We start from the raw sequence: 461,373 nt of genomic DNA, 5'->3' as shown, positions 1-461,373 counted from the left end.
CTGAATGCGCTCGCCCTCTACCAGCTCGCCACTAATAATCTGCTCGCCGATATGTTTTGCAATCTGTTCAGATAGACTGTCTGTTTCTTGTTGTTGCATACTGTTCCTGTGTTATTTTTATACCATGCGCGCAGTTGCAGCGGGTCTTTCTTATTGTCTTTTTTACTGGCTTAGCGACCAAATTTCCATGACATTGTCCGACAATTTTCTGTCGCTATAGCCAATTTTCAACCACACCATCAAGCGCTTAAAAATAAGCGCTAAAGCCCTGGTAAATAAAATACAGACCGACGGTGGTCAACAAACCTGAAAAACATTTTTTTAGCATGGCCGGTGACAAAATATGTGCAACTTTTGCGCCAAGCTTGGCGGTCATAAAGCTCATCACGCTAATGCCAATAAAGGCATATAAATGTACATAGCCCCAGGTATTCGGCACGCTCACCTCAGACTGCTGGCCAAACCAGACAAAACCCAGAGCGCCGGCAATAGCAATCGGCAAGCCACAGGCTGCAGAAGTGGCAACTGCTTTTTGCATCACCACACCACAACGGTTCAGGAACGGTACGGTTAAGCTGCCGCCGCCAATCCCGAAAATGGCCGAGGCAATCCCAATTCCGCCACCGGCCAGCATTTGCGCACCGGTTGAAGGCAACTGACGTGAAGGATCAACCGGGGTATTTGAACCGCGGAACATGCGATAGGCCACCCACACCGCAAAGAACCCGATTACCAGCTGCAAGCCCTGCCCCGACATTAAATCGGCAATCCCGGCACCAAAAAATGCACCCAGAATTAGGCCGGGTGCCAAATTGCGAAACACATTCCACATCACCGCACCTTTTTTATGGTGCGCCGTGACCGAACTGATGGAAGTTACGATAATGGTCGCCAGTGAAGTCCCGACCGCCATATGCATAATCACGCTAGGATCATAATTCAGCTGGGTAAATACAATGTACAAAATTGGCACAATAATTAAGCCACCGCCCACCCCGAACAGACCCGCAGCAAATCCGGCAATTGCGCCAATCAGTAAATATATGATTAACTCCATAAATTATATTCCACTATTCTCAGATTCATATGGATGTAGAGACTCGACAGTTACAACAACAGCTCAGCGAAGCCGGACAGCTTCCTGAAGTCCTCATTTTAAAACCTGTGACTACATCAACCAATGATGATGTACGCGAGATTGCTCAAAAAGGAATACAGAGCGTTCTGGTCTGTAGCGCCCGACAAACACAAGGCAGAGGACAACGCCAACGGCAATGGGTGTCCCCAGAAGGAAACGTCTATTTAAGCACATTGCTAAATTTACGAACACCCGTAGATGGCCGTTTAGCCCTGGAAATTGCCTTAAATATTTTGCAGATGCCCAGCCTGCGCAAGCTGAACCTGCAGGTAAAATGGCCGAATGATTTATATAGCCCGCAAGGCAAATGGGGCGGTATTCTGATTGAGCCCCTGTCGACCCAGCAGGTCATTGTCGGGGTGGGGATTAATCTGGCGCCAATTCCGGCCGAGCAGATTGATCAGCACGCCACCTCCCTGGCCGAATTGGGTCTAAATGATATTTCCCGGATTCAGCTGATTGCCGAGCTGTATCTGGCCATTCAGCAGGCGCAAGAATGGTTTAACCATAACAGCTATCAACTGGCCTCACGTTTTAATCATCATGCCGCTTTTCAGCAACAGCCGGTAGAATTTGAACATCATGGCGGAGTGGCCCAGGGGCTGTTTTTAGGCATTCAGGATGATGGTGCGATTCAGATTGAAACCGCCTCTGGCGTTGAAGTGTTTTATCAGGGCCGTTTACGCCCGCAGATGCCGGGACAGTGAGCGCAGCACATGAAAAATTTATGGTTAGATATTGGCAATACCCGGCTCAAATACTGGATTACCGAACATCAGCAGATTGTAGAACATGCCGCTGAACTGCATCTGCAATCTCCGGCCGATTTACTGCTGGGCCTGATCCAGCATTTTAAAAGCCTGAACCTGACCCATGTCGGGGTATCTTCGGTACAGGACCAGAAAAACAATGAACGGATTCAGCAGATTTTAAAATTCCTGAATATTCCCGTGATTTTTGCGCGGGTACAGGCCGAATATGCCGGTCTGAGCTGCGGCTATGATATTCAGCAGCTGGGGGTTGACCGCTGGTTGCAGGTGCTGGCCGTGGCTGAAGCCGACAAAGATTTATGTGTGATTAGCTGCGGCACCGCGCTGACCATTGATCTGACTCAAGGCCATCAGCATCTGGGAGGTTATATTCTGCCCAACCTATATTTGCAGCGTGATTCGTTAATTCAGCACACCAAAGGCATCCGGATTCCGGAAGCAGCCTTTGATGACTTAAGCCCCGGCACCAATACCTTGGATGCCGTGCATCATGGTATTTTACTGGGGCTACTCAGCAGTATTGAATATGTCATGCAGCAATCCCCACGGCAACTGGTGCTGACTGGGGGTGATGCGCCGCTGTTTGCCAAATTCCTGCAACATTACCAACCACTAGTGGAGCAGGACTTATTGCTGAAAGGTTTGCAGCGCTATATCCAGCATTATTCCACGGCCAATGAGTCCACACCGCTTATTCCACAATAATATGAGGCAGTATCGCCTGCCAGACTTCCACCAGTTCGGTACAGCCTTGAGAGTCAATAAAATGGCCTTGATGCTGTGCCTCAATGGCTTTGGCATCCAGACTGCGCGCCTGCTCCAGACTAAATTTTGGCAGCACCCGGTCATCGCCAGCTGAGTAAATCACCACCCGATGCGCAATCTGGCGTTTTAGCAAGTCAAAATCAATTTTACAGGCATCAATAAAAGGATTGACCTCGTCCAGCCGGCCCAAACGGCCATTAAAGCCGGCCACCAGCACCACCTGTTTAATTTTCTGGGTTTTCAGTTTCTTGGTCAGAAAGTGCAAAGTGGCAATACAGCCCAGACTATGAGCAATGAAAATGGTGTTTTCGTCAATCTCATCGACCTGCTCATCCATTTGCTGCTTCCACACTTCCAGGGTTGGCGTTGGCGATGGATCGAGTCTTAACACTTTCAGACTGGCTTTTTGCTGGTCGGCATATTCCTGAATCCAGGGAAACCAGTTTTCATCCGGACTGGCGGTATAACCATGTACCACATAAATTTGTGCCATTGTTGTGCTCGCTGTTCGTTCCTGATGCACATCAGTGTGCCCGAAACAGCGCGGCTTTCGGGTAAGCGTCTGTTGGGTTTTCTTAAAGATCACCGCAGCACGCTCGCTTGAATCGCTTAAAAATGGAGAGCAACAAAAAGGCGCACCCGGCGCCTTGTTGTTTTGAATCCCTTATTTTTTCGGTTCTTTACCACCGAACAGCGGGCCCATACCGCCGCCACCACCAAACTGCTTTTGCAGATTGCCCAATGATTTCATCATTTTTGCCATACCCGATGGATTGGCAAATTTCTTCATCATTTTGGCCATTTGCGCATGCTGTTTAATCAGTTTATTGACTTCAGACACATCCATACCACAACCGGCCGCAATACGTTTTTTACGGCTTGGGTTCATCAGGTCCGGATTACGGCGTTCTTTGACGGTCATCGACTGGATGATGGCCTCCATCTTTTTCACCTGCTTCTCTGGGTTTGCCTGTGCAATCGCATCCTGAATACCAGAGTTGCTCATGCCCGGCAGCTTGTCCAGGAAGCCCATCATGCCGCCCATTTTATTCATTTGTTCAAACTGCATCAGCATGTCTTCAAAGTTGAAGCTGCCGCCTTTTTGCAGTTTTTTCGCCATTTTTTCGGCTTTTTCTTTGTCGATTTTGCGTTCAACTTCTTCGACCAGAGAAAGCACATCACCCATGCCCAGAATACGCTGTGCCACACGTTCCGGATGGAATGGCTCGAGGGCATCGAGTTTTTCACCCATCCCCAGGAATTTGATTGGCTTGCCAGTAATGGCACGCACCGACAGCGCCGCACCACCACGGGCATCACCATCGGTTTTGGTGAGAATGACACCGGTTAATGGCAAGGCATCATTAAAGGCTTTGGCAGTATTGGCCGCATCCTGACCGGTCATGGCATCAACCACGAACAGGGTTTCAGTCGGGTTAATCGCTGCATGCAGCGCTTTAATTTCGTCCATCATGTCATCATCGACATGCAGACGACCGGCGGTATCGACAATTAACACATCGGCAAACTGGATTTTTGCCTGCTCAATGGCACGATTGGCAATATCAATCGGGCGTTCATTGGCATTCGATTCCAGGAAAATCGCACCGACATCCCCGGCCACTGTTTGCAGCTGTTTAATTGCCGCTGGACGATAAACGTCGGCAGACACCATCGCCACTTTTTTCTTTTGACGTTCCTGTAAGAAACGTGCCAGCTTGGCTGCCGTGGTGGTTTTACCCGCACCCTGCAAACCGGCCAGAAGCACCACCACTGGTGGTTTTGCTGCAAGGTCAAGGCTCTCGTTGGCCTCGCCCATCATTTTAGTTAATTCGTCATAAACGATTTTAACGAATGCCTGACCCGGTGATAACTGTGTCATCACTTCCTGACCTAATGCCTCTTCCTTAACTTTCGCGATGAATTCACGAGTTACAGGTAACGCCACATCGGCTTCAAGAAGTGCCATACGTACTTCACGTAACGTATCTTTAATATTGTCTTCGGTTAGCTGCCCTGAGCCAGTAACATTTCTTAAACTCTGCGTGAGTCGTTCTGTTAAGGTATCAAACATTGCAAAATCCGCTTAAAATAGCCATCAGCAAAAAAATGTTTCTTAAAATAGAAAATTTATGCATAAGATGCTATAGGATACTGTAGTTCGCATCGAATTTATATAAATGAATATTCATCATCCTGAAAAAGGTTTGACATGAGCAGTCTCCCCTTGGTTTACACGATTCTGGCATTAATCGCTTATACCACTTCGTTCTGGTATTTATTTATGCATTTAATGTCCAAGCGTGCTCCAAACCATTGGTTTATTGGTATTGTGCTGGGCTTGGGTTTATGTTTGCACGCCGCTGTGCTGTATAACGACATGCTGCTGCCGATGGGCATTAACTATAACGTGTTTAACCTGATGTCCTTTACCTCAGGCTTAATGCTGTTATTAAGTGTGCTGTTTAGTACTTACCGGCCGGTGATTGCGCTAAACCTGATTGGGATTCCAGTGGCCGCAACCGGCCTGATTCTAGGGCATTCCTTTAGCGGTTTAAACCTGTTTGTCGAAAACAATTCTTTAGGTCTGGATATTCATATCCTACTGTCGTTATCGGCCTATGCGGTCTTGCTGATGGCCACTATTCATGCGGTCTTGCTCTGGTTTCAGAACCGGGAGCTGAAAAACAAACAGAAACGCCGGATTTGGGTGAATTTGCTGCCACCGTTTCAAGCCATGGAAGAGCTGCTGTTTGATATGCTGATTGCCGGCTTTATCCTGCTGACGCTGGCATTGGGTTTTGGTTTCCTAACCATTGATAACTTCTTTGCCCAGCACTTAGCGCATAAGACTGCCTTTAGTATTATTTCCTGGTTTATCTATGGCGCGCTGCTGTTGGGCCGTTATAAATTTGGCTGGCGTGGCCAGAAAGCCATTCGCTTTACCATTATTGGCTTCTTCTTGCTGGCGCTTGGCTTTATTGGTTCCAAGTTTGTGTTACAGATGATTTTGGGCAAGTAAGATGCTTTTGTTCAGTTTGCCACATTAAAAGCGTGGAACAGTGATTAAATAATAAGCGTGGAACATGATAAATTATTAAAAAAGCCCAAGTAGCCGTACCTGAGCTTTTCACCATACAATAAGACTATGATTTATATGGAATAAAAAATAGTATTTCGTATAAGGTGTATTATGTTAATTTTAGAGAAATTCAATAATGCAAAAATATAAATCAAAAATAGATTGGTGGGTGATTATAGTTTTGACAGGAAGTTCTTTACTGCTTTTAACCTTGGTCTATAGTAATTTTGATAGCCAAAATTTACATGAAGATATAATTTTTTCTGTCCTTTTCAGTTCTTTAGCTCTAGTGGTTTGGTTACCCATTCCAACAACATACTATGTTGTCGACGGTGAGATATTAAAGATACACAGTATATTCTTAAAGTGGGAAATTCCATTGAGTAGCATTGAAAAGATCAAGGAAACATCAGACTCTTTATCAGCTCCAGCCTTATCTTTAGATAGAATAAAAATTGAATATAAAAAAGATGGTATTCATAAATCAATCATGGTTTCGCCAAGAAATAAAACTGAATTTATAAAACAAGTATCTTCTCGCATTTAACATAATGGCGATTATGCGAAATATAAATGTAACTCCAAAATAGAAATGTCCGGTTTCTCCAAAGTAAAAATGTCCGCTTTTAGAATATGCACTTTTGCAATTTTCTTAGCGGACGGTTTGATATGTTGGTGTCTATGTCGGATAAAGAACTTAAACGATTGTCGGTCTTGCAGGAAATCTGCGATCAACGCATAACTCAATCCCAAGCTGCTCAGCTACTTCATATTTCAGAACGTCAGATCAGACGCTTACTGCAGAAATACAAAGCCCAAGGTCCAGCTGCATTAGCCCATGCCGGTCGTGGCCAAATCAGCAATTCTAAACTTCCTGAAGAAATCAGACTCAAGTGCCTCAATATTGTTTCGGATCAACTGCATGGTTTCGGACCCACTTTAGCGCATGAAAAGCTCACCACCGTACATGGATTCGATCTTTCAGTAGAAACCCTACGTTCTTGGATGATTGCAGCTGACTTATGGATTCCTCTATCCAAACGCCTGAAACGCCCGTATCAGCCTCGTTACAACCGGGATTGCTTTGGTGAACTGATCCAAATTGATGGCTCACACCATGACTGGTTCGAAGGACGCGCTGCTAAATGCTGCCTACTGGTGTTCATTGATGATGCCACAGGCAAATTGCAGCATTTACGCTTCTGTGAATCAGAATCAGCTTTTGACTATATGATTTCGACACGTTTATATGTCGAACAGCACGGTAAGCCTTTAGCGTTTTACAGCGACAAACATTCAGTCTTTAGAGTGAATCAAAGCAGCAAGAAAGATACCAAGATTACCCAGTTTGGACGTGTACTCAACACCCTGAATATCGATATTATCTTCGCTAATTCACCGCAGGCCAAAGGCCGTGTGGAACGTGCTAACAGAACCCTTCAGGACCGTCTGATCAAAGAAATGCGCCTGAAAGGCATCTGTTCGATTGAGCAAGCTAATGTCTGGCTACCCTGCTTCATTGAGCAGTTCAATCAGAAGTTCGCCAAGATGGCTTTTAATCCTAAGAATCTACATCGGCCTATCACTGAAACAGCCGAAGAGTTAGATGATATTTTTACTTGGCGTGAACCCCGCAGAGTCACGAATAGTCTGACGATTACTTATGATAAATGCGTATATCTCCTGGAAAAGACCGAAGAAAATCAAAGGTTGATCGGTAAGTATCTTGAGTTCCTGGAATACCCAGACGGTACGGTCGCCATTGAATATCAGGGAAGAAAAATCAATTACAGCATCTTCGATAAATTAAGTCAGCTGAACCAGCGAGAGATTGTTGAGAATAAACGTTTGAGTTCAGTCTTGGCCCATATCCAGCAACAGCATGAAGAACTAGAACAGCAAAACAAACGAAGTCGTTCTCAATCTATGCCACGTAGACGAGCACAGAAAACAGCAATTCAACAACGAAATCTGAATCCTGTGCTTGACTTGGAAATGTCTGTATAGGACATTTCTATTTGGTTATTAGGTAGGACATTTCTACTTGGGAATAACAATAAAGGCTAAGCCTTAGCTCACTCCACAATACTTCAAAGACCTTTTCCTAGACATCTTGGTAAAAAAAACGTATAACACCGTTTTTCAAATTAACAGGTGAACGCGTTGAAACTTGTGCTTGCACCCATGGAAGGCTTAACCGATCCGATCATGCGTGATGTCCTCACGTCTGTCGGCAGCTTCGACTGGTGTGTGACTGAGTTTATTCGGGTCACCGACTCAATCCTGCCCGATCATATCTATCACAGCTATTGCCCGGAATTATTGCACGGCGGTAAAACTGTGGCTGGCACTCCGGTACATGTGCAGTTTCTGGGCAACAATCCGGACATGCTGGCCGCCAATGCGGTCAAAGTTGCAGCCATGGGCGCACCAGCCATTGACCTGAACTTTGGTTGTCCGGCCAAAACCGTAAACCGTCATCGTGGCGGTTCGGTTCTGCTAGATGAACCGGAAGTGGTACATGAACTGGTCAAAGCCGTGCGCGATGCCGTGCCGGCACATATTCCGGTTTCTGCCAAAATGCGCTTAGGCTATATGGATCGCAACTTCATGCTGGACAATGCCCATGCCATTGAAGATGCAGGCGCCTCCTGGGTCACGGTCCATGCGCGCACCAAAGCCGATGGTTATACCCCACCAGCCTTTTGGGATCAGCTGGCCCCGATTCGTGAAGCCTTGAAGATTAATGTGATTGCCAATGGGGAAATCTGGACCAATGCCGATGCCAAACAATGCCAATTAGAATCGGGCTGTGAAGATTTAATGATTGGTCGTGGTGCTGTCACCACCCCTGACCTCACCCAATGTATCCGCCAGAACTCTGATGCACCCTTACTGAGCTGGCAAGATCTGCTTGATTTGCAAATCCGCTTTATTCACGGTCCGGCCAAAACCGAAATTGGTATGCTGGGACGTTATAAACAATGGCTGGGCATGATGTCAAAGCATTATCCGGAAGCCAAAGCGCTGTGGGATGAGGTTAAACGCATCAAAAAGCTGGATGAGATTATTGCCACCCTGCAAGCCTCGCAACACGCAGTACCCTGAGCCAAACATTGTCGCGGCTGTTTACAGGGCTTGTCTAACAGCCGTTTGATCACTTTTGTGTAATCATTTTGCAAGCCGCAGGTTAAAAACTCCGGCTGATGACATTGCCCTGAAAATTCAGACAATCCTCCACCCGAATCCGCTGTACCGGCGCCAGCTGTGCCAGATCAAACCAGCGATATTCATCATGTTCATCGCTTAGCTGAATCTGTGCATCCTCGGGCAAATGACAGCGAAAAATAAAAGCATGGGATTGCACCGCTGCATGAAAATACACACCCGACAAATACCCCACCTGCACCTGACAGCCAATTTCTTCCTGACATTCCCGAATTAAGGCCTCGTGGATGGTTTCCCCCATATCCACCGCGCCGCCCGGTAAGCCCCAGTCCTGATCGGCATAGGTAGCTTTAAGTAACAGCACCTGCTGCTGGGCATTACAAATTACCGCATGCGAACTTAAGCGATAAAAATCATGAAAGGCCAACGAACTGCTCTCCCCTAGTTTTAAACGATAACCTAACGGCCAGATGCAAACAGCCGTATGTGGACAAGGATGCAATCATTAGGAATCTGTCACCACGGCCTGACTTAAATCGGCCTGCCCCAAACGCTGGATTTCCTCCAGCTTCTGTTTGCGTAATCGCTCACTGCTTAAGGTCTCCTGTAAATCCAGCGCCAGTGCTTTCAGCAAATCCAGATCTTCTTCAGACATCTGCCGCACCTGCTTGTCCAGAATACATAAGCTGCCTATGGCCAGCCCCTGTTTGCTTTGAATTGGCACCCCGGCATAAAAACGGATTTTCTGTCTGGCCAGATGAGGATACTGCCGGAAGCGTGGATCACGCTGAATATCTTCAATATCCCGCTTGACCCAACTGGCGGCAGATTTTTCCGGCTTCCAGTGATGGGGACGCGGCGGCTTCGCTTCGGGCTGGAGCAGCCCCGGTTTATTGTTCTGTTTTCGCATGGCTGGGCACATCCTGTTGCTCTTTATTTATTATGTACGAGCTTCGGCTCTTTATTTCAAATAGATTCCTGTAAAAAAACGCCTAATTTCAGCAAGAAACAGCACAGAAGATGAAGATGGGAAAGTATTGAAAGCAGCAAAATGCCACATACACAACTGTGCCATTGCAAGGGAAAAATATTAAGGATGAATGATGGCTTTGCTGTAAATATCCGGGTCCATTTCCAGAATTTCGACACACAGTTGCAACGTCAATTCATTCTGTGGCGGCAGATAATCCTGCAACACCTCCAGCACGGTCCGGGAAATTTCCTGCTTTAGGGCGGTACTACGGCCTTTTAAAATCGAGATTTTGGCATGCACATAGGCCTGTGCGCTTTCATCCAGTCCAATCACATAGTCCTGCTGGCAGATGGCGCGACTTTTAATATCAGAGGCATTACCAAACAGGCCATTCTCGACCAGCGTCCGGTTGATACGACTGAGCAAAGGCTTCATTTCAAGCGCCTGCAGCTGATCTGAATATTCAAGATGGATATGTGGCATCAGCCTTCTCCCGATATGGTGCAGATGTGATCTTAAAAATTCAGGGTTTTACCCTGCTTCAAAGCAAGATAAAACCCAAGAGAAACAGTGCGATTATGCTTTTTTCACATATTCCGATTTCAGTTTAATTGCGCCAATACCATCTACTTTACAGTCAATATCATGACCATCTGATGCTTCTGGCAATAGACGGATATTTTTCACTTTGGTACCCACTTTCACCACAGAAGATGAACCTTTAATTTTCAGGTCTTTAATCACCGTCACGGTATCGCCATCGGCCAGTACATTACCATTGGCATCTTTAATGATGGCGCCGGCCTCGGCTTCTGCCTGCTCCCCTTCTTTCCATTCATGTGCGCATTCAGGACAAATCAGCAAGTCACCATCTTGATAGGTATATTCGGACTGGCATTTTGGGCAATTCGGTAAAGACATAAAAACCTCGAAACGAGCAAAATAAAAAATATAAAGGTCTACTATAACATTTATATTTTTCATCACGTTAAAATCCCTAACCGGTTTAGGGATTAATAACAATATTTGTGTTATTTGCCCGGGTGTTCCAGCAGCTGTTTAAACACCTGCAGATGATTATGCTGTTCGTTTTCTGCTGCGGTTAACAGGGTAATTGGTCCCTTCTGCGCCAGTTGCCGGATTTCCTCCACCGCGTCCAAATGCTGCTGCAACTCTTGCCGATAACGCTGCTGAAACTCGGGCCAGTGCCGCTCAGTATCTTCATGAAACCATTTACGCAGTTCGGTCGAGGGGGTTAAATCCTTCGGCCACAGGTCAATCTGGGCATCGGCTTTTTTGATCCCGCGCGGCCAGATCCGGTCCAGCAGAATCCGGGTACCGTCCTGCTTGCTTACAGCCTGATAAATACGTTTGGTAGCAATGGGCATGGTTTTACTCATCCGGAATGTCAGGGGTCACCAGCAGGCTGAGTAAATCCAGACATTCCTGCCAGCCCAAATAACAGCCATCGACGGGAATGGCATCGGGTAGATTGTCCTGCTAAATCCAGACTTCGGTTCCGACCGATACCGCCTTAAACTCAATCGTGACCTGAATCAGTCCCGGTAAATCCGGGCTATCAAACTCATCCTGATAACGCAGTCGCTGCTCGGGAATCACTTCCAGATACTGCCCGTGAAAACCGTGGTATTTGCCCGTGCTCAAATTACAAAAGGCAATTTTATATTGACCGTTGACCACGGGTTCAAACTGTTCAATCTGCACGGTAAAGCCATGTGGTGCCATCCATTTGACCAGGGCATGCGGATCGACAAAGGCCCGATATACCCGTGATAACGGCGCCTGAAATATACGGTGTAACTGTACGCTGTGTTGCATGACGTCACCTGTTTACAGCGAATAATTTTCAGTCTACGCCTTCTGCCTTGGGCCTGTGTATGACTTTGGTTGAAGCGAGCGTAAAGCAAAAAAGCATGCGCTCCGGCATGCTTTTTTGTACTAGAAAATGGGGTTAAACTGGATAGTTTTCTTCTTCGTCTTCATCATCATAGACATAGGCCATGCAGCCCCAGCCATCATATTCACCCTGGAACTGGTTGGCGATTTTGGTGAACCATTCTTCCAAGTCGACAATATCGGCATAGGCCGGTTCCATATAAACATAAATGGTAATAATCCATTCGGTCACACCAGAATCATCATCCTGAAATAAAGAGATTTTTTGTTCTTCATTTAACAGAAATAAGGCACAACGTTCAGCCTGTTCCTGGTCGGTAAAGGCAATTGAATATTCAATTTCATGTGCCTCGTCCAGATCATCACCATCTTCATGCATTTGCCAAAGTACGTTGCCGTTGTCGTCATCTGGAAATTGTTCATAATCGCGTGACATCGTTTTGTCCTTGTTCTGTGTTGTTGTTCTACTGGTCAGCTTACCCTAATTTTGTTGCAGTTCCGAGATAGAGCGCTTAATTTTTTTCTGTTCTACCATCCTGATCTCTATCCGGATCGGCAATCCCCTGTTTTGGGGAGAGCACTCCAAATCGGATCAACTGCTTAAAACGGCACCTGTCCATGAATTTCAACCGCGGCACCGCTTAAAGGCTGAGTAAAAGCCAGATAACTGGCATGCAAGGCCATGCGTTTTAGGGGACTGCGTGCAGGTTCTGGATGATACAGCTTATCACCGGTAATTGGATGGCCGATATACTGCATATGCACGCGCAGCTGGTGTGAACGCCCGGTAATTGGAGTCAGCAATACCCGGCTGATATCTGTCTCTGCATTATAGTCCAGTCCCTGATATAAAGTCTGTGCCGGCTTACCCAGTTCAAAATGCACCATCTGACGCGGCCGGTTTTCCCAGTCAGTAATTAAGGGCACTTCGACTTTGCCCTCACCGTCGAGTTTGCCCTGTACCAGGGCAATATAGTGCTTGGTCACGGTGCGCGCCTGAAACATTTTACTCACTGCTACTTCTGCATCGCGATGTTTGGCAAACATCAGAATACCCGAGGTGGCCATATCTAAACGATGGGTAATTTTAGCCTGTGGATAACACGCCAACACGCGTAAATAAGCACTGTCCTGATGCTCCGGCAACCGCCCCGGCACCGACAGCAAACCTGCTGGCTTTTCAATCACCACCAGATCATCATCTTCATAGACCAGGACCAGAGGCTCTTGCGGCGGGCAATATACAAAGTTGTCGTTTAAAGGCATGACGGTACGGCCTGGGAGTCGAAAGCGGGCAAAATATCAAGCGGCCAATCTGCTGTCAATCTATTGAGAAGATAGATATTTAATCTGGAAGCTACTGGAGAGAAATAGTTTTTATTCTCTGGTTTTTCGAGTTTGATTTTTATAGTTTGTTGTTCTGGTCATGCACGGAATTTTTTAGGGTGTCAGGGAAAACTTGCTGTTTACTTCAACTATCATCACGTTGTACGTCATGATCTTATAGCCTATAAACTTCTGATCTATAGCGTCCTAAGCCGAATCGAGACCTTTTGGGTGAGTACTGCACTCGCGTTTTGCGCCGCTGACAGCATGCTACTCTTTTCGATCCCGTCACACCCTTGAGAGATATAGTAGTCAAAGCCTGCCGAAATTGTTTTCCGAAGATCAGTCAATTTAAAATATTTTCAGGAAATTTTCCCTAATAAAGCTTAATCACAAGAAATTTTTATACACTAGGTTAAATTCTTCATTTTATTTTGCAGAAAATGGCGATTTTAAGAGAATTTATCTAAGTGATTATGATGGCTCAAGACAGCGGCTGCATCAGTTGAATTAAATTACCGCAGCCATCTTCCAGCACGGCAATTTTCACATTGCCAGCCAGCATCGGTGCTTGAGTAAAAACCACACCTAGCGCGAGTAAACGCTGATATTCTGCCTCAAGATCGTTGACCTGAAATGAGGTATAAGCAATACCATCTGCCTTAATCGCGGCTTTAAAGGCTTTCGCTGCGGGATGCACATCCGGTTCTAGTAGCAGCTCAACACCATCTGGCTGCTCGGGAGAAACCAGCGTCAGCCAGCGATACTCACACCGGCACATCCTATTTTAGCTGAAAACCGAGTATCTGGGTATAAAACTGCAAGGCTTTTTCCTGATCATCGACTATAAGACTGGTGACATAAATTTTCATTGTTCTGCTCGGTAGTTTTTATTTTTATAGCATAGCTGCTTTCAGTACCCTGTAAGATTCTGGCAAATAAAGTTGCGATAACTGAAAGGAAAATGAAGGTGATTTGAATGAATGCAGTGAGAGAAAAAATAAACAGGTTTATAAGAATGGAGATGTTGAATTTTTTATTTTTAAGGGAGCGGGAAATACTTCAACTATTAAAACTTGGTAAGTTCTAACTTTTTGCCTATAAACTTCTGATCTATAGCGTCCTAAGCCGAATCGAGACCTTGTGGGTAAGTACTACACGCACGTGATACGTTACTGGTAGCAATCTACTCTTTTCGATCCCCTTTCACCCTTGAGCAATAGAATAGTCAAAAGCGGATGGGATTGTTTTCCTAAGCTTCGATGTTTTTTCATCTTTTTGATATTTTTTCTCACATCAAACGGCTTAAATAGAATTTTTTATTTTCAGGCTGTCATAATCATGATTCTTTTTCATGATTCTGTATTTTTCTGGAATATTCAGGCATAGATTATTCTGCCCGGTTCATGACATCACAGATCTTTAATCTTGAGAGGTGAGCTGTTTAAAATAACTGTCCTTGAATGAGCTGGGCGCTAAACCACCAGCCACTTAAGGCCGACATGCTACAGAGCAAATTGGCCAAGACTTTATTCAGTTTAGATAAGGTCGATTGATAAATTTTGATATTCAGGATGTAAGCCAGCACGGCATAAACCACACCAATGGCACCACCAAATAGCACCAACAGCAATGGCCAGCCCGCCAGCAGATGCGCCTTGACCGGCAGTTGAGTATAAGAATCGGCAGCTTGAGAGTTTGACATAACTTTGCTCCTGATGATTTTTCTTTAAAACCAGCATCCACCCGAAAGTGGATGTGGCGCTCCTAGGAAGCATCATGAAGCAAAAAACAGGCCAGTTATTTTAAATACAGCCAGCGGGTATAACGGTTGATATAGGCATTCAGCCCATCGCCATATTGGGCCAGCTGTTTCATATTCTCGACATGCTGCACACCGGCGCTGGCATAGCTATAAGTATAGACCCTGCTATTTTTACGGAACTGAACTCGAATAAACTCGTGACCAATTTCATAATTGGCCACGCCAGAGTCATGGTTAAGGTCAAGATAATGTTGCAAAGACTGCACCTGAAATATGCTATATGTCTTATTCAATATGAGGATTAATGGCTATTTTTCAAACAAAACCAAACAATAAACACCTTAATTTTTATTATTCCTTTTCAATAAGATAGAGCCTTAAATCCAACCAATTTGTATCTCGATTTTGCGTTTTCTTTTTGTAGGGCTTCAACTGTTCTAACACCGCGAAAATTCAGCATTTTTGATTGATCCCATTAAAAAGCCCTATCGTGTGATAGGGCTTTCATTCAAAACAGAGGGTAACTGTTTGAGTGCTGTTGCTTAGGCATTCTTATTGTTAAATTGATTGCCTTGGCATTTGGTACACGGGGGTAAACGGTCTGTACCAATTTCTAAGTAAACGCGATGTCCGCATTGGACACAAAAATAGAAGCCTGTTCCTGGCTTGTCGCCTGCAGTTACCATCTTTGTTCTCCGTATGATTTAGAAATGGTCTATTCAGTATAACCAATCTGTGATGATTGTCTATTGTCCATTTCGACGAGTGATGATGGCGTTTGGGCGAAGGATAATTTTGATAGAAAATTAAGCTGGCTTTATAGAAATTTAATAAGAAATTTTTCCAATTTGAGTTGTAGATGCTAATTAATTTGGTATTAAATCCCGCAATCAGGAAAAGATTTTTTATTCTTATTTAATTTTTAAAATGATCCTAGACAGTATTGTGGACAGTCGGTCCCTCTAAACTCTTAAAATGTTTCTGTTCAAATGCTTCTGGGCTTAACCAGCCGTTTGCGGAATGCCTTCTGACCCGATTGTAATAAATCTCAATATAGTCAAACAAGACAGCAGTCGCCTCTTTTCGAGTGGCAAACACACTGCCATGTATCACATGACCTTTCAATGTATGAAAGAAGCTTTCGGTCACTGCATTATCCCAACAGTTCCCCCTGCGTGACATACTTTGAATACAGTTATTCGTTAATAATAGCACCCTAAAATCACGACTACAGTACTGTGAGCCTGAGAAGCACTGCTTCGCAAGGGAATGCACCATGACACCCGTTGGATAACCCTGACGAGCCATTGCACAATTAAATGCATCACACACCAATTGACGGTCTATTCGATGGCTGGTTTGCCAACCCACAATACGACGACTAAATAGATCCAGCATCACACATAAATACAGCCAACCTTGCGTGGTACGGATGTAGGTAATATCCGTTGTCCAAACCTTGTTAGGCTGAATGACTGTAAATTGACGCTCCAACAGATTTGGTGCTGTAGGCAAACGATGGTTTGAATCTGTCGTATGCTTGTATTTACGTGCAATCCTGCTACGTAAACCAAGCTTTTTAAGCATTCTTCCAACGGTTCGTTCGCTCATGCTGTAACCTAAATCATGCATGTCATGTACCAATGAAGGTGCACCCAATCGTGCATGATGCTGCCAATATACGGCTTTTAAATCATTATATTTTTGCGCTGTATTGGCCTGGCGTTTTCGCCAGGCATAATAGCCTGAAGTGCTGACACCCAGGCATTTACAGACAGAAGATACAGTGACTCCATTCACAGCTAGATCTTGAATTACCGTGTACTTTTCTTGGAATGATCTGTCAGAAAGTACACATGCGCTTTTTTTAAGATGTCATTGGCTTCCCTGAGCTGTTTGACTTCTTTCTCTAATTCCAAGATCCGCTGTTGTTCTGGTGAAAGTTGACGTTTGCTTGAACCTGCCGGATTGGTTTCACGAATCCATTTATCTAATGTTGAATAACCCACACCTAATTTCTGGGCGATTGCAGCTACAGACTCGTGTGAGTTTGAAAGTGCATAATCAATTGCTTGCTGTTTAAATTCAGGACTAAAACGTTTGGCCATTTCTTGTATCTCCAAAGTTAACGTTACGTTATCTTTAGAGGGAAGTACTGTCCATTATTTTGGCTAGGATCATAATATATTTTAAATAATGAATAGGGAATCAGCCTTAATATCGACCACTGGACGTATGACAGAAGTCCACTTTTTAATTCAATCTTAAAACCTCCTTCGAATCTTCTCTGTAAGCACCAATAAAAAACGCCCCAATGTACATTAGAGCGTTTTTAAACAATTTCAATAACTTTAATCTCCCCCTAACCCTGAGCCATACATGGCATAAGAAAAAAAGAGAAACTCCCTCCTTTCTTAAAGGAGGGTTGGGGAGGATTCATTTAATAATTAAGCCACATTCCCTTCCAAGAAGTCCTGCGCAAAGCGTTGCAATACACCGCCCGCCTCATATACAGATACTTCTTCTTCGGTATCTAAACGACAGGTTACTGGCACTTCCAGAATCTGATTTTTACCATCAGCGGTGGAACGCTCAATCACCAAAGTCAACGTCGAACGTGGCGCGATATTACCAATCACGCTATACAGTTCTGTACCATCCAAACCTAAAGTTTTACGGTCTGTGCCCGGCTTAAACTCAAGCGGTAACACACCCATCCCAACCAGGTTAGTCCGGTGAATACGCTCAAAACCTTCTGCCACAATCGCTTCAACACCAGCAAGGCGTACACCTTTAGCCGCCCAGTCACGGCTTGAGCCTTGGCCGTAGTCTTTACCGGCAACAATAATCAGCGGCTGTTTACGATTCATGTAGGTTTCAATCGCTTCCCACATCCGCATTACTTCGCCTTCAGGCTCGACACGCGCTTTGGAACCTTGCTTAATGGTACCGTCAGAACGTACTACCATTTCATTAAACAATTTCGGGTTGGCCAGCGTTGCACGTTGTGCCGTCAAGTGATCACCGCGGTGGGTGGCATAGGAGTTGAAATCTTCCTCAGGCAAGCCCATTTTCGCCAGATATTCACCTGCCGCCGAATCCAGAATAATTGCATTCGATGGTGATAAATGGTCAGTGGTAATGTTATCGCCCAAAATTGCCAGCGGACGCATATTGGCTAATGTACGCGGTGCAGCCAGCGCGCCTTCCCAATATGGTGGACGGCGAATATAAGTACTTTGCGGACGCCAGTCATACAGCGGACTTGCCGCCTGCTCCACTTCGCCCAAGTCAAACATTGGAATATAGACTTTCTGGAACTGCTCAGGCTTCACCGAGGTTTTCACTAATGCATCAATTTCTTCATCCGACGGCCAAATGTCTTTCAGATAAATTGGATTACCGTTCTGGTCGGTGCCCAACGCATCTTTTTCGATGTCAAAACGAATGGTTCCGGCAATCGCATAAGCAACCACGAGTGGTGGAGATGCCAGGAAAGCCTGTTTTGCATACGGATGGATACGACCATCGAAGTTACGGTTGCCCGACAGCACCGCAGTCGCATACAGGTCACGGTCAATAATTTCTTGCTGAATCTTTGGATCAAGCGCACCTGACATCCCGTTACAGGTGGTACATGCATAAGCCACAATACCAAAACCGAGTTTTTCTAAGTCTTTCAGTACACCGGCTTCTTCCAAATACAGCGCAGCCGCTTTAGACCCCGGTGCAAATGACGACTTCACCCATGGTTTTCGTACTAAACCAAGTTCATTGGCTTTACGTGCAAGCAAACCTGCTGCAACGGTATTACGTGGGTTTGAGGTATTGGTACATGAGGTAATCGCGGCAATGATGATGGCACCATCTGGCATCAAACCATCGGTACGCTGTTCAACAATACCGGCAATGCCTTTTTCTTTTAAGTCACTTGTGGATACACGTGCATGTGGGTTCGACGGCCCTGCAATATTACGGGTTACCGTTGATAAGTCGAAACGCAGCACACGTGGATATTCCGCCTGTGTCATGTCAGATGCCCAAAGCCCAATTTCTTTGGCATAGGTTTCAACCAGTTTGACTTGTTCAGGCTCACGACCGGTCAGGGTTAAATAGTCGATGGTGTTCTGATCAATATAGAACATCGCAGCGGTTGCACCATATTCAGGGGTCATATTGGAGATGGTGGCACGATCACCCACTGACATGCTGTCCGCACCTTCACCAAAGAACTCTAAATAGGCACCGACCACACGCTCTTTACGCAGGAATTCAGTTAACGCCAAGACGATGTCCGTCGCAGTAATGCCCGGCTGACGCTGACCAACCAATTCTACCCCAATAATGTCCGGCAGACGCATCCAAGATGCACGACCCAGCATCACATTTTCAGCTTCAAGACCACCCACACCGACTGAAATCACGCCTAGCGCATCGGTATGCGGGGTATGCGAGTCTGTACCCACGCAGGTATCCGGGAATGCTACGCCATCACGGTTTTGAATTACCGGTGACATTTTTTCCAGGTTAATTTGATGCATGATGCCGTTGCCTGCCGGAATTACATCGACATTTTTAAAGGCTGTTTTGGTCCATTCAATAAAATGGAAACGGTCTTCATTACGACGGTCTTCGACTGCACGGTTTTTCTCAAATGCATCCGGATCAAATCCACCGTATTCCACCGCCAGTGAGTGATCGACAATCAGCTGGGTTGGCACCACCGGATTGACTTTGGATGGATCACCGCCCTGATCGGCAATGGCATCACGCAGACCGGCAAGATCGACCAGTGCCGTTTGCCCCAAAATATCATGACAGACTACACGTGCTGGATACCATGGAAAATCATGCTCCTGCTTGCGTTCAATCAGCTGGCGTAAGGACTGCTCTAAAATGGCTGGATCACAACGACGCACCAACTGCTCGGCCAGCACTTTGGAGGTATAAGGAAGTTTGGCATATGCGCCTGGCTGAATATCTTCAACGGCTTGTCGCACATCATAATATTCTAGCGGGGTGCCTTGCAGCGGTTTACGGTAGTTGTTATTCATAGCGTACCTGCCTTGTTCTGACTTCTTCTTTCAAAGTTTTGTTGTTTAACATTCATGCTGCTTGGCATTGTACGCTGCCCGAAGCCTATTTCCCAAATTTCATATATTTCATAAACTTAAGTTAAAAATAATACATTTTTGAAAAATTTGGTTACATCTAATAGAAAATTCTGGCCAGAAATATGATTTTTTTTGAAAAATAGCGCAAAATTAACCTCATTCTTTAGTATTAGATACGGTTTCGAGATTAGAACATGAGTAATCTGACTTTCTCTGCATTCACTTTAAACGGTGTAGATGCGCAAAAATTCTTACAAGGTCAAGTCACGGTAGATGTCGAAAAACTGCCGCAAACCGAAACCCGTTATACTGCAATTTGTAGCCTGAAAGGCCGTATTCTGTTTGGTTTATGGCTGACCAAACAGAATGCTGAACAGTTTGAAATTGTAGTAACGGCCGATCAAGCTGAAGACTTTGCCAAACACATTAAAAAGTTTGGTGCTTTCTCGAAAATGAAGCTGGAAGAAGCCGGTCAGGTTTATCCGGTCGTAAACGGTCTAAACACCCAGTTCACAAGTACTGAACAGGATATTCAAGCATGGCAATTAAAGGCGCTTGAAAGTGGTCAGGCCTGGATTCAGGCCAGCACCGCGGAACTGTTCCAGCCACAGGAACTGCGCCTGCATCAGCGTGAAGGCATTCATTATGACAAAGGCTGTTATTTGGGTCAGGAAGTGATTGCCCGTTTATGGTTTAAAGCCAAGCCAAAACACTGGCTGCATCTGATTCAGGGTACAGGCGATGCTCCGGCTATCGCCAGCAAACTGAACAATGATGTAGAGGTGGTGAATAGCCTGGCCATTGATGGCGGTTATAAAGCTTTGGTGGTGGCCAAACCGGATGCCTTAGCCGAGATGGATGTAACGGTTCTGGATTTACCTGAAGCTTTAAGCGGTGATGTGGCGCGGCCGCAAAATTAAGCGTGTCACTAGCAGATCTATGAAAAACAGCCCAAGTGACACGTGTAACTTGGGTTGTTTTTTTATCCGTCAAAAAAACGAGACTGATTTACAAATTGAAGCAATCCTTAAATTCAGGATTTTTTTATTATTGTTCCTACGTGGTTTGAAAAAATTACCGGATTCCGATACATCTATATTTACATTCTTTGATTTCATCTTATGATGATGAGTGACAATTTATTCCCCACACATAAATGGAATTATGTGGTTATTGATACAAGGTTTTATACAACGATGAAAAAACTGATTTTGGCAAGTCTGGTTGCCCTTTCGACACAATTTACCCTCGCCAACAGCAATAACAGTATTCCGACCGATCCGGCTTTCGCCAAAATTGAAGCCATGGTCAAAGCCAACAACCTGAGCGGAGCCTATCAGGAATTAGACAAACTGGCCAAAACCGGTAATCCGCAAGCGATTTATAATCTGGGTTATTTGACCCAAACCGGCCAAGGTACGGCCAAAAATGAAAAGAAAGCCATCGAGCTATATGAGCAGGCCGCGAAAAAAGGCTATCCGGTGGCGAATTATGTACTCGGTAAAAACCATCTGACCGGCACTTTGGGTCTAAAACAGGATACCAATAAAGCCAAACAGTATCTGCAAAAAGCTTCATCACAAGGCTTTCATGATGCCACCATTGATTTAGCGGTGGTGTATTTCTCTGAAAACAAAGCCGATTCAGATAAAAAAGGCCTGCAATTACTGGAACCCCTCATTAAAAAAGGCAACAATCAGGCCATTCATGCCAAAGCCTTATATGACATTAGCCTGGGCTTTAAAAACAAAAATGAAGCACCCATTCAGCAAGGCTTAAAGAGCATTCAGGATTTAGCACAAAAAGGCTATATTCCAGCGCTGATGGCGGTCGGCAATATGTTTACCAATGGCAACATCGTGCCACAAAACCTGCCGGAAGCGAAAAAGATTTTCTCTGCTCTGGCCAAGGAAAATGTCCCGCAAGCCAAAGAATCGCTGGCTGTGGTGGACAAGATGATTGCCGATCAGGCCAAGAATCCACCAAAAGCAGCAGCCAAGAAAAGCTAATGCGCCTGACCGCAAAAAGCCCGATAATCGGGCTTTTTTATTTGGGCTCATGATGACTTAAAGAAAATACGATGACTGACTTAACCAGAAAGCCACCCCGATTAAACCCAATACCGTACTCATAATTAAAGGCTGTAGTGCCTGTTCATTCAGGCCATAGTTCTGGCCAAAAATCCCAAAGGCCACTGGCATCGGCAGTGCCGCCAGCAAGGTGCCGACAAACAGCATTTCCGAGCTGACATTGGGCAGACTCCACAACAAGGTGAAAATAACCAGCGGCATCAGCAGGACTTTCATCCCGACCAACAGCACACTTTGCAGATTAACCGAATGCAGCTGCATTCCGACCAGACTGCCACCAATCACAAATAAAGCCAACGGCGAGGCAGTTTTGCCAAGCATCTCCAGAATCTGATTGATGCTGTCTGGCAGTTTTAAATTAAGCAAGACACAGGTCATCCCGGCAATAATCGACAGAATCACCGGATTTTTTAGCAAACTTTTTAAGGTTTTCAGGTATAACGCCGAAAGATGATGGTTTTGCTTTTGCAAACCGGCTTCGGCCAGAAACAGCACCATCGCCACAATAATCAGGTTTTCAATAATTAGAGTTAATGACAGATAAATGGCGGAATGACTGCCAATCAGCAGGGTTAAAATAGCCGTGCCAATAAAGCCGGTATTGGACATCGACGCGCCCATCGACAGCACACTGGCGTGGGTCAGGCTATGCCGGAAATAGGTTTTATAAATGACCAGCGCCAGAAAAAACAGGATCAGCGAGCCCAGCCCATAACCAATAAAATAACCGGGATGCCAGATTTCAGCCAGGTCTTTACTGGCCAGGGCATACAGTAAAAAGGCTGGCAGTGAAACCTTCATCACAAACTGGCTCAGCGCCTGAATATGCGTGGCCGCCAGAAAATTGGTACGTACGCTGCTATAGCCCAGCGCCAGTACTGCCACCAAGGGCAGTAAAATATTCAGCAACAAAAGTGCCTTCCTTCTCTAGAACGAGATCTAAAATGCATCATCCCTGATGCTGCTGTTGCTTATTCCTGAACAGGAAATGGATGGAACAAATCTTTCAAGCCATGCGGCTGACAGCGCAAGTATTGCGGCGCGATGGCAATCTGCCCGCCCAGTTCAGCGGCAGCATGCCACGGCCAACGTGGATCATAAAGCATCGCTCGTGCCAGTCCAATGGCATCTGCATACTGATTTTGCAGAATTTCTTCAGCCTGCACCGCTTCGGTAATCAGGCCCACTGAAATCACCGGAATACGGTGCACCGCCTGTTTAATGGCATGAGCAAAAGGCACCTGATAGCTTGGCCCGATCTCGATACTCTGCTGGGCATGCAGACCGGCACTGGACACATGAATATAAGCCGCACCCAACTGTTCCAGCGCTTTAGCTACCCCGACCGTAGACTGGATATTCCAGCCGCCCTGCGCATCCATCCAGTCGGTAGCAGACAGACGCACCCCAATCGGATAACCTTCTGGCACCACCTGTTTCATGGCCTGGAATACCTCCAGGGTTAAACGAATCCGGTTTTCAAAACTGCCGCCATATTCATCATCGCGGACATTGGATAACGGCGACATAAACTGATGCAGCAGATAGCCATGGGCAGCATGGATTTCAATTAAATCAAAGCCGGCATCCACTGCACGCACCGCAGCACTGGCAAAGTCGGCAATCACCTGTTCAATTTCATTCAGACTTAGTGCATGAGGGGTATGATCGGTCGGGTTAAACGGCAAATTACTGGCCGATACGGTTTGCCAGCCCTGGGCATGATCCGGCGCAAACTGGTCTTTGCCCAGCCACGGTTTATCGGTAGATGCCTTACGTCCAGCATGCGCCAGCTGCACTGCAAATGGCATTGGTGACAAGGTTTTGACTTTGGCCAGCAAGGCTTTCATCTGCGCACGCTGCAAATCATTCCACAGGCCTAAATCGGCATAGCTGATCCGCCCTTCTGGCTGCACCGCCGTGGCTTCAATAATACATAAACCGGCACCCGACAAGGCATAGTTGGCCCATTGCTGCTCATGCCAATAGCTGAGCTCGCCTTTGTCATTGGCCGAATATTGGCACATGGGGGCAATAATAATTCTGTTGTCTAATTCGAGCGTGCCAAAATGGATAGGTTCAAATAATAATGCCATGGGCGATCCTGCCTTATGATTTTCATGAAAATTATTCTAACCGAGATAGACGGCCGAATTGGCTAAAAGCTGTTTATTTTTACCGCTTTATGTAACCGAATTAAACTGTGGTGTTGATCAAAATACGCTGTGTTTTTGTCAGCCCGATGACAGCCATTTTTTTGCACGATCGCTCACACTTCAGACGCAGCGCGACAAGCCTGTTCCAGCCGGTTCAAATAGGCGGCAAAACCATCACTGACCCGGCTGTCCAGACGACTGCTGGTGGTGACCCGTACCTGGTTGCTCCAGACAATCGGCAGGTTTAAGCACTGCATCTGCTCGACCAGCTGCACATCTTCATGACAGCTGCTGGCCTGAAAACCACCGGCTTTTAAATAGGCCGCAGCAAAAAAACTGAGATTAGCCCCATGCACATGCCGATGGTCCATTTTGTCCTGATAATGGCGCAGATATTTCTGCCGGGCGGCCGCAGATAAAGGCGACCAGTCTTTAATTTCAACCACGCCACAAATTAGCGCTGCCGGCTGATGGGCATATTGTGCAGATAACCACTGCGCATCGACCTGGGTATCGGCATCGGTACAGGCAATCCAGTCGGCGCCTTTGGCAATCATGGCGCGCACACCCAAATCCCGTGCCTTACCAACACAGCGTACTTCACAACACAAGTAGTCGATTCCGGCCTGTTGTACAATTTCAACAGACTGATCATCACAACTGTCCAGCACCACCAGCACATTTACTTCGGACACAGCGGGCGGTAATTGTGTAATAGCCTGCTGAATAGCCGCCAGACAGGCACCCAGCGTTTCGGCTTCGTTATAGGCAGGCACGACCACCGCCATCCTCATATCAGTCCCTCCCGCGCAGCCACAGATTGTGCATCTTGAGTCCAGAGATCGAGCAGAAAATCCGGATCATTCATCTGCAAATAATGATGCAGCACCAAGTGTTGCCTTAAACAGGCATGTACCTGATCGCCATTCAGCTCAAAGCCTGCAATCGGGTAACGCCAGTGACAGGCCAGCAGCGTACCGTCTGCACTTAAACACTGCTGCAGCTGCTGCATTAGCTGCACTAATTCGGCCGGACGCAGGTAATAGGCCACTTCACTGAGAATAATCAGATCAAATAGACTATCATTTTCCAGCGCCAGATGGGTTTCAGGAACACGTTGTTGCCGCACCTGCACATGCGCAAACCTCGCCAGACGGGCCTGTGCCAGTTCAACCGCACGACGGTTGGCATCTACACAGATGAGCTGCTGACAACGCGGAGCCAGCAATTCACTGAAGATGCCATTGCTGCAGCCAATTTCCAGTACCCGCTGAAACCGCGCCTGCGGCAAGGCCGCCAGACACAGCTGCCGTTTACGCTGCTCATACCAGCGCTGCTGATAGTGCCAGGGATCATCATTGTCCTGATACAGCTGGTCAAAATAGTCATCCGTGTTCAGTCGCATCAATATAGACCTCGTACGGGATTAAGAGTCGTGAAATGGTTTTTGCCGATAAAATTGGCGGCTGGTGAATAGTGTCATCAGCCTCGATCTGAGTTTTAAAACACTGAATCGCCTGCTGTTTTAAAGCCAGCTGCTGTGCAGTTAAACGGAGTTTTCGTGCCTGCGCCCAGGGAATCCGTGCATCTGCCGGTATGGCCCAATGCCAGGCCCAAATCAGCACCTGATAACAGCGCTGCCGGTGCTGTCTGGCCCAATGCTGCACCACCCGTCCGGTGGCTTCATGATCGGGATGGCCATCTTGAGCGAAGGTGGTCACCAGAATATCCTCAGGCTGCACCCAGTTTTGTAGCTGCTGCAACAGTTCGGATTCAGCCTGCATCACCTGGCCATCTGCAATGTTCAGGGCAATGCGCTGGACCTTATGTTCCAGTCCCAGCACCGCCAAGGCATTCAGACTTTCTTGTGGCCGCAGCACATTCAGCTGCTCAACGCTATAACGTTTTGACCGAGGATGGCTGCCGGTACCATTGGTTACTGCAACCAGCAGCAGTTCACGCCCTGCCGCGGCCAGTTGCTGCATCAGACCCGCACAACCGAGAATTTCATCATCGGGATGTGGCGCGAAAATTAGTACCCGGCCACGCTCAGGAAAGTGCTGCGTCAGATTCAAATCCGGCAGCCCGGTCAGTCCGGACCAATTGAGCCACTGCGCCTGATCGGTACCGCTACCATAGATTTTCCGGTCACCGACTACCGGATCGATCAGAGTTGCCATGTTTGCCCCTCCTGTAGCGATAAGCGGCCAATTGCAGCCAGATCAAAAGCAGCATGACTCTGGCGCAAAAACACCGGCAAGTCGGCAGCTAACCGGGCAAAATGCGCCTGCTCGCAAAAAGGTCGTGCGCCTAGCGCTTTTCCGACCTTTTCCAGTACCAATAGCGCAGTATCCTCAACTTGGGCGCGTAACATCCGGATGATCAGTTCATGGCTGTGTGCCGGCGCTGCATCTATCTGGGCAGCCACATGGGTAAAAAACTGTCGTGTCACGGCCAGTCGGGTACTGACTTCGCCCAAATACAATTCATGATAGGCATGGGTTTTCTGCTGCACATGCTGCTGTAAATATTCAGCCAGACGTACTGTAGCACCATACCAGCAGGCCGCAACACCGGCTGCACCATGCCAGAAGCCCGGCCGATTCAGATAATCTCCGGGTTGTGCAATGCGTGTGGCTGGAGTGTGCTGAAAATGAACAGTTGCTGTGGCCGTCTGCTGCATACCGATGGCTTGCCAACTGCTATCATCTACTTGGATTGAAGGCTGCTGCATCTCGACCATCAATAATTGTGACTGGCCATCTGCACCGCGATAAGTCATTAAACCAAAATCCACCGCATATGCCGCCGAGCACCAAGCCTTATAACCGGAACAATAGCCCTGCTCATACTGTACAGGTTGTGGATGGCCTTCCGCGGCCCAGACTGCCCACCAGCCCGCCGGAACGGACTGAATCTGTAGTTCGTTTAAAATACTCAGCGCATCGAAATGTGATTCCAGCCATTTCACCAAAGTTAAATCGGTGGCCGCAACTTTGGCCAGCAGTTGCCAGCGCAGCAGGGTTTGCCCCCTGCCCGGATGAGGAAATTCAGGTGATACTGCCAGCAAACGGCGTAGTGTGGTGACGTAATCTTCGGCGGTAGGCGCTGTCTGCTGTTCAAATTCAGCCAGAATCTGGTCCATAGTGGTTCTATATTCCAAATATATAATTGTTCTCAATCTATCCGGTTGTCATCATTGCCAGCACAGTGACCACAAGCGGGCATGAGTAGCCAAACTTGCAGTCACAGTACGGCGATGTTGATGTTTTTAACTGATGACCCTGTTTAGATTTAGCACGTGGCTGGGCAGATAAATATTGAAAATTGTTAACGTATTAGTGAATCACCGGCGAGACCTGGGCGCGAAGCGGCATCTTGTAGTGATACAGGAAGCTGTTATGGCGCAGATCATTTAAGAAAGTAGTACGCCAGTCGGCAATATCAAATTTTTTCAGACCATCCATTAAGCGACTGTAACGCTGTATCCGCTCTGCTCGCGGCATCTCCAGTGCCTGTTTCAGGGCTCGCGTCATGGCCTCGCGGTCATGTGGATTCACAATTAGTGCATCCGGCATCTGGTCTGCGGCACCGGCTTTATCGGACAAAATCAGCACGCCCGGATCATTGGCATCCTGAGCGGCAATATATTCTTTGGCCACCAAATTCATACCGTCTTTTAAAGAAGTGACCCAGCAAATATCCGACTGGCGGTAAATTTTCATCAGCACTTCATGTGCCAAGGTCTGATGACTGCAATTCACCGGCAACCAGTCTGCTGTAGCATATTGGCTGTTAATGGCGGCAATCTGGTCTTCTAAACGCTGGTACAGGCGCTGATAGGCGGGAATATCCATGCGGCATGGACAGGCAATTTGCAGGTCCACCACCTGCTGGTAATATTCAGGATAAGAAGCCAGGAAATGGGCAAAAGCATCAAAACGTTCTAGCAGCCCTTTGGAATAATCAATCCGGTCAACGCCGATAATAGTTTTTTGTTGGGCCAGGGAGTCAAAATCAAAGATATCTTGGGTGCTCGTTAAGGGCTGAGCGGCCGCGTGTTGGATGAGGTCTGGATTCACCCCAATGGGGTAACTCTTCATCATGGTCAGCTTATTCTGATAACGCAGGATATAAGGATGAATTTCCTCACCACTGAGCATGGTCTGGCAAATGCGCATACATTGCTGCTGATCGCGCTGGGTTTGCAGTCCAACTACATCATATTCACAGAGGTCTTGCAGTAAACGTGATGCCACCGGAATTTCCCGCCACACCGCTTCATGGGCAAAAGGAATATGCAGGAAAAAACCAATCTTGTTATGCATGCCTAACTGGCGGCAATGCCGGGCGATACTGAAAAAATGATAGTCATGCACCCAGATCACATCATCCGGCTCGGCAATCGCCTGTAGCTGTTCGGCAAACATGCGATTGACTTCCTGATAAGTCAGATATTCGTCTGTGGAGTATTCAATTAAATCGCTGCGATCATGCATGGCCGGCCACAAGGCATTGTTGGCAAAGCCACAGTAATATTGCTGGTATTGCTGTTCAGTTAAGGGGCTGGTCAGATATTCCACACCCTGATGCTGCACCGAGTCGAATTTCAGCTGGGAAAATTGCTCGACTCTTTCACCATTCCAGCCCACCCAGACCCCGCCAATATCATGCAGTGCATCTTGCATGGCCACCGCCAGACCACCTGCGGCTTTTTTTTCAGGATTCGGTAAACTGACCCGATTGGATAACACGATTAGCTTTGACATTTTTACCCTCACATCCTCTTTTGATGGTCATTGCTCCTGTTTCGCAATGTATTTTTATTAAATGCAGCAACTCTGCCACCGCTTGGGTATTGGCCAGCCGATAGTGGGCCTGTGTCTCGCCTTCACCAACTTTAATACTCAAACCCTGATGCTGATTGACCACGGCAAATCCATCTTCATCCGTCACATCATCACCAATAAAAATGGGAAAAGTGCTGTTTTCTGGCATTGCTTCCAGTAAACGACTAATTGCAAAACCTTTACTCGCTTGCTGAGGCAAAAGCTCGACCACACACTTGCCCTGCTTGAGCTTAAGTTGAGGATAACGCACTTGCAGCACCGCCATAATCTGCTGTGCAACCGGCGCAAGCTCTGGATATTCCCGGTAGTGCAGGGCTACCGAAAACTGCTTATCCTCAATACGTAAATTCGGGTAGGCGCGACAGGCCTGACTCAGGTCTGCCCGGAGCTGCTTATAATTAATATGACTTAAATCAAGTTGTAATTTCTTTGTACTATTCCACCAAATTTGTAATCCATGTAACTCAGCAATCGGCAGCGGTAACTGCTGTAACAGCTGTCTGGCCATCTCAATGGAACGGCCAGTAACCACACTCACCGGAATCCCCAACTGCAATAATTCGGCCAGGGTATTTAAAGTCGAGGTGGGAATAAAACTGTGCTGCGGGTCAAGCTGAAAATCGGCCAGAGTGCCGTCTAAATCGAGAAACAGATTCAATTGACGTTGCTGCTGCTGACAGATCTCGATGATGTGTTGCGGCGTATGCATGTTGCTCCTCATCTGGATAACTCATTTTTGTTTTGCCCTATCTTGGCGTTTTTTTGTGGGCGGCATGTGATTTTCAACATTAATGATGTGCAGGCTTACATTTTTTTACCTGGACGCTGAATCGCTTTTATTTTTCTGTGAATGTTCAGTTTGAGCCGCAAGACTGATCCGGCTGCGCGGTACGGCAATTCACTTTATAATGCAGCCTTGCTCTGTCTTGTATTTTTCAAGATTCAACCCGATATTAGCTGCATCCTCATGCCGAAGCCTGCCCATGCCTGAATTACCTGAAGTTGAAACCACCAAAACCAGTTTATTACCGCTGCTAGAACAGCGTGTGCACGCCGTGCAGGTACGCCAGTCCAGCTTACGCTGGCCAATTCCAGACGATCTACACAAACTGGTCGGGCAAAAACTACTGAACCTGACCCGTCGCTCCAAATATATTCTGGCCCAGTTTGAACAGGACAGCATGCTGTGGCATCTGGGCATGTCCGGCAGCTTCCGCCTATGTGAGCCCGAGGCCGAACTGCGCAAACATGACCATCTGATTATCCAGTTTGATGATATTCAGCTGCGCTACCACGACCCGCGCCGTTTTGGCTGTATTCTCTGGCTAGATGAAAACTCGCAAAGCAAACTGATTGATACGCTCGGGCCTGAACCTTTAAGTGATGCTTTCAATGCTCACTATCTGGCCGATAAACTGAAAAACAAAAATGTCGGCATTAAAATTGCAATCATGGATAACCATGTGGTGGTGGGCGTGGGCAATATTTACGCCACAGAAAGTCTGTTTAATCTGGGCATTCACCCGGCACAACCGGCGTCGAGCTTAAGTCTGGAACAGATTGACAAACTAACTGTGGAGATCAAACGGATTTTAAAACAGGCCATTGATTTGGGTGGATCGACCTTACGCGACTATAGCAATGCCATGGGTGAAAATGGCTATTTTCAGCAAACCCTGCTGGCCTATGGTCGTGCCGGTGAAATGTGTGTCAACTGTGAAACCACACTGGAAAACCTCAAGCTTGGTCAGCGCGCCTCAGTGTTTTGCCCGGAGTGCCAACCGCTGAAGAAAGTCAAACTGGCTCGTCCTAAAACCAGCAAGCCAAAACATACAGCGAGGTAATACCCATGAAAACGGCCATCGTCCGTCATATTCTGGTGAAAGATAAAGATACTGCCGAGCAGCTAAAAAAGAAGCTGCAAGCGGGAGCAGACTTTGCCAAAATTGCCAAACAGTATTCCACTTGCAACTCAGCCAAACGTGGCGGTGAACTCGGTGAAGTGAAAAAAGGCCAACTGGTTCCAGTGATTGATAAACTGGTCTTTACGGCTGCTGAACGGGTGTTGCATGGCCCGGTCAAAAGCCAGTTTGGTTTTCATTTGGTGGAAATTAAATTCCGGATGGATTTTTAATCCCTCTAAATCCCCCTTTAGCAAAGAGGGACTTCTCCTCTCTTTATTAAAGGGAGGTTGGGAGGGATTCTATAAAAAAACGGCGTCTTTGCGCCGTTTTCTTTTACTTTCAATTACGCCTGCGGACGTTTTTTCAATTCGTCACGAATTTCACGCAGTAATTCGATATCTTCTGGAGTTGCTGCCGGTTCTGGCTCTGCTTCCTGCTTACGGCGCATTTTGTTCATCAGTTTCACCAACCAGAACACCACCCAGGCCAATAACAGGAAGTTAATGAAGATGGTCAGGAAATTACCATAATGGAAAATGTTCAGACCGGCTTCCTGGGCAGCAGCCAAGGTTTGGACATTGTTCGGGTTATCACCCAGAATCAGGAATTTATTGGTGAAATCGACATCACCACCTAAAATCCATGAAATCAGCGGCATGATCACATCTTTTACCAGTGAATCAATAATCTTACCGAATGCACCACCAATGATGACACCGACTGCCAAGTCCATCATGTTGCCTTTAATGGCAAACTCTCTAAATTCTTTTAAAATGCTCATATGCGCTCCAGAATATATCTTTATTTATGTGATGAAGTATACATAATTACTAGGATTTGATTTCTGCTTAATGTACGCTTTTTTCAATTATTTCCAAGTAGTTTTAGAACATTTAATACAAAAAAACCGCCAAGTGGACCTGGCGGTTTCTTTTTTCTTCTTAATTTTAAAAATTAAGATTTGTTACGCTTACGTTCGTTTTCAGTCAGGTAACGCTTACGGATACGGATTGACTTCGGCGTTACTTCAACCAGCTCATCATCTTCAATGAATTCAAGTGCTTGTTCAAGTGTGAATTCAATTGCAGGAACCAGAGTTAACGCATCATCCGTACCAGATGCACGTACGTTGGTTAACTGTTTCGCTTTGGTTGGGTTCACCACCATATCATCTGAACGAGAGTTAATACCCACGATCATACCTTCGTAAACTTCTAACTGAGGTTTAGCGAATAGACGGCCACGGTCTTGCAAGCTGAACAGTGCATAGCCCAAGCAAGTCCCTTGAACCATAGAAATCAGTACACCGTTTTGACGTTTTGCTACAGAACCCTGTTTCATTGGACCGTAGTGCGAGAAGCTAGAGGTCATGATACCGGTACCAGACGTCATGGTCATGAATTCAGAACGGAAACCAATCAGGCCACGTGAAGGAACAGTTGCTTCAATACGGATACGGCCTTTACCGTCCACTTCCATATTGGTCATCTCACCTTTACGGTTACCCATTTGTTCCATCACAGCGCCTTGGTGCTGTTCTTCAACGTCAAACGTTACGTTTTCGTACGGTTCTTGCATTTCGCCGTCAATCTCTTTCAAGATCACTTGCGGACGAGATACACCCATCTCGAAACCTTCACGACGCATATTTTCGATCAGAACTGAAAGGTGAAGTTCACCACGGCCAGACACTTTGAAACGGTCAGGACTGTCAGTATCTTCAACGCGCAGTGCAACGTTGTGAATCAATTCGCGGTCTAGACGTTCACGGATGTTACGTGAAGTCACGAACTTACCTTCTTTACCCGCGAACGGCGAGTTGTTGACCTGGAATGTCATCGACACGGTAGGTTCGTCTACAGAAAGCGGTGGTAATGCTTCAACATTTTTCGGATCACAGATGGTGTCAGAAATATGCAGCTCGTCCATACCGGTTACACATACGATGTCACCCGCAGATGCAGAATCTACATCAATACGCTCTAAACCGTGGTAACCCATGATTTTTAAGATACGGCCGTTACGTGTTTTACCATCTTTGTCGATGACAGTTACAGGTGTGTTCAGTTTTACAGAACCACGCTGGATACGACCAACACCGATTACACCCACGAAGCTGTTATAGTCCAGTGAAGACACTTGCATCTGGAATGGACCATCAACATCAACTGCTGGTGGTTCAACAATGTCTACGATGGTTTCGAACAACGGTGTCATGTCTTCAGCCAGTTCTTCTGGAGATGGACCAGCAACACCACGTAAACCAGACGCATATACCACCGGGAAGTCTAGCTGCTCGTCAGTACCACCCAGGTTGTCGAACAAATCGAATACCTGGTCAATCACCCAGTCAGGACGCGCGTTTGGCTTGTCGACCTTGTTGATGATCACGATTGGCTTCAAACCACGTGCGAACGCTTTTTGCGTTACGAAACGGGTTTGTGGCATTGGACCTTCTTGTGAGTCAACCAGAAGAAGTACGCAATCCACCATCGACATGACACGTTCAACTTCACCACCGAAGTCGGCGTGTCCCGGGGTATCCACGATGTTGATACGGTATTCAGTATCGGTACGTTTATCTAACCATTTGATTGCAGTGTTTTTTGCAAGAATGGTAATACCACGTTCACTTTCAATAGCGCCTGAATCCATGACACGCTCAATCTCGCCCGCTCGTTCACCGAGAGCACCTGATTGTTGTAAAAGTTTATCTACAAGAGTGGTTTTACCGTGGTCAACGTGCGCGATAATCGCGATGTTGCGGAGAGTTTTAATATCTGACATGTAAATTCGATACGCTTTAAATTTGAGGGCAAATTATACAGAAAAATACTCTCATTTAGTAGTGACACTTTATTGACAATCGAACTTTTTTCGACAGAAGCGACGATTTAAAGTTTGTAAAGACGTGTAACTCGATTAGAATACCGCCACCTAGCCTAATTTGCTTTTGACTTATGTCTGAATTTAATTCATCTCCTGATCAAAAACCGCAACTGGATTTGGTCTATGGTCTGAATGACCGTCCTAAACCGTTTATTGCTTTTCTTGCTGCCTTCCAACACTTATTGGCCATTATTGTCCCGATTGTGACACCAGGTCTGTTGATCTGTCTGGCCTTGGGTGTTTCCAAAGAAGACACCAACATGATTTTATCGATGTCTTTGGTGATTTCGGGGATTGCAACCTTCCTGCAAGCTAAAAAAGTAGGTCCTTTTGGTGCCGGACTGTTAATTGTTCAGGGCACCAGCTTTAACTTTATTGGCCCAATCATCGGGATTGGTTCTGCAATGGTCGCAGCAGGTACACCAGTTGAGTCGGTTATGGCTGCTATTTTTGGTGTGGTGATTGCCGGTTCATTTATCGAGATGGGTGTTTCACAAATTCTGCCATGGGTTAAAAAACTGATTACCCCGCTGGTAACCGGGATTGTGGTCCTGCTGATTGGTTTAACCTTAATTAAAGAAGGTTTAATCAGTATGGGCGGTGGCTATCAGGCCATGTCGGACAAGACTTTCGCCAATGCCGACAACCTGATCATGTCCTGTACCGTTCTAGCGTTAATCATTATCCTGAACCGGATTAATGTCACCTGGATTAAAAGCTCCGCCATCCTGATTGCCCTGATCGTGGGTTATATTGTGGCCGGTTTTATGGGTCATCTGGACTTCTCTGGTCTACAAGAGGCGCCACTGGTACAAGTGCCAACTCCAATGCACTTTGGTCTGGAATTCTCCTGGAGCCTGTTTATTCCAATGGCCTTTATTTACCTGGTTACGTCGTTAGAAGCGATTGGTGACATCACCGCAACCTCTAAACTGTCGAACCAGCCCGTGGATGGTCCAAAATGGATGCAGCGTATTAAAGGTGGTGTGCTGGTCAATGGTGCCAACTCATTCCTTGCGGGTATTTTCAACACCTTCCCAAGTTCGGTATTTGCACAAAACAACGGTGTGATTCAGTTAACTGGTGTGGCTAGCCGTTATGTCGGAATCTGGATTGCCGCGATGCTGGTGATTTTAGGTTTATTACCAGCCGTTGCTGGCGTGATTCAGGCTGTGCCTCAAGCCGTTCTGGGTGGTGCAGTGATGGTCATGTTTGGTGCGGTAGCCGCATCGGGAATTAACATTTTATCGGGTATTCATCTGGACCGTCGCGCCCTGCTGATCATTGCCATTTCTCTGGCACTGGGTTTAGGCGTTGCACAAGTGCCACAAATTCTGGAGCATCTGCCAGAATTATTCCGTAATATCTTTAGCTCAGGTGTTGCGACCGGCGGTATTGCAGCGCTGATTCTGAATATTGTATTACCTGAAACCAAGAAGTAATTTCATGTCCAGAAAACACTGTCTGAGCCGGACTTGGACAGTGTTTTTCTATTGGAGAGCGACTCATGGATGCTAAAAGCGAAGTGCTATTACGACAATATGATTATTTATCAGGTCGTGTGTTACTGATCAATGCGCCTACAGACCAGCTGTTCGCTGAATTCGGTGAATCGGTTCAGCCTTTTTTCTGGACATGGAATTTTAACGATTACCACTATTTCCAGAACCAGACTGCCCCCGTTCATTTTGGTGCCGACTTTCCAGAAGGCGAATTTGATCAGGCGGTTATTTTTGTGCCGAAATCCAAAGAACTGCTGAATTATGTGCTGCACAATGTTGCCGCCCATCTGCAAACCGGCAGTAGTGTTTTTCTGGTCGGTGAGAAAAAAGGCGGCGTCGAACGTGCAGCCAAACAGTTACAGCCTTATGGTAAAGCCTTAAAACTCGACAGTGCCCGTCATTGCCAACTCTGGCAATTAACACTAGACTGCAGCGTCGAGAAAAAAGCACTGGCCGACTGGGCGCAGCGTTATGCTGTGGCGACGCCAAAAGGCGATCTACAGATTTGTGCCCTGCCAGGTGTGTTCAGCCAGAACCGGCTTGATATCGGTACAGCGGTCTTCCTGCCTTATTTAAGCCAGGTGCCATCGGGTAAAATTGCCGATTTTGGTTGTGGCGCCGGCATTATCAGTGCCTATCTGGCCAAGCTGAATCCAGATAACCGTATCTTCGCGCTGGATGTAGATGCTTTTGCACTCGCTTCAACCCAAATGACTTTTGAGCACAACCAGCTCAATCAGCAGCAGCTTGAAATTAAAGCCGTCAGTGGCATTGAAGATGCGCCGCTGTTTTTACATGCCATTGTCAGCAATCCGCCTTTTCATCAGGGGATTCAGACCGACTATGATGCCAGCGAAAAACTGTGCAAAACTGCGCGCCGCCACCTGAAATCGGGTGGTGAACTGTGGATTGTGGCCAACCGCTTTTTAAATTATCCCCTGTTGATTGAACAGAGTTTTGGCCAGTGTACGGTCAAGGCAGATCAACAAGGTTTTAAAGTGCTGTTCGCGAGCACTCAAAAAAATGTTAAGGAAGTATGATGAGCGAAACTCAACACAGCCGACAGCTGCAGCGTAAGCTCGGTGCTCGCCACTTAAATATGATCGCCATTGGCGGATCGATCGGGACCGGTTTATTCCTGGCCTCCGGTGCGACCATTGCCAATGCCGGTCCGGGTGGTGCATTACTGGCCTATGCCCTGATTGGCGTCATGATCTATTTCTTGATGACCAGCTTGGGCGAATTGGCGACCCACAATCCGACCTCAGGTGCATTCTTTACCTATGGCAGCAAATATGTTGAAGGTGGTTTTGGTTTCGCGCTAGGCTGGAACTACTGGTATAACTGGGCCATTACCGTGGCATTTGAACTGGTTGCGGTACAGTTCATCATGAAGTTCTGGTTCCCGGATATTCCCGGTTTCTACTGGAGTGCCCTGTTCCTGACCGTGGTGTTTGCGATTAATGCCCTGACAGTCAAAGGCTTTGGTGAGTCCGAGTTCTTCTTCTCTTTAGTCAAAGTGCTTGCGATTATCATCTTTATTATTATTGGTCTGGTCATGATCGCCAAGATCATGATGACCCCGGATGTTGCAACTTTTGGTAACTGGAGCCAAGGTGAAGCACCCTTTGTCGGTGGTTTATCAGCCCTGATTGGTGTGGCGATGATTGCCGGTTTCTCCTTCCAGGGCACAGAAATGGTCGGCGTGGCTGCAGGTGAATCCAAAGATCCACAGAAAACTATTCCGATTGCAATCAAACAGATTTTCTGGCGTATCCTGTTGTTCTATATCGTGTGTATTTTCATTATCGGCACCCTGATTGCTTATGATGATCCACGATTACTCCAGGCCGCTGCAACAGATGATGTGGCACTGTCACCGTTTACCTTACTGTATGAACAGGCCGGTTTTGCCTTTGCAGCCAGCGTCATGAATGCAGTCATTCTAACGGCGATCCTGTCTGCGGGTAACTCAGGCATGTATTCATCTACGCGTATGCTGTTTGATATGGCACGTAAAGGCAGTGCACCAAAAGCCTTTGCCCGCCTTGATCCACGTGGCGTACCGATGAATGCGCTGTATGCCACTACAGCCATTGCTGCATTATGTTTCTTGACCACCTTTATTGGTGAAGAACAGGTCTTTAACTGGCTACTAAATATGTCAGGCATGTGTGGCTTTATTGTCTGGCTGGGTATTGCGGTTTCTCATTATCGTTTCCGCAAAGGCTATCTTGCTCAGGGCTATAAACTTGAAGATCTGGCGTATCGTGCCAAGTTCTTCCCGTTCGCACCATGGTTTGCCTTCACTTTATGTGCGATTGTGGTCTTGGGCCAGAACTATCAGGCGGTACTTGAGGGTGAGTGGCTGGCTGTGCTTTCCACCTATATCGGGATTTTATTGTTCCTGGCCATCTGGTTAGGCTATAAATGGAAATACAAAACCAAGCTGATTCCTTATCAGCAGATGGATGTGCAGCCGATGAAGATCGACCGTGAATAATTGATTCAGCTTTCTTTAAAAGCACGCAACAAAAAAGCAGTCCAAGTGACTGCTTTTTTTATGATCTCGATAAATGTGGCTTAGCTATAACGCATCACAAAATTTCGGTCATCAATCACAATGGCCTGACGGCAAATGCCCTCTGCCTGACGCTGCTGCTCGAAAACCTGTGCTGGCATTGCATCAAAGCTGTCAAAGAAACAGACCTCTTCTGCATCCATCGAATAGATTAAGGAATGATTCCCCACGCCTTCTAGTGTGTCATAGAACACTATCACAAAGCGGCCCTGATCAACACATGTCTGCAAAGCGCTATAGCTGAGTGCCGGCTGTAGCGGAATCTGTAATTGCTGCGCTTCCTGATAACACAACACTTCCGTCGGGTGCTGGTGCGGATCAGGATCGGTATGAAAGCTCACCTCAAGCCCCAGCTTTTTCAACCCCACTGCTAGCGCAATTCCGAAAGTGCCATCTTCATTATTATGCCGGCACAGCTGGACCAGATCGGCAATTTCCAGATCAATCCCATAGTGCTGAAAAATCTTCCAAATAGCAAAAATACCACCATTGGCTTCAAGTTGAAGGAGTTGATCCGGAATTTCTGTGCTCATATCCATCTTACCCAGACTGCGGGATTTTTAAGGCAATAAAATTCCATTATAAAAAAAAACGACTCCGAAGAGTCGTTTTTTCTAAGGTCTACTCAAATTATTGAGCAGCTGCTTCTGGTTGTACAGTAACTGTACGGCTACCAGTGATTGTCGCGAATACACGACGGTTCATAGCACGACCTTCTTTGGTGTTGTTGTCAGCAATCGGTTGATCCCAAGCGAAACCTTGAGTTGACAGACGAGCTGGGTCAACATTGTATTCGTTTACAAGTGACGATTTCACAGAGTTCGCACGAGCTAAAGATAAACGTTCGTTCAGTGCACGTGGACCAGTGTTGTCTGTGTGACCTTCGATACGCGCTGTTGCGTTTGGATACTCAACCAGTTTCTCAGCAACTTTAGCGATTTCTGGCTTGTATTGATCTTTGATGTTTGATTTGCTGGTATCAAAGAATACGCGAAGTTCCATGTTCAGGTCTTCAGTCAACTCTTGTGGAGCTGGTTGAACTGGAGCAACTGGCTCAACTGGAGCAACTTCTACTACTGGAGCAGCTGGTTTCAAACGGCCACCAAGAACAACGTTCAGACCTGCTAAAGCAGTGTAGTTCCAGAATTTTTCGTCAAAGTGGTAAGTACCACGTGCTTCAGTACGCAGCGCTAATGCATCGTTTAAGTGCCAGAATGCACCCACACCAGCATTACCTAAAGTACCTTCTTCTTTAAAGCCACGACCTACACGGCCTAATTCAGCTTCTGTAGCACCATCAAACTCATACTTGTAGTGACCAGCACCTAATAATACGTATGGCTTAACTTTGCTGTCATAGTTTTTAGTGAATACGTCTGAAGTCGCGTAGAAGTTACCCGCGATGTTTTGACCTTTGTATTCAGCACCAGCCAAATCAGTCATATCGCCTTTAACTTGGCTATATTCAGCTTCGAAACCTAACCAAGGAGTAAGTTCAACACCAAGTGCAGCACCTACAAATAAATCATCTTCCATTTGACCAGAAGTAGTTAACTCACCGTCATCACCACCATTGTTGTGCTGAGTGTCTTGGAAAGTGTAACCAAGCATTAATGGAGTAACAGTTACGCCTGCGTTTGCAGCTGCTAAAGGCGCAGCTACGAGCATTGCCAATGCAATACGACTCATTTTCATGGATTTATCCTCCAGAGATAACAAATTGTTGTTCAAGCTCAAGCCTAAAGTTTTGGCTATCCTGAGATAGGCTTTTTTTACCCCAGTTTTCTTTTTAAGCTAGTCACTTTGAATCATACAAACACTTTATTCTTTTTCCAAGTGCTTGATAATTTTAATCAAGTAAATTATTGACAAAATTACTTACAATTTCCGTTGTAATTCGGTAAATTTTTACTCAATTTTTTGTTGTGGATAGCTTATTGTCACTTCCACTTTATTTTAGCAGCTTTATAGAAAGATGCGTAAAAATAATGACAACCTAGAAAAATATTACAAAACAATATTTTGTATTACAGAAACATAATAAAAATATAAAAATTATAGGTCTACTTAGTATGTACCCAATTAAATCTCACACTTCAGGCTTTAGTCTGTTTGAACTCATTGTGGTGATGGCAATTATTGGCATCATCAGTGCAATTGCTTTGCCTCATTTTCAGCAATATCTGGCCCAGCAAGAAGCCAAGCGCATCCGTTATTTACTGCAATATAGTATTAACCTGGCCAAATCCCAAGCGCTCACCTATCGCGCCAATATTGTAATTTGCCCCAGTGCCGATCTGCAGCAATGTCAGAATAATCAATGGAACAGCGGTTTTATTATTTTTATCGATCATAACCGCAACCGAAGCCTCGATTCAGGTGAATCTATTGTCTTAACTGAAAAGACCCGCCTGAAATACGGTAACCTGGAATGGAAAGGCGCCCTGTCTCTGCCCAGTCTCAGATTTAACGCCCAGCAGGGTTTACCTTTAGGCTCTAATGGCAGTTTTTATTATTGTTCAGGTTTTACCCCCAATCAGCGTATTTTCCTCAGTAATCGTGGTTTTCTACGCATAGAATTTCCCAATAGCTGCTAAAACTTATGCGTCTAAAGATGTAGGAAAATTACGCTTTATTCTGTGGATTTTTCCCCTATACTGCTAAGGCTTAAGCTCAAAATAAATATTGAATTGATTAGAAACAGATTGGAGATACAACGATGACGGATATCGTAATTGTTAATGGTGCACGGACAGCAATGGGTGGTTTTCAGGGTAGTCTTGCCAGTTTAACCGCACCCGACTTAGGTGCAGCCACCATTCAAGCCGCTATTTCTCGTGCTGGCTTACAACCGACCGATATCGAAGAAGTCATTATGGGCTGTGTTTTACCGGCTGGCTTAAAACAGGGTCCTGCACGTCAAGCCATGCGTAAGGCAGGCTTACCGGATTCAACCGGTGCCGTAACCATTAATAAACTGTGTGGTTCAGGCATGAAAGCGGTCATGCAAGCCGCAGATATGATTAAAGCTGGTTCAGCAACTTACGTGGTTGCAGGTGGTATGGAATCAATGACCAATGCGCCGTATATCCTGCCAAAAGCACGCGGCGGTTTCCGTATGGGCCATGGTGAAGTCAAAGACCATATGTTCCTAGATGGGCTTGAAGATGCAGAAACCGGCCGTTTAATGGGTTCTTTTGCACAGGACATGGCCAATACCAAAGGTTATACCCGCGAGCAAATGGATGACTTTGCTATTCGTTCATTAAAACGTGCACAAACTGCAGTGAATGAAGGTTATTTTACCGATGAAATCGTGCCTGTAACGGTGTCTACCCGTAAAGGCGATGTCGTGGTCGATAAAGATGAACAACCATTCAACGCCAATATTGAAAAAATTCCAACACTACGCCCAGCGTTTGCTAAAGATGGCACCATTACTGCGGCCAATGCCAGCTCTATTTCGGATGGTGCATCTGCACTTGTATTAACCTCAGCAGACAACGCTGCAGCAAAAGGTTTACAACCGCTAGCCAAGCTGATTGCCTATGCTTCGAATTCACAGCATCCATCTGAATTTACCATTGCGCCAGTCGGTGCAATTCAAAAAGTTCTGGATAAAACCGGCTGGACGGTTGCAGATGTGGATCTGTGGGAAATCAATGAAGCTTTTGCCATGGTGACCATGTGTCCAATGGACGAGTTCAAACTGGACCCAGAAAAAGTCAACATCAATGGCGGTGCCTGTGCACTTGGTCACCCAGTTGGTTCGACCGGTTCACGTATTATTTTAACCCTGATTCATGCCCTGAAACGTACCGGCGGCAAGCGTGGTATCGCAGCCCTGTGTATCGGTGGTGGTGAAGCAACTGCTGTGGCGATTGAGTTGCTTTAATTGAAAGTCTCCCTTTCTTAAAGGGGAGACTTAGAGGGATTCAATCAATCATTCCCAATCCTCTCCTACAAGGAGAGGGCCAGGGAGAGATCTACCCTCTCTCTAACTCTCTCCCAAAGGGAGAGAGAACTACTAGGAAGGAAAATAAAAAGCCTCCACTTGGAGGCTTTTTATCATCACAATTAAAGTAACCGTTTAAATTTTAATACTTAAAGAATTTCTTTACGCAGTTGTTCCGGTGACTTCATCGACAATAAACCTGGTGCAACATCAAATGCGGTTTTCGCACCGTACTGACCCATCTGGTTCATGCGGTAACACGCACGTGCATAAGCCACCAATACGCTTGCCGTAAACTCAGGATTACTCCCCAGTTTCAAAGAGAATTCCATGACTTGATTATGGGCATCGCTGGTATTGCCACTACGAATCACGAATCCACCATGTGGCATACGATTGTGTTCATTACGAAGAGTTTCTTCATCAATGAAGTTTACCGTTGTATTGTAATCCGCAAAATAGTCCGGCATGGTCACAATCGCCTGTTCAACCTTGGCTGCGTCTGCACCTTCTTCAAGTACCACATAGCACTCACGCGTATGCTTATCTCGGGTGCTTAACTCTGGACGTGAACCACTACGCACTTTGTCCATCGCATCGGTGGATGGAATGGTATATTGCACACCCGCTTTCACCCCCTCTACACGACGAATCGCATCTGAGTGCCCCTGACTTAAACCTTTACCCCAGAAGGTATAGGTTTCACCGTCTGGAAGTAATGCTTCACCGAACAAACGATTGATAGAGAACATACCCGGGTCCCAGCCAATTGAAATCATGGCGGTTTTCTTGTTCGCAAGTGCTGGTGCATTCACAGCATCAAAGAACTCTGGAATACGCGCATGCGTATCAAAGCTGTCTACAGTATTAAATTTACTTGCTAATTCAGGGGTCTGTTTAGGCAAATCATCTTTCGATCCACCACATAAAATCAGTACATCAATCTGATTCTGGAAGTCAGCCAATACATCCATATGAAAAACTTTTGTTTCAGTAAAGCAGGGTGAAACAGTTTCAGGCGCACGGCGAGTAAAAATACCCACAAGCTGTAAATCCGGATTCTTTTGAATGGCAGTTTCCACACCACGCCCTAAATTGCCATAACCAGCAATACCAATACGAATAGAATGTTGCATACAGACAAGTCACTTCAAGCTAATAGTTAAACTTTTCCAAATCAGATTCACAAAACGAAGATGATTGGGTGCTTCTTCTGTGGATTCAAGCCATGATTCAGCCTGCTCACAGAATGCACCATATTGTGCCACAATGTTGTATTTGCACCAAATTAAAGCAAAACTAGATGACAATGTTGATCTAAATCTATCGCATAAAAAAAAACCTCCTGACGGAGGTTTTTCGCAACGGGTGAAATTAAGCACCTGTTTGGTAACTTGCCTGAGCCACTGCCGTCGAAGCCTGATAAGGATGGGTAAAATCACCCAGACCGGCTGCTGCTTCAGTAATATCTTTACCTTCTTTAATCACGAAAGTATCGAAACCGGAACGCTTCATATAGTTCAGTACATCTTTAAATACATCACCTGTTGCACGGAGTTCACCTTCAAAACCCTGACGGCGAAGCAGTGCTGCAAATGAATAACCACGACCATCGTTAAAGCCTGCAAACTCAATAAAGATGGCATCGAGCTGATCTAACGGAAACTCATTGATTTCAGGCGAAGCATCTACGGTTAAGTACAATGCTTTTTTACCTGAAACATTAGCAAGTTGATCGAGCTGCTCAACCGTTAAAACCACATCACCTTGTGGTAACACGCCATCTTCACCAATAATTTGGTAAGTATTGTCTGCAATCGTGCCATCTTTAGAGAGCACTTGTAGTGCGGTATTAAGCATATGCACGCTCCTTAAATGGTTGAATGCCAACACGGCGATAGGTATCAATAAACTCTTCACCTTCCTGGCGCAGGTCAAGATAAGTATTTAAAATTTCTTCCACCACATCTGGCACTTTTTCCGCAGCAAATGATGGCCCTAAGATGTCACCGATTGAGGCATCATGATCAGCATTACCACCCAGGGTAATCTGGTAGAATTCCGCGCCTTTTTTATCAACACCTAAAATCCCGATGTTGCCGACATGGTGATGACCACAGGCATTCATACAACCGGAGATGTTCAGATCCAGTTTACCCAAGTTGTAAATGGTATCGAGATCATCAAAACGGCGTGAAATCGCTTCAGAAATTGGAATTGATTTGGCATTGGCCAGCGAGCAGAAATCACCACCTGGACAGCAAATAATATCAGTCAAGAAACCAATGTGCGCACGCGCTAGGTTGTGTTGATCCAGGGTTTGCCATAAGGCAAACAGGTCTTTTTGTGGTACATCTACCAGCGCAATATTCTGCTCGTGTGTAGTACGTAATTCACCGAAAGTGTACTGATCAGCCAGGTCAGCGATCAGGTTCATTTCTTCCGTGGTGACATCACCCGGGGCAATACCGGCACGTTTCAGTGAAATGGTGACAATACGGTAGCCTTTCACTTTGTGTGCATTGGTATTGATGTTAAACCATTGCTTGAACTTCGGATATTGTGCAAACAGCGCGGTGAAGTCCTCATCTGCATAGTCCTGATAATCGAATGGCGTAAAGTTCTCATCCATTTTTTTCAGAGTGTCTGCATCGACTTTTAAGGTTTTCACCGTATGTGCAAATTCAGCTTCAACTTTCTCGGCAAATACTTCTGGCGTGAGTGCTTTTACCAGAATCTTGATACGTGCTTTATATTTGTTATCACGACGGCCGTGCAGGTTATAGACACGCAGCACTGCTTCCAAGTAAGCAATTAAGTCTTCACGTGGCAGCCATTCTTTAATCACTGCACCGATGATTGGGGTACGACCCAAACCACCGCCAACCATGATTTTATAGCCCATTTCGCCGGCTGCATTGCGTACAATATACACACCAATATCATGGAAAGCAGTTGCCGCACGGTCAATTTCTTCAAGTGCAGATACCGCAATCTTGAATTTACGTGGCAAGAAGGCAAATTCTGGATGGAAAGTCGACCATTGACGGATCAGCTCACAGGTTGGACGCGGATCGGCAATTTCACCAGCGACCACACCGGCATACTGGTCCGTGGTGGTATTCCGGATACAGTTACCTGAGGTTTGAATCGCGTGCATCTGAACTGTGGCCAGTTCAGCCAGCATATCTGGCACGTTTTCTAGTGCAGGCCAGTTAAACTGAATGTTCTGACGTGTTGAAACGTGGGCATAACCACGGTCATAGGCCTTGGCCAAGGCAGCGACTTTACGCAGCTGGGTCGAGCTCATTAAACCATAAGGCACGGCAATACGTAACATTGGCGCATAGCGCTGTACATATAAACCATTTTGGAGACGAAGTGGACGGTATTCATCTTCCGTCAATTTACCCGCTAAATAACGTTCCGTTTGGTCACGGAACTGTGCAACACGTTCATTAATCAGTTGCTGATCGAAATCAGTATATAAATACATGGCGTACAGCTAGTAGTTTCATTATAACGACCGACAGGATAGCGACATTTTATCTATCAACAAAATGCGTTTTTTACATATTTCATAGCGATTTTATTGATAAGTCAGCTGGACTTGCGCTGTAAGCAAGCCTTTGCAGCCATTCATTATTATTTTCTGGATCTTTCATTATTTTTTGCGTTATTTAGCATTTTTTTTCATAAGATGTTTATCCTCACTTTTGGGTCTGGATAAACATCTTATATTGGCTGATAAACCTCTTTTATAGACCGGCGCGTTACCAGTTCCCCTGCCCCAAACCTTGGCCACGGAAATCATAACGAGCTTTGGAGCGCGAGAATTTAATCGGGCAGGCCAACTGCGCTTCAGTGTCTGGGCTGTCCTGTTCCAGTGGCACTTGAACCACCCATTCGCGTTGCTGGGCCAGTGGTGAATGCAGTGCTTCTTCTAAATACAGCACCGGTTCGACACAAACATCCTGCTCGGCAAATATTTGCTGCCATTCTACCCAGCTTTTGGATTGAATTTTATTGCCAATGGCCTGTTTCACCGCCTGCCGGTCGTCTGAATCAAAAGAACTTCCTTTTTCCACAATTAGTGGCAACTCCAGGACCGCGGCCAGACCTTGCATAAATTGTGGCTCCAAACCACCGATCGAAAGATAGCGGCCATCTGAGGTACGATAATAGTCATAAAAAATCGCGCCATTTAAATGGCCAGCTTCGGGACGCTGCTGTTCCTGTCCGGCCAGGCTGGCTGCCGCAGCCATATTATTTAAGGCCGCCACACAGTCAGTCATGGAAATATCAATATATTGTCCCTGTCCGCTGCTTTGCCGTTCAATGACGGCGGCCAATATACCGACCAGCGCATGTAGTGAGCCACCTGCAACATCAGCAATCTGAATGCCCATTGGCGGTGGCCCGGACTGTGCCCGGCCACTATGCCCGGCAATACCGGAAAGCGCTAAATAATTGATATCATGTCCAGCCTTGGCCTGATAAGGACCGCTTTGTCCATAGCCGGTAATGGAACAATAAATCAGTCCGGGATGAATTTCTGCCAATGTGGCATAATCCAGCCCCAAACGCTGCATTACCCCAGGGCGAAACTGCTCAACCACAATATCGTAATCTTTAATTTTGGCTTTAATTTGTGCAATGCTGTCCGGGTCTTTTAAATCCAGCGTCACCGACTGTTTATTGCGGTTCAGGTAACTGTGCGAAGTCGCCTGGCCATTGGCATAGGGCGGAAATAGCCGGACCAGATCGGGACGGTTCGGTGATTCAATATGCACCACTTCTGCGCCTAAATCGGCCAGATAAAGCGTGGCAAATGGTCCGGGTAACAAGGTGGAAAAATCTAAAACTTTGAGTCCGTTTAAAGCGTATGACATTGGAGTTTTTACTCTATTTGTGTTGATTTTTTCATCATCTTAGAAATATAAAAGCATAAACACAATGTCATGTTCAGCCATTTACCTTGATCATTTCGGCAATTTAATATGTGAAAATGGCAAAACAACTCAAGTAAATTGCCAAAAACTTTATTTTTAATGTCATTTAGGTCAAACATACGTGATTACCAAAGACAAAGAGTCAGAAGGCTTTAATATGAGCCGCGATACCATCAGTATCCACTTCGTAAATGCGGCTCTAACCGGTGTCAAACGCCTTGGCATGGACGTCGAGACCTTATTATCACACGTGGGTATTGAGGCCGAGCTGTTACGCCAGCCCAAAGCGCGAATCTCGCCAGAACAATATACCCGTTTTATTAAAATGCTGTGGATGGTGACTCAGGACGAGCACATCGGCTTTGATGTTCAAGGCCGCCGCTTAGGTACTTTTGCCATCATGTGCCAGCTGATCATCCATGCCAAAACCTTGGGTGATGCCTTAGAACTGTCCTCCCAGTTCTATAAACTGTTTGGCGATGAATGGTCGGTGACGCTGGAACGTGACAAACACGAAGCCCGTCTGGTGCCGTTAATTCCTAAGAGCATGGACCCGGACCACTTTATTACTGAAAGTATGCTGATGATCTGGCATGGTCTGGCATCGTGGTTAATTGAACGCCGTCTGCCGCTGGAACGTGTCCACTTTGGTTATGAGCGCCCTGCCCATGCCGATGAATATGATGCGCTGTTCTTCGCCCCAGTGATGCAGTTTGATATGCCGCGTACCGAAATTACCTTTGCGGCCGACTATCTGGACTTGCCAATTCGCCAGAATGAAGAAACCCTGGAAGAATTCCTGAAAGCGGCACCGGCACAGTTATTAGTGAAATTCAAAAATACCAACTCTTTAACTTCACGAATTCGTGATGTCCTGAAGAGCCAGATTGGCGAAGAAATGCCAACCTTGAATGATGTTGCCTCAATGCTGTATCTGTCGCCGCAAACCCTGCGCCGCCGTCTGGCAGCCGAAGGTAAAAGCTATCAGGGCGTCAAAGATGCCTTACGTCGTGATGCCGCGATTCACCTGTTGCTGAATCCGGAACTGACGCTAGAAGATGTAGCGCAACAGGTCGGCTTTAGTGAAACCAGTACCTTCCACCGTGCCTTTAAAAAATGGACTGGAGTGACACCAGGGCTATATCGCCAGTTACACGGTTATCACTAAACATTTTTTAGACAACGTCTTTTCAGGTTTGATCTTCCTCTCCGCCCTCACCGCCAAGTGAGGGCTTTTTTTTATTGGCGAAAAGCATCATCTGACCTCGCCCGTTCTCGTCATTGCACTTCATCAATTAATCATTACACTCAAAAAGCATAACAATTTAAAACTCATCAAAGGGATAGCACATGAGCGAGGCTTATATTATTGATGCCATTCGCACACCACGCGGAAAAGGAAAAAAAGATGGTTCACTCTATGAAGTGAAACCGATCAGTCTGGTCACCACCCTGTTGCGTGAATTAAAACAGCGCCATCAGCTGGATACTGCCCAGGTCGATGATATTGTGCTGGGCTGCGTCACACCGGTCGGTGATCAGGGTGCCGATATTGCCAAAACAGCAGCGATTGCTGCCGGCTGGAACAATGATGTGGCAGGTGTGCAGATCAACCGTTTCTGTGCCTCCGGTCTAGAAGCCGTGAACTTGGCCGCGCAAAAAGTCCGCTCTGGCTGGGAAGATCTGGTCGTCGCCGGTGGAGTGGAGTCAATGTCCCGCGTACCAATGGGTTCAGATGGCGGCCCGTGGGCGCTGGACCCGGAAACCAACATGGCCTCGAAATTTGTCCCGCAAGGCATTGGTGCCGATTTAATTGCCAGCATTGATGGCTATAGCCGCGCCGATGTCGATGCCTTTGCCGAGCAGTCACAAAAGAAAGCCGCGGCTGCACAGGCCAATGGTCATTTTGAGCGTTCAATTGTGCCGGTCAAGGACAAAGCCGGTGTTGTAATTCTAGCCAAAGATGAATTTATTAAGCCGAATACCACCGCGGAAGGCCTGGCCAAACTCAATCCAAGTTTTGAAATGATGGGACAGATGGGTTTTGATGCCATCGCCCTGCAAAAATATCCTGAAGTCGAGAAAATTCAGCATGTGCATCATGCTGGTAACTCCTCCGGTATTGTCGATGGTGCCGCGCTGGTGTTACTGGCCTCGGAAAAAGCCGTGCAAGAACAGGGTTTGAAACCACGCGCCAAAGTGCTGGCCACAGCACTGGTTGGTGCTGATCCGACCATTATGCTGACCGGGCCTGCGCCGGCAGCCCGTAAAGCTCTGGCCAAAGCTGGCTTAAGCATTCAGGACATTGACCTGTTTGAAGTCAATGAAGCTTTTGCGGCGGTGGTGATGCGGTTTATTAACGAGATGCAGGTCGATCCGGCCAAAGTCAATGTCAACGGCGGTGCAATTGCCATGGGTCATCCACTCGGGGCCACCGGTGCCATGATTTTAGGCACCCTGCTGGATGAGCTGGAACGTCAGGGCAAAAAACGTGGTCTGGCCACCTTATGTGTCGGTGGCGGTATGGGTATTGCCACCATTATTGAACTGGTTTAAGGAGGAGCCGCATGAGCGCTATTCAATTCGAAAAAAACGCCGACAATATTGTAATCTTAACGCTAGACTCGCCAAACCAGTCCGCCAACACCATGAATGCAGATTTCCGTGCAGCTTTGGCAGAAACTGTGGAAAAACTCAAAGCCGATGAACAGATTGCCGGAATTATCTTCCGTTCGGCCAAAAAAACCTTCTTTGCCGGCGGTGATCTCGATGAACTGATTCAGGCCCAGCCGGAACAGGCCAGCGACTTTTTCCAAATGGTAGAAGGCATGAAAGCCCAGCTGCGTTATATCGAAACGCGTGGTATTCCGGTGGTGGCTGCCTTAAATGGTACAGCGCTTGGCGGTGGCTGGGAACTGGCATTGGGCTGCCATCACCGCATTGCCTTGAATGACCCAAAAACCAGATTCGGTTTACCGGAAGTGACTTTGGGCCTGCTACCAGGTGGCGGCGGCATCGTGCGAATGGTACGTCTGCTCGGCCTGCAAACCGCTTTTCCATTTTTAATCGAAGGCAAACAGTTTGGGGTAGAAAAAGCTCTGTCTTTGGGCTTGATCCATGACACGGCCGACTCAGCAGATGAAATGCTGCAAAAAGCCATCAACTGGATTCAGGCACATCCGAAATCACAACAACCGTTTGATGTAAAAGGCTATAAAATTCCGGGCGGTGATCCGAAACATCCAGCGGTGGCGCAGATGCTGGCGATTGCTCCGGCGATTTTACGTGACAAGACCAAAGGCTGTTATCCAGCACCGGAAGCAATTATGTCGGCCGCGGTCGAAGGTGCACAGGTTGATGTCGATACCGCACTGACCATTGAATCACGTTATTTTACCTATCTGGCGACCGGTCAAGTCTCTAAAAATATGATTGGTACCTTCTGGCATGGCCTGAATGCCATTAAATCCGGTGCCAGCCGTCCACAGAATATTCCGCAGTGGCAGGCGAAAAAAGTCGGTATTTTAGGTGCCGGAATGATGGGTGCCGGAATTGCCTATGCTGCAGCCATTAAAGGTATTGCGGTTATCCTGAAAGATGTTGCTATAGAAAATGCAGAAAAAGGCAAAGCCTACAGCCAGAAACTGCTGGATAAAAAAGTTGCTCAAGGGCGGATGACTGCAGAAAAACGTGACCAGATTCTGGCACGCATTACCCCAACGGCCTCAACCGCAGATCTGGCTGGTTGTGACCTGATCATTGAAGCGGTGTTTGAAAATCAGCAATTAAAAGCACAGGTGACCCAGGAAGCCGAAGGCTATCTGACTGCCGATGGCGTGATGGCCTCCAATACCTCGACCCTGCCCATTAGCGGTCTGGCGCAAGCCGCGAAAGATCAAAGCCGTTTTATTGGCCTGCATTTCTTTAGTCCGGTCGATAAGATGCAACTGGTTGAAATTATTAAAGGCCAGAACACCAATCGTGAAACCGTGGCCAAGGCCTATGACTTTGTCCAGCAGATTGGCAAGACGCCTATTGTGGTCAATGACAGTCGTGGTTTCTTTACCAGCCGTGTGTTTGGCACCTTTGTGCAGGAAGGTCTGCGTATGCTGGCAGAGGGCATCCATCCGGCCAAAATTGAAATGGCCGCGCTCAAAGCCGGGATGCCTGTTGGACCGCTGGCGATTCAGGATGAAGTCTCGCTGACCTTATCCGAGCATGTCGCGGCAGAAACCCGCAAAGCCTTGCAGGCGGAAGGCAAAGAACGCCCACGCTCAGGTGCAGATGAAGTCATTGAAACCATGATCCATCAGTTTAACCGTAAAGGTAAAGCAGCCGGCGCCGGGTTCTATGACTATCCTGAAGGTGGCAAAAAATCGCTCTGGGAAGGCCTCAGTTACTGGAAAAAAGAGCAGACTGTCGATGAGCAGGAACTGATTGACCGCTTCCTGTTTGTCCAATCGCTGGATACTTTGCGCTGTCTGGAAGAAGGCGTGCTGGAATCGGTGGTAGATGGTAACGTCGGCTCGATTTTCGGGATTGGTTTTGCCCCGTGGACAGGTGGTGCCCTGCAGTTCCTGAATCAATATGGACTAAAAGATGCGTTAAACCGAGCACAAGCTCTGGAACAACGCTATGGTGAGCGTTTTGCCCCACCGCAGTTATTGAAAGATAAAGTCGCGCAAGGCGAACAAATTTAAACCCATCCATCTGGGTAGCATTCAAGAGGCCTTTAGGGCCTCTTGTCTGTTCTGGCGACAGTATTGAGCCGCGCCTCGGCGCAAGGAAAGCATTTTCTTGGCTTGGACTTTGAAATAATTATGTTATAAAGTTTCAACAGATTCAGTTTTCTTTTTATCCAATTGGGCAGTTTGTTATGACCGACCACTCATCTCCAGAAAAATCTCCTTGGGGTTGGAAAGCACTTATTATTTTCTCGGTTTTAGGTGCGTTATTTCTTGGCCTGTTCTATCTTGCCGTGAGCAATGAACCGGACTATATGCCAAGCCAGCAGAATAAACACAACACCCAGCAACATGCGTTTAAAAATGCGCCTGCCATGTCTGAAGAGGCTTTGGCCAAAGCTCAGGCTGACCGCGAAGCGCGTGAAGCTCGTGCGGCGGCCAGCGCAGAACAGCATCAGATGACCGAAGCGGAACACGCTGCCATGGATGAAAGCCATAGCGATACCACGGGACACGGTCACTAATCAGCAAATATTAAAAAAGCGGACTTCACGTCCGCTTTTTTATTGGATGCAGATTGCTATTTTTCTTCAGTTGGGTGCAGTTCACGGCGCATCCGAATATGCGGAATGCCACAGTCCAGATATTCCTCACCTTCGACCTGAAAACCAAGCTGCTGATAAAAACCGGTGGCATAGACTTGTGCTGATAACACCAGAAAAGGACGCTGCTCCTGCTGGGCCTGCTGAATAATGGCTTCCATCACTTTCTTGCCCAGACCTAAACCTCTGTAAGACTTTAAGACCGCAACCCGGCCAATGCTATGGTTGGAGAGCAAACGTGCGGTAGCGATTGGCTGCTGCTGTGCATACGCGACAAAATGTAGCGCTACTGCATCCTCCTGATCCCATTCATCTTCCGGGGCAATCACCTGCTCCTGAATAAAAACCGCTTCACGAATTACTTTGGCATCGGCCTGCAAGTCCTGCCAGCTACCGGCATGAATACTGATCTGGCTCATTGTTTTATCCTTAACATTTACGTCCGATATCCTGCTGGTCCCACTGATCATTCAGCAAGAGCTCCAGCGAATGTTTCTGAATGCCATAGAGTTCTTTTAAGGCCTGAATCTGGGCCAGCACCGCCGCATCTGGCGCAGTATAGTCTTTGCGTTTGGTGGCCAGAATCATCTTGTTTTTGCTGGTATGTTCCAGTGACACAAACTCAAACACCTTGGTTTCATAGCCATAGGCTTTCAGCAATAAGGCCCGGATGGTATCGGTGAGCATTTCCGCCTGCTGTCCGGCATGAATTCCAAAGTGCAGCATCGGTTGCAACACTTTCGGTGCCTGTAACTGCGGACGCAATTCTTTATGGCAACACGGCGCACACATAATCATTTGTGCATTCAGGCGAATGCCGGTGTGAATGGCAAAGTCGGTGGCGACATCACAGGCATGCAAGGCAATCATCACATCCAGCTGTTCCGGTGCATAGGTACGGACATCGCCCTGGAAAAAGTCCAGTTGCTGAAAGCCGGAATCTTGCGCCACCTGCTGACAGAACGCGACCATTTTCGGATTCAGTTCCACACCGGTCACATACGGCATCTGCTGATGCTTGGCCAGATAGTCATACAGGGCAAAGGTTAAATAGCCTTTACCGGAACCAAAATCAACAATATGCAAGGGCTGATCTTGAGTGTTGAGCTGCTCCACGGCCCCGGAGAAAATTTCCACAAATTTATTAATCTGTTTCCATTTTCGCGCCATGCTCGGAATGATCTGGCCATGCTGATCGGTAATGCTTAAATGCTGCAAAAATGGGCTGTCCTGTTCGACATAACGCTGTTTGCTGCGGTCATGACCTTGCGTAACAGTTGCCGGTGCAACCTCAGCTTTTTTCTTGTTCACCATCAGCATGGCTTTTTTCTTGTTCTTTTTCAGCTGCAGGTCTTCATCCAGGGTCAATAAATTGGCCTGTTTGCAGCAGCCTAGCAGCGCGCTGACCTGAGCCACAGCCTCAGATAAAGGATAGTTTTTGGTAACATCCTGGGTTTTATATCGGTACACACAGTTCAGTACAGCTTCATTTTGCAAAGAAATGACCCGGAAGGTCATTTTTTCCAGCTGTTCAAGTTCGCCTTTGTACTGACTCAGAATTAAACGCTCAAAACGCTGTGTTTCAATGGCTTGCTGAAACGTATCTAGAAATTGTTGTTCCGGATTGGGAGAAGTCGCCAATTGAGACATGAGTAAAACCTGAAATGAATTGCAGCTAAAGTGTAAAGCGTCTTACGCGAAATGCAAAATTGAATTACTATACATTCGTATATTTTAATTATAACGATCCCACGCTTATGAATGCACCCTTGGCACCCGACTACGATCCGGTTGAAGAACGAATGAACTTCATCAGCCATGCCATAGGCGCGGCTTTGGCGCTGGTGGCCGGTATTTTTTTAGTGATTAAAGGCAGTTATTTAAGTATTGGCCCTTGGATCGGGCTGTGGGTCTATGCGCTGAGTATGTTCCTATTGTTTTCGGCGTCCAGTCTGTACCATTATGCCGACAGCCCACAGCGCCGCGGCTGGTATAAAAAGCTCGATCACACCGCCATCTATTATTTAATTGCCGGCACCTATACCCCTTTTCTGTCTATCGCCATTCCTACTGCCAAAGCGCAATATCTGTTAATTGCACTGTGGATTATTGCCCTGATTGGCACTGTATTTAAGCTGGTGTTCATCAACCGGTTCCAGAAAATTTCGCTAATTGCCTATCTGGTGATGGGCTGGTTAGCACTTCTGGTGATTGATGATATGCAACGCTTTTTAAGTCCACCTGCGCTAACTTTTTTATTGATTGGTGGAATTTCTTATACGATTGGTGCATTGTTTTATGCATTAAAACGGGTAAGATACACACACGCTATCTGGCATATTTTTGTATTGATCGGGGCAGGATCACATTTTCTGTCTATCTATCTGTACGTGATTTAATTGTTTTGATTCTCCATTTCAGTGACCCTGAGCGCGTTGAATCGAAACGATTGCCGTTGTTTTTTTAAGAAATTACGCCTTTTTTAAAAAGATTACGCTTGTAAAACTAATTTTTTATTTTTAATAAGTGTAAGGTCATTCATGGCGTCATCAACTTCTGCTGCAATCAATGAAGAAGCAGCACCAACGAACTCAAAATTTCGTGTCCTCACCGCGAGTCTGGTAGGCACTACCATCGAATTCTTCGATTTTTATATTTATGCGACTGCTGCGGTCATTATTTTCCCGTACCTGTTCTTCCCGACCAGTACCGATCCAATGACCGCCACCATTCAGTCTCTGGCCACCTTTGCCATTGCCTTTATTGCCCGCCCGATTGGCGCGGCACTGTTTGGTCACCTCGGTGACCGTATTGGGCGTAAAGCCACCCTGGTCGCTGCGCTGCTGACCATGGGGATTTCCACTGTAGCCATTGGCCTGTTACCCACCTATGCACAAATCGGCATTGCCGCACCGTTACTGCTGGCCCTGTGCCGTTTAGGTCAGGGGCTGGGCTTGGGCGGTGAATGGTCAGGTGCGGTTTTACTGGCCACCGAAAATGCACCGGAAGGCAAACGTGCTTGGTACGGCATGTTCCCGCAACTGGGGGCTCCAATTGGTTTTATTCTGGCCACCGGTTCCTTCCTGTTGTTAGGCGCGTTCATGAGCGAAGAAGCATTCATGAGCTGGGGCTGGCGTATTCCCTTTATTTCCAGTGCTTTACTGGTGATTGTTGGTCTGTGGATTCGTTTAAAACTGCATGAGACACCGGCTTTCCAGAATGTTTTAAACAAACAGAAAGAAGTGAATGTACCGTTTAAAGAAGTCATGACCAAACATTGGGGCATGCTGATTTTAGGCACCATTGCCGCGATCTGTACGTTCGTGGTGTTCTATCTGACCACGGTATTCGCGCTCAACTGGGGCACCACCCAACTCGGTTATAGCCGCGCCGACTTCCTGGAATTACAGCTGATTGCTACCCTGTGCTTTGCAGCGTTTATTCCACTCTCAGCGATTTTGGCAGAAAAATTTGGCCGTAAAGCCACGTCTATTGGTGTGTGTGTTGTATCGGCGCTCTTTGGTCTGGTTTTTGCCAGTATGCTGGAATCCGGTAATACCTTGGTGGTGTTCCTGTTCCTGTGTATTGGTCTGGCGATTATGGGGCTGACCTATGGTCCAATTGGGACCGTTCTGTCAGAGATTTTCCCGACTTCGGTACGTTATACCGGGTCTGCGCTGACCTTTAACCTGGCCGGTATTTTCGGTGCCTCTTTTGCACCGCTGATTGCCACCAAACTGGCGACCGAATATGGTCTGGCTGCCGTGGGTTATTACCTGACAGCTGCATCTATCTTGTCACTTCTGGCCTTCTTGGCGATTCGTGAAACCAAGCATGATGATGTCAACAGCCAGATTTAAAATGTTCATCTGACTGAAAAAAACCAGCGTAGATAACGCTGGTTTTTTTATTTGTGATGCAAAATCATACACAAACACACTATTGCATCTGGCCAAGTTTAGAAACAATAAAAGCTTATCCCCCGCCAGCAGGTCATTGTATGGATCGTCTGATTGAAACCCTTCGGGAAGAACAACTGGTGAAAGTTATTTTGTTGCTGGATGATGGCAAACGCCATGAAGCGGTGCAATACCTCCGCACAGACAGTCATTTGACTGAAGCAGAAGCCCAGCAGCTGATTGATGAACTGATTCGCCAGCACGGTCTGGCCATGGAGGCCTCCAAGGGTGAATGTGCCCCCAAACCGATAGACGACATCAGCACACCCTATTTTGATACTGAAGATCCACCGCGCCCGCAGCTACATACCGAAGCACAGGCCCCGGTCGAAACAGCGGCAAATGGCATTGAAGATTTAAACCGGAATAATCACCGCCTGAATATTGGGGTATTGGTCTTGATTGGCGTCGTGATTCTGATTGCCTTGCTGTGGTGGGTCTTTTAAAACGCCCACCTTTTGGCATTAGCAGAGTTCAATAATATCAATGGTCGGTGGCACCCGAAAACGAAATGGCACACCCACCATTCCGGTACCAACAGTGACAAACACATCGGCATGTTCATGCCGGTACAGGCCTTTTTTATGGCCGACAATCGATACGCGTTTCATTACATAATCGGTCAGCCACGGCAATTCCACCTGACCGCCATGGGTATGCCCCGACAGCATTAAGGGATGGGTCGGCAATTTCGGCACCATATCGACCGTATCGGGGTTATGCGATAGAATCAGCCACGGCTTGTCTTGCGGTAAATCCGGCATATAGCGCATATCGGTACGGCCGGACCATAAATCGCCAATCCCAATCAGGCGGAACTCGTCAAACTCGACAATCTGCCCTTCAATATCAATCACATGATTAACCTCAAGCGCATGTTTGAGCAGTTCCTGAATCGGCGGACCAGGATACTGTTCATCATGATTGCCGGTCACAGAATAAATTGGCGCTTTAATCTCTTTTAGTATTGCCAGCTCATCGGCCAGTTTATTTTCCGGCTCATAGGTCCAGTCACCTGCCACCAGCACCATTTCCGGTTCTTCCTGGTTAATCTTGGCGACAATCTGCTTGAGCTGGCGTTCATGCCCGGAAAATAGACCTATATGCAGGTCGGCAATCAGGGCAATTCGGACTGGGCGTTGTAGCGGCTGATCGGGCAGCATCTGATAGCGGGTGGTTTTCACCAAAATCAGATGCGGTTCAATAAAACGCGCATAGACCAGCACACCACTGACCAGCCCGATAAAAATGGCTTCATGCAAGGAGTAATAGCCAATCCAGCCGGCATAAATACTAAAGAAGAACAGCGGAATTAATAAGTAAGACAGATAAAAGGCCAGCAGATGCACAAAGGCTTTAAAGGGATGAATCGTTTCTGTATTGGCCTGACTACGCCATGCCTGCGACACAGCCCAAACTGCCAATATGGCCAGGCCGATATAGAAATACAGTATAATTGATTGGCTATCCCACATAGTTATGCCCGACTCTCCCCCGGCGACTAAATTCGTCCGTTCTTATATTTATCTTTTCACAGCTGGCAATTATACTCAAACCAAATTTTGGACTTGTTTTAGAGAATATGATACATCCTGACAAATTTAATTTGCAATCAAATACATACGCGAGAAGTTCTATGTCTTCTTCTACCGCGGCCATGCTGTTGAGTTGCAGTTTAGTGTTGGGAGTCAGTGGCTGTTCAACCCTGCCCAAACAGATTGAACATCCGGTTCAAATGGCTTTTGAAACGCCAACCGAGCATACCCATCTGGCCCAGATTGTATTGCCGCTGCGTGAAAAAAATCCGCAGCTGACCGGTTATCGGGTGCTGTACGATCCGCTGGAAGCCCTGTCAGCACGCTTGTATTTAATTGATAAGGCAGAAGAAACCCTAGACCTGCAATATTATATCTGGGACAACGACAAAATCGGGGCGCTGGCACTACATTCAATTATTCGCGCAGCTGATCGCGGCGTGAAAGTGCGCTTGCTGGTCGATGATAACAATGCCAAGAAAATGGAAGGTATTTATCTGGCGCTGGACCAGCACAGCAATATTGACGTCAAGCTATACAATCCGTACCGCTTCCGTAAATACCGCGCCATGGACATGGTGCTAGATTTAAAACGTATCAACCGGCGCATGCACAATAAAAGCTTTATTGCCGATAACCAGATTGCCCTGATTGGCGGGCGCAATATGAGTAACCAGTATTATAACGTCAGCGACAGCTATCAGTTTTCCGATGTCGATGTGATGCTGGTCGGTTCTGCCTCCGATGAAATCATTCACTCCTTTGATGAATACTGGAATGATGATTATGCCTATTCGGTCAAGCAGCTGGTCAATCCACAGCAGCATCATTTGCGTTATGAAAGCCTGAAACAGCAGCTCGAAGACCATTCTGCAGAAGTGGCGGTACAAAATTATCTTGATTTAGCCACACGCTCCCAAGCCATTGAACAGTGGTTTAACCACAAAATCCAGTTTGACTGGGTCAAAGCAGAAGTGGTGAAAGACTCGCCAAGCAAGATTAAAGACCGCGCACCCAAAGAAGAATTACTGAATTTCCAGCTGCTCAGTCATCTGGAAAAACCGACTGAAAGTGTGGATATTATTTCGGCCTATTTTGTGCCGGAAGAATCCGGGGCTGACCGCTTAAAACAGCTGGCCAATGACGGCGTACAGGTGCGGGTACTGACCAATTCCTATAAGGCCAATGACGTTCCGCTGGTACACGCGTTTTATGCCAAATACCGTCAGGACTTACTGGAAAATGATGTCGAGCTGTATGAGTTTTTATATGCACCCGAGGCCGAGCATCTGAACAGCAATACCGAAGAACTGTCGAAAAAAGCCAAAGTCAGCTTAAAAGGCCTGAGCCGTTCCAGCCTGCATGCCAAACTGATGGCACTGGATGAAAAACAGGTCTTTATTGGCTCTTTTAACTTTGACCCGCGCTCAGCCTATTTAAACAGTGAAATTGGGGTATTGCTCAACAGTCCAACGCTGGCAAAATCGGTGCATCAGACCATGGATGCCAATTTATCCAAATATGCCTACCGTCTGGTGCTGGATGCACAAAACAACATTAACTGGCGTGTCGTGAATAGCAAAGGTGAAGAACGCGTATTTGTTAAAGAACCAAAAATGAAATGGTATGAAAAAGCAGCCATGAAAATCATTTCCTGGCTGCCAATTGAAGGCTTTATGTAAGCCTGCAACACAGGTTAAAGCTTAAGCACTGGCCTGCTGAATCAGGACTTTTTGATGCAGCTGCTCTAAGCCCTCAATCATCTTGTTTTGAACCAGCGAGGTCAGGCTTTCCACCGTATGCCCTTCTACCGAAATCGGGTTTAGAGCCATTAAATGTGCGGTGACTTTCGGCATTTCCAGTACATTTTTAACATGCTCAATAAAGGTCATTTCATTGATAAACGGCGCTACGGTATCCAGCTCGCCCTGCTGGTTGATATAACAGATCAGGCAGATTTGCACCGGACGCTGCGCTTCAATTGCCGCGCCCAATAAACGGCCATGTACTTTTTTAATTTTAGTCCCATCCGAAGTCGTGGCCTCCGGGAAAAACAGTACCGGCACATCCTGTTTTAAAAACTGGGTAATCTGGTCGCGGATTTTAATTGAATCCCCCGAACCGCGTTTAATAAATAAGGTCCCGCCACCTTTGGCCAACTTTCCAAACACCGGCCATTGCTCAATTTCAGCTTTGGCCAGAAAAAATACCCGCGCACCTGAACCGAGCACCGGCACATCCAGCCACGACACATGGTTGCTGACCCATAAGGCCGGCTGGGTGGGAATTTCTCCATGCACTTCGACTTCAATATTGAACACCTTGCACAACTGACGGCAAAAATGCTGCACATAACGGGTATTCTGCGGATTATTCGGCTGCTTATACAAGCTGTGACGATACACCAGATAAAAGCCTTCGCTCACCGCTGCCAGACCGGCAGTGATTTTTTTAGAATAGAGAAAAAATTTGGACAGACTATTCATTGAAGCGGATGAAGATAAAGAAACTTGAGACATAGCATAATCGTGAATTGCGAAAATCACAGCAAGAATTGTTCAGAGAACTGTATTCTATCTTGAAGCAATTGACCAGACATTGATCATAAGCATCGAAAAACTGTCCAGATCGCTCAATTGAAATGCGCTATGCCAATTCTTCTACAGTCTTGCTGCAATGGATAAATCCACAGCGAATCCCTTGATGCAATGATCATCCCGTTAGATCAGATACAACGATCAAGCTGTCCACCCCTCCCTCTCACAAAGAGGATGATACTGATTCCAAATTGAGGATTGTGAGGATTCGCCTGCTTTTTGTCATGCTGCTGTAATCATCTTCATCTAGTTCACGCAGCTGGCGCTTTTTGCTCTAGAATAGAATTTTCATGAGGAGAAATGCCCAGGTGCCAGATTACCAGCAACATCAAGGTGGTGAACGCGTTGTGCTCGTGAGCGTCAGCGTACAGATTTTAGAAGACCTTGATGCAGAAGAATTTCATCTGCTTGCAAAATCTGCAGGTGCTGAAGTTTTGCAGCATGTGTTTGCCCAGCGGATTAAACCCGATGCCAAGTTATTTATCGGTTCTGGTAAAGCGGACGAAATTGCTGCGCTGGTTGCAGAACTCGAGGCTGAACTGGTGATTTTCGATCATGCGTTGACGCCGGCACAGGCACGTAATCTTGAAAAAATCATGAAATGCCGTGTGGTCGACCGGACCGAGCTGATTCTGGATATTTTCGCCCAGCGCGCCCGGACCTATGAAGGGAAATTGCAGGTCGAGCTGGCACAATTGCATCACCTCTCCTCACGCCTGATTCGTAGCCGCGGCAATCTGGACAGTCAAAAAGGCGGGATTGGTTTACGTGGTCCGGGTGAAACCTTGCTGGAAACCGACCGCCGCCTGTTAAGAATTCGTATGGGCCAGCTGAAAGCCAAACTGGATAAAGTCCGCCAGACCCGTATGCAGGGTCGTGTGGCCCGTCAAAAAGCCGCCGTTCCTACCGTATCACTGGTTGGCTATACCAATGCCGGCAAATCGACGCTGTTTAATATTCTGGCCAATAGCGATGTCTACGCCGCCGATCAACTCTTTGCTACGCTCGACCCGACCTTACGCCGGCTGGAATGGGATGGGATTGGTACGCTGGTGCTGGCCGATACCGTGGGTTTTGTCCGTAATCTCTCGCACTCGCTGGTGGAATCATTTAAGGCCACGCTGGAAGAAACTCTGGAAGCGACCTTGTTGCTGCATGTGATTGATTCCAGCAGTCCGGACATGCTGGAACAGATTGAAGCAGTTGAGCGCGTCCTGAAAGAAATTGGCGCAGATGTGCCGGTGCTCAGGGTTTATAACAAAATCGACTGCACCGGCGAGCAAGCCAAAATTGTCTATGCCAAGCCACATCAGCCGGAGCGGGTTTATATTTCTGCGCATTCCGGTCAGGGACTGGAGCTGTTACGTCAGGCCGTGCATGAATGTCTGATGGGCCAGATTCAAAGTTTTGATGTGGTGTTAAAACCGGCCTATGGCAAATTACGCAACCAGTTTTATGAACTGAATGTAATCCAGTCCGAGCACTATGATGAGCAGGGACAACTGAATCTGCGCGTAAATATGGCCCCGGCCAAACTGGAACAGATGATCCGTCAGGCGCACTTGCCGCTGGACGAAATTCTGGGTGCCAAGGCTCAGCAATTTAAACGGCCTTTAGAAGAATTTGAAATTGATGATGAGATCAGTTAAAACTTGAACAGTAAAATATGACCGACTGATAAAAAATGAACAGGCTTAAACGTATCGACTGGCCAGCTTGGATTGGCACACTGCTCTTAATTATTGTATTTCGTGAAACAGCCGTCTGGATTGCGACCTATTTCAACCATCCTGAACTGGGCAACCTGATGGGTTTACTCAGCCTGCTGGTGGTGCTTTTCCTGTGGCGCCGACTGCATAAAATTCCAGCCCGGATTGTCGATACCAACAATAAAATCATGAAAGAAAGTGCGTTTGCCTTTTTACCGATTAGTGCCGGCTCACTGCTGATGCTGACCCATATGGGCAATAAAATTCCGGCTTTTCTGGTGGTGCTGTTTCTCAGCACCCTACTGCCGTTATGGCTGTATGCCAAAATGGCCAAACGCTGGCTCTAGGAGATTAAAACATGCTCGCAATTGTTTATGGCTTTTTAATCACCCTGGTAGCCTATCTGCTTGCCAAACCCTGTAACCAGAAACTGCCGCAAATTCCGGTCATTGTCTTTGGCATGATTTTTATTGTGCTACTGCTGTATGTATTTGGCATTCCCTATGAAGATTATATGGCACAGGTCAATCCGCTGTTTAACCATCTGCTGGGTTATGTGACCGTGGCACTGGCGATTCCGCTGGCGGCCATGCGCTATGATGATCTGCCGCTCAAAGCCATTCTGGGCATTTTGCTGTTTGCCAGCATCAGTGCCGTAGCCTTGCCAATGGGACTGGCCTATCTCTTACATATGGCCGGCGATGACATCATGGCATTTGCCACCCGTGCCGTGACCACACCAATTGCCATTAATATTGCCACCCTACTGGAAGCACCGGTCAGTCTGGCCATTCTGATTGTGATTTTATCTGGGGTGATTGGTGCCGCTTTCTCGCCGCTGCTGCTGCGTCATATTAATGATGAGCGCGCCTCAGGACTGGCCTTAGGCCTTGCTGCGCATGCAATTGGCACAGCGCAAGCCTGGCAACGCGGTAGTGTGGCCGGACGTTATGCTGCATTTGGAATGGCGGTGAATGCCGTGTTTACCGCAGTCTGGCTGCCAACATTTATACTCTTTATTCAAAAAATGTGACTCAAGAATCAATATTCACATCTTGTGTTGATGAAAAAATATTCTTAAGATGAAAATTGAATTTTTTGAAGTGTATTAAAGGGATAGAAACATGGGGAAATTTAAATATACAGTGGCACTTCTGGCAGCCACATTCAGTGCCGGCATTTTCGCGGAAGATCTCTCCGGTACCTGGCGCAATATTGATGATAAAACCGGTTCATCCAAAGCCATTTTAGAGATTCGTCAAGAAGCCAATGGCACCTATACCGCTAAAATTGTCAAAATTACACCGCGTCCGGGTTATACCCCGAAAACCACCTGTGTGGACTGCCCTGCACCCTATACCAACCAACCAATTTTAGGCATGGATGTACTAAAAGGACTGGCGTATAAAGGCAAACTCAACTATAGCGGCGGCAAGATTATTGATCCGCTGTCTGGCAATATTTACAGCACCAAAGCCAAATTGAGCAGCAACGGTAAACGTCTAACCCTCAGAGGTTATGTCGGCGTATCTGCGCTTGGCCGTAGCCAAACCTGGATTAAAGCAGACTAAGCTACATGCGAACATGCCACAGGAGGTGGCATGTTCTACTAATACGTTGAAAAATAGAAATTTATAAAAATAAGGGTTGACTCTCTGCGTCACAGGTCTTATACCTGAAAACAGGGATAAAAAATAAAAGTTGTACCCGGTAAAGGAATTGAAATGAAAAAGAATATTTTACTCACCGCATTCACTAGCCTGTTATTCTCAACTGCAGCATTCGCCAATGACCTAAGTGGCGTCTGGCAACAAATTGATGATAAAACCGGCTCTGCCAAAGCAATTATTGAAATACGCAAAGAAGCCAACAATACCTATACCGGTAAAATCATTAAAGTGACTCCACGTCCGGGCTATACGCCACGTGAAACCTGTAATAACTGCCCTGCGCCGTATACCAACCAGCCAATTCTGGGCATGGAAATCTTAAAAGGCCTGAAGCATGTTGAAGGCACCAACAATTATGAAAAAGGCCGGGTTATCGATCCGCTGGCAGGAAAAATCTATAACGCCAGAATCCGGATGAATTCAACTGGCAAGCGTCTGACCCTGCGCGGCTATATCGGCGTATCGGCACTTGGCCGTAGCCAGACCTGGATTCGTATGGAATAAGTCCGTTTTTAATCTGTTAACGAAGCCACATTTGTGGCTTTGTTTTTGCGCTAATCCCAGTTCTGGTAAGGCTTTTATTGACTCCTGGAGTAATTAACCTAATATAGCAGCCTCTAAAAACAAGGGGATGCAACAGGGTTAATTATGTTGAAGAAATTATTGCTGACGATGGCGACCGGAACGCTCTTGAGCAGCAATGTCTGGGCCGATGATCTGTCTGGTACCTGGCAGCAGATTGATGATAAAACCGGTGCGGCCAAAGCCATTATCCAGATTCGCCAGGAAGCCGATAAAAGTTATAGCGGCACTATTGTGAAAGTCACACCTCGTCCCGGCTATCAGGCACGCGAACTCTGCCAGAACTGCCCTGCACCGTTTACCAACCAGCCCATTTTAGGGATGAAAATCCTGCAAGGCCTTAAGCATGTTGCAGGCACCGGCACCTATAACCACGGACGTGTTATCGATCCGCTGGCTGGCAAAATCTATAATGCCAAAATCCGTTTAAACAGCAGTAAAAGACGCCTGACTTTAAGAGCCAATCTTGGGGTGTCTGCGCTGGGACGCAATCAGACCTGGATTCGTATCGACTAAGCTGCACATCGACAAAGACCAATCAGTACAGACAAAGACCAATCAGTACAGACAAAGACCAATCAGTACAGACAAAGACCAATCAGTACAGACAAAAAAAGCCACATCATAATGTGGCTTTTTTATGGCGATTGTAGTTAGAAATCAGCCAGCGGGTTATCAACCTGAAAAATCGTGTCATCTTCCAGACGGTAAGCCACCAGTTGATGCCCCCAGACACAGCCTCCATCAACATTCTGAATCTGGGCGGAAATGGTTTTGCCTTGCAGCGCGGCCCAGTGCCCAAAAATAATCTTATGCGTTTCAGCCGCAGCCGAAGCATATTCAAACCACGGTTTAAACCCGGCCGGCATCGGATCATCCAGACTGTCTTTAAAACTGAACTCCAGGCGTCCTTCTGCATCGGTCAGGCGCATGCGGGTTAAATAGTTGACGATACAGCGTAAGCGTTCATTGCCTTGCAAATCATCTGACCAGAGGGCTGGCTCTTTGCCAAACATCTCGGCCAGAAAATGATCCATCACCGCAAAATCGTCATGCTGAATCACCGCTTCAACTTCTTTGGCCAGCGCCTGAGTTTTTTCCGCACTCCACAAATGCGGAATACCGGCATGGGTAATGATGGTCGATTCATTCGGACAGACACATAACGGCTGCTTGCGTAACCAGTCAATCAATTCATCGCTGTCGATGGCATCAATCACATCGCGGGTCTGGTCTTTGTCTTTAATCTCTTTCAGGCCACGCGCACCAGCCAGCAAGGTCAGGTCATGATTGCCCAGCACTGTGGTGGCAACACCACGATCGGCCAGCTTTTTGACAAAACGCAACACGCCAAGCGAGTTTTCACCACGTGCCACCAGATCACCGGCAAACCAGATAAAGTCCTGATCCGGATCAAAGCGGATTTCCTTGAGCAAGGCTTTCAGGGCTTCAAAACAGCCCTGTACATCGCCAATCACATAGTTATAACGTGCCATCGTTGTTTTACACCACCATTTGATCTGCCAAAGCCACAAATTTGGCCAGGGTCAGGGTTTCCGGACGCGCCATCGGATCGACACCGGCTTTTTCAAAACCATCTTCAGCCAGCATACCTTTTAAGCTATTGCGCAAGGTCTTACGACGCTGGGTAAACACATGCGAAACCAGACGTGATAAAGCCTTTTCATTTTTTGCCACAATCGGTTTCACCTCATACGGCTCTAAACGAAACACCGCAGAAGTCACTTTTGGTGGCGGGTTAAAAGAGCCCGGTGGCACTTCAAACAGGAAAGTTGGTTTGCAGTAATACTGAATCATCACCGACAAACGGCCGTATTCTTTGGTATTTGGCGCAGCAGTAATCCGGTCGACCACTTCTTTTTGCAGCATGAAGTGCATGTCTTTGACTTTGTCACCAAACTCCAAGAGATGGAACAACAGTGGGGTCGAAATGTTATACGGCAGGTTACCCACCACACGGAGTGGACGGTCATCTTCAAACAGATTGCTAAAATCATATTTCAGCGCATCGGTTTCAATAATGGTTAAACGTTCCGGATGTGGCACACGCCCCGGCAAACCGGCAGCCAGATCACGGTCCAGTTCCACCACGGTCAAGGCATCACATTCACCAATTAATGGTGAAGTTAAGGCCGCCAGACCCGGGCCAATTTCAACAATATTATCGCCCGGACGCGGATTGACCGAGCGTACAATTTTCGCAATCACACGTTGGTCATGTAAAAAGTTTTGACCAAAACGCTTGCGCGTGTGGTGCCCTTCATCTTTCGGGTTTAAGGCATTAATCTGATACATAAAGATTTCCAACGTGTAATAAAGACAAGATCAGTGACGCGCTAAATCCAGCGCCAAATCAACAGCCACATTCAGGCTTGAGCTTTTCGCAAGACCGCTGCCTGCGAGGGAGAGTGCTGTGCCATGATCAACTGAAGTGCGAATAAACGGCAAGCCCAAAGTAATATTGATGGCTTCACCAAAGCCTTGCGATTTTAGCACAGGTAAGCCCTGATCGTGATACATCGCCAGAACCGCATCGGCATCTTTTAGGTTTTCCGGAGTAAATAAGGTATCAGCCGGCAGGCTTAAACTCATCTGGATGTCCTGCGCGCGATAGCTTTCCAGCACCGGATTAATCACCTCAATTTCTTCCATGCCCAAATAACCGCCCTCACCGGCATGCGGATTTAAACCACAGACCAGAATATTCGGCTGCTCAATTTTAAATTTGGATTTTAAATCGTGGATGAGAATATCAATCACCTGATGCAGACGTTCAGCGGTAATCGCATCAGCCACTGCACGCAGCGGTAAATGCGTAGTGGCCAGGGCCACTCTTAGGGTTTTGGTGGCCAGCATCATCACCACGCGCGGCACGCCCGCAAACTCCTGGTAATATTCGGTATGGCCACTAAAGGCTATACCAGCGTCATTGATGACTGACTTCTGTACCGGCGCAGTCGCTACCCCGACACTTTTGCCCGACATGGCATAATCGGCCGAACGACGTAGCTGTTCCAACACATAAGCGGCATTTTGCGGATTCAGCTCGCCCATCACCACAGCTTGCTGTAAAGGCACATGCTCGACATAGAGCTGCCCTTTTTCTGAAGAAGCAGTTTGCCCGCTGTATTCAATCAGTTCTACCGGCATCTTCAACACTTGCGCACGCTGGGCCAGCATGGCCAGATCGGCCAGAACCACAACGGGACGCTCATCTACACGGTCGGCAAGATGCAGACAAATATCCGGGCCAATGCCGGCAGGTTCACCACTGGTCACATATAAAGGCAGCATGATTGATCCTAAACAATAAGGCATCTCCCATTATAAGCAGACTTTGACCGCAGCGGCCGTGAATTCTGCTGAAGATTCGGGCAGATTGGCCGGTTTTGGGGCAATCTAAACTGCTTTTGAAGGCGGATATTTAGCTGAAAGTTGATCAGTACTAGGCACGGCAGATGGATGTTCTTGGCAAGTCTTTTCTTTTCTCAGGATTTTGATTAAAATACAGCGCTTGAAATTTTATATTTTCATTGTGGTTCTCGACAATTTCGTTTAGAATCTCGTCTCCTTTTTGTTTGGACTGATTCACCGTCCAAACCAACTATAATAGGTAGTGGTTTAATGAAAACTCTCAGCGCTAAGCCAGCTGAAGTTCAACACGACTGGTACGTTGTTGATGCTTCTGGCAAAACTTTAGGTCGTCTTGCGACTGAAATCGCTCGTCGTTTACGCGGTAAGCATAAGACTTCTTATACTCCTCACGTTGACACTGGTGACTACATCGTTGTTATCAACGCTGAACAAGTTCAAGTAACTGGTAACAAGTCACTTGACAAAAAATACTATCGCCACACTGAATTCCCAGGCGGTTTAAAAGAAACTAACTTTGAAAAGTTAGTTGCTCACAAACCTGAAGAAATCTTCCAACGCGCTGTGAAAGGCATGTTGCCAAAAGGTCCTCTTGGTTATGCAATGATCAAGAAAATGAAAGTGTACGCTGGTAGCGAGCATCCTCATACTGCTCAACAGCCACAAGTTTTGGATATCTAAGGGATACAGCACATGGCTACTAACTATGGTACAGGTCGCCGTAAGACCGCAACTGCACGTGTTTTCTTATCTGCTGGTACTGGTAAACTCGTGATCAACAACCGTTCATTAGAGCAATATTTCGGTCGTGAAACTGCTCGTATGGTTGTTCGTCAACCTTTAGAGCTTCTTGAAGCAACTGAAAAATATGACCTTTACATCACTGTTGCTGGTGGTGGTATCGGTGGTCAAGCAGGCGCGATCCGTCACGGTATTACTCGTGCATTAATCGCTTCTGACGAGACTTTAAAACCTGCTCTTCGTCAAGCTGGTTTCGTTACTCGTGACGCTCGTGAAGTTGAACGTAAGAAACTTGGTTTACGTAAAGCACGTAAACGTCCTCAATTCTCTAAACGTTAATTCGTTTACCGAGTTGGACAAAAAGCCTTGGTTTATCCAAGGCTTTTTTATTGGCTGTTATTTTAAAGATAAAGGAATTTATTGTTCAGGTACATCTTTACCCCAACTGCCCTCATGCAGCCAGAAGGCCTTGCTGAAATAATAGTTCACTACCCCAATTCCTAAGCAGAACATCAGAAACACAAGTTTTATCATCATACTGCGCCGCTCCTGTTATTTTTTTATAATCTAACCCATTTTCACCCGATTCATCCTTTTTCGCTTCGTGCTTTTTAGGTTGAATTTTAGTATCCTAACTGATTCATTTTGCTGCTTACTGATTTATGTCCTTGGAAAATACACCGCTACAGGGAATTACACTATACAGTCATGCAGACGATTTCCGCTCGCACTGGATTCGCCTGGTACTGGCTGAGAAGAATATTAAATATCATCTGGTCCTGGTCGACCATGAAGATGAAGATTTAGCCAGCCTGAATCCTTATAATCGCTTACCCATGCTGGTAGAGCAAGATTTAAAACTGTTCCATGCCCCAATTATTTCCGAATATGTTGATGACCGCTACCGGCAAAACAAGCTCTATGCCGATGCACCAGCACCCCGCGCAGAGCAGCGCCAATACATCTGGCGTTTTGAGCAGGACTGGCTAAAGCTGGCCGATATCCTGCTTTGCCATGAAGACACCCTGAATAGCGCAGCACAGGCCAAGGCACAAAAGCAGCTTCGTGATACACTGGTCTCACTCACACCATTATTTCAGCATTTCCCTTATTTTATGGCGGAAAACTTTGGCATCCTGGATTGTATGCTGGCCCCAATTTTCCTGCGCTTGAAAGCCATGGGCATTGAACTGCCAAAACAGCATTGCCGCCCGATTCATTTATATTGCCAGCGAATTTTTAGTCGCCCTGCATTTGTAAAATCCTTAACCGTGCAGGAAAAAAACCGCTATAGCGAATTTTTAATAAATAAGTAGAGAGTAGATATGTCTGAACAGGAACTCAACTTAAGCCCAACCCGTCCCTATCTGGTGCGTGCCATTTATGAATGGATTTGCGACAACCAGCTTACACCGCATATTCTGGTCGATGCCACCCAACCCAACACCATGGTGCCCGAGCAGTTCATTCAGGATGGCCAGATTGTGTTAAATATCGTGCCACATGCAGTCCATGGCTTGCACATCTCCAATGATGCCATCAGCTTTTCGGCGCGCTTTGGTGGCGTAGCACGCGATATTTATGTACCCATTGCTGCAGTTTTGGGGATTTATGCTCGCGAAAATGGCCAGGGTTTATTCTTTGATCCAAGTGAATATGAACATATCCAAAATGATCCAAATGCTTTAAAATCAAGCACAGAGGGACAAACTGAAACACCAAAGAAAAAACCAAGCCTAAGATTATTAGATTAAAAAAGAAATAGGAGTAAATGCATGGCTTTTGATTTAGTACAATACTTTAGCGATCAGGTTAAAATTCAAAAGCCTCAGCTTTTGCAGCAGTACGATGCTGATAGCCGCAATGCATATATCCAGGAACTCAATGCGCTAACTCTAGGCAAACTGATTCGTCTGTGGCGCGAAGATGACAATAAGCTCTATCAGGAAATCAAGACCCTCGATCCGCTGTATATTCAGGAAGTGTCCCGTCATCTGACCACTTCGGTACACAACCAGTCTGAACTGCCTAAGCCAGAACTCGAACACAGTATTAGTGAAATTTTAAGCCTGCAACTGACCGAATTAAAACAGTTAGATGAAACCGGTAACTTCGGCAGCAATGGCTTAAAAGAGCTACTACAGGGTCAAATTGAACATCTGTCAGGTCAGGCAGATGATTGGGTTTGGTCAACAAACGAGCTAACAGAGTTAAAGGGCTCTAAACCCCTTCCCCAAGAAGAGCTATCATTAGATGATACGATGAAGGAGTTTAATCAAATGTTACATCAACAAGCCGATCATGCACCGGTAGAAAGCACAGTCGCAGCAGAACCGACTGTTCCAGGCTGGGCCAAAGTTCTGGAACCAGTCGTAGCGATCGCGATTCTATGGATTCTATATTGCGCAGCAAGCCAAATGTTTGCTTAAGCAGTCTGATTCCAAACCGCCTGACATAGGCGGTTTTTTATGGCTGAAATTTTCCAATAAATAGTTCAGTCTCCTTGTACGTTTTGGCTTACATTGAATGAAGATAATTGAGGCTAGGCGTACACACAGAATTTTCGTATTCTAAATTCATCAGGAAACAGGATGTTTCCCAAACGGAAAACAACAATAATAAGTTTGTACACCAGGATCGTGAGGTACGACAGGAGTTATACCTAAAGCACGAAATACGAAGAAACCCCGTCAGGATGATGGGGTTTCTTTTTATCTGTTCTTTATTTTCTACAGCAACTCTACCATTACACTCACCACGAAAATAAATACCGTTCAACTTGCTAGATGGTGAAGGTATGATCTTGAGATTCTTACTTAACCCCCTATCACCCCTTGAAGAAGACTTAAAGGACGTATTAAAGCATGCTGCTACGGCAGTTCAATGAGCCTTAGAGATGGTTTAGGGAGCATAATAAAAACTCATATTTCCTGTAGATAAGCCTGCAATAAACGCATATTCAACATAAAACTCTGTCATGTTGAATACATATAACACGGTACACACCAAGCCAAAGACCACTAATCCAGACATTACGGGTGCTGCCTTATACTCTGCATGCTTATATATTGGGGTTTGTACAATAGAATAATGTAATTTTTTTCGATTAATATAAAAGCGATTAAAAACCGGTAAACGGATAATCAATATATGCATCAGCACAATTCCGAGAATCCAATGTATTACCACCATCCAGTAGTTCAATAATATATGCTCAGGATACATACCAATAGCCACGAAAATGACTGAAATGCAAATATTTAACAGCAAATAGCGGGGATAAAATTTTCTATACATGGGTTATTTTTTAATAATTTTATTTATATTGAAGCACTATAACTTTATTAAAAGTATAAAAAAATCCCCCAAGCTTTTGCTCGGGGGATTTTGAATTAATGAGCTGGCGATGACTTACTCTCACATGGGTAACCCCACACTACCATCAGCGCTAAGAGGTTTCACTTCTGAGTTCGGGAAGGGATCAGGTGGTTCACTCTTGCTATTGTCGCCAGCACAACTGTTATGGACTTGTTCGGGTCTTAGTTACTTTGCTTAAGCTTGATGCTTTTGCATGTAATGCCTTACTTTGTTCCAAATGAGTTATTAACGGATTGGCTATTGGGTCTGAATTTTATTGTGTCGCATTAACTAAATCAAGGATTAGTTTAGAATTCAGCTTGATACAACAACTGTTTGGGTGTTGTATAGTCAAGCCTCACGAGCAATTAGTATTGGTCAGCTTCACATATCGCTATGCTTCCACACCCAACCTATCAACGTCCTAGTCTCGAACGGCTCTTTAGAGGAATAAATTCCTAGGGAAATCTTATCTTGAGGTAGGCTTCCCGCTTAGATGCTTTCAGCGGTTATCCCTTCCGAACATAGCTACCCGGCGATGCGACTGGCGTCACAACCGGTACACCAGAGGTTCGTCCACTCTGGTCCTCTCGTACTAGGAGCAGATCCTCTCAAATTTCCAGCGCCCACGGTAGATAGGGACCGAACTGTCTCACGACGTTCTAAACCCAGCTCGCGTACCTCTTTAAATGGCGAACAGCCATACCCTTGGGACCTGCTTCAGCCCCAGGATGAGATGAGCCGACATCGAGGTGCCAAACACCGCCGTCGATATGAACTCTTGGGCGGTATCAGCCTGTTATCCCCAGAGTACCTTTTATCCGTTGAGCGATGGCCCTTCCATACAGAACCACCGGATCACTAAGACCTACTTTCGTACCTGCTCGACTTGTGGGTCTCGCAGTTAAGCGCGCTTTTGCCTTTATACTCTACGCGTGATTTCCGACCACGCTGAGCGCACCTTCGTACTCCTCCGTTACTCTTTAGGAGGAGACCGCCCCAGTCAAACTACCCACCAGACATGGTCCTCGTCCCGGATCACGGGACAGAGTTAGAACCTCAACATTACCAGGGTGGTATTTCAAGGACGGCTCCATTGGAACTGGCGTTCCAACTTCAAAGCCTCCCACCTATCCTACACAAGTAAGGTCAAAGTTCAATGTCAAGCTGCAGTAAAGGTTCACGGGGTCTTTCCGTCTAGCCGCGGGTACACTGCATCTTCACAGCGATTTCGATTTCACTGAGCCTCTGCTGGAGACAGCGCCGCCATCATTATGCCATTCGTGCAGGTCGGAACTTACCCGACAAGGAATTTCGCTACCTTAGGACCGTTATAGTTACGGCCGCCGTTTACTGGGGCTTCGATCAAGAGCTTCGCTTACGCTAACCCCATCAATTAACCTTCCAGCACCGGGCAGGCATCACACCCTATACGTCCACTTTCGTGTTTGCAGAGTGCTATGTTTTTAATAAACAGTTGCAGCGGCCTGGTTTCTGCGGCTGTCAACCGCTCAGGGAGCAAGTCCCATCACCGTCAACAGCGTACCTTCTCCCGAAGTTACGGTACCATTTTGCCTAGTTCCTTCAGCAGAGTTCTCTCAAGCGCTTTGGTCTACTCGACCTGACCACCTGTGTCGGTTTCGGGTACGATTCCAGTGTAACTGAAGCTTAGAGACTTTTCCTGGAAGCATGGTATCAGCCACTTCGCTAGTAAACTAGCTTGCTATCAGCTCTCAGCATAGAGCACCCCGGATTTGCCTAAGATGCATGCCTACAGCCTTCCACCTGGACAACCAACGCCAGGCTGACTTAACCTTCTCCGTCCTCTCATCGCATTACACTGAAGTATTGGAATATTAACCAATTTCCCATCGACTACGCCTCTCGGCCTCGCCTTAGGGGTCGACTCACCCAGCCCCGATTAACGTTGGACTGGAACCCTTGGTCTTTCAGCGAACGGGTTTTTCACCCGTTTTGTCGTTACTCACGTCAGCATTCGCACTTCTGATACCTCCAGCAGACTTCTCAATCTACCTTCATCGGCTTACAGAACGCTCCCCTACCACGTATACAATGTATACATCCGCAGCTTCGGCACATAGTTTTAGCCCCGTTACATCTTCCGCGCAGGCCGACTCGACTAGTGAGCTATTACGCTTTCTTTAAAGGGTGGCTGCTTCTAAGCCAACCTCCTAGCTGTCTATGCCTTCCCACATCGTTTCCCACTTAACTATGATTTTGGGGCCTTAGCTGGCGGTCTGGATTGTTTTCCTCTTGACTACGGACGTTAGCACCCGCAGTCTGTCTCCCGGATAGTACTCATCGGTATTCGGAGTTTGCATCGGTTTGGTAAGTCGGGATGACCCCCTAGCCGAAACAGTGCTCTACCCCCAATGGTATTCGTCCGAGGCGCTACCTAAATAGCTTTCGGGGAGAACCAGCTATCACCAGGCTTGATTAGCCTTTCACCCCTATCCACAAGTCATCCCCTGGCTTTTCAACGACAGTGGGTTCGGTCCTCCAGTTAGTGTTACCCAACCTTCAACCTGCTCATGGATAGATCGCCTGGTTTCGGGTCTACACCCAGCAACTATACGCCCTATTAAGACTCGGTTTCCCTACGGCTCCCCTATGCGGTTAACCTTGCTACTGAATGTAAGTCGCTGACCCATTATACAAAAGGTACGCAGTCACCGAACAAGTCGGCTCCCACTGCTTGTATGCATGCGGTTTCAGGATCTATTTCACTCCCCTCACAGGGGTTCTTTTCGCCTTTCCCTCACGGTACTGGTTCACTATCGGTCAGTCAGGAGTATTTAGCCTTGGAGGATGGTCCCCCCATATTCAGACAAGGTTTCACGTGCCTCGCCCTACTCGTCATCATTATGTGTGCCCTTTCGTGTACAGGACTATCACCCACTATGGTTGCACTTCCCAGAGCATTCCACTAAAACACACATAACTTAATGGGCTGTTCCCCTTTCGCTCGCCGCTACTGAGGGAATCTCAATTGATTTCTTTTCCTAAGGGTACTGAGATGTTTCACTTCCCCTCGTTCGCCTCAATACACTATGTATTCATGTATTGATACCTACCTTATGGTAAGTGGGTTTCCCCATTCAGAAATCTCCGGATCAAAGGATATTTGCCGCCTCCCCGGAGCTTTTCGCAGGCTATCACGTCTTTCTTCGCCTCTGACTGCCAAGGCATCCACCACATGCACTTAATTACTTGACTATACAACCCCAAACAGTCGTTAATCCCTACAAGTAGGATTAAGACAATTAAATAGACAATCAATTATCTATTTAATCTACAGTTCGAAGTCCCGTGCACTTAAGCACCGTACAGCTTCAATCTAAATTCATATACCAAAACGCTTGATTCAGTTAATTTGCTAGTTCTCAATTCAATCTACGTTCATCAACCCGTCATAACAACGCGTTAACGTATATTGATTGAGTGAACAATTTATTTCAGACTCAATTTTGCCAATCTGTTAATGATTCACTGCATCCTCGTCGGACTGCAGTCAACTGTGATAAATCACAGAGATTAATAAGCATAAACTTACTAAGCTCTATAATCTATGGTGGAGACTAGGAGAGTCGAACTCCTGACCTCCTGCGTGCAAAGCAGGCGCTCTACCAACTAAGCTAAGTCCCCAGCTTATCATTTAAGTCAATGTTCTGATTTCTATTCGCTCTGCAATTGCTTGCTTGTCGTTAGTGGTGGGTCTGACAAGACTTGAACTTGTGACCCCACGCTTATCAAGCGTGTGCTCTAACCAACTGAGCTACAGACCCTCAGATACATCGTCATGAAGAACAACTTGTTGTGGATTCTTACCAATCGTCAATCTTTCGTTAAGGAGGTGATCCAGCCGCAGGTTCCCCTACGGCTACCTTGTTACGACTTCACCCCAGTCATCGGCCACACCGTGGTAAGCGTCCTCCCTAAGGTTAGACTACCTACTTCTGGTGCAACAAACTCCCATGGTGTGACGGGCGGTGTGTACAAGGCCCGGGAACGTATTCACCGCGGCATTCTGATCCGCGATTACTAGCGATTCCGACTTCATGGAGTCGAGTTGCAGACTCCAATCCGGACTACGATCGGCTTTTTGAGATTAGCATCACATCGCTGTGTAGCAACCCTTTGTACCGACCATTGTAGCACGTGTGTAGCCCTGGCCGTAAGGGCCATGATGACTTGACGTCGTCCCCGCCTTCCTCCAGTTTGTCACTGGCAGTATCCTTAAAGTTCCCATCCGAAATGCTGGCAAGTAAGGAAAAGGGTTGCGCTCGTTGCGGGACTTAACCCAACATCTCACGACACGAGCTGACGACAGCCATGCAGCACCTGTATCAGAGTTCCCGAAGGCACCAATCCATCTCTGGAAAGTTCTCTGTATGTCAAGGCCAGGTAAGGTTCTTCGCGTTGCATCGAATTAAACCACATGCTCCACCGCTTGTGCGGGCCCCCGTCAATTCATTTGAGTTTTAGTCTTGCGACCGTACTCCCCAGGCGGTCTACTTATCGCGTTAGCTGCGCCACTAAAGCCTCAAAGGCCCCAACGGCTAGTAGACATCGTTTACGGCATGGACTACCAGGGTATCTAATCCTGTTTGCTCCCCATGCTTTCGCACCTCAGTGTCAGTATTAGGCCAGATGGCTGCCTTCGCCATCGGTATTCCTCCAGATCTCTACGCATTTCACCGCTACACCTGGAATTCTACCATCCTCTCCCATACTCTAGCTAACCAGTATCGAATGCAATTCCCAAGTTAAGCTCGGGGATTTCACATTTGACTTAATTAGCCACCTACGCGCGCTTTACGCCCAGTAAATCCGATTAACGCTCGCACCCTCTGTATTACCGCGGCTGCTGGCACAGAGTTAGCCGGTGCTTATTCTGCGAGTAACGTCCACGCATCTAGGGTATTAGCCTAGAGCGCCTCCTCCTCGCTTAAAGTGCTTTACAACCAAAAGGCCTTCTTCACACACGCGGCATGGCTGGATCAGGGTTCCCCCCATTGTCCAATATTCCCCACTGCTGCCTCCCGTAGGAGTCTGGGCCGTGTCTCAGTCCCAGTGTGGCGGATCATCCTCTCAGACCCGCTACAGATCGTCGCCTTGGTAGGCCTTTACCCCACCAACTAGCTAATCCGACTTAGGCTCATCTATTAGCGCAAGGTCCGAAGATCCCCTGCTTTCCCCCGTAGGGCGTATGCGGTATTAGCATCCCTTTCGGAATGTTGTCCCCCACTAATAGGCAGATTCCTAAGCATTACTCACCCGTCCGCCGCTAAGCTAAGGTGCAAGCACCCTCGCTCCGCTCGACTTGCATGTGTTAAGCCTGCCGCCAGCGTTCAATCTGAGCCATGATCAAACTCTTCAGTTAAAATCATTTCGAGTTTTATAAGTAAAACTCTTAAACTTGGCTCATCAATTTTCTGACTTAAATTTCGCTCAAATAAACTTCGAGTAATTTAAACCAATCAATTAATGAAAATATATTCGATTAATCAACCAGTAAAAATCCACACAAGTTGTTCTTCATAATCTCTTAATGATCTTCTCGATGCTTCGTCAGCATCAAGCTAGGTCGGCTATATTACTCTCTATTTTTAGAAAGTCAACATGCAATGTTGATTTTATTTCTAAACTTACCACCTAAACCAGAACTCAACCATTTTAGCTAAATCCTTGTTTATCAACAAGTTTTTATCAACATCACCGCCGATGGATGTGCATTATAGGCGAAATATTTACGCTTGCAAGCCCTTTGATAAAAAAATTTAATCATCCGATTATTTTTTATTCATTTCACCTTTTTTAGCTATAAATTTCGGCCAAAAGTGTTTAAATACTCTCTTAAAATGTGCGCTGGGTCGAATGACTCTGCTTTCTCTTTTTTGCTTTCAGTATTCAAAGCACTAGGATCTTTTATGCGTCAACAACAATATGTATGGATTAGCCTGCTGACTTTAGGGATGGCCTCCCCTGCTTTTGCCAATGAATCTGCAGTAGACAGTTCTACCCGCACCACAGCAGAAGCAGACTCATCTGCAGCAACCAGCAAAGCCCCTTCACGCTTTGAATCCTTAAAAGAGCTGAAAAATATTAAAGCACAAGATTTGAAAGTGAATGCCAATGCCGCACAACCGGAAAGTGTTAAAGATCCACTACAACCTTTAAACCGTCAGGTCTATGCCTTAAATGATGTGTTAGACCGCAATATCGCCCGTCCGCTGGCTGTGCAATATACAGAAAAAGTTCCTGGCGATGTGCGTGGTTCTTATCGTAACTTCCGTAAAAACCTGGGTGAACCATGGAATGCAGTGAACCAGCTGATTCAGGGCCGTCCGCTCAGAGCAGCAAAAACGCTGGGCCGTTTTACCGTAAATACCATCACCACTTTAGGTCTGGCTGATCCGGCCCGTCGTTTGGGAATGGAAACTGAAGATGAGGATTTTGGTACCACTTTAGGCTATTTCGGGGTGCCGTCTGGCCCGTATCTGGTTTTGCCGATTATTGGCCCAAGTACCTTCCGTGATGGTTTTAGCCGTCTGGTTGACAGTCAGGCCCGTCCACAAAAATACATTCTAGAAGATCATGATGGACTGTACTGGACCGAGCAGGCTTTACGCGGCATTGATGCCCGTTCCCAGATTCTGGATGTAGAACAGGTGTTACAAGGGGATCGCTATGCCGCTATTCGTGATATTTACCTGCAGCGTAAAAACTTTGAAATTGCCGAGAAAAAAGGCTTAGAGGCCGAGAGCATTTCATTTATTGAAGATGTCGAAGACGACTACATCGAAGATGAAGAAAACTTTGATTCAGTTGCACCGCTCACTGAATAATTTGTAATACTTCTTTCTGGCGGGAAGTTCAACTTCCCCTAGTAATTCATTGATTGTTATAGTACATCTATCCCCTAAAGCGCATAGGATTATATTCTACATTTATGTATTTCATTCAGCCCACACGTGATATTCCCTATCTAGATCAGGTGATTGACACACTGCCCAGTGTGCAAATGATTCGCATAGATGACATCGACCTATATGATCAGACCATCATTGCCATTGCCGATGTACAGGATTATTTAACCCATCGCTGGAATTTACCGACCATTGTTTTGGGCTTTGAAGATGAAGGTCTGGCCCTGTCGCAAGCCTGGGAACAAGGCGCTCTGGCCGGCTGGATCTGGAGCAAACTGCCAGCAGAGCCGCAGCAGGCCCTGCTTAAAATTGATGCGCAATATAAACGCAATCAGGACAGCCGTGATTTACCCTCGGCTGCAGAGTTACAAAAACGTTTACTGCCAAACCCAATTGAACTGGTCAATTATGAAATTGAAACCCTGTTTCAGCCTTCCGCCTATTTATCTGGCGACTGGTTTGATTACTGGAAAATTAGTGACAAAGAGCTGATTTTTTATCTGGCCGATGTGTCCGGCCATGGGGTAACCAGCAGTTTATTAACCTCGTGGATGGCGGCTTTTCATGGTCGTTCCAAAACCCCGCGCGAGTTACTGAAAAAACTCAACGGGATGCTGGTACAGGAAAATATTGAAAAGCATATCACCATGATTAGCGGGATTTTAAACCTGGAAACCCATCAGCTGCGCTGGTCCAGTGCCGGACATTATCCGCCTGCGATTATCTTTGAGCCAAATCAGCCACCGAAAATCTTAAACACCAGCAGCTTCCCGTTGGGCCTGACCGAAGACCTGGACGTAGAAGAATATGAATGCGTGCTGTCACGTCAGGCGCGCTTTATTATCTGTTCAGATGGTGCGCTGGAACCCTATGTTGGTGGACTCAATGAACAGTTTGAACAACTGGTCTATCACTTGCAGAATCAGTCCTTTAAAGCGCCAGAACACGTGGCCGACGATATTGCCATCCTCAGTTTGTGCCGACTGAATTAATCACTTAATCAACCACTTAAAACCATCCTTAGACTTATGTCCATAGCAGACACTTGAGTCTGTGGTGTCCCTATGGGATAATTTTATCTATCCTTCTCTGCAAATGGCATTTATATGTCAACAGGTCATGTTGAATACGCAAGTTTGGATGGAACGCATATTTTCAAGCTGATCGGCGAAGTGCGTGCCCAATCTTGTATCAGTTTAGACAAACTACTCAGTAAAATTGAACAGCAAACCAATGTGGTCGGCGCCATTGTCGATTTAACTCAAACCACATTTATTGACAGTACGGTTTTGGGTGTTTTAGCAAAACTCGGGCTAAAACTCAAACAGGTACATCAGATTCAGGCGGTTATGCTGTCGACCAATCCGGACATCACCACACTGGCCAATAGCATGGGCTTGGGGCAGGTGTTTGTGATTCTGAATTACTGTGGCGATCCGAGTGTCTGCACCCGTGCCCTGATTGAAGAGCATGTGACGCATAGCAATATGCTGTCGACCGTACTGGATGCCCACAAAACCCTGATGAAACTCAACGACAGCAACCAGAATATGTTTGAACCCCTGGTCAAACAGCTACAAAAAGAACAGGACAACTTGGAACAGGTGTCTAATCAGCAAAACGTATAATTTTCAGTTTGGGAGAATGCCTGCATGACTTTCGTTTCTGTTGCACAGATGAACTCGCAAAATGATATTGAAGCCAATTTCAACACAGTCGAGCAGCTGATTCAGCAGAGTAAAGCCGCCGGCAGTGAACTGCTGGTTCTTCCTGAAAATTTTATCTGTTTTGCTGCCGGCAAGCAGCGCGAAACTGCAGCCCAGTTTGAATCTATTCAACAACGTCTGGAACAACTGGCCCATCAGCATCAAATCTGGCTTGTGGCGGGTACCCTGCCGTGTCCATTCCGCCCGGATGGTTCAGTCATTGAAGATGGCCGGGTACGTACTGTCAGCCTGTGTATCAGTCCGGAAAAAACCGAAGCCCGTTATGACAAGATTCACCTGTTTGATGTACAGGTGGGTGATGCCGTCGGGGGTTATCAGGAATCCAAATTCTTTGAACCGGGCCAAGACGTTGTGGTGGCCAAAACCCCATTTGGCAATATTGGCCTGATGGTCTGCTATGACCTACGTTTCCCGGAACTGGCGCTAAAACTGCGTGCACAAGGCGCCAATCTTCTGACAGCACCTTCTGCTTTTACCTACACCACTGGCCAGATGCACTGGCAGCTGCTGCTACAAGCACGTGCCATGGACAGTCAGTGTCAGGTTTTAGGTGCTGCCCAGCAAGGCTGGCACGGCGAAAAACGTCAAACCTGGGGTCATTCTGGTGCGACCAATTCCCGTGGACAATTACTGGCCATGGTGCAGGACGAAGGCGCGCAACTGATTACAGTCGAATTTGACCTGAAAGAACAGCAACAGGTACGCGAGTCAATGCCTTTAATGCAGCATCGCGTGTTAGTCAATTATTAAGTCTTTCCCTTGATCTCGCTGATATTGTTATCGACGTAGGCTTGTAACTCAAATATAATAATGATTCTTATTTTCAACAAAAAATTATCCTGATGTTTAAAAGCGTGATCACCAGTCTGGGGCTACTGTGCTCAACACTGGCCTTGGCCGAGCTGAGTATTTCTGAAAAAATGCGTCCTGTAGTTCACTCTCAGGTCAATCCAGAGATGACACGTCTACCAGTTCCAGCCACACCGAACAAGATGAAACTGCCGGCCTTTGGACAAGGACTAATTGGCTGGGGCAGCGGTCCGGAAGGTGCGCAAGCGCGTTTAGATTCCATCACAGCTGCCGATGTGCATCAGATGCAAATTCAAGGTTTAACCCTGGAGATGGTGCAGGCCTGGCAGGCATTTTATACTCATGAAAGCCAGCGCAATCTCGGCAATCCGACGGCACCCTTACGCGCCCTCTTAATGCAAAAAATCGTCAGCCTGTGGTAGGGACTGACGATTTTTTTAAACAGGCTCTACAGCTCTGCTAGTCTGCCGCTTCATTGGTGACACGTAACACTTCTTCGACTGTGGTTTTACCGGCCAGTACTTTACGCAAACCATCTTCACGAATCGAACCGGATTGCTGGCGCGCATAGTTTTCCAGTTCATACTCTGCAGCATTGCCATGAATCAGGCGACGCATGTGATCATCTACCGGCACAATTTCATAAATGGCGGTCCGACCGGTAAATCCGGTATGCGCACACTGCTCACAGCCTTTCGGTTTCGGCAGGCGCAATACCTCTGCACTGCTGACAGGTTTAAACAGTTCTTTTTCAAAGTCATCAGCATCATGCCAGGTGGCGCAGTGCGCGCACAAGGTTCGGACCAGACGCTGCGCAATCACACCAATCAGGGAACTGGACAGCAGGAAAGGTTCAATGCCCATATCTTTTAAACGGGTTACGGCGCCAATCGCAGTATTGGTGTGCAAGGTCGATAATACCAGGTGACCAGTCAGCGAAGCCTGTACCGCAATTTCTGCGGTTTCCAGATCACGGATTTCCCCGACCATTACCACATCCGGGTCCTGACGCAGCATGGCTTTTAAAGCACGGGCGAAAGTCATATCGACCTTGGTGTTGACCTGGGTTTGCCCAATCCCTTCCAGCTGATATTCAATCGGATCTTCAGCGGTCAGAATATTTTTCGAGCCATCATTCAGGTCCGACAGTGCTGCATACAAGGTGGTGGTTTTCCCCGAACCGGTTGGACCAGTCACCAAGATAATGCCATGCGGACGATGCACCAGCTGTTTTAGCCGGTCATAATCATTTTGCATTAGGCCCAAATGGGTCATGTTCAGCCGTCCGGCCTGTTTATCCAGCAGACGCATTACCACCCGTTCACCATGCGAAGATGGCAAGGTTGAGACCCGTACATCGACTTCACGGCCCGCCAGGCGCAGTGAAATACGGCCATCTTGCGGAATGCGCTTTTCAGCAATATCCAGTTTGGCCATGACTTTAATCCGCGATACCAGTAGCGGCGCCAGCTCACGGCGCGGCTGTACAATTTCACGCAACTGTCCATCTACCCGCAAACGCACCGATAAGCGTTTTTCAAACGATTCAATATGAATATCCGACGCACCGACCCGAATCGCTTCGGACAGCAGTGCATTAATCAGCCGGACAATGGGCGCATCATCTTCCTGATCCATTAAATCTTCGGCTTCAGGCACCGAGTCGGCCAGACTGAGTAAATCCGGATGATCTTCCAGGCCTGCTGCAACCTGTTGTGATTCCCCGGTATCGCCGGCAAAACTGCTGCTTAACAGCTGATGAAATTCCTGATCGGTACATAACTGGAACTGGGCCGGATGCCCGAGAAAACGGCGTGCTTCCTGAATGGCCAGCAGCGGCGTATTTTCACGGCGCACGATAAAAGCATGATCCCCCTCATAGCGAATCAGCACGCCATGGCGTTTTGCAAAACTATAGGGAATTTGTAATTGTTTAAGTACTTGCATCAGCGATTATAATAATGATGAAAAAATCTCATTTGAGTGTACTCTAAGCTTATGACAGCGTGAAGTCTGTTTTTAGGGTTTTAAATTGAAAGGAAGACGCCCTTGCCGCATCCGAATGAATTACTGAATCATGATGAATTGCCCGATTTAAAATGGTGGGGCGAACACGAGTTTGAGCTGCATCAGCCCAAAGCCTGGCAATTTGGCTCCCTACTGTTTCGTTTAACACGCGGCATGCAGGAGTGGCGTCTGGAATATCATCGTCCGCAGGTGCAGTATGACTATGAACAGCAATGGCATCGCATCAATGACCCGAATTTTTCCTTTCCGCAGCCGGTGAAAATTGAACGCTACATGTTCAAATCGACCACCAACAAACTCCAGCTGATGCCACGTCTGGCAGACCGTTCAGTGGTGATTAAACCGGTCGATCCGATTTATATTCCGGCTGGCCAGCGTGGCACGCTGTACATTAGTACCCCGTTATGGATTGCCGGTTTTGTCGATGGTCAGCGCGAGCCGATTTTTGATTTGCCGGTGATTTTGCCCAAAGATACCTGGTTTGGACCGAATCACCGTTATGGCGAAATCTGTTATGCCACCGCGGTGGATGGCCGGACCGAGCTGCACCAGCTACGCCCGCGCGCCTTTCGTGCCATTACGCCTATCGAGTTTCATAATATCAGCAACCAGCAATTGCGCTTTGACCGGATGAATGTACCGGTGCCGGCACTGCCGCTATTTTTTAGTGAAAGTACCGGACGTTTATGTACCTCGCAAATTAAAGTCTTGCACGAAGGCTCTGACCGGCCACCACGGGTACGAATTGAAAACCGTACCCCACCGCATGCCGGTGAAGTGATTTATGTGCATCCGCCACGTGAAACCACAGGGGCCTTATTTAATATGTTTGATTCATTCTTCTAGGGAGTAGACATGGCCGATTCCAATATCCCTAAAGAAATTACCAATAGCCTGAAAGGGATTTTCACCAATATCAACACCGAGCGCCTGACTGAAATTCTGGTGGCGCTGGTGCTGTGCTTCTTAGGCTTTCTGGTGGCGCGTTTTGTCTCTAATGCCTTTATCCGCACCATTGGTAAACGCTTTAATGCGCATCAGAGTCTGGTCTGGCGTCGCGGGATTTTCTATTTTATTTTTCTGATTTTTGTGATGGCCAGCCTGAAAGAAGCCGGCTTTAAACTTAGTGTCTTCCTGGGTGCAGCCGGTATCTTAACCGTGGCATTGGGTTTCGCCTCACAAACCTCGGCTTCCAACCTGATCAGCGGTCTGTTCCTGATTGGTGAAGGTTCCTTTGAAGTGGGTGACACCATCCAGATTACCCTCATTCGTGGTCATACCGTAGAAGGTGAAGTGATTTCGATTGACCTGCTCTCGGTGAAACTGCTCACCCAGGACAACGTGTATGTGCGTTTACCGAACGAACAGCTGATTCGGGCGCCAGTACACAACCTGTCCAAATTCCCGATCCGGCGGATTCCAATTACTCTGGCCATTAATTTCCATGAAGATATTATCAAGGTACGTGAAGTGCTGCTGGATGTGGCCAATAAATATCCGCTGGTGCTGGCCGATCCGAAACCTGCGGTGACAGTAACTGCCTTCCGAGAATCCTCAATTGAACTGTTATTTGCGATCTGGTGCCAGCAGGAAAATTTCCTGCGAGTGCGTGATGAAATGCAGGAACGGATTCGTAATGGCTTTGTCGATAACCAGATTGAAATTCCGGTACCGAAAATGGGCTTTGTCGATCATCCGCTGTCCCGACCGCTGGAAAATGCAGAGATTGATCAATATGCCAATGAAAAAGCCCTGAAACGTGAACCGGATTTAAAATAAACTTTTTAATATTAGCCTTCTCCACCAAGAGAAGGCTTTTTTCTATTCAGAGGGTGACCGTTCAACTGGCTGTTCTGGATCGGGCATTGGCGCAATATAGGCAATGATCAGCATCACCGCACCGGCGGCTAAAAAGGAAATCACCCGGGTTAAAGTGCCAATATGCGACAGATCAAACAGCACCAGCTTTAAGCTGACAACCACCAGAATACTGCCGCCCAGGACCCAGACCGAACGCAGCTGTTTGCGACTGGCCCAGCTCATGGTAACAAATGCTAGGCTGACCCAAAGTAAAGTCAAACTCAGTTGTACCGTGCCATTACGCCACAGCGCCAGTTCATTCAGCGGTGTACCCACATAGACATGCAAGCCACGCAGCACAATATAGCTACTCAGCCACAATAAACTCAGCACCATCAACACTGCGGCCATACTGCGGTCCAGCCCGGCCTTAACCTGTAACGACAGCATCCATAAAAAGCCGACCAGCATGGCGATGCTGACCAGATCAAAAGGATTTAAGATGGGCAGCAGATAGCCATGAAACGCCTGCTGGCTTAACAGCTGCGAACAGATCATCCAGGCCAGCATCAACAGCAAACTGCTTCGGGCCTGCCAGAACATCTGCCAGTCGGGCTGTGCCTGCCAGTAACACCAGCCGCAAAACAGCAGCGGTAAAATCACCATACTGATATACGGTTGCTGCGGTAATAAAGTCAGACTGGTCAGTAGCAGACTGAGTAAAGTACCGGCACTGACCCATTCTTTTTCGGTTCGTACACCTAAAAGCGGCCTTAACCAGAGCAGACTGAGGATGATGCCAGCTCCGGCAAACAACAGCCGCTCATTGAAAGATGCCCAGACAATACTACCCTGCTGCATCCGCAGCATGACAATTCCTGCCGCAAACAGCAGCAAGGGAACCAGGCCCGACCATTTGCTAAATAACCAGGCCACCCCGGCCTGACGGCGTAACAGGATTTCATTCACAACCCAATAGGCCAGACCTAGAGTCAACAAGCTCAGCACCGCACTCAGCTCGCCGGACCATTCATCCTGGAGCAGCACCAGCAACATGGTGGTCGCCAGCAACATCAGCAGACATTGAAAGCCAATCATACTGCTACTAAGTTGTTGCTGAAATTGCAGCCGGCTATTGGACAGCAATACCACGCCCACATAGCTCAGGCACAATACCCAGAACATGGCGCGTGGAAATACAATCAGCTCCACCAGATAATACAGGCTCGACAGCCCCGCCACGACCAGCAGGCCCATGGCCAGATACAGACTGATTTTGGACTGCCGCACCAGCCCCAACAGGAAAATCAGCAGGCCTTCAATGGCCCAGCCCATGACACTTTTTTCAGCCGGCAATAAAATCGGCGGAATTAGGGCCAGAAAAATTAAGGTCAGGCTTAAATAGCTGTGCGCAATTAGCTGTACCGTTTGATGGTTTCTGGAGAATCGGTACAACACAGCGAACAGCAGTGCAAACAGCAGACTGAGGCCCGCCTGCCAGGCTGTGTCCTGGAAATGCAGCACATATAAACTGCTATAGGCCAGCAACGGTGCAGCAAAAATCAGCCCAATATCCAGCGCCGGTTTAAGCTTAAACTTGTCTAAATCCTGCTGTGCCAATAACTGGCTAAAACGGAAACCCAGCCAGATAAAGATAGCGGCATGTGCCAGAATCAACCCAGTCATCAGGTCGCGGTCAGCATCGCTGCCATGCACAAAGGCATAGCTGCCACCGACCAGCACGGTCATTAAAAAAGCAATCTGATTCAGAAACTTCCACGGTCGCAGGCTGCTGAGCACGGCCACCGCAATATTAATCACCAGATAATAGCCAATAAATTCCGGTGCAGTTGCATCACGCACCGGTAAGGTAAACGGCGCCAGATAGGCCATCCCCATGGCCATTAACGCCAGTTCAACCGACTGCTGTCTTAAACTCAGCCATAACGTCAGGCCCATTAGCAGCAGAAAACAGCCGCTGGCTATCAGCAAGTTTGGAATTATTGCATTGTAATAAGCAAAGAATAAGGTCAGACACAAGGCCGCCAGCCCGAGCCCTTCCAGCCCCAAGGCAAAACTGCGATTGCGCTGCTGCAAGCGATAACCCAGTCCGGTCACGGCAGCACTGCTCAGTGCGACCATGGCCAGTTTGGTGGCCAGACTCAACTGCCAATGTTCCGTGGCAAAACGCAGTAGCAGAATAATGCCGATCACCAAAATAGAAATCGCGGTTTTCAGCACCGGATTACCCTCAAAAATCCAGTGTTTGATTTGCTGGACTAAATTGGGAGCAGGCGCTGGCGCAGCTTCAGCTGTTGCACTAAACGGTAAAGGCGGTATGTCCGGCTGTACCGAAGAAGCCGGCTGCGGCAAAAAATGCTGGGCCTGTTGAATCTGACCCAAATACTGTTCCAGACGCCGAAGCCAGCGCAGAAAAAAGAAAATCCAGGCCGCAGCGCCAGCGGCAATCATCCAGCCCCAATCCAGCAGCCCACCGACCACGGCAATAATCGAGGAGAGATACAGCGGCACTTTGGAGGTGGCACGAAATGCAATCAACCGCTGTTCGCCTAGCGCCTGGGCTGGTTGTTGAATAGCATCGACATAGTGCATGACACTCATCAGCAGTGCAAAACCACAGACATAGGTCAGCAGTGGAAATGATAAAAACCACGCGCTGATGGCGACAATCATCAGGCTCATCAACCAGATCATGCGGATTTCGCTCTGCCCTCTCAGCATCTTGTTCTATTCCTTTATTAATTGTGCTGATCATACAACAACTTGCACAGTGCTTATTTTATATTCATCAGATATTCGGTAACCTGCATATACAATCATCACTCAGCGTGCGTGTGTAAAATCACGTACAATAAACAGGTTTTTTGGATTAGGAAACTTTCAATGCCACCATTTGTCTTGGTCGATGGGTCTTATTTTTTATTTCGTGCGTTTCACGCCTTACCCCCTTTAACCACGTCAACCGGTATACATACCAACGCCATCCGTGGGGCAATTTCCGCAATCCAGAAACTGATGCGCCGTACCCAGCCCACCCATATGGCGGTGATTTTTGATACCCCGGAACCAACCTTCCGTCACGAACTGTCACCCATTTATAAAGGTGACCGTCCAAGTATGCCAGATGAACTGTCACAGCAGATTCCTTATTTACACGCCTTAATTCGCGCACTGGGGATTCCTCTTTATATGCTGCCGGGTGCCGAAGCCGACGATATTATTGGCACGCTGGCCAAACGCGCCGAAGCCGAAGGTCATCAGGTGTTAATTTCCACCGGCGACAAAGACATGGCTCAGCTGGTGACCGACAAAGTTACGCTGGAAGACAGCTTCAAAGAGAAACCAATGGATGTGCAGGGTGTCTTTGAGAAATTTGGCGTCTGGCCGAATCAGATTGTTGATTATCTGACCCTGATGGGCGATGCCTCGGACGGGATTATGGGTGTTCCGGGCGTGGGTGCTAAAACTGCCGCCAAACTGCTGACTGAATACGGCTCTTTAGGCGGAATTCTAGAAAATGTCGACAAAATTAAAGGTCGCGTTGGCCAGAATATTAAAGACAATGTCGATGGTATTGCCATTGATCATCAACTGGCCAGTATTGTCTGTGATCTGGACATGGGCCTGACCTTTGCAGACCTGAAACTGTGCGATCCAAATACCGAAGAATTGCGCCGCCTGTATACCGAACTGGAGTTCCGGAACCAGCTACAGTCGCTCGATCATCCGAACAACCCGAACAGCAACAGCTATAAACAGGTCAGCCAGGCCATTAGCCAAACCCCAGCGGCCGCAGAAGTCGCCACCGAAGATCAAGCTCAGCTCAGCAGCAGTGAAGATCAGCTAGGTGAAGCCACCTATCATACAGTGTTAAGCCCGGCAGACTGGGATGTACTCTTCCAGCGTTTAAGCACCGCCACACGTTTTGCCTTTGATACCGAAACCACCAGCCTAGATTATCGGATTGCCCAGATTGTCGGCTTCTCGGTGGCTTTTGATGCTACGGAAGCCTTCTATGTGCCTTTGGCGCATGACTATGCCGGCGCACCGGAACAGTTAAACCGTGAAGCGGTGCTGGCGCAGATCAAACCGATTCTGGAAAATCCAGCGGTTGAAAAAATTGGCCATCATTTAAAATATGATGCACATGTGCTGGAAAACCACGGTATTCATTTACAGGGCTGGTACTTTGACACCATGCTGGCCTCGTATGTCTTAAATTCTGTCGCCACCCGTCATGGGATGGATGATGTGGCGCGTCTGTATTTAAGTCACCTGACCACCACCTATGAACAGATTGCCGGTAAAGGCGCCAAACAGAAAACCTTTAACCAGATCGAGATTGAAACAGCCGCGCATTATGCCGCCGAAGATGCACATGTGACGTATCGCCTGTATGAAGTGCTGAATGAAAAGCTGCAGCGTCATCCGGAACTAAGCAATCTGCTGCATCATATTGAAATGCCGGTAGCACGCGTGCTAACCCAGATGGAAGAAAACGGCATCAAGCTGAATCTGAATTTCCTGGATCAGCTGGGCGTAGAATTCTCCAATACCATGCTGCAACTGGAACAGCAGATTATTGAACTGGCCGGCCAGCCGTTTAATGTCAGCTCGCCCAAACAGGTTGGCGAAATCCTGTTTGAAAAGCTGGGCATCAAAGGCGGCAAGAAAACTGCCACCGGCCAATACAGCACCAGTGAAAGTATTTTAGAAAAGATTGAGCACCCGATTGCCAGCCTGATTGTGGAATATCGCGGTCTGTCTAAACTGAAAAGTACCTATACCGATGGCTTACAAAAGCAGGCCAACAGCAGCAGCCATCGCGTGCATACCAGTTATCATCAGGCACTGACCGCAACAGGCCGTCTGTCTTCGACCGATCCGAACCTGCAAAATATTCCAGTGCGTATGGATATTGGCCGTCAAATTCGTAAAGCCTTTATTGCACCAGAAGGCCGCGTGTTACTGGCTGCCGACTATTCGCAAATTGAACTGCGTTTAATGGCGCATTTCTCGCAAGATGACGCGCTGGTTGATGCCTTCAATCATGGTCAGGATGTACACCGCCGTACCGCTGCAGAAGTGTTGAATATTGCCCTGGAAGATGTCACGCCGGATCAGCGTCGCCAGGCCAAAGCGGTTAACTTCGGCCTGTTATATGGTATGTCCGAATTTGGTCTGATCCGTCAATTGGGCTTTACCCGGGAAGAATCGCAGAACTATATCAAGCAATACTTCCAGCGTTATCCGGGCATTTATGAATATATGCAGCGCACCCGTCAGGTGGCTCTGGAACAAGGCTTTGTTGAAACCCTGACCGGCCGCCGTTTATATACCCCGGATATTGATGCCCGTAACATGATGGTGCGTAAAGCAGCAGAACGTGCCGCAATTAATGCGCCGCTACAAGGCTCGGCGGCAGATATTATTAAAATGGCCATGGTGGAGGTAGACAAAATGTTGCCACGCGATCAGGCCAAAATGCTACTGCAGGTACACGATGAACTGGTGTTTGAAGTCGATGCCAATGTCGCCGATGAACTGGCACCCAAACTGGCCGAAGTGATGCAGTCGGTGATTGAACTGTCTGTTCCGCTGGTGGTCGAAGTGGGTAAAGGCCAGAACTGGGATGAAGCACACTAAAGTCTTTCCACCTTCCTCCTCGGAGGAAGGCTGGGCTGAAGGTCATTTGCCTCTTGGGCGAAATATCAAGGTCTTCACCTCAAAACTTGAGCCATAAAAAAGGACTCAATTGAGTCCTTTTTTTCTTGAGCTGAATTTATTAGAAGCCGGTCAGCAAAACAATCGCCACCTGGTTCATCAGAATTTCAGCAATATATAACGCCAGAAATGCCAGAATTGGAGACAGGTCAATCATGCCCATATTCGGCATGATCCGGCGAAACGGCGCCAGTAAAGGTTCTGCCAGCTCCTGAATCACTTCAATATAAGGCCCGCGTGACTGGGTAAACATCACTACCCAGCTTAAAATAATGGTGGCAAAAATCAGGTAACGACAGAAACGTAGCAGGTCCTGAATCATGGTCACAAAGGTGAGAATCAGCAGATGTACCGGGCCATTAGGCATCGCCCCGTTTAAATACATCATGCCGTAATTTTTCAGCAGATAAAGCACCACCAGCAGCGCTAATGCCGCCAGATTCACCCGGCCTTTTGCCACGGTCGGGAAAATACGGCTAAATACATCTACAATTTTCGTGGCCTTGATCGTAGACAACACCACCGGATTATAAGGACTCACCGCAGCCAGCTGCATGAGAAAACGGAAGAAGACGAGCAAAATCGCTACGTTAATGATGATGCCAAAAATTAGCGCAGAATTTGCACCCATACTTGAACGTTCCTAAAATTAAATACTTTATTTAATGCTGTCACTCAGCTCGGCAGCCAGTTCCTGACTGCGTGTTTTGGCAGCCGCCAACGCCGCCTGAATATTCTGCGACACTTGCGCACGGTCAAACACTTCCAACGCTGCCTGCGTGGTCCCGTTTGGAGAGGTCACGTTTTTACGCAGCTCTGCCGGGGTATTGGAACTGGTAATTGCCATTTGTGCCGCACCCAACGCAGTTTGCAAGGTTAAAGCCGTTGCCACTTTTTCATCCAGGCCCAAGTTTTTGCCGGCACGAATCATACTTTCCATCATATAGAAAAAGTAAGCCGGGCCAGAACCGGATACTGCCGTGACTGCATCAATTTGCGCTTCAGAGTTTACCCAAATTGTTAAACCCGTGGCAGCCAAAACCTGACTTGCCAATTCACGGTCTTTGCTATCGACCGCATCATGCGCATATAAACCATGCGCACCAGTTTGTACCAGTGCCGGGGTATTTGGCATCACCCGCACCACACGGTCGGTATCGAGCAATGCCGAAATGGTGGCAATTTCTGCACCGGCAACAATCGAAATCACCAGTTTGCCTTCAAACTGCCCTTTTAGCGGTTGCAGCACGCTGGCCAGCACCTGCGGTTTGACTGCGAACACCACAATATCGGCGTCACGAATGGCAGCCTGGTTGTCTTCGGTCACATGTACATCTTTTTCTTCAAGCAACAAACGGATTTTTTCGACCGGATCAGCAACTGTAATACGCGTTGAAGGCATGCCACGTGCAATCAGGCCACCAATTAAGGCCTGTGCCATATTTCCGCCACCAATAAAACTAATATTACAATTTAACACTGCACTCATGATTCACACTCTTGGTTGAGTTCTTTATAGTTAAGAGATTAAAGTCGGTTGCCAGCCATCCGGTTCGCAATAGGCAGAATCTGCCAGCCAAAACCCTTTTGGCGTGAAAACCCCTAGCATAACATTATCTCTGCTTAATATTTGAATTGTATGACGCTTCCAGGGAAAAATTTGTGCCTGCTGTATCGCCTTTTTTAATGGCCAGGCCCCGACCCGTCCATGAAGATGGATTTTTTCTCCGCCCACTCGCGTACTTAAAGTCAATTCTTGTTGGAGTAATGCAAAAGACAAACCAACCTGATGCGGTGCATTCAACTGAAACTGTCCGGCAGGTAAATCTAGGGTTTGCCCCAACTGCCAGCACACCTGTTCCCGCGCAGGGATGGCCTGTTGACTGGCCAAATATTCCAGCTGGGCCAAACGGTAAATGACATTTTGATAGCGGACATAATAAAAGCCGTTGCAATGCAAAGCCGCTTGCGCATCGGCCCGAGCCTGAATCACTTCCTGCTGAATGCGCTGCACCATGTCAAAACTTGGCCGGTACTGGTTGTCCCCTTTCATCCAGAATGACAATAACTGGCGTTGCCGCGCCTCGGACAATTGCTGAATACGGTGTAAATCTAGATGCTCGGCATCGCCACAGCTGGCCAAATCCTGCAGCAATACTTCGGCCAAAATCTGCTCGGCATCCTGCATCAGCTGGCTGCTGCGGCAAATGCTTTGCTGCATTTTGGGAAAGCGCGCGTTTAACAGCGGCCATAACTGTTCCCGACACCAGGCCCGGTCGTAGTGAATATCCTGATTGGTCGGATCTTGAATATGTGGAATCGAAAGCTGCTGGCACCAGGTCTGAATCTGCTCACGCGATAAAGATAGCAACGGTCGCCAGATTGACAGTTCAGGACGAGAGTCGAAAGTTTTCATAGCCGCCAGGCCAGGAATTCCAGCACCGGAAAACAGACGCAATAACACCGTTTCTGCCTGATCCTGCTGATGATGGGCCAGTACCAATATCTCGTTGGTTTGAATATGCTGCTGAAATGCCTGATAACGTGCGGCGCGTGCCTGCTGTTCCAGATTGCCTTCGGCGACCTGTACGGCTTGAATCATGCACGGAATATTGAAGGCCTGACAATGCTGCTGGACAAATTCGCCCCAGGCCTGGCTGGAAGACTGTAATTGATGATCAATATAAATGGCCCGGACTTTTTCCGGGCATAAAAACGCCATCAGATGCAGCAGCAGCATGGAATCCATGCCGCCACTACATCCGATGAGAAAATGCGTATCTTCTGGAAAAGACTGAATCTGGGTTAAGACGCCAGTCCTAAATTGTCGCTGCCAAACTTCATCAAACGCTGGTAACGTGCTTCGCATCGTTCTTGTGCATCCATCGGTTGCAATTCTTCTAGAGCCTGTTTTAACACGGCTTTTAAATCTTGCATGACTTTTTCTGGTTGCAAGTGAGCACCCTCACCTTCATCAACCACATATTCAACAATGCCCATCTGCTGTAATTTTTCAGCAGTCAGTGCTAATGCTTCACTTGCCTGTTCTGCTTTTTCTGCAGTTTTCCACAAAATAGATGCACAGCCTTCTGGAGAAATTACTGAATAAATACTGTGAGATAACATCACCACACGATCCGCAACACCAATACCCAAGGCACCGCCTGAACCGCCTTCACCTAAAACTGTTGCCACAACCGGCACTTTCAGGTTCGATAATTGAGCAAGACTGGTAGCAATCGCTTCCGCCTGACCACGTTCTTCTGCACCCACACCCGGATAAGCACCCATGGTGTCAATAAAGGTAAAGACCGGCAGCTTGAAACGTTCTGCCATATCTAGCAAACGCTGTGCCTTACGGTAACCTTCCGGGTTACTCATGCCGAAATTGTGCTGCAATTTCTCGCGGGTACTGCGACCACGATGCTGGCCCACGACCATGACCGGCTGACCATCGAAGCGTGCCAAGCCACCCACCATTGCACCATCATCACCAAATAAACGGTCGCCGTGCAACGCATCAAATTCAGTGAAAATTTCGCCTACATAGTCCAGGAATTGCGGACGCTCTGGATGACGTGCAATTTGGACCGTTGTCCATGCTTTTGATTGAGCAGCTTTATTTTTCATAAGTCGACTGTTATCCCTAAATTAACCAAAACGTTAATCGACAAATTGTTCCGAATGAATTTTTAATTCAATGTCCCAATTCTTGAACTGCACTTGTTCATCGTGCAATTCAGCGACAAGCAATGGCCATTGTTTAGCATCACCCGAAACGCTGAGCTGCCATTGTTGCGCATTCTGAACACTCAATTCAATGGCAGGAAGCATCTGATCGCTACGACTATGATTGACTAAAACTGCTAGGCGTAGCAGCAGACATAAATGCATTAATTTATGGCCACCGACCTTGTTGACATCAATTTTATCGTCCTGACGCAGCTTGCGGCGATGATGCGCAACCAGATGCGACAGATGGTTTTGATCAATTTGTGAAAAGCCTGGAATATCCGAATGTTGTAATAAATAAGCACCATGACGATGATAGCCACCATGACTGATCGCCAGACCAATTTCATGTAAATAGGCCGCGCGGCGCAGTAAATCACTGTCATCGCTGGTCAATTTCAGCTCCGCGGCTACGCCTTCAAACAGGTGCTGCGCGGTTTTGACCACACGTTCTGCCTGTTTCGGATCGGCGTTATAACGGCCCATCAGCGCCTGCACACTGCGGTCTCGGATATCTTCATGCTGGAAACGGCCCAGCAGGTCATACATTACGCCTTCACGTAAGGCACCATCGGAATAAACCAGTTTATCAATATCTAAAATATCAAAAACTGCATATAAAATCGCAATCCCGGCTGGCAAAACTGCTCGTCGATCTTCTTTTAAACCGTCAAAGTCCATTTCAGAGACATGCTTGTATTTAAGCAGTTTATCTTTGAGTTTTTCCAGGCCCTCACGGGTCAGATTTTCCTGCGCATTGCTCCAGCCCATATTCACGGTAATCTGGCGGCAGGCTTTAATGGTGCCACTTGAGCCTACTACGGTATCCCAGCCGGCATTTTTATAGGTATTGGCAATGGTGGATAATTCTTTGCGTGCGGCAAACACGGCTTTGTCAAAACTTTTATGGTTAATTTCACCTTCGGCGAAAAAGGCTTTGGTATAGGCCACACAGCCCATCTGTAAAGATTCGGTATGAATAGGTTCGAATTCTTCACCAATAATCAGCTCGGTTGAACCACCGCCAATATCAATCACCAGGCGGCGACCACTGTTTTCCATGGTGTGCGACACGCCCAGATAAATTAAGCGGGCTTCTTCACGACCGGCAATAATTTCAATGGGTTTTGGCAAGATTTCTGCGGCTTTTTGAATAAATTCATGTCCGTTTTTGGCCTGACGCAAGGCGTTGGTGGCAACAATACGTAAACGGTTCGGCTGTACAGCGCTTAAACGTCCGACAAAGCGTGCCAAACAGGCTAAACCGCGCTGCTGTGCGGCTTCGGTTAAATTTTTATTCTCATCTAAACCAGCGGCAAGCTGTACTTTTTCTGACATTGATGCCACTTTTTTTACTTCACCATGATCCACACGGGCAATGGCCAGGTGGAAGCTGTTCGACCCCATATCGATGGCTGCAAGTAACTCTTCATCAATTAAAAAATCAGACATTCTTCAAACAAACCTATACAGAATTGTGCCTAGAGTAATTCACATACATGCAATTTAAAAGCCATTTGTGCGCACATTTCGATGAGTATTTAAATTTTCGGCAGATGTGACAATTGTGTGACACGATCATCAGCATCGTGAGCATCAATTAGACAAATTCACAGGAAAGATCGAAAATTTACATATTCCTCTACATTGTTCTAGATGGCTATGTAATACTAATAAATATAGCTATCTATACAAAAATTCATTTGGAGCACATTCCATGTCTGGCAACATCGTAAACACAACGGATGCAAACTTCGAAGCAGACGTTCTTCAATCTGAAACACCTGTATTGGTTGACTTCTGGGCGGGCTGGTGTGCGCCTTGTAAGGCAATTGCGCCAGTACTTGAAGTTTTGGCGACTGAATATGAAGGCAAAGTTAAAATTGTGAAAGTTGACGTGACCGCTTGCGAACAAACTGCCGTGAACTACAACATCCGTAACATCCCTGCACTGTTGATGTTCAAAAATGGTGAAGTGGTTGCCCAGCAGATTGGTGCTGCACCAAAATCGAAACTGACTGCATTTATTGATGAAAACATCTAAATCCTGTCTGTTTAGAAAAATTAAAATACGCTATGTTTCATAGCGTATTTTTTTCGTCTATAAATTGACAAATCGGCGTTTCTCTCTTATATTGCTTGCTCAAGAAATAAAGGACTTCCCGTCCCGCCCGTTTCTTAAAAGACACAACACAAAAATGCCGCTCGGCAACAGAAATTGTTTTTTCACATTTTTCTCTGAAACAATTAATCAGTCCTCTGAATTGTTATTGTGCAAATACAATTGCGTTCGTTTTATTGCCTGCATGCGGTCAAATGTTGCTTCCCTTCCAACCTGTACCCCAGAATTTTTGATTCTATCTGATCACCTATGAATTTAACCGAACTCAAGAAAAAACCGATTGGCGAACTCATCAAGATTGCCGAGTTTATGGGCCTTGAAGGAATGGCTCGTAACCGTAAGCAAGACATTATTTTTGCCATCTTAAAACGTCATGCAATGAATGGCGAAGAGATTTTTGGTGATGGCGTGCTCGAAATTCTGTCAGATGGTTTTGGCTTCTTACGCTCTGCAGCAGGCTCTTATTTAGCCGGTCCTGACGATATCTATGTCAGCCCTTCGCAAATTCGTCGTTTTAACCTGCGTACCGGTGACACCATTACCGGCACCATTCGCCCACCAAAAGAAGGCGAACGTTATTTTGCCCTGTTAAAAGTTAACCAGATTAACTACGACACGCCAGAAAACTCGCGCAATAAAATCCTGTTTGAAAACCTGACCCCGCTGTTCCCAACCGAACAACTGGTCATGGAACTTGGTAACGGTACCACTGAAGATTTAACCGCGCGTGTGGTTGACTTGGTTGCGCCAATTGGTAAAGGCCAGCGTTCAATTATTGTAGCGCCGCCAAAAGCTGGTAAAACCATGTTATTACAAAACATCGCCCAGTCGATTGTACGTAATAACCCGGAAGTATTCCTGATTGTTCTGCTGATTGACGAACGTCCGGAAGAAGTGACCGAAATGGAACGTACCGTGCGTGGTGAAGTGGTTGCCTCAACCTTTGATGAATCTCCAGCCCGTCACGTACAAGTGGCTGAAATGGTAATTGAAAAAGCCAAGCGTCTGGTAGAACACAAAAAAGATGTGGTGATTCTGCTTGACTCGATTACCCGTTTAGCGCGTGCCTATAACACCGTGGTGCCATCTTCAGGTAAAGTCCTGACTGGTGGTGTCGATGCTCACGCACTGGAACGTCCAAAGCGTTTCTTTGGTGCCGCACGTAATATTGAAGAAGGCGGCTCACTGACCATCATCTCAACCGCGTTAATTGAAACCGGCAGCAAGATGGATGAAGTGATTTACGAAGAATTCAAAGGTACCGGTAACCAGGAAATTACGCTTGATCGTCGTATTGCCGAAAAACGCGTGTTCCCTGCCATGAACATCAAGAAATCAGGTACCCGTCGTGAAGAGCGCCTGATGTCTGAAGACAACCTGCGTAAGGTCTGGATTCTGCGTAAGCTGCTGCATACCCAAGATGAACTGGCAGCCATGGAATTCCTGCTGGATCGTATGAAAGAAACCAAAACCAATGACGAGTTCTTTGATCATATGAAGCGTAAAGCCAGCAACTAAGATCAAAACTTTTTAAAAAGGCCATCGTATAACGATGGCTTTTTTATTTCGGTTGACCATCTTTACATAAAGATACAATTGGACGTTTTCTGTGTAAACTTATTTTTAAGTAAATGATTATAAATAAGTATTTCAAAAAAACCCTATAGTTTTTAATGATTTAAATCGCCTTTCGCCAATATAAACTGAACTCTTGATTGTTATTTTCTGTTAAAAAACAACGCATTTTAGGGCTTTTTTCGGCTTTTTTTAGAGCAAGCTAGTAGTAATTAAAAAAACTCAGTGATAGCATATTCGCAGACCAGTTAGACTGCTCCTGCGTTGTTAGTGCCTAACAAAATTAGGAATAATAAAAGCATATAACAGGCTAACGTCGGTTTTTTTTAATCTCAATTTTTTAGAGAGTGATGCCATGTTATTCAAAAAAATCGCTATTGCTGCTGCAGTTGCTACTACTTTAGCTTTCGTTGGTTGTGCTAAAAAAACTGAAGAAGCTGCTGCTGACGCTAACCAAGCTGCATCTGAAGCTGTTGTAGCTGCTTCTGAAGCTGAAGCTGCTGCTGACGCTGCTGCTGTTGAAGCTGCTTCTGGCGCTGATGCTGCTGTAGACGCTGCTGCTGATGCTGCTGACACTGCTGCTGCTGCTGCTACTGACGCTGCTGATGCTGCTACTGACGCTGCTGACGCTGCTGTTGACGCTGCTGCTACTGAAGCTCAATAATCTTAGATTATTGACAAAAAGAGAGCCTTTTGGCTCTCTTTTTTATTGTCTGAATATTTCTTACAACATCTCATCATCACATACAAGGAACACGGTAATACCTGCCGTTAGAACCTCAGCCCTTACTTTTTTAGCGGCATAAAAAAGCAGATCAATCGATCTGCTCATTTCCAACACGTTGGCGGAACTTCTGTCCGGCACGGAAGGTTACCACCCGGCGTGCAGAAATCGGAATTTCTTCACCCGTCTTCGGATTTCGGCCTGGACGTTGACGTTTATCACGCAACTCGAAGTTACCAAAACCTGAAAGTTTCACCTGCTCCCCAGAGATTAGCGCCTGGCTAATCTCATCGAAGAATAACTCGACCATTTGTTTCGCTTCACGACGGTTTAAACTCGTGAGCTCACTTAAATGATCAGCCATTTCTGCTTTTGTTAATGCTGTCATGAAGCCCTCAATGTCGCTTGATAAGTGTTTTCTAACACTTTTAGGATATTGTCCATACCTGATTTAATTTCAGCATCTTCAAGCGTACGTGTCGGATGTTGCCATAACAGTGCAAATGCCAATGAGCGTTTACCCGCTTCAACACCTTGACCAGTGTACACATCGAATAACCAGGTTGAATGCAGAAGCTCGCCGCCCGTTTGTTCGATAAGTTGCTGAATTTCGCTAACATTAATCTTATCACTAATTAAAAGCGCAATATCACGTCTTACCGACGGAAAACGTGATAATTCTGTAAAATTAGATACATAAGTTTGCAAAACAGCCTGCTGATCCAGTTCCGCCACCCAAGTGGTGCCCAAATCCAGTTCATTTTCCAGAGATGGATGCAGACGACCTAAATAACCAATTGACTGGCCATTGACCAGAATCTCTGCAGATTGGCCTGGATGCAACCAGCTACGCTCTGAACGTACGTATTCGACCTGTACACGACCTGCCGCCAGCAACTCTTCAACTTCACCTTTCAGGTCAAAGAAGTCCATAGCTTGTGGCTTGCCATGCCATGATTCTGCTGTTTTAGCGCCCACAGCAATCATTGCCAGGGTTGGAATCTGTTTCAGGTCATGAATTGAAGCTGCATTCTGATAATCAAAACGTAAACCCAGTTCAAAGAAACGCACACGGCTTTGCTGACGGTTAATATTGTACTGTACGCAAGGAATCAGGCTCGACAGCAAGGTTGAACGCATCACCGCCAGATCGCTTGAAATCGGGTTCGCCAATGCCAGTGGGTTGACCGCTGCATTTAGCTGTTTTTCCAGTTTCAGGTCAGCAAAGCTAAAGCTGATTGCTTCCTGATAGCCCAAAGTCACTAGGGTTTGACGCAGCTGTGCCACTTCAAACTGATCCTGATACTTCGCCAGTTTGGTGTCAATCACCGGCAGGCTGATTTGAATATTGTCATAACCGTGAATACGCGCGACTTCTTCAATCAGGTCCTGGTAAATGGCCATGTCATAACGATGCGATGGCGGTACCACAGACCATTGACCTTGCGCTTTTACCGTCACTTCACAACCCAAGCGTGTTAAAGCATCGGTAATAAAGTCTGAATCTACGCTATAACCCAGCAGCTGATCGACCTGTGCCTGTTTCAGTTCAATCGCGTCACGTGTTGGCAATACTGCTACATTTTCCGCCACCGTAATTGGGCCAAACTCACCACCTGCAAGCTCAGAAATTAACTGAGAGGCACGGTGCATGGCGATCAATGGCAGTTCAAAATCCACACCACGCTCATAACGCTGAGAGGCATCGGTATGCAGGCCAAAACGGCGCGCACGACCGGCAATATGCAGCGGTGCAAAGAAAGCAGATTCCAGGAAGATTTCAGTGGTTTCATCGGTAACCGATGAAGACAGACCACCCATGATGCCCGCAATCGCCAGTGCTTTTTCATCATCAGCAATCACCATGACATCGTCTTGCAGTTCTACTTCTTGTTCATTCAATAGAACAAGTTTTTCGCCCGCAGTCGCCTGACGCACCTGCACAGCACCTTGCACTTTTGCAGCATCAAAGGCATGGAGTGGTTGACCCAGTTCCATCAAGACATAGTTGGTAATATCAACCAGAATGCTGTGCTGACGGATACCCGAACGTGCCAATGCGCGCTCCATCCATTCAGGCGTCGCGGCTTTGGTGTTCACGTTCTTGATCACACGACCTAAATAACGTGGACAGCCTTCAGTCGATACAACCACTTTCTTTTCATCAGCAATGCTTGCAGCCACTTCTTGAATGTCAGGCGCAGTCACAGGCAGTTGGTTAATCACCCCAATTTCACGTGCGATCCCACGAATGCTGAAACAGTCACCACGGTTTGGGGTGATGCTGATGTCAATCACGTTGTCATCCAGGTCCAGATATTCACGAACGTTCACACCCACAGGTCCATCCGCAGGTAGCTCTAACAGACCGTCGATTTTGTCTTCTAAGTCAATTTCAGATGCACCGCAGAGCATGCCTTGTGATTCCACACCACGCAGCTTGCCTTTCTTGATTTTAAAATCGCCTGGTAATACCGCACCAATGGTTGCCACAGGTGCTTTCATACCTGCTCGTACGTTTGGCGCACCGCAGACAATTTGTAAAGGCTCACCGGAACCAATGTTCACCGTCGTTACACGTAAACGGTCTGCATCTGGATGTTGTTCAACCGTCAGCACTTCACCAACCACAACACCTGTAAATGGTTTTGCAGCTGGAGATAAATCATCAACTTCCAGACCCAGCATGGTCAGTTGATCGGAGAGTTTTTCGCTGTCGATGGCTGGGTTGACCCACGTGCGTAGCCAATTTTCGCTAATTTTCATTAATATAAAACCTGTAATTCAAATCTCTAAAATCCCCCTCTAACTCCCCCTTTAAAAAAGGGGGAGAACCCTATGTCACCGATGGACAACCCCTCTCCTTTTAGGAGAGGTCAGGAAGAGGTATAAATTTGTTTTAAGCAAACTGGCGTAAGAAACGCACATCATTCTGATAGAACATACGCAGGTCGTTAATGCCATAACGTAACATTGCAAAACGCTCTACGCCCAGACCAAAGGCAAAGCCTTTATATTTGTCCGGATCAATACCTGCCGCGCGTAATACATTTGGATGCACCATACCGCAGCCCAGCACTTCTAACCATTTACCGCGCTCATCCATAATATCCACTTCAGCACTTGGCTCGGTGAACGGGAAATACGACGGACGGAAACGGACTTTCAAATCTTTTTCAAAGAATTCGTTCAGCAAGTTCACCAGTAAACCTTTCAGTTCAGCAAAGCTGGTGTTTTCCGCCACGTACAAACCTTCAATTTGGTGGAACATTGGTGAATGCGTCTGGTCGGAGTCACAGCGATAAACACGGCCCGGGCAGACAATACGGATTGGCGGCTGCTGGGTTTCCATAGTCCGAATCTGTACACCAGAGGTATGGGTACGCAGCAAATGAGTCGCATCAAAATAGAACGTGTCGTGCATGGCACGGGCCGGGTGATGGCCTGGAATATTCAGCGCTTCAAAGTTGTGATAATCATCTTCAACTTCTGGGCCAGTAGCCACAGTAAAGCCAGCTTTGGTAAAGAACTGGCAAATACGCTCTTGCACCTGAGTTACCGGGTGAATGGAGCCAATGGTCTGACCACGGCCTGGTAAAGTAATATCCACCGTTTCGCTGGCAAGTTTTTGTTCTAATGCCGCTTGCTGTAATGCTGCCTGACGCTCGGTTAATGCAGTATTAATGGCTTCACGCACCGCATGGATTTGCGCACCAAACGCTTTACGCTGTTCAGGATCCATTTTACCAAGTGACTTAGATTGTTCCGCGAGCTGGCTTTTCTTCCCCGTAAATTGCACCCGTACTTGATCGAGTGTAGCAAGGTCGTCTGCTGCTGCAATGGCAGCGAGCGCTTCAGTGGTCAGGGCTTCCAGTGACATAGTAACTCTCAAAGCAACAAATTTTGAATATAATTAAAAAACCCCACATTCTAACAGTTTTTGGACAGTAGAATGAAGTTGCATTGCAGGAAAATTAGATTGGCATCGCAATTTGGAAAAAGTATAAGATAATCAAAATATCAATGAGATCAAACACTATGGCGCTCGATCAAATTTGGAAACAGCAACTGACCCTGGTCACCTATGGCAATGAATATCTGAGCCAGGATTTGAGTTTCAGTCGCTGGCGTGCGCATCCCATTTTTAATCAGCACATGTTCTGGTTTCGTGATTTAAATTCCCAGCATCTGCTGGCCCAGCATTTTGAAATCTGGCTGGAAGGCTTAAAACGCCAGGGTACAACCCGACTGAGTCTGCACAATGCCAGTCTGCTGGTCGATGAAAAAAATCCCAACGCCAATGTCGAGCTGCTGCCCTACCCGCATCTTATTGTCAGCCATGAAGCACATAAAAAATTTGCCTGGATTTGTGGCAAGGAATTGCCGGAATGGTATAACGCCGACAATGATTATGAATTTCCACCGGCACAGCGGATTGAACTGCGCCAGGAAACGTTCTGGCGTTATGAACTCAATAGTAAGCTGGCCAAAAAGGTAGAGGCCGATCTAGAACCCGCTCACTGGGATGAAATTCATCTGTTTACCGAGCAGGAGCTGTTTTCCCATACACTGGCGGCCGACTTTCAGCCACCTGAACAGCAGAATTTACCCTATTACGGCATTCCGCTTACGGCAGATACACCTGATCCGCATCAGCTGTCTTTATTACCGACTCACTATCAGGCCGATTATGCACATCGCATGCTGTACCGTTTAGAAGCGCTAAAAGATGATATTCAACAGAAAATCCAGCATCCCTATAATGCAGATAATGAAGTGCTGAGTCCGGAAGAGCAGCTTGACCTGCGCCATTTTGCCCAGAAGCTGGATGATTTAAGCGCCAAATTTATTGTCAAGGTGGCCAACCATTACCAAAGCGCCCAGCTGACGCCTGTCGCACAGCCGAATCCGCTGGAACCGTTCGCATCTGACAACAAGGCTACCCATGCGCAAGCAGCGCATTCAGCCAAAGCCCCGTCTCATCATAAAGTTGGTGCGACTGGAGTCATCAAGCTGATTCTTATTACTGTGGTAATTTGTTTATTGGCCTATTATTTCGGACTTTAAACGCGATTCAGAAACCGTTCAACTTCAGTCGCTGAAGTCAGCCGAATCCAGTGCAGATGGGCATATTCGGGAGATTGTATCAGCTGCAGATAATGCCGGCGATTTTTCTGATGGGTTTTAATCATCCACCAGACAATCGAATCGCGGCTAAACAGCTGTCTGATCGTTTCCCGATTATTGGAATTAGGCCAGAAGGTTTGCTGTGAAACCGCGCGCTGCACGGCGCGTTGTACAGAACGCAGTAAATTGGTATGAAACGGTAAATCCAGCCAGATAATGGTATCGACCTGTGCCCATTTAATGGGAATGGTGCGGGTATAGTTACCATCAATCACATAGCCATTGGGTGCCTGCTCAATGGCGGCCTGAATTTTGGCAAAAAAATCTGTATCAGCACTTTGCTGCCAGTCATCTAACCAGAACAGATTATCCAGCTCGATATAGGCCAGTCCCAGCTTTTCTGCCAGCGCCCGGGCAAAGGTCGACTTGCCTGTAGCCGAAGTACCAACCACATTAATTCGCTGCATACAATTTCCCTGTTTCATCATCCAGATCCTGATTCTGCGCAATAAAAAAGACCGCATAAAGCGGTCTTCTTTTAAGTCACGAGGACTTAGGCAGCCAATGCACCTTTCGCTTTTTCAGCTAAAGCAGCAAATGCAACTGCGTCATGCATAGCGATGTCAGCAAGTACGCGACGGTCGATGATCACTTGAGCTTTCTTCAAACCAGCAATCATACGGCTATAAGACAAGCCGTTTTGACGAGCACCAGCATTGATACGCGCAATCCATAGAGCACGGAATTGACGTTTCTTCTGACGACGGTCACGGTAAGCGTATTGACCTGCTTTGATTACCGCTTGGAACGCTACGCGATATACGCGTGAACGAGCACCATAGTAACCTTTAGCACGAGCAAGAATTTTTTTATGACGGCGATGAGCCTGTACACCACGTTTTACACGAGCCATTTATAAATCTCCTTAGATGTATGGGCACATACGACGAACTGAAGCAACGTCACTCACGTGAACCATTACACAGCCGCGCAATTGACGGATACGTTTAGCAGATTTTTTGGTCAAAATGTGGCGTTTGAACGCTTGTTTACGCTTGAAACCGTTAGCAGTCGCTTTGAAACGTTTAGCTGCACCACGGCGAGTTTTTAACTTAGCCATAACAACCTCTTTTAAGTACCTGTTCGGCTCATTTGCACCATTACAAACGACCTGCAGGTAAGGGAGCACGTATTCTAAAGCATCTTTGCCTAAAACAAAAGCAGATATTGCAAAAGTTGCTCGCCTTCTATCGGCAGATGAGGTCTTTGAGATTAGCAGGATCTCTCCTTTTTATTGAACAGCCAAAACATACAGATGGAACCTCTTATTTTTATAGCGGAAGACTTGTACTGAAGCCCGATTCAGGAAATACTGCGCAGCGTTCCTTCTTTTGCCCAACAACAAGCTAATCCTCATGAAAAAAACCATTTGCCTGAGTCTGTGTCTGGCACTGCCGCTTAGTGCCACGCTTGCCATTGCTGCCCCTGCCGAACAACTGCAAGTACAAAAAACCTCGGCGTTGGCTGCCCATCTGACCACGCGTATTCAATGGACCGAGTTTCCGCAGCTGCGTTATAGCAATGCCGATTTAAAGCAGCAAAACCGCGCGGCCATTTTACGGATTCATGCCGATGAATCGGGGCAAATCAACAAAGTCACGGTACAGGAAAGTACCGGGCTAAAATCTTTAGATCAGCTGATTAGCCAGGCAGTGAAACAAGCCAAAATCAAACCACATCTGGTCGATGATACCCCGGTTCCAGTGATTGGTTATCAGGTCTTTCATCTGGATTTAAAAGATACTGCTCAGGACTGCCACTACAGCTTTGACTCGACTGTCTGGCAAGCGCAGCAAGCCGGCGCAAAAAGCGCGTTTCAATATCGCAGCCAGCCTCAACTGAACGTCACCGAAGATGAGTTAAATGGTCATGCCCGCCGGATTCAGTTCAAAATGAAAGCCGATAAATACGGCAACATCCACAAGGTTAAAATTCAGCAAGGCTCCGGCCGTTATGCGCTGGACCAGAAACTGATTCAGGCGCTGCAAGGTGCACAGGTCGATGTACCACGCAAATTCTGGATCTATAAAAAATCCAGCCTGAAAGATGAAGTCCGTTTTCAGCCAGCAGAATGTGAGGGCTAAACTAGAACATGGCATAAGCCAGATAAATAAACAGATAACGCCCGATTTTGGCTACACTCACCATCAGCAGAAATCGGGCGAAGTTTTCTTTCATTAAACCGGCAATTAGGGTGATTGGATCACCAATCACCGGCACCCAGCTCAGCAGTAAGGACCAGAAGCCATATTTCCGATAAATCTGCTGTGCCTGCTGCAGCTTGGGTTCAGACACCGGAAACCAGCGCTTGTCTTTATACCGCTCGATCTTGAGTCCTAACCACCAGTTCACACAGCTGCCCAGAATATTGCCCAGACTGGCGATGGCTATTAAAGCCATCACCGAATGTTGCTCTTGAATGAGCAGGCCCAGTAATACCGCTTCAGATTGCAACGGCAATAAGGTAGCCGCCCCAAAGGCCGACAGAAATAACAGCAGATAAGCCATAACAGATGCAGTTAACAGGTTCTGCCCATCTTAACTGAAATCACAAAAAAAGCACCCGAAGATGCTTTAGGTGATTTTATGATGATTATTTAAACCTGAATCGCCAGGGCGCGTTGTACTGCCGGACGGGCGGTTAAACGCTCAATATAATCCTGCACATGCGGATAATCTTCTAGCGGAATCTGCTGCCATTCATGGCGTAACAACCACGGTAAAATCGCCATATCGGCAATTGAATATTCACCGGCTACATATTTCTGCCCGATCAGCTGCTTGTTTAACACGCCATACAGACGTTTGCTTTCATTGACATAACGCTCGGTGGCATAGGCTATACGCTCGGGTGCAAAGCGGCTAAAGTGATGGTTCTGCCCCAGCATCGGGCCTAAGCCACCCATTTGCCACATCAGCCACTGCTCCACCTCTACCCGCTCGAGCTCATCTACCGGATAGAACATACCGGTTTTACGGCCCAGATATTGCAAGATTGCCCCCGATTCAAAAATCGAAATCGGCTGGCCATTCGGTCCATTCTGATCGACGATAGCTGGAATTTTATTGTTGGGAGAAATGCGCAGAAAATCTGGCTGGAACTGGTCGTTTTCAAGGATGTTAATCGGGAAAATCTGGTATGGCAGCGCCATTTCTTCTAAGGCAATCGTAATTTTATGACCATTGGGCGTGCCCCAATAATAAAGATCAATCATGTGTATATCCTTGCGCTCTTGTCGTTGTCATGTGTTATTGCTCTGCCGTTAAAGATACGAGATAAGCCTGTGCAGGGCAACTGTTGTCACACAAAAATTAAACACCAGAGATGACCCGCAGCTGTTCGAAAGTCACCGGGCTTTTATCATGCAAAATATGCTGAGCTGCTCAACATACCGAACGATCATTATGTCAAAATATTAGTGACCTCATAAACTGTAGTCACAAAAAAAGCACTGCTGGGCAGTGCTTTTTTGATTCGGAGATGCTTACTTTTTCTTTTTCGGACCAAGCAGCATACCCATTTGACGACCTTCCATTTTTGGCGCCTGTTCAACTACACCATATTCAACTACGTCAGCTTCAACTTTTTGTAATTGAGCCAAACCTAACTGTTGGTGAGCCATTTCACGACCACGGAAGCGTAAAGTGATTTTTACCTTGTTTCCTTCTTCAAGGAATTTGATAATTGCACGCAGTTTTACGTTGTAGTCACCTACATCGGTTGCTGGGCGCAATTTAATTTCTTTTACCTGCACTTGATGCTGCTTTTTCTTGGCATCTTTTTGCTTTTGCTTCAGGTCAAACAAGTGCTTGTTGTAATCCATGATTTTACAAACAGGCGGCTCTGCATTTGCCACAATCTCAACGAGGTCAAGATCTGCATCCTCTGCAGCACGCAATGCTTCCGCTAAAGAAACAATTCCTTTTTGTTCACCATCCGCTGCAACGAGGCGTACTTCTTTTGCACGGATCTCGTCATTAATTGCAGGGCGGTTACTCTTAGCACCTTGTTGTTGGTTACGGTCAGGCTGTTTAATCTTTCTTACTCCACAATGTACCGGCCGCGTTCGGCAACGGCTGCTTTTACTAGGTCAACGAAAGCATCAATTGACATAGTACCCAAATTTTTTCCTGAGCGGGTACGCACGTTCACTGTACCTTCCTCTACTTCACGGTCGCCAAGAACCAGCAAGTAAGGAATACGCTCTAAAGTACGTTCACGAATCTTAAAGCCGATTTTCTCATTTCTCAAGTCAGAAATCGCACGAATACCGTTTTCTTTCAGTTTCTCGACGACTGACCCACAGGCTTCAGCTTGCGCGTCGGTAATATTCATTACACAGGCTTGTGTTGGCGATAACCAAGGTGGCATAAAGCCTGCATAATGCTCAATAAGTATACCAATAAAACGCTCAAAACTTCCAAGAATCGCACGGTGTAACATTACCGGCTGATCACGGTCGTTATCTTCCGTCACATAAGAAGCATCTAAACGTTCTGGCAAGTTAAAGTCACACTGAATGGTACCGCACTGCCATACACGGCCTAAGCAGTCTTTCAATGAGAATTCAATTTTCGGACCATAGAATGCGCCTTCACCCGGCTGTAGTTCCCAGGCCAGACCCGCTGCATCCAAAGCATCGGCCAGTGATTTTTCTGCCAGATCCCACAGTGCATCATCACCCACACGTTTTTCAGGACGAGTCGATAACTTCATTTGCACATCTTCAAAGCCAAAGTCTTTGTAGACATCTAAGGTTAACTGAATAAAGTCAGCAACCTCTTGGCCAATCTGCTCTTTGGTACAGAAAATATGCGCGTCATCTTGCGTGAAACCACGTACCCGCATAATACCGTGCAATGAACCCGATGGCTCGTTACGGTGACATGAACCAAATTCTGCCAGACGGATTGGTAAATCACGATACGACTTTAGGCCCTGGTTAAACACCTGCACGTGACATGGGCAGTTCATTGGCTTCACTGCGTAGTTACGGTTTTCAGAATGCGTGGTAAACATGTTTTCCGCATAGTTCGCGGCATGACCCGATTTTTCCCATAAGGTGAAATCGACCACCTGCGGAGTACGGATTTCCTGATAACCGTTGTCCTGCTGCACTTTACGCATGTACTGTTCCAGCACCTGGTAAATGGTCCAGCCATTTGGATGCCAGAACACCATACCCGGCGCTTCTTCCTGCATATGGAACAGGTCTAAGGCTTTACCAATTTTACGGTGGTCACGCTTTTCTGCTTCTTCAATACGTTTGATGTAGGCAGCCAGCTGTTTTTTGTCAGCCCAAGCGGTACCGTAAATCCGTTGCAGCTGCTCGTTCTTGGCATCACCGCGCCAGTAAGCACCCGAGATTTTGGTCAGCTTGAATGATTTTAAGAATTTGGTATTTGGTACGTGCGGACCACGGCACATATCCAGATAGTCCTGATGGTAGTACAAGCCCATTTGAGTTTCTTCAGGCATGTCTGCAATCAGGCGCAGTTTGTATTCTTCGCCACGCGCAGTGAATTCAGCAATAACTTCATCACGCGGGGTCATTTTTTTCACAACATCGTAGTCCTGGTCGATGAGCTTTTTCATACGCTCTTCGATGGCCGCCATGTCATCTAAAGTAAATGGACGTGGCATCCAGATGTCATAGTAGAAACCTTCTTCAATGACCGGACCAATCACCATTTTTGCTTCAGGGAACAATTGTTTTACCGCATGGCCCACCAGGTGCGCACAAGAGTGACGAATAATTTCGACCCCTTCTTCGTCTTTCGGTGTGATGATTTGTAAGGTGGCATCTTCGGTAATTAAATCGCAGGCATCGACTAAACGATCGTTCACACGACCTGCCACAGTATTTTTGGCAAGACCCGGGCCGATGCTTTGTGCAACTTCCATCACAGATACGGCTTGATCAAATTGTTTTTGATCACCATTCGGCAAAGTGATAATTGGCATAGAAAATCCTTAAGGAGTGATGCCCCGTACCATGGAGCATGTCACCGCGAGATTATGATCGAGGAGAACCTCAAAAGATAAAAAACGGTGGTAAATAAAAAATCGACTAGAATTTTACACGTCTTGGCGCGGTGATTAAACCTTTTCTCCGAGAAAATTCGAATTAAGCCTCGTGTTTATGCTTAATTTTTTCCGATTTAAAAAAATGTGCTGCATGGGCCAATTTTATTTCCGGATTTACCGGTCAAACGGATGATGTGGCTTTTTATATGCTGATCTGGCCAATCTATCTGCAACTGCCATCATCAGCTACACCCAGATAAAAAAGAAATATCTCCATACAATTTTACCGGATCAAAAAAGGTTTATATTTCAGGTGATAGCGTGCCTATTCAGCAGCAATACCGCTCACTCGACTAAAGAATAACTGCAAGCCTGCACTGAAATGAATATCTTTAAACCAGAGAAACAATAAATATGATTAGGGAGTAATAATAATGGTTAGCGCATATGATCAATTGCCGCGTACCCCTGCCAATTTCGTGGCCTTGTCTCCACTGAGATACCTTGAGCGCGCTGCTTATATCTACCCGCATCAGGACGCCATTATTCACGGTAAACGCCGCATTACCTGGCGAGAAAAATATCAACGCTGCCGCCAGTTTGCCCATCAGCTACAACAGCTGGGGGTCGGCAAGAATGATACCGTGTCCACCCTACTCCCGAACGTACCAGCCATGCTGGAAGCACATTTCGCCGTACCAATGGCAGGCGCCGTCCTTAATACCCTCAACACCCGGCTCGATGCCAAAAGTCTGGCCTTTATGCTGGAACATGCCGAATCCAAAGTGTTACTGGTTGATCCGGAATTTTCTGCCGTGGCCAAAGAAGCGCTGGCGTTGGTGCCACAAGAGATTTTTGTGATTGATGTTGAAGATGAGCTGTATGAGCAGTGCTTTACTGCCCCGATTGGCCAGATTGAATATGAAGACTGGCTGGCTGAAGGCGATGCCAATTTTGAATGGTCACTTCCACAAGATGAATGGGATGCGATTAGCCTGAACTATACCTCTGGCACCACTGGCAACCCGAAAGGCGTGGTCTATCATCATCGTGGGGCTTATATCAATGCCGCCAGTAATATTATTGCCTGCGGTATGACCCCACGTGCCACCTATTTATGGACCTTGCCACTGTTCCACTGCAACGGCTGGTGTTTTGCTTGGACCATGGCAGCCAATGGCGGTACCAATATCTGCCTGCGTAAAGTCGATCCTGAGCTGATTTTTAAACTGATTGCTGAACATAAAGTTGATTACTTCTGCGGCGCACCGATTGTACTGTCGATGCTGATTAATGCCCCGGAACAGCAACAGATCAAAATTGAGCATCGCGTAGAAGTGATGGTGGCCGGTGCTGCACCACCTGCGGCAATTATTGAAGGGATGCGTAATCTCGGCATTAACGTGACCCATGTTTATGGCTTAACGGAAACCTATGGCCCATCAGCGCTCTGCGCATCACAAGCTGGCTGGTCCGAGCTGACCATTCAGGAACAGGCGCAATTACATTCACGCCAAGGTGTGCCGTATCCGCTGCAAGATGGCATGAAAGTCCTCGACCCGGAGACCATGCAACCGGTACCGAACGATGGCGAAACCATGGGCGAAATTATGTTCCGTGGCAATATCGTGATGAAAGGCTATTTAAAAAATCCGGAAGCGACGGCCGAAGCCTTTGCCGGCGGCTGGTTCCATACCGGCGACCTGGCCGTTTGCCAGCCGGACGGCTATGCCAAAATTACCGACCGCTCCAAGGATGTGATTATTTCCGGCGGTGAAAATATTTCCTCGCTGGAAGTTGAAGAGGTGTTGTATCAGCACCCTGCGGTCCTCACCGCGGCAGTGGTGGCCAAACCGGATCCGCGCTGGCAGGAAGTCCCGTGCGCCTTTATTGAAATTAAAGAAGGTAAAACCGTGACCGAAGATGAAATCATTGCCTTCTGCCAGCAGCATCTGGCGCGCTTTAAAGTGCCAAAAGAAGTGGTGATTACCGAGATTCCTAAAACCTCGACCGGCAAATTACAGAAGTTTGTATTACGTGAATGGGCCAAAGAACGCGCTGTCGGCGAGTTCGGTTAAAGCCAGCCGAGATGTTGATGCGGGTCACAGTGCCCGTTTTCACATCAGTCACCCAAGAATGAACCGCAATAAAAAACGACTCCATCGAGTCGTTTTTTATGGCTTCAGACCAGATGAAGTCTGATCCGCTTAATTGTCAGATAATAGCGCCACTTGCTGCACATAGTTAAACAATTTTAACTTGGACGCTTCCAGTTCTGCTTCCGGCATTTCCACTTTCAAATCACGGTGAATGCGCAACACATGCTGACGCAGGGTATGTCGTTCTGCCGCATTATAGGTTTTGCAGAAATCATTAATTACCGGATCGCCATCTTTAATAATCCGCTCGACCCAGCGTTGCAGCTGCGCGGTTTTCTTGGCACCCTGCTGCGGGGTTAAATAAGACAGAATTACCGATTCATCTTCATTGCGCAGCAGTTTCCCAATCCGCTGGAACTGACGGCGACGCGCCTCATGCGAACTGATATTCTGCACTTCAATGAGTGCATCAATTAAACGCTCATCTACAGGAAGCTTTTGAATTTGCTTCGGGTTCAGTTGAGCCAACTGCTCGCCCAAAGCCGCCATACGCTGTACGGCTTTTTTCTGTTCAGTTTTACTTGCACGTCCTTCTAAAGATTCGAAATCATCTTCGGTAAAACGGTGCGGTCGACGTGCCACGATTAATCTGCCTCGTAAAATTTTGCTGCAAAAAGTGCCTGAATTTCAGATAAAGCTTGTTCTTCATCTGCACCTTCAATCACTAAACGTAAAGTTGTGCCCTTACCTGCGCCGAGCATGAGCAGGGACATGATATTTTTTGCATCGACCAACTTGTCACCTTTGCCAATTTGAATGGACGAACGGAATTTCGTGGTGACTTCAATCAGTTTGCCTGATGCACGCGCATGTAAACCTAGTTTATTAATTACGTCAACAGTTGTGTCAATCATGACCAGTGCTTCATTTCCCGGTGTAAGACTTGAATAGACCATTGTGCCTCAAGTGCCTTTTTTAGTCATCCACCATATAAACAGATCGGTGCTGCCCACCGGTACAGCCAATAGAGATGGTCATATAATGACGATGCCCTTCTGCAAATGCAGGCAGCCATTTATTTAAAAACTGATAAATATCCTGGAACATTTCATTGGTCTGTTCATGCTGTTCCAGAAACTGTTGCACCGGCTCATCCAGCCCGGAATATTTGCGCAAAGACAGATCCCAATGTGGGTTCGGCAAATGCCGGATATCAAAGACATAGTCGGCATCCAGCGGAATACCATGCTTGTAGCCAAAAGATTGCAAAATCACAATCAGCTTATCGGTCTGGCCCAGCTTCGACAGCAAGGTGTGTTTTAAGTCATGCACACTCTTGTCGGTGGTATCAATGTGCACCGTGGAGCGCAGCTGAATCGGCATAAGCAGGACTTTTTCTTCCTGAATGCATTCATTCAAGCTTTTAAAACGGCTAGAGAGTGGATGCGGACGGCGTGATGCGCTAAAACGGGCAATCAATTCCTGATCTTGCGTGGTCAGATAAATAATATCGACTGAACCATGCTTTTGCAGTTGCTCAAATACCAAATCAAACTCTTGCAAGTCGGCACGGGTACTGCGTACATCTACCCCCAATGCCAACTGTTCCAAGTTATTTTCCTGATCCAGTTTATCCACAATTTCGGGAAGCAATGCCAAAGGTAAATTATCAATACAGTAATAACCCAAATCTTCCAACACTTGTAATGCCGAGGATTTTCCTGAACCTGATTGTCCGGTCACAATCAAAATACGCTTCATGACAAGGCTGTCCTTTCCATTGCTGAGCTATGCAGTCGGTTTGATCTGCATATTATCAATTAAGCGGGTGCTTCCCAATTTTGCCGCCACGAACAAAACAATCTCTTGATTAAATTCATCAATTTTTTGCAGTTCAGGTGTACGTGCCTCTACATAGTCCACAACAAAGCCGGCCTGCGTCAATGCTGCCTTAATATTCGCTAACACTTCTGACAGCTTTTCACCCTGTTGCAGTGCCTGTTCAGCATTTTTCAGGCTTTGATAAATTACTGGTGCCGTTTTACGTTCCTGTTCACTTAAATAACCGTTACGTGAACTGAGCGCCAGACCATCCTCTGCCCGGACAATTGGCACGCCAATCACTTCCAGCGGAATATTCAGGTCACGTACAAACTGACGGATCACCGCCAGCTGTTGATAATCTTTTTGGCCAAAGAAGGCATAGTTCGGCTGCACAATATTAAACAGCTTGGTCACCACCACCGCGACACCATCAAAATGTCCCGGACGCTGCAAACCACACAGGTCTTCGGTAATTTCAGACACACTGATGTTGGTTAAACGCGGGCTTTTGCCATACATTTGCTCGACAGAAGGTGCAAATACGATGTCACAACCGGCTTCTGCCAGCAATTGACTGTCTTGTTCCAAGGTCCGTGGATAGTTGTCAAAGTCTTCATTTGGACCAAACTGAATCGGGTTCACGAAGATGCTGACCACCACCACATCACATAATTGACGCGCTTCACGCACCAGGCTCAGATGGCCTTCATGCAAATTGCCCATGGTCGGGACAAAACCAATAATTTTACGCGCTGCACGTGCAGGATTTAATGAGGCTGCCAATCCCTGAATCGTGGTTTCTGTTTTCATGTTTTACAACTCAACTTGGAAAGTTTGTTCACGTGCCGGGAAAGAACCGTCTTGTACCGCAGCATGATAGGCTTTGAAGGCATCTACAATGGCTGTTTCACCAGACTGCTCTTTCATAAAGTTCCGTACAAATTTGGCAACGCGGCCAAACGTCAGACCCAGCATATCTTGCACCACCAGCACCTGACCATCGGTGTCTGCACCGGCACCAATCCCAATTACCGGAATATGCGGGAACAGGGCGCTAATTTCCTGACCAAGCTGCGCCGGTACACATTCCAGCAATAACAGCGCAGCACCGGCATCAACCACCGCCTGACAGTCGGCAATCAACTTGTCCGCCGCTTCACGGGTACGCGCCTGGAGTTTATAACCGCCAAAGACATGTACCGATTGCGGCGTCAGGCCCAAATGCACACACACTGGAATTCCGTTACGGGTCAGCACTTCTACGGTTTCAGCCAGCCAGGCACCACCTTCCATCTTGACCATTTGCGCACCGGCCTGCATCACGGTTTTCGAGCTTTGCAGTGCATCATTCAAGGTGGCATAACTCATAAATGGCAGATCGGTCATGATAAAGGCATGCTGATTGCCACGACGCACTGCTGCCGTATGATAGGCCATATCTTCAACGGTCACCGGCAAGGTAGAGTCACGGCCCTGAATCGACATCCCCAGCGAGTCGCCAATTAAAATACTATCAATTTCAGCAATTTCCATTGCCTTGGCCATACTCGCATCATAACAAGTCAGGCAGGAGAATTTGCGACCATCGGCTTTAAATTGTCTTAAGTCACTGAGACTAATCATGGAGATGTTCCTCTAGGAAAAGCATAGAACATGCTAAAAATCACTTTAAATATTTGCCCAGTGTTCATGGTCCAGCACATCCAGTGCGGGCTGTTGAATGAACGGCAAGTCTTTTAATAATTGCGTATGCACACGCAGTTCGGGGTCTAAATCCAGTAATGGAATCACCACGAAATCGCGTTCTAAAACGCCGACATGCGGCACAGTCAGACGTTCATGCTGAATCTGCTCCTGTCCATAGAGGAGTAAATCCAGATCGAGCGTGCGTTCACCCCAATGGCGTAAACGCACCCGTCCGGCTTCCTGCTCAAAACGCTGCAGCTGATCCAGCAATTCCAGCGCCGGTAAATCTGTACGCAGCTGTACCACCGCATTTAAATAATTCGGCTGGTCTTGTGGCCCCATCGGCGGACTTTGATACAGTTTAGAGGTTTTGACCTGACCCAACGTCGCCAGCTTGTGCACAGCTTCGGTCAGAATCTGGCGTGAATCGCCCAGGTTACTGCCCAGGCCAATATAAGTCACCCTACTCATTGTGTTGGCCCGAAAATAACCTGACTTAAATCCCGTTGTACCCGCTTGCGCTTCAGAATTGGATGGTCTGCACCAATCCCCGAGCCATTGCTTGATGATGTTAATGCAACCTGGGCACGGGCATCTTCCTGCTGTTTGGCTTTACGGGCACGGCGGCTGCGCGGCTCCGGCTCATTCACCAGCGGTTCAATTTCGGCGGTCTGCGCGGCATTCAGCTGCTGCTCCAGATGTTCTTCCTGTGCAGCTTTGCGACGGCTCTTGGCCCGCTGACGGTTGTACTGGCCAATGGCACGTTCTTTTTCATCGGTGCTCATGGTCTGGTACTGATCCCACCACGTACCCATCTCTTGAGTCTGGGCATCGCCAGATCTTTCACGCAGCAGCAAAAAGTCGAAACCGGCACGGAAACGCGCATGGTTGGACAAGGCAGCAATTTGCTGAGGTTTTGGATTCAGCAAACGGGTTTGCATTTCCCAGACTTCACGAATAAAGGTTTCAGCAAAACGCGGAATCACCGTGCGGGTGGCCTGACGTTTCAACACATCCAGCCCAGCTTGTGCACGTGCTTCTGCCGGAATTACCCCTTTGGACAGATAAAAATCACAGCGCTCTAAAAATGGCTTCCACAGCAGCACCGCATAGAAAAAGGCCGGGTTGATGGTTTTGCCAATCGCAATGCGCTGATCGGTATTTTTTGCAGCCAGTTCAATAAAGGGAGTGATGTCCGGCTTGATGTCGGCAAAAAGCTGACGCCAGATACCGAAGTCAATCAGCATCGGCAAGACGCGATTTAAATGCCCCATGGTGAACAGTTTTTGCGATTCATCATACAGACGGTGCGGAGAAACATCGCGCAGCAACTGGGTCATTTCCGGAGTAAAAATCTCCAGAATGGCCGGATCAATATTGAAATTCAGCTTGGCCGCAAAACGTAAGGTCCGCAGCATCCGCACCGGATCTTCTTCAAAACGGACGGTCGGATCCCCAAGCAGACGCAAGGTTTTGGATTTAATGTCATCAACTGCATGACAGAAATCCAGCACGATTCCTTTACGTGGCTGGTAATACAAAGCATTGATACTGAAGTCACGACGGGCAAAATCCTGCTCAATCGTGCCCCAGTTATTGTCTCTTAAAATCATGCCCGCAGCAGAGGTCACCGCTCTTTTCGGCGGTGCACGGAAGGTAGCAACTTCCACCAGTTCACGTCCAGAATAGACATGAGCCAGCTCAAAGCGGCGTCCGATAATGCGACAGCGGCGTCCGAACACCTCTTTGACCTGAGATGGCGTGGCATTGGTCACGGCATCAAAATCCTTCGGATTCAGGCCCAACATCAGGTCACGAACACCACCACCAACGATATAAGCTTCATAGCCAGCTTTGGTTAAAGCATCAATAACATCTAGAATGTAAGCAGGTAATTGCGTGGTTGATAAACCACATTTTGACGCGCGCAAAGTTTGCAAAAGACGCTGTCTCCTACGTCTGAACGTAAAATAGATTAGATGACGCTAATCATATCTCTAACACAATCAAAGGGCAATTTGATTATCTCAATACTCGGGCCCGGCTGATGCGGTGTTGGCCGATGATCAGACCCGATTAAATACCCAGCCGGTGCCGGTTTTTGGCCAATAATGCCGGTCCAATCCCTTTGACCAGCTGTAAATCTTCAATCCGTTTGAATTTTCCATGCCGATTGCGGTACTCAATAATGGCTTCCGCCTTCTTTTGTCCCACGCCAGATAATTGCTGTAATTGCGCGGCTGTTGCCATATTCAGATTAATTTTTTCACTGCTGCCTGCGCTAGCTGAACGGGGTTGGGAAGTCTTCGTAGAAGCCGACGGGCTTAAGCGGGCATCAATCGCCTCTTGTTCGGCCTTCCATTGCAGATAACGCGCATCATAATTTTCTGCCTGCGCATTTTGCAGCGCGAAAAAGCTACAAAACACGCAGAACATTAACGCCAGTTGAATTAGAGCTTGAGCGTGTTGAAATCTTATTCTTCTTGTCATGGTCACTCTGTCATTTTAATTGTTGTTTTGCCTGCTCCCACAGCTGATCCATTTCAGCCAACGACACCTGTTCTATATTTTTATGCTGCTGTTGTAACTGCTGTTCAATGAAAGCAAAGCGGGTTCTAAATTTATGTACGGTACTCAGCAAAGCCATTTCGCTGGACAGATTCAGTTTACGGCCAACATTAATTAAAGAGAATAAACAGTCACCCAGCTCATCCAGAATTTCGTCGGAATTTTGCCGATCCACCGCCTGTTTCAACTCCTGCAACTCTTCATCGACTTTTTGCATCGCACCAGTGACATCGGGAAAATCAAAGCCAATCTGCGCGACATTGTGCTGTAACTGCTGTGCCTGCTGAATGGCCGGGCCATGTTTGACCTCAGATAAGCGCGATGCAGGTTTGCCGGCTTTTTCCTGCTGTTTAATCTGCTGCCACAATGCACTGACATCTTCCGGGCTTAAGGCCGCAAACTGCTCGGGCTGAAATACATGCGGATGACGGCGAATCATTTTATCGGTAATGGCCTGCACCACATCCTGAAAGTCAAAAGCACCCTGCTCGCTATACATTTGCGACTGGAATACCACTTGCAGCAATAGATCACCCAGTTCTTCTTTGACGTCCTGAGCATGACCACTGCGCACGGCCGCTTCGACTTCATAGGCTTCTTCAATTGCATACCTGGTCAGCGATTCCGGGGTCTGCTTCTGGTCCCATGGGCATTGCTCACGAAGCTGTTTCATCACTGCCAATAACTGATCCATGCCGATTTCTACCTTCTTTAACCATCATCTACATAAAAATATTTGCTATGCTCTCAACAGAACAACACTTTGAAAAACAAAAACACAAGGAGTTAGCCACATGCACAGTATCTTCATTAGTGGTGCAGCACAAGGCATTGGTGCAGCAGTGGCCCGCTTATTTTATCAGGCGGGTTATAAAGTCGGAATTTATGATTTAAATGTTGCACAGGCCGAGCAACTGGCGCAGCAGCTGGGTCCCAATGCGCAAGCCGGCGGGCTGGATGTCGCGGATTATGCACAGTGGCAAACGGCTTTGGCGCGTTTTGTAGACTGGGCTGGCGAGCTGAATATTTTAGTCAATAATGCCGGTATCTTATATTCGGGTGCTTTTGAAGACACCGAGATTCAGGCGCATCAGCGTACCATGCAGGTTAATGTCAATGGGGTGCTAAATGGCTGTCATGCCGCACTGCCTTATTTAAAACAGGCGACTTTTGCCCGGGTGGTGAACCTGTCATCAGCTTCGGCCATTTATGGACAGGCCGATCTGGTGTCGTATTCAGCCAGCAAATTTGCGGTACGCGGTATAAGCGAAGGGCTGGATGTTGAATGGCAAAAATACGGTATCCGGGTGCTGGATGTGATGCCTCTGTTTGTACAAACCGCCATGGTCAAAGATATGGATGCCGGCACCATCCAAAATATGGGGGTACATTTAAGCGCGGAAGATGTGGCCGATGAAATTTTCAGTTGTGTTACGCGAAAAAGCTCGCTATTTACCGCCACCCATCAGCCGGTCGGATTAAAAAGCAAATTCCTGTTTACCCTGTCACGCCTAAGCCCGCAGTGGGTGAATCGTTATAGCAATATGTTGCTGGCACGGCGTCCAGACTAGAAACTGATGGCCATAAAAAAGCCCGAATCTGATTCGGGCTTTTTTTGTATCAAGCGACAAACCGCTTAACCGCGTTTAAATTTCTTCTCGGCTTTCTTAAACTTCTGTACATAACGACGACGACGCGCAGCAGTACGTTCATCCACCTGTGATTTACGTCCTTCAAACGGGTTCTCAGAGGTTTTAAATTCAATCTTCACCGGAGTTCCTTCCAGCTTATAGACCTTACGGAACACGTTTTCCAGGTAACGACGATAATCGGCCGGGGTTTTATCAACCTTGTTACCGTGAATTACAATCGTTGGCGGGTTCTGGCCTCCCATGTGTGCATAACGCATTTTAATGGCACGACCCTGCACTTTTGGCGGATGGTGCGCTTCAGTTGCATCATTCAGAATCTGAGTCAGTTTGGCTGGTGATACTTTTAAGCGCGAAGACTCATAAGCACGATGAATCGATGGATAAAGATCACCCACCCCAGTGCCATGCAGCGCTGAAATCAGGTGAATACGCGCCCAAGGAATAAAGTCAAAGCGGCGCTCGACATCCAGCTTACACTGCTTGCGATCATATTCAGACATGTTGTCCCATTTATTGATCGCAATCACCATGGCACGGCCAGCTTCCAGCGCATAACCAATCAGGTGCAGGTCCTGCTCGACAATCCCTTCACGCGCATCGACCACCACAACCACCACGTTGGCATCTTTCATCGCCTGCAAGGTTTTTACAATCGAGAATTTCTCGATCATTTCATCAACCTTGCCTTTACGGCGTACACCGGCAGTATCAATCAGGGTGTATTTACGCCCTTCACGCTCAAACGGAATATAGATCGAGTCACGTGTTGTGCCCGGCTGGTCAAAAGCAACCACGCGCTCTTCACCCAGCAAACGGTTCACCAGCGTCGATTTACCCACGTTTGGACGACCAATAATCGCTAGACGCAGACCCGTGTCTTCATCACGCTCTTCCGGGTTTTCATCTTCCGGCACATCTTGCAGTACTTCTTCCAGCATCTGCTGAACACCGCGACCATGGCTGGCGGCCACTTGCATTGGCTCGCCCATCCCCAGTTTAAAGAATTCAACCAGCGCGGCTTCTGCATGTACGCCATCGACCTTGTTGGCCACCAGAAAGACTTTTTTACCCAGCGTACGCAGTTCACGGGCAATCTGCTCATCCGAAGCCAGCAGACCGGCACGCGCATCGACCACGAAGATGATCATATCGGCTTCATGGATCGCGGTTTTCGACTGCTCGGCCATGTAAGAATCGATACCACCTTCAGATTCGCCAATACCGCCGGTATCGACCACGATGAAGGATTTATTCTGATAGGTCGCATCACCATATTTACGGTCACGCGTCAGGCCGGCAAAGTCTGCGACCAGAGCATCACGACTCTTGGTGATCTGGTTAAACAACGTTGATTTTCCGACGTTCGGACGACCAATGAGCGCAATTACGGGTTTCATAGATTAACCTTTATTTGAGATCAGTCCACTACACGGGTCTGAACATCAGAAACAAATGGGAAGAAAAAATTTCAGTCAAAGACCTGAATAAAAACACGGGGCATTGAACATTCAATCACCCCGCGTTAAAAAATACGGAAATTGTCGCCTAGTTTAACATAAGGCAACAAAAAGTTAACGGTTCTGCCAAATGCTGAATGCACCCTTTTGCGTACCAACATATAACTGGTTGTCGATGACACGTAAAGAACGCACTTCACCGCTGGTTTTGGCGCGACCAATCAGCTGACCGTTGCTCGGGTTAAACAGATGCAAGACACCATCCATATCTCCCACCACCAGGTCCTGACCCAGCATTACCGGGTTACTTAAACGGCGGTTGAGTAACTGGTCATTTTCCCACAGCTTCTGGCCGCTGGTAATTTCATAAGCCACTAAACGGCCATCGGCACTGGCAACAAAAACCCCATTGCCGACCACTTCCGGACGTTTGGTGCTGCTCAGGTCTTCGCTCCACACCACTTGCTGTGAAGCCAGATCAGTGACGGTCACCTGGCCCTGGAAGCTGGTAGTGACCAGGAACTGGCCAGCTACTACCGGATCGCCATCAATATCATTTAAACGCTGAATATCGGAGCGACCTTCACTGATGGCCACACGGCGCTGCATACGCGGCGTACCGGTCACCACATCAATTGCATAAATATAAGCATTGGCGGTTGCTACCAGCACGGTACGCGGATCAACCGCTACCGGTGCAGCGCTACCACGCAGGCTAAACTGGACATTCGGCAAATTGTAAGTCCACATTTGCTGGCCAGTCGCCAGGTTATGCGCATAGACAATACCATCATTGCTGATAGTCACCACACGGTTGGCATGCACCAACGAAGGTGCCAGAATAGCCCCAGTCAATTGTGCAGTCCACTTTTTCTCACCTGTGGCCTGATCCAGTGCAAACAGTTGGCCTTTCTGATTCCCAACAATCACCAGACCTTCTGCCGCTTCTACACCTGAGCTGAGCCCCTGTTTGCTGACTTCGGTCTGCCACAAACGCTGCTTGCCACGATAGGCCGCTACTTCACCTTTAGGATCAATACTAAATACCACGCCATTATCGACATCTAGCTGTAAACGCAGCGGATCTTCTTCAGCAGTCGATGAGGTGTTTTGAGAAAATACAGGCACCAGGGTTTTGGCCTGTTGCAGTTTTGGCAAAGGATTCGGTTTTACTTTTTCAACTTTAATGCTGTTGCTTGAACAGCCAACCAATGCAAGGCTTAAAACAGTTAGTGCAAACGGGATCTTATATTTTCTATTCATTCAGTTTCATCCACTTGTGTGTCGATTACAGGACGTTCAATTTCAGGATCATCAACTAAAACGCCGACACTTTCGAGTTTAATTTGTAAAATTTGACGTTCCTGTTGACGTTCAAGTAACGCATTCCATGCGTTCTGATACGCTTTTTTAGCATTTTCAATATCGTTTTTCGCCACGTACACATCACCACGCGCTTCTTCAGCTGTTGCTTTAAAGGCAGGATCGTTGACGGCAGACAAGGTTTTCAGTGCCTCATCATATTTCTTTTGTGCCAATTGCGCATAGGCCAAACGCAGTTTTAATACCTGCATTAAGCCGGCATCATCGACTTTAGAATTTTCAACTTTCTTTAAGGCTTTTTCTGCACCGGCATAATCGCCCTGATCATAGGCCAGTTTCGCCATTAAGAACTGGGTCTGAATGGCCTGGACGGAATCTGGCGCTTCTTTCACAATCTTATCGGCCGTGGTTGACAGATTCTGGAAAGCTTTGTCATCGCCTTCAGCCGCACGCGCCTCGTCCATCAGTTGCTGGACTTTGGCGGTGTTGGTCTGATCTTCAGCCAGGTTTTTCTTCTGCCAGTATTGCCATCCGAAAAAGGCAATCAGCGCAATCAAAATCCCGCTAATAATTGCAGAACCATATTTCTTAGCGAATGATTTTAAATGATCAAGTTGTTCATCATCACTTAATGCGCTCATTGAATTACCCTTTTCCTTATATTCTTTGGCTTATTTTGAAGAAAATTTTTCAATCATAAATGGCACAATCTCTGCCACAGCTACATCCAACTGCTCGGCAGTGGCCAGTTCTTTAACGGCGAAGCGCTGGTTTTCCCACTCACGCTCACCCAGAATTAAAGCATACAGTGCACCCGACTGGTCGGCTTTTTTCATCTGGCTTTTCATCGAGCCTTGTGAGCCGACTTTCAGGCGAATGGCACTACCACTGGCTTCAAGCTGGTCACGAATCTGCTCTGCCAGCACCAGTGCTTTACCTTGTGATGCCGGATCGGCCACCAGGAATACTTCACAATCGCGGCTTGGGCTGTTGTCTTCGACCTGTTCCAATAGAAGCAATAAACGCTCCATGCCCATGGCAAAACCGACTGCCGGAACCGACTGTTCTGGCTTGCCTTTTAACTGCCCCACCAGACCATCATAACGGCCTCCGGCACACACTGTCCCTTGTGAACCCAAATGGGTGGTGGTCCATTCAAATACGGTTTTGTTGTAATAATCCAGACCACGGACCAATTTTTGATTAATCACGAAGCTGACACCGGCATCAGTCAGATACTGCTGCAACAGGGCAAAATGCGCCATGGTGTCTTCACCCATAAAGTCGTGAAGTTTTGGTGCATTTTCCAGGATGCTTTGAGTTTTGGCATCTTTAGAATCCAGAATACGCAGCGGGTTGGTGCTTAAACGGCGCTGAGAATCTTCATCGAGATCGGCTTTGTGCGTTTCCAGGAATTCAACCAATGCGGCGCGATATGCTGCACGTTCGTCTGACTCACCTAAAGTATTCAGTTCAAGTTGAACTTTATCTGCAACGCCCATACGTTTCCATAAACGCGCGGTCATTAAAATCAGCTCGGCATCCATATCTGGTGTAGCCACACCAAAAGTTTCCACACCAAACTGGTGGAACTGGCGATAACGGCCTTTTTGCGGTTTTTCATAACGGAACATTGGGCCGATATACCACACACGAGGCGTTGCACCGCGCAGCAGGTTATGCTCAAGCATGGCACGTACACAGCCTGCCGTACCTTCCGGACGTAAAGTCAATGACTCTGGCGGATTGCCTTTGTCCAGGAAGGTGTACATTTCTTTTTCAACGATATCGGTTGCATCACCAATGGAACGCTTGAACAGATGGGTCTGCTCAACCATCGGCAAACGGATTTGCTGATAACCATAAGCATCCATAAGACTGGACAGATGCTGTTCCAGACGTCTCCAAGCCGGGGTCTGGGTTGGGAGAATGTCATTAAAACCTTTGATTGCGACGATTGAACTCATGATCTACTCAGAAAAACCTGTGCGAATAATCTCTTTTGACTTAGCTTCTTCAAGCTCTTTAACACGTTGACGAACCATTGTTTCGATTTCATCAACCAATTGATTGGTATCAATTAAATGGCTCTTTTCACCATTACGATACACCAGTGAACGCGGACTTGCACCTACCACGCCAATATCAGCTTCTTTGGCTTCGCCCGGACCGTTAACTTTACAGCCAATCACCGACACATCCATTGGGGTGCGGACATCTTCCAGACGCTCTTCCAGCATCTGCATGGCTTTAATCACGTTAAATTCCTGACGTGAACAGCTTGGGCAGGCAATGAAGTTAATGCCATTAGAACGCAGGCCGAGCGATTTTAAAATATCAAAGCCAATTTTGACTTCTTCTTCCGGCTCTGCTGCCAGGGAAATACGCATGGTGTCGCCAATGCCTTCCATCAGCAGGCCACCTAAGGCAATCGCTGATTTCACCGAACCGGTCCGATAGATTCCCGCTTCAGTCACACCTAAATGTAGCGGATTATCAATTTGCTGCGACAGCAAACGATAGGCATCCATGGTTAAAAATACATTCGATGCTTTGACTGATACCTTAAATTCCTGGAAATCCAGACGGTCTAAAATATCAATATGGCGCATGGCCGATTCAAGCAGAGCCGCACCGGTCGGCTCGCCATATTTTTTTTGAATATCTTTTTCCAGTGAACCGGCATTGACCCCAATCCGCATGGAAATATCATGATGTTTAGCCGCAGCCACCACTTCACGGATTTTCGCTTCCGAACCAATATTACCCGGGTTAATCCGCAGACAGTCAGCGCCGAAATCGGCCACAGCCAAAGCAATTTTATAGTCGAAGTGAATATCAGCCACCAAAGGAACAGAGACCTGCTTACGGATTTCACCAAAAGCCTGTGCGGCTTCCATGCTTGGCACCGATACCCGCATGATGTCTGCACCGGCATCAACACAGCGCTGAATTTGCGCAACCGTTGCGGCGACATCACAGGTTTCGGTATTGGTCATACTCTGAATGCTGATTGGCGCATCACCGCCCACATAGACTGAACCGACACGAATTTTACGGGTTGGACGGCGTCGAATTGGATTCTCAATCATGATTTCGCTCTACTCTGTGCCATTAACGCGACAAACGGAATTCCGCTTTGCCATTGACGGTATATGGAGACAATGAAATATTTTCATTGTTTAGACTTAATGACACTGCGGTTGCATCATCTAAACGAATCTGAAATGGTGCCTCACCAGTTAAATTCAAGCTGGACGCCTGACGGCCAGTGGCCAGCACTTTCCCGGTCGAATCCACAATATGAACCGACGTCGGACGGTTAAAGCTTAAAGACAGCTGATCGCCGGTCACGGCACTGCTGTTGTCTAAATTAATAATTTCGACATCAGACATTGGCACAATATTCTGCTCGGTATCGCTCGACTGCGAAGATGACCAGTTTTGCACGGCCGCGATGATAATCCAGATTAAGGCCAGTGCCACTACCGCCAGCGCAATACGCTTTAACCATTTGCGGTTACGGTCACGATTCGAGCCAGGCAGTTTGCCCATAATTTTAATTGGGGAATTATTCAGGGCATGATTCGGCAGCATGCCGGTATCATTGGCATAGATTTCATCAAAACGCTGGATGATACTGGTGGCATCGACTTTTAAATATTTGGCGTAGGTGCGGTAATAACCCTTGATAAAGGTCGCTTCAGGCAGTGACTTGTATTCATCCTGCTCCAGCGCCGTCAGGGTTTTGACCGGAATATTCAATTCTTGCGCCACATCTTCAAGCTCAAGCTTCTGATTTTGACGGATTTGACGCAGATACTCACCTGGGCGTTGGATATTTCCTAATGCATTGGGCGCTACATTTGTATTTGATTGCGGTGAATTAGGATTTACTTCCATACGGCCTCAGTACTGTGCTGTAATTGCAAATAACGTTGATATTCCTGGCTTTCAGGGAACAATGCCCGAAGCTGATTGACCAGCACCTGCTGTCCCAACTGATCGCCATTTGCTCGTGCAACACGGATCCCAATCCACAATGCACGCGCACCTTGATTTTTTTGTCCCACAGCACGCACAAACTGTTCATACATTCTGGATGCTGCAGGAGTCTGCTGGTTGAAATAAAAAATTTCCGCCAACTCTAACATTGAAACATAGGAGTCACGGTTCGCCTGCAGAGCCTGCTTGAATGATTTTTCAGCATTCGCCATATCGCCCAGTTTCAGGTAAATCCGCCCCACGTTTTCCAATGCACGAAAACGTTGATCATAACCGAGTGTTGCCCCGGCAATACTCAGCTGTTCAATGGCATCATTATAGCGTTCAACCTGATACAAATACGTACCATAGTTGTTACGCGCCTGCGCATTGTTCGGATCGGCAGAGATGGCACGCTTGAAATACGTATCGGCCTTCTCCAGATTCAGCTTGCTACCTTCTTGCTGTAGCAGCACGCCCATCATCATATTGGCCATAGAATCACGCGAATCTGTTTCCAGTGCCTGATCCAGGGCACGTTTGGCCGAGTCTAAATCACCCGATTTTAAATACTCGGCCGCCAGCTGGGTACGCACCTGAATTGCCTTTTCCGGATCTTTCGGACTTAAAGTAGGAGTTGTGGTTTGACAGCCGGTGCTCATCCATGCAGCCACACACAGTGTGCTGATGGTTGTGAATTTATACATCAACTTAGTCAATGGACCTCTCCCCCTAAATTTAATTATCCTTGAGAGCGCATAATTTCATTTCGCTCTGCAACTTTCTTTTTCCACTGTTCCGCACGACGGGTACGGTCTGCCACCTGTCCCACCAGCTGGCCACACGCGGCATCAATATCATCACCACGTGTCTGACGAATCGTACACACAAATCCGGCATCAGACAAAGTTTTTTGGAAAGAAATAATCCTGTTCCGGCTTGAACGGCCATATGGCGCATGCGGGAACGGGTTAAACGGAATTAAATTGATTTTGCTTGGCAGGTCTTTGAGCAGCTTGATCATCTCTTTGGCATGTTCAATGCTGTCATTCACGCCATCGAGCATGACATATTCAATGGTCACGTGCTTACGCGCACTTTCGTTGCCATCTTTTTTGATATAACGCTGGCAGGCTGCAATCAGCTGTTCCAGTGGATATTTCTTGTTGATTGGCACCAGCTCATTGCGCAGTTCATCGTTGGTGGCGTGTAAAGAAATCGCCAGCGCGACATCAATATCTTCAGCCAGCTGGTCAATTTTTGGCACTACACCCGAGGTCGACAGCGTTACACGGCGTTTTGACATGCCATAGGCGAAGTCATCCAGCATAATACGCATCGAGTTTAAAACTGCATCATAGTTCAGCAGCGGCTCGCCCATGCCCATCATCACCACGTTCGTCACCGAACGCTCACGCTCTGCAACCGGCACATCTTCCATATAGGAATAGTTGGCCATCCACAGCTGACCAATAATTTCAGCTTGGGTCAGGTCGCGCTGAAAGCCCTGTTTACCGGTTGAGCAGAATGAACAGTCCAGCGCACAGCCGACCTGTGAGGAAATACATAAAGTCTTACGCGAACCGGTTTTATCTTCCGCAGGAATCAGCACGGTTTCAACCAAGGAACCCGCACCATCACCGACACGGAACACCCATTTACGTGTACCATCTTTAGAATAGTTTTTATGCACCACATCTGGCGCTTTAATTTCACATATCTGTTCCAGTTTTGCGCGCAACTTGCCTGAAATATTGGTCATTTCGGCAAAATCGGTCACGAAATACTGGTGAATCCATTTCATCACCTGGCCGGCACGAAATTTCTTCTCACCTAAATCTTCGAAGAATTTTTCCAGCTCAGCACGCGACATGCCCAGTAAATTCACTTTCTGCACAGAAGTTGATTGCGCTGGAGTGGACAAAGATTGTTGCTGCTCATCAGATGTTGCAGATGAAGCGACCACTTCATTACTCATGTGTATTACCTAAATCATGTCTGAGGATGAAAGGAGATGCTCAAGATCTGAGCGAGGGATTATTCAGAGAATAAAAAAACCAGATAAGTATAATAACACTTATCTGGTTTGAATACTGCGTATTAACGAGTACGTGGAGCAATCTCAGTTTGAGCGAAGAAGTAGTTAACTTCACGGTCAGCAGATGCTACAGAGTCAGAACCGTGAGCAGCGTTTTCGTCGATGCTTACAGCGAAGTCTGCACGGATAGTGCCAGGAGCCGCTTCTTTAGGGTTAGTTGCGCCCAGGATTTCACGGTGAGCAAGAACTGCGTTTTCACCTTCAAGAACTGAAACAACAACTGGACCAGAAGTCATGAACGCAACTAAGTCAGCGAAGAAACCACGTTCTTTGTGCTCAGCGTAGAAGCCTTCAGCTTCAGCTTGAGTCAAGTGTTTCATTTTAGTTGCAACGATTTTAAGACCCGCTTTTTCAAAACGTGCGAAGATTTCGCCGATTACGTTTTTAGCAACTGCGTCTGGTTTAACGATAGATAATGTACGTTCGATAGCCATGATTGGCTCCTTAAAGTCAAAGTTGACAGAAATTTTGCCGCATTATACCGAAAAATGGGCTTTTTTCTGCGTTTAATCTGTAAAAAAATCGGTTTTTTGAGGTCGCTGTTAACGTGCTTCGTCAATCCATGCCATTTGAATGGCTTCTAACAGACCTTCGGTTGACTTGGTCGGATCATCTTCAAAATCTGGAAGTGCACAAACCCAGGCATGCAGGTCAGTAAAACGGATCCATTGCGGATCGACATCTGGATGTGCTTCATACAGTTCAATGGCGATATCGATGCTATCTGTCCAACGTAAACCCATGTCTATTCCTAAGGCAGTTTAGTGTGATGCACTACTTTAGCAAATTTTGCAAATGCTGTACCAGCTTTGATAGGCCGTACCGCCGGTGAATGGGCTATAGCGCAATTTCCAGATACGGCGCAGCCGAAATAATACCGCTGGCCACCAGACCGCCAATTAGTGCACCGACCGCCACATCACTGGGATAATGCAGCCCCAGCACCATACGCGACAGCGCCACCAGAATGGTAAAAGGTAACATCAACACCAGCAGTAGCGGCTGAATGTAGCCCAGCACTGTGGTAATCATGACCGCGTGCAAAGTGTGACCAGAGGGAAAACTAAAGTGATCAAGCGGACGCTCGCCCAGGCGAATCACCTGATGCACCTGATAAGGACGGGGACGCACGGTTTTGCTTTTAAGCAGTTTATAGATGCCTGTACCGACTGATCCACCTAACAGCAAGTAGATAATCTGCAATCCATACAGCAGGCCCTGCCATAACCAGACCGTGGCCAGCATGACATACCAGAATAAACCGTCGCCTAAGCGGCTCACCACTTTAAAGAAATAAGCCACCCGTTCGGAGTGGGAAAAATGATTGAGATACAAACAGCCTTTCAAGTCGAGATCAAGTATTCTTATTTTTGCATTTTTAAGTTTCATTCTATGCTCTCCTTTAAGCTTGAGCTTAAAATCTAGGTCGTCATATGCGACTCCTGCACCACCCGATAAAGTGCCTGTTCAAATTGTTGGATCGGATATTGCCAGCCGATATGCTGGGTAGATTCACGGGCTTTTTTACCCATCTGTCTTAATACTTTTGCGTTCGGTAACTGATAAATCGAACGCATAATTCCGGCGACATCACCCAGTGGACTAAGCCAGCCGGTTTCATCTTGCTTGACATGCAAATTGGCACAAGCATAGTCATACGCCACGACTGGCAAGCCGCTGGCCATGGCTTCAAGCACCACATTACCAAAGGTTTCTACCTGACTGGCAAAGACAAACACATCGGCACTAGCATAAGCTTCAGCCAGTTTTTGTCCGCTTAAGCTGCCCATAAAAATGACTTCGCCATCGGTGTTCAGCCCTTCCAGACGTTTCAGGTCCGGACCATCGCCTACTACCACCAGCTTGGTTGGATATTTGGCAATGGACTGCATGGCCCGATAGGCATCAATCACCACATTCACTTCTTTTTCTGGCGACACCCGGCCCACATAAATCAGCACCCGGGTCTGTTCATCGGCGCCCCAACGTAAACGTAAGGCTTCTGAACGATGTTGCGGTGAGAACCTGTCGACATCGACCCCACGACCAACGACCACCAGTGGACCTTCCACACCAAACTGGCGTAAAGACTGCTCGGTATCGGTACTGGGTACACAGGTCAGTTGCGTATTGTTATGGAACCAGCACAGATAACGCTGGATCGGTTTGACCAGAAAAGCCAGATCAAAAAAGCGGCTAAAGTCCTGAAAAGCAGAGTGGAAACCGCTAGATACCGGAATCTGCTTGGATTTTGCTACCTGTAACGCAGCCAGACCCAGCGGCCCTTCGGTCACCACATGCACGATATCTGGCTCAAACTCATCCATGGCGGTAGAGAGTTTATACAGCTGTGGCCAGCCAAACTGCAGATGACCATATTTCGGAATAGACTGCGCCTTGACCAGACATTCTTTGTTGGGACTAAAATCGGTACAAGGTTGTTTTTGTTCAGGACGAATCAGTAGAATTTTATGTCCCAGTTTTTGCAATCCTTTGCACAGTTGTAATAATGAATTGGCCACACCATTAATTTCTGGCGGCCAGGTTTCTGTCACTAACGCAATTCTTAAACGAGGTCGCACCAGCTCTTCAATTTCAATGACTTCATTAATCGCGTTTTTTTGTTTTTCCTGTTTAAAATAAAATTTAAAATTCTCAGGAATATTAGGCGACTTTAATACCAGTGTGCGTGAAGACGCTGACATCCGCGTATTCCTCTGTTGTTGTTGTCTGCCCAGCATAATCCTTACAGTTTGCAGTTTTATGATAAATTCATGAAATTAATTTCATACTTGTATCAAACTCGTGGTATTGCACCCGCCTAGTTAAAGGCTTGGAAAAATATTCGATATTTCCAATATTTAAAGCATAATTAAAACATCAAATTAATATATAGACTGTCCCGGTATACACCGGCAGGTGTTCTTGCCGTTGGACGTTCCATTAATTGAACCAACACCACAAATTTATCTTGACCAGTAGGGGCCTGACTAAGCGGAACATTCCAGCGTGAAGAACTGGCGCCACTAATATTCATCTGGGTTCTGAGCTTATAATTCTTCTCATTCACCAGATAACTGCTGCCTGTACTATTCACCAGATTTCGGCTATTAAATTTAATAGCATAACGACTATCACAATTCACCGAAAAGGAAGTCGCAGCCTGACTTAAATAAGAGGCATTCAAATTCAATTGGGTTGCCGTTAAACGCTCAATTTGGCATTGTCTCGCATGTGCCAGAGACAGACTGCTGCTGATACAACAGACTAAAAACAGTACACTCGCTTTCATCACCCCTACTCCTTTTATTTACACACAAGTTCAACCGGTACAGTTATATCTTGTGCCTGAGCTGAAACCTGTAATACAGCGCTACAGGTTTGCGCCTCTCGGGTTTTAATCCGGACACTATAATTCCCTGGAATCAAGCCATATAAAGTGACCGTTCCATCCGAACCAATCGGATAAACCTCGCCACCTTCATTGTTAATATGCAGCTCTGATCCCGGTACAAAACTGCGATTTTGGACATCTACCGGCCGGATACGAACCTGTTTAGCATGGAAAACCGGGAAATTGATTTTGTAGCCGCGCTGGTTTAACGCGGTAATTTGTTTACTTGAATAAAGAATTTTATCTTCGATAGGTAACTGATTTTCATCAAAGGCAATGTCGTATTTCACATAAGGAATAATGTCATGCACAAAGGCATAGCCGTCTTTGTTGGTTTTATCGACATAAACCAGTGAGCGTAGAATATCAATATCTTGATAATCCCCGACTTTGACCAAACCAAAAGCATGTTCAACAATTTTGGTAAAACTTAGCTGATTACCCAACCAGACAACAGCACCACGATAAGCCAGTTGCGAGTCACGCGTTTCCTTGCCCTGAACATGGTAAAAATCTAGATCACCCACCTTGGTTTTCAACAGGCCATTTACATTATAAAGTGTGTCATCATTGCGATGATTCACACCGACAGCATAGTCAAAGCCGACCTGACTCGAGTCACTTTTTACCAGCTGCAGGTTGGTGTTCTGGTCTGCAGACTGACTAAAATAGACGGATTTATCATTATCAAAATTATAACTAAGAGATAATATCCCACCAGAATCTTTACGATCGCCAAAGGCATTGAAATAACTGAGCCCGACAGCAAATTGGCGTCCAAAATTCCGGTTAAATCCGACATTGATCACCCGCTGGTTCTGCTGTTCAAATTCAGGATGATCATAGTATTTCTGTTCAGCATAGTTCAGATTAATATTGTGCACATAAGGCACATTGGTCAGCCCTAAATACACCAGATTTTCAAATTTTGGATAATTCGAAACATTGTCCAGATCATCGCCTAAAAACTTAAAATCCCGTTCGGTATACTTGGAACTGGCACCCAGTGAAAAATTCCCGAAATCTTTGCTGGCGGATAAACCATAGGAATAGTTCATCTGATTCCGGTCATCATGCGAGGCCATGACCACACTGTCTACAATTAAAATATTACTGATGGCCTGAGTCCACATAACCCCCACATTTTGAATATCTTCACTATAGGACAGATTGGTTCCCAAGGTGGTTGCGTTAGACAGCCCCCTGCGGTAAAAGCCATTAACAAAGAAATCCCGATAATCGCTACTGTCCAGATTGTAGTTATAACGCAGCTTACCTAAGGCAATATTATATTCATCTAGGCCATCACGTAATAAACGGTTAGTGACCAGTACCGGAAAAGTTTGCACACTGCGGTTACCTAAAACATCTTCAACTACAATTTGTGCATCACCCGCCTGCTGAATTTGCGCCCCAGTTTCCAGCATGTAATCACCCGGGCTGACTTTCTGGCTATAAATGCTCACCCCGTTAATAAACAGCTCAACAGTAGATGGAATACGCGCGCTACCCTGTAAGGTTGGAATATTCCAATAGACAAAACTTGGACGCTCGGTGTAGTTGGTTCCCCAGTTTAAACCGGCAAAACGCAAAGAGTTAATTAACGGGTTATAGGTTGTTGTGGTGTCGCCTAGGGTTAGACGGGTCATGCTTTCTGGAAATTCCAGATCAAAACTGCTATTTAAACGTACTACCTGCTCCTCGACAGAGGTATTCTGATACAGCACCGAATTCTTGAGAATCCAGTAATCTTTAAAGATCCCCAGCTCGGCCAGACCACTATAAGCTTCATTTGAATCGCTGTTGGCATAGACCCAGTCATAATTCATAAAGCCACCAAAACTGGCTTTTTCAGGAATCACTTTCTGGTTAAAAACGTTTAAATCGGATTGAAAATAGTGAGTGGGGATGGTTAATTTAATGGACTGCGATGAACTATCAAAAACCGCTTGAATATCGCCTTCACTGACCAGACAGAAATCCGCACGCTGCTGATGTTTCTTTAACTTTTGCACTTGAATTTGCCGTTCGGACAGCACATCACAACCCATATAATAATGCTGCCCTTCTGTGATTAAAATAATATCAGTATGATGATCAAGTTCATTAATCCACAGATTGGCAAGACTTTCTTCTATCGGATTTTCATTCGCATTCGCTGCGAAGCTAAATAAAATATGAACAACAATAAACCACCGATTTTTTATATTCATCGCAAATTCCCCTTATACCGCTAGTCCGAGAATTTAAGCTCCACCATGTTATCGTTCTTATCCGTAAAAAATTGGACAGTATACTTTTTTGGATCTGCAATCTTGGTTCCATTTAACTCATAGCTGTAATTCATTTTGGCCAATAAGTAAGCCATAGTATCGGCCTTAAACACTTCCTTCTTATTGGCATCAACAATCTTCAAATTATTAATCTGAACATGCGAATTGGCCTGATTTTGTGCAACCAGCCGGTTATTCTCAATATTAAATTTAACGTTCGTGTCTTCCTGCTTACCGACAAATAAAGGCAGGTTAAAGCTGAGCAGAAAGTTAACTGAGGTTTCTTTCACGGCCTGTGGAATTTCTTCCACCAGAATGCGCCATGCACCCTCCTGATTACCGGTGAGTACCGACTCTAAAGGACGATTAAAACCAACACGGATAGTCTGTTTGCCATTCGGCTGCAGAATAAAGTTTTTGGGATTTAAAATAAGGGTGTCATCTGGTACCAAAATATTCTCACCATTGCCTTGTTGCGTCCATTTAAAGGCTTTAATTTCAAAAATTTTTGCTTCAGTTTCATCTGTAGATTCTAAAGTAAGCGTTGTGGTTCTTTGTTTAGCCTGACTGTTGATATACATCTGAACCGGGTCAATAGAAACACCTGCATAACTTGCAGATGCATAACACAGCGATGAAACTAAAAAGGCTATTATTTTTTTCATATTATTCCCCAGCTTTTATAACGAAAAAGCCTAACTTGGTCCGAAGACCAAGTTAGGCGAAACACTAAATTAGTAGAACACTTTGATTTTATAAGTGTCTGAATATGTACCTGCACGCTGGAATGGAGCTACTGCCGAGTTAGTAACCGAAACAGTATATACATCATCTGCTAGACCATCATGGTTACTGTTACCCCAAGCAATCGCACCACCACCTGTTTTTGTTGTTGTGATTGTAGTTGGAATACGTACTGTGCCATCATCTTCATGCTTAACATATGTACTTGCATTGGTACCATTGTTTGCAGTTGTAATATTTAATACATAGTGAGTATTACTTCTTACTGTATAGTTAGATGTTTTGGTACCACCGGCTTTGCTCAACTCAATTGCTGATCCGCCTTTAATTTCACATTTTTTTGGAACTTCTAGTTTAATTGGAATATCTTTTTCACAACCTAAAGTTGTACAGTTATTCCAGTTATGTTTACCACCTGGTTTACCAGCTGTTTCAGCTTCTGTTGCATAAATTGCTGATGAGCAAGTACCTGCAAATAATACCGCCATAGCTGTTTTAATTAATGTAGACATGTCGTGTTTCTCCATAACTTTAATATAAGAACCATTTTTCTAATCACTCACCCAAACCAGAATATCTTTAGACTGATTAAAATCCGATCCTGAGCAAGTTCTTTTATTGTAGGTATTCCACAGAAAAAACCATCTATACGGGATTTTTCACACAAGGATAAGTATTTATTTTTTAAAATTATTTTTCTTGCTTAATCGACTGTTTTTGGGCTAATTCTCTTTTTTTGGTGACCCAAATTCTCCTTGCTACTTGGGTCACTATTTTTAGGGAATTTTTTTCTAACCAGTTTTTTAAGATAAAAACAAATAGATGTTTTTTATAAAAAATATTAAATACCCTTAATAAACATTCCTTTACATTTATTACACTTTTTTTTAGTTTTCCCTAGAATATTGGAATTTTCCACCAAAAATTAGTTGAAATCTCACGTATTTTTAAGAAGCCTGACAATTTAAATAGATTATTTAATTGTTATTTTAAATATAAAATACTTAGTAGTGGGGATAGCCTTATTCAATAAACTGTCAGGAAGAAATAATAAAATACATAAAGCACATCAGAAAAAACCAAAGCAGCCCAATCTGTTTTATTCCTGATTCATTTTTTACTTTTTTTGCATTTATTCATTTTTCACTCGACTTTTAATCTGAGTAAAAAATAATTCTTCTAAATAAAAGTATTTTTCAGCCAATTTAGTACCCCTATGCGATTAATTATCTCACTCAGTACAGTAGTTCTTTTTCATGCCGATGATCTGGCAGCGACGTCAAAGCAGCACTTTAAGTGAAGCGTAAGAAGTAAAAAACAGTGTTTTGTATGAAGTACAAGGAAGAAAAGCACTCCTTTGAATGAAGCAAGGCACACAATATTAAATGTAAAAAAACCACTCTATGATCTGCACCCCGAAAGTTGGACACTCTTAGTCCAATTTGAAGGGTGCTTTTCTATGGCTAAATATTCTCAACAGTTTAAACTTGAAGTTGTTCAAAATTATTTATCAAATAAAAATGATGATGGGTTTAGAAAAACAGCTAATAAATATAAATTAGACAGAGCTACTATTCGACAATGGGTTGCTATATACCAGACTCTTGGCGAAGACGGCTTGAAACCTCAATCTCATCGCATAACCTACTCTACAGAGTTCAAACTTAAAGTTGTTCTTAAAATATTGAATGATGGCTTGTCACTTATCGATGCTTTAAGATTTTTTAAATTAAAAGAAGTTGGAACTCTTTCTACATGGTTGCGCAAATATCAGGCACACGGTATAGATGGCTTAAAATCTAAGCCCAAAGGACGACCCAAACAGATGCCAAAGCCACAGCGACCTAGAATTAAAACCTCACAAGAAGATCGAAATAAAACTCAAGAACAGTTACTTGAGGAATTGGCGTATCTACGGGCAGAGGTCGCTTATCTAAAAAAGCGGAGAGCCTTGATTCAGAAGCGCAAAGAACAGGAAAAAGCCGAACAGCAACGGCTGCAAGATTCATATCTGAATTAAGGCAAAGCTATCAATTAAGGCACTTGTTACGTACATCGGGAATGGCTCGAAGCACTTACTTTTATCATGAGCAGCAATCAAAGCGTGAAGATAAATATAGTGACCTTAAACAGCAAATTAAGGCGATATATCATAAACATAAGGGACGATACGGGTATCGCAGGATTACACTTGCCTTGAAGAATTTGGGGTTTACCATTAACCATAAGTGTGTTCAACGCTTGATGCAGTCCATGCAGCTCAGATCATGTATTAGAGCTGTAAAATATCGCTCTTATAAGGGGCAAATTGGTAAAATTGCTAAGAATGTGTTGCAGCGTCAATTCAAGGCAGACAAGCCCAATCAGAAGTGGGTAACAGATGTAACTGAATTTAATGTACGCGGTGAAAAACTTTATCTGTCACCCATCATGGATTTGTTTAATGGTGAAATCATTGCGTTTCAGCTCCAACGTAGACCACTGTTTGGTTTAGTTAAAGATATGTTGAAAGATGCTATCGCCAAGCTCAGCTCGAATGATAAGCCAATTATTCATTCAGATCAGGGCTGGCAATATCAAATGAGATTTTATCAGCAACAGCTTCAACAGCACGGGCTTATTCAAAGTATGTCGCGTAAAGGTAACTGTCTGGACAACGCTTCAATGGAAAGCTTCTTTGGAATACTTAAATCAGAATGTTTCTATGGTGAGGAATTTAATTCAGTTGAAGAGTTGGAACAGACCGTGAAAGAATATATTCATTATTACAACCATGAACGAATCAAGGTTAAATTAAAAGGACTGAGTCCTGTAGAATACAGAACTCAGTCCTTAAAAGCTGCTTAATCAAACCGTCCAACTTTTTGGGGTCAGATCATCTAGTGAGTGGGTCTTCGCGTTCAAATCAAATGATTCGAGAAATTAGTTCTTTTCTTTGTCTACGATTTTGTTTGCTTGAATCCAAGGTATGAGCAAGCTCAGAACACTGTTCTGAGTGAAGTGCAAGGAAAGAAAAGCACTGCTTTCTTTTCTTTAAGGCACGGAAGTTAACTTAACTCAGTAAGCTCTATTTTTAAATGACATAAAAAAGCCCCTGTGAAACACAAGGGCTTTTTGGCTCAGAAATTAGAACTTAGTTCTTTTCTTTATCAACGATTTTGTTTGCTTGAATCCAAGGCATCATCGCACGCAATTTAGCACCAGTTACTTCGATACCGTGAGCAGCATTTTGACGACGACGAGCAGTCATAGATGGGTAGTTTAAAGCACCTTCCTGGATGAACATCTTCGCGTATTCACCAGATTGAATACGTTTAAGCGCATTACGCATTGCTTCACGAGACTGTTCGTTGATGACTTCAGTACCTGTTACGTATTCGCCGTATTCAGCGTTGTTTGATACAGAGTAGTTCATGTCCGCAATACCGCCTTCGAACATTAAGTCAACGATCAATTTAAGTTCGTGTAGACATTCGAAGTAAGCCATTTCAGGCGCATAACCCGCTTCAACCAGAGTTTCGAAGCCCATTTTAACCAGTTCAACGGCACCACCACAAAGAACCGCTTGCTCACCGAACAGGTCAGTTTCAGTTTCTTCACGGAAAGAAGTTTCGATGATACCTGTACGGCCACCACCTACGCCTGAAGCGTAAGAAAGTGCAAGGTTACGTGCGTTACCAGAAGCATCTTGGTGAATCGCGATAAGATCAGGAACACCTGAACCACGTTGGTATTCAGAACGTACAGTGTGACCAGGTGCTTTAGGTGCAACCATGATTACGTCTAAGTCAGCACGTGGAACAACTTGGTTATAAAGAACAGAGAAACCGTGAGCAAATGCTAAAGTCGCGCCTTGCTTGATGTTTGGCTCAATCACGTCACGATAAAGTTGCGCTTGGAACTCATCTGGAGTCAAGATCATCACCACGTCAGCTTGTGCAACTGCAGCAGGAACTTCAGCAACTTTAAGACCTGAATTTTCAGCTTTTTTCCAAGAAGCTGAACCAGCACGTAAACCAACAGTTACGTCAACGCCAGAATCTTTAAGGTTAAGCGCATGCGCGTGACCTTGTGAACCGTAACCAATAATCGCTACTTTCTTAGATTGGATGATAGATAAGTCGCAGTCTTTATCGTAAAAAATTTGCATTGCTGTCTCCGCTTAAATGCTTTTGATTCCTGTCCGCTAGGGCAATTTCATTATTCAGCTTGCTAGCGCCTCTCCCAGTCGGGAGAGGTGAATTCGTTGTTAAATTAAATGGTTAAAACTTTTTCGCCACGTGCGATACCCGATACGCCTGAACGCACCACTTCCAGAATGGTGTTCTCAGCCAACGCATCAATAAAGCCATCGAGCTTTTCTGTGGTACCGGCAATTTGAATGGTATAGGTCGTTGGTGTCACATCGACCACCTGACCACGGAAAATATCTGCAGTACGCTTGATTTCATCACGTGCTGAACCCAGTGCTTTGACTTTAATCAGCATCAGTTCACGTTCAATATGCGCACCTTCAGACAAGTCCACCACTTTGACCACTTCAACCAGCTTATTCAGCTGCTTGGTAATCTGCTCGATTTTGTGGTCATCACCATAAGTAGTGAGTGTCAAACGTGACAAAGTCGGGTCTTCAGTCGGTGCTACGTTCAGCGTCTCAATGTTATAACCACGTTGAGAGAACAAGCCCACTAAACGAGAAAGCGCACCAGCTTCGTTTTCAACGAGAACGGAAATAATGTGTCTCATTCTGTACGCTCCCCTTTTCCTAACCACATATCTTTCATGGACTGACCGGCAATCTGCATCGGATAAACGTGTTCAGTACGGTCAACCATCACGTTAATAAATACGCATTTATCATTGATGGCCATGGCTTCAGCCAGCTTCGATTCAAGCTCATCGGCATGGTCAATCTGGATTCCCACGTGACCATACGCTTCCATCAGCTTGGCAAAGTCAGGTAAAGACTCTACATATGAGCTTGAGTGACGACCTTCATAGTTCATATCTTGCCACTGTTTTACCATACCCAAGGCACGGTTGTTCAGGCACAGAATTTTCACGTTCAAGCCGTATTGCTTACAGGTCGACAGTTCCTGAATACACATCTGGATGGATGCTTCACCAGTAATACACACCACCTGCTGGTCTGGATATGCCAATTTAGCTGCCATCGCATATGGCAAGCCTACACCCATGGTGCCCAAGCCACCCGAGTTGATCCATTGACGTGGGCGCTTGTATTTGTAGTAAAGCGCACCAAACATCTGATGCTGACCAACGTCAGAAGTAATAATGGCCTCACCATTGGTCACTTTATCTAAAGCTTCCACCACCTGTTGTGGCTTCATGGTGCCATCAGTTGGCTTTTCATATTTCAAACCATGAACTTTACGCCATTCATTGATCTGCTCCCACCATGCAGCAATCGCTTCAGGATTTGGCTTCGACACATTCATCTGTTTCAGCTGTACCAGCATCTCCTGGAGTACAGGTTCAACTGCGCCCACAATTGGAATGTGCGCCATGATGGTTTTAGAAATTGTTGCCGGGTCAATATCAATATGAATGACTTTAGCATTCGGACAGAATTTTGCCGGATTGTTGGTGACACGGTCATCGAAACGCGCGCCGACACACAGAATCACGTCTGCATTGTGCATGGCCATGTTGGCTTCATAGGTACCGTGCATACCGAGCATGCCGATGAATTGCGGATCATCACCCGGGAATGCGCCCAAGCCCATTAAGGTATTGGTCACCGGATAACCCAGAATATGCGCCAGCTCAGTTAACTGTGCTGCGGCATTGCCCTGCACCACACCACCGCCTGAATAAATCACTGGACGTTTGGCATGAATCAGTTCATCAATCGCTTTACGGATTTGACCTGAGTGACCACGATGTGGTGGTTGATACGAACGCATCTTCACTTTTTCAGGATATTCGTAGGCAAATTTTTCTGCCGGATTGGTCGCATCTTTTGGAATATCAACCACAACCGGACCAGGACGGCCAGATGACGCGATATAGAATGCTTTTTTAATAATTGATGGAATTTCGCTGGCATGACGCACCTGGAAACTGTGTTTTACGATTGGTCGGGAAATCCCCACCATATCGGTTTCCTGGAACGCATCTTCACCAATTAAATGAGAAGCAACCTGACCTGACAGAATCACCATTGGAATGGAGTCCATATAGGCTGTTGCAATTGGGGTAACGGTGTTGGTTGCACCTGGACCTGAAGTCACCAGCACCACACCGGTCTTACCGGTTACGCGCGAGTAAGCATCAGCCATATGGCCTGCTGCCTGTTCATGGCGCACAAGGTAATGATTGATTTTGTCTTGTTGAAAGAACGCGTCGTAAATGTGTAAAACGGCGCCGCCTGGGTATCCAAATACATGTTCAACGCCTTCGTCCGCTAATGCACGAACGAGCATTTCACCACCAGATAAAAGTTCCAACGTGATTCACCCTAATCTTAATCACTGCGAAATGGGAGGCATTTGCAGCGTTTCATTAATTCATTGTTGCACTGTTATAGCACACATATTTCATAGTTTTCATCGCAATAGGAAAAATTTGTGATCTGATTGCTGATTGAGCAATATGAGATCTAAAAACATGTTGGGATAAACACGTTTCACAGCTTTGTTCAGCTTCTCGGCTAGAGAAGTTGCCCATTGCATGACATGACACTTATTCGAAGGGTGATCGATCTAAGGCATATAAAACTAAAGACAGCATTTTTGTAGTTTCGTCCCCTAAAGTCAAGTTTAAAAATTGGCTTTTTTCCTAAACTTGGCTGTGTGCCTGTTTTTTAAACATATCTGGTTTTCAAGCATTACATAGAAAAATTTAAATTTCCGTTATAAAACATGATATTTCATGTGCTTGCCTTTATTTCACATAAATTTTAAATATAAAATACATAAAAAAAATGAATGAATTTTATTAAATAAAAAATCGTTTATTTATAATTCACCCATCAAAATGGATCATTCTGCAGCAGTAAAATGGTTATTTCAGATACAACAGCCGAGGATATTCAGGCGCAGATTCATGCAGTTATTTTTCATCTTCCAGCCTAAAAATTAATCAACTTTGGCGCCAATTATTGCTAAGATAAACGCGCAGATTGATCAGCTGAATACAGCATGAGGATAACAAGATGAATCGCTCTATTTTAACTTGGGGATTATGTTCAGTAGTCGCACTGGCCAGCGCCAATGTGATGGCCAAACAGTACTACAAATGGGTCGATGCCAATGGTTCAACCCATTACACCACCACCCCGCCACCGAAAAATGCCAAGAAACACGGCAAAGTCGATACTTACGGCTGGCGCAACTCTGCCCCAACGACTTCAGCGCAAACGGCGGCAGCGAATAATACGCACAGTCCAACCACAGCACAGACAGCGAACACGCCAGCAACCGCTCCCGAGATGGATTCACAGCAACATGAAGCCAATGCTGCCCTGCAGCAAGCCCAACAGGAACGTGCCAATCCGCAAGTTTTTTAAGTTTCTGCTTGCTCTGGCCCGATCAGTTAAATTTTTCCAGCAGAAACCGCCGCGCAAAATTCACTTTTCGCTACATTTTGCGCTATGCTGTGCAACAAACTTTTAACCGTAATTCATTAATCCGTTTATGACTACTCATATTGACCCTGAATATCAAGCCAGTGCGATTGAACCTCAAGTCCAAAGCGACTGGGAAACTCGCAAAGCCTTTAAAGTTGCCGACACTGTAGAAGGTCCACGTCGTTATATCCTCTCGATGTTCCCTTACCCAAGTGGCAAACTGCATATGGGTCATGTGCGTAACTATACGATTGGTGACGTGATCAGCCGTTTCCACCGTTTAAAAGGCGAAACCGTACTGCAACCAATGGGTTGGGATGCCTTCGGTCTGCCTGCTGAAAACGCAGCCATTGCACACCAGGTTGCACCAGCAAAATGGACTTTTGAAAACATTGATTACATGCGTAATCAGTTGAAAAAACTTGGTCTATCGATTGACTGGGATCGTGAATTTGCAACCTGTACACCAGAATACTATCGCTGGGAACAATGGTTATTTGTTCAGCTTTATAAAAAAGGTCTGATCTACCGTAAACTTTCAACGGTGAACTGGGATCCAGTGGATCAAACCGTACTTGCCAACGAACAGGTTGAAAATGGTCGTGGCTGGCGTTCAGGTGCATTGGTTGAAAAACGTGATATTCCAATGTACTACTTCCGCATTACTGACTATGCGCAAGAATTACTGGACGACCTAGACACGCTGAAAGACGGTTGGCCACAACAAGTATTAACCATGCAACGTAACTGGATTGGTCGCTCACAGGGTATGGAAATTACCTTCCCTTCAGCAAATCCTGACGTGTATGCAGATGGTTTAACAGTCTTCACAACACGTGCTGACACCTTAATGGGCGTGACGTATGTTGCAGTTGCAGCAGAGCACCCAATGGCGCTTAAAGCAGCTGAAAACAACCCTGAACTTGCTGCATTTATCGAAGAATGCCGTATGGGTTCAGTTGCAGAAGCTGATCTTGCGACTGCTGAGAAGAAAGGCATGGCAACAGGTCTTTCTGTAAAACACCCTGTGACTGGTGAAGAAGTTCCTGTTTGGATCGCAAACTACGTGCTGATGTCATACGGTTCAGGTGCGGTGATGGCAGTGCCTTCACACGATGAACGTGACTTCGAATTTGCCAACAAATACGGCTTAACGATTAAGCAAGTGATTGATGCCAAAGGCGCTGATGATGCAGACTTTGATGCAACTCAGTGGCAAGAATGGTACGGCTCTAAAGAAGGTAAATTGGTCAATTCAGGTGAATTTGACGGTTTAGACTTCCAAGGTGCTTTCGATGCATTCTTGGCAAAACTTGAACCACAAGGCCTTGCCAATGTCAAAGTTCAATTCCGTTTACGTGACTGGGGTGTTTCTCGTCAGCGTTACTGGGGTTGTCCAATTCCAATGATTAACTGTGACACGTGTGGTCAAGTGCCAGTACCTGAAGAACAACTGCCTGTTGTGCTTCCAACGGACGTTGTGCCAGACGGTTCAGGTAACCCATTGAACAAAATGCCTGAATTCTATGAAACCACTTGCCCATGCTGTGGTGGCGACGCACGTCGTGAAACCGATACATTGGATACCTTCGTAGAGTCTTCTTGGTACTACGCACGTTATGCATCTCCAGACTTTACAGATGGCATGGTGAAACCTGAAGCGGGTCAAACCTGGTTGCCTGTGAACCAATACATCGGTGGTGTGGAACACGCGATTCTGCACTTGTTATATGCACGTTTCTTCCACAAATTGATGCGTGACGAAGGCGTGGTACAAGGCAACGAACCATTCACCAACTTGTTAACACAAGGTATGGTACTTGCCGATACTTATTACCGTGAAGCGGAATCAGGTAAGAAAACGTGGTTCAACCCTGCCGACATCGAACTTGAAAAAGACGAAAAAGGTCGTATCACGTCTGCGAAATACAAAGGTGATGGTCAAGACGTCATTGTTGGCGGCCAAGAAAAAATGTCGAAATCGAAAAACAACGGGATCGACCCACAAGCGATTATTGACCAATACGGCGCAGATACTGCACGTGTGTTCATGATGTTTGCAGCCCCTCCTGATCAATCTTTAGAATGGTCGGATGCTGGTGTTGAAGGTGCAAACCGCTTCTTGAAACGTGTATGGCGTTTAGCGACAGGTTTCCTTGAACAAGGTAACACTGCTTCAAACATCGACAAAGCTGCACTTTCGACTGCTGCACAAGACTTACGTCGTAAAACGCATGAAACCATCCAAAAAGTGGGTGATGACATCGAACGTCGTCATGCATTTAACACTGCCATTGCAGCGATGATGGAACTTCTAAACGCGAACAACAAGTTTGAAGCGAAAGATGACAATGACGTGGCTGTGGCTCGTGAATCCATCACCACACTTCTGACTTTGCTGGCACCATTTGCACCACACTTAAGCCAGACTTTATTGGCTCAGTTTGGCATTGAGTTAACCTCTGCTCAATTCCCGACTGTGGATGAATCTGCATTGACTCGTAATACACAAACCATCGTGGTTCAGGTGAACGGTAAACTTCGTGGCAAACTTGAAGTGTCTGTGGATGCATCGAAAGATGACATTTTGGCACAAGCGAAAGCATTGCCTGAAGTGCAACAATTCTTGACTGGCCCAACCAAGAAAGAAATTGTGGTGCCGAATAAGTTAGTGAATTTGGTGGTTTAATTCCTTAGGTTCCCTCTCCTCTCAGGAGAGGGTTAGGGAGAGGTGAAATATTAAAAGCACCCTCATCCTAACCTTCTCCCAAAGGGAGAAGGGAATATAAAGGAACAATCCCTCCCTTGCGAAGCAATGCTTCTCACCCTTTAAAAAAGGGAGGAGAACCCATTTTTTATAATATGGACCGTGGAAGTCCCCCTTTGTAAAAGGTGAGCCATATATGGCACAAGAGGGGGACCTTTAAGGACGAATCCCTCCAAACCTCCCTTTACCAAAGGGAGGCTTAAAAAACACAAAGCCCGTTGCCAGTCAACGGGCTTTGCACATACAATCAAAATCTCATTTTATTTTTCGCTTGATTCAGGCCAACACAGAGGACAACACATGCATTTGGGCAAACGTGTCGCAGCTATTGTACTTACATGCGGTTTAGCTACTAGCCTGGTCGGTTGTGGTTTTCATCTGAAAGGCACCAACCCAACCGTCGCCCCGGTGGCCTATTCGAAAATGCGTCTGGCGCTGCCTGCCCAAGCGGAAGAATTACAGGAAAAACTGTCGATTTATTTGGGTGCCGCCGGTGTCCAGCTCAGCAATAGCAATGATGCCTATCTGCTGCGGGTACTCGACTATAGCCCGCGCCGTCTGGAATTAAATGGCAAGCTGGTCGAAACCATGCTGCGTTTAAATGTGACTTTCCGTATTGAAGATGCACAAGGCAATCCGGTAACTGAACCGCGTACCGTAGTCGCCACCCGAAGCTATCAATATGATGTCGCAACAGTGAACACCGATGATCAGGAACAGAAATTCCTGCGTGATGTGATCATTGATGACGTGGCTCAGCAAATCGTACGTCAGATTTCATCAAACCGCTTACCTGCCGCATCGACCAGCCAAACTGCTGCACCATGAAACTGGATTACTTACAGGCCCTGAAACGGATTGATGATGCCCGGGGAGCCTGGGTGCTGCATGGTCAGGAACCACTACTAGAACAAAACCTGATTGATGCTTTTCGCCAAAGCTGGCAGAAGCAGGACATTGAACGTCAGCGCTATGACATTAGCAGCGTCAGTGACTGGAAAAATGTCTTTAATGCCTTAAACAGCCTGTCTTTATTTTCCACCCAACTGGCAGTTGAAGTGCATGGCAACATCAAGCCCGATGCCAGCAGCTTAAAACTGCTGAAAAGCTATTTACAACAAGACAGCAATAACCTGCTGCTGGTGGTCATGCCCAAGCAGGATGCCAGCAGCCTCAAGTCAAGCTTTTTCCAGACGGTGGAGGCCAATGGCGTTTGCGTCGCCTTAACGGCAAATTACCCACGCGATCGTCAGCAGATTTTAGCAGTTGAAGCGCAGAAACTCGGGATTCAACTGGCCAATGATGCCTGGCAATGGCTGGAACAGCATCATGAACACAACTTGCTGGCGGCCAAAAATAGCTTGATGCGGGTGCGCGATACATTTCCGGACCTTGAACAGATTCAGATTGAGCATTTATATGCCTGCCTGCAAGACCAGTCACGCTATACCACTTATGATTTAAGCGATGCCCTTTTAGCCGGAAATCTGGCTCAATCTATCAAGATTTTTCAGTATCTGACTGCCTCTGGCGAGCCGATGAGCCTGATTTTATGGAGCATCAGCAAGGAAATGCGGCTTCTGATGCAACTATTCGAACAACCGCAGAATGCCCTGCAGCTCGGGATTTGGAAAAACAAAGTCAGTGTTTATCAACAGGCCTTACGGCGTTTAAACCCAAACTGTTTTTTGTACTGGCCAGCTTTATTATTACGCATTGATGCTGCAATTAAAGGGATGTCCAAAGAAAACCCTGAACATCTGGTGCTTCAAGCGATTACTGAATTGTGCGGTAAAACCCTGTTTGCGACATCACCTGCCTAATAGCTTAAGTTAAATTCTTAATTTAGACGGTTGATGAAAATTCAAACCTAGCTAAAGAAACGCGCAAACCAGCTTTTACCTTTCTTTTGTTCTTGCGAACGCAAATAATGCAGCATATTGTCACGCACAGCATCGACATAGTCCTGATCATCATGCTGAATATGGTTAATCAACCATTTAGACAATAAACGATACAAATCATTTTCTACCGATTCACCATTGGCAAAACGCTGACGGCAATCATTCAGACGTTTTACAAACAATTCATGAATACCGCGATGCGATGGTAAATATTGATAATTCACCTGCGCCAATAAGTTTTCTTCAAAACTAAAATGCGATTGTGTGTAATCAATCAAATCGTCTAAAACTTCTTTAATTTGTTCACGCGCACCCGTGGCCCGAATTTTTTCTAGCGCATTAATATAGTCCAAAATTTGGCGATGCTGATTGTCAATCACATCAATTCCAATATTAAACTTCTCACTCCATTCCATGATTTACCCCTCAGATTTTTTGATTAAAGTCGTGTTTTATCGCATCATCCCGATGCCGTATTATCCTAATGATTAAAGCCATAATTATTTTATGGAATTAGATACTAGCTGCTTTTAATTTTTAAATCCATATAGAAAATAAGGTTTTTCAATCCTCTTAGACCATAGTTGTATTTTTAGTTCAATTTTCATTAAAATTCATAAAAATATCATAGAGATGAACTAAAATAGTGCAGGGGTAAGTTGACCTAAATTAGGGCAAATTTATGTCACCATGTGGTGCAATTAAAAAGCACTTTAATTACCTTAAAACCAGATAATAATTCTCATTTGCAATTTCTTTAAAAAATTCACGCTTTATCCTTAATTCGCTTTTATAATTCCGTTTAATTCTTTTTACCTGTTTCGATGATCATGCCTAAAATAAAACCAACCAAACTCGCGCTTGCTGCGCTGGCCATTGTGGCACTTATTGCTGCAGCCTGGTTCTTTTTAAAACCTAAACAGGAACAGCCACAGTACATTACCGCTGCCGTCAGTCGTGGCGATATTGAAAATTCAGTACTGGCCACCGGTGTCCTTGAAGCCACCAAAATGGTCAGTGTCGGCGCCCAGGTGTCGGGACAGGTCAGAAAAATGTATGTCGAACTCGGCGATCAGGTCAAACAGGGCCAGCTGATTGCCCAGATTGATTCGGTACGTCAGGAAAACGAATTAAAAACCGCAGAAGCCAGCATTAAAAACCAGCAGGCCCAACTGGCGGTGCGTCAGGCCAATCTTGCCAAAGTCGAAGCTGAATATCGCCGACAACAGGCCATGTATGACCAGGATGCGACCTCACGTGCAGAACTGGAAGCCGCACTGGCCAGCTACAAAACCGCACAGGCCGATATTGCTGCCATTAATGCCCAGATTGAACAGTCCCGCTTAACCTTAGCCACCACACGTGAAGATTTAGGCTATACCCGTATTGTTGCACCCATGGATGGTACGGTCGTGGCGATTGTTACGGAAGAAGGTCAGACTGTAAACGCCAACCAGAGTGCGCCGACTATTGTCAAACTGGCCAAGCTCGACACCATGACCGTAAAATCGGAGATTTCTGAAGCCGACGTTATGAAAGTGGAAGAAGGCCAGCGTGTGTACTTCACCACCTTGGGCAACAGTGAGAAAAAACACTACGCCACCTTGCGTCAGGTTGAACCGGCACCAAATTCAATCAATACCGAGACCAATAACAGTTCATCCACTTCAAGCTCTGCGGTGTATTACAACGCCCTGTTTGATGTTCCGAATGAAGATGGCAAGTTGCGTATTGACATGACCGCACAGGTGTCAATTGTGCTGGATGAAGCGAAAAATGTCCTGATGATTCCAGCGGCAGCCATTCAGGCCTCTAACCGTCCACAGCGTAGCCGTGCCCCGGGTGCAGATCAGGCGCCGGCTGAACGCGGTGCATCTGAAGCTCGTGGTCAACGCCCGGCCGGTGACCGTCCTGCGCGCTTAACCCTGACCGAACAGGAACGTGCCCTGATTGATCAAGGCAAAGCTACACTGGCAATGGTACGTGTCTTACAGGCCGATGGCAGCGCCAAACCGCAACAGGTCCTGACCGGCTTAAATAACCGGGTTAGCGTTGAAATCATCAAAGGTTTGAAAGAAGGTGATCAGGTCATTATTGCCGATGGTTCAGATACTTCAAACGATGGCGCCAAACGTAGCAACCGTGGTGGTCCTTCCGGCCCAATGAGAATGTAAGCATGAGTCAACAACAGCAACCTCTACTCGAGGTCAAGAATCTGACTCGTGAATTCCCGGCAGGTGAATCAACGGTGCAGATTCTCAAGGGTGTCGATCTGGCGATTTACCCCGGCGAACTGGTCGCGATTGTCGGCCAGTCCGGTTCGGGCAAATCGACCCTGATGAATATTTTAGGCTGTCTGGATAAACCAACCTCGGGCAGCTACCGCGTCAATGGCCGCGAAACCCGTGAACTGGAACCCGATGAACTGGCCCAGTTACGCCGTGAATATTTTGGTTTTATTTTCCAGCGCTATCATCTGCTGGGCGATTTAACCGCAGCGGGAAACGTTGAAGTCCCGGCGATTTATGCCGGTGCCGATGCCGATGAACGTCATCAGCGTGCAGAAAAACTGCTGACCGATTTGGGTCTGGGCGAGAAAACCCAGAACCGTCCAAGCCAGCTTTCTGGTGGTCAGCAACAGCGTGTTTCGATTGCGCGTGCGCTAATGAATGGCGGCGATGTGATTCTAGCCGATGAACCGACCGGTGCGCTGGACAAAAACAGCGGCATTGAGGTAATGCGGATTCTGCGCGAGCTGAATGCCCAGGGTCATACTATTATTCTGGTCACCCATGACCACAATGTCGCCAAAAGTGCCAGCCGGATTATTGAAATCAGTGACGGGAATATTATTTCCGATCAGCCGAATACGCCAGAAACTGAAGATGCCCCCCTAGAAAAACAGCAACTGCAGCGCAATACGCAAAAGAAAATTTCGTCCTGGCGCTCCGCGGTGGACCGTCTGGGAGAAGCCTTCCGTATGGCCTTACTGGCCATGAATGCACACCGGATGCGAACCTTTCTGACCATGCTCGGGATTATTATCGGGATTGCCTCGGTGGTTTCAGTGGTGGCACTCGGCAATGGTTCACAAAAACAGATTCTGGAAAACATCAGCAGTCTGGGTACCAATACCATTACCGTGTATCAGGGCCGGGGCTTCGGGGACAATTCACGTTCCTCTCAGGTCAGAACCCTGATTCCCGCAGATGCCGATGCGCTGGCGGAACAGCCCTATGTCGATGGGGTCAGCCCGTCGGTGAATACCAGCGTGACCGGACGCTTTAAGGAAATTGAAGCCTCGACCACCGTGAATGGTGTGAGTGAAGACTTCTTCTATGTACGTGGTCTGGATTTTAACAGCGGTCAACCTTTTGACCGGAGCAGTGTCCGCACTCAAGCCCAAGACGTGGTGATTGATACCAACACCCAAAAGACTTTCTTTAGTGACGGCTCTAACCCGGTAGGTCAGGTGATTTTACTGGGGAGCGTACCGAGCCGCATTATTGGGGTGGTCGATGCCCAGCAAGGCATGGGCGGTAATGCGGATAGCCTGAATGTCTATCTGCCCTACTCCACCGTTTTAAGCCGGATGCTGGGGCAATCGCATGTGCGCAGCATCATTGTCCGGATTAAAGATGAATATCCAAGTGCCACCGCAGAAAATGCAATTTTAAGCCTGCTGGTCCAACGCCACGGTGCGCAGGATGTCTTTACCCAGAATGCCGACAGTATTCGGGAAACCATCCAGCAGACCACTGCGACGATGACCCTGCTAATTTCAGCCATTGCCGTGATTTCTCTGGTGGTGGGTGGTATCGGGGTGATGAACATCATGCTGGTATCGGTTACAGAGCGGACGCAGGAAATCGGCGTTCGTATGGCGGTGGGTGCCCGACAAAGTGACATCTTGCAGCAGTTCCTGATTGAAGCCGTACTGGTCTGTATTTTAGGTGGTATTCTCGGGGTGCTCTTATCTTTAGGGATTGGACAACTGATTACCCAGTTCGCCGGCGGGACTTTCCAAATGGCCTACTCGACCACCTCCATTGTGGCGGCCTTTATCTGTTCCAGCCTGATCGGGATTGTGTTTGGCTTTATTCCTGCCCGTAACGCTGCCCGTTTAAACCCCGTCGATGCCCTGTCTCGAGAATAAGGATACTTTCATGCAATTGAATTTCAGTAAGCTTGCAACCGCCTTGCTATTGAGCAGCAGCCTGGTCGGCTGTGCGGCGGTGGTGAAAACCCCATATCAGGCACCCGCTGTGACTATTCCGGGCAGTTTCCAGAACAGTAAAGCGGTTAGCCAGCAGGTGCATGCCCAGGTTCAGGCCGATCAGTGGTGGACGCTGTTTAAGGATGCCCAGCTGAATGCCCTGGTTGAACAAACCTTGACGCGCAATAGCGATCTGGCAGTTGCGGGGATTAACCTGCAACAGGCTCGTCTACAGGCGGGACAGTCTCAAAGCCAGCAAGGGATCCGGATTGGAGATGCCAGCATTTCAACCGGGCACCGTTTTAGTCTGGATGGCGATGGTAATGCCTCGACCGGAATTTCTCTGGGCTATCCACGCTTGAGTTATGAACTGGATTTATTTGGCAAACTGGCCAACCAGACCGAAGCTGCGCGCTGGGAAGCCTTAGCCACCGAGCAGGATTTACAGGCCACAGCACAGAGTTTGATTGGTACAGCAGCAGAGCTGTATTGGCAGCTGGGCTATTTAAATGAACGTTATCAGGTGGTCCAGCAAAACCTGGCGACCGCACAAAAAACCTATGAACTGGTACAAGTACAGTATCGGGCTGGCGCGGTATCGGGTCTGGATGTAACCCAGGCAGAACAGTCGGTACAAAACCAGAAATCAACCTTAAGCCAGATTGAGCAGCAGCGTGTAGAAACCCGGACAGCCTTGGCGGTTTTATTAAACATGCCGGTGCAGCAGCTGAATATTCAGGAACCGCCGCGTTTACCACGCACGGCGCTGCCGGAGATTAGTGCCGGTTTACCTGCAGAATTATTGGCGCGTCGTCCGGACTTACAGGCTGCCGAGTTACGCCTGCGTAAAGCCCTGGCCAATAAAGATGCCAATCGGGCCAGCTATTATCCATCGATCAGTTTGACTGGTGTGCTATCGACTGGTGTGGGTGCCTCTACCTCACTAAGCAGTGCATTGCAAAATCCGGCCTTGACCTTGGGTGCAGGTTTAAGTCTGCCATTTTTACAATGGAATGACATGAAACGCGATTTACAGGTCAACGAACTGGAATATGAAAAAGCGATTTTGCAGTATCGCCAGACCCTATATGCCGCCTTTGCAGATGTGGAAAATGCATTATCGGCACGTAATGAGCTGGATAAGCAGCTTGCCTTGCAGGCACGTAATGTTGAACTGGCGGAAAAGTCTGAACGGTTGACTGAAGTTCGTTATCGTAACGGCGCAGTGGCATTAAAAAATCTGTTAGATGCACAGGAAACCACGCGTAATGCCCGTCTATCTTTGGTGCAAACCCGTCAGAGCCAATACAATGCTTATGTGACCTTGTTACAAGCGCTGGGTGGGAGTCCGATTCAGCAGTTGCCTTAAATTTTATAGAAGGCTTTGTTGCACAAACCTATCTGTAAAGGCTTTTTCAGCGATATAATTTTCAAATGAAGAAGCCTACACACAAAATCTACCGCACAACCAATTGGCCCGCATATAACCGAGCACTCATGAGTCGCGGAAATATTGCCATTTGGTTTGATACTGCTACGCAATGGTATGCTCCATCAAAAGGCAAACAAGGGCGAAATCAAACCTACTCCGACGCAGCCATCCAATGCTGCTTAATGATTAAATCCTTATTCCGTCTGTCTTTACGTATGGTCACTGGCTTTGTGCAAAGTCTGATTAAACTTTGCGGATTAAATTGGATAGCTCCAGATTACACCACGCTTTGTAGAAGACAAAAGCATATTGATATTGTAATCAGCTACCAAAAAAGTAGCGATGGGCTGCATCTACTCATGGACTCTACAGGCATGAAGTTTCTAGGTGAGGGCGAATGGAAACGCAAGAAACATGGACCTGAATATCGTCGCCAATGGCGTAAACTTCATATTGGTATAGATGCTAAAACCCTACAAATACGAGCAGTTCAGCTTACAACCAATAATATCAGTGATTCACAGGTGCTTGGTGATTTACTTAATCAGATTCCACAAGATGAGCAGATTAACTCTGTTTATACCGATGGAGCTTATGACACCAAGCAATGCCGTCAGGTCATTGCAGATCGGCAAGCGCATGCGGTGATTCCACCTAGAAAAAATGCGAAACCATGGAAAGATACAAAGATCAGCTCGCTAGAACGAAATGAATTACTTCGAACAGTTAAACGCTTAGGCAGGAGACTATGGAAAAAATGGTCAGGCTATCATCGACGAAGTTTGGTGGAAACCAAGATGCATTGCATTAAATTATTAGGCGATAAATTAATGGCAAGAAGCTTTCCTAGTCAGGTGAATGAAATTCATGCACGTGTAGCAGTCCTCAACAGGTTTACGGAATTAGGTCGACCACTTACCCAAGTTACGCCTTAAATTTGGCTCAATTAGGGGCGCTTTGCATTTCAAATCTTTGTGCAACAAAACCTATTAAAAACCTAAATATATTAGAAAATCAGCAATAGACTCATAGAAAAAAAATGCGATTCCAAAAATAAAAACAAACAAAGATAATATCTCAATTATAATAATTTGTTTTTTAAATTTTTCACATAAATAAATAACATTATCCTGATACAGATTTGGATACAAGCTAGGACTCTTTTCTCCACGTTTTGCAAAATACGGCATCTTTTCATAACGTCTGTATGTTATAAAATATGAAAACCACATCATAGAGAATATAAAATTAAGTTGTAGTACCTTTTCAAAAGAGATTCCCACCTCATCTAAATACTCTTCAATGCCATATATTTTTTCAGAAAGTTCTTTACTATTTTTTTTTATAAATAACAGGTTATATATATATGTATATAAAAGTAGCATTAAGCCAATAACAAGTAAGCTAATTAAAACGCTACCATAAAAATCAACTAATTGACCTTCCATTAACATACCCCTGTCCTTTTTTTGAGTTCATCCTCAGCAAAATCTGCACCATATTTACCACCACCAATCACACCTGCACCAATAACAACAGCTGTAATAGTCAAGGAAACAGGTAGGGAAATTGTATATCCAGCTGCTCCTGCCACAGCACCAATAATATAAATTATCCCCCTTGCGGCCACTTTTCCTCCAAAGTTACCAGCAGCTCCTCCCATAATACCACCAGCAATCTTACTGCCTTCAATCATAGCCACTTTCTTTGTAAGCTCCATATCACCCGTGTTATAGGCATCCATTGTATTTTTAAAGAAAATCGCAGCACCTAAACCGACAACCAATTGCTTACCCATTCTTAAACCGATACTGATTTTCCCTAAATCGACGATCATTTTATCGTAATGCTTCAAACCACCTCTTACAGCATCTGAGCGTATAAGAGAGTCCGTTTTCATATACTTTCTCATTAAAGGGATTTGAGTCTGAGGCTCTACAATATGCATATCTTTGAGTGCTGTACCCAACTGGCTATAAAGTGAGGCATATTTTTTCTTAAAATCTGAAAAATGCTTTGGGTTCGCATATTTAGATTTCATTAGCTGTTCACTTTGATAAACAGCCATAATCGCATCATTGCTTTTTATCACTTTTTCTAGTGATGTTTCTTTCATGACTAGAAGCTCATTCTTTTTAAGCTTCCTATCTCGCTCGCTTTTTTGTTCAGCGCTATCTACAATTTGCCCCGTTCTTTCTTCAACTTGATCTAATAGATCATCATCACCTTGACAGTATTCCTTCCTAAACTCATCAACTGTAACGACTTTCTTTTGGTCACTTACATTGGCTAATGCCATTTCAGTAGCATGTGACCAATAATCGTACAAAAGTTCATAATTTGCAGCAAAAAATGCTGCATCAAAATTTGAGGACTTGCTCAATAGCTTCAATTTTTCTTCGACGCTGCTCGCTAACCGCTTATATTCACTCAGCTTAAGATCATTACCATATTTATTTGATAAAATGACCACCTGACACGGCTTAAGCACAGTCATTGGTCCATTGGTTGATAACCCTGGCAAATGGGCATTATTATTTTTAAAAATAGAAAATTCTTTTGCCGTAGGAGGGTATGCATAGATACGTTTTAACAATGCATCGACAGTCTCATCTTCTCGAATCAACAACCAACCAACTTCCATACCTTCTTTTATATAAACTTTTTGGATTTTATTTTCTTCTATCGGGGAACTTTGCGCTTGATGGTATTTAAACTTGATCTCTGTAAACTTTCCGCTTTCAGATTGTGCTAAATGTGGAAGGATTGCGCCTTGATACCATTTATCGTCTAAGAAAATATCAACTTGAACTACTGCAGTATCATAATTCACCTCAATTTTATGGGTTTTCATAAACTTATTAAAAGGTGTCAGTTTAGATACATAGGTAGATTTAGCTTCAGATGTTTTTGCTGTAATCACATATTTCAAACGTGGCAAAGCAATATGTTTTGGCACATTCTTTAATACAGCTTGTGCAAGCTTAGGTTGAGGATACTTTGCCATCTTAGTTATCCAATTTCTTTATTTTGTCATTGATTGCATGTAGATAGTAATTCTCTTGCTTATCAGTGACAAATGCCTGAGTTAAACTATTCGCATCTGTTTTTCCATAGCTTACATGCCCTTGATCATTCATTAACATGTAAGAAGTGAAAGGCAACAACGCTTGTGTTTCAGTATCTCGCAATTCAAATTGTATTTTGTGTAATCCCAATTTAGGCATTAAAGGAATGGTTGCATGAACATTTTCACCACTCTTAAACAAATGCTGCCCCGCCTTTACCTCGAATTTTCCGCCTGTGGTCGGAAAAATCCCAGAGCCATTAATCTTGATTTGTGAACCACCGGCGGTCAGATTAATTTCGGTTGGACTGGTAATATAAACCGCATCTTCCGTCGAAATAATCTGCACCCCTTTTCTGGCAATCAGATCTGCGCCATCTCCTTGGGCCTGAATCTCAACCTTGCCTTTACCGGCATATAAGCGTGCACCCTCTTGTGCTGCAAACAGGCTCAGTTTCTGGCTGGCATGGGCAATCAGGGATTGCTGCGTACTCAGGTTAATACTCTCTCCGGCACTGTGGCTGATCTGACCATCAGCAGAGAGATGTACATCTTGCTGGCTACTTAAGGCAATAGAGTTTGGTGCGCTAAGAATCATCAGTGCCTGTTTAAAAGCAGCAGCTTTATTTTCATCCTGCTGTTCGATCTGCTCTAAGAAGTTCTTTAAGTTATCGAGAACTTCTAAAGGATCGGTCTGCTGGTTTTTGGCCACTTCACTTAAGGCTTGGGCATTGTTCAGTGAGCCTTCAATCTGACTCTTGGCCTCATTGGCATCGAGATGATTGCCTTCGGCTTGTGTCTGTGGATGGGTGGAAATCAGCAAGCCTTCTCCAGCACGTACTGCACCCCACTGATCGGTTCTCAGTTCAAAACCTTCACCACGGCCATCACTTTCGGCGCTGGCTTTGGGATGGCTCAAGTTCCCTAGATTTAGTTGTGTTGCGCCATGACTACTTTGCAGCTGGGCAGAGATCTGCTTCGGAGTATCATCAAAGCGCAGCTGGTTAAAGCCACTGCCCTCAATTTCCTGTGAGCGGATCCCGCTGAGTTTTTTGGTGTCGGGTAGTTGGCCTTGTTGGTCGAATTGGGTTGGCGAGCGTTCTGCTTCATGTAGACGCCCCACGACAAATGGCCGGTCGATGTTACCGTCAAAGAAGTCGATCACCACAATTTCATTAATCCGTGGCAGGAAACGTGCCCCGTAGCCTTCTCCGGCCCAAGGCGTCAGTACATCGACCCAGGCAGAGTCGGTGTCATTGTCATTGCTGCCAGCACCGCCATCATGCTGATGGTCATCACTGCGGGTAAACAGAAAACGGACTTTAATCCGTCCCCATTCATCGACATGGATGCTTTCGCCAGCAGGACCGACTACCCGGGCACGCTGCGGATGGGCTGCCGGGCGGTGCTGTAGTGGATGGTATTCCGGTACGGTGTGGATATTGCGACGTTGTAAGGTTAAGGTATTGCCTTGACGTTCATCCGGGTGTTGTTTTTGTTGAAAGCTAAAATGGCTATGCCAGTGGCTTTGACTGAGTAGCTGGTTGATCTGCTGATTGAGGTCTTTGGGTAAGTTGTTCTGGTTATAGAACTGTTTGCCGGTAATTAGAAATTCTTTGTCGGCTGCGCTGTGCTGGTCAATTTCCGGGTGTTCATTCAGTTCAAACCAGTAGCCGACCTGAGCATCACGGACGGTGGAATGCGCGCTGAAGTATTTGGATTGCAGGTCGTGGTAGTGACTGAGGTTCTGGTTCAGCTTGTCCAGCTGGTTGTTGGAAGAGGCTGTGGCCTGGTCTTCACCATTTAAATCCTGCATCCAGGCCGGGCTGATCTGCCAGGCTTGTTCCAGGCTTAAGCTGGCATTGTCCTGATTGTGGCTGTGCTGGTGTTTGCTTTGTACAGAACCGGCGCCTTCTTCCTGGCTCAGGCTATCTGACTGCCAGCGTTGCAGATGTACGGCGGTCGGTTGCAGGCTGCGCTGGGCAATCAACTGGGTGATGCTGTCTAATTGTTCGGTGGCACTGGAGCGATGAAAGCGGATACTGCGACGATTTAAGGCGCTGTACTGGCTGTTGTCATCAATCAGACGTAGTTTCTGGGCCTGTATCGGGCTGCTGGAATGTACGACCTGCAACTGGGCTTCATCAATCAGCCAGTTGATGCCTTCACTGCGCCAGAGCCGGGTCAAAAAGTCATAGTCGGTTTCATTGGACTGCATGATAAAAGGACGCACATCCAGTTCCTGGGTCAGTCCGGTTAAGTCCAGGGTCAGGCTGGCGGCAAAGAGTGGGCTTTTGTTCTGCCATTCTTTAAATAGAATCTCGCTGACCTCACGCACGCTTTTATTCATAAACACGCGGCTATTACGGCGTTTATGCCAGAGTGCAGTCGGATCTTCTAGTGTGAGTTTATAGAGCGTGAGTGAGCCATCACTTTGGCCTTGCGCGGCTGCGGTGATAATACCGCTGCTGCGAAACAGCTGGCCCTGGTCAGTGACCTGGTCGACGGCGACCTGCGCGCCGATAAACTGTTTTAACGGAATCTGTGCGTTGGTCGAAAGACAGATCAGTTCGGCATGTAAACCGTCATTAAGCTGGTGTTTACCATCGATGCGCTGTAAAAAAACATCGGTATTTAAGGCAGGCTGAGAAAATTGAATATGGAGGGCACGTTTTTGTGGGCTGAGGCCTAATTTTTCTAGTGCTGCAAATATATTGCTTGGCATCATTGTTCTGTAATAAATAGCTAAAAAAAGTGTGGCTATTTTATACAAAATAACCACATAAAACATCGCTTCAACCCGGCCGCTTGTTTATCAATATGTAACTATCCGATAAAAAGCCGGCGCAGGTTGAAACATTCCGACTTATTCTGCGTCCATCATGGCGGCGCTCATACCCACGGTATTAAAGCCAGCATCTACATACAGAATTTCACCGGTAATCCCGTTGGCCCAAGGTGAGCACAGGAATAATGCAGCATTACCCACTTCTTCAATGGTGACATTACGTTTTAATGGGGCAATTTTTTCATTGGCATCTAACATCTTACGGAATGATTTAATTCCTGATGCAGCCAGTGTGCGTATTGGACCGGCAGAAATGGCATTAACACGAATGCCTTCAGCACCCAGGCTAGAGGCTAAATAACGCACCCCTGCTTCAAGCGAAGCTTTGGCCATACCCATTACATTGTAGTTTGGCATTACACGCTCAGAACCCTGATAAGTCAGGGTTAATAAACAGCCTTGACGTGCCTGTAATAATGGTTTGGCAGCACGCGCCATCGCAACAAAGCTGTAGGCACTGATGTCATGCGCAATTTTAAAACCTTCACGGTCGGTCACGTCGGTAAAGTCACCATCTAAGGTATGGGCTGGTGCGAAACCAATTGAATGCACCACGCCATCCAAACCATCCCAATGTTGAGCAAGATCGACAAAGACCTGTTCAATTTCAGCATCTACCGCAACATCACAAGGAAGAACAATTTTAGAACCAAACTGTTCTGCAAATTCATCCACACGTTTTTTCAATTTTTCATTCGGATAGGTAAAAGCCAGCTCTGCACCTTCACGATGTAAAGCCTGAGCAACACCAAATGCAATGGATAATTTACTCGCAATACCCGCGATTAAAAAGCGTTTACCCGCTAATAGTCCTTGTGCCATGTGAATCTCACTCATATTGATTTTGCAGTATCATGCCAATTCTGAGCCAATTCGGAAATTGCATAATGCGCCTTTTTTTCAATTCCTCCGAAGAAAGTAAAAATCGCGCAAAGGTTGCGCGATTTTAATGTCGATAAATGCCGGGAAGTTAATCATTGCTTTGCAATAAGCCCAGCAAACGCAGGAAGGAATAATACATCCAGACCAAGGTAGCCAATAAGGCAATGGCACTCAGCCATTCCATGCTTTTCGGTGCGCCTTGTGCCGCGCCGGTTTCAATCAGATCAAAGTCTAAAATCAAGTTTAAAGAGGCAATCACGGCCACAAATGCTGCAAAGCCAATTCCAAGCCAGTTGCTTTCAAACAGATAAGGAATACTCGACCCCAAAGCCAGACTCAGAAAGATTTGCACCACAAACACCATCGCAATCGCAATTGAGGCCGACATCACCACCGCCTTAAATTTTTCAGTGGCGCGAATTACCCGAGTACGATACAGCACAAACATCACCAATGTGGTCACAAAGGTAGCCAGCAAGGCCTGTAATGGCACACCCGGAAACTGCAACTGGAAGATCACTGAAATCCCGCCCAGAAATGCCCCTTCAAACAGCGCATAGGGAATGGCCAGCGTGCGCGCTGTATTTGGCTTAAAGGTGGCCACCAAAGCCAGAATCAGTCCGCCAATGGCACCGACAATTGCGCCGGCATAGGCAATAGAAAGATTGGCTGTCAGGAAACTGTAGAAAAACAGGCCGATGCCCACCACGGCGGCAATTAAAGTCAGCAGGACAGATTTTTGGATTGCTCCCTGCACGCTCATCGGCTGGGCATAATCACTCGACACCTCAACGCGTGTCAGGATCGGGTTATTACTTTGCATGATTTAAGGTACTCCGATCATTGCGGCAAATGGGTTTTGAAATACTCATTGCTCCTATCATAAGCGCGCAGCTGCATCCTGTCTAAATAATCACCAAAAAGATTACATCTTTATAACGGGTAATATCTCTGGATCACATCCGAATAACAGCAAATGAAAAACGATAGAGATAAAAAAAGAGGCCAAAAGCCTCTTCTTAAGCGCTGTGGATACGCTCGTCCCCACAGTGCAAATAGATGGATGATGAGCAGATACTTATTTATTCATAATAAAGAAATATTCACGATAGTATTTCAGCTCGGCAATCGAGTCACGGATGTCATCCATGGCCAGGTGAGAAGCATTTTTCTTTAAGCCGCTCATAATTTCCGGACGCCAGCGTTTGGCCAGTTCTTTAACAGAAGATACATCCAGATTACGGTAATGGAAGAACTGCTCCAGCTCCGGCATTAACCGGTGTAAAAAGCGACGGTCCTGACAGATCGAGTTACCGCACATCGGCGAAGTTTTTGGATTGACCCATTTTTTCAGAAACTCTAAAGTTTGCTGCTCGGCATCCTGCGCGCTCAGTTTACTGCGACGTACACGCTCAATTAGCCCCGACTGACCATGCTGACGCGTGTTCCATTCATCCATGGCATTTAAAATACGATCTGATTGATGCACGGCCAGTACCGGACCTTCCGCCAGAATATTTAAATGATCGTCTGTCACAATGGTGGCAATTTCAATAATCTGATCATTATCGGTATCTAAACCTGTCATTTCCAGGTCAATCCAAATTAAGCGGGTATCAGGCGTGCTGCTCATAAATGTGCAATCTTATTCGTCTTAAAAACGGCTATAGTAGCAAATTTCTGTGTTCTTGGGTGTCATTCTGCCCGTGCTTCATGCTATTTTTGCACTCCAGATTTCATGGTTTTTTTAGGATATGAATGGCTTTAATTCGTAAGCGTCGCCTGACTGAACAGCAACAACGCCGCATTCAGAAACAGCAGCAAACCCGGCAGGAAGATATAGACAGCTCCAATGATCTGGAAGGTCTGGTGGTGCAGCATTATGGACGCCAGCTGGAAGTACAAGCCCTCTCCGTGCCGGAGCAGCATCCTGAAAAACCCGTGGTGGCCGAAGGTGAACCTGAACCGTTCTGGAAACCGATTGAACTGGGCAGCATCTGGCGCTGTCATACCCGTACCAACCTGGAATTACTGGTTACCGGTGACCGGGTCAAATGGCAGGCCGATCCAAATACCGGTCTGGGCATTATTAGCGCGATTCATCCGCGCCAGTCTTTGCTCACGCGCCCGGACCGTTACCACAAAGTCAAACCGGTAGCCGCCAACATCTCATTGATTGTGATTGTGTTTGCACCGCTGCCAGAACCGGCACCGGGTCTGATTGACCGCTATCTGGTGGCCTGTGCCGATGCCAATATTCCGGCGCTGCTGATCCTGAACAAATCCGACCTACTTACCGAAAATGATCCGATTCTGGATTTACTGCAAGAATACCGTGATTTGGGTTATGAAGTGATGCAGACCCAGTCTGATGCAGATCTGACTGAACTGTCCAACCGTTTAAAAAATGAAACTGTGGCCTTTGTCGGTCAGTCTGGCGTGGGTAAAAGTACCCTGATTAATGCCATCGTGCCGGAAGCGGCGCAGAAAACCAATATCATTTCAGAAAACTCGGCCCTGGGTCAGCATACCACCACCTCCACCCGCTTAATTCCGTTTGGTGAAGGTTCGGCGCTCATTGACTCACCGGGCATCCGCGAATTTGGCCTGTGGCATTTGACGACTGAAAAAATCCAGCAGGGTTTTCCGGAAATTGAAAATCTGCTCGGTCACTGTCAATTCCGTAACTGTACCCATAAGCACGAAAAGCAATGTGCCTTGCGTCAGGCAGCAGCAGCAGGTGAGATTTTAACGCGCCGGCTCGACAGTTATTTGCGTCTGATTGATGAAGTCAACGAAGCCCAGCAAAAAAATTAGTTTAATTGCAGCCCGCCCCTTGAAGCGGTGATTTTGATCACCATATTTATAGGCTATACTCTGTGACAATTTTTGAAATTGTAATTTAGGTGACTTGTGGAACGTTGGTTCGAGTTTATGGGGAATCACCCCTTCTTGTTTGGAACACTGGCAGTTTTGGTGGTTTTATTCTTCATTTTGGAAGGCCAACGTAACGGGCGTAAAATTTCCCCACAATCTTTAGGGATTCTGGTGAAAGCCAAAAATGCCATGCTGATTGATTTACGTGATGCCAAAGACTTCCGTGAAGGCCATATCAGCGGCAGCCGCAACATTCCTTACAGCAAAATTTCAAGCCATATTGAAGAGTTAAAAACCGCTGACCGTCCATTGGTGTTTATCTGCAATTTAGGTCAAATTGCCGGCACTGCCCTGCAACAGGTAGGCCACGCAGATAGCTATCGTCTGGATGGTGGGATCAGTAACTGGAAAGCACAAGGCTTACCTTTAGTAAAAAGCAAATAATCCGCTTGAGGAGATTAGCAATGGCTGAAGTAACGATTTATTCAACAACTGTATGTCCATATTGCGTACGTGCAAAACAGCTTCTTGAGCGTAAAGGCGTTGTCTATAAAGAAATCAATTTATCCAACGAAGCACCAGAAGTCCGCACTGAACTGATGCAGCGCACCAACCATCGTACTGTTCCACAAATTTTCATTAACGAGCAGTTTATTGGTGGTTTCGACCAACTTTACGCCCTTGAGCGTGAAGGCAAACTCGATGACTTACTGGCGTCATAATTTCAATTAATTTTCTGTTCATATTTTTAAGGAATAAATAATGAGTGAACAACAACAAGCTCAACCACAATTGGCATTAGAGCGTATTTATACAAAAGATATTTCTTTTGAAGTTCCAGGGGCACAAGTATTTACCAAAGAATGGCAGCCTGAACTGAATATCAATCTGTCGTCTTCTGCAGAAAAGATTGATCCAACCCACTTTGAAGTGTCTTTAAAAGTTGTTGTTCAAGCCAACAATGCCGGTGATACAGCATTTATTGTAGATGTCACTCAAGCAGGTATTTTCCTGATTGATGGCGTAGAAGAAGAACGTCTGCCGTATATTCTAGGTGCCTACTGCCCGAACATCCTGTTCCCGTTCTTGCGTGAAGCAGTGAATGATATGGTTACCAAAGGCAGCTTCCCGCAATTGCTGTTAACGCCAATCAACTTTGATGCTGAATTTGAAGCCAACATGCAACGCGCACAAGTCGCTGCTGCAGAAGGTCAGGCTTAATTGTATTCAGGCATTTAAGTCCAGCACGAAAAAGCCCTGCACTTGCAGTAATGCCAGTCAGTTAAGCAAATATTAGTAAAATGTAGTAAAAATGAGTGTATGTAAATACGCTCATTTTTTTATGTCTTTATCTGAACATTTAGAATCCACTCTTGAACATGCTCTCCCATCACTCAACCATTTTTGTGAACTTATTGATTTAAATTGGATTGAAACAAGCCTGCATCAAACAGGTAAGGCATCAATCAGAAGGAGAAAATTACCTGCTGAGCATGTGGTTTGGCTTGTTATTGGGCTTGCCTTGTTTCGCAATCAACCCATCAGCTATGTTGTAGAGCAATTAAACCTCGTGTTTGGTACAACAGATTATTGTGTTCCTAGTGCAGCTGTCCAAGCTCGACAACGTTTAGGTCGAGAACCCTTAGCTGCCTTATTCTCCTTAATCAGCCAAGCATGGTTTGATGAATCACAACAACAATATTCAAGCTTTCAAGGTCTTAGTGTATGTGCTGTTGACGGGGTGGTTTGGTCTATGCCACTGACCAAGGAGAATTTTAATCATTTTGGCTCATCTAAAGGTAAAACTGCTGTAGCACCTTACCCACAAGTTAGAGCCACGTGTCTAGTGAATACCAATACTCATGAAATCATAGATGCCCAAATAGGCAGTATGGATCAAGGTGAACTCACATTAGCAAATCAATTATCTCCTCCAGCACAAAGTATTACTTTGTTTGATCGAGCTTATTTCTCTGCTGATTTTTTAATAGGCTGGCAAACACGTGGAGAATCAAGTCATTGGCTGATGCGAGCTAAAGATAATTTACGTTATGACATAATTAAACGGAATTCCCCACATGATTTTCATATCAGGATGCCAATATCAGCAAGAGCCAAAAAACTTAATCCAGCATTAGGAGATTACTGGGAAGCACGTTTAATTGAAGTTGAGCAGGCAGGAAAAATCAGACGTTACATTACTTCATTATTAGATTCAAAGACATACCCACTTATAGCCTTGGCAAAGTTATATGCTCAGCGTTGGGAAATTGAAATGTGTTACCGAGAAATTAAAAGCAATTTACAGGAAGGTAAGCACTTAAGGAGCAAACAGCCAGACTTAATTTATCAAGAATTATGGGGTGTCTTGATTGCTTATAATGTTCTAAGAAGACAAATGAAATATATGGCTCAACGTGCCAAAGTAAGCCCGTTGAGGATCAGTTTTCATATTGCATCTATTGCCCTTCTTAATTTACTCAGATTCGACTCTTTGGCTTCTGCAGGTAATCTACCCAAACATCTGGAAAGTTTAATGGAGAAATCTAATCGGTATGTTATACCTGAGAGAAGAGTGAGGAGTTATCCAAGGGTTGTAAAAGGAAAACCTCAAAAATACCCAAGAAAAAGCCAGTCAATCTCTTAACTGACTGGCATTACTGCACTTGCAGGGCTTTTTTATTTGTTCTGACAAGATCAGAAGGCTTCATCCTGCGCCGGATCATGGTGCAAGGCATCATGAATGGCTTCGACCAGCTGCTGGGCAATTTCCTGCTTGGAGGCTTTTTCCAGATCGCGTTTTGGCAGATGATAGCCTTCAGCAAAGAACACCGTCATGGCATTTTCATCAGAGGCAAAGCCGATATCTGCACGGGACACATCATTGCAGGCAATCATATCCAGCTTTTTCGCCACCAGTTTGCCGGCCGCATATTCTTCCACATTGCGCGTTTCAGCGGCAAAGCCGACCATAAACGGACGTTTGTCCTGCTGCGCGATAGTCGCCACAATATCCGGATTCTTGATTAAGGCGATATCCAGTTCATCTCCGGATTTTTTGATTTTGTGTTCTGCAACTTCAGCCACGCGATAATCGGCAACCGCCGCGGTGGCAATAAACACATCACAACCTTCATCCAGCAACTGCATACTGGTGTCCAGCATCTGCACGGCTGAAGAGACATTAATACGGCGGACCCCGTTTGGTGTATCCAGACTGACTGGCCCGGCAATCAGCGTAACTTTGGCGCCAGCTGCATAGCAGGCTGCTGCCAGGGCAAAGCCCATTTTCCCGGTACTATGATTGGAAATATAACGTACCGGATCAATCGCTTCACGGGTTGGCCCGGCGGTAATCACCACATGCTTGCTGGCCAGTAAGCCAAATTTTTCAGCAATCGCACGCTGCGCTTTATGGAAATAATCGGTGACCTGACGCGCTAGCTCTTCCGGCTCAGGCATACGGCCCAGACCGACATCACCACAGGCTTGTGAGCCGGATTCCGGCATAATCACATGCACGCCATCGTCTACCAGCGTCGCCAGATTGCGCTGCGTAGCTTTGGCCGCCCACATCTGCTGATTCATGGCCGGTGCCACCCAGACCGGGGCACTGGTGGCCAGATATAAAGTCGATAACAAGTCATCTGCCAGACCGGCGGCAAATTTGGCCAGGGTGTCACAGCTGGCCGGTGCAATCAGCACCAGATCGGCCCAGCGTGCCAGTTCAATATGCCCCATGCCGGCCTCGGCTTCCGGGTCCAGCAACTGGGTATGCACCGGATTGCCCGACAACGCCTGAAAGGTCAGCGGTGTAATAAAGGCTTGTGCCCCTTCGGTCATCACCACCCGGACGTTAAAGCCAGCGTCCTTTAAACGGCGAACCAGAATGGCACTTTTGTAGGCGGCAATACCGCCAGTAATACCCACAATAATATTTTTATTAGGAATGACACTTAAATCAAAACTCACGAACAGCTTACCTTTCTGTTGCAGTGGGGCTCACAATAGCATTAAATATTGTCATTCCCAAGACATGTCTGGGCGAAATCCATAACAATTCATCACCAATAAGTCTAATAACAATGAACTTCAGTATTAAACATTGGCCGGAACAGGAGCGTCCGCGTGAACGCCTGATCCAGTACGGCGCGCACAGTCTTTCCGATGCCGAACTGCTGGCTATTTTCCTGCGCTCCGGCTCCCAGCAGTACTCTGCCGTTGAACTGGCCCGTCATTTATTACAGGCCTTTGGCAGCCTGAATGCGGTACTCGATGCCGCCCTGCCCGATTTAAGCCAGTTTCATGGCATGGGTCCAAGTAAATACAGCCAGCTGATGGCGGTCAAGGAATTGGGCCGGCGCTATACCGCCCAGCATTTGCAGCAGGACAAACTGGAACTCAGCTCCTCCCGGCTGCTACTGGACTATTTACGCTTTGAACTGCTCGGTGAAACTCAGGAAGTATTTGCAGTATTGTGCCTGGATGCGCAGCTGCGCAAAATCTGTTTTAAGAAACTGTTTTTTGGCGCGCTCAATTCATGTGAAATTTCGATCAACCAGCTGCTACGCTTTGCCATCCAGAAAAACACTACGGCGCTGGTGATCAGTCATAATCATCCTCAGGGACAGCCACAGCCCTCACCGGCCGATTTACAATTGACCCAGCGCATCCAGCAGGCCTGCCAGCTGGTTGATATCCGCCTGATTGATCATTGTATTATTGCTCCCGAAGGCAGTTTTTCCTTTGCTGAACATCAACTCATCAAGTCGACATTTTAAGCAGCGCAACATATTGACAAAAACCCGGCCAGCACAGAAGATCATGAAAAACTTAAGCTGATTCCCAGACATGATTGTACGTGACCAACCGAGCGTATTTAGGCTGTTATTTTCCTGGCGAGGTACCATCTTACCGAAGGTGTTACCACCTTTGGGCGTGGTCATGTTGCTGTCGGCGATTGTCGGCGGCCTGTCCTATGTCGGGTATTTTCACTTCTCTGATTTCCCCCTGATCGGCTTTACCTTAATTGGGGTGGTGCTGTCGATTTTCCTTGGCTTTAAAAATTCGGCCTGTTATGACCGCTGGTGGGAAGCTCGCAAACTGTGGGGCATGTTAATTGCCAATGCGCGCCATTTTGACCGCGACTGCCGGATGCTGGCCCAAGGCCGCCGGGAACGGGTGATTCAGCATGTGATTGTGTTTGCCAATGTGTTGCGTGACCGTCTGCGCCATCAAACTGCCAATCCGACCGAACTGGTAGAAACCAGCGGCATGAGCCAGCAGGCCGTAACCCAGCTGTACCAACAGGCCAATGCACCACAATACACCCTCAGCCTGATTCAATGGGAGCTGATGCAGGCCCTGAAAGAAGGTGAAATTTCCGATATTATTTACAGTCAGATGAACCAGCATGTGATGGAGCTTAGCCTGGTGCAAACCGGTTGTGACCGGATTGCCACCACCCCGCTGCCATTTGCCTATTCGGTATTGTTAAACCGTACTGTGTACTTTTTCTGCTTTATGCTGCCGTTTAGCTTGGGCTCGACGTTAGGGCTGGCGACACCGCTGCTGGTCGGGATTCTGGCTTATACCTTCTTGGGACTGGATGCCTTAAGTTCGGAAATTGAAGAGCCATTTGGTACGCAAAGTAATGACTTGCCTTTAGATGCGATGGTGCGCACCATTGAAATCGAATTACTCTCGACTTTGGGGAAACCGACACCACCACCAATTCAGGCACAGGACAATAACCTGCTCTAAAGCAAAAAACCTCAGCCCAGCTGAGGTTTTTTTTGATGCTGAAATACGTTTACGCAGTCAGCGCCGGTGATGGATTGACAAAACTTTCCCAAATTCCGACCTGCCCCGGTTTCAGGCTAGGAATATTGCCCAGTTTCATCCACGGCATATTTTCACCATGAAAATCGCTACCGACCGAGACTTTTAAGCCATGCTCGGCAATCATCCGGTCCACCATCTGCCGGGTAGAACTTGGATCAATCGCCGGCGGCAACTCGACGGCATCTCCACCAAATTTGGCAAAAATTTCAATCAGGTAACGGATATTGGTCGCCGACAGATCATAACGGGTCGGATGCGCCAGCACCGCAAAACCGCCACTGGCATGAATCACCTGAATAGTTTCCTCCAAGCCCAAGCCTTCAAATTTCACATAGGCTTTTTTGCCTTCTTTAATGTATTTATCAAAGGCCTGCTGCGGCCGGCTGACATAGCCTTTTTCCACCAGGGTTTTGGCAATATGGGTACGGGTCACCCGATCCGGCACATTATCTACCTTGGCAATCACATCGGCATAAATATCTTCACCAATCAGCGGAATCAGCAGCTCGCAAATCTGTTTGGAGCGCGCAGCACGAATATTTTTTTGCTGGGCCAGTAGTGCCGCCATCGGCGCCGGATTTTGCATATTCAAGGCCACAATATGCACAGCATAGCTTTTTTTGGTCGCCGGACGTGACCACTGGCTGGAAATTTCCACGCCAGATATGAGCTTAATCCCGTGATTTTTCGCTGCTTCCTGAGCCAGTGCAATTCCATCCATGCTGTCATGATCAGTCAATGCCAGCGTATGGATCGACAGTTCAGCTGCTGCTGCAATCAATTGCTGCGGACTTAAAGTTCCATCAGAAATATTGCTATGTGTATGTAAATCTACGCCGTGCATCTCTATACTATGACATTTATTTGATCAGATTTAGATACTCTAACATGAAAGCACTTTTAGACTTTGTGCCACTCATTATTTTCTTTTATTTATATAAAACTGTAGATCCAAAAGATACCCACCATCCTTTGCTGCAAATGATCGGCTCTGCGGGGGGTGTCGACAATAATAATATTCTTGTAGCCACCACCGGTCTGATCATTTCCATGTTAGTGGTGTATGGCGCATTATTTGTCTCTCAAAAATTCCGTTTGGACAAACAGCAGTGGATTGTGCTGTTTATGACCGTGATTTTTGGTGGTATTACCCTAATGCTGAGCGATGACTTCTATATTCGCCTAAAAGCTGTCTTGCTGAATCTGGTCTTTGCTGGCGCCTTCCTGCTGTCACCATGGTTCAGCAAAGATCGCAAGCCGTTAATCCAGCGTCTGTTTGGACCAGTGTTTAATTTAAGCGACAAAGGCTGGATGAAACTGAACTATGCCTGGGTCGGGATGTTTCTGCTAATGTCCTTCCTGCACGGCTTCTTTGCCTATATCTTTATGGGTGGAAAATACTGGGGAGAATTCACTGCTTTTGGTGACATGATTGTGATGTTTTCCTTTATCATTATTCAGTTTATTGTATTGCGTAAATACTTTAAAACTGCCGAATAAATCCTTCAGTCCGCTTGAGCGAGAATACCTTATGCCTTTATTTGTGGTGACCTGTACCGATAACGAAGGAACCGTCGAAAAACGTCTGGCCATTCGTCCGCAACATCTTGAACGTCTGCAACAGCTGGATGATGAAGGCCGTCTGATTGTCGCCGGTGCGATGCCGAAAGATCCGGCCAATCCGCAAGCGGGCTTTTATGGCAGTACCATTATTGTCGATTTTGATTCTCGTGAAGCCCTTGATGCCTGGCTGCAAGATGAGCCATTCCTGAAAGCAGGCGTCTATGGCCAGATTGAAGTCAAACCTTTTAATAAAGCATTTCCTAAAGGATAAGCTGCATGCGCGTTGTTGTCCCGAGTCTACTGGGTCTATCCTTCTTCTGTTCTACACTGTGGGCCGTTGAACCGGCTGCACCCGCTGCTGTAAATACCACGGCTCAAGTCACGCCAGCGGTCGCAACGCCAGCCAAACCGGCGATTATACCGGCTGTGGCCACCACCACAGCGCCGGCAACGGCCAACCAGCCGCTGACCGCTGAGCAGCTAGCCAAGAATAAAGCGGCACAGGAAGCTAAAATCAAGGCGCTGGTCAAAGATCAGGAAAGCCGCCTGCAACAGCTGGAAAAAGCCAATCTGGAAGCACTGGCGCAAAACCAGGAACTGCAGCTGAAAAATGACAATCTGGGTGTACAGGTTCAGGTCTTACAAAGTGAACGTAGCGCGCAGATGTTTCTTTACGGCGCTGCCACGCTGGCTGTCGGCGTATTGCTGGGCTTTTTGGTGGCCAGCTATGTGTATACCAAACGTCGCCGTCAGTGGTAATGTTCTGCTTCATTAAAGGTAATCTGGGTGTTGTCTAATCGCATTCAAACCGCCGATCTCGATTGGCAACATATTGAGGGCATTGATGTCCCGGTATCGAAACAGTTTGGGGATGTCTACTTTTCCAAGGACAATGGCCTGCTGGAAACCCGGCATGTGTTTTTAAACGGTAATGACCTGTCCGAGCGTCTGGCAGCCCTGCAAGATTATGAATATTTCTGTGTCGGAGAAACCGGCTTCGGCACCGGCCTGAATATTCTGGCCTTATGGCAACTGTGGCAACAGGTGCGTCCGAATAATCACAGCCATTTACATGCCATTTCGGTGGAGAAATTTCCGCTTTCCAAAGCCGATTTAATTCGCGCCTTAAATGCCTGGCCGGAACTAAAACCTCTGGCCGATCAGCTGATTGCCCAGTACCCATTACCACTGGCCGGCTGTCATCGCCTGTCGTTTCCGGAGCAGCGTTTTTCTATCGACCTTTGGCTCGGTGATGCGCACGTTGTCTTTCCGATGATGGCCAAAACCACACAGGTCAATGCCTGGTTTTTAGATGGCTTTGCTCCCTCCTGCAATCCGGATATGTGGGAAGAACAGGTGCTCAATCATATTATTCGCCTGTCAGATGTCGGCACTACCTTCGCTTCCTTTAGTGTAGCCGGGGTGTTAAAGCGAGGTTTAAGACAGCACGGGATTCATATTTCCCGGCCGCGCGGGTTTGGCCATAAACGCGAAATGCTAAAAGGCATCTGGTTAGCGCCAGAAGAACCGCTTAGCCCAGAACGGGAAACTGAACCAGCAACCTCAGTTCCTTCGACCTCTGTACAGCAACGGCATATTGCCATTATTGGTGCCGGTATTGCCGGTTTAAGTCTGGCTTGGGCTTTTGCTCAGCGTGGGCATCAAGTTTCTCTGTATGATCAAAGCGCGCCACTGGCGGGTGGCTCGGGCAATCCACTGGCCCTGCTCAATCCGAAGCTCTGTGCTATTGAACAGAGCCATACCCATTTAATGACCCTGGCCTGGCAACATGCCTTAAATCATTATGCAAAGTTTCAGGCCTTCCGCCCGATTCAGGTCAATCAGCTTGGGCTAAAAAATCCGGAACAGCTGCTGGCACTGGCCGATCAATATCCGCCAGGTATTCTGGAAAAAGATTTAGACGCACAGCTGCGATCAGAATTTCCTGCCCTGCGTCTGCTACAGGCTGGCGCGGTGTCGCCACATCAACTGTGTGCGGAGATTCTGGCGCATGAGCGGATTCAATATCAGCAGGCCAAAATCACCCAGATTCACCCGACAGATCGACCGGAACTGTTCAGTGATAACCAATCTCTGGGCCAGTTTGATCATGTCTTTGTCTGCACAGCCCGTGAATCTGGCCAGTTTTTTGAACATTATCCGCTGTTAAAACCGATTCGGGGTCAGGTCAGCTGGCTGAAGAATACCCAGCAACCGCTGCGTTTAGATAGCGCCTATAGTTATGGCGGTTACTGTATGCAGCTCGATGCAGAGCAGTTGATTTTAGGCGCGTCTTTTGATCCAGGTCGGGATGATGCCGAAGTCTTACGAGAAGATCATGAACATAATCTGGCGCTGATCCGTAGCGTCTTCCCCGACTATGCGGACACCCTGCCTGATCCACACAGCTGGCAAGGCCGTGCGTCAATCCGTGCGCAAAGTCAGGATTATTTCCCGCTGCTTGGAGCACTTGAAACCGGACAGCAAGTCTATAGCCTGACTGGACTCGGTTCCAAAGGTTTTCTGTTTGCACCGCTATGCAGTGAAATTCTGGCCGCACAGATTTTAAATGAGGCCTGCCCGGTGCCGATGCAGGTACTGGAGAAACTTAACATCCGCCGTTTTCAAAAGAAAGCCAAAGCCAAGAAACCGTATTTTAAGGCCTAAGCTAAAAACGTTGTATAGATCGAGAATGATGGCCCGGTTTAGTTTGAAAGATCAGGCTTAGTGTGGAAGTCGAGGAGAGCATTTATTTTCTTCATTTAAAATGCTTGATCATATGAGGGAATGTTCTGATCTTTTTAGTCAATGATCAACAAAAAAGCGCCTGACGGCGCTTTTTGCTTATTGCCCTTGAACCAAAGGCAAACCGGCATCACGTGCAGCACGGGTACCGCCCATCAGCACCACATATTCACGTGAGCTGTCCAGCTCTTCTAACAATTCAGCCGCGCGCGGCGCTTTGCTGCCACCGCCACATAAGATGTAAATCGGTTGATCCGCTGACACCTGAGTCAAGCTATCTGCTGACAAGTTGGCAATTGGCTGATTGACTGCGCCTTGAATATGCGCTTCAGCATAAGCACTTGCATCACGGACATCCCAGATGATTGCATTTTCTGGGAACTCAAATGTTGTAATTTCTTGCTTACGGATCATTGTGCACTCCTTTGATGTAAACAACACTTGGCAAATGAAGAAAACATCCCTAGCATCTCAGATATTCTTTCCATTTGTAAAGGTCTAAACTATGCCATCTTTCGATATTGTTTCAGAATTAGAAATTTTTGAAGTAAATCATGCAGTTCAGAATACTCAAAAAGAAATCGCAACACGTTTCGATTTCCGTGGTCAAGATGTTTCTATCGAACTGAATGAGAAAGCCAAAGAGATCAAAATCAAAACCGAAAGTGATTTCCAATGTGAGCAAGTATATACCATGCTGGAGAATCATTTTTATAAACGTAAGATTGATGTGCAGGCGCTAGACCCGCAAAAAGCCACGGCCTCAGGTAAAAACGTGATTCAGACGGTGAAGCTCAAAGATGGTCTTGACTCTGATACCGCGAAAAAAATTAATAAAGCCATTAAAGAAAGCGGTATTAAAGTGCAATCTTCTATTCAGGGCGACAAAATCCGTGTGACGGATAAAAAACGCGACACCTTGCAGCAAGTGATGGCGTTTTTAAAAGAACAGCAATTTGGCCTGCCACTGCAATTTAACAACTTCAAAGATTAAGCTCTTTGCTCCCGCATAGGAATCGATCATGGCACAAGCGAATCGTTTAGCAAAACTAGTCAAAGCGACAGCAAAATTTCCACAGGTGATTCGCACCACTTTGTGGAGCAAAGCCTTTGGCCGGATCGTGCCTATGGTGGGAACAGCCAAATTAAAATATCTTGAGGTCAGCCCGGCCAAAGTGGTGGTGAAAATTGACAATCATAAAGCCATGCAAAACCATATTGGCCAGGTACACGCCTGCGCCATGGCGCTGATTGCAGAAACTGCCACCGGCTTTGTCACCGGCATGAATGTGCCCGATCACTCGATTGTGTTAATTAAAAGCTTTAAAGTTGATTTTAAACGCCCGACCCAAGGCGCCATGACCGCAGTCGCAACGCTGAGTGCAGAACAGCAGCACTTGATGCAACACACCGAAAAAGGTGAAACGCTGGTTGCAGTCGAAGTGACCGATGAATCGGGTGAAGCACCAATTCAATGTGAAATGCTCTGGGCCTGGGTCAGTAAAGATCAGCTTAAAAAAGCCCGTTAACCCGCTTTAAACCATAAAAAAACCCCAGTTTCAGAACTGGGATTTTTGATCTTTGAGTGCACAAATTATACAGCTTGCGATTCCAGATACTTCTGCTTCACTTCCTCGGAAATCTGACGCTTGTTGCCTTTGACATCTACCGCGACAAAGGTAAAGACGCCTTCGGTAACGCGTTTTGCTGCACGTGAACTGTCATGGCTGTCCCAGACTTCAATCTGCATCTGAATTGAGGTATTGCCCAGTTTCAGGATTTTGGTATAGCAGCTGATCACATCACCCACTTTCACAGGCACCAGAAAGGTCATCTGGTTAATGGCAATGGTGGCACAGCGACCTTGGGTAAAACGCTCGGCATGAATTGCCCCGGCCAAATCCATCTGCGAAACAATCCAGCCCCCGAACACATCTCCACTCCAGTTGGTATCGGCAGGCATAGCAATGGTTTGAAGAGAGAGCGTCCCTTCCGGTTTTAGTTGAGAATCTGACACATTCGCTCCGGGCGTGATTAAGGATTTGAAGTTAAGTGCTGATCTAACCACTGTTTCAGTTCGGTCGATCTTAATGCGCCGCTTATTCTAGCAATTTCGGTGGTCTTATTCATCAACACCAGCGTGGGAATACTGCGCACATTAAAAGCACTGCTTAAACGCGGATTTTCTTCAGTATTAATTTTGGCAAAAATTACTTGCGGATATTGCGCCGCAACCTGGGCAAAATGCGGCGCCATCATCTTGCAGGGTCCACACCACTCTGCCCACAGGTCGATCAGGATTGGCAAATCACTGTGCTGGATAAACTGGCTAAAATTCTGCTCATTCAGGTCAATCGGTGCCAGTGGAATTAAAGCCTGATGACATTGTCCGCATGTTGGATGGGCAGTTAGCTTATCCTCCGGAACACGGTTTTTGGCACTACAGGCTGGACAGACAACAATCATTTAGCTTACTCCAATATGCTGATGTAGAAATTCTAATTGAGTCTTGACGGCTTTTTCAAAATATTGGCCATGATAAACATCAAAATGCTGCATATCCCATTCATGATATTGCACATAAGGCGCAATATTGGTGGCTGTTTCACGACTCGATTCAATCGGGATCAGGCTGTCGCGTTTGGCGGCAATAAACAGCACCGGAATATTAATCTGGCGCACATCCTGAATCGGCCGATAACGGATCAGATGAAACAGCGCCCGTGCCGGAATCTCGCCACTCCAGTAAAAATCTGGATGTAAAATCGACAGATAACCTTCATAACTATCCGCCGTCGGTAAGAAACACAGCCCTTTCGGATCAACTACCGGCAAGGTTTTTGGCATTAAGCCGACTTTAGCGCCCATATAATCCTGACTGGAAATTTTTAAGGCACGTGGCAGCTGCTGAATCGGATACAGCTTGGCACTGGCCGCACCATCCACAAATGGCACCTGCACCATCACCGCTTTTAAATGGTTTAACTGCGAAGCCAAAGTTAAAACATAGCCGCCACTTAGCGCTGTACCCCACAGGATAATCCGCCGCCCATCCACCGATTGCCGTTCCTGTACATGTGAAATCATGGTACGCCAGTCATCCAGCTGCCGCGACAACGACACCAGCTCCCGCGGACGCCCGGTACTGCCGCCCCAATAGCGATAATCAAACAGCACCACCGCATAACCGGCGCGGGCAAAGCGTTTGGCATATTGCACCAGCTTGAACTGACGCAGGCCGGCCAGACCATGCGCCATTAAAATCACGGCTGGTTTAGTGGAAGTTTTTGGCAGGTAAAAATCGGCAGCAATGACCTCCTGACCGCTTTTGACATAGAGAGGCTCGACAGTATAGGCATGCATGGCTGCTCCAGTGCGTTGTTTTATGGTTGTAATCGTTTATAAATATTTCAGAACAATCTGCGCGAAAATCTGGCTAGTGGTATTATAGAGCATAATATTCAGATATGGATGATGGAGTGGCATTATGAGTGAGCATGTTGGCTTTGCAGGTCAAATTGGCCCGGAACACGTAACCCAAGTGGTTGAAAAAGGCTTTAAATCAATTATTAACAACCGTCCAGACATGGAAGGTGGCCCGGAACAACCGACCAGCGCACAAATTGAAGATGCAGCGCGTAATGCAGGACTGGATTATGTCTATCAGCCGGTGGTAGCTGGACAAATCACCGAATTAGACGTCCGCACCTTTGCCAATCACTTTAATGAATTGCCAAAACCGGTTCTGATGTTCTGCCGTACCGGCAACCGCTCAAACAACTTATATCAACTGGCCAAACAAATGGACCTGTTAGATGACTAAGTCGTTGTGGATGGGGATGGTTTTGGCACTCTCAATGACCACGACCTCCCTATGCGTTGCTGCCAGTGATTTTAGCCGTGCGTTAAATGCTAATCTTAGTGTTTCTGGGCAAATGACACCTGAGAAATTTAAGACCTTGCTGCAAGATGGGTTTAAATCAGTGATTGTGAACCGCCCTGATCAGGAAGCAGGTAACACGGTGAAAGTGAATCAATTACGTGACATTGCCGAGAAATCCCGGGTTAGCGTGATTTATCAACCCGTAAGCAGCGGTGCAATTTCTCAGGCCGATGTGCAGGAGTTTGCGAAGTACTATAACGAACTGCCGAAACCGATTTTAATGGTCTGTCGTAGTGGTTCACGTTCGGCAGCCCTATTTAATCAGGCAAAAAATCAGGGGTTATTACATGAATAAAATCTGGATCATGCTGATTTGTGCATGTGTACTGGCAGGTTGTAGCTCTATGGATGTCCGCCCAACGGTGGGGGTGAGTGTGGGGACGACAATTTAATTAAGTTAACTCATGAAAGGCGCTATATGCGTCTTTTTTTCTATGGTATCTTTACATAATACAAATAAATCTTATACATAATTTTTTATTAGGGGAACTTTATGAACTTAGTTAAAGGCTCATTAATTTTAGCACTCTCAGGACTTATTAGTGCATGTGGTGGAGGGGGAAGTAAAGGCTATTATGATAGTGGCGCTACATCGAATGAATCTAATAATACCACTCCCCCACCAAGTACCTCTGTTGAAATTGCGACAAAACAACTTGAGATTCTAAAACGTGAAGGACAATTTTTATTTGGTAATTATGATGCAAATGATTTAAATACTACCAAAGGTTATATTGATCACTCACTAGATACTTTTGCACATGGGCCATTACAACTAACTCTGGCTATTAGAGATGTAAATCTTGCCAGTTTTCCTGAATTCTATCGTGAAAAATGTTTTGAAAAAAGTACCAGCGATTATCGTGCATGTTACTCATTCACAGGCGATCAAATTAAAACTTTATTACCAGCTTATAATGATTGGGACTTCGAAATTACCCGCGATGACCTAAAGAATATCCGCTTAGAAGATGATGGGATAACTCCGAATCTAGAAGCATACCAAGCCACCACACGTATTTTTATTTTTGAGAATGAGAATATAGATAAAAACTTACATGATGTGACAATCACAGGGGCTTTTGCATATCCATTCAAACAGAAATGGGTCGAACAAGAGCATCAAAAGCGCTTTGTATTAATTAATGAGTCGACTAGTGATTATAAAATTACTGTAACAACAACAGAAATAGACCCTGAAACGGACTTACCCGTTGAAAAAGAAGTTACTACAGGAGCTTTTAGCACTTATAAAGATTTGACGTCTTTAGATGGTGAGTTATTTATGTTTGAAAAAGGTTCTGGTTTTAATGTTCTTATAAATGACAATGCAAATGTTTCATTCGCCGAGCCTATATCCTTTATCTTCAACTCTACACCAGGTGATCTAAGTAGCTCATCGAGTTATCGTATTAAAAATAATGGTGAAAAAGAATTAAAGCTTGTTAATATTACAGCAATTGATGGCACTCGTGTTGAGAATGAAATACCTGAGCGTAATATACAATCTTTCACTGGCAACATCTCTTTAACTGGTAAAAATATTTTTAGCTTTAAAAATGAAACTAGTGGAACTTTGAATTTTGAACACATGATCAATAATATTACATTTAAGGGCACATCTACCAATAATAATGGAACTATTAGCACAACTTTAACCGAGCCAACTGGTATAAAATTTTAATGTAAGAAATTGCAATTAAACCCTCTAAATAGAGGGTTTTTTTATATATTCGATAGTATCTCTCTTTATTGAAATTGCTCCTATGTACGACATTATTATTATTGGTGCAGGCACAGCAGGAATCACTGCTTATCAAGAAGCCATCAAGCACACACAAAATATTCTTATTATTAATGACGGTTCCTGGGACACCACCTGTGCCCGAGTGGGCTGTATGCCCAGTAAAGTGCTGATTTCTGCTGCCCATCGCCTACACGATTTACACGAGGCAGATAAAGTCGGTCTCAACGTCAAAGCACAGGTTGATACCTCTCAGGTCATGCCGCATGTTCGCACTTTGCGTGACCATTTCACCCAGGCCACTTTAAAAGAAGTCGAAAGCTGGGATGCACAACACAAAATTCAAGGCAAGGCAGAGTTTATTGATGCTCAAACCGTACAGGTGAACCAACAGCAATATCAGGCCAAAGCCTTTATTCTGGCTGTCGGCTCTACCCCAACCTATGACGCTGAATGGAAGCAGCAGCTCGGTGAACGACTGATTACCTCAGATCAAATCTTTGAACTAGACGCCATCCCTAAATCTTTAGCCGTGATTGGCAGTGGTGTCATTGCACTGGAGCTGGCTCAAGCCATGCAAAGGTTGGGCTGTGATACGACAATATTCGCACGAAGCCGTCGTGTTGGTGCCCTAACCAGCCCTGATCTGCAACAACTCGCCCAAGAACTTCTCAGCAATGAATTAAAAATTAAGTTTGAAGTCTTACCGCAAAAAGTGGAAAAGGTAGGCAATCAGGTCAAGCTTGAGTTTAGCGAGCAAGGTCAAACGCAGCACCTTATGGTTGATTATGTATTGGTGGCCACCGGCCGTCGTAGTCATTTAGATTCGCTGAATCTACAACAGATTGACTCTCAATTTGGTAATCTTAAAGAGCTACCGATTGATCCACAAACCAAACAACTGGGAAATTACCCAATTTTTGTGGTTGGTGATGCACATACCTCTACCCCCATTCAGCATGAAGCAGCCCATGAAGGCCGAGGTGCAGTGCATAATTGCCTTAATTATCCAAAGCTCAAGAATTTAAAAGACTTAACATCGCTGAGTATTGTGTTCAGTCAACCGGAAATGGCAATTGCTGGCCAAAGCTATAAACAGCTTAAAAACAAGAACATCGACTTTGTGATTGGAAAAGTGTCTTATGAGCGCCAAGGTCGGGCGATGGTTCTGGCTAAAAATAAGGGTGCTGTTGAAATTTATATTGATAAACGTACACGCCAATTATTAGGTGCAGAACTCTTTGTAAAATCTGCCGAACATTTTGCCCATACTTTTGCTTGGCTGATTGATGAAGGGGTAACGTTAGATGAACTTCTTGCTAAGCCTTTCTATCATCCGACGCTTGAAGAAGGTTTAAGAACGGCTTTAAAACATGCTCGCCGACAGTTGAGAAATCAAGAGGAAGGTTAATCTTCTCTATTTTTCTCATTTCACTGTCATTTTGATTCTACTTATCTTTATTTCCCACACAAATTTCCCGCATAAAAAAATCCCCCTGCTGTTTAAGCTAGGGGGATTTTGAATTAATGAGCTGGCGATGACTTACTCTCACATGGGTAACCCCACACTACCATCAGCGCTAAGAGGTTTCACTTCTGAGTTCGGGAAGGGATCAGGTGGTTCACTCTTGCTATTGTCGCCAGCACAACTGTTATGGACTTGTTCGGGTCTTAGTTACTTTGCTTAAGCTTGATGCTTTTGCATGTAATGCCTTACTTTGTTCCAAATGAGTTATTAACGGATTGGCTATTGGGTCTGAATTTTATTGTGTCGCATTAACTAAATCAAGGATTAGTTTAGAATTCAGCTTGATACAACAACTGTTTGGGTGTTGTATAGTCAAGCCTCACGAGCAATTAGTATTGGTCAGCTTCACATATCGCTATGCTTCCACACCCAACCTATCAACGTCCTAGTCTCGAACGGCTCTTTAGAGGAATAAATTCCTAGGGAAATCTTATCTTGAGGTAGGCTTCCCGCTTAGATGCTTTCAGCGGTTATCCCTTCCGAACATAGCTACCCGGCGATGCGACTGGCGTCACAACCGGTACACCAGAGGTTCGTCCACTCTGGTCCTCTCGTACTAGGAGCAGATCCTCTCAAATTTCCAGCGCCCACGGTAGATAGGGACCGAACTGTCTCACGACGTTCTAAACCCAGCTCGCGTACCTCTTTAAATGGCGAACAGCCATACCCTTGGGACCTGCTTCAGCCCCAGGATGAGATGAGCCGACATCGAGGTGCCAAACACCGCCGTCGATATGAACTCTTGGGCGGTATCAGCCTGTTATCCCCAGAGTACCTTTTATCCGTTGAGCGATGGCCCTTCCATACAGAACCACCGGATCACTAAGACCTACTTTCGTACCTGCTCGACTTGTGGGTCTCGCAGTTAAGCGCGCTTTTGCCTTTATACTCTACGCGTGATTTCCGACCACGCTGAGCGCACCTTCGTACTCCTCCGTTACTCTTTAGGAGGAGACCGCCCCAGTCAAACTACCCACCAGACATGGTCCTCGTCCCGGATCACGGGACAGAGTTAGAACCTCAACATTACCAGGGTGGTATTTCAAGGACGGCTCCATTGGAACTGGCGTTCCAACTTCAAAGCCTCCCACCTATCCTACACAAGTAAGGTCAAAGTTCAATGTCAAGCTGCAGTAAAGGTTCACGGGGTCTTTCCGTCTAGCCGCGGGTACACTGCATCTTCACAGCGATTTCGATTTCACTGAGCCTCTGCTGGAGACAGCGCCGCCATCATTATGCCATTCGTGCAGGTCGGAACTTACCCGACAAGGAATTTCGCTACCTTAGGACCGTTATAGTTACGGCCGCCGTTTACTGGGGCTTCGATCAAGAGCTTCGCTTACGCTAACCCCATCAATTAACCTTCCAGCACCGGGCAGGCATCACACCCTATACGTCCACTTTCGTGTTTGCAGAGTGCTATGTTTTTAATAAACAGTTGCAGCGGCCTGGTTTCTGCGGCTGTCAACCGCTCAGGGAGCAAGTCCCATCACCGTCAACAGCGTACCTTCTCCCGAAGTTACGGTACCATTTTGCCTAGTTCCTTCAGCAGAGTTCTCTCAAGCGCTTTGGTCTACTCGACCTGACCACCTGTGTCGGTTTCGGGTACGATTCCAGTGTAACTGAAGCTTAGAGACTTTTCCTGGAAGCATGGTATCAGCCACTTCGCTAGTAAACTAGCTTGCTATCAGCTCTCAGCATAGAGCACCCCGGATTTGCCTAAGATGCATGCCTACAGCCTTCCACCTGGACAACCAACGCCAGGCTGACTTAACCTTCTCCGTCCTCTCATCGCATTACACTGAAGTATTGGAATATTAACCAATTTCCCATCGACTACGCCTCTCGGCCTCGCCTTAGGGGTCGACTCACCCAGCCCCGATTAACGTTGGACTGGAACCCTTGGTCTTTCAGCGAACGGGTTTTTCACCCGTTTTGTCGTTACTCACGTCAGCATTCGCACTTCTGATACCTCCAGCAGACTTCTCAATCCACCTTCATCGGCTTACAGAACGCTCCCCTACCACGTATACAATGTATACATCCGCAGCTTCGGCACATAGTTTTAGCCCCGTTACATCTTCCGCGCAGGCCGACTCGACTAGTGAGCTATTACGCTTTCTTTAAAGGGTGGCTGCTTCTAAGCCAACCTCCTAGCTGTCTATGCCTTCCCACATCGTTTCCCACTTAACTATGATTTTGGGGCCTTAGCTGGCGGTCTGGATTGTTTTCCTCTTGACTACGGACGTTAGCACCCGCAGTCTGTCTCCCGGATAGTACTCATCGGTATTCGGAGTTTGCATCGGTTTGGTAAGTCGGGATGACCCCCTAGCCGAAACAGTGCTCTACCCCCAATGGTATTCGTCCGAGGCGCTACCTAAATAGCTTTCGGGGAGAACCAGCTATCACCAGGCTTGATTAGCCTTTCACCCCTATCCACAAGTCATCCCCTGGCTTTTCAACGACAGTGGGTTCGGTCCTCCAGTTAGTGTTACCCAACCTTCAACCTGCTCATGGATAGATCGCCTGGTTTCGGGTCTACACCCAGCAACTATACGCCCTATTAAGACTCGGTTTCCCTACGGCTCCCCTATACGGTTAACCTTGCTACTGAATGTAAGTCGCTGACCCATTATACAAAAGGTACGCAGTCACCGAACAAGTCGGCTCCCACTGCTTGTATGCATGCGGTTTCAGGATCTATTTCACTCCCCTCACAGGGGTTCTTTTCGCCTTTCCCTCACGGTACTGGTTCACTATCGGTCAGTCAGGAGTATTTAGCCTTGGAGGATGGTCCCCCCATATTCAGACAAGGTTTCACGTGCCTCGCCCTACTCGTCATCATTATGTGTGCCCTTTCGTGTACAGGACTATCACCCACTATGGTTGCACTTCCCAGAGCATTCCACTAAAACACACATAACTTAATGGGCTGTTCCCCTTTCGCTCGCCGCTACTGAGGGAATCTCAATTGATTTCTTTTCCTAAGGGTACTGAGATGTTTCACTTCCCCTCGTTCGCCTCAATACACTATGTATTCATGTATTGATACCTACCTTATGGTAAGTGGGTTTCCCCATTCAGATATCTCCGGATCAAAGGATATTTGCCGCCTCCCCGGAGCTTTTCGCAGGCTATCACGTCTTTCTTCGCCTCTGACTGCCAAGGCATCCACCACATGCACTTAATTACTTGACTATACAACCCCAAACAGTCGTTAATCCCTACAAGTAGGATTAAGACAATTAAATAGACAATCAATTATCTATTTAATCTACAGTTCGAAGTCCCGTGCACTTAAGCACCGTACAGCTTCAATCTAAATTCATATACCAAAACGCTTGATTCAGTTAATTTGCTAGTTCTCAATTCAATCTACGTTCATCAACCCGTCATAACAACGCGTTAACGTATATTGATTGAGTGAACAATTTATTTCAGACTCAATTTTGCCAATCTGTTAATGATTCACTGCATCCTCGTCGGACTGCAGTCAACTGTGATAAATCACAGAGATTAATAAGCATAAACTTACTAAGCTCTATAATCTATGGTGGAGACTAGGAGAGTCGAACTCCTGACCTCCTGCGTGCAAAGCAGGCGCTCTACCAACTAAGCTAAGTCCCCAGCTTATCATTTAAGTCAATGTTCTGATTTCTATTCGCTCTGCAATTGCTTGCTTGTCGTTAGTGGTGGGTCTGACAAGACTTGAACTTGTGACCCCACGCTTATCAAGCGTGTGCTCTAACCAACTGAGCTACAGACCCTCAGATACATCGTCATGAAGAACAACTTGTTGTGGATTCTTACCAATCGTCAATCTTTCGTTAAGGAGGTGATCCAGCCGCAGGTTCCCCTACGGCTACCTTGTTACGACTTCACCCCAGTCATCGGCCACACCGTGGTAAGCGTCCTCCCTAAGGTTAGACTACCTACTTCTGGTGCAACAAACTCCCATGGTGTGACGGGCGGTGTGTACAAGGCCCGGGAACGTATTCACCGCGGCATTCTGATCCGCGATTACTAGCGATTCCGACTTCATGGAGTCGAGTTGCAGACTCCAATCCGGACTACGATCGGCTTTTTGAGATTAGCATCACATCGCTGTGTAGCAACCCTTTGTACCGACCATTGTAGCACGTGTGTAGCCCTGGCCGTAAGGGCCATGATGACTTGACGTCGTCCCCGCCTTCCTCCAGTTTGTCACTGGCAGTATCCTTAAAGTTCCCATCCGAAATGCTGGCAAGTAAGGAAAAGGGTTGCGCTCGTTGCGGGACTTAACCCAACATCTCACGACACGAGCTGACGACAGCCATGCAGCACCTGTATCAGAGTTCCCGAAGGCACCAATCCATCTCTGGAAAGTTCTCTGTATGTCAAGGCCAGGTAAGGTTCTTCGCGTTGCATCGAATTAAACCACATGCTCCACCGCTTGTGCGGGCCCCCGTCAATTCATTTGAGTTTTAGTCTTGCGACCGTACTCCCCAGGCGGTCTACTTATCGCGTTAGCTGCGCCACTAAAGCCTCAAAGGCCCCAACGGCTAGTAGACATCGTTTACGGCATGGACTACCAGGGTATCTAATCCTGTTTGCTCCCCATGCTTTCGCACCTCAGTGTCAGTATTAGGCCAGATGGCTGCCTTCGCCATCGGTATTCCTCCAGATCTCTACGCATTTCACCGCTACACCTGGAATTCTACCATCCTCTCCCATACTCTAGCTAACCAGTATCGAATGCAATTCCCAAGTTAAGCTCGGGGATTTCACATTTGACTTAATTAGCCACCTACGCGCGCTTTACGCCCAGTAAATCCGATTAACGCTCGCACCCTCTGTATTACCGCGGCTGCTGGCACAGAGTTAGCCGGTGCTTATTCTGCGAGTAACGTCCACGCATCTAGGGTATTAGCCTAGAGCGCCTCCTCCTCGCTTAAAGTGCTTTACAACCAAAAGGCCTTCTTCACACACGCGGCATGGCTGGATCAGGGTTCCCCCCATTGTCCAATATTCCCCACTGCTGCCTCCCGTAGGAGTCTGGGCCGTGTCTCAGTCCCAGTGTGGCGGATCATCCTCTCAGACCCGCTACAGATCGTCGCCTTGGTAGGCCTTTACCCCACCAACTAGCTAATCCGACTTAGGCTCATCTATTAGCGCAAGGTCCGAAGATCCCCTGCTTTCCCCCGTAGGGCGTATGCGGTATTAGCATCCCTTTCGGAATGTTGTCCCCCACTAATAGGCAGATTCCTAAGCATTACTCACCCGTCCGCCGCTAAGCTAAGGTGCAAGCACCCTCGCTCCGCTCGACTTGCATGTGTTAAGCCTGCCGCCAGCGTTCAATCTGAGCCATGATCAAACTCTTCAGTTAAAATCATTTCGAGTTTTATAAGTAAAACTCTTAAACTTGGCTCATCAATTTTCTGACTTAAATTTCGCTCAAATAAACTTCGAGTAATTTAAACCAATCAATTAATGAAAATATATTCGATTAATCAACCAGTAAAAATCCACACAAGTTGTTCTTCATAATCTCTTAATGATCTTCTCGATGCTTCGTCAGCATCAAGCTAGGTCGGCTATATTACTCTCTATTTTTAGAAAGTCAACATGCAATGTTGATTTTATTTCTAAACTTACCACCTAAACCAGAACTCAACCATTTTAGCTAAATCCTTGTTTATCAACAAGTTTTTATCAACATCACCGCCGATGGATGTGCATTATAGAGCAAATAAAACCTGACGCAACCCCTATTTTTAATTATTTTGGGAAATACGACACAACTGTTTATTTATTCAGCAAAAAATACACTTATTTTTCTTTTTTCACTAAAAATGGGACCGGATTGGCCAAATGATCACCTAATTTTTCTGCCTGATTTTTTTCCTGCCATTTTAAGGCGCGACAATCAATATATTCACAATAGCCGCCTTCGCCCTGTTCTTCGACATCATTTATTTTGACCTGATAATGAAAACTGCCGACATAACCTGCAGCCAAGCCAAATTTAAAATCCCCGCGGCTTTGTGCCTGAATATGGATACGCGTGCCATCTGCACCGCTGTAACACCATTCAAATTCACGCGGCAGATACATGCTTTGCCGGTTTGGAGTCATCACCGCCGGATAAACCCGGTGCACTTTAAAATATACGCCTTCATCAAACAGCTGGCTTTGGCCACCGCTCAGGTCACGCAAATACATCCGCGACTGCAAAATCCGGTTAAAGCGGTCCCGCACTTGGGCCAGTAATAACTGCCGTTGTTGCTGCAGATTAATCACCTGATAAGTAAAAAAGGCTAAAGGTAGATAAGGAAAATTAATGGCTCGCGCATATTCAAAGCTGCCGAGTTGCTGGATCTGATAATGTTGCTGTTTATATTGAAGCTGTCCACTGCATTCACACAGCAAAGACCAGTGATCGGCCAGCCCCATGCGTAGCTTGGCAAAATAGGAAATCACCGGGGTAGTACGAATCTTCAGATCAAAACTGAGTTCAGAATCCAGACGTTGGACCCGAAACTCCGGAAAATGTCCTTCCAGCTGTTCCCGGCCACCAAACTGAAACAGTGCCGGCTTGAAATAACATTCTTTTTCCACTGAATAACTGCTGAGCTGCCCCACCATATGTGGACTGGAACTGACCAGTACCGTAGCAGTATCCAGCGGATGGGTTTGAATCGCGCTGTCATTACGCAGCATCGGGGCATTTGGCTGCCCAATCAGGCTCAGGAAATTAAGATAATGTAAGGGCGCGGGCAAATTGGGAATCATCAGCCCTTGATGAATAATTTTATATTTCTGGTTCGGGGCGTGAAAAGGCAGCTGCTCAAGCTTGAGTTGATGTGGAGCTTGATTCAGTTGTTTGGATCGATCGAGAAAATCTTGAAACATCTGCATAGCAAGCTCCTGGGTGTCATCTTGTTATGATTCGGCGGTTTTTCTCGCCATATAAGTGGTCACAAAACCTGATAATGCATAGATGATAGAAATCACCAGAATACCGACCGGAATATTATAGGTCATGGCCGCCAGTACAAAAACTGCTATCGGCAGCACAATAAACGGCACCCGCTTACGGTCCAATGTCTTAAAGGAATAATATTTAATATTGGAAATCATCAGCAAGCCAACCGCCACAATAATCACGGCGTTGATGATCTGAATACCAAAGTCCTGAATATTATAAATTTCAGGAAAATCGCGGCCGACCCAGACCAGCGACACCAGCATTAAAGCCGCCAATGGACTGGCTACACCAATAAAATAACGCTTATCAACCACGCCAATCTGCACGTTAAAACGCGCCAGACGGAAAGCCGCACAGGCGGTATAGACAAAACAGCAGGCCAAGCCAATCCGGCCCAGATCATTCAGGCTCCAGCTATACATTAAAATTGCCGGGGCCACACCAAAGGCCAGCATATCGGACAAGGAGTCAAACTGCTCACCAAACGGACTTTGCGCACCAATGGCACGCGCAACACGACCATCTAAACCATCAAACAAGGCCGCCAGGAAAATGGCATAAATGGCCTGGCTATATTCGCCATTCATGCTGGCAATAATTGAATAAAAGCCCGACAGTAAAGCCGCGGTGGTAATGAGATTAGGCCACAGGTAGATGCCACGGCGTTTGACCTTTTGCCCCTCGCGGGTACGTTCCTCTTCCACCACTTCAAATGTGATTCCATCGTAATCATGTTCACGCGTCACGGAATCACCCTCGGGCTTCGGTGTGTTTATCATTATTTTATGTCCTAACTCTAACCTAATCTCTGTTGTGGCTGCTTGGCTTATTCGCCAACCAGCCAGCGTACTGCGGCATGTCCACCATTGTCCTGCATGCGTAAATGCGGGAATAACCATTGTAAGGCTTCATCTGCATCTTCAGAGAATTTCCAAGGTGGATTGATCACCAGTAAACCACAGCCATTCAAGCCAACCGGGGTATCATCTGGCCAGACACAGATTTCGCAAACCAGCTGACGGCGAATGCCCGATTTGTACATTTTCTTTTCAAAACGTTCAATCATGGCGCGGTCTTTAATTGGATACCACACCGCAAACACGCCTGTTGGCCATTTTTTATAGGCCGCTACCAGCAGTTCTACCAGCTGCGGGAAGTCTTTACGTTCCAGCTCATAAGGCGGGTCAATCATGACCAGACCGCGTTTTTCTTTCGGTGGAATCACCCCAAGCAGACCTTCGTAAGCATCACGTTCATGCAAGCCAGCACGACGGTCACGGATATTGCTGCGCAATTGCTGAAAAACATCACGCTGCATTTCAAACACCGTGGCTTTATCCATCTCACGCATGCCTTGTAAGGCAAACCATGGTGAACCCGGATAAGCACCCTTGCCATCCGTCTCGCGCATCTGCTCGACCAGATTCAGATACTGCTTCACGCCTTCCGGTGCATTGCGGATAATCGAGTCATCCAGTTTGACCAGACGGTGAATACCATTTAAGAACTCACCCGACTTCTGTGCAGGTGCTAAAGATAAGTCGTATTTGCCTGCACCGCCATGTGTATCAATATAGCGATAAGGTTTATCTTTGGCATTTAAACGTGTCAGTAACTGAAGCAAAAGCACATGCTTCATGACATCGGCAAAGTTGCCTGCATGGAAATGGTGACGGTAATTCATGTTTCTTTAATTCCTGAAATCAACCGGTATTTTAGCATGAAAAAAAGTTTCATTCAGAGGCTTATCTTGCTCTAAAATAGTTCCCCCGCTTTTTTTATCCTTGTTCGAGTTTTGCCTATGCAAACACATTCTCTACCACCATCCTGGAATCTGGCACAGATATTTAATGATCTGGATCAATCCGGTTATGCCCTGATTGATGATGCCTATCCACAGGATTATGTACAAGCTTTGGTAGCAGAATGTACCGCACATTTGAATGAGTTTCGTAACGCAGCCATTCAAAACGGTGTGGTCAGCCAGATTCGCAGTGATCATATCTTATGGCTGGATTCAAGCCTGCCGGTTGCCGAGCAGCATACCCAAACCTTAATGGCGCTGGCCGAGCAATTAAATCGTGCCTTTTTTCTGGGCATTAAGGAAGTCGAAGCCCATTTTGCCTGTTATAACGCCGGCGAATTTTATGCCCTGCACCGCGATAATCCGCAAGGTAAAAATGGCCGGATGATTTCCTGCGTCTTTTATCTGCATGAACAGTGGCAGGCCGATTGGGGCGGTGAATTACGCTTGCAGGACAAACAGGGCGAATGGCAGATCATTGCGCCACAGCCCAACCGGATGGCCTTATTCCAAAGTGATTTGCTGCATGAAGTGCTGCTCTCCAAACAGCAGCGCCTTTCGATTACTGCCTGGCTGCGTAGTGATCCACAGTTGTGGTGATCCTTTAAATCCTGGCAAGTGGCCTCATATAAACCGTATTGTGAACTGAGGATTGTGCCGATGCGTGATACCACCCAACCGATTATTCAGCGTATCGGTGAAACTGACCAGCTCTATTTACAGGGCAACACCCCGGAACTGGCGCTGGAACGTGCTTCATTACGCCTAGAACTGGTGATGCTGAGTCAGGTCCGTCAGGAACAGACCTATTTCCTGCAAGAAGCGATTGTGCTGCTGGAGCAAGGCCGGGTTGAATTTGAGGAAATGCCGCTGTCCTTATATTTAAATCTGTCCTTAACCCTGGCCAAGGCCTATATGCTGTATTTTGAAATCAGCCAGGAAACCCGCTTTGCCTTAATTACCCAGCAGATTCTAAAACCGCTGACCAATTATAATCATGGCGATATTTACCTGTTCCTGGCCTATGCCAGCGCAGCGAAAAAAGAAAATGCACTGACTCAGCATTGGCTGACCAAATACCGTAAAACAGCCGAGTTTGATGCCGATGTACTACGTGAACATACTGCCTTTGAACACTGTCATGGTCAAAGCTGGTTTGTGCAGCTGATTCAGCCGCGTTTACACTAAAGCTCAGCACGAAAAAAATATTTAACAACAAAAATGCCTCATTGATTGAGGCATTTTTTATGGACTACAGAAACGCTTGAATCTTCAGGCAGGATTAAGCGGTTTGGGCTTTATAGGCATCCATATGTAATTGTTGATTCAATTCATCGACCCAGATCGCCCAGTCATCATCCTGGACCAGATGACTGATTAATAAAGCACGCTGGGATTTATTCCAGAACGGCGCATCATGCAAAGAAATATGGGAAGGCAGTTGATGGGTACGTACATAAAGTTCAATGGCCGCCGGACTATTGGCTAAACCAAGTTGAGAAAATAATAGAGCTAAGGATGGTGTGTTGTGATTGAGCATCTCGCCCTCCTTATATATCAGATAAATTGTAGTTATTTATCCATCTAACTTATAAGATAAAGCAAAAAAAACCTAGTCTTTGCGACCAGGTTTGTTGTTTCAATTTGTGATTAAAGTTCGCAAGAGCCGGAAAGCTTATGTTCGGTATGTAATTGCTCGTTTAAGACATCAATCACGATGGCCCATTCATCATCACTTTTCCAGTGACTGATAATGAAATCGTGCTGGGCCTTGCTCCAGAATGCGGCTTTATGTAGGGGAATATCGGAAGTTAATTGATGGCTTTCAATAAATTGATCAATGGCTTCTGAACTGGACTCTAGACCCAGCTGCTCAAATAACAGTTCTAATGTGGGTTGCTGATCAAACATGGCGCCCTCCTCAGCATTTTTTTACTGTATTGTAGCTTTACGTTATAAGAATTCTGCACCAAAGCACAGCCTTGTGACTGCGCTTGTTGTATTTTTTTGTACCAAAGCATGTAAGGCGGATGAGCCTGATTGAACTGGCTCCGGCTTATTGCGCCAGCTTGTCGCTTTCAACGTGTAGTAACTGGTTTAATTTGTCGATAATCACAATCCACTCATCATCCTGATGCCAGTGTTCGCGTAAAAAGGCGCTTTGTCCCTCACTCCAGAATCCGGCATCGGGCAAGGTCACTTCTGCCGGCAATTGATGGGCACGCACAAATTGCTCAATAGATGCTTCGTCTGCGGCTAAACCCAGTTGTTCAAATAATAATTCTAAGGTCGGCTGTTGTTCGAGTACCATGGAATGACTCCGTATTTTTCTAGGCGAAGTCCATAAACTAGCAAATCCGGAACAGCATTAGGGCTACAGGCCGATGTATTCTTGTTATGTTTTGTGAGGTTTGTCATGGCGCTGATCAATACAACAATCCATACAGCTGCATAAAAAAGCACCCCAAATGGAGTGCTTTTTCTAACTTAGTTCAACACTAAATTATTTCACCATGTCAGCAATTGCTGCACGTTCTTCTTCAAGCTCGTTTAGCGTGAAGTTGATACGCTCACGGCTGAATTCGTCGATTTCAAGACCTTGAACGATCTTGTATTCGCCATTTTCGCAAGTTACAGGGAAACCGAACATTACGCCTTCAGGGATACCGTAAGAACCATCAGAAGGAATACCCATGGTTACCCATTCGCCGTTTGTGCCAAGCGCCCAGTCACGCATATGGTCGATTGCAGCGTTTGCAGCAGAAGCAGCAGAAGACAGACCACGCGCTTCGATGATTGCAGCACCACGTTTACCAACAGTTGGAAGGAATACGTCTTTGTTCCATTCAGCATCGTTGATTTTGTCTTTCAAGCTTTCGCCGTTTACGTTCGCAAAACGGTAGTCAGCATACATTGTTGGAGAGTGGTTACCCCAAACTGTCATGTTTTTGATGTCAGAAACTGCAACACCAGCTTTTTGAGCAAGTTGAGTCAACGCACGGTTGTGGTCAAGACGTAACATTGCTGTGAAGTTCTTCGCTGGAAGATCTGGAGCAGATTTCATTGCGATGTAAGCATTCGTGTTCGCAGGGTTACCTACAACAAGAACTTTAACGTCACGGCTCGCAACTTCGTTCAGCGCTTGACCTTGACCGATGAAGATTTCACCGTTGACTTTAAGAAGGTCAGCACGTTCCATACCTGGACCACGTGGACGTGAACCAACTAAAAGTGCATAGTCAGCATCTTTGAATGCAACTTTAGGATCATCAGTACCGATCATGCCAGCCAATAATGGGAAAGCACAGTCGTCAAGTTCCATCATTACGCCTTTCAGCGCTTGTTGAGCTTTCTCAACAGGAATTTCTAATAATTGAAGAATAACTGGTTGGTCTTTACCCAACATTTCACCGCTAGCGATACGGAATAATAGGCTGTAACCAATTTGACCAGCAGCGCCAGTAACGGCAACGCGAACAGGTTGCTTCATGTAATTATCTCCAGTTGAGAGGATAGTTAATGCGATTAAATAGCTGTTCTATCTAATCTTAATAATCATAAACGGCAAAGATTGTACTCCAATCCTTTGTCAGATGCATGTAAAAGGCTATGGATTTCAACAAAAGTCTGATAGGAAATATAAATAAAATGCCGAAAAACGTCGGGTTTTAGTATGAACCTTTAATAATAAAGGCCGATGGACACTGGGTTTCCACGCTACTGCTGCACTGTTTATAGCGCCCATTCGGGCTATAGCAGATTTTCAATTCAGTTAAATAACTTTTGGCCTGATGCGAAGTGCACTGAAAGTGAATGCTCTTGGAATGCATGCCCGGATTCAGGCGAATAAACAGCCGGTTCAGTTCATTCTGCTGCACCACGGTAGTTTCCTGACCGGTCAGCACCGCCGGGACTTTCAGCCGGTCGGCATAGTTAATGATGGTACGGAAATACTGGCTGGCATTCATCGGTACGCAGCCACCAATACCCTGCCACAATTGCACCCGGGCATGTTCATCGGGCATGACCCGTGCCACCACTTTGGCCTGAATGGGAGACAGTTTGGCTGAAGAGCTGGTTTCGCAGTCACGACGGGAGGTTTCCGGATACAGCCCGGTAATATTCAGCGAGTAGCCTTGCAGGCATTTCCGCTGCTTGGCGCGGTTGCTGTCAAACATGCACGCGGCGGGTGTCATTTGTACATCCATGACATAGCCCTGCACCGTGGCAGCACATGCAGCACTACTGAGCAATACCCCCGCCCCACCCGAAATCAGGATGAGGATTCCCGCTGGCTGCCCCCCGGTTGTCAATTTCTTCATTCTCAAACTTAGCACCTTCTCGTGTCGTTTTGAGTCCCATCCTCCTGCATCCATGCAGGAGACACCCCATCTTGTTTACTGCGTATTGCGCATTGGAATCTGCTGCATACGTTTACTGATTGATTGCGCGCGCTGACCCAGCAATAATCCATAGTGCGTGGCATTGGTCATGACGTGTTTAACGTAATCGCGTGTTTCCAGCAACGGAATGGATTCGGTATATTGATCCGCTGCCATGTTTTGAAATTCAGGCTGCCAGCGACGGGCACGGTTTGGCCCGGCATTATAGCCCGCAGTTGCTAAAACCGAGTTATTACTAAGCTGACCCTGGATGGTCGACAGATAAAACGTGCCATAACGAATATTGGTATTCATATCGGTGAGTGCCGCCGGATTATAGGTTTCCCCCATTTGGCGGGCAATTAAACGCGCGGTATCCGGCATAATCTGCATTAAACCACCCGCCCCGACATGCGAACGCGCCGTAGTCACAAAACGGCTTTCCTGACGCATCAGGCCATAGGCCCAAGCCGGATCAATCCCGGCGTTCTGGCTGTGGCTGACCACATAATTCTTGTGCGGCATAGCATAACGGTACTGATAGTTATGCTGCTTGGTGGTGCGGTCTGCCGCATAAATGGCCCGGTCATACCAGCCCATATCGGTGGCGCGTTTGGCTGCAGCCAACAACAGGCCATCATCATGTTTTAAATAGGCCTGACGCACAGCCCAGTTCCATTCACGGTTAATATAACTGGCCGGTGCATTAATCTGGCGCAAGGCAAAGGCGCGTCTAAAGTGAATATCCTGATTTAAACGCTGCATATCCTGCGAACTTGGCTCACGGCTCACAGGAATCGAAGAATAGCTGTATCCGAGCTGATCTTTGGCCAGCAAATTGTGGTAATCATCACCCTGAGCCAAACGTTTATAAATCGCGTCAGCACTGCGTTTTGAAGTGGCATCGCCACGCTGCTCAGAGGCACGCGCCAGCCAGTACTGCCAGCGGTCTTCCTGCTTTTGCGACACGCTCATGGCATCAATCGCGCGAATTACACTTTCCCAAGCACCAAAACGAATCGCCTGACGGGCATAAATTTCCGCTTCTTCCGGGCTAAATGGCAGTCCATAGCTGGCATCCAGCGCATTCAGTACTTCACGGTTAAAATTGTTCTTCATGACGGTGGTGCCGCCAATATAGCCCACAGCACGATACAAGGCGCGCTGCACCGACTGCGGGGTACCTTCTGCAGCACGTTTCACCGCAGATAGAGCCGAGTTCAGGTCGGTATCGGCCAGGCGGCCCAAGGCATAAATCAGATAAGCCTGATCTTCAGCACTGGCTTTTGGTGCAGACCATAAATAGTTAAGCGGGTTGGCCTGAATGCTGTTCAGCTGCGACAGACTCAGGTTTAAACCTAGTCCCTGTGCAGTGGCAAGCGCCTGTCCGGATTGGCCGGCACGCAGCTGCACCCACAAACGCTGCTGTTTATCTTCCTGGGTCATCAGTGGGCTGGATAACATCATCCGGCCCAGACCGGTACAGGATTCCGGCTGCGAATTGGTGGTTAGCCAGACATCTTTAAATTCGGCAAAAACCAGCGGATCACCCGACTGGGCACGCACCTGCGCCACGGCACAGCTTTCGGCACGGTCGGCATTGGTCACATACGGCAGCACTGATACAGCATTGCTAAAATCGGCCTGTTTGACTTTTTCTTCGACATAGTCAGCGGCCAGTTTTTCTGCCATGGCCGACTGTGGATAACGCTGGGCAAACTGCACAATCGAGGCGGGTGACTGAGTGGCCAGATTGGTATTTAAAATCCAGTATTCCGGATAATAGCCGAGCACATCATTTTGCATGGCACTTTGATATTGCTGCAATAAAGAGAGGTTACTGGCATTGGCTGCCCGCAGCGCATCATTAAACTGCTCTTCGGCTGCGTACAAGGTTGGGAAAATGCTCAGTGATGCCAAACCTAACACAAGCTTTTTGCAAAAAATTCTTTTCTTTTCAGTCCATGTGCGCATGTGCCTATTTTCAGTCATTACTTCGCCTCTCCTCTCTTACCGCAATATACTAAAACAGTTTCATTATTCTCAAACACCTCAATTGTTGTGTTATGTAACCTCATGATTAAACAATATTAATTTTCGAACAATTTTAATTGATAAATCAATCTTCTGCTTCCCTCATTTAGGGCTATAAGTTTATACCCAGTTCCTGTTAAAATACGCGTTTTTCTATCACCTCTGCCGTTCAAACATTTCAGAACGGACGATCTCGATTTTATCCTTCAGGAGCCTACATGACGGTTCAAACCTTCATTCCAAATGGTGCCAAAGCTGCCTCAGAAAACACTGTTACCCAGCCACAGCACACCCCAGCCGACGGTTCAGTGAAAAAGCTGTACATCGAAACGCAAGGGTGTCAGATGAATGAGTATGACAGTCATCGTATGGCAGACCTTTTAGGCGATTCTCACGGCTATGTGCTGACCAGCAATCCGGCCGATGCCGATATCCTGCTGATGAACACCTGTTCCATCCGCGAAAAGGCACAGGAAAAAGTGTTCTCGGAACTGGGCCGCTGGCGCAAACTGAAAGAAAAAAATCCGGATCTGGTGATTGGCGTGGGTGGCTGTGTTGCTTCTCAGGAAGGTGACAATATTCAAAAACGTGCGCCGTATGTCGACATGGTGTTTGGCCCACAAACCTTGCACCGTTTGCCACAAATGCTGGATCAGCATAATGATCAGGTTGAAAAACCGAAAAAAGAAAAAATCAAGCTGGTGGATATTTCCTTCCCGGACATTGAAAAATTCGACTTCCTGCCAGAACCGCGCGTCGAAGGTTTTAAAGCCTTTGTGTCGATTATGGAAGGCTGTTCCAAATACTGTTCTTTCTGCGTGGTGCCCTATACCCGTGGTGAAGAAGTTTCACGTCCACTCGATGACGTACTGGCGGAAATTGCCGGTTTAGCAGAAAAAGGTGTGCGTGAGATTTCACTGCTCGGTCAGAACGTGAATGGTTACCGCGGTGAAACTTTTGACGGCAACATCTGTACCTTTGCTGACCTGTTGCGTTTGGTCGCCGAAATTCCGGGGATTGGCCGTTTACGTTATACCACTTCGCATCCGCTAGAATTTAATGATGACCTGATTCAATGCTACCGCGACTTGCCACAAATGGTGTCGCATTTGCACTTGCCGGTACAAAGTGGCTCCAATGATGTATTACAGGCCATGAAACGTAACCACACCATTGATGTTTACATCGAAAAAATTGCCAAGTTACGTAAAGTGCGTCCGGACATGCATTTGTCTTCCGACTTTATTATTGGCTTCCCGGGCGAAACCGACGAGAACTTTGAAGAAACCTATCAGTTTATTCAGGATATGGACTTCGACCATTCGTACAGCTTTGTCTATTCAAAACGTCCGGGCACGCCGGCGTCTGAACTGCCGGACAACACCCCGGAAGATGTCAAAAAAGAACGTCTGGCCAAAGTGCAGCAATGGATTAAACAGTCCAGTATTGACAAAACTGATGCCATGCTCGGCACCGTGCAACGTGTGTTAATTGAGAGCGTGTCGAACAAAGATCCGAATGTACTGGTCGGCACGGCGGACAATACACGTTTGGTAACATTTATTGGTGATCCGGCTTGGGTCGGACGCTTTGCGGAGATTGAGATTACCGAGATTAAAACTTTAAATTTAGTTTATGGTGAACTCTTGAATCTTGAACCAGACGTGGCGTAATGTAAGGGAACAATACGACTACTTCTGAATAAGGAATTCTCTTGACTGCAGCAATTCGACGTACAGTAAATTTTCCTAGCATTTCAATGGAACGTCTCAAAAGCATGCTCGGTGCTTATAACGGCCACTTGAAACAGATTGGACAGCGTCTAGATGTGCAAATTTCTCATCGAGGTGATGCCTTTTTTATTGATGGTGAAATAGATGCAGTTGAGAGAGCCGAGCTCTTACTTCAGCGTTTATATGAAGAATCGGAAAATTCCAGCCAGATTAGTGCCGACACCTTACACATGATGATTCAGGGCAGCCAGACTGACCGTGAATTGCAGATTGATGAAGAGCAGGAACATACCGGTTTAGATGCGGTCTGGTTACAGACCCGCAAAGGCCGGATTAACCCGCGCGGTGCCAACCAGAAACGTTATGTGCAGCGTATTTTACAAAGCGATATTTCGTTCGGGATTGGCCCAGCAGGAACCGGTAAAACCTACCTGGCGGTAGCTGCAGCCGTCGATATGCTGGAGCGTAATGAAATCCAGCGGATTTTACTGGTTCGCCCTGCGGTTGAAGCCGGTGAAAAACTCGGTTTCCTGCCGGGTGATTTAACCCAGAAAATTGACCCGTATTTGCGCCCGCTGTATGACGCGTTATATGAAATGCTCGGCTTTGAAAAAGTCGCCAAGCTGATTGAACGTCAGGTGATTGAAGTCGCGCCGCTGGCCTATATGCGTGGTCGTACCCTGAACCATTCTTTTGTGATTCTGGATGAAGCGCAGAACACCACACCAGAACAGATGAAAATGTTCCTGACCCGTTTGGGCTTTGGCTCACGTGCCGTAATTACCGGTGACGTGACTCAGGTCGATTTACCGCGTGGTCAGCAGTCTGGTCTGGCGCATGCCCTGCGCGTGCTGGAGCACGTCAAGGAAATTCATATTACCCGTTTCCATTCACGTGATGTGGTGCGTCATCAACTGGTGCAGAAAATTGTTGAAGCCTACGAAGGCTGGGACAGTGAGCAACAACGTCTGAGTGCAGAAGCCCGTGCCGAACGCAAAGCCCGTCAGGAAGCGCTGATTGCAGAAAACGATGCCAAGGCCGATGCGCAGGACTAAACTGATCTAAGGATATATTTTGAAACTGAGTCTTTCTCTACAACAGGATGTTCAAGCCCCTGAACTGGTCTTGAAACGTGGCTATATCAAAAAAGTTGTAGAAACCACCTTGCGACATATTGGCACCCAAAGTGACTGTGAAATCGGGATCGCCTGTGTCGACAATGAAGAAAGCCATAAACTGAATCTGGAATATCGCCAGAAAGACAAACCGACCAACGTGCTGTCTTTCCCAAGTGAACTGCCCGATGAAATGGCCGAATTTCTTGATGCCTTCCCCATTGGGGATTTAGTGATCTGTATTCCGGTGGTGCTACGCGAAGCGAATGAGCAAGGCAAAGCACCGCTAACCCATTTCACCCATATGCTAGTGCATGGCACCTTGCATTTGATGGGTTATGACCATGAAACTTCAGATGAAGATGCTGAAGAAATGGAAGGCATTGAAATTGAAATTCTGGATAAGCTCGGTTTTGAAAACCCGTATCTAGAACGCGATTAAAGTTAAACAATGAAGAAGCGGGCTTAGGCTCGCTTTTTTTATAGGGTTTATTTTATGATGAGATGAATAAAAATAGATAAGCCACAATCATGAAATACGTTGTTATTTTTAAAGCGAAAATTAAAACACTTGATCCTCTGTATTTTGCCACAGCACAGCAGTTATGTCAGAAAGCCTTAAGCCAATTCCGCTGCATTCATTTTGAAACATTAACAGAAGGTTTATCTGAAATCGCCCTATCCTATTGGCATGATCTTTCAGATATACACGCTTGGCATTTAGATGCGGAACACCAAGTCGCACAACAACTCGGACATAACTCTTGGTATGAAAATTTCAGTGTTGAAATTTGTGAAGTATTACGTCACTACAAACGCTAGCGCACCTCAAACTCCGCCTCAGCCGGGTCAAAACGCCAGGTCCGGATAATGCGTAGCTCGGAAATATCTTTCATCTTGGCATCAAAGGCACCAAAAGGAGCAGCTTTACGCACAGAAGCCTTGGCAGCTTCATCCAGCATGGCATGTCCCGAGCTTTCAATTAAACGAATCGCGCGAATCCCGCCGTTGGCATTTAAAATCACCATTAAACGTACTTCACCGGCCAGCTGTTGCTGCTTGGCCGCTTCCGGATAATAACGATTACCATAAAATTCGACTTTCTGACGGAATTTTTCCAGATAACCGGCTGCGACATCCTGCTTGGCCTGAATTCCATCTACGGTTTTAATTTTCTGCTGACGGCTGAAATTTTGCTGACGCTGTAAATACTGCGCTTCCAGACTGGCCACCATCGCCGCTTTGGCCTGAAACTGGCTGTTTAATTCTTCTAGCGCTTTTTTACGCTGGTTTTCCGCCGCCTGCTTTTGCCAGCTTAAGGTGGTCATTAGCACTTTTTCTTCAAAGCTCAGTTCACGCTGCTGCTGCAAACGCTCCAGACTTTCCAGCTGCTGATCACCGGCACTCTGTTCAATCATTGGTGCGGGCATATCGCTGGACATGCGGTGCGCTTCCCGGAAGGTGCCAGAACCCTGCTGGTCGGCCTGTGCTAAAAAGTCGGCATCCTTAATTTCGGTGGCACTTGGTCTTAAGCTGACTGCAATTTCCTTGACCGCGGCATCGCTTTGCTGTGGCATGACAAATTGCACCGTTAACACAGCCAGATGCGAAAGTGCCGCCAGCGTCAGTACGGTGCCAAATAGTGGATCTTTCCACCACTGCTGCGTCAAAGGTGCAAAATGAAATTTCTTTAACATCACATTAATCCGACAAAATCGCGGATTCCCCAAATCGTATAAAACGAGATAAAATAAGACTGGTTTTTACTTTTGAAAAAAAGCGAGACACTCGTCAACATGTCGTGTCACGATAAATAAAATCTTGAAAATGGTGCAGTTTATTTTGCTAAACTGCAAGCTTCAATTGGCGTATTTTTAATACAATTCGACAAGATCTCTGCAAAGTTAATAAAGATTAACCCATTGGAATGCCCTGTATGTCCCCTCTTATCTCTCTCATTTCAAAACGTTTACGTCAGATGTATCAGAAGGCTGAAGGATTTATTGAAGATGAGCGCGAATTTCCAATGTCTCAGGTTTTTCTGAATGCGACCTTTCAGCGCTTTGTCACCGACAATGTCAAAATGCTGAAAGACTTACATGCCGATTTACATGACGACTGGCTGCGTCTGTATGCGACCCTGGACTACAACGGGCTGTATATTACTTTGTCGGTAGATTTGAAACTGGTGCAGATGGAACTGAATAAAAATGTCCAGCTGATTGTATTTGAACAGATTAGTGATACCCAGGTGATTGAAGCCAAATATCCAAGCATCCTGCATAAGCTAGGTGTGCGGTTTGCGCTGTTCTTCTATCAGAAAGTGCTGAACAAAGATCCACTGGGCATGATTCTGCAAAAACTGAATGTGATTAAAGTTAAAGATGATCTATTACATTTAGACCTGAACCGCTGGCTGGGCAAGAACCGCTCGATCATTGACACTCTGGGCAAAGTGCATGTCAATCATGCGGTGTTGCGTGAAGCCGAACTGGTGGTCATGGGCAATGTCAACCTAACCACCCTATTTCGAAAAATTGCTGAAGATCGCGATCGTGAAGAAGCCGAAGAAGCACAAACGGCCACAGAAGTGACGCCCATCAAACAGAAAAAGAGCTAAAAGCTCAAACAGAGAGATTGCAGATGCCGATCAGGATTGCTACACAAGCGTTACATAAAGTGCATATTTGCAAATTTTCTCTTCATCATTCAAGCGCATAATAGAACAAAGCACAATGTGCGCTTATTTACAGCAATAGGAAACAATTTACTTATGGCTAAACACGTATTGAAAACGATGGGCATGGCAGCTGGAGTTTCGACTGCACTGTTATTTGCAGGGTTCTCAAACCAGACTTTTGCCATGAGTCCATTCCAAGCCAGTTATCAGTTCAGCTATAACGGCAAAAACCTTGGCTCTGCGACCCGAACCTTAAGCAAATCCGGCAATCAGTGGAACTATGTTTTTGCCGCCAAAGCCGGCGGGATTGCTTCGGCCACGGAAACCAGCCGCTTCACCTTTGAAAATGGCAAAATTGGTTCTTCCAGCTTTAGCCGCAGCAGCAAAATCCTGATTCATAACAACACCATGAGTATTCACTTTAATCCGGCTGCGAAAAAAATTAATACCAAAAAAGACAAAGAGTCGCGTTCATTTGCCTGGAAAGCCGGTGTACTCGATGAGCTAAATGCCGAATTGCAGATTCGTGAAGACTTAAAAAATGGTTCGCTCAAATCGACCTATTACCTGGCCGATGCCAAGGAGGTCGAAGCACGTAAATTTGTACGCCAAGGCAGTGAAAGCGTAAAAACCAATTATGGCACCTTTGACACCATTAAAGTGGCGATTAAGCATGACAAGCCGGGCCGTGAAACCATTTTCTGGTTAGCGCCAAAACTGGACTACTTACCGGTGAAAGTGACCCATCTGGACAAGAAGAACTCTTATGGCCTGCTGTTAACCGGCTATAAAGGCCCAACAAGTTAATCATTTTCTCGATTTTTGCTTGCATTTTTTCAGGTGCTTTTTAAAATACGCTTTTGCTTTAAAAAGCACCTGCTGTTGAGGATTCTCCCGTGCACGCACTAGAACAGAAAATCTTAGCTGAAGGTATCGTTCTGTCTGAAGAAGTTCTGAAAGTCGATTCTTTCCTAAACCATCAAATTGATCCGGTCATGATGCAGCAAATTGGTCAAGAATTTGCGCGTTTGTTTAAAGATGCCGGCATCACCAAAATTATTACCATTGAAGCGTCAGGTATTGCACCGGCAGTCATGGCAGGTTTAGAGCTGGGCGTTCCCGTGATTTTTGCACGTAAATATCAGTCTTTAACCCTAAAAGATGACCTGTATCGCTCTAAAGTGTTTTCATTCACTAAACAGGTCGAAAGCACCATCGCAATTTCAAACAAGCACATCAGCTCAAGCGACAAAGTACTGGTGATTGACGACTTCCTGGCCAATGGTCAGGCGGCTTTAGGTCTGGCTGATCTGATTCATCAGGCCCAAGCAGAAGTGGTCGGTATTGGTATTGTGATTGAAAAATCCTTCCAGCCAGGTCGTGACCTGCTCCTGGAAAAAGGCTACCGGGTTGAATCTCTGGCGCGTGTGAAGTCACTGGCCAATGGTACGGTTGAATTTGTTCGCGACTAAGACTTTGTCTGCAATTTATATCTAAAAGAGCACTCAGGTGCTCTTTTTTTTATGGCGATGTGATTTACAAAATTCTCTACCACGCTCCAGACCGAATGGCTTAGCATAAGCCTAACGGCAAATTCTGAGCGTTTTGACCAAGGTCAGCTAACGCCTTTTGTCCTAAGCTATTGGCTCTTTGGATTGACCCAGCATTTTTAGAAGGCACTCTACACTCATGACACAAGACAATCCGTTGATGGAACACAGTATCGTCTGTCCGAAATGTGGCTCAAATCAGGTTGAAAAGCGCAACCATGAACAAAACTTACAAAAAATTGGCGGAGTATTGCTCGGGTCGGCCGGAACAGCAGCCGGAACTGTCGGCGGGGCCGCCTCCGGTGCCTCTTTAGGCGCTGCCATAGGCACCGTGGCCGGACCGTTGGGGGTGATTATGGGCGGTACCATTGGTACCTTTGTGGGTGCAATTAGTGTTGGGATCACTGGCGGCTTTTTAGGGCATCGCTTTGGTAAAAAAGCAGGTGTAATTGTCGACCAAAATATCTTTCTTGATTTTCATTGTCTGAAATGCAAACACCGTTTTAAAGAACAAATCAAACCTAACCAATCTTAAACATACCAAACACAGATTTTCATATAAAAAAGTGCTGTATAAAACAGCACTTTTATCACATCTTTTTATTATTTTACTTGCACATTTTCGGCTGCAATTACTGGCTTTTGAGCTGCTAAATATTGAACTTCTGCAGGTTGTTTTTGGGCTTGTTGTTCTTGTGGGAAGTTCAGACTATGCACAATTTCAGTTGCAGCTACGCTCGACCACGAGCAGCCTAAACTCAATACAACTATACCGATTAACGTTAACTTATTCATTTCCACTTTTCCTCAATCTCTCATTATTACAGCAGTCCATTGTGCTTGATACATATACCTGCACGAAAAATGCTGTGTGAACCGTGACAGAAAACTCTGCTTTAAAAGTGGCTATTAAATGTGAAAAGTGAAAGACTGAATATCACTACAAATAGTGATTTTGCGTGAAAAGTAATTAGTTTTTTCGTGAATAAAAATATTCAAACCGCTGCAGCCAATGAAGCTCAAATACAATCAAGGTGTAAAACATTCTGTTCGTTTTACACCTGAGTTAATGATTCAGAAGATTACATTCCCTGTAACTTTTTCACCATTTCGCCTAAACGTTGCCCTTGTGCTGCACACAAGATTTTTTCATCCTGACTTAAACTCTGGTCATGACGCGGGCCACTGACATGCGACGCACCATAAGGCGTGCCGCCGGTTTTGGTATTGGATAAAGCCGGATGGGCATTGCTGAGTCCCATAATCATCATGCCATGATGAAATAACGGCGGTAGCATGGTCAGCAAAGTGCTTTCCTGGCCACCGTGCTGTGAACCGGAAGAAGTAAATACACAGGCCGGTTTATCGTGCAGGGCGCCGCTTAGCCACAGACTGGTGGTCTGATCCCAGAAGAATTTCATTTCCGAGGCCATATTGCCAAAACGGGTCGGCGAACCAAGCGCAAGACCAGCACAGTTGGCCAGGTCATCCAGGCTACAGTAAATATCACCTTCGGCCGGAATACTCGGCTCGGCAGTTTTGACCACCGCGGCAATATTCGGTACTGTACGTATTTTTACCGCTACGCCTGCTGCCTCTACCCCGTTGGCAATCAGATGGGCCATTTCACGGGTGCTGCCATATTTGCTGTAATACAGAACTAAAACATAGGGTTGCATAATGTTATCTGTAGAGTAAAAAAGAAAACTATACGGTATTTTGCTGTATTTTTGGTTAAGCTGGCACAGGAAAACGCAGAAAGATCACTAAAAAAATCGAGACTTTAGCCGCATGATTGTTGAGTATTTAAAAAAGCTGCCCTTTTATGACCACCAGTGGTTTCAATTCGTGCTGTTTGTATTACGCCGTTTTGAAGCAGACCGCTGTCGTGAACAGGCCGGCTCGCTCACCTATACCACACTGTTTGCGGTGGTGCCAATGCTGACGGTTTTTCTGGTCATCATCTCCTCGATTAAAGCTTTAGAACCGGCGCGTCAGCAGTTACAGCAGCTGATTTACAGCAACTTTCTGCCCAAAACCACCATCGCCTTTGATAAGGCCCTGAATGCCTTTACCGATAAATCCAGCAATCTCACCATTATCGGGATTCTGTTCCTGTTCATTACCACTGTACTGATGCTGACCAGTATCGAAACTGCCTTTAACCGGATTTGGCGGGTAAAAGAAACCCGCGGCGGGATTATGGGCTTTATGCGCTACTGGACCATTATTTCGCTGGGGCCGATTTTACTTGGCAGCGCCTTTGTGCTGTCATCTACCGTTGCCTCGATGAATGTACTGAGCAATAACTTTGCCGGTTATGAGGTCAACGGTGCTTTTATTCTGTGGATCATTTCCTTTTCCCTGACCATTGTCGGCTTTTTTATTCTGTACTGGACCATTCCCAACCGCAATGTGCCGATTAAAGCCGCGCTGATTGCCGGCGTCTTTAGTGCGGTGGTGTTTGAGGCATTAAAAAACCTGTTCGGCTTTATCATGTCGAATTTCACCAGTTATGAAATTGTCTATGGCGCCTTTGCTGCCGTGCCGATTTTCCTGCTGTGGATTTTTCTGTCGTGGAATATTATTTTGCTGGGCGTAGAAATTAGCTTTGCCCTCACCGCTTTTAATTCCGGCAAAGACCAGAAACGCCATCCGATGATTATGCTGCTGGACCTGCTGGAGCTGTTTTATCAAAAGCAGAAAAAAGGCGAAAGCGTGACCGAGCAGGAAGCACTGGAAGTATTGGGCCGCGATGAAATTGGCCGCTTACCAAATTATATCTGGATGCTGGAGCAGCAAAACCTGATTAAACGCACCGATAACGATGAACTGGTGCTGGTACGGAATTTATCGCAGGTCAATTTCTGGAGTTTTTATACCCAGCTGCCTTATCCGCTGCCGCAGCGCAAAGATGTCGGCAATATTCATCCGGATGATGAATGGATGCAGAAACTCGGACCGGCACTGATTGAAGCTGATGACTATCTGGCAGCCAAGCTGTCGATTCCACTCTCGAAAATTTTTGAAGAAAAATAGAGGTAGCACCTGCTGATCTTTAAGGCAGGGAAATAAGCGCCAGCTAAGCGGAAATTTCGCTGGTGCTTTTCCAGCAGATCAGCGCACCCAGACTGACCAGACTACAGCCGAGCCAGAACACCCAGCCGGGCTGTAACTGCAACAGCCACATCGAGATCAATGAAGACAGCACCGGAATAAAATAGGTGGCCAGAATTAGCAGCTGAATACGACCAAACTGAATACTCTGGTTCCAGTTATGGTAAGCCATCCCAATCAGGGCACCAGCCAGCACAATCCATCCCCACAGCGACAGGTCTGGCCATTGCCATGGTTCATCTAATCCTACATGCAGCGCCCACAGCAAAGCCGCGGTCACCACAAAAAATAGCGACACCGCATTACTGCCTTGGGCATAGGCCCGAGTCAGCACCCCGTAGCAGGGCCATAACAAGGCCGCTGAAAATGCCAGACTATAAGCCAGCGGATTTTCCGTCAGTACGCTCCAGAGCTGGACCAAGTTCCAGATCTCCGGATTGACCACCAGCATCAAGCCCAGTACGGCCAGCACAAAGCCTGGAATTACCGCCCAGTGATAACGTAGCTGTTTGGCTAGAATCGCCAGCACAATACTCAGCGGCGGCCATAGATAATTGATCATGGCAATCATCAGCACCTGTTCGCGCTGTGTCGATAAGGCAATCGACAGCAGGAACAGAATTTCATAGCTGACAAATAATGCCCCACTCCCCCAGAGATAGATTTTCGGCATCTGGCTAAGTTTGGGCCAACCTTGGTGCAGCAGAATCACCAGCGCACTGACACTATAAATAAGCGCAAGTGCCAGCACCGGACTGAGCTGCTCACTAATCAGCTTGACCACACCTACTAGGCTGGCCCAGATCAGCAGTGAGCTCAAGCCCAGTGCAGTAAAGCGTTGTGATTGGCTCAGCATCAGGCCACGCGCCGCTTGAACCAGCCCTGTGCGCTGACCATAACCACGCCCAGCATCACCATGATAGCCCCCATAATAAAGCTGTGTTCCAGTTGCTCACCTAGCAGCCACACCCCAAACAGCACCCCAAATAATGGGGTTAAAAAAGAAAATACCCCCAAGCGTGAGGCCAGATAGTTTTTCAATAACCAGAACCAGATTAAATAACTGGCAAAAGAAATCAGAATGGCGTGAAACAACAGACTGCCAATCGCGACCGGACTCCAGTGCACCACCGCCTGTTCGGACCAGTAGGCCAATGGTAATAGCACGATAAAACCGCCCAGCAGCTGATAGAACAAGGTTTGGGTGGCTGGTGCTTCGGCCAGCGGGGTTAAGCGCACCGCTATGGTAGTGGCCGCCCATAAAATACCGGCACATAAAGCCAGAAAGTCGCCATAGAGCATGGAACTGGTTGCGGCACTGAGCTGACTGTCACGCCCCAAAAAAGTCACCACAATGCCCAGAAAAGCCAGCAGAATACCGCTCCATTGCAGCAGGGAAAGCCGTTCACTGGGCAGCTTCCAGTGCAGGCCTAAAGCCACAAAAATTGGCGCGGTATACAGCAGCACCACGGTATGGGAGGCCGAGGTAAAGCGGATGGCTTCAGCCAGCATAAAAAATTCGGCGGCAAATAGCAGCCCGACCAGCAAGCCCGGATACAAATACGTCGGTGTCCATAAATGCACACCTTGAGCCAGCCGGATTAACGGCCAGACCAGCAGCGCAGAAATCCCGGAACGCAGCGCCATTTGCATTAGCGGTGAAATATCAGGCGCGGCAATTTTCAGCACCACCTGCTGCAGTCCCCAGAAAATACACAGCACAAACATTATGCTGGCTGCTCTGGCATCCAGTGCCTGTCGTTGTTTCACCAAAATTCCTTGAAAATTCTCGTTTTTCCCTAGCCTACCTTAATTGAATTGGCAGGCATTTAAAATATGTGCTGCACGCTTTTCCTGCAATTTACACATAAACAGCTGCCATAAAAAAACGACCCGTGATGGGTCGTCCTGAGTCTGGCCTGTCACGTTTAGTTATCGCTGACAAAGGCAATATCACTGAGTCCGGCTTCACTCGCACGTGACATTACCTGGGCAACGGTATCATAACGGGCATCTTTGTCGGCACGTAATTGTACCGTTGGCTTACGTTCCTGCTCGCCTGCCGCATTTAAACGGTTTTCCAGCTCATCCAGACTGATGATCTGATCATCCCAGGCCACTTCACCCGAAGCATTAATGCTAACGGTAATCGCCTGTGGTGGTGGATCAATAATTTCTGCCGTGGTTTCTGGCAAGGTTAATGGTATTGATGGGTTGGCAACGGTCGCTGTCACCAGGAAGATGATCATCAAGACCAGCATAATGTCGATGAGCGGAATGAGGTTCATCTCATTCATGCCGCTATCGTTGTCTTCACCCAATTGAAATGCCATTAAGCCTGACCTCCCACTAAACCTTGCTGTGCAGTTTTCACTTCAGCCTGAGCGGTCGCAGAATCCTGCTGCAGCATGGTGTCAATTAACAGGTTGTGTGCATGATCTTGCAGTTCATGTGACAAGGTCCGGTTAAAACGGCTACAGATGTTATAGGCAATAACTGCTGGAATTGCGACAGCCAGACCAAAACCGGTCATGATCAGTGCTTCACCGACAGGCGTCGCCACTTGAGCAAGGCCAGCCTGACCGCTTTTACCCACCGCTACCAGCGCGTGGAAAATCCCCCATACAGTACCAAACAGACCGACAAACGGTGCCAGCGATGCAATAGTTCCGAGTACCGATACGCCTTTTTCTGCAGAGGCTTTTTCTGCTGAAATCTGGCGTAACAGCGCCTGCTCTGCCACGGCCTTGCGCTGTTCAAAACTTAAAGGCGCAAATTTGGCTTTCAGGCTGTTTAGCGCTTGAGCGAGTTGAGCATAGGCTTGCTGTTTAAGTTGGCGGGTGCCCATCAGACGCAGCACAAAAATTGTCCAGGTCGCAATCGACATTGCCAGCAACACGAAATACAGTGTTTTGCTGACTGCATCTGCATGTTGCCAATAAACTGAAAAGTTCATACTCGAACTCCTGATTAAAGTTAGCCGTTAGGATTCAATGTCAATTCAAAGGGTTGCTCAGCACGAATTGGATAAGCAACGCCATTTTCCTTGTACGGTTTGAATTTTGCACTACGCACTGCGCGTAAAATCTTTTCATCTAAAGCAGCAATGCCGCTTGAACGGGTAATCCGCGCACTGGTAATTGAGCCTTTTTCATTGGCTTCAATTAAGACCACAACGCTACGGGTTTCACCCTGTAAATCTCGGTTGGTATACGATGGTTTTGGTGAGCGGCTCCACTGCACGCCCGAGCCCCCAATTGATACCGATTTGGTTGCTGGCACAGCTGGTGCAGGCGGCGCTACTGGCGCAGGCTGTACCACCGGTTGCGGTGCCGGTTTCACCACTTTGGTTTCAGAAACCGTGGTGGTAACGGTTGGCGTTGGCTGCGGCGTTGGCTCAACCGGTTTGACCACAGGTTTTGGCGCTTCGGCCTTTTTCACCTGCTGGACTTTTTCCACTTTTTTCGGTGGTGGTGGCAATGGTTTTTCAACCACCTTCACTTCTTTGACTTCTGGTGGCTTAGGCTGTGCCGGTTTTGGTTCTGCTTTTGGTTGTGGCGGTAAAGGTTTTGGGGGTTCCTGAATTTTGACAAAGCGGACTTTTAGCGGCTCCTTGTCAATCGGTTTCAGTTCCGGTGATTCCATCTGGCTAACCGCCCACAACACCCCGATATGGCCAATAACCACGGCCACCAGTGCAGACAGCACTTTCTTTTTCATGGGATGAGGAGATTGCATCATGGGAGTAGAAGATGGACTCATTAAACTCAGTTACCTTAAAGAGGTGATAGCCAGTTTCAGATTTGACCTATCAAGCTCATCGGTTAGCACAATTAAAGTACCGCAATGATAAATGAGAAGTGTTTTCATTTGCAACAATTAATTTGGCTATTTTAATGGCTTTTTCAAATAATCAATAAAAAAGGCATACTAAAAGTATGCCTTTAAATCTGGTGATTCACAACAACTTATTGGAATACCACTGTTTTATTGCCATCAACAATAATCCGGTCTTCCAGATGCCATTTCACTGCACGCGCCAGCACGTTACGCTCCACATCCTGACCCAGTTCACGCAGCTGCTCGACCGTAAAATCGTGGCTAACACGCTCCACATCCTGCTCGATAATCGGGCCCTGGTCTAAATCCGCGGTCACATAGTGCGCAGTTGCCCCAATCAGTTTCACGCCTTTGTCATAGGCTTGCTGATACGGGTTGGCGCCAACGAAAGCTGGCAGGAAGGAATGGTGAATATTGATCACTTTCATTTCCCATTTGCTGACAAATTCTTCATCCAGAATCTGCATATAACGTGCCAGCACCAGTACATCATTGCCCTGCATCAATTCATCAATTTTGGCATAGGCTTCGCGTTTATTTTCCTTGTTAACCGGCACCACTTCAAATGGAATACCAAAGTTCTCAACCGCTTCACGTAAAGTTTCGTGATTCGACACCACTTTGGTGATTTCACACGGCAGACCACCACGCGCATGACGCCATAACAGTTCCAGCAAGGCATGATCGACTTTAGACACTAAAATACCGACCTTTTTCACATCGGCCACCAAGGCCAGACGCCATTGCATTTCATAACGCTCGGCCACATTGCTGGCAAAGGTCTGGATCAGGCTTTCACGACGGCTTTGCAGATGATCCAGCTCGAATTCAACGCGCATGAAATAACGCCCGCCCTGAGCTTCAGTCGCGTATTGATCAAGTGCGGTAATATTTGCTCCCTGATGATACAAAAAGCTCGATACAGCCTGCACGATACCTGGCTTATCCTCACAAGTAATCAGTAAACGTGCAGTATTCGCAGTCGTCATATTCATGTTGGTTTATATCACTAATCAGTTAAATTGAAAAAATAAGCCGGCTATTCTAGCGCGTTTCCTTAACAGACTAAATAGGGGAATCAGTTTCTGTATTCTTGCTTGAAGATAAGCTGGCAAACAGTTCCGATGAACCCAGGGTCTGTAACAGGCCTTCATAGGTTTGACGGCTTTCACCACGCAAATACGCCCCTTCCAGGAATACCATCTGACGCAGCGCCTGCCAGACCCACTTCTCTTCCAGCGTATTCGAGTCGGTAATATGCCCCGACATATACAGGAAGTTGGTCCAGTTGGTCAGCACAATCCACAGGTTAATAATTAAGGCTTCAATTTCCGAGTCGGTCATTTCCATTAAACCGGCTTCCACGAAAGCTTTATAAATTTTTTGTCCCTGCTGCATCACCTGTCCGGCAAAATGCGGATACATTTTGCGGAAATCTTCGTTATTTTCCACCAGATGATAGACATCCCGATGCAAAAAGCGGTAGTTCCATAACTGGCTGCTAAGGACCTGAAAGTAATGAATCTTATCGTTGGCATCCAGCGGACGGTCATCTGGCAAGGCCAGCATGCTCAGGGTTTCGGCCTGATACTGCTCCATCAGCTCTTTAATAATTTCGTTTTTATTGCGGAAATGATAGTACAAATTACCCGGACTCATGCCCAATTCAGCTGCAATATGATTGGTCGTCACGACACGTTCGCCACGTTCATTAAAAAGTTGCAGGCTTAACTGCAAAATACGTTCTTTGGTTTTCACCGTTTTCGAGTGTGACATCCTAAAGTAACCATTCTTTCAAACTGTTAAGAAACTAACAGATAAAGTAACTTGACTATTTAGAGTAAATACTCTAAAAACTAAATTAATTGATTCAATCGAATGGTAACACGCCATGAACAGTCAAACAAAAACAACTTCGATGACCACTCCCGACAGCACGCCCCATAACCTTGATGCACAACGTTTACATGATGTTCTGGCCCTGCAGAAATACGCCTATCAGCGCTATCCGCTGCCAACCGCCAAAGAACGGATTGACCGTCTGGCACGGTTAAAACGGGTGCTGGTTAAATATCAGGATCAGTTTGCCGAAGCAATTAATGAAGACTATGGTAACCGTTCGATGGGCGAGACCAAAATTGGCGAATTACTCACCTGCCTTGAACATATCAAATACTACAGCAAAAACCTCAGTGGCTGGATGAAACCATCCAAGCGACATGTCGGAATTATTCATCAGCCGGCCAAAGCCTGGGTGCAATACCAGCCTTTGGGTGTGGTCGGCATTATTGCACCGTGGAATTATCCGCTGTTACTGTCGGTCGGTCCGTTAATCTGCGCTTTAGCAGCCGGCAACCACGCCATGATTAAAATTTCCAGTGCCTCGATGCATTTTGGCCGCGTGCTGGAAAATGCCATTGCTGAAGCTTTCCCGCAGGAACTGGTGGCGGTCATTACCGGCGGCGGTGCGATTTCCGATACCTTTAGTCATCTGTCCTTCGATAAAATGATTTTTACCGGTTCGACCAATGTCGGTAAAACCGTGATGGCGGCGGCAGCCGAAAATCTGGTGCCAGTGATTTTAGAGCTGGGCGGTAAATCGCCCGTGCTGGTGCATCCATCAAGTGATATGGCCGATGTTGCCGAGCGGATTGCGGTTGGTAAACTCTGGAATGCCGGACAGACCTGCGTGGCACCGGACTATATGTTCCTGCCTAAAGGCAAAACCGCCGAATTCCTGGGTCATTATGAACAATATATTAAGCAGATGTATCCAAGTCTGCGCGACAATCAGGATTACACCTCCATTATTAATGACAAGCAGTACAACCGGCTGCAGGGCTATTTAGACAATGCCCGTGAACAGGGCGCCCAACTGATTGAAATCAATCCGCAAAATGAACTGCTGGACGATGTACGCAAAGTCGCTCCGACCGTACTGACCGGGGTCACCACCGAAATGCGCATCATGAAAGAGGAAATTTTCGGACCACTGCTGCCCATCATGGAATATGAACAAATTGATGATGTAATCGAGTTTATTAATAGCCGTCCGCGTCCACTTGCATTATACTACTTCGACTTTGATCAGGCGCGTGCCGACTATGTCGCACAGCGTACCCATTCAGGGCATTTCGGACAAAACATGGTACTGACCCATGTCGCACAGGATGACTTACCATTTGGTGGTGTCGGTGCGTCAGGGATGGGCAAATATCATGGTCCCGAAGGATTCTTCAGTTTGTCGCATGAACGCTCGGTGATGTCTAATCCGAAGCTGTATAGCTTGAAATACATCCTGCCGCCGTTCAATAAGCCGATTCACAGACTAATTTCAAAGATGCTTCTTCGCTAAATGATCAAGGCATGAGCTATTAGCATGGCTCATGCTGCGTTTTCCTGAAAATCGCTTGTCTTTTAAGCGCATTTTTGGTATAAAACGCCCCTTGAATGAATTCATCCGTTTATTTTTGACTGGCCATACAGATTTGCTGTTGGCTAAATCAATGGAGTTACACCATGTCTAAGGTTTGCCAAGTTACCGGCAAGCGTCCAGTCGTTGGTAACAACGTCTCACACGCCAACAACAAAACTAAGCGCCGGTTCGAGCCGAACCTGCACCACCACCGTTTCTGGTTAGAAAGCGAAAAACGTTTTGTACGTCTTCGTTTAACCACTAAAGGTATGCGTATTATCGACAAATTGGGCATTGAAAAGGTTGTTGCTGACCTACGTGCTCAAGGTCAAAAGATCTAAGTAAGGAGTCAGGACAATGCGTGATAAGATTCGCTTAGTTTCTACAGCTGGTACAGGTTATTTCTATACCACGACTAAAAACAAACGTACTATGCCGGAAAAAATGGAAATCAAAAAATTTGATCCAAAAATCCGTCAACACGTAATCTTCAAAGAAGCTAAAATCAAATAATTTTGGCTTTTTGAAAAAAACGACCTCTCTGCAGGTCGTTTTTTTTGCACTTTTTTTCTTCCAGTTGTTAAAATTTCCTGATCTTTTCAATCTGGCACTCTCTGTGCTTGTCTTTTTTACCCTTAACCTTGGCTTAAGGAGTTGTTAGTGCCGCATGATGTAGAACTTATTATCTTATTGGCTGTCGGCTTTGGACTGGCCTTACTGTTCGGCTATATTGCCGCCCGTTTACGTTTACCGCCCCTGATCGGTTATCTGGTGGCCGGTATCCTGATTAGTCCAAATACGCCCGGCGTGGTCGGTGATATTCACCTGGCCAACCAGCTGGCTGAACTGGGTGTGATGTTCCTGATGTTTGGCGTCGGGATGCATTTCTCGCTCAATGACCTGATGCAAGTCAAACGGATTGCCCTGCCCGGTGCCATCCTGCAGATTACTGTCGCCACTTTACTGGGGATTGGAGTCTCGATGATGTGGGGCTGGAGTTTCGGCTCTGCACTGGTGTTCGGTCTTAGCCTGTCCTGTGCCAGTACGGTAGTTCTACTCAAAGCACTGGGGGATCGCGGCCTGCTAGACTCGGTCAACGGCAAGATTGCCGTGGGCTGGCTGCTGGTCGAAGATCTGGTGATGGTACTGGTGCTGGTACTGTTACCGGCTACTGCGGTCCTGTTGGGTGGACAGGCACTTGCCGGTAGTGCAGCTGATGAAAACATCTGGCTGACACTGGGCATTACCCTGTTAAAAGTCACCGGCTTTATTGCCTTTATGCTGATTGTCGGAAAACGATTGGTACCCTGGATTATGCAGGTGGTGGCGCGTCTAGGTTCCCGTGAACTGTTTACCCTGACTGTGGTCGCGGCGGCCGTGTCAATTGCCTTTGGTGCCTATAAAGTCTTTGGTGTGTCGATGGCACTGGGCGCCTTCTTTGCCGGTATGGTGGTGAAAGAGTCTGACTTTAGCCATCGTGCTGAAGAAGAAACCCTGCCGCTACGGGAGATTTTCTCGATCCTGTTCTTCGTGTCGGTGGGGATGCTGTTTGACCCGCGGATTCTGCTGGAAGAACCGCTGCATGTGCTGGCAGTGGTCGGCATTATCATGATTGGTAAAACCATTGCCGCCATGGCCCTGGTCCTGTTCTTCCGCTATCCGATTAACACGGCATTAACGGTGGGTGCTTCACTGGCGCAGATTGGTGAATTCTCCTTTATTCTGGCCACGCTCGGCGTATCGTTACAGCTGTTGTCTCTAGAAGGTCAAAACCTGATTCTGGCCGGTGCCCTGATTTCCATTACCTTAAACACCTTCCTATTTTCGGCGATTGAACCGGTACAGCGCTGGATTCGCGAGCGCTCACATCTGGCCCGTTTGCTGGAACGCAGTGGCGACCCGCTGGCGATGTTACCCGATGAAGTTTCACAAGATTACCTGCGTGATCAGGTGGTGATTATTGGCCATGGTGAAGTTGGCCGCCGCATTACCAAAAACCTGATGGCAGAAAATATCAAGGTGGTGATTGCCGAAGAAAACCGTGAGATTGTCGAAAACCTGCGGGAAAAAGGCATTGCTGCGGTATCTGGTGTGGCCACTGAGCCTGGAGTACTGATTCAGGCACATATTCAACATGCCCGTTTACTGGTGATTTCACCGATGGACATTATTGATATTCATAAAATTGTTGATATTGCCACCACTTTGAATCCGCAAATTCAGGTGCTGATCTGCGCGGAAAGCAAAGAAGAAGCCGAAGTCATTCGCCGTGACAATATCGGTGAGGTGTACTTTGCCAAAGAAGAAATGGCCAAGAACATGAGCAATCATATTTTAAACCAGATTGAAATTGCCCATCATCAACCACCCTCACATTAAGCCCCAGGCACAAAAAAGCGCACCTTCAGGTGCGCTTTTGCATTCCAGAGCATGAGCCGACTAGCTCAGATACTTCGGCTGCTCATCAACCACTTCGGCCTGCCATTCATTGACCTGCTTTTCCAGCAGCCCGAATAATGCGGCCTGAATCATGTGCTGGGCGACAATTGGCGTCTGATCTCCCAGCAGGGCTTTGACTTCATCATTAAACTGGATTTTGACCAGAGGTTCCTGTTCTGAACCAGCATTACGCAATGCCAACTCACCACCTTCAAGCTGAACCAATTCCAAAATCGCGTCCTGATTTCCAAATAAGGCTTTTAACTGTTCTATAGACATAATTCCTCCATGTTCAACATGGTGGCAAAGATGGACTCTTTGCATCGCTTAGATAGTTAATATGATGTCAGGTTTTCAGAATTCAAGGGACACTGGTCGGGTTTAGAATTCCACCATTTCATTTCTGAAACCATCAATTAACTGCATCAGCTCACGATGCCATTCACGCAGGATTTTGGTATCTGGCAGCCATGCTTGCGGGGTTTGAGTGACTTTAATAATCAGGTTCGATGAAGTCTCATCTTCCGGTTCAGGCGCGCTTGGCTCCGGCGTATACTGACAAAGACGATAAGCGCGTTTTAATTCGGCAATAAAGCCTTCTTTGGCCAGTTTTTGCAGAATCACCACTTCAGGCGATACCTGACCTTTGGCCGCCATCGCTTCTTCAATTGATTTTAAAGTCGGCTGCAGCTCATTCAGGCGGTAGTAACGCACCAGTTCCTGCAAAAAGGCCAGTACAGCACCATGCAGATGAAACACCGCTGCTTCGCGATGTGCCTGCGCCTGCTGGATATGTTCGGTTTGTTCAGCTTGCTGACATGAAAGACGGGCAAAATACAGTTTTTGATTGGTACGGTCGGCATGAAAGCGAGCAACACGGGACATGAATAGCGTTCCTAAATTTTGGCTTTTATTTCAACATTAAGCTTAAACGCTCTGCGTCCAAATGCCCAACAAAAAATACATATGAGCGCTATCATCAGCACCGATATTTTCTACGATGGGTTTAAATAAAGAAAAATGCAGCGCTAAAAAAGGAGCCACTAAGGACTCCTGTTGATGTTCAAGCTTTCGGCTTGTCTTCCGCAGCTTTAACGCGAATGCCAGCACCTTTGACTTTCAGGGTATTCAGGCCCTTAATCGCTTTGACGGCTTCACGACCATGCGGCATTTCCACAAAGCCAAACCCTTTGGACTTGCCACTGTCAGCCTCTTTAACAATCACCGCAGATTCGACTGTGCCAAACGGCTGAAACAGCGCCAGCAGTTCAGCATCGGTGATAGAACGCTCTAAATTACGTACAAGAATTTTCATTTACTTTTTCCAAATAGGCCAAATCATCCAAAAGCATGCGCCTACTCTACTCTGGAGATTGTGCATCAAGCTGCACAACACATGGCTCTAGTTTAATCGAGATCAATCCCAAAATCTAAACGAATCTTCTGGCGTTCGATCAGCGCACTTTTAACAGTTTGTTCACGGGTTTTATAGTGGGTTTCACTTTGACACAGGTTACGGGTCAAATCGTTCAGAAAATAGCTTTCCACAGTACGCCCCTGTTCATCGACCGTATCTCTGGCCCACCAGCTGATGTTCTGCTTGGTCAGAATCAGCTCGTTTTGCGCCCGGGTTAAAGCCACATACAGCACCCGGCGCTCTTCTTCGACTTCGTCAAAATTCCCTTGCGCCCGTGCATGTGGATACTGCCCGGCAGTGACATTGGCCACATAGCAAACCTTCTGCTCGGTGCCTTTGGCCGAGTGAATGGTAATGAGCGTGACCACATCATCGTCCGACTGACGCTCAATCTCGCTAATCGAAATCGGATCAAGCACATATTCTTCCAGAAACTCGCTGAGCTGACCGTGTTTACTGGCCAGCTGCTTGACCAGATCAAAATCTTTAAGCCGTTTTGACCAGTCTTTTTTGGCGTAGTTCTGTTCCAGCTGCTCCACCAGTGCCTCAATCGCCAGACTGACACAGACGTCGACTTCCTGTTTCAGTACGGCCATTTGCTTCATAATCAAAATGGTTTTATCCGGAATCCGGCCAAATTTCTCCAGCTTTTCCGCAATCTGTTCCATTTCCGGGTTCAGTAACAACTGCTGTGCCAATTTACTGGCACCGACATCCCCAACGCCATTCCACAAGGTCAGAAAACGCATCCAGGCAATATCATCTGCCGGATTGGCAATGACTCGCAGCAGACTGAGCAAATCCTTAACGTGTGCCGATTCCAGTAATTTCATGCCGCCAATAAAACGATACGGGACATTGGCCGCAATAAAGGCCGCTTCAATATGCCGCGCGGCAAAACTGGAACGCACCAGCACCATATGCTCCTGCCATGCTGCGCCCTGGATAAAGTGACGCTCTTTGATATCAATCGCAATCCATTTGGCTTCATCAAATTCATTCGGAAAAATGTGCATGCGCGGTTTTAAGCCGCTGCCGCGATATGCCTCCAGCCGTTTGTCATAGCCGATCGGACTTTGATCCAGCAACCAGTTCGACAGGTCCAGAATTTCCTGAGTTGAACGATAATTACGCTCCAGTTTATAAATCTGGGCACCCGGAACACGTTCTTTAAAATGATGAATATTTTCAAAGTCAGCACCACGGAAACCGTAAATCGACTGCGCATCATCACCAACACAGAACAGCTGCACCCGCTCTTTTAACGGCTCTAGTAAGGCCCATTGCAAAGGATTGGTGTCCTGCATTTCATCGACCAGCATGTGCTGGCACAACGACGCGACATAATCAACCAGCCCCTCTGACTGGGCCAGCGCCGAAGCGACAATTGCCAGAATATCGTCATAATCCAGAAAATGACGCGCCTGCTTGCGCGCTTCATATTCTTTCATGATCTCGGCAATCTGATCTTTATAATCCAGACATTCCGGCAGCTGCTTTTCCAGGGCAATACTCAGTTTTTGCCGGGTATTGCGGGCAAATGAATACAGATCACATAGCTGCTGCGGCTTGGGCAAGGCATTTGGATTTTTCTTGTCATCTTTACCACGCAGTAAACGGAACATCATGATCTGGTCATCACGATCAATAATCGAGAACTGTTCCAGCCCAAAGGCTTTTGGAATCCGGCGCAGCAGATACATACAGAAGGTATGGAAGGTCGAAGCACGTAAGCCCTTGGCCTGCTCGCCCAGTGCCAGCTCGACCCGCGCTACAATTTCAGCGGCGGCACGGCGGGTAAAGGTTAAAATCTGAATCTGGTTGGCCGGAACGCCCTGATCAATCAGATAAGCCGCACGCGCCACAATGGTTTTGGTTTTGCCACAGCCTGCCCCAGCCAAGACCAAACTGTGCTTTGCTTCAGTGGTGGCTGCATTTTTCTGTTGGGGATTTAACTCGTCGATGAGCTGTGCAAGTGACATACCAAATCATTTCTCGAAAATTCAAAGCGAGATCTTATCATAAGCATCCCATCAACATAAAAACTAGCCTATTTGTAAACCCGGATCGTTTTCGAATTGAGTACTTCGTATTGCAGCCCCAGCTGTCGGGTCATTACGTCCAAAAATTCAAGAAAGTTCGCATTGCGTAAATGAAGGGGAAATTGATGATTCATATCGACATCTGAATCCACAATCAGCGTGACCTTCTTTTCAATTGCCAGCAGATTTTTTAAAACACTCAGATGCATCTCATCAAAATGAAAAGACAGTACTCTCGGCTGTGAGTACTGCTGTACAGGATTTTTCCTGAGATAATTTTGCATATTTTCGCGGTAGGCCGGTTTTGCAAAACTGTGTACGGTGATGCAGCTTAATATCAAAACCAAGATGATCTTTTTCATCATTTCCCTATTTATCATTTTTTTAAACCCTATTGGCATCTGGGTTTATCACGCTTTCTTTAGCGATCGCATGACATTTTCGACGCTGTCGGTTAAATTATTTTCCGCATTTCGAATCGCATCTTCTAATGAAATATCAGGTAGATTAATGCCAATAATCTGTGTAAATCCCGCCTCTAGCAGTGGCTCAATGCCTTCACCGATCATTCCTGCAAACGCATAGACCGGTTTATTCAAGCCTTTCGCAACCTGTGCCACACCAAATGGGGTTTTACCCATGAAGGTCTGCCGATCAATTTTCCCTTCGCCGGTCAGGACCACATCGGCCTGTGCAATTTTTTCAGCCAACCCGGTTTGCTGAATCAGCAGTTCAACACCTGACTGAATTTTTGCGCGTGCAAAAGCAAGCAAGCCAAAGCCCAGTCCACCCGCTGCACCGGCCCCGGCCTGATGTTGCACATTAACCCCGAGCGTTGCTTCAACCAGATCGGCAAAATGACTAAGGTTTTGATCTAACTGTTTTACCATGTCAGGGGTTGCACCTTTTTGCGGTCCAAACACATAAGAAGCACCATTCGGGCCACACAGCGGATTATTGACATCTGAGGCAATCAGGATTTCGGTATTTTTCAAACGAGCATCTAACCCAGAAATATCAATTCGATCAATCTGATCCAGGTTACCACCACAGACTTGTTTCATTTCACCGGTACTATTGAAAAACTGAACACCAAAGGCCTGCGCCATACCGGCACCGCCGTCATTGGTGACACTACCACCGAGGCCAACAATGATTTTGTTGACACCCACATCCAGGGCCTGTTTGATCATTTCCCCAGTGCCATAAGTGGAAGTCAGCATCGGATTACGTTGTTCCACTTCGAGCAAATGAATACCATTGGCTTTGGCCATTTCAATCACAGCGGTACGCCCTTCATCGACCAAACCGAAATAGGTTTGAATACGCTGATGCACCAATGGGCCTGTCACTTCACAGGCAACGTGCTGACCATTTAAACTCAAGATCAATGTATCAACAGTACCTTCGCCACCATCTGCCATAGGCACAGCAATACAATGTGCATCAGGAAATACCTGCAAAACCCCTCGTTGCATGGCCTGACAGGCCTGTGCAGCAGACAGACTTTCTTTAAAGGAATCGGGAGCCAGAACAAAGCGAAGCGGCATAGGATGATCTTTTATCCACAAGTGATATTTTAATTGTGGATAAATTCAATACTATCCACAACCGTTATTTCCAGCCCAACTCTATTGCGGTGATCTCGTTAATCAGGGTCTGGTTTAATGACTCCGGCATTTTGCTGCTGGTGTGTGAAGTCGGAATATGTCCAGCCATCAATTCTGCTTTTTCTTGAGGAAATAACGGCTGCTGATTGGGAAAGGCATAACCGGCCGGATAAACTGGCTGACCGCTGGCCAGATCATATTTATCGCTGGCGCCAAAGGCATGCAAGAGTTCATGCACCAGCACAATCTGATTTTGAGCTGACTGTTTCTTTGATGCAAATAAATTCACCGACCCAATCCGGCCTTTTTGTAGCGCAGTCGAATGTTTTAATTGCCGGGTTTGAGCCGGATCATAATAATTTAAATATAAGGTCACATTGGCTGAAGGATCTGTACTTTGCTGTTGTTGCCAGGCATAAAAACGGAATTTCAGGCTCCATAAAACAGTATCGAGAATCGAGGCCTGCTCAGGCACTTTCGGTGGCAAAACTTGAAGCTCACGGCCTAAATTAAAATAAAAATAGGTGGGTTGACCGCGATACTGCTGTGCAGCCTTTTCCAGATATTTTTGTGCTCCATCTAACTCCTGAGCTGAAAGCTGTTGAATATATTGTTGAGTGCTCGGCAAACCATCAGCATTGATTGGATGCAACAAGACAAAAACAGGCTTGCTCCAGTCCTGATTTTGATCACGATAGGCGTTTACAGCGACGATTAATAAGATGATTAATAAAATCAGAATCCGAATTTTTTCCACATTTATTTTTTGTACTTTAATTAATTTGTTTACCTAATCGAATTTTTTCATCTTTTAATTCAATCCAACCACCATTAATTGCTTTGATAGCATTTTCGATAGAGTCGTAACCATAGAATTTAATATCTAAAGCTGGCTCTAAACTTTTTACCTGCTCAACTAAAGTTGGAATTTCTACCCAATTATTTGTGCTAGATATATTTTTTAAGGCGTCTTGCGTAAGCTTTATAATTACTTTAAAAGTTCTTTTTCTAGCCAATAATTGACTTTTTACTTCTTTAATATCAAATAATTCCAATGACCTAATAAGCCCTGAAAATTTAGCTCTATTATAATTTCTAGAATCAAAGTCAGGTTTAACCACACTTATATATTGCTGAACTGTTAAAAGATTAGCCCATCCGTCTTCATCAGCTTTATCACGTATTGTTTTAAGAATCAAAGCTAACACATCTTTATCAATAGTAATCTGACCTTGCGTAACTTGATCTGTGGTTGTTTCTTTAAGATCAATCGTTTCTCCTACAGCCAAATTCTTAACATCAATAAACTTATCACAAGCACTTACGAAAGATATCGGTGTAGTACTTTTACCAAATCCATGTACAAACAAACCTTTTTCACGAATCTTAAGTGCTAATGGCGTGAAATCACTATCACTTGAAACGATGCAAAAACCATCAAAAGTACTTGTAAACAATAACTCCATCGCATCAATAACTAAAGCAATGTCTGTAGCATTTTTTGAAACTGTATATGCATATTGTTGTATCGGAGTCATCCCATACTTGAGACAAACCTCATACCAACCTTTAAGTGTAGGGTTACTCCAATCCCCATATACTCTCTTTACACTTGCAATGCCAAATTTTGCAATTTCCTCTAATACCACTGAAACACTTGAAATTGAAGCATTGTCTGCGTCAATAAGCACTGCTAACTTTTTACCCTGATTTTCCATTTTCTCCCCTTTTTTTACATTTTAATATTAATTATTTTGCCATAAAAAATGCCGACTTTCGTCAGCATTTTTTCAATCATGGTATTTAGGCTTCAACCCATTTGCCATCCTGATATACCAGACTCCATTTGGTCTGCTTGCCTTCAGGGGTTTCAGAGCCAATATATTGCGCCTGATTTTTACGGCTGAATTTCACCAGAGTCGGGTTGCCTTCTGGGTCTACATCGGGTGCCTGCAAAATGAATTGATATTTTGGATCAAGCTGGTCAGCAACCGTACGCAGTTCCGCCACCTTCGGTGCACGGGTTTCACGCACTTTCGGGAACTTGCTGGCCGCCAGGAATAGACCGGCAGCGCCATCACGCAGGACAAAGAAGTCATCGTGCTTGGTCGAGCGTAAATGTTCCATCTTGATGGGGTCGACACGCGGCGGCGCAGGCTGACCGTTTTTCAAGACTTTACGGGTATTGTCACAGCTGGTGCAGGCAAAGTATGGACCAAAACGGCCAGTTTTCAGCTGCATTTCGCCATCACATTTATCACATGGAATGGTCGGGCCATCATAGCCTTTAATCTTGAACTCGCCTTCTTCCAGCTCAAAACCGGCGCAGTCCGGGTTATTACCGCAAATATGCAGTTTACGGCCACCATCAATCACGTAGCTATCCATTGCGGTTTCGCAAATCGGGCAGCGTTTTTTCGACATCAGGTCAGCAGTTTCAGCACTGTCATCATCTGACAGGGCTGCCAGAGATTCTACAGGTGTTAAATTCAGAGTGCCCTTACAGCGTTCTTTTGGCGGCAGGTTATAACCGGAACAGCCGAGGAATACCCCGGTAGTGCCGGTACGAATCTGCATTGGACGTTCGCATTCCGGACAATGCACGGCATCCACTTCCACCGGCAGGTTACGGCGCATACCCTGTTCGCCCTGTGCATTGGTCAAACGGGTTTTAAAATCACCATAGAAGCTGTCGAGCAGATCTTTCCAGTTGCGTTCACCATCGGCCACTTTATCCAGCTGACCTTCTAAGTCCGCGGTAAAGTCGTAGTTCATCAGGTTGTTAAAGCTTTCATCCAGACGGTCGGTGACAATTTCACCCATCTTTTCCGCAAACAGGCGGCGGTTTTCCAGCTTGACATAACCACGGTCCTGAATGGTGGAAATAATCGCTGCATAGGTCGATGGACGGCCAATGCCACGTTTTTCCAGTTCTTTCACCAGCGAGGCTTCGGTAAAACGTGCCGGCGGCTTGGTAAAGTGCTGTGATGGGTCCAGCTTTTGCAGTTTTAGCACTTCGCCGACTTTCACTGCAGGCAGCAATACATCATCATCAGACTTGTTCTGACCACGCACTTTGGTAAAGCCATCAAAGACCAGGGTACGGCCTTTGGCTTTCAGTTCTACCCCATTGGCATTGACCAGAATGGTCGATGATAAATATTCGGCCGGAGTCATCTGACAGGCCACAAACTGACGCCAGATTAAATCGTATAAACGCTGGGCATCACGCTCGACACCGGCCAGGCTGTCGCCTTTCAGACCAACATTGGATGGACGAATCGCTTCGTGAGCCTCTTGTGCGCCGGCTTTGTTGCCGTAACGGTTTGGCTTGGCCGGTAAATATTTCTGGCCGTACTCGGATTCAATATGCGTACGCACCATATTCACGGCGTCATCACTCAGGAACGTCGAGTCGGTACGCATATAGGTAATAAAACCGGCTTCATACAGACGCTGTGCCAGCATCATGGTTTTCTTGACCGAGAAACCTAAGCGGGTACTGGCCGCCTGTTGCAGCGTTGAGGTGATATACGGCGCACTCGGATTCACCTTGGTCGGCTTGTCTTCACGTGCAGCCACCGTATAGTCTGCATCTTTAATCAGGTTCAGCAAGGCATCGGTTTCAGCCTTGTTACGCAGCTTTAGGGTCTTGCCATTTTGCTTGACTGCTTCCAGACGAATATCATCTTGTGCAGATTTGGTATCGGCAAATACCTGCCAGTATTCTTCCGGAATGAAGGCACGAATTTCACGTTCACGCTCTACCACCAGTTTCACGGCTACTGACTGGACACGACCGGCTGACAGACCACGGGCAATTTTTTCCCACAGCAATGGCGAAATCATAAAGCCAACCACACGGTCCAGGAAACGGCGCGCCTGCTGCGCATTGACTTTATTGGTGTCTAGACGTGCCGGATGCTTAAAGGCTTCCTGAATGGCATTTTTGGTAATTTCGTTAAATACCACACGCTGATAACGCGCATCATCACCGCCAATGACTTCTTTTAAATGCCAGGCAATGGCTTCCCCTTCACGGTCCAAATCCGTTGCCAGATAGACTTCATCGACCTGCGATGCCAGTTTTTTCAATTCAGCAACAACATTTTCCTTGCCCGGTAGCACTTCATACTGGGCTTTCCAGCCATGCTCCGGGTCTACCCCCATGCGGTTGACCAAGGCCTGCTGAGCTTTTTCTGCTTTTTGTGCTTCGGTCAGTTTGGCACGTGTGGTGGTTTTCTTTTCTGTACTTTTACTGGCGCCTGTAGGCAAATCACGCACGTGACCGACCGACGACTTTACAATGTAATTCGAACCGAGGTATTTGTTGATTGTTTTCGCTTTTGCAGGCGACTCCACAATCACCAAGGCACGCTTAGCGCCATCGGCAGATTTTGCTGTAGTGCTTTTCGATGTGGAGCGAGGAGCGTTCGCCATAGTTAACCGTAGTTCCTGTGAAAATGTTTTAAATTAAAGTTCAGCCAAAGAATGTAAATATGCCTTGATGTCATCCAGTTGGGTGGCTTTCAGATCAGCTTCTTCATCCCAATAGAGTCCTACACAGTTTGCCTGCATATCAATAGCATAAATGCCCTTTAATGCAACGGGTGTATGATTAAATTTTTCCTCACCATGCACCAGTTCAAGCTGCTGATCGACCACCCGGGCGCGCATTAACGGCAAGCGGGCCTCTGGAATCAATACGCTATAATAGGCCACCATACTGGCACGGCTTTCTGTGGCCATCGGAATTTTGGTCCAGTCCGGCGCAGCCACCAGACGCGGATGCAGGCCCATCTTGCGGGCTTTTTCACGCATCAGGCCGAGGGCTTTTTCTCTTGGACTGACACGCAAACCAAAAATCGAGCCCAGCACAAAAATGATGATGGCCAGTGCCACCCAAATTCCAGTATTTTCCATAGCTCAACCTTTATGTTCTTTTATTAGAGTTGCATAAGCGCCATATAAAACGCAAGTTTGCACGATAAAATTAATTCAGGAACATTTCGTGACTATAGACCACTTCATGCCCGTTCCAGTAGATATAGCCTTTTTCCAGCAGTTCCTTGAGCAATAACCGCACGTCGGACTGGGGAAACATCTGTTCTAACAGGTCACGCAAGGCATAAATATCTTTGGGTTTATCGGCTTTCAGTTCGCGCAGTTTACGCGCCACTTCCAGCTGTACCGGATCAATCTGGTCAAAGTTTTTAAACAGCGGCTGCTGCGCACTTTGAATCGGCGCGGCGACAGAGTCCTGTTCAATAACAGGAGCAGCTCCGCTTTCTGTCGACTGTAACTGTTTTAAGGCCTGATCCAGACTGCTGGCCACCGGTGTTTTTTCAGCAGAGGCATTTAAATCCAGCTGAATCCACTGTTTCAGCACCTTCTTGCGAAAGGCAATTTGCTCATCATAACGCTTGATAATTTTCAGATTAATTAACAAACCGACCAGACGCTGGGCTTTTTCCGGCACCACCTGCAAAATATTGCTGAGAGAGTTTTTCAGCTTCTCGACCGTATTCGGTTTACCGCTCATTTTTGCCAGAGCATCACAGTATTTTTTGACCAGTTGCAAATACGGTTTTTGCTGGATGGTGGCAATACTCGGCAAGCTGTATTTTGGCGTATGAAGTGGCTGCGCCGCATCTTCTGGCTGAATCAAAATCAGATGGGCACTGATATTCGAGGCCTGTAGCATCTGCACCAGTATATCGCTGCTGTCCTGGGCCGAAATAATTTCGACATGGCTATCTGGCTCAAGTAATGCCATTAACTGCCCGACCACCACGGCATATTCAAACTCTTTATGCGGTGCTTCTGGGGTGTCCAGTACCACCACCTGAGCGCTGTTCATCCAGCTGGCCAGTTCAGTCAGGTCATCCAGCGCGTACTCAAAGCGTCCGGCACAGTTAAACAGGTAGAGTGTCGAATAATGCTGCAGAATATCGCGCAGCAGTTGTGCCGTAGGCATATTCTGTTCAAGATCTAAAAGTACAACTTTCTGGGTCATGACAAAAAATAAAGGATCTGAGAGCCGAAAGTGGGCATTAGAGCCGGAAGTGAGATAAAGGTCAAATTTTTTTATTGTGGCGCTGTGATCGCTGCCTCAAAAGCGGCTGGAGCTAAACCGATCTACCAGTATCTTCTTTATATGGATACCTTAAAATAAACCCGCATTCAGGCTGCGGGTTTATCAATAGATTGTGCGGAATGTTCTAGCAATTGACAGATTAATAATGCGGCGGAATATTGGTCAGCGGATCGAAGGGAGCAATGCCTTCAGACAGGTCAGCTGACTCAACCCGTTGATAAAGCAGCTGCATTTGTTTCTTGAGGTCGGCAATTTCCAGATTCTGTTTAGTCACCTGCTCATTCAGCTGTTCAACTAAATCATCTAAAAATGCAATTCGGACTTGCAAATCTTCAATGGGTGCGGAAAATGACGCCTGATCATTTAGATTTTGTTGTTTAGTCATTTTAAATCCTCATTTGAGATTTTTCAGGAAACACTATGGCCTATATTACCCTAAGGGATGTCCAACTCGCGTTTGGTGGACCCGCCCTGCTCGACGGCGCGAACTTTACTCTTGAACGTGGCGAACGAGTGTGTTTGATCGGCCGTAATGGTGAAGGTAAGTCTACCTTACTTAAACTGATTGAAGGAAGCTTACTGCCCGATGCCGGTGAAGTCTCGATTCAAAATGGCTTAACCGTGTCCATGCTCACCCAGGATGTCCCGATGGATTCGGGCAAGGTTGCCGATATTGTCGCTGATGGTGCCGGTGAAGCAGCAGAGGTCCTGCGTGCCTATCATGCCGCCAATGATGCCTGCGTACTGGGCGATATGGCCGCCTGCGAGCGCATGGGTGAACTGCAACACAAACTGGATCAGCTTGATGGCTGGGCACTGGAAAACAAGGTCAACTCTATTTTAAGCAAAATGGGGCTGGACCCGAATGCCGATCTGGCCGATCTTTCCGGTGGTCGTAAACGCCGCGTGCTGCTGGCCCGTGCCCTGCTGACCCAACCGGACATCCTGTTACTGGATGAGCCGACTAACCATCTCGATGTTGAAAGTATCGAATGGCTGGAAAAATTCCTGCTTGATCAGAACAACCTGACCTTATTGTTTATTTCGCACGACCGGACCTTTGTCGACAGTCTGGCAACCCGTATTGTCGAACTGGATCGCGGGATTCTGCGCAGTTATGAAGGCAACTATTCACGCTATCTGGATCTCAAAGCCCAGCAGCTGGAAGCAGAAGAAAAACAGAATGCCCTGTTTGAGAAAAAACTGGCCGAAGAAGAAGCCTGGATCCGTCAGGGTATTAAAGCGCGTCGTACCCGCAACGAAGGTCGTGTTCGTGCCCTGAAAGCCTTACGCGAAGAATCCAAAGCGCGTCGCTTCCAGCAAGGCAAAGTCAACATGGGGGTACAGGAAGCTGCGCGTTCAGGCAAACTGGTCTTTGATATTGAGCATCTGGGCGTCAGCTATGATGGCAAGGCGCTAATCAAAGACTTCTCGGCCATTGTCATGCGTGGCGACCGGATTGGTCTGGTCGGAGATAACGGGGTCGGTAAAACCACCCTGATTAAAGCCATTTTGGATGAAGTAGAACACAGTGGTACCGTTAAAATCGGCACCCAGCTGGAAATTGCCTATTTTGATCAGCTGCGTAACCAGCTCGATTTGGAAAAATCGGTCAAGGACAACGTTTCTGAAGGTTCCGACTTTGTTGATGTCAATGGACAGCGCCGTCATATCTACAGCTATCTGCAAGACTTCCTGTTTAACCCGGAACGTGCGCGTACCCCGGTCAAAGCCTTGTCCGGCGGTGAACGTAACCGCGTGCTACTGGCCAAACTCTTGCTGAAACCATCCAATTTAATTGTGATGGATGAGCCGACCAACGATCTGGATATGGTCACGCTGGAACTACTGGAAGAAATGCTGGCTGAATACAAAGGCACCTTGCTGCTGATTTCGCATGACCGTGCCTTTATGGACAACGTGGTCACCTCGACCTGGGTGTTTGATGGCAAAGGCCATATTGAAGAATATGTCGGCGGCTATCAGGACTATTTACAGCAGCGTCCGGATCAAACCGTGGTTGACCAGAAAATGGCGGTGAAAAAGGCCCAGGCCAAGGCAGAAGCAGCAAAAGTAGAAGCTGCTCCGGCGCCTGTGAAAAAGAAACTCAGCTATAAAGATCAGCGTGAGCTGGACCAGCTGCCGGCTGAAATTGAAGCGCTGGAAACAGAACAGGCTGAACTGTCAGAGAAACTGGCTGATGGTTCCTGGTTTGTATCCGATGCCGAAGCTGCAACCCAAGCCTCGCAGCGTCTGGCAGAAATTGAAGAGATTCTGCTGGAAAAACTGGAACGCTGGGATGAGCTGGAAAATATGAGCAAAGGCAGTTAATTCACCCGCTTCACAGCATCTGCCGGACAGCGGCAGATGCTTTTCATCTTCAAAATCGTTCATGCTACACTGCATTTAACCTTCATTTTAAAACGTCACTATGCCGCAACCGCAAGATTATCAACCTGGTGAATTTCAATGGTCCTTTCTGCTACCGAAATACTGGAGCATCTGGATCGGTATTATCTTCCTGATGATTTTGGCAATCTTGCCGTGGGCCATTCAGTACCGTTTAGGCCAGTGGCTGGGCCAGCTGGCGTTTCGCTATCTGCATTCACGCCGTAAAACCACTGTCCGCAATCTGGAGCTTTGCTTTCCAGAATGGTCTGCGCAAGAGGTGCAGGACAACGCGCGCCAGGTTTTTGTTGACCAGATGATTGGCGTATTTGAAACCCTAAATGCCTGGTATAGTCCGAAATGGTTCCAGGGCCGGGTCAGTATTGAAGGTCTGGAATATATTCAGCAGGCACAAGCGGAAGGCAAAGGCGTCTTGTTGCTGGGCACCCACTCGACCCTGCTTGATGCCGGCGGCTATTTATGTGCCCAGTATTTTGAACCCGATGTGGTCTATCGTCCGCAGAACAACCCGCTGTTAGATATGCTGATTTACCGCTGCCGGGCCACCATTTATGCCCATCAGATTGACCATGATGATATGCGTGGTCTGGTACGTAACCTGAAAAATGGCCATGCCATCTGGTACAGTCCGGATCAGGATTTTGGCCTGAAACAAGGCGTAATGGCGCCATTCTTTGGCGTGCCGGCAGCCACCGTGACTGCGCATCGTCGTTTACTGAAAATGACCAAAGCCGCCGCAATTCCGCTGTATTTCTACCGCCATGGTGATCTTAAAAATCCGAAATATCATGTCTTGATTGAGCCACCGGTTGAGCGTTTACCAAGTGAGGATGAAGTCGATGATGCGACGCGTGTTAATTTGATTATTGAACGTCAGCTGCGCATCGCGCCGACTCAATATATGTGGTTTCATCGCCGTTTTAAGACCCGTCCACAAGGCTATGAGCAGCTGTACTAAGCAATACAGCTGTATTAAGCCAATCTTTCTGCCAGTCAAATACCATATGCTGATCAAAATACCAGGACACGACAGCCCATAAAGTTAAACCCGAGTTCTGCATCCTGCAAAACTCGGGCTTATGAGGTTGTGCTTTCAAAACTTTTTTGTTGTTATCTCTGGCTTTCCATTCCTGCATCATCTCCATGATGACAATCCACCGGCTTCAACTTCCTTAACGGGACTCTCCTTTCCCAACTCCATCTGCCGATATGCTTAGAATACGCAGCTTGCTCGGTTTCAGCTATTGGCCATCGGCCTAAATCTGTGTAAGCCATTTCTTACACTTTTCCTCAAATTTCATGGCGTCTTGCTGCCCTGCTTATAATCCTGAGCCAAATCATCGGTCACGATTTTTTCTTCCCGCTCGGCTTTTTCAATACCCTCCTGAATCGCCTCCTGCGCTTCTTCTTCATCGGCTTCAGTCTGTTCCAGCTCTTCCTGAATGTGCTCAAACACCCGACCGGTCTGTAACACCACATAGACCGGAAAATGATCTGAGCCCATATGTGGCAAACGCTTCATCTCCACCAAGGCAAAATCGGTACTGTGAAACACATGGTCCAGCGACCAGCGCAATAAGGGATAATCTGCATGGAAAGTATTGACATAATGCCGGCCGACGCGCGGGTCCAGCAGGCCACTGATGCGCTGAAACAGACGTGTGGTGCGGGACCAGGCCACATCATTCAGGTCGCCCATCACAATACAGCTTTCATCCAGATCTTTAATCTGATCGCCGACAATTAATAGCTCGGCATCACGCAGGGTCGAATCTTTGGCTTCAGTCGGACTCGGCGGTTTCGGATGCAGACAGTACAGCTGCACCGGCTGGCCTGAACGCAGGATCACTGTGGTATGAATTGACGGAATTTCATCACTAAGGATAAATTTCACTTCGGTTTCTTTTAAGGGCAGGCGGCTATAGAGATGCATGCCATATAAATTGTCCAGCGGCACCGGTACGCGATAAGGATAATCCGGCTCAATCACCGCCAGCTGCTGCTGCCAGACCGTATCGGTTTCCAGTGTCAATACCAAATCGGGCTGGTATTTCCGGATTTCAGCAATGAGCAGGTGATATTTCTGGTTGGTGGTCAGCACATTGGAGACCATTAACGAAATTTGCTGATCAGGGTTCAGCTGCTCCGGCTTGACCTTTTTGACCTGCTTTTTCCAGATAAAGGTATAAGGCAGCACCATTTTCAGCTGGTACGCCAGAGCGGCAATCAGACCGGTTAAAATCACATAGCGCGGCGTATCCCAGGCCGCATCCCACAGCAGCATCAGCACAAAGGCCACAATCCCCAGCACCAGAACCTGCAATCTGGGAAAATCGGCACCTCGAAACCACCATTCATCCCGCGGAATCAGCGACCAGAAGCTGATCCAGATGACGAAAATGGCCAGCATTTCCACCCAAATCATATGCACCTACTTAGAAAGTTCATTTTTCTCGTTTTTTTTAAATAGAAATCTAACGTTATCAATTTTGTATGTAACACAAACAAGTTATTTCACTCAATAATAATGATGTTTTGATTATGTAGAGCTTGCAGTTGTGTCCCCTTTTGATACACTCATACTCCTTTTTGTTTTTTTACGCACCGAGGCAAAGTGACATGAAAGTAGGTCTGGTCGGTTGGCGCGGGATGGTAGGTTCCGTCCTTATGCAACGTATGGTTGAAGAGAATGATTTTGCTCATTTTGAGCCATTTTATTTCTCTACCAGTAATGCCGGTGGTGAAGCACCAGCGTTTGGCGGTAAAACTGCCCCAGCACTTATGGATGCAACGGACATTAACAGTCTGAAGCAAATGGATGTCATTATTACCTGTCAAGGTGGCGACTATACCTCAGACGTGTTCCCGAAACTGAAAGCTGAAGGCTGGAACGGTTACTGGATTGATGCAGCATCTACCCTGCGTATGGATGATGAAGCGATTATCGTGCTTGATCCGGTGAACATGAACGTGATTAAAGACGGTCTGGTGAAAGGCACCAAAACATTTGTGGGCGGTAACTGTACGGTTTCACTCATGTTGATGGGCTTAGGCGGTCTGTTCCAGAACAATCTGGTGGAATGGGCAACCTCGATGACGTATCAGGCAGCTTCGGGTGCAGGCGCGCAAAACATGCGTGAACTGATCACCGGTATGGGCTACCTGTATAACAACACCAAAGAACTGCTGGATGACCCACGTTCTCCAATTCTGGACATCGACTCTAAAATTGCTGAACTGCAACGTGGCGAAGGTTTCCCGTCAGCCAACTTTGGTGTACCGCTTGCTGGCTCTTTAATTCCATATATCGACAAACAGCTGGAAAATGGCCAGTCGAAAGAAGAATGGAAAGGTCAGTCTGAAACCAACAAGATTTTAGGCAACCAGCAAATCGTACCAATTGATGGTCACTGTGTCCGTATTGGTGCCATGCGTTGTCACTCTCAGGCCCTTACCCTGAAACTGCGTAAAGATGTACCTCTGGATGAAATCGAAGATATCATCGCCAGCGCCAATGACTGGTCGAAAGTGGTACCAAATACCCGTGAAGCCTCTATGACAGATTTAACCCCTGTTGCAGTAACCGGTACCTTAACTGTTCCTGTGGGCCGTTTACGCAAGCTGAACATGGGTAAAGAATACCTGGGCGCGTTCACCGTCGGTGACCAGTTGCTTTGGGGTGCGGCAGAACCATTACGCCGTATGCTACGCATCTTAATTGACTATAAAAACGCGTAAGCCTTTTAAGCAAAAGTAAATTACCAAAAGCCGATCTGAAAAGATCGGCTTTTTATGTAACTAGCCTGTAAATATTTTACAATCGACTTACAACTCGCTAATCTATTCTTTTCGCTATGCGATAAATGACCGAGCTAACGATTAAGATGACCGTATATAACAAATTAAAGATCGCGATTTTAGCTATTCTTGCCTCACAACATATTCATGCGATTAATGTCGATCCTGTTCAGATTCAGTCAGCACCTGGGGAATTGCTGTATGCTGAAATGAACTTCCGTCAGTCCAATGTCAATGCGCCGATTGAAGTCAGTCTGGCCTCGGCAGAAGACTTGATGGCCATTGGTGCCAGCCATCGTCCACCGGGTCATTTAAACTTCTTTACCCGACGTGATGGTGCTGGCAACGGGGTCATTACCATTACCTCTTCTCGGCCACTGACCGATACCGAATTGAATATTGTGGTCAAAATTCGTGAAGGCTCGGCCACGCGTTTACAGCATATTAAAACCTCACTAAAACGTAGTACCCTGGCAGAACAACGCGCGCAGCTGCAACCGAAAGAGCAGCCGCTAACCCCGGTTATGGTCGTGAATGAACGGGACATTGCCTTAAACTTGCCGACCAGTACCGCCTATACCACAGCCACCACTGCATCTACCAGCACCACGCGCAGTGTAGAAGCACCCTTGGCGATTCAAGCCAGCCCGCCACCGGCTTTAAGTCCATCAACTACAGCAACTGTCAGCGCAGCAGCACAGCCGGCTGCAAGCCCTGTGTCAGCGGTTACGCCATCGACTTCGGCGACATCAGCTCAACCGGCCTCTACACATAACGCGGGCAACATAGCTGCCGTAAATACAGCTGCTCCGGTTTCAGCAGACCCACTGGTCAAGAAATATGCCGAGCAGTTAAAAGCGCAGCAACAGCAAGCACCGGCAAAGCCGGCACCGGTTACAGCACCCAAAGCACCTGCTCCATCTGCGCCAGCATCAACCACAGCACGGCATGTGGTGCAATCCAATGAATCGCTATGGGCAATTGCCTCACGTATTGCCGCAGAGAACCAGCAGCCGGTCGGAGAAGTGATGCAGCAGATTAAAGCCCACAATGAACATGCCTTTATTCAGGGCGATGCCAACCGTTTACGCCGCGGTGCAACCTTGAATTTACAGGCCGTCAGCAGCGGGCAAAAAGCCGCGAAAAAGACCGTGCCAATCCCGGCAACCCAGCCTTCACGCCAGTCTGGCAAGGCCAAATACCGGATCAGTCAGGCCGAAATGAGTCTGGTGGCAGAAAATCAGCAAGATTCTGCCCAAGGTTCTGCCAAAAAGAACACACAAAGCGCGCAAACCTCAGAAGAGTTGTCACTAAAAGTTATGACAGCGCGTGAGAAAACCGTTAAATTACAGAGAAACGTAACACAGTTAGAATTGGCATTAAGTCAGAAGGATCAAAGAATTCAATTACTCAATGCGCGTCTTGCTGAATTGCAACAACAGTTGAAAAAGCAACAGGCCGAAAATAAGCCAAAACTCTAACGTATTACTCAACATGATTTTTTCAGGAGAGATGGTTTATTCCTCTCTGCCTAAGGGGTAGCAACATGCTGATTTATGTGATTCCATTTATTTTGTTACTGGTCATCGCGCTGGTGTTAAAAAAGCGTGAAGCCAATAAAGAATCCGAACCAGCAGCAAAAAAACCGGCTGCAGCCAGTAAAACCAAGGCCAAAAAAAGCACCACTACGAAAAAAACTACGGTTAAAAGCACTGTAGTGGCCGAGCCTGTTGCCGAACCACAAGGAAGCACACCACTTCCGGCAGATTTACGCCAGACCATTGAAACCCAGATTCGTGACCGTAACTTTTTCTCGGCCGAAGCGCAGATTAATCAGGCCCTGAAACGCGACCCGTCGTTGCATGAGCTGTATCTGCTGTTACTGGATGTGCATCTGACCCAAAAAGATGAATTTGCCACCCGCCAATTGCTGGATCATCTGAAAAATCTGGGATTGGAAGATATTCTGGTTCAGGCTGAAGCCAGAATCGAAGCCCAGAAAGCCTCTCAAACCAAAGAAGAAACACCGGCCTCTGCAGCGCCAACTACTACAGCGTTTTCTGAAACACCAGTTAGCGCAAAAACACAAACCCCTGCGGATTTTGATGCACTGATTCAATCCAGCAATTCAAGCACAGCCAGCACGTCATTTGACCAGTTACAACAGTCACTCAAAACCGAAACGCCAGTCGCAAAAACCGAAAGTGCTCCGGTAGCAGATCTGGAATTTACCCCAAGTACTCCGGCTGAGCCTGTTAACACCCCTGCGCCAGCAAAAGCAGAAGAAGTTCAACCTCTTGAATTTAATCTGTCTTTTGACTCGGCTGCCGGCACACAAGCAGCTACACCGATCGAACCGGCTCCAGCAGCAGCGCAGGAACCTCAGGCATTAGATTTCTCGTTTGAGCTGGAACCAACACCAACCCAAGCTGCACCGGTAACACCGGTTGAGCCAGTAACTCCGGCTGCACAAGAACCTCAGGCACTGGATTTCTCGTTTGAGCTGGAAAAGACTACAACTGAAGCCGCACCTGCGACCACACCGGCCGTCACCACCCCACCTGCGGAAGAAAAATCAGACTTTAATTTTGATTTCTCGATCAGTCCTACACCGGTGGCTGAACAGCCGGTAGAACCTGCGGTTACCGCACCAGCAGACACTGCACCGCTGTTCCAGTTTGACCTAGATAGCGCACCAACCATTGAAGCGACACCAGCAACGCCTGAAGCACCAATGGTTGAAGAACCCGCTATGGCTGCCGTGGCGGCAACCGTGGTTGATCCGCATGATCCACTGATTCAGTCCTTCCCGGAACTGGCCGAAGTCAATGAAATCCAGCTGAATCTGGAGCTAGCTCAGCAATATATTGAGCTGGGTGCCTATGATGCGGCCCGTGCCCTGCTGGCAGAAAAAGAAGCAAACTATTCTGCAGCGCAGCAGCAACACGCCACGCAGTTACTCAATCAAATAGCTTCTTGAAGCAAATCTCACTAAGATAAAGCAGTCATCCTTGGCTGCTTTTTTTATGATGAAAAAAATTGCATTAATTTATATGGGCGGTACCTTTGGCTGTGTCGGTGAGCCACTCAGCCCCATGCCTGCAAAGCAGTTTCTTCCCCAGCTGCGTCATGTGCTACCGCTGCATCTATCGGTAGAATGTTTTGTGGCGCCGGTGATTCAGGACAGCAGCCGCTGTACCGCGACCGACTGGTTACGTCTGGTGCAGTTTATCCAGCAGCTGCAGTTACAACAGTTTCAGCATTTTGTCGTCATTCATGGCACCGATACTTTAAGCTATGCCAGTGCCGTGCTGGCACACTTTATCGCGCAGTCTGCACATGTAGTGCTGACTGGCAGCCAGTATCCACTGCTGACCATAGATGGACAGAACACCCGTGACTTCAGCGATGCGCTGGATAACCTGAATTTCGCCCTGGAATCGGTGCTGCAATTGCCGGTTGGCGTGTATCTGGCGTTTCATCATCAATGTTTCCATGGTCGCAGCGCCTTAAAATGCCACACCACTGAATTAGATGCTTTTCAGGGTCAGGCCGCCAGCAGTGCTTTACATCAAAAAGAACAAGCCGCCTACTTGGTACAGGCTGCAGATCTGGACAAAGCACAACACTTCAACTGCATGAGTGTGATGATGCAGCCGATTGGTTTAGAGCAGCAGCTCGCCAATTTGAAACTGATCGCCCAGCAGCCACCGCATTGCCTGATTTTACAAGGCTTTGGTACTGGTAATCTGGCTGTAAATGAAACACTCCTGACGTTGCTACAGTCCTTACAGACGCAAGATTGTGCCGTGATTCTGACCACCCAAGTGCCATTTGGCCCATTGGATCAGCGTTATGCGATCAGCAGCTGGATTCAGGACAGTAAAATTTTAGTCAATGATGGCTTTGGACATGCAGATCTGTATGCAAAAGCATTAAAAATGTATTTACAATACCCGCGCAGAGAACAATGGCAACAGCATTGGTATGACTAAGGCCAATTTGAGGTGAATATGCAACGTTTTGCGGTCGGGATTGAATTTTGTGGTATTCGCTACCGGGGCTGGCAAACCCAGCAACCAGGCGTCCCGAGCGTGCAGGAAACGCTGGAAAAAGTCCTCTCCAAAATTGCCGATGAACCGATTATCCTGCATGGCGCTGGCCGTACCGATGCCGGCGTGCATGCCACCAATATGGTGGCACATTTCGACACGGCAGCCATTCGCCCTGAACGCGGCTGGCTGATGGGAGCCAATAGCCAGCTACCCAAAGACATTGCCATTCAGTGGATTAAGGCTATGGACATGGATTTTCATGCCCGCTTTAAGGCCTGTGCGCGCCGCTACCGTTATGTGGTCTATAACCATCCACAGCGCCCGGCCCTGCTGCATAAACAGGTCACCCATGCCTACTATGCGCTGGATGTCGACAAGATGATTGCTGCCGCGCAAAAGTTTGAAGGCACGCATAATTTTGAAAGTTTTCGTGCCGCAGCCTGTCAGTCCAATCAGCCGGTCCGTACCGTCAGCCATTGCCGCCTGATCCGTCATGGGCATTATTTGGTGCTCGATATTCAGGCCGATGGTTTCCTGCATCATATGGTGCGGAATATCATGGGCTGTTTGCTGGAAATTGGCCAAGGTATGTATGATATTGACCATATTGATACAATTTTTGCCGCACAGGATCGTAAAGCGGCTGGCATTACCGCCCCACCCGATGGCCTGTACTTTATCCAGGCGCACTATCCAGAGCAGTTTGACTTGCCTCAAGTGCCTTTAGGTCCGCATTGGCTGAATATGCCGGAATAATTGTATTCCGCCCCCCTTTTACTCAGGGAGTGGTTTCATTCTTGCCACTCCAAGCTTTAAAAACGAAAGTCACCCTTGCATCAAGCGGCAACTCTAAAAAAATCCCCCTTTAATCAAGGGGGACTGCGGAGATGCTTAACGCTGTTTACGTTTCCGGTACTCGACCGGTGTTTCATTGGTCCAGCGTTTAAAAGCCCGGTAAAAGGTGCTCGGTTCAGAAAATCCGGTCAGATACACAATCCGCTCCACGCTTTCATTGGTATTGGCCAGCAGTTTTTTAGCCAGACGGCAACGATAATCCGAGAGAATCTGCTGGAAACTGGTATTGGCCTCACTCAGCTGGGTGCGTAAACGACGCGGCGTGATATTCAGCTGCGCTGCCACGGTTTCCAATGTGGTTTCCCCACTTTCTAGGGTCGACCCAATCGCCCGGCGTACTTCACCGACCAGATCATAACGCGCCAGCTCCTGCAGCTTCTCCAGCGCCAGCTGCTCATGTAACTGCAACAGCTCCGGCTCGGCCTGCCACAGCGGATATTCTAAAATAGAGGGATCGAAATACAGTCGTGTTTCATTCTGCCCCAGACTGACCGGGCACTCATAGACCCGGAAATATTCATCATCGGCAGCGCCCTGCTGGAAATTAAAGTCGATATACAGCGGCTGGAATTTGCCTTCGGTAATAAACTTGAAGAAACGCAAAATGCCCGACATGGCACATTCAGAAAAGTGACGATTGACAATATTGTCAGCCCACGGCTGTTGACCATTGGTTAAATAACAGCGGTCATCTTCAATCACCAGTTTGGCATCAAAGGCATCACTGATTAAACGCTGATAGGCCAGTGCCCGTTTTAAACCTTCACCAAAATTTTCCGAAGAAATAAACAGATGCTCAATCACCTGACCACGATAGAGCGGCAAATGTTCACCCAGATGCAAACCAATATCCGGGTCACGGCTGACTTCTTCCGCCGCCACCCAAAACGCATACTGCGCGCCCAAAGGCGTACGATCATTGGCCTCAACCTGATTAAGTGCGACACCTGCTTTTGTTAATATTTCTTCGGTTGGCAAACCGGCACGACGAATCGCTTGGTAGCCTAATCGCAATACAACCGATGCATCAGTTAGCTGACCCACGCAAAGACCTTCCTTGTATGTTCTTCATTTATACTTAAAAAGATTGATTTTAGATTAACTGTGATTGACCAAACTGACAACCATCCACCACGTTTTTTTGTAGAAAAAATTTAAATGTTTTGTTCGCTTATTTTACTGACAGATGATTCATCTGCGGCGGGTTTCACCTTGATTTTTTCAAAAAAATTGACTATAATTTGCGCCTTTCCAATTTGATCATCAGGTAGGCTATGGCCAATAAAGAGGAACTCATCGAGTTCGAAGGCGTTGTCACCGAAACGCTTCCTAATACTATGTTCCGTGTACGTTTAGAAAACGGTCACGAGGTGATTGCCCATATTTCAGGTAAAATGCGCAAGCACTATATTCGCATTTTAACTGGCGACAGCGTGAAAGTTGAAATGACGCCTTATGACTTAACGAAAGGTCGTATTACCTATCGTGCACGCTAAGTTTTAGCGCAAGCAAAAAGCCACCTTCAACAGTGGCTTTTTTATTGGCTGCTGATGCTGTGTAACAGCCAAGAATGGCGTCGAGATCTGCCGCTTATCGAATATACACATATTTTTAGGCTGTCCTTGCCTAGAATGAAGTTTTATTCAATGGAGATCGCGCATGTTTGTCTCTCGCTCCGTTGCTTTGGCGCTCTTCGCGTTCAGTCTCTCCGCTTGTGTAACCACGCCGTCCAGTACCCGAGCTGAACGTGATGCCTATCTGGCCCAATTTGTCGGCCAGTCCAGCCAGCAGATTCGCCAGCAGCTCGATTTAAGCCTGCTCGGTTACGAACAGGTCAGTTCACCACAAATCAGCCCACAGGCACTCACCTACACTGTTATACGCCCAATCAGCATTCCGATTCCTGTAGCGAATGCCCCGGCCACCGGTCCAGCTCATATTCCAGCACCCATTGGCCCAGCCAACAGCTATAATGTTAACCTGCACTGCCAGATTGTGTTCCGGCTGGAACAGGATATTGCCCGCTCTGTACACTATACCGGTCGCACCTGTTAAGCGCTGAATCTAGACCTAGCTATTCAATAGCCATAAAAAAACGCAGCCTGCAGCTGCGTTTTTTGATTTGCTGTCGAGACTTAGCCCAATGCCGCAACCACAGCCTGACCCATTTCCTGAGTACCCACTTTATTCATGCCTTCAGACATGATGTCAGCCGTACGTAAACCTTGATCAAGCACATTGCCCACTGCATCTTCAATCGCTTTCGCGGCAGCTTCTTCACGGAAGGTATAACGCAGCATCATTGCCACAGACAAGATGGTCGCCAACGGGTTGGCAATGTTCTGGCCAGCGATGTCTGGTGCTGAACCATGACATGGCTCATACATACCTTTGCCATTTTCATCTAGCGACGCTGATGGCAACATACCGATAGAACCGGTCAGCATTGCTGCTTCATCAGACAGGATGTCACCAAACAGGTTACCGGTTACCAGTACGTCAAACTGTTTTGGCGCACGTACCAATTGCATTGCAGCATTGTCGACATACATGTGGGACAGGTTGATTTCTGGATATTGTTCAGCATGTAGCTGGGTCACGGTCTGCTTCCACAGCTCAGTCACTTCCAGCACGTTGGCTTTGTCCACCGAGCAGACTTTACCACCACGCAGTTTGGCCATTTCAAAAGCCACTTTGGCAATACGCTTGATTTCTGATTCAGCATAGACGTCGGTGTTAAAGCCCTGTTTCTCGCCATTTTCCAGCTCGCGAATACCACGTGGCTGACCAAAGTAAATCCCACCCGTCAGTTCACGTACAATCAGGATATCCAGACCCGATACAATTTCCGGCTTTAAGCTAGACGCATCAGCCAGTTGCGGATACAGAATCGCTGGACGCAGGTTAGCAAACAGGTTTAATTCGCTACGTAATTTTAACAGGCCACGTTCCGGGCGGATCGAACGCTCAATCGTATCCCATTTTGGACCACCAACTGCACCGAGCAATAAAGCATCGGCTTTTTTCGCCTGTTCAGACGTCACATCCGGATAAGGTGAACCATGCGCATCAATCGCGGCACCACCTAACAATCCCTGTTCCCACGTCAAGCCCAGATTGAACTTTTCATTAACACGCGTAAGCACCTGCTCCGCTGCTGTGACGATTTCTGGGCCAATACCGTCACCGGCAAGAATCAAAATATGTTTTGACATGAGTTTTTCCATTTCCTGTAGCAGTCAACGACTGTGGAGACTAAATTTTCTGTTCCACAAATTCCCCCAGTCCATGTAAGACATTATAAGGTTTGCAGAAACGTCGAATAATTTTCTGGTTTTGTAAAAGATCCACACACAGCGGCTCTGGCGCCGAAACATTCAGCAGACTGCCTTTATGCTTGCTGCGGTCACGGTACATTTTAAAAGTGTACGTTTGACGCGGCTTAAACTGATGAATGACGTGCAAGGTTTCGGCCTGATCACGGGAAATCGGATAGAACCGGATCACCACTTCATGCTGTTTGGCCGGAACCGACAGATATAGCGGATTAGGCTGTCGTAGTGAATCTGCCTGCAAGCGCACCAATCCCTGCTTGATGGCTTCACGACTCAGACGCTGACTTTCAGCATCCATGATCATGACCCGGTTCAAGCGCTCAAACTCGCAATGCTCGGTACCTGAACAATAAATACGTGCATTGGATTGGGATGCCTGTGTCTCTTTTACCTGTTTTAGACGTGCTGTATCCCAGGTTTGACATGCTGTTAACAGCGTAGCCACTCCCCCCAATACAGCAAGCCGACGAAAAACCTTCAACATAGCCCGAGCCCAACCTCATCAAAAAGCAGAATATTTAAATTATTATGCCTTGAATGTTAACAAGAGTTCGACGCCCGTGCTATGCCTATTTACGAAATAACTTAAGCTTGAATTTCCGCAAACACCCACGGACGCGCGGCTTTGGTTTTCTCCTCATACGCGCGAATATCATCGGCATCTTGCAAGGTCAAACCAATATCATCCAGACCGTTTAACAGGCAATGCTTGCGGAATGGATCAACTTCAAACTTGAATGCTTCACCGTTTGGCGTACGGACTTCCTGTGCTTCAAGGTCAATAGTTAACTGATAACCTTCATTGGCTGCACATTCCTTAAATAGCTGATCAACCTGTGCTTCGGTTAAAATCACCGGTAACATGCCATTTTTAAAGCAGTTATTAAAGAAGATATCCGCAAAACTTGGGGCAATCACCGTACGCAAACCGTATTCGCTTAAAGCCCACGGCGCATGCTCACGGCTGGAACCGCAACCAAAGTTGGCACGTGAAATTAAAATGCTGGCGCCCTGATAACGCGGCTGGTTCAAGACGAAATCTGGGTTTTTAGGACGGGTTGAATTGTCCTGACCCGGATAGCCTTCATCTAAATAACGCAATTCATCAAACAGGTTATCACCGAAACCGGTACGTTTGATTGATTTCAAGAACTGTTTTGGAATAATTAAATCGGTATCGACATTGGCACGGTCTAAAGGTGCAACGATACCCTGTTCAACGGTATAAGCTTTCATATTTATGTTCCAATGAATCCGTAGTCTCTCTCACATCCGCTCCAGCAAGGAGCGGCCTGGGATGAGGGCTTAAACTTAGAATGAACGAACATCCACAAAGTGACCGGCAATTGCCGCTGCTGCTGCCATGGCCGGGCTGACCAGATGGGTACGACCACCATTGCCCTGACGACCTTCAAAGTTACGGTTTGAGGTCGATGCACAGTGCTCGCCTGGCTGTAACTTGTCGGCATTCATGGCCAGACACATCGAGCAGCCAGGTTCACGCCATTCAAAACCGGCTTCCAGGAAGACCTTGTCCAAACCTTCTGCTTCCGCCTGCTGTTTGACCAAACCAGAACCCGGTACCACCATCGCCTGTTTAATGCTTGGCGCCACTTTACGGCCTTTGATCACATCTGCCGCAGCACGGATATCTTCAATACGCGAGTTGGTGCATGAACCAATAAAGACACGATCCAGCTGGATATCTGCCAAAGCCTGACCAGCAGTTAAGCCCATATATTGATAAGCACGGGTCCAGTCATTGCGCTGTACCTCATCTTTGGCCTGTTCCAAAGTTGGTACTGCCTGAGAAACCGGAATGACCATTTCAGGTGAAGTACCCCAAGACACTTGTGGTTCAATCTCTTCGCCCTGTAATACCACGACAGTATCAAAATGCGCATCGGCATCTGAATGCAAGGTATTCCAGTACGCCACAGCCTGATCCCATTGCTCGCCTTTTGGTGCATAAGGACGGTCTTTTACATATTCAATGGTTTTTTCATCAACCGCGACCATACCGACACGTGCACCGGCTTCAATTGCCATGTTACACACGGTCATACGGCCTTCAATCGACATATCACGGAACACCTGACCGCCAAATTCAATGGCATGGCCCGTACCACCTGCTGTACCGATTTTGGCAATAATCGCCAGCACCACGTCTTTCGGGGTCACGCCCTGACCCAACTGACCATCTACGCGTACCAGCATGTTTTTCATTTTCTTCTGAATTAAACATTGCGTGGCCAACACGTGCTCAACTTCTGAAGTTCCGATCCCGTGTGCCAGACAGCCAAAGGCACCATGGGTCGCGGTATGCGAGTCGCCACATACCACCGTCATTCCCGGCAAGGTTAAACCCTGCTCTGGTCCAACCACGTGAGCAATCCCCTGACGGATATCGTTAATATCAAATTCAACGATATTAAAAGTCTTACAGTTATCGTCTAAGGTTTGCACCTGAATACGCGAAGTATCATCTTCAATACCGGCTACGCCCTGCTCACGCTCTTTTTTCGAGGTCGGTACATTATGGTCCGGAGTCGCAATATTGGCACTTAAACGCCATGGCTGACGGCCAGCCAGTTGCAAACCTTCAAAGGCCTGTGGAGAGGTAACTTCATGCAACAAATGACGGTCGATGTACAATAAAGCCGAACCATCATCACGCTGTTTTACCAAGTGGTCATCCCACAATTTGTCATATAATGTTTTTGCTTTTTGGGTTTCGCCTGCCATGTCGATGTGCTCCACTGGACTGGGTAATTCTGTCATTAATTTCGATTATAACCACACAATTACATAAATCTAATTTATCATTTTTATTAGTTAAAAAACTTTATGGAATAAATATAATTGATTTTTGCTCAGATTAACATCTGATTAAAAATTCAATTTTCCGATTGAATTTTACAAAATATTCGTTTTTACAAATTAATTCGTACTGACTATGATGATGTTATCAGCACTGAATTGTAGATACGAGGAACATCATCATGGCGCATATTCAAAACTTTGTCGCAAACAACCAGCGAATGTTTAAAAAGACTTTTAGCTACTATGTGATGCACATTACGGTGGCCATGCTTGTCGGCTATTTCGTTACCGGCAGTCTGTGGATGGCCATTACCTTAAGCTTATTGGAACCAACAGTACAGGCGGTGGCCTATTTTATTCATGAACGCATGTGGGAAAAGAAAGCACAAGACGGCACAGAGGAAATCACCGCCTAGCCTATTTTTCGCCCGGTGTTCCTCCCAAAAGATCATCTTCAGGATGATCTTTTTTATTTTAATATAACTTAAATTACTGTTTTTAAAATATTTATATTCAAGTTATGGTTGTTGAACTTCAATTTATAGAAAAATAATCTTTGATTAATTCTAAAAATTTCTAAATAATAATTTTAAGCATAAAAAATCTTTATAGGTGATTGCGATGAATCTTGCAGCATTTGAAGCTTTTGTAAAAGTCATGGAAACCGGTTCGATTTCTCTGGCCGCCGATCAGCTGTTTATTACCCAGCCCGCAGTCACCAAACGGATTCATAGCCTGGAAGAATATTTTGGGGTCAAGCTGTTTGAATCGGCCGGTCGTGGCGTGCAGGCGACCCATGCCGCGCATTCGCTGTTACCCAAAGTCAAAAACTGGCTAAATGAACTGGGCGATATTCATCATACTTTAAGCCATGAACAGGGTCAGGTGCAGGGTCGCCTGAAAATTGGCACCAGCCATCATATTGGCCTGCATCATCTACCCGATCATTTACGTCGCTATGTCCAGGATTTCCCCGATGTCACCTTAGATGTGCATTTTGTCGATTCGGAACAGGCGCATGAACAGGTGCTGGCCGGTGATCTGGAACTGGCCTTTTTAACCCTGCCGCCGCAAGGTGATGACCGGCTGCAATATGTCACCATCTGGAATGATCCGCTGGTGTTTGTGGCTGCGCCTTTTCATCCGCTGGCCCAGCAGAAAAGACTGAAACTGGAAGATTTAACCCAGTTCCCGAGCCTGCTACCAGCAGCACAAACCTATACCAGCCAGATTACCTTGGCCGAGTTTGAAAAACAGGGCGTGAAGCCAAAAATCACCATGAGCAATAACCCGCTGGAATCCATCCGCATGCTGGTGTCGATTGGACTGGGCTGGTCAGTATTACCGAAAACCCTGATTAATCAGGACCTACAACAGCTGGATATTAATCTGGAAATGAACCGCCAGCTGGGCATGGTCTGGCATCCGGGACGCACACAGTCCAAAGCGGCGCAGGCGCTGGTTAACTTTATGCAGCAGCCGGACTAGGTTCATCGACCGGCCGCATCCACCTATACAGTTACTGAACAAAACAGCACGCTGCTCCAAATTGGCGTAATTTGAAAAGACAAGGTGCCCGCACAAGACACCAGGATCTTTATAAAAATGATGCAGGAGCAGAGTGATGAACCAGACCACTTCCCCGCTTGCCTATTCCCCTTCGTTCAGTTCAGCCCAGGCGCTCCAGCAGCGCCTAGCCGGCAGTGCACCGCCTTTACAGCCCAGTCCACGGCTGGATGTTATGCAGGCCGATACGCTACGTGCCACCCTCAAGCAGTATTTTCTGCAAACCTTTGACTGTTATGAATCATTGTTTAGCTGCCTCAACGGCGATGAGGCCTTTTATCGCAAACCAATTGCGCTGCGCCATCCGCTGATTTTTTACTATGGCCATACCGCGACATTTTTCATCAACAAACTGCTGCTCAGCAAACTGATTGAACAGCGTATCAATCCACATTTTGAATCCATCTTTGCGGTGGGTGTGGATGAGATGAGCTGGGATGACCTGGATGACAGCCATTATGACTGGCCGACACCCGCGCAGGTCAAACACTACCGCGATCAGGTGCGTGCCACGGTGCTGGAAATTATTGAACAGGCACCGCTGAGCACGCCAATTGACTGGCAGCATTCGTGGTGGTCAATTCTGATGGGCATTGAACACGAGCGGATTCATCTGGAAACCTCCTCCGTGCTGATTCGCCAGCATGCACTCGACTATGTCCAGACACAGCCACCATGGCGGCCGAATAACTTAAGCGGCACCGCGCCAGAGAATGCGTTGCTTCCAGTGGCAGCCGGCCGGGTACAGCTCGGTAAAGACCGGCACGACCCGGTTTACGGCTGGGACAATGAATATGGCCAGCATCAGGCCGAGGTAGCGGCCTTTTCGGCCAGCCGCTATCTGGTCAGCAATCAGGAATTTCTGGCCTTTGTTGAAGATGCCGGCTATCAGAACACAAACTATTGGGAAGATGAAGGCTGGCAATGGCGCAGCTTTGCCCAGGCCGAATATCCGACCTTCTGGCGTAAACACGGGCCGGACTGGTCACTCCGGCTGCTGACCGAAGAAGTACCAATGCCGTGGGACTGGCCGGCGGAGGTGAATTATCATGAGGCCAAAGCCTTTTGCCACTGGAAAGCGAAACAAACTGGTCAGCCAGTACGACTGCCCACCGAAGAGGAATGGTATCGGCTGGTACAGCTGGCTGGCGTAAATGAGCCGTCTGCACCTGCCAATCTGGCGCTGGCCTATGGTGCTTCCTCCTGTCCGGTCAATACCTTCCCGCATGGCGATTTTTATGACCTGCGCGGCAATGTCTGGCAATGGACCGAAACCCCGATTTATCCATTTCCCGGTTTTGTGGTGCATCCGATTTATGATGATTTCAGCACCCCGACCTTTGATGGCCGGCATAATCTGCTCAAAGGCGGTTCCTGGATTTCTGCCGGCAATGAAGCCGAACTGGCCTCACGCTATGCCTTTCGCCGGCATTTTTTCCAGCATGCCGGTTTCCGTTATGTGGTTTCTGATCAGGAGCCGCTGGCCATTCAATCACAATATGAAACCGACCGGCTGGTGTCTGAATATCTGGAATTTCAGTATGGCCGTGAATATTTTGGCGTAGCCAATTTTGCCCAGACACTGGTGCAACTGGCCCTGACCCAGCTGGCCGACAGACCACGCCGTAAAGCACTGGATATTGGCTGTGCTACCGGCCGCGCCAGCTTTGAACTGGCCCGTTATTTTGATGAAGTGGTCGGGATTGATTTTTCAGCGCGCTTTATCCAGAACGGCGTCAAACTGGCACAGGGCGAAACCCTGCATTACAGCATCTGCACCGAAGGTGAACTGGTGGATTATCATGCCTGTGACTTGGCTCAACTTGGATTGGCGGAGGTCCGGGACAAAGTCCAGTTTTACCAGGGTGATGCCTGTAATCTTAAAGCGATTTTCAGAGGCTATGATTTTATTCTGGCGGCCAATTTAATTGACCGGCTGCATCATCCGGCGCAGTTTTTAAGCCAGATTCATACACGGCTGAATATGGGCGGCATTCTGATGCTCAGCTCACCCTATACCTGGATGGAAGAACACACTGTCCGCAGTGAATGGCTGGGTGGCTTTAAAAAAGATGGCGAAAACTGGAGCAGTCTGGATGGCTTAACAGCCTTGCTAGAGCCGCATTTCCGTTTAGCAGGACATCCCTTTTGTGATTCGGGAAACCCAGCGCAAGTTTCAGCATACCTATGCGCAGGTCAGCTTCTGGGAACGGATTGCCTAAATGGATAGAAAAGAAAGTGAGGGATCAGGCCAAATTCCGGATTTGGCCTGATGATCTGGAGATTTGAACGAACGATTTAACGGCGAGGCACAGAGTCTTCATGCAGCGCTTCATTCAGCTGGTCGACCGTAATGGCCCACTCCCCATCCGAGGCAATTTTTTCAGCTAAAAACTGACGTTGACCATCACTCCAGAATTCTGCATCCATAATATGAATTTCCGCCGCCAGTTGATGCTGGCCGATAAAATCTTGAATCGCCTGTTCGCTGGAGTCCAGGCCCAGTTGTTCAAACAGATTGGTCATTCTTGGTCGGGTTTGGCGCATGCGTGAATCTCCCTGTTGTTGTTCTTGTCTTCACCATAGCATATAAAACTGCAAATCCTAGTGCTGTTAAAAAAAATTCACCTTTTCATAAATTTGCAAGATAGATGACAACCGGCACAGACCAAAAAACAGGGCCAGTTATAGCGGCCCTGTCTGCTGATCTTGGTGTAGATAAACTGCGCTTTTATTCAGCAGCAATCGACCAGTCCTGAATCTCCCAGCCCTGCTCGACCGCCAAGGCCCGCAGACGATCATCCGGATTCACCGCAATGGCGTGGTCTGCATATTCTAGCAAGAAACGGTCATTGATTGAATCTGAATAGGCCCAGGATTCGGTCACCTCACGTCCGGCCAGCCACTGTTCCAGACGTACCAGTTTGCCCTGCTGATAACAGGCGGTATTGATCACTTTACCGGTATATTTGCCATCGACCACTTCGGCATTGGTGGCAATGATTTCGCTAATGCCAAATTCACGGAAAATTGGCGCAGTAATAAAATCCGAAGTCGCGGTAATGCCGACCAGTGCATGTCCGGCCTCACGATGACGCTGAATCGCCTTAAAACCTTCCGGGCGCATTTGTGGACGAATCACTTTTTGCATAAACAACTCATGCAGTTCGGTCAGGTAGTGTGACTCGTGCTGGGTCAGAAATTCGAATACAAATTCGTTATAGGCAATCGGGTCAAGCTGGCCAGCTTTGTAATCTTCATAAAATTTGTCATTCATGGCGCGGTGATGAACCGGATCGACCAGACCTTCATTGACTAAAAACTCACCCCAGGAATGATCCGAATCTGTATTTAACAAGGTGTGATCGAGATCAAATAGCGCCAATTTCATGAAAATACTCGTAAAAACTGAAATTTAAGAAAAAATTTGTAAATCTATCTCCGCTAGTCGATAGAAATTCGTTAAGATCATAGCAATTTTAACATTTTTAAACTTTGCTTTTTTTCGTGTTGGATACAGAAATAAAAATCCCCGGGAGCAAAGGCATAATTTACAGAATATTTAGGTAGCCAAATGATCGACTCAGAAGGTTTCCGACCCAATGTCGGGATCATTTTGGCAAACGACTTTGGACAGGTTTTATGGGCAAAACGCATTGGACACAATGCATGGCAATTTCCACAAGGAGGTATCCAGCATGGAGAAACCCCTGAGCAGGCACTTTATCGTGAGCTGAGAGAAGAAGTTGGCTTACTGCCCGAACACGTTCAAATTATCGCACAAACGAAAGGTTGGCTGCGTTACCGTTTGCCGCACCGTTACATCCGGCCCGATTCCGATCCGGTATGTATTGGTCAAAAACAGAAGTGGTTTTTACTCAAACTCACGGCCTCGGCCCAGTTGATTCAGCTCAACCTGTCCGATCCGCCCGAGTTTGATCAATGGCAGTGGGTCAGTTACTGGTACCCACTGGGTCAGGTCGTGAATTTTAAACGCGATGTGTACCGCAAGGCGATGGTGGAATTATGTCATCAATTGCCATCTAAGAAAGCCTGAAAAAAGCTGTATGATCATGCAGATTTTTTAAACGACTCTTGCTATAAAGAGAACAGAACTGGAACGCTGATTTGGAGCAGACTTTATGTCGAATATGCAACTGGATACCCTAAGACGCATTGTGCAGGAAATTAATGCGTCCACCAGTTTGCATGAATCGCTCGACATTATGGTCAATCAGGTTGCTGAAGCCATGCATGTCGATGTCTGCTCTATTTACCTGCTTGATGAGCGCAACCAGCGTTATCTGCTGATGGCCTCTAAGGGTTTGAATCCGGAAGCGGTCGGCCACGTGTCCCTACATACCGGTGAAGGTCTGGTGGGGCTGGTCGGCCAGCGCGAAGAAATCGTCAACCTGGATGATGCACCCAAACATGAACGCTTCCTGTATTTACCGGAAACCGGCGAAGAAATTTATAATTCCTTCCTCGGCGTGCCGGTCATGTACCGTCGTAAGGTCATGGGCGTACTGGTGGTGCAGAACAAGGAATGTCAGGACTTTAGCGAAGCGGCTGAATCCTTTCTGGTCACGCTCTGCGCCCAGCTCTCTGGCGTGATTGCGCATGCGCATGCCGTTGGCAATATTGATGTCTTTCGTAAACCCAGCAATCTGCCGGCCTACAAAACCTTCCAGGGCGTTTCCGGCTCGGGCGGGATTGCGCTTGGCCGTGCGGTCATTCTCTATCCACCAGCAGATTTGGCGGCGGTACCTGACCGTGAAGCCGATGACATCAGCGAAGAACTGAAACTGCTCGACACTGCGCTGGATGCCGTGCGTCAGGAAATTCAGGCGCTGGATGACAAAATGCAGGATGCGCTGATGGCCGAAGAACGCGCCCTGTTTAGCGTGTTCCTGCGTATGCTGGATGAAAATGCCCTGCCGGCGGAAATTAAAGAACTGATTCGGGATGGCAATTGGGCACAAGGTGCGGTGCGGATTGTCATTGACAGCCACATTGCCCAGTTTGCCCAGATGGAAGATGACTACCTGCGTGAACGGGTTTCCGACTTAAAAGATCTCGGCCGGCGTATTCTGGCCTATTTGCAGGAAGCCGATGCCAGCCACCGCGAACTGACCGATGAAAGTATTCTGATTGGTGAAGAAATCTCGACCGCGGCACTGGTGGAATTACCGGTCGATAAAATTGCCGCAATTGTCACCACCGAAGGCGCCATGAACTCACATATGGTGATTGTCGCGCGCGCACTGGGTATTCCAACCGTGGTCGGGGTGACTGAACTGCCGATCAACACCCTCGATGACGTAGAAATGATTGTCGATGCGCATCAGGGCCGGGTGTTTATTAATCCGCCACGGCGTTTACGCACCCGCTATAAAGAAATTCAGAAAGAAGAAGAACTGATTGCCAAAGACCTGAAACAGTATGAAACCAAGGACGCCGTTACCCCAGACGGCGTGACGGTCAAACTGTATGTCAATACCGGTCTGATGATTGATGTGGTACGCGGGGTACAACGTGGTGCCAAAGGGGTCGGCCTATACCGCTCTGAAATTCCGTTTATGCTGCGGGATCGTTTCCCGGGCGAAGAAGAACAGCGTGCCATTTACCGCCAGCAGCTGAGCCACTTTGCCAATAAACCGGTGGTAATGCGTACCCTGGATATTGGCGCAGACAAAGACCTGCCGTATTTCTCGATTGAAGAAGAAAACTCGGCACTAGGCTGGCGCGGGATTCGCTTCACCCTCGATCATCCGGAAATTTTTTCTTCGCAAATTCGCGCCATGCTCAAAGCCAGTATCGGCCTGAACAATCTGCACATCCTGCTGCCGATGGTCACCAGCGTCAATGAAGTTGAAGAAGCGCTGTATCTGCTGGATCGTGACTGGCATGCGGTACAGGAAGAAGAACAGGTCAAGATCAACAAGCCGCGTATCGGGATTATGGTAGAAGTGCCCAGTGTGCTGCTACAGATTGATGAATTTGCCGAACTGGTCGATTTCTTCTCGGTCGGCTCCAATGACCTGACCCAGTATCTGCTGGCGGTAGACCGTAATAATCCACGCGTGGCCAACGTCTATTCGCATTTTCACCCGTCGGTGCTGCGCGCGCTGACCCGTCTGGTCAAGGAATGTCACAAGTACGATAAACCGGTCAGCATTTGTGGTGAAATGGCCGGTGATCCGCTATCTGCGGTGCTGTTGATGGCGATGGGCTTTAATACCCTGTCGATGAGTTCGAGTAACATTCTGCGCGTGCGTAAAGCGATTTGCCATGTGCCGATGAGCGAAGCACAGGAGCAGCTGGAACGGGTGCTGAAAATGAATAATTCGCTGATGGTGAAAAGCTGGATGGAATATTATTTTAAAACCCATGGTCTGGGCGATATGGTCAAGGCCTCTACCCGGATTGTTGGCGCTTAAGCTATATTTTTATTTAAACCAGACAGAATGAATAAGGGCGATAATCATCAGAATATCGCCCTTGTTTGTGTTTGCTATAGCCGCGTTTGGCATTCTTTTTCCGGTCGACAAAAACCTGGCTCTTGTTGACCTCATGCATATATTTGGCCACGAAGTTATGCTGAATCACTTCTGGCTGTTTTTTCTTTGCCATCACTTTATCCTTCCGGTTCATGATTTGAATGCAGGTGTTCCTGCGCTGTATTGATGGGTACATTTGCGCAAAATTCAAGCGCATTTTAGCCTTAAAACTGCGTTTTGTTTCCCGTCGACATCCCTTTGGAATGGGGAGTCAATCATACATTCTTTTGGACAATTCAGCAGCAATTTTGCGACAGTCATGTAACAATAAAAGAAACGGTATAGAAAAATTTTGCAGTGTTTTTCTGAACATTCTTCAGTCAAAAAATGAAAGTAGATTCAGCTGCTCTGCCCCTATAATTATACCACAAAATCTTATATTTTTTATTATTTTGCAAAGACTTAGCAGCTATATAGCACGCTAAAAAAAACTTCCTGATAGGCTAAGATGAAGCTAGAAGATCAATTCAAACAGCCTATTCCAAAACAGGAGTTCACAGTATGATTTATGAAGTTTCTGGAGATATTTTATTGAGCCAAGCCCGTGCCATTGCCCACGGTGTTGCCCCAAATGATAACTTTGCCACCGGACTGGCTTTAAGTCTGCGCGAACACTGGCCGGCGCTGTATAAAGACTTCCGTAACTATTGCCATATTTACCATCCTAAAGCGGGTGAACAATGGACCTGGGTCAATGCCGAAGGTCAGCGCATCATTAATCTGATGACTCAGGAAGCGGCCTATGACAACGGTTCTAAGCCGGGTAAAGCATCGACAGAATACGTCAACCGCACCCTGAAAAACCTGAAACAGCTGGTTGAAGCCGAGAATATTGAAAGTTTGGCGCTGCCACGTCTGGCTACCGGTGTCGGCGGTCTGGATTGGGAAGAAGTCCGCCCGCTAATTTACAAGCATTTAGAAGACCTGAATATCCCGGTTTATATCTACACCCTGTACCAGAAAGGGGTGAAAGCAGACGAACCGGCGCATTAAGCCAAGCTCGTTTGATCGTTAGAGTGAGACTGATGCCGGGATCACACGGCTGCGCAACTGCAGACCGCCATGCATCCAGTCCGATTTCCCCGCTTGGCTGAAGTCAAGCGGGGAATTTTTCTATCAGGATACTCTCTATCACGCGTGATGTTTAGGCCGCCAGCGCACGTTCTAACAGCCGGGCAACATCGACCTGGGCCGGGTCTAACATGCCCACCACCTGACCATGCAGGGTCTGATAACGGCTCTGGATAAAGGCCTGTGCCACAAAATCAGGTGCATGCTGGTTTAAGATGACCGCCTGTGCCAGCAGCACCAAACGGCTTACCAGCGTACGTGCCATAAACTGCAAGGCTTGTGGGTCTGTCTGCTGGAACAGCTGCATCAGCGCCTGCAATTCCTGCTGTAACAACGGCTGTTGTTGCACACCATCGGCCAGCGACTGCAACAGGACCTGCATGGACGCCGGATCACGCTGTATCGCGCGTAGCACATCCAGACACATGACATTGCCCGAACCTTCCCAGATACTATTTACCGGGGCTTCTTTAAAAATACGCGCCATGATGCCGTTGTCGACATAGCCATTGCCGCCAAAAACTTCCATCATTTCGCCGCTCAGCTCGACAGTACGCTTACACACCCAGAACTTGGCGGCCGGAGTCATAATCCGCTTCCAGGCCTGCGCCAGCAGCGTATCCAACTGATAGCACTGCGCCAGATAAAAACCCAGCTGCACCGCGGCTTCGGTTTCCAGTGCCAGATCAGCCAGCACCGCCTGCATCAGCGGCTGTTCAGCCAGCGGCTTACCAAAGGCTTTACGCTGCCGGGTATAGGCAATACATTGCACCAGCGCCTGGCGCAACATGGCACTGCTGCCGACCACACAGGTCAGGCGGGTATAATTGGCCATTTCAATAATAGTGGGAATACCACGGCCAGCTTCGCCAATCATGATGCCCCAAGCCTCGTGAAACTCGACTTCCGAGCTGGAATTGCTGCGGTTGCCGACCTTATCTTTTAAACGCTGGATATGAATCGTGTTCTTGCGACCATCTTCCAGCCAGCGCGGGACAAAGAAGCAGGCCAAGCCATCCTGTTTGGTTTTAGCCACCACCAAATGCGCATCGCACATCGGCGCCGAGAAAAACCATTTATGCCCGGTCAGCAGATAGGGCTGGCCACGACCCGCAGCCCCCACCGGAGTGGCGATGGTTTCATTGGCGCGTACATCGGAGCCGCCCTGCTTTTCAGTCATGCCCATGCCCAGCCAGATTGATGTTTTCTGCGCCATTGGAATATCCCGCGTATCATATTCATTCGACAGCAGTTTATCGCCGAGCTGTTGCCACAGTTCAGGTTCACGCTGAATGAGCGGAATGCTGCCCAGGGTCATAGAAGCGGGACACAGATTGCCACATTCAACCTGACCACTCAGATAAAAGCGCGCCGCCCAATCGACCCAGGCAGATGCAGACTGAGGTTCAATAAAGGGATGGGCATGGGTCTGAAATTCCCGGTTCAGCGCCATCCAGTAATGCCAGGCCGGATGGAACTCGACCACATCCTGACGGCGGCCGCGAGCATCAAAGGCCTGTAACTGCGGGGTATGGCTATTGGCTAAATGGGCAGAATGATAAGCCTCTGCCGATCCGGCCTGCTGACCGAGTGCGCTAAGGCGTGCCTGATCCTGACTGCCATAGCGCTGCAAGATTTCCTGCAATACGCGGTCACTCGCAAACAGGTTATAATCCTGACGTTCATCAAACTGATTCTGAATAGAATGGGTCATCCATGCCTGCATCGTTCATCGTTCCTGATTGATTATGATGATAGGCTTTCAGTATAAAGAATATTCACCCACAGCATGTTCGGTTTTCAGTCATGACCTCCCCCTCTGTACAGCTGCGGCGTAAGCCTCGCCAGTCCCGGGCCAAACAGACCCAGCAGGCACTACTGGACAGTGTTGTTCGGCTTTTGCAGCAGCAGACACCCGCACAACTGACCATCCGTGAGATTACCGAACTGGCCGGGGTCGGTCTGGGCACCTTTTATGAATACTTTGCCCAGAAAGAAGATTTGCTGGCCTGGGTGATTCACCAGCAGATTATCCAGCATGCCGAGGCGCTACGCAGTTATACCCAGCCACCGCTACAGTTATCCACAACTGGTGATATTTGCAGCGATATACTGACCCTGCTGCGCTTTCAGCTTGACCGTATCCGCAGCGAACAGCGGCTGTGGGCCAGTGTGTTTTTACTGGAACGCAGCCTGTCGAGCGAGCAGGCCTATCAAAAGCATTATCAGCTGATGCTGGACAGCTGGCAGCAGATTTTAAGCCGCTATACGCCTGAAACCCGCGAACGCTTGCGCTGTGCCGAAAACCTGCATCGCATCAGTTATGGCTTTATTTCACAAACCCTGTTAATCCAGCCCACATTTCAGGACTGGCCGCAACTGCAGGCCGATATTGAACTGGCCATCCAGCCATTTTTAGCCCGGCTCATCTCAACAAAATCCGACTAAAACACTCAGAAATCAAAACTTTAAGCTATCGATTATTCCTTTGAGCACTAATCGTTTTATCTATTTGAAAAAGTGTTATATTCGGTTTAAATTAAATAAGAACCAAGTTGCATTTTTATGTTTTTTATCCATCGTCATTCTGCCCAGCCAGCTATTGCAAGGTAGATTTCAATGATAAGCTGGGTTTATTTTTTATATTGATGACTTTGATAACGGTTAATTTCATGAGATGTCACCTGCCTGGAGAATCCAGCCCGTGTCCAACGTCAGCACATGAATACAATAACGGAGAACGATAATGAGCCAAGACTTTAAAAAATGTCCGGTCACCCACCTCACCACCGATGCCGGTGCTCCGGTGGTCGATAACCAGAACAGTATGACCGCCGGTGCCCGTGGTCCATTGCTTACCCAGGATTTATGGCTCAATGAAAAACTGGCGAACTTTGTTCGTGAAGTGATTCCTGAGCGTCGTATGCACGCCAAAGGTTCAGGTGCATTCGGAACCTTTACCGTGACTCACGACATTACCCAATATACCCGCGCCAAAATTTTCTCTGAAGTCGGCAAGAAAACCGAAATGTTTGCCCGCTTCTCGACAGTGGCCGGTGAGCGCGGTGCAGCCGATGCCGAACGTGATATTCGCGGTTTTGCACTAAAATTCTATACCGAAGAAGGCAACTGGGATTTAGTCGGTAACAACACACCGGTGTTCTTCTTCCGTGACCCGCGCCAGTTCCCGGACCTGAACAAAGCGGTAAAACGTGACCCGAAAACCAACGTCCGTTCTGCTAACAACAACTGGGATTTCTGGACCCTGTTACCAGAAGCGCTGCATCAGGTGACCATTGTCATGTCAGACCGCGGTATTCCAGATGGTTATCGTCATATGCATGGTTTTGGCAGCCACACCTACAGCTTCATTAATGCCAACAATGAACGTTTCTGGGTCAAATTCCATTTCCGTACCCAGCAAGGCATTAAAAACCTGACCGATGCCGAAGCCGCAGCACTGATTGGCCAGGACCGTGAAAGCAGCCAAAATGACCTGTTTAATGCAATTGAACGTGGCGATTTCCCGAAATGGACCCTATTCGTGCAGATCATGCCGGAAACCGAAGCGGAAACCGTGCCTTATCATCCGTTTGACCTGACCAAAGTCTGGCCAAAAGGTGATTATCCATTAATTGAAGTCGGTGAGTTTGAACTGAACCGTAACCCAGAAAACTATTTCCAGGATGTGGAACAGGCCGCTTTTGCGCCAAGTACCCTGGTGCCGGGGATCAGCTATTCACCAGACCGTATGCTGCAAGCGCGTTTAATTAACTATGCCGATGCCGCACGTTATCGCGTGGGGGTAAACCATTCCCAGATTCCGGTAAACGCAGCCCGTTGTCCGGTCCACTCTAACCGCCGTGATGGTCAGGGTCGTATGGATGGCAACTATGGCGGCTTGCCACACTATGAGCCAAACAGCTTCCAGCAATGGCAGGAACAGCCACAGTACCGTGAACCACCACTGAAAATCCGTGGCGATGCCGATTTCTGGGATTATCGTCAAGATGACAGCGATTACTTTAGCCAGCCGCGTGCCCTGTTCAACCTGATGAATCCTGAACAGAAACAGGCGCTGTTTGACAATACTGCGCGTGCCATGGGCGATGCCTATGACTTTATCAAGTACCGTCATATCCGTAACTGCTTTATGTGTGACCCGGCCTACGGCGAAGGTGTAGCCCAAGCCTTGGGGATGACCGTGGCAGATGCTCAGGCCGCTCGAGCCACCGACCCTGCGCTGGGTCAGCCAGGCGTGCTCTAAGCCTCTACACAGAGAGTTCAAGCCATAAAAAAACCACCTTCGGGTGGTTTTTTGTTGCAGGATTTAAACTTAAACAATCAGCTTCTTGCCTTCGCGAATGCAATAAAACGGATTCATCAGTTTTGAGGATTTACGCATGGCATTTTGCAAATCGACTTCCGGCTGTTCACGGCCTTCATCGGTGAGCTGGAAGGTACGGTAATGAATGGCCAGCGAACATTTGGAATGCAGGTCTTTATGCGCCTGAAAAGCATCTTCCGGATTCATGTGCATATAGCGCATCAGGCCCCGTGGCTCATAGGCACCAATCGGTAATAGTGCAATCCGCGGTGCGCCAATACGGGCATGGATTTCCTTAAAATGCGAGGAATAACCGGTATCTCCGGCAAAGAAGCAGTGATCTTCACCATGCAGAATCGAGAAGCCACCCCAGAGGGCACTGTTCTGGTCGCGCATACCACGGCCTGAACCATGCTGCGCCGGAATATAGACCAGTTTTAATTCATTAAATAGCGCCGATTGCCACCAGTCCATTTCCACCACATGAAAGTTTTTTGGCAAATACCAGCTGTTGCCCAGTCCGGTATAAATTGGCATGGCAAAACGGGCATGTAACCAGCGCAGGGTGGCCAGATCCATGTGGTCATAATGGTTATGGCTCAACAGCACCGCATGAATGGTCGGTAACTCTTCCAGGGCAATTCCAGCCGGGCAAATCCGTTTCGGACCTCTGCCCTGCTGCGGTCCGGCATATTCACACCAGACCGGATCGGTCAGGAAATTATAGGGGCCAATCTGAATCAGAACGGTAGCATGCCCTACAAACCAGATCTGCCAGTCATCCAGGCTGGCATTCGGACGTTCCTGCGGAATCGGACGCTTGCCTTCAGCGGGCTGCTCTGGTGTGTTTTCTGCGGTCCAGCTATTGCGTTTACGCTGTAACAGCCATTTCAGCAAATCACTGCGGCTACGCCCTTCGGGTGCCGGCACCGGATTGAAAAACTGGGCACCGTTATAATGCCGGGAAGGTAAAAACTGCAAAGCAGGCTGACGCCAGGCGTGTGACCAACATGTTTCGGTTGGTAGCTGAAAATGCTTAGGTTCCGCGTTTTGATTCATGTCAGTCCGATAAAAATTGAAGCACGTAGAGCAAATCCTGTGATTTATTAAGTCTTCATTACACAGGACAGCAAGTGCCGATGCAATATGCATAGTATCCAAAATTGTGGAATATTTTGTTTTATGTTTTTGTTGTTTTTAGCAAAAGCCAAAACAGCAGGAAGCGCATGGCTTCCTGTGCTGTCACCATTTAGAAAAATACTGACGCTGCCAGTCTTTCCAGAAATACATCACAATGCCCAGCATCACCACCGCAATCCCGGCCACCGCATGTGCACTGATATGCTCATGATTCAGGGTCGCTCCGAGTACCAGTGCAATAATCGGGGTCATCACATTGCTTAAAGAGACAGTGGACGCAGCCAGACGGCGAATCAGCCAGAAATAACACAGCATCGCCACAATCGAAGACATGATCATGGTAAACAAAAAGCCAATCATGGTTTGCATGCCCGGCCATTCGGTTGGCATATGTGACCAGATGAATGGCAACATCAGCATTGAACCCAGTGCCGAGACCAGCAAGGAACCGGTGGCCTGTGACATCGGACTCAGTGGTGCATTAATCTGCTTGACCCAGAAAATCGAGCTGATATACGACACCATGCTAATTAACATCAGCACAATCCCAATCGGGTTGATCTTGCTGTCTGCCGAGTCGGCAAAGACATAACTCAGCCCGGCCACCGCCACCGCCATGCCCAGCCATTGCAGGGCCACCAGTTTCTGGGTTTTTAAAATCACATGGCCAATTAAACCGGCAATAAGCGGGGAAAAACCAAAAATCAGCGCCATTAAACCCGAAGTCAGGTAATTGGCTGCCAGATAAATAAACAGCTGCGCACCAATCAGGTTCAGGCTGCCCGCCACATAACTTTTGAGTGAGGTTTCATCCAGCGGCAACGGATCACGCATCAGTTTCAGTAAAAACAGCGCAATCAGCGAAGCCCCGAAATAGCGGATAATCAGCACCCACATGGGATGGACTTCTTCCACACTCCACACAATCGCCAGCGGCGTGGTGGCCCAGATCAGCACCAGCAAGGCATAGATACTGGCGGTAACGATCATGGGAGATGAGTTTGAACTCATAGACAACTCAACTAAATTTGAAAACCATAAAATGAAGGCATCTTTATTCAAACCCATCTTGAAATAATGAGGATGACGACCTGAATGTCACCACGGAACGAAGAGAGACGCCCAAACAATGAAAAGAGTTTTGCCCTGCGAACTCAAAAATAAATTTTGAGGATTCTTATCAGCTTTAAAAAGTAAGACCTACCGACACAAAGTCATGTACAAATCACCATGCACATTGTGGACATGTCTCAACAAGAAAATAAAACAGCCATAAAAAAGCAGACCAAAGTTACCCAAGGTCTGCCCTGCCGTATCGCCGGATTATTTTACCAGCTTACGAAGATCCTGACTCAGATCGAGATATTTGTCAGCCTCAAAAGCCGCCTGTTTACTGATCAGCTTTTTCAGGTGACGCATATCTTTGGCTGCATTCACGGTAATCCCGCCAACGATCACGCCATCGGTGACACCAAACAATACGAATGATGATTCAGCACGCAGTTCAGGTTTGATCTCGCCACGCACATGCCATTCAGCCGCTGCCATATCACCAACAAACTGATAGTTGATGTCCAGCTGATCGGTCCAGAACCAGGCCGGGTTTGCCGCTGGATGTTCAACGCCCATCACGTGACGCGCGAAGATACCCGCTTGCAGGTTGGCATTTTCCCAGGTTTCAACGCGGCGGTGGTTACCACAGTCACGCAGTTGCGTGGCCACGTCACCCGCTGCATAAATATCCGGATTTGAGGTCTGGCAATTTTCATTGACCTTAACCGCAAAGTCCGCATCCAGACCGGCTTCAACGGCCAGCTGTGCATTCGGGATAATCCCGATGCCATAGACCACAGCATCTGCACGCAGCTCTTCACCGCCTTCCAGTGTTACCACAATTTCTTCGCCATCCAGCTTGCATTCTGCAATCTGGGTCGACAGGCGTACATCAACACCGGCCAGTTGTTGCTGCTGCAGCAGGAACTCGCTCAGGATGCGTGGTGATGAACGACCCATCACCATTGGACCCATTTCAATCACGGTCACTTCACATTCTTTAAAACGTGCGCTTGATGCAAGCTCCAGACCGATCACACCACCACCAATCAGGATGATACGGCGGCCCGGCTGTAATACCGGCACCAGCGCTTGTGAATCTTCCAGGTTACGCAGGGTGTACACGTGTTTACCCAGCGCATCGAAGTTGGGTAAACGACGCGCTGCACCACCGGTGGCCAGCAGTAACTTGTCATAAGCAACGACATCACCGTTTTGCAGTTCAACCGTTTTTGCCTCGGCATTGATTTTGGCCACACCGTTACCACGGATGGTTTCAACGCCCAGTTCCGCCAGTTTTTCTTCTGACAGAATTTCGATTTTGGTTTCGGCTGGTTTGAGAATCACATCTTTAGACAAAGGCGGACGCTCATACGGCAAATGGGTTTCATCCCCGATCAGGGTGATTTTGCCTTCGTATTTGTTGCCACGTAATTCCAGAATTGCGCTGGCACCGGCCTGACCTGCACCGACAATCACGATGCTGTTTACATTGCTCATTCAGTTAACCTTTTAATTCTGCAGAAACGATACCGAAACCGGCAATCCACTCGCTGATTTCTTCATAACAGTGGGTGGTCATGTCATATTCGCCCAGCTCATGCAATGCAGCAAATGCCGCCATCCATGAACGGACTTCCTGACCGCCACGGCCGCCATCACGACGGATTTCCGCTTCAGTCATGGCTTCCAGTGCTGCGAAATCTGCCTGCTTGAATTTCTCCAGCAAGGCAATATCCCATTCCGCATTCAGCGGAACCGCTACCGAGGTATCCCCCGCGGCCAGCTTCTGACCCACGGCAATAATTTTTGCCTGACGGGCTTCACGTGCTTCCGGCGTCGGGTTGCGACCGGCAATCAGGAATTCTTCCACTTCTGGTGGTACCGAACCCATTTGCGGTGTAGGTGGATCGTGAGACAGACCACCCGTACCCAGAACCAGTACGCGTTCGTTTTCAAGATTCAGTGACTTGATAAACTGACCGACCGCACGACCTAAAGCAATGGTACGTTTGGTGGTTGGCATTGGCGCAGCTGCACCATTAATGAAAACTGGAATGGTAGGATAACGATCGAGCTGACCACCACACAGGAAATGTAATGGCTGGGTCACACCGTGGTCGGCCTGCATACGATACGAATAGGCCACATCCACGCCTTCATCAAGGACACGGCGAACCAGATTGAGTGCAGTTTCTTCAGGCACATCAATCTTGTTGTTGTCTTTACCATAGTCCCAGTCACCTGCTGCAGTGGCACGAATACCCACACAGAAACTTGGCATCAGGTCATAGAAGAAACCATTGAAATGGTCTGGACCAAAGGTAATGATCAGGGTTGGATCGTAGGCTTTGACTTCCGCAGACAGTTTTTCAAACGCCTGACGAACAGCTTGTTCTTTGCGTTGTTCTTGTGGAGTGGCAAACTCCATTAAAGGACTGTGCGATGCACAAATAAGTTTAACGGCCATGTGTGACTCCTAAACGGAAGGCAGCCAAAAGGCTGCCGGGTTAGTCCATTATGTTTTAAGGCGTGAATTACTCGTCAAAGAAACCGGCACGTGGTTGACGTAAACCACGAATGCCCAAGCCACATTCCGCGTTAATCAGCACGCCGGTCAGTGGACGGTTGTTTTGACGTGAAGCCAGCAGCACATATGAACCGGTCATATCTTCTGGTTCTGGCAAGAAGTTCAGTGGCATACCACGGGCAATTTTCTCAGGATCACGTGCATCGAGCAGGCCAACATTTTCCTGACCGAGTGATGCCGCACCTTTGATATTCACATTCATGGCAGACGGTGCCACGGCATTGACACGAACTTTTGGCGCTAATTCATAGGCCAGTTCTTTCATGATGCCTACACCGGCATGTTTGGATGCGGTATAAACAGGACCACCGCCCGATGAATACAGCGCAGAGTTTGATAAAGTGAAGATAATTGAACCTTCAGACTTGATCAGTTCGTCTAGCGCTGCTTTGGCACCCAGGATCAGCGACTTGGTATTAATGCCCATGATTTCATCAAAGGCTTTATCCAGTTGCTCACCCGAGGTGTTGACGATATCGGCATAGTGATCCCAGATACCGGCATTACCCACAAAACAGTCAAGCTTGCCAAAACGCTCAACGGTCGCTTGAACAGCACGGACATTGTCTTCATAGTTGGCAACATCACCAGCGATTGCAAGAATTCGGTCACCGAAGTGTTCCTGTAAAGCATCAACTTTAGACTGAGAACGCTGAAGAACGGCCACCTGTGCTCCTTCTTCTAAAAAACGCTCAACCAAAGCCCAGCCCAAACCTGAACCACCACCAGTGATGAGTGCAACTTCGCCTTTTAGCCAACCCATGATTACTCTCCTGCCATCTCTACGTATAACGCGCCATCTTCAACAATCACTGGGAATGTCTGGATTGGATCTGTTGCTGGCAAGCATAGTGCTTGACCAGTTTTCAAACAGAAACGTGCAGAGTGCAGCGGACATTCAACTGTACCGTCGTCTTCCAGATAACCTTCAGACATCGATGCATTACCATGTGAACAGCGATCATTCATTGCGAAGAATTCACCGCCATTGTTGAATACTGCCAGCGCATCAATACCGTTTACGCCGCAGTCCACTTTCAATGCTTCGCCTTCGTCAAGCTCGTCAACTTGGCAAACAAAAATCTTATTCATTAGAAGAACACACTCAGGTTATGTGAGTTATAGGTAACTTGGTCAAGCGTGATCTTACGGTTGAAGATCTGGAAGCCTAAGCCGCCTTCAACTTTACGGATCTTGTCATGACGCTTACCACAGTAAATCGTAACGTCTTTCTCTTTTTGGGTACGGTACAGTAAATAAGTCACGTACACATCGTATTCGCCTTCTACTTCAGACGCTTCAACAATCACGTTAGACACCATGTGAGTCGTACGTGATGGAGGCTCTTCTGCCCAGGCCATACCGGTTTCAAGACGGGCAACACGACGTTCCAACAGATCTTTCGTATCGTTGAATACCCAAGTCGTCGGTGGTTCAACCGAACGACGACGGTCACGGGTTTGTGCGTTTGGTGTGGTACGTAGCGTATAAGAAATATCTTCAGCTAGCGTGTCTAACCACTCGCGGAATTTCCAGTCATCAAGAAGCTTGGCTTCTTGATACAGGAACTGACTGATCTGGTGATGAAGTTCTAAGCTGATTTGACTCATTTCATAAGCTCCTTCTCGTATTCGTCAGCCGCTTTTTCAACGTCTTCCCATTTTTCATGGATCAATAAATCTGCCCAGCGACGGTACATACCGCGTGCTGCAGTTTCAGAGAAAATGTAGTTGGTGATGCCCGGGATACCATCTTCACGTACTTTCTCGTTGCCTTTACCCATCTCAACGATCAATTTGTTTTGACGTGCTTTATAACCACGTAAAACTTTCTGAATCTCGATCCAGTTCTCAGAGTCATCTTGCTCCAGGAAGCCGGCAGGACCGAATGCACGCGTTGCAGAGCGTTCAAACGCTTCTTTCACTTCTTGAGACGCTTCAGCATCGGCAATACAGAATGCCCAAACTTCAGTTTTGTTTGGACCACGTGGGTGCCATACGCGAAGTGTTGCAGTACCGTTCAACCAAGACAGTGTCGGGAACATGGTGTTGTGACCTGCAAGACGTAGCGCACGTACTTCACCTAGACGCTCTTTTACTTCTTCATACGTTTCGCGGAAGTAGTTGGCCACTTCACCGTCAACCCAAACGTTTGCATCTGGTTTCTCTGTGAAGAAGAAGCCTGAACCGTGACCACGTGAACCGTATTGCAGTGCATCTTTTGCAGTTTCCCAAACTGGACGAGCCGTTTGAGCAGCACCTAATTTCTTGGTTGATTCGTCGTCTGGTTTCGCGCCAAGTACCTGAATCGCAGATGCGTGAGAGAACAGGGCGTGGTATTGGTCAGATGCAAACTGTTCAGCTGCAAATTTCCAGTTACACTCGATTTCCCACTTGTGTACACCACCGATGATTTCAGTACCACCTGGACGACGGTCTACAACGCCATCAAGATACCAAGCGATATCACCCATGTATTCTTCTAGATCTGGTGTGGTTTCATCCCAGCAGCCGAATACCAGGCCTTTGTAAGACTTCACACGGTTTACTTCAACCAGACCCCATTGCTCTTTACATGCACCATGCGGGTAAGCACGATCTTCAAGCGGGATGTCTTTTAAAGAACCGTCAATACCGTAAGACCAGCCGTGGTATGGGCAAGTGAACGCACGGGTATTACCACAGTCTGCGAAGCTTACGCGCATAGAACGGTGACGGCATTGGTTTAAGAATGCTTTGATCGAGCCATCTTTTTGACGTGCCACAATGATCGGATCTTCACCCATATAGGTGTTGAAGAAGTCGCCCGCCTTAGGAATTTGGCTTTCATGGCAAAGGAATAACCAAGTACGACCAAATACACGTTCAAGTTCTAGCTCGTAGATATCTGGATCAGTATAGATAGATGGCGTAATACGTCCATTTTGTGCATCGACTAAAGCGTCGATTTCGCGCACATCAATTTTTCCACTCATTGAAAGCTCTCCTGTGACCGACACAACGGCACAAAATAAATAGACTCAACTTTGCATGGATAATGATTTTTTAGCGGGGTTTAGTGAAATATTTTTTTTGTTTTAATTAAGATATTTTATCAATTACTTATCGCTTATTTCTCTTTATTAAAGCATTAATAAAATTTGAAAGCCTATTTATTTCCTAAATGGCAGAATAATCTTCACCTAATAGTTGATTATAGACTATACTCTTAAGACATGATAGTTAGACATTTTTTGAATTAATCTTTTGGAATGGGTTTATGGAATTACGTCACCTTCGCTATTTCATTACCGTGGCTGAAGAACTGAACTTCAGTAAGGCTGCCTTGAAGCTCTACACAGCCCAGCCTTCTTTAAGTCAACAGATTAAAGACCTCGAAGAAGACGTTGGCGTAAAACTGTTACACCGGACCAAACGTAAGGTCGAACTGACAGAAGAAGGCGCAGTGTTTCTGGAACAGGCGCGCTTGACCCTGGCGCAGGCCGACAAAGCCGTGGCTATGGCGCGTCAGGTGTCCCAGGCCAAACAGCAGATGCTACGCATTGGCTTTGTACCGGTCGCGGAAATGAAGATTTTCCCGTATGTGTTGCCGAATCTGCGCGTACAGAACCCCGATCTGAAAATTGAATTGCTCAGTATGAACAACAATGATCAGATGAAAGCCATTAAAAAAGGTGAACTGGACATCACCTTTACCCGTCACAACTTTAACAGTGATGAAATTGAAAGCCAGTTCGTGCTGCGCGAACCGCTGATTTTCATTTTGCCAAAAGACCATCCGCTGGCCAAATACGAACGTATTCCGGTCAAAGCTCTTAATGGCATTGATTTTATTATTCCGGCCGCAGAGCAGTCGCAGAATCTGCACGACATGATTCTAAACTTTGCCAAGACCAATGGCATTGAATTTAACATTGTGCAAAAAGCCGACAACATCCTGTTCAATATCAACTCGATTGGCATGGGCTTGGGTTGTACCATTTTGCCGGGCTACATTGCCCCGCTGACCATGAACAACACCATCATCCGTCCGCTGGATATCGAACTGCCTTATCTGGACCTGTATGTCAGTTACCGCAAAAACAGCAACTCGCCATCGGTCGACAAGTTTATGGAACTGCTGACCCGGGTGTTTTACCTGGATATTAACCGCGATTAAGCCACGCTTTGGCTGACTGCCTGTAAGCATCATTATTTCGAGACTAAATAATGGTGCTTTTTTTATGGCTAATTTGCTGGCTTTTTAATCAGATTAGACTTAAGTCGCAGGCTTTTTTGCACCATTTTTTATCATTTTTGCACTTTTACGACTTTTTCTCTGCTAGCCGCGCAGATTTATTTTCAGCCGTAAACTACAACTTAAGTCTAATAAGCTAGACCACAGTGAAGTGCCGCTATGTTCTGCCCCTGAAGCAGGATGCTAGGCATGCTTTTATCTGTCATGGGCCAGATCAAAGGAATAAGAATGATAAAAACACCGTTTAGCCATATTAAAACCGGGATGCAGTCTCATCCTTATTTTTTATCAGTTTTCTGATCACCACGGTGCTGTACGGTATTTTTCAGTGCTTGAGCCCGTGGACCTGGTCGACCTGCCTGCTCATCAGCTGGAATATTGCCGTGTCCGGCTATCTGCTCTTTACCCTGCTGAATTTCTGGCACAGTGATCATCAGCATATTCTGCAACGCGCCCAGCAGCAGGATGCCAGTAAATGGCTGATTCTGTTACTGCTGTTTCTAACCCTGGTGATGTGTTTTATTGCGATTATTGTCGAGATCAACTTATTTGCCCAAACCGACTTTGCACGCATGGGGCATTTTCTGCTGGCGATTACCACTATTTTATGTGCCTGGCTGTTTATGCATACCATTTTTGCGATTCACTATGCGCATGACTATTATCTGGCGCTGCAACAGCATCAGGCAGGTGGTCTGGAGTTTCCGAAAACCCCTTATCCGACCTATCCGGATTTTCTCTATTTTAGTTATGTGATTGGCACGTCGGCACAAACCGCCGATGTCACCATCAGCTCACGCGCGATGCGTATCCTGAATACGCTGCATATTGTGCTGGCCTATATGTTTAACACCACCATTCTGGCGATTTGTATTAATCTGGTGGCCAGCTTTATTCAACACTAAACCGGTTGAACCAGAAATTCCGCCCATAAAAAAAGGATGGCCTGTCACCATCCTTTTTTCGCTTTTATCACCGACTTATTTTACGCCGTGCGCCGCCAGGTAGTTTTTAATAACTGTGTTGAACTCATCGGCTTTTTCAACTTGTGACCAGTGCCCACACTGGCTGAAGATGTGTGCATCTGCATTTGGCACCACATTCAGAATGTCCCAGGTACGGGATACTGGAATCACCACGTCTTGAGTACCATGAATCAGAAGTACAGGTACGGTGATGTCTTTCATTTTTTCGAAGTCTAACGGGAATTCGAAACGGTCACGGTCACGCGCACCCACCACGTCCATTAAACGGTCAGATGCATAGTCATTTGCAGCCGAGTCAAAACGGACTTTCACCAGTTCGTCTGTAATCAGGTCTTTGTTCACCACGAACATAGACAGTGTCTTACGGATCCCTTCTTCAGTCAGTACTGGGTTCGCGTGCGCTTTCAGTGCCGCAGTTTGCTTGGCACCACCGGTACCCATAGACACGATACCCAGAACGCGCTCTGGATAATCCAGTGCCAATTGAAATGCCAACCAGCCACCTAAAGAGTTACCCACCAACCAGGTTTTCTCGATACCTAAAGCATCTAAGGTACGGATTGCGTGATCAACCCAGGCACGGATCCCATATTGGGTACCCGGTGCAACAACGGTTTGACCATAACCAATGGTATCAATCGCGATACAACGTGCCTGTTCACCAATTTGTGGCAGGTTTAACCACCAGTTGGCTGCTGCAGATACACCCGTACCTGAACCGTGCAAGAACAGAATTGGCGTACCTTCACCAATTTCATGGTAGTGGGTGAGTTCGCCTTCTGCGGTTTCAATCCATTTGTCTTCTAAGCCAAAGAATGAATCTGTTGTATAGTCAGGGATTTGGACAGTGCTCATACTTACTCCTCATACAGTCTTTAGCTTGCGTTTCCCTCAATCTTGGAAGGTCTGGACGTCAAGTGACTCGTTGAACATGCGTTTTCTATAGGCTTATATTAACCGCTCCTGCGCTTTCAACTGATACAAAATTACGATTTTAAACTACAAAAAAACGATTATTTAAGTCATTGTTTTTAAATATTTTAGTTATTTTTAAATCCTTATTTTTATTAGGACTTTCATCTGTTTTTACATAAAAAAGAGCAGCTGGAGGTGCAGCTGCTCTTTGAGCTTGACCAATTAGAATGTATAGGTATAGGTCGTCGCGATACGGTGTTCTTCTAGATCGTTACCACCTGAGATATTGTCATAGTTGGTATCAATAAACATGTAGTTGAAACCTAAACCTTTTAGCTTACCTTCTGGTACCACATAGTTCACAATCAGGTTGTTTTCATTTTCTTTGCCACGCGGTTCGCCTGCACCATTATCGACATCCCAACCACGGAAATGACGTGCAGTTGCGGTTAAACCTGGTACACCCACATCAGCAAAGTTATAGGTATAACCCAAGCTCCATGATTTTTCATCTTTACGGATAAAGCTTGCCACCGACCAGTTGTCTAGATAAGGCTGTGGTACCCAACCACCCAATGTCGGGAACATTGGCGCTTTGTTACCATGCTCTCCAAACATTTGCTGGTAGCCTAATTGTACTGTGTGCATACCATGGTTGATTTTTGCACCTGCAGACACGGCCTGGCTGTCAATCTTGCCATACAGCTGGTCACCTGACTCGCTATTGTCAAAATAACGTACATGAGTGTCTAACTTGGTGTTTTCAGCCAAGGTGGTTTTATAGTTTACAGCGGCATAATGCTGTTGGTAGATGTTGGTGACATCTGCATACCAGTAACTACCCCCCACTTTTGGGGTGAATTGATGATCAATCCCGGCAATATACATACCGTCATCTGTACTGACTGCTGTCGCAAAGTTGTTTTGCGGAAATAAGCTCAGGTCATGATATTGATTTTCATAACGTGCATTAATGCCATCAATATAAGCCAGAGTTAACTTGGTATCTTTCAGGTCCTTAGACTCTAACCAGGCACCACTATAAGTAGTCAGTAATTGGCGAGATGGATCAAAGAATACCACTGGTGACATTGGTAATAGATCACCAACCTTCAACTCAGTTTCAGATACCTTAACTTTTAAGGTTGCACCAACTTTACCAAAATGATCTTTAGATTCTTTGCCATCGTGAGGTAACACCCAATCCGGATTTTGATCACGGCCGTTGAGTTTAACTGCATGTTGAACCAGTACATCTGCTCCAATTTGCACGCCACCACCAATATCATGATAACCAGACTTGGCATCCAAAGTTACCGCCTGTGACCATGAACCAAAGTTCAATTCTGGTTTATCTTGATACTGACGATCTAAATAGAAATTTTTAAATTTAAGTTGAACATTGCTGTCATCAATAAAATCTGCATATGTAGCAGAAGTTCCTAAAGTTGCTGTCGCAGCAAGCATTGCTATCCATAATTTTTGACGACGCATGGTAAATTTTCCCATTCAGCAGATAAAAACAATGCCGTCATCATGCGTAAGCATAATCAAATAGAAAATCCGACCACAGTATTAAACATTTATCGTTTTGGGCATTTTTTTGATTTCACAGCGCTTTTTTTATTTTTTTAAGATATTTCAGCAATCATTTCCCTGCTAAATACTCTCCACCCTAAAAATATAAACATCTGTTATTCATATTATTTTTCACTGTATTTTTTATTTATTCTGAGTTTTTAAGCTTTATTTATTGGTTTTAACATTAACACTTTAACTAATAGCTTTTAACTATCAGTATTATTTATAAAAAATTTAATATTTAAAACAATTCAGCTTTTCCCCGAATTTAAACCCCTTAGCTTTCTATTCCCTCTTTTCCATCCTTTTAAAATAAATCCCGGCTGATCATTTAACAGATTTTTTATATAAAAATAAGATGCATCTTAAATGTATTGAGCTGTGCGCTTTTAAATCCGGATTTATTTTAAAGTGATCGTGAGTCAATCAATCACACCAATAAAAAAGCACCCCAAATATATTTGGAGTGCTTTGTTTAAGCCAGTTTTAAAATTAAAACTTAAGCTTGCATTTCACGTGCTTTAGACATGGTCAACGCCAAGTCTTCAATCATGTCTTCCTGACCACCGACTGTACCACGGCGACCCAGTTCCATCAGGATTTCACGCGCAGACACGCCATATTTCGCTTCAGCGCGTTTTGCAAACAACAGGAATGAAGAGTAAACACCCGCATAACCTAAAGTTGCCGCATCACGGTCTGCACGAATTGGGTTGTGCATCATTGGAATCACAAGGTCTTCAGCAACGTCTTGTACTTTGAACAGGTCAACGCCTGTATCCATACCCATACGGTTCGCTACAGCAATGAACAATTCAAGTGGTGTGTTACCCGCACCCGCACCAAGACCTGCAGAGGCCAAGTCCACACGTACTGCACCTGCTTCAACCGCAGCAACCGTATTTGATACACCCATACCTAAGTTGTGGTGACCGTGGAAACCGAGTTCGATGCTTGGGTCAAGGTGTTGACGCAAGTGACCCACGCGGTCTTTCACGTCTTGAGGAAGCATGTAACCTGCTGAGTCTGTGACATAAATACAGTTTGCACCGTAAGACACCATCTTCTGCGCTTCTTCTAAAAGACGCTCAGGAGAAGCCATGTGAGCCAGCATTAAGAAGCCCACAGTGTCCATGTCGAGTTTACGAGCAGCAGTGATGTGCTGTTCAGAACAGTCCGCTTCTGTACAGTGTGTTGCAACACGAATCGTTGATACACCAATTTCATGCGCCATTTTCAAATGATCAACTGTACCGATACCAGGAAGAAGCAGTGCAGACACTTTCGCATTCTTCATACGTGGCACAACAGCAGACAGGTATTCTTCGTCAGTAGCAGCAGCAAAACCGTAGTTGACTGATGAACCACCAAGACCGTCACCGTGGGTCACTTCAATTAAAGGTACGCCTGCATCATCTAATGCTGTTGAAATGGCAATCATTTGCTCAACAGTGGTTTGATGGCGCTGCGGGTGCATACCATCACGTAAAGTCATATCATGAACAATAATCTTAGACATGAGGTTGCTCCTTAAGCTTCAGCAGTGTTGAAAACGTGTTCAGCAAACATTTCTGCAGTACGTGCAGCAGCCGCTGTCATAATATCCAGGTTACCTGCATATTTCGGCAAGAAGTCACCTAAACCTTCGACTTCTAAGAAGATCGAAACACGGTTACCGTCAAAAATAGGACCGTTTACCAGTTTGTAACCTGGTACATATTTTTGCACTTCTTTAATCATCGCATGTACAGATTCAGTGATCGCAGCTTGATCTGGCTCACCTTCAACTAAACAATGTACTGTGTCACGCATCATCAGTGGTGGCTCAGCTGGGTTAATGATGATGATCGCTTTACCTTGTTTCGCACCACCAACTTTCTCAATTGCACCTGCAGTAGTACGGGTAAATTCATCAATGTTTTTACGCGTACCTGGACCAACTGATTTCGTCGATACCGTTGCAATGATTTCGCCATATTCAACCGGTTGAACGCGAGAAACCGCAGCAACCATTGGAATGGTTGCCTGACCGCCACACGTTACCATGTTGACGTTTGGCACTTCACCAGCCGCAAGCAATGCTTCCAGGTTGACAGGTGGTACGCAGAATGGACCAATTGCAGCCGGTGTTAAGTCAATCATTAACACGCCAAGTTCATTGAGCTTGCGGCTGTTTTCTGCGTGTACGTATGCAGACGTTGCATCGAATGCAATTTTGATGTCATCTTCGATTACGTGAGGAAGAAGACCATCTACACCTTCAGCCGTGGTTTTTAAACCCATTTTCGCCGCACGCGCTAGACCTTCAGATGTAGGATCAATACCCACCATCCATACTGGCTCTAACCATTCGCTACGTTGTAATTTGTAAAGCAAATCAGTACCGATGTTACCTGGACCGATCATTGCACATTTAATCTTTTTCATGAATGTACTCTCTTAAAATTCTGATCAGGTTGGGGCTTATTCAGCAGCGAATGCCGCTGTAACTGAACCAAAGCCTTCAATTTCAACTTTGAATTCATCGCCTGGTTGCGCCACAACCATTGGCCCTAATGCACCTGTTAAGATGATGTCGCCTTTTAACAATGGACGACCACGGCGTACCATTTCATCTGCCAGCCAGACTGCAGCATTCAATGGGTTGGCTAAACAGGCTTTACCCACACCTTGAGAAACCACTTCTTCACCGCGGGTCATGACCATCTTACAGTTCACAAGATCCAGGTTGTCGAGTTTTACTGGACGTGAACCTAAAACAAATGCCGCTGAAGATGCGTTGTCTGCCACAGTGTCAATCAGGCTGATTTTCCAGTTTTCGATACGGCTATCCACCACTTCTACTGCTGGCAGTGCGTAGTCAGTTGCACTGATAATGTCAGCATAGGTGTGTTTTTCTTTGGTCAAATCTTCTTTAATGACCAGTGCAATTTCTGCTTCAACTTTCGGTTGAATCAGCAAGCCCGCAGGAATGGCTTCACCATCACCATAGGCCATATCTGCAAACAACATACCGAAATCTGGCTGATCAACACCCAGTTGTGCCTGAACTACCTTCGAGGTCAAACCAATTTTGCGACCTACTAAACGGCGGCCTTCTTTCAACGCGCGTTCGGTATTTACTTCTTGAACTGCGTACGCGATATCTACATCAGCAGATTCACCGCCTAATTGTGGGCGAATCGGTGCAATCGCAGTTTGTGATAATTCAGCATCTCTTAACGCTTGAGCAACTGATGCAACAACAGCAGAATTCGACATCAATGTTTCCTTAAACTGCAAAAATTGGGCTTATGCTGTTGACTAGATTTTCCGGCATGCAGCTGAACATCGGCCGATATAGGGGGGACTGATCAGAGCGGCAACAGGCTGTTGCTGCCGATCTCTAGCAAACGCGCATAGATATAAACTGATTTAGAATCGGAAAAATGGACTTTTTATGCCAATACTTATTTTATTTTTTACAATAGCTAGAACCTATAACACAGCCACAACTCAACCGACACGAAGCCCCTGATAGCTATAGATTTCCGAGTATTTCTATCCACTTTTTAAGAAAATCTGGATGAGAAGTTTCAGCGCTTAAGGCTTCGGTATTAGACGATTTTATCAGCAGCTTTTAGAGGCAATAAGGCTGCACAGTGTTTATACAGCCTCTAGAACAGAAAAAGAAAGACGAAACTTTGCAATCACGCAACATGCCCAGGCAGAGATCAATATAAGAAGGAAGAAAATAAGCTCTTGAATAAAAGAAGAAGCGGCAAGAGGTTCACTTCTTCTGAAAAGATGCTCTCCCACCTAGATGGCCTGTTTCATTTGTACCTGCTGTAACAGGAACTGATGCAGGCTGCTGACATCCCCGGCAATTTTTAGCGGTTGAAACAGCTGTAACACTTCGACCGTATGTACCCCATAGCTGACACCCACACGCGGCATGGCAATAGCCTGCGCCATTTCCAGATCATAAGAGGTATCGCCGACCATAATTGCCTGCTCAGGGCGCACCCCGGTTTCTGCCAGAATTTCTTCTAACATTAAGGGATGCGGTTTAGAGCGGGTTTCACTGGCGGCACGGGTCGCAGCAAACAGATTCATACTTTGAGTCTGCTGCAATACACGATCTAGGCCTTTACGACTTTTACCGGTAGCCACCGCGAGTTTTACCCCGGCATTCTGTAAATCATCCAGCATCGCCGCCACACCATCAAACCAGACATCGGTTTTGGAGTTGGCTACATAGTGCTCGGAATAGCACTGTAAAATCTCGCCATGCAATTCCGGCACCATCGGGAACAAACGCTGCGCCACTTCAGGCAGGCCCAAACCGATAATGCTTTTGGCTGCTTCATCGGTTAAGGGTTGCTGAAACTGCTGTGCAGCGAACTGTAAACTCGCCACAATTTGACCGACTGAATCAAACAAGGTGCCATCCCAGTCGAAAATGATGAGTTCTACAGCTGTGTTCATATATGGTTTCCTCGATTTGATTCAGTTTAAATCCACCCCGACCCTCCTTTAAAAAAGAGGGAGAGCTTCATTAGAAAATAACTTTTATTGCAAGATCACAACAGATATTAATTACCCAACGGCGACATCCATGTCGCCTTTCGCACATTTCGGATGCAGATATCATTTACTATCGCAACGCTCCCTCTCCTTTCTTAAAGGAGAGGGTTAGGGAGAGGATTTTTCCGAAATTTAATCTCCCCCTTTCGGAACAATGTTCCTCATCTTTAATTTTAATAAAGAGGGAAATTTCCCACTTAAATAAAGCAAGACGAACGAGAATTAAAAAGCCAAAGATTACTCATCATCTTCTGCAAGCGTTACCACCTTATCCGCCTTCTGCACTCTTAACTGCGCCACCAGACTCTGCATATCTTCAGGCAATGGTGCTTCAATGGTTGGATAACCCGGAATCTCCAGACGCATGGCGTGCAAGCATAAACGGCGTGGTTTAGGCCCGCGATATTCGGTTTCATGACCGTATTTTTCATCGCCCACCAGCGGATGGCCAATACTCAGACCATGCACACGAATCTGATGGGTACGTCCAGACAGCGGCGATGCATAGACCAGTGTGGCATGCATAAAGCGCTCTTGCACATTCCACTGGGTTTTCGATTCTTTACCTTCTTTAGACACACGCACGCGACGTTCGCCATTGGCCAGCTCATAACGATGTAAAGGTGCATCAATCAGCTGTTTGTCCAGCGTCACCTGTCCTTTCACCACCGCAGCATAGGTTTTACGGATTTTGTGTTCGCGCAGCATGTCCTGCAAGGTTTTTAATACGCTGCGTTTTTTCGAAATCATCACCAGACCCGAAGTATCGCGGTCAATGCGGTGAATCAGCTCCAGATATTTTTTCCCGGTGGCGGCGCGCAAGCCTTCAATCAGGCCATAGGCCACACCACTGCCCCCATGCACGGCAATGCCCGATGGCTTGTTCACCACCATCAGCCCTTCATCTTCATAGATGACCCGGTTCAGCAAGCCTTGAGCAACTTTGTCCGACACTGGCGCCGGGGTATCATCTTTCTGTTCAAAACGGATTGGAGCAACCCGGATCTGATCGCCAATATTCAGCTTGGTTTCGGCTTTGACCCGTTTTTTATTGACCCGCACCTGACCTTCACGAATCAGACGGTAAATCCGGCTTTTGGGCACGCCTTTTAAACGGCTAAACAAAAAGTTGTCAATCCGTTGCCCCGCTTGATGCTCATCGACTTCAAACCAAGTGACACTTTGCCATTGTTGGGTAGAATTCATACAGTTACGACGACCTAAAAAAATACTAAAATTGATTAAAAACTGATCACTTGGGCTATGCTTTACACAAGAAACATAAGCTTAGCCCATAGGCAGATGATGCAAGGTTTGATATAGTCAGCGCACGGAAACCATCGTAAGTGGGTAAAAGTTGGGTCATTTCGGTTTTTACTGAAGTTGATTATTCAATCAAACACTCCACTAAACACGTAAAGGTCCCAAAAGAATTATGCCGACGCCGAAGGCTTATTATATCGGCAAAACTGCAAACTGTTGCGTTTAATTGTACTTAAGGTACATAAATCAGTTTGCCTGAAAAAATATGTCGCCAACCTCAAGTTGGTTTTTAAACGTAAACTGATACACATCAGACTAGTCGTTCCCTGATGTCGCATTCAGGCTACAGCGTTGATACATTGGATCTGCACAAATTGTAAAGATACGACGATAATTCCGTATCAAGACACTCGACTAAAAGAAGGGATGATCTTTGAGCAATGTGACAGTGAAAGTTACTCACATCCAATGTACCGCTCGTCCGCCAGTGAAACGACCAGGTGACTTTAATCGTTTAAAGATTGAAGCCGTATTGACATCATCAATACGTGAATCATCCACCGAAACCCGATTATCAGGCCGGTAGAGAAACGTTCAGACCGCTGTATTTGAGATCTGAACCATGATCCGTGATGTTTGATGCTCGCTACGTATAGAGCGATGTTTTGCTGTGTATCACTATAAGGTGTTACACCCATGAAACGTATGTTGATTAATGCAACACATGCTGAAGAAATTCGCGTTGCACTTGTCACTGGTCAGCGTCTTTACGATTTTGATTTAGAAAATCGTACCCGTGAACAAAAAAAATCAAATATCTATAAAGGTCATGTGACTCGCGTAGAGCCATCTTTAGAAGCTGTATTTGTTGAGTATGGTGCCGGTCGTCAAGGTTTCCTGTCGATGCGCGAAATTGCCAACTCTTACTACAAGGCCGATCCTCGTCAAACTTCAAATATTCGCGAACTGATTACTGAAGGCACCGAACTGCTGGTTCAGGTAGAAAAAGAAGAGCGCGGCAACAAAGGTGCTGCCCTGTCGACCTTTATTTCACTGGCGGGCCGTTACCTAGTCCTGATGCCAAACAACCCGAAAGGGGGTGGTATCAGCCGTCAGATTTCCGGTTCAGTGCGTGAAGAACTGAAAGAAATGCTGGCCTCTTTAAACGTGCCACGCGGTATGAGCGTGATTGTACGTACTGCCGGTATTGGTCGTTCTCAAGAAGAATTACAACTTGATTTACAGCATCTGCTAGATCTGTGGGCGCAAATTCAAAGCACCTCAAGCTCTGGTCCATCGCCAATGCTGGTGCATCAGGAAGCCGGTGTCGTCACGCGTGCCATTCGTGACTACCTGCGTGATGATGTGGCTGAAATCCTGATTGACTCAGAACAGGCCTATAACGAAGCTTATAACTTCGTAAAAGCGGTGATGCCACGTCAGCTCGACAAGTTAAAAACCTATACCCTAAATGAACCACTGTTCGCGCATTTCGGTATCGAAAGCCAGATTCAAACCGCCTATGAACGCGAAGTCAAACTGCCTTCAGGTGGTTCAATCGTGATTGACCAAACCGAAGCATTGGTGTCAATCGACATTAACTCGGCAAAATCAACTCGTGGTCAGGACGTTGAAGATACCGCACTAAACACCAACCTAGAAGCTGCTGAAGAAATTGCACGCCAGTTACGTTTACGTGACATCGGTGGTCTGGTAGTAATCGACTTTATCGACATGACCAAAGACCGTAACCAGCGTATGGTGGAAGCCAAGCTGCGTGAAGCAACGCAAAGCGACCGCGCGCGTATCCAGTTTGGTCAATTGTCACGCTTTGGTTTAATGGAGATGAGCCGTCAGCGCTTACGTCCATCTTTAGAAGAAGCGACCGGTTATGTTTGCCCACGTTGTCATGGTACCGGCATGGTACGTGACTTACGTTCTCTCTCACTGTCGATTATGCGTAAAGTGGAAGAGATTGCGCTACGTGAGCGTCATGGTGAAGTTCAGGTTGAAGTACCGGTTGAAATTGCAGCATTCTTATTGAATGAAAAGCGTCACAGCCTGGTTTACCTTGAACAAACCTCAAATGTACGTGTAACGGTATTGCCGCACCCGCATTTAGAAACCCCACATTACGAAATCTCTTACAATCCGGAAGGCTTTGCCCCAACCAGCTATGAACGCACAGCAGCCACCCGCTTAAGCGAACAGGAACTGGGTTATGAAGCCTCTGAATGGCATTTAGAAGAAGAACAGCACGCTCAGCATGCAGCTGCGCCTGCAGCACCGCAAAAGGAACAGAAGCGTCCAGCCAAAGCTCAAGCCGCTGCGCCTGCACAAGTGGCCCCTGCTGCCGCTGCACCAAGTGCTAGCCCATGTGCATGGTTAGAAAACCTGTTTGTGCAAAAACAGGCCAACACGGTTGATCAGTCACGTAGCGCCAACAATGCGGCTGCAGCGATTGAGCAAATGGTCAATAATGGCGCAGTTAGCCGTGGCCAGTTCGGTCAGATTGCAGCTGCGGTGCCTGTGGCTGCACCAGCAGCAGCAACCAGCAATGCTTATCTTGCCCCATCAACTGTGGCCAAGCATGAGCGTGATCACGCTGAAAAACCGGCTGAACGTGAAGAAAAATCATCACGTCACAACAACAAAAAGCGCAGCAAGCACAAAGAGCCGCGCGAGCAAAACAGCCAGAATGACAACAGCCCAGCACAGCATCAGGTACACGAAGAAGTGGTGCAGCTGTCACGTCAGGAGCAACGTCAGGAAGCGCGTGAAAACAAACGCAACTCCCGCCGTCAGCACAACAACAATGAACAGACGCAAAACGAAGCGCAACAGCAAGATGCTGTGCCACGTCGTGACCGTCGTAACCAGCAACGTCCAGAGCGTCCAAATCGCCACCGCGATGCCAGCGTGCTGAATGACACGGCTGCACCGGCAGCAGCTACAGCAGCACCAGCCGCTGAAGCACAAGGCCTGAAAGTGGACCTGGTGGATGCACCACGTCAGGACGTGATGCCAACTGCTCTGGTGGTGAATGTTGATGCTGCACAAAGTGAAATTGTCGCGCTAAACCAGAACGCAGCCGCTGCACCTGCAGCAACTGCTGAACTTCCGGTTGCGACCAGCACTGAAGCAGTAGAAGAAGCACCAGTACCAAAAGAAGAAGTGGCACCTGCGGCAATTGTGGCTGAAGAGCACAAATCGCAACCGGTGAAACGCGCCAGCAACGATCCGCGTCAGCGTCGTCGCCAGCAACGTGAAGGTCGTGCGCAACAAAACCAGCCGCCAAAGCTGTCACCATCTCAGGTTCCAGCCTTGCAGCAGTACACGGTAGGCAGCCTGATCCGTCATGTGTATGGTGAAGATTGCTCGGTACTGATTGAGCAGTTTGGTTTAATCCCAACCTTTAACCGCGCCCTGCAAAAGTTCACTGAACAATATGCAGCCAGCCTGGTCGCTCAAGCACCTGCGGCAGAAAGCCAAAAGCAGCCTGTGACCCGTGATGTTGAAGTCAGCAAAGCTGAGCCAGAAGCAGAACCTGCTCCTGTGCTGGACCTGACTCCACCAGCGCCAGTCAAACGTGTGGCCAATGATCCGCGTGAGCGTCGTCGTTTAGCCAAACTTGCTGCCGAACAGGCGCTGGAACAGGCCAAACAGGCCCATGCCGACGAAGCAGAAAAAGCACCCGCTAACGATGCACCAGCAGAAACTGCGGCGGACGCTCAAGCAGCTGAAGCAACAGAAGCCACTGCTGCAAGCAGCACAGCAGCACCTGTAGAAGCGACTGCCGAGCCAGCAGCAACTGAAGCAGCACCAGCGGCTGAAACCACTGCGACTGAAACTGAAGCGGCGACTGAAGAAAGCGCTGCAGCCGAAGCACCGGCTAAAGAAACAGCGAAAGCTGAAGCAGCGCAACCAGTACAGGCTGAACTGCCAGTTGATGCAGCAGATGCCAGCGAAGCACCGGCAAATGCAGAAGCTGAAGCTCCAGAAGCCGCAGCAGACAAGGCCGAGAAAGAAAAACCGGCACGTCCGCGTCGTCCACGTGGCCGTCCACCAAAGAAAGCCAACACCTCAACTGAGTCATAATTTGCTTTTTTGCAGGTGAATAAAAAAATCCAGTCATTTCGGTGGCTGGATTTTTTTTGTTAATTTGTCAGATTAGGTTGATTACACTACAACGAAACGATTAAAACCTTAAAGTGCAATATTCATGCGCTAGAACTACAGATTGGATGTCGAGAATAAATAGGATTCATATGAGCCATACAACACAACATGATCTTATTGGTCTGGCCGATGTCGCCGCCAAAATTCCAAAGTTTATCGGCAAAGTCCCGAATCTTATTCAGGGTCTGAGTCAAGCCTATTTACGAACGCCATCCACCCCTGCCGGTCTGGGCATTGCCTTTGAAAAAGCGGTCAAACGTAATCCGCATGGTCTGGCTTTAATGTTTGAAGAGCAGCGCTTTAGCTACAAAGCCCTGAATGAATGGGCCAACCAGATTGCCCACTATTATCTGTCACAAGGCGCACGCAAAGGCGATGTGATTGCGGTAATGCTGGAAAACCGCCCGGAACTGATCGCGACTATCATCGGTCTGGCCAAAATTGGCGTCACCATTGCACTGGTAAACACCTCACAGGTCGGCAAGGTGCTGACCCATAGCATCAATCTGGTCAAACCGGTCGCGCTAATTGTTGGCGAAGAATGCCGTGCTGCGGTAGAGGAGATTCGTCAGGCGCTGGATTTGCCGGCAGATCGTCTGGACTGGTTTGCCGATCAGGAAACCCAGCGCGATGCGGGCAAAGCTCCGAAAGGCTTTAACAATCTGGCCGAAAAGATCGACCATTTTCCGAAATTCAATCCGCCGACCACGCATTCCGTCCAGGGCAAAGATGGCCTGTTTTATATCTATACCTCGGGAACCACCGGCCTGCCGAAAGCCGTGGTGTTCACCCATAGCCGCTGGACCCTGGCCTATGGCACCTACGGCCATGTACTGAATCTGAATCCAAAAGATGTCATGTATGTGACCCTGCCGCTGTATCATGCCACTGGTATTGTGGTGTGCTGGTGCGGCGTAATTGCCGGTAGCGCAACCCTGGCAATTCGACGTAAATATTCCACCTCCAGCTTCTGGAAAGATGTACAGAAATTTAATGCCTCTGCCATTGGTTATGTCGGCGAGCTGTGCCGCTACCTGATGGATGCACCACCATCCGCGCTGGATCAGGGCCATCGTGTTACCAAAATGATTGGGAACGGCATGCGCCCGAATATCTGGAACAAGTTTAAGCAACGCTTTGGCATTGAAGAAATTCTGGAGCTGTATGCCTCCAGTGAAGGCAATGTCGGCTTTAGCAACATCTTTAACTTTGACAATACCGTTGGTTTTTCTCCAACCCCTTATGCGATTGTGGCTTTCGATAAAGAAAAAAATGAACCGGTCCGGGATGCGCGCGGCTGGTGCCAGAAAGTCAAAAAAGGTGAAGTTGGTTTATTGATTGGCAAAATTACCCGCCGTTCGCCATTTGATGGCTATACTGATCCGGAAAAAAACAAGGCGGTGATTTTAAAAGGCGTTTTCCAGCGTGGCGATCAATACTTTAATACCGGTGATCTGGTACGAAATATCGGCTTCCGTCATGCCCAGTTTGTTGACCGCCTGGGTGATACCTTCCGCTGGAAAGGTGAGAATGTTTCCACCACCGAAGTGGAAAATATACTCTGTGATTATGAGAAAATTGCCGAAGCGGTGGTTTACGGCGTAGAAATTCCAGAAACCAATGGCCGTGCCGGAATGGCGGCCATTACCTTAAATACCGATGCAACACTGGATGAACATGACCTGCAGCAGATGGTGAGCCAGTTTAAACAGGCCCTGCCCGGCTATGCGGTTCCGGTATTTTTACGGATTCAGGCCCAGGTTGAAACCACCGGCACTTTTAAATATCAGAAAAACAAGCTCAAAGAACAGGCATTTAATCCGGCAGCTACCACGGATCGTTTGCTGGTGTTGCTGCCCGGTGCAGCGGCTTATACTGATCTAACCCCGGAAATTTTCGAGCAGATTCAAACCTATCAATACCGTTTCTAAGCCCAAAGTTGTCTATTTTTTGATTCCCTAGCATGAATTTGTTTCATTTATAATCAAACATAGACAACTTTTTTATTTTTTACTTGCGCTCAAACGAGATCTTGCTACAATACGCTCCATCAAATGATATGGGTCGTTAGCTCAGTTGGTAGAGCAGCGGACTTTTAATCCGTTGGTCCCGCGTTCGAGTCGCGGACGACCCACCACTCATTTGAAAGCCTAAGATGGGTCGTTAGCTCAGTTGGTAGAGCAGCGGACTTTTAATCCGTTGGTCCCGCGTTCGAGTCGCGGACGACCCACCATCTTTCCTTAGGAACTCTGCAAAAACTCCAGTTCTTGCATCTTAAAAAATAAGCAGCTTATTTTTTATTCCTCAGGGTCGTTAGCTCAGTTGGTAGAGCAGCGGACTTTTAATCCGTTGGTCCCGCGTTCGAGTCGCGGACGACCCACCATTTATCTTCCAAAATAAATATCTTCGCTTCCCTACTCTGCATTGCACATTTATATGCTGGGCTGCATCGTATCTGCGCTACAACCTCAATATTAATGTGGATGAAAGAACGCTCAATCTGCTTTTTTAATCGGCCGACTTTTCCAGATAATAAGCATGTGCCGGTAAAGGATTACGGGAAAAATACTGCTGATTTACCGTCGATACTGTGGCAATTTTTTCTAAATCCATGCGTAGATTCTGCGTGTCATCAATATCATAAAAAATTTCCACCCCATTACTGCGATGCACAATAATCTGGTGTGCGGTTTCATCATACATCCAGTAATCCAGATGATAGTTCATTTGTGCACCGGCCATGACCCGGCCAAGATAGACAATGGAACGATGTGCGGTGCCATCGGGCAATAAAGTCAGAATAAAATCGGCTGTACCGGTCTCACATTTGACATAGGCATCTTCACAGCTAATTTTTACCTGATACCGGCCGAAATAGGCCAAGGCCGCTTCCGGCACCACGGCTTTATCGGCATCTTTTGCAGATGGAAATACCGGTTGGCCAGCCACTTCACTCAGGCGTTTACTTGGCACATCTTCCGTCACCTGCAGGTCTGCCACGGGTGTAAACGGCTGTGCCTCCTCTCCTTCTTGACTGTTAAACGTCGGGTCACAAGCGGCCAAAGACAGGCAACAGATTCCCCATAACCATTTCGAACAATGCACAGCCAATATGGTGTCTCCCGGGTATCAATAAAAATAGCCACCGTATGCCTTTGCATCAGGTTGATGGGCACACAGCGAAGCTATTGAAATTACATGAATTTTCACCCAAATCTACAGTTTTTGTAGACCTGTTTCAAGATTTTAAAGCGCAATATTTATACCGTGTCATTTTATTTACATAAATTAACGATTTATAGCGCATTGACCCTTTAAAAACGGAAATAGGTCGCCATTTTTATTTTATGAGTTGTTGATTGACTCACCATTTTATTTTTTAAGGAGACCTCAATGGCCAATGTTGGTTTATACCGCTCTAACCGCTCAAACATGATTGCAGGTGTAATGGGTGGTATTGCTGAACGTTTTGGTTGGAATGCAAATTTACTCCGCATTATTTTTGTGTTGGTATCCATTATGAGTGCCGCCTTCCCGGGTATTCTGGTGTACTTGGTACTGTGGCTGGTGATGCCGAAAAAGAAAGCTGAAATTGAACACGTGAATGGCTATCGCAATCCGGTACGTACCATTCATGAAGATCAGAACAGTTACCGTTAATCTTCATTTTTCTTGCACAGTTTAAAGCTACGGTGGCCCCCTATTACCGTAGCTTCTTTTTTCTGGCTTTAACTTTCCGTAGTTTTGCTGCGTAGCCAGATCAGACGCTGGTTCATGGCGGCAATCATATCGGCGCGGCTAATAATCCCGACCAGCTGCTGCTGTTCCACCACTGGAATATAGTTAAACGAACGTTCCACAAAATACGGGACCAGATCGGCAATACTCTGATGTGGTTTTACCGTCACCACCTTGCGGTTCATAATGTGTTTGACCTGATGCTGCCATGACATCCGCACATCAGTAGCATGTTTAAACCACTCCACCACTTCATACAGTGCCAATGTACCGACCAGTTGCTGCTCGGCATTTACCACCGGCAAGCTCATTAAATTGACCTGCTTGAACTTGTCTAGCGCGAGCTGGATATCATCATCCTGCTGCAAGGTAATCACATCATGGGTCATGATATCTTCACAGCGCCATTCCTGCACGTTTTCATCCTGCATACGCGCATTGGCCTGATATTGCGCTTCCAGAATAATTTTCTGCAAGTCATATTCACTAATGTCCAGCAGCTCGGTCTGATGCTCCAGCACATGATGAATATCTTGCGGCTGAATGGTGACTTTCTGGGTCGGGGTCGGGTCTTGCGAACGCAGGTTCAGCTGGGCCTTGTGTGGATATTGCTTGCCAGTCAGTCGGTTAAACATCATTGCCACCAACAGCAATAACAGCGAATTTAACAGCACCGGATAAAAGATAAATAAATAGCCCAGTTCACTGACCGCCTCACCGCCCAATACTGCGGTAATCGCCACAGCACCACTCGGTGGATGCAGCGAATCGGTCGACATCATTAAAATAATAGATAAGGCCACCGCCACACTAAAGGCTTCGGTCAGATTCGGAATATACAGCGCACAAGTCACACCAATAATGCCGGCAATAGTATTGCCAATCACCATATTCCACGGCTGTGCCAGCGGATTGGCCGGCACCGCAAACAGCAATACTGACGACGCACCCATCGGCGCGATATACCAGGCATTAATATCGCCCAGAATCCATAAGCTGATCAGTGAAGATAAACTTAAGCCCAGCAAAGCACCCAATCCGCACAACAGACGTTCTTTCAGCGGCAGTAATTTGAAATTGGGTTTTAAGATTTCTAACCATTCAGATTGCGGATGAAACACGGGAATCCTTTGTGATTTTGGCGACGGCCGCCATTATAAAATGAAGCAGCTTATAAGATGTATTCATTCTATATCTTATAATTATGAATTTTTCTGTTGAGATGTATATCAGTATAGGCACACTGAATCATCCTCTTTTTAGAAAAAATTGATAAGCCCTTCATTTTAAAAACATCGTTTTTGCGTATACACCGTTCAGCGCAGATGATTGCGCTGTATACACCAGATGAAACCAATCTTTGAGAAAAATGACTGAAATGACAATGCTGGGTTTTCCCCGAATCCTACAGATCAAAATCCGTTTTTTGTGGATAGACAGATCAACCGAATGTCGGTTTCTCTACTGATTTTTCATGGCGATTTTTCGGTTAGGCTTCGCTTCCTGATCAAAGCGCCAGCATTGTATGGATAACCTTTGCTACCTCCCGCCAAAATCCTTATAATTGAGCACAATTTTTCTCTAATTTTAAGTGGATGACCATGAGTCGCGCCATATCGCATATTGATACTTTCCAAGGCTTAATTCTTGCCTTACAAAATTACTGGGCGGAGCAAGGCTGCGTCGTGTTGCAGCCTTACGACATGGAAATGGGTGCAGGAACATTCCACACTGCAACTTTCCTACGTGCATTAGGGCCTGAAACCTGGAATGCCGCTTATGTGCAACCTTCACGTCGTCCAAAAGATGGCCGTTATGGTGAAAACCCGAACCGTTTGCAACACTACTACCAGTTCCAGGTGGTATTAAAGCCAAACCCGGACAACATCCAGCAGCTGTATCTGGATTCTTTAAAAGCCATCGGGATTGATCCTTTGGTTCACGACATCCGTTTTGTCGAAGATAACTGGGAATCACCAACACTCGGTGCTTGGGGCTTAGGTTGGGAAGTTTGGCTGAATGGTATGGAAGTCACGCAATTCACTTATTTCCAGCAAGTCGGTGGTGTTGAATGTTATCCGGTCACGGGTGAAATCACTTACGGTTTAGAACGTCTGGCGATGTACCTGCAAGGTGTCGACTCAGTTTACGATTTGGTTTGGACCAAAGGTCAGTTCGGTACGGTGACCTATGGCGATGTATTCCATCAAAACGAAGTAGAACAATCGACCTATAACTTCGAATATGCGCCAGTCGACAAACTGTTTGAACTGTTCGACTTTTACGAAGCAGAAGCCTCTCGTTTGATGGAAGCGAAACTGCCACTTCCTGCCTATGAGCAAGTGGTGAAAGCATCACACAGCTTTAACCTGCTTGATGCGCGTGGTGCGATTTCTGTGACTGAGCGTCAGCGTTATATTTTACGTGTTCGTACATTGGCGCGTGCCATTGCACAAAGCTACGTGGCCGCACGTGCAGAGCTTGGTTTCCCAATGGCAGAACCGCATTTACGTGATGAAGTTCTGGCACAGTTAAAAGCACAGGTTGAGGCGGAAGCCGCGCAAGCAGAAAAATCAGCGGAGAGCAAATAATGTCTAAACATACTGTTTTATTTGAACTTGGCTGTGAAGAACTCCCACCAAAAAGCCTGAAAAAATTACGTGATGCGTTACAGGCTGAAACGGTTAAAGGCTTAAAAGATGCAGGTCTGGCTTTCGATTCAATTGAAGCTTATGCTGCACCACGTCGTTTGGCACTTAAAATTGTCAATGTAGATGGCGCGCAAGCCGACACTCAAAAACGTTTTGACGGCCCTGCAAAACAAGCAGCGTTTGATGCTGAAGGCAATCCAACCAAAGCTTTAGAAGGCTTTATGCGTGGTCAAGGCATTACGGTTGATCAAGTATCGACTTTCCAAGCAGGTAAAGTTGAAAAAGTGTGTTACTTAAAAGATGTCAAAGGTCAAAGCCTTGATGCGCTGTTACCGCAAATTTTACAAAATGCTTTGGACAACCTGCCAATTGCGAAACGCATGCGTTCTGCAGCCAGCCGTACTGAATTCGTTCGTCCGGTAAAATGGGTGGTGTTGCTGAAAGACAACGATGTGGTTGATGCAACCATTCAAGATCATAAAGCTAGTAACGTGACGTATGGTCACCGTTTCCATGCACCTGAAGCGATTACGCTGGCCAATGCAGATGCGTACTTAGATGCACTTCGTAGCGCTTATGTGGTTGCATCATTTGAAGAGCGTCAAGCGATTATTGATCAACAAGTGAAAGCACTTGCTGATGAAGTGAATGCCATTGCGATTGTGCCTGCGGATCTTCGTGACGAAGTCACTGCACTGGTTGAATGGCCTGTTGCACTACGTGCCAGCTTTGAAGAACGCTTCCTTGCTGTTCCTCAAGAAGCGCTTATTACGACCATGCAGGACAACCAAAAGTACTTCTGCCTGGTGAATAGCGATAATAAACTGCAACCGTACTTCATTACGGTGTCAAACATCGAGTCGAAAGATCCGTCACAAATTATTGAAGGTAACGAGAAAGTCGTTCGTCCACGTTTGTCGGATGCTGAATTCTTCTTCCTGCAAGACCAAAAACAACCGCTTGCTTCTCGTAAAGAGAAATTGGCAAACATGGTCTTCCAGGCAGAATTGGGTACGCTTTGGAACAAATCTGAACGTATTGCCAAACTTGCTGTTGCGCTTGCGCCAATTACAGGTGCAAATGCGGCTGACGCTGAAAAAGCTGCCCTGCTGGCAAAATGTGACTTAACCTCTGAGCTTGTGGGTGAATTCCCAGAACTTCAAGGCATCGCGGGAACTTACTATGCACGTCTTGAAGGCGAAAATGATGAAGTGGCTGAAGCACTTGGCGAGCAGTACTTGCCTAAATTTGCAGGTGATGTTTTACCGAAAACCAAAACAGGTACAACCATTGCGCTTGCAGACCGCTTAGATACGCTCACCGGTATTTTCGGTATTGGTCAGGCGCCGACAGGTTCGAAAGACCCGTTTGCACTGCGTCGTTCTGCGATTGGTATCTTACGTCTAGTGACTGAAAACGAGCTTGATGTATCGATCGAAGATCTGATCAAACTTGCTTTAGCTGCGTATGGCGATGTACTCAAAGATCACGACAAGACTTTAAACGATGCAGCTGCATTCTTAGAAGGTCGTTACCGTGCCAAATACGAAGACCAAGGCGTTGCTGTTGACGTGATTCAAGCGGTTCAAGCGTTGTCACCAAAATCACCACTTGATTTTGACAAACGTGTCAATGCGGTAAATCACTTCCGTGCATTGCCTGAAGCTGCTGCCCTTGCTGCTGCGAACAAACGTGTTGCCAATATTCTTGCCAAAGAAGCGGCACCAGCTGGCGAAGTGGTTGAAGCAAACTTGGTTGAAGATGCTGAAAAAGCATTGTTCGCTGAACTTGCGAAAATCACACCAATGGTTGAGCCATTATTTGCTGCTAAAGACTACACTGCTGCGCTCTCTGCACTTGCTGCACTTCGTGCGCCTGTTGATGCATTCTTTGACGGTGTAATGGTGATGGCTGACGATGCTGAATTAAAAACAAACCGTTTACGCTTGCTTGCTCAGCTTCGCGCCTTATTTACCAAAGTGGCGGATATTTCGGTGCTTCAACACTAAAGATGAGTATTTATAACGACTCACCTATCACCCTTGCAATCCTCAAGCTCTTTCAAGAGCTTGAGGATTGGATTTCAATGAATCATCAATATCTTCCTCATGGTGCCGTTAAGGCATTTATTTTTGGTGGCTGTGCGTTTCACATCCACACCAATGCTCGAGGTAGCAATGATATTGATGCTGAAATCCAATCGATCAGCCAATTAAAAAAAGAAGATATTTTCTTATTTCTAGAAAATAATGATATTGAATATCTGGATCATAATAATCTTGAAACAAATTTAGAATTTGACAGTGGATTTAATACCAGCCTTGCCTCCATCGATCCTGATTACAGGGAACGAGTTATCCCCTTAACCGCTGAAAGTATCGTAGAGGTCTATCTCGTATCTGGCGTAGATTTGGCTGTTTCTAAATTGGCACGCTTATCTGACAGAGACATCGAAGATATTCAAGCGTTATATGCAAGAAACAAGTTTTCGCTTGAGCAGTTCAAAGAAATAGCAAATAATGCTAAAGACTATTACGTTACACCTGAGCAATTAGATTCTAATATTCAATATATGATTTCGCTTCTTTCAGACCTGGGAGATTGACACCATGAATCAGTTGGAATTTGAGCATGCTTTAAAAGCACTGTTAAAGCAGCCATTGAATTCTGCAACATTCGAGCAGGTTAAACCCGTTGCTGAAGCATTATTATATTCAGAACTACTACCTGCTGTGAGTTCCAGTTTAAACCCCTTAGAAAAGCGCCGACTGTTTTTTCTATTAGAAAAATTCCGCAGATACTCATGCTCAAGTGTTTCTAGACGCCAACAACTTAAAGCACTCTCCCAAGCCTTGAATGTCGTTCCATTGCCGAGCACTCATGATACAAGAAGATTAGTTGACCCTCTGGCAAAACGTGTAGGCCTCAATGAAGATTTAAATCATTTAAAACCTCAATTACTGACCTTACAAACACGCCACTACTCACTTTACAGTTAATTCTCTCCTCCTTCTCTTAAGTACTACTATTCTATAGGTCATACCTATAGGCTTTTCCTTCCATATTCCCTATACTCAAACTGAAAACACTCAACAAGAAAGAAGCTTATGAAACTTAAAACTTTAATTTTATCTGGTCTAACTTGCCTTTCTCTGGGTGCATGTACCTCTGCGCCAGTCATTCCACAACTACAAGCGGGGGTATTACAAGAAGTCCAAAATCTTGAGGTCTATCCAGACACCACGCATAACTCGGCCAAACTGACCAAGTTTATTGATAAATGCGTGATTGAATTTAGAGGGCAGCTCAAAGCCGGCCGCTCAATTGAACAATGGGCATTTAAAGGCAACACCCTCATTTCAGCCGGTTCAGCTACCTTTGCCCAAGATGGCACCAGCACCGCCCATAATTTTGACCTGCATGATGCCACGGTACAGAAAAACTTCCTGACCCTGCGCGATCATTTCCATAAAGATGCCCTGGCGCAATGTAACTAAAAATTCAAGCATCATGCCTGCAAAAGGTATGGTGCTTTTCCACATTTCCTAGAAAAAATAAAAATAACCCGAAAAATAAATAGATTTTTCATCATTCAAATTATATCTGCTATACCAACTGGTATAAGACTTCGCAGCCAATCCCCGGTGTACAAAAATGCCTGAATTGTTAAGCAGTTGTAGCAAGATTGTGGATGTTTTTGCATAAAGCATATCGGCGCATATTTTTCTCCTTAAGATAGGCACCGCTCACAGCATTGCGTCTGTGGCACACATGCAAGGAAAATCCTATGAAGAAAACTCTCACAACAATATTCATGAGCAGCGCCCTACTCGCGACATCTTCACTGTATGCCGCGCCCGCACTTCAGGCCAATGTCAACGCATCGGCAGATGTGCAGACGCCACAGGCTGGTGGACTTTTAAATAATGTAGTGCAAGGTACGCAGCAGACCTTACACAGCGCAGGCGAGCATGTCGGTCAAGGATTACATAGCGTAAAAACCACGACCCAGAACACCTGGCAAAACACCAAACAGTTCAGCAATGAAAAAGCCGAAGCCGGCAAAGAAAAAGCCGCAGATTTAAAACAGGCGGCCTATGAACGCTCAAGCGAACTGAAACAGTCTGCCGCCAAGAAAGCCGCAGCAGCCCGTGAACATGCCGCAGATCGTACGGAAAAAACCAAAAACAGCCTGAAACAGAAATCGGCACAGGTACAATTGCACAGCAATGCGCAGGTTGATGTCGATACGCCTGTGGCCAAAGCCAAAGTCAGCAGTAAAACCCATACCGCGGTTGGCGCTGCACAATAATCAAAATGAGAGAACCAAGCCTGCAACCCTGCGGGCTTTTTTAATTTTGTGGTTGAGTTTCAAGACAATTCAGCAGATGCTCAACACAGTAACAGGAATCTTCATGATTTCTTCATGCCTTCAGTTTAGGCTTAGGCTTTCCATTCTCTTTTAGCAGGGGTCATGATTATGCATAAAATGAAATCCGTATTGGCTGTTGGCCTTATGCTCATGGGCACTGCAGTCTGGGCACAAACTCCACCAGCAGAAGCGAATAGCAGCACCAAGCTCCAAGCCCCGATTCAGCCGTATGCCGATAATCCGAATTTACTGCATGTCTGGGCCTATAAAGCACAGCAAGGTGTTTTAAACGCGGCAGATCGGGTTGGTGAAGTGGCAGAAAAAGGTGTGCAAAAAGTACGGCCTTCGGTGCATCAGGCCTGGGAAAATACCAAAACCTTAACCAGCAACACCACGCAACAGGCCAACCAGAAAATTCAGGACACCAAAGAAGCTTTAGGCGGCGCACCGCAACAGCCGGTACCAATTGTACAGGGCAGCTTGAGTCAGCCAGATACCGCTCAACCGGCGGCATCAGTACCTGCTGAAACCGGTTCAGGGGCCACCAGCTATGCCGTGACCGAACTTTAAGACGGGAGTGAGCGAGAGCCTCATCATCACTCGCCTTTTCATTCCACCCAAAAATACGGACCTGAATGCGTCCGTATTTTTTATTGCTTGATATCTGCTTAATTGACCTGACGGATCGGTTGGCCCTGCTGAAACGCGATCACGTTTTCTACCATTTGCTGCACAATCCGCTGCCGCGCATCTACACTGCCCCATGCACTATGCGGGGTTAAAATTAAATTGGGAATAGCTGGGTCTAACAGGATATTGCCCTGCTTGGGTGGCTCGACACTCAGCACATCCATCGCCGCACCGGCAATTTGTCCGGACAGTAAGGCTTCGGCCAGCGCCGCTTCATTGACAATACCACCACGGGCACAGTTAATTAAAAACGCGCTATGTTTCATGGCAGCAAACTCAGCCGGCCCGATTAAATCCCGGGTATCTTCGGTCAGTGGACAATGCAGGCTTAAAAAATCCACCTGCGGTAACAGCTCGGCAAAAGGCACCCGCGATGCAGATTGTAGCCGGTTGGCAAGAGCAGCAATTTTGACCTGTATGCCGAAGGCTTCGGCCAGTTTAGCCACCGCCTGCCCCAACTCACCATAACCGACAATGCCCAGCGTTTTTCCAGCCAGCTCGACAATTGGATAATCCAGCAGACAGAACTGGCTAGAACGCTGCCACTGGCCCTGTTGCACCGCCTGATGATAACGCACAAAAGAAGTAGCCAGATTTAACATCAGCATTAAGGTATGTTGCGCCACTGCGGCCGTGCCATAACCCTGACAGTTACACACCACCACACCCTGGCGGCGTGCCTGTTCCAAATCGACATTATTGGTACCGGTGGCTGAAATCAGGATCAGTTTAAGCTGCGGGCATTGCTGTAATGTCGCGGCATCCAGCAAGACTTTATTGCTGATAATCACCTCGGCAGATTGCACCCGTGGCAGCAGCTCTGCAGGCGAAGTGGTTGGATACAGCGTTAACTGCTGCTGAAAGACAGCGTTTAAGTCTTCTAGCTGTAAATCATCCTGATCCAGCGAGGCAAAATCCAGAAATATGGCGTTCATGTGGTGCATCCTCTCATCATGGCGTGAAGAAATTAAAGCACACTTGTAGCGCTGCGCGTCAGTTCAAAAATGGGATGCCCACAAAAAAACGCCCATGAGTTCATGGGCGCTTGCTGTGATAATTGCGTAAAGAAAAGCGGATTTGCCGAATGACATAAATGGTTAAAGCCAATACCAATAACAGGCCACTGCCGAACACCATATAGGCTGAATAATGCACCGTTTGTGCCGAAGCCACCGACGGAACAGCCCAACCCAGCAGGCTCAGTACCACAACAGACAGAGATCGAATGGTCATAACACTACCCTACTTTTATCCACTGGTTGTTTTACATCCATCTTCATCTTAGCCTGAATATAAAATAAAACAAGGACTTCGGGGTCAGTGCAGTTTTGGCTTACAGCACCACTTCGGGCTGGGTCACAAATTTGGCACTTTCCGGGCTATCATCGACAAATTCATTGCCGCCAAATTCATCACTACTTAAATTCAGCTGTTTATAACTCAGCACATAATAATCGCTGTATTTTTTAATCACGATGGGGTGCATACCGGCGCTGAGCTCATCCTGTTCCTGAAACAGTTTCATGACCTGACGATCATTCATGGCCACAATATAACGCTGGTCATTCAGCCAGATTTGTACCAGTCCATTGCCCTTGGCATAAATCGGAATCAGGAATTTATGGTTTAAGGCCACAGCACTGGCAGCATAGCTTTCGATCTTCTGGCTAATGACATTAAATACCAGCCCATGGCCAAAACAGTCCATCAGCTGGCGGCGGCTTTCCTGCGGCAGGTTAAACTGAATCCCGAGTTTATGCAGGTCATGCTGATCGACCTGTTTATTGCTGAGCAGCGAGCGAATCAGGTTCTGCTTGAGCTTGGCATCAAAAAAGCCGCTGTCCAGTTGCAGTTCGTTATTTTTCAGGATTTGCCCCAGCGCATGTTTGTGCCGTGGCAACAGGTTTTCAATCAGCTTGCGATAGTAGAACTTGCTGTTCTTTTTGACCTGACGCATCTTCTGGTAAAAATGTGCCGGATCAAAAGGATGGCTAAGAAAATCATTGAGCAAATCGGAACTGGCCAGCACCGCAATCGCATCATGTCCGGTAAACGGTAAATGCAGGGTCTGCAGCGAAGGCAGTACCGCCTGCAGTTTTAAATACTGGGCGCGGTCTTCGGCATAGTGCGGATCATAAATCACGATATATTCGCGCTCAGCCGAAACATCTTGGGGCTGAATACGCATGTCAGCATTGTGCTGCGGATGGAAGAACATATTGTAGCGCGTGTCCAGAATATCTTCCGGATCAATCGAATATTGCGGCACCAGTGCCACCACACGTTGCAAATCAAGCAGGTTGGAATATTTGATGGCCGCATAACCACCCATCGAACCGCCATAGCCAATACGCTGCTGAAACGGCGCAATGGTGGCGGCAATTTCATTCAGCATCGCGCGCATCGACTGTTCGGGAAACCAGGATTTCTCCTTTGGCATGATGCCAACCACATTATAGCCGTGTTTGCTCAATGACTTTTCAGCATTAATGGTCAGGCCTTTGGCGCGGGTAATTAAATCGCCAAAAGAAAAAATCAGCGCCTCTGAATGACCGGGCATCCAGATGACGCGGATATGATCGTCTTCAAAAATTATGTGTTTATCCATTCCCACACCAGAGCTGCACAGCCCTCTATCAAGATTCAAAATAACAAATAGACCGTATGCCGACGACTAAAAAGCGAATATGTTATTTTATAGATGCCCGGCAGATAAAAAAGCGCAAAATATGACACAATTCCTCCATCCTGCAGCAGAACAAGGCTTTTCCACAGCCGCCGAACTTTATCAACAGGTCCGACCAAGTTATCCACAAGCGCTGGTTGCATGGTTAAAAAACCAGCTCAAATCTGATGCCGCACCGGTCGGTGTCGACCTAGGTGCCGGTACCGGTAAATTCCTGCCGATTCTGCAACAGCTTAGCCCGCATGTGATTGCTGTTGAGCCGGTGGCCGAAATGCTGGCACAACTACAGCAACACTATCCTGATGTGCAAAGCATCCAAGCCTATAGTCATGCCCTGCCGCTGCCTGATGCCAGTGTCGATGCCGTCTGCTGCGCGCAGTCCTTTCACTGGTTTGCCAATATTGAAACCCTGAACGAAATTTATCGGGTGCTAAAACCGGGCGGCCAGCTATTGCTGATCTGGAATCAGCGTGACACCCGCATCGACTGGGTCAAGGCACTGGCCGAGCATATAGCACCGCTGGAAGGCGATACCCCGTGTTTTCATAGCGGCCAATGGCGACAGGTCTTTTCGGCTGCGACCGGCTTTAACGCTAACGCAGAAGCTACTTTTCAGCAATGGCAAAGCGGTACAGTTGAACAGGTGGTGTCAAAACGCCTGCTTTCTACCAGTTTTATTGCCGCGCTGCCTGAACACCAGCAACAGCAGCTGAAACAGCAGTTCGAGCAGATGGTGCTGCAATATACAGGCAAACAGCCGCAGCAACAAATTGACTTTCCCTACCTGACCCATGTGTATAGCTTTACAAAAATTACAGAACAATAAGGATGAACCTGTCATGTCCAATCTGATTAAACCTTTATCTCTGGCCTGTCTGCTTGGCAGTGCACTGCTGCTGAGTGCCTGCGAGCGCAATCCATCACCAGAACCGAAGCAGGAATTAAGCGCCGAAGATCAGGTGCTGCAGGAACTGAAAAGTGAGCCGGTACGCACTTTCCCAAAAACCGAGCAGGACTTGCATGACCTGCAGCTACTAACCGACTATGAACAGCGCTTTGGCCAGATGAGTGAGGAAATGGAAGCCGAACTGATGCAGATGCAGCAGCAAGGCACGCTGGATGATGGCTTTGCACGAAGCCGGCAAGGTGACAATATCCAGTCGGCACTGAATATGCTGAAAGCGCTGGATTTAAAGACCGAACAGGGCCGCTATATCCAGGGCCTGATGTATGAATATTGGGATCATCAGGCTCAGCTGCATGCCCAGCAACCAGCTTCAGCTGCATCGGAGAGTGCACCAGACAGCGTTAAAGGTCTGGGGAAATTTATTCATGCCCAAGAGCAATTAGAACACTGGCGCGACCAGTATCCACAGCTCGACCAATAAATAACATCTATCATTTCAGGGCCTAAATAGCCCTGATCTTTACAGGGAGAATGCCGGTGAGTTTTACTGCCCTGTAGCGAGATAGGCATGTACACCTTCCCCAGCTGCCCGTCCGGTGGCAAAACAGGCCGTGAGCAAATAGCCGCCGGTGGGTGCATCCCAGTCCAGCATTTCACCGCAGCAAAATACCGCCGGATGATCCTTCAGCTGTAACTGCGGGCTGAAGGCACTGCGTTTGATTCCGCCGGCACAACTAATGGCTTCTTCAATCGGGCGAAAACCTGTTAATTCAATCCGCAGCTGTTTCACCTGTGCCGCCAGCGCCTCCGGCTGATGCCATAAGCTTTTATCGACCAGTTCACGCAGCAGACTGCTTTTGGCTGCATCTAAACCGGCTTTACGCCAGACATTGCTAAGCGACTGCTTTTTACTGGGGTGTAATTTTTTGGCCAGCTGTGCTTGAGACTGCTCGGGCAGTAAATCCAGAGAGAGTACCATGCGCTGCTGCTGTTTCAGCTGTGCACGTAAGGCCCGGCCCTGCTTATAAATCAGGCCGCCTTCCAGTCCATAATGGGTCAGGACAATATCGCCGATACTGCGCGTATGCGGTTCTACCCAGGCCTCAACCCGTTTTAAAGGCTGACCAAACACTGGCTGCATAAAGCTGGACCACGGATATTCCACCCCGGCATTGCTGGCCTGAAATGGTTCAATCTGCTCTGGACGGAGCCAGTCCTGCCAGGCACCATCACTGCCTAATTGCGACCACGACAGCGCACCACAAGCCAGCACAATCGCATCAAATGCTTCACTGCGCAGTTGCCCGTGCTTTAAGTCCAGAATCTGCAGCTGTTGCTGCTCAAGACCCTTGACCTGCTGGCGGTAATGAAACTGCACCCCATTATCCGCCAGTCGTTTTAACCAGGCCCGTAATAGCGGTGCAGCTTTCATCTCCACCGGAAATATCCGCCCGGATGAACCGACATAAGAGCGAATGCCCAAGCCTGCCATCCAGTCCTGAATCCAGCCAGCATCCCAGCGCTGAATCCACGGCGCCAGCCAGTCGGCCTGATCATAACGCTGAATAAACTGCGGCACTGCTTCGGCATGGGAAATATTTAACCCGGTTTTTCCGGCCATTAAAAACTTGCGTGCTGCCGAAGGCTTCTGCTCATAGACATGCAGGTTATAGCCATACTGGCTGAGCACCTCAGCCGCCATCAAGCCGGCCGGGCCTGCCCCGATAATGGCAATCCGCTTGGACATGCTTATTCTTCCACTGCCTGCGCTGGCGACTGGCCCTGAAGCGGCTGAAAATCGTCAAAACGGGTACGATACCCTTCCGGTTTGCGAATAATCAGTTGCTGGCACAATTCACCGCGCTGCAAATATTTAATTTCAAAATGGGTCCGGGCAGAATCGGCGGCAATCCGCTGTTTCTCAAACGGTAGTTTCCATAGCGCCAATAATTGCTGTTCAGCTTCGGCAATATATTCAGGGATATTACTGGCCAGGGTAATCTGTCCATTCGGTTGCAAACGTGACAGCAAAAACTCAAAAAATGGCATGTTCAGCCAGCGCTGGGCCGGATTATGCGGCTCCGGATTCGGATATAAAATAAAGCACTGCTCGACTTGCGCCGGATATAGCGCATGTACAATCCACGGTAAGGCATCGGCATGGACTGGCTGCAGATTGGCATGCGGTTCTAATCCATGCTGCTTTTGCATGGCCAGAAACTTTTCCCGGGTGCGCTCAATCGCATACAGGGTTTGCTCAGGATGTTGCCCACTGAACAACAGCGCGTGCTTGCCTTTGCCTGCACCAATTTCGATACAGACAGGAGTATTGGCAATGGCTTGAAAGTCACGCGGAGCATGCATACGCTGGGCTTGAAATTGACGAATGGGCATAATCAGATCAAACTTATAAAAAACCGCACAAGTCTATCAAGTGCAGCTGTTTTTGCCTAATCTAATCCGGGATTTTATCAGGAGACCCGCATGCCACGTACATTCCCTTGCCCACGTTGTGGTGAACCTTCTGTCTGGGAAGGCAATGAATTTCGCCCTTTCTGTTCCGAGCGTTGCAAGCTGATTGATTTGGGCGCCTGGGCCAGTGATGCATATCGCCTGCCGACTCAGGATGCACCCTCGGTAGATAACCCGGAAGACTAAAATGAGTTACGCGGTTTTACAAAAAGCCGCTTTTACTGGAAAGGTGTAATAAAAATCCTACACATTTAAAACTTCTTTGCGCAAACAGCGCACACATTTAAAAATTTTACTGCAAAACGTTACCCTATTCGCATTCGGTTCTTTTTTAAATGGCCTCGAGATTCTAATTATCGAGCCCTGTATGCCCACGCTCCTGAAAATTCTTTTTTTCGCCTTTCTGCTTGCCGCAATCTTAATGCTGGCGGTCGGTTTATATAGTCAGGATACGCTGCTGATTGGGGTGGCGGTATCATTTGCCTTAATGGCCTGGCTGGTGGGCATGGAAGCGAAAAAACAGCTGAATGACCCGTTTCGCAAATAAATGGCAATCAAAACGGCGCAATAAAAAAGTCAGCACTGTGCTGACTTTGGTTAGGGTGAAATTTGCAGATTAACCGGCCTGCCCCGCCACAAAAGGATTGTGCTGTTTTTCAAAACCAATGGTACTGATCGGACCATGCCCTGAAATAAACTGGGTTTCATCGGGCAGGCTAAAACATTCACGCTGGATTGAATCCAGTAATTGCTGATGATTCCCTCGCGGGAAATCTGTCCGGCCAATCGAGCCTTTAAACAGCACATCACCGGTCCAGAGCAAACCGTAATTGGCATTATAGAACATCACATGACCTGGGGTATGTCCCGGCGCAAAACGCACTTCAAACTGTTCATTGCCCAGCTGCAGCTGCTCACCACCTTCCAGCCACTGATCCACCTCGACCTTTTCAGGAATCGGGAAACCATAACGCGCCGATACTTCCTGAATCATATCCAGCCAGAATGCATCTTCCTTATGCGGGCCAATGACCGGCACATCCCAGCGTTTTTTTAAGGCACCGACAGCACCGGCATGATCCAGATGACCATGAGTTAACCATAAGGCTTTCACAGTTAAGCCCAGTGCTTCAACTTCTGCCTGCAGCTTGTCCGGTTCGCCGCCCGCATCAATCAAAATGGCCTCTTTGCTTTCTGCATCCCAGACGATGGAACAATTTTGGGCAAATGCCGTGACCGGCACAATTTTGACTTGTAACATGGGTTAAGCGTCCTGTTGAAAATGGGCAAAAGTCTGTTTCAGCGCATCCAGATTAGCCTGAAGCAAGGCATTCAGCAATTGTAAATGATCGTCCCGCTGGTTGAGCGCCGGAATATAGGCATAGTGTTCCCCGCCCGCCTGCTGAAAAATCTCGGCATTTTGTATCGCCAGTTCTTCCAGGGTTTCCAGACAGTCGGCAGAAAATGCCGGACTCATGATCTGAACCGATTTAACTCCCTGCTGGCCCCATTCTTCGAGCAGCACATCGGTATAGGGCTTGACCCATTCCTGCTTGCCAAAACGTGACTGGAAGCTGATCGCCCACTGATCCTCATTTAAACCCAGCGCCTGCGCCACCAGTTGAGCGGTTGTGCGACTGCGCTCGGCATACGGGTCGCCTTTATCGGCATAGGGCTGTGGAATACCGTGAAACGACATCAGCAGTTTTTCCGCCGGACCATGCTCGGCCTGAAATTCACGCACACTCTGCGCCAAAGCCTGAATATACAAAGGATGCTGATAATAATCGCGGATAATGCTCAGCCCCGGCAAATTGCGCTGCTGCGGAATCCATTTGGCTATAGCATCATATAGCGGCGCGGTGGAAGTTGCGGAATATTGAGGGAATAGCGGCAGGACAAGGAGATGATCTTGCGGCTGCTGGGCCAGCTTTGCCAGCAAAGCGTCGATGCCCGGGTTGCCATAGGTCATGGCTGGCACAATATTCAGCTCAAATTCCGGGTAGAGCGGAGTTAAGGTCTGTCTGATGGCATCAACCTGCGCCTGCAAAATTTCGCGCATAGGCGAATCCTGATTCCAGACCATGGCATAAGCATGTGCCACGCGTTTGGGGCGAAACGGTAAAATAAACAGCCTTAAAATGATTTGCCACAGCAGTTTGGGAATTTCAATCACCCGCTGATCAGACAGGAACTGTTTCAGAAAACGTCGTACCGCGGGCACAGTCGGTGCATCCGGTGTGCCCAAATTGGCCAGAATAATGGTGATTTTCGGTTTCGCAACAACAGACATTAGGCTCTCAGGAATCATCAGGGAACGCGTTTACTTTAACAGCTTTCCCGTCTGTTACTAAATGAATTAATACGTCGATTTATATTGAAAAACACGATCATTATCAAGCAGGTTACTGTCCAGCAACTTCTGCCCTTTGGCTGTAGTCTGCCATAGCATACGCTGGCGTTCATCCCGGCCGGCCTGCACAATCCAGTCATTCTGGCGCATCTGCATTTTAATGGTATGCAAGGCACGAATATTGATTTGCGCCCGTGCCACCGCATGCGCCCGTGGCATTTCACGCCGCGCATCAGTCAGGCCGGTATCATTTAAATATTCATTCATGCGTTTGGAAAAATATTCTTCCGGGGTCGGATGAATAAAGGTCGAGCCTAAAATACTGAACAGCTGCGCCCAGGTCAGCTGTTTTTGTACTTTCAGTTCTTTAAAATTACCATCCTGATAGGCATGCATCCGGTATTCAAACTGGAAAGCTTCATGCATGGATACTTTGGGCAGGCTTAAGAATGGATCGGCTTCGGTCTTGCCAAGTTCATTTTTTAACTGGGCCACTTTGGCCTGTAGCTGCTCGATTTCATCATGCAGGGCCTGGGTATTTTGCGGACGCACCCAGCCCACCACCGGATAACGCTCCAGCATTTGCGGCATATTAAAGCGTACCGCCAGCTCCAGATCACGCAAGCTGCGATAGCAAAACACCTGATCGACTTCCTGCTGTAACAGGCGACGGAATTCTTTAAATTTTTCCCGCAGTTCAGGTTTGGCATCCTGCAAGCTGGCATCACGTGAATCCGGGTCTTCATGCATAAACACAATCATCGGTTTCTGCTTGGTGACCGCGTAAATATATTCCAGATGCATATAGCCCACACCCGATACCGACTGCTCGCCATACTGGCTGCCCAATAACAGCACCACATAATCGCAGTCATCAATCTGACGACGGGCAAATGCCGTACTCAATGGCGTACGCTGCTCCAAGCCCCAGGAAAAGAAGCCCATTCCCACCAAGGTCTGTGTCAATACCATGCGTTCCGGCTGCATCTCTGAACCGGACGTAGAGATAAATACCTGATAGCGTTTATCGAGCATTGGCTCTCCTTCCTTCCCTCAATAGCTGAAGCGCCCAATGGGCATCAGTATTGTTCCCCAATCAAAAAATAAGTCATGCTGAAGCAATCATGTTGCTTTCTTTATGGAGCTGGCTTAGCGTGGCAGATTGGAAATTTTCCAGCGGATCTGCTCAGGCATCAGACGCCCGACAATCGGTTGTAAATGTTCAGCATTTTGACCGCTGACATAACAATGAATCTGCACCTGATCGGCTCGGCTCTGTTCAAATAATAACTCATTTTTCGTTAAAATGCGGGAAGTTTGACGCGCAACGGCAGTTCCTGAGTCAATTAATGTCAATTTCTGACCAAAAATAGACTGAATCGCAGTTTTTAAGAAGGGATAATGGGTACACCCCAGCACCAGATGATCTGCGCCAGCATCCACCACTGGCTGTAACAGTTCACTTAAAGTAGTTAAACAGGCAGCACTCATTTGCGCTCCGCTTTCCACAAAAGGCACCAGCTCAAGCGAGGTTAAAGGAATCACCTTGACCTCGGCCGGCAAGGCAAAACGCTGAATCACGTCTTTAATTAGCTGGCCACGAAAGGTCGCCGGTGTCGCCAGCACAGCCACGGTTTTGGTTTTGCTCTGCAGTACCGCCGGTTTTAAGGCTGGGACCAAACCGACAATCGGGAAATCTTCCCCATAATGCGCACGCAGATAATCCAGGCTAAAGGCCGAAGCAGTATTGCAGGCCACCACTGCAATTTTACAGCCCTGCCGATACAGCCACTCGATAGCCTGAGCGGTCAGTTCGCGAATTTCCTGATCATCACGCGGACCATAAGGCACATGCGCCGTGTCGGCATAATAAACAATCTGTTCATTGGGCAAATGCTGGGCAATTTCCAGCGCCACCGACAAGCCGCCAATGCCTGAATCAAAAATCCCGATTGGCGCATCCGCCTGCGCTCTGGTCATAGGGTGCAACAAAGGAGCAAGGGGATGAATGGCGGTCATGGCAGCGGAATGAGCAGTTTGAAATAGGATGGCTCAAGCTTAAACCTCAGGTGCCTAATTGCAATAGCAAATCACCACTTTTCAGGCTTAAAATTGCATCGCCTTCGGCATTTTCCTGCAAGCTGCCCAGCTCGACCAGATGAAAAAAAGCCGCGCGCTGGATCAGGGCATTTAGGCCAAAACGCACATGCACATAGGGACGCAACTCCCCTTCATATTCACGCATAAAGATCGGATGCTGCTCATCGACAATCACCAGGTCCTGGGTGGTAGTGGTCAGTTGCAGATAGGTCTTGCCTTCAATATCAACCTGATCTACCTGATTGACAAATAAAGGCTCATCTTCCACCTCAATTTCAATCTGCTCGACCGGGGTTTTTAAATAGAACGTGTGACCTTCTTTCCAGAGTACGGTAGAAAACAGCTCAATTAATGACTGGCGCTTCACCAATTGACCTTCGTGCCACCATTCTCCATTGGCTTTTACCGTTAAATCCATTTTGCCACAATGCTTTGGATGCCATTGCTCCAAAGGGGGAATTGACCTTTTGTGACCGGGCTGTGCATCTTTTAAGTATTGCGCAATGCCCATTAAATTTTTATCATCAGAAAATGCTACTTTTTTCGTCGGATTTGGTTCATTGTGCTCATTGTTCATCATTGAATACCCTGCTGACGGAAAAATAATATGATTCAGCCAATTGGCTAGACCAAGGTTTAAAACTATACTAGCCCACAATATAAAAGACACGATAGCAAATTTGTGTCTAGGAACTAAGAACACTCATGGCAGCACCGGATTCTGAGATGACGGTTGCCACCTTCTAGTATTATGAGGAGTCCTACATGGAACACATCGAACGTGAATCGATGGAGTTTGACGTAGTTATCGTAGGTGCTGGCCCTGCGGGTCTGTCTGCGGCGATTAAAATCCGTCAACTTGCAATTGAAAATAACCTGAATGATATGTCCGTTTGTGTCGTAGAAAAAGGCTCCGAAGTCGGTGCGCACATCTTGTCAGGTGCGGTGCTGGAACCACGTGCCATCAATGAGCTGTTCCCGAACTGGAAAGAAGAAGGTGCACCTTTAAATGTACCGGTGACAGAAGATAAAACGTTCTTCCTGCTGTCTGAAACCACTTCGAAAGAAGCGCCACACTGGATGGTACCAAAAACCATGCACAACGATGGCAACTATGTCATTTCACTCGGCAACGTGGTGCGCTGGTTAGGCCAGAAAGCCGAAGAACTGGAAGTGTCTATTTTCCCGGGCTTTGCGGCGTCTGAGATTCTGTACCATGAAGATGGCACCGTAAAAGGCATTCAAACCGGTGATATGGGCATTGGTAAAGATGGTGAACCGACCCACAACTTTGCCCCAGGTTATGAACTGCATGCCAAATATACCCTGTTTGCTGAAGGCTGTCGTGGTCACTTAGGCAAACGCCTGATCCAGAAATTTAATCTGGATAAAGATGCCGACCCTCAACACTACGGTATCGGCATTAAAGAGCTGTGGGAAATTGATCCGGCCAAACATAAGCCAGGTCTGGTGATGCACGGTGCCGGCTGGCCATTGTCTGAAACCGGTTCTTCAGGCGGCTGGTGGCTCTACCATGCTGAAAACAACCAGGTTACGCTGGGGATGATCGTTGATCTGTCTTATGAAAACCCGCACATGTATCCATTTATGGAAATGCAGCGCTGGAAGACTCATCCACTCATCAAACAGTATCTGGAAGGTGGTAAGCGTATTTCTTATGGTGCGCGTGCCGTAACCAAAGGTGGCTTTAACTCGCTGCCTAAATTCACTTTCCCGGGTGGTTCTTTAATTGGTGATGATGCAGGCTTCCTGAACTTTGCCAAAATCAAAGGCTCTCATACCGCAATGAAATCCGGCATGCTTTGTGGTGAGGCAGTCTTTGAAGCAATTGCTGCCGGTGTCGAAAAAGGTGGTGATCTGGCCATTGCCCGCGTGACTGAGGGTGAAGATTTCTTTGTAAAAGAATTAACCTCTTACACTGAGAAGTTCAACAACAGCTGGCTAAAAGAAGAGCTTTACAACGCGCGTAACTTTGGCCCGGCAATGCATAAGTTTGGTCAATGGTTTGGTGGTGCGTTTAACTTCATCGACCAGAACATCTTTAAAGTACCATTTACTCTGCATGATTTAGTGCCTGACTTCAGCGCACTGAAAACCGTAGATGCGGTAAGCTTTAAGCCGAACTATCCAAAACCGGATGGCAAGCTGACCTTTGACCGTTTGTCTTCGGTGTTTGTATCCAATACCGTACATGAAGAAAACCAGCCAGCGCACCTGAAACTAACCAATGCGTCGATTCCAGTCGATGTGAACTTGCCTAAATGGGATGAGCCGGCACAGCGCTACTGCCCTGCGGGTGTGTATGAAATTATGGAAAATGATGATGGTTCCAAGCGCTTCCAGATTAACGCAGCCAACTGTGTTCACTGTAAGACTTGTGACATTAAAGACCCATCACAGAACATCACTTGGGTAACACCTGAAGGTGGCGGTGGTCCGAATTACCCGAATATGTAATTGCGAATCGCAATTGAGAAACCCAAAAGCAGTGCCTCGGCACTGCTTTTTTTATACACAGTTTACAACATTACCAAGGTCTCATAATCCCTTACATTTTTCAGGTATTTCTCTATTCAAAAGCAGGCGATTGAATAATTTTCCTTGTTATGCTGTTTTTGCTTATTTTTTATCTTTTCTATTTTTAGTTTTTTATTTCGTTTTTTTTTCAGACTTGAACAACCGAAAATGTTGTTTTGTCAGCTTTTATACAATGCTATTCGGCATTTTATGCAGCACTTAGCACGGTAGCAAAATGTTGTAGATGCTGACTAAAACTGACTTGAGTGGAGTATAAAGCAGTACTTTGAGTTTTATCTTGCTCAAGCATTTGGTTGTTCTTCTTATTTTCATTAGAAGAGGAATTCCAACATGCTTAATTTAACAGACACCCTCAACCAACTTAAAAATGTGCAGGCACAACCTGCAGTCAGCTTATTTCTACCCACACATCGTACCTTTCCAGACAATCAGCAAGATGTGATTGCTCTTAAAAACCAACTTAAACAACTCGAAGAACGCCTGTTGGCAGACTATGACAAACGTCTGGTGGCACAAATTTTAGAACAGATTCATCATCAAACCAAAGATTTGAATCCCAACTACCATTTAGACAGTCTGGCTATTTTTGCCACAGCCGACAGTGCACAAGTACTGCGTCTGCCATTCCCTACCCAAGAACGTATTGTGATTGATCAACAATTTTCAGTGCGTGATTTTATTCGTGAGCTATCTTATGCAGTGCAATACTATGTGGTAGTGATCAGTCGTGAAATTGGACGTCTGATTAAGGCCTCCAATGATCGTGTAATCCATGAGTTTTCTGTAGATGACAGCGACTTGAATGAACGACTGCCACATGGTGCATTTCCTGTTCAAAATGATAACTTATATAGCACCAGCGGTGCAGAACGTGCCACAGCCGCCAATGAAGACCGTTTACTCAAAGAGTTTTTAAACCGTGTCGATAAAAATGTGCAAACTGTACGTGCCAGTGAGCCATTGGGCTTGGTCATTGTGGGTGATCGACGCAATATCAGTTTTTATGAATCTATTTGCGACCAACCCAATGCCATTATTTTCAGTGTAGATAACGTCACTCAGCTAGAACAAGGCAGCGCACAACACATTATTGACAGTATTCAGACCGAGCTAAAAAGCCATCAACAACAATTGCATCAGCAACATGCGCAGCAACTGGATGAACTCTATGCCAGTGACCGTGTTGTGACCGATCTGCAGCAAATTTATCAGGCAGTGTTTCAAAATAATGTCGATACTTTATATGTTCAACAAGGCTACATGCAGGCGGGTTGGGTCGATACCGACCAGCAACGAATTTATCTAGATCAAGCGCACGCACCTGACAGCGCACAAGCCACAGACGATGTGATCAACCATATTATTGATGCAGCACAGCAACACGCTGCCAATATCGTATTTATTCCTGCCGATTATTTACAGTCCAAAGCACCACTGACTTTAATGAGTCGCCATGCGGTCTAAAACTCAGTCCATTTGACTGTGATCTAAAAAACAGCCATGCAGATTTATCTACATGGCTGTTTCAATCAAGATTCAAACTTCTCATTCATACGCAAATCTACGCTTTCGCATGACTTTCTCATGAATAAAACGATCAATTAGAATCGAGTCGTTACCGCCAACTGTACCCGATGACTGTCGCTATGTGATCGCCCGCTATATTCATAATTCAAATTGATAAAACTATGTTGTCCAAAGGGCTTTGTTGCACAAAGCTGTTCTTAAGGACTCCTTCGGCAATATAATTTCCAAATGAAGAAGCCTACACACAAAATCTACCGCACAACCAATTGGCCCGCATATAACCGAGCTCTCATTAATCGTGGGAATATTGCCATTTGGTTCGATCCAAAAACACAATGGTATGCAGAACCTCAAGGCAAACAAGGTCGAAGTCAAACCTACTCCGACATAGCGATTCAATGCTGTTTGATGATCAAATCTCTATTTAGACTCACTTTACGCATGGTCACTGGCTTTGTTCAGAGCCTCATTAAACTTTGTAGATTAGATTGGACAGCGCCAGATTATTCGACTATTTGTAGAAGACAAAAGCATATTGATATTGCGATAAGCTATCAGAAAAGTCGTGATGGTCTCCACCTACTCGTCGACTCTACTGGCTTGAAGTTTTTAGGTGAAGGTGAATGGAAACGTAAGAAACATCAGCCTGAATATCGTCGCCAATGGCGTAAACTTCACATTGGTATAGATGCTGAAACGCTGCAAATACGGGCCGTTCAGCTCACGACAAACAATGTCAGTGATTCACAAGTACTCGAAGATTTACTTGATCAAATTCCACTTGATGAGCAGATTGATTCTGTCTATACAGATGGTGCTTATGACACGAAACACTGCAGAAAAGTCATTTCAGATCGACAGGCACATGCGGTGATTCCGCCAAGAAAAAATGCGAAGCCCTGGAAAGACAAAAAGCTGAGATCTTTAGAAAGAAATGAATTGTTGAAAACGGTTAAATGCCTAGGAAGAGCAATTTGGAAAAAGTGGTCTGGGTATCATCGCCGAAGCTTGGTAGAAACCAAGATGCATTGCATCAAATTATTGGGAGATAAACTCAGTGCACGGAGTTTTCAAAGCCAGGTGAATGAGATTCATGCACGTGTGGCAGTATTAAATAAATTTATGGAATTAGGCCGAGCTCATACCCAAGTTGTCACTTAAATTTAAACAACTTAGGAAAGCTCTATCTTTAAAATCTTTATGCAACAAAGCCATATGTAACTATCCGATAAAAAGTATGGCCTTTAAAACCGCGGCATTGTCGGAGGATGGCCTAGCCTTTTTTGACCAGATAATGAAATTCTTTATTACCGGCAGCATCCAGCACTTCTTCCTGTAACAGCAGCTCATGGCCCAAATGCATACAGAATTTTGGAATATCCCACGAAGTAGAATTGTCGGTGGCAAAAATCTCCACCACATCGCCCGATTTAGATTTACGAATGGCTTGATGCAACATCATCACTGGTTCAGGGCAACGCAGACCACGCGTATTTAGCTGAATGGCAGGGGTAATGGATGAATCAGACATAATAAAACTCGGCGAGATAGAATTTTTCTATTCTAACACAAAGCCAGCAAAACCACTGATGCCGCAAGCTGGCTTTATCCGCCTGATAAATCATCAAATTCATTGTTTCAGCGAAAGTCGATAAACAATAGACAACTGTATTTTCTGCGGTATGATTAAATCAAGTTTTTTAGATACAACGAGTCTTTAGGAAGGATCATGCACGAGGAATCAGGCCCATCGTGGGGTATGCGTGGCTTACGTAAATGGTTAGGTACTGCACCGGAAACCCGCGATGAATTGCTAAAATTAGTACAAGATTCACGTCGTTTTTTAGAACCCGATACTGTGGCAATGCTGGAAGGTGTGCTGGATTTGCCGGCCACCAAAATCCGTGAGGTTATGACCCCGCGCACTTCCATGATCAGCTTGCAGGAAGATGATGAGCTGCTGGATATTCTGCATGTACTGGTCGAGTCGGCCCATTCACGCTTTCCAGTCTTTTCTTCAGACCAACCTGACAATGTAGTGGGGATTCTGCTGGCCAAAGACTTGTTGCCCTTTTTGACCGAACCAACGCCGAAGGTTGATATCCGGGCACTGATGCGTCAGCCACTGTTTGTGCCAGAAAGTGCGCGTTCCGATCAGGTCCTGCGTATGCTGAAAAATACCCAGACCCATATTGCCATTGTAATTGATGAATATGGCAGCACTTCAGGACTGGTAACCCTAGAAGATATTCTGGAAGAAATTGTTGGTGAAATTGAAGATGAGCATGATCAGGCTGATGCCGAAGCACAATACATTGTGCCCGATCATGATCCGCAGACCGCCAACACCTGGCTGGTACAGGCACTTACACCAATTGAACACTTTAACAATGTTTTAGATGCTGATTTTTCTGACGATGAAGTAGAAACTGTCGGCGGTTTACTGCTTCAGGAAATTGGATTGGTGAGTGATCTGCAAGGTCAAATTATTGAAATTGGGGATTGGCAGTTTAAGATTCTTGAAGCAGATGCGCGCACTATTCATCTGATTCGAGCTGTACGTCAATGAGGACTTATTTCACCAAGCTGTTAGATTCATCCCAACAACACAAACAGCTCCCGCTAGTTTATCCCCTGCTGATTGCCTTAATCGCAGGTGCCATTTTCAGTTTTGCCCTGGCACCGTATTATTACTGGTGGATTGCCCTGCTGTCTCCGGCCTTGCTTTATGCAGTTTTACGTCAGCGCTCTGCCAAACAGGCCTTTTTTATTGGCTGGGCCTACGGTATTGGCCTGTGGTTTGTCGGTGCCTTCTGGCTATATACCTCCATTCATGTCTATGGAGATACCCCGGCCATTTTAAGCGTGCTGATGATTGCGATTATGGCCTTGGCCATGGGGCTGTTTACCGCCATTCAAACCTGGCTGTATCGCCGCTTCTTCCCGGAAACGCCGCTAACTTTTGCGCCGCTGTGGGTGTTCTTTGAATGGGCCAAAACCTGGGTATTTACCGGTTTCCCGTGGCTATTTGTCGGCTATGCCTTTACCGAGCGTTTTCTGGACAGCTATGCGCCTTTATTCGGGGTGTTCGGGGTGTCGTTTGTGGCCATTATTCTGGCCTGTGCGCTGGTGGAAATTCTGAATAAACGCATCTTCTGGCTGGTGCCGTCATTGCTGCTCCTGGCCGGTGCTGGGGGTGCTTCCCAGCTCAGTTTTGTCAGCGAGAAAGATGAACCGCCGCTGTCCGTGTCCTTGATTCAGGGCAATATTCCACAAGACCTGAAATGGCTGACCGAATATCAACTGAAAACCCTGTTAATCTACAGCGAACTGACCCGCACCGAATGGGGCCGCGACCTGATTGTCTGGCCAGAATCTTCCATTCCAATGTTCCAGACCGATATCGAACCGTTTTTAGCCGCCATGAAAACCGAGGCGGAAAAATCGGGAAGTGCCTGGGTCACCGGTATTCCGTATTGGGACCTGCCTGAATCACAGCAAAATGGCCAGCCGATGTACTACAACAGTATTATGGCCACCGGTACAGATTCAGAAGGCTTATACAAGAAACAGCGCCTGGTGCCATTTGGTGAATATATTCCTTTATCCGGCCTGTTAAGCTGGGTCTTGCCGGCCTTGCAGAATGATCCATCCATGAGTGGTTTTTCGCGCGGTGCCAAAGAGCAAAAACCGCTGATGATTCATAACTCACCGTTGGGTGCAGCCATCTGTTATGAAGTGGCCTATCCGAATCTGACCCGTCGTAATGCCAGCCAGAGTGATTTTCTGGTGACTGTGTCCAATGATGCCTGGTTTACCGGTACAGCCGGCCCGTGGCAGCATTTACAGATGGTGCAGATGCGTGCCAAAGAAAATGGCCGCTGGTTTATTCGGGCCACCAATACCGGTGTGACCGCCTTTATTGACCATCAGGGCCATATTGTGCAGCAGGCTCCAATTGATCAGGAAGCAGTGCTGCGCGGTGAGTTACCGGCAATGCAGGGCCAGACCTTGTATACCCGCCTTAGTGATTGGCCGGTGCTGATCTTCTCCTTCCTGTTGCTGATTTTGGGCTGGATCTATCGTCCACGTAAGGTCGATGTCAGCTTTAAGTCGAGAAGATAATTCGCCTATGAAGTCCCCCTTTATCAAAGGGGGGTTAAGGGGATTAACTTTATAAATCCCTCCCTTGCGAAGCAGTGCTTCTCACCCTTTGTAAAAGGGAGGCGTAATAAAAAAACCGAGGTGCATGCCTCGGTTTTTTTTATTTTGTCTATATTTAAAGCTGGGTCACCAGATAGGACAGCATCGCCGCCAGAGAGAACATCGGCAAATAACGATAGACTTTTACCACTGCCTGCTCAAAGCAAGAGGCCTGTTCTGGTTCTAGTTTTAAAATAGTGGCTTGTAGCGCCGACCAGAAACTTAAGAGCAAGCACGAGCTCATCAGGCTCAGCGCGAAGAAACCGACCATAATCTGGCTGCTGCCTTCGGTGCTTTGCCAGAGATGCAAAAAGCCCTGACTCAAGGGAAGCAGGCTTAAAATCAGCAGAACAGACTTCAGCATCGTCCAGTGAAACTGGTTAATTTCATCCGACAAGATTAATGCTTTCATACCATCCTCCAGACAAATATGTGCCTTTTGACTTATTATGAACGGTTTTAATGAAATAAATAGATGATATTGCTCCACATTCCCAGGATTATTGTAATCAGTACTGTTGGGAATAATTCTTATTATGAATCTCAAATCTGGAAGATTATCTTAAATCTATATTTATCAAGATATTAGTATATTTTTTATAATTAAGAGCTATTATCACTTCACCTTTAATTGAATAGTCCAATCAGGTGAAGTGATATATTCCATCACGGCATTTATAATCAAGCCGGCTTAAGGCTGATAATAAATATCGGCATCGGTGCCTTCACCGCCCTGCTGACCATCTGCACCAAAAGAATACAGGTCAAAAGCGCGACCTTCAGAGCCTGGAATTACATATTGAATGTCATTGTCCCAGCTGTCTTTTGGATAACCACCTTTGACATAACCACCCGGCAACCAGTTTTTAGCTGACGCGGGCTGATTGACCAGCGCATCTAAACCGCCATCCTGCATGGACGGATAACGGCCATTGTCCAGCTTGTATTGATCCAGCGCGCCGGCCACACCTTTTAAGGTAATTGCGGTGGTATCGACTTTGGCTTTTTCACCACGGCCCATCACGTTCGGGACAATTAGCGCCGCCAGCACGCCTAAAATGACAATCACCACCATTACTTCAATGAGGGTAAAACCGGCCTGTTTATTCGAATAGGATTTCCGTTGCATCAGGTTCTCTCTTGAATCTTTCATCATTTGTTATCTTCAATGGGTCTCGATTTAAATCATATTATTCATATTGACAATAGGCAGCATCACCGCAATCACAATCACCAGCACAATACTGGCCATCAGCACCAGCATTAAGGGCTCCAGCAGCGCCAGTAAGGTCGAGATGAGCGTGGTCACCTCCCGATCCTGCATGGTCGATGCGCGCTCCAGCATCCGGTCGAGCTCACCCGATGCTTCACCACTTTTAATCATTTGTACCATCATCGGCGGGAAATAACCACTGCGCTCCAGTTGGGTGCCCAAGTTCCCCCCTTCGGTGACTTTCTCGGCCGCCAGATTAACCGAATCGCGGATCACCCAGTTACTGCTGACCGCAGCGCCAATTTTTAAGGCATCAACCAAAGGCACACCGGACTGGGTCAGAATCGACAGGGTGCTGGCAAAACGTGCTGCGTTTATACCACGTGACAGTTTACCGAATAGTGGCAGTTTGAGGGTTAAACGATCAAATGCATAATGGCCGGCCGAGGTTTTTAAAAAGCGGACCAACAGGAAGATGCCCAGAATCGTCCCGACCAGCAAAAAGGGCCAGGCCAGACGGATAAAATCACTGGCTTGCATTAACGCCACGGTAATCCACGGCAAGGCGCCTTTGTCCTGATCAAAGGTTTTGACAATATCCGGCACCACATAGGTCATCAGCCCCATCACAATGGCAAAGGACATCAGCATTAAAATAATTGGATAAATCATCGCGCCTTGCACTTTTTTCTGCATGGCAAAGCGGTTTTCGGTGTAGTCCGACAGCTGGTCCAGAATTAAATCCAGATGTCCAGAACGTTCCCCGGCGGCAATGGTGGCAATATATAAATCCGGAAAATGCCCCGACTGCTGTAAGGCATTGGCCAGTGAATATCCTTCTAAAACCTTGGAGCGTACCGACAGCAATAAATTCTGCACATGGACTTTTTCACTTTGCTTGGCCACGGCGCGCAAGGCTTCTTCCAGCGGAATGGCTGCGGCCACCAGTACCGACAGCTGCCGGGTCATTAAGGCCAGATCATAAGCGGTCATTTTTTTCTGGAACCAGCGCTGGGCCTGATGCTTCTGTTTTTGTTCTACCGGATCAACGCTAATCGGGATAAGGGCCTTGTCACGCAATTGCTGACGAATCTGCCGTGCAGAATCCCCTTCTAAAACCCCTTTTTGCTGCTTTCCTGATGCATCAAGGGCTGTAAACTGATATGCAGGCATTGTAATGCTCTAATTTTCCAAAAAATTATTCAACGCAGTTGCGTCTCACCACCAAAATCATTCATATTCTGAGATATAAATTATTTGCTCACTCTATCATAACTCCAGATCGAGCACGACGACATTTTCATCAGGAAGCAGACCCGCTGTTATGCCAAATTCGCCCGTTCATCCCGCCCCCATCTACCGTGTTCGTGTAGCTGTTCCGGTCTATCTGTATGACGGGTTTGACTATATGCTCAGTGCGGCTGAATATCAGCAGGCTGCCGTTGGCGCGCGGGTGCTGGTGTCCTTTGGCCGGCAGAATCTGGTGGGCATCATTATTGAAAAACTCCCGCCCGATCATCCGCTTGACCCCAAGATTAAACTGAAAGCCATTAGCGAGCTGCTCGACCAGCAGCCAATTCTAGATCAGAAAGTTTTAACTTTGTTGACATGGTCGGCGCAGTATTATCAGTTTCCGATTGGCGAAGTGATGCATAGCGCCCTGCCCAGCCTGTTACGTCAGGGACGCCCGTATAATTTACTGGCACGAATGTGGAAACTACTGGATGATCAGGCCGAAGCCAAACTGAAGCGCTCCGAGAAGCAGCAGGAGGCCTATAAAGTCCTGAAGCTGCATCCGAGCGGGACTTCAGAAAATATCCTGAATCTGGCCGGTATTGAAACTGCAACCTTAAAAGCGCTGGAAAAAAAGCAGATTTGCTATTGCGATCTGGAGCAGCAGGATTTTAGCCCGGTGCCAATGACGCTGGCGCAAATGCCGTTAACCCCGAACAGTGACCAGAAACGGGCCATTGAAACCGTACTGAAAGCGCAGCATCGTTATCAGGCCTTTTTACTCGATGGTCTGACCGGTAGTGGTAAAACCGAAGTCTATCTGCAGATCATGCAGGAAGTGCTAAAACAGGGTAAACAGGTATTGGTGCTGGTGCCGGAAATTGGCCTGACTCCTCAAACCATTAGCCGCTTCCAGTCACGTTTTCACTGTCATATTGCGCTGCTGCATTCCGGTTTAAATGACAGCAAACGTCTGCAGGCCTGGCAGGCCGCCCAGACTGGCAAGGCTTCGATTATTCTTGGTACACGCTCGGCAATTTATACCCCGCTGCCCAATCTGGGGCTGATTATTCTGGATGAAGAACACGACCTGTCATTTAAACAGCAGGAAGGCTTTCGTTACCATGCCCGCGATGTGGCCTTATACCGTGCTCATTTAGAACACTGCCCGGTGATTCTCGGTTCGGCCACGCCCAGCATTGACAGCTATGCCTTAACGGAACAGGGTAAAATGATCCGTCTGGAACTGAACCAGCGTGCCGGCCCGGCACTGATGCCGAAAATTCACATCATTGATTTAAAAGTTGCGCAAAAGCAGCAAGGTCTAAGCCTGCTGCTGATTCAGGAAATCAAAAAACGCCTGCAGAAAAAAGAACAGGTGCTGATTTTCTTAAACCGCCGTGGTTATGCACCGGTGCTGGTCTGTGACAGCTGCGGCTGGCAGGCACAATGCCCACACTGTGATGCCAACTTTACCCTGCATCATAGTCCATATACCCATCTGCATTGCCATCATTGTGGCACCATTCAACGCAAGCCGGAGCAATGCCCGCAGTGCCAGCATAATGAACTGAAAACCCTGGGCATGGGCACAGCCAAGGTTGAAGAAAACCTGCAACAGCTGTTCCCGGATTACGATGTGGTGCGGGTGGACCGCGATTCCACCAGCCGCGTCGGCAGCTGGCAAAAAATTTATGACCGCATTCAAACCAGCCAGCCGCTGATTCTGCTCGGCACCCAAATGCTGGCCAAAGGCCACCATTTTCCTTATGTCACCTTAGTAGCGATTTTAGATATTGATGCCGGCCTGTTAAGTGTTGATATCCGGGCGCCAGAGCGGACTGCGCAGCTGATTGTGCAGGTGGCCGGTCGTGCCGGCCGCGGTGAACATAAAGGCGATGTCTATTTACAGACCCTGCGTCCTGATCATCCGCTGCTGAGCACCCTGGTCGAGCAGGATTATCGTGCCTTTGCCCGGCAAACCTTAAAAGAACGTCAGGCCGCCCTGCTGCCCCCGTTTCGCTATACCGCCCTGATTCGCTGCGAATCCAAAAGTCAGGAGCAGAACCAGCAGTTTTTACAGCAACATGCCCAGTGGCTGCGAGAAAATTCTGAACAGTTAATTGATATCTGGGGACCGATTCCGGCGCCAATGGAACGCAAGGCCGGCCGCTATCAGGCGCATCTGGTGCTGTTGTCGCAAGATCGCGCCCGTTTACATTTTTATCTACGTGCATGGTGGCAAAATATGTTGCATCACAAGCCATCAAATATGAAACTTAGCTTAGATATAGACCCTCAGGAATTCAGTTAACCACTGACTTTGGCTGCAGCCTGAGGGCACCATAACTCCTAGGATTGTCGATGTCGTTACTGCTGCAAATCACCCTGTTTCTGGGTGCCTCTTTATTACTGGTTCCGCTGCTCAAGCGTTTTGGGATTGCCACCGTACTCGGCTATCTGTTTACCGGTATTTTATTGGGCCCGAGTGTGTTCAATATCGCCAGCGACCCGGAAGCCATTCAGGAACTGGCTGAATTTGGCGTCATTTTACTGATGTTCATTATTGGTCTGGAACTGCGGCCCCAGCGGCTCTGGCAAATGCGTCAGTCGATTTTTGTCATGGGCAGCGCGCAGGTGGCCGTCACTGGCCTGTTACTGGCGATTCTGGTGTTTTTCAGTTTGCAGCAGCAAATTGCTGCCAGCCTGATTATTGGTTTTGCCCTGGCCCTGTCCTCAACCGCCTTTGTGCTGCAACTTTTAAATGAAAAACAGCAGCTGAACAGCAGTTATGGCCAGCAGTCTTTTTCAATTCTGCTGTTTCAGGATATCGCCGCCATTCCATTAATTGCGATTATTCCCTTGCTGGCCGGTACCGAATCGACTCATCATGGGCTGGCCTATTTCGCCGCGATTTTAGCCACCTTTAGCGGACTGTTTTTATTTAGCCGTTATCTCATGCGCCCGTTTTTCCGTTTTGTTGCCAAAACCGGCGCGCATGAGCTGATTACCGCGGTCGGCCTGTTTATTGTGCTGGCCGTGGTCTGCCTGATGGATGTCTTGGGGATTAGCACCACGCTTGGCGCCTTCCTGACCGGGGTGCTACTGGCCGATTCCGAATTCCGACATGAACTGGAAGCCAGTATTGCACCGTTTAAAGGACTATTGCTCGGCCTGTTTTTCATGACCGTGGGGATGACCACTCAGATGTCCCTGCTGATCGACAGTCCACTGTTCATTCTCGGCGGCGCCTTAGTACTGCTGTTGGTGAAATTTATTTCCCTGACCGCAATTGCCCGGTATTTTAAATATTCCTGGCAAAACAGTTTGCTACTGGCCACCTGTCTGGCGCAAGGCGGTGAATTTGCCTTTGTGGTGTTACAGGTTGCCTTAACAGAAAAAGTGGTGGCACAGGCCATTTTAGAGCCGATTACCCTGATGGTGACCCTGTCGATGGTGCTAACCCCGGTGCTGTACTGGTTCATGACCAGTCAAGTGATTCCGCGTCTGAATCAGGACAAGACGCCGGAATATGACCAGATTCCCGATGCGCATCCAGCGCTGATTATTGCCGGTTTTGGCCGGGTTGGGCAGATTATTGCACGGGTGGCCTATTTGCAGCACCTACCCTATACCGCCATTGACAGCAACCTGGATAAAGTCGATTTTGTGCGCAATTATGGCGGTAAAGTCTATTATGGCGATGCCACCCAGCCCGATATTTTACGTGCTGCGGGGATTGAACATGCCAAGACCTTTATTCTGGCCATTGATGATATTGAAGACTCGATGAATGTGGCCCGGCATATCCGCCTGAATTATCCGCAGCTCAAACTGCTGGTGCGTGCCCGTGACCGCCATCATGTGCATTTATTGCGGGATTTAGGCGTTGAACACATCTGGCGTGAAACCTATTTATCTTCTTTAGGCATGGCCTATTGCGCGCTACGCGACCAGGGTATTGCAGAAGAAGATGCTTACAAGAGTATCGAATTGTTTCGCAGTTATGATGAAAAATTACTGGCCCAGCAGCAGAATATTTATACCGATGAGCAAAAAATCTATGAAACTCATCGCAATGCACTGGCCGAGCTGGAGCACCTGTTCGAGAATGATGCTCAGGTCCGGGAAAGCCCGACCGGTGTAGATTTAAAGCGTTCACTACAAAACCATCATATTGATGTAACACGTAATGAATCAAACTGACTTGTGATTTACAATATCATCACCATTAATGCAGGGTTATGGAGAATTTTATGTCTGATTTACGCCAACGCTTTTTTATTGAAGATAGCCCTGTCCGCGGTGAGATTGTTCATCTTGAAGAAGCCCTGCAAACCATTTTGGCCCAACGTGACTATGCGCCTGCCATCCAGGTCCTTTTGGGAGAAATGCTCAGTGCCACCGCTTTGCTGGCCAGTACCTTAAAAATTAAAGGTCGGATTAGCCTGCAAATTCAGGCCAGCGGCACCTTTAAATGGGCAATGGCCGAATGTAATCATCTGGGTGAAATTCGTGCTTTGGCAGATTATGAACCAGATCCACATTTCCAGCAGGCTGAAGACAGCAGCACGGTACTCAAAACCCTGGTCAATCCGGTGCTGTTTATTAATATTGAACCGGAATTTGGTGAGCGTTATCAGGGTATTGTGCCTTTAGACAAGCCAAATCTGGCCGGCTGCCTGATGCAATACTATGATTTATCTGCACAAATTCCCACCCGTATTGTACTGGCCAGCAACGACCAGCGTTCTGGCGGCTTGCTGATTCAGCTGTTACCGCGAAATAGCGAAGAAGAACAGCAACGTGTAGATGAAGATTTATGGCCACGTCTGACCATGCTGACCGAAACCCTGAAAACCAGCGAACTGACCGATCTGGAAGTTCAGGAAGTATTGTACCGTCTGTACAACGAAGAAGAAGTACGTCTGCCAGAAGTTGAACATCTTAAATTTGGCTGTACCTGTTCCAAAGAACGCTGTGCTACGGCACTGACCCAGATTGGGGCCAATGCAGTACGCGAAACCTTGGAACATCAAAACCCGATTGTGATGGATTGCCAGTTCTGTAATGCACGTTATCAGTTTACTGCAGAAGAAGCACTCGGCCTGTTTGGTGAACACCTAAGCTAAGCCGTACAATTTAAAATGTCCGAGAGATCAAATTGGAGAACAGTTTGGTCTCTTTTTTATGTTCAGTTTTATGCGTTTAATGAACTACTCGGAGCTAAAGCAACCGAGTTTCCGTAGTGCAACCTAAGTTGCACACATCTCTTTTGACGCTTCATTGGTACTGCGAAAAAGGGCTTTAACACCCTTAGTCGTCTTACGAATACCTCTGCGCCCACTAGATGACAAATGATTGTCATCCAACAGCGTTCCACTGTCTAAAATTAAATTAATCGCCCTGTTCTTAATAACAACTGATGCATTGTGATCTGCATTGTCAATGTGTCCACAACTCACGCATTTAAACTTGTCTTGGCTTTTGCGATTGTCGGGGTGAGTGTGACCGCATAAAGCGCACTCTTGACTTGTATAAGAAGCATTGATGGTAAATACCGCTTTACCTAGCTTAACTGCTTTGTAAGCTAGGAATGATGCAATTCTATGCCAACCCACGTTCAGGATAGATTTGTTTAAGCCTGCTTTGGCTTTAGCCTTATTAGGAATAAATCGACCTGATTCATCGATCTTTGGTAAAGGCTTTTTAGTCATGCTCTTGGTATTTAATTTTTCAAAGATAAATACCTTAGCTAAACCATTAACTAGGCTATGACTTGTCTTATGAGCAAAGTCCTTGCGAATATTGGCTTTCTTAGAGTGATGCACCGCAATTCGATGTTTAGTCTTAGCTCTTCGGTTTGAGCCTTTTACTTGTCGAGCGAGTTTTCTTTGCAGTCGCTTAATGTAGCGATCTGCTTTTGTTAAATGATTCTTTTGTTCTTTAGAGAAATCAAATTCTTCATAGCCTGCATGAACAGGAATGGTGACACCACGATCTATACCAACCACTATTTTTTGTAGTTGTTCTTCGTCCATGCCCTGCAAATGATCTAACTGTCTTTTGGCGTATTTTTTAGCATCGAATTTCTTACCGTCAAACTCTTGAATCTCAACACCATCTTCATAGCAGAAAGAAACGAAATATTGACCACGCTCTTTGCGAATATAAAGGGATTTCGGTTCTTTAAAGTTAGCATGAGCCTTAAAACTTAATGAGCCTATATTAAATTTTTTACCACCGATATATAGCTTGCGCTTATTTCTTTCCGTGCGAAACTCGAATAAATCAGAGGTTAAATGAATCGAACCTTTATCTGTCTTCTTTTTACGTTTTGGTCGCCCACATAAACCTTTAATAGATTTTTTGAGTGTGTTGTACCAATTAACGGTTGAGTTCTTTTGTATTGTACTAGGGCAGTTTGCAAGCCATGAACTAATATCATCTGATTTAAAGTGAGCGTATTTTTGATCTTGGGTTTCATAATAGTGATCAAAAGTTGCAAACTTACGGGCAAATCCTCGAAAGTATTTATCCTCATCACATTTGGCATTCCAAACGAAACGAGCACAACCCATCCACTGACTTAAAATCAGCTTTTGATGTTGTGTTGGGTATGCTCTTAATTGGATGCCTGTTAGCAATTGAAAAACCTCTAGGTGTTGAGGTTATTTTAGCTTAAAATAAGGTTAAAGTAAATCTAGTATGAGGATAAGATGTACGAGTGGAGAACAGGTAGATCATGCATTTATAAAAACATTGTTCATTTAGTATTTGTTACGAAATACAGAAGAGATGTATTAACAAAAGACATGCTTTCCTCCCTAAAAGAGATTATGGAAGAAACCTGTTTGCAAATGGATTGTGAGCTTATTGAGTTTAATGGTGAAGATGATCACATCCACCTGCTTGTAAGTGTTCATCCAAAGCACTCAGTTTCCAACCTAGTTGGAAAACTGAAAGGGAAAAGTTCTTATGTTTTAAGGCGTTCATTTTGGGATGAAGTTAAGGAAAAACTATGGGGCAATCACTTTTGGTCGCCTAGTTACTGCGCTGTATCCTGTGGTGGCGCAAGTTTGGATGTAGTGAAAAAATACATTGAAGAACAAAGAACACCAACGTCAGAAAAAAATGCTAAAAAGTCCATGTCATTAAAAAAGAGCTAACTCGCCCTTAAAAGAGCGAGAATGCGCTCTTAGTTTTGTTCAATCTTTATGACCCTGCAGATATAGGTTCAAATAGCGCACGCTTTTTGCTGAACTCAGCATCAATCTCGCTCAAGCTGTTACTCATCTTTTTTAAGCTATGGGGTTGCGACAAACCGTACCAATTTATTCATCTAGCGTACGCACACATTCTCTGTATAACCTGACTGATGAATTCAAGCGCGCGTAATAGCTGCAACCACTTAGCGGTTTACTGCCTTATTGTGATCGTTTTCACTTATTATTTCATTGATTTAACAGTATTTTCTTCTATAGAATTAGGCACTTTACTCTAATTTTAATAACGCGCATGGCGTTGGGGGATAATAATCATGAAAAAGGGGTTTACAGGGATTGTTGCTGGATTGCTTTTGGCAACAGTTTCAGGCGTATCTTTCGCAGAGAATGATCAATTGGTGGGGAAATGGAAAACAATTGATGACCGTACCAGTTATTCCCGTGCCGATGTCGAAATCCGTAAAAAGCCAGATGGCACCTATGAAGGTATTATTGTTGAAACCCGCAACATTCCGGGCGCAGAAAAAATGCATATTTGCCACCAATGTCCGGGCCAGCTTAAAAACAAACCGTTTATCGGCTTGCCATTTATCTGGGGCTTTAGGCAGGATCCAAAAAACCCGTTACAGTTTGTGCAAGGCAGTGTACTCGACCCGATTGGCGGCAAAGTCTATAAAGGCAAGGCACGCCTAAGTGCCAACGGTAAACGCCTGACCTTACGCGGCTATGTCGGTGTTTCCGTGATTGGTCGTAGCGTGACCTCGATTAAATACTGATTCTTCAACAGGTTTACAAGAGGCTTCTACGGAAGCCTTCATTTTATCTTAATGATATGGACATAATTTGAAACAATATAGTTGCTCTACCCTCTGTCCGTCCCTCTCGAAAGCCTGAATAATGAATAAAATTTAAACAGTTTATTTAAACTGGAGATTAGCCAAAAGTAGGCCTGCTGAGCGTCCTTGGTGCCAGCAAAATGGCGAAAAAGCAAGCAAGGCTACGTTTCAAGCACAAAGGAATACCAAACAAAACAGCCAAATGCTGAAATATGGTTTTAAATAAAATTAATCCTTCAGATAAAACAACAAGAGCGCAGCGCATAGACCCGAAATTACGTTAGAACAACCCATGCATCTGCTCTTCCTTGTTTTAACAAGTTCAAGCTAAAAGGAGTAAGCCATGACCACGATCCAATATCGCGAAAACTCCCAGTCTGGTCGCCCACAAGCTGAAATTATAGATGAGCGCGTATCTTTTGATTTAGAGCATTTTGCTGAAGCTTGTGGTCAAAGCCCGGAATGGGTATTACAGCTTTTAGAATATGACATTCTCCCTTCACGTCCGGAAGAACGGATTCACCAGTTTTTTGGGGAAGATGTCTCTCGTGCCCGCCAGGCTTATCGCCTGCAACGTGATTTTAATGCCAGCTTTTCTGCCGTCGCCATGATGCTCGACCTGATTGATGAGCTGCAAAATTTGCGCAAAGAAGTCAAACATCTGCATTTAAGACAAAGCTAGGCACCACGCCATTTACTCTCTACAGGGAAATCTGCGTATTTCCCTCTCTTTATTTTTGGGAAAATAGACGGTCGCAATGAAAACAAAAGAATGCAACAAAAAGGTCAAACTCATGTTCCCGGAGTTTCGGGAATTAATGCAACAACTGCGCGAAGACAACCCACATTTTGCGCGCCTGTTTGAAGATCATGAACATCTGGACCGGAAAATCAGCCAGCTCGAGCTTGATCCGGTTCATCAGATTAATGATGATATCGAGGCGCTGAAACGCAAAAAATTAAAACTGAAAGATCAGATTTATCAGCTTTTGCAGCAGGCCCAGCAAAATCCTTCATCTTCACCTTAACCGGTTTTTATTGCAGTGCGATGAAATCTGCACGCTGCCCGAAAGAAAGCAGATGCTTTCTTTCGGGCAGGCAAATGAAGGCTGCATTATTTTGGTTTAAGCTGAGAATCTCGAAGAGCGTTCTGACCTTCCGGCAGTAATGGCTTGCCAGGCACATAATCCAGAAACCAGAACAGGTCCATCCGGGTCCGATCCGGCCGCTGCGAAAGCATGTCCAGCACACTTTTTTCACCGCGTCCCACCATATGCCGCTGATAAAAATAATACAGCAGCAACAAGGTGGTAATAAGCATGGTGCCAAGCATCACCCAGAAAGCATAGGGTGAATCCAGCCCCGGAATCATCACGAAATTCATGCCGTAAATTCCGGTTAACAGGGTTAAGGGTGCAAACACCGCGGTAATAATCGCCAGAATCCGCATATTTTCATTGGTCTGGTTGGCAATGGCAGAAAAATGCAGGTCTATGGCCGCCTGAATGGCACTTCTTAAACGCAAGGTATGTTTCTGGATGCGGGCCACATGGCTGCTTAAGTCATCTACCCGCACCAGCATGATTTCCTGTTTTTCACTGCGTTTCTTGCCTTTTAAATGCAGATAGTTTTCGACAATTTCATCGCGCAGTTCCTGCAAGGTATCAATCTGTTCTTCACACAGATTTTCCACATGCTGAAATGCCATATTTTCCTGTAGCAACTGATGCCACTGGTTAAAACGGCGATGGCCCTGCAACAGCTCACGCTGCCAAAACTCGACCCGGCGGGTTAAAGGATGACGCAGGTTTAAATAGTCATCGACCATACTGTTCAGTAAACGTAAGGCCAAATCTAGAGGCGAGGTCGCCAGTTTTTTTGGTTTATTCTGCTCTTCAGCCGGCCGGCTTAAAATGGTATCTAAACGGGCAATATAATTTTCGATGGCTTTATTGCCCTGCTCACTCACCGTAATAAGCACCTGCGGGGTCAGAATAAAACTGACCGGTGTGGTGCTTAAGCCAAACACATGCTCATGCGCTTCGTCATTAAAGTTATGAATCTGGTCATCCGGAGTAATCAGTTTGCGGAAAATCAGCAGGTCATAATCTTCCAGACTGTCGAAATTACAGGGATGTTCCAGATTTAAAATATCTCGCAGATGATATTCATTCAGCCACAGCTGGGTGTGCTGCAGTACCTGTTGCTGCCACTGTTCCGGATGCTGGCGTACATCTTCCCGGGTATAGTCCAGCCAGATAAATTCTGCCTCGGCGGCCGGCCCCCGATGCAGAAATAACTGTTGTGTGGTGTCATGGAGGGAAAAATAATACTGTTGCATCCGCGTGCATCCACATTCCTGTCATTTTATTTTGCGATCATGCCATAAAAAAGCCCGCTTCATAAAGCGGGCTTTTTCAATTCATCAGGGCCTGAAATTAAGCCTGATCAATGTCTTTCATGGTTAACTTGATACGGCCACGGTTGTCGACATCTGCAACCTGGACTTTCACTTCCTGGCCTTCTTTCAGTACGTCAGTCACGTTAGCTACACGCTCATTTGAAATTTGAGAAATGTGCAGCAGACCATCTGTACCCGGCATGATGTTTACGAAGGCACCGAATTCAACAATACGAATTACTTTACCGGCGTAGATTTTGCCTGGTTCAACTTCAGCAGTTAAAGCCTGAATTTTGGCAATAGCCGCTTGTGCAGCTGCTTTGGTTTCACCAAATACGCGAACGGTACCGTTGTCTTCAATATCAATTGCCGCTTTGGTTTCTTCAGTGATTTGACGAATGGTTGCACCGCCTTTACCAATCACGTCACGGATTTTGTCCGGGTTGATGGTAATGACCTGGAAGGTAGGCGCATGCATTGAAATTTCTGGACGTGCACGTGAAATCACTTTGTTCATTTCGTTCAGGATGTGCATACGACCGGTATAAGCCTGGTTCAATGCCACTTCCATGATCTCTTCAGTGATCCCTTCGATTTTGATGTCCATTTGCAGCGCAGTAATACCGTTGGCAGAACCGGCAACTTTAAAGTCCATGTCGCCCAGGTGGTCTTCGTCACCCAGGATGTCAGAAAGCACTGCGAAACGCTCGCCTTCTTTGACCAGACCCATCGCAATACCCGCAACTGGTGCTTTTAGTGGAACACCGGCATCCATCAGTGACAGAGATGCACCACATACAGACGCCATAGAAGATGAACCGTTCGATTCAGTAATGTCCGATACAATACGGATTACGTACGGGAAGCGGTCAGCAGCTGGAAGAACCGCTTGTACACCACGACGTGCCAGACGACCGTGACCGATTTCACGACGTTTAGGACCAGACTCACGACCCGTTTCACCAACCGAGTAAGCCGGGAAGTTGTAGTGCAACATGAAGTTGTCAGTTTTGGTTCCAGCCAGGGTATCAACCATTAATGCATCACGGGTGTTACCAAGAGTCGTTGTTACCAACGCCTGTGTTTCACCACGGGTGAACAGCGCAGAACCGTGAGCACGATCAAGAACGCCCACCTGTACATCTAACGCACGTACAGTTTTGGTGTCACGACCATCAATACGCGGCTTACCAGACAGGATGTTGTCACGTACGGTGCGGTATTTCAGATCTTCAAACAGTTCATTCAGGTCATCTGCGATGCCATCTACATCTTCTTCAGGTACGAACTGCGCAACCGCCTCTGCTTGCAATGCATCCAAAGCAGCATAACGGTCTTGTTTGATTGCAATGGTATAGGCTTCAGAGATTTTCGCTTCAAACGCTTCTTTTAATTTCGCGCAAAGGTCTTCATTTTTCTCTGGTGCAGTCCAGGTTGACTCAGTTGCGCCAGCCGCTGCTGCAAATTCATTAATCGCCTGAATCGCAATTTGCATTTCGTCATGACCGAATAACACTGCGCCCAGCATCTGGTCTTCAGACAGTTCTTTCGCTTCAGATTCAACCATCAGTACTGCAGCTTCTGTACCTGCAACCACGAGGTCAAGGTCAGACTGTGCCAGCTGTTCGTGGTTCGGGTTCAGGATGTATTCACCGTTGATTAAACCCACACGTGCTGCACCAATTGGGCCACGGAACGGTGTACCCGCAATTGCCAGTGCTGCTGAAGTACCTAACATGGCAGCAATATCCGCTTCCATGGTTTTGTCAGAAGAGACAACTGTTGCTGTTACCTGGATTTCGTTGTAATAACCTTCCGGGAACAATGGACGAATTGGACGATCAATAAGACGTGAAATTAAAGTTTCTGCCTCAGACGCACGGCCTTCACGTTTGCCATAACCACCCGGAATACGGCCAGCAGCGTATTGCTTTTCTTGATAGTTTACGGTTAGTGGGAAAAAGTCCTGACCGGCTTTTGCTGTTGGCTGTGCAACTACCGCCACCAGTACCGATACACCACCCATGGTGATTAAAACCGAGTTGGCCTGACGTGCAACACGACCGGTTTCCAGTACCACGTTGTACTGACCATATTGGAATTCTTTACGAATAATATTAAACATTGACATGTATTTTTGTTTCCTGATTTTATTCTAGTGGAGACCCCTAAGGTTTGGCATTCACGACTCAGGTTCAAGTAAATGACAAAGCTTAGAAGCCGACCTCACTAGAAATATAGGTTTTTTAAACACAAAGAAGGAGCGAAACAATCGCCCCTTCTTAATTACCCGGTCAACGCCGGGTACACTTTAGTTTTCAGACATACAGCGCAACGCATGCAATAACCCGAAAATAAAAGTCTAAATCGAATTAACGACGTAAACCTAAAGCACCGATCAACGCAACATAACGACCGTGATCTTTACCGTTTAAGTAGTCTAATAATTTACGACGTTGGTTAACCATACGGATCAGACCGCGACGGCTATGGTGGTCGTGTTTGTGCTCTTTGAAGTGACCTTGTAAGTCATTGATTTGAGCAGTTAAAAGAGCTACTTGAACTTCTGGTGAACCAGTGTCGTTTTCAGCACGAGCAAATTTAGCGATGATCTCTGCGCGATCTGCGTTTGTTAAAGCCATTCGATTTCTCCGAGATGCTTATAAAATACCTTGATAAAAATCAAACCGATGTCAAGCATCTGTCTGACTGCCGTGCATCACTACAGCAAGTGCATTATTTTAAGACAAAACCGCTTAAATTGCAAAACACAACGCGAAAAAGCCATGAATTATCCGATGCGATGTCACATGAATGATGCAGCGTCTGCCCGGAGGATTGATTCTATTCTTGACATCCTCACCCACCTGAAAGGAGGGTGATTCCTACTGCTAGACGCTTATGCCCAAGCGCAAGTATGTTCTTGGCGGAGTTTAAATCGCGTTGATTTACACTTCCGCATTCACATTCCCATACTCTTATTCGCAAATCTGCTCTACCTTTCGGACTGCTTGCGGTGATTGTACCGCAGCTCGAACAGGTTTGGGTTGTGAATCTCTCGTTGACTTCCTCAAACATGACCCCTGCGTTCTCGCATTTATACTTGAGCATGGTTTTGAGCGCTGAAAAGCCTGTATCTAAAACAGATTTCGCCATTTTAGTTTTTACAAGTTTGTTCGCACTTAGATCACCAACGACAATCAGTGCATTGTCTTTCACCAGCTGGGTGCTAGCCTTGTGCAAATGGTCTTTACGACAGTTTGCAATCTTGGCGTGTAATGCACGGACACGCTTTTTATTTCTCGCTCTCTGAGCAATACCGAGCTTTTGCTCGTATTTTCGATAGAACTTGGGATTACTGATGACTGTGCCATCGGAACAGGTAGCAATATCTTTTAAGCCTAGATCAATACCCACGGCTTTTGTGGCGGTAGGTTTGTCTTGTTTGGGTGAATCAACCACTAAGCAGACATACCAACGTCCACGACTATCCTCTACAAATGAGCCTGTTTGAATGCTGTATTTCGATAGTCCGTAACTATCCCATAGCTTGAATTGATGCTTGCCATACTGAACGTATCCATCGGCGTATTTAATAGCGACCTTTTTAAAGGGTATCCAACCTAGTGATCTTCTTGCTGATTTCTTATTACTGACACGCCATGTCAATTTTGATTTTTTGAACTGTTTTCTGCGAGTGACCAATTCTTCTGTTACAGCCTGAATGGTTTGGCTATGAAGATTACATTCCTTTGATGCGCCTTTCGTGTATTTAGCAATATCGTATGCTGCAAAGAATTGTTGTTTGCGCTGTAGGTGTTTGAAACACAAATCATTGACATAGTTCCAGACAAAATTAACTTCAGATGCCAATTGGTCTAGCACCTTACAATGTTTGTCTTTTATACGTAATTTAAGTGTTTTCATGGGCTTATATTAGCTCATATTAGGCTTGAAATATTGTTTTTTAGCAATTAAACGACATTTCATGTCGTGTCGCTTATATCTCTGACCTGAAAGACAGAGGTTTACGCTCCATTTGATAAAACACCGAGTAGAAGCCCAAGATGATCAAACGCAAATAAGCCAAGATGGAATAAAAATAGCCCGGGAATAAATTCCCGGGCTATTTTTTGCGCTGTAGTTTCTTCTTTTTTCGTTGTTCTAATTTTATTTATTGTGATGTATAGCGAGGCTTTGGCCTTCTTCTAATCAACATTCCCTGTTTTAATTGGCTTTCCTTATGTGATAGATTTTGCCACAAGCCCTTGGGGAAAGAAGCAGATAATTACCTCTCTCCTTGTACGTTTTCGCTTACGTCGATGAATGACGCTTCATTTTTTTGATTTTGAACTGCCAATAAAAAAGCCCTGTAGTCTCTCCCAAAACTACAAGGCTTAGCGGCTGTAAGTTTCCTCTTTTTTTCACCTACTTCAATGTAAGCTCGCTGTCTCTCGACGTTCTTATTCTGGTTTTGCGATTTTCCTCAACTTTCCGTGTTGAGCTTTTGTGTGAAGTCATCTTCTCAAAAACTCAGGCAAAGCTCTATGCGCAAATTTCTCGAATCGTTGTAAGCATTTTCTTACAACGGCCGGGTTTATTTATGCCAACTTTATAATGACAAATGTTCATTTACTTTTTCTAACACACCACTGTTACGGCTGGTTTTCACGGTTAAGGCCTGTACCAGCGCCTGCCGGTCGGCCAGTAAACTCACCACCGATTTGGCCCGGGTAATGGCGGTATAGATCAGTTCCTTGCTCAGCAGATTCTGCGCGGCCTGATCCAGCACCACCGCCACATGCTGAAACTCCGAACCTTGAGATTTATGAATGGTCAGAGCAAATGCGGTTTCAATATTTTTTGGCAAGCGTGTGGCTGGCACCCATTTATCCAGACTCGGGAAATACACTTCAAACTGCCGGTTGCCCTCACGCAGACGTTGCAGACACAGGCCAATATCACCGTTGGACAGGCCGAGCTGATAGTCGTTATAGGTCATCATTACCGGCCGGCCGACATACCAGTCGCCCTGCTTGGCCACGTCCAGAACCAGTTGCTGCAACAAACGCTGCTCAATCTGCATGTTCAGCTGTTGCAAGCCCAAGCCACCATGCCGAATTGCAGTCAGAATCCGATACTGGTCAAAGGCTTTCACCACCTGCGCCACCACCGCGTCCGGATCATCGGCCTGTAAATACTGTTTTAGGCTGTGCACATAGCCCTGATAGCCCAGCATCAGTTTGTCATAATAGCCCTGCCCGGCTATGGGATCCGGGGCTTCATCGGGTAAATATTCCAGTTGCAGTACATCGGCCATGTCCTGCGTTAAAGTTACGGCCTGTAATTCGCCCGGCTGCACCAGCTGTGCGGCAAACTGCTGCAAGATTTGCGCGGCCGGCTGTTCAGCCGTTTGCTGCTGAATAAAGCGGGCCATTTCACCAATTAAGGCACCGGCTTTAAAACGGCGACTGGTGACCAGATGCACATGATTATCTGCCAGTGCCGGCACCTGCTGTAAATCGGCCAGTACCGAACCAACATCGACCGAGGCCAGCTGCTGCGCATCTCCCAGTAAAATCACCCGGGTCTGTTCAGCAATGGCATTGAACAGCATACTGGCCAGATTCAGGTCCAGCATGGAGGCTTCATCAATCACAATCAGGTCATAAGGTAAAGGCTGCCGAGCATGAAAACGTGGCTGCTGCCGGTTGCCAAGGCCCAAAAGCCGGTGGATGGTAATTGGAGTCAGGCGTTTGAGATCGTCACTGACCAGATTGGCAATTTTCGGATCATCAAAGGAATTCTGCAGTGCTTCTTTCATACGCTGCGCGGCTTTTCCGGTCGGGGCCGCCATGGCAATCCGGATTTCCGGCAAGGCCTGGTTTAGCACGGCAATAATCCGCGCCAAAGTATAGGTTTTACCGGTACCCGGGCCGCCCGTAATCAGGTTAAAAGCGGTAGTCGCGGTCATTTTCAGCGCCTGCTGCTGGTGCTGGTCTTCCAATAAATGCAGATAGTCCGACACATCTACCGCCGTAACAGCTTGCTGTTTTAAGCGTGCCACCTGCTGTGCCAGCGCCGACTCCAGCGCCCAATAACGGTACAGGTATAAATGCTGCTGGTCATAAATAAACGGCGCCACCGAACCCGGTTCAGAACCGGAACCGACCAGATTGGCCAACGCTGCCACCTGTTCGGCAGAAGCGGCTATACAGCTGTCACCATTGAGAGTAGCCTCCAGCAACTGCGCGATGATTTTAGCGGAATCTTCTCGCTTTTCCCCCTGAAAAAAAGGCGCCTGTAAAAGATAGTTACTCCAAAGCGCAAACCATGCCGGGGTTTGGGTTTCAGGCGTTGCTGCTAAAACTGTCCGCTGGTTGTCCACACTATTATCCTCAAAGTTATCCACATGCTAAATCATTCTTTCTTTAAATGTTATTAAATGATTTAGGCAATTTTCCCCAGTTGATCGACAGTTGGATTCCCCAACAGTGCATCCAGTCGCAAAATAAACTCGACCGGCGGTTTCCAATGGTACACGCCCTGCCCGGCCTGACCATTCATGCCGCGCAAATACAAATAGCTGGCCCCACCTAAATGTTGATAAATATCGTAATTTTCCAGATGGACTTTCAGGTAGCGATGCAGGGCCACCAGATACAGACCGGCCTGCAGCCAGTAACTGGACTGTGACATGCTGGCCTGCACCGAGGCCGCCTGATAATGCGACTGATCGGCGCCTAAGAAGTTACTTTTATAATCGGCAATATGGTAACGGTGGCCATCAAAATACACCAGGTCAATCGAACCGGTTAAATAGCGCGCCGAATTGGCATCATGAAAATCCAGCATCTGAATGCCATATTCATCAAACAGCTGATGAATCCGCTTGATCGCCAAGACCTGATCGGACAAGGACAGATAAAACGGAAATTCTGCCAGATGCTGCTCGGGCGCCAGCTGTTTTAACTGAAAGCCCGGATGCAGCGGTGTACTCAGCACATCCAGCAGCCATGCCGACAGCCAGCTCAGCAAGATTTCCTCCGTATGTTCCGGATATTCCTGACTAAACTTGTCCTGCAGCTCCTGCCACAAAGAAGGATAATCATTTTTAAAACGGCGCTGGATTTCCAGCGGCCAGTCCTGCTGATCCTGAAAATCAATGTGTTCAAAAATCTCATGCAGGAAATTACCGGCCAGCGTACCCATCGGGAACTGGCGTTTAATCCAGGCAATCGGCTGATTCAGGATGTCGACATCAGCCACCGCTACTGGCTGATGCAGTTCATCAGAGGCACTGCTGTGCTGCTCAATATGAGCCGCCAGCGCATCAATCGCCTGTTTACGGCTTAAATGCTGGGCCAGAGCACTGAAACTGGTTTTACTGCGCGGATAAAAACGCTGCTGCGGGAAAGTCTTTGCCGTTAATGGCAGCGTCTGCTCATGCTGCTGCAGCTTCAGCCTTGGCGGCTTTTCAGTCAGCAACGCTTCATCGCCACAATGCGGATGCTGGAAAACGTCGCTGCCCTGACCGCGCCAGAAGGCCAGACCGGAGCAGGATTTTCCGCTCTGATCCTGCAAAATGGCATAGACCCGATGGCTGGCCCGGGTCAGCGCCACATACCACAGACGGCGTTGCTCAGCTTCGGCCCGAAGCTGATGCTGCTGTTGATCCTCTGCACTGAGCAAGGCTGCTGCATTTACCGCAATCAGACGCTGCTGCTCGGTTTGACCGGTCAGCGGATTGACCGCCTGAATGGTCGAAAAATTCAGGGTTTTGTTGACCTCACGAAAGTCCTTATCAGCCCCCAGCAAAAACACCACTTTAAACTCCAACCCTTTGGACTGGTGGATGGTCATCAACTGTACCCCGGCGGCATTGGACAGTTTTCGCTCCAGTTCCCACTCGCGTTCACTTGGCGCCTGCAACTGTTTTAAATACCACTGATACAGGGTTTGTGCACCCTGATAATGTTCGCTGTGCTGGCTAAGCAGTTCGCTTAAATGGCGCAGATTGACCACCACCCGTTCATTGTCACGGCTGTGATGGGCGACCAGATTCTCCCAGACCTGAAACAGGTTCAGGGCATATTGCCAGGCACTTAAAAAGCCTTTTTCAAACCAGATGCTGCGGATGCAGTCAAAATCATCCATAAACTGGCTCAGGCCGGCCGGATGAGCCTCCAGTTCCAGTAAGCGCTGTAAATTAAAATTCAGCAGGCGGCTTAACAAGGCCCGTTTGACTTTGGCTTCATCATAAGGATGCATAATTGCGGTCAGCACCGCACCCACATCTTTGGCGATCTGGCTGTCAAACACACTGCGTTTGGATGGACGGTTCACCCGAATCCCGAGCCGCTCCAGTTCATACTGCACCTTGTCCAGCCCGTCATGGTTTTTGGACAGCACCGCAATATCATCTTCAATTAGCGGGCTGCGCTCCTGACCATTGTGCAGATAGATCTGCTGCTGCGCCGCCTGATTTAAAAGCTCCCGGATTTTCCAGGCCACCTGCAATGCTTCATTATTTTTGTCTTCTAGCATTAACCAGCGCAAGGGCTGCCGGTTCTCCCCTTGCCCGTCAATTAAGGCCGGATGGGGACGAGGTCCGGCTTCTACCAGGCTATATTGCACCTCTTCACCAAAATCTATTTGGCGCTGGAACAAGGCGTCCACCACTTCCACCAGAGCCGGAATAGAACGATGATTGTATTTCAGGCTATACAGGCGCCCCTGTTTGGCCTGCACATCGGCCCGGGCCTTGTTATAGGTCAGCATATCACCGCCGCGGAAACCGTAAATGGCCTGTTTTGGATCACCCACCATAATCATGCAGCCCTGCTGATAATAGCGGGCATGACGCCAGATACTGGCCAGCATACTGTCCTGATCCTGGTTTGTATCCTGAAATTCATCGACCAGAATCAGCGGATATTTACTGTGCACAAACTGGGCAAAACGCAGTCCCTGCTCGCCCTGCAAGGCTTCCGACAGGCTGCGGATCTGCTGGGCAAAGGTGGTTTCACCTTTTTGCTGCAACACCTGTGGCAGGCGTTTTTTCACTTCGCGGCTTAAATAGTATTTGAGATAGGCATCCAGCAGCTCTAAATCCAGTTGCAGCTGCTGCAACTGCTGGCAGAAGGCTTTTAGCCGTTGAATCACCGCATGCTGTTCAAACTGCGTCAGCACCTCGTCCGGACATTTGTTCAGCACTTTTTTGGTGGATAAATCGGTACACAGCTTTAAGGTTTTTTCAAAATGTGGTGCAAACAAGGCATAGCCACGTTGCTGGGACAACGCCTTTAGTAATGCCGGCAAAGCCTCGCATAAGGTGTGTTGCATCAGCTGATTGGTGCGCCACTTTTTCCCAACCAATGCAGCGTACTGGCCCTGCGCCAGATAATAGTCGCTTAGGCTGTCGACATCAGCCAGATCCAGCTGCAACAACTCATCAATGGCTGCTTCAAACTGGTTTAAATCCAGTTCGGGCGCCGGTACTTCACGAAACTGGGCCGAGGCAAAATTCAGGGTATTTTCAACAATACCCACATAGGCGTCGACATGCTTGAGTTTCTTTTGCAACAGCAGATAATTCACCACCTGCTGTGGCTGGGCCTGCAGCCATTGCCGCAGCACATCATGAATCAGCTGATGCACATAACTTTTGGCATCATCAGTAATATCGGCGCGTTCAATCTTGCCACATTCAAAACTGAATTCTCGCAACAACTTCTGGCTAAAACTGTCTAAGGTACCCACAAACAGTTCATCCAGCTGGTCAATCACCAGCTTGAGCCGGTCACGGGCAAAGTCCGGTTTGGCAGCATAATCCGCCAGCACTTTTTGCAATAGCGGATCGGACTCAGTCTGGGCCTTGGCTTGCAGTTCGGCTTCAGTATAGGACTGGCACTGTTCAAAATAACGTAGGGTTTCAACCAGACGTGCACGAATCCGGCTTTTCAGCTCGGCCGCGGCGGCACGGGTAAAGGTGGTCGCCACCACCTGATGGGGTAAATAGGCTTCCAGAAAAATCCGCACAATCAGGCTGGATAAGGTATAGGTCTTGCCGGTGCCAGCCGAAGCTTCAATCCAGTGCAGCCCCTTGAACTGCATGTCGGTAATGGGCTGGAAAGATAGTGGCGAAGAATGTGGAGTAGCGGCCATCATTTACTCCTCAAGCGTCTGCTGATGCCAGAAAATCGGCTGGTATAAATCATAGGAAAACTGTTCACAGGCATGCGCCAATAATAAACTGGCATCCTGCTCCTGCAAAATAAACTGCCAGTCACGATGATGCTTGCAGGCTTCGTTGTCGGCCACCGAAAAGGCACTAAACTGGCCCGAATCATTCCAGTCCTTATACAGCCCCTCCAGATCTTTCAGCTGCATACGCTGTTCGGCATCGGGTTCCCATTCATGCTGCTTGCCTTTTTCCGCCACTTTCAGCAGCAAGGCCGATGGCAGCACCAAAGGCTGGCGCTGGCCATAGTCCCAAGCCTTAAACCAGTGTTCCAGCCACTGTCTGGCCTGATTGGAACTGACTCCTTCACAGCAGACGGTATCATCACTAAATACCACAATCCGCTGATGCTGCTGGCCGCCATCACCCAGATTCAGATAGGCCAGCCAGAGCAGATATTCCAGCCAGAGTGCGGTACGGCGTTTGGCACGCGCACTGGACGCTTCCAGACTAACCCAGCGCTCGGCGCCCTGTTTTGGCAGGGTCAGGCGGATGTGCAAGTCAGGACGCACTTTCCAGACCTGTCGGGTGATAGTCGTTTCACTCGGTGCATAGTGCTGCAAGCGGGCCTGTAGCTGCTGCTGTTCGACCAGACTCATGGTCCAGCTGCCTTCACGAATTTTGCCAATCGGCAGGCGGTCTTGTAACAGTGCCGGATCGGGCGTATCGTGCTGCTGTTTCAGAAAATCGCGGATGGTATAGCGACCCAAACCATCCAGCAATAACGGCTCGGCCTGATCGCTGCGCTGTTCCGGACGTAGGTTTTCCACCCCGACACTTTTTAAATACAGCCGCGCCGGGAAAATCATGTCCTGAATCCATTGCTGGCTGTCCAGCACCTGCAAATCCTGGGTCAATAAAGGATAAGGCTGATTGGCCCAGTGACTGCGCTGCCCACCCGGCTGACGAATCTGCTGTGCCACTGCATACCACTGGTCCTGAAAACGGATGATCTCGCTGGATTCAAAACCGAGCGGATCAAACGGCTGTAAACGGTGCACACAGTACAGCTGACGCAACTGCTCCGGCACCTCAATCCCGTCAATACTCACGGTCTGGTTCAGCGCAGACTCGGGCTGCGGCGCGGCAACAATCAGCGCCAGATGCTGAATCAGCTCCTGCAAGATGCTGGACGGATCACGCACCTGCCCGTCATTGACATCAAAGCCGTTATAAAACAGCCAGACCTTGTCCTGCGCCAATAGCAGTGCATCCAAAAATGCACCCTGATCATCTTCCAGACGCGAGCGGTCACCCAGTTGCGGTTTCAGCAACTGCATTAAATCGAATGGCAGCTGCACATTACGATTCGGGAATTTGCCACTGTCCAGATTCAGCATCACCACCAGTCTATACGGCAGCGGACGCAGCTGGCCCAGCTGGCAAAAGGTAATCTGGCCGCTTGGTTCAGCCTGTTCCAGTTGTGCTGCCAGCTGTGCTTCAATTTCTTCCAATATATACGGCAAAGGCAGACTTAAGGCCGCCAGTGCATGCCGGTCCTGCTCATCATAATAGCTGGCCAAAGTCAGCATACGGTATTGCTTTTTAATGATTTTATAGACGTTTTCCAGCGCGGTGACACCAGCTGCGCTAAACTCGTCAATGTCTTGCATTAAGCGTTTTAGCCACTGTTCGGCCCGCGTGTTCTCGCCGCGTTCATGCGCAATCATCCAGTGCCGGCGCTCGGCTAGGTCCTGATAAATCTGGATCAGTTTGGCAATCAGTTCAAAATCGGCCGGCATTACCTCGGCAAAACACAGCGTATCCTGAAACAGGGTATGTTCCGGAATGGCCAGCCCCAGCGCCAGACGATCCAGCGCAAATTTAAAGCTGAAGCGATAATCCTGATCATCGGCGCTTAGGCTGCGCTGCAAATGCTCGGCATCAAAACCGCGTTTAAAACCGGCAGCACTGAGTAGCTCCAGCAGACGCTCCAGCTGGGCAATGTCCAGCTCATAACGCTGCAAACTGGCCGCTAGCCCGAGCCAATCGGCAAATTCATCCAGACTAAAGCGGCCCTGTAACAGACGAATCCGGCCAGCCACGGCGCGCCAGGCATTGCTGACATCCAGCTGGCTGACCCCGGCAATCTGAATTGGCAAATACACGCCGTGCTGGGCCAACCGGCTACTGTCATGTAAGGGATTGCCCAGATCACGCGCACTCGGTGGCGGCGCAAAGACACTGCGGATCAAAGGCTCAATCTCTTTTAAATTCGGACTTAAAACCAGAATATCGCTTGGCCGGCGCGGCTGCTCTTTCGTGCCTTGCGACAGCCAGTGCAACAGCTGGTCTTTTAACACTTCCAGCTGACGCAGACTGGAATGGCAGACATGAATCTGGATGGAATCATCATGCTGCTCTAAAGCATATTGATGCGCGGCCGGTTCATTTAAATACAGGATATCGGCCTGCAGCTTGCCCAATAAGCTGGGCTGATAGTCATCAATAAACAGATCGGCCCAGACGCCTTCTTCACCGGAAGATAAGGCAGAGAGTAAGGAGAAATGATCGCGTGCCTGCTTGCCCAGACGGGTCAGCAAGGGATGACGCGACTCACGGTTCTGGGCATTAAAATGCAGGGTAAACTGCTCGAAAAACTGGGCAATCTCGGCATCATTGGCCTGTGGATGCTGCGCCAGAAAACGCTGTTTCACCCGCGCATCATAACGTGCCTTCCAGTTCGGATCGACACTGTCGGCCCAGTATTCCTGTGAGGGGTTGTAATGCAGGATAAAAATTTCAATGTACTGACCTAAACGGCGCAGGAACTGTAACTGCTGCGGCGGCAAGTCCAGCAAGGTAAATACCACCAGCTGTTTCGGTAATTTGCGCAGTGCCTTGCCCGGCTGCTCCGGACTGCCCAGCGCCTGCCAGAACAGCTGGTCAATCTGCTGCATCTGTTCAAAATCTTCATGAAAAACTGCCTGCCACAGCCAGCGCTGCCAGGCCTCCAGTTCTTCTGCCTGTTGCAGCATAAAGCCCGACACTTCGCTGTCGGTTTTAAAGAACATCTGCTCCAGATCGAGGGCCTGATCACGGCCCCATTGCATCAGCCAGTTGGTCGGACAGCGGCACTGCTCGCCACAGCCTTTCTGGCAATGCCCGCGATAAGTCATATAGTGGCTAAACAGTTTGGATACCTGTTCGGCCACCCAGTACAGCATGCTCTGTTTTTTCAGCTGGCGTTCCAGCGGCTGTTCCAGCCGGTCAACACTGGCATAAATCCGCTGGATAATCGGAAACAGCGCATGGCTGGTTGCTAGCGGATTCTGTTCCGGCTGAATAAATTCTTTTAGCGCCTGAAATACGCGCCATTTAATGATAATTCGTGGAATATTGGCTTGACGGACCAAGTCTTTCTGATCGTGCAGCACCCATTGATAGGCACTCCACTGGAAACCGCGAATCCGGTGATGAAACTCGGTATTGGCACAGATGCTTTGATGTTCGGCCAGACGTTGGGTTAACCAGGCTTCCACCGCAGGGGACGGCACAATAAAGTGCTGGGTTTTTAATACCTCCAGCGGATGCGCTGCAGGTTTACGGACTGTCTTCAGCATCGCCTCGACCAGTACATCGACACGCTGACTTTGAATGACATGAATCCCCATAACGCTCTACCCTGTTAAACTTTTGCCATGATATCTACAAAACCATAAAGATTCATTACTATACTTTTGCAGTTGCCTATGTCACTTTTAGCTCATGGTTCGATTCAAAAATGCTTTGAAATACGTACCTTAATAGTGCTTCAATAAAAAAATCGATACACCGCTTAAGGTATTTAATATTATGAAAATAGACAAGATTCCCAACTCGATTGACCCCAATTTAAATTTAGAGCAAGTTCGTGCTGACTGTCTGGAGCTGGTCAAAAAACGGGCCTACGTGTCCGCAGGCGCGGCGGTCATTCCGGTTCCATTTTTAGATGTCGTGATTGACGTCGGTATTTTGTCACAACTGATTCCTGAAATTAATGCCCGTTTTGGTCTGTCGCCGGAACAGGTCAGTGTCTATGACCCGGAAACCAAGCAGATTCACTGGCAGGAACTGCGTAAACGTGGCATTGAATTTTCCGGCCTAGTGGTGGCACGTACCGCCGTCAAAAAATCATTGAACAATGTTGCCGCGAAAGTGATCACGAAGCAAGTCACCAAATTTATTCCTTTAGGCGGACAGCTGGTGGCGGCCAGCCTGGGCTATTTTGTCATGAAGAAAGTCGCCGAAGCGCATGTGGAAGAAAGCTATAAGATTGCCAAAGGCATCCAGCAGAAACAGACCCAGGTGGTCAATGGCTAAGCCTTTTTCCTCAATCTGATGCCGGTCCAGTGACCGGCATTTTTATGGCGGATTCATGTATGGTTGCTGCCGGTTTAATCGGCTTTCAGCTGTTTCAAGATGGTTTTCAGCACTTCAATCCGGGCACTGTTTTTGTCATTGGTGGCAATAATATGCCACGGTGCATCCTCGGTGCTGGTATGGGCAAACATATCGGCTGCGGCATTTAAATAATCATCCCAGCGGTTCCGGTTCCGCCAGTCTTCCTCAGTAATTTTAAAGCGTTTATGCGCAGTCTGTTCACGCGCTTTAAAACGCTGTTCCTGCTCATCTTTGCTAATCGCCAGCCAGAACTTGATAATCACGGTCTGATGTTCGGTTAAATCCTGCTCAAAGCGGTTAATTTCCGCATACGCGCGTTGCCATTCCAGGTCACTGGCAAAACCTTCAATCCGCTCCACCAGCACCCGGCCATACCAGGAACGGTCAAAAATACAGATTTTTTCTTCTGGTTGCAGCTTGGTCCAAAAACGCCATAAATAAGGCCGGCGTAATTCATATTTTTCTGGTGCGCCAATGGTATAAATTTCGTATTCACGCGGATCCAGCTTTTTCACAATCCGTTTAATTGCACCGCCTTTACCGGCGGCATCCATCCCTTCAAACACAATCACCACATTGCGGTCATCAAAACGCAAGGCATCGGCCACTTTGCGGCTAAGTTTTTTGAGTTCGGCTTTATAGTCGCCCTCCTCCAGCGCGGCATTGTCCGGATTGAGCAAGGCCTCAGGAATGGGCGCCTGCTGCCAGCTCTGCTCAACAGTTTTCGGATGCTCCGGGCAATCTTTAAAAGCCTGTAATACATGCTGGGCAAACTGCTGGTCACGCAGCTGCTCATCTTCACCATCAATAATAATCCAGTCATCGGTAAAACGCTGGCGCAGCTTTTGCAAGGTGTCGTACTGTTTCTTGTTGCGCCAGTCGAGGCCATTCATCTTATGCCAGCGCACTTCGCTCGGGTCCATCTCGTTCAGGCGTTTTTGCAGGGTTTTCCAGGACAGGTCAAACCAGATCTTGACCACATCGACCTGGTTGTTTTTTAAATCCTGTTCAAAGGCCCGAAAACGCTGCACATACTCATCAAACAGGCTGTCATCAAAAGGCTTCGAGACATGGGTGGCACTGCTGAGCAGATCGCTATACCAGTTGCCAAACAGAATCATGATCTGCCCTTCGGCCGGAATAAAACGGGCATAGGGCTGCCAGAAACTGGTTTTGAAATCAAACAGGTGTGCGGCATCGGCCTTCACATGCAAATAACGCGGATCGACCCATTCACGCAGCTGTTTCACCGCCTCGCCTTTGCCAGCCAGCTCAATGCCGCTGACCAGAATCACCAGACTTTTGGCATTGCTCTGACCGCGGCTGTCTTTTAGGGCATATTGTGCTTCAATCAGCTCGACAGACAGCTGATCTTCATCCATTAACTGAAATTCTGTTTGCGGGTTCTGCTCGGTCATAGGCACACACTCTTGTTTTATTGTTCCGTTCAGTATAACCAGCCTGCTGGCCGGGCGGCTGATGATTTTGTATAGCGCGTCTGTCTGATTTTGTCTATTTCTAGTGCAAACTGACCCGATGATCCTGAATCTGTCACCAATTTGTCATGGCCTGTGCATGTAACTGGCTTTAGAATGCCGCTTAAGTCAAAACAATTGAGACGCTCCATGTCCAAACTTGCGGTTTTAGATGACCTTTTAGAACTTTATAATCAATTTGAATATCATCGCCAGCCGGAAATTTTCACACGTTTGCAGGAAGTGCAGCTGTGGCAGAAACAGCGCATGCAACGCACCCATGCCCCGCATTTTGCCGAAAAAAATAATGTACTGATGGCCGAATATTTTCTGAACCGTTTATACGGCGGCCCCGATTTTGATGCGCTGGCCGGACAGATTGCGCGCCTGACCAAATACGCACATAAAGCAGAAAAACTGATTCCGGAAAATGCCATTAAAACCGGCACCTCCGGGGTGGCCCTGGCCATTTTAGCGGTGCAGCTGGATGAACAGGTTGCCATTCAGCTGTTAAAGGATTATCCGGCGCAGACGCCATTGACCGACGAGATGATGCGCCTGACCTATTTAAAGCTCGATCAGGGCAGCGCGCGTTTAAAACAGCTGGACATGCTGGATGAACTGGGCAAAAGCCTGGACAAATACATGCGCTCCTTTATGGTTTATACCGCCTTTAAAATGTGTAAAGGCGCCGCGCATAAATATAATTTCGATATCATGTACGAGTTTATGCAAGATGGTTTTGTGGCCATGAAACCGCTGAAATCTGCAGAAAAATTTGTCCGCGAATTTACCGCAGTTGAACGCCAGATTATTGACAAAGTGCATCGGGGAGATCCGCAGCCCTTTCAATAAAGCCACATAATTTTTTGCATGTGATGGCCAAAATTTGGTACAAAAACAGCAGTAAAACGAATATGCATTCACGTTCATCAGGATAACAATTCAATTTTCTGTATTATATTCCTGACAATTGCAGGCCGATGACTGTACAACGCCTAAGAATCTGTCATCATGCTTGCACTGCCACATCAACCCGATTTTCATGTTAGGAGTGACACTATGTCTAATGAAGAGCAAAAGCCTACCCATCCAGAAACGGCAACCAACACAGACAAAGTGAGCCCATTCTTAACCTCGCCATTACCGGAAGGTGCACCACAAGGTCAGCAGCAGTCTCTAGAGCAGCGCCTGACTGACACCCCGGTAACAGGCAGCATTCCAAAATACAACCTGCCACGTGGCGCCAATACCGGTAATGTCGGTGCGACCACACATTTTGGCTACCAGACCGTAAACAGCGAAGAAAAAGCCCAGAAAGTGGCGGAAGTATTTCATTCGGTGGCCAACAAATACGACATCATGAATGACCTGATGTCTTTTGGTATTCACCGTTTATGGAAACGCTTTGCGATTAACATGTCGGGTGTGCGTCGTGGCCAGCACGTACTGGATATTGCGGGCGGTACCGGTGATCTGGCCAAAGTTTTTAGCCGTGAAGTTGGTCCAAGCGGCCATGTGGTCCTTTCAGATATTAACGAATCGATGCTGAATGTCGGTCGTGACCGTCTGATTGATGCTGGTTGTACCAATGTCGATTTCGTTCTGGCCAATGCTGAAACACTTGAACCTTTTGCTGACAACAGCTTTGACCTGGTGACCATTTCTTTCGGTTTACGTAACGTAACCGATAAAGATGCTGCACTGCAAGCCATGTACCGCGTGCTTAAGCCAGGTGGCCGTTTACTGATTCTGGAATTCTCAAAACCGGTATTTGAACCGTTCTCGAAACTGTACGACCTGTACTCGTTCACTGCACTGCCAATCATGGGCAAACTGGTGGCGAATGATTCTGAAAGCTATAAATATCTGGCGGAATCAATCCGTATGCACCCAGACCAGCGCACCCTGAAAGGCATGATGGAAAATGCCGGCTTCCAGAACTGTGACTACAACAACCTGACCGGTGGTATTGTGGCGGTGCACCGCGGTTTTAAACTCTAATTCCGAAAAGGACACTGCTATGTGGTCGATTCTGGCCTTAGGTGCCGTTGAACGATGCATCCATCATGTCATTAATCTGGATGCGATTACCCGCATCCAGCTGAACCAGCTACAGGGCAAAACCCTGCGCGTGGTGATGGATGCGCCGCAACTGTCGGTAGATGTATTTTTTGATGAAAACAAGGTGCGTCTGGAGCCGACCGTTACCGGACAGGCAACCCAACCGTCTATTTTCGAGCAGCGCCCGTTTGAGCGCGAACAGCAGCTCAGTGAAGCCACCGCCACCTTGCAGGTCAAGAATGTGGTGGAACTGCTGAAACTGCTGCTGGCCGATGATGTCGGCACCATTCCGGTACAAGGCGACTATAAGCTGCTACAGGACATCCAGCGTATTATCGAGCAGGCCGAACCCGATCTGGCCGCGCATCTGTCGCCATGGGTTGGCCCGACACTGGCACATGAGCTGGGTAAAATCCAGCTGGCGCCCAAGCAGCTGAAAAAAACCTTGCAAAGCCAGCTGTTTTTCGCCGAAGATGCCCTGAAAGAAGATTCCGGCCTGTTTGCACCGCGCTGGCAAATGGATGATCTGCAACAGGATACCCGCATCCTGAACCAGAATATCGACCGCGTAGAGGCCAAGATTCAACAGCTCCGCAAGCAGCTTGAAGACACTCCAGATTCACACGACTAGGTAAAGAGATTTATGATTCCGCACGTTTCACGTTTAATCGAACTTTGGCGTATTGCTGCGCACTATAGACTCGACACGTTGTTCCCTGCGGAAGAATTACCAGAAAAAGCCCGCCATATTCTGAGTCTGATCCGGATGCATCCGGCGGCCTGGTCCAGTAAGAAACGGAAAAATCCGCTCAAGCTGAAACAGGCGCTGGAAGATATGGGACCGCTGGCGATTAAACTCGGTCAGCTGTTATCGACCCGTCGTGACCTGATTCCACCTGAAGTATTACAGCAGCTGGTCTTATTGCAGGACCGGGTCAAACCCTTTGGTTCCGATGTCGCGCAAATGCGGATTCAGGAATCCTTAAAGGCCGATGTCAACACCCTGTTCGCGCGTTTTGATGAACAGCCGCTGGCAGCTGCTTCAATTGCCCAGGTGCATACCGCTGCCCTGCACGATGGCCGCGAAGTGGTGGTCAAAGTCACCCGTCCGAATATCCGCCAGCAGATTCTGCAGGATTTTGAAATTCTGGAATGGCTCGGCCATTTTCTGGAAAAACGTCTTGAAGCGGCACGCGCGCTGCATTTATCCGAAATTATTCAGGACTATCGCCAGATTATCCTGAAAGAACTCGATCTGACCTTAGAAGCCGATAATACCCGCCGTATGCGTCATTACTTCACCGGCTCCAGCATGATGTATGTGCCGGAAGTGTATATGGACAGCAAAGATGTGATGGTGGCCGAGCGGATTACCGGGGTACCAATTTCCGATGTGGCCACCTTTGACCGCTTGGGTATGGACCGCGCCGATCTGGCGCAAAAAGGCCTGACCATCTTCTTTACCCAGGTGTTCCGCGACAACTTCTTCCATGCCGACATGCACCCGGGCAATGTGTTTGTAGAAACCATCAATCCGCAAAACCCGCGCTTTATTGCGCTGGACTGCGCGATTATGGGCGAGCTGTCCAAGCACGATCAGATGACCGTAGCGCGCATGTTACTGGCAGTCATGAACAGCGACTTTATGCAGCTGATCCAGATTGTGCATCAGGCCGGCTGGATTCCACCGGGCACCGATCAGGATGCTTTGGCACGTGAAATGCGCCGTACGGTAGGACCGATGGTCTCCAAACCCATGCATGAGCTGGACTTTGCCGGCATTCTGATTGAAGTGATGGATATTGCCCGCCGTTTCCATCTGGAAATTCCTCCACAGTTAATGCTGCTGCTCAAAACGCTGGTGCATGTTGAAGGTCTAGGCACCGATCTGTATCCAGAACTGGACATCTGGAGTCTGGCCAAACCAATCCTCACCGATTGGGTCAAGGCACAAATGAATCCGCAGAAAAACCTGAAAGAGCTGGGACAAAAAATTCCGGACCTACTGTTGGGTGCGCAGGATTTACCGACCCTGATGATCGACAGCTTAAACGGCCTGAAAAACCAGTCGGCCTGGCATGCCAAACAGCTGAATGAACTGCAAAGCATGCGTCTGCAAATGGAACATCAGCAAAAACGCAGCTGGATCTTTGGCAGCGTAATGGCGATTCTGCTGTCGATTGCGATTATTTCACCGTGGTTTGTCTCAGTCATTCTGATTGTGCTGGCCAGTATTCTAGCAGTCTGGCGCGTGGCCAAATAAGGCGAAATGGGCAAGTTTCCTGAATCCTTATATTCCTCCATTATTTAAACCGGTCACATGACCGGTTTTTTTATGGCCTGCAATTGCAGATAACATACCGGATGACTGAGCAGTCAGAGAGTGAACATTCCTGCCCTTGTGAGCCTTGGTCACTGGCCTAAAATACAGACAACTGTTTATTTTAGGCCAGTGACCATGATCCAGATTCTGCAAAAACGTCCACCTGCCCTCACCCTTCGTGCCGGTCATCTGGCCCGGCAGCTGATTGCCGAGCAGGGCCTACAACCCGATCAGGTCGATATGATTCCGGGTGCTGCCGGTGGTCCAAAAGGTATTGGTATTCAGGGACTGGATCAGGCCATTTTTGGCGAGTTTTTGCCGCAGTCAGCGCAGCGCCGCACCCTGATTGGTTCTTCAATTGGCAGCTGGCGTTTTGCCAGCATTCTGGCCTGGGGCGCCAAAGCAGGTACCGAACGGCTGGCAGACTTATATACCAATCTGAGCTTTCATAAAAAAATGTCACGGCAGGACGTCAGTCATGTCTGCCGCGATATGCTGTTGAATCTGGTCGATGGCAAGGCACAGCAGCTGGTCGATCATCCGGATTATCATCTGACCGTGCTCTCGGTAAAAGCGCAGCACATTTTCCAGAGTGACCGTGCACTGGCCCTACTGGCCTCGGTGGCTGGTATTGTCAGCGGCAATGCACTGGCGCGCAAACACAACCGCCTGTTTATGCAGCGCGTGATCAGCCAGCCAGCTCAAGGCAACCAGTTTCAGGTGCAGGATGATTTCTTTACCCATTATCATGCGCTAACGCCGGACAATGTCACCAGCTGGCTGATGGCTTCGGCCTCAATTCCGGGCGTGATGTCCGCAATTCGGGATATTCCGGAAGCGCCGGGCAGCTACCGCGATGGCGGCCTGATTGACTATCATATTGACCTGCCGTTTCAGAGTCAGGGACTGGTGCTGTATCCGCATTTTACCGATAGCATTACCCCAGGCTGGTTCGACAAAATGCTGAAACACCGCAAAGCCAATCCGGACAATCATGCACGAACCCTGCTGATTTCACCATCAGCCGAATATTTACAGTCTTTACCCTTGGGCCGCCTACCCGACCGTAAAGACTTTAATTTAAAAGGCATGGATCAGGCACAGCGTATTCAGCTCTGGAAACAATGTATTGCGGAAAGTCAGCGCCTGGGCGATGAATTTTTAGAACTGGTTGAAAAGCAGTGTTTACCAGAGGTGTTACAGCCGCTTTAAGCAGGACGATAAATGAATGTTAGAGTGGTAACATCCTGAGCAAAAATAGGCAAAGATTTTTTCCTGCAAACCGGTCAGATACCGTACACTATAGCGTTTGCGCACTGGCGTAAATCTCGTTTTTCTGAACAAATTTTGGTGACATACTCATGAATAACTTGCAATGGCTCGATGAAGTAAAATTTAACGAACAGGGATTAGTGCCAGCCATTGCACAGCATCATCAAACCGGTCGGGTGTTGATGGTGGCCTGGATGAACCGCGAAGCGCTGGCCTTAACCGCAGAAAAAAATCAGGCGGTGTATTTTTCCCGTTCACGCAACAAACTCTGGCACAAAGGTGAAGAATCCGGTCACTTCCAGACGGTGCATGAAATCCGTCTGGACTGCGATGCTGATGTGATTATCCTGCAAATTGAACAGCATGGCGGCATTGCCTGCCATACTGGCCGTGAATCCTGCTTCTATCGCAAACTGACTCCGAATGGCTGGGAAATTGTTGATGCGCAGCTGAAAGACCCGAATGCGATTTATGGCGAGAAGTCCAGCAATCCGCACACCTTGGCCATGAATGCCTCCACTGCGCAATCTGAACAGGTCGAAATTCTGAGCTATTTAGGCAAAATGATGGCTGAACGTAAAGCCGCCGATCCGGATTCTTCGTATGTGGCCAAGCTGTATCACAAAGGCCTGAACAAGATTCTGGAAAAAGTTGGTGAAGAAAGCGTAGAAACTATTCTGGCAGCCAAGGAATATCAGGCTGCAGCTTATGAAGACAATAAAAATGACCTGATCTATGAAGTGGCTGACTTATGGTTCCACAGCCTGGTCATGCTCGGCTATTTCAATCTGGACCCGCAACTGATTCTGAATGAACTGGCACGCCGTCAGGGCTTATCCGGTCTGGTGGAAAAAGCCAACCGTACTCAGGCTTAAGCTGTCGCCCTGTGTCTGAGCTGAAGAAACCGACCGCCACCTATGAGCAGGCCACTGCCATTGATAACGCACGTCTGGGCAAATCCTTCAAGGTGATTGCCTATGCCGGCACAGGGAAAACCACCACCTTGCAGATGATCAGTGAAGCCATGCCGGAGCGGCGTGGCATGTATCTGGCCTTTAACAAATCCATTGCCGCAGAAGCGCAACACAAGTTTCATCGCAATGTCGATTGTCGCACCTTTCACTCGCTGGCCTTTCGTAGTGTTCCACGTGGAGTCACCGACAAACTGCGCCTGCCGCGCCTGAGTCCGAGTTTTATTGCCAAGGAATATCGTCTCGAACCGATTACCCTGCGCCGGATGATGGGTGGCCGCTATGAAAAATATGTGCTGATGCCTTCACGGCTGGCCAGTCTGGTGGCCAATGCCGTTGGCTATTTCTGCTCGACCAGCTCGCAATATCCGGCACCACGGCATATTCAGGCACCGAACTGGCTGCACCCTGATGATGCCGAGCTGCTGCAAAAACATTTGTATCCGGCAGTGGAACGGCGCTGGCTGGAATCAATTGATCCGAACCATCAGGCCGGAATCGGTCATGATATTTACCTGAAACTGTGGGCGCTGTCGGAACCGAATATTCCGGCCGATTATGTGCTGTTTGATGAAGCGCAAGATGCCGACCCGCTAATGCTGGGGATTCTGCTCAAACAGCGTAACACCCAGGTGATTTATGTGGGCGATGCCCATCAGCAAATTTATGCCTGGCGCGGTGCCATCAACGCCATGCAGCAACTGCCTTTGCCGGAGTCGCGCTTAACCACCTCATTCCGTTTTGGTCCGGACATCGCCATGACCGCCAATGCCATTCTCGGCGGCTTAAATGAAACCGTGCCGCTGCTCGGCAACCCGGATTTACATTCCAAAGTGGTGAACAAGCCGCATACCAAACAGCGCGATGCGATTTTATGCCGCACCAATGCCCGGGCGATGGAATTGCTGCTGGCCGGTCTGGTACATGGTGACAAGGTCAGCCTGCAGGCCGACCATGTCAAACTGAACCGTTTTGTCGATGCTGCCAGTATGCTGAAACAGGGCCGCCGCGTCACCGATGTGCCGGAACTGGCCTGGTTTAACTCCTGGCACGATGTACATGAATATTGCGAAACCAATGAAGGCAGCGACATTAAGCCGCTGGTAAAACTGGTGGATGATCATGGTACCGATCCGCTGAAAAAGGCGCTGGCCAAAATCACCCCGATTGGGCAGGCCGACTATATTATTTCAACCGCGCACAAAGCCAAAGGGCTGGAATGGGACCGCGTGCATCTGGAAGATGACTATCAGTTCAAGGTCAATGAACGTGATCATAAAATTAGTGATGAAGAGTTACGATTACTGTACGTGGCCTGCACACGTGCTAAAGTAAGCTTAAATATCCATCATATTTACGATCTGGTGCAACAGCTGAAACAGCAGATGCCGGTGTCCTTGCGTAAGGCGGTGGGTTAAAGCATGCAGGTGACCCATGAAAATTCAGTCTGTCCAGTTCAAGCACATCACCCACTTTACCGACCTTCAGCTGCAACTGCATCCGCAGCAACAGCCTGTGGCCTTAATTCTGGGCAATCAGAGTTCCGGTAAAACCTCGCTACTGCGCTTCACCTATCAGGCACTGACCTGGTTTGCTGCCCGTTATAAAGATTTACGCACCTCGGGACTGGTCATGCTTGATCAGGACATTATGCACACCCGGCTGCAGTCCAAAATTGATCTGTGCGTGTGTTTTCCCAAAGACATTGGCAGCCTGCCGGAAAGCAGCGATGCCCAGCAGCAGGACCGTCAGTGCTGCGACTGGCAGCTGTACAAAACCCTGAACAGCAACGGCGTCGGGGTCAGCAAGGCTGAAACCCAGAAACTAGAAAAAATGGTCAGCCTGTACCAGCAGGCGGTAAAACAGGACCCGCTACAAGGCCTGCCATTAATTGCCTATTATCCGGCCGAACGTTTTGTCAATGAAGTCAATCTGCTGAGTAAAAACAATCCGCTGATTTTTCAGGCTGCACATGCCTATGAAATTTCTGCCATCCCCTTCACCACCTTTACACGTTTTTTTGAGTGGTTCCGGGAAATTTCCGATATTGAAAACGCCCAGAGCGCCCAGCTGATTGAACAGTTATTACATCCGCAGCATCCCGACGCAGAACCTCCACGGCGTGACAAACTGATGCAGGCACATGCCCAGATGCACGCGCCAAGTCTGCAGGCCCTGCGCGATGCACTACAGATTGTACTGCCAGAACTGAGCCAGATTTATCTACAATATCATCCAAAACTGCAATTAATGGTCACCTATCAGGGCAAAACCCAGCTGTATCAGCAGCTGTCCAACAGTATCCGCAACTGGATTGCACTGGTCGGAGATATTGTGCGGCGTTTATGTCTGCTCAATCCCTATAGTCTGTATCCGACTCTAGAAGGCGACGGCATTCTGCTGATTGATCAGGTTGATCATCAGCTTGATCAGGATATGGCCTCGGTAATTCTGGCACGTTTGCATCAGGCTTTTCCGGCACTGCAGATTATTGCCACCGGTAACCGCACGGCACTCTTGGAAAATGCCGAAGACTATCAATGTTTAAGGCTGGATCAGCAGCAATTGCATCCAATTCATCTGCAACCGGTGCAGGAACAGCTCGACGCCATTTATGCCCAGTTTATGCAGACTGAAGTCAGCAGCAGCGATGAAAGCCTGAGTGAAGCGGTACAGGAGCCCACCAGCGTAGATGACATCTATCAGCAGATTCAGCAGCAACTGAGTGCCGAACAGCAGGAAGCCTTGCTGAAACGGCTGCAAAATGATGATGACACCTCGACCCCGCATCCGTTGCCTTAAATACGGCTTTGAATAGAGGGGAATATCGGAAAATCAGCCGAAAAAATCCGGTCTGATCTAACAATTTCATCCTGAAAAAAGTTCGGCGGCGTATAATATCTGCCGTGTGCGCAAAAACAAATTGATGTTGTTTTATTCATGTAATAAAATCAATCAGATTTATATTTTTATAGTAAAATCCGATTTGCTATAAGTTTCTCAAGTTGCGCAACACAACTTGTTTATTTAGCCATAATTCTATTTTTCGGCTTTCAAGATTGAGTATTTTGGACTGCTCCTTGCATTCCTGTAATCCTTGAAAGATAAGATTCACCCTTAGGTTTTGAACCTATCAAGACAATGGATACGAGTGTGCTATCGATTATTATATTGCTACCGCTGGTACTTGGCACAACCCTTGTCTCGTGGCTGAAGCAATTCTCGCGCGGGGTAACGGCTTTAGGGGCGATAGGAGTCAGTTTAAGCAGTCTGATCCTGTTACTGACTCAAGCAAAGGATGTCTTTAATGGCGCCACCATCATTCAGTCATGGTCGTGGCTACCCCAGTTAGGGATTGATTTAAGCTTTCGCCTGGATGCTTTAGGTTTATTATTTTCTTTGCTGATTACCGGTATCGGTACCCTCATCTTTATTTATGCTTATTATTATTTAAGCCCCAAAAACTCCCTCAGCAAACTGTATCTCCTGCTCATGCTGTTTATGGCAGCCATGCTCGGGATTTCATTGTCGAATAACCTGATTATCCTGCTGGTGTTCTGGGAACTGACCAGTATTTCCTCGTTCCTGCTGGTCGGTTACTGGAGCAATTATCAAGCAGCTCAACGCGGTTCACGTATGGCCCTGACCATTACCGGCATGGGTGGCTTGGCTATGCTCGGTGGTTTTGTCCTGCTCGGACAGATCACCGGCACCTATGAGCTAGACCAGATTCTGACCATGACCGATCAGATTCAAAGCCATGCGCTGTTTGTACCCAGTTTATTGCTGATTTTACTCGGCGCCTTTACCAAAAGTGCCCAGTTCCCATTCCATTTCTGGTTGCCGAATGCCATGGCGGCACCAACGCCGGTATCGGCCTATCTGCACTCCGCGACCATGGTGAAAGCCGGGATTTTCCTGCTGGCACGTCTGCTGCCAATTTTTGCCGGCGCAGCGCTGTACCATAATCTGGTGACCTTTGTTGGTCTGTTTACCCTGTGTATCGCGGCTTTCTTTGCCATTTTCAAAGAAGATCTGAAAGGTCTGCTGGCCTATTCCACCATCAGCCATTTGGGCCTGATTGTCTGCCTGCTCGGGATTGGTTCTCCGCTGGCCGTGGCTGCAGCCATTTTCCATATTATCAACCACGCCACCTTTAAAGCGGCGCTGTTCATGATTGCCGGGATTATTGACCATGAATCCGGCACCCGTGATTTACGCAAACTGAGTGGCTTATGGCAGCTGTTACCGTTTACCGGTACGCTAACCATGATTACGGCTGCGTCGATGGCGGGTGTGCCGCTGTTCAACGGCTTCCTGTCCAAAGAAATGTTCTTTACCGAACTGTTGGCCAATTTAAGCGGACCGGTGGTGGTGATCTCGGCAATTGTCGCGACACTGGCCGGTATTTTTGCCGTGGCCTATTCAGTACGTTTAGTGCATGGCGTGTTCTTCGATGGCCCGATTGGCAAAGACGTACCCAATAAAGATGCACATGAGCCGCCAATGGGCATGCGCGCACCGGCCCTGATTCTGGCGATTTTATGTATTGCGGTCGGCCTGTTCCCTGCCCTGCTGGTTGAGCATCTGGTCAATAGCACCACCCGTGCCAGTACCCAGCTGATGAATTTTGAAGGCACCCATCTGGCCATCTGGCACGGCTTTAACCTGCCATTGCTAATGAGTGTGATTGCGCTGGTGGGCGGTCTGGTGATGTATTTTGCCCTGGCCAAAGGCGGCCGTATCCGCGAGATTGATCTTGATCCGGCATTGGGCCGCTTACAGGGACGGGTGTTATTTGACCTGTTCTTAAAAGGCCTATTGCTGAACTCGCGCCGCTTTAAACGCCTGACCGAAAACGGCTCCCTACAAAGTTATCTGTTCTGGATTCTGGTGTTTACCATTGCACTGGTGTCGGTGCCGCTGCTGAATCAGGGGATTGGTACCGGTACGCGTGAGCTGACCCAGGCACCTGCAATTGCCATTGTCTTGTGGCTGCTGTTATTCAGTGCCTGCTGGATGATGCTGTGGTTCCATCATGAACGGATTAAAGCTGTCCTGATCAGTGGCGCCGTCGGTCTGGTGGTAACCATGATCTTTGTAACCCTGTCGGCTCCGGATCTGGCCCAAACCCAGATTACCGTCGATGTGGTGACCACCGTGCTGTTACTGATGAGCCTGTCGCTGCTGCCACAATTAACCCCGTATGAATCAAGCAGCACCCGCCGCTGGCGCGATGCCGGGGTTGCAATTCTGGCCGGTGCTGGCATTAGCTGGCTGGCCTGGTTAATCATGACCCGTGATCACAACTCGATTTCATGGTTCTTTAATCAGCAGTCAATTCCACTGGCCGGCGGCACCAACGTGGTCAACGTGATTCTGGTCGACTTCCGTGGCTTCGATACCTTCGGCGAAATTACCGTGCTCGGTATTGCTGCCATTGGTGCCTTGTGCCTGATGGATGGTATGCGTGCCCACGGCACCACCATGACGCAGGGCCTGACCTATCGTTTTAACCCATCTCCACTGATGCTGCGCATGACCGCTTCCTGGATTTTACCGGTGGCCCTAGTAGTCAGCCTGTATATTTTCCTGCGCGGGCACAACCTGCCAGGCGGTGGCTTTATTGCCGGACTGGTCACATCAATGGCACTGATCATTCAGTACATTGCCATTGGTCAGGACCAAACCGAGCAAATGCTGAAAGCCAAATCCGGACGTTTATATGAAATCTGGATTGGTTCCGGTCTGACCATTGCCGGCCTGACCGGGATTGCAGCCTGGTTCTGGGGCCGTCCATTCCTGACCAGTGCACATATTTATGTCAATCCGCCGGTGATTGGTGAACTGCATTTGGCTTCAGCGGCACTGTTTGATGTTGGAGTTTACGTTACCGTTGTCGGGGCAACCATGTTGCTGATTTCCGTGCTGGGCGACTCGCGTCACTCCAGTATGTCTGGTCCAATTCCTCGGGGGTAAGCATGATTAGTATCGAATTTTTAGTCGCAACCTCTGTAGGTTTACTGGTCGCCACCGGCGTGTACCTGATCTTAAGGGCACGTACCTTTCCGGTGGTACTGGGCCTGGCCATGATTGGTTATGCAGTCAATATTTTCCTGTTCGCCATGGGGCGGATTCAGCTGAATGCGCCGGCCATTTTAACCACGGCGGCGCAATCCTCCGACCCTTTACCGCAAGCACTGGTGCTGACTGCTATTGTAATTGGCTTTGCCACCACTGCCTTTGTGGTGCAGCTGGCCTTACGCAGCCGTTATGAATCGGGAACCGACCATGTGGATGCCAAAGATGATCCTGCTTTACTTGACCCACGTGAGGATGAGCCATAATGCATGACTTTATCCAATTCTGGGCGCAACACACTCCTATTCTCAGCATCCTGCTGCCGGCTTTTACCGGTTTTATTCTGGTGCTGCTGGGCAACCCGGGTTCGGGTTCGCTGTCGTATGACTGGCGCCAGCCGTGGCGTCGTGGCATCAGCCTGATTTCGACTATTCTCGGACTGGGCTTGGCGATCAGCTATCTGATGCTGGCCAAAACCGGCCAGATTACCGTCTACAACCTGTCCGAATGGTCAGCTCCATTCGGGATTGTACTGGTGCTGGATCAGCTGTCTGCGCTAATGCTGGTGCTGACTTATGGTCTGGCCTTGCCAGTGCTGTGGTTCGCCTGCCAGCAATGGGATGAACGTGGCCGCTACTTCCATGCCATGTTCCATTTCCTGATGATGGGCTTGTGCGGGGCTTTCCTCACCGGCGATTTATTTAACCTGTTCGTATTTTTTGAAGTGCTACTGCTGGCTTCATATGTACTCTTGCTGCACAGTCAGGGCAAACCGCGCTTTCAGCTTGGGGTGCATTATGTCACCATCAACCTGCTGGCTTCAGCACTGTTCCTGATTGGTCTGGGCATGATTTACGGCAGTGTTGGCAGCCTTAACATGGCCGATGTGGCGCGTTTAATACCGACGCTGGCAGAAGATCAGCATCGTCTGGCGGTGGTCGGCGGCTTGATCCTGTTTATTGTGTTCGGGATTAAAGCGGCGATGCTGCCGGTCGGCTTCTGGTTACCGAAAACCTATGCCGTAGCAGCTACCCCTGTGGCGGCGATTTTTACCATTATGACTAAGGTCGGGATTTATGCGATTTTAAGGGTCAATGGGACGGTCTTTGATGATGAACTGAGCCAGAAAATTCTCAGCAACTGGTTATTGCCAATTGGCCTGATTACCTCACTGTATGGCGTCATTGGCGCGATTGGGGCAGAACGCTTACGTCGTTTTGTCGGCTTTATGATGCTGTCGTCGATTGGGACCATCCTGATTGCGATTGCCCTGTTTAGCACCCAGGCCTGGACGGCAGCGTTGTATTATCTGGTACACAGTACCTTAATTGCCGCTGCCTTCTATCTGTTCTGCGGCTGGGTCACGGCGCAGCGCGGTGAATTTAAGGATCACTTTAATATCGCCCCGCAAATGAAACAGCATAAAGTGATGTCAATTACCTATCTGCTGATTGCACTGATGATTGCCGGCCTGCCGCCTTTTAGTGGCTTCCTCGGTAAAGTATTCTTGTTACAGGCCACGGCTGATGCGCCTTATCAGGGCATTATTATTGCCGTGGTGCTGCTAGTTGGTTTACTCAGTATTCTGGCCCTGACCCGGGTTGGCTTTATCCTGTTCTGGCGCGCATCGCGTCCGGAAGATGATCCGGACAATGACGCCTATCACAGCTACCAGGCCCTGCCAGCCAAGGCCCCGAAAGGCAATGATAAGGCCATTTACCTGTTATTGGCAGCACTGGTGGCTTATGTGGTTTTTGCTAATCCAATCCAGCGTTATGCCTTTAGCACGGCCCAACAAATGCAGAACAACCGTCTGTATGAAATGGCGGTGTTAAAGCAGGATGAAACCGGCCAGGTGATTAGCGTCCAGCCTTATGATCCAAACTATTTGCCAGAAACCAAATACAGTGGTGAAAAACCGGACCCGAATGCCAAGCTGATTCCGTATGTAATCAGTCCAAATACACTGGAAGGTGAGCATATTTCGGACTATAAACAACGTCAGATCAATCAGCAGATTGAGCAGGACGCCGCAAGCAACGACCTGCCACAACTTAAACCTATGGAGCCATAACTATGCAAAAGACATCGTTTTGGGATATCTGGCTGCCACATCCCTTTGTTTCGGTGATTGTGGCCATTAGCTGGTTGTTACTGGCACATAGTGTTTCTGCCGGCAATCTGCTGATGGCATTGATCCTGAGTATCCTGATTCCACTGATGGTCAAACCGTTTATTGCCCGCACCCCGAATATCCACTGGGTGCCAGCCTTTAAACTGTTCTGGGTGGTGGTCTGGGATATTATCCTGTCCAATATCCGCGTCGCCAAACAGGTGCTGGGACCCACCGATGCGCTGCATCCGAAATGGTTCCGTGTACCGCTGGAGACCGAGCATGAACAGGTCAATACCTTGCTGGCGATGATCATTACCACCACGCCAGGGACGGTCACGGCCGGTATTGACCAGGACCGTGGCGATATTCTGGTGCATGCCTTAAGTACCGATGATGAAGAAGCTGAAATTGCCCTGATCAAGAGCCGTTATGAACAGCCGCTGATTGAAATCTTTAACGTCAAGACAGGAGTGGCCTCATGATGATATTGCCTTATGCGATTGGCATCTGCCTGATTGCCATTGCCGGCTCGATGTTTATGTGCCTGATTCGTCTGATTATGGGACCGTCAATTGTCGACCGTCTGCTGGCGCTAGATACCCTGTTCTTAAATGCGACCTGCCTGATTGTAGTACTGGGTATTTACTGGACCAGCACTTCACTGTTTGAAGGTGCATTACTGGTGGCGATGCTGGGCTTTGTTTCAACCGCTGCCCTGGCCCGTTACTTCACCTCTGGCCACGTGATTGATTAGGAGAACAGCATGCAACTGATGATGGAAATCCTGGTCTCAATTTTCCTGTTAATCGGCACCTTCTTTATGCTGGTTGGCGGGATTGGCATGATTCGTCTGCCGGACCTGTTTATGCGCCTGCATGCCCCGACCAAGTCCAGTACCTTAGGTCTGGGCAGCTTCCTGATTGCTGCCATTATTTATTCAGCTTATCTGGGTCGCTTCGGTTTTGCCGAAGTGCTGATTACCCTGTTTGCCTTTATTACCGCGCCGGTATCGGCCAACCTGATGGCACAGGCAGCCCTGCATTTACGTCTGCGCTCGATGAGTGGTGAAGTCTCAGAAACCCTGGAACGTCCGCTACCATGGCAGCGTAGCCGTCGCCGCGCCTTTACAGATCGTGAACCACTGGGCAGAATCAAACCCTCTAAAGACGAATAAGTCTTCGCGTCATCTTCTAAAAAAACCTGACCCGGATTGTTCCTGGTCAGGTTTTTTATGTGCTGTCTCAACCGCCCTGCCCTTGCCTGATTGCAATCTTAAAGCGCTTGTTTCTGCTGGAAGATAAGCAAGTCAAGCAATTATGAAGGACATAAAAAAGCCACCCGAAGGTGGCTTTTTTATATAGACCTGCTGGCCTACTTATTCTTCATCTTTTTTTGCATCGGCAGCTGGTAAATCTTTTACTGCTTCTGCAATCAGACCAAACATATAGTTACCGTAGGCATTGGTTTTGTCGTAATGGAAACGCAAACGCGGCGTAATCCGGGTCTTGATCCGACGGCTCAGCTCATGGCGTAGGAAACCGGAGGCTTTGTTAAGCACATCCAGGGTTTCCTTGTTTGCCGCTTCACTTTGCTCATCGCCAAGTTCACGACCCATTACGGTCACATACACTTCGGCATAGCCTAAATCTGGGCTGACTTTCACCGCCGAGATGGTCACCAGACCACCCAGACGTGGATCTTTCAGCTCCTGGCGGATCAGGTCGGACAACTCGCGTTGTACCGTATCTGCCATTCGCTTAAGACGCTGACTACCCGCCATTAAAGACTCCGTTTAATTAGTTGGACATCGTACACTTCAATCTTGTCTTGTACTTTGATGTCTTTATAGCCTTTGACTGCAAGACCACATTCCATACCGGCACGGACTTCTTCCACCACGTCTTTATAACGACGCAGAGATTCAAGTTCACCCTGGAACACCACCACATCATCACGTAATACGCGAATCGGCTTGTTACGGTGTAAAGTACCTTCCAGTACCATACAGCCTGCTGCTGCACCGAACTTGCTTGAGTGGAATACTTCACGGACTTCAGCCACACCCAGAATCGTTTCACGGTGTTCTGGTGCCAGTTTGCCGCTCATCGCATCTTTCACGTCATCAATCAATTGATAGATGATCGAGTAGTAACGGATGTCGATACCGTCAGCATCGGCTTTTTGACGTGCAGTATTGTCGGCACGAACGTTAAAGCCCAGCAGTACCGCTTCTGAAGATTCAGCCAGCGTTACGTCAGATTCAGTGATCGCACCGACACCTGAACCAATCACACGGACTTTCACTTCATCCGTTGAAAGCTCGGCCAGTGCCACGTGCAATGCTTCCAGCGTACCACGTACGTCAGTTTTCAGTACCACGTTCACAATCGGCACATCTTTCTTGCCCATAGACGCCATGATGTTCTCAAGACGCATTGCAGACTGACGCTCAAGACGTTTCTGACGTTCACGATCCATACGCGCATCAGCAACTTCACGCGCTTTCTTCTCGTCATTGACCACCAGTACTTCATCACCCGCCATTGGCGCTTCTGGCAGACCCAGAATTTCCACTGGAATTGATGGACCAGCAGACTTGATGCGTTTACCGTTTTCATCGGTCATGGCACGTACACGGCCATAAGATGAACCGGCAAGTACCAAGTCACCCACTTTCAGGGTACCGTTTTGAACCAGAATCGAGGTCACTGCACCACGGCCTTTATCAACACGTGCTTCAATCACCACACCTTGTGCTGCACCTTCTTCAGAGGCTTTCAATTCCATCATTTCTGCTTGAATTGAAATCAGGTCAAGTAATTCGTCAATGCCGGCACCGGTATGCGCGGAAACTTTGGCGACTGGAACATCACCGCCCCATTCTTCAGGCACGATTTCCTTGGTGGTTAATTCGTTCAGTACGCGGTCTGGATCAGCTGAATCTTTGTCCATCTTGTTGATGGCAACAATGATTGGCGTACCCGCTGCACGCGCATGGTCAATCGCTTCTGCAGTTTGTGGCATCACGCCATCATCTGCTGCAACCACCAACACCACGATATCAGTCGCTTTGGCACCACGTGAACGCATCGCGGTAAACGCGGCGTGACCCGGAGTATCTAGGAAGGTGATGATACCTTTGTCTGTTGTCACATGGTAAGCACCGATATGCTGGGTAATACCACCGGCTTCGCCTTGTGCCACTTTAGCACGGCGGATACGGTCAAGAAGCGAGGTTTTACCATGGTCAACGTGACCCATGATGGTAACAACAGGTGGACGCGTAGTTTGCTCACCACGTGCTTCTTCAGCCGCTTCCAGCAGGTTGTCTTCTGCCGCAGTTTCAGACACCAGCACCGGATTGTGGCCCATTTCTTCAACCACAAGCACCGCAGTATCCTGATCAATGGCCTGGTTTTGTGTGACCAGCTCACCCATCTTCATCAGGGTCTTGATTACTTCACGTACTTTAATTGCCATTTTCGCAGCCAAGTCAGCCACAATAATGGTTTCACCAATTTCTACATCATAAACCTGTTTTTTCACCGGTTTTTCAAAGCCATGCTTGTTGGCCTGACTGGTTTTTAAACCACGTTTATGCGAGTTGTCACGGAATGACTGTTCTTCACCACGACGGCCGCCTTTCTTCTGGCCACGGGTATCTTTGGTTCCGCCACCACGTTTGATTTCACGGTCTTCTTTGGCAAATGAATCTTCATACGCCTGACCCACCAGACCTGCGGCCAATGGTGAATCATCAATTACGCGAATGGTCGGTGCAGCATCATCAGATGAATACTTCGATGCCATTTTACGCATTTGCTCAAGGGTACGTTGCTGCGCTTCTTCAGCTGCCTTACGACGTGCAGCTTCTTCAGTCGCTTTCAACTGTGCTGCCTGTTCTTCACGGGCGCGTTTTTGCTCAGGCGTTTCAACCACTTTAACCTGGGCTTTCACCACTGGCTTGTTGGTTGATTTACGCTTCACCACCACAGCGGCTTTAGAAGTTTCCTGTTTGGCGGTTTCCTGTTTCGCAGCAGCACGCATTGCTTCTAAGGCCTGTTTGGCTTTAGATTCGCCTTTGCTGGCAGCTTCTGGCGCAGCTTTTGGCTTCGCCGGTTCACGGGCTTGCTGTTCAGCTGCTTTGGCTTCTGCTTCAGCCTGTGCTTTGGCCAAAGCTTCTGCTTTGATTTGCTCAGGGTCTGGCTTGACAAATGTATGCTTCTTGCGCACTTCTACATTAATTGTTTTCGCCTTACCTGACGTACTTGCCACTTTAGCAGTACTGGTAGTTTTACGTTTCAACGTGATTTGTCCTGCATTACCCGCATCTTGACCATGTACTTTTTTCAAGTGGGTCACGAGGGTATCTTGTTGTTCAGTGGAAATAATGTCGTCAGCTTTACGTTGCGGTAAACCTGCATCACGAACCTGCTCCAGGAGTTTCTCAACTGGACGTCCTACGCTGAGCGCTAACTCTTTAATCGTCTTGTCCGTCATACATTACCTCCTAGTTAAACCATGATTCGCGTGCTTTCATAATGAGTTGACCCGCTTTGTCAGCACCTAGACCTTCAATATCTGCGATATCGTCGGTGGCCTGGTCTGCCAAGTCATCAACGGTCACTACACCACGAGCAGCAAGCGCATAGGCGATCTCTTGTGTCATCCCTTCCATTGCCAGAAGTTCGTCACTCGGATCCTGAATATTTTCTTGCTGTTTTAACGCATCTGCCAAAGCCACTTCTTTGGCACGACTTTGCAATAATTCAACCAGCTCGGCATCAAGCTCAATTTCATCAAATGTTTCTACTGGTACATAGGCAATCTCTTCCAGTGAAGTGAAGCCCATTTCAACCAGTGCCATCGCCAGGTCCTCTGCAATGTCCAAACGCGATACAAACATATCCAGATATTGCTGCGCTTCATTTTGCTGACGCGCGTAATATTCTTCTTCCAGCATCATGTCCAGTTTATAACCGGTCAGTTCAGATGCCAGACGTACGTTTTGACCTTGTGAACCAATGGCACGGGCCAATTGATCGCTGGTGGCAAAAATAATGTCAGCAGTACGTGCATCTTCATCAATCACGATACTCGATACATCAGCCGGCTCTAAAGCGCTGGCAATGTACTGTGCCGGATCATCTGACCACACCACCACATCAATACGTTCACCATTAAGTTCCTGCTGGACTGCCTGGATACGCGTACCACGCATACCAATACATGCACCAACCGGATCAATACGATGATCGTTGGTTTTCACTGCAATCTTAGCACGAACGCCTGGTTGACGCGCAGCCGCCTTGATTTCAATGATTTCTTCAGAAATTTCAGGAATTTCTTTTTTCATTAACGCCATCAGCATTTCAGGTTTCGCACGTGACAATAGTAATTGCGCACCACGACCTTCACGGTTGACGTTAAATAAAATGGCATTCACGCGCTGTTTTGGACGCAGAATTTCCTTTGGAATCATTTCTTCACGTGCCAGATACGCTTCGGCATTGTCACCTAAATCAATGATAAAGCCATCTTTGGTCTGCTTTTTCACTTCACCGTAAATCAGCTCGCCCACTTTGGCTTCATAAGCATCGGCAACGAGTGCACGTTCTGCTTCACGAATTTTCTGAACAATTACCTGTTTGGCAATTTGCGCCGCAATACGACCGAAATCAATTGATTCCACTTCAAGTTCGCGAATGTCACCAATTGACCACTGCGCCGGATCGACATCAGAAATCGCATCCTGACATGCTGGCATTTCATGATCTTCATCCGCCACCACTTCCCATTGACGGAAAGTACGGTAGTCACCTGTTTTACGGTCGATTTCTACACGTAAACGTGCTTCTTCCGCATTTGTGCCTTCGTAAAATTTCTTTTTCGTCGCAGCAACAAGAGCCTGCTCTAGCGCCTCAAAGATTGCTTCACGACTTACACCTTTTTCGTTACTAACCGTTTCAACGACGGTAAGAATTTCGCGTGCCATAAGTCACCTATTTTAGATTCTTATTTATTGAATTAATCTTGATAAACCAGATTGGCCTTATCGATATTATGGCTGTCAATTTCCAGCACTTGCTGTTTTTCAACTTCAACCTGAATGGTTTCATTTTCAAGGTCAACTGCCACCAGTTTCGCCTGGAATTTACGACGGTTTTCTACCGCGCTAATCAAACGCAAGCCAATGGTCTGGCCAATATAGGCAGGAAGCTGTTCCAGCTGGAAAAACGGACGATCCCAACCTGGGGAAGACACTTCGAGTGCATATTCACCTGAGATCGGATCATGAACGTCCAAAATGGCGCCCACTTGCTGAGTCACGCGCACACAATCCTGTACGCCTACACCACGACCCTGCTCGAGTTCACCGTCTTCATTCAGGACCGGTGCGGCATTTTCATCAACCGCTTTGTCGATATAAATACGCAATAGTGAGCGTTTACCTTGTGGCAGGAATTCAATTCCCCACAAATCTACATCACAGGCTGCAACTGCGGGTGCAATCAAGTCCTGGAGTGCCTGGGTTTTATTTGATAGCTTCATTTACTCTCGTCATATGGGTGCGATTCAATGGCCTGATCTGACCACTACAGTCTCATTCAAGCTATAGTAGTAGTGAAACATGACACTTGAGTTTATGCCGTATCCGGCTCATATCGACACTACACGATAGCCAATAAAAAAGGGCGTAAATCGCCCCTATTATTACACAGAAAAACCAATGTCCACTGTGCAAAAAGGCCCACCTTGTTGTGAGCCTCTTAAGAAACTTGGTAGCGGGAGCTGGATTTGAACCAACGACCTTCGGGTTATGAGCCCGACGAGCTACCAGACTGCTCCATCCCGCATCAACGTGCAAAAATTATATACAAAATATGCGCAATTTTCAATGAAAATCGTATGTCCTGTATATGGCGTTATTTATCGCTGAAGAATGAGTAACAAGCGTCAGATTCAACCAACATGAAATATATTACTCAACCATTAAAAATGGTAGCGGGAGCTGGATTTGAACCAACGACCTTCGGGTTATGAGCCCGACGAGCTACCAGACTGCTCCATCCCGCATCAGCGTACAAATAACTCTTCTCAGCTCAAGAAACTTAAGCCGCCTTTTAAAGTTTGCATCTTTAAAAAGGATTGATTGGTAGCGGGAGCTGGATTTGAACCAACGACCTTCGGGTTATGAGCCCGACGAGCTACCAGACTGCTCCATCCCGCATCAACAGAAGTTTTGCTGCATACACCAAACTTATGTTCTGGATTATAAGTTTGGTGCGGAAGGGGGGACTTGAACCCCCACGCCCGAAAGCACTACCACCTCAAGGTAGCGTGTCTACCAATTCCACCACCACCGCAGCTGTGACGCATTCTAGTCGCATCACCGCGAAAAATAAAGGCCTAATTGCAATTATTCGCCAGTTTGAGGTGTAGTTGGTGAAGAATCAGGCAATGTTGCCGGCGCGGTTGTGGTCGCCGGAATTGATTTTAAACTGTAGGCATCGGTGGTTTGCTGTTTGGCAAATACCGCCAGGGTCAGACTGGTGATAAAGAACAAAGCCGTTAAAATTCCAGTCAAACGGGTCATAAAATTACCCGAACCAGAGGCACCAAATACGGTCGCCGCACCGCCGCCACCAAAAGAAGCACCAGCATCTGCCCCTTTGCCGTGCTGAACCAGAATCAGCACAATCATCAAGACGGCTAAAATAATATGTACTACCAGCACAAAAGTTTGCATGCTGAACTCCTAATTATTGTGTATTGGCAAAGGCCTGCGCAATTTGATGGAACGATGCTGCATTTAAAGAAGCACCGCCGACCAGCGCGCCATTAATATCTGGGCAGGCTGCTAACTCTACTGCATTTTCCGGCTTAACACTACCACCGTACAGAATAGCCATTTGCGGACCATAGCTGGTCAGCTGGGTCAGACCTTCACGAATTTTGGCATGCATGGCCTGCGCATCTTCAGGCGAAGCGGTTTTACCGGTACCAATCGCCCAGATTGGCTCATAGGCAATTACAATATTCTGCCACTGCTCTGCCTCGACCACTGCTGCAATGTCACAAATCTGCTGTAACACCACCTGCTCGGCCTGGCCACTTTCACGCTGCTGCAGGCTTTCACCGACACAGTAAATTACGGTCAGACCGGCTGCCAGTGCATTTTGAATTTTTGCATTTAGAATTTGCACATTTTCAGCAAAAATTTCACGGCGTTCTGAATGACCGACCAGTACAAAGCCAATCTGGCTGTCTTTTAATAGCTCGGCACTCACCTCACCAGTATAAGCACCTAAACCAGCAATACGTGAAACATCTTGTGCCACGGTATACACCGGACGTACCGCAGTTTTCAGCTGTTCCTGAACACTGCCCAATGCGATTGCAACTGGCGCAACCCCTAAATGACACTGTGCGGCATCAATGGCCTGCTGTTCTAATAATGTTTTAAATTCTGAAACCAGCTGTTGCGCTTCTGCTTGCACTGGGTTCATTTTCCAATTGCCAATCACCCAAGGCGTAATCGCCGAACCCGACATACAATACCTATTCAAATACCTATGTTTCAATCGCGCACATTCTACACGTAAATCGATTCAGGACAGAACAATTTGTTGCGGCATTTTTAGATTTGCAGTCTAAATAGGCCCATCTGAACATCGGCTTAACAAAAATCTTTGCCGATTAATTGCGACTGGTTCATGCTTTTAGGGGATACTTAGGTGGTGACATCATTTTCAGATATGGTATTTTTATGCAACAAAAGTATAATTTTGTGATACCAATTATAAACAAACTTTTTTGATTTTTTTTAAGGACGTTGGGGAATGTCAGTACAACAAGCAATGCCTAGATTTACAGGTTTTATTCGGCGACTGGTCGAAGAAGGGCTTGTGACGGCTGAAAATATGCAGCAAGCCATTGTCGCGGCGAAAAAAGCCGAGACCGATATTGTGCCGTATTTAATTCAGCAGTTGCAGATTTCACCGCTGACCATTGCTGAAAAAATTTCCTATGAATTTGGTGAACCGATTTTTGACTTGGCGGTGTACGATTCGCGTCTGATTGTACGTGAAGGTCTGGATGAAAAACTGTTCACCAAATACCGAATTCTGCCCATTTTCCGACGTCACAATCAGCTTTATATTGCTACCAGTAACCCAACCAATATCGAAGCCATTGATGCGATCCGCTTTAACAGCAAGCTGAATATTGAAGTGGTGATTGTTGAGCATGACAAGCTGGAACGGCTGATTGAACAGAACTTTACCGAAGACAGCACCTTTGACTTTGATGAAGACTTTGATCTAGAAGTTGGCGACAACGCTCCCGAAACACAAGAAGATGACGATGAGCCACAAGGCGATGAAGCCCCAATCGTCAAATATATTAACAAGTTACTGGTCGATGCAATCCGTATGGGCGCCTCGGATTTACACTTCGAGCCTTATGAAAAAAGCTACCGGGTCCGTTACCGGATTGACGGCGTACTGCGCCAGATTGCCAATCCTCCGTTACAGCTGGCCACACGCCTCGCCTCACGTTTAAAAGTTATGTCACAAATGGACATCTCGGAAAAACGTATTCCGCAGGATGGCCGGATCAAGCTCAAGCTGTCAAAAAACAAAGCCATCGACTTCCGTGTCAACTCATTGCCGACCCTGTTTGGAGAAAAAATCGTACTGCGTATCCTCGATCCATCTAGCGCCATGCTGGGGATTGATGCACTTGGTTATGAACCGGAGCAAAAAGAGCTGTTTATGGAGGCGCTGGACAAACCACAAGGCATGTTGCTGATTACCGGTCCGACCGGTTCTGGTAAAACCGTGTCTTTATATACCGGCTTAAATATCCTCAACCGCGAAGACACCAATATTTCTACCGCCGAAGATCCGGTAGAAATTAACCTGGAAGGCATCAATCAGGTCAACGTCAACCCGAAAGTGGGTCTGACCTTTGCCGCAGCACTAAAATCATTCCTGCGTCAGGATCCGGATATTGTCATGGTCGGTGAGATCCGTGACCTGGAAACCGCAGAAATTGCCATTAAAGCCGCACAAACCGGTCACATGGTCATGTCGACGCTGCACACCAACAGTGCACCTGAAACCCTGACCCGTTTACGCAACATGGGCGTCCCTTCATTTAACATCGCCACCTCGGTGAACCTGGTGATTGCCCAGCGTCTGGCACGTCGTCTCTGCCAGAAATGCAAGGCCCCGGTGGAGATTCCACGCCAGAGCCTCTTGGAACTCGGTTTTACCGAAGAAGATTTAAACCAGCCAGAGTTCCAGCTGTATCAGCCGGTTGGCTGCCCGGAATGTCGTGAAGGTTATAAAGGCCGTGTCGGGGTCTATGAAGTAATGAAAGTCACCCCGGAAATCTCACGCATTATTATGGAAGATGGTAATGCCTTGCAAATTGCAGCAGCCTCGGCAAAATCCGGGTTTAACAATTTACGCCGTTCAGGATTAATCAAGGTCATGCAGGGGGTCACTTCTTTACAGGAAGTGAATCGTGTGACCAGCGAATAGATAAAGCATTTAAAATAAGGATAAACACGCATGGCTGTCAAAAAAGCACAGATGATGCCCACCTTTATTTATGAAGGGATTGACCGCAAAGGGGCAAAACTTAAAGGGGAACTGCCAGCACGTAATATGGCGCTGGCCAAGGTCACGTTGCGCAAGCAAGGGATCACCATCAAAACCATCCGCCAGAAGAAGAAAAATATTCTTGAAGGCTTGATGAAGAAAAAAGTCTCGACCCTGGACATCACGATTTTTACCCGCCAGCTGGCGACCATGATGAAAGCCGGTGTACCGCTGGTGCAAAGCTTTGAAATTGTGGCTGAAGGTCTGGAAAACCCGGCCATGCGTGAAGTGGTATTGGGGATTAAAGGCGAAGTCGAAGGGGGCAATACCTTTGCTGGTGCACTGCGTAAATATCCGCAACATTTCGATAATCTGTTTTGCTCGCTGGTTGAATCGGGTGAACAGTCGGGTGCTCTAGAAACTATGCTGGACCGGGTAGCGATCTATAAAGAAAAGAGCGAATTACTCAAACAGAAAATCAAGAAAGCCATGAAATACCCGGCAACGGTGATTGTGGTGGCAGTGATTGTCACCATTATCCTGATGGTCAAAGTGGTACCGGTGTTTGAAGAACTCTTCAGCTCTTTTGGTGCCGACTTACCGGCCTTCACCAAGATGGTGGTGAATATGTCGCAGTGGACCCAGAAATACTGGTTTGTGCTGATTATTGTGGTCGGCTTTGCGATTGCAGCTTTTCTGGAAGCCAAGAAACGCAGCAAGAAATTCCGTGACCTGCTGGACAAAGCCGCCCTGAGAGCACCAATTTTTGGTGATCTGGTGTATAAGGCGATTATCGCGCGTTATAGTCGTACCCTGGCCACCACCTTTGCTGCCGGTGTTCCCTTAATTGATGCACTGGAATCCACTGCCGGCGCCACCAACAACGTGGTTTATGAAGAAGCAGTAATGAAAATCCGTGAAGATGTCGCCACCGGTCAGCAGTTGCAGTTTGCCATGCGGGTCACGGATAAATTCCCATCCATGGCCGTGCAGATGGTTGCGATTGGTGAAGAATCCGGTGCGCTGGATGCGATGCTGGATAAAGTCGCTACTCACTACGAAAACGAAGTCGATAACGCCGTCGATGGCTTAACCTCGATGATGGAACCACTGATTATGGCCGTTCTCGGGATTCTGGTCGGCGGTCTGGTGGTCGCGATGTATCTCCCAATCTTCCAAATGGGCTCTGTGGTTTAATGCAAGAATTCATTCATTATCTGATTCAACACCCAACTGCGCTGTATTTCGTAGTTGGGATTTTTAGTTTATGTATTGGCAGTTTTCTGAATGTGGTGATTTACCGCACGCCAAAAATGATGGAACAGGAATGGCGCAATGACTGTCAAATGCTGCTGCATCCTGAACAGGCCATCATTGATGAAAGCAAAATCAGCCTCAGTCAGCCAGCCTCGACCTGTCCGAAATGCCACAGCCCGATTCGCTGGTATCAGAATATTCCAGTAATCAGCTGGCTGCTTATACGTGGCAAATGTGGCCAATGCCAAAACCCGATCAGTATTCGTTATCCTTTTATTGAACTGCTGACCGCAGTGTGTGCCTTAACCGTAGTCGCGGTTTTTGGCCCGACCCTGCAAATGCTGTTTGGCCTGGTGTTGACCTATGTATTAATTGCCCTGACCTTTATTGATTTTGACACCCAGCTGCTGCCTGACCGCTATACCCTCCCCCTGGCTGCACTCGGCTTGGGGGTGAACAGCTATGCCCTGTACACCTCCGCTAGCTCTGCCATTTGGGGATATATCATTGGCTTTTTATGTCTGTGGGTGGTGTATTGCCTGTTTAAGCTGGTGACTGGCAAAGAAGGTATGGGCTATGGCGATTTTAAATTGCTGGCCGCCTTAGGTGCCTGGATGGGCCCGCTGATGCTGCCGCTGATTGTGTTGCTATCTTCTCTGGTTGGTGCAATCATTGGCATTATTTTGCTGAAAATCCGCAAAGAGAACCAGCCTTTTGCCTTTGGCCCTTATATTGCCATTGCCGGCTGGATCGCCTTTTTGTGGGGTGATGCAATCATGAAGCTTTATTTAGGTCAATAAGGACAACAGGATGACATTTGTTTTGGGTTTAACTGGCGGCATTGGCAGCGGTAAATCGGCAGCAAGTCACTGGTTTGAAACCCAAGGCATTGTGGTGGTCGATGCAGATGTGGTGGCACGTGAAGTGGTTGAGCCAGGCCAGCCGGCCCTGACCCAGATTCATCAGGCCTTTGGCGACTGGGTCCTGCTCAATGGCGAGCTCAACCGCCGTGCCTTACGCGAGCATATTTTTAAAGAACCGGCAGCACGCAAAACCCTGGAAGCGATTACCCATCCGGCCATTCGCCAGTCGATCATCCAGCAGTTACAGGCAGCCCGCAGTGCCTATGTGGTGCTGGTGTCTCCACTGTTATTTGAAAGCAACCAGCATGAACTGACCCAGCGCAACCTGTTAATTGATGCCTCTGAAGAACTGCAGATTCAACGCGCCTCACAACGCGATGGACAAAGTATCGAACAAATTCGCAAGATTATTCAGGTACAGATGTCACGCGCAGACAAACGCCAGCGGGCAGATGATATTGTGCTGAATGATGGTCATCTGGAGCATCTCTATGCCCAGCTTCAACCCTTACATCAACACTATCTGACTTTGGCGCAACAGCAGCAGTCGGTTTAAGACGGCTTGTTTTGTCGTTCGATTTGCTGGCTTAAGCTGTCTTTCCGGCCCCACCAGCGCCAAGGCTGTAACGCCCCAATGCCCATACCAAGCAGACCACAGACAATCGCCAGGCTCAATGGCTCATTCAGTAACGGTACCGCCAGAATAGCGGCAATAAACGGTGCCAAGGTCACAATACTGCCAGCCTTAAAAGCACCTAAACGCTTAATCGCTTCGACATAGCTGAGCGTGGCAATAATCACCACAAAAATTCCATGAAACAGGGTCTGACCAATTAAATGCAGTGGTTCAGGAGCACTCAGGTTTTTTGGAAAAAATAGCCAATAAATAGGTACATACACCAAAGCTGACCAGATGGCTACACTGGCCATAGAATGCCAGGCCGACAGCTTCCATTGCCGCAACAGCACCGTAAAGACGCCCCACCACAAGGCACTCAGGAAAAACAGCAGATCGCCAAAACCGAAAGCGACACCGGTTTCCTGATACATCAGCAGACTCATGGCAGCAATCGCCAGCAGCATGATCAATACGCTAATCCAGGTATGCCGGTCAAAGGGCTGTCGAAACAGCAACCAGGCTGCCAGCGCGGTACACAAGGGAATACAGCCATTCAAGAAAATCGCCGCATGCGCCGCTGGCACAAAATGAAATGCACTATAAGCCGTCAGGCAGTAACCGACCCCGCCAATCATCGCCAGGATAAAGGACTGTCTAGTCCATAAAAATGCCGTATCTTTGCGATACAGCAAAACCGGCATCAGCAAGCAAAAGGCCAGCATAAAACGCAAGGCCACCAGATCCCAAGCACTAATGCCCCACAGGGCACTTAAACGGGTACTCAGGGTAAAGCCACCCCAAATACACATGGTGATGGCCAGTAACAGATAGCCTTGCTGGCGTGCGTTGATCATTGAGGTGGAAAGAGCGCTTAAGCCGGTTGACGCTGACGGCAGGCTTCATACAGCGCCATACCAGTGGCCACACTAACATTCAGGCTTTGCAGATTGCCCATCATCGGGATATATACGGTTTGATCGCACTGCGACTGGGTGATTGGGCGCAAACCGGTATCTTCGGCTCCCATCACCACACACACCGCCGTACCGGTGAAGTCAAACTTCTGGATCGGCAAGGCTTTTTCATCCAGCATGGTGCCGACCACGCGCACATTAAACTGCTCTTTGATTTGCCCCAAAGTACGGGCCAGATTGGTAACCTGAATAAATTTAACTTTCTCGGCGCCACCAGCAGCCACTTTACGCGCCGTTGGGGTCAGGCTGGCTGAACGGTCACGCGGTACAATCACCGCTTCTACACCCATGGCTGCTGCCGTACGGATACAGGCGCCCAGATTATGCGGATCGGTGACCTGATCCAGAGCCAGTAACAGTGGCTGATTGGACTGCTGCAACAGCTGTTCCAAATCTTTTTCATTTAAGGTTGGATGCGGACGCACCGCAGCCACCACGCCCTGATGAAATGGCAAACCGGCCAGTTTTTCCAGGCTGTCACGACTGGCTTTTTGTACGCTAATACCAAACGGCTCTGCCAGTTCCAGAATACGCTGTAAACGCTGGTCATCACGACCTTTGAGGGTAAACAGGGTTAATACACGCTCCGGTTCAAGTTCTAACAATGACTCTACCGAATGAACGCCATAATAATATTCTGGTTTTGCCATGAATGACCTCAACGCTGTGCTGTAAATCCAAAAGAAAAATCCTGCAAAGGAAACTTTACAGGATTTCTGTGTCGGCCTAGTTTAACCGATTTGGGCTAAAAATGCTTAGCCTTCTAAATGACAAACGTAGTCCAGTACATCATCAGTTTCAATCTTAAAACGGCTGTTGCCCGGTACATAAAAAGACTGACCAGCGCGGAAAAGCTCACTTTCTTCACTATCGGCGATTTGCACACGACATTCACCTGAAATAATTTCCATCCGTTCAGGAACATGCGTTTCGAAAGTTAAGGCTTGTTCAGTCGGTAAAATCACACCCAGCGTCTTTTTGGTGCCATCTTCAAATTGCACCGTATGACTAATGCAGAGCCCGCCAAAATAAACATTGGATTTTTTTACCACTGATACATGATCAAACTGAGCTGACATGCGTATTCTCCAGCTAACGCGTTTTTATATTTTATGATTGAGGTAGTGTAATGCTGCCTACTGAACTAATCAATCAATCTTCATCTAAGGTAAATCACTCTATTTCCTGTCGTTTCAGGCAAGTCATTTTGCCTGGCACGCGAATAAATTCACCTCATTTTTGCGAGAGTCTAAATCAACTTTCAGGCAAGTACAAATACCTTTTAATCGCAGATGAACTAAAGTTCAACGCCCCCATTGCACTCTCCGACCATCTGTATTTTCAGCCTGACAAATCCTGCGCCGAACTGGTTCAATTCGGGTTATGCATCTGACTGATTTTCATCTGAATCTCTAAATATAGTGAGCACTTTTCTGCTCGTTTTCAGCTTGTCTGATAATCACAAAAAATTTTGATGATTATCAGATAAAGTTATGCAACATTCTGCCGGCGCTGTATTGCAAGCACATGAAACTGGACACAGTTTTCTGTTTCAGATGAAGATAACAGCTGATCTTTCGATTGCAACAGTAGCGACTTGATCTACATGGTGGATGTAGAACCTCTGCTCACAGCATGCCGCTGAATATTCTGTACCGAGAAGTTTTATTTTTCTGCAAAAATTAAGCTAGAATGATTGTGTTTTTTCAGTTGCTTAAAATAAAGGGCAATGCTTTGCACTGCCCAACCTGACATTCTTCAACTCAAACTTTTCGCAGCCTGGATGCGTTTATGCTGACACATTTAACCCTGATCAATTTTGCCTTAGCCGACCGTTTAGCCATTGATATTGAATCTGGTTTTAACGTCCTGACCGGGGAAACAGGTGCCGGAAAATCATTATTACTGGATGCGCTTTCGGCCTGTCTGGGCGAACGCACCGACACCAATTATGTCCGTTATGGCGCAGACAAAGCCGATGTCACTGCCACCTTCAGTTATCATGACGGCAGTCCAGAAGCTGAGTGGCTAAAACAGCAGGAACTGGATGATGAATCGGGCGAAATTCATTTACGCCGGGTAATTTTCGCCACCGGACGCAGCAAGGCCTGGATTAACGGCCGTCCGAGCAGTCTGTCTGAGCTCAAAGAAATTGGCCGTTTGCTGGTGCAGCTGTATAGCCAGCACAGCCAGCAGCAGCTGTTAGAACCGCCTTATCCAAAACACTGGCTGGATCGTTATAGCAATTTTTATGCGCCGGCCCAAGCCGTACGCGATGCCTATAGCCAGTGGCAAAAAGATATTCGCCAGCATCAGGCGGCTTTGGATGCCCAGGCGACGCGTAAACAGCGCATCGACACACTGGAATTGCAGCTGGAAGAATTAGAAGAAGTGGTCCAGGTCGATTATGCCGATATTGAACAGGAATTTGATCGCTTAAGCCATCATGAAGCGATTATGCAGGATTGTGCCTATAGCCTGAACGGGCTGGATGAAGCAGAGCCAAACCTGAGCCAGGAACTGTCCTCGATTTTACGGCGTCTGGAAAGCCATGCCGGCCGTAGTGAACAGCTGTCAGAAATTTATACTTCCCTGCTGAATGCGCAAAGTGAAATTGAAGATGCCACCGCCAGTTTGCGTCATTTTATTGACCGGCAGAGTTTCGATCCGGAGCGGATGGAAGAACTGAATTCCAAACTGGAAATTTTCCATCGTCTGGCCCGTAAATATCGTACCCAGCCAGAATTATTGAAAACCGAATATGACAACTGGCAGGCCGAGCTGGAACAGCTGCATCAGCTGGAAGATCCGGAAACCTTGGCCGAACAGGTCGAAGTGTCCTATCAGGACTTTTTGGCCAAGGCCGAACATTTAGACCAGATTCGACGTGAAGCTGCCGGACCTTTGGCCAAACAGCTGACCGAACAGGTGAAACAGCTGGCCTTACCAGAAGCACATTTTGAATTTAAATTTGAGCCTTTAGAGCAGCCATCGAGTGAAGGCTTAAGCTTTATCCAGCTGCTGTTTACGGCCAATAAAGGCATTCCAGCACAACCACTGGCGCGTGTCGCTTCGGGCGGTGAACTGTCGCGTATTGCGCTGGTGATGCAGGTCATGAATGCTGAAAAAACCGAAGCAGAAGTGCTGGTGTTTGACGAAATTGATGTCGGGATTAGTGGTGGTACTGCAGAAATTGTGGGGCGTTTACTGGCCGGTCTGGGACAGCATGTACAAATTCTGTGTATTACCCATCAAGCGCAGGTTGCGGCTCAATCCGACCAGCACCTGCTGGTGAAAAAACAGCAGACCGATCCGGCCAGCAGTACTATTTTAATGCTGCAAGAAGAAGAGCGGATTCTGGAACTGGCGCGGATGACCGGTGGCGTCGAAATTAACGAAACCACCTTGCAGCATGCCAAGCAGTTGCGTCAGCTCAAGTTTCAATCTGGCGCATAAAATCACTGAAAAACCACAAAAAATGTTTGGTGAAATAGCAATCCTCTTGTAACGTGATGATTAAGACCTATATCTATATCAGAACATACATTTTAGGAGAAAGGCTTAGGTGACCAAACAATATCTGACACATCGCTGTCTTATTGCGCCACCCGAGATAAATGATGACTTTTTTGCGAATACTGTCATTTATTTGGCGCGTCATGATGAAGACGGGGCGCAAGGCATTATTCTCAATCGTCCGGCAGGGATTCAAATTAAAGAGTTACTGAATGATCTGGATATTGAAGCCGATCATGTCCATCCACATGAAGTATTGCAAGGCGGGCCGCTGCGTCCGGAAGCCGGATTTGTGCTGCATACTGGCCAGCCAACTTGGCATTCATCCATTGCGGTTGGTGAAAATGTCTGTATTACCACTTCCAAAGATATTCTGGATGCTATTGCCCATAACGAAGGCGTAGGCCGTTACCAGATTGCCCTCGGCTATGCCAGCTGGAGTAAAAACCAGCTGGAAGAAGAAATTTCGCGTGGTGACTGGCTGATCTGCGATTCAGATATGGATCTGATTTTTAATCTGCCCTATAGCGACCGTTGGGATGCCGCCTACCGGAAAATTGGAATTGACCGCACCTGGCTTGCTTCAGAGATTGGCCATGCCTGAGTCTGCTGCACACATGATTATGGCCTTCGATTTTGGCACCCAGAAAATGGGCATGGCGGTAGGTCAATCCCTGATTGAAAGCGCCACGCCGCTGGCCCTGTTTCCCATGAAAGATGGTATTCCAAACTGGGATGAACTGCTGAAACTGGTGAAACAGTATCAGCCAAATTTATTTCTGGTTGGCTTGCCACTGAACATGGATGATAGCGAGTCAGAGCTGTCGACCCGGGCGCGCAAGTTTGCCCGACGTTTACGTCATCAGACCAATATCGAAACCCTGATGGTGGACGAGCGTTTGACCACGCGTGAAGCCCGTGATGAACTGGATCATTATCAGGCTCAGGGACGCGGTAAAAAAATTGCCGCCGACAGTATTGCGGCCGCCCTGTTCATTGAAAGCTGGTATCGTTATCCGCAAGGCGTCCAGCCTTAAAATCTCGCTGTTGACGTCCAAATCCCCTTTCTCTTGGTTTTCAGCTCAATCCGGTCTGTTATGATAGTCAGTACCGGATTTTTTCATTGATCTTTTTTCACGTTGTAGAGTAATCACTGATGGCAATATCGAGTTTTGGCAAAATTTTGATGGTTCTGAATTTATTTTCAGTGTCACGTCCGGTGATTAATGTCGATATGATCAGTGAAGAACTGGGCCTGTCCAAACCGACCAGCTACCGCTATTTAAAAGAACTGGTTTCGGCCGAATTATTGCAGCGTTTAAGTGGGACTTCGGGCGATTACACCCTCGGCTCGAAAATTGCAGTGCTGGATTATATTTCCCGCACCACCGATCCACTGGTGCAAATCAGCATTCCGTTTATGCAGGATATTGTGCAGCGTACCGAATTTTGCTGCGTACTGACCTATCTGAATCAGGATGCCTGTATCGACCTGCATGATGAAGTATTCCAGCATATGAATCTGCTGTCCTATGGCCGCGGCTGCCCACGTCCGGTGTATATGGGTTCGTCACCGAAAATCATGCTGGCGCATTTACCAAAACAGAAAATGCTGAATTATTATCAGCGTTTTGCCGTGCAGTTCCGTCAGTCCGGTTTTGCCCAGGATGAAGCCGAGTTCATCAGCAAAATGAAAAAGATCAAAAAACAGGGCTATTACTATTCTAGTGGTGAACTGGAACCGCAACTGGCCGGCTTGTCGGTGCCGATCAGACTCTCCAATAAAACAGCACCATTCACCCTGACCTTACTGGCCTCCAAAAACCGCTTTGAATTTGTCAATGTCGAAAAGCTGATTGCCATTTTGCAGGAAAATGCCGCGCTGATTGAACAGAAAGTTGAAAGTCTGAATCCACATACCTAGATTGATCTTTATCAAAATACAGCTGTTAAGATCAGCGTGGTGAGATAAATCTCTGCCCTGCCCGGCCTTTGGATCACAACCAGCATTAGAGTGGATAAAAATAGCGAAAGGTTAAATTGATTCGCGGCGTCACCACACGGCTGGATTTGGGCAGGCTGTGCTTCCAGTAGCGCTGGGTCTGCCCACGCATCACAATTAATTGACCACTCTGTAGCAGCAGCTCGACTTTTGCTGCGCTGTGTTTGTGCTTAAAGCTAAATTTACGGGTTGCACCCAGACTTAAAGAAGCAATCACCGTTTCTGCACCCGGAGATGCGACCAGACTCGGTTCATCATCACTGTGCCAGCCCAGTCCCTGACTGCCATCTGCATATAAATTGGCTAAACAGGAATTAAATGGATGTCCCACGATCTGTTCAATCTGCTGTTTTAACTGCCACAAAGCCGGATGCCAACGCTGCGCCTGCTTCAAACTGCCCGAATAACGATACTGATAATACTCATCACCATACCAGGCAATTTTCCGCGCGGTGACATAATGTTTGCCAAATAAGGTGACTTCATCGGCTTGCCAGGCCAGCTGCTGTAAACATTGCTGCAAGTAAGCGTGACTGTCCTCAGCGGACAGAATCAGCCCATAATCCTGCACGATCCCCTCATAGGGCAACAGATTCTGCCGCGGCTCGGGCGGAAACAGTTCCAGATTCATTGTGGCGTTTTCCTGCGAAGCGGAACTTCAGTTTAAACCCAAAACGGCTTCACAAATCAAAACATTCTCTGTGCTTGTGAGCCACGCCAAATCGACATAGACTGAAAAACAGGTTTTAGAATAAAAAATAATTGCTTATGAACTTATGGCAGCTCTTTCAGAAGCTCAAGCCCTTTGTGCGGCCGTATCGGCTGCTGGTGATTGCCACGCTGATTCTGACTTTAATTGGTTCTCTGACCGCACAGGTCAATGCCCTGACCCTGCAATATGCCGTCGACAGCATTAACCGGCTGGTAGAAGCCGGTCAGGGGCTGGCTGAAGGCTGGCAGATTCTGATAACCATTAGCGCCATTTTACTGGGCAAGGAAATCATTAATGCCTTTGTCCAATTCGGGCAGAAATTTTATGGTGAAAAACTGCGGATTTTTGTGTCGCAGGATTTGGCCCAAGGCATTATTGAAAAGTTCCTGACCTACCGGCTGGCGTTTTTTAATCAGGACAACAATCAGGCCGGCAAGCTGCAAACCCGGATTGATCGCGGCATTGGCTCCCTCACCCGGCTGGTACAAATCTTTTTTATTGATATTTTACCGTTATTTACCAGCGCGATTATTGCCTTAGGGCTGATGTACTGGGCCAATTTCTATGTCGGACTGGTGGCCTCGGCCATTGTGCCCATTTACTTCTGGCTGACCTATAAACAGGCCCAGAAACTTGGCAGCTGGCGCCGCAATTTACGTGATGGCCGCGAACGGAAAAGCCAGGGTATTCTGAGTATTATCAACTCGATTACCGTGATCAAATCCTTTAACCGGGAACATATCGAATCGGACAAACAGCTAAAACTGCAAAAGGAACTGACCGACAACCAGATGCATACCCGGCAGACCAGCTTCCTGTTTGATGGCCTGAAAACCTTTATTGAACAGATCGGAATTGTGCTGATTATTATCCTGACTGCCTATTTTGTGCTGGATGGCCAGATGAGTATCGGCATGATCATGTATCACGTGTTGCTGTTTAATAACGTGTCGGCACCTATCCGTTCACTGCACCGGATTTATGATGAAGTGAATGATGCCATGATCTACTCGGAAAGCTTTTTCCAGATTCTGGAGGCCGATGATGAAATTGAAGCCAGCGGTGCACAAAAACCGGTAATTCGCGGGCAATTCAATTTAAGCGGGGTCGAGTTTTATTATCCGAACGGGCATCATGCCTTAAAAAATATCGAGATGTGCATTCAGCCCAACAAGATTACCGCACTGGTCGGCCTGTCCGGTGCAGGGAAATCGACCCTGATCAGCCTGCTGGATAAATTCTATGAACCACAGCAGGGCAGCATTCAGTTAGATGGAGTGGATTTAAAAGACATCGACACCCAATACCTGCGTGACCATATCGGGCTGGTGCTGCAAAAAAACCATATTTTCCAGGGCAGTATTTTTGACAATATCCGCTATGGCAAAACCGATGCTTCTCAGGAAGAAGTGATACAGGCCGCCCAGAAAGCCTCGATTCATGAGCAGATTTTGCAGCTCCCGCAAGGCTATGACAGTGATGCCCTGATGCTCTCGGGCGGTCAGCAGCAGCGGATTGCACTGGCGCGGATGTTCCTGAAAAATCCACCGATTATTTTTCTGGATGAACCAACCGCCAGTCTGGATGCCATTGCCACCGAGCAGATCAAGCAGAGTCTGGATGAAATTAAACAGGGCCGTACCGTGGTGATTATCTCACACAGTCTGTCGCAGATTATTGATGCCGATTACACCTATGTCATGAAAGAAGGCGCGATTGCCGAACACGGCGAACATGACACGCTGTACCATCAGGACGGTGTCTATAAAGAAATTTTTGATGCGATGGCCAAAAGCCTGAATATTGAAAAGATTGCCCGAACCTTTGAAGATGACGCAGAAGAAGAAACCCATAGTTAAACCGCAATCCGGTTAAAGATGAAGGAATGATTCTGTATTTTTTAATCCATAAAAAAAGCTCCTGTACAGGAGCTTTTTTGCCTTAAGGCTGTTTTAAATACGGCCAGGCGGCTTTTAAATAAATAAACATCGACCACAAAGTCAGCACCACCGCAGTATAGAGTAAGGCATAACCAAGCAATTCCAGTGGCTCCCAGTTCAGCAAGAACACGGAAATCGCAATCATCTGAAATGCAGTTTTATATTTCCCGACGGTAGAGACCGCCACGCTGGTACGCGCGCCAAGTTCTGCCATCCATTCACGCAAGGCCGACACGGTAATTTCACGTGAAATAATTACAATCGCGGCAAAGGCCATGGAAATGGTCGGCTGCCATTGCACCAAGACAATCAGGGCGGCTGCCACCATCAGTTTATCCGCCACCGGATCCAGGAAACGGCCAAAGGCTGAGGTCTGGTTTAAGGTTCGTGCCAGATAGCCATCAAACCAGTCAGTGACGGCAGCAATCACAAAAATAGCGGTCAGAATCAGATGCCGGGTCATCCCTGCATCATGATCATGGATTCCCATGGCAGGCGGCCAGTAGGCCACCAATAAAAATACGGGAATTAAGGCTATACGCGCTAAAGTTAAAATATTTGGAATGTTCAGGATTCGACCTGTTGTCATAGACACCGCCAATGCTTCCCCGTTATGCACGAGCTAAATGCACATATTTTTTGAGGGTTTATCCATCGTTAATAGGCTTCACTTTATACGAAATGGCAGAAAGTGTCACTAGGCAAAGACCGTTACGGTTTGCCGCGAAATGGCAATCAGCCGGTTTTCAGCATCCCAAAGATGCGCCGTTTCAGTAGAATAGCCATCTGCCGCATGCTCGGTAATCACTTTATATTTAAACCAATCATGCACTTGGTGGCGGATCGGATGCACATAAGTGATATGCCAGGTCAGCGAACTGGCCGGTGACAAGGTTTTAAATAAAGGCAGTACACCCGGTGGCCAAATGTCCATCAGTGTGACCAGATCGGCCACAGTAAAGTCGCGGTTGGCATGTTTTTCTGGCGTATAGCGGCACCAGCCGCCAAAATCGGACTGCTGGCTGCCGGTACACGGATAATCACCTTCGGCCCAGCACACCTCAAACTGCTGATAACATTCCGGCATCAGCTGATGCACCGGTAAATAGTTAAGCTGCGCTGGTGCAGGATAATCCGGCGCCACCGGTTCCTGCTGTACCTGAATAGTGGACTCACGCGCCGCGCCAAAGCTGGCCAGCAAGATGCTTTGTACCGCATCATCCTGCCATAAGCGCACTTCCAGCGTGGTCACCGACTTGCCCTGTCGCAAAATTTCTGCACTGATTCTGGCCCAGTCTTCCCGCACCGGCCCGACAAAGGTCACCGATGCACTGAGCAGACGTTTATCCGGGTCGGCAATCACCGAAAGGGCTTTCTGCATCATCAGTCCGGCCACCAGTCCGCCATAGATGGTTCGGCCCTGTAACCAGCCTGTTGGAATCTGAATCCATTCATCCTGCTCGATTGCGGCAAATACAGAACGCAGCGACATATATTTTCCTTTTTATTGAGTGCGCTTCATCTTGCAGCTTTTCAGTGTGGATGTGAATGGTCAATCGTATACTGGCCAGTGACTATTTTTGCCAATAGGTCAAATATGCCGGACTTATTCGTGCAGAATTTTATAGATGGTCCGCGCCATGACCTGCCCCAGTCCCGGTACCAGCATCAGGTCTTTTTCCGAGGCTTTTAGCACGCCCTGAATCCCGCCAAAATGGGTCAGCAAATCACGGCGGCGTTTTGGTCCCAGGCCGGGAATCAATTCCAGCACCGAACTGCCACGTTTTTTATCACGTTTGGCCCGATGCCGGGTAATGGCAAAACGGTGCGCTTCATCCCGTACCTGCTGAATCAGATGCAGAGCTTTATGATCTTCCGGCAGCTGGATTTTGCTGCCATCGATAAAATGCAAGGTTTCCAGTCCAGGTTTACGCCCCTCGCCTTTGGACACGCCGACCATAAAGGCTTCCAGTCCCAGTTCCTGCATCACTTCCATCGCCATATGCAGCTGGCCTTTACCGCCATCAATCAGCAGCAAATCCGGCAGCATGGCTTTTTTATAACGTCGGGTCAGGGCCTGACGCATTGCGGCATAGTCATCGCCTTCGGTAATGTCATTGATGGAAAACTGGCGATAATCGCGTTTGCGCGCACCGCCCGAATCAAACACCACACAAGACGCCACGGTCGCTTCGCCCATGGTGTGGGAAATATCAAAACATTCAATCCGGTCAATAGGACGCCCCACCACCTGCTCCAGCTGATGAAAACGCTCATTCAGCTCGAAGTGATTGGCCAGCTTGCCTTTAATCGCGTGTTGCACGTTCATTTGTGCCAGTTCTTGCCATTCGGCCCGGGTTTCGCGGACTTTGTGCTTGATCTGGACTTTCTGCTGAAACTGCTGCTGTAGCGCCTGCTCCAGCTCTTTGACATCTGGCAGTTCCACATTCACAATCAGCTCGGCCGGTACTTCATCGGCGACCTGAAAATAGAAATTGGCAATAAAGTCAGACAGCATCTGCTTCTGATCATCTCCGAGCATATCCGGAAAATAGCTTTTCCCGCCCAGCATCTTGCCATTGCGCACATGCATAATCTGCACACAGGTCACCCCGGCCTGATAAGCAATCGCCAGAATATCGGCTTCACCTTTGACCTTATAAATCGCCTGCTGTGCCTGTACATCGCGCAGCAAGGCCATCCGGTCCCGATAAAACACCGCTTTTTCAAACTCCAGTGCTTCCGCCGCGGCTTCCATTTTGGCAATCAGTTCCTGATTCAGTTCACGGGTATCGCCCTGTAAAAAGCGGATCGAGTTCTGCACATCTTCCTGGTAGGCTTCCGGTGAAATCAGCCCGACACAGGGCGCCGAACAGCGTTTGATCTGGTATTGCAAGCAGGGACGTTTGCGCTGGGAAAAATAGCTGTTTTCGCACTGGCGCACATTAAACAACTTTTGCAGCACGATTAAAGTATCACGGGCGTTGTAGGCACTTGGATAAGGCCCAAAAAATTTACCGACCTGATGCTTGCCTTTGCCACGGCCACTGGCAATCCGCGGATAAGGCTTGTCGCTGGAGACAAAAATATAGACATAAGATTTGTCATCGCGCAGCATGATGTTATACGGTGGCCGATGCAGCTTGATCAGGTTCTGTTCCAGCAGCAAGGCTTCGGTTTCCGAACGCACCACCAGCGTTTCAATATCATAAATCCGCGCCACCAGCGCCTGGGTTTTCGGATGTTCGATGGTTTTTACGAAATAGCTGGACACGCGATTTTTAAGATTCTTGGCCTTGCCCACATATAACAGTTCCCCATCTTTACCCAGCATGCGGTAAATACCGGGTAAGGTGGTCATATTGGCCAGAATTTTGACAATATGTTCGCGTGCGTTTTCGTTCACATTCAGCCTATTTATCGATCTCGTCTGCTCTAGCATGATGTGATGGTGATTCTGCTATTTTCAAGCATTGCCGCGCAAGCATGCCGGCAGAAATGACATGATTGCTACAAAGTCTTAGTGCCACAGGCAAATTTTGCTATGCTGAACAGCTTGTCCCGCTCAGGATTCAGTTTATGCACACCGCCCACTCTGCCATGCATATTATTCAGCCGGCCACCTCAACACATGCGGCATCGGAAAAAGACCGCCTGATTGGCAAACCGCGCTTTCATTTTGAACCGCGTGAAGTGATGCAGCTGCTCAGAACCCGGATTATTGGACAGGACACAGCCTTAAATGAAATTGAAAAAATGCTGCATGTGGTCAAGGCAGATTTTTCCAGCCCGGAACGTCCGCTGTCGGTGACGCTAATGCTGGGGCCAACTGGCGTCGGTAAAACTGAAACTGTCCGGCTGATCAGTGAAGCGATTTATGGCCGCCCGGATGCTTTTTGCCGGATTGATATGAACACGCTGGCACAGGAACATTATGCAGCAGCACTCACCGGTGCACCGCCGGGCTATGTTGGCTCCAAAGAAGGCCATAGCCTGTTTGATGAAACTGCGATTGCAGGCAGTCACACCCGCCCCGGCATTGTGCTGTTTGATGAACTGGAAAAAGCCTCGACTGAAGTACTGCGCGGGCTAATGAATGTGCTGGACACCGGCAAACTGACCCTGACTTCTGGCACCAAAACCATCGACTTTCGCAATTGCATGATTTTCATGACCAGTAATGTCGGTGCTCAAGCTGCGCAGCAATATCTGGACAAGCTGAATCTGTTCCCGAAAAAAATGCAGGACCTCTGTCTAAAACGTCTGCCGGCCAGACAGATTATTGAAAAGGTGATGCAGCGCCGTTTTGATCCGGAATTTCTCAACCGGATTGACCGGACCCTGCATTATGCGCCGGTCCAGGAAAATGCCCTGCCGCAACTGGTCGAGATTGAACTGGAAAAACTGAACAAACGCCTGCAGCATCAGAAACGTCAGGTGCAGCTGACCGATGCCGCCAAAGCCTACTTTTATCAGGGACATGATATTCGCTATGGCGCCCGGCATTTGGGCCGCCGCATGCGCACCGAACTGGAACCGATTCTGGCGCTGTATTTCCTCAGTCATCCAGAGCAGCTTAGTCTGTGTCTGGACTGTCAGGATCAGCAGCTGTTGATTCAGCCGGACCCAGCGACCAGCACTGAATCAGGACGATAAAGGCTGTTTAATCGCGGCGCAGAATTGCTCCGGATGCCGCGGCGACACCAGCACAAACTTGTTCACGCCATCTTGCTGATAGTCAATCTTTAAGCGTTTTAAGGACATGGCCGGAGATGCCACCGAGTTATTGGTCGGTGATACTTTTTGAATCTGCGCCAATGGGATGCGCCAGCTTAAAAACAGGCAGCGGATGGTCAGGCAGTCTTCGCTCACACGATAGCGGGTATTCCACACCGGCCACCAGATCACCACAATGGTCAGCAGATACACCGCGGTATGCACCGGATACGCTTGCATGGTGCCTTTGGCCTGCATGGTCAGTAACAATTGTACCAGCAGCCCGGTCATACAGATCAGAAAGGCCAGCACCCACCAGTCAATTTTGGAACGAAATTTCTGCATTATTTTCCCCTTTACTGTCTGTATCTTACACAAAATTTATGGGGGCTGCTGTATTCGGCCGTGCAGAAAAAAAACGCCCATGTGGGCGTTTTGGTTGGAGTGCAAAAGATCAGAATGTCATCTTAAAACAGATAAGGCCGGATAAAAATCAGGAAGAATAGCCCCAACATCAGCACCCATTTTAAAATGTAATATAGGGTCCGGTTTCTGGCTTTCAGGGCCTTGGCTTGAATCCGGATCTGATAAACATAGGCAAAGACTTTATTCAGGCCGCCAGTGCGGTCCCCGACTTCATTGGGCGAGCTGGCCGCCGTCATCACCTTTTTACCAAACCAGTGATTAAACTTTTGCATCCAACGGGTAGTTAACGGCCGCTCGACATCGGCAAAGAAAATAATCCGGTTTTGCGTAGTGCCATTTTCAGCATAGTGAATATAGGTTTCATCAAATACCACACTTTCACCATCACGCCATGAATAGCGCTGGCCATCGACATCAATAAAACAGCGCTCATCATTCGGGGTCATTAGGCCCAAATGATAACGCAGCGAACCGGCATAAGGATCGCGATGCCGGACCAGGCGGCTGTCCGGTGCCAGTTCGGTAAACATTGCCGCTTTGATACTTGGCAAGGTTTTTAATAAAGCCGTGGTTTTCGGGCACAGCTCGGCCGCAGAAGGATGCGCGGTGTCATACCATTTCAGGTAAAAGCGTTTCCAGCCGGTTTTAAAGAAAGAGTTAAACCCCAGATCATCATATTTGCTGGAGGCCTTGATGCCGCCTTGTTCATACAGCGCTTTGGCCTCATCGCGAATCATCTCCCAATGTTCATCCAGCACTTTTAAATCCTGAAAATGCTGGGTGTCGATGTAGGGCTGATTCGGTACGCGTGAAAAACGGTACATCAGAAAATTAATCGGGGCGAACAGGGTCGAATGGTCAAAGAACTGACGATAAAACGAATGCCGAACTTTGCCGCGTTGCTGGATATAAAACGCTGAAATGACAAAGATGGCCAGAATAATCCACTTAAGCATAGCAACATCCGGGAAATTGCCGCCCTGTACAGGGACGACAGACAAGCCAAAATATCGGCGAGCATAACAAATTTAGCCAGGCCAATCAGCCGGTCGTTTAAGACACAGCGTTGCAAAACTGGCGCTGTTCAGGTACCTGTACTGCCCTGCCCATTCACACGAATTGACTTTTTTGACCAAAACACCACAACTCCGGCATGGGCAGCGCCAGCTTTTTCCGTTATAAACAGAGGGCAACTGCGCCAAAAAAGTAAAACTGAAACAAGTACTTCATTGGCTTTTAAGCGAAATAAGCAGGAGAAGAAAGGGAACAAGACCTTGATTGGGCATAGAAAAATTGATGACCCTAGCGTCACGGCTTGATACAACTTGTTATGTTCTTTTTCGATATAGTTATCGTAAGATTAGCGAGGCATAGAAGTGTGCGGGAAATGCACACTCGCTTCACAACATCAACTTAGAAATCCTCCAAAATAAAGGAGATCAGGCATGATCCACGCTGGCAATGCCATTACCGTCCAAATGCTTTCGGACGGAATTGCAGAATTCCGCTTTGACTTACAAGGTGAGTCGGTCAACAAATTTAACCGTGCAACGATTGAAGATTTTAAAGCTGCAATTGACGCTGTCAAAGCCAATAGTGAAATTAAAGGCTTGGTGGTCACTTCAGGTAAATCGACCTTCATCGTGGGTGCAGATATCACTGAGTTTGGTGAAAACTTCGCACAAGGCGAACAAGCAATTGTAGAATGGGCCTTGCCTGTTCACGACATCTTCAACAGCTTTGAAGATTTAGATATTCCTAAAGTGGCTGCCATTAATGGTATGGCGCTGGGTGGCGGTTTTGAAATGTGTCTGGTCTGTGACTACCGTGTCATGTCCGAACAGGCGCAAGTCGGCCTGCCAGAAATCAAACTGGGAATTTTCCCGGGCTTTGGTGGTACAGTACGTTTAAGCCGTTTAATCGGGATCGACAATGCGGTGGAATGGATGGCAATGGCCAATCCGAAAAAACCAGCCGCAGCATTAAAAGATGGTGCAGTAGATGCCGTTGTTGCCGCAGACAAACTGACTGAAGCAGCGGTTGATCTAGCTAAACAGGCAGCAGCTGGCCGTCTGGACTGGAAAGCCAAGCGTCAGGAAAAACTCGATCCGGTGAAATTGAACCCGCTGGAACAGATGATGGCGTTCAACACAGCCAAAGGTGCGGTACTGGCCAAAGCCAATCCGGCTCAATATCCGGCACCAAAACTGTTACTCGATTCATTACAAGCCGGCGCTGGCCTGAGCCGTAATGATGCCCTAAAAGCAGAAGCGGAAGGTTTTGCCAAAGCTGCGGTCACCCCACAAGCGGGTGCCTTAATTGGTCTGTTCCTGAACGACCAGGTCGTAAAGAAAACTTCAAAAAAACATGAAAAAGGTGCTCATCCTGTTAACCAGGCCGCTGTTTTAGGTGCCGGGATTATGGGTGGTGGTATTGCTTACCAGGCGGCAAGCAAAGGCACACCAATTATCATGAAAGACATTGGTAACCCGCAACTGGCCTTAGGTATGTCTGAAGCGAACAAACTGCTGACCAAGCAGGTTGAACGCAAGAAGATGAAACCGGCGCAAATGGGTGAAACCCTGGCACGTATCCGCCCGACTTTAAGCTATGACGAGTTTAAAGAAGTCGACATCGTGATTGAAGCTGTGACTGAAAATCCAAAAGTCAAAGGCATCGTACTGAAAGAAACTGAAGCCAAAGTTCGTGAAAATACGATCATTGCTTCTAATACGTCTACAATTTCAATCACGCGTCTGGCTGAAAACCTGGAACGTCCAGAAAACTTCGTGGGTATGCACTTCTTTAACCCGGTACATATGATGCCACTGGTAGAAGTGATCCGTGGTGAGAAAACTTCTGCTGAAGCCATTGCGACAACGGTTGTTCTTGCACAGAAAATGGGTAAAACCCCAATCGTGGTCAATGACTGCCCAGGCTTCCTGGTGAACCGCGTCTTGTTCCCTTACTTCGGTGCATTTGATCTGTTACTGAAAGATGGTGCGGACTTCCAGCAAATCGACAAAGTCATGGAAAAATTCGGCTGGCCAATGGGTCCTGCTTACCTGATGGACGTGGTTGGTATCGACACTGGCGTTCACGGCGCAGAAGTGATGGCAGAAGGCTTCCCGGACCGTATGAAGCCAGACTACAAAGGCTCAATCCAGGTGATGTATGAAAACCAGCGTCTGGGTCAAAAGAACGATGTCGGTTTCTATAAATATGAATTGGATCGCAAAGGCAAAAAAGCCAAGACCGTTGATCCAACTGCTTATGAGTTAATTGCAGGCGTGGTGACTGGTGAAAAACGCGAGTTTGATCCACAAGAAATCATTGACCGTATGATGCTGGCTTTCTGTAACGAAACGGTTCGTTGCCTGGAAGACAACATTGTCGCAACACCATCTGAAGCCGATATGGCGATGATCATGGGTGTAGGCTTCCCTCCATTCCGTGGTGGTCCATGCCGTTACATCGACCAGACAGGTGTGGCTGAGTATGTTGCGCTTTGCGATAAATATGCGCACTTAGGTAAAGCATATGAAGCGCCGCAAATGCTGCGTGACATGGCTGAAAACAACAAGAAATTCTACGGTTAAGGAGCGACGTGAATGGCTACTTTAAATCCACGTGACGTTGTGATTGTTGATGGCGTACGTACTGCCATGGGCAAAAGCAAAAACGGTATGTTCCGCAATGTACGTGCTGACAGCATGTCTGCGGAGCTGGTTCGCGCTTTAGTTGCTCGTAACCAATTTGATGTCAACGAAGTTGAAGACGTAATCTGGGGCTGTGTCAACCAGACTCTGGAACAAGGTATGAACATTGGCCGTAACATTGCGTTACTGGCTGAACTGCCAAAAACTGTGGCGGGTCAAACCGTGAACCGTTTATGTGGTTCATCCATGCAGGCGATTCATACTGCAGCGGCGCAAATTGCTACTAACCAGGGTGATATTTTCATTATTGGTGGTGTTGAGCATATGGGCCATGTAGGCATGATGCACGGCATCGACCTGAATCCTGAAGCCTCTAAATACTATGCCAAAGCATCTAACATGATGGGCTTAACAGCAGAAATGCTGGGTCGTATGAACGGCATTAGCCGTGAAGAACAGGATGCGTTTGGTGTGGAATCTCACCGCCGCGCCTGGGCTGCTACCCAAGAAGGCCGTTTCAAGAATGAAATCGTCGGTATTGAAGGTCATGATGCTGAAGGCAAATTGCAGCTATGCGATGTGGATGAAGTGATTCGTCCAGATGCTAACCTGGAAGCATTCAAGGCATTACGCCCAGTGTTCGATCCGAAAGGCGGTTCTGTAACAGCAGCAACTTCATCTGCCCTCTCTGATGGTGCATCGGCCATGCTGTTGATGTCTTATGAGCGTGCGCAGGCTTTGGGTCTGAAACCACGTGCCGTGATTCGTTCAATGGCGGTTGCCGGCTGTGATGCGGCAATTATGGGTTATGGTCCAGTACCAGCAACGCAAAAAGCCCTGAAGCGCGCTGGCTTGTCGATTGCTGATATTCAAACTTTTGAATTGAACGAAGCATTTGCGGCACAAGGTCTGTCTGTACTGAAAGGCTTGGGTATTTATGACCAGCAAGACCGCGTTAACCTGAACGGTGGTGCAATTGCATTGGGTCACCCATTGGGTTGTTCGGGTGCACGTATCACCACGACACTGCTTAACGTGATGGAACAGCAAGATACACAAATCGGTTTAGCGACTATGTGTATTGGTTTGGGCCAAGGTATCGCGACGATTATCGAACGTGTTTAATCTTTCAATACCAAGATAAAAAACCCCCGCTTAATGCGGGGGGTTTTTATATTCGCAGAAATCACTTAATAAAAACGCCCCATGTGCTACATCGGGCGTTTTTAAATTGCATCTCAATCACGACTGAAGCAAGCTTCAGCTCATCGCCTTAATGTTCCGGCTTGGCCACTGTGGTTAACACTGGCTCAACCACTGTCTTTTTACCAAAATGAAGATGGTTAAACAGGATATTCAGGAAAATCGCCATCACACAGGTCGAGCTAATGCCCGAATGGAACAGGGTTTTAAACCCGGTCGGAAACTGGGCATAGAAAGAATGATCAATAATTGGAATCATCCCGGCGGCTAAAGACGTTGCCACAATAATCAGATTCTTCTGGTCACTATAGTCCAGTTTAGATAAAGTACGAATCCCGCTGGCCGCCACTGTACCAAATAGGACCAGACCAGCGCCGCCTAATACCGGCGTAGGAATGGAAGCAATAATACGGCCCATAATCGGCAGCAAGCCCAAGATCACCAGAATCAAGCCACCGGCAGCTACCACAAAACGGCTTTTCACACCGGTAATCGCCACCAACCCCACATTCTGAGCAAAGGCACTTTGCATAAAGGTGCCAAAGAAGGGCGCTACTGCTGAGGAAATCATATCGGCGCGCAAGCCATTGGCAATACGCTTGTCATCGACTTTGGCACCGACAATATCTCCCACTGCAATAATATCGGCCGTGGTTTCAGTTAACACCACCACCATCACAATGGTCATGGCCAGAATTGCAGACAGATGAAAAGTCGGTGCGCCAAAAGCCAAAAAGTCAGGAAAGGCAAACCAGGCACCCTCACCCACTTTGGAAAAATCGCCAAAACCCAAGACATAGGCCAGAATCGAACCGATCAGAATCGCCAGTAAAATTCCGGTACGGCGAATGGTTTCAGAACCAAAACGGCTTAAAAGCAGCAAAATCCCCAGGGTCATGGCGGCCAGACCAATATTCTGCATAGAACCCCAGTCAGGTGCATTGCTATTGCCACCCATAATCCAGCGCACGGCCACCGGCAATAAAGACAGGCCGATGATGGTAATCACACAGCCAGTCACCACCGGTGGAAAGAAACGGATAATCTTGGCAAAAAACGGCGTCAGCAATAACCCGATTAAGGAGGAGGCAATCACCGCGCCCAGAATGGCATTAAAACCGCCACCCGTGGTGGCAATACCGACCATGGTGGCCACGCCGGCAAAGGACACGCCTTGTACCAGTGGCAAGCGTGCCCCGAAATATTTCACGCCTAAGGTTTGTAACAGGGTCGCCAGTCCGCCCATAAATAATGAGGCAGTAATCAAAATCCCAATTTGCGCAGCAGTTAAACCGGCCGCTGTGCCGACAATTAACGGCGGTGCCACAATACCGCCATACATGGTTAATACATGCTGTAAGCCATAAGTCAGGCTTTTTCCTGCCCCTAAAAATTCATCTTCGGGCGAAATATTCTGTTTGCTCGTTGTCATGTGTAGCCCCACGCCGCAGCTCAGTGATGCTTTTCTCTGAAGCCATCTTTTAAAAATATACTGGCCCTTGCCTGCATGTTGCAGACAAGCGCTATTCCTGCGGGATTGGAGCAATTACTATGCCATTTTAAAAAATCTGCCGGATTTTGCTGGTAAATCGGCACCAACATGAGGAGGAGATGAACTAGTTAAAAACAAGAAAGAATAGAAAGATAATTTCTTAAATTTTAGAATTTTATCAATTACTTATACCAATATTTTTTCATTCATAATTTTATTCTTTTCCTCTTTTTAAATGGATCACGCACGATGCTGTCCATGTATATAACTCGTAGCCATCCACACCCTTAAAAAGCGCTAGAGGCTGTACACTCACAGTGCATTTTCACAGCCATCGCGGCCAGCAGCAGCACTAAAATATGTCCTGAGCCTGTGGCCAGGTGATCATTAAGAATGCACCTTGCATCTGCCGATACTGCCCCATGACGGTGTTGGGGCAGTATTAAGCTTTGGCTTAAAACAGGTGCAAGAAGTTGAGCTGTTACTTACAGTTTTTCAGCCAATGCCTGCTGATGCGCCTGGGTAATCTCCTGCATTTGCTGATTCAGCTTGAGCATGTCCTGATAGGCCTGATTAAACTGTTTCAGGCCTGCATCTTCATAGAACATAAACAGGTTGTTTTTCATTTCCCAGCGATTATTTTTTAGAATCCCAAGCAGCACATAGGCCTGACTCAGGCTCTGTTTTTCCAGCTCAAACAGCACTGTGCCTTCATCATTCTGGCGGCTTTCCAGCAGAGATTCACTTAACTGACGGCGTAGATGCGATTTAATCGGTAATTCTTCAATTTGGGCCAGCGCCTGTGCTTCATGTTCAGTCAGATGCTCCTGATATAGCTCCATCATAGCCTTGACCTGTGACAGCATGGCTTCGGTTTCGGCATAGTCCTGTTTTTTATCTTCATTCAGGCGTTTAATATCCAGAAACTGATCCCATTGCAACGCTTTCAGTTCGCGTAAATAGCTGTTACGCGCTTCGGCACTTTGCACCAGATGGCTAATCACAAATTCAGCCATCAGGGCATAATCACCGCTTAAACGCGGATCGGACGGATCAACCTGAATCGGGGTCGACCAATCCTGCGCCTGTACATAAATCTGCTCGGCCTTGTCATACAGTACGTTCTGATATTCGTGTAATTGGGTCAGTTCTTTTTGTTGTGCCTGATATTGATAAAACATCAATCCAAACACGGCACAGGTCACGAGGACGATGATCCACACTATACGTCGCATATCCTGTCCTCTTGTTGTATTTCTCGTTATCATAACGCTTTGTTGTTGTATCGCCTGTTTTTTAGACAAAATTATTCAACAAAGCACACAAAAGATCAAACAATAAAAATGACTTAAGTGATTTATTTTATTCAGCTAATTTTTTATTGTTTAGCTTATTTTCAAAAAATATAAAGTGATGAGGATGAAAAATACGGTTTGCTGGCGGCAAAGTACCCATCTCGGCTTTAATTCAGGCAAATCATCCCCATCAATAGTTGAAAACAAGGCAAAGAGAATATTCATGCGTGTAGATATCTGGTCCGATGTGGTCTGCCCTTTCTGTTATATCGGCAAAAAACGTCTTGAAGCCGCGGCAGCACAGGTCGGCGTAGAACTTGAGGTGCACTGGCACAGCTTCCAGCTTGACCCGGAGGCACCGGAACGTCAGGAAATTTCCAACTCTGAACGTCTGGCACAAAAATATGGCCGTACCTTGGCAGAAGTAGAAGACATGCAGCGCAATATTGCCAGCATGGCTGCTGAAGAAGGCATCCAGTTTAACTGGGAACAGGCCAATTCCGGCAATACCTTGAATGCCCACCGTCTGATTCATCTGGCGCAAAGCAAAGGCTTGGGCAATGAATCCAAAGAGGCTTTTTTCTACAGCTATATGACCCAAGGTCTGGCCATTGGCGAACGCGAAACGCTGGAAGATGTTGCTGCACGTATCGGTTTAAACCCGGTGGAAGTCGATGATGTACTCGATTCCGATGCCTATGCCGATTTTGTGAAATTTGATCAGGATGTAGCACGTGATCAGCTTAAAGTGACGGGCGTACCCTTTTTTGTATTTGACCAGCGCGTTGCTTTAGCCGGTGCCCAGCCACGGGAAGTGTTTGAACAGGTGCTGAAAAAAGCTTTGGAAACACCTACAGACAACGGCGCGCAATGTCAGGATGACCAGTGCGATGTACCGGAACAATAAGCAGTTACATCCTTAAGCATCGCTGCCATAAAAAATCCCCTTACGGGGATTTTTTTCTATGTACTTTATTCCACCAGGAAACTGATTTTTAAATTAACCCGATACTCGGTAATCTTATTGTCCTTAATCACCACTTTCTGTTCATTAATCCAGGCACCCTGCAGGTTTTTGACTGTTTCACCGACTTTGGCAATGCCGCTTTGAATGGCATCTTCAAAACTTTTATTACTGCTGGCATTCACTTCTACTACTTTTGCAATCGCCATGATTGATCCCTCAGTGTTGGTATAAACGTTCATCTTAGAATAAAAAATAGACAATAAAAGAGTGCTTAACCATACCGCGTCAAAAACTTACATCTCTATACAGATCAAGGGATTTGTACAGAGATGACGCGTGGATGGGGCAAAAAATCTGGAGATTTTTTCATCTTAAAACAGGATGATCTCGTTCTTGTAAAAATCATCATTAATTTAAATCTTGTAGCTAAATGATTAGAGCAATTATTCTAATTTATTGTTTTTAAATGTTATTTTTTAACAAAAAGTCTTAAACTTGCCGATATGATCATTTTCTCTCAATCACAACGCGCTATCATAGCTGTTGTTTGAATACACTCCCCCACGATGACTTTTCTCCCAAGTCATCCTTTTTTTGTGAAGGTAAGATTGATGAACGTTTTAAAAGCGCTTGGCCTGTTTATGGTCACCCTGTATGCAGCCAATGTATCAGCAGAAATGGTTTATGTACCAAGCTTCCCGACTGAAAAAGCCCACACTGAAACCGTGAGCAACGATCAGCCTGCAAGCGCTGAACAGAACAAAGAAGCTTAAGCACTTCTTTAAATACAAGCAGACCTCAGGTCTGCTTTTTTTATTGCGGTTTAGAACAATTCTGCGGCTGACACCTGATCCGACCGGACAATTTGAGACTGACATTTTTTGTCAATTCGGCAGCATGATCTGTTTATTCTCTGATTTAACTGAAATTTATCTAAAAAATTTTTTAATATTTCTTATATTGAAATCCCAATTTCTGTCATAAATGCCTAAAAATCCACAAAAGCTGACATTTTTTTTCATGTAATTTTTAGTGAAATACCTATAATCAAAGTGATCCAAAACAATTATTTAAGTACAGGTTGATGAGAGAGCAATGCACGAACTTCAAGCCCTGATTCAGAGAAAAATTTCTCCACAAGAGATTAATGTAGAAAATCTGGTGGCGCTGGCGGAACATTATTCACAGCCGCATTCTGCCGAATACAAATTGGTTGAACTGGCCCTGAATATTGTCCTGGCCAGTTATCTGGAAAAAGCACAACAACTGGTTTAAGTTTCCACCATGAATACTTTAGAAAAATCCCGGCTGATTAAAGAACTGCATGACCTGACGGGCGCACTGGAGCGTCGTTCCTTGAGTCTGTATGAAACCGCCAAGGCCAAAAGCCGGATTAAAAGTATTTTTGTTGAATGCGACCAGCCGCTGTTTAAAAAACAGATTCTGGCCTATAAGGCACAGGTGCAGCCGGAACGTTCTGCCGAAGAATTTGCGCGTGACACCATTTATGCACGTTCTTTTCGGGGCGTGTTTCAGCAGGTTGAGACTCTAGAACAGGCCTTATATGCCCAGCCCGATTCAGGTTGGGCCATCTTGTATCAGCCCACCTCTGGCTGGCAAATCTGGCTGATTCCGGCACCCGCACGTACTGCCCTGCTCAGTGACTGGGGCAATCTGGAACAGGTCTATCGCTGGATGTTGCAACAGCAGCATCAGTACCGCAGTCTGCACACCGATCTGGAATTACTCAACCAGCAAAACTATGCCGCAACGCAGGCCTTTCAGAATACCGTCACAGCACGTTCATCTGTAGCGATAGAACCTGAAGCAGCAGCTCAGCAACTCAAGCCTACCAAAGCAGCACCTGTTCAGCCTGAACAGCAAGCAGATCCAGTACCCGAAGCAGAGTCTAGCGCCCGTCATCTGCTGCTCAATCAGCTCAGCTGCCCGATTTCCGAATTACCCCTGGACCATCTGCCGGCGGAAAAACTGTGCCGGGTATTTTTACCAGCCCGGCCTGAAGTGATGCAGTATGCCGATGTGCTGGTTCATGATGCAGAGCAAGCGGCTCTGCTCAAACGCCCCGGTTATGTGGCCGAGCAGATCAATGCCCAAGGTCGTTTTATTAAATATCTGGTCTTGTTTGGCGCCTTGGATGCTATGCAGGCCACCCGTTTTGCCCATGCCTTTAGCCAGCAGCATGAACATGAAATTGCCGCAATCCGTGAAATAGACAGCGCTGTACTGGAAAGCCAGCTGTTTGCGCTGGACAGCCTGTTTCAGTGCTATCAACATGCCGAGCAGATGATCTGGCACAAAGAAGATTATTATCCGTTTATTCCGCTACAACTGATTCATACCCAGAAATTTATCCAGTTTGAGGAAACAGCAGCCACGCTGGCCACCCCGCTGATTTTATTAAAAGAGCGACAAAAAATTCGCCTGATTCATGGCCAGCAGCGTTTACAACTGGCGCGTACCGAACAGGCCTACCCCTATATTCTGCTCGATCGTCAGCAGGGCATGAGCTGGCAAATTATTCAAAAAGTCTTGAATCACCTGCCTGCGCCAGTCGACCCTTTACGTCTGGTTCAGGCCATTCAACAGCTCACCGCCAATTAATGTTTATGTTTTTGTAGCTGCATCTTGCTTTTCGCCTGAAGATTTTCAACACTAGCAAAAAGAGCTTAAAGATCAGTAAATAATGCCAAGAAAAGTACATTTTATAGCGCCATCATTATTATTATTTTGCCTGTTAGGCAGTGGATATACGGTTGCAGACAACAATACCAACCTGGAGACAGAACCGCAGACCGCACCACCAGGTTATGAGGTGCCGCTGGTGCCCGAAACTGAGGCGGGTAATGGTTTTTTCTATACCCTGCCGCGCCTGATTGATGCCACCCCGACCATTTTGCCGGAACAGTCGAATGAACCGACTGTGCCGCCCACGCATGAAACCGAAGAACAAAGCTGGGTAGACCGGCGCCAGAAACAGATTCGCCACTGGGCAGACAATACCGCACATAAAATTGATAACTGGTTTGGAGAAACTAGCCCGGAGGAACCGGCCTCTGCGACCTTGCGTATTCTGGTCGACAGTCGCTGGAACAAATATGATGACTACGATATTAAACCGCGGGTACGTGGCCGGATTAAACTGCCGACGCTGGAACGCAAATTAAGTCTGGTCTTTGGTGATGACTCACTGGATAACGAACTGCAAAACAGTGTTGCCATTACCAATGAAAACCCCAGCAACAGCCCGGACAAAACCCTGGATGGCCGACGGGCGCGTGAAGACAACAGCTCTCTGGCCTTACGCTGGTCTGACTTCACTGAACGCTTACCCTTTGAAACTGATGCCGACCTCGGGGTGCGTTCCGGTGATGATATTTATGCCCGTTTAAAAATTGCCAAGGACTGGGAACTGGTCAATGACTTTTCCTTTCATGCCGAGCAGATTTACCGTTACGGCCTCGACAGTGAAAACTATTTAAGAACCAACCTGGAACTCATTCATGCCCGGCCCGATCATCCGTTTTTAAGCAACCAGTTTAGCCTGACCTATGCCGATGAACAGGATGATGACCTCAGATGGGACAACTACAGCTTTAGACAGCACCAGTTCTTCCACGGCAACCGTTTTAACTACGGGCTCTACACCGGCGGTTATTATCATAATGATGATTTACGCCTGAACAGCTGGGGGCCATTTGTGTCCTGGCGTCAGCCGTTCTTGCGCGAATGGTTTTTTGTGCAGGGCGACCTGAATTACTATAATGATGACCGTGAAGACCGCAGCCATTACCCGAGTGTCTTGCTGCGTTTAGAAGCCCTGTTCTAAAGCCGTCGACAATATAATCGTGCATTAAAAAAACCTCCCGCAGGAGGTTTTTTTAATGGGCTTATTTCAATAATAAGCTGTTGATGCGTTTCAGGTACTCTGCCGGATTTTCTGGCAGTCCCCCTTCTGCAATCAGGGCCTGATCAAAAATCACATTGGCCAGATCATCAAACTGAGCCGAACCTTGCAGTTTTTGCACCAGTGGATGCTGCGGGTTAATTTCCAGAATCGGCTTCATTTCTGGCACCGGCTGACCGGCATCTTTCAGCATCCGGATCAGCTGTGGCGACAATTCCCCATCAGCCGTAACCAGACAGGCCGGAGAATCAACCAATCGTGTGGTCACGCGCACTTCTTTGGTTTTATCTTTCAGCGATTCAGACAGCTGCTCCACCACTGGCTTAAACTGCTCTGCCGCCTGTTCCAGTGCCTTCTTCTCTTCAGCATCTTGCAGATCGCCCAAATCGACCGCACCTTTAGACACGTTTTGCAGCGGTGTACCATCAAACTCATGTACGAAGTTCATGGCCCATTCATCAACACGTTCAGTCATCAGCAGGACTTCAATGCCTTTTTTCTTGAACAGCTCCAGCTGCGGCGAGTTCTTGGCCGCGGTCAGGCTATCTGCGGTTACATAGTAAATGGCTTTCTGGCCGTCCTGCATCCGCGCTTTGTAATCTGCCAGTGAGGTACTGACCTCATCCTGGGTGGAGGTCGCATAGCGTAATAATTTCAGGATACGCTCACGGTTACCAAAGTCTTCGCCCAGGCCTTCTTTTAAGACCGAACCAAATTCACGATAGAAAGTCTTGAAGTTGTTCTGGTCTTTTTCATCTTCAGATTTGGCCAGACCATCCAGCATGGTCAGCACACGGCGTGCGTTACCTTCACGTATGGTTTTCACATCGCGGCTTTCCTGTAGCAGTTCACGGCTGACGTTCAGCGGTAAATCGGCGCTATCCACCACACCCTGTACAAAGCGCAAATAGTTTGGAATCAGGTTGTCAGCATCATCCATAATAAACACGCGTTTGACATACAGCTTGATGCCAGCTTTGGCTTCGCGGGTAAAAATATCATGTGGTGCTTTTGGTGGAATATACAGCAACTGGGTATATTCGGTGCTGCCTTCGACACGGTTATGCGACCAGGCCAGCGGCGCTTCAAAATCATGGCTCAGGTTTTTATAAAACTCGATATACTGTTCTTCGCTAATCTCGTTTTTACTGCGGGTCCATAAAGCACTGGCCGAGTTAATCGCTTCCCATTCATCAGTTTTCACATACTGGCCGCCTTTTGGCTGTTCACCTTCCGCTACTTCCTCTTCCTGCCAGACTTCTTTTTGCATTTGAATGGGCAGGCTGATGTGATCAGAATATTTATTGATAATCTGCTTCACTTTATAGCTTTGCAGATAGTCCAACGCATCTTCACGTAAATGCAGGATGATGTCGGTGCCACGACCTTCCTTGTTGATTTGCTCGACTTCAAATTCACCGGTGCCACCGCTGATCCAGCGTACACCTTCCGATGCGTCCAGACCGGCACGGCGTGATTCTACGGTAATTTTATCGGCCACAATAAAGCCAGAGTAGAAACCCACCCCAAACTGGCCAATCAGCTGGGCATCGGCTTTTTGATCACCGGTCAGCTTGGACATAAAGTCTTTGGTGCCGGATTTGGCAATGGTCCCCAGGTTATCAATCGCTTCCTGCTGGCTTAAACCAATACCGTTATCGGAAATGGTCAGGGTATTGTTCTCTGCATCCAGACGCACACGCACGCGCAGGTCCGGATCATTTTCATAATATTCAGGATGGTTGATGCCTTCAAAACGCAATTTATCGCAGGCATCAGAGGCGTTAGAAATCAGTTCACGCAGAAAAATTTCAGGGTTGGAATAAAGAGAATGCGTCACCAAATGTAAAAGCTGAGCCACTTCAGCCTGGAAACTGTGTTTTTGTGCGCTTTGTTCGCTCATTCATCACTCCTTAAATTGACAGCATTGTTGTATTGGAATGCCTTATGAATTGGAGTGAGGCGACGATTTTTCAATAGGAAAACAAAAAAATATTAAAATGGGCCCTGCTGATAGACCCGCTGCATATACTGCTCCAGCTTTTGCTGACGCATCTGGTAAACCTGGGTCAGACATTCAACCGACTGGCCACAGCGGTCACGCAGGGCCAGCCAGCGCACCTGTTCATCCCGTATGGCCGAACGTGTCCCCATCGGTACCAGACGGTTAATAATTTTATAGGTGGTGGCCATCTCCACATCGGCATCATTAACATTACGATGTTCACAAATGGCATGTTCGGTTGGGGTTTGGGCACGTTCACAATTAAAGCTGGCTGCAGCGGCAGGCAGGCTGATCAAACTGGCGAAGACCAAGGCAAAGGTTGTATTTCTATTCATATTTGATCTTCTCACTTTTTTCATTTCTTTCATTTCTTTCACTACAAATTAAATGAAAACGAATACTTAACTCAATATTCTGATTTTGTTCTATTGTTATCATTTTGCAATAAAAAGGCCCCATCACCAGGATGGGGCTACGCTGAATTTTATTATTGGTACTTTTTTATAATTAGAATTTGTAGCTATAACCGATGGTGTACACCATTGGATCAATATCCAGATCAAATTTAGCTGCTGTATCACCTGCAGCCGTCTTAGCAGTTACTTCTGGGCTAAGCTGCGCATAACGTGCATCAAAGAATACGCCCCAGTTCTTGGCATCTGCTGGCTGGAAATTAAAACCAATCTGGCCGGTAAAACCAAAATCTTCTTTTACTTTTACATCTAAACCAGTTAGCGCACCTTTTGTTTCTTCATCCCATGCTACAAACGCGGTACCACCAACACCAATATACGGCGTGAAACCAGTGCTGTTTTTAAAATGGTATTTTGCCGTCAGCGTTGGTGGTAAATGTTTAATACGTACCACATCTGTACCCGCTAACTGAACATCATGGTTAATTGGTGCAGCTAAAAGCAGTTCTGTCGAAATATTGTCATTAAAGAAATATTCAACCGACGGGGTAAATGCATATTCATGATCAGCTTCAAAGGTACCCAATCCATCCACAAAAGTATCTTGCGTTGGCGCAACAACCGAACCGCCCAGCTTGACTTGCCATTGGCCTGCCATCGCAGAAGCAGAAAGACCCATTAATGCAACGAGTGTAATTTGCTTTAACATTTTAATACCCCACTGGAAGATTATTTATTCAAAAATTAAACATTAATTAATAATAAACACGTTAGAAATTAATATGCAATACTTATCCGATATAATAATTTTATATTATTTTCAAACTATTGATTATTAAATTAATTTATTTTAACCAACCACACAACTTGGTTTTAAATACCAACCTGCTTTATCAAGATTAAATAATAATATTCAGATTAAAATACTCAGGTTTATTTTAAACGCTCTATAATATATATTTTAAATACATCTATTATTAGATTATCAGAATGATTATAAGATTTATTATAAATACATCTATGATTCAAAAAAAATCCCGGGATTTTATTCCCGGGATATTTCAGGTTAAAGCACCATGGCGGCAATCCAGCCAAAAATCATCAGCGGGATATTAAAGTGAATAAAGGTCGGCACTACACTGTCTTTCATATGGTCATGCTGACCATCCATATTCAGGCCTGAGGTTGGCCCCAAGGTCGAATCCGAAGCAGGTGAACCGGCATCGCCCAGTGCAGCCGCAGTCCCAATGATCGCAATAGTTGCTGCAGGACTAAAACCAAATTGAATACAGAGCGGTACATAAATAATCGCCAGAATCGGAATGGTAGAGAATGATGAACCGATACCCAGAGTAATCAGCAAACCAATCAACAACATTAAAAAGGCTGCAAGTGCCTGGCTATTACCAATCCAGTCAACCGACGCTTCAACCAGCGCAGAAACCTGTCCTGTTGCCTCAATCACGGCAGCAAAACCTTGCGCAGCAATCATAATAAAGCCAACCAGTGCCATCATCCGCATACCGGTAATAATAACATCGTCCGCTTCTTTCCACTTAAAGATCCCGGCACAGCTCAGAATCGCTACACCAACCAGACCGGCCAGAATCATCGAATCTGAATACAGCTGCACGCCAAGGGTTACCAGAATCGCAATGACTGCCATCCAGATGGTGAACGTCGCCACTTCAGGTTGACCTGATTTTTGTGCCACACCCATTTCAGCCGAAATGCTTTGCTGCTCTTCAATATGCACGTCTTTATATTCACGTGGCTTACGGTATGAGAAAAACACCGCTATCAGCAAACCGACAAACATCCCGAATACCGGAATGGCCATCGCTGTTGGAATCTGGTCATAGCTGATCTCAAATCCATACGGCTTGCCAAAGGTATTAATATTATGGCCCAGAATATCATTCAGGAAGATGGCGCCAAATCCGACCGGCACCAGCATATAGGTGGCCACCAGACCAAAGGTCAATAAACAGGCCACCAGACGACGGTCCAGTTTCAGGTGGTTAAATACCATCAACAATGGCGGAATCAGCACCGGAATAAAGGCAATATGTACCGGAATCACGTTCTGGGAGAATACCGCGGCAATGGCCACCACCAGGAAAATAAAGTATTTGACCCGGTTTTGCGCTTTCAGATCGGCCTCACCCTTTAAGGTGTGAATCATTTTATAGGCCAATAAATCAGGTAAACCTGAACGCGCCAGAGCCAGTGCAAAAGCACCTAAAATACCGTAGGCCAAAGCAATTTTAGCACCACCGCCCAGGCCATTATTAAACGCCTCTAAAGTACCTTGCAGGCCCAAACCAGCCAGCAAACCACCCGTAACGGCACCAATGACCAGTGCAAAAACAACAGGAACACGTGCCAACGACAGCCCGAACATGACTGCGATGGCGGCAAGAATTGCAAACATAAGAAAAGACGGATCGAGAAAAAACGCTATTTTATCAGAGATTGATCGCTATTTAGCTGCTGTTGTTGCGCTGTCCGATATTTGTCTTGACCTTGCCAGTAACAGTCAAATTAACTGCCTGATTTTGAAAATGCAAAATCCCGAAGATGTTGAGCAATCCGCTCCGGCTGGCTTAAAATTGCCCAGTGATTGGCCGCAATCTCCACTCGCTGGAAGTCTGCTGCCCAGTTCGGCACTTCATCAATCAGCTCCGGACTGACAAAGCGGTCTTCGGTCAGTACCACAGCCTGTACCGGACAAATCGCCACACGCTGACGTGGTTTGAGCAAACGCGGGATAAAATTGGCCCGATACAGATTGACGCCATATTGACCATCCTGCTGGATATTCGGGTTTAAGGCCAGACCCGAGCTTTGCTCCAGCTGCTGTAGCATTTTGCCCCAGCGCTCTGCACTCATGTATTGCCACACCGTCGGTGCCAGTAAGGGCAATTGAAACACAGCGATATACCAGGACTTGCCCAGCTGTTTTAAGAATTTAGTCTTACCCTGCTGTAACTGGGCACGCATCCAGAATGCAGCATGGTCCAGACAAGGCCCGGAAATGCTGCTGTAAGAAAGAATCCGCTGGCGAAACCGGGCATCGGTCACCGACTCCCAGGACTGAATTGAACCCCAATCATGCGCAGCCAGATGAAATGGCCGGTTGGGCAGCACTGCATCCACCACAGTCAGTAAATCTTCAGACAGGCGTGCCAGCCGATAATCATGAATATGCTTTGGAATGGAAGACTGACCGGCCCCACGCACATCATAGGTCACAATATAAAAATCCTGAATCAGCTGGGTAATAACAGCTTCCCAGACTTCCTGATTGTCGGGATAACCATGAACCAGTACCAGCGCCGGATTGTCCGGCTTGCCCCAGCTTTTGACATACAGGCGCTGCTGGTCTGAGGTATGAATCCACTGCGTATGAGCGTGCATGATGACATCCTGTTCTGTTTATGGGTGATTTCTTGTATTGGCTGTTTATTGGCAAGTGCAGTCAATCAAATCAATGCCACCTGCCGGTTTCTGTTCTAGTATGCAGATCAGTGCAATAAAAATAATTGACCCTTATGAGCCTTTTAAAAAAACTACAGACAATTCCGACCCTGTCCAAATTCCTGATCAATCGCTATGCCCCCTATCGCGGCGCCGGTATTGCGGTCGAGAAAATGGATCTGGCCAATTACCACATTCGTGTCAAAATGCCACTGACGCGTAAAAACCAGAATATTGTTGGGGTGCATTTTGGCGGTAGCCTGTATGCCATGGTCGATCCGTTTTATATGCTGCTGTTGATGCATCATCTTGGCTCAAAATATATTGTCTGGGATAAGGCCGCGACCATCCGCTTTCTAGCGCCCGGTCGCAGTATGGTCTATGCCGATATCCGCCTCAATGCCATGGAGGTCGCTACCATTCGGGAACTGGCCGAGAATTATGCACCGGTATATCGCAACTACCGCCTGAATATTTTTGATGAAGCCGGCGTACGTATTGCGGAGGTAGAAAAGACGGTATACATCCGCCGCAAAAAGCCGCATGCGGCCAGCTAAATAAAAAAGCGCTTATCTTTAAGCGCTTTTTTATGTGAGATCGTCTGCACCCGACTTAGCGGTTCTGCTCAATCGCGGCACCTGCACCGCCACCAATCGCACCACCAATCGCTGCACCAGTACTACCACCGAAGATGCTTTTACCTACCGCAGAACCAATTGCACCGCCGACGCCACTATAGGTCGCGTTACGGTTTGAACCATCCTGGGTTTTACTACCCACTGCTGCACCGGCACCACCACCAATGGCTGCACCTGCAGTACCGCCGACATTACCACCGACACCACCACCAATTGCACCACCTAAAGCAGCTGCACCAATACGCTGTTCATTTGGAGACATACTTTCACAACCGGCCAGCATAAAGGTAGATAAGGTGGCAGCTGCCATAACACCGATAACTTTTTTCATGATCGCTCTCCCCTGTTTTGGTCATAGCTTTAGCTTATTCGATATTGATGGGTCGAATCTGAGCAATATGTTACCAACTTGGTAACCAATAGAGGATTTATGTAAAAACACCCGCTTTGCAGCAGCAACCCGGCCCATCTAACGCCAAAGTACAGCGCGATACCCTTTTTTCAGGCATAAAAAAAGACGCCCGAAGGCGTCTCTTTGTGTCATTTCACCAGCTTAGAATTCCTGGTTAAATGCCTGACTTAATGCTTGGTCTACATCAGAGAAGTCATTTTGCAGTTCAAATTCTGCAGCTTCTGCTTCCTGACGACGACGCTCTAAGTGGTAAGCCAAACCTGTACCCGCTGGGATCAGACGACCTACAACGACGTTTTCTTTCAGACCACGTAGATCATCTTCTTTACCGGTTACAGCCGCTTCAGTTAACACACGTGTGGTTTCCTGGAACGATGCAGCAGAGATGAACGAATCCGTCGACAGCGATGCTTTGGTAATACCCATCAACTGGCGATCAAACTTCGCTGGGAACTTGTTCTGTGCAAGTACAGCCTGGTTTTCTTGAACCACGCGGATGTAATCCACCTGTTCGCCTTTGATGAAGCTGGTATCACCACCGTCAGTGATTTCAACTTTACGCAGCATTTGACGTACGATGACTTCAATATGCTTGTCGTTGATTTTTACACCTTGCAGACGGTAAACGTCCTGAACTTCGTTCACGATGTAGTTGGTCAACGCCACTTCACCTTTCAGACGTAAGATGTCATGCGGGTTTTGTGGACCATCAGAAATGGTTTCACCACGGTTCACATGCTCGCCTTCGAACACGTTAATGGTACGCCATTTCGGAATCAGCTCTTCGTAGATCTCAGAACCATCATCCGGAGTAATCACCAGACGGTTCTTACCTTTGGTCTCTTTACCGAAGCTCACGATACCTGACACTTCTGCCAAAATCGCATGCTCTTTTGGTTTACGTGCTTCGAACAAGTCAGCAACACGTGGCAGACCACCGGTAATATCACGGGTACGTGAAGATTCTTGTGGTACACGACCAATAACGTCACCGACACCAATGGTTTCGCCATCGCGAACCGAAAGAATGGTGTTTTGTGGCAGGAAGTAGAACTGTTCACCACCATCCACGGTATCTAATACAACAGCAGGACGCAAATCTTTACCTGATGCAGGACGTGAAGTCACTGGCAGGATTTCGATCGTTGACATACCTGTTGCATCATCAGTTTTCGACGTTACAGTCACGCCATCAGCGATCTGGCTGAAACGTACTTTACCAGCAACTTCTGTTACCAATGGATGTGTATGCGGATCCCAAGTTGCCACGATACCGCCAGCTTCTACCGCTTCGCCATCTTTCAGCAAGATAGACGCACCGTAAGGCAGTTTATAGCGCTCGCGCTCACGACCTAAGTCATCTGCAATACCAATTTCACCTGAACGAGAGGTCGATACCAGGTGACCTTTGGCATGTTGTACAGTTTTCACGTTGTGGAAACGTACGGTACCTTTGTTTCGTACTTGAACACTGTTGGCAGCCGAAGTTCGGCTTGCCGCACCACCCACGTGGAAGGTACGCATGGTTAACTGTGTACCTGGCTCACCAATTGATTGTGCCGCCATAACACCCACAGATTCACCTGGGTTCACCAAGTGACCGCGTGCAAGGTCACGACCATAACATTTCGCACACACACCGAAGCTTGATTCACATGATACTACTGAACGTACTTTCACTTCGTCGACACCTTGCTCTTCCAGGAAGTTGGCAAGTTTTTCGTCAATTAAGGTGTTACGTGGCAGGATCACTTCATCTGAACCGGCTTTCTTCACGTCTTCAGCAACCACACGACCCAGTACTCGCGTACCCAGGTTCTCGATCACGTCACCGCCCTGAATAAATGGTGTCATCACCAGACCAGCCATGGTGCCACAATCTGGCTCAGTGATCACCAAGTCTTGCGCAACGTCAACCAGACGACGCGTCAGGTAACCCGAGTTCGCAGTTTTCAGTGCAGTATCGGCCAAACCTTTACGCGCACCGTGCGTTGAAATGAAGTACTGAAGTACGGTCAAACCTTCACGGAAGTTCGCCTTAATTGGCGTTTCAATGATCGAGCCATCCGGCTTCGCCATCAGACCACGCATACCTGCAAGCTGACGAATCTGAGCTGCCGAACCACGGGCACCAGAATCCGACATCATGTAGATCGAGTTGAATGATTTCTGCTTCTCGTCTTCACCCTGTTTGTTTTTCACAGTAGTGAAAGACAAGTTGTCCATCATCGCTTTCGCTACCTGGTCATTGGTACGTGCCCAGATATCGACGACTTTGTTATAACGTTCACCAGCAGTGACGAAACCTTGTTCGAACTGTTGTTCGATTTCACGAACTTCAGCTTCTGCCTTGTCAATGATCGCCTGTTTGCTTGGTGGAATAACCATATCTTCCATACCAACCGATACACCTGAACGCGTCGCTTGACGGAAGCCCAAGTACATTAATTGGTCAGCAAAGATGACCGTGTCTTTCAGACCCAGTTTACGGTAGCAAGAGTTGATTAACTTAGAGATGTTTTTCTTGGTCATCTCAACGTTAATTTGCTCGAAGCTCAAACCTTCTGGCACAACTTCCCACAGCAGGCAGCGACCTGGTGTGGTGTCTACAACAATAGTTTGTTGCTCACGCTCACCGTTGTCATTGATGACAGTTTGGTATACACGCGCTTTTACGCGAGCGTGCAGATCAACCTGACCGGTTGCAAGGGCACGGTTAACTTCATGCGTATCTGCGAACACCATGCCTTCACCTTTGGCATTTACCGCATCACGGGTGATGTAGTAAAGACCCAAGACCACGTCCTGAGACGGTACGATGATTGGCTCACCGTTGGCTGGAGACAGAATGTTGTTGGTCGACATCATTAACGCACGCGCTTCTAATTGCGCTTCAAGTGTTAATGGTACGTGTACCGCCATCTGGTCACCGTCGAAGTCGGCGTTGAACGCAGCACAAACGAGCGGGTGCAGACGGATCGCTTTACCTTCAATCAGGATCGGTTCAAACGCTTGCAGACCCAAACGGTGAAGGGTTGGCGCACGGTTCAACATCACTGGATGCTGACGAATCACAGATGCAAGAACGTCCCAAACTTCTGGCGTCTCGCGCTCAACCATTTTCTTCGCAGCTTTAATGGTAGTGGCTTGACCAGACGCTTGCAGTTTCGCAAAGATGAACGGCTTGAACAGTTCCAGCGCCATTTTCTTCGGAAGACCACATTGGTGCAAACGTAAAGTAGGACCTACGGTAATCACCGAACGGCCTGAATAGTCAACACGTTTACCCAACAAGTTCTGACGGAAACGACCTTGCTTACCTTTGATCATATCGGCCAAAGATTTCAGCGGACGTTTGTTCGAACCGGTAATTGCACGACCACGACGACCGTTATCAAGCAATGCATCTACAGACTCTTGTAACATACGTTTTTCGTTACGTACGATGATGTCTGGCGCTGCAAGGTCAAGAAGACGCTTCAAACGGTTGTTACGGTTAATCACACGACGGTAAAGGTCGTTCAGGTCAGACGTTGCGAAACGGCCACCTTCAAGCGGAACCAGCGGACGAAGGTCTGGTGGAAGTACTGGCAGTACATTCATTACCATCCATTCTGGCTTGTTGTTCGACTCTTTGAACGCTTCCATCAATTTCAAACGCTTAGACGCTTTTTTCAGTTTCGTCTCAGAGGTTGTTTGTGGAATTTCTTCACGCAGGCGTGAGATTTCATTTTCAAGATCGATGTCTTTTAACAGGTCCTGAACTGCTTCTGCACCCATTTTCGCTGTGAATTCATCACCGTGCTCTTCCAACGCATTGAAGTATTCTTCATCGTTCAGAAGCTGGTATTTCTCAAATGGAGTCATACCTGGGTCAGTCACTACATAAGATTCGAAATACAGAACACGTTCGATATCACGTAAGGTCATGTCTAATAACAGACCGATACGGCTCGGCAGTGATTTTAAGAACCAGATGTGTGCTACTGGAGAAGCAAGCTCAATGTGACCCATACGTTCACGACGAACTTTTGCAGTTGTTACTTCAACGCCACATTTTTCACAGATGACGCCTTTGTATTTCATACGCTTGTATTTACCACACAAGCATTCGTAATCTTTGACTGGACCAAAGATTTTGGCACAGAACAAACCGTCACGTTCTGGTTTGAAGGTACGGTAGTTAATGGTTTCAGGCTTTTTAACTTCACCATGAGACCACGACTTAATCATTTCTGGTGACGCAAGACCAATACGGATGCGGTCAAACTCTACAGGAGCATGACCGTCTGAGTCCGTCTTTTTGCGCATGATATCGAGCAAGTCTTTCAATTTTTTTCTCCGTGTGCCGGTAAGATTTTCACTTTCCGACTGGGTCACAAATATTGTTTTTTAACTGAATTTTAATCTCCCTCAGTCCCCCTTTGTTAAGGGGGAAGCCCCTCTTTTATAAAGAGGGGTTTGGGGAGATTTAATGGAGATTCTTAGTCACCATTTTTCAGTTCAATGTTGATACCTAAAGAACGGATCTCTTTGGTCAATACGTTGAACGATTCAGGCATGCCCGGATCCATATAATGGTTGCCATCTACAATATTCTTATAGATGCGGGTACGGCCTTCAACGTCATCCGACTTCACAGTGAGCATTTCTTGAAGCGTATAAGCTGCACCGTATGCTTCCAGTGCCCAGACTTCCATCTCACCGAAACGCTGACCACCGAATTGTGCCTTACCACCCAGCGGCTGCTGTGTTACTAATGAGTAAGAACCAGTTGAACGCGCATGCATCTTGTCATCAACCAAGTGGTTCAGTTTCAGCATGTACATGTAACCAACAGTGACAGGACGGTCGAAACGCTCACCCGTACGGCCATCATACAATACGGTTTGACCGGTACGTGACAGACCCGCAAGTTCAAGCAAGTCTTTGATCTGACCTTCTTCAGCACCGTCAAATACAGGTGTTGCCAATGGAACACCAGCACGCAGGTTGCCAGAAAGCGCCAAGATTTCATCATCCGTCAGGCTGTCAAGATCTTCTTGCTCGCCGCCCACCTTGTTGTAAATCTTGTCCAAGAATTCACGCAGTTCAAGAATGGTGCGCTGTTCTTTCAGCATCTTGTCGATCTGATCACCCAGACCTTTGGCTGCCATACCTAAGTGCGTTTCTAGAATCTGACCCACGTTCATACGCGATGGTACACCAAGCGGGTTCAGTACCACGTCTACCGGCACACCGTTGGCATCGTGTGGCATGTCTTCAACCGGCAGAATGTTGGATACAACACCCTTGTTACCGTGACGACCCGCCATCTTATCACCTGGCTGGATACGACGTTTCACCGCAAGGTAAACCTTAACCACTTTCAGTACGCCAGTGGTCAGTTCATCACCTGTAGACAGTTTGCGTTTCTTCTCGGCGAATTTCTCGTCAATTTCAAAGCTCTTCTCTTTCAAGAAGGTTTGAATTTGCGTTAAACGTTCCGCAATCGCTTCGTCACTTGGCTGGATTTCAAGCAGATCAACCAGTTCAAGACCAGACAGCATATCTTCAGACAGTTTGTCGCCACGTTTGGTGCCGCCACCGCCATTTGATTCCTGACCTTTTAACAGACGGACAATACGTTCACGTGCTGCTTCTTCGAAGATTTTGTATTCTTCTTTCAAGTCTTTACGGTATGCATCAAGCTGCGCTTTCTCAATCGCCAGTGCACGTTCGTCTTTTTCCAGACCATCACGGGTAAAGACTTGAACGTCGATGACTGTACCTTTTGTGCCCGATGGAACACGTAAAGAGGAGTCTTTCACATCCGCTGCTTTTTCACCGAAGATGGCACGAAGCAGTTTTTCTTCAGGCGTCAACTGAGTTTCACCTTTTGGTGTTACTTTACCCACCAGGATGTCACCGGCAGTCACTTCTGCACCGATGTAAACGATACCTGATTCGTCCAGTTTAGACAGCGCAGCTTCACCGACGTTTGGAATATCAGCCGTGATTTCTTCAGCACCCAGTTTGGTATCACGTGCAACACATGACAGTTCCTGAATGTGAATCGACGTTAAACGGTCTTCTTGAAGCACACGCTCAGAAAGCAAGATCGAGTCTTCGTAGTTGTAACCATTCCAGGTCATGAACGCCACGCGCATGTTTTGACCCAGGGCCAGTTCACCGCCATCTGTCGATGGACCATCCGCCAGGATGTCACCACGTGCAACTTTATCGCCTAAACGTACCACAACGTTCTGGTTGATACAGGTGTTCTGGTTTGAACGCGTGTATTTGATTAGGTTGTAGATATCTACACCTGCTTCACCCGCGATCATTTCATCTTCATTCACGCGAATTACGATACGTGATGCATCAACAAACTCGATCACACCACCACGGCCTGCAACCACACACACACCTGAGTCACGTGCCACGTTGGCTTCCATACCGGTACCAACCAGCGGTTTGTCCGCGATTAGTGTAGGTACGGCCTGACGTTGCATGTTGGAACCCATCAATGCACGGTTGGCGTCATCGTGTTCAAGGAATGGAATCAGTGATGCTGCAACAGAAACCACCTGCTGAGCAGATACGTCCATATGGGTCACTTTTTCAGGTGACATACGTACGAATTCACCGTGGTGACGTACAGAAACGAATTCTTCAGTCAGGTTACCGTCCTGATCTACAACCGAGTCGGCCTGTGCAATCACGGTACCCACTTCTTCAATCGCAGACAGATATTCAACTTCGTCTGTTACACGACCATCAACCACTTTACGGTATGGCGTTTCCAGGAAACCGAAGCTGTTGGCTTTCGCGTAAACAGATAGCGAGTTGATCAAACCAATGTTTGGACCTTCAGGCGTTTCAATTGGACATACACGACCATAGTGAGTCTGGTGTACGTCACGCACTTCGAAGCCTGCACGTTCACGGGTCAAACCACCAGGACCAAGCGCCGATACACGACGTTTGTGGGTGATTTCAGACAATGGGTTGTTCTGGTCCATAAACTGAGACAACTGGCTCGAACCAAAGAATTCTTTGATTGCAGCCGCCACTGGCTTCGCATTGATCAGATCTTGCGGAGACAGGTTGTCAGTTTCAGCTTGTGATAGACGCTCTTTTACAGCACGCTCAACACGTACCAGACCCACACGGAACTGGTTCTCGGTCATCTCGCCCACTGAACGAACACGACGGTTACCCAAGTGGTCGATATCGTCGACTTCACCTTTACCGTTACGGATTTCAACCAATGTTTTCAGTACATCCGTGATGTCTTCGTTCGACAGGATGCCTTCAACTTCGCGCGACTTCTGGTCAGTACCCACTTCATAAGGACGACCCAGACGACGGTTGAACTTCATACGGCCGACTGGTGACAGGTCATAACGCTCAGAAGAGAAGAACAGGTTGTTAAACAGGTTCTCAGCTGCTTCTTTAGTTGGTGGCTCGCCTGGACGCATGACTTTGTAGATTTCAACCAGTGCTTCTTCACGACCTGTAGTCGTATCGGCACGTAGCGTATCTGCAATGAATGAACCGCGGTCGATGTCGTTGGTGAACAGGGTATTGAACTGCTTCACGCCGCCTTCAGCCAGCTTCACCATCACTTCATGGCTTAACAGTGTGTTGGCCGGAATCACATCGCCATCTTTCAGCACGATGTCTTCGGCAGTAATGCGCTCATACAGGTATTCATCCGGCACTGACAGTTTGGTCAGACCAGAGGCTTCCATTTGACGAACATGACGTGCGTTGATACGCTTACCTTGTTCAACAATGACTTTACCATCGGCATCAGTGATATCGAATTGTGCCATTTCGCCACGCAGACGTTCTGGAATCAAGTCGATCTGATAGCTACCCATATCCAGGTAAACAGGAACTTTTTCGTAGAACAGGTCAAGAATCTGTTCGTTGTTATAGTTCAGGGCACGCAGAACCACAGTCGCCAGTAATTTACGACGACGGTCGATACGTACATAGACTAAATCTTTGGCATCAAATTCAAAGTCTAACCATGAACCACGGTAAGGAATAATACGCGCTGAATACAGCACTTTACCGCTTGAGTGAGTCTTACCTTTGTCATGGTCAAAGAATACGCCTGGTGAACGGTGTAATTGCGATACGATTACACGCTCGGTACCGTTGATCACAAAAGTACCGTTATCCGTCATCAATGGCATTTCGCCCATATAGACTTCTTGTTCACGTACGTCTTTGATTGATTTCGTTTCACGATCTTTCAAGATCAAACGAATTTTAACGCGCATTGGTGCCGCATAAGTTGAGCCGCGAAGAATACATTCGCGCACATCAAACTCTGGTTTACCAAGACTATACTCAACAAATTCTAAAGCAGCATTGCCAGAATAACTTTCTATAGGAAAAACTGAACGAAATGCGGCTTGGAGACCGATATCTTCGCGGTTTTTTGGAGATTTGCCATCTTGCAAGAAAGTACGGTACGAGTCGACTTGAATCGCCAACAGGTACGGTGCTTCCATGACTTGGGGCAATTTACCAAAATTCTTACGGATCCGTTTCTTTTCGGTATATGAGTATGCCATCTGGAGTCCTCGGAAAGTAAACCAAGCCCGCCTGCAGAACGGGCTCAGAAGGAATTACGCAGGCCGATATGGCCACCACTCTTTACAAATGCTGCAATTTTTAGTGGTATTAAAACGCTTAACAATATTTTTTAACATTGAAAAATATTGGTAAGCGTTTGATTGTTATCTTTATTTTTAATTTGTATGAAATTTATATCATGCAAACAAAAATCGAGCCGATTATTGTAACGCAAAAAGGCTGATGACCCAAGAGCCATCAGCCATTTTTTGGAGTCGATTATAAAAAAATCGACTCCGCTTAAGCTATTACTTAAGTGTAACTGTAGCACCAGCTTCTTCAAGTTTCTTCTTAAGCTCTTCACCTTCTTCTTTAGAAACGCCTTCTTTAAGTACTGCTGGAGCACCTTCAACCATGTCTTTCGCTTCTTTAAGACCAAGGCCAGTCGCTTCACGAACTGCTTTAATTACTGCAACTTTGTTTGCACCGAAAGAAGTCAACTCAACGTTGAATTCAGTTTGCTCTTCAGCAGCAGCAGCGCCAGCGCCTGGAGCAGCAGCAACTGCAACAGCAGCAGCAGATACGTTGAATTTCTCTTCGAAAGCAGAGATCAGTTCAACAAGTTCAAGAACAGTTTTTTCAGCAACTGCGTTTAAAATTTCTTCGTTAGTTAAAGCCATGAGAATAACTCCAAATGGAAATTGAATGGTGTGTAAATTGATTTAAGCTTAAGCTGCTTCTGACTCGTTTTTCTCTTTGAGTGCTGTAATAAGGCGACCCAATTTCGAAATAGGAGCTTGAAGAACGTTTGCAAGCATAGTAAGCGCTTTTTCTTGGTTCGGAAGATTTGCAATCACGCTAACTTCAGCACCTTCATAAACCTTGCCGTCAAATGCAGCAGCTTTAAGTTCAAATGCTTTGTTTGTTTTAGCGAAATCTTCGAACAAGCGTGCAGCTGCACCCATGTCGTCTTCAGAAGTCGAGAAAGCTAAGATTGTTGGACCAACAAGAGTTGCATTCAAGATATCGAATTGAGTACCTTCGAATGCACGCTTAGCCAAAGTATTACGCACGATACGAGTCGTAACACCAAGCTTACGCGCTTCAACACGTAAAGCAGTTAATTGCTCAACGGTTAAACCTTGATAGTCAGCAACAACAGCAGAGAACGCGCGAGAAGCAACTTCGTTTACTTCTGCTACGATCTGTTTTTTGTCTTCGATAAGAAGAGCCATTGTAAAACCTCCTAACGGTGATTTATGTACCCACAAGGGATACACTCCCAATTCGTGAATTCATCACTGAACTCACACGCGGAGGAGGAATAAATCACACCACCGCGTCTACGCAGGCTGGGATTTTAAGAGAAGAGCATAAAACTCCCCTCGCCTGAGGTCTTTGACGCTGATAAATTCTCATTTACCAATTCAAAGTCCGCCTGAATGTCCCCTCTCCTTTCAGGAGAGGGCTAGGGAGAGGTTTAACCCTCATCCCAACCTTCTCCCAGAGGGAGAAGGAGACCTTTCAGGACTTTAAAATTCTGTCTAAGTTAAACTTAGTTAGAAACGTTGTTTACATCAACAGTCAGACCAGGACCCATAGTTGAGCTTAGAGTGATCTTTTTGATGTATACACCTTTAGAAGTCGCAGGTTTTGCTTTCTTCAGGTCAGCTACAAGAGCTTCAACGTTTTGACGAACAGCTTCAGCAGTGAAACCTACTTGACCGATCGCAGCGTGGATGATACCCGCTTTGTCTACACGGTAACGTGCTTGACCAGCTTTTGCATTTTTAACTGCAGTTGCTACGTCAGGAGTAACCGTACCCACTTTAGGGTTTGGCATTAAGCCACGTGGACCAAGGATTGTACCTAATTTACCTACAACGCGCATTGCATCTGGAGCAGCAATTACTACGTCAAAGTCAAGGTTACCCGCTTGGATGCTTTCAGCCAGGTCATCAAAACCAACTACGTCCGCGCCTTCAGCTTTAGCAGCTTCAGCAGCAGCGCCTTGAGCAAATACAGCTACACGTACAGTTTTACCTGTACCTGCAGGAAGTGTAGTCGCGCCACGAACAACCTGGTCAGATTTACGAGGGTCAACACCTAGGTTTACAGATACATCCAAAGATTCTTTGAATTTAGCTGCAGGAAGGCTGTTAAGAACTTGTACTGCTTCTTCCAAAGTATAAACTTTGTTTGCTTCTACAGCAGCAGCAATGGCTTTTTGACGTTTAGTTAACTTTGCCATGTCTTATAGCTCCACTTCCAAGCCCATAGAACGTGCAGAACCAGCGATGGTACGTACACGCGCGTCTAAGTCAGCACCAGTTAAGTCTGGTTCTTTCGTAGTCGCGATCTCTTCTAACTGAGCACGAGTCAACTTACCAACTTTAGTTTTGTTTGGTACAGCTGAACCCTTCTGGATACCAGCAGCTTTCTTAAGCAGAATAGCAGCAGGTGGAGTTTTCATGATGAATGTGAACGACTTGTCGTTGTACACAGTGATCACTACTGGAATTGGAAGACCAGCTTCAACTTTTTGTGTCGCAGCATTGAATTCTTTACAGAATGCCATGATGTTAACACCACGTTGACCTAGTGCAGGACCAATTGGTGGAGATGGATTTGCTTTACCAGCTGGAACTTGCAGCTTGATATAGCCGTCAATCTTCTTAGCCATTTTCAATTACCTCTGGGTACAAACGCCGCTAGGCTCCCCAATGATTTCTAAGTAACGATACCGTTACAACAACAATGCCCGATCCATAACAAATCGGGCGTTTTCAACCAGCAGTGAATTAAACTGATTTTTCGACTTGGCGAAATTCCAGCTCAACCTGTGTTGGTCGATTGAATACATTAATCGTCAACGTTAAACGCGACTTGTCGTAAAGGACTTCTTCCACCACGCCTTTAAAGTCGGTGAATGGACCGTCAATTACCAGTAATTCTTCGCCTGGTTCAAACATCGTCTTCGGACGAGGTGCTTCACCAGTATTGCGTACACGTGCAAGAATCGCATCAGCTTCACGCTGCGTAATTGGCGCAGGTTTTTCCGGTGTACCACCAATAAAACCTAATACTTTTGGACATTCTTTTACAATGTGCCAAGTATCATCATTCATTTCCATTTCGACTAGCACATAGCCCGGAAAGAATTTACGCTCAGATTTACGTTTCTTGCCATCCTTCATTTCTACCACTTCTTCGGTAGGAACCAGGACTTCACCAAAGCTATCGGCAACAGCGCTACGCTGGATTCGATCATTAAGCGAACGCATCACTTGTTTTTCATAACCAGAATAGGCATGAATAATGTACCAACGTTTCATAGCTCTCTTACCCGATAATAAATTTAATTGCCCAACCTAAAACGTAGTCAAAACACCACAATAAAATGGATGCTACAACTACAACTGCAAGTACGTGCCAAGATGTGGTCACTGTCTCTTGCTTGGTTGGCCAAGTCACTCGACGCAGCTCGATTCGTGAATCTTTCAATAAACGAACAAAGCCTTTGCCTTGATGGGTGGCGTATAATAAACCTAAAGCCACTACGATACAAGCCAAAATTACCCCAACGCGCACCCAAATATCATTTGCCGGTGCCCAGTACGCTGGTAGATGCTGATTCACCATGGTTGCCGCAATGAATAAAATCAAGGCGATAATCCACAACACGTAGTCTAATGGAGAACCCGAATTTACAACTTCAGCAGGATTATTTCTTTGAGGAATTGGCGCTTCGCTTAATGCGTCACGCGATTTATCATTCGACATTTTTGTACTCGTCGTAGGATTCGCGACTTATTATATGACCAGTTTTGCCAGCATCAAGCTTTTTTTGAAAAATGGCAGGCCAGGAGGGACTCGAACCCCCAACATTCGGTTTTGGAGACCGACGCTCTACCAATTGAACTACTGGCCTGTAGAACAAGCCGAAATCCGCAAACTTCGGCTTGTGAAACTTATTTTATAATTATGCAGTTACTTTAGCAACTACACCCGCACCTACAGTACGGCCACCTTCACGGATCGCGAAGCGTAAACCAGCGTCCATTGCGATTGGGTGGATTAATTCTACTGACATTTCAACGTTGTCGCCTGGCATAACCATTTCAACGCCTTCTTTCAGCTGGATCGCACCAGTTACGTCCGTAGTACGGAAGTAGAACTGTGGACGGTAACCATTTAAGAATGGAGTGTGACGGCCACCTTCGTCTTTAGAAAGTACGTATACTTCTGCGTCGAATTTAGTGTGCGGCTTGATTGAACCTGGTTTAGCAAGTACTTGACCACGTTGAACTTCTTCACGCTTAGTACCACGTAGAAGAACACCACAGTTCTCGCCAGCACGACCTTCGTCAAGAAGCTTACGGAACATTTCAACGCCAGTAACAGTTGTTTTCGCTGTATCTTTGATACCAACGATTTCAACTTCTTCACCAACTTTAACGATACCAGTTTCTACACGGCCAGTTACAACTGTACCACGACCAGAAATAGAGAATACGTCTTCGATTGGCATCAAGAATGCTTGATCGATTGCACGTACTGGCTCTGGAATGTAAGAGTCAAGTGCTTCAACAAGAGCAACAACAGCGTCTTCGCCATATTGACCTGATTCACCGTTAAGTGCTGCAAGAGCAGAACCACGGATTACTGGAGTGTCATCGCCTGGGAAGTCGTAAGTAGAAAGAAGTTCACGAACTTCCATTTCAACTAATTCGATTAACTCTTCGTCGTCTACGATATCGCATTTGTTTAAGAATACGATGATGTAAGGTACACCTACCTGACGAGAAAGAAGGATGTGTTCACGAGTTTGTGGCATTGGACCATCAGTCGCTGAACAAACAAGGATCGCACCGTCCATCTGAGCAGCACCAGTGATCATGTTTTTAACATAGTCGGCGTGACCTGGGCAGTCAACGTGAGCGTAGTGACGAGTTGGAGAATCGTATTCTACGTGAGAAGTGTTAATTGTAATACCACGTGCTTTTTCTTCTGGAGCAGAGTCGATTGCAGCGTAATCTTTCGCTTCACCACCGAATTTCTTCGCACATACAGTTGCAATTGCAGCTGTTAAAGTTGTTTTACCATGGTCAACGTGACCGATTGTGCCCACGTTAACGTGTGGCTTATTACGTTCAAACTTAGCCTTAGCCATGTTTATTTTCCTCGTTTACGTCGAACACAATCTGAGTAATACCCAGCCTCGACATATCGCCTAAAAACTAGACACCTAATACTTAAAAAGCAGACTAAATAGCCTGCTTTCTTTAAATCTCATGCAACCAAGTTGCCAAACTGTATCTGGAGCTCTTATCGAGATTTGAACTCGAGACCTCTCCCTTACCAAGGGAGTGCTCTACCACTGAGCTATAAGAGCGATCATCTTCGATGATGGAGCGGGAGACGAGGATCGAACTCGCGACATGCAGCTTGGAAGGCTGCCGCTCTACCAACTGAGCTACTCCCGCACATTGTTGGTAATGTACCACTTCATTCGAAGTTAATGGTGGTGGGAGAAGGATTCGAACCTTCGAAGCTTACGCGGCAGAGTTACAGTCTGCTCCCTTTGACCGCTCGGGAATCCCACCAATATCACACTTATTGCAGTGCTCGTTCTTTACTTCACATCTCGAATTCTCTAAGATGGTGCCGGCACACGGATTCGAACTGTGGACCTACTGATTACAAGTCAGTTGCTCTACCAACTGAGCTATGCCGGCGTTTCTTAGTGTTTCGTACGTTTCGTATCGGAACGGTGTGCAGTTTAGCAAAACTTGAAATCTGTGCAAGTGTTTTTTTTAAAAAAACCGTCAAAAACTCATAAAATCAAACCATTTGATGATAATTCAACCGCTTTGATCACTGCGCGAGCTTTTATTTGGGTTTCATTCCACTCAGATTCAGGATTTGAGTCGGCAACAAGGCCTGCGCCAGCCTGCACATAGACCTTATTTTCACGAATAACACAGGTCCGAATCGCAATCGACATGTCCATTTCGCCATGCCAGCCTAAATAACCAACAGCACCACCAAAAATTCCACGTTTTACTGGCTCAACTTCGTCAATAATTTCCATGGCACGGATTTTTGGTGCCCCAGAAAGTGTGCCTGCCGGGAAAGTTGCCTTAAAAACATCCAAGGCATCAACATCATCACGCACTTCACCCTGCACATTGGACACAATATGCATGACATGCGAATAACGTTCGATCACCATTTGATCAGTCACCTGCACTTTGCCAATTTTTGAGACGCGACCAACATCATTACGACCCAAGTCAATCAGCATTAAATGCTCAGCAATCTCTTTTTCATCAGAAAGTAAATCTTTTTCCAAGGCCAGATCTTCTTCTTTGGTTTTACCACGTGGACGTGTGCCAGCGAGTGGACGCACGGTGGCAATACCATTTTCCAGACGTGACAGAATTTCCGGCGATGAACCGACAATATGAAACGGGGTGTTATTGTCCAAGGTTCGCCCTTGCACCAGGAACAGATATGGTGATGGATTAAGGTGACGTAAAGCGCGATAGACCTGTAACGGCTCACCATCAAAGTCAGACACCATACGATGTCCCGGCACCACTTGCATGACATCACCAGCACGGATGTATTCTTTAACCTTCTCAACCGAAGCAATAAAGTTGTCATGCCCAGTTAAAGATTCAAAATGCGGTGCCATATGAGTCTGTGCTTGCAGATTCACCGGTGTCGCCAGCAACTGCTCCAGCGCATCCAGTTGTGCCTGTGCTTTCTGATAGGCATCAGCATCATTACTATCGGCGTGCACAATCAGGAATAAGGTATCTTTTAAGTTGTCAAACACGATCACGGTTTTAGACAGCATCATCCAGATATCTGGCAGGCCCACCGGATCGGCGTCTGGAATATTGTTCAGGCGCGGTTCGATATAACGCACGGCGTCATAGCCAAAGTAACCGACCAGTCCACCAGTAAAGCTTGGCAACGCCGGTAAATCGGCCTGTGTTGGCACTTTAAACTGGGCCTGGAAATCACGGATAAACTGGAAAGGATCACTACACGGCTGCTGTAGCAGTTCGCCATTGGCCTGCTGAATGGTCAACCGCCCTTCATTGCAGGAAAACACGGTTGACTCGCCCAGGCCAATAATCGAATAGCGCGCCCAGTTTTCACCACCTTCAACAGATTCAAACAGGTAAGCCTGTTCATGCTCTTTTAAACGCGCAAACACAGACAATGGGGTTTCGGTATCGGCCAGACGCTGACGGTAGACAGGAATCAGGTTATAGCCGGCAGCTTGCAGTTGTTGATATTGGGCTTGAGTGGTCATGTTGAATCTCTTTCATTTTCGCGGGGTCATAGGAAGGTTGCTGGTAGGTGCTGACTTAGTGACGCCATCGAAAAACTACACAATCACTCATTGCGGTGTCCTTTTACATCTATTCTTACATTAGGAAGCTAATAATTCTGTCAGATTATCCACCACTTGCTGCGGCTGACAATCATAAATACTCTCGCCATGATTATAGCCATAGCTGACTACAATACAATCAATACCGGCACGACGTGCGGCTTCCACATCATTGGAAGAGTCGCCAATCATCAACACTTGGGATTTTTCTACCCCAAAGGTCTCAACACAGTGCAATAACTGGCGTGGATGCGGTTTACGTTCGCTAAACCGATCACCACCAATCACATCAACAAAATAATGGCTCATGTCCAGTGCATCTAAAATGGCGCGTGATGGCAGCTCGGGCTTGTTGGTGACACAGATCATTTTTTTCTGCTGCTGTTTGCCCCATTCCAGAAACTCCAGAATTCCGGCAAAAGGCTGGGTATCCAGACAAGGATCGGCATTGTAAATTCCTAGGAAAGTTTCCAGCAGCTGCTGATGCTGATCGGGATGCACCTCTCCGGTTAAATGCAGCAAGGTGCTGTGACAAAATACCGAGGTGCCTTTGCCAATCCAGGTGCGTACCTGTGCTTCGGTGACCATGGGCAGCTGCAAGGCATTCAGGCTCATATTCATGGCACGATACAGATCGGTGGCTGAATCGACCAGCGTGCCGTCCAGGTCAAATAAAATCAGCTCACGGGTGTCAAGTTTGGCCACAGACATTTTGGTCCTCTCAAAAAATAAAGGCATGCCAAAGCATGCCTCGATTGTATGCTGTGTCGCGGTTTATTTAAACAACAGCCAGGCAATAATTGCCAGGATCACCAGCACAATAATGGTCATCAGGCCAACAGAGGCATTTTTCTGCTGCTCTTTTTCCTGCTCAACGCGTGATACAGGCTGCTCAACCGGTACCGGTTGTGGCTCTGGGGTGGCCGCGCTTAAATCGGTCCCTTCAGGAATTGGGGCCGGTTTTGGTACACCGACATTGGTTGGCATGCCATCACGTGTCAATTGTACCGATGCATCACGCTCTTTCAGCTCAGGCATACCCTGATCATTCATCTGCTGTGCCGGCGTTTTCACTGCTACAGTTTCTGTCGGCTCGGCTGCAGTAGCGGTTTCCACCACATCCAGCTCAGGAATCTGTTCTACTTCGGTGCCTGCAGGCGCAAGCGGCTCATCTGCCAACAGTTCCGGTTTGGCTGGTGCCAGGACTGAAAATTTAAAGCTGGCAAACTGGACAATATCACCTTCATGCAACGGAGTTTCCTGCTCAATCCGCAGGTCATTCACAAAGGTGCCATTGGATGAATTTAAGTCTTGTACCCACAGGTCTTCAGCTTTCAGTAACAACGCAGCATGTTTGCGTGATACTTCAGCCGACTGCAGCACCACATCAGCTTCCTGATGACGCCCCACCAGCATGTCACGATCAACACTAATTTCCTGCCCGGTAAATTCACCCGTAATTGCTTGTAATTTCCAAGTCATAGCGAACTTCTCTTTAAATTTTTGCCCATCATAACATGCTCAAAACCAGATTCCATGTCCGCTCTGTTAAGAGCGCGGTCTTAAGGTGGTCGTGGTGGTGGTATTGGTAGTATTGCTGACTTGCGGGCTTAAGGTCTGACGCTGCAGCGCCGGTTCTACCGCAACGGGCGTGGTCACCACAGCCGCCCCCGACTGTGCCGCAGGGGTCGCGGATGGCACCTGCTGATAACGGGTTTGATTTAGTGGAGTTTTAGACACTGGCACCCGCTGCTGATAGATATCTTCCACCCGCTCCGGCAGTTTGGCAAAATTACCATCCTGATCCAGTGCCAGTTGCAAGCTATACAGCTGACTATAACGCTGCTGCGAAATCCGGCGGATATCATTCTGATCTCCAACAATGGTCGGGTGAATAAAGATCAGCAGATTACGCTTCTGATTGGACTTACCATCGGAACGGAATAAACGTCCCAGTCCTGGAATGGCACCCAACCCCGGCACGGCCTGGCGAGAATAGGCAGTGTTATCTGAAATAAGACCACCCAAGACAATAGTCTGACCATGCTCGGCCAGAATTGAGGTTTTAATTGCGCGTTTGCTGGTGACCAAGTCCTGCGCCTGACCTTTGCTGGATTTAACCCCAGAAACTTCCTGTTCCACTTCCAGACGCACTGTGCCATTTTCGCCAATGTGCGGCACCACTTTTAGGGTGACCCCGACGTCCTTACGCTCAATGGTGGTATAGGGATTGACGGTACCATTTCCGGTACTGACCGAACCAGTGACAAACGGCACGTTCTCACCAACCACGATATAGGCTTCTTCATTGTCCATGGTGACAATAGATGGGGTCGACAACAGATTGGATTTGGTGGTTTCTTTTAAAGCTTGAATCAGCGCGCCATACAAACGGCGTGAACCATCACCACCTTCCTGATAATCTCCCAGCACCAGTGAGGTACCCGCGCCAATCGCGCCACCCGCACCCGCTGCACCTCCAGTTAAATAACCGGCGGCAATATTTTTCAGGCTGGAACCCAAGTTATCAAAATTGATCAGGCCAATGCCACTGCTTAAATCACCCAAGGCCCATTGCACGCCAAGCTGATCGGCATCGGTGCCTTCTACTTCAATAATCGCGGCTTCAATGAGAACCTGTTGACGGCGTGTATCCAGCTGCTGAATCGCAGATTCAATTTCACGCATCAGCTGTGGATCGGCTTTGACCACCAGGGCGTTCTGGCTACTATCGGCAATAATACTGACGCCATTGCCATTAAAGCTGGTGATCTGGCTCTGCTGATCAAAACCGTTATTCAGGGTAATACTTGGCGAGGTACTGCCCGTGCTATTGCTGGATGTGCTGTTACTGCTGTTATTGACCAGATTGCTAACGCTATTATTACTGCTGTTTTTCGTATTGGAAGATGAACTGCTGACCGCCTGCCCCGATACTAGCCCTTGCAGAATTTCCGCCAGGCTTTGCGCACTGGCATATTTTAAGCGAAAGACTTTTAAGCCGCCGAGACGGTCGGCCGCCGGCACATCCATCATTTCAATCATCTGGCGGATACGCTTGCGGGTGGCGGTATCACCTTTAATGATAATGCGATTGGTCCGGTTATCCGCCACAATTCGCACCCGCGAACCTTTGAGATCTTTGGCATTGCCGGTCGAACTCATTGACTCCAATAGCCCGATCACTTCTTCGGCCTGACTGGACTGTAGCGAGATGGCTTCAATATCATTTTGGCCGGTGCCATCCAAATTACGGATAATATTTTCCAGCTGATAGATATTGCTGGCCCGGTCCGAAACAATCAGGGCATTGGTGCCGGCCACCGCAGACAGGTGGGCAAATTGCGGCATTAAAGGCCGTAAAGCCGGAATCATGTCATTGGCATTGGTATTTTCCAGCCAGATGACCCGGGTCACAATCTGGTCGCCGCGCGCATTCTGGCGTGCATCAAACGGAATTCCGGAGCTTTTGACATTGTTATCTGGCACCAGCTTGATGGTATTGCCCGAGGGAATAGCCACTACCCCATTAACATTAAGCACGCCCAGAAACAGGTCATAGACTTCATTGCGGTTCAACGGCTTGTTGGAAATGACCGTAACATTGCCGCGCACCCGTGGATCAACCGCGAAGTTCTTGCCGGTAATATCGGCCACTTCATTAATAAATGCAGTCAGGTCAGCATCACGTAAATTAATTTTCCAGGTTTGTGCATAGCTCGCCGTACTTACCATAGCCACCAGAGGTGCACCGACCATCAATGCCCAAAGCGGACGCTCATGATTTAATAAAGCCATAATCTACCGTGTTTCCTAACCCTATAAGGTGACAAATCCGTCACTTAAAATCTTGTTGTACCGTGATGACCTGGTCACCACGCTGAACTTCCAGTCTGACCTGACCCTCCTGTCTTGCCTGTTCCAGCAATTGGGCTTCATTTTGCCCTTGTCCGACAGTCTGACCATTTAAGGATAAAATCCGGTCGCCTGGTTGTAATCCCAATCTGCTTCTGAGTGCCGCCGGTGTCCGTGCGGTAATTTCATAACCCTGACCATTGCCACTATTCACGCCCATATCCTGTAAATAGCGTTCCCGGTCTTGCTGAATCTTTTGCACTGCCTGACCAATCTCATTTTGCGCAGTTGTTGCCGGTGCCGGATTTCTGTTGGGTGCAGCTGGGCTTTGTGTCGGCACAATCGGCTGATTCAGCCCGTTTTCAATGCCTTTAAACTCTATCTCACGGGTGGCGCCACTGCTATGACGCAAAACCACCCGATCCCAGTACACTTCAGCCAACTGATAACCACTGCCTTCAATCACATCGCCGACGCGATAGCGCTCTGCCACCTCATTGACTTTGAGCACGGCAGAAGAAAACTGGTTGGGATAACCGACCATCACGCCTTGTAATTGAAGGTTCAGATTGTCTTCGGCCTGCGTACGCTGGCTCGCTTCATGAAACAAGGCAAAACTGCTGATATTCGGTACACGCAGCTGCTGCGAACCCAGTTCGACCCGATCCAGTTGCATCGCTTGAGGTGGCGCCAGTAATAGCCAGAACAGACTGGCCAGCTTCCAGCATAAATACAGAATCAGCAGCGCCAGCAATAACGGTGCGACACGATCGGCCTGTTTCAACTGGAGAGTCTGCAACTGTTCCCAGATTTTCTGCATCAGAAGCCTCCCTTGAACAGAGGCTGGCGGGTACTGATTACATAGGTATCGGCACCAGCCTTGCCTTCATAAGAAGGAACATGCATCAATAAACGCTGGGTCAGCTGCACATCCAGCATCATCTCCTGATCCAGACTCAGGTTTATCATTTTCTGGTCACGTGCATCACGCACATCAATTTTCAGTTTTCCGCTTTCATCCGACAGTGTGCCTTTCAGCGTGGGCACGGTCATGCGCTCTTGACGCTGGGCAAACTGATACACCAGCTCCCCGCCGGCCCAGTTGAGCTGGCCCTGTGCCTGGGCAAACCCTTGCTGCTTGCTATAGTTCAGATCGATATTTTGTAATTGAATCGGATTGGTCGGCCATTGCCAGTCGACCAGGGTTTTTAGAGTTTCTGGCGCAACACGGCCATGTACAGCGTTCAGCATGAAGGTCCCAAAACGGTAACCCATCATGCCTTTTAATTCGGTATGACCACTATGGATTTCAACATCGGCTGCCACTTTCAGCAATAACAGGTCTAAAGGACGCGTATTCCAGCTTAAGCTGCCACGCAACTGTCCCTTGTGCCAATCTGCCTGCCCCTGCCAGATGTTACCACTGACATTATGTAAACTCTGATTGTTTTTATAAAACTTTGAAATTAACCAAGCTGCAGGAATCTGTAATAACACAAAAATTAAAAAAGCAATGATGGCGAAAATCCACCACGTGATGTATCTCGGTTTCTTTATCATTCCACCACGACCAACCTATCTAATGCATTCATGAACAAATTGTTATTTTCATGCACACATTATGCACACTTTTTTTACAACACCAACGGATACACATAAAAAAACCAAGCAGTTCTGCTTGGTTTCGACACTCTAGTGCGCTTAGATGACAATCTGATGAAGTTTAGATCAAGAAGTCTTCAAGCTTGGCACCTTTTTCCAGTTCTGCCACTAACCAGCGCGGTTGCTTACCACGACCTGTCCAGGTTTCATTGGCATTGGCTTTATTACGATAACGCGGCTCTACCGATTTACGTACATTCTTTTTACGTTTAGACGCACCAAACTCAAGAATCTGTTCAATGCTTAAACCCGCATTTTCAGCAATTGCCAAAATCTGATTATATGCATCTTCAACTGCCTGGTCCTTTTTCGATGCAATTAATGCTTCCGCTTCTTCCTGCAAGCGCTTTAATTGTTCTACAGACAAATTACTAATATCGGGCATCATATTTACTCCACAAGTATGCTTTTATATTAATTTACTTCAATTGCATTAATACATCATATTTTTATCTGAATTAAGTTTCAATCATTATTTGAAATGAAAAACAATTATTAACAGAGATAAATAATCTATTTATTCGGGATTAGAATTAATCCAGATAATGCCCCACACTATTTTCCAAAGCCAAAATATGCTGCCGAATCGACTCGGGTAATGGCATTTTCTGCATACTTTCAGAATTCACACAAACCATGATGGCTTCTGCACTCGCGACTACAGCCTGTTGCTGCTCGCTCCATAATATATAATGCATGCGAAAAGCACTATTTCGGATTTCCTCAACCCGTACACCTATTTTTAAGGTATCCGGATAAAATACCGGACGCATATATTTGCACTGATTTGATGCCACTACCGTCGAAAAGGATTGCTGCATCATTCTGATCTGATCCATATAATGAATGCGGGCACTTTCAATATAGCGGTAATACATCACATTATTGACATGACCGAGCGCATCCATATCGCCCCATGCCACCACTTGTTGATGAATTACTGGATAATCGGTTAATTGCATGCGACTTTACCTAGATTTTAATTTTCATGAAATGACTATTATTTTCAAACACCAGATTTAACTGCTGCTGTAAATGCGGTTGATCTTTTAATGCCGATTTAATTCTTAAATAGTTCATTAAAATATGTTCCGGATATAAATCCAGAAGCTGTGCTGCATCGTCATGACGACCGGTAGCTTCCAATATATGCCATTTGGCAAAACTCAATACCGGTAAAGCAGGATATTGCTGTTCCCACTGATTCAGATAATCTTCAATCTTGAGATAATCCGGTACCGGTTTTAACAGCTGCTGCTGGAACCATAAATAGAACACATCCTGATGAAACTGTTCAGACAGTAAATGCACCGCCAGATGCTCCTGCTGCTCTCCCATATCGCTTAAGCGTACCAGCACTTTTAACCACAGCACTTTAATCGCATACGGCTGGGTAAATATCTGCCCTGACAGATTGCAATAACGCTGTTTTAAATCCTGCAATGCTTCCGGTGTGGCCTGCTCAAAATGCTGCAAGATTTGCTCAAGCCATAACTGCTTGCTGTCCAGCCCTAAATGCCCATATTGGGTCGCACGCAAATATAACCATGGATACTGCAGCGCAAACTCTCCCCACAGTGCGGTTAAGCGCTGTTCATAGGCTTGTTTAACATCTTTGAGCCACGGCGACAGTTGATGGCCATTTAAAAATTCCAGATGGGTCAGGGCTTTTTCCGGTTGCTGCTGCGCCAGATAAATTTCAATACGCTGCAACTCGGCCAGCTCAAAGGCCATGGCCTTGCTCTGGTTTAACATCTGCAAAGCCACCGGATAATCCTGCTGCATCAGCGATAGGCGTGAATGAATCACGGCTTTTAATAAACCAGACTGGTTAAATACCTGACGGATAAAGGCGTCCTGCTCACGCGCGGCATCCAGCAGCCAGATTACTGCCATTTGCTCATAAGGATGTAAATGCTGGAAATCAAACACCGCTGCCTGCTTACGCTGTTCACGGCTTAAATAACGCTTTAGCATCGCCCAGATCAGCTGCACCACCAGACTGATCAGCATCAATAAAATTAAAAGCACCCAGATATTGGTCTGTAACTGCCAGTCACGCCAATACAGATAAACATAGCCCGCGCCATAGCCATAACTGAATACACTGAGCAAGGCCACCAGCACCAACGTGACCAAGACATAGGCCAGAACAATCTGCTTCATGATCATTCATCCAATAAGGTGCGGCTGGTCAGCACCGGCACAGGAATCACGGTCAGGCTCTGAATTTCCGCCAATTCAGCGCTTAACTGCTGCGCCCCCCGATCCGGCAGCGGCTGTAACAGATGAAGAATTTCAGTCAGCTCCTGCTGATAATTCAGATATTGGCCTTGTCCTAATAACTGACGTGCCAGTAATAAACGCAGCTGCGCTTCTTTTAACAGCAATTGACGCTGACTAAGCACCGTCGCTGGCTGCTCGGCGGCTTCCAGCTTCAACCATTTGTGCCAGAAGGCCGGATTGGCCGCTTGCGCCGGCTGCAGCTGCGGCTGCTGGATTTCCTGACGCAACAGCTGATCCAGCTGCTGTAGAGCCTGAGTGACCTGCTGCTGCTGGGCACTGCGCTGTGCAGCAAATTGCTGGATCAGCTGCCGGTCTTTACTCAGGGTTTGATGCAGGCTTTCGGCCAAGGCCGGTGACAAAGCCCACTGATTCAGCTGAACATCCAGTACTGCCAACTTTTCCAGTGCATACGGATATTGCGCCTGCTTTAAGGCAAATTCGATCAGTTCCAGCTGCTGTTGAAGCATCTGCTGCGGCGTGATCGTGGTCTGGCTGATCTGCACTGTAGTATTAGTTGCAGGCGCACTTGAAGATGCTGACGGTGAAGGATTGCTACTCTGGCGCTGCAAAGCCACCAGCTGGTCATTGAGATTGGCGCGGCTTTTTTCCGCCTGATGCATACTCTGAGACAATTCGGACTGCTGCGCCGTTATTTTAAATACGTCATAGCTCAGCTTTAACATCCAGGCCAAGCCGATGATCAATAATAAAATAAGTAGCTTCTTCATGCGTGTCCTGATTTAAGCTCAATCTGCTGCAGTATTGTTTCTGTTTTTAAATTCGTCAACTTGATCAGTTGAAAACGGGTGTGATGCTGTTGTTGATAATCCATCAACAGCGCTTCCAGGCGGTCACCCAGCACCAGATAACGTCCCCGGTTCAATAATTCTTTTTGCGCTTGACTCAGCCGCAACCAGTTTAACCAGCTGGCCTCACTGCTAATCAGCATCCAATAGTCCCGGTGCTGCTGCAGTTGTGGCAATAGCGCGGGCATCTGCTGAATCGACGCGGCCGGACACTGACGCTGATATAAAATAAAATTCAGAATCTGCATTCCGGCCTGTTGCAGGCTGTCCATCATAAACTGACGACCGCCTTCACCGCGCCAGAAGGCAATACATGAACCGGCCGCCAGGGATTTTAATAAAGGCAGTTCCAGCATGCCTTCCGAGGTTTCAACCTCCGGCATGGCGCTCGAAATTCCGTATTCTGCCAGTACCTGCGCCGTTTTTTCACCAACCGCAATCCACTGTAAATGTTGTAATTGATCGAGATGAATACCGCTTTGCGCCAGATACTCCATCCCGATGTGTACCGCGGTCGGGCTGACCACCACAATCCGCTGCGCCTGCAGTAATTGCTGGTACAGCTGTGCCAATGCATCGGACCAGGGACAGGCCTGTAATTCCAGCAGAGGCAGCTCAATCACCGACCAGGCCTGTTGCCTTAAAGCCTGTGACAAGGTACAGGCACGATCGGCCGGGCGGGTATTAATAAACAGCATCTTAATATAAGGCTTTTAGCAGCTCACCTGCCCCTTGTGCCAACAGGTTCTGTGCCAGTTGTTCACCCAGCTGTTCGGCCTGCTCGGGTGCCGCACTGAGCTGTGCGCTTAACAAGGTCTGGCCATCGACACTGCCCACCCGGCCTTCCATCGACAGCTGGCCATCTTTTAAAGTGGCATAACCGGCAATCGGCACCTGACAGCCACCTTCCAAATAAGCATTAAACGCACGTTCTGCGCGTACACAGACATTGGTTTCATCATCCATCAACGGCAAAATCAGCTCGAGTACGGCCTGATCATTAGTCCGGCATTCCAGCCCCAAAGCGCCCTGACCCACGGCCGGCAAACTCACTTCAGGCGCGAGCGTATGACGAATCCGCTCACTAAGGCCCAAACGCTTCAGGCCGGCACTGGCCAGAATAATCGCATCATATTGACCTGCATCCAGCTTGGACAGACGGGTACCAACGTTACCGCGCAAATCAATAATCTCCAGGTCAGGGCGTGCTTTTAAAATCTGGCATTTACGGCGCAAACTGGACGTTCCGACTTTGGCACCCTGCGGCAAGTCCTGAAAGCTGGCATAAGTATTGGACACAAAGGCATCCAGCGGATCTTCACGCTCGCAAATCACCGCCAGGCTTAAGCCTTCTGGTAGCGCCATTGGCACATCTTTCATGGAATGCACAGCAAGGTCAGCACGACCATCTAGCAAAGCTGCTTCTAATTCTTTGACAAACAGTCCCTTGCCCCCAATTTTGGCTAAGGGGGTATCGAGAATTTTATCACCCTGGGTCACAAAGGTGACCAACTCCACGTTTAGACCGGCATGTAAGGCTTCTAAACTCGCACGAATGTATTCCGCCTGCCATAATGCCAGCGGGCTTTGTCGAGTTGCAATTTTCAGGGTGTTCATCATGTCAGTGAAAGCAAATAAAAGGATTCCCTTAAACTTAACCTGATCGCTTGAAAATGCAAGTCAATTTGCACCCTGAGATGGCGAAAAAGCCATTTCAGCCGGTGCTTACAGTTTCTGAATACGTTCTCTTAAGGTCGGTAAATGACGACGGCTTACTGCCAGACGTTCTTCCAGTTCACGACAACGCACCTGATATTGACCGGTATTAATCACTTCCAGTCCTTCAAGATAATGAATCGAGACCAGTGCATTGCGATGAATCCGAATAAACTGGTCGGCAAATTCATGCTCCAGGTCTTTTAAGGTTTCGTCAATCAGCACGCTGCCATTTTTATGGCGCACGGTGACATATTTTTGATCTGCTAAAAAATAATAAATATTTTCTACAGGCACCAGTTCAACACCACGATAAGTTTTCGCCGTGATCTGGTGGCGTTTTATATTCAATTCTTCCATATTTTCTTTTTGTTTTATGTGACTCAGCTGGGCTTGCGTGAGTTTGGTTAAGTGATCTAAAACCTGCTGCAATTCCTGTTGCATGACCGGTTTTAATAAATACCCTTCTGCCTGCGATTTAAATGCATCAAGTGCATGCTCATCATAGGCGGTACAAAAGACAATTGCCGGCATGGGGTCAAGCTCGCGCAAATGCTGGGCGCAGCTTAGTCCATCCATTTCTGGCATCTGAATATCTAATAACACGACATCTGGCTGATGTTCATCTGCTAGCTCAATGGCCTGCTCACCATGACTGGCGGTTGCCACCACCTGATGTCCAAGTTGAGTCACCAAGCGGGCCAAACGCTCAGTTGCAAGAGGTTCATCATCACAGATCAGAACATCCATTTATCCCTCCTTTACGTTAAATCATTTATTTTTATAGCTTAACGTGAATTTTTTTTTATTTATATGGATACTGTACCACGGTGGTATACATGCCCTCCCCTGCATACGTTTGAAAGACCACCTTTCTTCCATAAAAGGCGCGTAGACGCTGTTGCACATTTTGAATTGCAATACCATGTCCTTGTCGTAAATTCATTTTAGCGTTTACGTAAGGGTTTGTAATGACGATATTGACTTGATTTTCCAAAATTTCTACCAATACGCTAATGGTACTCGGTCTGGATATTTTTTCAACACCATGAAAAATACTATTTTCCAGTAAAGGTTGTAAAGTTAATAAGGGAATTTGTACCTGACTGAGCAGTTGCGGCTGTTCAATTTTCCATTCCACCTGCAAGCGTTCACCCAGACGAATCTGCTCAATCTCCAGATAACGCTGGCATAATTCAACTTCTTCCTGCAGCTTGACCAGCTTGACTTCCTGTAAACTGGCACGAAACAGACGTGACAGATTGAGCAGCATCTGCTCGGCTTTTTCAGGATCAATCGCAATCAGGCTAATGACATTATTTAAACTGTTGAATAAAAAATGCGGATGGATACGCGCTTGCAAGGCATGCACCTTGGCCTTTAGAGCACTTTGCTCGCGCAGATAATTCTGTTCGCGCAAATATAAATAGCGAAAACAGAATGCTCCCAGCAAGATGCCATAACTTAAATGCAAATCCAGCCCGCCCCCCAGCTCGGCTGCAGTCAAGTCACGCAGATGAAAATTCTGGCCAAAATGCGTCAGCAGATTCAGGCTTAAAGTGGTCACCAGTACAATTAGCTGTAGCAATAAAAAACCAAAACCGAGCGAAAAGCCCAGACTCATCCGGCCCAAACGTCTTTGAAAATATTCAATAAAGGCAGTAAAGGCCAGCAGCACCCAGTTAATATACAGCACATATTGCAGCAGCCTTGAGCCGGTTAATGCCTGCCAGCCCTGCGCTTCAGCCAGTGCCAGCACCATGGCCAATACATTGCTGGCAATAAATAATTCAATTAGATGTTGCCAACGCCCTATTTTCGTAAAAAAATAACTGTAATTTTTTTCATCAGCCGTATCTGCAAAAGATGATCTCACCTGCCCTTCGGCAAGTGATTCCGAATTTGTTATACTCGTTTTCAAATTACTGCTTTTTATTCTATTGAGCCGACATGACCACATCTTCTAATTCCTCAAATCCGTCACAAACCCAGACTTCGGGTATGTGGGGCGGTCGTTTCTCTGAAGCTACTGACGCATTTGTTGCTGAATTTACAGCATCTGTCCAATTTGACCAACGCTTTTATAAACAAGATATTGCCGGTTCAATCGCCCATGCAACCATGTTGGCCAAAGTTGGCGTGCTGACTGCACAGGAACGTGACGACATCATCAACGGCTTAAACACCATTAAAGCCGAAATTGAAGCGGGTCAGTTTGAATGGCGTATTGACCTTGAAGATGTGCACATGAACATCGAATCACGCCTGACCCAGCGTATTGGCATTACCGGTAAAAAACTGCACACCGGCCGTAGCCGTAACGACCAGGTGGCGACTGATATCCGTCTGTATGTGCGTGATGAAATTGATGCCATTTTAGAATTATTGAAAAAACTACAAACTGGTATTCTAAGCCTGGCGGCAAAAAACACTGACACGATTATGCCGGGCTTCACCCATTTACAAACTGCTCAACCTGTGACTTTTGGTCACCACCTTATGGCCTGGTTTGAAATGCTGGTACGTGACTCTGAGCGCTTAATTGACTGCCGTAAACGTGTGAACCGTATGCCACTCGGTTCAGCTGCACTGGCAGGTACAACCTATCCAATCGACCGCGCCTATACCGCAGAATTACTGGGCTTTGATGCCGTGGCTGAAAACTCTTTAGATGCAGTATCTGACCGTGATTTCGGGATTGAATTTAACGCTGCGGCATCGTTAATCATGATGCACCTGTCACGTATGTCGGAAGAACTGATTCTGTGGACCTCAGCCCAGTTTAAATTTGTGAATATTCCTGACCGTTTCTGTACCGGTTCATCGATCATGCCGCAAAAGAAAAACCCGGATGTCCCTGAACTGGTTCGCGGTAAAACCGGCCGTGTTTATGGCGACTTAATGAGCCTGTTGACCCTGATGAAAGGTCAACCACTGGCCTATAACAAAGACAACCAGGAAGACAAAGAGCCTCTGTTTGATGCAATTGATACTGTACGTGGTTCACTGATGGCGTTTGCTGACATGATTCCGGCATTGGTGCCTAACATTGCAGAAATGCGTGAAGCAGCGCTGCGTGGTTTCTCTACTGCAACCGACCTTGCGGATTACCTGGTGAAAAATGGCGTTGCTTTCCGTGATGCCCATGAAATTGTTGGTAAAGCGGTCGCACTGGGCGTACAGGAAGGCAAAGACCTGTCTGAACTGACCCTGGAACAGCTGCAGCAGTTCTCTGACCTGATTCAGGCCGATGTATTTGAAAAAGCCCTGACTCTGGAAGCTTCAGTGAATGCACGTAACCATATTGGGGGGACTGCTCCGGCACAAGTCGCTGCTGCGATTGAACGCGCCCACGCCCGTTTAGAGCAACTTTACGCTTAATCATAAATTCGGAGTATGGATATGTCTCGACAAGTATTTTGCCGTAAGTATCAGCAAGAAATGGAAGGCTTGGACTTTGCCCCGTTCCCGGGTGCCAAAGGTCAGGAGTTATTTGATACCGTGTCTAAACAGGCCTGGAACGAATGGCTGAAACACCAGACCACGCTGATCAATGAAAAGCGTTTAAACGTGTTTGAAGCAGATGCGAAAAAGTTTCTGGAAGAACAACGCGAAAAATTCTTCAATAATGATGAAACTTTAGAAAAAGCCGAAGGGCTAAAGCCTGAGTAAAACTTAAAGCGCTGCTTTAAGTTTTACGCAAGACAAGGACGAAGTCCGCGTAGGCTTTCATGCAAAAAGAATCTCCATTTTTTGGGGATTCTTTTTTATGCACGGTTATACAAATTACGCAAGACAAGCGAAGCGCGTGGGCTTAAATTTGAAAGGCTCCAGAAATGGAGCTTTTCTTTTACTCTATCCAAACCCAAGATCAACCACTGCACATAGGGTTTTATCTCGGAAGATGCTTTTAGCCTTTAATCCAAAAAAATTTCATCGATAAAAAATGAATTCCTCTTCATTCACCCATTTCAGGCTTGGCACAGAAAAAGTAGATGAACTTTGTTGTTTTCCAGCCGCAAGCTCCCTGTTTATAGTGAGCTTAAGGTGATTGGTTTTTATTGAATTGACAGGTATATCTGGACAACTATAAAGTTTTACTTCACCAAAATCAGGGGTTTATAATTTAGATTAAAATTAACCTATTTAACCGATTAGTATTGTAACTGGCCGATACATTTGTTCATAAAACTCAACATTAGACTACAATAAGCTTAAAGATTTCCGCGCATCATCTTCCTATAATAACAATCAAGGAGATGGAAGCATCTCTTATAATAGATATAAATATCCCCGATTTCGATCTCAGATTTCCCCCAAAATCTGGGATTTTTTTTATCCATTTTATGCGTAATCCATAAAAAAAAGCCTGAAATTATTTCAGGCTGTTTCTGGTATTCAAACTTAGCGTTCTTGAACTTTCTGTTCAATTTCTTCCATGCTGGTATGACGCACATCCAGACCTTTGACCATATAAATCACTTGCTCGGAAATATTACGCGCATGGTCACCAATCCGCTCTAGGGAACGCAGTACCCACATTACATTGATGACGCGGGAAATATGACGTGGATCTTCAATCATATAGGTCATTAAAGTCCGGGTGGCCGACTGGTATTCACGGTCGATATCGGCATCGGCCAGCAGTACACGTAAAGCCTGATCGACATCTAAACGGGCAAAAGCATCCAGCGCATCATGAATCATGACTCGCACCTGGTTACCAATATGACGGGTCTCCATATAACCGCGCGGCGAGCCCCCTTCTTCACATAGGCTTTGTGCAATCCGGGCAATTTTGGCCGCTTCATCGCCAATACGTTCCAGGTCGGTATTGGCCTTGCTCATGGCAATCACCATGCGCAGGTCAATTGCAGCGGGATGACGGCGCGCCAAAATCAGGGTTAATGCTTCATCAATTTCAGTTTCCAGACGGTTCACTGCATTGTCCTGAAATTGCACCTCTATTGCCATCGCGGCATCTGTGTCCAGCAATGCATGAATCGCATTGGCCACCTGCTGCTCTACCAAGCCACCCATGGTCATGAATTTTGTATTGACATCCTGTAGATCTTCATTAAATTGAGAAGAAATATGGTGATTTAACACAGGATTATTTGGACTCAAGAGATGTACTCCAATGCAATAATAACGGACTTATTTGATCATTGATTATTAAATCACATTAAACATTAAGCTTTTATGACAATTTAAACAAGTGCCCGATTGCATCATTTTATTTTATTGAAATTTAAGGTTTTTCTATTAACCACAAGTTCATCTCGGCCAGATCTTTTTCACTGAGTTGCCCCACCGATGCCCGGAGGCGCAGCACATTAATCAGATAATCATATTTGGCATTCAAATAGTCCTGCTTGGCCGAAAAAGCATTACGCTGGGCCAGCAGGACATCGACCATGGTTTTTAGGCCTTCATGATATTGGGCACGGGAGGCGCGCGATACCAGTTGCGCCGATTGCATGGCCGCCTGTCGTGCCTGTAACTTGGATTGATCGGTTTCCACCTGCAAATAGGCACTTTTTACATCGGTATTGGCTTTACGGATGGCCGCATCCAGCTCGGCTTCGGCTTTATCGACATTCACGGCTGCTTTCTGGATATTGCGCTGGGTACGGCCGCCGGTAAACACATTCCAGTTCATTTCAATGCCGACCTGATCAAACTGACCATCCTGAGAAATCAGGCTTTGTGGCGTCTGCTTGTTATAGCCATAAGTACCGACCGCTTCAATTTGCGGATAACGCGCGGCCTGCTCCACCCGTTTCTGGTCTTCAGCATAACGCTGCTGCAAGCGGGCCTGTAAAATGGACAGGTTCTGACTTTGTGCCAGCTCGGTCCATGCCTCTAAACTGGCCGGATAAGGCTTTTGGAACTGAAAGTCATCTCGCAGTACCGCCAGATTTTCACGATATGGCCCGATCAGCTGCGCCAGTTGTTCCTGTGCCAGCACCAGCTGCACATGGGTAGCAATCCGGCTGGCCTTGGCATTTTGATATTGCGCCTCGGCTTCGCTGACATCACTGCGTGCGACCAGTCCCTCGCGCAGCTTGGCATTCATCATGTTCAGCTGTTCCAGCAGTGCCTGCTCTTCCTGCAAATAGGCCGTCGTTAAAGACTGCTGGCGCAGCACATTAAAATAGGCTTCGGCCACATTTAAAATATGCTCCTGCTTTTGCAGTCTTAAGGTGACTTCACTGAGACTGAGTGAGGTTTTGACCTGTTTTAGGCCTTCCCAGGCATCCCAGCGGAATAAAGGCTGGCGTGCAGTGACACTCACCTGACGGGTGGTGGTTGCTGAAGGCGACAGGCTTTCAGAGCTGACTGGAAAACCTGGAATTGTCGCAGCATTGGCGTCCTGACTGCGCCGGGTGATATTGCCAGACACAGTCACGGTCGGCAGCAAATTGCCTTTGGCAATGCCTAAATTCAGTTGATCGGCTTCATATTGCAACAGATTGGCCTGCCAGTTCGGGTCGGTGGCTTTGGCACGCTCATAGGCCTCGACCAGATCCAAGGCTTGCGCCCAAGGGCTAAACAACAGCAGGCCCAATACACATATTTTTTTCTTCATTTTATTCGTTTAACTCATCTCGCCAAAATGGCCATGTCTCAGTCAAGCATTGACTCAATTTGCTCCATAGTAGCGATTTATCGCATTTTTTTCGTATGTTTTTGATTATTTTTTTATATTTTACCGCTTTAACTCAAGCAGCAAGCTGTCCAGTTGAGTTGAGCCAGGAGCGCACTCACAGCCATGTAACCAAACTTCAGCACAACGCTACAATTCACCGGCCCGAAGCTGGTTACAATAGCGCCATACATTCCGCACTTGTTATTTTTTTGCTGCTTTTTTAATTGGGTTATCGTGAAGCTTATTTCTCCCCGCTGGCGTACTTTACTGCTCAGTTTATGTTCTGCAATGGTTTTGACCGCGTGTCAAAGGCCAGAACCTCCTGTGGTCATTGAACAGAAGCCGAAGCAGGCTGTGGCTGAACAGGCGGTCGATTTAAAGTCGATCTGCCGCGGCATTGAACAGGAAATGCGCGAGATTAACCAGCAGCGCACCACCTTTGCCCTGGAACAGATTAACCAGGATTTAAAAGTCTGTTTGCCGCTAATGGATTTCCCCGACCAGCAGCATCTGCTGGAACTGTCTGCCCAGATGTACCAGAATTTTCTGAAAGTCGAACGTACCGCCCAGCAGCAGACCGCTTTTGATCAGTATGCCTTTGATCTGGCCCAGCATCCCACCATTCAGCAAAGCCATTTCGAACAGTTTGCCTTACGCGACCAGTATCTGCTGAAACACAAAGGTCAGGCCTATGTCGACCTGTATGATGCCGGTGAAGGGCAACTGGTCTATCGGCGTAATCCGCAGTATCTGGCCCGTATCTTTGCGCCTTATCTGCCCGATGCCGAAAGGATTTTTATTGAAAATCTGGCAGAGCAGAATATGCAACGCCCGATTCGTGATGGCGGCCTGACCATTGATGCCCAGGAAGTGGTGCGTCGCGCCCTGTTCTGGGAAGATTATGTCAAAAACTATCCTGACAGCAGCTATATCCGCGATGCGCGTTATCTGGATCAGGTCTATCGTATGTTCCTGTTTAAAGGCACCTTAAATACCCCGGTTTCAGACAGCTATGAAGCAGAATATGCGATTCAACCCAGTGTCTGGTATGAAATTGAAAAGCTGGCCAAGCTGGAGCAGTCGCGACTGGCAGATCAGGCGCGTAAATTCCGCAGCTTTGTGCAGATGTCGCCACAGGAACGGCGTAACCGTATTCCAGTCAGCCTGACCGCACAGGAACAAAACAATGAACGTGCCAACACCCTGGCGCTAAAGCAGCTGTCCCATTATCTGGATTTACCGCTAAACGGCTTAATTCCGACCCGTGACTGTTTTAGCGATGCGGTCTGTATGCCTTATCAGAATAACTAAGCCACCCACCAATTTGGCAGTTTTATCACTGGCCTTTTTAAGCCAACCTGTTAAGATTTAAGCAGCTTGACGGAGCGCGAGTAAATCCTCGCTGAGATTGTGTAATTGTCTAACCGTATAGATGATTAAGCACAAGTACCGTTGAACCTGATCAGGTTAACACCTGCGTAGGAATCAAGCGCAACTAAACCTTAAGTTTCGATTTATTGTTCAGGATAAATCCGTTTCGTTTTGGTCGTGCTTGATTCGTTGATGCTCTTCATAAGGATCATGGTATGAACCAATTAACGAATCTTTCTTCCGAGGCTATTTCTGCTCAACACGAGCAAGATGCCAAAGACCTCACCCGTATTTTACCCGCTTCGAGCAAAGTCTATATCCAGGGCTCACGTGAGGATATCCGTGTCCCGATGCGCCAGATTGAACTGACTGAAACCCCAACCAGTTTAGGCGGTGAACACAATCCGCCGGTAATGGTCTATGACACCTCTGGCGTTTACACCGACCCGGAAGTCAATATTGATCTGAACCAGGGTTTACCGAATGTGCGTGAACGCTGGATTGAAGAGCGTAACGATACTGAAATTCTGGATCAGCTCAGTTCTAAATTCGGTCAGGAACGCCTGCGTGACATCCGCACTGCCGACATCCGTTTTGCCCATATCCAGAAACCGCGCCGGGCCAAACGCGGGCATAACGTGACCCAAATGCACTATGCCAAACAGGGCATTATTACTCCGGAAATGGAATACATCGCCATCCGTGAAAACCTGCGCCAGCAGCAAGGCGTCGATATGCGCCAGCATCCGGGACAAAACTTTGGCGCACAAAATCTGCGTGAAATTACCCCGGAATTTGTACGTCAGGAAGTCGCTGCCGGCCGCGCCATTATTCCCGCCAACATTAACCACCCTGAAATTGAGCCGATGATTATTGGCCGTAATTTCCTGGTGAAAATTAATGCCAATATTGGTAACTCGGCACTGGGTTCCGACATTGCCGAAGAAGTGGCGAAAATGACCTGGGCCACCCGCTGGGGCGCCGATACCATCATGGACCTATCGACCGGGAAAAATATTCATGAAACCCGCGAATGGATTATCCGTAACTCACCCGTGCCAATTGGTACCGTGCCCATTTATCAGGCCCTGGAAAAAGTCAACGGCGTGGCAGAAGACCTGACCTGGGAAATCTTTAAAGACACCCTGATTGAACAGGCCGAACAAGGTGTGGACTACTTCACCATTCATGCTGGGGTACTGCTGCGTTATGTACCGCTGACCGCCAACCGCCTCACCGGTATTGTGTCACGTGGTGGTTCAATCATGGCACAGTGGTGTCTGGCGCATCATGAAGAAAACTTCCTGTATACCCACTTCGATGAAATCTGCGAAATCATGAAAGCCTATGACGTGTCGTTCAGTCTGGGCGATGGTCTGCGTCCGGGCTGTATTCAGGATGCCAATGATGAAGCACAATTCAGCGAACTTCGTACCCTGGGCGAGTTAACGCATCGCGCCTGGGAACATGATGTGCAGGTGATGATTGAAGGCCCGGGCCATGTGCCAATGCATATGATCAAGGAAAATATGGATCTGCAACTGGAAGTCTGCAAAGAGGCGCCGTTCTATACCCTTGGTCCGCTAACCACCGATATTGCACCGGGCTATGACCATATTACCTCGGCCATTGGGGCCGCCATGATTGGCTGGTATGGCACGGCCATGCTGTGCTATGTGACGCCAAAAGAGCATTTAGGTCTGCCGAACAAGAAAGATGTTAAAGACGGTATTATCACCTACAAGATTGCTGCACATGCCGCCGATCTGGCCAAAGGTCATCCGGGTGCGCAGGCGCGTGACAATGCCCTGTCCAAAGCCCGCTTTGAATTCCGCTGGGAAGATCAGTTTAACCTGAGTCTGGACCCGGATACGGCGCGCAGTATGCATGATGAAACCTTGCCGAAAGAAGCACACAAATCAGCGCACTTCTGTTCGATGTGTGGACCGAAATTCTGCTCCATGAAAATCACCCAAAATGTGAGAGATTATGCGCAAAATCAGAATCTTGCTAAAGAAGCCATGCAAAGTGATACAGAGGTTGCGGAAGGTCTCAAAGCCATGAAGGAGACCTATCAGCAGACTGGTCAAAAATTGTACCACGACGTCTAAACTATCGAAAAAGAGTTTGTGTTCCATTTAATCTCAGTTAGGATGAAAACTGATGTTCTTCATCCGTATGATGTTTTATGGAAATACTTAAACAGGCGACCTATGGTCGAAATGAACTGCGCATTCAACAGCGTGAATTCTTGTTTCGTGGCTTTATTCAGGTTGAAAAAGTCAGTCTGAGCCATCGCCTGTTTAATCAAAACCACTATACACCGGTCATTCATCGGGAGTTGATTCAACGCCCGGAGGCAGCCGGTGTATTGTTATATGATGAAAAAAAACATAAATTTGCATTAATAGAACAATTTCGTATTGGGGCAATGGATGATCAGGATTCTCCCTGGCAACTCGAAGTCATTGCGGGCGTACTCGATGGTGATGAATCACCGGAAAGCTGCATTCGCCGTGAAACCCTAGAAGAATCAGGCTGCGAAGTTGAAGAACTGCAGCATCTGTTTACCTTCTATCCTTCTGCAGGAGCTTGTGCGGAAATCTTTCATTTATATAGTGCGAAAGTAAATTTGCCTGAACAAGGCGGTGTGTTTGGTCTTAGTGAGGAAGGCGAAAATATTCAATTGCATATTTTTGAGTATGAGCACTTACCGATCTTATTGGCCAATGGTCGGCTCAGGAATGCGCCGCTGATCATCGCCCTGCAATGGTTACAACAACAAATTAAACCATAAGGAATGTCTAAGGGGTCAGGCATGACTTTTATAAGCAAAAATACACAAAGCTGGACCATCGTCCAGATTTCAGACACACATTTAATGGATCAGGAAGACCTTAAATTTGTGCAGATGAATCCGGAACACAGCTTTCATGGCATCTTGCGTGATATTCAGCAACGTTATCCTGAGCTGGATGCCATTGTTCATACCGGGGATCTGGCACAGGTGCCAGTGCCGGCGACCTATGCGCGCTATCTGGCATTTATGCACCGCCTGAATATTCCGTTTTATCAGATTCCAGGCAATCATGATGAGGTGGAGTATTTTCCGTTTCACCAGCAGCAAAACCGGGTACATGCCATTCATTTGGGTCGCTGGACCATCATGCTGCTGAACAGTGCGGTCAAGAATCAGATTGATGGCCGGATTGAACCCTCCCAGCTCGCGCAACTGGACCAGCTGTTAACCGAACATGCCGGCCAGCATGTGATTCTGGCCTGTCATCATCATCCTTTTGCCATGCAGTCACATTGGGTCGATCAGCATAAACTGAAAAATACCGCAGATCTGACTGAAGTGATGGTCAAGCACCAGAATATTAAAGCGGTTTTATTTGGCCACGTGCATCAGGATTCACTAAACATCTGGAACAATATTCCTTTTTATTCAACGCCTTCGACTTCAGTGCAGTTTAAACCACACAGTGATGATTTTGCCCTGGGACAGGAAGCACCGGGCTATCGGGTCTTGCATTTAAAGGACAATGGCGAGTTCGACACACAGGTGCATCGTGTTGAAAATTTGGTCGGTCAAATAAATAATGAAATTTCAGGTTATTAACTTTTCATTTTAATCTTTTTGCTTTAAGTTATGGCTGCGAAGGAAAACGTGATACGACGAAATCCAAACATCAAAGACTATCAATATACATAAAAAGTCTATATGATGACGACCCCCGAAGGGATAATCTTCTCCTTGGGAGTGGATAAAAACACTTGCATATCACCATATTTTTTGCGTATAGATAATACGTATATGATGAGGAATGCCCTACATGGCGAATGACAACCAAAATCAAGTCTTGGACGAACAAACAGATGTTGTAGAGGAAAAATCTACAAAGCGCGTGCGTAAGACAAAGCCAAAGGCGTCAGAAGGTGGTTCTACTGCTAGCTTATTTGGTATTGAGCCTTATCAGCCGAAAAAAAATGAAGAATATATGTCTGAGGGCCAGCTTGAGCACTTCCGTCAGATTCTCTTGGCCTGGAAAGCCGAGCTGATGTCTGAAGTTGATCGTACGCTAAACACAATGCAAGATGAAAATACTGCATTGCCTGACGTAAACGACCGCGCCACTCAGGAAGAAGAGTTTGCCATCGAGTTACGTACCCGTGACCGTGAACGCAAACTGATCCGTAAAATTGAACAATCCATTGAAGCCATTAAAAACGATGACTACGGTTTCTGTGAAACCTGCGGAATCGAAATTGGTTTACGCCGTTTAGAAGCGCGTCCAACTGCGACTTTGTGTATTGACTGCAAAACTTTGGCAGAAATCAAAGAGAAGCAAAATAACGGTTAAGCATGTCTATTCGTAATCCCTCCCTGCCCCTCCCTTTGATAAAGGGAGGGAAAGCTGAAGAGAATTACGTGGGCCGGTTTGCGCCATCGCCAACCGGCCCTTTGCATTTTGGTTCCCTCATTACCGCGGTGGCCAGTTATTGCGATGCCAAGGCCCAGCATGGGCGCTGGCTGGTCCGTATTGAAGACACTGACATTCCCCGTATTTATCCCGGCAGTGAAGCGCATATCCTGCGTTCTTTAGATGCCTTTCAGTTCGAGCCGGATGGCGAGATTCTGTTTCAAAAAGACCGTTTGGCCATTTACGAAGACATTCTTGAGCAACTCGCCGAGCAAGGCTGGGTCTATGCCTGTCAGTGCACGCGTAAAATGCTCGGTTCCAATCATATTTATGCTGGCACCTGCCGCAATCTGCAACTCCCCTTTGCACAGCAGGCCATCCGCCTGAAAGTGACCGATACAGACATCTGCTTTGAAGACCGCTTGCAGGGCCGGCATTGCTCCAACCTGCAGCAGGATCTGGGTGATTTTGTCTTAAAACGCCGTGACGGGATTATTAACTATCAACTGGCCGTGGTGGTCGATGACTATCTGCAAGGCATTACCGATGTGGTCCGCGGCGCAGACCTCTTGGACAATACCGAACGGCAAATCTGGCTTGGGCGGGTGCTGGGCTATCCGGAACTGCGCTATCTGCATTTGCCGCTGGCCATGAATGATCAGGGGCAAAAACTCTCCAAGCAGAACCTGGCCCAGCCGCTGGATTTAAATCAGGCTCCTCTGCTATTACAAAAGGCGCTCACGGCTTTGCACCAACCCCCGGTAGTTTTAGACACCCCGGCACGTATGCTGCAGCAAGCCATTGCCCAGTGGTCAATTGACGCCATTCCACATACAACTCAGCTACAGGGCAGCTACGCATAACTACACAATTTGCGCTAATCTAGAAAAAAATAACTGCAAGATGGGATTACTATGTTTTTTATTTTCGGGATTGGTCCAAAAACCAAAGTGCTGGAGAAAAACCAGTTTGTCTGTCCGGTCTGTCGCACCCGCACCAGCTATGAACTGAAGCAGCAGCGCAATTATTTTTCCTTATTTTTTATTCCTTTAATTCCGCTGTCCAAAGCCAAAGGCAGCTTTGTCAAATGTCTGAACTGTAAAACGGAAATGCCAAGCACGGTGTTGCACCATGCTCAGCCAGATCCATTTCAGCAGAGCAATCTAGAAGCTTGATTCCTCACGGCTTGGATTGGTCTGCTGGGTAGTACTTTCAATCTTTAGAATCAGACTGACCATCACCGCACACATAATTAGTGATGAACCACCATAACTAATGAATGGCAGGGTCAACCCTTTGGTCGGCAACATGCCCATGTTCATGCCGGCATTCACCAGAATCTGTAACAGGAAGATGATGCTGATCCCATAAGCCAGATAACCGGCACGCAAGTACTGATGACGCAAGGCACGATGACCAATGCGAATACAGCAGACCAGCATAGTGAAAGACAGACTTAGCACCACCAGAATACCCAAAAAGCCAAATTCTTCGCCGAGTACCGCCAGCATAAAGTCAGTATGTGCTTCCGGTAGATAGGACATTTTCTGGATACTATGCCCCAAACCCACCCCGGCCCATTCACCACGGCCAAAAGCCATTAAAGCATTTGACAGCTGATAACCGGCCCCGAGCGGATCATTCCACGGGTTAGAGAAAGACATTAAACGTTCAAAACGATAGGGTTCAAACACCACCAGGAAGGTAAACGCGCCCAGCATTGCACCCAAGGCAATCCCGAACTGAATCAGCGGCGCACCGGCCAGGAAGAACACGCCAAGCATGGTCAGTGCAATCACCACAGTCGCACCCAAATCCGGTTCTGCCGTAATCAGGCCCACAGTCGCCGCCATAATCACTGCCAGCCGTACCAGACCTTTAATATTATTACGCACTTCTTCGGCACGACGTACCACGTAGTCGGCGGTAAAAATCGCCATCATCACCTTGGCCACTTCTGAAGCCTGCAAGGTAAACCCGGCCACCCGAATCCAGCGTTTGGAACCATTGACTTCGGTACCGACCACCAGTACTGCAATCAGCAAGGCAATGGTAATAATCCATAAAAAGAAGGTGTTATTGAACCAGAGGTTTAAGGGAACTTTATACACGGTATAGGCGGCAATTAGCGCTACCGCAATTGAAATACCATGCCGCAGTACATAATGGAAGGCATTTTCATGCATACGCTCGGCATAGGGCATTGAGGCAGACGCCACCATAATCGAGCCGATACAGAGCAAGGCCAATACGCTAAAAATGAGCACATTGCGTACATTCACTTCGGCCGGTAACCGCGGTAACCAGCGCTCATAGACCTGATTGATTTTATTGATCGTTGTCTGAGCAAAGCCAGCCATATCCCAAATCCTTATTATTCTTGACCAAGTTCGTTGACATAAGCCACGAACTGACGACCACGTTCCGGATAGCCCGAGAACATATCAAAACTTGCACATGCAGGTGACAATAACACGACATCCTGCGGCTGGGTATGCTGCTGGCACAGTGTGACCGCCTGTTGCAGACTGTCGGCATGGAGCAGCGTGGTAGTGCCCTGTACCGCCGCTTCAATCAGCGCAGCATCTTCACCAATCAACACTGCCAGTTTGGCGTATTGACTGAGCGCCTGACGCAGTGCCTTAAAGTCCTGGCCTTTGCCCTGCCCGCCTAAAATAATGGCCACCTGACCACCATACGGCTGAATTGCTGCACCCAAGCCTTCCAGTGCCGCAAGGGTGGCACCAATATTGGTGCCTTTGGAGTCGTTATAATAACGCACGCCTGCGACCTCTTTGACGAATTCACAGCGATGCTCCAGACCTTTAAAGCTTTTTAAGGTGTTCAGCATGCTGTCCATCGGCAGGCCAATCGCTTCACCCAGCGCCAGACAGGCCAAGGCATTGGCAATATTATGCGTACCCTGAATATACATGTCGCTGCTTTTCAGCAGACGTTCACGGCCACGCGCCAGCCAAATGGTGCCATCTGTTTCTTTTAAAATACCAAACTGGTTGATATCTGGGGCATTCAGACCAAAGCTCTGCATAGGGGTGGTATCTGGCACCAGTGGACGGGTCAGTGCATCATCACGGTTATACACCACCTGTTTCACACCCTGGAAAATACGGTGTTTGGCGGTGTGATAACCGAGCATGTCACCATGACGGTCCAGATGGTCTTCACTCATGTTCAGCACCACCGCCACTTCAGCATTCAGGTTTGAAGTGGTTTCTAACTGAAAGCTGGAAAGTTCCAGAATATACAGCTCCGGATCATCTTTGGTTAAATCCAGCGCTGGACGGCCCAGATTGCCTCCAACCGCGACCTTCTTACCAGCATCGGCAGCCATCAGGCCAATTAGCGTGGTTACAGTACTTTTGGCATTGGAGCCGGTAATGGCCACAATTGGCTTGTCGGTAGCACGGCGCAAAATCTGGATTTCACTGACCACCGGAATGCCCTGTGCCATTGCCGCCTGAATTTCTGGCAGTTTTGGATCAAGCCCCGGACTGATGATAATTTCTTCAGCAGACAACAGCAGTTCCTGGTCAAACTGGCCAAAACTGGTCTGAACCTCGGCCGGAATCTGGTCATAGCCGGGGGGTGTCGCTCGAGAGTCTGTTACGGCAACGCGGTAGCCCTGATCATGCAAGAAGTTGACTGCTGCAACACCTGAAATGCCAAGACCTGCCACAACTTTTAATCCACCGCGTTGTATTAACATTTGAGCTCCATCAATGATTTGGATTTTAAACTGCGGAAATGTTAGCACTTTGGGGTTTTGAATGCTTTTTCTGTTTGCAGTTTCTGGAAAAAATTTTGTGTCAGTGCGTAAAAAAGCCGTCATAGAGATGACGGCTTTTTTGATGCTCAAGGGCTTACTTCCACTTGACCCCTTGTACTTCAGTTTTCTTGCTGGCCTGCTCCGACACCGGACAATCACAGCCACCGCCACAACCGGCAGCCATTTTCGGTCTGAACCATTTGCCCAGCGTGTGCCAGCCTTTTGCCGTACAGGCATCCGACAACTTCAGAAAGACTGAATTTGAAGTCTTCGGGAATACCTTTTTGAAGACCACCAGCGTGCTCCACATCACCAATACCGCCACAATCAATACTTCAATCATTTCAGTCTCCTTTTTTTGTTTCGGCTTAAGCCAACAGGTTGGATGCAATCTGATAGGTCAGGAATGACATCAAATAGGCCAGACCAAACAGATACACGGTCATAAAGCCCACTGTTTTCCACGATGCCGTTTCACGGCGTACCGTGGCCAGCGTCGCCAGACAGTGCGGCGCATAAATAAACCAGACCAGTAGCGATAAACCGGTCGCCAATGACCAGCCCAAGTCACCACCGCTGCTGATGATGCTGGCCAGACCATCGGCCATGGCATCTTCATCCCCTGACAGGGCGTAAATGGTACCCAGTGCTGCCACCACCACTTCACGGGCTGCCATTGCTGGAATCAAGGCAATACAGATCTGCCAGTTAAAGCCCAGTGGGGCAAAAATTGGCTGCATGATATGGCCCAGCATCCCGGCAAAGGTATAATCAATCGCCGGCATGGTCGCGCCTTCTGGCGGCTGCGGGAAGGTACACAGGAACCAGAGCAGAATCGACAGGGCAAAGATGATGCCACCAACCCGTTTCAGGAAGATTCGGGCGCGATCCAGCAACCCAATCCAGACGTTTTTGATGTCCGGGAAACGGTAACTTGGCAGTTCCATCAACAGCATGTGATCGGATTTGTCTTTCTGGAAAAACTTCAGCACAAAAGACACGCCCAGCGCACTTAAAATACCAGCCATATACAGCGCAAACAGCACCAGACCCTGCAGGTTAAACAGGCCCCATACCGTTTGTTCCGGAATAAAGGCAGCAATTAACAGCGCATACACAGGTAAACGTGCGGAACAGGTCATCAGCGGTGCCACAAAAATAGTGGTTAAACGGTCACGCGGGTCGCTAATACTGCGCGTTGCCATAATCCCCGGAATCGCGCAGGCAAAGCTGGACAGTAACGGAATAAAGGCACGGCCACTTAAACCGGCTTTAAACATCAGTTTATCCAGCAAGAATGCAGCGCGCGGTAAATAACCGGATTCTTCCAGCATCAGAATAAAGAAGAACAGAATCAGAATTTGCGGCAGGAACACCACCACACCACCGGCGCCGGCAATAATCCCGTCCACCACCAGACTGTTCAGTAAAGGATGGGCAATACTGCCACCAATTACTTCACCCAGCCAGCCAAAGAAGGTTTCAATCCCGTCCATAAATGGGGCTGCCCAGGCAAAGACCGCCTGGAAAATGATAAACATCATGACCGCCAGACTGACCAGACCCAGCACCGGATGCAGGAACACCTTATCGAGGAAATCGGAACGTTTATCTTCCTGATCGACGTATTGCACCACATCATTCAGCAGGGTTTCGACCTTCTGATGGGCATCGCCTTTCAGACCGGTCAATTCGGTATGTGGCAGCGCATATTTACCCTGATCCAGCGCATTCATCAGGTTTTCAATCCCGGAACGGCGCACGGCCACGGTTTCTACCACCGGCACACCGAGGCGCTCAGACAGTTTCTGGGTGTTGATCTGCATGCCACGACGACGCGCTTCGTCCATCATGTTCAGCACCAGCAACATTGGACGACCCAGTTCAATCATTTCCAGTACCAGACCCAGATGCAGCTTCAGATTGGTGGCATCAACCACACACAGGAAAGCATCCTGCTGGCCTTCTTCTGCCAGTTTGCCCTGTACCACATCACGGGTAATGGCTTCATCCGGGCTGGCAGCATTCAAGCTATAAGTGCCAGGTAAATCCAGCACCCGTACCGGCTTGCCTGAAGGTAAATTAAAATGACCGACTTTACGTTCGACCGTTACGCCAGCATAGTTGGCAACTTTCTGGCGTGTACCAGTTAAATGGTTGAATAATGAGGTTTTACCGCAGTTAGGATTCCCTACAAGGGCAATACGTAAGGCATCACTCATGTAGTGACTCCATCTTCAATTTCAATTTTCTCTGCTTCATTTTTGCGTAAGGCAAAACGGGTAAAACCGACCTGAATCAGAATCGGATCCCCGCCAAAAACACCTTTGGTAATGACCTGAACGCGCGTGCCCGGCACAAACCCCAATGTTTCCAGACGGCTGGCCACCAAGTCATTGTGTGACTCGCCCCCCTCATCCTGCCGGATAATCTGGCGGATAATGGCCGTCTGCTTTACCTTTAACTCTGATAAACGCACTGTGAAATTCCTAAGCTCTTTTAAATAGTATACAAACAAATGAGAATAATTAACAAATAAGGATTGATTACGTTTCCGTTCTTATATCACATCGACAGCCCGGAAAAATTACTCTACATTGGAGAATTCCAATGATCTTGATCGAATTCTTAAATTAAAGTGATCCACATGCTCAATAAAAAGCCCCGCATTCCTGCACCTGTCACCATTCCGGAACATTTAAGCTATTTGCAGGGCTTTCGCGATCATCTGGTAGCACAAACCGTCAGTCCACATACCCGCAATGCCTATCTGTCCGACTTAATGTTATGCAGTGCCTGCGTGCCCAGTTCGATGCTGGACTGGAGTCATGATGATATTTCCGATGTCCTGATTGAATTGACCAAACAGCAAAAAAGCCCACGTTCGATTGCCCGCTGCCTATCGGCCTTAAGGGCTTTTTATAAATTTCTGCGTGAACAGAAACTGCGCGCCGACAATCCGGTCGCCGCACATAAAACCCCAAAACTGGGCCGGGCCTTGCCCAAAGATCTGTCCGAAGCCGATGTTGAAGCGCTAATTCAGGCACCGGATGTCAATACAGCGCTGGGCCTGCGTGACCGGGCCATGTTTGAAGTGCTGTATGCCTGTGGGTTACGGGTGTCTGAATTGCTGAATTTACGTCTGGAGCTGATTAACCTGAAACAGGGTTATTTGCGCATTGTCGGCAAAGGCAATAAAGAACGTCTGGTGCCTTTAGGCCAGGTCGCCTGTGAATGGGTAGAACACTATCTGCAAGAGGCGCGGCCGCAGCTATATAAAACCAGCACCGATTATTTATTTCTGACCCAGCATGGCGGCATCATGAGCCGGCAGAACTTCTGGTATGCGATTAAACGCTATGCACTACAGGCCGGGATTCAGGCCGAATTATCGCCGCATACCTTACGCCATGCCTTTGCCACGCATCTGCTCAATCATGGCGCGGACCTGCGCGTGGTGCAAATGCTGCTGGGGCATAGCGACCTGTCGACCACACAAATTTATACCCATGTCGCGCAGATTCGCATGCAGCAGCTGCACGCGACCCATCATCCTCGCGCTTAACCGCACTGCCGAAATACGACCAAGAAGTTTTCGATCGGTCATTTTTTTTTGTTATGCTAGCCTCCTTGTTTTTATATCGATAAGAAAAGGGTTAGCAATGACATTTACCCGCGCGAAAATTGTAATGGCCATGACACTTGCTGCAGGCCTGGGCCTGACGGCATGCTCGAGCAATAATGATGAGAAAAAACAAACCACGCTTACGGCCAGTGCACCGGCAACCGGGGAAGCCTCTACCCTTTCTGAACGTAATGCCCAGCAGCGTCTGGTCAAAACCCTGGAACAGCATTTTAAAACTGCTGGCATTCAGGCCAAAATCACGGAAGTTAAAACCACGGAAGTTCCCAATCTGTACTGGGTCAGCCTGGAAGGCATGTCTGCGGTCTATGCCACCAGCGATGGCAAATACATTTTCCAGGGTGATGTGATCCGTTTAGGCGACAAACAGCTACATAACGTCGGTGAGAGCCTGCAAGCCGGCACCAATAAACAGATTTTTGCCAGCCTGAAAGAGCAGGATCTGCTGATCTATAAAGCCAAGGGCGAAACCAAACACGTCACTTATGTGTTTACCGATGTCAGCTGTCCATACTGCCACAAGCTGCATGAACATATGGATGAGCTGAACAGCAAAGGCATTGAAGTGCGCTATATTGCCTGGCCACGTGGTGAACAGTTTATTCCGGCCATGGAAAGCGTCTGGTGTAGCCAAGACCGCCATGCGGCTTTTGATCAGGCCATTGCCGGTGCTGAACTGCCTGCCGCGAGCTGCAAAACGCCAGTACGTGAACACTATCAGCTGGGTCTGAATATTGGGGTGAACGGTACACCGGCAATCTATAGTGCAGACGGGGTTTACCTTGGTGGTTATCTGTCGCCAAGCGAATTGCTGAAGCGTTTAAATAACTAATTTTAATGGGTTAAATTACTGTTTTTTATAGATCAAGAGAAAGTGATTTCTACGCTAGAGTCTTCAGCTTTTTTTAGCTATGATCTAAGCTCGCTTAAAATTGATTAAATATGGAGTGTGACGTGAAACCAGTTCGTCTGGCAATCCTCGGTCTTGGTACTGTGGGTGGTGGTGCCCTTAAACTATTAAAAGAAAATGCTGCTGAGATTAAACGTCGCACCGGTCGTGAAATTGAAATTACCTATGTCGGCACCCGTCGTCCGCGTCCAGACCTGAACCTGCCAGAAACGGTCAAACAAAGCTCGGATCTGCTGGATATCGTGCGTCAACCGGATGTAGATGTCGTGGTTGAAGTCATGGGTGGGATTCATCCTGCATATGAAGTCATTATGGAAGCGATGAAACACGGCAAACATATTGTCACCGCAAACAAGGCCTTGCTGGCTGAACACGGCAACGAACTGTTTAAAGCCGCGGATGATCATGCCGTTCAGATCGCTTATGAAGCTGCGGTAGCTGGTGGTATTCCAATCATCAAGGTGATTCGTGAAGGTCTGGCCGCGAACAAGATTGAATGGCTGGCGGGTATCATTAACGGTACCGGTAACTTCATCTTAAGCGAAATGCGTGAAAAAGGCCGTGCCTTTGCCGATGTGCTGAAAGAAGCGCAAGAGCTGGGTTATGCCGAAGCCGATCCAACCTTCGACGTTGAAGGTATTGATGCAGCACACAAGCTGACCATTCTGGCCTCATGTGCATTTGGTATTCCGCTGCAATTTGACAAGGTGTATACCGAAGGCATTAGCAAAATTACCGCGCAAGATGTCAAATATGCCGAAGATTTAGGTTTCCGCATCAAGCATTTAGGGATTGCACGCCGTACCGATGCCGGTATTGAACTGCGTGTGCATCCAACCCTGATTCCTGAAGAAGAACTGATTGCCAATGTGAATGGCGTAAAAAATGCAGTGCTGGTGCAGGCCAATGCAGTCGGTCCAACCCTGTATTATGGCGCCGGTGCCGGTGCAGGCCCAACCGCTTCAGCAGTGGTTGCTGACGTGGTCGATATTGTCCGTGACATCTCCTATACCGAAGATGGTGCAGGGACAATTCCGCAACTGGCCTTCGAAGCCTTAACCGACTTGCCAATTTTAAGCCGTGAACAGATGACCACGGGTTACTATATTCGCATTAATGCCGAAGACCAGACCGGTGTACTGGCCGATGTCACCACCATTTTAAGCCGTGCCGGTATCAGTATTGATGCCATCATGCAGCAATCTCGCTTAAAAGACCTTATTCCTATCGTGATTCTGACTGACCCAGTTCAGGAATCAAAAATGGATGAAGCGTTACAACAAATTCAAGCTTTGCCTGTGATTCATGGCGAAATTGTACGAATTCGTTTAGAATCGCTTGATAATTAATCGGGTCAAGGGGAATATTTCCCCTTGCCAAGCTCTACACACAATTGGAACATCATCATGTCGAATGCCAATCGTTATACTGGTTTAGTTGACCGTTATCGTGACCGTTTACCAGTGTCTGCAACTACACGTGCAATCTCTCTCGGTGAAGGGAATACCCCGCTAATCAAGCTTGAGAACATTCCACGTATTATTGGCAAGAACGTTGAAATTTATGTGAAGTATGAAGGCTTAAACCCGACAGGTTCATTTAAAGACCGTGGTATGACCATGGCCGTAACCAAAGCGGTTGAAGAAGGTTCAAAAGCCATTATCTGTGCCTCCACCGGTAACACTTCTGCAGCGGCAGCAGCCTATGCAGCGCGTGCTGGTATCAAAGCGTTTGTCTTAATTCCTGAAGGCAAAATTGCCATGGGTAAAATGGCACAGGCCATGATGTACGGTGCCATCACCATGCAGATTCGCGGTAACTTTGACGATGGTATGCGTCTGGTGAAAGAAGTGGCCGATCAGGCTCCTGTAACCATCGTAAACTCGATCAACCCGTACCGTCTGCAAGGTCAAAAGACCATTGCCTACGAAATCGTGGATGAACTCGGCCGTGCCCCAGACTACCACTGCCTGCCAGTTGGTAACGCGGGCAATATTACTGCACACTGGATGGGTTATACCGAAGCTGTGGCTAACCAGCCTGCAGACCAGTTTGAACAAGTGGTGTATGATGCGGCAACGGATGCCTTTACTGGTCCAAAACCGGAAGGTTTACCAGTTATGGTCGGTTATCAAGCCTCTGGCGCTGCGCCATTCTTACGTGGTGCGCCAGTTGAAAACCCGGAAACTGTAGCCACTGCAATCCGTATTGGTAACCCGCAAAGCTGGAACCATGCCAAAGCTGTAGTTCGTGATTCACAAGGCTGGTTCGATGAACTGACCGATGCAGAAATTCTGGAAGCTCAGCGCATGCTGTCCATGTACGAAGGCGTGTTTGTTGAGCCTGCATCTGCAGCATCCATTGGCGGCGCGATGCGTGACATTAAAGCCGGTAAAATTGCAGAAGGTTCAGTAATTGTATGTACTGTTACTGGTAACGGTCTGAAAGACCCAGACACTGCAATGAAACAGTGCCAGGATGCGGTGATGCTGTCGATTGACGCTACCATGGATCAGGTTCGTGATTCTATCCTTTCAAACATGGATCAATAATTCCAGTTTGAAACAAAAATCCCTGCTCATGCAGGGATTTTTTTTATGGCTGAGGTTTTAAGTTCTGCACGATTTCGCACAGAACAGTTCAGCTTAAATCCGTTTTGGTAACTGGCTGGTCCAGGACATTAAACGGGTGGCATCGTTATTACGCGCCTGGGTATTGCTGGCCCCTAAAATAATCACCACCGCCGGACGTGAATTTAAAGTGGTGTGCATCACCAGACAACGCCCTGCTTCATTAATAAAGCCGGTTTTAGACAGGTTAATATTCCAGCCACCATTACGCACCAGCGAATTGGTATTGTTCGATTTCAGCACCCGATAACCTAGGTTAAAGTCATAGCTTGGCGTGGTCGAAAACTGGCGAATCAGGCCATATTGTGACGCGGTACTGACCAGAATACCTAAATCACGCGCCGATGATACATTGCGTGGGTCCAAACCGGTCGATTCGGTAAAGCGGGTCGAATGCATGCCCAGCTCACGCGCTTTGTTGTTCATGGCAGCCACGAACGCGCTGCGTCCACCTGGATAGGTACGCGCCAGCGCTGCTGCGGCCGGGTTTTCTGATTTCATTAAGGCAAATAATAAGGCTTCAGCACGGTTCATCTTGTCGCCCACACGCAGGGTCGAACTCGAGTTCTTGCCTGCTGCACCGGCAAAATCAATCTGCTGCAAGGTAATTTGCTCAGACATATTTAAACGCGCATCCGCCGTCACTACCGCAGTCATCACTTTGGTAATTGAAGCAATCGGCAACGCGGTATTGGTATTTTTACTGTACAGCACTTCACCGGTATTGGCATCCATCACCAGTGCGGCACGTGCGTTCACAGTGGGCTGGTTGCTATAGGATGCAGTATCCAGAATCGGGCTGGTTCTACTGACCGTGCTGGCGGGCGCCGGTGTGCTGGAACTGCGTACCGTGGTGGTAATTTTGGTTGAGCCTTGTGGTGACGGTTCCACCACCTGCTCGGTCACAGAAGTCGTGGCGGTGGTCATCACATCGCCATTCAGCAGCTGATTGGCCTCTTCAGATGACCAGCTTAGCGTTGCCTGGGCGTTACTCCCCGAGGAAGGGTTCATGACGATTTCAGCAGTACTGACTGAACTCATGCCGAGCAGAACCGATGCTCCCAGCACATGCATTAATAACTTCTTAGAATTTTTCACTATTGCTTACTCAACTCAGGGAGGTAAGATACATTTGCGTATTACCTCAAATATGCCTTACATTTACAACACAGCACGGAACCAATTTTAGCCTCCGACATTGTGCAGAATTTTTCACTTTAGGTTAAGAATAGGATGGCCAATTTTGTCGGTTGATTGCAAGCTAATTTTGCTATATGTAACAAAAAAGATGATTTTAGTGAGAGGGAGAGTCTAGGTGATCACAGTTTTAGTGGTAGATGATCATGAATTGGTTCGTACCGGCATCTGCCGTATGCTCGAAGACCACACCGATGTTCAGGTCATTGGACAAGCTGAATCTGGGGAAGAAGCCATTAATCTGGTGCGCCAGCATCATCCCAATGTGGTCCTGCTTGACGTGAACATGCCGGGCATTGGCGGGGTGGAAACCACGCGCCGTTTATTACAGACTGCCCCGGAAACCAAGGTATTGGCGGTCAGTGGTCTGGCCGAAGAACCCTATCCCTCTTTATTGCTCAAAGCCGGCGCCAAAGGCTATATCACCAAAGGTGCACCTGTCTCGGAAATGGTGCGTGCCATTAAAAAAGTCATGCAGGGCGGTAAATATTTTAGTGCCGATATTGCCGAGCAACTGGCCAGTTCCTACCTGTCAGACACCCAGCAATCACCGTTCGACAGCCTGTCGGAACGTGAAATGCAGGTGGCAATGATGGTGGTGAACTGTATTAGCGCGCAGGAAATTGCTGACAAGCTGTTCGTCAGCGTGAAAACCGTAAACACCTATCGCTACCGTATTTTTGAAAAACTGAATATCGACAGTGATGTCAAACTGACCCATCTGGCCATTCGCTACGGATTAATTAAACCTTAAGCGGTTTATGCCTCATGGATATCCGCCGTACGCAAGCTGAACTGAACCAGTACCATCTCGGGCTATGGTACGGGGCGTATCGGCTGATAATTGCCTTCTGTTTGCTGCTGATTTATTTACTCACCACTCAAACTCTCAATCATGATTATCAGCATCCACGGCTGTATGCCGCCAGTCTGGTGCTGTATTTTATTTTTAGCTGTGCCCAGCTGCTGTATTTTCGCTATGTCCGGCACAGGATTCCGCTACAACTCACGCTGATTTTCAGTGTTGATGTACTGGTGCTCAGCAGCCTGACCTTTGCGCTGGATGGACCGAGCCTGCATTTAAGCCTGCTGTTTGTGATTGCGATTTTCGCCGCGACGTTATTGCTGGAAAAAAGCAAGGCGCTGTTCATTACCCTGGTGGCAATGATTTGTGTCACCTATCAGCATTTTGTTGGCACATTACTGGATTTTTCCTCTCTGGATCGCATCGGGCAAAGTGCCCTGCTCTCGTTCCTGTTTTTTATTATTTACCGTTTTGGCCAGATTGCCGTCCGCCGTTTCCAGATTCTGGAACACCTGAACTTTTCCCAGTCACTGGAACTGAACCGGCTGAAGAATATTAACCGCTATATTCTGGAACAGACCGATATGGGTTATCTGGTGCTGGATGAAAACTGCCATATTATGGTCAGTAATCCGGCCGCCTGCCATTTGCTCGGCATCAATCCACTGTATGCTTTTGACAAATATCCGCTGTATAAAGTGCAACCCGACCTGTTTCAATTATTGCAATTTGACCAGCTCTCTAACGGCGAAAAATTCCAGTTTGAATCACAGCTGAGTCATTTCCTGATCCAGATTCAGGTACAAAAGCTGGTGGTGCCGCAGCAGACCTTAACCTTGCTGGTGCTGCAGGATGCACGGCAAATTAACCAGCGTGTGCAGCAACTGAAACTGGCAGCACTGGGCCAGCTTTCGGCCAGTATTGCCCATGAAATCCGTAATCCGCTGGCGGCCATTGTCCAGGCCAATCGCCTGCTGGCTGGCAGCGATACCGATCAGCAGCAGATGCTGAGCCAGATGATTGACAAGCAGTCGCAGCGCATTGACAAGATCATTGATGACACCCTGAGCATGGTGAAAAATAAGGAAACCACACCGGTGCAGATTGATCTGGCGCGTTTTATTCCGCAGCTGATCCAGGATGATCTGGCCGATCTGGCCAGCCAGATTCAGGTCAGCCAGCCCGAACCTCTGCAGATTCTGTTTGATGAATCCCAGCTGCGTCAGGTGCTGATTAACCTGATCCGTAATGCCCAGCGCCACAATGCGCCGGATCATCCGATTGAACTGCAACTTTATCGCCAGCAGGACACGGTCTATATGGATGTCAAAGATTATGGCAGCGGCGTGGCTTCACATGATATTCGCTACCTGTTTCAACCATTTTTTAGTACCGAAATTAGCGGAACTGGTTTAGGATTATACTTATCACATAGTTTCTGCGAAGCCAATCGGGCCAAGCTGCGCTATGTAGAACAAAAACAAGGAGCATGTTTCAGGATTGAATGCTCACCTGTTGACGTAAATAAATAGTTTTTTGGGGAAGTTTAGTGGAACAACCACTCGTTCTCTTCGTCGATGACGAGGAAGATTTATGCACGCTCATGCAAATGACATTGGCGCGCATGGGGATTCAAACACACGTGGCACACCGGCTGGAGCAGGCACGGCAGTTGCTGTCCAGTCATCACTATGATGCCTGCATCACCGATCTGAATTTACCTGATGGCAATGGCCTGCAGCTGGTCGAGCTGATTGCCCAGCATTTTCCGCAGCTGCCGGTTGCGGTGCTGACGGCCTATGGCAATATGGAAATTGCCATTGCCGCGCTCAAAGCCGGAGCCTTTGATTTTGTCAGCAAACCGATTAACCAGAAACACCTCGAACAATTGCTGGAAAAAGCACTGAATCAGCCGCTGTTTAAAGCACATAGCCAGGAAGCGGACCAGCTGGAACAGCGGATGCTGATCGGGCAATCTCTGCCAATTCAGCAACTACGCACCACCCTGAAAAAAATTGCCCGCTCGCAGGCACCGGTGTTTATTAGCGGTGAATCAGGCACCGGGAAAGAAGTGGTGGCCAATCTGGTGCATCGCCTCAGCAACCGCAGTGACGGGCCTTTTATTGCCATCAACTGTGGCGCGATTCCGGGCGATTTGATGGAAAGCGAATTCTTCGGCCATAAAAAAGGCAGCTTTACCGGTGCAGCGCAGGACAAACAGGGCCTGATTCAGTCAGCACACGGCGGTAGCCTGTTTCTGGATGAAATTGCCGAACTGCCGCTCAATATGCAGGTAAAACTGCTGCGCGCGGTGCAGGAAAAACGGATTCGTCCGGTCGGTTCCGATACGGAAATTGATGTTGATTTCCGGATTATTAGTGCCAGCCATCAGGACCTGGAAGCGTTAGTCCAGCAAGGCCGGTTCCGTCAGGATCTGTTCTTCCGGATTCATGTGATGGATATTGTGTTGCCACCGCTACGTGAGCGTGGTCAGGATATTTTATTGCTGGCCCAGCATTTTATTCAGAAAATTGCCCAGGAATGGGATATACACAGCAAAACCCTGTCAGAACGTGCCCAGCAGTTTTTGCTGGAACAGTATTATCCGGGTAATGTGCGTGAGCTACGCAATATCATTGAACGCGCCATGACCTTGAGTGATGATGATGTGATTGATCTGCCACATCTGCAGACCGCACCCTTACGCAAAATGGCACCGCTGGCCGAGCCAGAAGCTGACCCGGCAACACCGGTTACAGCTGATGCCCTGCCCGCTGCTCCGCGTAAACTGCCGGAAGAAGGACTGGAGCTGTTTCTGGAGAAAATCGAAAAAGAGATTTTGCTGAATGCACTGAATCTGACCCATTGGAACCGGACCCTGGCTGCGAAAAAACTGGGGATGTCGTTTCGTTCCCTGCGTTATCGGCTGAAGAAATTCGGACTGGATACCGATGAATAAGGTGCGAACCCTGCGCCTATTTATGACTTAACAGCAGCTCTGCAACATGGTCCAGATAATTGTCTTCTTTCATATCCTGTTGCAGTGCATAGCGCTGGTTCGGTTCAATCCCGACCCCTTCAATCATTTTGCCTTGCGGGGTGTAATAGTGAGAAACCGTCATTTGTAAGGCGGTGCCATCTGACAGCGGAAACAGCTTCTGTACCACCCCTTTGCCATAACTTTTTTCACCAATCACCCAGGCACGGCCATGATCTTTTAAGGCGGCAGTAAACACTTCTGCAGCTGAGGCCGAACGCTGGTTAATCAGCACACCGACCTTTAGATTCTGGAATTCAAAACTCGGTAAAGCCTGAAATTGCTGGTCGCCTTCAGCGCGGCTTTTGGTAGAAACAATCACGCCCTGATTCAAGAACAGATCGGCCGATTCGACTGCCGAGGACAGCAAACCGCCCGGGTTATTGCGCAGGTCAAACAGTACCGCCTTTAGCCGTGGTGTGCTGTACTGTTCGATCAGTTCCTTGATTTCATTGGCAGTATCTTGCTGGAAGACTTTGACTTTAATCAGTAGTACCTGATTACTCAGCATCTGCGCCTGAATATCGGTTTCGACTTTTCTGTTGCGTACCAGACGAATCGGCTGCGCGCTTGCGGTCAGTTGCAAGGTGATATTGGAGCCAACCGCGCCCATCAACAAGGCATTGACCTGATCCTGATTGAGCTTTTGCAGTTCCTGATTGTCGATTTTAAAAACCGAAATACCATTACGCAGGCCTTGTTTGGCCGAGTCGGCATCGGGTCTTAAATTATGAATCTGCCATTGATGCTGCTGGGCATCGTAACGTAAATTAAAATCGACCGAGGCCAGATCGCCTTCGGTATATTGCACCAAGGCACGGTAATCTTCGGCATTCAGATAACGCGAATACTGGTCCAGTCCGGAAACCAGACCTTGAATGGCTTGAGCAAACAAAGCTTCGTCACTTTTTTCCGTGACATAATTGGCTTTGACCAGCCCATAAATTTTGACAAACTGCTGGATCGATTCGACCGGCACTTCAACATAGTCCTGCTCGGTAGTTTCTTCCAGTGCAAGCGGATCTTGATCTTCTGCCGCCCAGACAGGCAGGTTCACACACATCATCAATGTTGTTGCAACAAGCATGCGTTTCCAGTGTGGAACCATCCTTTCACCTATCTGTTGGCAGTTTATGGAGTCAGGGTAATTAAATTACGCCCTTGCATTTCTGCAGGAATTGGCAGTTGCATCAGACTCAGTAAAGTCGGTGCCACATCGGCTAGAACACCACCCTCTGCAATCACCGCCTGGGTCGGGCCGGCATAAATAAACGGCACCAGCTCGGTAGTATGCTGGGTATGGACCTGACCACTGTCATAGTCCTGCATCTGCTCGACATTACCATGGTCGGCAGTAATCAGCATATGACCCTGCTTGGCCATTACAGCTTCATACACACGGCCCAGACAGGTATCCACTGCTTCTACCGCTTTCACCGCTGCATCAAACACACCGGTATGACCCACCATATCGCCATTGGCATAGTTGACCACCAACAAGTCATATTCACCTGAATTGATCGCTGCCACCAGCTCATCTGTCACTTCATACGCGCTCATTTCTGGCTTGAGATCATAAGTTGCTACATTTGGTGATGGAATCAGAATGCGCTTTTCGCCCGGATATTCATCTTCACGGCCGCCACTAAAGAAGAAGGTCACGTGTGCATATTTTTCGGTTTCGGCAATACGCAGCTGGGTTTTACCCAGGTCTGACAGATATTCACCGAGCGAGTTTTTCAGTGCTTCTGGCATATAAGCCACAGGTGCATCAATGGTGGCCTGATAACGGGTCAGCATCACAAACTTGGCCAGCTGCGGCACCACTTTACGCTCAAAACCGGCAAAGTCGGTTTCCACAAAGGCTTTGGTCAGTTCACGGGCACGGTCTGCACGGAAGTTCATGAACACCACGCTGTCGCCATCCTGAATTGCCGCAACCTCACCAATACGGGTAGCTTTAACAAATTCATCGCTTTCATCGGCTGCATAAGCTGCGTCCAGACCAGCTACGGCGGTTGCTGCAGTACGGACTGCTTCACCTTCTGTTAACAGACGATAAGCCTGTTCTACACGGTCCCAACGGTTGTCGCGGTCCATGGCAAAATAACGGCCGATCATGCTGGCAATCCGGCCTTGGCCTGGATATTGGGCAAACAGGGCATCCAGTTTTTGCAAAGAGGGCTGCGCACTTTTTGGCGGAGTATCACGGCCATCCAGAAATGCGTGTAAATAAACAGTTGCACCACGTTTCAGCGCCAGCTCCGCCATTGCCACAATATGGTCTTCATGTGAGTGCACGCCACCTTCCGACAGCAGGCCCATTAAGTGCACGGCACCACCCGCAGCTTTGGCTTTCTCGACTGCATCGACCAGCACTTCATGTTCAAAGAAAGCACCGGTACGGATATCTTTGGTAATGCGGGTAAAGTCCTGATATAGCACACGGCCGGCACCTAGGTTCATATGGCCCACTTCGGAGTTACCCATTTGACCATCTGGCAGGCCCACATCTTCACCTGAACCTGAAATCAACCCATGCGGATGCTTTTCCTGCATAGCGGTCAAATTTGGACGTTGTGCCGCCAGGAACGCATTGTCCTCAACAGCTTCACGATGCCCAATACCATCCATAATGACCAGTACGTGAGGGATTTTGCCTGCAGTTGCATCCGTCATAGTTCACACTCTTTTAGTCTACAAATTAATCGCATATCTTACCGAATTTTCAGTTCGGACACCATGCACGGCTGATGGTTTCAACCGCGCCACACTATCGTTTTGTTCAATTGCCGGCTTATCGGGCACGTTGCAGCAGATAACCACCCACCACAAACATCAGAATAATCGGAATAAACACAAACCAGGCCGGAGATGGCGCATAAATCAGGCTGGCATAACCGAGGAAATCCTGTAAATAGAAGAAGCCCAGGCCGACAAACAAGGCAATCACCAGACGGAAACCCATCGACTGCTGGCGCAGCGGTCCAAAAATAAAGGAACAGGCAATCAGCACCAGCGCAATCAGGGCAAATGGAGAACCAACTTTTTGCCAGAAAGCCAACTGATAGCTTTTCGGCACCTGACTGTACTCATGCATATAGCTCATGAAGCTGACCAGCTGACTGGGTGATAAATCTTCCGGGTCGATGGTGACCATGTGTACATATTTTGGTTGCAAGGCCAGCGATAAAGGCTGCTTGGCCTGCTGATCAGCAATAGCATTGCCCTCTGGCAGAATGTCCATTTGGCGGCTGTTTTGCAGTGACCAGGCGCCATCTTCGACAAACTGGCCCTGTTCGGCATTTAAGGTACCGCGTAAGCGGAAGTTATCATCGAAGTCGATGACCTGAATATTCTTCAGTGTGCCCTGCGAGTTGGCATAGTCAATATAAATAAAGCGCTGCCCTTCGCGGGTCCAGTAGCCTTTGACTTCACCGAGTTCAGCCACGCTGCGATATTTCTTGACGCTTTCTGCGCGCTCGTTGGTATAGGGAATCACCCATTCACTTAAGGCAAAAGACAGCACCACCAGAATAAGCGCCGAACGCACCACCCAGCCGACAATCCGCCACAGGCTGATACCAGCGGCACGCATCACAATCAACTCACTGTTTGAAGCCAGCGTGCCCAGGCCCAGCACCGCGCCAATTAATGCGGCAATCGGGAGAATTTCATACAGATAACCGGGCGCACCCCAGAGCACATGCCATAAGGCATCCAGCGCGCCATAGCCTTCTTTTAGGGAACCGAGTTCACCCAGATAGGTAAATAATACCTGTAAGCCGGACAACACCGCGGTTGCCCCCAACATCGCCAGTGCGGTCGTTTTGGTCACATGCTTGGCCACTATACGACGTGCGAACATATTAAGACCTCACTCGCTGAATCTGTTTCTTGATTTTGGGTGCCAGTTTCTGTTTACGCGAGAACAGCGCCGCCGCAATGGCATAGACCATCAGCACCAGCGGATAGGCCCAGATACCCATTTCTTCTTTACTGATCCGGGTTTTGACCGCCATTAGCGCCACAATCAGGCTGGCAAAAATCAGCAGGGCCGGAAACAGTTTTAAATAACGTCCCTGACGCGGACTGACTTCTGATAAAGCCACCGCCAGCAGCAGCGCCACCAGAATTGAAAACGGTACGAAGATGCGCCAGCCCAGCTCACTGGCCACCACCGGGTCCTGACGGTTATCCCACAATTGCCCGATTGGCAGGGCTTCCACTTCGGTGCTCTGGAATTTGGCTTCTTGATCACTTTCCAGACGCAAACGATAGCTGGCAAATTCAGCCTGAGAATACTGCGGACGATCCGGATAAATTTCATAACGGCGCCCTTCGACCAGATCGACCACATTGGCCGGATCATTGGACAGTTCAATCCGGGTCGCCTCTTTGGCCAGAATCATGATATCCGGTTTGCCCGGACGGTCAGCACGCTGGTAGAAGAAAATATCTTTCAGATTACGCCGGTCTTCTGACAGGTCGCCGGCATAAATGGTATATGGCCCCGAAGAAATAAACTCTTTTGGCCGCACCAGATCGAAACCGGTACGGACCGCCTGATTGGTGGTCAATTCTTCAAACTGGCGAATCCCCCACGGTGCTGCCCAAACCATCAGCATGGCCTGCACCGCCAGAAATACCACCGTCATCGGGACTAATAAACGTGCCAGTTGGTTACGACTGACACCGCTGCCATTTAACACTGCCATTTCATGATCGACATAAAGCCGGCCAAACACCAGCATCAGGCCAATAAAAAAGCCCAGTGGCAAAATCAGGGTTAAAAATTCCGGCAGACGGTAGCCAATAATGCTAAACAGAATCCCCGCATCCAGACGCCCCTGTGCGGCGACGCCAAAATACTTGATCAGCCGGCCACCCATCATGATCAAGGTCAATAAGGCAATAACAACCAAGGATGTCGACACAACTTGCTTGACCAGATAACGCCGAATAATCAAATTAATGCTTCCAGAAAACGAGGGAATAAAACTAGCGATAGTTTACCCGAATGTTGAAAATATAAAACCTATACTGTTGTTTCACATTGAAACTCTATTCATGAAAATGTTTCAATGGTTTAATGATTTTAAAATTTTAAAAGGCCTATATAACGCATATGAAACTGACGATTCATCCGACATACCAAGACAATGTCACCGCAGCTGCTTTATTTATTCTGGTCGATGCCAATACCCTTCGTACAACCGCAGATCACTATAAAATCAAAAATTTAGATAGCATCACCCAGGCCGTACAATTTAAATCCGGCTTTAATGAAAGCTTAAGCCTGACAGCACAGGACAACTTGCCGGCATTCAGCCAGCTGATTGGCCTTGGTTCAAGCAGCGAATTACAGCCGGCTAAACTGGCCAAACTGGCGCAAACCATTGTAAAAACCGCACAGAAGAAATTTAGCAGTATTGCGGTAGATCTATCAGTCCTGCCACAAGAACTGCATTATATTTTTGCCTTGAGCCTGACCCAAGCCGCCTACGGTTTTGATGAATTTAAAACCAAAAAGAATGAATTTGTATTAGAGCAGATTCAATTGATTGCCACACAAAGCCCGTTAACTGCCCATCAGCTGAAATTTATTGAAGCGGTACATACTGGTCAGA

General features: G+C 47.3%; 421 protein-coding genes, 16 tRNA genes, 6 rRNA genes, 5 pseudogenes and 1 riboswitch (2 of these 449 cut by a window edge). Of the genes and pseudogenes, 188 read left to right on the top strand and 260 right to left on the bottom strand.

The features are described 5' to 3' along the window. On the bottom strand, positions 1–99 hold the 5' portion of the coding sequence (locus ACVLR6_RS03315; protein ID WP_455995828.1) for a GntR family transcriptional regulator. The gene continues 597 nt to the left of window position 1, outside the view; only the first 99 of its 696 coding nucleotides appear in the window; its start codon is at positions 97–99; its stop codon lies beyond the left edge, outside the window. A gap of 148 nt (positions 100–247) precedes the next feature. After that, on the bottom strand, positions 248–1,057 hold the full coding sequence (locus ACVLR6_RS03310) for a sulfite exporter TauE/SafE family protein (protein WP_005175920.1): 810 nt from the start codon (positions 1,055–1,057) through the stop codon (positions 248–250). Between the two features lie 29 nt (positions 1,058–1,086). Here ACVLR6_RS03310 and ACVLR6_RS03305 point away from each other — a divergent pair, with 29 nt between their 5' ends. Further along, entirely contained in the window at positions 1,087–1,845 is a 759-nt protein-coding gene (locus tag ACVLR6_RS03305; RefSeq protein WP_016659856.1) for a biotin--[acetyl-CoA-carboxylase] ligase, read from the top strand. Between the two features lie 9 nt (positions 1,846–1,854). Beyond that, positions 1,855–2,613, top strand: a complete 759-nt coding sequence (locus ACVLR6_RS03300; protein WP_160243494.1) for a type III pantothenate kinase — start codon at positions 1,855–1,857, stop codon at positions 2,611–2,613. On the opposite strand, the gene ACVLR6_RS03295 is transcribed toward ACVLR6_RS03300, so the two are convergent. Beyond that, positions 2,600–3,166: an RBBP9/YdeN family alpha/beta hydrolase gene (locus ACVLR6_RS03295; protein WP_104471976.1), complete on the bottom strand. Its 567-nt coding sequence runs from the start codon at positions 3,164–3,166 to the stop codon at positions 2,600–2,602. The two genes, ACVLR6_RS03300 and ACVLR6_RS03295, sit on opposite strands and share 14 nt — an antisense overlap. Positions 3,167–3,337: 171 nt before the next feature. Further along, positions 3,338–4,747, bottom strand: a complete 1,410-nt coding sequence (ffh, locus tag ACVLR6_RS03290) for a signal recognition particle protein (protein WP_005175901.1) — start codon at positions 4,745–4,747, stop codon at positions 3,338–3,340. Positions 4,748–4,885: 138 nt separating this feature from the next. Between ffh and ACVLR6_RS03285 the strand changes: the two genes are divergently transcribed. From ACVLR6_RS03285 to ACVLR6_RS03270, 4 genes are all read left to right on the top strand, one after another. Beyond that, positions 4,886–5,695, top strand: coding sequence for a cytochrome C assembly family protein (locus ACVLR6_RS03285; RefSeq protein WP_016659852.1), 810 nt, complete (start codon positions 4,886–4,888; stop codon positions 5,693–5,695). A gap of 196 nt (positions 5,696–5,891) precedes the next feature. Next, positions 5,892–6,302, top strand: coding sequence for a PH domain-containing protein (locus ACVLR6_RS03280; protein WP_160241745.1), 411 nt, complete (start codon positions 5,892–5,894; stop codon positions 6,300–6,302). A gap of 134 nt (positions 6,303–6,436) precedes the next feature. Then, entirely contained in the window at positions 6,437–7,762 is a 1,326-nt protein-coding gene (locus ACVLR6_RS03275) for an ISNCY family transposase (protein WP_455995825.1), read from the top strand. A 156-nt stretch (positions 7,763–7,918) separates the two neighbouring features. Beyond that, positions 7,919–8,863, top strand: coding sequence for a tRNA dihydrouridine synthase (locus tag ACVLR6_RS03270; protein ID WP_180182401.1), 945 nt, complete (start codon positions 7,919–7,921; stop codon positions 8,861–8,863). A gap of 82 nt (positions 8,864–8,945) precedes the next feature. On the opposite strand, the gene ACVLR6_RS03265 is transcribed toward ACVLR6_RS03270, so the two are convergent. The 15 genes and pseudogenes from ACVLR6_RS03265 to acnD form a co-directional block, all read right to left on the bottom strand. Next, a complete protein-coding gene (locus tag ACVLR6_RS03265; RefSeq protein ID WP_160243496.1) occupies positions 8,946–9,350 on the bottom strand; it encodes an NUDIX hydrolase in 405 nt (134 codons plus the stop codon). A gap of 78 nt (positions 9,351–9,428) precedes the next feature. After that, positions 9,429–9,833 (bottom strand): GAF domain-containing protein, encoded by a 405-nt coding sequence (locus ACVLR6_RS03260; RefSeq protein WP_228277919.1) that lies wholly within the window; start codon positions 9,831–9,833, stop codon positions 9,429–9,431. Between the two features lie 180 nt (positions 9,834–10,013). Then, positions 10,014–10,379 (bottom strand): 5-carboxymethyl-2-hydroxymuconate Delta-isomerase, encoded by a 366-nt coding sequence (locus ACVLR6_RS03255; RefSeq protein WP_016659848.1) that lies wholly within the window; start codon positions 10,377–10,379, stop codon positions 10,014–10,016. A gap of 93 nt (positions 10,380–10,472) precedes the next feature. Continuing rightward, positions 10,473–10,817 (bottom strand): zinc ribbon domain-containing protein YjdM, encoded by a 345-nt coding sequence (locus ACVLR6_RS03250; RefSeq protein ID WP_016659847.1) that lies wholly within the window; start codon positions 10,815–10,817, stop codon positions 10,473–10,475. A gap of 110 nt (positions 10,818–10,927) precedes the next feature. Further along, positions 10,928–11,284 (bottom strand): DUF488 domain-containing protein, encoded by a 357-nt coding sequence (locus ACVLR6_RS03245; RefSeq protein ID WP_005175875.1) that lies wholly within the window; start codon positions 11,282–11,284, stop codon positions 10,928–10,930. A 4-nt stretch (positions 11,285–11,288) separates the two neighbouring features. Continuing rightward, positions 11,289–11,735 (bottom strand): annotated as a pseudogene (locus tag ACVLR6_RS03240) (SRPBCC family protein). A gap of 133 nt (positions 11,736–11,868) precedes the next feature. Beyond that, positions 11,869–12,249, bottom strand: a complete 381-nt coding sequence (locus tag ACVLR6_RS03235; RefSeq protein WP_016659844.1) for a ribonuclease E inhibitor RraB — start codon at positions 12,247–12,249, stop codon at positions 11,869–11,871. 164 nt (positions 12,250–12,413) lie between these two features. Next, positions 12,414–13,079: a pseudouridine synthase gene (locus tag ACVLR6_RS03230; RefSeq protein ID WP_168399564.1), complete on the bottom strand. Its 666-nt coding sequence runs from the start codon at positions 13,077–13,079 to the stop codon at positions 12,414–12,416. A 544-nt stretch (positions 13,080–13,623) separates the two neighbouring features. Further along, the gene (locus ACVLR6_RS03225; protein WP_455995821.1) at positions 13,624–13,920 is read right to left on the bottom strand and encodes a VOC family protein; all 297 of its coding nucleotides are present in this window, start codon (positions 13,918–13,920) and stop codon (positions 13,624–13,626) included. 1 nt (position 13,921) lies between these two features. Further along, on the bottom strand, positions 13,922–14,011 hold the full coding sequence (locus ACVLR6_RS03220; protein WP_455995819.1) for a VOC family protein: 90 nt from the start codon (positions 14,009–14,011) through the stop codon (positions 13,922–13,924). A 572-nt stretch (positions 14,012–14,583) separates the two neighbouring features. After that, complete coding sequence (locus ACVLR6_RS03215) at positions 14,584–14,844, bottom strand: hypothetical protein (RefSeq protein ID WP_075167892.1); 261 nt, start codon at positions 14,842–14,844, stop codon at positions 14,584–14,586. A gap of 95 nt (positions 14,845–14,939) precedes the next feature. Further along, the gene (locus tag ACVLR6_RS03210) at positions 14,940–15,161 is read right to left on the bottom strand and encodes a hypothetical protein (protein WP_075167930.1); all 222 of its coding nucleotides are present in this window, start codon (positions 15,159–15,161) and stop codon (positions 14,940–14,942) included. A 285-nt stretch (positions 15,162–15,446) separates the two neighbouring features. Beyond that, on the bottom strand, positions 15,447–15,590 hold the full coding sequence (locus ACVLR6_RS03205; RefSeq protein WP_075167893.1) for a zinc ribbon-containing protein: 144 nt from the start codon (positions 15,588–15,590) through the stop codon (positions 15,447–15,449). A 247-nt stretch (positions 15,591–15,837) separates the two neighbouring features. Then, positions 15,838–17,012, bottom strand: a protein-coding gene (locus ACVLR6_RS03200; protein ID WP_168407313.1) for an IS3 family transposase whose coding sequence is annotated in 2 segments (ribosomal slippage) — positions 15,838–16,778 and positions 16,778–17,012 — 1,176 coding nt in all. Because the reading frame shifts where the segments join, the coding sequence is not laid out codon by codon here. Positions 17,013–17,351: 339 nt separating this feature from the next. Next, positions 17,352–19,958, bottom strand: a complete 2,607-nt coding sequence (gene acnD / locus ACVLR6_RS03195) for a Fe/S-dependent 2-methylisocitrate dehydratase AcnD (RefSeq protein ID WP_127800825.1) — start codon at positions 19,956–19,958, stop codon at positions 17,352–17,354. 254 nt (positions 19,959–20,212) lie between these two features. On the opposite strand from acnD, the gene ygfZ reads away from it, so the two are divergent. Next, the gene (gene ygfZ, locus ACVLR6_RS03190; protein WP_455995816.1) at positions 20,213–20,938 is read left to right on the top strand and encodes a CAF17-like 4Fe-4S cluster assembly/insertion protein YgfZ; all 726 of its coding nucleotides are present in this window, start codon (positions 20,213–20,215) and stop codon (positions 20,936–20,938) included. 276 nt (positions 20,939–21,214) lie between these two features. Continuing rightward, positions 21,215–22,027, top strand: a complete 813-nt coding sequence (locus tag ACVLR6_RS03185; RefSeq protein WP_005175859.1) for a tetratricopeptide repeat protein — start codon at positions 21,215–21,217, stop codon at positions 22,025–22,027. A gap of 57 nt (positions 22,028–22,084) precedes the next feature. Here ACVLR6_RS03185 and ACVLR6_RS03180 read toward each other — a convergent pair whose 3' ends face one another. The 8 genes from ACVLR6_RS03180 to otsB form a co-directional block, all read right to left on the bottom strand. Next, a complete protein-coding gene (locus ACVLR6_RS03180) occupies positions 22,085–23,020 on the bottom strand; it encodes an AEC family transporter (RefSeq protein WP_168407314.1) in 936 nt (311 codons plus the stop codon). 59 nt (positions 23,021–23,079) lie between these two features. Then, complete coding sequence (locus ACVLR6_RS03175) at positions 23,080–24,204, bottom strand: NADH:flavin oxidoreductase/NADH oxidase (RefSeq protein ID WP_455995814.1); 1,125 nt, start codon at positions 24,202–24,204, stop codon at positions 23,080–23,082. 173 nt (positions 24,205–24,377) lie between these two features. After that, on the bottom strand, positions 24,378–25,058 hold the full coding sequence (locus ACVLR6_RS03170; RefSeq protein ID WP_160243501.1) for a glycosyltransferase: 681 nt from the start codon (positions 25,056–25,058) through the stop codon (positions 24,378–24,380). Beyond that, entirely contained in the window at positions 25,055–25,669 is a 615-nt protein-coding gene (locus tag ACVLR6_RS03165) for an SAM-dependent methyltransferase (protein WP_087662250.1), read from the bottom strand. Before ACVLR6_RS03165 ends, ACVLR6_RS03170 begins: the two co-directional genes overlap by 4 nt. Continuing rightward, positions 25,650–26,444, bottom strand: coding sequence for a PIG-L deacetylase family protein (locus tag ACVLR6_RS03160; RefSeq protein ID WP_005175842.1), 795 nt, complete (start codon positions 26,442–26,444; stop codon positions 25,650–25,652). Before ACVLR6_RS03160 ends, ACVLR6_RS03165 begins: the two co-directional genes overlap by 20 nt. Then, positions 26,432–27,409, bottom strand: a complete 978-nt coding sequence (locus ACVLR6_RS03155) for a hypothetical protein (RefSeq protein WP_005175840.1) — start codon at positions 27,407–27,409, stop codon at positions 26,432–26,434. Before ACVLR6_RS03155 ends, ACVLR6_RS03160 begins: the two co-directional genes overlap by 13 nt. A 193-nt stretch (positions 27,410–27,602) precedes the next feature. Further along, the gene (locus ACVLR6_RS03150) at positions 27,603–29,033 is read right to left on the bottom strand and encodes an alpha,alpha-trehalose-phosphate synthase (UDP-forming) (RefSeq protein ID WP_160243502.1); all 1,431 of its coding nucleotides are present in this window, start codon (positions 29,031–29,033) and stop codon (positions 27,603–27,605) included. Beyond that, positions 28,984–29,823, bottom strand: coding sequence for a trehalose-phosphatase (gene otsB / locus ACVLR6_RS03145; RefSeq protein ID WP_127800809.1), 840 nt, complete (start codon positions 29,821–29,823; stop codon positions 28,984–28,986). Before otsB ends, ACVLR6_RS03150 begins: the two co-directional genes overlap by 50 nt. Positions 29,824–30,097: 274 nt before the next feature. On the opposite strand from otsB, the gene mutM reads away from it, so the two are divergent. Both mutM and ACVLR6_RS03135 read left to right on the top strand, forming a co-directional pair. Beyond that, positions 30,098–30,958 carry a bifunctional DNA-formamidopyrimidine glycosylase/DNA-(apurinic or apyrimidinic site) lyase gene (gene mutM / locus ACVLR6_RS03140; protein WP_127800807.1) on the top strand — a complete coding sequence of 287 codons (861 nt, stop codon included), beginning with the start codon at positions 30,098–30,100 and terminating at the stop codon, positions 30,956–30,958. Between the two features lie 5 nt (positions 30,959–30,963). After that, entirely contained in the window at positions 30,964–31,248 is a 285-nt protein-coding gene (locus ACVLR6_RS03135) for a peptidylprolyl isomerase (RefSeq protein ID WP_005175832.1), read from the top strand. A 113-nt stretch (positions 31,249–31,361) separates the two neighbouring features. Here the strand turns inward: ACVLR6_RS03135 and mscL are convergent, their stop codons facing one another. Both mscL and typA read right to left on the bottom strand, forming a co-directional pair. Further along, entirely contained in the window at positions 31,362–31,799 is a 438-nt protein-coding gene (mscL, locus tag ACVLR6_RS03130; protein ID WP_005175830.1) for a large conductance mechanosensitive channel protein MscL, read from the bottom strand. Positions 31,800–31,972: 173 nt separating this feature from the next. Further along, positions 31,973–33,805 carry a translational GTPase TypA gene (gene typA, locus ACVLR6_RS03125; protein ID WP_005175828.1) on the bottom strand — a complete coding sequence of 611 codons (1,833 nt, stop codon included), beginning with the start codon at positions 33,803–33,805 and terminating at the stop codon, positions 31,973–31,975. Between the two features lie 173 nt (positions 33,806–33,978). Here typA and ACVLR6_RS03120 point away from each other — a divergent pair, with 173 nt between their 5' ends. The 3 genes from ACVLR6_RS03120 to ACVLR6_RS03110 all read left to right on the top strand — a co-directional run bounded on the left by ACVLR6_RS03120 (position 33,979) and on the right by ACVLR6_RS03110 (position 37,912). Next, complete coding sequence (locus ACVLR6_RS03120; RefSeq protein ID WP_005175824.1) at positions 33,979–35,349, top strand: uracil-xanthine permease family protein; 1,371 nt, start codon at positions 33,979–33,981, stop codon at positions 35,347–35,349. 65 nt (positions 35,350–35,414) lie between these two features. Then, a complete protein-coding gene (locus ACVLR6_RS03115; protein ID WP_160243503.1) occupies positions 35,415–36,449 on the top strand; it encodes a class I SAM-dependent methyltransferase in 1,035 nt (344 codons plus the stop codon). Continuing rightward, positions 36,449–37,912 carry an amino acid permease gene (locus tag ACVLR6_RS03110; protein WP_160241580.1) on the top strand — a complete coding sequence of 488 codons (1,464 nt, stop codon included), beginning with the start codon at positions 36,449–36,451 and terminating at the stop codon, positions 37,910–37,912. Before ACVLR6_RS03115 ends, ACVLR6_RS03110 begins: the two co-directional genes overlap by 1 nt. Before the next feature lie 80 nt (positions 37,913–37,992). Here ACVLR6_RS03110 and ACVLR6_RS03105 read toward each other — a convergent pair whose 3' ends face one another. Continuing rightward, the gene (locus ACVLR6_RS03105) at positions 37,993–38,523 is read right to left on the bottom strand and encodes a hypothetical protein (RefSeq protein WP_045794979.1); all 531 of its coding nucleotides are present in this window, start codon (positions 38,521–38,523) and stop codon (positions 37,993–37,995) included. A 97-nt stretch (positions 38,524–38,620) separates the two neighbouring features. Further along, positions 38,621–39,685, bottom strand: a complete 1,065-nt coding sequence (gene omp38 / locus ACVLR6_RS03100; protein ID WP_160243504.1) for an outer membrane protein Omp38 — start codon at positions 39,683–39,685, stop codon at positions 38,621–38,623. Between the two features lie 377 nt (positions 39,686–40,062). On the opposite strand from omp38, the gene ACVLR6_RS03095 reads away from it, so the two are divergent. Continuing rightward, positions 40,063–40,587 carry a GspH/FimT family pseudopilin gene (locus ACVLR6_RS03095; RefSeq protein WP_016659816.1) on the top strand — a complete coding sequence of 175 codons (525 nt, stop codon included), beginning with the start codon at positions 40,063–40,065 and terminating at the stop codon, positions 40,585–40,587. A 122-nt stretch (positions 40,588–40,709) separates the two neighbouring features. Further along, positions 40,710–41,885, top strand: a complete 1,176-nt coding sequence (locus tag ACVLR6_RS03090) for a thiolase family protein (protein ID WP_104470652.1) — start codon at positions 40,710–40,712, stop codon at positions 41,883–41,885. Between the two features lie 209 nt (positions 41,886–42,094). Here the strand turns inward: ACVLR6_RS03090 and ACVLR6_RS03085 are convergent, their stop codons facing one another. From ACVLR6_RS03085 to ACVLR6_RS03070, 4 genes are all read right to left on the bottom strand, one after another. Continuing rightward, positions 42,095–43,081, bottom strand: coding sequence for a diaminopimelate dehydrogenase (locus ACVLR6_RS03085; protein WP_455995809.1), 987 nt, complete (start codon positions 43,079–43,081; stop codon positions 42,095–42,097). A 238-nt stretch (positions 43,082–43,319) separates the two neighbouring features. Continuing rightward, positions 43,320–43,805, bottom strand: a complete 486-nt coding sequence (locus ACVLR6_RS03080) for a DUF934 domain-containing protein (RefSeq protein WP_075175146.1) — start codon at positions 43,803–43,805, stop codon at positions 43,320–43,322. Further along, positions 43,798–45,441 carry a nitrite/sulfite reductase gene (locus tag ACVLR6_RS03075; protein WP_016659814.1) on the bottom strand — a complete coding sequence of 548 codons (1,644 nt, stop codon included), beginning with the start codon at positions 45,439–45,441 and terminating at the stop codon, positions 43,798–43,800. Before ACVLR6_RS03075 ends, ACVLR6_RS03080 begins: the two co-directional genes overlap by 8 nt. 277 nt (positions 45,442–45,718) lie before the next feature. Further along, complete coding sequence (locus tag ACVLR6_RS03070; protein WP_016659813.1) at positions 45,719–46,837, bottom strand: CaiB/BaiF CoA transferase family protein; 1,119 nt, start codon at positions 46,835–46,837, stop codon at positions 45,719–45,721. A 217-nt stretch (positions 46,838–47,054) separates the two neighbouring features. Between ACVLR6_RS03070 and ACVLR6_RS03065 the strand changes: the two genes are divergently transcribed. From ACVLR6_RS03065 to ACVLR6_RS03050, 4 genes are all read left to right on the top strand, one after another. After that, positions 47,055–48,065 carry an AraC family transcriptional regulator gene (locus ACVLR6_RS03065; protein ID WP_034597576.1) on the top strand — a complete coding sequence of 337 codons (1,011 nt, stop codon included), beginning with the start codon at positions 47,055–47,057 and terminating at the stop codon, positions 48,063–48,065. A 182-nt stretch (positions 48,066–48,247) separates the two neighbouring features. Continuing rightward, positions 48,248–49,453: an acetyl-CoA C-acetyltransferase gene (locus ACVLR6_RS03060; RefSeq protein WP_168395865.1), complete on the top strand. Its 1,206-nt coding sequence runs from the start codon at positions 48,248–48,250 to the stop codon at positions 49,451–49,453. A gap of 11 nt (positions 49,454–49,464) precedes the next feature. Next, positions 49,465–51,597: a 3-hydroxyacyl-CoA dehydrogenase NAD-binding domain-containing protein gene (locus ACVLR6_RS03055; RefSeq protein WP_168382194.1), complete on the top strand. Its 2,133-nt coding sequence runs from the start codon at positions 49,465–49,467 to the stop codon at positions 51,595–51,597. A 176-nt stretch (positions 51,598–51,773) separates the two neighbouring features. Beyond that, positions 51,774–52,106, top strand: coding sequence for a hypothetical protein (locus ACVLR6_RS03050; protein ID WP_104473664.1), 333 nt, complete (start codon positions 51,774–51,776; stop codon positions 52,104–52,106). 56 nt (positions 52,107–52,162) lie between these two features. Here ACVLR6_RS03050 and ACVLR6_RS03045 read toward each other — a convergent pair whose 3' ends face one another. Both ACVLR6_RS03045 and ACVLR6_RS03040 read right to left on the bottom strand, forming a co-directional pair. Continuing rightward, on the bottom strand, positions 52,163–52,603 hold the full coding sequence (locus ACVLR6_RS03045; RefSeq protein WP_104472006.1) for a GNAT family N-acetyltransferase: 441 nt from the start codon (positions 52,601–52,603) through the stop codon (positions 52,163–52,165). A 10-nt stretch (positions 52,604–52,613) separates the two neighbouring features. Beyond that, entirely contained in the window at positions 52,614–53,834 is a 1,221-nt protein-coding gene (locus tag ACVLR6_RS03040) for a class I SAM-dependent methyltransferase (RefSeq protein ID WP_104472007.1), read from the bottom strand. 107 nt (positions 53,835–53,941) lie between these two features. On the opposite strand from ACVLR6_RS03040, the gene trhA reads away from it, so the two are divergent. The 3 genes from trhA to ACVLR6_RS03025 all read left to right on the top strand — a co-directional run bounded on the left by trhA (position 53,942) and on the right by ACVLR6_RS03025 (position 56,589). Then, entirely contained in the window at positions 53,942–54,583 is a 642-nt protein-coding gene (gene trhA, locus ACVLR6_RS03035) for a PAQR family membrane homeostasis protein TrhA (RefSeq protein WP_005175777.1), read from the top strand. A gap of 141 nt (positions 54,584–54,724) precedes the next feature. Further along, positions 54,725–56,044, top strand: coding sequence for an MFS transporter (locus ACVLR6_RS03030; RefSeq protein WP_075167916.1), 1,320 nt, complete (start codon positions 54,725–54,727; stop codon positions 56,042–56,044). 140 nt (positions 56,045–56,184) lie between these two features. After that, on the top strand, positions 56,185–56,589 hold the full coding sequence (locus ACVLR6_RS03025; protein ID WP_104495186.1) for a hypothetical protein: 405 nt from the start codon (positions 56,185–56,187) through the stop codon (positions 56,587–56,589). Between the two features lie 18 nt (positions 56,590–56,607). On the opposite strand, the gene ACVLR6_RS03020 is transcribed toward ACVLR6_RS03025, so the two are convergent. After that, a complete protein-coding gene (locus ACVLR6_RS03020) occupies positions 56,608–57,618 on the bottom strand; it encodes a metallophosphoesterase (protein ID WP_104470660.1) in 1,011 nt (336 codons plus the stop codon). Positions 57,619–57,779: 161 nt separating this feature from the next. Here ACVLR6_RS03020 and ACVLR6_RS03015 point away from each other — a divergent pair, with 161 nt between their 5' ends. Further along, positions 57,780–59,360 carry a phospholipase D family protein gene (locus ACVLR6_RS03015; RefSeq protein WP_168382188.1) on the top strand — a complete coding sequence of 527 codons (1,581 nt, stop codon included), beginning with the start codon at positions 57,780–57,782 and terminating at the stop codon, positions 59,358–59,360. A 21-nt stretch (positions 59,361–59,381) separates the two neighbouring features. On the opposite strand, the gene ACVLR6_RS03010 is transcribed toward ACVLR6_RS03015, so the two are convergent. Beyond that, positions 59,382–60,197, bottom strand: a complete 816-nt coding sequence (locus ACVLR6_RS03010) for a lysophospholipid acyltransferase family protein (RefSeq protein WP_034597361.1) — start codon at positions 60,195–60,197, stop codon at positions 59,382–59,384. A 386-nt stretch (positions 60,198–60,583) separates the two neighbouring features. Between ACVLR6_RS03010 and hflX the strand changes: the two genes are divergently transcribed. From hflX to ACVLR6_RS02980, 6 genes are all read left to right on the top strand, one after another. Continuing rightward, complete coding sequence (gene hflX / locus ACVLR6_RS03005) at positions 60,584–61,924, top strand: ribosome rescue GTPase HflX (protein WP_005175765.1); 1,341 nt, start codon at positions 60,584–60,586, stop codon at positions 61,922–61,924. Between the two features lie 35 nt (positions 61,925–61,959). Next, positions 61,960–62,331 carry a hypothetical protein gene (locus ACVLR6_RS03000; protein WP_045794996.1) on the top strand — a complete coding sequence of 124 codons (372 nt, stop codon included), beginning with the start codon at positions 61,960–61,962 and terminating at the stop codon, positions 62,329–62,331. 11 nt (positions 62,332–62,342) lie between these two features. Beyond that, positions 62,343–63,017 carry an LrgB family protein gene (locus tag ACVLR6_RS02995; RefSeq protein WP_016659801.1) on the top strand — a complete coding sequence of 225 codons (675 nt, stop codon included), beginning with the start codon at positions 62,343–62,345 and terminating at the stop codon, positions 63,015–63,017. 91 nt (positions 63,018–63,108) lie between these two features. Beyond that, positions 63,109–63,555 (top strand): DUF2147 domain-containing protein, encoded by a 447-nt coding sequence (locus ACVLR6_RS02990; protein ID WP_075167922.1) that lies wholly within the window; start codon positions 63,109–63,111, stop codon positions 63,553–63,555. Positions 63,556–63,708: 153 nt separating this feature from the next. Beyond that, entirely contained in the window at positions 63,709–64,158 is a 450-nt protein-coding gene (locus tag ACVLR6_RS02985; protein ID WP_016659799.1) for a DUF2147 domain-containing protein, read from the top strand. Between the two features lie 144 nt (positions 64,159–64,302). After that, a complete protein-coding gene (locus ACVLR6_RS02980; protein WP_160243507.1) occupies positions 64,303–64,752 on the top strand; it encodes a DUF2147 domain-containing protein in 450 nt (149 codons plus the stop codon). Positions 64,753–64,889: 137 nt separating this feature from the next. Here ACVLR6_RS02980 and ACVLR6_RS02975 read toward each other — a convergent pair whose 3' ends face one another. From ACVLR6_RS02975 to pdxA, 3 genes are read right to left on the bottom strand one after another with little or no spacing between them, the layout of a single operon-like run. Continuing rightward, complete coding sequence (locus ACVLR6_RS02975; protein ID WP_160243508.1) at positions 64,890–65,732, bottom strand: symmetrical bis(5'-nucleosyl)-tetraphosphatase; 843 nt, start codon at positions 65,730–65,732, stop codon at positions 64,890–64,892. A gap of 7 nt (positions 65,733–65,739) precedes the next feature. After that, positions 65,740–66,552 (bottom strand): 16S rRNA (adenine(1518)-N(6)/adenine(1519)-N(6))-dimethyltransferase RsmA, encoded by an 813-nt coding sequence (rsmA, locus tag ACVLR6_RS02970; RefSeq protein WP_160243509.1) that lies wholly within the window; start codon positions 66,550–66,552, stop codon positions 65,740–65,742. 30 nt (positions 66,553–66,582) lie between these two features. Further along, entirely contained in the window at positions 66,583–67,551 is a 969-nt protein-coding gene (gene pdxA, locus ACVLR6_RS02965; RefSeq protein WP_160243510.1) for a 4-hydroxythreonine-4-phosphate dehydrogenase PdxA, read from the bottom strand. A gap of 330 nt (positions 67,552–67,881) precedes the next feature. On the opposite strand from pdxA, the gene rplM reads away from it, so the two are divergent. The 5 genes from rplM (at position 67,882) to ACVLR6_RS02940 (ending at position 70,799) form a co-directional block, all read left to right on the top strand. Then, complete coding sequence (gene rplM, locus ACVLR6_RS02960; protein WP_004857442.1) at positions 67,882–68,310, top strand: 50S ribosomal protein L13; 429 nt, start codon at positions 67,882–67,884, stop codon at positions 68,308–68,310. A 12-nt stretch (positions 68,311–68,322) separates the two neighbouring features. Beyond that, on the top strand, positions 68,323–68,709 hold the full coding sequence (gene rpsI / locus ACVLR6_RS02955) for a 30S ribosomal protein S9 (protein ID WP_004785251.1): 387 nt from the start codon (positions 68,323–68,325) through the stop codon (positions 68,707–68,709). A gap of 323 nt (positions 68,710–69,032) precedes the next feature. Then, positions 69,033–69,686 carry a glutathione S-transferase N-terminal domain-containing protein gene (locus ACVLR6_RS02950; protein WP_104470663.1) on the top strand — a complete coding sequence of 218 codons (654 nt, stop codon included), beginning with the start codon at positions 69,033–69,035 and terminating at the stop codon, positions 69,684–69,686. Between the two features lie 9 nt (positions 69,687–69,695). Beyond that, positions 69,696–70,124: a ClpXP protease specificity-enhancing factor gene (locus tag ACVLR6_RS02945; protein WP_160243511.1), complete on the top strand. Its 429-nt coding sequence runs from the start codon at positions 69,696–69,698 to the stop codon at positions 70,122–70,124. Positions 70,125–70,145: 21 nt separating this feature from the next. Further along, positions 70,146–70,799, top strand: a complete 654-nt coding sequence (locus ACVLR6_RS02940) for a hypothetical protein (protein ID WP_104470664.1) — start codon at positions 70,146–70,148, stop codon at positions 70,797–70,799. Positions 70,800–71,271: 472 nt separating this feature from the next. Here ACVLR6_RS02940 and ACVLR6_RS02935 read toward each other — a convergent pair whose 3' ends face one another. From ACVLR6_RS02935 to ACVLR6_RS02910, 6 genes are all read right to left on the bottom strand, one after another. Continuing rightward, positions 71,272–71,607 carry a hypothetical protein gene (locus ACVLR6_RS02935; RefSeq protein WP_228277920.1) on the bottom strand — a complete coding sequence of 112 codons (336 nt, stop codon included), beginning with the start codon at positions 71,605–71,607 and terminating at the stop codon, positions 71,272–71,274. 161 nt (positions 71,608–71,768) lie between these two features. Continuing rightward, positions 71,769–71,883: ribosomal RNA gene (gene rrf / locus ACVLR6_RS02930) — 5S ribosomal RNA — on the bottom strand. Between the two features lie 191 nt (positions 71,884–72,074). Continuing rightward, positions 72,075–74,964: ribosomal RNA gene (locus ACVLR6_RS02925) — 23S ribosomal RNA — on the bottom strand. 353 nt (positions 74,965–75,317) lie between these two features. Then, positions 75,318–75,393 (bottom strand) — tRNA-Ala (locus ACVLR6_RS02920). A gap of 63 nt (positions 75,394–75,456) precedes the next feature. Next, positions 75,457–75,533 (bottom strand) — tRNA-Ile (locus ACVLR6_RS02915). Positions 75,534–75,594: 61 nt separating this feature from the next. Continuing rightward, positions 75,595–77,131: ribosomal RNA gene (locus ACVLR6_RS02910) — 16S ribosomal RNA — on the bottom strand. The 16S, 23S and 5S rRNA genes sit together here with 2 tRNA genes alongside, the layout of an rRNA operon. Positions 77,132–77,678: 547 nt before the next feature. On the opposite strand from ACVLR6_RS02910, the gene ACVLR6_RS02905 reads away from it, so the two are divergent. The 5 genes from ACVLR6_RS02905 (at position 77,679) to ACVLR6_RS02885 (ending at position 81,636) form a co-directional block, all read left to right on the top strand. Then, positions 77,679–78,596 carry an MlaA family lipoprotein gene (locus ACVLR6_RS02905; RefSeq protein WP_127799102.1) on the top strand — a complete coding sequence of 306 codons (918 nt, stop codon included), beginning with the start codon at positions 77,679–77,681 and terminating at the stop codon, positions 78,594–78,596. Between the two features lie 104 nt (positions 78,597–78,700). Continuing rightward, positions 78,701–79,669 carry an RsbU family protein phosphatase GigA gene (gigA, locus tag ACVLR6_RS02900; protein WP_160243513.1) on the top strand — a complete coding sequence of 323 codons (969 nt, stop codon included), beginning with the start codon at positions 78,701–78,703 and terminating at the stop codon, positions 79,667–79,669. Positions 79,670–79,783: 114 nt separating this feature from the next. Further along, positions 79,784–80,305 (top strand): anti-anti-sigma factor GigB, encoded by a 522-nt coding sequence (gene gigB, locus ACVLR6_RS02895; RefSeq protein ID WP_005182525.1) that lies wholly within the window; start codon positions 79,784–79,786, stop codon positions 80,303–80,305. 24 nt (positions 80,306–80,329) lie between these two features. Next, positions 80,330–81,154 (top strand): carbon-nitrogen hydrolase family protein, encoded by an 825-nt coding sequence (locus tag ACVLR6_RS02890; protein WP_005182522.1) that lies wholly within the window; start codon positions 80,330–80,332, stop codon positions 81,152–81,154. 92 nt (positions 81,155–81,246) lie between these two features. Further along, a complete protein-coding gene (locus ACVLR6_RS02885; RefSeq protein ID WP_160243514.1) occupies positions 81,247–81,636 on the top strand; it encodes a DUF4951 domain-containing protein in 390 nt (129 codons plus the stop codon). 37 nt (positions 81,637–81,673) lie between these two features. Here ACVLR6_RS02885 and gspE read toward each other — a convergent pair whose 3' ends face one another. Then, complete coding sequence (gene gspE, locus ACVLR6_RS02880) at positions 81,674–83,161, bottom strand: type II secretion system ATPase GspE (RefSeq protein WP_104472732.1); 1,488 nt, start codon at positions 83,159–83,161, stop codon at positions 81,674–81,676. Between the two features lie 123 nt (positions 83,162–83,284). Between gspE and ACVLR6_RS02875 the strand changes: the two genes are divergently transcribed. Further along, positions 83,285–84,088 (top strand): hypothetical protein, encoded by an 804-nt coding sequence (locus ACVLR6_RS02875; RefSeq protein ID WP_410169786.1) that lies wholly within the window; start codon positions 83,285–83,287, stop codon positions 84,086–84,088. 9 nt (positions 84,089–84,097) lie between these two features. After that, the gene (locus ACVLR6_RS02870) at positions 84,098–85,021 is read left to right on the top strand and encodes a mechanosensitive ion channel family protein (RefSeq protein WP_016659510.1); all 924 of its coding nucleotides are present in this window, start codon (positions 84,098–84,100) and stop codon (positions 85,019–85,021) included. Positions 85,022–85,063: 42 nt separating this feature from the next. On the opposite strand, the gene ACVLR6_RS02865 is transcribed toward ACVLR6_RS02870, so the two are convergent. Continuing rightward, the gene (locus ACVLR6_RS02865) at positions 85,064–87,784 is read right to left on the bottom strand and encodes a DUF2339 domain-containing protein (protein WP_160243516.1); all 2,721 of its coding nucleotides are present in this window, start codon (positions 87,782–87,784) and stop codon (positions 85,064–85,066) included. 162 nt (positions 87,785–87,946) lie between these two features. Between ACVLR6_RS02865 and polA the strand changes: the two genes are divergently transcribed. Next, positions 87,947–90,709, top strand: a complete 2,763-nt coding sequence (gene polA, locus ACVLR6_RS02860) for a DNA polymerase I (RefSeq protein WP_160243517.1) — start codon at positions 87,947–87,949, stop codon at positions 90,707–90,709. Between the two features lie 139 nt (positions 90,710–90,848). Here polA and ACVLR6_RS02855 read toward each other — a convergent pair whose 3' ends face one another. The 5 genes from ACVLR6_RS02855 to ppx are packed head-to-tail and all read right to left on the bottom strand — an operon-like array spanning position 90,849 to position 95,971. Then, the gene (locus tag ACVLR6_RS02855; RefSeq protein WP_005182501.1) at positions 90,849–91,418 is read right to left on the bottom strand and encodes a YggT family protein; all 570 of its coding nucleotides are present in this window, start codon (positions 91,416–91,418) and stop codon (positions 90,849–90,851) included. 27 nt (positions 91,419–91,445) lie between these two features. Then, entirely contained in the window at positions 91,446–92,276 is an 831-nt protein-coding gene (gene proC / locus ACVLR6_RS02850; RefSeq protein ID WP_005182498.1) for a pyrroline-5-carboxylate reductase, read from the bottom strand. Positions 92,277–92,306: 30 nt separating this feature from the next. Further along, complete coding sequence (gene tilS, locus ACVLR6_RS02845) at positions 92,307–93,656, bottom strand: tRNA lysidine(34) synthetase TilS (protein WP_160243518.1); 1,350 nt, start codon at positions 93,654–93,656, stop codon at positions 92,307–92,309. Then, positions 93,593–94,417 (bottom strand): acetyl-CoA carboxylase carboxyltransferase subunit alpha, encoded by an 825-nt coding sequence (locus ACVLR6_RS02840; protein WP_045795976.1) that lies wholly within the window; start codon positions 94,415–94,417, stop codon positions 93,593–93,595. Before ACVLR6_RS02840 ends, tilS begins: the two co-directional genes overlap by 64 nt. 33 nt (positions 94,418–94,450) lie before the next feature. Beyond that, a complete protein-coding gene (ppx, locus tag ACVLR6_RS02835; protein ID WP_005182484.1) occupies positions 94,451–95,971 on the bottom strand; it encodes an exopolyphosphatase in 1,521 nt (506 codons plus the stop codon). Positions 95,972–96,236: 265 nt separating this feature from the next. Between ppx and trxA the strand changes: the two genes are divergently transcribed. The 3 genes from trxA (at position 96,237) to ACVLR6_RS02820 (ending at position 98,880) form a co-directional block, all read left to right on the top strand. Next, positions 96,237–96,563 (top strand): thioredoxin, encoded by a 327-nt coding sequence (gene trxA / locus ACVLR6_RS02830; protein ID WP_016659515.1) that lies wholly within the window; start codon positions 96,237–96,239, stop codon positions 96,561–96,563. Between the two features lie 327 nt (positions 96,564–96,890). Further along, the gene (gene rho, locus ACVLR6_RS02825; protein ID WP_005182456.1) at positions 96,891–98,159 is read left to right on the top strand and encodes a transcription termination factor Rho; all 1,269 of its coding nucleotides are present in this window, start codon (positions 96,891–96,893) and stop codon (positions 98,157–98,159) included. Positions 98,160–98,571: 412 nt separating this feature from the next. Further along, positions 98,572–98,880, top strand: coding sequence for a hypothetical protein (locus ACVLR6_RS02820; RefSeq protein ID WP_160243519.1), 309 nt, complete (start codon positions 98,572–98,574; stop codon positions 98,878–98,880). A gap of 151 nt (positions 98,881–99,031) precedes the next feature. Here ACVLR6_RS02820 and ACVLR6_RS02815 read toward each other — a convergent pair whose 3' ends face one another. The 3 genes from ACVLR6_RS02815 to pheS all read right to left on the bottom strand — a co-directional run bounded on the left by ACVLR6_RS02815 (position 99,032) and on the right by pheS (position 102,820). Continuing rightward, positions 99,032–99,328 (bottom strand): integration host factor subunit alpha, encoded by a 297-nt coding sequence (locus ACVLR6_RS02815; protein WP_004649746.1) that lies wholly within the window; start codon positions 99,326–99,328, stop codon positions 99,032–99,034. Next, entirely contained in the window at positions 99,325–101,706 is a 2,382-nt protein-coding gene (gene pheT / locus ACVLR6_RS02810) for a phenylalanine--tRNA ligase subunit beta (protein WP_455995798.1), read from the bottom strand. The genes ACVLR6_RS02815 and pheT overlap by 4 nt, the downstream gene beginning before the upstream one ends. Positions 101,707–101,839: 133 nt before the next feature. Beyond that, entirely contained in the window at positions 101,840–102,820 is a 981-nt protein-coding gene (gene pheS / locus ACVLR6_RS02805; protein WP_016659518.1) for a phenylalanine--tRNA ligase subunit alpha, read from the bottom strand. 158 nt (positions 102,821–102,978) lie between these two features. Here pheS and ACVLR6_RS02800 point away from each other — a divergent pair, with 158 nt between their 5' ends. Next, positions 102,979–104,007, top strand: coding sequence for a hypothetical protein (locus tag ACVLR6_RS02800; RefSeq protein WP_160243521.1), 1,029 nt, complete (start codon positions 102,979–102,981; stop codon positions 104,005–104,007). Here ACVLR6_RS02800 and ACVLR6_RS02795 read toward each other — a convergent pair. The 3 genes from ACVLR6_RS02795 to rpmI all read right to left on the bottom strand — a co-directional run bounded on the left by ACVLR6_RS02795 (position 104,004) and on the right by rpmI (position 105,187). Continuing rightward, positions 104,004–104,534: an AAA family ATPase gene (locus ACVLR6_RS02795; protein WP_160243522.1), complete on the bottom strand. Its 531-nt coding sequence runs from the start codon at positions 104,532–104,534 to the stop codon at positions 104,004–104,006. The two genes, ACVLR6_RS02800 and ACVLR6_RS02795, sit on opposite strands and share 4 nt — an antisense overlap. A gap of 86 nt (positions 104,535–104,620) precedes the next feature. Continuing rightward, entirely contained in the window at positions 104,621–104,980 is a 360-nt protein-coding gene (gene rplT, locus ACVLR6_RS02790; RefSeq protein WP_005182440.1) for a 50S ribosomal protein L20, read from the bottom strand. A 12-nt stretch (positions 104,981–104,992) separates the two neighbouring features. Next, positions 104,993–105,187, bottom strand: coding sequence for a 50S ribosomal protein L35 (gene rpmI, locus ACVLR6_RS02785; RefSeq protein WP_001096359.1), 195 nt, complete (start codon positions 105,185–105,187; stop codon positions 104,993–104,995). A 295-nt stretch (positions 105,188–105,482) separates the two neighbouring features. Between rpmI and ACVLR6_RS02780 the strand changes: the two genes are divergently transcribed. Continuing rightward, positions 105,483–106,211, top strand: coding sequence for an energy transducer TonB (locus ACVLR6_RS02780; protein ID WP_160243523.1), 729 nt, complete (start codon positions 105,483–105,485; stop codon positions 106,209–106,211). 1 nt (position 106,212) lies between these two features. Here ACVLR6_RS02780 and ACVLR6_RS02775 read toward each other — a convergent pair whose 3' ends face one another. The 4 genes from ACVLR6_RS02775 to thrS all read right to left on the bottom strand — a co-directional run bounded on the left by ACVLR6_RS02775 (position 106,213) and on the right by thrS (position 110,092). Continuing rightward, complete coding sequence (locus ACVLR6_RS02775; protein ID WP_160243524.1) at positions 106,213–106,635, bottom strand: YqaA family protein; 423 nt, start codon at positions 106,633–106,635, stop codon at positions 106,213–106,215. An 89-nt stretch (positions 106,636–106,724) separates the two neighbouring features. After that, a complete protein-coding gene (locus tag ACVLR6_RS02770) occupies positions 106,725–107,342 on the bottom strand; it encodes a glutathione S-transferase N-terminal domain-containing protein (RefSeq protein WP_160243525.1) in 618 nt (205 codons plus the stop codon). Positions 107,343–107,612: 270 nt separating this feature from the next. After that, complete coding sequence (gene infC, locus ACVLR6_RS02765) at positions 107,613–108,164, bottom strand: translation initiation factor IF-3 (RefSeq protein WP_160241813.1); 552 nt, start codon at positions 108,162–108,164, stop codon at positions 107,613–107,615. 5 nt (positions 108,165–108,169) lie between these two features. After that, positions 108,170–110,092 carry a threonine--tRNA ligase gene (gene thrS / locus ACVLR6_RS02760; RefSeq protein WP_016659522.1) on the bottom strand — a complete coding sequence of 641 codons (1,923 nt, stop codon included), beginning with the start codon at positions 110,090–110,092 and terminating at the stop codon, positions 108,170–108,172. Between the two features lie 497 nt (positions 110,093–110,589). Between thrS and ACVLR6_RS02755 the strand changes: the two genes are divergently transcribed. Then, positions 110,590–112,233: an acyl-CoA synthetase gene (locus ACVLR6_RS02755; RefSeq protein WP_127801702.1), complete on the top strand. Its 1,644-nt coding sequence runs from the start codon at positions 110,590–110,592 to the stop codon at positions 112,231–112,233. A 129-nt stretch (positions 112,234–112,362) separates the two neighbouring features. Here the strand turns inward: ACVLR6_RS02755 and yjgA are convergent, their stop codons facing one another. The 9 genes and pseudogenes from yjgA to mazG form a co-directional block, all read right to left on the bottom strand. Continuing rightward, positions 112,363–112,896, bottom strand: coding sequence for a ribosome biogenesis factor YjgA (yjgA, locus tag ACVLR6_RS02750; protein ID WP_005182421.1), 534 nt, complete (start codon positions 112,894–112,896; stop codon positions 112,363–112,365). Positions 112,897–112,898: 2 nt separating this feature from the next. Then, entirely contained in the window at positions 112,899–113,168 is a 270-nt protein-coding gene (locus ACVLR6_RS02745) for an HPr family phosphocarrier protein (RefSeq protein ID WP_034598158.1), read from the bottom strand. Beyond that, positions 113,165–114,015, bottom strand: a pseudogene (rapZ, locus tag ACVLR6_RS02740) (RNase adapter RapZ). Before rapZ ends, ACVLR6_RS02745 begins: the two are co-directional and overlap by 4 nt. 27 nt (positions 114,016–114,042) lie before the next feature. Next, positions 114,043–114,888 (bottom strand): pantoate--beta-alanine ligase, encoded by an 846-nt coding sequence (panC, locus tag ACVLR6_RS02735; RefSeq protein ID WP_016659526.1) that lies wholly within the window; start codon positions 114,886–114,888, stop codon positions 114,043–114,045. 3 nt (positions 114,889–114,891) lie between these two features. After that, positions 114,892–115,701, bottom strand: coding sequence for a 3-methyl-2-oxobutanoate hydroxymethyltransferase (gene panB / locus ACVLR6_RS02730; protein ID WP_104484274.1), 810 nt, complete (start codon positions 115,699–115,701; stop codon positions 114,892–114,894). Positions 115,702–115,746: 45 nt separating this feature from the next. Then, entirely contained in the window at positions 115,747–116,235 is a 489-nt protein-coding gene (gene folK / locus ACVLR6_RS02725; protein WP_005182411.1) for a 2-amino-4-hydroxy-6-hydroxymethyldihydropteridine diphosphokinase, read from the bottom strand. Then, entirely contained in the window at positions 116,232–117,704 is a 1,473-nt protein-coding gene (pcnB, locus tag ACVLR6_RS02720) for a polynucleotide adenylyltransferase PcnB (RefSeq protein WP_163142787.1), read from the bottom strand. Before pcnB ends, folK begins: the two co-directional genes overlap by 4 nt. 136 nt (positions 117,705–117,840) lie before the next feature. After that, positions 117,841–118,254 (bottom strand): ComEA family DNA-binding protein, encoded by a 414-nt coding sequence (locus ACVLR6_RS02715; protein WP_005182409.1) that lies wholly within the window; start codon positions 118,252–118,254, stop codon positions 117,841–117,843. Positions 118,255–118,264: 10 nt separating this feature from the next. Next, positions 118,265–119,026 carry a nucleoside triphosphate pyrophosphohydrolase gene (mazG, locus tag ACVLR6_RS02710; RefSeq protein WP_005182408.1) on the bottom strand — a complete coding sequence of 254 codons (762 nt, stop codon included), beginning with the start codon at positions 119,024–119,026 and terminating at the stop codon, positions 118,265–118,267. Positions 119,027–119,126: 100 nt separating this feature from the next. Between mazG and ACVLR6_RS02705 the strand changes: the two genes are divergently transcribed. Next, positions 119,127–119,903, top strand: coding sequence for an SDR family oxidoreductase (locus tag ACVLR6_RS02705; RefSeq protein WP_005182407.1), 777 nt, complete (start codon positions 119,127–119,129; stop codon positions 119,901–119,903). A gap of 65 nt (positions 119,904–119,968) precedes the next feature. Here ACVLR6_RS02705 and der read toward each other — a convergent pair whose 3' ends face one another. The 16 genes from der to ACVLR6_RS02625 all read right to left on the bottom strand — a co-directional run bounded on the left by der (position 119,969) and on the right by ACVLR6_RS02625 (position 135,769). Continuing rightward, positions 119,969–121,381: a ribosome biogenesis GTPase Der gene (gene der, locus ACVLR6_RS02700; RefSeq protein ID WP_005182406.1), complete on the bottom strand. Its 1,413-nt coding sequence runs from the start codon at positions 121,379–121,381 to the stop codon at positions 119,969–119,971. Between the two features lie 174 nt (positions 121,382–121,555). Next, entirely contained in the window at positions 121,556–122,704 is a 1,149-nt protein-coding gene (gene bamB, locus ACVLR6_RS02695; protein ID WP_005182405.1) for an outer membrane protein assembly factor BamB, read from the bottom strand. Further along, the gene (locus ACVLR6_RS02690) at positions 122,701–123,405 is read right to left on the bottom strand and encodes a YfgM family protein (RefSeq protein WP_005182401.1); all 705 of its coding nucleotides are present in this window, start codon (positions 123,403–123,405) and stop codon (positions 122,701–122,703) included. Before ACVLR6_RS02690 ends, bamB begins: the two co-directional genes overlap by 4 nt. A 30-nt stretch (positions 123,406–123,435) precedes the next feature. Then, positions 123,436–124,731 carry a histidine--tRNA ligase gene (gene hisS, locus ACVLR6_RS02685; RefSeq protein ID WP_005182398.1) on the bottom strand — a complete coding sequence of 432 codons (1,296 nt, stop codon included), beginning with the start codon at positions 124,729–124,731 and terminating at the stop codon, positions 123,436–123,438. A 3-nt stretch (positions 124,732–124,734) separates the two neighbouring features. Continuing rightward, the gene (ispG, locus tag ACVLR6_RS02680) at positions 124,735–125,856 is read right to left on the bottom strand and encodes a flavodoxin-dependent (E)-4-hydroxy-3-methylbut-2-enyl-diphosphate synthase (protein WP_005182396.1); all 1,122 of its coding nucleotides are present in this window, start codon (positions 125,854–125,856) and stop codon (positions 124,735–124,737) included. 22 nt (positions 125,857–125,878) lie between these two features. Then, a complete protein-coding gene (locus ACVLR6_RS02675; protein WP_016659532.1) occupies positions 125,879–126,667 on the bottom strand; it encodes a helix-turn-helix domain-containing protein in 789 nt (262 codons plus the stop codon). After that, on the bottom strand, positions 126,658–127,455 hold the full coding sequence (pilW, locus tag ACVLR6_RS02670; protein ID WP_104470591.1) for a type IV pilus biogenesis/stability protein PilW: 798 nt from the start codon (positions 127,453–127,455) through the stop codon (positions 126,658–126,660). Before pilW ends, ACVLR6_RS02675 begins: the two co-directional genes overlap by 10 nt. A gap of 35 nt (positions 127,456–127,490) precedes the next feature. After that, positions 127,491–128,726: a 23S rRNA (adenine(2503)-C(2))-methyltransferase RlmN gene (gene rlmN / locus ACVLR6_RS02665; RefSeq protein WP_005182389.1), complete on the bottom strand. Its 1,236-nt coding sequence runs from the start codon at positions 128,724–128,726 to the stop codon at positions 127,491–127,493. A gap of 122 nt (positions 128,727–128,848) precedes the next feature. Further along, entirely contained in the window at positions 128,849–129,280 is a 432-nt protein-coding gene (gene ndk / locus ACVLR6_RS02660; protein WP_005182388.1) for a nucleoside-diphosphate kinase, read from the bottom strand. A gap of 108 nt (positions 129,281–129,388) precedes the next feature. Beyond that, positions 129,389–129,589, bottom strand: a complete 201-nt coding sequence (iscX, locus tag ACVLR6_RS02655) for a Fe-S cluster assembly protein IscX (RefSeq protein ID WP_005182385.1) — start codon at positions 129,587–129,589, stop codon at positions 129,389–129,391. Between the two features lie 94 nt (positions 129,590–129,683). After that, on the bottom strand, positions 129,684–130,235 hold the full coding sequence (locus tag ACVLR6_RS02650; protein ID WP_005182381.1) for a phosphatase PAP2 family protein: 552 nt from the start codon (positions 130,233–130,235) through the stop codon (positions 129,684–129,686). Positions 130,236–130,267: 32 nt separating this feature from the next. Continuing rightward, positions 130,268–131,551, bottom strand: a complete 1,284-nt coding sequence (locus ACVLR6_RS02645; RefSeq protein WP_455995789.1) for a glycosyltransferase family 4 protein — start codon at positions 131,549–131,551, stop codon at positions 130,268–130,270. Between the two features lie 167 nt (positions 131,552–131,718). Continuing rightward, positions 131,719–132,138 carry a hypothetical protein gene (locus tag ACVLR6_RS02640; protein WP_005182377.1) on the bottom strand — a complete coding sequence of 140 codons (420 nt, stop codon included), beginning with the start codon at positions 132,136–132,138 and terminating at the stop codon, positions 131,719–131,721. Between the two features lie 14 nt (positions 132,139–132,152). Continuing rightward, the gene (locus ACVLR6_RS02635; protein WP_286427439.1) at positions 132,153–134,453 is read right to left on the bottom strand and encodes a fimbria/pilus outer membrane usher protein; all 2,301 of its coding nucleotides are present in this window, start codon (positions 134,451–134,453) and stop codon (positions 132,153–132,155) included. A gap of 20 nt (positions 134,454–134,473) precedes the next feature. Then, positions 134,474–135,178: a fimbrial biogenesis chaperone gene (locus tag ACVLR6_RS02630; protein ID WP_455995787.1), complete on the bottom strand. Its 705-nt coding sequence runs from the start codon at positions 135,176–135,178 to the stop codon at positions 134,474–134,476. 69 nt (positions 135,179–135,247) lie between these two features. Beyond that, on the bottom strand, positions 135,248–135,769 hold the full coding sequence (locus ACVLR6_RS02625; RefSeq protein WP_455995786.1) for a hypothetical protein: 522 nt from the start codon (positions 135,767–135,769) through the stop codon (positions 135,248–135,250). 947 nt (positions 135,770–136,716) lie between these two features. On the opposite strand from ACVLR6_RS02625, the gene ACVLR6_RS02620 reads away from it, so the two are divergent. Next, positions 136,717–138,104 (top strand): IS3 family transposase gene (locus tag ACVLR6_RS02620; protein WP_370670888.1). Its coding sequence is split into 2 segments (ribosomal slippage): positions 136,717–137,211 and positions 137,214–138,104, totalling 1,386 coding nucleotides; the frame shifts between segments, so codons are not numbered across the junction. A 286-nt stretch (positions 138,105–138,390) separates the two neighbouring features. Here ACVLR6_RS02620 and ilvC read toward each other — a convergent pair. From ilvC to ACVLR6_RS02605, 3 genes are all read right to left on the bottom strand, one after another. Then, positions 138,391–139,407, bottom strand: a complete 1,017-nt coding sequence (gene ilvC / locus ACVLR6_RS02615; protein WP_005182373.1) for a ketol-acid reductoisomerase — start codon at positions 139,405–139,407, stop codon at positions 138,391–138,393. Positions 139,408–139,511: 104 nt separating this feature from the next. Next, a complete protein-coding gene (gene ilvN, locus ACVLR6_RS02610; RefSeq protein ID WP_005182370.1) occupies positions 139,512–140,003 on the bottom strand; it encodes an acetolactate synthase small subunit in 492 nt (163 codons plus the stop codon). Then, on the bottom strand, positions 140,000–141,727 hold the full coding sequence (locus ACVLR6_RS02605) for an acetolactate synthase 3 large subunit (protein WP_035363671.1): 1,728 nt from the start codon (positions 141,725–141,727) through the stop codon (positions 140,000–140,002). Before ACVLR6_RS02605 ends, ilvN begins: the two co-directional genes overlap by 4 nt. A 707-nt stretch (positions 141,728–142,434) precedes the next feature. On the opposite strand from ACVLR6_RS02605, the gene ACVLR6_RS02600 reads away from it, so the two are divergent. The 4 genes from ACVLR6_RS02600 (at position 142,435) to holA (ending at position 147,438) form a co-directional block, all read left to right on the top strand. Continuing rightward, positions 142,435–142,788: a DUF4124 domain-containing protein gene (locus ACVLR6_RS02600; protein WP_160243530.1), complete on the top strand. Its 354-nt coding sequence runs from the start codon at positions 142,435–142,437 to the stop codon at positions 142,786–142,788. A 127-nt stretch (positions 142,789–142,915) separates the two neighbouring features. Beyond that, complete coding sequence (gene leuS, locus ACVLR6_RS02595) at positions 142,916–145,537, top strand: leucine--tRNA ligase (protein ID WP_160243531.1); 2,622 nt, start codon at positions 142,916–142,918, stop codon at positions 145,535–145,537. A 378-nt stretch (positions 145,538–145,915) separates the two neighbouring features. Next, a complete protein-coding gene (locus tag ACVLR6_RS02590; protein ID WP_005182353.1) occupies positions 145,916–146,443 on the top strand; it encodes an LPS-assembly lipoprotein LptE in 528 nt (175 codons plus the stop codon). Beyond that, on the top strand, positions 146,440–147,438 hold the full coding sequence (gene holA, locus ACVLR6_RS02585; protein ID WP_455995783.1) for a DNA polymerase III subunit delta: 999 nt from the start codon (positions 146,440–146,442) through the stop codon (positions 147,436–147,438). The genes ACVLR6_RS02590 and holA overlap by 4 nt, the downstream gene beginning before the upstream one ends. A 47-nt stretch (positions 147,439–147,485) precedes the next feature. On the opposite strand, the gene ACVLR6_RS02580 is transcribed toward holA, so the two are convergent. Then, entirely contained in the window at positions 147,486–147,935 is a 450-nt protein-coding gene (locus ACVLR6_RS02580) for a bacteriohemerythrin (protein WP_160243533.1), read from the bottom strand. A 414-nt stretch (positions 147,936–148,349) separates the two neighbouring features. Between ACVLR6_RS02580 and ACVLR6_RS02575 the strand changes: the two genes are divergently transcribed. The 4 genes from ACVLR6_RS02575 (at position 148,350) to ACVLR6_RS02560 (ending at position 154,102) form a co-directional block, all read left to right on the top strand. Beyond that, positions 148,350–149,693: a MacA family efflux pump subunit gene (locus ACVLR6_RS02575; protein ID WP_455995781.1), complete on the top strand. Its 1,344-nt coding sequence runs from the start codon at positions 148,350–148,352 to the stop codon at positions 149,691–149,693. 2 nt (positions 149,694–149,695) lie between these two features. Then, entirely contained in the window at positions 149,696–151,675 is a 1,980-nt protein-coding gene (locus tag ACVLR6_RS02570; RefSeq protein WP_075175113.1) for a MacB family efflux pump subunit, read from the top strand. A gap of 10 nt (positions 151,676–151,685) precedes the next feature. Further along, entirely contained in the window at positions 151,686–153,104 is a 1,419-nt protein-coding gene (locus tag ACVLR6_RS02565) for an efflux transporter outer membrane subunit (protein WP_160243535.1), read from the top strand. 65 nt (positions 153,105–153,169) lie between these two features. Next, positions 153,170–154,102, top strand: a complete 933-nt coding sequence (locus ACVLR6_RS02560; RefSeq protein ID WP_455995779.1) for an IS5 family transposase — start codon at positions 153,170–153,172, stop codon at positions 154,100–154,102. A gap of 54 nt (positions 154,103–154,156) precedes the next feature. On the opposite strand, the gene ACVLR6_RS02555 is transcribed toward ACVLR6_RS02560, so the two are convergent. The 6 genes from ACVLR6_RS02555 to orn all read right to left on the bottom strand — a co-directional run bounded on the left by ACVLR6_RS02555 (position 154,157) and on the right by orn (position 161,597). Beyond that, positions 154,157–154,621 (bottom strand): hypothetical protein, encoded by a 465-nt coding sequence (locus tag ACVLR6_RS02555; protein WP_228153449.1) that lies wholly within the window; start codon positions 154,619–154,621, stop codon positions 154,157–154,159. Beyond that, positions 154,615–156,174 (bottom strand): hypothetical protein, encoded by a 1,560-nt coding sequence (locus ACVLR6_RS02550; RefSeq protein WP_104490779.1) that lies wholly within the window; start codon positions 156,172–156,174, stop codon positions 154,615–154,617. Before ACVLR6_RS02550 ends, ACVLR6_RS02555 begins: the two co-directional genes overlap by 7 nt. Position 156,175: 1 nt before the next feature. Beyond that, positions 156,176–158,962 (bottom strand): type VI secretion system Vgr family protein, encoded by a 2,787-nt coding sequence (locus tag ACVLR6_RS02545; RefSeq protein WP_455995778.1) that lies wholly within the window; start codon positions 158,960–158,962, stop codon positions 156,176–156,178. A gap of 138 nt (positions 158,963–159,100) precedes the next feature. After that, positions 159,101–159,904, bottom strand: a complete 804-nt coding sequence (locus ACVLR6_RS02540; protein ID WP_005182307.1) for an enoyl-ACP reductase FabI — start codon at positions 159,902–159,904, stop codon at positions 159,101–159,103. Positions 159,905–160,052: 148 nt separating this feature from the next. Then, positions 160,053–160,787, bottom strand: coding sequence for a Bax inhibitor-1/YccA family protein (locus ACVLR6_RS02535; protein WP_016659546.1), 735 nt, complete (start codon positions 160,785–160,787; stop codon positions 160,053–160,055). A 255-nt stretch (positions 160,788–161,042) separates the two neighbouring features. Beyond that, positions 161,043–161,597 carry an oligoribonuclease gene (gene orn, locus ACVLR6_RS02530; protein ID WP_005182297.1) on the bottom strand — a complete coding sequence of 185 codons (555 nt, stop codon included), beginning with the start codon at positions 161,595–161,597 and terminating at the stop codon, positions 161,043–161,045. Positions 161,598–161,722: 125 nt separating this feature from the next. Between orn and rsgA the strand changes: the two genes are divergently transcribed. From rsgA to ACVLR6_RS02505, 5 genes are all read left to right on the top strand, one after another. Beyond that, positions 161,723–162,781 (top strand): small ribosomal subunit biogenesis GTPase RsgA, encoded by a 1,059-nt coding sequence (rsgA, locus tag ACVLR6_RS02525; RefSeq protein ID WP_104490218.1) that lies wholly within the window; start codon positions 161,723–161,725, stop codon positions 162,779–162,781. A gap of 96 nt (positions 162,782–162,877) precedes the next feature. After that, positions 162,878–163,285 (top strand): rhodanese-like domain-containing protein, encoded by a 408-nt coding sequence (locus tag ACVLR6_RS02520; RefSeq protein WP_005182291.1) that lies wholly within the window; start codon positions 162,878–162,880, stop codon positions 163,283–163,285. A gap of 20 nt (positions 163,286–163,305) precedes the next feature. Then, positions 163,306–163,563, top strand: a complete 258-nt coding sequence (gene grxC, locus ACVLR6_RS02515) for a glutaredoxin 3 (protein WP_005182284.1) — start codon at positions 163,306–163,308, stop codon at positions 163,561–163,563. 40 nt (positions 163,564–163,603) lie between these two features. Continuing rightward, the gene (gene secB / locus ACVLR6_RS02510) at positions 163,604–164,062 is read left to right on the top strand and encodes a protein-export chaperone SecB (RefSeq protein ID WP_160243538.1); all 459 of its coding nucleotides are present in this window, start codon (positions 163,604–163,606) and stop codon (positions 164,060–164,062) included. 121 nt (positions 164,063–164,183) lie between these two features. After that, on the top strand, positions 164,184–165,488 hold the full coding sequence (locus tag ACVLR6_RS02505) for an IS4 family transposase (protein WP_455996150.1): 1,305 nt from the start codon (positions 164,184–164,186) through the stop codon (positions 165,486–165,488). Between the two features lie 50 nt (positions 165,489–165,538). Here the strand turns inward: ACVLR6_RS02505 and coaBC are convergent, their stop codons facing one another. Further along, positions 165,539–166,813, bottom strand: a complete 1,275-nt coding sequence (gene coaBC, locus ACVLR6_RS02500) for a bifunctional phosphopantothenoylcysteine decarboxylase/phosphopantothenate--cysteine ligase CoaBC (protein ID WP_005182280.1) — start codon at positions 166,811–166,813, stop codon at positions 165,539–165,541. Positions 166,814–166,926: 113 nt separating this feature from the next. On the opposite strand from coaBC, the gene radC reads away from it, so the two are divergent. Beyond that, the gene (radC, locus tag ACVLR6_RS02495; RefSeq protein WP_005182279.1) at positions 166,927–167,622 is read left to right on the top strand and encodes a RadC family protein; all 696 of its coding nucleotides are present in this window, start codon (positions 166,927–166,929) and stop codon (positions 167,620–167,622) included. Positions 167,623–167,692: 70 nt separating this feature from the next. After that, a complete protein-coding gene (locus ACVLR6_RS02490) occupies positions 167,693–168,604 on the top strand; it encodes a bestrophin family protein (protein ID WP_005182277.1) in 912 nt (303 codons plus the stop codon). 49 nt (positions 168,605–168,653) lie between these two features. On the opposite strand, the gene ACVLR6_RS02485 is transcribed toward ACVLR6_RS02490, so the two are convergent. Further along, on the bottom strand, positions 168,654–169,529 hold the full coding sequence (locus ACVLR6_RS02485) for a PHP domain-containing protein (RefSeq protein WP_104499394.1): 876 nt from the start codon (positions 169,527–169,529) through the stop codon (positions 168,654–168,656). A 44-nt stretch (positions 169,530–169,573) separates the two neighbouring features. Between ACVLR6_RS02485 and ACVLR6_RS02480 the strand changes: the two genes are divergently transcribed. From ACVLR6_RS02480 to mnmC, 4 genes are read left to right on the top strand one after another with little or no spacing between them, the layout of a single operon-like run. After that, entirely contained in the window at positions 169,574–170,185 is a 612-nt protein-coding gene (locus tag ACVLR6_RS02480) for a septation protein IspZ (RefSeq protein ID WP_005182273.1), read from the top strand. A 31-nt stretch (positions 170,186–170,216) separates the two neighbouring features. Next, on the top strand, positions 170,217–170,519 hold the full coding sequence (locus ACVLR6_RS02475; RefSeq protein WP_005182271.1) for a YciI family protein: 303 nt from the start codon (positions 170,217–170,219) through the stop codon (positions 170,517–170,519). Between the two features lie 5 nt (positions 170,520–170,524). Further along, positions 170,525–171,007: a hypothetical protein gene (locus ACVLR6_RS02470; protein ID WP_160243539.1), complete on the top strand. Its 483-nt coding sequence runs from the start codon at positions 170,525–170,527 to the stop codon at positions 171,005–171,007. A gap of 30 nt (positions 171,008–171,037) precedes the next feature. Further along, positions 171,038–172,915 carry an FAD-dependent 5-carboxymethylaminomethyl-2-thiouridine(34) oxidoreductase MnmC gene (gene mnmC, locus ACVLR6_RS02465; protein WP_455995775.1) on the top strand — a complete coding sequence of 626 codons (1,878 nt, stop codon included), beginning with the start codon at positions 171,038–171,040 and terminating at the stop codon, positions 172,913–172,915. Positions 172,916–173,092: 177 nt separating this feature from the next. Here mnmC and ACVLR6_RS02460 read toward each other — a convergent pair whose 3' ends face one another. Further along, complete coding sequence (locus ACVLR6_RS02460; protein WP_005182260.1) at positions 173,093–173,407, bottom strand: rhodanese-like domain-containing protein; 315 nt, start codon at positions 173,405–173,407, stop codon at positions 173,093–173,095. Positions 173,408–173,498: 91 nt separating this feature from the next. Here ACVLR6_RS02460 and ACVLR6_RS02455 point away from each other — a divergent pair, with 91 nt between their 5' ends. Both ACVLR6_RS02455 and ACVLR6_RS02450 read left to right on the top strand, forming a co-directional pair. After that, positions 173,499–173,987: a YajQ family cyclic di-GMP-binding protein gene (locus ACVLR6_RS02455; RefSeq protein WP_005182257.1), complete on the top strand. Its 489-nt coding sequence runs from the start codon at positions 173,499–173,501 to the stop codon at positions 173,985–173,987. Positions 173,988–174,015: 28 nt separating this feature from the next. Then, the gene (locus ACVLR6_RS02450) at positions 174,016–174,522 is read left to right on the top strand and encodes a DUF4442 domain-containing protein (RefSeq protein ID WP_075168314.1); all 507 of its coding nucleotides are present in this window, start codon (positions 174,016–174,018) and stop codon (positions 174,520–174,522) included. Between the two features lie 65 nt (positions 174,523–174,587). On the opposite strand, the gene ACVLR6_RS02445 is transcribed toward ACVLR6_RS02450, so the two are convergent. From ACVLR6_RS02445 to ACVLR6_RS02435, 3 genes are all read right to left on the bottom strand, one after another. Further along, entirely contained in the window at positions 174,588–174,956 is a 369-nt protein-coding gene (locus ACVLR6_RS02445; RefSeq protein WP_171525181.1) for an acyl-CoA thioesterase, read from the bottom strand. A 71-nt stretch (positions 174,957–175,027) separates the two neighbouring features. Further along, positions 175,028–175,459 carry a thioredoxin TrxC gene (trxC, locus tag ACVLR6_RS02440; protein ID WP_016659552.1) on the bottom strand — a complete coding sequence of 144 codons (432 nt, stop codon included), beginning with the start codon at positions 175,457–175,459 and terminating at the stop codon, positions 175,028–175,030. Next, positions 175,460–176,356, bottom strand: a complete 897-nt coding sequence (locus tag ACVLR6_RS02435; RefSeq protein ID WP_005182237.1) for an alpha/beta hydrolase — start codon at positions 176,354–176,356, stop codon at positions 175,460–175,462. Between the two features lie 124 nt (positions 176,357–176,480). Here ACVLR6_RS02435 and ACVLR6_RS02430 point away from each other — a divergent pair, with 124 nt between their 5' ends. The 4 genes from ACVLR6_RS02430 to ACVLR6_RS02415 all read left to right on the top strand — a co-directional run bounded on the left by ACVLR6_RS02430 (position 176,481) and on the right by ACVLR6_RS02415 (position 180,091). After that, the gene (locus ACVLR6_RS02430) at positions 176,481–176,816 is read left to right on the top strand and encodes a TIGR01244 family sulfur transferase (RefSeq protein ID WP_005182227.1); all 336 of its coding nucleotides are present in this window, start codon (positions 176,481–176,483) and stop codon (positions 176,814–176,816) included. Beyond that, complete coding sequence (locus ACVLR6_RS02425; protein ID WP_045796347.1) at positions 176,809–177,231, top strand: beta-lactamase hydrolase domain-containing protein; 423 nt, start codon at positions 176,809–176,811, stop codon at positions 177,229–177,231. The genes ACVLR6_RS02430 and ACVLR6_RS02425 overlap by 8 nt, the downstream gene beginning before the upstream one ends. A gap of 198 nt (positions 177,232–177,429) precedes the next feature. Further along, positions 177,430–178,620, top strand: a complete 1,191-nt coding sequence (locus ACVLR6_RS02420; protein ID WP_075168317.1) for a hypothetical protein — start codon at positions 177,430–177,432, stop codon at positions 178,618–178,620. Positions 178,621–178,702: 82 nt separating this feature from the next. Next, on the top strand, positions 178,703–180,091 hold the full coding sequence (locus tag ACVLR6_RS02415; RefSeq protein ID WP_160243541.1) for a dihydrolipoyl dehydrogenase: 1,389 nt from the start codon (positions 178,703–178,705) through the stop codon (positions 180,089–180,091). 119 nt (positions 180,092–180,210) lie between these two features. Here the strand turns inward: ACVLR6_RS02415 and rrf (ACVLR6_RS02410) are convergent. The 8 genes from rrf (ACVLR6_RS02410) to ACVLR6_RS02375 form a co-directional block, all read right to left on the bottom strand. Next, positions 180,211–180,325, bottom strand: a 5S ribosomal RNA gene (gene rrf / locus ACVLR6_RS02410). Positions 180,326–180,516: 191 nt separating this feature from the next. Further along, a 23S ribosomal RNA gene (locus tag ACVLR6_RS02405) occupies positions 180,517–183,406 on the bottom strand. A 353-nt stretch (positions 183,407–183,759) separates the two neighbouring features. Then, positions 183,760–183,835 (bottom strand) — tRNA-Ala (locus tag ACVLR6_RS02400). A gap of 63 nt (positions 183,836–183,898) precedes the next feature. After that, positions 183,899–183,975: transfer RNA gene (locus ACVLR6_RS02395), tRNA-Ile, on the bottom strand. 61 nt (positions 183,976–184,036) lie between these two features. After that, positions 184,037–185,573 (bottom strand): 16S ribosomal RNA (locus tag ACVLR6_RS02390). A 443-nt stretch (positions 185,574–186,016) separates the two neighbouring features. Further along, positions 186,017–187,105: a DUF6670 family protein gene (locus ACVLR6_RS02385; RefSeq protein WP_005182214.1), complete on the bottom strand. Its 1,089-nt coding sequence runs from the start codon at positions 187,103–187,105 to the stop codon at positions 186,017–186,019. Between the two features lie 24 nt (positions 187,106–187,129). Beyond that, positions 187,130–187,954, bottom strand: a complete 825-nt coding sequence (gene pssA / locus ACVLR6_RS02380; protein WP_075168287.1) for a CDP-diacylglycerol--serine O-phosphatidyltransferase — start codon at positions 187,952–187,954, stop codon at positions 187,130–187,132. A gap of 47 nt (positions 187,955–188,001) precedes the next feature. Then, entirely contained in the window at positions 188,002–188,859 is an 858-nt protein-coding gene (locus ACVLR6_RS02375) for a 23S rRNA (adenine(2030)-N(6))-methyltransferase RlmJ (protein ID WP_005182209.1), read from the bottom strand. 117 nt (positions 188,860–188,976) lie between these two features. Between ACVLR6_RS02375 and ACVLR6_RS02370 the strand changes: the two genes are divergently transcribed. Continuing rightward, positions 188,977–189,579, top strand: a complete 603-nt coding sequence (locus tag ACVLR6_RS02370; RefSeq protein ID WP_005182206.1) for a 2OG-Fe(II) oxygenase — start codon at positions 188,977–188,979, stop codon at positions 189,577–189,579. A 60-nt stretch (positions 189,580–189,639) separates the two neighbouring features. Further along, positions 189,640–190,167, top strand: a complete 528-nt coding sequence (locus ACVLR6_RS02365) for a hypothetical protein (RefSeq protein ID WP_005182203.1) — start codon at positions 189,640–189,642, stop codon at positions 190,165–190,167. A gap of 94 nt (positions 190,168–190,261) precedes the next feature. Here ACVLR6_RS02365 and ACVLR6_RS02360 read toward each other — a convergent pair whose 3' ends face one another. The 6 genes from ACVLR6_RS02360 to ACVLR6_RS02335 all read right to left on the bottom strand — a co-directional run bounded on the left by ACVLR6_RS02360 (position 190,262) and on the right by ACVLR6_RS02335 (position 195,353). After that, complete coding sequence (locus ACVLR6_RS02360) at positions 190,262–190,519, bottom strand: DUF2789 family protein (RefSeq protein WP_005182199.1); 258 nt, start codon at positions 190,517–190,519, stop codon at positions 190,262–190,264. 110 nt (positions 190,520–190,629) lie between these two features. After that, positions 190,630–190,890 carry a DUF2789 family protein gene (locus ACVLR6_RS02355; protein WP_005182196.1) on the bottom strand — a complete coding sequence of 87 codons (261 nt, stop codon included), beginning with the start codon at positions 190,888–190,890 and terminating at the stop codon, positions 190,630–190,632. A gap of 145 nt (positions 190,891–191,035) precedes the next feature. After that, positions 191,036–191,290, bottom strand: coding sequence for a DUF2789 family protein (locus ACVLR6_RS02350; RefSeq protein WP_005182193.1), 255 nt, complete (start codon positions 191,288–191,290; stop codon positions 191,036–191,038). Positions 191,291–191,482: 192 nt separating this feature from the next. Further along, the gene (locus ACVLR6_RS02345) at positions 191,483–192,469 is read right to left on the bottom strand and encodes a malate dehydrogenase (protein ID WP_005182191.1); all 987 of its coding nucleotides are present in this window, start codon (positions 192,467–192,469) and stop codon (positions 191,483–191,485) included. Between the two features lie 178 nt (positions 192,470–192,647). Continuing rightward, positions 192,648–193,301 carry a ribonuclease T2 family protein gene (locus tag ACVLR6_RS02340; RefSeq protein ID WP_160243543.1) on the bottom strand — a complete coding sequence of 218 codons (654 nt, stop codon included), beginning with the start codon at positions 193,299–193,301 and terminating at the stop codon, positions 192,648–192,650. Between the two features lie 75 nt (positions 193,302–193,376). Further along, a complete protein-coding gene (locus ACVLR6_RS02335) occupies positions 193,377–195,353 on the bottom strand; it encodes a lytic transglycosylase domain-containing protein (protein WP_160243544.1) in 1,977 nt (658 codons plus the stop codon). 260 nt (positions 195,354–195,613) lie between these two features. Between ACVLR6_RS02335 and miaB the strand changes: the two genes are divergently transcribed. The 4 genes from miaB to ACVLR6_RS02315 all read left to right on the top strand — a co-directional run bounded on the left by miaB (position 195,614) and on the right by ACVLR6_RS02315 (position 199,065). Beyond that, positions 195,614–197,068, top strand: a complete 1,455-nt coding sequence (gene miaB / locus ACVLR6_RS02330; RefSeq protein ID WP_005182171.1) for a tRNA (N6-isopentenyl adenosine(37)-C2)-methylthiotransferase MiaB — start codon at positions 195,614–195,616, stop codon at positions 197,066–197,068. Positions 197,069–197,109: 41 nt separating this feature from the next. Beyond that, entirely contained in the window at positions 197,110–198,183 is a 1,074-nt protein-coding gene (locus ACVLR6_RS02325; protein ID WP_160243545.1) for a PhoH family protein, read from the top strand. Positions 198,184–198,202: 19 nt separating this feature from the next. Beyond that, positions 198,203–198,685, top strand: a complete 483-nt coding sequence (gene ybeY / locus ACVLR6_RS02320) for an rRNA maturation RNase YbeY (RefSeq protein ID WP_005182166.1) — start codon at positions 198,203–198,205, stop codon at positions 198,683–198,685. A gap of 89 nt (positions 198,686–198,774) precedes the next feature. Next, positions 198,775–199,065 (top strand): antibiotic biosynthesis monooxygenase family protein, encoded by a 291-nt coding sequence (locus ACVLR6_RS02315; RefSeq protein WP_160243546.1) that lies wholly within the window; start codon positions 198,775–198,777, stop codon positions 199,063–199,065. Here the strand turns inward: ACVLR6_RS02315 and ACVLR6_RS02310 are convergent. Further along, positions 199,062–199,940, bottom strand: a complete 879-nt coding sequence (locus ACVLR6_RS02310) for an energy transducer TonB (protein ID WP_005182159.1) — start codon at positions 199,938–199,940, stop codon at positions 199,062–199,064. The two genes, ACVLR6_RS02315 and ACVLR6_RS02310, sit on opposite strands and share 4 nt — an antisense overlap. A gap of 239 nt (positions 199,941–200,179) precedes the next feature. Here ACVLR6_RS02310 and ACVLR6_RS02305 point away from each other — a divergent pair, with 239 nt between their 5' ends. The 4 genes from ACVLR6_RS02305 (at position 200,180) to ACVLR6_RS02290 (ending at position 203,008) form a co-directional block, all read left to right on the top strand. Next, the gene (locus tag ACVLR6_RS02305; protein WP_016659565.1) at positions 200,180–200,863 is read left to right on the top strand and encodes a hypothetical protein; all 684 of its coding nucleotides are present in this window, start codon (positions 200,180–200,182) and stop codon (positions 200,861–200,863) included. 153 nt (positions 200,864–201,016) lie between these two features. Further along, on the top strand, positions 201,017–201,730 hold the full coding sequence (locus ACVLR6_RS02300) for a DUF3108 domain-containing protein (protein ID WP_005182145.1): 714 nt from the start codon (positions 201,017–201,019) through the stop codon (positions 201,728–201,730). An 89-nt stretch (positions 201,731–201,819) separates the two neighbouring features. Beyond that, the gene (locus ACVLR6_RS02295) at positions 201,820–202,395 is read left to right on the top strand and encodes a xanthine phosphoribosyltransferase (RefSeq protein WP_005182137.1); all 576 of its coding nucleotides are present in this window, start codon (positions 201,820–201,822) and stop codon (positions 202,393–202,395) included. 217 nt (positions 202,396–202,612) lie between these two features. Continuing rightward, on the top strand, positions 202,613–203,008 hold the full coding sequence (locus ACVLR6_RS02290) for a hypothetical protein (protein ID WP_016659567.1): 396 nt from the start codon (positions 202,613–202,615) through the stop codon (positions 203,006–203,008). 68 nt (positions 203,009–203,076) lie between these two features. Here the strand turns inward: ACVLR6_RS02290 and ACVLR6_RS02285 are convergent, their stop codons facing one another. Continuing rightward, positions 203,077–203,268 (bottom strand): hypothetical protein, encoded by a 192-nt coding sequence (locus ACVLR6_RS02285; RefSeq protein WP_016659568.1) that lies wholly within the window; start codon positions 203,266–203,268, stop codon positions 203,077–203,079. Between the two features lie 287 nt (positions 203,269–203,555). Then, positions 203,556–204,152 carry an NAD(P)H:quinone oxidoreductase gene (gene wrbA, locus ACVLR6_RS02280; RefSeq protein ID WP_016659569.1) on the bottom strand — a complete coding sequence of 199 codons (597 nt, stop codon included), beginning with the start codon at positions 204,150–204,152 and terminating at the stop codon, positions 203,556–203,558. A 112-nt stretch (positions 204,153–204,264) separates the two neighbouring features. Here wrbA and ACVLR6_RS02275 point away from each other — a divergent pair, with 112 nt between their 5' ends. Then, on the top strand, positions 204,265–205,512 hold the full coding sequence (locus tag ACVLR6_RS02275) for a YihY family inner membrane protein (RefSeq protein ID WP_005182132.1): 1,248 nt from the start codon (positions 204,265–204,267) through the stop codon (positions 205,510–205,512). Between the two features lie 43 nt (positions 205,513–205,555). Here ACVLR6_RS02275 and yddG read toward each other — a convergent pair whose 3' ends face one another. The 7 genes from yddG to ACVLR6_RS02240 form a co-directional block, all read right to left on the bottom strand. Beyond that, positions 205,556–206,446, bottom strand: a complete 891-nt coding sequence (gene yddG, locus ACVLR6_RS02270) for an aromatic amino acid DMT transporter YddG (protein WP_346799550.1) — start codon at positions 206,444–206,446, stop codon at positions 205,556–205,558. After that, on the bottom strand, positions 206,446–207,360 hold the full coding sequence (locus ACVLR6_RS02265; RefSeq protein ID WP_177155318.1) for a DMT family transporter: 915 nt from the start codon (positions 207,358–207,360) through the stop codon (positions 206,446–206,448). Before ACVLR6_RS02265 ends, yddG begins: the two co-directional genes overlap by 1 nt. A gap of 158 nt (positions 207,361–207,518) precedes the next feature. Continuing rightward, on the bottom strand, positions 207,519–207,923 hold the full coding sequence (locus tag ACVLR6_RS02260; RefSeq protein ID WP_005182129.1) for an ExbD/TolR family protein: 405 nt from the start codon (positions 207,921–207,923) through the stop codon (positions 207,519–207,521). Further along, complete coding sequence (locus tag ACVLR6_RS02255; protein ID WP_005182127.1) at positions 207,923–208,546, bottom strand: MotA/TolQ/ExbB proton channel family protein; 624 nt, start codon at positions 208,544–208,546, stop codon at positions 207,923–207,925. The genes ACVLR6_RS02260 and ACVLR6_RS02255 overlap by 1 nt, the downstream gene beginning before the upstream one ends. Before the next feature lie 20 nt (positions 208,547–208,566). Further along, positions 208,567–209,352, bottom strand: coding sequence for an energy transducer TonB family protein (locus ACVLR6_RS02250; RefSeq protein WP_016659573.1), 786 nt, complete (start codon positions 209,350–209,352; stop codon positions 208,567–208,569). 206 nt (positions 209,353–209,558) lie between these two features. Beyond that, positions 209,559–210,425 carry a formyltetrahydrofolate deformylase gene (gene purU, locus ACVLR6_RS02245; protein WP_005182122.1) on the bottom strand — a complete coding sequence of 289 codons (867 nt, stop codon included), beginning with the start codon at positions 210,423–210,425 and terminating at the stop codon, positions 209,559–209,561. A 70-nt stretch (positions 210,426–210,495) separates the two neighbouring features. After that, positions 210,496–211,206, bottom strand: coding sequence for a TetR/AcrR family transcriptional regulator (locus ACVLR6_RS02240; RefSeq protein WP_168369732.1), 711 nt, complete (start codon positions 211,204–211,206; stop codon positions 210,496–210,498). Between the two features lie 115 nt (positions 211,207–211,321). On the opposite strand from ACVLR6_RS02240, the gene ACVLR6_RS02235 reads away from it, so the two are divergent. The 4 genes from ACVLR6_RS02235 (at position 211,322) to ACVLR6_RS02220 (ending at position 215,224) form a co-directional block, all read left to right on the top strand. Then, a complete protein-coding gene (locus tag ACVLR6_RS02235; RefSeq protein WP_005182115.1) occupies positions 211,322–212,785 on the top strand; it encodes a coniferyl aldehyde dehydrogenase in 1,464 nt (487 codons plus the stop codon). Positions 212,786–212,949: 164 nt separating this feature from the next. Next, positions 212,950–213,186, top strand: a complete 237-nt coding sequence (rpmB, locus tag ACVLR6_RS02230; protein ID WP_000048256.1) for a 50S ribosomal protein L28 — start codon at positions 212,950–212,952, stop codon at positions 213,184–213,186. Between the two features lie 16 nt (positions 213,187–213,202). Further along, positions 213,203–213,358 (top strand): 50S ribosomal protein L33, encoded by a 156-nt coding sequence (gene rpmG / locus ACVLR6_RS02225; RefSeq protein ID WP_003654787.1) that lies wholly within the window; start codon positions 213,203–213,205, stop codon positions 213,356–213,358. Between the two features lie 147 nt (positions 213,359–213,505). Further along, positions 213,506–215,224 (top strand): cation:proton antiporter, encoded by a 1,719-nt coding sequence (locus ACVLR6_RS02220; RefSeq protein ID WP_075167257.1) that lies wholly within the window; start codon positions 213,506–213,508, stop codon positions 215,222–215,224. Between the two features lie 60 nt (positions 215,225–215,284). On the opposite strand, the gene ACVLR6_RS02215 is transcribed toward ACVLR6_RS02220, so the two are convergent. The 12 genes from ACVLR6_RS02215 to ACVLR6_RS02160 form a co-directional block, all read right to left on the bottom strand. Further along, positions 215,285–215,563 (bottom strand): hypothetical protein, encoded by a 279-nt coding sequence (locus ACVLR6_RS02215; RefSeq protein ID WP_005182110.1) that lies wholly within the window; start codon positions 215,561–215,563, stop codon positions 215,285–215,287. A gap of 102 nt (positions 215,564–215,665) precedes the next feature. Continuing rightward, entirely contained in the window at positions 215,666–216,169 is a 504-nt protein-coding gene (locus tag ACVLR6_RS02210; RefSeq protein WP_005182107.1) for a DUF6586 family protein, read from the bottom strand. Between the two features lie 178 nt (positions 216,170–216,347). Next, positions 216,348–216,599, bottom strand: a complete 252-nt coding sequence (locus ACVLR6_RS02205) for an RNA recognition motif domain-containing protein (RefSeq protein ID WP_005182105.1) — start codon at positions 216,597–216,599, stop codon at positions 216,348–216,350. 92 nt (positions 216,600–216,691) lie between these two features. After that, positions 216,692–218,683 (bottom strand): ATP-dependent helicase, encoded by a 1,992-nt coding sequence (locus ACVLR6_RS02200; protein WP_160241635.1) that lies wholly within the window; start codon positions 218,681–218,683, stop codon positions 216,692–216,694. A 68-nt stretch (positions 218,684–218,751) separates the two neighbouring features. Further along, positions 218,752–219,108, bottom strand: a complete 357-nt coding sequence (locus ACVLR6_RS02195; RefSeq protein ID WP_228277921.1) for a hypothetical protein — start codon at positions 219,106–219,108, stop codon at positions 218,752–218,754. A 45-nt stretch (positions 219,109–219,153) separates the two neighbouring features. Continuing rightward, positions 219,154–220,293 carry a glycerate kinase gene (locus ACVLR6_RS02190; RefSeq protein WP_160243552.1) on the bottom strand — a complete coding sequence of 380 codons (1,140 nt, stop codon included), beginning with the start codon at positions 220,291–220,293 and terminating at the stop codon, positions 219,154–219,156. 64 nt (positions 220,294–220,357) lie between these two features. Further along, positions 220,358–221,110 (bottom strand): hypothetical protein, encoded by a 753-nt coding sequence (locus tag ACVLR6_RS02185; RefSeq protein WP_455995766.1) that lies wholly within the window; start codon positions 221,108–221,110, stop codon positions 220,358–220,360. Positions 221,111–221,126: 16 nt separating this feature from the next. Next, positions 221,127–222,071, bottom strand: a complete 945-nt coding sequence (locus ACVLR6_RS02180) for an NYN domain-containing protein (RefSeq protein ID WP_160243554.1) — start codon at positions 222,069–222,071, stop codon at positions 221,127–221,129. A gap of 85 nt (positions 222,072–222,156) precedes the next feature. Beyond that, entirely contained in the window at positions 222,157–224,793 is a 2,637-nt protein-coding gene (topA, locus tag ACVLR6_RS02175) for a type I DNA topoisomerase (protein ID WP_005182090.1), read from the bottom strand. Positions 224,794–224,826: 33 nt separating this feature from the next. After that, on the bottom strand, positions 224,827–225,276 hold the full coding sequence (locus ACVLR6_RS02170) for an ammonium transporter (RefSeq protein WP_005182089.1): 450 nt from the start codon (positions 225,274–225,276) through the stop codon (positions 224,827–224,829). A 70-nt stretch (positions 225,277–225,346) separates the two neighbouring features. After that, the gene (locus ACVLR6_RS02165; RefSeq protein WP_005182088.1) at positions 225,347–226,369 is read right to left on the bottom strand and encodes a hypothetical protein; all 1,023 of its coding nucleotides are present in this window, start codon (positions 226,367–226,369) and stop codon (positions 225,347–225,349) included. A 220-nt stretch (positions 226,370–226,589) separates the two neighbouring features. After that, positions 226,590–226,835 (bottom strand): SlyX family protein, encoded by a 246-nt coding sequence (locus ACVLR6_RS02160; RefSeq protein ID WP_005182087.1) that lies wholly within the window; start codon positions 226,833–226,835, stop codon positions 226,590–226,592. 35 nt (positions 226,836–226,870) lie between these two features. On the opposite strand from ACVLR6_RS02160, the gene ACVLR6_RS02155 reads away from it, so the two are divergent. After that, positions 226,871–228,781 (top strand): ATP-binding cassette domain-containing protein, encoded by a 1,911-nt coding sequence (locus tag ACVLR6_RS02155; protein WP_156188766.1) that lies wholly within the window; start codon positions 226,871–226,873, stop codon positions 228,779–228,781. A gap of 100 nt (positions 228,782–228,881) precedes the next feature. Then, entirely contained in the window at positions 228,882–229,817 is a 936-nt protein-coding gene (lpxL, locus tag ACVLR6_RS02150; RefSeq protein ID WP_016659582.1) for an LpxL/LpxP family Kdo(2)-lipid IV(A) lauroyl/palmitoleoyl acyltransferase, read from the top strand. Positions 229,818–230,156: 339 nt separating this feature from the next. On the opposite strand, the gene ACVLR6_RS02145 is transcribed toward lpxL, so the two are convergent. After that, positions 230,157–231,284 carry an endonuclease/exonuclease/phosphatase family protein gene (locus ACVLR6_RS02145; RefSeq protein WP_016659584.1) on the bottom strand — a complete coding sequence of 376 codons (1,128 nt, stop codon included), beginning with the start codon at positions 231,282–231,284 and terminating at the stop codon, positions 230,157–230,159. A gap of 194 nt (positions 231,285–231,478) precedes the next feature. On the opposite strand from ACVLR6_RS02145, the gene asd reads away from it, so the two are divergent. The 5 genes from asd (at position 231,479) to truA (ending at position 237,468) form a co-directional block, all read left to right on the top strand. Continuing rightward, positions 231,479–232,597, top strand: coding sequence for an aspartate-semialdehyde dehydrogenase (gene asd / locus ACVLR6_RS02140; protein WP_005182074.1), 1,119 nt, complete (start codon positions 231,479–231,481; stop codon positions 232,595–232,597). Between the two features lie 125 nt (positions 232,598–232,722). Then, positions 232,723–234,138: a FimV/HubP-related protein gene (locus ACVLR6_RS02135; RefSeq protein ID WP_171526965.1), complete on the top strand. Its 1,416-nt coding sequence runs from the start codon at positions 232,723–232,725 to the stop codon at positions 234,136–234,138. Between the two features lie 65 nt (positions 234,139–234,203). Beyond that, a complete protein-coding gene (locus ACVLR6_RS02130; protein WP_455995764.1) occupies positions 234,204–235,637 on the top strand; it encodes a fimbrial protein FimV in 1,434 nt (477 codons plus the stop codon). Between the two features lie 46 nt (positions 235,638–235,683). Further along, a complete protein-coding gene (locus tag ACVLR6_RS02125; protein WP_168397711.1) occupies positions 235,684–236,652 on the top strand; it encodes an asparaginase domain-containing protein in 969 nt (322 codons plus the stop codon). Between the two features lie 18 nt (positions 236,653–236,670). After that, on the top strand, positions 236,671–237,468 hold the full coding sequence (truA, locus tag ACVLR6_RS02120) for a tRNA pseudouridine(38-40) synthase TruA (protein WP_016659589.1): 798 nt from the start codon (positions 236,671–236,673) through the stop codon (positions 237,466–237,468). A gap of 135 nt (positions 237,469–237,603) precedes the next feature. Here the strand turns inward: truA and ACVLR6_RS02115 are convergent, their stop codons facing one another. Beyond that, positions 237,604–238,611, bottom strand: coding sequence for an AraC family transcriptional regulator (locus tag ACVLR6_RS02115; RefSeq protein ID WP_005182061.1), 1,008 nt, complete (start codon positions 238,609–238,611; stop codon positions 237,604–237,606). Between the two features lie 230 nt (positions 238,612–238,841). Between ACVLR6_RS02115 and infA the strand changes: the two genes are divergently transcribed. Both infA and ACVLR6_RS02105 read left to right on the top strand, forming a co-directional pair. Further along, entirely contained in the window at positions 238,842–239,063 is a 222-nt protein-coding gene (infA, locus tag ACVLR6_RS02110) for a translation initiation factor IF-1 (protein ID WP_001284370.1), read from the top strand. 163 nt (positions 239,064–239,226) lie between these two features. Then, positions 239,227–239,622: a hypothetical protein gene (locus tag ACVLR6_RS02105; RefSeq protein ID WP_455995762.1), complete on the top strand. Its 396-nt coding sequence runs from the start codon at positions 239,227–239,229 to the stop codon at positions 239,620–239,622. Positions 239,623–239,702: 80 nt separating this feature from the next. Here the strand turns inward: ACVLR6_RS02105 and leuB are convergent, their stop codons facing one another. The 4 genes from leuB to leuC form a co-directional block, all read right to left on the bottom strand. After that, positions 239,703–240,782, bottom strand: coding sequence for a 3-isopropylmalate dehydrogenase (gene leuB / locus ACVLR6_RS02100; RefSeq protein WP_005182055.1), 1,080 nt, complete (start codon positions 240,780–240,782; stop codon positions 239,703–239,705). 40 nt (positions 240,783–240,822) lie between these two features. Continuing rightward, entirely contained in the window at positions 240,823–241,386 is a 564-nt protein-coding gene (locus tag ACVLR6_RS02095; protein ID WP_016659592.1) for a hypothetical protein, read from the bottom strand. A 101-nt stretch (positions 241,387–241,487) separates the two neighbouring features. Then, positions 241,488–242,138, bottom strand: coding sequence for a 3-isopropylmalate dehydratase small subunit (leuD, locus tag ACVLR6_RS02090; RefSeq protein ID WP_005182049.1), 651 nt, complete (start codon positions 242,136–242,138; stop codon positions 241,488–241,490). Between the two features lie 75 nt (positions 242,139–242,213). After that, positions 242,214–243,647: a 3-isopropylmalate dehydratase large subunit gene (gene leuC, locus ACVLR6_RS02085; RefSeq protein ID WP_005182046.1), complete on the bottom strand. Its 1,434-nt coding sequence runs from the start codon at positions 243,645–243,647 to the stop codon at positions 242,214–242,216. Between the two features lie 257 nt (positions 243,648–243,904). Between leuC and ACVLR6_RS02080 the strand changes: the two genes are divergently transcribed. The 3 genes and pseudogenes from ACVLR6_RS02080 to ovoA all read left to right on the top strand — a co-directional run bounded on the left by ACVLR6_RS02080 (position 243,905) and on the right by ovoA (position 247,513). Continuing rightward, positions 243,905–244,141 carry a DUF2061 domain-containing protein gene (locus ACVLR6_RS02080; protein ID WP_005182043.1) on the top strand — a complete coding sequence of 79 codons (237 nt, stop codon included), beginning with the start codon at positions 243,905–243,907 and terminating at the stop codon, positions 244,139–244,141. Between the two features lie 205 nt (positions 244,142–244,346). Then, the gene (locus tag ACVLR6_RS02075) at positions 244,347–245,213 is read left to right on the top strand and encodes a LysR family transcriptional regulator (RefSeq protein ID WP_005182039.1); all 867 of its coding nucleotides are present in this window, start codon (positions 244,347–244,349) and stop codon (positions 245,211–245,213) included. Positions 245,214–245,466: 253 nt separating this feature from the next. Next, a pseudogene (gene ovoA / locus ACVLR6_RS02070) lies at positions 245,467–247,513 on the top strand (5-histidylcysteine sulfoxide synthase). A gap of 76 nt (positions 247,514–247,589) precedes the next feature. On the opposite strand, the gene ACVLR6_RS02065 reads toward ovoA, so the two are convergent. Then, positions 247,590–247,838: a DUF2789 family protein gene (locus ACVLR6_RS02065; RefSeq protein WP_005182035.1), complete on the bottom strand. Its 249-nt coding sequence runs from the start codon at positions 247,836–247,838 to the stop codon at positions 247,590–247,592. Positions 247,839–248,022: 184 nt separating this feature from the next. Then, complete coding sequence (locus tag ACVLR6_RS02060; RefSeq protein WP_005182034.1) at positions 248,023–248,682, bottom strand: HAD family hydrolase; 660 nt, start codon at positions 248,680–248,682, stop codon at positions 248,023–248,025. Between the two features lie 183 nt (positions 248,683–248,865). On the opposite strand from ACVLR6_RS02060, the gene ACVLR6_RS02055 reads away from it, so the two are divergent. Next, a complete protein-coding gene (locus ACVLR6_RS02055) occupies positions 248,866–249,348 on the top strand; it encodes an RNA pyrophosphohydrolase (protein WP_005182032.1) in 483 nt (160 codons plus the stop codon). An 85-nt stretch (positions 249,349–249,433) separates the two neighbouring features. After that, positions 249,434–251,731 (top strand): phosphoenolpyruvate--protein phosphotransferase, encoded by a 2,298-nt coding sequence (gene ptsP / locus ACVLR6_RS02050; protein ID WP_005182028.1) that lies wholly within the window; start codon positions 249,434–249,436, stop codon positions 251,729–251,731. A 13-nt stretch (positions 251,732–251,744) separates the two neighbouring features. On the opposite strand, the gene ACVLR6_RS02045 is transcribed toward ptsP, so the two are convergent. Then, a complete protein-coding gene (locus tag ACVLR6_RS02045; RefSeq protein ID WP_104472119.1) occupies positions 251,745–251,924 on the bottom strand; it encodes a DUF7230 family protein in 180 nt (59 codons plus the stop codon). Between the two features lie 428 nt (positions 251,925–252,352). Here ACVLR6_RS02045 and ACVLR6_RS02040 point away from each other — a divergent pair, with 428 nt between their 5' ends. Continuing rightward, on the top strand, positions 252,353–252,844 hold the full coding sequence (locus ACVLR6_RS02040; protein WP_016659595.1) for a macro domain-containing protein: 492 nt from the start codon (positions 252,353–252,355) through the stop codon (positions 252,842–252,844). Between the two features lie 151 nt (positions 252,845–252,995). Here the strand turns inward: ACVLR6_RS02040 and ACVLR6_RS02035 are convergent, their stop codons facing one another. Continuing rightward, the gene (locus tag ACVLR6_RS02035) at positions 252,996–254,648 is read right to left on the bottom strand and encodes an acyl-CoA dehydrogenase family protein (protein ID WP_455995759.1); all 1,653 of its coding nucleotides are present in this window, start codon (positions 254,646–254,648) and stop codon (positions 252,996–252,998) included. 80 nt (positions 254,649–254,728) lie between these two features. Here ACVLR6_RS02035 and ACVLR6_RS02030 point away from each other — a divergent pair, with 80 nt between their 5' ends. Beyond that, positions 254,729–255,370, top strand: a complete 642-nt coding sequence (locus ACVLR6_RS02030; RefSeq protein WP_423562524.1) for a TetR/AcrR family transcriptional regulator — start codon at positions 254,729–254,731, stop codon at positions 255,368–255,370. A 298-nt stretch (positions 255,371–255,668) separates the two neighbouring features. Then, positions 255,669–257,189: a catalase gene (locus ACVLR6_RS02025; RefSeq protein ID WP_005182013.1), complete on the top strand. Its 1,521-nt coding sequence runs from the start codon at positions 255,669–255,671 to the stop codon at positions 257,187–257,189. A gap of 69 nt (positions 257,190–257,258) precedes the next feature. On the opposite strand, the gene ACVLR6_RS02020 is transcribed toward ACVLR6_RS02025, so the two are convergent. From ACVLR6_RS02020 to hcaE, 8 genes are all read right to left on the bottom strand, one after another. After that, a complete protein-coding gene (locus ACVLR6_RS02020; protein WP_455995757.1) occupies positions 257,259–258,308 on the bottom strand; it encodes an MBL fold metallo-hydrolase in 1,050 nt (349 codons plus the stop codon). Positions 258,309–258,491: 183 nt separating this feature from the next. Next, positions 258,492–259,400, bottom strand: coding sequence for a DMT family transporter (locus tag ACVLR6_RS02015; protein ID WP_016659599.1), 909 nt, complete (start codon positions 259,398–259,400; stop codon positions 258,492–258,494). A 312-nt stretch (positions 259,401–259,712) separates the two neighbouring features. Further along, positions 259,713–260,942 (bottom strand): 3-phenylpropionate/cinnamic acid dioxygenase ferredoxin--NAD(+) reductase subunit, encoded by a 1,230-nt coding sequence (hcaD, locus tag ACVLR6_RS02010; protein WP_104484194.1) that lies wholly within the window; start codon positions 260,940–260,942, stop codon positions 259,713–259,715. A 4-nt stretch (positions 260,943–260,946) separates the two neighbouring features. Continuing rightward, positions 260,947–261,912, bottom strand: coding sequence for a 3-carboxyethylcatechol 2,3-dioxygenase (locus tag ACVLR6_RS02005; protein WP_005182005.1), 966 nt, complete (start codon positions 261,910–261,912; stop codon positions 260,947–260,949). Between the two features lie 67 nt (positions 261,913–261,979). After that, positions 261,980–262,795, bottom strand: a complete 816-nt coding sequence (gene hcaB, locus ACVLR6_RS02000) for a 3-phenylpropionate-dihydrodiol/cinnamic acid-dihydrodiol dehydrogenase (protein ID WP_005182001.1) — start codon at positions 262,793–262,795, stop codon at positions 261,980–261,982. Between the two features lie 2 nt (positions 262,796–262,797). Then, a complete protein-coding gene (hcaC, locus tag ACVLR6_RS01995) occupies positions 262,798–263,124 on the bottom strand; it encodes a 3-phenylpropionate/cinnamic acid dioxygenase ferredoxin subunit (RefSeq protein WP_005181999.1) in 327 nt (108 codons plus the stop codon). Next, positions 263,124–263,642: a 3-phenylpropionate/cinnamic acid dioxygenase subunit beta gene (hcaF, locus tag ACVLR6_RS01990; RefSeq protein ID WP_005181997.1), complete on the bottom strand. Its 519-nt coding sequence runs from the start codon at positions 263,640–263,642 to the stop codon at positions 263,124–263,126. The genes hcaC and hcaF overlap by 1 nt, the downstream gene beginning before the upstream one ends. Next, the gene (hcaE, locus tag ACVLR6_RS01985; protein WP_005181982.1) at positions 263,639–265,006 is read right to left on the bottom strand and encodes a 3-phenylpropionate/cinnamic acid dioxygenase subunit alpha; all 1,368 of its coding nucleotides are present in this window, start codon (positions 265,004–265,006) and stop codon (positions 263,639–263,641) included. The genes hcaF and hcaE overlap by 4 nt, the downstream gene beginning before the upstream one ends. Positions 265,007–265,290: 284 nt before the next feature. Here hcaE and hcaR point away from each other — a divergent pair, with 284 nt between their 5' ends. Beyond that, positions 265,291–266,190: a DNA-binding transcriptional regulator HcaR gene (gene hcaR, locus ACVLR6_RS01980; protein WP_005181980.1), complete on the top strand. Its 900-nt coding sequence runs from the start codon at positions 265,291–265,293 to the stop codon at positions 266,188–266,190. A gap of 306 nt (positions 266,191–266,496) precedes the next feature. Then, a pseudogene (locus tag ACVLR6_RS01975) lies at positions 266,497–267,173 on the top strand (DUF1345 domain-containing protein). 75 nt (positions 267,174–267,248) lie between these two features. Here ACVLR6_RS01975 and ACVLR6_RS01970 read toward each other — a convergent pair. The 7 genes from ACVLR6_RS01970 to ACVLR6_RS01940 all read right to left on the bottom strand — a co-directional run bounded on the left by ACVLR6_RS01970 (position 267,249) and on the right by ACVLR6_RS01940 (position 275,522). Further along, positions 267,249–268,109 (bottom strand): alpha/beta fold hydrolase, encoded by an 861-nt coding sequence (locus ACVLR6_RS01970; protein ID WP_005181976.1) that lies wholly within the window; start codon positions 268,107–268,109, stop codon positions 267,249–267,251. A gap of 282 nt (positions 268,110–268,391) precedes the next feature. Continuing rightward, positions 268,392–269,663 carry an OprD family outer membrane porin gene (locus ACVLR6_RS01965; protein WP_016659602.1) on the bottom strand — a complete coding sequence of 424 codons (1,272 nt, stop codon included), beginning with the start codon at positions 269,661–269,663 and terminating at the stop codon, positions 268,392–268,394. A 586-nt stretch (positions 269,664–270,249) separates the two neighbouring features. Beyond that, a complete protein-coding gene (dmpG, locus tag ACVLR6_RS01960) occupies positions 270,250–271,269 on the bottom strand; it encodes a 4-hydroxy-2-oxovalerate aldolase (protein ID WP_005181971.1) in 1,020 nt (339 codons plus the stop codon). Between the two features lie 11 nt (positions 271,270–271,280). After that, positions 271,281–272,177 carry an acetaldehyde dehydrogenase (acetylating) gene (locus tag ACVLR6_RS01955; RefSeq protein WP_005181969.1) on the bottom strand — a complete coding sequence of 299 codons (897 nt, stop codon included), beginning with the start codon at positions 272,175–272,177 and terminating at the stop codon, positions 271,281–271,283. 36 nt (positions 272,178–272,213) lie between these two features. Further along, positions 272,214–273,011 (bottom strand): 2-keto-4-pentenoate hydratase, encoded by a 798-nt coding sequence (locus ACVLR6_RS01950; RefSeq protein ID WP_104470672.1) that lies wholly within the window; start codon positions 273,009–273,011, stop codon positions 272,214–272,216. Positions 273,012–273,548: 537 nt separating this feature from the next. After that, a complete protein-coding gene (locus ACVLR6_RS01945; RefSeq protein ID WP_016659605.1) occupies positions 273,549–274,217 on the bottom strand; it encodes an HAD-IA family hydrolase in 669 nt (222 codons plus the stop codon). Between the two features lie 336 nt (positions 274,218–274,553). Next, positions 274,554–275,522, bottom strand: coding sequence for an RluA family pseudouridine synthase (locus ACVLR6_RS01940; protein WP_455995754.1), 969 nt, complete (start codon positions 275,520–275,522; stop codon positions 274,554–274,556). Positions 275,523–276,275: 753 nt separating this feature from the next. Between ACVLR6_RS01940 and ACVLR6_RS01935 the strand changes: the two genes are divergently transcribed. The 5 genes from ACVLR6_RS01935 to ACVLR6_RS01915 all read left to right on the top strand — a co-directional run bounded on the left by ACVLR6_RS01935 (position 276,276) and on the right by ACVLR6_RS01915 (position 282,141). Beyond that, a complete protein-coding gene (locus ACVLR6_RS01935) occupies positions 276,276–279,677 on the top strand; it encodes an Rne/Rng family ribonuclease (RefSeq protein WP_455995752.1) in 3,402 nt (1,133 codons plus the stop codon). A gap of 170 nt (positions 279,678–279,847) precedes the next feature. Beyond that, positions 279,848–281,689, top strand: a complete 1,842-nt coding sequence (locus ACVLR6_RS01930) for a long-chain-acyl-CoA synthetase (RefSeq protein ID WP_168384441.1) — start codon at positions 279,848–279,850, stop codon at positions 281,687–281,689. A 130-nt stretch (positions 281,690–281,819) separates the two neighbouring features. Then, positions 281,820–281,895 (top strand) — tRNA-Lys (locus ACVLR6_RS01925). Positions 281,896–281,915: 20 nt separating this feature from the next. Beyond that, positions 281,916–281,991 (top strand) — tRNA-Lys (locus ACVLR6_RS01920). A gap of 74 nt (positions 281,992–282,065) precedes the next feature. Continuing rightward, positions 282,066–282,141 (top strand) — tRNA-Lys (locus tag ACVLR6_RS01915). A 125-nt stretch (positions 282,142–282,266) separates the two neighbouring features. Here ACVLR6_RS01915 and ACVLR6_RS01910 read toward each other — a convergent pair. After that, entirely contained in the window at positions 282,267–282,863 is a 597-nt protein-coding gene (locus ACVLR6_RS01910) for a hypothetical protein (protein ID WP_228721974.1), read from the bottom strand. Positions 282,864–283,151: 288 nt separating this feature from the next. Here ACVLR6_RS01910 and ACVLR6_RS01905 point away from each other — a divergent pair, with 288 nt between their 5' ends. After that, complete coding sequence (locus ACVLR6_RS01905) at positions 283,152–283,418, top strand: PspC domain-containing protein (RefSeq protein WP_005181954.1); 267 nt, start codon at positions 283,152–283,154, stop codon at positions 283,416–283,418. Positions 283,419–283,486: 68 nt separating this feature from the next. Here the strand turns inward: ACVLR6_RS01905 and ACVLR6_RS01900 are convergent, their stop codons facing one another. Continuing rightward, a complete protein-coding gene (locus ACVLR6_RS01900) occupies positions 283,487–284,617 on the bottom strand; it encodes an HPP family protein (RefSeq protein ID WP_455995751.1) in 1,131 nt (376 codons plus the stop codon). A gap of 480 nt (positions 284,618–285,097) precedes the next feature. Between ACVLR6_RS01900 and glyQ the strand changes: the two genes are divergently transcribed. From glyQ to ACVLR6_RS01865, 7 genes are all read left to right on the top strand, one after another. After that, positions 285,098–286,087 (top strand): glycine--tRNA ligase subunit alpha, encoded by a 990-nt coding sequence (gene glyQ, locus ACVLR6_RS01895; protein ID WP_005181950.1) that lies wholly within the window; start codon positions 285,098–285,100, stop codon positions 286,085–286,087. Next, positions 286,087–288,156 carry a glycine--tRNA ligase subunit beta gene (glyS, locus tag ACVLR6_RS01890; RefSeq protein WP_455995749.1) on the top strand — a complete coding sequence of 690 codons (2,070 nt, stop codon included), beginning with the start codon at positions 286,087–286,089 and terminating at the stop codon, positions 288,154–288,156. The genes glyQ and glyS overlap by 1 nt, the downstream gene beginning before the upstream one ends. Positions 288,157–288,158: 2 nt before the next feature. Then, complete coding sequence (locus tag ACVLR6_RS01885) at positions 288,159–288,752, top strand: DUF6036 family nucleotidyltransferase (protein WP_034598129.1); 594 nt, start codon at positions 288,159–288,161, stop codon at positions 288,750–288,752. A 4-nt stretch (positions 288,753–288,756) separates the two neighbouring features. After that, positions 288,757–289,146 (top strand): hypothetical protein, encoded by a 390-nt coding sequence (locus tag ACVLR6_RS01880; RefSeq protein WP_005181943.1) that lies wholly within the window; start codon positions 288,757–288,759, stop codon positions 289,144–289,146. 108 nt (positions 289,147–289,254) lie between these two features. Further along, positions 289,255–289,644, top strand: a complete 390-nt coding sequence (locus tag ACVLR6_RS01875) for a hypothetical protein (protein ID WP_005181941.1) — start codon at positions 289,255–289,257, stop codon at positions 289,642–289,644. Positions 289,645–289,934: 290 nt separating this feature from the next. Continuing rightward, a complete protein-coding gene (locus tag ACVLR6_RS01870; protein WP_160241652.1) occupies positions 289,935–290,459 on the top strand; it encodes a hypothetical protein in 525 nt (174 codons plus the stop codon). Between the two features lie 204 nt (positions 290,460–290,663). Then, on the top strand, positions 290,664–291,089 hold the full coding sequence (locus ACVLR6_RS01865) for a hypothetical protein (RefSeq protein ID WP_104470692.1): 426 nt from the start codon (positions 290,664–290,666) through the stop codon (positions 291,087–291,089). Between the two features lie 98 nt (positions 291,090–291,187). On the opposite strand, the gene ACVLR6_RS01860 is transcribed toward ACVLR6_RS01865, so the two are convergent. The 3 genes from ACVLR6_RS01860 to ACVLR6_RS01850 all read right to left on the bottom strand — a co-directional run bounded on the left by ACVLR6_RS01860 (position 291,188) and on the right by ACVLR6_RS01850 (position 293,817). Then, positions 291,188–292,144, bottom strand: coding sequence for a 2-hydroxyacid dehydrogenase (locus tag ACVLR6_RS01860; RefSeq protein WP_455995747.1), 957 nt, complete (start codon positions 292,142–292,144; stop codon positions 291,188–291,190). Positions 292,145–292,244: 100 nt separating this feature from the next. Then, a complete protein-coding gene (locus tag ACVLR6_RS01855; RefSeq protein ID WP_160241654.1) occupies positions 292,245–292,442 on the bottom strand; it encodes a hypothetical protein in 198 nt (65 codons plus the stop codon). Positions 292,443–292,542: 100 nt separating this feature from the next. Further along, positions 292,543–293,817, bottom strand: a complete 1,275-nt coding sequence (locus tag ACVLR6_RS01850; RefSeq protein ID WP_016659613.1) for a hypothetical protein — start codon at positions 293,815–293,817, stop codon at positions 292,543–292,545. Between the two features lie 121 nt (positions 293,818–293,938). On the opposite strand from ACVLR6_RS01850, the gene ACVLR6_RS01845 reads away from it, so the two are divergent. Next, positions 293,939–294,721: a class I SAM-dependent methyltransferase gene (locus tag ACVLR6_RS01845; RefSeq protein WP_455995745.1), complete on the top strand. Its 783-nt coding sequence runs from the start codon at positions 293,939–293,941 to the stop codon at positions 294,719–294,721. Between the two features lie 13 nt (positions 294,722–294,734). After that, a complete protein-coding gene (locus ACVLR6_RS01840; protein ID WP_163142957.1) occupies positions 294,735–295,283 on the top strand; it encodes a hypothetical protein in 549 nt (182 codons plus the stop codon). 63 nt (positions 295,284–295,346) lie between these two features. Here the strand turns inward: ACVLR6_RS01840 and ACVLR6_RS01835 are convergent, their stop codons facing one another. Further along, positions 295,347–296,549 (bottom strand): TIGR03862 family flavoprotein, encoded by a 1,203-nt coding sequence (locus tag ACVLR6_RS01835; RefSeq protein ID WP_286427176.1) that lies wholly within the window; start codon positions 296,547–296,549, stop codon positions 295,347–295,349. 2 nt (positions 296,550–296,551) lie between these two features. Then, positions 296,552–297,202: a class I SAM-dependent methyltransferase gene (locus tag ACVLR6_RS01830; RefSeq protein ID WP_171066723.1), complete on the bottom strand. Its 651-nt coding sequence runs from the start codon at positions 297,200–297,202 to the stop codon at positions 296,552–296,554. A gap of 84 nt (positions 297,203–297,286) precedes the next feature. On the opposite strand from ACVLR6_RS01830, the gene ACVLR6_RS01825 reads away from it, so the two are divergent. Beyond that, positions 297,287–297,460, top strand: a complete 174-nt coding sequence (locus tag ACVLR6_RS01825; protein ID WP_168399001.1) for a DNA gyrase inhibitor YacG — start codon at positions 297,287–297,289, stop codon at positions 297,458–297,460. 181 nt (positions 297,461–297,641) lie between these two features. Next, positions 297,642–297,821, top strand: a complete 180-nt coding sequence (locus tag ACVLR6_RS01820) for a hypothetical protein (RefSeq protein ID WP_455995743.1) — start codon at positions 297,642–297,644, stop codon at positions 297,819–297,821. A 69-nt stretch (positions 297,822–297,890) separates the two neighbouring features. Here ACVLR6_RS01820 and ACVLR6_RS01815 read toward each other — a convergent pair whose 3' ends face one another. From ACVLR6_RS01815 to ACVLR6_RS01795, 5 genes are all read right to left on the bottom strand, one after another. Beyond that, positions 297,891–298,535, bottom strand: coding sequence for an MBL fold metallo-hydrolase (locus ACVLR6_RS01815; protein ID WP_127800305.1), 645 nt, complete (start codon positions 298,533–298,535; stop codon positions 297,891–297,893). Between the two features lie 3 nt (positions 298,536–298,538). Continuing rightward, a complete protein-coding gene (gene hemH, locus ACVLR6_RS01810) occupies positions 298,539–299,567 on the bottom strand; it encodes a ferrochelatase (protein WP_168383890.1) in 1,029 nt (342 codons plus the stop codon). Positions 299,568–299,633: 66 nt separating this feature from the next. Then, a complete protein-coding gene (locus tag ACVLR6_RS01805; RefSeq protein ID WP_127801785.1) occupies positions 299,634–300,662 on the bottom strand; it encodes a DUF4062 domain-containing protein in 1,029 nt (342 codons plus the stop codon). 114 nt (positions 300,663–300,776) lie between these two features. Next, positions 300,777–301,646, bottom strand: a complete 870-nt coding sequence (gene murI, locus ACVLR6_RS01800) for a glutamate racemase (protein WP_127801786.1) — start codon at positions 301,644–301,646, stop codon at positions 300,777–300,779. Between the two features lie 46 nt (positions 301,647–301,692). Further along, the gene (locus ACVLR6_RS01795) at positions 301,693–302,304 is read right to left on the bottom strand and encodes a DUF1285 domain-containing protein (RefSeq protein ID WP_034598302.1); all 612 of its coding nucleotides are present in this window, start codon (positions 302,302–302,304) and stop codon (positions 301,693–301,695) included. A gap of 188 nt (positions 302,305–302,492) precedes the next feature. Here ACVLR6_RS01795 and ACVLR6_RS01790 point away from each other — a divergent pair, with 188 nt between their 5' ends. From ACVLR6_RS01790 to ACVLR6_RS01780, 3 genes are all read left to right on the top strand, one after another. Next, positions 302,493–304,205, top strand: coding sequence for a 4Fe-4S dicluster domain-containing protein (locus tag ACVLR6_RS01790; RefSeq protein ID WP_455995740.1), 1,713 nt, complete (start codon positions 302,493–302,495; stop codon positions 304,203–304,205). Positions 304,206–304,616: 411 nt separating this feature from the next. Continuing rightward, positions 304,617–305,750 (top strand): AOC03_06830 family ribosome hibernation factor, encoded by a 1,134-nt coding sequence (locus ACVLR6_RS01785; RefSeq protein ID WP_411687028.1) that lies wholly within the window; start codon positions 304,617–304,619, stop codon positions 305,748–305,750. Positions 305,751–306,041: 291 nt separating this feature from the next. Beyond that, positions 306,042–306,974, top strand: a complete 933-nt coding sequence (locus ACVLR6_RS01780; protein ID WP_034597525.1) for an IS5 family transposase — start codon at positions 306,042–306,044, stop codon at positions 306,972–306,974. Between the two features lie 112 nt (positions 306,975–307,086). On the opposite strand, the gene tusA is transcribed toward ACVLR6_RS01780, so the two are convergent. Continuing rightward, a complete protein-coding gene (gene tusA / locus ACVLR6_RS01775; protein WP_005181880.1) occupies positions 307,087–307,344 on the bottom strand; it encodes a sulfurtransferase TusA in 258 nt (85 codons plus the stop codon). A gap of 198 nt (positions 307,345–307,542) precedes the next feature. On the opposite strand from tusA, the gene ACVLR6_RS01770 reads away from it, so the two are divergent. Beyond that, a complete protein-coding gene (locus tag ACVLR6_RS01770; protein ID WP_005181878.1) occupies positions 307,543–308,382 on the top strand; it encodes an HlyC/CorC family transporter in 840 nt (279 codons plus the stop codon). Continuing rightward, the gene (gene lnt, locus ACVLR6_RS01765) at positions 308,379–309,938 is read left to right on the top strand and encodes an apolipoprotein N-acyltransferase (protein WP_411687306.1); all 1,560 of its coding nucleotides are present in this window, start codon (positions 308,379–308,381) and stop codon (positions 309,936–309,938) included. The genes ACVLR6_RS01770 and lnt overlap by 4 nt, the downstream gene beginning before the upstream one ends. Positions 309,939–310,092: 154 nt before the next feature. On the opposite strand, the gene ACVLR6_RS01760 is transcribed toward lnt, so the two are convergent. The 3 genes from ACVLR6_RS01760 to gspF form a co-directional block, all read right to left on the bottom strand. Continuing rightward, a complete protein-coding gene (locus ACVLR6_RS01760) occupies positions 310,093–310,428 on the bottom strand; it encodes a hypothetical protein (protein ID WP_168399003.1) in 336 nt (111 codons plus the stop codon). A 279-nt stretch (positions 310,429–310,707) separates the two neighbouring features. Next, a complete protein-coding gene (gspG, locus tag ACVLR6_RS01755) occupies positions 310,708–311,145 on the bottom strand; it encodes a type II secretion system major pseudopilin GspG (RefSeq protein WP_005181871.1) in 438 nt (145 codons plus the stop codon). 51 nt (positions 311,146–311,196) lie between these two features. Further along, a complete protein-coding gene (gene gspF / locus ACVLR6_RS01750; RefSeq protein WP_005181870.1) occupies positions 311,197–312,402 on the bottom strand; it encodes a type II secretion system inner membrane protein GspF in 1,206 nt (401 codons plus the stop codon). A 151-nt stretch (positions 312,403–312,553) separates the two neighbouring features. Here gspF and ACVLR6_RS01745 point away from each other — a divergent pair, with 151 nt between their 5' ends. The 3 genes from ACVLR6_RS01745 to hslO are packed head-to-tail and all read left to right on the top strand — an operon-like array spanning position 312,554 to position 317,594. After that, positions 312,554–314,776 (top strand): primosomal protein N', encoded by a 2,223-nt coding sequence (locus ACVLR6_RS01745; RefSeq protein ID WP_005181868.1) that lies wholly within the window; start codon positions 312,554–312,556, stop codon positions 314,774–314,776. 50 nt (positions 314,777–314,826) lie between these two features. Next, positions 314,827–316,668: a monovalent cation:proton antiporter-2 (CPA2) family protein gene (locus tag ACVLR6_RS01740; RefSeq protein WP_016659637.1), complete on the top strand. Its 1,842-nt coding sequence runs from the start codon at positions 314,827–314,829 to the stop codon at positions 316,666–316,668. A gap of 50 nt (positions 316,669–316,718) precedes the next feature. Further along, positions 316,719–317,594: an Hsp33 family molecular chaperone HslO gene (gene hslO / locus ACVLR6_RS01735; protein ID WP_005181862.1), complete on the top strand. Its 876-nt coding sequence runs from the start codon at positions 316,719–316,721 to the stop codon at positions 317,592–317,594. A 123-nt stretch (positions 317,595–317,717) separates the two neighbouring features. On the opposite strand, the gene ACVLR6_RS01730 is transcribed toward hslO, so the two are convergent. Further along, positions 317,718–319,109 (bottom strand): RNA-guided endonuclease InsQ/TnpB family protein, encoded by a 1,392-nt coding sequence (locus tag ACVLR6_RS01730; RefSeq protein WP_455995738.1) that lies wholly within the window; start codon positions 319,107–319,109, stop codon positions 317,718–317,720. Positions 319,110–319,181: 72 nt separating this feature from the next. Between ACVLR6_RS01730 and tnpA the strand changes: the two genes are divergently transcribed. The 4 genes from tnpA (at position 319,182) to ACVLR6_RS01710 (ending at position 321,552) form a co-directional block, all read left to right on the top strand. After that, positions 319,182–319,631, top strand: a complete 450-nt coding sequence (gene tnpA / locus ACVLR6_RS01725) for an IS200/IS605 family transposase (protein ID WP_023274418.1) — start codon at positions 319,182–319,184, stop codon at positions 319,629–319,631. A gap of 371 nt (positions 319,632–320,002) precedes the next feature. Further along, complete coding sequence (locus tag ACVLR6_RS01720) at positions 320,003–320,464, top strand: DUF2147 domain-containing protein (protein WP_455995736.1); 462 nt, start codon at positions 320,003–320,005, stop codon at positions 320,462–320,464. Positions 320,465–320,867: 403 nt separating this feature from the next. Beyond that, complete coding sequence (locus ACVLR6_RS01715; RefSeq protein ID WP_005181858.1) at positions 320,868–321,206, top strand: chaperone modulator CbpM; 339 nt, start codon at positions 320,868–320,870, stop codon at positions 321,204–321,206. A 76-nt stretch (positions 321,207–321,282) separates the two neighbouring features. Then, a complete protein-coding gene (locus ACVLR6_RS01710; RefSeq protein WP_034598128.1) occupies positions 321,283–321,552 on the top strand; it encodes a YdcH family protein in 270 nt (89 codons plus the stop codon). 86 nt (positions 321,553–321,638) lie between these two features. Here ACVLR6_RS01710 and ACVLR6_RS01705 read toward each other — a convergent pair whose 3' ends face one another. The 7 genes from ACVLR6_RS01705 to ACVLR6_RS01675 form a co-directional block, all read right to left on the bottom strand. Then, entirely contained in the window at positions 321,639–322,865 is a 1,227-nt protein-coding gene (locus tag ACVLR6_RS01705) for a magnesium transporter CorA family protein (protein WP_455995734.1), read from the bottom strand. Positions 322,866–322,962: 97 nt separating this feature from the next. Further along, complete coding sequence (gene pnp, locus ACVLR6_RS01700) at positions 322,963–325,050, bottom strand: polyribonucleotide nucleotidyltransferase (RefSeq protein WP_286423452.1); 2,088 nt, start codon at positions 325,048–325,050, stop codon at positions 322,963–322,965. 247 nt (positions 325,051–325,297) lie between these two features. Further along, positions 325,298–325,567 (bottom strand): 30S ribosomal protein S15, encoded by a 270-nt coding sequence (gene rpsO / locus ACVLR6_RS01695; protein ID WP_004637724.1) that lies wholly within the window; start codon positions 325,565–325,567, stop codon positions 325,298–325,300. 217 nt (positions 325,568–325,784) lie between these two features. Then, positions 325,785–326,852, bottom strand: coding sequence for an RNA-guided endonuclease InsQ/TnpB family protein (locus ACVLR6_RS01690; RefSeq protein ID WP_455995732.1), 1,068 nt, complete (start codon positions 326,850–326,852; stop codon positions 325,785–325,787). A 685-nt stretch (positions 326,853–327,537) separates the two neighbouring features. After that, positions 327,538–329,313, bottom strand: a complete 1,776-nt coding sequence (gene recD, locus ACVLR6_RS01685; protein ID WP_455995730.1) for an exodeoxyribonuclease V subunit alpha — start codon at positions 329,311–329,313, stop codon at positions 327,538–327,540. Between the two features lie 62 nt (positions 329,314–329,375). Beyond that, the gene (locus tag ACVLR6_RS01680; RefSeq protein ID WP_455995728.1) at positions 329,376–333,092 is read right to left on the bottom strand and encodes a UvrD-helicase domain-containing protein; all 3,717 of its coding nucleotides are present in this window, start codon (positions 333,090–333,092) and stop codon (positions 329,376–329,378) included. A 3-nt stretch (positions 333,093–333,095) separates the two neighbouring features. Further along, positions 333,096–336,782: an exodeoxyribonuclease V subunit gamma gene (locus ACVLR6_RS01675; RefSeq protein WP_455995726.1), complete on the bottom strand. Its 3,687-nt coding sequence runs from the start codon at positions 336,780–336,782 to the stop codon at positions 333,096–333,098. Positions 336,783–336,963: 181 nt separating this feature from the next. Here ACVLR6_RS01675 and ACVLR6_RS01670 point away from each other — a divergent pair, with 181 nt between their 5' ends. Further along, positions 336,964–337,470 (top strand): hypothetical protein, encoded by a 507-nt coding sequence (locus ACVLR6_RS01670; protein WP_005181834.1) that lies wholly within the window; start codon positions 336,964–336,966, stop codon positions 337,468–337,470. A 74-nt stretch (positions 337,471–337,544) separates the two neighbouring features. Here ACVLR6_RS01670 and pap read toward each other — a convergent pair whose 3' ends face one another. Beyond that, positions 337,545–338,969, bottom strand: a complete 1,425-nt coding sequence (gene pap / locus ACVLR6_RS01665) for a polyphosphate:AMP phosphotransferase (protein WP_104487673.1) — start codon at positions 338,967–338,969, stop codon at positions 337,545–337,547. A gap of 207 nt (positions 338,970–339,176) precedes the next feature. On the opposite strand from pap, the gene ACVLR6_RS01660 reads away from it, so the two are divergent. The 14 genes from ACVLR6_RS01660 to ACVLR6_RS01595 all read left to right on the top strand — a co-directional run bounded on the left by ACVLR6_RS01660 (position 339,177) and on the right by ACVLR6_RS01595 (position 355,027). Then, on the top strand, positions 339,177–339,881 hold the full coding sequence (locus tag ACVLR6_RS01660) for an FFLEELY motif protein (RefSeq protein WP_016659645.1): 705 nt from the start codon (positions 339,177–339,179) through the stop codon (positions 339,879–339,881). 207 nt (positions 339,882–340,088) lie between these two features. Next, positions 340,089–341,030: a bifunctional demethylmenaquinone methyltransferase/2-methoxy-6-polyprenyl-1,4-benzoquinol methylase UbiE gene (gene ubiE / locus ACVLR6_RS01655; protein WP_455995724.1), complete on the top strand. Its 942-nt coding sequence runs from the start codon at positions 340,089–340,091 to the stop codon at positions 341,028–341,030. Positions 341,031–341,049: 19 nt separating this feature from the next. Beyond that, a complete protein-coding gene (locus ACVLR6_RS01650; RefSeq protein WP_104471776.1) occupies positions 341,050–341,721 on the top strand; it encodes a ubiquinone biosynthesis accessory factor UbiJ in 672 nt (223 codons plus the stop codon). Positions 341,722–341,733: 12 nt separating this feature from the next. Then, positions 341,734–343,353, top strand: a complete 1,620-nt coding sequence (locus tag ACVLR6_RS01645; protein WP_455995722.1) for an ABC1 kinase family protein — start codon at positions 341,734–341,736, stop codon at positions 343,351–343,353. A 195-nt stretch (positions 343,354–343,548) separates the two neighbouring features. Next, positions 343,549–344,625, top strand: coding sequence for a patatin-like phospholipase domain-containing protein (locus ACVLR6_RS01640; RefSeq protein ID WP_005181814.1), 1,077 nt, complete (start codon positions 343,549–343,551; stop codon positions 344,623–344,625). Positions 344,626–344,774: 149 nt separating this feature from the next. Beyond that, positions 344,775–345,560, top strand: coding sequence for a bifunctional phosphoribosyl-AMP cyclohydrolase/phosphoribosyl-ATP diphosphatase HisIE (gene hisIE, locus ACVLR6_RS01635; protein ID WP_005181811.1), 786 nt, complete (start codon positions 344,775–344,777; stop codon positions 345,558–345,560). A gap of 11 nt (positions 345,561–345,571) precedes the next feature. Next, positions 345,572–347,074 carry a UvrD-helicase domain-containing protein gene (locus tag ACVLR6_RS01630; RefSeq protein ID WP_005181808.1) on the top strand — a complete coding sequence of 501 codons (1,503 nt, stop codon included), beginning with the start codon at positions 345,572–345,574 and terminating at the stop codon, positions 347,072–347,074. A gap of 16 nt (positions 347,075–347,090) precedes the next feature. Then, positions 347,091–348,458: an AAA family ATPase gene (locus ACVLR6_RS01625; protein WP_160241676.1), complete on the top strand. Its 1,368-nt coding sequence runs from the start codon at positions 347,091–347,093 to the stop codon at positions 348,456–348,458. A gap of 339 nt (positions 348,459–348,797) precedes the next feature. Next, the gene (locus tag ACVLR6_RS01620) at positions 348,798–351,635 is read left to right on the top strand and encodes a monovalent cation/H+ antiporter subunit A (RefSeq protein WP_455995720.1); all 2,838 of its coding nucleotides are present in this window, start codon (positions 348,798–348,800) and stop codon (positions 351,633–351,635) included. A 2-nt stretch (positions 351,636–351,637) separates the two neighbouring features. Then, complete coding sequence (locus ACVLR6_RS01615) at positions 351,638–352,003, top strand: Na+/H+ antiporter subunit C (RefSeq protein ID WP_160241677.1); 366 nt, start codon at positions 351,638–351,640, stop codon at positions 352,001–352,003. After that, complete coding sequence (locus ACVLR6_RS01610; protein ID WP_163143043.1) at positions 352,003–353,811, top strand: monovalent cation/H+ antiporter subunit D; 1,809 nt, start codon at positions 352,003–352,005, stop codon at positions 353,809–353,811. The genes ACVLR6_RS01615 and ACVLR6_RS01610 overlap by 1 nt, the downstream gene beginning before the upstream one ends. Before the next feature lie 2 nt (positions 353,812–353,813). Continuing rightward, positions 353,814–354,335, top strand: a complete 522-nt coding sequence (locus ACVLR6_RS01605) for a Na+/H+ antiporter subunit E (protein WP_104499197.1) — start codon at positions 353,814–353,816, stop codon at positions 354,333–354,335. Beyond that, a complete protein-coding gene (locus ACVLR6_RS01600) occupies positions 354,332–354,607 on the top strand; it encodes a monovalent cation/H+ antiporter subunit F (protein WP_168370332.1) in 276 nt (91 codons plus the stop codon). The genes ACVLR6_RS01605 and ACVLR6_RS01600 overlap by 4 nt, the downstream gene beginning before the upstream one ends. A gap of 9 nt (positions 354,608–354,616) precedes the next feature. Continuing rightward, positions 354,617–355,027, top strand: coding sequence for a Na+/H+ antiporter subunit G (locus ACVLR6_RS01595; RefSeq protein WP_160243587.1), 411 nt, complete (start codon positions 354,617–354,619; stop codon positions 355,025–355,027). Positions 355,028–355,228: 201 nt separating this feature from the next. Here ACVLR6_RS01595 and ACVLR6_RS01590 read toward each other — a convergent pair whose 3' ends face one another. The 10 genes from ACVLR6_RS01590 to tpiA form a co-directional block, all read right to left on the bottom strand. Beyond that, the gene (locus ACVLR6_RS01590) at positions 355,229–355,633 is read right to left on the bottom strand and encodes a ribosome-binding factor A (RefSeq protein WP_005181793.1); all 405 of its coding nucleotides are present in this window, start codon (positions 355,631–355,633) and stop codon (positions 355,229–355,231) included. Continuing rightward, entirely contained in the window at positions 355,633–358,353 is a 2,721-nt protein-coding gene (gene infB, locus ACVLR6_RS01585) for a translation initiation factor IF-2 (RefSeq protein WP_005181788.1), read from the bottom strand. Before infB ends, ACVLR6_RS01590 begins: the two co-directional genes overlap by 1 nt. 10 nt (positions 358,354–358,363) lie before the next feature. Beyond that, positions 358,364–359,848, bottom strand: a complete 1,485-nt coding sequence (gene nusA, locus ACVLR6_RS01580; RefSeq protein ID WP_455995718.1) for a transcription termination factor NusA — start codon at positions 359,846–359,848, stop codon at positions 358,364–358,366. A gap of 32 nt (positions 359,849–359,880) precedes the next feature. Continuing rightward, complete coding sequence (gene rimP, locus ACVLR6_RS01575; protein ID WP_455995716.1) at positions 359,881–360,405, bottom strand: ribosome maturation factor RimP; 525 nt, start codon at positions 360,403–360,405, stop codon at positions 359,881–359,883. Between the two features lie 228 nt (positions 360,406–360,633). Beyond that, a tRNA-Met gene (locus ACVLR6_RS01570) sits at positions 360,634–360,710 on the bottom strand. 143 nt (positions 360,711–360,853) lie between these two features. Then, positions 360,854–360,930 (bottom strand) — tRNA-Met (locus tag ACVLR6_RS01565). A 77-nt stretch (positions 360,931–361,007) separates the two neighbouring features. Next, positions 361,008–361,084 (bottom strand) — tRNA-Met (locus ACVLR6_RS01560). A gap of 51 nt (positions 361,085–361,135) precedes the next feature. Continuing rightward, positions 361,136–361,220, bottom strand: a tRNA-Leu gene (locus tag ACVLR6_RS01555). 53 nt (positions 361,221–361,273) lie between these two features. After that, a complete protein-coding gene (gene secG, locus ACVLR6_RS01550; RefSeq protein WP_005181783.1) occupies positions 361,274–361,603 on the bottom strand; it encodes a preprotein translocase subunit SecG in 330 nt (109 codons plus the stop codon). 13 nt (positions 361,604–361,616) lie between these two features. After that, positions 361,617–362,408 (bottom strand): triose-phosphate isomerase, encoded by a 792-nt coding sequence (tpiA, locus tag ACVLR6_RS01545; protein ID WP_005181780.1) that lies wholly within the window; start codon positions 362,406–362,408, stop codon positions 361,617–361,619. A 288-nt stretch (positions 362,409–362,696) separates the two neighbouring features. On the opposite strand from tpiA, the gene pilB reads away from it, so the two are divergent. Genes pilB through coaE form a run of 4 tightly spaced genes read left to right on the top strand, consistent with a single transcriptional unit; the run spans position 362,697 to position 367,139 of the window. After that, positions 362,697–364,403 (top strand): type IV-A pilus assembly ATPase PilB, encoded by a 1,707-nt coding sequence (gene pilB / locus ACVLR6_RS01540; protein ID WP_104471790.1) that lies wholly within the window; start codon positions 362,697–362,699, stop codon positions 364,401–364,403. Positions 364,404–364,433: 30 nt separating this feature from the next. Continuing rightward, positions 364,434–365,660, top strand: a complete 1,227-nt coding sequence (locus tag ACVLR6_RS01535; protein WP_127801106.1) for a type II secretion system F family protein — start codon at positions 364,434–364,436, stop codon at positions 365,658–365,660. Further along, entirely contained in the window at positions 365,660–366,520 is an 861-nt protein-coding gene (locus tag ACVLR6_RS01530; RefSeq protein WP_455995714.1) for a prepilin peptidase, read from the top strand. The genes ACVLR6_RS01535 and ACVLR6_RS01530 overlap by 1 nt, the downstream gene beginning before the upstream one ends. A 10-nt stretch (positions 366,521–366,530) precedes the next feature. Beyond that, positions 366,531–367,139 (top strand): dephospho-CoA kinase, encoded by a 609-nt coding sequence (gene coaE / locus ACVLR6_RS01525; protein ID WP_005181773.1) that lies wholly within the window; start codon positions 366,531–366,533, stop codon positions 367,137–367,139. On the opposite strand, the gene ACVLR6_RS01520 is transcribed toward coaE, so the two are convergent. From ACVLR6_RS01520 to ppnP, 3 genes are all read right to left on the bottom strand, one after another. Further along, positions 367,136–368,056 carry a DMT family transporter gene (locus ACVLR6_RS01520; protein WP_455995711.1) on the bottom strand — a complete coding sequence of 307 codons (921 nt, stop codon included), beginning with the start codon at positions 368,054–368,056 and terminating at the stop codon, positions 367,136–367,138. The genes coaE and ACVLR6_RS01520 overlap by 4 nt on opposite strands. 17 nt (positions 368,057–368,073) lie before the next feature. Beyond that, positions 368,074–368,826, bottom strand: a complete 753-nt coding sequence (gene rlmB, locus ACVLR6_RS01515; protein WP_005181769.1) for a 23S rRNA (guanosine(2251)-2'-O)-methyltransferase RlmB — start codon at positions 368,824–368,826, stop codon at positions 368,074–368,076. 105 nt (positions 368,827–368,931) lie between these two features. Further along, positions 368,932–369,255, bottom strand: a complete 324-nt coding sequence (gene ppnP / locus ACVLR6_RS01510) for a pyrimidine/purine nucleoside phosphorylase (RefSeq protein ID WP_005181767.1) — start codon at positions 369,253–369,255, stop codon at positions 368,932–368,934. Positions 369,256–369,967: 712 nt separating this feature from the next. Between ppnP and recN the strand changes: the two genes are divergently transcribed. The 4 genes from recN to ACVLR6_RS01490 all read left to right on the top strand — a co-directional run bounded on the left by recN (position 369,968) and on the right by ACVLR6_RS01490 (position 373,616). Beyond that, positions 369,968–371,632, top strand: coding sequence for a DNA repair protein RecN (recN, locus tag ACVLR6_RS01505; protein ID WP_104989178.1), 1,665 nt, complete (start codon positions 369,968–369,970; stop codon positions 371,630–371,632). 109 nt (positions 371,633–371,741) lie between these two features. Further along, positions 371,742–372,296 (top strand): YqgE/AlgH family protein, encoded by a 555-nt coding sequence (locus ACVLR6_RS01500; RefSeq protein WP_005181761.1) that lies wholly within the window; start codon positions 371,742–371,744, stop codon positions 372,294–372,296. After that, a complete protein-coding gene (gene ruvX / locus ACVLR6_RS01495) occupies positions 372,289–372,729 on the top strand; it encodes a Holliday junction resolvase RuvX (protein WP_005181760.1) in 441 nt (146 codons plus the stop codon). The genes ACVLR6_RS01500 and ruvX overlap by 8 nt, the downstream gene beginning before the upstream one ends. A 119-nt stretch (positions 372,730–372,848) precedes the next feature. Next, complete coding sequence (locus ACVLR6_RS01490; protein ID WP_016659660.1) at positions 372,849–373,616, top strand: IclR family transcriptional regulator; 768 nt, start codon at positions 372,849–372,851, stop codon at positions 373,614–373,616. Positions 373,617–373,701: 85 nt separating this feature from the next. Here ACVLR6_RS01490 and ACVLR6_RS01485 read toward each other — a convergent pair whose 3' ends face one another. Continuing rightward, on the bottom strand, positions 373,702–374,325 hold the full coding sequence (locus ACVLR6_RS01485; protein WP_016659661.1) for an alpha-ketoglutarate-dependent dioxygenase AlkB family protein: 624 nt from the start codon (positions 374,323–374,325) through the stop codon (positions 373,702–373,704). 137 nt (positions 374,326–374,462) lie between these two features. Here ACVLR6_RS01485 and ACVLR6_RS01480 point away from each other — a divergent pair, with 137 nt between their 5' ends. Further along, positions 374,463–376,265: an ABC transporter ATP-binding protein gene (locus ACVLR6_RS01480; RefSeq protein WP_005181751.1), complete on the top strand. Its 1,803-nt coding sequence runs from the start codon at positions 374,463–374,465 to the stop codon at positions 376,263–376,265. Positions 376,266–376,347: 82 nt separating this feature from the next. On the opposite strand, the gene pgsA is transcribed toward ACVLR6_RS01480, so the two are convergent. The 3 genes from pgsA to uvrC form a co-directional block, all read right to left on the bottom strand. Then, positions 376,348–376,935, bottom strand: coding sequence for a CDP-diacylglycerol--glycerol-3-phosphate 3-phosphatidyltransferase (gene pgsA, locus ACVLR6_RS01475; protein WP_034598126.1), 588 nt, complete (start codon positions 376,933–376,935; stop codon positions 376,348–376,350). A 108-nt stretch (positions 376,936–377,043) separates the two neighbouring features. After that, entirely contained in the window at positions 377,044–377,838 is a 795-nt protein-coding gene (locus ACVLR6_RS01470) for a thioesterase family protein (protein ID WP_455995707.1), read from the bottom strand. Between the two features lie 114 nt (positions 377,839–377,952). Then, on the bottom strand, positions 377,953–379,752 hold the full coding sequence (gene uvrC / locus ACVLR6_RS01465; RefSeq protein ID WP_455995704.1) for an excinuclease ABC subunit UvrC: 1,800 nt from the start codon (positions 379,750–379,752) through the stop codon (positions 377,953–377,955). Between the two features lie 173 nt (positions 379,753–379,925). Here uvrC and ACVLR6_RS01460 point away from each other — a divergent pair, with 173 nt between their 5' ends. Further along, a complete protein-coding gene (locus ACVLR6_RS01460) occupies positions 379,926–381,002 on the top strand; it encodes an AAA family ATPase (protein WP_005181730.1) in 1,077 nt (358 codons plus the stop codon). Here the strand turns inward: ACVLR6_RS01460 and ACVLR6_RS01455 are convergent. Both ACVLR6_RS01455 and lpxO read right to left on the bottom strand, forming a co-directional pair. Beyond that, positions 380,991–381,407: a PH domain-containing protein gene (locus ACVLR6_RS01455; protein WP_005181729.1), complete on the bottom strand. Its 417-nt coding sequence runs from the start codon at positions 381,405–381,407 to the stop codon at positions 380,991–380,993. The genes ACVLR6_RS01460 and ACVLR6_RS01455 overlap by 12 nt on opposite strands. Before the next feature lie 122 nt (positions 381,408–381,529). Further along, on the bottom strand, positions 381,530–382,444 hold the full coding sequence (gene lpxO, locus ACVLR6_RS01450) for a lipid A hydroxylase LpxO (RefSeq protein ID WP_075167599.1): 915 nt from the start codon (positions 382,442–382,444) through the stop codon (positions 381,530–381,532). A 489-nt stretch (positions 382,445–382,933) separates the two neighbouring features. On the opposite strand from lpxO, the gene fadB reads away from it, so the two are divergent. Together fadB and fadA are read left to right on the top strand one after the other, a co-directional pair. Continuing rightward, on the top strand, positions 382,934–385,087 hold the full coding sequence (gene fadB / locus ACVLR6_RS01445) for a fatty acid oxidation complex subunit alpha FadB (protein ID WP_180036773.1): 2,154 nt from the start codon (positions 382,934–382,936) through the stop codon (positions 385,085–385,087). A 12-nt stretch (positions 385,088–385,099) separates the two neighbouring features. Next, a complete protein-coding gene (gene fadA / locus ACVLR6_RS01440) occupies positions 385,100–386,272 on the top strand; it encodes an acetyl-CoA C-acyltransferase FadA (protein ID WP_075175015.1) in 1,173 nt (390 codons plus the stop codon). Between the two features lie 148 nt (positions 386,273–386,420). Here fadA and ACVLR6_RS01435 read toward each other — a convergent pair whose 3' ends face one another. Beyond that, entirely contained in the window at positions 386,421–387,782 is a 1,362-nt protein-coding gene (locus tag ACVLR6_RS01435) for a nucleobase:cation symporter-2 family protein (protein ID WP_455995701.1), read from the bottom strand. A 545-nt stretch (positions 387,783–388,327) separates the two neighbouring features. Next, entirely contained in the window at positions 388,328–389,077 is a 750-nt protein-coding gene (locus ACVLR6_RS01430) for a hypothetical protein (RefSeq protein WP_104471815.1), read from the bottom strand. A 283-nt stretch (positions 389,078–389,360) separates the two neighbouring features. Here ACVLR6_RS01430 and ACVLR6_RS01425 point away from each other — a divergent pair, with 283 nt between their 5' ends. Beyond that, positions 389,361–390,044 carry a DsbA family oxidoreductase gene (locus tag ACVLR6_RS01425; RefSeq protein WP_455995699.1) on the top strand — a complete coding sequence of 228 codons (684 nt, stop codon included), beginning with the start codon at positions 389,361–389,363 and terminating at the stop codon, positions 390,042–390,044. 65 nt (positions 390,045–390,109) lie between these two features. On the opposite strand, the gene ACVLR6_RS01420 is transcribed toward ACVLR6_RS01425, so the two are convergent. Continuing rightward, complete coding sequence (locus tag ACVLR6_RS01420; protein WP_005181715.1) at positions 390,110–390,310, bottom strand: dodecin family protein; 201 nt, start codon at positions 390,308–390,310, stop codon at positions 390,110–390,112. A 405-nt stretch (positions 390,311–390,715) separates the two neighbouring features. On the opposite strand from ACVLR6_RS01420, the gene ACVLR6_RS01415 reads away from it, so the two are divergent. From ACVLR6_RS01415 to ACVLR6_RS01400, 4 genes and pseudogenes are all read left to right on the top strand, one after another. Then, positions 390,716–390,877: a hypothetical protein gene (locus tag ACVLR6_RS01415; RefSeq protein ID WP_168369786.1), complete on the top strand. Its 162-nt coding sequence runs from the start codon at positions 390,716–390,718 to the stop codon at positions 390,875–390,877. 322 nt (positions 390,878–391,199) lie between these two features. Next, positions 391,200–391,379: a hypothetical protein gene (locus ACVLR6_RS01410; RefSeq protein WP_005181710.1), complete on the top strand. Its 180-nt coding sequence runs from the start codon at positions 391,200–391,202 to the stop codon at positions 391,377–391,379. A 9-nt stretch (positions 391,380–391,388) separates the two neighbouring features. Next, on the top strand, positions 391,389–392,726 hold the full coding sequence (locus ACVLR6_RS01405; protein WP_455995697.1) for a hypothetical protein: 1,338 nt from the start codon (positions 391,389–391,391) through the stop codon (positions 392,724–392,726). A 262-nt stretch (positions 392,727–392,988) separates the two neighbouring features. Next, positions 392,989–393,951 (top strand): annotated as a pseudogene (locus ACVLR6_RS01400) (hypothetical protein); the annotation flags it as partial. 61 nt (positions 393,952–394,012) lie between these two features. Here the strand turns inward: ACVLR6_RS01400 and htpG are convergent. The 5 genes from htpG to ACVLR6_RS01375 all read right to left on the bottom strand — a co-directional run bounded on the left by htpG (position 394,013) and on the right by ACVLR6_RS01375 (position 399,867). Continuing rightward, on the bottom strand, positions 394,013–395,932 hold the full coding sequence (gene htpG, locus ACVLR6_RS01395) for a molecular chaperone HtpG (protein WP_005181707.1): 1,920 nt from the start codon (positions 395,930–395,932) through the stop codon (positions 394,013–394,015). Positions 395,933–396,024: 92 nt separating this feature from the next. After that, positions 396,025–396,369 (bottom strand): lysozyme inhibitor LprI family protein, encoded by a 345-nt coding sequence (locus ACVLR6_RS01390; protein ID WP_455995695.1) that lies wholly within the window; start codon positions 396,367–396,369, stop codon positions 396,025–396,027. Between the two features lie 172 nt (positions 396,370–396,541). Continuing rightward, complete coding sequence (locus ACVLR6_RS01385) at positions 396,542–397,156, bottom strand: OmpW/AlkL family protein (RefSeq protein WP_455995693.1); 615 nt, start codon at positions 397,154–397,156, stop codon at positions 396,542–396,544. Positions 397,157–397,513: 357 nt separating this feature from the next. Continuing rightward, on the bottom strand, positions 397,514–398,881 hold the full coding sequence (locus tag ACVLR6_RS01380) for a Na+/H+ antiporter family protein (RefSeq protein ID WP_005181697.1): 1,368 nt from the start codon (positions 398,879–398,881) through the stop codon (positions 397,514–397,516). A gap of 110 nt (positions 398,882–398,991) precedes the next feature. Beyond that, positions 398,992–399,867, bottom strand: a complete 876-nt coding sequence (locus ACVLR6_RS01375; protein WP_168383607.1) for an alpha/beta fold hydrolase — start codon at positions 399,865–399,867, stop codon at positions 398,992–398,994. Between the two features lie 134 nt (positions 399,868–400,001). On the opposite strand from ACVLR6_RS01375, the gene ACVLR6_RS01370 reads away from it, so the two are divergent. Continuing rightward, a complete protein-coding gene (locus tag ACVLR6_RS01370; protein ID WP_168405650.1) occupies positions 400,002–400,484 on the top strand; it encodes a PaaI family thioesterase in 483 nt (160 codons plus the stop codon). Positions 400,485–400,539: 55 nt separating this feature from the next. On the opposite strand, the gene ACVLR6_RS01365 is transcribed toward ACVLR6_RS01370, so the two are convergent. The 29 genes from ACVLR6_RS01365 to ACVLR6_RS01225 form a co-directional block, all read right to left on the bottom strand. After that, on the bottom strand, positions 400,540–400,896 hold the full coding sequence (locus ACVLR6_RS01365; protein WP_005181692.1) for a hypothetical protein: 357 nt from the start codon (positions 400,894–400,896) through the stop codon (positions 400,540–400,542). A 222-nt stretch (positions 400,897–401,118) separates the two neighbouring features. Further along, on the bottom strand, positions 401,119–405,309 hold the full coding sequence (gene rpoC, locus ACVLR6_RS01360; protein WP_455995691.1) for a DNA-directed RNA polymerase subunit beta': 4,191 nt from the start codon (positions 405,307–405,309) through the stop codon (positions 401,119–401,121). 152 nt (positions 405,310–405,461) lie between these two features. Next, entirely contained in the window at positions 405,462–409,550 is a 4,089-nt protein-coding gene (gene rpoB, locus ACVLR6_RS01355; protein WP_160243601.1) for a DNA-directed RNA polymerase subunit beta, read from the bottom strand. Between the two features lie 309 nt (positions 409,551–409,859). Beyond that, positions 409,860–410,231, bottom strand: a complete 372-nt coding sequence (gene rplL / locus ACVLR6_RS01350; protein WP_004774018.1) for a 50S ribosomal protein L7/L12 — start codon at positions 410,229–410,231, stop codon at positions 409,860–409,862. 48 nt (positions 410,232–410,279) lie between these two features. Continuing rightward, positions 410,280–410,786: a 50S ribosomal protein L10 gene (gene rplJ / locus ACVLR6_RS01345; RefSeq protein WP_005181686.1), complete on the bottom strand. Its 507-nt coding sequence runs from the start codon at positions 410,784–410,786 to the stop codon at positions 410,280–410,282. Between the two features lie 320 nt (positions 410,787–411,106). Then, positions 411,107–411,802 (bottom strand): 50S ribosomal protein L1, encoded by a 696-nt coding sequence (gene rplA / locus ACVLR6_RS01340; protein WP_005181684.1) that lies wholly within the window; start codon positions 411,800–411,802, stop codon positions 411,107–411,109. Positions 411,803–411,805: 3 nt separating this feature from the next. After that, complete coding sequence (gene rplK, locus ACVLR6_RS01335) at positions 411,806–412,234, bottom strand: 50S ribosomal protein L11 (RefSeq protein WP_004868049.1); 429 nt, start codon at positions 412,232–412,234, stop codon at positions 411,806–411,808. A 118-nt stretch (positions 412,235–412,352) separates the two neighbouring features. Next, entirely contained in the window at positions 412,353–412,886 is a 534-nt protein-coding gene (gene nusG, locus ACVLR6_RS01330) for a transcription termination/antitermination protein NusG (protein ID WP_005181681.1), read from the bottom strand. A 7-nt stretch (positions 412,887–412,893) separates the two neighbouring features. Continuing rightward, on the bottom strand, positions 412,894–413,334 hold the full coding sequence (gene secE / locus ACVLR6_RS01325) for a preprotein translocase subunit SecE (RefSeq protein WP_005181678.1): 441 nt from the start codon (positions 413,332–413,334) through the stop codon (positions 412,894–412,896). A 72-nt stretch (positions 413,335–413,406) separates the two neighbouring features. Next, positions 413,407–413,482: transfer RNA gene (locus ACVLR6_RS01320), tRNA-Trp, on the bottom strand. 51 nt (positions 413,483–413,533) lie between these two features. Beyond that, the gene (gene tuf, locus ACVLR6_RS01315; protein WP_104513317.1) at positions 413,534–414,724 is read right to left on the bottom strand and encodes an elongation factor Tu; all 1,191 of its coding nucleotides are present in this window, start codon (positions 414,722–414,724) and stop codon (positions 413,534–413,536) included. A 147-nt stretch (positions 414,725–414,871) separates the two neighbouring features. Continuing rightward, positions 414,872–414,946: transfer RNA gene (locus ACVLR6_RS01310), tRNA-Thr, on the bottom strand. Between the two features lie 15 nt (positions 414,947–414,961). Beyond that, positions 414,962–415,037: transfer RNA gene (locus ACVLR6_RS01305), tRNA-Gly, on the bottom strand. A gap of 36 nt (positions 415,038–415,073) precedes the next feature. Next, a tRNA-Tyr gene (locus ACVLR6_RS01300) sits at positions 415,074–415,157 on the bottom strand. A 56-nt stretch (positions 415,158–415,213) separates the two neighbouring features. Continuing rightward, a tRNA-Thr gene (locus ACVLR6_RS01295) sits at positions 415,214–415,289 on the bottom strand. Between the two features lie 98 nt (positions 415,290–415,387). Continuing rightward, positions 415,388–416,881, bottom strand: coding sequence for an anthranilate synthase component I (gene trpE / locus ACVLR6_RS01290; RefSeq protein WP_005181673.1), 1,494 nt, complete (start codon positions 416,879–416,881; stop codon positions 415,388–415,390). A gap of 120 nt (positions 416,882–417,001) precedes the next feature. Continuing rightward, positions 417,002–417,673: a phosphoglycolate phosphatase gene (gph, locus tag ACVLR6_RS01285; RefSeq protein WP_005181670.1), complete on the bottom strand. Its 672-nt coding sequence runs from the start codon at positions 417,671–417,673 to the stop codon at positions 417,002–417,004. 63 nt (positions 417,674–417,736) lie between these two features. Further along, complete coding sequence (locus ACVLR6_RS01280) at positions 417,737–418,444, bottom strand: FHA domain-containing protein (protein WP_005181667.1); 708 nt, start codon at positions 418,442–418,444, stop codon at positions 417,737–417,739. A 66-nt stretch (positions 418,445–418,510) separates the two neighbouring features. Further along, the gene (gene gspD / locus ACVLR6_RS01275) at positions 418,511–420,760 is read right to left on the bottom strand and encodes a type II secretion system secretin GspD (protein ID WP_455995688.1); all 2,250 of its coding nucleotides are present in this window, start codon (positions 420,758–420,760) and stop codon (positions 418,511–418,513) included. A gap of 40 nt (positions 420,761–420,800) precedes the next feature. Then, positions 420,801–421,637, bottom strand: coding sequence for a type II secretion system protein N (locus ACVLR6_RS01270; RefSeq protein WP_455995686.1), 837 nt, complete (start codon positions 421,635–421,637; stop codon positions 420,801–420,803). Beyond that, on the bottom strand, positions 421,637–422,377 hold the full coding sequence (gene gspN, locus ACVLR6_RS01265) for a type II secretion system protein N (protein ID WP_455995684.1): 741 nt from the start codon (positions 422,375–422,377) through the stop codon (positions 421,637–421,639). Before gspN ends, ACVLR6_RS01270 begins: the two co-directional genes overlap by 1 nt. Before the next feature lie 163 nt (positions 422,378–422,540). After that, positions 422,541–422,867: an H-NS histone family protein gene (locus ACVLR6_RS01260; protein ID WP_005181647.1), complete on the bottom strand. Its 327-nt coding sequence runs from the start codon at positions 422,865–422,867 to the stop codon at positions 422,541–422,543. A 145-nt stretch (positions 422,868–423,012) separates the two neighbouring features. Beyond that, positions 423,013–423,441, bottom strand: coding sequence for an acyl-CoA thioesterase (locus ACVLR6_RS01255; protein ID WP_005181644.1), 429 nt, complete (start codon positions 423,439–423,441; stop codon positions 423,013–423,015). Positions 423,442–423,451: 10 nt separating this feature from the next. Next, positions 423,452–424,645: a heme biosynthesis protein HemY gene (locus ACVLR6_RS01250; RefSeq protein WP_127799618.1), complete on the bottom strand. Its 1,194-nt coding sequence runs from the start codon at positions 424,643–424,645 to the stop codon at positions 423,452–423,454. A gap of 2 nt (positions 424,646–424,647) precedes the next feature. After that, positions 424,648–425,493: a hypothetical protein gene (locus ACVLR6_RS01245; protein WP_455995682.1), complete on the bottom strand. Its 846-nt coding sequence runs from the start codon at positions 425,491–425,493 to the stop codon at positions 424,648–424,650. Beyond that, on the bottom strand, positions 425,490–426,269 hold the full coding sequence (locus ACVLR6_RS01240; RefSeq protein WP_455995680.1) for a uroporphyrinogen-III synthase: 780 nt from the start codon (positions 426,267–426,269) through the stop codon (positions 425,490–425,492). The genes ACVLR6_RS01245 and ACVLR6_RS01240 overlap by 4 nt, the downstream gene beginning before the upstream one ends. 1 nt (position 426,270) lies before the next feature. Next, positions 426,271–427,188, bottom strand: coding sequence for a hydroxymethylbilane synthase (gene hemC, locus ACVLR6_RS01235; RefSeq protein WP_455996148.1), 918 nt, complete (start codon positions 427,186–427,188; stop codon positions 426,271–426,273). A 108-nt stretch (positions 427,189–427,296) separates the two neighbouring features. Next, positions 427,297–428,037, bottom strand: a complete 741-nt coding sequence (locus ACVLR6_RS01230; protein ID WP_005181633.1) for a LytR/AlgR family response regulator transcription factor — start codon at positions 428,035–428,037, stop codon at positions 427,297–427,299. Positions 428,038–428,092: 55 nt separating this feature from the next. Beyond that, on the bottom strand, positions 428,093–429,247 hold the full coding sequence (locus ACVLR6_RS01225; RefSeq protein WP_104989206.1) for a sensor histidine kinase: 1,155 nt from the start codon (positions 429,245–429,247) through the stop codon (positions 428,093–428,095). Here ACVLR6_RS01225 and argH point away from each other — a divergent pair. Both argH and ACVLR6_RS01215 read left to right on the top strand, forming a co-directional pair. After that, complete coding sequence (gene argH, locus ACVLR6_RS01220) at positions 429,238–430,668, top strand: argininosuccinate lyase (protein WP_171065096.1); 1,431 nt, start codon at positions 429,238–429,240, stop codon at positions 430,666–430,668. The two genes, ACVLR6_RS01225 and argH, sit on opposite strands and share 10 nt — an antisense overlap. A gap of 21 nt (positions 430,669–430,689) precedes the next feature. Further along, positions 430,690–430,959: an oxidative damage protection protein gene (locus ACVLR6_RS01215; protein ID WP_005181625.1), complete on the top strand. Its 270-nt coding sequence runs from the start codon at positions 430,690–430,692 to the stop codon at positions 430,957–430,959. 732 nt (positions 430,960–431,691) lie between these two features. Here ACVLR6_RS01215 and phoU read toward each other — a convergent pair. Continuing rightward, the gene (phoU, locus tag ACVLR6_RS01210; protein ID WP_005181619.1) at positions 431,692–432,414 is read right to left on the bottom strand and encodes a phosphate signaling complex protein PhoU; all 723 of its coding nucleotides are present in this window, start codon (positions 432,412–432,414) and stop codon (positions 431,692–431,694) included. 124 nt (positions 432,415–432,538) lie between these two features. Next, on the bottom strand, positions 432,539–433,879 hold the full coding sequence (abuO, locus tag ACVLR6_RS01205; protein WP_455995678.1) for a multidrug efflux outer membrane protein AbuO: 1,341 nt from the start codon (positions 433,877–433,879) through the stop codon (positions 432,539–432,541). A 348-nt stretch (positions 433,880–434,227) separates the two neighbouring features. Here abuO and ACVLR6_RS01200 point away from each other — a divergent pair, with 348 nt between their 5' ends. The 7 genes from ACVLR6_RS01200 (at position 434,228) to ACVLR6_RS01170 (ending at position 440,909) form a co-directional block, all read left to right on the top strand. Continuing rightward, on the top strand, positions 434,228–435,250 hold the full coding sequence (locus ACVLR6_RS01200) for a hypothetical protein (protein WP_455996146.1): 1,023 nt from the start codon (positions 434,228–434,230) through the stop codon (positions 435,248–435,250). Between the two features lie 60 nt (positions 435,251–435,310). Then, positions 435,311–435,441, top strand: a riboswitch (TPP riboswitch). Between the two features lie 84 nt (positions 435,442–435,525). Then, positions 435,526–437,421: a phosphomethylpyrimidine synthase ThiC gene (thiC, locus tag ACVLR6_RS01195; protein WP_005181616.1), complete on the top strand. Its 1,896-nt coding sequence runs from the start codon at positions 435,526–435,528 to the stop codon at positions 437,419–437,421. Positions 437,422–437,498: 77 nt separating this feature from the next. Continuing rightward, the gene (locus ACVLR6_RS01190; protein WP_005181612.1) at positions 437,499–438,107 is read left to right on the top strand and encodes an NUDIX domain-containing protein; all 609 of its coding nucleotides are present in this window, start codon (positions 437,499–437,501) and stop codon (positions 438,105–438,107) included. Between the two features lie 21 nt (positions 438,108–438,128). After that, positions 438,129–438,932 (top strand): metallophosphoesterase, encoded by an 804-nt coding sequence (locus ACVLR6_RS01185; RefSeq protein ID WP_455995676.1) that lies wholly within the window; start codon positions 438,129–438,131, stop codon positions 438,930–438,932. Between the two features lie 214 nt (positions 438,933–439,146). Continuing rightward, positions 439,147–439,674 carry an RNA polymerase-binding protein DksA gene (gene dksA / locus ACVLR6_RS01180; protein WP_016659695.1) on the top strand — a complete coding sequence of 176 codons (528 nt, stop codon included), beginning with the start codon at positions 439,147–439,149 and terminating at the stop codon, positions 439,672–439,674. A 2-nt stretch (positions 439,675–439,676) separates the two neighbouring features. Beyond that, positions 439,677–440,597: a tRNA glutamyl-Q(34) synthetase GluQRS gene (gene gluQRS, locus ACVLR6_RS01175; protein ID WP_286423298.1), complete on the top strand. Its 921-nt coding sequence runs from the start codon at positions 439,677–439,679 to the stop codon at positions 440,595–440,597. A 51-nt stretch (positions 440,598–440,648) separates the two neighbouring features. Then, the gene (locus tag ACVLR6_RS01170) at positions 440,649–440,909 is read left to right on the top strand and encodes a zinc-ribbon domain-containing protein (RefSeq protein ID WP_005181597.1); all 261 of its coding nucleotides are present in this window, start codon (positions 440,649–440,651) and stop codon (positions 440,907–440,909) included. On the opposite strand, the gene ftsW is transcribed toward ACVLR6_RS01170, so the two are convergent. The 5 genes from ftsW to ACVLR6_RS01145 form a co-directional block, all read right to left on the bottom strand. Further along, positions 440,898–442,094 carry a putative lipid II flippase FtsW gene (gene ftsW, locus ACVLR6_RS01165; protein WP_160243608.1) on the bottom strand — a complete coding sequence of 399 codons (1,197 nt, stop codon included), beginning with the start codon at positions 442,092–442,094 and terminating at the stop codon, positions 440,898–440,900. The two genes, ACVLR6_RS01170 and ftsW, sit on opposite strands and share 12 nt — an antisense overlap. Positions 442,095–442,108: 14 nt before the next feature. Continuing rightward, positions 442,109–443,461 carry a UDP-N-acetylmuramoyl-L-alanine--D-glutamate ligase gene (murD, locus tag ACVLR6_RS01160; RefSeq protein ID WP_168382005.1) on the bottom strand — a complete coding sequence of 451 codons (1,353 nt, stop codon included), beginning with the start codon at positions 443,459–443,461 and terminating at the stop codon, positions 442,109–442,111. Positions 443,462–443,615: 154 nt separating this feature from the next. Continuing rightward, entirely contained in the window at positions 443,616–443,864 is a 249-nt protein-coding gene (locus ACVLR6_RS01155) for a DUF6587 family protein (RefSeq protein ID WP_016659699.1), read from the bottom strand. Between the two features lie 25 nt (positions 443,865–443,889). Then, on the bottom strand, positions 443,890–445,743 hold the full coding sequence (gene feoB / locus ACVLR6_RS01150) for a ferrous iron transporter B (protein WP_005181591.1): 1,854 nt from the start codon (positions 445,741–445,743) through the stop codon (positions 443,890–443,892). Beyond that, positions 445,740–446,000 carry a FeoA family protein gene (locus tag ACVLR6_RS01145; RefSeq protein ID WP_005181588.1) on the bottom strand — a complete coding sequence of 87 codons (261 nt, stop codon included), beginning with the start codon at positions 445,998–446,000 and terminating at the stop codon, positions 445,740–445,742. The genes feoB and ACVLR6_RS01145 overlap by 4 nt, the downstream gene beginning before the upstream one ends. Positions 446,001–446,168: 168 nt before the next feature. Here ACVLR6_RS01145 and xerD point away from each other — a divergent pair, with 168 nt between their 5' ends. The 4 genes from xerD to thrC all read left to right on the top strand — a co-directional run bounded on the left by xerD (position 446,169) and on the right by thrC (position 450,626). Next, the gene (gene xerD, locus ACVLR6_RS01140) at positions 446,169–447,086 is read left to right on the top strand and encodes a site-specific tyrosine recombinase XerD (RefSeq protein WP_005181586.1); all 918 of its coding nucleotides are present in this window, start codon (positions 446,169–446,171) and stop codon (positions 447,084–447,086) included. A 97-nt stretch (positions 447,087–447,183) separates the two neighbouring features. Continuing rightward, positions 447,184–447,996, top strand: a complete 813-nt coding sequence (locus ACVLR6_RS01135) for a thioredoxin fold domain-containing protein (protein WP_455995673.1) — start codon at positions 447,184–447,186, stop codon at positions 447,994–447,996. A gap of 122 nt (positions 447,997–448,118) precedes the next feature. Next, positions 448,119–449,423: a homoserine dehydrogenase gene (locus ACVLR6_RS01130; protein WP_016659702.1), complete on the top strand. Its 1,305-nt coding sequence runs from the start codon at positions 448,119–448,121 to the stop codon at positions 449,421–449,423. A 57-nt stretch (positions 449,424–449,480) separates the two neighbouring features. Continuing rightward, the gene (thrC, locus tag ACVLR6_RS01125) at positions 449,481–450,626 is read left to right on the top strand and encodes a threonine synthase (RefSeq protein ID WP_005181581.1); all 1,146 of its coding nucleotides are present in this window, start codon (positions 449,481–449,483) and stop codon (positions 450,624–450,626) included. A 93-nt stretch (positions 450,627–450,719) separates the two neighbouring features. On the opposite strand, the gene ACVLR6_RS01120 is transcribed toward thrC, so the two are convergent. Beyond that, positions 450,720–451,802 (bottom strand): serine hydrolase, encoded by a 1,083-nt coding sequence (locus ACVLR6_RS01120; RefSeq protein WP_127799456.1) that lies wholly within the window; start codon positions 451,800–451,802, stop codon positions 450,720–450,722. Between the two features lie 217 nt (positions 451,803–452,019). Between ACVLR6_RS01120 and gacA the strand changes: the two genes are divergently transcribed. The 3 genes from gacA to ACVLR6_RS01105 all read left to right on the top strand — a co-directional run bounded on the left by gacA (position 452,020) and on the right by ACVLR6_RS01105 (position 455,665). Continuing rightward, positions 452,020–452,655, top strand: a complete 636-nt coding sequence (gene gacA / locus ACVLR6_RS01115; protein ID WP_005181577.1) for a response regulator transcription factor GacA — start codon at positions 452,020–452,022, stop codon at positions 452,653–452,655. 14 nt (positions 452,656–452,669) lie between these two features. Continuing rightward, a complete protein-coding gene (locus tag ACVLR6_RS01110) occupies positions 452,670–454,238 on the top strand; it encodes a sensor histidine kinase (protein ID WP_104489117.1) in 1,569 nt (522 codons plus the stop codon). Positions 454,239–454,309: 71 nt separating this feature from the next. Next, positions 454,310–455,665 (top strand): sigma-54-dependent transcriptional regulator, encoded by a 1,356-nt coding sequence (locus tag ACVLR6_RS01105; RefSeq protein WP_171526345.1) that lies wholly within the window; start codon positions 454,310–454,312, stop codon positions 455,663–455,665. 16 nt (positions 455,666–455,681) lie between these two features. Here the strand turns inward: ACVLR6_RS01105 and ACVLR6_RS01100 are convergent, their stop codons facing one another. The 4 genes from ACVLR6_RS01100 to lptF all read right to left on the bottom strand — a co-directional run bounded on the left by ACVLR6_RS01100 (position 455,682) and on the right by lptF (position 460,713). After that, positions 455,682–456,851, bottom strand: coding sequence for a S41 family peptidase (locus tag ACVLR6_RS01100; RefSeq protein ID WP_005181572.1), 1,170 nt, complete (start codon positions 456,849–456,851; stop codon positions 455,682–455,684). A 23-nt stretch (positions 456,852–456,874) separates the two neighbouring features. Beyond that, positions 456,875–458,422: a 2,3-bisphosphoglycerate-independent phosphoglycerate mutase gene (gpmI, locus tag ACVLR6_RS01095; protein WP_005181570.1), complete on the bottom strand. Its 1,548-nt coding sequence runs from the start codon at positions 458,420–458,422 to the stop codon at positions 456,875–456,877. A gap of 118 nt (positions 458,423–458,540) precedes the next feature. Then, positions 458,541–459,611 carry an LPS export ABC transporter permease LptG gene (gene lptG / locus ACVLR6_RS01090; RefSeq protein WP_455995671.1) on the bottom strand — a complete coding sequence of 357 codons (1,071 nt, stop codon included), beginning with the start codon at positions 459,609–459,611 and terminating at the stop codon, positions 458,541–458,543. Position 459,612: 1 nt separating this feature from the next. Next, positions 459,613–460,713 (bottom strand): LPS export ABC transporter permease LptF, encoded by a 1,101-nt coding sequence (gene lptF / locus ACVLR6_RS01085; RefSeq protein WP_005181567.1) that lies wholly within the window; start codon positions 460,711–460,713, stop codon positions 459,613–459,615. Positions 460,714–460,871: 158 nt separating this feature from the next. On the opposite strand from lptF, the gene ACVLR6_RS01080 reads away from it, so the two are divergent. Further along, positions 460,872–461,373, top strand: the 5' portion of a protein-coding gene (locus ACVLR6_RS01080) for a leucyl aminopeptidase (RefSeq protein WP_455995669.1). It continues 947 nt past the right edge of the window; only the first 502 of its 1,449 coding nucleotides appear in the window; it begins with the start codon at positions 460,872–460,874; its stop codon lies beyond the right edge, outside the window.

The sequence above is a fragment of the Acinetobacter sp. T63 genome, assembly GCF_053852345.1.
Note: the sequence above shows the minus strand (reverse complement) of the source record. Positions and strands in the feature narration are given on the sequence as shown.

Coding starts and splice junctions, on each gene's coding strand:
- ACVLR6_RS02470 (WP_160243539.1), top strand. CDS start 170,525: ATGCGCGTTGTTGTCCCGAGTCTACTGGGTCTATCCTTCTTCTGTTCT.
- ACVLR6_RS02820 (WP_160243519.1), top strand. CDS start 98,572: ATGTTATTCAAAAAAATCGCTATTGCTGCTGCAGTTGCTACTACTTTA.
- ACVLR6_RS01190 (WP_005181612.1), top strand. CDS start 437,499: ATGGAAATACTTAAACAGGCGACCTATGGTCGAAATGAACTGCGCATT.
- ACVLR6_RS03160 (WP_005175842.1), bottom strand. CDS start 26,444: ATGGCAACTCTGATCGATCCGGTAGTCGGTGACCGGAAAATCTATGGT.
- ACVLR6_RS01260 (WP_005181647.1), bottom strand. CDS start 422,867: ATGATGCCCGATATTAGTAATTTGTCTGTAGAACAATTAAAGCGCTTG.
- ACVLR6_RS01845 (WP_455995745.1), top strand. CDS start 293,939: ATGACACAATTCCTCCATCCTGCAGCAGAACAAGGCTTTTCCACAGCC.
- ACVLR6_RS02650 (WP_005182381.1), bottom strand. CDS start 130,235: ATGAAACTTAAAAATGCAAAAATAAGAATACTTGATCTCGACTTGAAA.
- pgsA (WP_034598126.1), bottom strand. CDS start 376,935: ATGACAACAGGTCGAATCCTGAACATTCCAAATATTTTAACTTTAGCG.
- ACVLR6_RS03155 (WP_005175840.1), bottom strand. CDS start 27,409: ATGGACCAGATTCTGGCTGAATTTGAACAGCAGACAGCGCCTACCGCC.
- ACVLR6_RS01480 (WP_005181751.1), top strand. CDS start 374,463: ATGAACTTATGGCAGCTCTTTCAGAAGCTCAAGCCCTTTGTGCGGCCG.
- ACVLR6_RS03230 (WP_168399564.1), bottom strand. CDS start 13,079: ATGCCTTTAAACGACAACTTTGTATATTGCCCGCCGCAAGAGCCTCTG.
- ACVLR6_RS02415 (WP_160243541.1), top strand. CDS start 178,703: ATGTACGACATTATTATTATTGGTGCAGGCACAGCAGGAATCACTGCT.
- leuD (WP_005182049.1), bottom strand. CDS start 242,138: ATGAAAGCTTATACCGTTGAACAGGGTATCGTTGCACCTTTAGACCGT.
- ACVLR6_RS03275 (WP_455995825.1), top strand. CDS start 6,437: ATGTCGGATAAAGAACTTAAACGATTGTCGGTCTTGCAGGAAATCTGC.
- pheS (WP_016659518.1), bottom strand. CDS start 102,820: ATGTCACTGGAAGCCCTGACCACTGAAGCGCTCGCTGCCATTGCAGCA.
- ACVLR6_RS02260 (WP_005182129.1), bottom strand. CDS start 207,923: ATGGCATTTCAATTGGGTGAAGACAACGATAGCGGCATGAATGAGATG.
- ACVLR6_RS01660 (WP_016659645.1), top strand. CDS start 339,177: ATGTCCAAACTTGCGGTTTTAGATGACCTTTTAGAACTTTATAATCAA.
- ACVLR6_RS01595 (WP_160243587.1), top strand. CDS start 354,617: ATGCAACTGATGATGGAAATCCTGGTCTCAATTTTCCTGTTAATCGGC.
- ACVLR6_RS01805 (WP_127801785.1), bottom strand. CDS start 300,662: ATGCTCGATAAACGCTATCAGGTATTTATCTCTACGTCCGGTTCAGAG.
- lptG (WP_455995671.1), bottom strand. CDS start 459,611: ATGTTCGCACGTCGTATAGTGGCCAAGCATGTGACCAAAACGACCGCA.
- gspF (WP_005181870.1), bottom strand. CDS start 312,402: ATGCCTGCATATCAGTTTACAGCCCTTGATGCATCAGGAAAGCAGCAA.
- ACVLR6_RS02625 (WP_455995786.1), bottom strand. CDS start 135,769: ATGTCTACATTAATTAAAACAGCTATGGCGGTATTATTTGCAGGTACT.
- ACVLR6_RS02310 (WP_005182159.1), bottom strand. CDS start 199,940: ATGTTAAAGAAATTTCATTTTGCACCTTTGACGCAGCAGTGGTGGAAA.
- pheT (WP_455995798.1), bottom strand. CDS start 101,706: ATGAAAATTAGCGAAAATTGGCTACGCACGTGGGTCAACCCAGCCATC.
- ACVLR6_RS02580 (WP_160243533.1), bottom strand. CDS start 147,935: ATGGAATGGAGTGAGAAGTTTAATATTGGAATTGATGTGATTGACAAT.
- ACVLR6_RS02305 (WP_016659565.1), top strand. CDS start 200,180: ATGTCCCCTCTTATCTCTCTCATTTCAAAACGTTTACGTCAGATGTAT.
- ACVLR6_RS02015 (WP_016659599.1), bottom strand. CDS start 259,400: ATGAGTTCAAACTCATCTCCCATGATCGTTACCGCCAGTATCTATGCC.
- ffh (WP_005175901.1), bottom strand. CDS start 4,747: ATGTTTGATACCTTAACAGAACGACTCACGCAGAGTTTAAGAAATGTT.
- ACVLR6_RS02815 (WP_004649746.1), bottom strand. CDS start 99,328: ATGACAGCATTAACAAAAGCAGAAATGGCTGATCATTTAAGTGAGCTC.
- trpE (WP_005181673.1), bottom strand. CDS start 416,881: ATGACCACTCAAGCCCAATATCAACAACTGCAAGCTGCCGGCTATAAC.
- ACVLR6_RS02630 (WP_455995787.1), bottom strand. CDS start 135,178: ATGAAAAAAATAATAGCCTTTTTAGTTTCATCGCTGTGTTATGCATCT.
- ACVLR6_RS01875 (WP_005181941.1), top strand. CDS start 289,255: ATGAAACTTAAAACTTTAATTTTATCTGGTCTAACTTGCCTTTCTCTG.
- ACVLR6_RS02645 (WP_455995789.1), bottom strand. CDS start 131,551: ATGTCAGCGTCTTCACGCACACTGGTATTAAAGTCGCCTAATATTCCT.
- ACVLR6_RS03010 (WP_034597361.1), bottom strand. CDS start 60,197: ATGTCTCAAGTTTCTTTATCTTCATCCGCTTCAATGAATAGTCTGTCC.
- ACVLR6_RS02340 (WP_160243543.1), bottom strand. CDS start 193,301: ATGAAGAAATTGACAACCGGGGGGCAGCCAGCGGGAATCCTCATCCTG.
- ACVLR6_RS01870 (WP_160241652.1), top strand. CDS start 289,935: ATGAAGAAAACTCTCACAACAATATTCATGAGCAGCGCCCTACTCGCG.
- rlmB (WP_005181769.1), bottom strand. CDS start 368,826: ATGGCAAAACCAGAATATTATTATGGCGTTCATTCGGTAGAGTCATTG.
- gspD (WP_455995688.1), bottom strand. CDS start 420,760: ATGGCTTTATTAAATCATGAGCGTCCGCTTTGGGCATTGATGGTCGGT.
- polA (WP_160243517.1), top strand. CDS start 87,947: ATGCCACCATTTGTCTTGGTCGATGGGTCTTATTTTTTATTTCGTGCG.
- ACVLR6_RS03080 (WP_075175146.1), bottom strand. CDS start 43,805: ATGCTTAATACCGCACTACAAGTGCTCTCTAAAGATGGCACGATTGCA.
- ACVLR6_RS02205 (WP_005182105.1), bottom strand. CDS start 216,599: ATGAAAATTCTTGTACGTAATTTAGAGCGTTCTATCACCGATGCTGAA.
- ACVLR6_RS02550 (WP_104490779.1), bottom strand. CDS start 156,174: ATGGCAAAGTATCCTCAACCTAAGCTTGCACAAGCTGTATTAAAGAAT.
- ruvX (WP_005181760.1), top strand. CDS start 372,289: ATGCCTGAGTCTGCTGCACACATGATTATGGCCTTCGATTTTGGCACC.
- ACVLR6_RS01745 (WP_005181868.1), top strand. CDS start 312,554: ATGCCAAATTCGCCCGTTCATCCCGCCCCCATCTACCGTGTTCGTGTA.
- ACVLR6_RS01740 (WP_016659637.1), top strand. CDS start 314,827: ATGTCGTTACTGCTGCAAATCACCCTGTTTCTGGGTGCCTCTTTATTA.
- ACVLR6_RS03165 (WP_087662250.1), bottom strand. CDS start 25,669: ATGCGACTGAACACGGATGACTATTTTGACCAGCTGTATCAGGACAAT.
- ACVLR6_RS01945 (WP_016659605.1), bottom strand. CDS start 274,217: ATGAACACAGCTGTAGAACTCATCATTTTCGACTGGGATGGCACCTTG.
- ACVLR6_RS02545 (WP_455995778.1), bottom strand. CDS start 158,962: ATGATGCCAAGCAATATATTTGCAGCACTAGAAAAATTAGGCCTCAGC.
- ACVLR6_RS02065 (WP_005182035.1), bottom strand. CDS start 247,838: ATGCGCCAAACCCGACCAAGAATGACCAATCTGTTTGAACAACTGGGC.
- ACVLR6_RS02705 (WP_005182407.1), top strand. CDS start 119,127: ATGCACAGTATCTTCATTAGTGGTGCAGCACAAGGCATTGGTGCAGCA.
- ACVLR6_RS01770 (WP_005181878.1), top strand. CDS start 307,543: ATGCACGAGGAATCAGGCCCATCGTGGGGTATGCGTGGCTTACGTAAA.
- leuS (WP_160243531.1), top strand. CDS start 142,916: ATGACTACTCATATTGACCCTGAATATCAAGCCAGTGCGATTGAACCT.
- ndk (WP_005182388.1), bottom strand. CDS start 129,280: ATGGCTATCGAACGTACATTATCTATCGTTAAACCAGACGCAGTTGCT.
- ACVLR6_RS02095 (WP_016659592.1), bottom strand. CDS start 241,386: ATGTTGAAGGTTTTTCGTCGGCTTGCTGTATTGGGGGGAGTGGCTACG.
- ACVLR6_RS02420 (WP_075168317.1), top strand. CDS start 177,430: ATGAACTTAGTTAAAGGCTCATTAATTTTAGCACTCTCAGGACTTATT.
- ACVLR6_RS01600 (WP_168370332.1), top strand. CDS start 354,332: ATGATGATATTGCCTTATGCGATTGGCATCTGCCTGATTGCCATTGCC.
- ACVLR6_RS02250 (WP_016659573.1), bottom strand. CDS start 209,352: ATGAGTCCATCTTCTACTCCCATGATGCAATCTCCTCATCCCATGAAA.
- lpxO (WP_075167599.1), bottom strand. CDS start 382,444: ATGCTTAAGTGGATTATTCTGGCCATCTTTGTCATTTCAGCGTTTTAT.
- ACVLR6_RS01435 (WP_455995701.1), bottom strand. CDS start 387,782: ATGACAACGAGCAAACAGAATATTTCGCCCGAAGATGAATTTTTAGGG.
- ACVLR6_RS01520 (WP_455995711.1), bottom strand. CDS start 368,056: ATGATCAACGCACGCCAGCAAGGCTATCTGTTACTGGCCATCACCATG.
- rplJ (WP_005181686.1), bottom strand. CDS start 410,786: ATGGCTCTTCTTATCGAAGACAAAAAACAGATCGTAGCAGAAGTAAAC.
- ACVLR6_RS01250 (WP_127799618.1), bottom strand. CDS start 424,645: ATGAAGCAGATTGTTCTGGCCTATGTCTTGGTCACGTTGGTGCTGGTG.
- ACVLR6_RS03300 (WP_160243494.1), top strand. CDS start 1,855: ATGAAAAATTTATGGTTAGATATTGGCAATACCCGGCTCAAATACTGG.
- trxA (WP_016659515.1), top strand. CDS start 96,237: ATGTCTGGCAACATCGTAAACACAACGGATGCAAACTTCGAAGCAGAC.
- rpmI (WP_001096359.1), bottom strand. CDS start 105,187: ATGGCTAAGTTAAAAACTCGCCGTGGTGCAGCTAAACGTTTCAAAGCG.
- ACVLR6_RS01245 (WP_455995682.1), bottom strand. CDS start 425,493: ATGAAGAAGCTACTTATTTTATTATTGATCATCGGCTTGGCCTGGATG.
- ACVLR6_RS01200 (WP_455996146.1), top strand. CDS start 434,228: ATGGTTTTGACCGCGTGTCAAAGGCCAGAACCTCCTGTGGTCATTGAA.
- ACVLR6_RS03310 (WP_005175920.1), bottom strand. CDS start 1,057: ATGGAGTTAATCATATATTTACTGATTGGCGCAATTGCCGGATTTGCT.
- ACVLR6_RS01970 (WP_005181976.1), bottom strand. CDS start 268,109: ATGAGCACTGTCCAAATCCCTGACTATACAACAGATTCATTCTTTGGC.
- ACVLR6_RS03215 (WP_075167892.1), bottom strand. CDS start 14,844: ATGTCAAACTCTCAAGCTGCCGATTCTTATACTCAACTGCCGGTCAAG.
- rplL (WP_004774018.1), bottom strand. CDS start 410,231: ATGGCTTTAACTAACGAAGAAATTTTAAACGCAGTTGCTGAAAAAACT.
- ACVLR6_RS01835 (WP_286427176.1), bottom strand. CDS start 296,549: ATGTCCAAGCGGATTGCCATTATCGGGGCAGGCCCGGCCGGCTTGATG.
- ppnP (WP_005181767.1), bottom strand. CDS start 369,255: ATGTCAGCTCAGTTTGATCATGTATCAGTGGTAAAAAAATCCAATGTT.
- ACVLR6_RS01855 (WP_160241654.1), bottom strand. CDS start 292,442: ATGACCATTCGATCTCTGTCTGTTGTGGTACTGAGCCTGCTGGGTTGG.
- ACVLR6_RS01820 (WP_455995743.1), top strand. CDS start 297,642: ATGCCCACGCTCCTGAAAATTCTTTTTTTCGCCTTTCTGCTTGCCGCA.
- rsgA (WP_104490218.1), top strand. CDS start 161,723: ATGGCTTTAATTCGTAAGCGTCGCCTGACTGAACAGCAACAACGCCGC.
- murI (WP_127801786.1), bottom strand. CDS start 301,646: ATGACCGCCATTCATCCCCTTGCTCCTTTGTTGCACCCTATGACCAGA.
- hcaD (WP_104484194.1), bottom strand. CDS start 260,942: ATGAGCAATGTAAACAGCATCGTGATTGTCGGTGCAGGTCAGGCCGGT.
- lpxL (WP_016659582.1), top strand. CDS start 228,882: ATGCCGCAACCGCAAGATTATCAACCTGGTGAATTTCAATGGTCCTTT.
- ACVLR6_RS01815 (WP_127800305.1), bottom strand. CDS start 298,535: ATGTTACAAGTCAAAATTGTGCCGGTCACGGCATTTGCCCAAAATTGT.
- ACVLR6_RS01280 (WP_005181667.1), bottom strand. CDS start 418,444: ATGACTTGGAAATTACAAGCAATTACGGGTGAATTTACCGGGCAGGAA.
- ACVLR6_RS02975 (WP_160243508.1), bottom strand. CDS start 65,732: ATGGCACGTTATAACTATGTGATTGGCGATGTACAGGGCTGTTTTGAA.
- ACVLR6_RS03000 (WP_045794996.1), top strand. CDS start 61,960: ATGAACAGGCTTAAACGTATCGACTGGCCAGCTTGGATTGGCACACTG.
- ACVLR6_RS02755 (WP_127801702.1), top strand. CDS start 110,590: ATGGTTAGCGCATATGATCAATTGCCGCGTACCCCTGCCAATTTCGTG.
- ACVLR6_RS02235 (WP_005182115.1), top strand. CDS start 211,322: ATGAACAGTCAAACAAAAACAACTTCGATGACCACTCCCGACAGCACG.
- ACVLR6_RS02130 (WP_455995764.1), top strand. CDS start 234,204: ATGCTGATTTATGTGATTCCATTTATTTTGTTACTGGTCATCGCGCTG.
- ACVLR6_RS01255 (WP_005181644.1), bottom strand. CDS start 423,441: ATGCAATTAACCGATTATCCAGTAATTCATCAACAAGTGGTGGCATGG.
- ACVLR6_RS02460 (WP_005182260.1), bottom strand. CDS start 173,407: ATGATCCGTAAGCAAGAAATTACAACATTTGAGTTCCCAGAAAATGCA.
- ACVLR6_RS02125 (WP_168397711.1), top strand. CDS start 235,684: ATGATGAAAAAAATTGCATTAATTTATATGGGCGGTACCTTTGGCTGT.
- ptsP (WP_005182028.1), top strand. CDS start 249,434: ATGTCGAATATGCAACTGGATACCCTAAGACGCATTGTGCAGGAAATT.
- ACVLR6_RS03015 (WP_168382188.1), top strand. CDS start 57,780: ATGTCTTCTTCTACCGCGGCCATGCTGTTGAGTTGCAGTTTAGTGTTG.
- ACVLR6_RS02105 (WP_455995762.1), top strand. CDS start 239,227: ATGTTTGTCTCTCGCTCCGTTGCTTTGGCGCTCTTCGCGTTCAGTCTC.
- ACVLR6_RS02335 (WP_160243544.1), bottom strand. CDS start 195,353: ATGACTGAAAATAGGCACATGCGCACATGGACTGAAAAGAAAAGAATT.
- ACVLR6_RS02200 (WP_160241635.1), bottom strand. CDS start 218,683: ATGTCACTTGCACAGCTCATCGACGAGTTAAATCCCCAACAGAAAAAT.
- ACVLR6_RS03285 (WP_016659852.1), top strand. CDS start 4,886: ATGAGCAGTCTCCCCTTGGTTTACACGATTCTGGCATTAATCGCTTAT.
- ACVLR6_RS02940 (WP_104470664.1), top strand. CDS start 70,146: ATGGCTTTTGATTTAGTACAATACTTTAGCGATCAGGTTAAAATTCAA.
- ACVLR6_RS01955 (WP_005181969.1), bottom strand. CDS start 272,177: ATGAAAAAGATTAAATGTGCAATGATCGGTCCAGGTAACATCGGTACT.
- ACVLR6_RS02775 (WP_160243524.1), bottom strand. CDS start 106,635: ATGGCTTATCTGCTGTTATTTCTGTCGGCCTTTGGGGCGGCTACCTTA.
- ACVLR6_RS02870 (WP_016659510.1), top strand. CDS start 84,098: ATGGCCGATTCCAATATCCCTAAAGAAATTACCAATAGCCTGAAAGGG.
- ACVLR6_RS01240 (WP_455995680.1), bottom strand. CDS start 426,269: ATGCTGTTTATTAATACCCGCCCGGCCGATCGTGCCTGTACCTTGTCA.
- ACVLR6_RS02240 (WP_168369732.1), bottom strand. CDS start 211,206: ATGTCACACTCGAAAACGGTGAAAACCAAAGAACGTATTTTGCAGTTA.
- ACVLR6_RS01650 (WP_104471776.1), top strand. CDS start 341,050: ATGTGGTCGATTCTGGCCTTAGGTGCCGTTGAACGATGCATCCATCAT.
- ACVLR6_RS02360 (WP_005182199.1), bottom strand. CDS start 190,519: ATGCTCAATCACAACACACCATCCTTAGCTCTATTATTTTCTCAACTT.
- ACVLR6_RS01380 (WP_005181697.1), bottom strand. CDS start 398,881: ATGTTTGCAATTCTTGCCGCCATCGCAGTCATGTTCGGGCTGTCGTTG.
- dmpG (WP_005181971.1), bottom strand. CDS start 271,269: ATGTCTAAGATTATTGTTCATGATATGACTTTACGTGATGGTATGCAC.
- ACVLR6_RS02480 (WP_005182273.1), top strand. CDS start 169,574: ATGAAAGCACTTTTAGACTTTGTGCCACTCATTATTTTCTTTTATTTA.
- mazG (WP_005182408.1), bottom strand. CDS start 119,026: ATGGATCAGTTATTGGCAGTGATGAAACAGCTTCGTGAGCAATGCCCA.
- hcaC (WP_005181999.1), bottom strand. CDS start 263,124: ATGAATAAGATTTTTGTTTGCCAAGTTGACGAGCTTGACGAAGGCGAA.
- tpiA (WP_005181780.1), bottom strand. CDS start 362,408: ATGTCGGGTTCGGCGATTACGCCTTGGGTGATTGGCAATTGGAAAATG.
- ACVLR6_RS01110 (WP_104489117.1), top strand. CDS start 452,670: ATGGATATCCGCCGTACGCAAGCTGAACTGAACCAGTACCATCTCGGG.
- ACVLR6_RS02160 (WP_005182087.1), bottom strand. CDS start 226,835: ATGACTAAACAACAAAATCTAAATGATCAGGCGTCATTTTCCGCACCC.
- rplA (WP_005181684.1), bottom strand. CDS start 411,802: ATGGCAAAGTTAACTAAACGTCAAAAAGCCATTGCTGCTGCTGTAGAA.
- ACVLR6_RS02030 (WP_423562524.1), top strand. CDS start 254,729: ATGACCTCCCCCTCTGTACAGCTGCGGCGTAAGCCTCGCCAGTCCCGG.
- orn (WP_005182297.1), bottom strand. CDS start 161,597: ATGAGCAGCACGCCTGATACCCGCTTAATTTGGATTGACCTGGAAATG.
- leuC (WP_005182046.1), bottom strand. CDS start 243,647: ATGGCAGGCGAAACCCAAAAAGCAAAAACATTATATGACAAATTGTGG.
- ACVLR6_RS02455 (WP_005182257.1), top strand. CDS start 173,499: ATGCCATCTTTCGATATTGTTTCAGAATTAGAAATTTTTGAAGTAAAT.
- ACVLR6_RS03150 (WP_160243502.1), bottom strand. CDS start 29,033: ATGTCAAAGCTAATCGTGTTATCCAATCGGGTCAGTTTACCGAATCCT.
- ACVLR6_RS01385 (WP_455995693.1), bottom strand. CDS start 397,156: ATGTTAAAGCAAATTACACTCGTTGCATTAATGGGTCTTTCTGCTTCT.
- ACVLR6_RS02505 (WP_455996150.1), top strand. CDS start 164,184: ATGTCTTTATCTGAACATTTAGAATCCACTCTTGAACATGCTCTCCCA.
- rplT (WP_005182440.1), bottom strand. CDS start 104,980: ATGGCTCGTGTAAAACGTGGTGTACAGGCTCATCGCCGTCATAAAAAA.
- ACVLR6_RS01785 (WP_411687028.1), top strand. CDS start 304,617: ATGCTTAATTTAACAGACACCCTCAACCAACTTAAAAATGTGCAGGCA.
- ACVLR6_RS02155 (WP_156188766.1), top strand. CDS start 226,871: ATGGCCTATATTACCCTAAGGGATGTCCAACTCGCGTTTGGTGGACCC.
- ACVLR6_RS02195 (WP_228277921.1), bottom strand. CDS start 219,108: ATGATGAAAAAGATCATCTTGGTTTTGATATTAAGCTGCATCACCGTA.
- wrbA (WP_016659569.1), bottom strand. CDS start 204,152: ATGCAACCCTATGTTTTAGTTCTGTATTACAGCAAATATGGCAGCACC.
- tilS (WP_160243518.1), bottom strand. CDS start 93,656: ATGCGAAGCACGTTACCAGCGTTTGATGAAGTTTGGCAGCGACAATTT.
- ACVLR6_RS02315 (WP_160243546.1), top strand. CDS start 198,775: ATGAAATACGTTGTTATTTTTAAAGCGAAAATTAAAACACTTGATCCT.
- ACVLR6_RS01640 (WP_005181814.1), top strand. CDS start 343,549: ATGATCCAGATTCTGCAAAAACGTCCACCTGCCCTCACCCTTCGTGCC.
- ACVLR6_RS03045 (WP_104472006.1), bottom strand. CDS start 52,603: ATGAGCCAGATCAGTATTCATGCCGGTAGCTGGCAGGACTTGCAGGCC.
- ACVLR6_RS02800 (WP_160243521.1), top strand. CDS start 102,979: ATGGCGCTCGATCAAATTTGGAAACAGCAACTGACCCTGGTCACCTAT.
- ACVLR6_RS02435 (WP_005182237.1), bottom strand. CDS start 176,356: ATGCATGCCTATACTGTCGAGCCTCTCTATGTCAAAAGCGGTCAGGAG.
- ACVLR6_RS01485 (WP_016659661.1), bottom strand. CDS start 374,325: ATGAATCTGGAACTGTTTCCGCCCGAGCCGCGGCAGAATCTGTTGCCC.
- purU (WP_005182122.1), bottom strand. CDS start 210,425: ATGAATATGACGACTGCGAATACTGCACGTTTACTGATTACTTGTGAG.
- hemH (WP_168383890.1), bottom strand. CDS start 299,567: ATGTCTGTTGTTGCGAAACCGAAAATCACCATTATTCTGGCCAATTTG.
- ACVLR6_RS02485 (WP_104499394.1), bottom strand. CDS start 169,529: ATGCACGGCGTAGATTTACATACACATAGCAATATTTCTGATGGAACT.
- iscX (WP_005182385.1), bottom strand. CDS start 129,589: ATGGGTTTACGTTGGACAGATAGCATCGATATCGCCATTGAACTGTAT.
- ACVLR6_RS02055 (WP_005182032.1), top strand. CDS start 248,866: ATGATCGACTCAGAAGGTTTCCGACCCAATGTCGGGATCATTTTGGCA.
- ACVLR6_RS03090 (WP_104470652.1), top strand. CDS start 40,710: ATGACGGATATCGTAATTGTTAATGGTGCACGGACAGCAATGGGTGGT.
- ACVLR6_RS01795 (WP_034598302.1), bottom strand. CDS start 302,304: ATGAACAATGAGCACAATGAACCAAATCCGACGAAAAAAGTAGCATTT.
- gspE (WP_104472732.1), bottom strand. CDS start 83,161: ATGCAAGTACTTAAACAATTACAAATTCCCTATAGTTTTGCAAAACGC.
- ACVLR6_RS03185 (WP_005175859.1), top strand. CDS start 21,215: ATGAAAAAACTGATTTTGGCAAGTCTGGTTGCCCTTTCGACACAATTT.
- ACVLR6_RS01605 (WP_104499197.1), top strand. CDS start 353,814: ATGCAAAAGACATCGTTTTGGGATATCTGGCTGCCACATCCCTTTGTT.
- ACVLR6_RS02885 (WP_160243514.1), top strand. CDS start 81,247: ATGTTTAAAAGCGTGATCACCAGTCTGGGGCTACTGTGCTCAACACTG.
- fadA (WP_075175015.1), top strand. CDS start 385,100: ATGGCTACTTTAAATCCACGTGACGTTGTGATTGTTGATGGCGTACGT.
- ACVLR6_RS01690 (WP_455995732.1), bottom strand. CDS start 326,852: ATGAAAACACTTAAATTACGTATAAAAGACAAACATTGTAAGGTGCTA.
- ACVLR6_RS01625 (WP_160241676.1), top strand. CDS start 347,091: ATGAAAATTCAGTCTGTCCAGTTCAAGCACATCACCCACTTTACCGAC.
- ACVLR6_RS01170 (WP_005181597.1), top strand. CDS start 440,649: ATGTTTTTTATTTTCGGGATTGGTCCAAAAACCAAAGTGCTGGAGAAA.
- ACVLR6_RS02180 (WP_160243554.1), bottom strand. CDS start 222,071: ATGGAAAATCAGGGTAAAAAGTTAGCAGTGCTTATTGACGCAGACAAT.
- fadB (WP_180036773.1), top strand. CDS start 382,934: ATGATCCACGCTGGCAATGCCATTACCGTCCAAATGCTTTCGGACGGA.
- thiC (WP_005181616.1), top strand. CDS start 435,526: ATGAACCAATTAACGAATCTTTCTTCCGAGGCTATTTCTGCTCAACAC.
- ACVLR6_RS01680 (WP_455995728.1), bottom strand. CDS start 333,092: ATGGCCGCTACTCCACATTCTTCGCCACTATCTTTCCAGCCCATTACC.
- ACVLR6_RS02715 (WP_005182409.1), bottom strand. CDS start 118,254: ATGACAAGAAGAATAAGATTTCAACACGCTCAAGCTCTAATTCAACTG.
- nusA (WP_455995718.1), bottom strand. CDS start 359,848: ATGGCACGCGAAATTCTTACCGTCGTTGAAACGGTTAGTAACGAAAAA.
- ACVLR6_RS02780 (WP_160243523.1), top strand. CDS start 105,483: ATGAAAAAAACCATTTGCCTGAGTCTGTGTCTGGCACTGCCGCTTAGT.
- ACVLR6_RS02575 (WP_455995781.1), top strand. CDS start 148,350: ATGCCTAAAATAAAACCAACCAAACTCGCGCTTGCTGCGCTGGCCATT.
- ACVLR6_RS02770 (WP_160243525.1), bottom strand. CDS start 107,342: ATGATTGATCTTTATTATTGGGGCACGCCCAATGGTCATAAAATTACG.
- ACVLR6_RS01675 (WP_455995726.1), bottom strand. CDS start 336,782: ATGGGGATTCATGTCATTCAAAGTCAGCGTGTCGATGTACTGGTCGAG.
- ACVLR6_RS02640 (WP_005182377.1), bottom strand. CDS start 132,138: ATGAAAGCGAGTGTACTGTTTTTAGTCTGTTGTATCAGCAGCAGTCTG.
- rplM (WP_004857442.1), top strand. CDS start 67,882: ATGAAAACTCTCAGCGCTAAGCCAGCTGAAGTTCAACACGACTGGTAC.
- acnD (WP_127800825.1), bottom strand. CDS start 19,958: ATGAATAACAACTACCGTAAACCGCTGCAAGGCACCCCGCTAGAATAT.
- ACVLR6_RS03280 (WP_160241745.1), top strand. CDS start 5,892: ATGCAAAAATATAAATCAAAAATAGATTGGTGGGTGATTATAGTTTTG.
- ispG (WP_005182396.1), bottom strand. CDS start 125,856: ATGATTGAGAATCCAATTCGACGCCGTCCAACCCGTAAAATTCGTGTC.
- ACVLR6_RS01620 (WP_455995720.1), top strand. CDS start 348,798: ATGGATACGAGTGTGCTATCGATTATTATATTGCTACCGCTGGTACTT.
- gspG (WP_005181871.1), bottom strand. CDS start 311,145: ATGCAACGGAAATCCTATTCGAATAAACAGGCCGGTTTTACCCTCATT.
- ACVLR6_RS03135 (WP_005175832.1), top strand. CDS start 30,964: ATGAAAACGGCCATCGTCCGTCATATTCTGGTGAAAGATAAAGATACT.
- ACVLR6_RS02060 (WP_005182034.1), bottom strand. CDS start 248,682: ATGAAATTGGCGCTATTTGATCTCGATCACACCTTGTTAAATACAGAT.
- ACVLR6_RS02565 (WP_160243535.1), top strand. CDS start 151,686: ATGCAATTGAATTTCAGTAAGCTTGCAACCGCCTTGCTATTGAGCAGC.
- ACVLR6_RS02355 (WP_005182196.1), bottom strand. CDS start 190,890: ATGTTTGATCAGCAACCCACATTAGAACTGTTATTTGAGCAGCTGGGT.
- miaB (WP_005182171.1), top strand. CDS start 195,614: ATGACGGTTCAAACCTTCATTCCAAATGGTGCCAAAGCTGCCTCAGAA.
- ACVLR6_RS01410 (WP_005181710.1), top strand. CDS start 391,200: ATGCACGAACTTCAAGCCCTGATTCAGAGAAAAATTTCTCCACAAGAG.
- ACVLR6_RS02255 (WP_005182127.1), bottom strand. CDS start 208,546: ATGAACTTTTCAGTTTATTGGCAACATGCAGATGCAGTCAGCAAAACA.
- pdxA (WP_160243510.1), bottom strand. CDS start 67,551: ATGCTGCCTTTATATGTGACCAGTGGTGAACCTGCCGGCATTGGCCCG.
- ACVLR6_RS01530 (WP_455995714.1), top strand. CDS start 365,660: ATGCAAGAATTCATTCATTATCTGATTCAACACCCAACTGCGCTGTAT.
- folK (WP_005182411.1), bottom strand. CDS start 116,235: ATGAGTAGGGTGACTTATATTGGCCTGGGCAGTAACCTGGGCGATTCA.
- ACVLR6_RS03225 (WP_455995821.1), bottom strand. CDS start 13,920: ATGTGCCGGTGTGAGTATCGCTGGCTGACGCTGGTTTCTCCCGAGCAG.
- ACVLR6_RS02285 (WP_016659568.1), bottom strand. CDS start 203,268: ATGAATAAGTTAACGTTAATCGGTATAGTTGTATTGAGTTTAGGCTGC.
- rlmN (WP_005182389.1), bottom strand. CDS start 128,726: ATGAGTAATGAAGTGGTCGCTTCATCTGCAACATCTGATGAGCAGCAA.
- ACVLR6_RS02215 (WP_005182110.1), bottom strand. CDS start 215,563: ATGTCTATAGAACAGTTAAAAGCCTTATTTGGAAATCAGGACGCGATT.
- ygfZ (WP_455995816.1), top strand. CDS start 20,213: ATGAGTAATCTGACTTTCTCTGCATTCACTTTAAACGGTGTAGATGCG.
- ACVLR6_RS01760 (WP_168399003.1), bottom strand. CDS start 310,428: ATGAAAGCATTAATCTTGTCGGATGAAATTAACCAGTTTCACTGGACG.
- mscL (WP_005175830.1), bottom strand. CDS start 31,799: ATGAGCATTTTAAAAGAATTTAGAGAGTTTGCCATTAAAGGCAACATG.
- ACVLR6_RS02990 (WP_075167922.1), top strand. CDS start 63,109: ATGGGGAAATTTAAATATACAGTGGCACTTCTGGCAGCCACATTCAGT.
- ACVLR6_RS01420 (WP_005181715.1), bottom strand. CDS start 390,310: ATGGCGATTGCAAAAGTAGTAGAAGTGAATGCCAGCAGTAATAAAAGT.
- ACVLR6_RS02980 (WP_160243507.1), top strand. CDS start 64,303: ATGTTGAAGAAATTATTGCTGACGATGGCGACCGGAACGCTCTTGAGC.
- rho (WP_005182456.1), top strand. CDS start 96,891: ATGAATTTAACCGAACTCAAGAAAAAACCGATTGGCGAACTCATCAAG.
- ACVLR6_RS01185 (WP_455995676.1), top strand. CDS start 438,129: ATGACTTTTATAAGCAAAAATACACAAAGCTGGACCATCGTCCAGATT.
- tnpA (WP_023274418.1), top strand. CDS start 319,182: ATGTACGAGTGGAGAACAGGTAGATCATGCATTTATAAAAACATTGTT.
- ACVLR6_RS02945 (WP_160243511.1), top strand. CDS start 69,696: ATGTCTGAACAGGAACTCAACTTAAGCCCAACCCGTCCCTATCTGGTG.
- rpmB (WP_000048256.1), top strand. CDS start 212,950: ATGTCTAAGGTTTGCCAAGTTACCGGCAAGCGTCCAGTCGTTGGTAAC.
- ACVLR6_RS02995 (WP_016659801.1), top strand. CDS start 62,343: ATGCTCGCAATTGTTTATGGCTTTTTAATCACCCTGGTAGCCTATCTG.
- ilvN (WP_005182370.1), bottom strand. CDS start 140,003: ATGAGACACATTATTTCCGTTCTCGTTGAAAACGAAGCTGGTGCGCTT.
- ACVLR6_RS01790 (WP_455995740.1), top strand. CDS start 302,493: ATGGAACACATCGAACGTGAATCGATGGAGTTTGACGTAGTTATCGTA.
- ACVLR6_RS03075 (WP_016659814.1), bottom strand. CDS start 45,441: ATGTATTTATATACTGATTTCGATCAGCAACTGATTAATGAACGTGTT.
- ACVLR6_RS01215 (WP_005181625.1), top strand. CDS start 430,690: ATGTCTCGACAAGTATTTTGCCGTAAGTATCAGCAAGAAATGGAAGGC.
- ACVLR6_RS01885 (WP_034598129.1), top strand. CDS start 288,159: ATGAGTATTTATAACGACTCACCTATCACCCTTGCAATCCTCAAGCTC.
- ACVLR6_RS02170 (WP_005182089.1), bottom strand. CDS start 225,276: ATGGAAAATACTGGAATTTGGGTGGCACTGGCCATCATCATTTTTGTG.
- hisIE (WP_005181811.1), top strand. CDS start 344,775: ATGAATAACTTGCAATGGCTCGATGAAGTAAAATTTAACGAACAGGGA.
- ilvC (WP_005182373.1), bottom strand. CDS start 139,407: ATGCAAATTTTTTACGATAAAGACTGCGACTTATCTATCATCCAATCT.
- ACVLR6_RS01610 (WP_163143043.1), top strand. CDS start 352,003: ATGCATGACTTTATCCAATTCTGGGCGCAACACACTCCTATTCTCAGC.
- gigB (WP_005182525.1), top strand. CDS start 79,784: ATGTCAACAGGTCATGTTGAATACGCAAGTTTGGATGGAACGCATATT.
- gluQRS (WP_286423298.1), top strand. CDS start 439,677: ATGTCTATTCGTAATCCCTCCCTGCCCCTCCCTTTGATAAAGGGAGGG.
- ACVLR6_RS01880 (WP_005181943.1), top strand. CDS start 288,757: ATGAATCAGTTGGAATTTGAGCATGCTTTAAAAGCACTGTTAAAGCAG.
- ACVLR6_RS02540 (WP_005182307.1), bottom strand. CDS start 159,904: ATGGCACAAGGACTATTAGCGGGTAAACGCTTTTTAATCGCGGGTATT.
- hcaB (WP_005182001.1), bottom strand. CDS start 262,795: ATGGGTTGGCTAAAAGGCGAAGTTGCACTCATCACTGGTGGTGGTTCA.
- lnt (WP_411687306.1), top strand. CDS start 308,379: ATGAGGACTTATTTCACCAAGCTGTTAGATTCATCCCAACAACACAAA.
- ACVLR6_RS02905 (WP_127799102.1), top strand. CDS start 77,679: ATGCGTCAACAACAATATGTATGGATTAGCCTGCTGACTTTAGGGATG.
- ACVLR6_RS03235 (WP_016659844.1), bottom strand. CDS start 12,249: ATGTCACGCGATTATGAACAATTTCCAGATGACGACAACGGCAACGTA.
- dksA (WP_016659695.1), top strand. CDS start 439,147: ATGGCGAATGACAACCAAAATCAAGTCTTGGACGAACAAACAGATGTT.
- ACVLR6_RS03245 (WP_005175875.1), bottom strand. CDS start 11,284: ATGCCCATTGCTACCAAACGTATTTATCAGGCTGTAAGCAAGCAGGAC.
- tusA (WP_005181880.1), bottom strand. CDS start 307,344: ATGTCTGATTCATCCATTACCCCTGCCATTCAGCTAAATACGCGTGGT.
- hemC (WP_455996148.1), bottom strand. CDS start 427,188: ATGAACACCCTGAAAATTGCAACTCGACAAAGCCCGCTGGCATTATGG.
- ACVLR6_RS03260 (WP_228277919.1), bottom strand. CDS start 9,833: ATGCGAAAACAGAACAATAAACCGGGGCTGCTCCAGCCCGAAGCGAAG.
- ACVLR6_RS02445 (WP_171525181.1), bottom strand. CDS start 174,956: ATGCCTGCCGATACCAACTGGAGTGGAGATGTGTTCGGGGGCTGGATT.
- ACVLR6_RS02080 (WP_005182043.1), top strand. CDS start 243,905: ATGGCGCATATTCAAAACTTTGTCGCAAACAACCAGCGAATGTTTAAA.
- ppx (WP_005182484.1), bottom strand. CDS start 95,971: ATGTCTGATTTTTTAATTGATGAAGAGTTACTTGCAGCCATCGATATG.
- ACVLR6_RS01415 (WP_168369786.1), top strand. CDS start 390,716: ATGAACGTTTTAAAAGCGCTTGGCCTGTTTATGGTCACCCTGTATGCA.
- ACVLR6_RS02840 (WP_045795976.1), bottom strand. CDS start 94,417: ATGAAAAATAAAGCTGCTCAATCAAAAGCATGGACAACGGTCCAAATT.
- ACVLR6_RS03095 (WP_016659816.1), top strand. CDS start 40,063: ATGTACCCAATTAAATCTCACACTTCAGGCTTTAGTCTGTTTGAACTC.
- ACVLR6_RS01270 (WP_455995686.1), bottom strand. CDS start 421,637: ATGCAGAAAATCTGGGAACAGTTGCAGACTCTCCAGTTGAAACAGGCC.
- ACVLR6_RS02300 (WP_005182145.1), top strand. CDS start 201,017: ATGGCTAAACACGTATTGAAAACGATGGGCATGGCAGCTGGAGTTTCG.
- ACVLR6_RS02450 (WP_075168314.1), top strand. CDS start 174,016: ATGGCACAAGCGAATCGTTTAGCAAAACTAGTCAAAGCGACAGCAAAA.
- leuB (WP_005182055.1), bottom strand. CDS start 240,782: ATGTCAAAACATATTTTGATTCTTGCCGGTGACGGTATTGGCCCAGAA.
- infB (WP_005181788.1), bottom strand. CDS start 358,353: ATGACGGACAAGACGATTAAAGAGTTAGCGCTCAGCGTAGGACGTCCA.
- ACVLR6_RS02570 (WP_075175113.1), top strand. CDS start 149,696: ATGAGTCAACAACAGCAACCTCTACTCGAGGTCAAGAATCTGACTCGT.
- ACVLR6_RS02675 (WP_016659532.1), bottom strand. CDS start 126,667: ATGGAAGTAAATCCTAATTCACCGCAATCAAATACAAATGTAGCGCCC.
- ACVLR6_RS01135 (WP_455995673.1), top strand. CDS start 447,184: ATGACATTTACCCGCGCGAAAATTGTAATGGCCATGACACTTGCTGCA.
- rimP (WP_455995716.1), bottom strand. CDS start 360,405: ATGAAGCTATCAAATAAAACCCAGGCACTCCAGGACTTGATTGCACCC.
- ACVLR6_RS01840 (WP_163142957.1), top strand. CDS start 294,735: ATGTCCAATCTGATTAAACCTTTATCTCTGGCCTGTCTGCTTGGCAGT.
- rpsI (WP_004785251.1), top strand. CDS start 68,323: ATGGCTACTAACTATGGTACAGGTCGCCGTAAGACCGCAACTGCACGT.
- ACVLR6_RS01905 (WP_005181954.1), top strand. CDS start 283,152: ATGGCCAATGTTGGTTTATACCGCTCTAACCGCTCAAACATGATTGCA.
- hcaE (WP_005181982.1), bottom strand. CDS start 265,006: ATGAGTGGAAAAATTGATGTGCGCGAAATCGACGCTTTAGTCGATGCA.
- ACVLR6_RS03255 (WP_016659848.1), bottom strand. CDS start 10,379: ATGCCACATATCCATCTTGAATATTCAGATCAGCTGCAGGCGCTTGAA.
- gpmI (WP_005181570.1), bottom strand. CDS start 458,422: ATGACGGATGCAACTGCAGGCAAAATCCCTCACGTACTGGTCATTATG.
- rpmG (WP_003654787.1), top strand. CDS start 213,203: ATGCGTGATAAGATTCGCTTAGTTTCTACAGCTGGTACAGGTTATTTC.
- argH (WP_171065096.1), top strand. CDS start 429,238: ATGACCACATCTTCTAATTCCTCAAATCCGTCACAAACCCAGACTTCG.
- truA (WP_016659589.1), top strand. CDS start 236,671: ATGCAACGTTTTGCGGTCGGGATTGAATTTTGTGGTATTCGCTACCGG.
- ACVLR6_RS01850 (WP_016659613.1), bottom strand. CDS start 293,817: ATGGATAAACACATAATTTTTGAAGACGATCATATCCGCGTCATCTGG.
- ACVLR6_RS02865 (WP_160243516.1), bottom strand. CDS start 87,784: ATGCTGAGAGGGCAGAGCGAAATCCGCATGATCTGGTTGATGAGCCTG.
- radC (WP_005182279.1), top strand. CDS start 166,927: ATGAACTTCAGTATTAAACATTGGCCGGAACAGGAGCGTCCGCGTGAA.
- ACVLR6_RS03295 (WP_104471976.1), bottom strand. CDS start 3,166: ATGGCACAAATTTATGTGGTACATGGTTATACCGCCAGTCCGGATGAA.
- ACVLR6_RS03085 (WP_455995809.1), bottom strand. CDS start 43,081: ATGCAACATTCTATTCGTATTGGTATTGCTGGTTATGGCAATTTAGGG.
- ACVLR6_RS01105 (WP_171526345.1), top strand. CDS start 454,310: ATGCAAATGACATTGGCGCGCATGGGGATTCAAACACACGTGGCACAC.
- ACVLR6_RS01645 (WP_455995722.1), top strand. CDS start 341,734: ATGATTCCGCACGTTTCACGTTTAATCGAACTTTGGCGTATTGCTGCG.
- ACVLR6_RS02425 (WP_045796347.1), top strand. CDS start 176,809: ATGACTAAGTCGTTGTGGATGGGGATGGTTTTGGCACTCTCAATGACC.
- secB (WP_160243538.1), top strand. CDS start 163,604: ATGAGTGAACAACAACAAGCTCAACCACAATTGGCATTAGAGCGTATT.
- typA (WP_005175828.1), bottom strand. CDS start 33,805: ATGTCAGATATTAAAACTCTCCGCAACATCGCGATTATCGCGCACGTT.
- ACVLR6_RS03070 (WP_016659813.1), bottom strand. CDS start 46,837: ATGTCATACGCTTTAAACGGACTCAAAGTTTTAGATTTTTCCACCTTG.
- tuf (WP_104513317.1), bottom strand. CDS start 414,724: ATGGCTAAGGCTAAGTTTGAACGTAATAAGCCACACGTTAACGTGGGC.
- yddG (WP_346799550.1), bottom strand. CDS start 206,446: ATGCTGAGCCAATCACAACGCTTTACTGCACTGGGCTTGAGCTCACTG.
- ACVLR6_RS02745 (WP_034598158.1), bottom strand. CDS start 113,168: ATGATTGACACAACTGTTGACGTAATTAATAAACTAGGTTTACATGCG.
- ACVLR6_RS02370 (WP_005182206.1), top strand. CDS start 188,977: ATGCAAACACATTCTCTACCACCATCCTGGAATCTGGCACAGATATTT.
- der (WP_005182406.1), bottom strand. CDS start 121,381: ATGAAACCCGTAATTGCGCTCATTGGTCGTCCGAACGTCGGAAAATCA.
- ACVLR6_RS01590 (WP_005181793.1), bottom strand. CDS start 355,633: ATGGCGGGTAGTCAGCGTCTTAAGCGAATGGCAGATACGGTACAACGC.
- ACVLR6_RS01950 (WP_104470672.1), bottom strand. CDS start 273,011: ATGTCGAATTCTGCTGTTGTTGCATCAGTTGCTCAAGCGTTAAGAGAT.
- ACVLR6_RS02690 (WP_005182401.1), bottom strand. CDS start 123,405: ATGAGCGCATTAAGTGATGATGAACAACTTGATCATTTAAAATCATTC.
- pnp (WP_286423452.1), bottom strand. CDS start 325,050: ATGTTTAATATTATTCGTAAAGAATTCCAATATGGTCAGTACAACGTG.
- ACVLR6_RS02290 (WP_016659567.1), top strand. CDS start 202,613: ATGACACAAGACAATCCGTTGATGGAACACAGTATCGTCTGTCCGAAA.
- ACVLR6_RS03115 (WP_160243503.1), top strand. CDS start 35,415: ATGGATGCTAAAAGCGAAGTGCTATTACGACAATATGATTATTTATCA.
- ACVLR6_RS02535 (WP_016659546.1), bottom strand. CDS start 160,787: ATGCAAAGTAATAACCCGATCCTGACACGCGTTGAGGTGTCGAGTGAT.
- ACVLR6_RS03105 (WP_045794979.1), bottom strand. CDS start 38,523: ATGAGCACAGAAATTCCGGATCAACTCCTTCAACTTGAAGCCAATGGT.
- ACVLR6_RS01375 (WP_168383607.1), bottom strand. CDS start 399,867: ATGCACGCTCATACGCAGTGGATTCATACCTCAGACCAGCAGCGCCTG.
- ACVLR6_RS01425 (WP_455995699.1), top strand. CDS start 389,361: ATGCGTGTAGATATCTGGTCCGATGTGGTCTGCCCTTTCTGTTATATC.
- ACVLR6_RS01930 (WP_168384441.1), top strand. CDS start 279,848: ATGAGCCATACAACACAACATGATCTTATTGGTCTGGCCGATGTCGCC.
- rpsO (WP_004637724.1), bottom strand. CDS start 325,567: ATGGCTTTAACAAACGCAGATCGCGCAGAGATCATCGCTAAATTTGCT.
- ACVLR6_RS03170 (WP_160243501.1), bottom strand. CDS start 25,058: ATGAGGATGGCGGTGGTCGTGCCTGCCTATAACGAAGCCGAAACGCTG.
- ACVLR6_RS02210 (WP_005182107.1), bottom strand. CDS start 216,169: ATGTCCCGTGTTGCTCGCTTTCATGCCGACCGTACCAATCAAAAACTG.
- ACVLR6_RS02275 (WP_005182132.1), top strand. CDS start 204,265: ATGATTGTTGAGTATTTAAAAAAGCTGCCCTTTTATGACCACCAGTGG.
- ACVLR6_RS01370 (WP_168405650.1), top strand. CDS start 400,002: ATGAGCCTTTTAAAAAAACTACAGACAATTCCGACCCTGTCCAAATTC.
- ACVLR6_RS02190 (WP_160243552.1), bottom strand. CDS start 220,293: ATGCCGCTTCGCTTTGTTCTGGCTCCCGATTCCTTTAAAGAAAGTCTG.
- htpG (WP_005181707.1), bottom strand. CDS start 395,932: ATGAGCGAACAAAGCGCACAAAAACACAGTTTCCAGGCTGAAGTGGCT.
- pilW (WP_104470591.1), bottom strand. CDS start 127,455: ATGTATAAATTCACAACCATCAGCACACTGTGTGTGGCTGCATGGATG.
- pssA (WP_075168287.1), bottom strand. CDS start 187,954: ATGATAAACACACCGAAGCCCGAGGGTGATTCCGTGACGCGTGAACAT.
- holA (WP_455995783.1), top strand. CDS start 146,440: ATGAAACTGGATTACTTACAGGCCCTGAAACGGATTGATGATGCCCGG.
- ACVLR6_RS01155 (WP_016659699.1), bottom strand. CDS start 443,864: ATGATTGAAGTATTGATTGTGGCGGTATTGGTGATGTGGAGCACGCTG.
- ACVLR6_RS03205 (WP_075167893.1), bottom strand. CDS start 15,590: ATGGTAACTGCAGGCGACAAGCCAGGAACAGGCTTCTATTTTTGTGTC.
- ACVLR6_RS02040 (WP_016659595.1), top strand. CDS start 252,353: ATGATTTATGAAGTTTCTGGAGATATTTTATTGAGCCAAGCCCGTGCC.
- rplK (WP_004868049.1), bottom strand. CDS start 412,234: ATGGCTAAGAAGATTGACGGCTATATCAAGCTGCAAGTTCCAGCTGGT.
- ACVLR6_RS02430 (WP_005182227.1), top strand. CDS start 176,481: ATGAGTGAGCATGTTGGCTTTGCAGGTCAAATTGGCCCGGAACACGTA.
- ACVLR6_RS01935 (WP_455995752.1), top strand. CDS start 276,276: ATGAAACGTATGTTGATTAATGCAACACATGCTGAAGAAATTCGCGTT.
- ACVLR6_RS03050 (WP_104473664.1), top strand. CDS start 51,774: ATGACCGACCACTCATCTCCAGAAAAATCTCCTTGGGGTTGGAAAGCA.
- ACVLR6_RS01455 (WP_005181729.1), bottom strand. CDS start 381,407: ATGCAGAAATTTCGTTCCAAAATTGACTGGTGGGTGCTGGCCTTTCTG.
- ACVLR6_RS02025 (WP_005182013.1), top strand. CDS start 255,669: ATGAGCCAAGACTTTAAAAAATGTCCGGTCACCCACCTCACCACCGAT.
- ACVLR6_RS02020 (WP_455995757.1), bottom strand. CDS start 258,308: ATGAATCAAAACGCGGAACCTAAGCATTTTCAGCTACCAACCGAAACA.
- ACVLR6_RS01715 (WP_005181858.1), top strand. CDS start 320,868: ATGACCACGATCCAATATCGCGAAAACTCCCAGTCTGGTCGCCCACAA.
- panB (WP_104484274.1), bottom strand. CDS start 115,701: ATGATTAGTCTCAGTGACTTAAGACAATTTAAAGCCGATGGTCGCAAA.
- ACVLR6_RS02035 (WP_455995759.1), bottom strand. CDS start 254,648: ATGCAGGCATGGATGACCCATTCTATTCAGAATCAGTTTGATGAACGT.
- ACVLR6_RS03305 (WP_016659856.1), top strand. CDS start 1,087: ATGGATGTAGAGACTCGACAGTTACAACAACAGCTCAGCGAAGCCGGA.
- ACVLR6_RS01225 (WP_104989206.1), bottom strand. CDS start 429,247: ATGTGGTCATGTCGGCTCAATAGAATAAAAAGCAGTAATTTGAAAACG.
- ACVLR6_RS01365 (WP_005181692.1), bottom strand. CDS start 400,896: ATGAAAAAAGTTATCGGTGTTATGGCAGCTGCCACCTTATCTACCTTT.
- ACVLR6_RS02475 (WP_005182271.1), top strand. CDS start 170,217: ATGCCTTTATTTGTGGTGACCTGTACCGATAACGAAGGAACCGTCGAA.
- secG (WP_005181783.1), bottom strand. CDS start 361,603: ATGCAAACTTTTGTGCTGGTAGTACATATTATTTTAGCCGTCTTGATG.
- ACVLR6_RS02600 (WP_160243530.1), top strand. CDS start 142,435: ATGAATCGCTCTATTTTAACTTGGGGATTATGTTCAGTAGTCGCACTG.
- ACVLR6_RS02345 (WP_005182191.1), bottom strand. CDS start 192,469: ATGAAGCAACCTGTTCGCGTTGCCGTTACTGGCGCTGCTGGTCAAATT.
- ACVLR6_RS02590 (WP_005182353.1), top strand. CDS start 145,916: ATGCATTTGGGCAAACGTGTCGCAGCTATTGTACTTACATGCGGTTTA.
- ACVLR6_RS01490 (WP_016659660.1), top strand. CDS start 372,849: ATGGCAATATCGAGTTTTGGCAAAATTTTGATGGTTCTGAATTTATTT.
- ACVLR6_RS01965 (WP_016659602.1), bottom strand. CDS start 269,663: ATGCGTCGTCAAAAATTATGGATAGCAATGCTTGCTGCGACAGCAACT.
- ACVLR6_RS01940 (WP_455995754.1), bottom strand. CDS start 275,522: ATGAATTCTACCCAACAATGGCAAAGTGTCACTTGGTTTGAAGTCGAT.
- trhA (WP_005175777.1), top strand. CDS start 53,942: ATGAATGCACCCTTGGCACCCGACTACGATCCGGTTGAAGAACGAATG.
- hcaF (WP_005181997.1), bottom strand. CDS start 263,642: ATGAGTCAAATCAGCTTAGAACTTCATCACCAGATCAGTCAGTTCCTG.
- ACVLR6_RS01405 (WP_455995697.1), top strand. CDS start 391,389: ATGAATACTTTAGAAAAATCCCGGCTGATTAAAGAACTGCATGACCTG.
- bamB (WP_005182405.1), bottom strand. CDS start 122,704: ATGAATAGAAAATATAAGATCCCGTTTGCACTAACTGTTTTAAGCCTT.
- recN (WP_104989178.1), top strand. CDS start 369,968: ATGCTGACACATTTAACCCTGATCAATTTTGCCTTAGCCGACCGTTTA.
- mutM (WP_127800807.1), top strand. CDS start 30,098: ATGCCTGAATTACCTGAAGTTGAAACCACCAAAACCAGTTTATTACCG.
- ACVLR6_RS03040 (WP_104472007.1), bottom strand. CDS start 53,834: ATGTCTCAATTGGCGACTTCTCCCAATCCGGAACAACAATTTCTAGAT.
- gigA (WP_160243513.1), top strand. CDS start 78,701: ATGTATTTCATTCAGCCCACACGTGATATTCCCTATCTAGATCAGGTG.
- ACVLR6_RS01460 (WP_005181730.1), top strand. CDS start 379,926: ATGCACACCGCCCACTCTGCCATGCATATTATTCAGCCGGCCACCTCA.
- glyS (WP_455995749.1), top strand. CDS start 286,087: ATGTCTAAACATACTGTTTTATTTGAACTTGGCTGTGAAGAACTCCCA.
- ACVLR6_RS02165 (WP_005182088.1), bottom strand. CDS start 226,369: ATGACCCAGAAAGTTGTACTTTTAGATCTTGAACAGAATATGCCTACG.
- ACVLR6_RS02075 (WP_005182039.1), top strand. CDS start 244,347: ATGAATCTTGCAGCATTTGAAGCTTTTGTAAAAGTCATGGAAACCGGT.
- ACVLR6_RS03175 (WP_455995814.1), bottom strand. CDS start 24,204: ATGGCATTATTATTTGAACCTATCCATTTTGGCACGCTCGAATTAGAC.
- ACVLR6_RS01865 (WP_104470692.1), top strand. CDS start 290,664: ATGCTCATGGGCACTGCAGTCTGGGCACAAACTCCACCAGCAGAAGCG.
- ACVLR6_RS02795 (WP_160243522.1), bottom strand. CDS start 104,534: ATGCAGCGAATTAATGTGGTTGGTACTTCGGCTACAGGCAAGTCGACC.
- ACVLR6_RS01230 (WP_005181633.1), bottom strand. CDS start 428,037: ATGGATGTTCTGATCTGTGATGATGAACCTCTTGCAACTGAGCGTTTG.
- ACVLR6_RS02135 (WP_171526965.1), top strand. CDS start 232,723: ATGACCGAGCTAACGATTAAGATGACCGTATATAACAAATTAAAGATC.
- ftsW (WP_160243608.1), bottom strand. CDS start 442,094: ATGGCTGGCTTTGCTCAGACAACGATCAATAAAATCAATCAGGTCTAT.
- panC (WP_016659526.1), bottom strand. CDS start 114,888: ATGAAAACAGAAACCACGATTCAGGGATTGGCAGCCTCATTAAATCCT.
- ACVLR6_RS02555 (WP_228153449.1), bottom strand. CDS start 154,621: ATGTTAATGGAAGGTCAATTAGTTGATTTTTATGGTAGCGTTTTAATT.
- ACVLR6_RS01100 (WP_005181572.1), bottom strand. CDS start 456,851: ATGGTTCCACACTGGAAACGCATGCTTGTTGCAACAACATTGATGATG.
- rpoB (WP_160243601.1), bottom strand. CDS start 409,550: ATGGCATACTCATATACCGAAAAGAAACGGATCCGTAAGAATTTTGGT.
- ACVLR6_RS01390 (WP_455995695.1), bottom strand. CDS start 396,369: ATGAATAGAAATACAACCTTTGCCTTGGTCTTCGCCAGTTTGATCAGC.
- gspN (WP_455995684.1), bottom strand. CDS start 422,377: ATGATAAAGAAACCGAGATACATCACGTGGTGGATTTTCGCCATCATT.
- ACVLR6_RS02950 (WP_104470663.1), top strand. CDS start 69,033: ATGTCCTTGGAAAATACACCGCTACAGGGAATTACACTATACAGTCAT.
- ACVLR6_RS01470 (WP_455995707.1), bottom strand. CDS start 377,838: ATGTCGCTGCGTTCTGTATTTGCCGCAATCGAGCAGGATGAATGGATT.
- ACVLR6_RS02350 (WP_005182193.1), bottom strand. CDS start 191,290: ATGGTACTCGAACAACAGCCGACCTTAGAATTATTATTTGAACAACTG.
- ACVLR6_RS03065 (WP_034597576.1), top strand. CDS start 47,055: ATGAGCCGCGATACCATCAGTATCCACTTCGTAAATGCGGCTCTAACC.
- ubiE (WP_455995724.1), top strand. CDS start 340,089: ATGTCTAATGAAGAGCAAAAGCCTACCCATCCAGAAACGGCAACCAAC.
- ACVLR6_RS02375 (WP_005182209.1), bottom strand. CDS start 188,859: ATGAATTACCGTCACCATTTCCATGCAGGCAACTTTGCCGATGTCATG.
- hslO (WP_005181862.1), top strand. CDS start 316,719: ATGTCTGATTTACGCCAACGCTTTTTTATTGAAGATAGCCCTGTCCGC.
- coaE (WP_005181773.1), top strand. CDS start 366,531: ATGACATTTGTTTTGGGTTTAACTGGCGGCATTGGCAGCGGTAAATCG.
- ACVLR6_RS02385 (WP_005182214.1), bottom strand. CDS start 187,105: ATGCAGATGTTTCAAGATTTTCTCGATCGATCCAAACAACTGAATCAA.
- proC (WP_005182498.1), bottom strand. CDS start 92,276: ATGAGTGCAGTGTTAAATTGTAATATTAGTTTTATTGGTGGCGGAAAT.
- ACVLR6_RS02635 (WP_286427439.1), bottom strand. CDS start 134,453: ATGAATATAAAAAATCGGTGGTTTATTGTTGTTCATATTTTATTTAGC.
- ACVLR6_RS03220 (WP_455995819.1), bottom strand. CDS start 14,011: ATGAAAATTTATGTCACCAGTCTTATAGTCGATGATCAGGAAAAAGCC.
- secE (WP_005181678.1), bottom strand. CDS start 413,334: ATGTCGAATGATAAATCGCGTGACGCATTAAGCGAAGCGCCAATTCCT.
- ACVLR6_RS01860 (WP_455995747.1), bottom strand. CDS start 292,144: ATGAACGCCATATTTCTGGATTTTGCCTCGCTGGATCAGGATGATTTA.
- ACVLR6_RS02855 (WP_005182501.1), bottom strand. CDS start 91,418: ATGGGTGCAAATTCTGCGCTAATTTTTGGCATCATCATTAACGTAGCG.
- ACVLR6_RS02890 (WP_005182522.1), top strand. CDS start 80,330: ATGACTTTCGTTTCTGTTGCACAGATGAACTCGCAAAATGATATTGAA.
- hisS (WP_005182398.1), bottom strand. CDS start 124,731: ATGAGTTCAATCGTCGCAATCAAAGGTTTTAATGACATTCTCCCAACC.
- ACVLR6_RS02045 (WP_104472119.1), bottom strand. CDS start 251,924: ATGGCAAAGAAAAAACAGCCAGAAGTGATTCAGCATAACTTCGTGGCC.
- ACVLR6_RS02365 (WP_005182203.1), top strand. CDS start 189,640: ATGCGTGATACCACCCAACCGATTATTCAGCGTATCGGTGAAACTGAC.
- rsmA (WP_160243509.1), bottom strand. CDS start 66,552: ATGTATCAGATTAATGCCTTAAACCCGAAAGATGAAGGGCACCACACG.
- ACVLR6_RS01825 (WP_168399001.1), top strand. CDS start 297,287: ATGCCACGTACATTCCCTTGCCCACGTTGTGGTGAACCTTCTGTCTGG.
- ACVLR6_RS01710 (WP_034598128.1), top strand. CDS start 321,283: ATGAAAACAAAAGAATGCAACAAAAAGGTCAAACTCATGTTCCCGGAG.
- gph (WP_005181670.1), bottom strand. CDS start 417,673: ATGTCTGTGGCCAAACTTGACACCCGTGAGCTGATTTTATTTGACCTG.
- ACVLR6_RS01535 (WP_127801106.1), top strand. CDS start 364,434: ATGGCTGTCAAAAAAGCACAGATGATGCCCACCTTTATTTATGAAGGG.
- ACVLR6_RS03055 (WP_168382194.1), top strand. CDS start 49,465: ATGAGCGCTATTCAATTCGAAAAAAACGCCGACAATATTGTAATCTTA.
- trxC (WP_016659552.1), bottom strand. CDS start 175,459: ATGATTGTTGTCTGTCCAGCCTGTAGTGCCAAAAACCGTGTTCCGGAG.
- ACVLR6_RS02985 (WP_016659799.1), top strand. CDS start 63,709: ATGAAAAAGAATATTTTACTCACCGCATTCACTAGCCTGTTATTCTCA.
- abuO (WP_455995678.1), bottom strand. CDS start 433,879: ATGAAGAAAAAAATATGTGTATTGGGCCTGCTGTTGTTTAGCCCTTGG.
- ACVLR6_RS03120 (WP_005175824.1), top strand. CDS start 33,979: ATGTCTGAATTTAATTCATCTCCTGATCAAAAACCGCAACTGGATTTG.
- pilB (WP_104471790.1), top strand. CDS start 362,697: ATGTCAGTACAACAAGCAATGCCTAGATTTACAGGTTTTATTCGGCGA.
- ACVLR6_RS01615 (WP_160241677.1), top strand. CDS start 351,638: ATGATTAGTATCGAATTTTTAGTCGCAACCTCTGTAGGTTTACTGGTC.
- ACVLR6_RS01670 (WP_005181834.1), top strand. CDS start 336,964: ATGAAAATAGACAAGATTCCCAACTCGATTGACCCCAATTTAAATTTA.
- glyQ (WP_005181950.1), top strand. CDS start 285,098: ATGAGTCGCGCCATATCGCATATTGATACTTTCCAAGGCTTAATTCTT.
- feoB (WP_005181591.1), bottom strand. CDS start 445,743: ATGAGTGATGCCTTACGTATTGCCCTTGTAGGGAATCCTAACTGCGGT.
- ACVLR6_RS03250 (WP_016659847.1), bottom strand. CDS start 10,817: ATGTCTTTACCGAATTGCCCAAAATGCCAGTCCGAATATACCTATCAA.
- thrS (WP_016659522.1), bottom strand. CDS start 110,092: ATGCCAATTATCACTTTGCCGAATGGTGATCAAAAACAATTTGATCAA.
- ACVLR6_RS02560 (WP_455995779.1), top strand. CDS start 153,170: ATGAAGAAGCCTACACACAAAATCTACCGCACAACCAATTGGCCCGCA.
- omp38 (WP_160243504.1), bottom strand. CDS start 39,685: ATGAAAATGAGTCGTATTGCATTGGCAATGCTCGTAGCTGCGCCTTTA.
- ACVLR6_RS02005 (WP_005182005.1), bottom strand. CDS start 261,912: ATGGCCGTTAAACTTATTTGTGCATCGCACAGTCCTTTAATGGAGTTT.
- ACVLR6_RS01705 (WP_455995734.1), bottom strand. CDS start 322,865: ATGCAACAGTATTATTTTTCCCTCCATGACACCACACAACAGTTATTT.
- ACVLR6_RS03025 (WP_104495186.1), top strand. CDS start 56,185: ATGGATCGTCTGATTGAAACCCTTCGGGAAGAACAACTGGTGAAAGTT.
- topA (WP_005182090.1), bottom strand. CDS start 224,793: ATGGCGAACGCTCCTCGCTCCACATCGAAAAGCACTACAGCAAAATCT.
- otsB (WP_127800809.1), bottom strand. CDS start 29,823: ATGCATACGCCGCAACACATCATCGAGATCTGTCAGCAGCAGCAACGT.
- thrC (WP_005181581.1), top strand. CDS start 449,481: ATGTCGAATGCCAATCGTTATACTGGTTTAGTTGACCGTTATCGTGAC.
- ACVLR6_RS03030 (WP_075167916.1), top strand. CDS start 54,725: ATGGCGTCATCAACTTCTGCTGCAATCAATGAAGAAGCAGCACCAACG.
- ACVLR6_RS02145 (WP_016659584.1), bottom strand. CDS start 231,284: ATGATTTGGGTGGAAATGCTGGCCATTTTCGTCATCTGGATCAGCTTC.
- ACVLR6_RS01720 (WP_455995736.1), top strand. CDS start 320,003: ATGAAAAAGGGGTTTACAGGGATTGTTGCTGGATTGCTTTTGGCAACA.
- ACVLR6_RS01780 (WP_034597525.1), top strand. CDS start 306,042: ATGAAGAAGCCTACACACAAAATCTACCGCACAACCAATTGGCCCGCA.
- infA (WP_001284370.1), top strand. CDS start 238,842: ATGGCCAATAAAGAGGAACTCATCGAGTTCGAAGGCGTTGTCACCGAA.
- hcaR (WP_005181980.1), top strand. CDS start 265,291: ATGGAATTACGTCACCTTCGCTATTTCATTACCGTGGCTGAAGAACTG.
- ACVLR6_RS03020 (WP_104470660.1), bottom strand. CDS start 57,618: ATGTGGGATAGCCAATCAATTATACTGTATTTCTATATCGGCCTGGCC.
- asd (WP_005182074.1), top strand. CDS start 231,479: ATGAAAGTAGGTCTGGTCGGTTGGCGCGGGATGGTAGGTTCCGTCCTT.
- ACVLR6_RS03060 (WP_168395865.1), top strand. CDS start 48,248: ATGAGCGAGGCTTATATTATTGATGCCATTCGCACACCACGCGGAAAA.
- pap (WP_104487673.1), bottom strand. CDS start 338,969: ATGACCGAGCAGAACCCGCAAACAGAATTTCAGTTAATGGATGAAGAT.
- ACVLR6_RS02490 (WP_005182277.1), top strand. CDS start 167,693: ATGATTGTACGTGACCAACCGAGCGTATTTAGGCTGTTATTTTCCTGG.
- murD (WP_168382005.1), bottom strand. CDS start 443,461: ATGTTAATACAACGCGGTGGATTAAAAGTTGTGGCAGGTCTTGGCATT.
- grxC (WP_005182284.1), top strand. CDS start 163,306: ATGGCTGAAGTAACGATTTATTCAACAACTGTATGTCCATATTGCGTA.
- nusG (WP_005181681.1), bottom strand. CDS start 412,886: ATGAAACGTTGGTACATTATTCATGCCTATTCTGGTTATGAAAAACAA.
- ACVLR6_RS01430 (WP_104471815.1), bottom strand. CDS start 389,077: ATGCGACGTATAGTGTGGATCATCGTCCTCGTGACCTGTGCCGTGTTT.
- ACVLR6_RS03110 (WP_160241580.1), top strand. CDS start 36,449: ATGAGCGAAACTCAACACAGCCGACAGCTGCAGCGTAAGCTCGGTGCT.
- xerD (WP_005181586.1), top strand. CDS start 446,169: ATGCTCAATAAAAAGCCCCGCATTCCTGCACCTGTCACCATTCCGGAA.